A 394,530-nucleotide genomic window follows, 5' to 3' on the forward strand; every position below is an offset into this window, starting at 1 on the left:
TGCAGCGGCTCAATCCCCGTTCCTGGCGAACGCCTTTGCGGTGGACCGCGCCGGTTCTACTCTGCTCGACATTGCTGGCGCCCGGCTGATGGACGCGCGTGGAAACGTCCGGTTATGCGGCCAGGCGATGGTCAGGCAGGCCCATCCGCGCCTGGACGCCAGTGGGTTTCTTGTGCGCCTGTCGGAAGGGCCGCTGCCTCCGACCGTTCGCGTCGAGCAATGGAGCGGCAGCGGCGTTCCCCAATGGCAGGTCGAAAGCACCTTTTTCAGTGGCATTGCCGCCGTGCCTACCGGTGGTGCACTGATATCCCGGCAGCAGGTTGGCGATGACCTGATCGAGTTCCAGCGTCTGGACGCGCGCGGCAACGAACTGTGGCGGAGCCGCGCGGTGCGCGGGGAGCAGCCGCCGTCGTTCTACGAATTCATGGTCGACAAGCACGGTCGCGCTCTGTTCACACTGCCGCGACCGGTATCCGAGCGCCAATGGCAGGTTGAAGTGGGCATGCTCGATGCCGACGGCAGACTTGCCTGGGTGCACCGGCAATCGCGCGGTGGATTTTCGATTCCAACGCTGGCAGACGATGGACAGGGCAATTTCTGGTGGCACCTCGGCGCTCTGCTGACGACGGAGGGAGGTCAGCCTTCAGCGCTCGTACGGATGAGTGCGTGGGGAACGCCACTGTCGCAACGGCTCGAACTGGTCGGCGGACGGGAGATCGAGCGTCCCGTGGCGGGCGCAGAGGACGATCTCTGGTTTCTCGCCGGCAAGCCTGATGTCGATGTGGAGCTGGTTCGCCTGACAGAGGGCGGCGGGCTGGCGCGCTTTCCGACCGGCCGCAGGGTCGCCACCCAACTGATCGCCGACGGCGACGGGGCCTGGCTCATCGCCAACACTGGCGTGCACGAATTCACAATCGATCACTACACGGCTGCTGGCCGACAATGGTCGCGCGTATTGCGCGGACTGCGCGATGCCCGGCTGGACATTCAGCCGGGCGGCGACCTGCGCTTGCTCGCGCTCGAGAATTCCGGGATCTCGCTGCGGCGCATATCGGCGGCGACCGGGCAACTGCTATGGCGCAAGAGCCGGGCGCAGATCGATCGTGAGTGCACCGCGCTGAATGGCGGGCAGGACTGACCCCGGCCGGCGCCCGCCGCAACTTGGGGCAATTGATCGGGGCGGCAGCATGCTTCGGCTGTCACCGCGCGGGAATGCGCTCGAAGTCGCCGATTCGGGAGGGCACGCGAACCCCTCGCGCGCACATGCCCTGTATGATCGCGCGCCTTGGAAGATTGCTGCGTCGAGGTCTGCGTGTTCGAAATCCTGAAGTCCGGCGGCCTGGTGATGATCCCGCTGGTGCTGGCGTCCATCGTCATGGTGGGCATCATCCTGGAGCGCTTCTGGACCCTGCGCCGCAGCGCCGTGATTCCTCCCAAGCTGGGCGCCGAAGTGCGCGCCTGGGCGCGCTCGGCGAAGATCGAGCGCGATCACCTGGAGAAGCTGCGCAGCAACTCGCCGCTGGGCGCGATCCTGGCCGCGGTGGTGGCGCATCGCCAGCGCTCCCGCGAGGTGATTCGCCAGGCGGCCGAGGACACCGGGCGTCAGGTGGTGCATCGGCTCGGCAAATACCTGAACGCGCTCGGCACCATTGCAACCATTTCGCCGCTGCTCGGCCTGCTCGGCACCGTGTCCGGCCTGATCCGCATGTTCCTGGTGATCACCAAGGCCGGCATCGGCGACGCCAACGCGCTGGCCGGCGGCATCGGTGAGGCGCTGGTTGCCACCGCCGCGGGTCTGGTCGTGGCGATCTTCGCCTACCTGTTTCATCGCTATCTGCGCTCGCGGGTGCAGGACCTGGCGGTGGAATTGGAGCGCGAGGCAGCGGCACTGATCGACAGCCTCGAGCACGCGCCTGAGGCGGTTCCCGGCCAGCCGGTGAGGGCCGTGCGGTGAAGTTCAGCACCCCCGAGGGCGACGAGCCCGAGATCACCGTGATCCCGCTGATCGACGTGATCCTGGTGCTGCTGATCTTCTTCATGGCCACCGCGACTTTCGACCAGAACTCGCGGATCAAGGTCCAGCTGCCGGAAGCGTCGACCGAGGCGAAGGAAGACAGTGCAACACCGTTGATCATCCAGATCGATGCCGAAGGCCGTTACTTCGTGAACAACAGCGAAGTGGTCAACTCGCGGATCGAAACCCTCAAGGCTGCGCTGGAGCAACTGGGTGGCGAGCCGGCCGACCAGCCGGTGGTGCTGCGCGCCGATGCGCGCGCGCAACACCAGGCCGTGGTCACGGCGATGGACGCACTGGCGCAAACCGGCTACCGCAACCTTTCGATTGCGACGGTGCGCGGCAGCGAACCGTGAGCGCGGAGCAGGGCACGTCGCAGCTGTACCGGCGGCTGCTGCCCCATGCGCGGCCGCACTGGCCGGTGGCGCTCGCTGCGCTCTGCGGCATGCTGCTGGAGGCGAGCGTCGCTGCTGGCTTCACCGCCCTGATGCAACCCTTGCTGGACGACGCCCTTGGCGCGCGCGACAGCAGCGTGATCCGCTGGCTGCCGCTGGCCATCATCGGCCTGTTCGTCGCGCGGGGCCTGGGCGTCTACATCGGCGATTACGGCATGGCCTGGATCAGCCGGCGGGTGATTGCCGACCTGCGCGCGCAAGTGTTCGGACGTTACCTCGTGCTGCCGTCGCGCTTCTTCGCCGAACGCGCCAGCGGCGATGTCCTCGCGCGCCTGAGCTTCCAGGTCGAGCAGATCGGGCAGGCCTGTACCGAGGGCCTCAAGATTCTGGTGCTCGACAGCCTGATCATCGCCGGCCTGCTCGGCGTGATGACCTTCTACAGTCCGCAACTGACGCTCTCGGTGCTGTTGGCCGGGCCACTGATCGCGGTGGTCGTGCGGCTGGTGTCCAAGCGCTACCGCGCGATCAGCCGGCGCATCCAGACCTCGGTGGCGGACGTCACCCAGATCGGCCAGGACGTGATCCTGGGCGAGCGCGAGATCAAGATCTACGGTGGTCAGCGCGACGAGGCGGAGCGCTTCAGCCGTGTCAACGAGCACAACCGGCGCCAGCACCTGAAGGTCTCGGCGACCAACGCGATGAGCTCGGCGCTGGTGCAGATCCTCGCCGCGAGCAGCCTGGCGCTGGTGGTCTACGTGGCCACGCGCCCCGGCGAACTGGAGCGCCTGACGCCCGGCGCGTTCACCGCTTTCATGACTGCGATGCTGGCGATCCTGCCGTCGCTGAAGCGCCTGACCAGCGCGCAGGCGCTGATCCAGCGCGGGCTGGCGGCGGCCGAGTCGGTATTCGAGATCCTCGACCAGCCCGGCGAAGCAGACGAAGGCACGCTGGCGCCGGAGCGTGTACGTGGCGAGATCAGCCTGCGCAAGGTGAGCGTGCGCTACCCGGGGCGCGAGGACTACGCCCTGCGAGAGGTCTCGCTGGACATCCCGGCAGGCCAGACCGTGGCACTGGTCGGCCGCTCTGGCAGCGGCAAGAGCACCCTGGTGGCCCTGCTGGCGCGCTTCATCGCGGCCGAGTCGGGCGAAGTGTGCATCGATGGCGTGCCCATCGAGCAGTACCGGCTGAGGTCATTGCGTGAGCAACTGGCGCTGGTCAGCCAGCAGATCGTGCTGTTCAACGACAGCATCGGTCGCAACATCGCATACGGCGACCTGCGCCGCTGCGAGCCAGCGGCGGTGGCGGCGGCCGCGCGCGCCGCGCATGCCTGGGAATTCATCGAGGCGCTGCCGGATGGCATCGACACCACCATCGGCGAGCGCGGGGCGAGCCTGTCCGGCGGGCAGCGCCAGCGGCTGGCGATCGCCCGCGCGTTGCTCAAGAACGCACCGATCCTGATCCTGGACGAGGCCACCTCGGCGCTCGACAACGATTCCGAACGCCTGGTGCAGCAGGCGCTGCGCACCGCGATGGCCGGGCGCACCACGATCGTCGTGGCCCATCGCTTGAGCACCATCGAGCACGCGGACCGAATCGTGGTCATGGACCAGGGGCGCATCGTCGAGCAGGGCGCACACGTTCAGTTGCTGGCGCGCGGCGGCCTGTACGCGGCGCTCTACCGTGCGCATGGCAGCGAAGCCGATGCCGATTTCCCCTGAACGCCTGCAGGCGATCTGGTATGGCGGCACGCCCGCGCCGGGGTGGTTGCGCGCGCTGACGCCGGTGTACGCGACGCTGCGCGGGCTGGCCCAGTTGCCCTATCGCCTGCGCCTCAAACGTCCGGCCAGCCTGGATGTGCCGGTGGTGGTGGTCGGCAACCTCACGGTCGGCGGCACCGGCAAGACGCCGCTGGTGATCGCGCTGGTCGAAGCCCTGCGCGCACGCGGCTGGATCGTCGGCGTGGTCAGCCGTGGATATGGGCGCAAGACCCGCGGTGTCCGGCTGGTCGACCACACCAGCACGGCCGCCGAAGTGGGTGACGAACCCTTGCTGATCGCCCTGCGCACCAAGGCCCCGGTGGCGGTCGGCGAGGACCGCGTGGAGGCTGCGCGACGGCTGCAGGGTGTGGTGCCGCTGGATGTGCTGATCGCCGATGACGGCCTGGAGCACCTGTCGCTGCCGCGCTGCTGCGAGATCGTGGTGATCGACGGCCAGCGCGGCTTCGGCAATGGCAGGCTGCTGCCGGCCGGACCGCTGCGTGCGCCGCTGTCGCGACTGGACCGGGTCGACCTGCGGGTGCGCAACGGCGGTGAGCCGCACGCCGGCGAACTGGCGATGCGGCTGCGCATCACGGGCCTGCGGCCGATGGCGGCGGGGCCGGTGGAGCCGGTCAGCCGCTGGGCCGGCCGGCGTGCGCACGTGGTGGCCGGCACGGGGAACCCGGAGCGGGTGTTCGCCAGCGCGCGCGAGATCGGGATCGATGTGATTCCGCACCCGTTGCCGGACCATGTCGACTACGCAGCCAGCGGCGTGCCGGCCTTCGACGACGAACTGCCCTGTCTGACCACCGCCAAGGACGCCGTGAAGCTGCCGCGGCGCCCGGGCTGGTACGTGATGGAGCTGGGATGCGAGATCGACCCGGCCATCGTCGGCCGGGTCGTCGAATGCGTGGAGCGCTCGTCCGGCTGAAGCTTCAGCCTTTGCGCGCCGCCAGCATGTGGAAACCAAGCATGCCCAGGCCCGCGGCAGCAATCACGATGCCGAAGGTGGCCGGATCGTCCTGGCGCAGGTTGAGCAGATCGATCAGGCCGAAGGCGATACCGACCAGAACCAGCACCAGGCCCCATTTCAGCGAGGACACCGCGCGGTTGCGCTCGTCGGCGGCCAGCATCGTGCGCACCAGGTCCTCGGATGCGCCGGATTCGGCAATGCGACGGCGCACTCGGCCATCCATGATGATGTGGATCGCCACCACGATGCAGACAAACAACACGATTGGAATCAGCCACTCCATGGAAATCTCCTCAAGTCGGCCAGGGCGGAACTGCCCGGTTGCGGAGATGGAGACGCTGCCGACGCAGGCGGTTGCATTGCCGGCGAAAATACTTGCGTGCAGGAAATCGCGGCGTACCCTGCAACCGATCGCGCGAGCGATGTATCCATCCCCGCATGCACGATGACCGATCATTGGTGGAAGCAGCGCTTGCACGCCGTCCTGGCGCTTTCGAGCGTCTGGTGCGCGCGCATGAGAAGCTGGTCTGGCACCTGGTTGGCCGCATGGTGCAGCATCCGGAAGACACCCGCGAACTGAGCCAGGAAGTGTTCCTGCGGGTGTACCAGAAGCTGGACCAGTACCGCTACGAGAGTTCGCTGGCGACCTGGATCGGGCGCATCGCCTTCTCTATCGCCAGCCGCCACCTGGAACGCAAGCGACTGCCGCTGGACCGGGGTCTGCGCCGGGATGACGAGGATGCTGAGGACGCGTTCGCACAAATCAGCGACGATTTCGACCTGGCCCAAGCCTGTGCTGACGCCGACCTGATGCGCTGTGTGGCGGCCGAAATGGATGCCTTGCCGCCGCTGCAGCGCACCTTGGTCAGTCTCTATCATCTGGAGGAACTCGGCATCGCCGAGATCAGTGCCATCACCGGGCAACCGGAAGGCACCGTGAAGAACTACCTGTTCCGCGCCCGCAAGCGCCTGCGCGAGCGGCTGGAGCAGGCCATGGGAGTAGCCGCATGAGCAAGCACGAATTCGACGACCGCGAATGGCAGGCCCAGGAGCGCGCACTTGCCGAGGAAAAGGATCGCGCGGTGCCCGGCAGCGATGCCCGGGTGAACCGCTATCGCGCCGCATTCCAAGCCGTGCAGCAGGCTGCGCGCGTGCCGCCGCCGCTGGATTTCGTCGCCGGCGTGCTGCGGCGGGCAGCGCAGTTCGACCGCGAGGATGCCATCGAGCGCTGGGTGCTGCGGGTAGTCGGAGCGCTGGTCGGTATTGGCCTGGCGCTGTACGTTGGCCCGATGGCGCTCGATGCACTTGCGGCTGGCTTGCGTCCGGTGGCTCCGGGCCTTGCATCCGGTGTGCTCAGCAGTCCGTTGCTGTGGTCCGCATTGCTGGCCTTGGGCGTCGCGACTTTTGTGGATCAGGGGTGGAGCCGGCGCTGAGCGACTGCGCGCTCGTTCAATCGCGATCGCTGCCGGGGTCGAAGGGTCGCGGCGCGAATCCAAGCACTGCGCGGGCGGGCGCGATGTCGAACACCTGATCCTGGGCCATGCGGGCGAGTAACGCGGGTGACAGTGCAGCGGCGGCGGGCACACGACCGCTGAGCGCGGCGATCCTCAGCAGTGCGGAAAACGGCACCGGTACGGGGAAGGAAGGGTTGCCGCGAGCGCGCGCAGAGCGGGCCAGCAGCTGCGCCAGCGGGAGAGCTTCGGCGCCGGCCAACTCGAAGTTGAGCCCTCGGGCGGCGGGGTTGTCGACTGCTGCAAATGCCGCGGATGCAAGGTCGGCGACATGCACTGGCTGGCGCAACGCGCGCCCGATCGCACCCACGGGATGCGGATGCACATGCCAGCGCCGCGAGAACTGGCCGATGCGCGCCACCAGATCGTCACTGCCCCCGTAGATCAGCGTCGGTCGCAGCAGGGTCCGGGCCACACCGAGACGGGCGCACTCACGATCCAGGGCCGCCTCAGCGGCGAGCAAGCGCTGCGCCAGCGCCCGCTCATCGGCTGCACTCGACGCGATCTTGGTGGTGGCGCTGGTGGAACCGAAGGCGATGACCTGGCGCAGGCCGGACTCTGGCGCCTGCCGGGTGAGCCACTCGATGAACAGGTCGAGTGGCCCGAGACTGATGACATGGGTGGTGCCGGCCGCCAGCGCAGCGGCCTGCGGAAGCGCGTCCATCCGCCAATGCAGCTTCCCGGCGGGTGCCCTGGCCGTGCGCGAGCTGGCACTGACGCTGGCCCCGGCGGCCGCCAGCCGCGGCAGCAACCGCATGCCGACCGCCGAGGTGGCGCCAAACAGCCGGATCGACAGCGGCAGGGCCGCCACGCTGACGGGTGCCTGCTCGGCAAAGTCAGCCGTGTTGCTCCAGGAAGCGGTCAGCGTCCAACGCCGCCATGCAGCCGGCGCCCGCCGAGGTGATCGCCTGGCGGTAGATCGGATCGGCCACATCGCCGGCGGCAAAAACGCCGGGAATGCTGGTCTGGGTGGCGAAACCGGCGTAGCCGCTCTTGACCTTGAGGTAGCCGTTTTCCATCGCCAGCTGGCCTTCGAAGATGCCGGTGTTCGGCGTGTGGCCGATGGCGATGAACAGCCCCTGCAGCGTGATGTCGCGGGTCATGCCGCCTTCGCGCGGCGCAATGCGTACGCCGGTCACGCCGGAGTCGTCGCCCAGCACCTGGTCGACCACATGGTCCCAGATCACCTCGATGTTGGCCTTCGCAAACAGCTTGTCCTGCAGGATCTTCTCGGCGCGGAACTTGTCGCGGCGGTGCACCACCGTCACCTTGCGCGCGATGTTCGACAGGTACAGCGCTTCCTCGACGGCGGTGTTGCCGCCGCCAATCACGGCGACATCCTGCTGGCGGTAGAAGAAGCCGTCGCAAGTGGCGCAGGCGGACACGCCCCGGCCGCGGAAGGCAGTCTCAGATTCGATCCCGAGATACTTGGCCGAGGCGCCGGTGGCGATGATCAGCGCATCGCAGGTGTAGCTGCCGGAATCGCCGATCAGGCGGAACGGCCGCTGCGACAGCTCCGCAGTGTGAATGTGGTCGAACACGATCTCGGTGTCGAAACGCTCGGCATGCGCCTTCATGCGCTCCATCAGGCCTGGGCCAGTCAGGCCATGCACGTCGCCCGGCCAGTTGTCGACCTCGGTGGTGGTCATCAGCTGACCGCCGGCATCGATGCCGGTCACCAGCACCGGCTTCAGGTTGGCGCGCGCAGCATAGACAGCGGCGGCATAGCCGGCCGGGCCGGAACCCAGGATCAGGACGCGGCAGTGCTTGTTGGTGCTCATCGAGGTGCTCCGGCGCAGGGCGCATGTAGGCAAGACAAGCAAGCTAGGGGCCGGGCAGCGGAAGATCAAGCGTCGAAGTGACGCTGGACCGACTGGCGCTTGCCACTTGGCCGATTCCGGAAAGGTCGGCGTGGTTGCGCCGCGGGACCGGAACGGCGGGTTCAGAAATCCAGTTGCACGCCACCCCAGAGGTTGCCGTCGCTGCCGCCATCGAAATCGAACCAGGTGTAGCTCGCACGCAGCGACCACTGCTGGTTGAAGCGATAGGTGCCGCCAAGTTCGACATATCCGCCGGTCTCGCTGAGGTCGATGCGGCGAGGTCCGGCGATGGTGTCGGCAGTCCCGTCTTCGTCGCGGCGGAACGCGCCGATCGCGCCGAGGACATCGAAGGAATCGGCCAGCGGTACCCGCGCCACCAGCCCAAACTGGTAAAGCGCGCCGTCCAGCTCCAGGCCGCCATCGGCAATCCCGCTGCGCTCGCTGTTGCCAAGGTCGCTCAGGCCCAGTTCCAGCGCCAGGGTGTCGTTGATGCGCCAGCCGGCATAGCCGCCCCAAGGTTGGTCGCTGTCGATGTTGCCGCCCTGGTCGTCCAGGCGCCCGTCCAGGTCGCTGCCGGCGCGCAGGCCGACATAGAAGTCATTGGCCGACCACGCCGGCGCGGCGGCGACGAGGGCGATCACGACAGCCAGGGTGCGAATTGTCATCGAGTGTGCTCCGTTCACGGGGGCCTCGATCCTAACTCGTCACCAGGTTGTGAAGGCCCTGCCGGAAGTCCCGCTGCCTGCCGCGGTTGTCGCCGGTTCAGCCAGGCCTTGTACGCCAGGCACGCACGGCCTCTTCCAGGGCGGGCGAGTCGAGGATGTCGCGCCGGTGGCGCCGCTCATACGCGGCACGGCTACCGGCAAGCTCGCGTGCGAGTTGGTCGATTTGCGTCGGGTCCGCGGCGATTGCAGCGCACTCGGCTGGATCGAGTTCCACCGCGCATTCGTACAGGCCCACGGTGCCGCAGACGACTATCAGCCAACGACGATGATCCTGCGCCAGCAGCAACCAGTTCCATGACGATTCGGCAATCACCTGCATGCTGGTCAGCCTCCCGAGCGCTGGCGGAGCTCGCGCGGCGAGCAGCCGAACCAGCGGCGGCAACTGCGACCGAAGTTGGACGGATCGGCGTAACCGAGGAGTTCGGCAATGCGTTCGATGGACTGGGTGCCGTCCCGGAGCAGGCGCTGCGCCTGCGCTTGCCGGTGCGCGTCGACCAGCGCGCGATAACTGGTGTGCTCCGCCTCCAGGCGCCGATGCAGGGTCCGCGGGGAAAGGTGCAACTGCCGCGCGAGCGCGTGCGCGGTCGGCCAGGGCGCCGGGATGGTGGCCAGCAGGGCCAGGATCCGCGGCTGCAGGGCGCTGGTTGCCCCGGTTTCCGCGAGCGCGCGTTCGAGTGCCTGCGTAGCCAGCGCATGGGCCTGGGCGTCGGCGCCGAGGCATTGCCGGTCGATGTCTTCGTTGGCGAGGCTGACCCCGGCATGCGCGCTACGGCCGAAGTGGATCGAACCACCAAGCACGCGCGCGTAGTGCGCCGCGGCGTTCGCGCAGCCTGCGGGAAAATCGTACCGCAGCGAGTCCGGGCGCCCGCCAGTCAGCAACCGGATGAACTGGTCGATGACCACCAGCAGCGCGTCATCGACGAAGCGTCGCGCATCGCCGGCGTCGACCAGCGGAACGAGCGCCAGTCCGGTGCGCGCGGCGCCACGGCTGAGTTCGATCCGGGTTGCGGAAAAGCGCAGCGCGGCGAAGCGCGCAACGGTGCGCAGCGCTGCATCGAGCGTGCCGCTGGACAGCGCGGCGGCGCCGACGATTCCATGCATGTGTGCCTGGATGCGTGCCCCGAGTTCGAGACCCAGCCAGGGACAGTCGGCGTGGCGCAGCGCGGCGATGATCAGGCGCTGGACCTGGTCGAAGGGCAGGGCATGGTCGGCCGCGATGGTCTCGGCTGCCAGCCCGGCTTCGGCATGCACCGCAGACACCGCGATCCCGCGCTGTTGCAGCAACTGGTTCAGCAGGCGCACGTAGACCGGGTGGACCCCGGGTCCAGGCGCAGGCGGGATGCGTGGGGGCACGGACATGCCACGAGGATAATCCACGCTGGCACGAAATGACCGGAATCTGTCGCGTGCTGCGCTGGCGACGCGGGCCGATGTCCATGAAGATGCGACACATCCTGCGCACCCCGGAGCCTGCATGGCCACGACCGCCGATCCCGCCCTCCCGGCCGCATCCCCGTACCGCGACCGCAAGCGGCACGCTTGGCTGCTGTCGTTGCTGGTGCCCGTGCTGGTTGGTTCCGGGCCGTGGATGTACCTCGCCAGCGGCGAGACGGGCTTCTTGTGGCTGCCGCTGGCGGTGGTCTACCTGCTGTTCCCGCTGCTCGACTGGGTGCTCGGTGAAGACGCGAGCAATCCACCGGAGTCCGCGGTGCCCGCGCTGGAGGCGGATCGCTACTACCGCTACATCACCTGGGCGCTGGTGCCGATGCTGTGGGGCATTTTCATCGGGTCGGCCTGGTTTGCGACGTCGCAGCCCCTGCCGCTGCACGCATGGATCGCGCTGGCGCTGTCGACCGGCGTGGTCGGCGGCTTTTGCATCAATGTCGGCCATGAATTGGGACACAAGCGCGAGGCGCTGGAGCGCTGGCTGGCCAAGCTGGTGCTGGCGCCGACGGGCTACGGGCACTTCTACGTGGAACACAACCGCGGCCACCACCGCGATGTCGCCACGCCGGCCGATCCGGCCTCCGCGCGCCTGGGCGAGTCGCTGTGGCGTTTCGCCCTGCGCGAACTGCCCGGCGCACTGCGCCGCGGCTGGGCGCTTGAGGCCGAGCGGACGCGCGCCCTCGGCAAGCCCTGGTGGAGCCTGTCCAACGACATCGTGCAGACCAGCCTCATCACCGCGGGACTGTGGCTGGCGCTGGTCCTGTGGCTCGGTCCCGCGGTGCTGCCATTCCTGCTGCTGGCCTCGCTGTGGGCCAACTTTCAGCTCACCTGCGCCAACTACATCGAGCACTACGGCATCTGCCGCAAGCGGCTGGCGGACGGCCGCTTCGAGGCCTGCAAGCCGCACCACTCGTGGAACAGCAACCACATCGCGTCCAACTGGGCGCTGTTCCACCTGCAGCGCCACTCCGATCATCACGCCCATGCCACCCGGCGCTACCAGTCGCTGCGCACCTTCGACCACCTGCCGCAGCTGCCAAGCGGTTACTTCGGGATGTTCGTGCTCGCCTACTTCCCCTTGCTTTGGTTCCGTGTGATGGACCGCAGGCTGCTGCAACTGGTCGACGGCGACGTCGAGCGGATCAACTTCGATCCGCGCCGGCGCGAGGAACTGGTGCGGCGGTATGGGCTGGGGGAGGGGTGAGGCGGGGCACGGGGCACGGGGCACGGGAAAGGCTCGCATGCCGGACCCAAAGGGCTGAAGCAGGGCACGGTGGCAAACCTGGCACGAGGTCTTCCCGTGCCCCCCCCGTGCCCCGTGCCCCGTGCCGCGTTCATTCAAACCCGTTCGCGTACAACGCGTCACCGCTTGTGGTGCAGCCCGCCGCATGCGCTGCCTGGTAGCCGCTGAGATCGGCTGCGGTGATGGTCGGCAAGCCGTTGCTGCCGAAGCTGCGGTCCCAGTTGGCGCGCGGGTTGCTCGCCGTGTGTGCGGCCGTGAATGCGCTCAGGTCTGCGCCATCCAGCGTGCCATTGCCATCGAAATCGGCGCGGCAGAAGCTGGCTGGGAGCGAGGTGGCGTTCGTCGGATCGCTGCCGCTGTCGAGCTCGTCCTGGTCGAAGACGCTGTCGGCATCGCGGTCCACGCCCATGCGGAACTGGGTGGTGATCGGCACGGCGATGAACGTCACTGGGACAGCGGCGCTCGCGCCAGTCCGCAGGGCATCGGCAGTGGTGGGCTGGTTTTCGCGGTCGCTTAGCCAAACCGACTGCGTGGCGTAGACGTAGCCACGGGCGGCTGAGGCCTCGTAGCGCCGCGCGATCAGCGCGATCGAGCCGGTGTCGGCCTGGGCCACCAGGTTGGCGAGCAGCGCAACGCCAGTCGGATCGTTGTTGTTGCTGCCATCGAAAGCCACCATGCGCCCGACCGCGGCTGGCGTTCCCGTATCGAATGCGAGCAGGAAGGCTTCGACATCCCGGCGGCGCTGCGGTGCCAGGTTCGCCGGGCCAAAGTTGAACGGCCCGGTCAGGCGTGCCATCAGGGTGTCGAGGCGCGAGTCGCTCATGAAACCGAAGCCGCGCGTGTTGTTCTGACTGGCGAAGGACAGGCCGACCTTCTCCCAAAGTCCGCGGAGCTGGGCGTTTTTCATCGGCTGCGGCGCCACGCCGGGGTTGTCGATTTCCCCGGTCGTGCCGTTCGGCAGCGCATGGCAGGCGGCGCAGGCCAGCCCGCCCGGGAGCGACGGAAAGGTCAGGAACAGGTTCTGGCCGCTCGCGGGATCGCCGTTGCCACCGGTGACCGCCATGGTGGTCATCAGGCTGCCGTCCGGGTTGCGGTTGGGGTTCGGCGGGTATTTCACGCTGGCGATGAAGTTCTCCAGCTTCTGCATCTCCGCAGCCGAAGGTTCCGCGTCGTCTCCCTGCAGCCTGACAAAGGCTGGGGCGAAGGCGGCGACATCCTCCTTGTCGCCGCGCCAGTGCATCGCGCCATTGCCGACGATGCCCTGAAGCGTCTGGGTCACCAGCGGGCCCTTCATCGGGTGCCAGTTGTCGCAGACATTGCCGGGACGGCAGGGCTGGTTGATCGCTTTCAGGCTTCCGCTGGGGTCGCCGAGGTCCCAGGCCAGGCCGTCCAGTCGGGTGTCGACATGGCAGGACGCACAGGATGCCTGGCCCAGGCCACTCGTGGCGTGGGTGTCGTACAGCAGCGGTCGGCCTTCCTTGATCGCGAGCGGTGTCGGGTCGAAAAAGGCCTCGCGATCGAGCTCGCTGCGCGCAGCGGTGTCGAGGGTCGAGAGCGACCCGTCGAACTTGTTCAGCACGTAGAGCCGGCTGCCGTCGGCGTTGAGCGCCAGGCCGGTCGGACCCTGGCCCACCTCGATGCGACCCAGGCGCGCGCCGCTGGCATCGGTCACCACCACGTTGTTGGAACCCATGCCGGCGACGAACCATTCGCCGCTGGTCGGATGCAGCACGACCGCGCGCGGATCGCCGATGGCCTGGTCGCGGACCGACTGCGCAACACTGCGCGCCTGGTAGTCGAGGTGCGGGTTCAGGTCTACCACACTCGCGCTGCCCGGCGCGCCCTGGGCGAAGCTCGCCAGTTCACTGCGGACGAAGATGCTCTGGACATTGGGTTCGAAGCGGATCTCGTTCTTTGCCTCGGTGCCGACGATCGCGACGCGGCCGTCGCTGCCCACGCCCAGGCCCATCACCATGGTCATCAGGCCGGACACGTAGTTCACTGCAAGCGAGTTGGGGTTGACGATGGCGACGTCGTTGTCGGCGATGTTCCAGGTAATGAACTGCGACCAGTCGCGGCCGTTATCGTCGCGCCACACGCCGCCCGCGTCCTTGCGTACGATCTGCGCCACGCGCGGCGCCGCTGGCAACGCCGGATTGATCGCCGGCGAGAACTGGGTACCTGAGTTCGGCGGCGGGTTCTGCCCGGCGTAAGGGCCGTTCGCATTGGTCACTGCCGGGATCGGCACGGCGGTGGTCCCATTGCCGGACTCGAACAGGGCCACGTAGACCCGGCTGCCGTCCGGGCTGACCGCCAACGCGCGTGGTTCCTCGCCGTCCAGGCTCAAGGTGTTGAGTGCGGCAGCCGGGCTTGCCGCATCAAACACCTGCAGCTGGTTGCGCGAGGACAGGGTCACGAAAGCGCGCTGCGGCGAGCCGGCGAACACCACGTCCGCCGGCTCGTCCCCGGTGGCGACGGTGCGCAGCAGCTGGCCGCTGGCGATGTCGACCACCGAAATGGTGTCGGACAAGTGATTGATTACCCAGGCTTCGGTGTTGCCACGGAGCCGCACCGACACCGGGTCGATGCCGACCGGGATCGAACGCTGGTGCTGCGGCAGGCCGGCGACGACGGCGTAGACCTCCAGGCGATGGTCGGCGGTATTGACCGCCACCAGGCGCGTGCCATCCGCGCTCAGCTCCAGCGGATGCGCATGCGGACTCTCCCAGTGGACGAAGGCGTTCTGGGCCTGGGACGGGGCCACGGTGGCGAGGCCCAGGGCGATGCTCAGGAACAAGCGGTTCATGACGGTTTCCCTCAGCGTGGCGACTCGGACGGCGGACGGCGGTGGCCCGGCGGCGGCGGACGGGCGGCATCCAACGCAGCAAGTTGGTCCTGGGTCAGCAGCGCGGCGAGTTCCGCGCGATGGCGCTGGCGCATTTGCGCGTCGGCCTGTTGCCGTTCTGCGCGTTGGCGCAGCAACAACTCGCGCAGCTGGGTGCGCGTGGCGGCATCCAGCGACAGCTGGTTGAGCACGCGCTCCACGGGAGGTGCGAGCTGGTCGGCGGACGGCGGCGCGGGTTGAGCGTGGGCAAGGCTGGCCATCGCGCACAGGAGCAGGGCGAGGGCAGTTGCGGGGGGTTTCACGTGTTTCTCCATTCCACCCGGCTGGGCTGCCGGGGCTGGAGTCATCGTGTGCTGCAACTGTGGAGCGAATTTGCAGGAATCGCGGAACTGCGCGTCAGATTCGGTGCTGCGCGGTCACAGCCACTGCGCGATGCGGAAATGATGCGGCTTGCGGAACAGCACCCGGCGCAACAGGTTGTGCCGCTCGAAGGGCTTCCACGCGCCCTCCGGCTGCGCCAGGCGGTCGGCGATGGCCCACAGCACCAGCGGATTGACGCCCATGCCGAGATGGCTGGCGGCGATTTCGATGTTCTCGCTGTGCGGCGCCTCGGGCGCCAGGCTGACCTTCCACGAGACGATGCCGTCGGCCTTGCTGAAGATCGAGGTATTCGGCATCGGCGGGGTGACGCTCGCCATCTGCCGCAACTCCGGATCGTCGCTGCGCCAACCGCTGACCGCCTCGAACACCTTCCAGGCGTTGGTCGCATGCGCGTGCGGCTGCACCGGCGAGCCCAGCGTGATCACATTGCGCACCGACTCCGGCAGGTGCGCGCCCAGTGCGCGTGCCATCGCGCCGCCAAGCGACCAGCCGATCAGGCTGACCTTGCGCCCATGCTTGCGCTCGATGCGGCGCACCCGCGCGAGCAGCTTGGGCACGGTCTCGCCACGCGGTCCGAAATTCACCCCGAGTTGCCAGGGGTAGGGCGTATAGCCGAGTTCTTCGAGGTAACGCCGCAGCGGCCAGGTGCTGCTGTCGCCTGCAACCAGACCGGGCAGCACCAACACCGGATGGCCATCGCCGCGCGGCGCCCTGGATTTGAGCCAGGGCCAAGCCAGGGCGAATGCGCCCCACTCGAACACCGCGCGCGATTCCAGCGCCAGCAGCAGGCGCGACGGCGGCCGTGGTGCCATCGGTTGCATCCGTGCGGCAATCTCGCTCAAGCCGGCAGCCTCCGTTCCAGTGCGGCAAGCCCGCGTTCGAAGGCGCGTGCCAGCGTTTCAGGACGTTCCACTACATCCTTGGCGCTGATCACGCCGAACTCAAGATGGCCGCCGTAGCTCTGCACCGTGACGTTCAGCGCCAGTCCATGGGTAACGATCGAGATCGGGTAGTAATGCACCACGCGCGCGCCGGCGAGGAACAGTTCGATCGGCGGCCCGGGGACGTTGGAAATCACCAGGTTTGCCAGGTGCGGCAGGCGCTCGGAGATGCGCCCGCGCGACCACAGGCGGCTGAGGCCGCTGGCCCACAGCGGCGCGGCGAGGCCAGGGAAATCGGTGGGAATCAGGTCCTTCAGCGCGCCAACTCGGTGCTTGATGCCGGCGGTGGCGCTGCGGATCGCCTGCAGGCGCATGAGTGGATCGGCAATCTCGGTGGGCAACGGGCACTGCACCATCGACACCTGGTTGTTCGCCTCGCCGTCGCCGGCGCCGCGCAGGGAGATCGGCATGCCAACCACCAGCGGCTCCTCGGGCAGGGCGTCCTGGCGCTTCAAATGCTCACGCAGCGCGTGTGCCACCATCGCCATGACCACATCGTTCAGGCTGACGCCGTGGCCCTTGGCGACCCGTTTGACCCGGGCCAGGTCGATGCTGGCCACGGCGAAGGCGCGCTCGCTGCCGATCTGCACGTTGAACGGCGTCTTCGGCGCCAGTAGCACCGCCTCGCGCAGCTTGCCGATCAGTCCGGTCTCGCCGAGCACATTGCCGGCGAGCTTGAGGGTGGCCGGCACGGCGCGAATCAGGCGCGCGAACTGCGAGACCGTGGCGCGCGCCGCTGTCTGCGCGCGGGCGCGGGTTCCCGGCAGGTGCTCCGAGGCGACGACCTCGATCTCCTTCGCTGCCTTAGGGATGCGCGGTTGCAGGTCGAGCAGGGCCTGGGCGAGGGCAATGCCGCCCTGACCGTCGAGCAGCGCATGGTGAATCTTCGAGTACAGCGCAACCTCGCCGCTGGCGAGGCCTTCGATCACCACCAGTCGCCACAGCGGACGGTCGCGCGGGAGCATGTCCGCATGCAATTCGGCGCATCGGCGCAGCAACTGCGCCATGCTGCCGGGGCGCGGCAACTGCTCGCGCCGGATGTGGTGTTCCAGTTCGATGTGGGTCGCCTCGCCCCACATCGGGTGCGCAAGTTCCAGCGGCGCATCGACCAGGATCCGCTTGAGCGCGCGCGCCTTCGGCAGGCGCTCGGCGATCAGGGTCTGCAGGGCATGGTGGAAGTCGTAGCCGCGCTTCTTCGGCGGCGCCAGCAGCATCAGGCTGCCGACGTGCATCGGCGTGCCCGAGGCCTCCAGGTAAAGGAATCCGGCATCCAGCCCGCTCAACGTCCGTAGTCGCACGCCATTCGCATCCTGCCGTTCGCGTGCGCGGAGGATACTCCCGGGGGCTCGCATCGGCGTTGTGCACTGCGCAAGAGCGGTGTCGGTGTTGGAAATTCGGGGGCGTAAAGCCCCAATCACCGTGAACTGCTGCCAACAACCAGCAACCAACAACCAACAACCGGCTTAGATGGCATACTAGGCGGCTGATTCGCGGCTCTGTCGCATCTCCAACCAGTTCAGTGAGTGCAACGACATGGATTTCCTGATTTCACCGGCATACGCGCAGGCCGCCGGCCAGCAGCCCAGCATGTGGCCCAGCCTGATCATGCTGGTGGTGTTCTTCGCCATCTTCTACTTCCTGCTGATCCGTCCGCAGCAGAAGCGCATGGCGGAACACAAGAAGATGGTCGACGCGCTGTCGCGCGGCGACGAGATCGTCACCCAGGGCGGCTTGCTGGGGCGCGTCGAAGAAGTCGGCGACAGCTTCATAACGCTGGAGATCTCGCAGGGCGTGAAGATCAAGGTGCAGAAGCACGCGCTCGGCGCAGTGCTGCCGAAAGGCACCTACAAGTCCGCCTGATTCGGCGGGGTTCTTTCCAATCCACAGTTTCAGCGGCCTCGTTCGAGGTGATCGATGTTTGATTTTCCCAAATGGAAGCTCGGCCTGGTGGTCGTGCTGGTGTTGCTGGCCGCGGTCTATGCGCTGCCCAACGTGTTCCCCGAGCAGCCGGCGATCCAGATTTCCGCCAACCGCGGCTCCACCATCGACGAGGTCCTGCAAGGGCGCGTCGAAGGCACTCTGAAGGGCAAGGAAATCCCGTACTTCCAGGTCGAACGCACCGAAGAGCGCCTGATGGTGCGCTTCCCGGATGCCGACCATCAGCTCAAGGGCGCGGACGCGCTGCGTGAGGAGTTGAAGGAGAAGTACACGGTGGCGCTGAATCTCGCGTCCACGGTTCCGGGCTGGCTGAGCGCGGTCGGTGCGCGGCCGATGACCCTTGGCCTCGACCTCCAGGGTGGCGTGCACTTCCTGATGGAAGTCGACCAGCAGGCCGCCCGCGCCAAGCTCGAAGACCGCTACGTCAACGATATCTACACGATCCTGCGCGCCGAGAAGATCGCCTACAAGTCGGTGGTGCGTGCACGCGACGGGCTGGCCGTGGAGCTGATGACCGCCGAGGACAAGGCGAAGGCGCTGACCGAACTCGCCGAGCAGTCGCCCGACCTGCTGCTGGAGTCGCCCGAGGGTAGCCCCACCTCGCTGCTGGCGAAGATCCGCCCGGAGAAGGTCGTCGAGGCGCAGAAACACACCATCGACCAGAACATCACCACACTGCGCAACCGCGTCAGCGAACTCGGCGTCGCCGAGCCGGTGATCGCGCAGCAGGGCCAGACCCGCATTGTGGTGCAGCTGCCAGGCGTGCAGGACACGGCGGCGGCGAAGAAGATTCTGGGCGCCACCGCGACGCTTGAGTACCGCGCAGTGAATGACAGCGCAAACGCGGCCGAGGCGGCCACCACCGGCAAGGTTCCGCCAGATTCGCGCCTGTATTACGACAAGGCCGGCAATCCCGTGCTGTTGAAGAAGGACCTGATCGCCACCGGTGACCAACTGGTCGATGCCACCAGCGGGTTCGACCAGCAGAGCGGCACGCCGATGGTCTCGGTGCGCCTGGACTCGGCTGGCGGCCGTCGCATGCTCGACTTCACCAGCGAAAATGTCGGGCGCCCGATGGCGGTCGTGTACATCGAGCGCGTGCCGGAATTCCGCAAGGTCGACGGCAAGGAAGTGCGCAGCTTCAAGGAGACCCAGACGGTCATCAGCGTCGCGTCGATCCGCGGCGTGTTCAGCACCAACTTCCAGACCACCGGTCTCGACAGCCCGAACGAAGCGCGCGACCTGGCGTTGCTGCTGCGCGCCGGCTCGCTGGCGGTGCCGGTGGACATCATCGAGGAGCGCATCATTGGTCCCAGCCTGGGCCAGGACAACATCGAGCGCGGCCTCGAAGCGACGCTGATCGGTTTCCTGCTGATCGTGGTCTTCGTGATCTTCTACTACAAGCTGGTTGGTGTGGTGTCGGTGGTCGGCCTGGTGGTCAACCTGCTGCTGCTGATGGCCATCCTGAGTGCGCTCGGCGCCACGCTGACGATGCCCGGCATCGCCGGTATCGTGCTCACGCTCGGCATGGCGGTCGACGCAAACGTGCTGATCGCCGAGCGTATCCGCGAGGAGATCCGCTCCGGCAATTCGCCGATGACCGCGTTGAAGGCGGGTTACGAAAAGGCCTGGGGCACCATCCTCGATGCCAACCTGACCACGCTGTTCGCGGCGATCGCGATGTTCGCCTTCGGTTCGGGCCCGGTGAAGGGCTTCGCCGTGACCATGTTCACCGGCATCCTGACCTCGATGTTCAGCGCGGTCACGGTGACCCAGTTGATCATGGCGATGGTCTACGGCCGCCAGCGCAAAGTGCAGTCGATCTCGGTCTGAACCGGGATCCGACAAGGAGCAAGTCATGGAATTCTTCAATCCGAATGCCAACATCCAGTTCATGTCCTGGCGCAAGGTCACGGTTGCCATTTCGGCTTTCCTGATCCTGGCGTCGATCGTGCTGCTGGCCACGCGTGGACTGGACCTCGCGCTCGATTTCACCGGGGGCACCTTGGTCGAAGCCGAGTTCGAGCAGCCGGTCGAGATCGAAGCGGTCCGCGCCGCGCTGGACAAGGGCGGCTTCCAGAACTTCACCGTGCAGAGCATCGGCGGCGCGCGCGAGGCTGCGATGCGCCTGCCGCCAATGGAAAAGGGCGAAACGGTGGGCGTGGAACGGCAGCGCGAAGTGGCCGAGGCGGTCGCCAATGCACTCAACGCCGCGGATCTCAAGGCGACGATCAAGCGCAGTGAATTCGTCGGCCCGCAGGTCGGTGAGGAACTCGCCGAGGACGGCATCATCGCGGTGGTCTTCGTGATCCTGACCATCATGCTGTACGTGGCAGTACGCTTCGAATGGCGCTTCGGCCTGGCGGCGATCGCGGGCGAAGCGCATGACGTCATCATTGCGCTGGGTTTCGTCTCGCTGATGGGACTGAGCTTCGATCTGACGGTGCTCGCGGGGCTGCTGACGGTGGCCGGTTACTCGATCAACGACAAGGTGGTCGTATTCGACCGCGTCCGCGAGATCTTCCGCAGCGCACGCAAGCTCGGTCCGGAAGAGACCATCAACAAGGCGGTCAACAACACCTTGTCGCGTACCATCATCACCGGCATCACCACCTTCTTCGCGCTGTTCTCGCTGTACTTCCTGGGCGGCCCGGTGGTCGAAGGCTTTGCCTTGACGGTGATCTTTGGCATCGTGGTCGGCACGCTGTCGTCGATCTTCTTCTGCAACCCGATCCTGCTCTGGCTTGGCGTTTCGAAGAGCGATCTGCAGACGGTGCGCAAGGAAGATCCGGAACTCGCGCTGCGCCCCTGATCCAGGCAAGGCGATAGTTACGCGGAACGGCCGCCTGAAGCGGCCGTTTCCGTTTGCGGACGCAGGAACGCGGCCGCGGATTCGACCATTGTCGCGAGATGAACGTCTACACTCTTTGACCCACGACACTGGCTTAAGGCAGCGCCCTTGCGCAGACTATGGTCATGAAACCGAGCCTCCAACTCCGCGTCGGCCAGCAGCTCACGCTGACCCCGCAGCTCAAGCAGGCGATCCGGTTGCTCACCTTGTCGACCGTGGAACTGCAGGGCGAGCTGGCGCTCGCGGTCGAAAGCAATCCGATGCTGGAATGGGACGATGTCGCCCCATCCGAGGCCAGTCCCGAGCCCATCGAGGCGGGTGCCGATGGCGGCGACCAGGCCGCGGAGGCCGCCGATGGCGTTGCCGCCGAGGCAGGCGAGTCCGAGGACTGGCGCGAGGCCAGTGAATTCGACCTGCCGGACTACGCCGCTGGCCGGCAGGGCGACGACAACGATGAGGATCACGGAGATACCCGCCATGCGGAAGTACCGGATCTCGCCGACCACCTGCTGTGGCAGCTGCACCTGTCGCATCTGAGTCCGCGCGACCTGGCAATCGCGCATGCGATCGTCGAGTCGCTGGACGACGACGGCTACCTGCTGGAACCCGACGAGGCGATCATCGAGGCGGTCGCGCCGGAACATCGCGTGGGTGCCGATGAGGTCGCCGCTGTGCGCCACTTCGTACAGCAGCTGGAGCCGGTGGGTGTCGCCAGTCGCGACCTGCGCGAATGCCTGTCGGTGCAGTTGCACCAGTTCGATGCCGATCCGGCGCAGGCGCTCGCGCTGCGCATCGTGGCAACGCATCTGGAAGTGCTGGCGCGGCACGATCGCGCGCGCCTCGCGCGCGAACTGGGCGTCAGCGAGCCGGAACTGGATGCCGCGAGCGCATTGATCCGCCGCCTGTCGCCGAAGCCAGGCGCGCGTTTCGCGGCGGTCGCCACCGAGCACGTTGTGCCCGATGTGTACGTCTACAAGCGCGGTGCGCTGTGGGAAGTGGGCCTGAATCCCGGGGCCGCGCCGAAGCTGCGCGTCAACGATCACTACGCCAACCTGCTACGCCGATGTGCGCGCGATGAAGGCACCGCGCTGAAGAGCCAGTTGCAGGAGGCGCGCTGGCTGCTGAAGAGCCTGGAGCAGCGCGACCAGACCGTGCTCAAGGTGGCGCGGGTGATCGTCGAGCGCCAGCAGGCTTTCCTCGAGCGCGGCGCCGAAGCGATGAAGCCCCTGGTGCTGCGCGAGGTGGCCGAGGAGATCGGCATGCATGAGTCGACGGTCAGCCGCGTGACTACGCGCAAATACATGCACACGCCGCGCGGTACCCTGGAGTTCAAGTACTTCTTTTCCAGCCATGTCGCCACCCGGGATGGCGGGGAAGCATCCAGCACGGCCATCCAGGCCATGATCAAGAAACTGATCGATGAGGAGTCGCCGCAGAAACCGCTCTCCGACAGTGCCATCTCCGACGTGCTCAAGCGCCGCGGCATCCTGGTGGCGCGACGTACGGTCGCCAAGTATCGTGAAGCCATGCGCATTCCCTCGTCCAACGAACGTGTGCGCTCCGTCTGAACACTTCCGCATTCGCGGAATGGCCAGCGGATCGGGCCCGGCCCTGGCCGGTACCGGATCGCACGCATCCACGGCGTCGCCATCGGCGCCGTTCATCTGCAGAGGAGCTCCTACATGAACCTCACCATTTCCGGCCATCAATTGGAAATCACCGATGCGCTCAAGACCTACGCGCGTAACAAGGTGCAGAAATTGATCGTACCGTTCGAACAGGTGATCGATGCCCACGTCATTCTCGGAACCGAGAAGCTCGCGCAATATGCAGAGGCGACCGTCAACCTGCGCGGCAAGACCCTGTTCGCGAAGGCCGAAGGCCAGGATGCGTACGCCGCCATCGATGGCCTGGTCGACAAGCTCGACCGCCAACTGGTACGGCACAAGGAACGCAACGGCGAACACCGTGGCGCCACTGCCGACAGCTTCGACGCCTGAGGCAGGAACGTCCAGCGCATGCAACTGATCGACATCCTGGCCCGCGACCGCGTCGCTGCCGACGTGCGCGTCAGCAGCAAGAAGCGGCTGCTCGAGTTTCTCGCCAACCTGCTGGCGGTGGACTCGGGCCCGGGCATCGAGCGCGCGATTTTCGAGGCGCTGATCGCCCGCGAGCACCTGGGCTCCACGGGCTTGGGCCAGGGTGTCGCCATTCCCCATGGCCGCGTCGGCGGGGACATCCCGCCAACGGCGGCATTCATCCGCCTGAAGAGCCCGATCGACTTCGACGCGCCCGATGGCGAGCCGGTCGATCTGGTGCTCGCATTGGTGGTGCCGGAACATTTCACCGACCAGCACCTGGCACTGCTCGCCCAGGTGGCCGAGCTCTTCAGCCACCCCGAGGTATGCGCAGAATTGCGCGTGGCGGGAGACGCGCAGCAACTGTTCGAACGCCTGAGAGAACGTACGTTGCAGTTCAGCGAGGTCTGAGCATCAGCATTGCATGGGCCGCGTGTCGCGCCATGGCATGATCGGGCACCCAAGCGGGTCCGTTGACCCCAGACCCTTGCCCCGCCGGTTGCGCTCTGGGCCCGATGACGCTCAGGATGTCGCCGCAGACGTGCCCCCGGGAGATCCCTGAATGACCCGTTCGGTATCTGCCAGCGAACTCTACGCGGAGGTCAGCACGCGCCTGGAACTGTCCTGGGTGTCGGGTGAAGGGGATGCCGAACGTCGCATCGAGATCGCTGAAGGCCGCCAGCGGCGACCGTCGCTGGTGGGCTATCTCAACCTGATCCATCCCAACAAGATCCAGATCCTGGGCGCCGAGGAACTTGCTTTCCTCGACGCCTTGCCCGCCGCGACCCGGCGGACCACGATCCAGCGCATGAACAAGCTGCAACCGGCACTGCTGATCGTCACCCGCGGCCTGGAACCGCCGGCCGATGTGCTCAAGGCAGCGCAGCGCGCCCAGATACCGGTGTGGCGCAGCAGCAAGCGCGGCCATGATGTGCTCACCTACCTGCAGTACCACCTCGCGCGCGCGCTGGCGCCGCAACCTCACTGCACGGGGTGTTCCTCGAGGTCTATTCGATCGGCGTGCTGATCACCGGCGAGGCCGGCGCCGGCAAGAGCGAATTGGCGCTGGAGCTGATCACGCGCGGCCACCGCCTGGTGGCCGACGACGCGCCGGAATTCACCCTGGTCGCGCCCGACGTCATCGACGGCACCTGTCCGGAAGTGCTGCAGGACTGCCTCGAGGTGCGTGGCCTTGGGGTGTTGAATGTGCGCGAGATGTTCGGTGATACGGCGGTCAAGCGGAACAAATACCTGCGCCTGATCGTGCACCTGGCGGCACCGGTCGCGGATGGCCAGCTCGACGGCATGAAGCGGCTTTATGGAGACGTCAGCACGCTGAAGGTGCTGGAGGTCGAGGTGCCGCGACTGGTGATCCCGGTAGCGCCGGGGCGCAATCTGGCGGTCCTGGTCGAGGCAGCAGTGCGCAATCATGTGCTGAAGAGCAAGGGCATCGACGCTGCCCAGACCTTCATTGACCGTCAGGCGCATTCGATGAAGCGGCAACGCACATGGTAGACACCAACCACCCACCCGCGCCGGCCGGCAAGGTCCGCCTGGCCGTCGTCAGCGGACTGTCCGGCTCGGGCAAGAGCGTGGCCCTGCGCACGCTGGAGGACCTCGGATTCTATTGCATCGACAACCTGCCGGCGGGGCTGCTGCCGGCGCTGGCCGAGCAGGCGCTGGGCGATGCCGGCGTGCGTTACCCGCGGCTGGCGGTCGGCATTGATGCGCGCACTGCGAGTGGCGATCCCGACGAGATGCCGCGCGCCTTCTCCCATCTGGCCGCGCTCGGTCTGCCGCCCTTCGTGGTGTTCCTCGATGCGCGCGACGAAGTGCTGCTGAAGCGCTACAGCGAGACGCGGCGGCGCCATCCGCTGGGCGTCGAAGGCATGTCCCTGACCGCCGCGATCGCACGCGAGCGGGAGGTGCTCAAGCGCCTGAAGCAGATCGCCGACGTCGAGATCGACACCAGCGAACTCAACGTCTACCAGTTGCGCCGGCGCATCCTCACCGCGCTCGGCATCAGTGCCGCCGGTGTCTCGCTGCTGTTCGAGTCCTTCGCGTTCAAGCGCGGCGTGCCGAGCGAGGCGGATTTCGTGTTCGATGCGCGCGCGTTGCCGAATCCGCACTGGGAACCGCGCCTGCGACCGTTGTCGGGGCGCGACGGCGCAGTCGCGGACTACTTCGAGGCGCGCCCGGAGGTGGGCGAGTTCGTGGATGACGTCGAGCGTTTCCTCAAGCGCTGGCTTCCGCGTTTCGATCCTTCGGAGCGCAGCTACCTGACCGTGGCGGTCGGCTGCACCGGCGGGCGCCACCGCTCGGTCTACATCGCCGAGCGCCTGCAGGAGCGCTTCCGCGCGTTGGGCGGCGAGGTGCTGTGTTTTCATCGGGAGCTGGCATGAGCGGCGGAAAAGCGGGGCAGGGGGCAGGGGGCAGGGGGCGCGGCTTGGCGGCCTTTCAGGATCACCCAGTGCGAGCAGCACGCAGCCCGCGATGATCGCAACACGCTGCGCAGGGCGCAGCAGTTCCCCCTTCCCCCTTCCCCTTTCCCCCGCTTCTCCATGAGCGTCGGCATCCTCCTGGTCACCCACGAAGGTATCGCGTCCAGCCTGATGGCAGCGGCGCGGCGCGTGATCCGCGTGATGCCGCTGAAGGTGGGGGTGTTCGAAGTGCCCTGGGATGTGCGCGACGGCGAGGTGTGCACGCGCACCCTGCGCCAGGAACTGCGCGACCTCGACGAGGGCAGCGGTGTTCTGGTATTGGCTGATATATACGGCGCCACGCCGTTCAACCTGGCGGCCGAGCACGAGCCTGGGCGCACACTGCTTCGGGTCACCGGGCTCAACCTGCCGATGCTGCTCCGGGTGCTGAACTATCCGGAGAAGAACCTGCAGGAGCTGGCGGAAGTGGCGCGCGACGGCGGGCGAGCGGGGGTGGTGATCGATGGTTGAGCGCGAGATCATGGTCAGCAACCGGCTGGGGCTGCATGCACGTGCAGCGGCCAAGCTGGTCCAGCTCAGTGGGCGCTTTGCGGCGCGGGTCACGCTGCTGTGCCGTGGGCGTGAGGTGAATGCGCAGAGCATCCTCGGCGTGATGATGCTCGCGGCCGGCAAGGGGGTGAACCTGAGCGTGCGCGCCGACGGTGCCGACGAGGAAGCCGCGCTGCTGGCCGTGGTCGACCTGTTCGACCGCAAGTTCGATGAACCGGACTGACGGAGCCGAGCGATGGCGCTGATCCTGAGCGGACAGGCGGCATCCCGGGGCATCGGCATCGGCCGTGCGCGCGTGCTCGAGAGCGGCGGCGTCGAGATTCCCGAGTACACCCTGGATCCGGACCAGGTCGGCGCCGAGATCGATCGCTACCGCACAGCCGTGGCGGCCGCGCGCGGCGAACTCACCTTGGTGGCGGATCGTCTCGGCCCGCAGGTGGCCAGCGAGGTCCGCGAGTTCATCGAGACCCATCTGCTGATGCTGGAAGACGATGCACTGGTGGAATCGCCGGTCGAGTTCATTCGTGCGCGTGCCTGCAATGCCGAGTGGGCGCTGAAGCAGGCGCGCGACCAGTTGTTCGCGGCCTTCGAGCAGATGCAGGACGACTACTTCCGCTCGCGCCGCGACGATGTCGACCAAGTGGTCAAACGGATCGCCGCGGCCTTGGCACAGCGGCCGGCCAGGGCATTGTTCGTCGAGGAGGACGCGCTCGACGACACGGTCATCGTGGCTGACGATCTGGAGCCTGCGGAGTTGCCCGCGCTGGCCGAGCGCGGCCTGGCTGCATTCGTGATCGAGACCGGTGGGCCGCTGTCGCACTCATCGATCCTCGCGCGCTCGCTGGGCGTGCCCTGCGTGATCGGTGTGCGCGGCGCGCGGCAGATGGTGCACGAGGGACAGTTGCTGATCGTCGATGGCGATCGAGGCTTCGCCCTGATCGATCCGGACGGCGAGCGCCTGACGCGCTACCGCGAACGCCAGCACGAGCAGAAGCGCCGCGCGCAGCAGTTGCTGCGGTTGGCGAATGCTGCGGCACGCACCGCCGATGGCGAATCGATCCGCATCTGGGCCAACGCCGAGCAGCTCAAGGATCTCGACCTTGCGATCCGCCACGGTGCCATCGGCATCGGCCTGTTCCGTACCGAGTTCCTGTACCTGCACCGCAGTTCGCCGCCGGATGAGGAGGAGCAGTACCAGGCCTATTCGGATGCGGTGCGGCGCATGGATGGCCATCCGCTGACGCTGCGCACCCTGGATATCGGCGCCGACAAGCAGTTGGCGTTGGGGCAGGATCCGGACGAGCCGAACCCGGCGCTGGGCCTGCGCGGCATCCGCCTGAGCCTCAAGTTCCCCGACCTGTTCCGCACCCAGTTGCGCGCGATCCTGCGCGCCGCCGTGCATGGCCCGGTGAACATGCTGCTGCCGATGCTGGGCGGCCCCGAGGACGCGCTGCGTGCGCGCGAACTGGTGCGCGAGGCCGAGGCCGAGCTGCGCGCCGCCGGGATCGCTTTCCAGGAACAGGTTCCAGTTGGCGGCATGATCGAAGTACCGGCGGCGGCCATCGCCGCCCCGCGGATGGTCGAGATCCTCGACTTCGTGTCGATCGGCACCAACGACCTGATCCAGTACACCCTGGCCATCGACCGTGGCAACCAGGCCGTGGCGCGCTGGTACCAGCCGCTGCACCCGGCCGTGCTGCGCCTGATCAGCGCGGTGATCGACACCGCCGTCGCCATGGGCAAGCCGGTCTCGTTGTGCGGCGAAATGGCCGGCGATACCCGGCACACGGCGCTGCTGCTGGCGCTCGGGCTGTCGGACTTCAGCCTGCACCCGCGCGGCATCCTGGAGCTCAAGGAGTCGCTGTCGAAGCTCCAGCGGAAGCCATTGCTGGGCCTCAAGCGGCGGATCCTGGACGCGGCGACCGCCGCGGACGTGCTCGAGATCCTCAAACAGGCTTGAGCCGCCTGGCGGCGGCATCAGTCGAAGCGCGTGCGGTCCACGCCTAGCCATTCCAGCGCCGTACCCGCGAGCAGTCGCCCACGCGCGGCATCGTCCAGCGCCATGCGCCGGATGTGCGAGCCCGGCTCCTGCTCGCCCAGCGGGAAAGGGTAGTCGGTGCCGAGCATCAGGCGCTCGGCGCCGCAGGTGTCGATCAGGTAGGCGAGGGCGGCGTCGTCGTGCACGCAGGTGTCGAAGTAGAGCCGTGAGAGGTACTCGCGCGGAGGGCGCGGGTTGTCCACCGCCACCAGGTCCGGGCGCATGCGGAAACCGTGCTCGATCCTTCCCAGGGTGTAGGGGAAGGAGCCGCCGCCGTGCGCAAAAGCCACCTTCAGCCCGGGCAGACGCTCGAGCACGCCGCCGAAGATCAGGCTGCACACCGCGCGCGACTGTTCGGCCGGCATGCCAACCAGCCAGGGCAGCCAGTACTTCGGCATCGAGGCCGCGCCCATCATGTCCCAGGGATGCACCAGCAGCGCGCAATCGAGTTCCTCGCAGGCGGCGAAGAAGTCGAACAGCTCGGGCGCGTCCAGGTTCCAGTTGCCCACATGCGAGCCGATCTGGACCCCCTGCAAGCCGAGTTCACGAACGCAGCGAGTGGCCTCGGCGATCGCCAGCCTGGGATCCTGCAACGGCACCGTGCCCAGACCCAGGTAGTGCCGAGGGTGCTCGCGGCAGATCTCCGCCGAGTGCTCGTTGAGCGTGCGGTGCAGCTCCAGCGCCTGTGCGCCGGGCGCCCAGTAGCAGAACATCACCGGCACGGTGGAGATCACCTGCACCTGGACCTCGAACTGCGCGTAATCGTCGATGCGCAACTGCGCGTCCCAGGTGCGCGGCTGGATCTCGCGGAAGAACTGGCCGTCCTTGTAGATCCGGTGGCGGCCCCCGCTGTGGTCGATGCTCGGGAAGCGCAGGTCGCCATGGCGCGTGGCGAGGTCCGGCCAGTCGCGGGGCAATACGTGCGCGTGGGTATCGATCTTGAGGGTCACGAGTGACGGTTCCGGCGGCGGGCGGGCGCTATGATACGCGGCTGCAAAGGCGCGGCCGGCGCCGGATGGAGGTGTTCCGATGGATGTGATGCAACGGATTCAGGCTGTGCTCGACGCGCACCCGATCGTGCTGTTCATGAAGGGGACGCCGCAGTTCCCGATGTGCGGCTTCTCTTCGCGCGCGGCGCAGTGCCTGAAAAACGTCGGCGCCAGCTTCCACGCCGTCAACGTCCTCGAGGACCCGGAGATCCGCGCGAACCTGCCGCAATACGCCAACTGGAAGACCTTCCCGCAGTTGTTCGTGCACGGCGAGTTGATCGGCGGATCGGATATCGTGGCTGACCTGGAGGCCTCAGGCGAGCTCAAGCGAATCGTCGACGAGGCAAAGGTGCAGGAGGGCGCGGCTTGAGCGAGTTGCTGCCGAGCGTGGTGCCGCCCGCGGACGCCTGGTCGGGCGCGGGGCTCGGTGGCCGCCAGATCCTGGTTGTCGGCGCGAATGGTGCGCTCGGTCGCGCCTGCGCGTTGGCGGCCGCCGACCGTGGCGCCAGCGTGGTGCTGCTCGGGCGTCGGGTGGCGGCGCTGGAAAAGCTGTACGACGAGATCGAGGCGCTCGGGGCGCCACAACCGGCGATCTACCCGCTGAATCTGGAAGGCGCCACGCCCGCGGAGTTCGCCGAGCTCGGCGCGCGGATCCTGGATGGCTGCGGGCGGCTTGACGGCGTGATCTGTGCCGCCGGACGCCTGCATGGACTGACGCCGATCGAACAGTTCGAGCCCGAGGAATGGCTGCGCACGCTGCAGGTGGGGGTCAACGCGCCGTTTCTGCTGCTGCAGTCGCTGCTGCCCGCACTGCGCGCGTCCAGCCTGAACCCTGCAGTCATGTTCTTCGTCGACGAAATCGAGCGCTCCCTGCGCGCCTACTGGGGCGCCTATGGCGTTGCCCAGGCCGCATTGCGATCCCTGATCGGCATCAGTGCATGCGAGTGGGAGGGCGACAGCGTGCGCACCCTGGGATTGCTGCCAGCGCCGTTGGCGAGTGCCTTCCGGCGCAAGGCCTTCGTCGGCGAGCCCATCGATGGCTTGGTGGACCCGGCGCGTTACGCCAGCCTGGCGACCTGGATCCTGGCGCATGCGCCAGCGGCCTGGTCCGGGGCGGTGATCGATGCGCGCCAGCTCCCGGCGGGCAGCTGAGCGCAGCCATGGAGATCGTCTCGGCGGCCATCCTGCTGTTCCTGATCATGGACCCGCTGGGCAACATCCCGGTGTTCCTGTCGCTGCTCAAGGGACTGTCGCCGGCGCGCCAGCGCGTGGTTCTGGCGCGCGAGCTGGTGATCGCCCTCGCGGTGCTGCTGGTGTTCCTGTATTCGGGACAGGCGCTGCTGGCGATGCTGCATCTGCGCCAGGAGTCGGTCAGCATCGCCGGCGGCATCGTGCTGTTCCTGATCGGCGTGCGCATGATCTTCCCGACGCACGAGGGGCTGTTCGGCGACATTCCGGAGGGCGAGCCCTTCATTGTGCCAATGGCCATCCCTTGCATCGCCGGGCCATCGACCATGGCAGCCCTGCTGCTGCTGGCCAACGACGGGACCGGACGTCAGTTCGAATGGACCCTGGCGCTGCTGGCGGCCTGGCTTGCGACCGCGGTGATCCTGTTCGCCGCCACCGCGCTGTACAAGGTGCTCGGCGTGCGCACCCTGGCTGCGCTGGAACGCCTGATGGGCATGCTGTTGGTGGCGATCTCGGTGCAGATGTTCCTGGACGGCGTGGCCCGCTACCTGGGGACCGGCGCACCGCCGTGAGCCCGGCCGTCGCGGGCTGAAGTCGCAGTGTCGGGTCCGCCACGTCCGGAGCTTCTGGTCGTACATCACAGCCATGGCTGGCGCACCACGCGCCTGGCCGACGCGGTCGTCGCGGGTGCGCTGGGAACGAACGCGGTGGGGGTCAGGAGCCTGCACGCGGGCAGGGCAACCCTGGAGGATCTGTTGGCGGCGGATGGCTATTTGTTCGGCACGCCGGAGACCTTCGGTTCGATGTGCGGCCTGCTCAAGGATTTCTTCGAGCGCACGTATTACCCCGCGCTTGGGCGCCTCAACGGCCGGCCCTTCGCGCTGTTCGTCTGTGCCGGCAACGACGGAAGCGGGGCAGTGCGGTCGATCCAGCGCATCGCGCGCGGGCACGGCTGGCGCGAGGTGCAGCCGGCACTGGTTGTCCGCAGCGAGGAGGTGGAGTTACGGGTGAATGATTGTGAAGAATTGGGCGCTGCGATGGCGCTGGGACTGGCCTTGGGCGTGTTCTGATCTCTGCCGCGGCTTCCAGGCGCCAGCAGGTCCGCGCATCCGCAACCCGTGCACATCCGTAACAAGCCCGAACGACCGGGCGGTGTCACTGTTGCCCAACTGTCATCCAGCGCTGTTAAACTCACCTTAATTCGCCTGCGGCGACCACGCATTGAAGGGCTGTCGAGTCGTGCGTCGTGTGCAGTCCAATCCCGCAACACGAGGTCAGGCAGTCGTCATGAAGAAAAAGCCGCAGATGAAAGCGTTGGTGCTCGGTCTCATGCTGGGCCTCGTCGCCTCGCAGGGCGCGTTCGCACAGAGCACCTCCTCCGCCGTCAATGGGCGCATTACGGACCCCGAAGGTCGTCCGATCGCCGGCGCTGTGGTCGAGATTCTCCACGTGCCGTCGAACACACGGCGCAGCGTCGTCACCGACGCCCAAGGTCGATACACCTCATCCGGTCTTCGCGTCGGCGGCCCGTACAAGGTGACCGTGACCAAGGATGGCTTCAGTGGTGAAGCGGCGGACGGCGTCACCCTTTCGCTGGGAGAGACCGCCCAGATCAACATGGATCTGGATCCGGCGATGACCACGCTGGAAGCGGTCGAGGTCCTCGCCGCCAGCGGCGAGTCCGTGTTCTCGTCCAACAAGCAAGGCGCAGGCACCAACCTCAGCCGGCGCGAAATCGAGTCCCTGCCGTCGATCAACGGCAACATCCAGGACTACATGCGCCTGGACCCGCGCGTCGCCTATACCGACCGCTCTTCCGGCAGCATCACCGCGGGCGGCATGAATCCGCGCTTCAACAAGATCACCATCGATGGCGTGTCGGCCAGCGACACCTTCGGCCTCGAAGGCAACAACATGCCGACGCAGCGCCAGCCGGTTTCGATCCAGGCCATCGAGGCCATCGACATCAGCCTGTCGAACTACGACGTGACGATTGCCGGCGCCGCAGGTGCCAATGTCAACGTGGTGACCAAGTCCGGCGGCAATGAGTTCCACGGTTCGATTTACGGCAACTACCGCGACGGCGACTGGTTCGGCGAGCATCCCCTGACTGGCGCTGATTTCACCGAGTTCACCAAGGAAGAAACCTACGGCGGCACTTTCAGCGGCCCGCTCATCGAAGACCGGCTGTTCTTCTTCGCCAATTACGAGAAGTACACGCGCGGCAAGCCCAGCCCGGACCTCACCAACACGCCACTATTGCGCACGAACGGTCAGTTCGGTCCCACGCAGCTGGCGGAAGTACAGCGCATCGCGCGTGAAGTCTGGGGTTTCGAGCCTGGCGAGACGACCGGAAACGGCGACACCGAGCTCGAGGAACGCGCGCTCAAGCTGGACTGGAACATCAGCGAGAACCACCGCGCGAACCTGCGTTACAGCCGGTTGGACCAGACCCGCGTGCGTCCGGAAGGCTCCAACGCCAACGCGCTCGCGTTGAGTTCCAACTGGTACGACCACGAGAAGGATGTCGAGAGCATTGTCGGCCAGGTCTTCAGCGACTGGTCCAGTTCCTTCTCCACTGAGTTCAAGGTCTCGTACCGCGACTACTCGGCCAATCGCGTCAATCCCACCACGGCACCGACGATCCAGATCTACTTCGACGACGGCGTTGCCAACAACAATCCGTCGGCCGGCCAGTTCATTCGCCTCGGCACCGAACGCAGCTCGATGGGCAACTCGCTCAGCACCAAGACCTGGGACTACTTCGGCTCGGCGCTGTGGACCCTGGGAGACCACGACCTCAAGTTCGGCTTCCAGTACAGCGACAACGACATCTACAACTACTTCCTGCAGGACTCGTGGGGCAACTACAGCTTCTTCGGAATCGACAATTTCCGAAACGGCATCTATTTCGACTACGACCTGCAGTATCAGACGGCCCCGGGTTCGGTTCCGGCCATCTATACCAGCGAGAATCTGGGTTTGTTCCTGCAGGACACCTGGTACGTCAACTCGAACCTGACGTTGACCTACGGCGTGCGCATGGACCGCCCGGACGCCAACCCGGACCCGACCTTCAATCCCAACTTTGCGGCCCCGCAGACGACCAACTCCGCGGGTCGCTGGACCGGCGGTTTCGGCCTCGACAATTCGAATACCTATAGCGGCGGCTTCGTCCTGCAGCCGCGTGTTGGCTTCAATTACACCTTCGACTCGGAACGTCCGACCCAGCTGCGTGGCGGTCTCGGCCTGTTCCAGGGCGATGCGCCGCAGGTGTGGATCGGCAATGCCTACAACAGCACCGGCCTGAACGCCATCGCCTACTCCAACTATCGGCACTGCAACTACACCGGACCGACCGAAGGTGGCCGCAATGCCACCTGCCTGACCACGCTGTTCAACCCGGACGGGCTCAATCCCACGGTCCCGCCGTCGGCGAGTGCCAACCGCAACGTCAACGTCATCGCGCCGAACTTCGAGTTGCCCTCGGTCTTGAAGGCCAACCTCGCCATCGAACATGAACTGCCGTGGTGGGGCATGGTCGCGTCGGCCGAGGTGCTGCTTTCCGACGTCGAGAACGGCCTGTTCTACAAGACGCTCAATGTCGGCCCGGGCTTCATCGGTCCGGACGGACGCGTGCTGTACTGGAATCCGAGCAACCGGGGCCCGTTCGGCACGGCAGCCACCCCGCGCTTCAACAACAACAGTGCGTTCGGCGACGTCTTCCTCATCGAGAACACCAACAAGGGCAAGAGCCAGCAGCTGACCTTGTCGTTGACCAAGCCCTTCACCATCGAAAGCGACTGGTCGTGGATGGTTGGATACACCTACACCGATGCTGAAGAAGTGGGCGCGCTGACGAGTTCCACCGCCGGCTCCGGTTATGGCTACCAGTACGGCTTCAATGTCAACGATCCGACCGCCTCCACGGCGCGTTACGAGATCAAGGACCGTTTCACTGGCACCTTGAACTGGAAGCACAGCTTCTTCGGCGACTACGAGACGCAGATCGGCCTGGTCTACGAAGGTCGTAGCGGACGTCCGTTCAGCTACATCTTCAGCGGCGACGCGAACGGCGACAACCGCACCTTCAACGATCTGTTCTACGTGCCCAACGGCGATGTGCTGTTCGGCTCGCTCAATTCGTCAGGTGTCTTCACCGCCAATCCGGCGATGGCAGCAGCCTTCCAGAGCTTCCTCGACTCGCATCCGGACTTGGCCCGCTACGCTGGGCAGCATGCGCCGGAAAACGCCTTCAACGCCGGCTGGGTGCATACCTTCGACGTGCGCCTGACGCAGCAGCTGCCGGGCTTCTACGAGGGACATACGTCCGAGTTGTGGATCGACATCCAGAACATCGGCAACCTGATCAACGACGACTGGGGCCACATCCTGGATTACGGCTTCAACGGGAACGAGGCGGTCGCTACGCTCGTCGGCATCTACCAGGGACAGTATGTCTACGGCTACCGCACCGGTACCCAATTCGGTCAGCCGGCGGCACTGGGCGTTCCGACGGACGCCGATGCGCAGACCAACGGCATTTCGCAGTGGTCCGTGCAGGTGGGCTTCAAGTACAGCTTCTAACAGTTGCCTGACTGTCTGAGGCAAACGGCCGGCGCAAGCCGGCCGTTTGTTTTGGTGCGCCCGGCAGGGCGCACCTGCTTTGAGGTGAAAGTCCTCTACTCGCCCGGCAAGGGGAAGAGTTAGCCGAACGGCAAGGGTGTCGTGGGTAACTGCGAATCTGGAGGAAGCTGAAGGCAAAGCGCTGGCCTGACGAACAGGAAGCGGATACGAGGCGGCACAGCGTCGCGGCCATGCGTACTGCCGCTATGCGGACGACTGCAACATCTACGTCCGCAGCGAAGCGGCGGCGGCGCGCGGATTCCTGGAAGAGCGACTGAAGCTCAACGTCAATGCGGCAAAGAGCGCAGTCGATCGACCTTGGAATCGCAAGTTTCTGGGCTACAGGCAACGCGTTTCGCCCGAAGGGTCTCCGGCCCGATCCCGGCTTGCGTGCACCCTGCGGGCGCGGCCCAAACCGAGTAAGCCGGCAGGCATTCGCGGGTTAGCATCGCTCGCATGAACCCCTCCGCGAACATCTACCTCGTCGGCCCGATGGGCGCCGGAAAAAGCACCGTCGGGCGCCGCATTGCCAAGGCGCTGGGGCTGCATTTCGTCGACCTGGACCAGGTCATCGAAAACGATGCCGGCAGCAGCATTCCGCTGATTTTCGAACTGCAGGGCGAGGCCGCGTTCCGTGCGCGGGAGAGCGAGACCCTGCGGCGGGTGTGCGCGGAAGACGGCATCGTGCTCGCCACCGGCGGGGGCAGCGTACTGGCGGAGCAGAACCGCGAGCTGCTGAGGCGGCGGGGATTCGTGGTGTACCTTGAGGCGCCGGTCGAACTGCAACTGGAGCGACTCGCACGCGACTACTCGCGCCCGCTGCTGCGGACACCCGACCGGGCACAGAAATTGCGCGAGCTGGCGGCGCTGCGCAATCCGATCTATCGCGAACTGGCGGACCTGCAGATCACCGCTGACCGCGCCGGCCCGGGTGCTACCGCGCGGCGTGCGCTCGCCGCGCTGCAGCGTCACTGGCAGCGCCTGCCGCAAGAGGCTGACCATGCAAACGCTTGAACTCGAGGTTGCGCTTGGCGAGCGCGCCTATCGTATCCACATCGGCAGCGGCCTTCTGAGCCAGTCGGTGCTGCTGCGCGAGGCGATTGCCGGTCGCCAGGCCCTGCTGCTGAGCAACACCACCATCGCGCCGCTGTATGCGGCCAGGGTGGAGGCTGCACTGGAAGGGTTGCGCTGGCAGCGCCTGTTGCTGCCCGACGGCGAGCAGCACAAGTCGATCGCCTCGGCGCAGCAAATCTGGCAGGCGCTGGCGGATCTCGGCGCGCAGCGCAATGCCACGCTGATCGCGCTCGGCGGCGGCGTGATCGGCGACCTGGGCGGTTTTGCCGCGGCTTGCTGGATGCGCGGCATCGATTTCATTCAGCTGCCGACGACCCTGCTGGCGATGGTCGATTCCTCGGTCGGCGGCAAGACCGGCGTCAACCTGCCGCAGGGGAAGAACCTGGTGGGCGCCTTCTGGCAACCGCGCCGGGTGATCGCCGATATCGCCACGCTGCACACCCTGCCGGCGCGCGAATACCGCGCCGGCCTTGCCGAGGTGGTCAAGTACGGCGCCATCGGCGACGCGGGCTTCTTCGATTGGCTGGAGGTGCACGCAGATGCGCTGAATGCCCGTGACGAAGAGACCGTCGCCCAGGCGGTGCTGCGCTCTTGCGCGCACAAGGCGGGTGTCGTGGTGCGCGACGAGCGCGAGACCGGCGAGCGCGCGCTGCTGAATTTCGGCCACACTTACGGGCACGCGTTGGAAACCATCGGCGAATACCGCCAGTGGCTGCATGGCGAGGCGGTGGCGATCGGGATGCTGCTCGCTGCCCGGCTGAGCGCCTACCTCGGCTTCGCAGACGCAGCCGACAGCGAGCGCCTGCGCGCGCTTCTGGCGCGCCTGGGGCTGCCCACGGCGCGGCCGGCGAACGCATCACCCGAGCACATGGTCGAGCTGATGAAGCTCGACAAGAAGACCCTGAGCGATCGCCTGCGCCTGATCCTGTGGCGCGGCATCGGCAAGGCGGAAATCGTCGACGGGGTGGAGGCGGGGGCGCTCGTCGCATGCCTGGGCCGCGACACGCCATCCGCAACTTGATGGAATACCTGCGAGCCGGTGAGACCTTCGGCTAGACTGGAAGCATGCGAATTTTCATGCAATCGATGCCCGGCTCCCCGGAGCCCCCACGCTATTTCCAGTTGATCCTGCAGCAGGATCTGCTGGGTGGCTGGACCCTGATCCGCGAAACCGGCCAGCAAGGCACGCGAGGTACCTTGCGGCGCGAGCAGTTCCTTGACCTGGAGGCGGCCCAGTCGGCGCTGGTCAAGGCGCGCGACCAGCAGCTCAAGAAGGGCTTCCGGGTGATGTTCAGCCAGGGTGCCGAAGAGCCTGGCAGTGGGCGCACGATCCATGATTAGCGCACTGGCCACGTTGGCGTTGGCGCTCGGATTGGCTGCAGGCAGCGGTCCCGACGAGCGCATCGTCTGCGTGCCCTCGGAAGATGGCAAGGGCTGGGACTGTGGCCGCGGTGCCGACGCGCCGGCGCCGCGCTCCTTGCCCCGCCAGCACACCAGGCCGGCGCCGTCCGCACCACCGCCGTACCTGATGGATCCGTCCCGGATTCCCTCCATATCCGGTCAATCGCAGGGCATGGCAGCCTACACCTCGCCCGCACCGCCCGCGGCGCCTGAGCCTGCTGCGCCACCAGCACCCATGCCGGAACCGGTGGCTGCGTCGAAGCCGGTTCCAGAGCCCACGCCCGTGCCGGAACCGACGCCAGTGCCGGAGCCGGCGCCCGTCCCTGAGGCGGCGTCCGTCGCGACGTCCGGGCCAGTGGCTGCGCCGCTGCCCGCGCCGGCGCCAATGCCAGCACCAGCGCCAACCCCAGCACCAGCTCCAACCCCAGCACCAACCCCAACTCCGGAAGTCGCCAATCAATCGCCACCGGTCGCCTCGGCCGTGGTCCTCGGCGCCACCGACCTGTTGTCACTACCGTCGGGACATTTCACGGTCCAACTCTCCGCGGCTTCCAGCGACCGGGGTTTCGATGCGCTGCGGCGGCGACTCGGTCTGGTCGCCGGCGAGACGTATGTCGTGCGTGTTCGTCGCGACCGCGTCGAATGGTGGCTGCTGCTGTGGCGCGACTTCCCGGATCTTGCCAGCGCGCGTGCGGCCGCGACCGCACTCGGCGGCGGCTACTGGCCGCGCAGGCTCGCGCCGCTGCAGGCCGAGGTCCAGGCGGTTTCCGCGCACTGAGCCGGCGGCCGATCCCGCGTTTCTGAGTCCACCATCTGCTGCGCCTCCACTGGTGCGGCCCACGGAGCCAAGCATGCAAGCCATCGACTGCGGCCGCCACAATCGTTTCCTGCGCGCCCTGCGCCGCCAGCCGGTGGACACCACGCCGGTCTGGGTGATGCGCCAGGCCGGGCGCTACCTGCCGGAGTATCGCGCCACGCGCGAACGCGCCGGCAGTTTCATGAACCTCTGCCGCTCGCCGGAGATGGCCTGCGAAGTGACCCTGCAGCCGATCGATCGCTTCGAACTGGACGCGGCGATCCTGTTCTCGGACATCCTGACGATTCCGGACGCGATGGGCCTGGGGCTCTCCTTTGCCGAGGGCGAGGGCCCGCGCTTCGCCCATCCGCTGCGCACGCTGGACGCCATCGAACGCCTCGGCGTGCCGGACCCGGAGGTCGAGCTGCGCTATGTGCCGGACGCGGTGCGCCTGATCCGCCAGGAGCTGCGCGGCCGCGTGCCGCTGATCGGCTTCGCCGGCAGCCCGTGGACCCTGGCCTGCTACATGGTCGAGGGCGGCCCGACCGAGCGCTTCGCCCACATCAAGCGCCTGATGTGGGACCACCCGGATGCGTTGCACCAGTTGCTCGACGTGCTGACCCGTTCGGTGCGGGTCTACCTGGAGGCGCAGATCCGTGCCGGCGCCCAGGCGGTGATGATCTTCGACTCCTGGGGCGGCGTGCTCGCGCCGGGCGACTATCGCGAATTCTCGCAGTCCAATCTGACGCGCCTGGCGCAGAGCATCGACCGTGGCCCGGACAACGTGCCGGTGATCGTGTTCAGCCGCGGCGCCAACGGGCACCTGGAAGCGCTGAGCCAGATCGGCGCCAACGCGCTCGGGGTCGACTGGACCGTGTCCCTGGGCGAGGCGCGCTCGCGCACCGGCGGCCGCGTCGCGCTGCAGGGCAACCTCGACCCGGCAGCAATGTACGCCTCCCCGGCCAGCCTGCGCCAGCAGGTCGACATGGTCCTGCGCGATTACGGCGGCGGCCCCGGCCACGTGTTCAACCTCGGCCACGGCATCACCCCGGACGTCAATCCGGAGCAGATGCATGTGCTGGTCGACGCGGTGCACGAGTTCGGCAAACGGCGCGATCTTCTGGCCTGACGCTGCAGCGCGCGACACCGGAGCGCCGCAAGCCCGAGGTCACGCATGCCGGTGGCAACACTGCTCGATTGCCGCACAGAGGACCAGCGGATCGACCGGCTTGGCCACATGCGCGGCAAATCCAGCCTCGATCCCGCGTGCGCGGTCGGCTGGCGTGACCCGGCCGGTCACCGCGATCAGCGGCAGCGCGGGGAATTGCGTGCGCAGCAGCTGTGCCAGTTCCACGCCGCTCATCCCGGGCAGGTCCCAGTCGATCAGAGCCGCGTCGAAGGCCTGCGACTGCAGGGCAATCAGCGCCGCGAGCGCATCCGCCTCGCAGCGCGCGTGGGCGCCGGCGCAGTCGAGCACGGCCTGCATGCACTCGCGCGCCGCAGGGTCGTCGTCGACCACCAGCAAGCTCAGGCCGGTGAGCGCCGGTGCGCCGACCGGCTTTGCGGGAAAAGGCGTCGCCGCTGGCAGTTCGGCCGCGGCCAGCTCGAGCACGAAGCAACTCCCGGCGCCCGGCTCGGATTCCACCCACAGCCGGCCACCCATGCGCTCGGCCAGGTTGCGGCTGATCGCCAGCCCAAGGCCGGTGCCGGGCGCCGCGCGCTCGTCGCCGACGCGCTCGAAGGGCTGGAACAGGCGCTCGACCTGAGCCGGCGCCAGGCCCGGCCCGGTGTCCCGCACGCGCAGCTGCACGCGCCCGTCGGCGGCCTCGGCGTTGATCGCAATCCCGCCCTGCACGGTGAACTTGACCGCGTTGCCGACCAGGTTCTCGACGATCTGACGCAGGCGCAGGGCGTCCGCCAGCACGCCCAGTTGCGGATCGATCCCGCAGTGGAAGCTGAGGCCGCGCGCATGCGCCTGGGCCTGGTGATGCGCCATGGATCCTGCGAGCGCCTCGTCCAGCGCCACCGGAGCTGTCGCCAGCGGCTCGGGGCGCGCCTGCATGCGGCTCCAGTCGAGCATGTCGTCGAGCAGTCGCGCGAGCTGCTGGCCAGCGTCCTGCAGCAGTCCCAGGTAGCGCTGCGCAGTGCTGGCCAGCGGCTGATCCTGCAGCAGTCGCGCCATGCCCAGCACGCCATTCAATGGATTGCGGATCTCGTGGCTCAGTTCGGCCATCAGGGCGGTGCGTTCGACCGCCAGGCGTTCGGCCCACTGCGTCTGACGGCGCGACTCCGCGAGTTCCGCGGCAGCGCGCTGCCGTCGCAGGCGCCAGCGCCAGACGGCCCACAGCGAGAGCAGTACCAGCGCCAGGTAGGCGAGCACCGCCGCCGGACCGCGCCACCAAGGCGGCTGCACGCGAAACCGCCACAGCAAGGGATTGGCAGCCGCCTGTCCGTGGCCGTCCCAGGCGCGCACTTCGAGGGTGTAGTCGCCGGCGGGCAGGGTGCCGAAGAAGCGTTCGGGCTGCGCCGACGGGGCACTGAAATCGCGCTCCCATCCATGCACGCGGAAGCTGAAGCGCTGCGCCTGCGGCCGTGCCAGCGAGGCCAGCCGCACGGCCACGCGCAGGTCGCGGTCATCGGCTGCCAGCGTGGCCTGTGCCTGTGGCGCCAGTTCCCGCCAACTCGCGCCGTCGGCCACGCGCAGGTATTCGAAGCGCAGTTCGGCTGCGGGCGGCCGGGGGGAGGTGTGGTCTGGATCGACACGTACCAGGCCGTCCTCGCTGCCCAGCCAGAGCATGCCCTCGGGGTCGACATGCATCGGGCGGTCGCTGAACTCGCGCGTGGGCAGGCCGTCGCGGGTGTCGAAGGCTTCGAGGATGTCGCGCTCCGGGAAATAGCGATACAGCCCCTGCGGACCGCTCAGCCAGAGCGCGCCGCCGCGCCATGCCAACGCGCCCACCGTCTGCATCTCGACGAAATCGCGCGGGGCCCAGTGCTCGTCGCGAAGCAGCCCTGCGCGCCAGCGGTAGCGCACGAGCTGGCCATCCACCATTGCGTACAGCGTGTCCGCCGCAACGATCGCCCAGGCATCGACCCGGGCCCCGCCGACCAGGGTCTGCCAGCCGTCCGCAGAGCGCGCGTACAGTCCGCGGTCGGTGGCCACCCAGGTGCGCGCATCGATCCCTGCGCCGATCTGTTGCACTTCGCTGCCCGCGAGCGCATCTGCGGCGAAGGGCAGGTGCTCCACCCGGCCGCTGGCGGGATCGATGCGGTTGATCCCCGAGCCCATCGCCGCCGCCCAGACCTGCCCCTGGCGGTCGCGGTAGAGCAGGTCGACCAGGCCACCGGTCAGTTGCCCGGCCGTCCACTGCTGCCAGGGCTGCAACTGGCCCGCGTTGTCGATCCGCGCCCGCAGCAAGCCGTCCTGGTGCCCCACCCAGAGCTCGCCGTCGCGGTCGGCGAGCACCGCCCACACACGCGGCTGGTCGCTTCCGGGGAGCGCAATGCGGTCGATCGCACCGGTTGCCGGGGCCAGCCGGTGCAGCCCGGCATTCAGCGTCGCAATCCAGACGCGGCCCTGCGCATCGCGCGCCACGCCGCGCACGCGGCCGTCGCGCAGTCCGCCCTCGCTGCCGGTGCGCGGCTGCCAGGCCCGGAAGCGTTCGGCACTCGCGGGCAAGTGCAGCAGCCCGCCACCCATGCTTCCCAGCCACAGGCCGCCGTCGCGGTCGGCGATTGCCGTCCACAGCGCCTGCTGCGGCACGCCACCGCGGCTGCCCGCGACAAACTCGATGCGCTGCGACTGACCGTCGACGCTCCGCAGCAGTTCACCAAGGCCGCCGATCCAGTCGCCACGCGCGGCCGGCAGCAGCATTCGCGCGCGGCCGGGCAGGGCGAGCAGAGGCAGCGGAGCGCAGCGCGCGGTGCGGGTGGCGTCGACCGTGCACAATCGCCCGTCGCGGGTCGTGAACCACGGAGCATCCTGGCGCCATGCGAGCCCGTAAACCGCGGGCTCCGGCTCACCCGGTGCGGGGGTGACTACGGCCATGGTCGTGGAGCCGGCATCGAAACGCCACAGCTGGCGGTCCAGGGTCATCAGCCAGACCGCGCCATCCGGCGCCCCGAGCACGTCGAACAGATGCGCGCCGTTCTCCCCCGGTGCCTGGTGCTGCGCGAGCACCCGGCCATCGCCGTCGAACTCGATCAACCCGGCGCCATAGCTGCCGGCCCACAGGCGACCGGGAGTCGAGCTCAGCGACCAGAGTTCGAGGGGTTCGGCATGCTGCACCGCAGTCAGGTCGATGCGCTCGAAATCATCCCGGCGCTGGCGCCAGCGCGCCAGGTGGCCGCCCTGTGTCGCAATCCAGACCTGCCCGCGGGCATCCACATGCAGTGCCTCCACCGAGGTGCTGGCCAGGGCATGCTCCTGCTCCAGCCGTGCGGGATAAGCCTGGAAGCCGTGGCCATCATGCCGCACCAGGCCGTTGGCGGTGCCGATCCACAGCCGCGCCTGCGCATCCTGCGCGAGCACCTGCACCTGGCGCGATGGCAGGCCCTGCTCGGTGCCGTAGACCTCGAACACCGGCGGCGCCAGCGCCGCGTCCGCGGCCGGTGCTTGCCAAGGCGCGGCGCAGGCCGCCAACATCCAGCCCAGGCACCCTCGCCACTTCAGGTCCGCGCTCCGCCCCATGCCCGACGCCCCCCTGACCCCGCGCATCCGCCAGTTGCTGGCCGTGCTGGTGATCGCGAGCACGGTCGGCCTGTTGCTGAGTGTGGTCTACGCCACCGACGCCGTGTTGTCGATCATCGAACGCCTGCAGCGGCTCCCGGACTGGCTGGCTGCGCTCACCGCAATGCTGTTGCTGGCGCTGCTGGGCCTCAGCGGCTGGCTGCTGTGGCGATTGCTGCGTCCGCGCCGCGCCGCGCAGCAGCCGCAGCCGAAAGCGCCGGTGGACCGCAGCGGCGTGGAACACCGGCTGTCCTCGGTCGCTTTGCCCGAGGCTGCGGCGCCGCTGCGGGCGGAACTCGCAGAACTCGACCGCCGCGCGGGCCTGGACCAGGTGCAGGTGGCGCTGTTCGGCGATGTCAGCGCCGGCAAGTCCAGCCTGATCCGCGCGCTGGTGCCAGGCGCCCAGGTCGCGGTGGACGTGCGCGCCGGCACCACCCGCAGCGTCAGCCATCACCAGGGCACGCTGCCCGGCGGCGCCACTTTGCAACTGGCCGATGTGCCCGGCACCGCCGAATGGCAGGGCGAGGCGCGCGCGGTGGCCGCGCGCGAGGAGGCGCTGCGCGCGCACGTGGTCGCCTACGTCTGCGATGGCGATCTGACGCGCACCCAGGGCGATGAGATCGGATGGCTGCGCGGCTTCGGCAAGCCGCTCTTGCTGGTGCTGAACAAGGCGGACCGCTATCGCCCGGAGGAGTTGCAGGTGCTCGCCGCACGCCTGCGCGAGCGCACCGGGCTGCAGCCGCTGCCGGTCAGCGCCGGCGGCAGCGAGAGCGTGCTGGTGCGCCTGCCCGATGGCCGCGAGGAGGTGCGCGAGCGACCGCGCCCGCCGCAGTTGCTGCCCTTGCTGGCGGCGCTCGACGAGGTGGCCGAGTACGGGCCGTCCGAGTACGAGGGCGCGCGCGAACGCGCGGTGCTTGGCGCGCTCGACCTCAAGCTCGGTGCCATCGAGGCGGAACAGCGCCAGCGCGAGGCCCAGACGCTGGTCCGCGACTACGCGCGCAAGGCGGCGCTCGGCGCGTTGGCCGCGGTGGCGCCGGGCAGCGACCTGGTGATCCAGGGCGTGCTCGCCACGCGCCTGCTGTCCGAGCTCTGCGGGGTCTACCAGGTGCCGCTGAAGTCGATCGACCTCGACCAGTTCGTGCAGCTTGCCGGCGGCCGGCTGCGCGGCAGTGCGGCGCTGATCCTGGCGATCGCGGGCAATGCGATGAAGGCCTTCCCTGGCCTCGGTACCGTCGGCGGCGGGCTGGTGCACGCGGTGGCTTACGCGATGATCTTCGACAGTCTCGGCCGCGCCGTGGCCGACACTCTCGCGCGCGGCGACGGCTTCGACCGCAAGGCCGCGCTCGCGCGCTTCGATGCTGGCCTCGCCGACCGCTCGCGCCTGATGCAACTCGCTCCAGACATGCTCAAGCTCGTGCTCGCCTCGCGCGGCGAGAAAGGGGGCGAGCCGTGATCGGCCTTGTTCGCTTGTGGACTTCTTGTCGCGCTCTGGTGGGCTGCATTTGGGGACGCAAAGGGACGCAAAGGACGCAAAGGACGCGAAGGAGTGCAGGAGCGGGTTCAGTCATTGACCTGGCGACCGGCGCCCTTGCTGACCTTCGACGCTTTTCTTTGCGTCCTTTGCGTCCCTTTGCGTCCTTTGCGTTCCCATGTTCCTTGCCTCGGCCGAAGCGCGCGGCTGTCGCGACGCTTACACTGGCGGCAGCGATTGCGGCGAGCGCAGGCCACGCGGCGCCGGTCGAGTACCGCTTCGACCCGGTGCATTCGACGCTCTATTTCCATGCCGACCACATGGGCTTTTCCACCTCGGTCGGACGGTTCACGCGCTGGGAGGGCGGGTTCACCTTCGATCCGGACAACCCGACGGCGAACCGCGCCGAGGTGCGGGTCGAGATCGGGTCGCTGGACCTGGGCGATGCCAACTGGAACCGCACCATGCTCGGGCGCAAGTGGTTCGATGCCGAGCGCTATCCGCAGGCGCGCTTCGTCGGCAGCCGTTTCGAGATGACCGGGGAGCGCACGGCCAGGCTGCACGGCGAGCTGACGCTCAAGGACCAGACCCATCCGCTGACGCTGGATGTGCGCATCAACCGCATCGGCACCCATCCGTACACGCTGAAGGCCACCGCGGGCTTCTCAGCCAGCGCAACGATCCCGCGCGCCAGTTTTGGCCTCGACGCCCTGCCGGGCACGCTCGCCGATGCGGTCAAGCTGCGCATCGAGGTCGAAGGCCAGCGCGCCAAGCCAATGCCCCGCAAGCCAGGTAAACGATGAGCAGTGACGCCTCCAGCACGCAGCAGCGCCACCTGGCGCAGGCCGTCGACAGCCTGCGCGCGCTGATCGAGGACCCGAACCTGCCGGGCGAAGTCCGGCGCGCGCTGGAGCCCGAGTTCGCCGAGGTCGAGCGGCTGATCGCCAAACTGGAACAGGGCGAGTTGCACGTCGCGGTGTTCGGCCGCGTCAGCGTCGGCAAGTCGGCGCTGCTGAACGCGCTGGTCGGCGCGTCGACCTTCGTCGTCGGCGTGCTGCACGGCACCACCACCACGCGCGAGAGCGCGCAGTGGCAGCGCATCGGCGATTCCGGCGTGCACCTGATCGACACCCCGGGCATCAACGAGATCGACGGCGCCGAGCGCGAGCGACTGGCGCGGCACGTGGCCAGTCGCGCGGACCTGGTGATCTTCGTGGTCGAGGGCGATCTCACCGCGACCGAAGGCGCGGCGCTGCACGAACTGGCGGAAACCCGCCGCCCGATGCTGCTGGTGCTGAACAAGGCAGACCGTTTCACCCGCGCCGAGCGCGAATCCTTGCTGCAGCGTCTGCGCAGCCACACCCAGGGCCTGCTGCGGCCGGACCAGGTGCTGGCCGCCAGCGCACTGCCGGCCCAGCGGCGGGTGATCCGCATCGACGCGCAGGGCAACGAGAGCGAATCGCTGGAAACGCCGCCCGCGGATGTCGCCGAGGTGCGTTCGCGCATGTACGAGGTGCTCGCCAGCGAGGGCAAGACGCTCGCGGCGCTCAATGCCGGCCTGTTCGCCGGGCGCCTGTCGGACGAGGTCGGGCGGCGCCTGACCGAGGTGCGCGCGGACGTCGCCGACAAGCTGATCCGCAACTACGCGCTGGGCAAGGGCGTCGCGGTGGGCATGAACCCGGTGCCGCTGGCCGATCTGGCCGCGGCGGCAGGCCTGGACATCGCCCTGGTCATGCACCTCGGCCATGTCTACGGACTGCCGTTGACCAAGGCCGAGGCGGGCGAACTGGTGCTCAAGATCGCCGCCCAGATCGCGGTGCTGATGGGCGCGATCTGGGGCGTCAACGTGCTCGCCAGCGCGCTCAAGGGCATCAGCGTGGGCCTGTCGACCGCACTGACCGCCGGCGCGCAGGGCGCGCTGGCCTATTTCTCGACCTACCTCACCGGCCGCGCGGCGCAGGCCTACCTCGCCAACGGCAAGAGCTGGGGCGAGAAGGGCCCCAAGCGGGTGGTCGAGGAAATCCTGGACAGCCTGGATCGCGACTCGATCCTGAAGGACGCGCGCGCCGAGATCCTGGCGCGGCTCAAGGCCTGAGAGGATCACGGCGGCCCTTGCCGCCGGGATCCGTCTGTACGGCTGAATTCAGGAGGCTCCATACCCGCCGGGCGGAGCTTGCCCCGCGGTGGTTCCATGCCCGTAACAGAGCTTGCTCGAGCTTGCTCTGCTGTTGCGCCTCATCTCGAACCAGGGTCGCGATTTAGCGCAGGCGCAGGCAGACTGCGCAGATGAACTTCGAACACATCGTCGCCATCAACGATCCCGCGGATCCCTCCGTGCGCCCGGTCTCGGGTGAGTCGCTGTGGGCCTTGCTGTTGCTCAGCGTGCGTGATCCGCGCTTGCTGCGACCGGACCTCGATCATGTCGAAATCAGCGCGAAGGGCCCGTTGGAATGGGAGCGGCGGATCGACTTCGGTCGTCTGGAAGTGCGCGACCGCGTGCATGCGGACCCTGTCCGCGGGCTGATCGTGCAGCAGATCCTGGCACCCGACGCGCTGGCCGGGGGCAGCCGCAGCATGGCGATGGAGGCGCCCGCCGAGGGCGTGCTGGTGCTGCGATTCAGCTACCACAGTCCGCACATCGATGCCGACCCCGAGGTCACCGACGCGCACCGCGCGGCTTTCCGCTCGGCCTATTTGCAGGCCGATGTCGCGCAGGTGGCGATGCTGCGGGAGTTGATCCAGGCCGCGGACTGAGCCGCCTTGCGCGCCTCAGCGGATGCGCGCGTACTGCACGCCCGGCAGCGAGCGTACGAACTCCGCACCCATCAGCAAAGAGGGCGTGTAGTAGCCCGCATGCGGCCCTGGGTCGGTCGCGAGGTGGCGGGTGATCGCCAGCGCCGCGTCGGCCGTCAGGTCGTAGCCGTTCGGCGTGCTCAGCGTGGCCGCACGCACGTCGCCGCGGGGATTACGCACTTCGCCGTAGACATGTGACTGGGTATCGCCACGGCGCTGCGCCGACGGTCCGCGCACGCTGGATTCCACCCGCCGCTTCATCAACCACTGGACCGGTGCCAGGCCCAGCAGGGGCGTGAACCAGCGCAGGCGCCGCAGGTTGGCGATGGTGCGCGGCGGCAGCGCCATGTAGACCTCGACATTCGGAATCCCGGTGCTGACGAAAGCGGTGTAGACATCGCCCCAGGGAATCGTCACCGCCTGGCGATTGCCGCGCGGGAAGGCGAACTCGCGCTGCTTGTAGCCCAGCGGCACCTTCAGCAACTGCCCGTCCCGGCGCACCCGGCCACCGTTGCCCAAGCCCTCCACGCTGGTCAGCGCGGTGCCGCGGCTGGGACCGCCGCCGGCGTCGAAGGCCAGCACCAGTTCGGTGGCATCGGGCAGTTCGTGCTTGAGCATCGCCGCCAGGCAATCGGTGGGAACCACATCGAAGCCCACGCCCGGCACCAGCGCGACACCCCGCTTGCGCGCCGCACCATCGTTGGCGTGCGCATAGGCGAACACGTCGATCTCGCCGGTGATGTCGAGGTAATGCGTACCGACCTGCAGGCAGGCGGCGATCATCGGCGCTGCAGTGGCCGAGAACGGCCCCGCGCAGTGCAGCACCGCGCGCATGCCCTCGAGACCGCGACGCAACTGCTCGGTGTTGTCGAGATCGAAACTGCGGTGCGGCAGGCCGAACTCCAGCGCCAGCGACTCAGTCCTCGCGGCATCCCGGCCGGCCACCACCGGCTTCAGCCCGGCAGCCACCGCACGCTCGAGCACCAGGCGCCCGGTGTAGCCGTAGGCTCCGTAAACCATCCACGCGTCTGCCACGCTGCTCTCCCGTGCTGCGCTGAGTCGGCGCGGTTATGGTAGCGAAGAATGGGGGGCGTGGCCGCCGGGAGCGCTGACGCTGTGCCTTGGCTGGTTGTGGGATCGGGCTTTGCCCGAGGTCTATGCTCGTCACTTTGCCGCTTGTGGGAGCAGGCTCTGCCCGCGATCCTGTCGCTGTCGCTGTCGCTGCTGCTTTGCTGTTTGTGGGAGCGGGCTCCGCCCGCGAGCTTTTGGCTGTCGCTGTCGCTGTCGCTTCTGCTTTGCTGTTTGTGGGAGCGGGCTCCGCCCGCGATCTTTTTGCTTCTCGCTTTTCGCCTTTGGCTTCTGTCATCGAGATCAAGAGCAAGAGCGTTTCGGCCTTTCGGCCGAGTCACTTCTTTCTGCTTGCCCAGAAAGAAGGTGACCAAGAAAGAGGGCACCCCGCGTCCGCGCCCCGTGTGCGTCGTGCACACGGGGTCCCCTGCGGTGCTCGCCGGATCAAGGCCGCTGCGCAACTCGCACGTCCATGTGCTCGGACATGCTCGCTTTCCCCTTGATCCAGCTCCGCTCCTCGGCGCTCCCGAGGGGCCCCGGGTTTCTTCGACCCGGCTTCCTGCCTGGTTCTTGAGGAAGAGCGGGTCGGCCGGCTTGCGGGTCTTGTGCGGAAGGAAGCCAGAGCCAGCAGCAGCGCCAGAGCCAGCAGCAGCGCCAGAGCCAGCAGCAGCGCCAGAGCCAGCAACTCTGCTTGGCTGCTCACGCTTCGCTCTCGACTCTTCCCAAGCAAATCGATCAAGAAGCTCGCCTCGAAGACCAGGCAGGAGGCCGGGTCGAGGGAAAATGGGGCCCCTCGGGAGCGCCGAGGAGCGGAGCGAAGCGCAGGGGAAAGCGAGCATGTCCGAGCACATGGACGTGCGAGTTGCGCAGCGGCCTGCGCTTCGTGAGCACCGCAGGGGACTTGCCGCGCACGACGCGCGGCAAGCGCGGACGCGGGGTGGCCTTTCTTTTGGTGACTTTTCTTTGGCCACTCAAAGAAAAGTCACTCGGCCGCCAGGCCGAAACGCTTTCGCTTCTGAAGCGACCAGCGACAGCAACAGCAACAGCAACAGCGCCAGCGACCAGCGACCAGCGACCAGCGACCAGCGACAAGAGCAAACCCCGGTCGAACCATCCCAACCCGCTCCCGGGAAAAAACCCTCCGCTCGGAGACCAATTCCATGCGCTCGTGGATCGCCTGCATCCAGTTGAGGATGGCATCCAAGCCGCAAGCAGACGACGGCCACGTGGCGTCGAATGGAATTCACTCGCCACCGGACAAGATTCGTCCTCTCGCAGGTAACCGTGGACCCGGCGACGGACAAAATCGGTCCGCTCGTGCGTGCCGGCGCACTCGTCGTCGGACAGAATCTGCCCGCGCGCGGATCGCCGTTGTCCGCGAGCGCATTCCGGCGATGCATCGCCGCATCGCCGCGATGCGCCACCGCATCACGCCGACTCGTCGGCGCATGCTGGCAACCCGTCGCCGCATGACCGCGACCCGTCACCGCATTGCGCGGATACGCCAGCGAGTCGCGCGCAGCGATACGCCAGCGCGCCGCGCCGAGTGAGCGCCGCATCCTCCCTGAGCACGGGCGCTTGGCCCCAATGCGCCGTCGCCACGCGAGCGTGCGCTGCCGTACATGACGCGCGCCTTTGCGCAAAGCGCCGGCGAGGACGCCAGCGCTCCCGGGTCAGGGGGCGGCCGGCGGCACGGGGCCGAACACCGGTCCGGCCTGCGCCGCCAGATAGGCCATCGCCGCATAGGCCGCGACGTTGTAGTCGAGGTCCTTGGCGTTGAGCTTGTCCAGCGTGTCCGCCGCGGTGTGGTGGTAGTCGAAATACTGCGTGCCATCCTGGTTGAGGCCAATGATGGGCATGCCGAGGTCGCGCATGGCGGAGAGGTCGGCGCCGCCGCCGGCGAGATTGTCGCCGCGCTCGATGCCGAGCGGCGCGAGTACGCGGTGGATCTGGTCGACGACCGGCAGCGCCGACTCGGCGACGCGCGAGGACATGCGCCAGATGCGGCCGCCACCGAAGTCGGATTCCGCGCCGAGCACGTGCTGTGTCACCTGGCTGGCGTGATCGCGGGCGTATTGCTTGCCGCCGAACACGCCCTGTTCCTCGTTGGCGAAGGCGACCACCCGGATGGTGCGTTTCGGTCGCTGGGGCAGGCGGCCGATCAGGGCGCCGGCGCTCATCGTGATCGCCACGCCGGCGCCGTTGTCGATGGCGCCCTGGCCGAGGTCCCAGGAATCGAGGTGGCCGCCGATGACGACGACTTCGTCCGGGAACTCGCTGCCGGGGATCTCGCCGATCACGTTCGCGGAGGTGTACTCGCCCTTGCGGGTGCGGCTGCCGAGCTCCAGCTTGACCGTCACCGGGGCGCCGCTGGCGAGCGCCTGCTCCAGGCCGTCGGCGTCGGCGGTGGCCAGGGCGGCGGCCGGAATGCGCGTGAGCATGTTGTCGTAGCGCATCACGCCGGTGTGCGGGGTGCGCGAGTTCTCGTCGGTGCCGACCGAGCGGATCAGCACCGCGCTGGCGCCGGCGCGTGCGGCGTACACCGCGCCCTGGACGCGCGCGATCACTGCCGGGCCGTAGCCGCTGCCGTCGCGCGCGCGCTGCATGCGGTTGGCGATGTAGGCGATCTTGCCGCGCAGCGAGCCGCGTGGCGCGGCCTCGAGGTCGGCGGCGGTTTCGAAGCGCACCACGTCCCCGCGCAATCCGCCCGGCGGGGTGCCGATGCTGCCGCCGAGCGCGGCGATGGTCAGCGGCGCCGGGGTGGGCGACCGGATGCCGGCGCTCTCGAAGCCGCGCGCCCAGCCCGGGAACTTCACCGGCTGCACATACACCCGCTGGAAGCCAGCTCGCGGAACTTGGCGACCGCCCAGGCGCAGCCCTTGGCATCGTTCTCGCTGCCGGCCATGCGGTGGCCGACCTCACGCGTCAGCGACTCGACCACGGCAAAGGCCGGGCTGCCCTCGAGCGCCTGGTCGCGCAGCGCCGCAGCGGTGGCGAGGTCGGCCTCGCTCAGAGGATTCGCGGCAGCGGCGCCGCAGAGCAGCAGGGACAACAGGGTCAGGCGGATCGACACGTCAGGGGTTCCAGGGTCAGGGGTCGAGGGCGTGGGGGACAACGTCGGCGGTCACCGACCATGATCTACGTGAATGAAGGGAGGAAGATTCTTGTCCGCAAAGGACGCTAAGGACGCAAAGAAAGCAGGAGCATCAGTGGGTTGCTGAGCACTCCCCTGTTCCGGCAGATCCAGTGCCGGACTTTGCTCTCCTTTGCGTCCTTTGCGTCCTTTGCGGACGAAAAAGCTGTTTCGGGACCGGAATGCGCGAAGCCTAGCGGCTCGCACCGGCCACCGCACGGCCGCGCTCAGCGCTGCCACATCTTGTAAAGATCCGGCCTGCGGTCGGCCAGGTTGCGCACGGTGCCGCGCTCGCGGGCTTCCATCAGGACCTCGAGGTCGAGATCGGCGAACACCACCGCTTCGCTGTCGGGCGCGGCCTCGGTGGCGATGCCGTCGCGCGCGAAGGGCAGGTCGCAGGGGGTCAGAATGCAGCTCTGCGCGTACTGGATGTCCATGTTGAGCACCCGCGGCACATGGCCCACGGTGCCCGCGAGCACGGCGTAGATCTGGTTCTCCACGCAGCGCGCGGCGCAGCTGTAGCGCACCCGCAGGTAGCCCTGGCGCTCGTCGGTGCAGAAGGGTACGAACAGCAGCGGCGCGCCGCGCAGCGTCAGATGGCGGATCAGTTCCGGGAACTCGCTGTCGTAGCAGATGGCCACGCCGACCGGTCCGCAATCGGTGTCGACGATGTCGGCGTCGTCACCGCCGCTGACGCCCCAGACGGCGCATTCGCTGGGCGTCGCGTGGATCTTGCTGCGGTAGTCGATGCGTCCGTCGCGGTGGTAGATCCCGGCCAGGTTGCGCACGCTGCCATCGGCGAGCGCGCGCGGGAAGGCGCCGCCGACGATGTTGACCTTGTGCTGCAGGGCCAGTTCGCGCATCAAGCGGTCGATGGCCGACGAGTGCGCGGCCATCGCCTGCATCGCCTCGCTGCCGCCGAGCCGCCGGGGGGCAATCGACAGCAGTTCCAGGGCCATGAACTCGGGGAAGCAGACGAAGTCGCAGGCGTAGTCGCCGGCGACGCCAGCAAAGTAGCGCACGCGCTCGGCGAAGTCGTCGAAGCTGCGGCAGGCCTGCATGCGGTACTGCACCGCCATCGCGCGGACGCGGCGGCGGGGCAGGGCGGAGGTATCGGACATGGCGCGGAACCCGGCGGCGGGGCGCGGATTGTAGCCCCGCCGCCGGGCGGCTCAGTTGGGCAGCACGCGGATCGGCTGGCGCGCGATGACGCGCTCGGATTCGTTCAGCACGTAGCGCAGCTCGTAATCACCGGGTTCGTCCGGCGCGGTCAGTTGCACCTCGCTGACCGATCCGGTGGGCCGGGTGTAGTCGCGGTACTCGCCGTCGCCGCCGCCGGCGGGTGCGAACCCGATCCAATGGCTTGCCGAGAACGGACCTTCTGCGCGCACCGTGATGACCTCGCCGACGCGCGCCTGCGCCGGGCCGGAGATGCTGTACTTGCCGTCGACGATACGGATGCGGTGGGCATGCAGCACCTTCTCCGACTCGTTCACGACGTAGCGAATCTCGTACTCGCCGGGTTGGACCGGGGCGTTCAGTTCCACCTGCGACTCCGGGCCGCTGGGCCGCTGGTAGTCGAGGTAAGTGCCCGCGGGGCTGCCGACCGGGGCGAAGCCGATCCAGTCCCCGCTGCCGGCGGGGCCCTTGGCGGTGACCTTGACCAGGGTGCCGGCCTGCGCCTCGCTGGCGGCCTGGATGGCGCTGGTGGCCGGCGTGATCTGGATCGGGCGCGAGGCCAGGATCTGCTCCGACTCGTTCAGGACATAGCGGATCTCGTACTCGCCGGGTTCGGCGGGGGCGCGCAGTTCGACCACCGAACGGGTGCCGGCGGGGCGCACATAGTCGAGGTAGCTGCCGGCCGGGCTGCCCTTGGGTGCGAAGCCGATCCAGTGGCGAGCCGAGTGCGGACCGGTGGCGGTGACCGCAACCGGGCCGGCGGCGCTGGCCTGCGCGGGCGCCTCCAGGGTGGCTGCGGCCGGGGTGATCGTCACCGGCTGGCGCGCGAGCACGGAGGGATCGCGCCGCGGGCTGATGTAGCGCAGTTCCCAGGCGCCGGCCTGCGGCGGCGTGTCGAGGCTGACCTTGGGTGCATCCGCTTTGGCCCAGGCATAGTCGTACTCGCGCGCGCTGGCGCCCTGCGGCTGCACGATCGCGATGTAGTCGCCCTCGTCGGCCGGGCCGGTCCATTGCACATCGATGCTGGCGACCGCCGCGGCGCTCGCCGGGCCCTGGACGCTGGCCGTGGCCGGTGGCAGCGCGGGCTCGGTGCTGACGCTGGCCAGGGTGCCGAGCGCGGCGCTCAGGCCTGCGGCATCGCGCACGTTGAAATAGCGCCCGCCGGTGTTCTCGGCGAGGCAACGCAGTTGCGCCTGGTGCGCCGGGTTGGGCACGTCGAAGCCGATCACGTGCGCGGTGAAGTCCACCCCGCGCGCCTCCAGTTCCTTGCCGACCTGGCAGGGATCCATCTCGCAGGTTTCCTCGCCGTCCGAGACCAGGATCACGGTGGCCTTCTGCTCGCTGATCTTCAGGGTGTCCGCAGCCTGGATCACCGCGGCCGACAGCGGCGTCATGCCTTTCGGGTTGAGCTTGTTGACCGTCGCCAGGTAGGCCTGCGCATCCAGCGGGCCGTAAGGGATGAGGGACTCGATGTCCTTGCAATCGCCCTTGCTGCGATGGCCGTAGGCAACCAGGCCGAGCGCGTCGCCAGCCTTCCACTGGCCGACCAGGTCAGCGACGGCGGCGCGCGCAATCTCGATCTTGGTCTTGCCCTCGATCTGGCCCCACATCGAGCCGGAGGCATCCAGCACCAGGACCACATTTTCGGCAGAGGCCGTGGTGGCGACGAGCAACAGGCTGGCGAGCAGGGATCGGGTCATCGTCTGGGTTTCTCCGGGTCGAAACGGACAGGGAACGAAGGCCACGAGCGGGACGGGACACGCCGCGCGCATCGGGGTCGTATGCTTGGACCGGTCGGATCATCGGAGCCACACCAGTGTCGCGCAACCTCCTGATCATCCTCGTGATGGGACTGCTGCTGGTCTTCCTGCTGCCGACCCCGCGCAGGCCGCCGGCGCCGGACAGCTTCGAGGCAGTCTGTCATGGCTCCGCTTTGACAACGCCCGAAGCACGCGAGGACGCGATGGTCAAGGGCTACGCGATCCATCCCGTCCACCAGTGCATCGAGCAGGCCTCCTGGGAGGCGGCCGAGGCGCAGCGGATCGCCTGGGAGCAGGCCCAGGCGAAGCGCGTGGAACAGGACCGCGCCGAGGTCGCCGCCAGCGGCGGGAATGCCTTCGTCCAAGCCCGGACAGGCTTTCGCACCCAGGTGCGCGATCCGGCTCCGCCGTCCACCCCGCTGCCGCAGCCGCCGCCGCACTGGTTCGTGCGCAGCGATTACACGAACCCGCAGAACTACACCCTGACGGGCTATGTCTCGCCCGATCCGGCTGATGGCCAGCGCCATCCGGCGATCCTCTGGCTGACCGGCGGCGACACCAATACGCTCGGCGACTTCTGGACCGCCGGGCCGGATGCCAACGACCAGTCCGCGCGTGCCTTCCGCGAGGCCGGCGTGGTGATGGCATTCGTCGCGCTGCGCGGCGGCAACGGGCACCGCAGCCAGCGCGAGTTCTTCCTCGGCGAGGTCGACGATGTGCTCGCCGCGGCGCGCCAACTTGCGCTGATCCGCTACGTGGACCCGAGGCGGATCTACCTTGTCGGCCACAGCACCGGCGGCACGCTGGCCTTGCTCACCGCCGCGATGGGCAGCCATTTCCGCGGGGTGTTCGCTTTCGGCCCGGTAGCCAGCGTGGATGGCTACCCAGCCGATCTCTTCCCGCTGGATTTCTCCACCCTGGATCCGATGGAGTTGAAGTTGCGCTCGCCGATCCACTGGCTGGCCGGGATCGGCCAGCCGACCTGGATCATCGAGGGCATGCAGGCGCCGGGGAACATCGGCGCGTTGGATTCGCTGTGCGCGCAGACGCGCAACCCGATGGTGCATTGCCTGCGGGTGCCGGGTGTCGATCACTTCGGGGTGCTGCGGCCGGCCACGCGCGCCATCGCGGCGCAGATCGCCGCCGGCGGTCAGATTTCCCTGAGCGCAGAGCAACTGCGGCGTTGAGGCGCGGGTCGGCTTGGATCATGATCGGATGAATACCGATGGGAGTGCCGCCGTGCGCATCAGCCTGAGCCAGACGCGATTGCAGGAAGCCGTCAATGCCGGCGTACTCGATGCGGACCGCGCCGGGGCACTGTGGGCTTACCTCACCGCTGACGAAGCAGGGCATGAGGCGCCGCGTTTCAAGATGGCGCACCTGCTGTACTACTTCGGCGGGCTGATCGCGATCGGCGCGGTGTCGATCTTCATCACGGTGGCCTGGGATGCCTTCGGCGCCTGGCCGCTGCTCGTTCTTGGCCTGGGCGTGATCATGCTGTCCTATGCGCTGACCCGGCGCTTCCTCGAGGTCAACCGCCAGCCCATCGCCGCCGGCACCATGGCTGCGCTGCTGATCGCCGCGGTGCCGATGGTGGTGTTCGCCGCCCAGCACGTGCTCGGCTTCTGGGCCGGCGAACAGAGCTATCGCGATTACCACTATTGGATCGACTGGCGCTGGCTGATGATGGAGTTCGCCACGCTGGCGGCCGGTGCGGTGGTGCTCAGCCGCTTCCGCCTGCCGTTCGCGATGCTGCCGATCGCGGTGACCCTGTGGTACATGAGCATGGATTTCGCGGCCTTCCTCGCGCAGGACACCGATGGCTGGTTCAGCGAGGCCGGATGGAAGCTGCGCGCGACGATCTCGATGCTGTTCGGCGCGGTGATGGTGGGCCTCGCGCTGTGGATCGAGTTGCGCCAGCACGCCGTCGCCGCTGCGCGCCTGGATCGCCGCGACTTCGCTTTCTGGCTGTATGTCGTCGGCGTGCTGACCTTCTGGGGCGGGCTGAGCTCGCAGAATTCGGGGTCCGAGTTCGGCAAGCTGATCTACTGCGGCATCAACATCGGGCTGATCCTGGTCGGCGTCATGATTGCCCGGCGGGTGTTCGTGGTCTTCGGCGCCCTGGGGGTCATCGGTTACCTTGGTCACCTGAGCTACGAGGTGTTCGAAGACAGCCTGCTGTTCACCGGCGCGCTGGGTGCACTCGGCATCGGCATCGTGTTCGTCGGCATCTGGTGGAGTCGGCACGAGGCGGCGTTGCATGAGCGCCTGTCGCGCTTCCTGCCTGCGGCTTTGCGCCGCGCGATCGAGGCGCGCGAGGGCTGAAAATGCCGGCAACGATTCTCGTCGTGCAACTCTTCACAATCCATCCGCTAACATCGCGCGCCTGATTCGGCTGACGATCCTTTTCGCGAATGGTCCGCTTCTTCTTCGTGTTCCTCGGCGTGCTCTCGGCGCTGTTCTGGTTCGAGATCTCCAAGTTCGGCGAGACCCACTTCGTGATCCCGTTCACCGACGGGCTGGCGCAGGTCAGCGCCTGGATAATCAAGCTGTTCGACAGCGATGTGCACAGCTACGGCAAGATTATCCAGAGCACCACCAACGGCTTCGCAGTGTCGATCGAGCGCGGCTGCAATGGTATCGAGGCGGTGATCATCCTGATCGCGGCGCTGGCGGCATTCCCGTCGACCTGGAAGCAGAAGTTGGTGGGCTTCTGCATCGGCTTCATCGCCATCCAGGCGCTCAACCTGGTGCGCATCATCAGCCTGTTCTACATGGGCCAGTGGAGCATGGTGTGGTTCGAGTGGTTCCACCTGTATCTGTGGCAGGCGCTGATCATCATCGACGCGCTGGTGGTCTGGCTGCTGTGGTTGCGCTGGATCTCGCGCACCACACCGCGCCGGCCGGCCACCCCGGCCGCGCCCGCGGCCGCCTGACGCCCGCGACCGTCACGTGCGCGCGCAGCGGGTCCTGATCGCCGGCTGCGGCGAGCTGGGCATATCCACCGCGGCCTGCTTGCCGGACGCCACCGTTTTCGGCCTGCGCCGCAACCCGGCCAGCCTGCCGCCGGGCATCCAGCCGGTGGCGGCCGACCTGCTGACGGGCGAGGGCTTCAGCGACCTGCCCGAGGCGATCGACACCGTGCTCTACGCGCCGACCCCGTCGGTGCGCAGCGAGGAAGGCTACCGCGCGATCTACGTCCACGCGCTGGAACGCCTGCTGCACGCATTGCCGCAGCCTGCCGGATCGCTGCGGCTGGTCTACGTGTCCAGCACCGCGGTTTACGGGCAGGATGGCGGCGAATGGGTGGACGAGGGCAGCACCACGGCGCCTGCCGGCTTCAACGGGCGGGTGCTGCTGGAAGGCGAGCGCCTGGCCGCCAGCCTGGTGCGGGACACCAGCGTACTGCGGTTGTCCGGACTTTACGGCCCCGGGCGCCACTGGCTGCTGCGCCGGGTGCGCGCGGGCGAGGCCTTGCTGCCCGGCGAGCACTGGACCAATCGCATTCACCTGGACGATGCGGCCGCGCTGGCAGCCTTGCTGGTGCGTGCCGCGAGCGTTCCGCCACGCGTGATCGGGGTGGACGACACGCCGGCGACCGAGCGCGAGGTGCTGGACTGGATCGCGCAGCGGCTCGGCCTGCCGCCGCTGCCCGAGCAATTTGGCGGCGCCTTGATCGGCGGCAAACGGCTCTGCAATCGATTGGCCCGATCATTGGGCTGGCAGCCCCGCTATCCTTCGTATCGGGACGGCTATACGTCTGTACTTCCAGGAAGCGCGCATCCATGAGTCTGCTGTTCGAGGCCTTCACCCATTTCCGTGACCTGCAGGAGCGCGCCCGTGGCGCCGGGGATCCGGAGCCCACTGCGATGACCCTGGCCACCGCTGACGGCCGCGGCCGGGTGTCTGCACGCACCGTGCTGCTGAAGGAACTGGACGGGCGCGGTTTCGTCTTCTACACCAACTTCGAGAGCAACAAGGGCCGCCAGATCCTGGCGCACCCGCAGTGCGCCCTGCTGTTCCTGTGGAAGACCCTGGACCGCCAGGTGCAGGTCAAGATCGAAGGCGTGGCGGAACCGGTCACGCATTGCGAGGCCGACGCCTACTTCGCCCAGCGCCCGCGGATGTCGCAGATCGGCGCATGGGCCAGCAAACAGTCGCAGACCCTGTCCGGCCGCGACGAACTGATGGCCCGCGTGCGCGAGTTCGAGCAGCGCTTCGAAGGCCAGGACGTGCCGCGCCCGCCGCACTGGTCCGGCTTCCGCGTGGTGCCCGACATGATCGAGTTCTGGTACGGCGCCGAATACCGGCTGCACGACCGCCTGCGCTTTGAGCTGGTCGATGGCGAGTGGAGCAAGCGGGCCCTGTACCCTTGAGGTTTTGGGTGACTGCGGTGGGCGGGTGGCTGGCGGTGGCTGACTGGATCTGAGGCCGGTTGCTGGTTGTTGGTTCTTGGTTGTTGGCAGCAAAGCGCGCACGCGGCGGGCCCGTGCGAGCGGACTCTGTCCGCGATCTTTCTATCGGCTGCCGGCAAGAGATCGCGGCTGAAACCGCTCCCACAGGCTTCCGGCATGCCGGGCTGTTGCCGCCAACAACCAACAACCAACAACCAACAACCGGACTCGAAGCAACGCACCCCATGCCCGACCGCCACCCCCGCCGCATCGTCTGCCTGACCGAGGAGCCCACGGAGGTCCTGTACCGCATCGGTGAGCAGGACCGGATCGTCGGCATCTCGGGCTTCACGGTGCGCCCGCCGCAGGCGCGGCGGGAGAAGCCGAAGGTGTCGGCGTTTACCAGCGCGAAGATCGACCGCATCCTGGCGCTCAAGCCGGACCTGGCCATCGGTTTCTCCGACATCCAGGCGGACATCGCGCGTGAGCTGATCCGCGCCGGGGTGGAGGTGTGGATCAGCAACCACCGTTCGGTAGAGGGCATCCTCGGCTACACCCTGCGGCTGGGGGCGATGGTCGGCGCGGCCGGGCGCGCCGCGGCGCTGGTGGCGGAGATGGAAGCGGCGATTGCGACGGCGCGCGCCGCCGCGGCCCGTATGCCGCGTGCGCCGCGCGTCTATTTCGAGGAATGGGACGAACCGCCGATCAGCGGCATCCAGTGGGTGTGCGAATTGATCCGGATCGCCGGTGGTGAGGACATCTTTCCCGAGCGCGCGGCCTGCTCGCTGGCGCGCGACCGCATCCTGGCCGATCCCGCCGAGGTGGTGCAGCGTGCGCCGGACCTGATCATCGGCTCCTGGTGCGGCAAGAAGTTCCTGCCCGATCGGGTGGCCGCGCGGCCAGGCTGGGCGGCGATTCCGGCGGTCGCGCGCGGCGCCATCGCCGAGATCAAGAGCGCGATCATCCTGCAGCCGGGCCCGGCCGCCATCCTCGACGGCCTGCCGCTGCTGTCCAAGCTCATCGCGCAGGCCGCCTGATCCATGGACCTGTGGCTGCTGCCCACCCGCAAGCAGGTTGCCGCACTGGCGCTGCCGGGCTTCGATGCGCTGTGTGCGCGCGGCGATCCCCTGGGCGCGGCAGAACCGGGACTGGACGCGGCACTCGCCGCCGCTTTCGGCTGGCGCCAACCGGTGCCCTGGGCGGCGCTGCTGGCGGATGCGTCGGCGGACTCGGCGACACCCTGGCTGGCGGCCGACCTGGTGCATGTGCGCGCCGAGGCGCGCGGCGCGCGGGTGATGGCGCTGGCAGTCGACCAGGCCGACGACCCTGACCTGCCCGGATTGTTCGAGGCGCTGCGACCATGGCTGGCCGACGAGGCCATCGAGATGGTGCGGATCGACGGCGGCCGCGCGCTGCTTCGCTGCCCGCTCAGCCATGGCGACCCGGCCACGCTGGCGCCGGATGCCTTGCTCGGCTGCGATTTGCGCGAGGCGCTGCCGGTGGACCTGCGCTGGCAGCGGCGGCTCAACGAAATGCAGATCGTGTTGACGCAGCAGTCCTGCAACGAATCCCGTGGCGCGCGCGGGGTACCGGCCTGGAACACGCTGTGGTTCTGGGGGCAGGGCAGCGCCGACCTCTGTCCGACGCCGCCGCTGGCTGCGGTGGCGTCAGGCGATCCCCAGTTGCGCGCGCTTGCCCGCCGTTTCGGCCTGGCCTTGGTGGCGCCCAACCAGCAGGCGCCCGGCGCGGTGCTGCGCGATCTGCGCGATCCACGTCGTTTGCAGGAGGCGTGGCAGGCCGGCCTGCGTCCGGCCGATGCCGGGTTGCGCTTCGGGGACGGACACGGCTTGCGGCTGCGGCCCTGGCATCGCTGGCGCTTCTGGCGCGGGGCTGCGCGCCCGGACTGAGTTCGCTCGGGTGTGCAACCAAGGGTCTGGCAGTCACGAATCTTCGCGAACGTCTCACGTCCGTGAAGGCAGCCTTCGCTTCCCGATCCCTTCAGGCGATGGACTGCGCACACCTGCGCGCGCGTCGGTTGCCACAGCGAGCCGTTGCCATGACCGACTCCGCCCTGCCGCGCACTGCCGTAGACCGTTTCCTCGCTGGCGTCGAACGCGCCGGCAATGTGCTGCCGCACCCGGCCACGCTGTTCTTCCTGCTGACCTTGTTCGTGATCCTCGTCAGCGCGATCGCGGCGCAGTTCGACCTCAGCGTGATCCACCCCAAGACCGGTGAAGCGGTCACACCGGTCAACCTGCTGAGCGCCGAGGGCCTGCAGCGGATCATGGGCAGCCTGGTGACCAACTTCACCAGTTTTGCGCCGTTGGGCACGGTTCTGGTGGCCCTGATCGGCATCGGCGTCGCCGAGCACAGTGGCCTGATCGGCGCCTGTTTGCGCATCGTCGTGCTGAACGCGCCGCGCGTACTGCTGACGCCCATCGTGGTGTTCGCCGGCGTGATGTCGAACATGGCCAGCGAGATCGGCTATGTGCTGCTGGTGCCGCTGGCGGGCTTGTTGTACCTGTCGGCCGGGCGCCATCCGATCCTCGGCATCGCGGCTGCCTTCGCCGGCGTGTCCGGCGGCTATTCGGCCAACCTTCTGCTCGGGACTATCGATCCGCTGCTGTCCGGCCTGTCGCAGGAGGCCGCGCGGATCGTCGATCCGGCCTACCACGTGAGCCCCGCGGCCAACTTGTTCTTCATGCAGGCGTCGACACCCATCGTGACGCTGCTCGGCTGGTTCGTGACCGAGAAGATCGTCGCGCGGCGGTTTCCGGACGGCAACTACGGCAAGGGCGACGAGAAGATCGAGCCGTTGTCGCCCGCCGAGAAGCGCGGGCTGGCCTATGCCGTCGCGGCCACCCTGGGTCTGACGATCCTGGTGCTGCTGGCGACCGTCCCGGCCAACGGCGCCCTGCGTATTGCCGGCGAGCCCGATCTGCTCAAGGCGCTGGCGCCCTTCCTGCACGGCATCGTCGCGCTGATCTTCATTGCCGGCGCGCTGGTGGGCATCGCTTACGGTGTCGGCGCAGGGACCATCCGCAGCGATGTCGACGTCATCAAGGGCATGAGCAAGAGCATGGAGACGCTCGGCTCCTACCTCGTGCTGGTGTTCTTCGCCGCCCAGTTCGTCGCCCTGTTCAACTGGACCAACCTCGGCCTGATCTTTGCGGTCGAGGGTGCCGAGTTGCTGAAGGCGCTCGGCCTGCCGAAGATCCCGCTGCTGGTCGGCTTCATCCTGCTGACCGCCACGGTCAACCTGGCGATGGGCTCGGCCTCGGCCAAATGGGCGCTGATGGCGCCGGTGTTCGTGCCGATGTTCATGCTGCTTGGCTATTCGCCCGAGGTGACCCAGACCGCCTACCGCGTCGGCGATTCGGTGACCAACATCATCTCGCCGATGATGAGCTACTTCGCGCTGATCATCGCCTTCCTGCAGCGCTACGAGCCCAAGGCCGGCATCGGCACCGTGGTCGCGACCATGATCCCGTACTCGATCGCCTTCCTGATCGGATGGTCGTTGCTGTTCGCGCTCTGGATCCTGATGGGCTGGCCGCTGGGGCCTGGCGCAGGGCTGACGTACACGCCGGGCGGCTGAGGCCTGCCGCTCCCGAGACCGGTGCCGGAAGGCATTGCCTTTTCGGGGCTGCCTTCCTTTACACCGGTGCGCCGCTCCCGCAGGATTCCGGCGGGACCGAGGAGGCCCGCTCCGGTGCTGTTCGAGAACGTCTTGCTGCCGTATTTCCGTCGTGCTTCCCGGCGCGCGATGGATTTCGACGCGGGTCGGGCCCTGGCGCCGGTACCGCCACCCGGCAGCAGTGCTTACCTTTACGTCCACGTGCCGTTCTGCGTCTCGCTGTGCCCGTTCTGTTCCTTTCACCGGGTGGCCTGGCGCGAGAGCAAGGCGGCGCGCTACTTCGCCGCGCTGCGCCGCGAGATCCTCACCTACCGTGACGCGGGCTTCAGTTTCACCGGCGTCTATGTGGGCGGTGGCACGCCCACCGTCGCCCCGGGCGAACTGGCCGACACGCTGGCGCTGGTTCGCGAGTCCTTCCCGATCCGGGAAATCTCGGTCGAGACCAATCCGAGTGACCTGACCGATGCGGTCCTGGACATGCTGGTGCAAGCTGGCGTGAGTCGCTTGTCGGTGGGTGTGCAGAGCTTCGACGACGGCCTGCTGCGGGAGATGGAGCGCTACGACAAGTACGGCAGTGGTGCGCAGATCCAGGCGCATCTGGAAAGTGCGCGCGGCCGTTTCGCCACCCTCAATGTGGACATGATTTTCAACCTGCCGCACCAGACGTCGGAGATCCTTGAGCGCGATATCGACGGGGTGCTTGCATCGGCCGCCAACCAGGTGTCGTTCTACCCACTGATGACCAGCGACAGCGTACGCCGCAAGATGACGGCGAAGATGGGCCGGCTCGATCGGCGTCGCGTCCGCGGCTATTACCGGCGCATCCTCGATCGCCTGCGCGGCGAGTTCAGGCCCTCGTCCGCGTGGTGTTTTTCGCGCGGCGAAGGCCAGGGGATCGACGAGTACATCGCCGACAGTGGCGACTATGTGGGCGTGGGCAGCGGTGCCTTCAGCTACGTCGATGGCGTCATGTACGCGACGACCTTCTCGCTCAACGTCTACCACGAGCTGATATCCGCAGGCCGGTCCGCGATCACGGGTAGCCGCCGGCTGGCGCAACGCGAGCGCTATCGCTACGAAATGCTGCTCAAGCTGTTCGGCCTGCGGATGGATCGCGACTGGATGCGCCAGCGTCTCGGTCCGCGCTTTGAAGCCAGCCTCGCGCCCGAACTCACCGCACTGCGGCTGGCCGGCGCGTTGCGCAAGGACGCGCGCGGCTATGCACTGACCGAGCGCGGCATGTACCTGTGGATATTGCAGATGTCGGCGTTCTTCGAGTCCGTCAATGTGTTCCGTGAGAAGATGCGCGCCCACATCGCCTCCGAACTCGATCCCGACGAGGATGTCGAAGAGATCACCGTCCCCTGGACCGGGTGACGCGCGGGACTGGTGGCGTCGGATGAGCATGGCAGCAGTTGGCCCGCCCGAAAATGCCCCTTGATTCACCCCAAAACAGAAAGGGCCGCCTCGCGGCAGCCCTAAGTGCTTCTTTTATATGGCGTCCCCACGGGGATTCGAACCCCGGTTACTGCCGTGAAAGGGCGGTGTCCTAGGCCTCTAGACGATGGGGACTTTGAATCTTGGTGGAGCCAGTCGGGATCGAACCGACGACCTCTACAATGCCATTGTAGCGCTCTCCCAGCTGAGCTATGGCCCCACGGCTGAGTCCGCCAAGATAAGAAGTTGATGGATGCTTGTCAAGCCTTGCATGCGAACTTTCATCCATTTTTCCGGGAGGCCTCGCAATTGGGCATGATCGGCGCGTCCGGACTGGGAAGCATCGGCGATGAGTGAGCGGTTCCTGCAACTCGATGTGTTTGCCAGCCGGCCGGGGGGCGGCAATCCGCTGGGTGTTGTTCTCGGTGCGCAGCACTGGTCTGACCAGGAGATGCAGGCCTTTGCCACATGGACGGACCTGGTCGAGACCACCTACGTGCTGCCGGCGACCGAGCCAGGGGCGAGCTACCGCTTGCGCATTTTTACCCCGACGCGCGAGATCGCGTTCGCCGGACACCCTACAGTCGGCAGTGCGTGCGCGGCGCTGGCTACCGGCATGGTGGAAGCGCATGACGGCGGACTGGTCCAGCAGTGCGGTGCCGGGCTGTTGCCGATCCGCCTGCGCCGGGAAGCCGGCATCGAACGCCTCTACGTGCAGGCGCCCGCCGCGGGCGTGCTGGTCAAAGGCGAGGCGGCGCGCGCGCCACTGGCGGCCATTCTTGGTAGCCTGGAACTCGGCGCATTGCCCCCGGCGCTGGTCGAAGGCGGGCGCCGCTGGTTGATGGCGGAACTTGAGGATGAGGCTGCCTTGCGCAGCTGGCAGCCGGACCACGCCGCCATCGCCGCGGTCGCCAGGGAAACCGGCAGCTTGGGCCTGTGCGTGTATGCGCGGTCGGCCGACCCGGCGCACCAGCTGGTGGTACGGGCATTTCCTGCTGGCGTCGGCATCGTCGAGGACCCAGCCTCTGGCGCCGCCAACGGCCTGATCGGCGCGTACATCGCGCAAGGCGAGCCGGACGGCCCGCTGGCACGCGGCTATCGCGTCAGCCAGGGGCGCGAAATCGGCCGCGACGCGGTGATCGACATCGAGTTCGAAGGCGCCAAGGTCTGGGTGGGCGGGCAGTCGCACATCGTCATCGATGGCGCTCTGCATTGGCCGGTGGCGCGTAGATGAAGCCGCTGTCCTGATGCTCGGTACCTTCCATCTTTTCCATCTCAAGGCCACCGCCGAGTCCGGCGGGGGCATTGAGACGGATGCGCAGGGCAAGATCGGTGCGCGAATCCGCGTTCTCGAGCGCTTCCTCGTATGAGATCCGCCCCGCGATATATAGCCGATAGAGCGATTCGTCGAAGGTCAGCATGCCCAGTTCGATGCCCTGCTTCATCGCGTCCTTGAGCAGATGGATCTCACCTTTTTCGATCAGGTCGGCGATGTACGGCGTGCGCAGCATCATCTCCATCGCCGGCAGGCGCGTGCCGTCGACACCCTTGACCAGCCGCATCGAGATCACCGCCTGCAGATTCATCGACAGATCGATCAGCAACTGGTGCCGGGCTGCGTCCGGAAAGAAGTTAACGATGCGGTCGAGTGTCTGGTTGGCGTTGTTGGCGTGCAGGGTCGACAGGCACAGGTGGCCGGTTTCGGCGTAGGCAATCGCATGCTTCATCGTCTCGCGGTCGCGGATCTCGCCGATCAGGATCACGTCCGGCGCCTCGCGCATGGCGTTCTTCAGCGCGTTCTCGTAAGACAAGGTATCCAAGCCGATCTCGCGCTGGTCGACAATCGACTTGCGATGGCGGTGCAGGTATTCGATCGGCTCCTCGATGGTCAGGATGTGCCCCGTGCGGACCTGGTTGCGGTAATCGATCATCGAAGCCAGCGTGGTCGACTTGCCGGAGCCGGTGCCGCCGACCACCAGGATCAGGCCGCGCGGCAGCATGATCAGGTCCTTGAGCTTCGCCGGCAGGTTCAGCTGCTCCAGTCCTGGAATCTCCGAGCTGATGTAGCGGACCGCGAAAGCGACATCCCCGCGCTGGCGATACACATTGACGCGGAAGCGGCCGACATCCGGTAATGGCACCGCCAGATTCATCTCCAGCGTGGCTTCGTATTCCTTCTGCTGCTTGTCGCTGAGGATCGAGTAGGCCATCTTGCGCACCTGCTCGCCGTTCAGTGCCAGGTCGCCAATATGGACCGTGTTGCCCTCGATCTTGATCGACGGCGGCGCTCCAGCGCTGAAGAAGCAGTCAGACGCCTTCTGCTTGGCCATCAACCTCAGGTAATCGGTGAGTTCCCACATACGCGCCCCTCAGCCCAGCTTGATTGATAACGCTGGCGCGGATGATCCGGTTTGATCTGGATCCAGTCGCGGCGCGAGACGCAGGCGCAAGCTGGGCGTATCCGGCATGCGCATGCTTGCCACGAACGTTACCATCGCTTCCGCAGTTCCTGCTCAGCTTGATCGAGGTGGTGCCATGGGATTTTCCTTCAGTGCGGAACAGCGCGATCGCCTGTTGGCCTCGTTGGGGCGGAGCGACAGCGGCGCCTGGCACCTGACCGAGGATGTGGAGCTGGCGCTGGATGCCCATGGTCGGGCGGAGCTGACCGCCGATCCCGCCGGCAGATCCGGCAGCTTGCTCGCGCGGACGCGCGAGTTGACGGCGGACTTGCGCCAGGAGCTGTACGCCTTGCCGGAACGTGCCCGGCAGCTCGCCGCACTGGGCGAAATCGACGAGAGCGATGCCGAGGACCTGGTGCGCCTCGCCCACGCTGGCGGCGAGGCATTGGAGCGGCTGGGTGTGCGCGTGGCTCAGTTGATGGTACCGCAGGTCGCCCCTGCGCATGGTCCACATGCGATGGCAGAGCGATTCGTCGGTGCCCTGGGGCAGGCATATCGCAACCGGCTGAACATCAAGCCCACCAGCGACGAGAAAGGCGCCTTTCGCCACTTCCTCGACACCGTGATCGAACTGGTCGGCAAGCGCCATTCGGATATCGACGAGTTGTCGCATCTGCTGACCGAGGCGCGCCTGGCCGAAATCCTGGCCCGGGATCACTGACACGGTTGGCGAACTCCGCTGTTTTATGGTGGATTTCGCCGAGCAGCTTCGATTGATTCCCCGGTTCGCGGCCTCGCAGAGCGCTCGGACCCTGGCGCGGAAGTTGCGAAGTTCCTCCCGAGGCGCCCGATTCCGGGGCGCAGTCTGCGGAGGTATTCGATGAGTGCAGGACGCGGTTCCGCCGGAAATGTGATTGCCGCGCTGGCGAGCTTCTTCATCGCCGGGCTGGGTCAGTTGCTGCAGGGGCGCCTGCTGGCGGCAATCGTGCAGTTTGTCCTGGCCGCGGTGCTCTGGCTGGTGTTCCTGGGCTGGATTGTCCACCTGTGGTCGATCCTGGACGCCGCCCTGTACGAGCCGCCGCGGCGCTACTACTGCTGCTGAACGGTCACCCCGGTCCGGGCCGGAACGCCCGGGCCGCTCCGCCAGTGCCCGCGAGGTAATCGCGGGCCTGGTCGATGGCTTCATGGGTTCCGGCCAGCACCAGGATGTCGCCGCCGTTCAGGACCTGCTTGCCGTCAGGCGTCAGCACGGCATCCTCGCCACGGCGGATCGCCAGCACGGTGGCTGCAGTGACGGCGCGCAGGTTGATCTCGCCAAGGGTGCGCCCGATCCAGCGGTTGCCCGGTGTCAGAACGAACGGAGCCAGGTCGCCCAAGCCAGGCAACAGTTGTTCCATCTGGTCGAGTGCCTGCTCCTGCTCGTGGTCGCTGGCTCCCGGCACGGCGACCGCAGCCACCAGCGCCTCCGCGCCAGCGCGCACATGTCCCTGCAGCTGCGTCGCGCTGCGCCAGAATGCGTAGGCCGCCACCACCAGCAGCAGCGGCAATGCGCCGCGCACGCCCGGCACAAAGGGCTGCAGCAGGGCCAGGCAGGGCAGGGCGACGAGCAGCATCAGGCCGAGTTGCAACGCAACGACGAATGCACGTCGCGGTGCTTGGGCAAAGTCGACCACGCCCTCGGGCACCGGCGGCAGCGCTTCCAGCGCGAGCTTGCGGCCGAGTGCGCGGATCAGCCGGAACAGGCCGAGCGCCATCGGCATCGCCAGCGCGATGAAGCCGAAGGCGACGATCCAGCTGGCGAAATCGGCGACCGCCGGCAGCTTGCCGCGCAGGTACCGCGCGACCTCGTCCGCGCCAGCCCCGGCGGCGATCAGCACCGCGACCAGCAGCGTTGCATCGAGCACGATCAGGCCCAACAACCGCCCGGCGCGGCTGCGTAGCGACCCGCGCTGGCGCGCTGCGGCGAGCTGCTCGATCCAGCTGCCGTAAAGCGCGACGAAAGTCTGCACCGGGCGCGGCAGGCGGCCGTCGATCCATTCGCCGACGCGCGCCGAATGCTTGACCGCAAAGGGCGTCAGCAGCGTGGTTACGCAGGAGACGCCGACGGCAATCGGGAACAGGGTGGAATCGACCGCCCCGAGTCCAACGCCGAGCCCCGCGATGATGAAGGAGAATTCGCCGATCTGGCCCATCGCCAGCCCTGCCTGCGCTGAAGGTTTCACTGCGCTGCCGGTGGCAAAAAAGCCGACGGCAACGCCGAGGAACTTGCCGCCGACCACCAGCGCCGAGAAAAGCGCAATCCAACCGCTCTGTGCGATCAGTTGCGCGGGGTCGATCGATAGCCCGATGGACACGAAGAACACTGCGGTGAAGACGTCGCGGAGCGGCCGCACCTGGGTGGCGATGCGTTTGGCCTCACCGGACTCGGCCACCAGGCAGCCGGCGAGGAAGGCGCCGAGCGCGACCGAGTATTCGAAGCGCTGGGCTGCCAGCGCCGCAGCGAAGCACACGCCCACGGCCGTCACCAGCGTGGTTTCGGGGCGCTTGAGCGAGACCACGAAGCGGATCAGCCGAGGCACCACCAGCAGGCCAACCAGCATCAGCACCGACAGAAAGATCCCGAGCCGGCCGGCAGCCGCGGCCAGGCCGGAAAAGTCCAGGCTGCGGGTGGTCGCCAGCGTGGTCAGCAGCGCGATCAGCAGGATCGCGAAAATGTCCTCGATCACCAGCGTGCCGAAGATCTGCTCGCGGATGCGCGGCCCCACCCGGTGCTCCTCGAAAGTGCGCGCGATGATGGTGGTCGACGAGATCGACAGCATCGCGGCGAGGAAGGCGCATTCGATCGGTGTGAAGCCGGCGAGCCGGCCGGCGAGGTAGCCGAGGAACAGCATCAACCCCATCTCGACCAGCACCACCGCGAATCCGCGGGGCCCGACCTCGGCAAGCTTGCGCAGCGACAGTTCCATGCCGATGTAGAACATCAGCAGGATCACGCCAAGTTCCGACAGGGTGGCGATGATCGCGGTGTCCGCCACCAGCAGTGACGGCGCATGCGGCCCGATCAGTACCCCGGCCAGCAGGTAGCCGAGCACCACCGGCAGGCGCAGGCGCTGGCACAGCACCGTGGTCGCCGCGGCGACGCACAACACCACGGCCAGGCTTTCGAGGAAATGCGAGTCGGCGTGCATGCCTCGATATTAGGCATGCCGGATGGCTCACGTCACCGCCGAGTCCGGCGTGCGGACCCGAGAGCGCTGCATGAAGTGGCGGGCCCGGAGGGACTCGAACCCCCGACCACCTGGTTCGAAGCCAGGTGCTCTATCCAACTGAGCTACGGACCCACATGGAAAATGCTACTTGGCGGTGGCTCAGTCGGATAGCCGCACCAGACTCGGCCATCCTGGCCTCGCCAGGTGCGTCCCGCCTCGGGCTCCTGCCCTCGGCGCTCACCGGGGCGCGGCAAGCCGCGCCCCGGAGTGCCTCGCAACAGCCTCAGCCCGCATTCCCCTTGGCCAGCGCGCTGTGCTTCTTGCCGTAGAGGAAATACACAACCAGGCCGATGACCGCCCAGATCAGGAACATGGCCTCGGTGTTGCCGCTCAGGTTGAAGAACAGGAACACGCAGCCGGCCATCGCCAGCGGGCACACCACCCACACGAACGGGGTGCGGAAGGCGCGGTAGCGGTCGGGCTGGGTGCGCCGCAGGATCAGCACCGCTGCGGCCACCAGGAAGAAGGCGAACAGCGTGCCGCTGTTGGAGATGTCGGCCAGGATGCCGACCGGGAACGCGGCGGCGAAGGCGGACACGGCCACCGCGGTGATCAGGGTGATCACGTGCGGGGTGTGGAACTTCGGGTGAACCTTCGAGAACACCGCCGGCAGCAGGCCATCACGCGACATCACGAAGAAAATGCGGGTCTGGCCGAAGATCATCATCAGGATCACCGAAGGCAGCGCCAGGCCAGCGGCCAGCGCGATCGCGTTGCCGGTGCCGGCGAAGCCGAGCGAGCGCAGGATGTGGGCCAGCGGCTCGCCGGTGCAGACCAGTGCCTCGGAGCCCTTGCAGGCCGCGATCATTTCGGGGCTGCCCGGATGCAGAGCCACGCCATCGGCACCCACCATCGGCTGCGCACCCATCGCGCCCACCGCGCCATAGCCCACCAGCAGGTAGAAGATGGTGCAGACCGCGAGCGATCCGATCAGGCCGATCGGCACGTTGCGCTGCGGGTTCTTGGTCTCCTCCGCCGCGGTGGAAACGGCATCGAAACCCACGTAGGCGAAGAAGATCGAGGCGGCCGCCGCGTACACGCCGAACATGCCGGTCGGCAGGAAGGGTTCGAAGTTCTCGACCTTGGCGGCCGGCACGGCGATGGCGATGAACGCGGTCAGCGCCAGGATCTTGATCGCCACCAGGATGGCGTTGACCACCGCACTCTTGCTGGTGCCGATGACCAGCAGGCCGCTGATGACCCAGACAATGATGAAGGCGAGCAGGTTGAACGAGCCGCCGTCGTAGGGGCCCGCCCGCAGCGCCTCGGGTAATTCCCATCCGACGCTGATGAGCAGGCCGTTCATGTACTTGGACCAACCCACGGCCACGGCACCGGCCGCCACGGCGTACTCGAGGATCAGTGCCCAGCCGACGATCCAGGCGAGCAACTCGCCCATCACGGCGTAGGTGTAGGTGTAGGCGCTGCCCGAGACCGGCACCATCGCGGCGAGCTCGGCATAGGCCAGTGCCGCCAGCGCGCACACCACCGCCGCGATGACGAAGGAGATCATCATGCCGGGGCCGGCCTTCTGCGCGGCCTCGGAGGTCAGCACGAAGATACCGGTGCCGATGATCGCGCCGATGCCGAGCATGGTCAGCTGCAGCGCGCCCAGCTGGCGCTTGAGACTCTTCTTGGCCGCTGTCTCCAGGATCTGGTCGAGCGGTTTGACGCGCCAGAAAATCATCGATGCTTCCCCTCGTTTGAACCGGCGACCCGGCAGCCTGAGCTTACCGCCGCCGGTGGATGGTGGAGGCCCAGCACGAGCCATCACGCGAACCCTGCGAGGGCGCGCGCCTGAGCCGTGGCTGAACCATTGCGGGCGGTAACATACGGCAGCCCCCATGGGGCGGCAAGCACGAAGGAGGCAGGCATTGGAAGAGGGCGGGATCCAGACCATCGTCGAATCCCTGGCGCTGTTCGGCAGCGAATATCCCGAGCAGGCGGAAGAGGCAGCGCGCTTCATCGCATTCGCGCGCAGCGGCGATGACGTCTGCCTGCGCAGCCGTCGCGACGGTCATTTCACCGCGTCCTGCTGGCTGATCTCGGCCGATGGCGAGCGCGTGCTGCTGACGCACCACCGCAAGCTCGGGCGCTGGCTGCAACTCGGCGGACATGCGGACGGCGACCATGACCTCGCGCGCGTGGCCTGGCGCGAGGCGCTGGAGGAGTCCGGGTTGTCCGAGCTGGTCGTTGAGCGGCGCGTCTTCGATATCGACGCGCACCTGATCCCGGCGCGCGGCGATGAACCCGAGCACGTCCATTGGGATGTCCGTTACATCGTGCATTGCCGCGGCAGCGAGGAATTCGCCGTCTCGGAGGAATCGCTGGCACTGGCCTGGGTGGCGGTCTCCGACGTGCTCCGCTCTCCCGATGCCTCGCTGCGACGGATGGCCGAGCGCTGGCAGCAGCGGCGCGGCCTTGTCTTGCCGCAAACCATCGGCAACACGAAGAGCTAAGCTCTACGGCAAAGGAGGACACCGTGAGCCTGGCGTACATCTCCCATCCTGATTGCCTGCGCCACGAAATGGGGCAGGGACATCCTGAGTGTCCGGCGCGGCTGCGTGCCATCGAGGACCGCCTGACCGCCGCTGGCGTATTCGACTGGCTGCGCCACGTCGAGGCGCCCGAGGCGCCGACGATCGCCTTGCAGCGCGCGCACAACGCGCTGTACCTGGCTGAGCTGGATGCCGCATCGCCGGCAACCGGCTACACCCACGTGGACCCCGACACCTACATGAATCCGTACACCCTGCGCGCGGCGCGGCGGGCGGCGGGTGCGTTGCTCCGCGCGGTGGATGGCGTCATCGGCGGCGAGTTCGCGCGCGCCTTTTGCGCGGTGCGGCCCCCCGGCCACCATGCCACACGCGGCGAGGCGATGGGCTTCTGCTTCTACGACAACGCCGCAGTCGGGGTGCTGCATGCGCTGGAAGTGCACGGCCTGGCGCGTGTGGCGCTGGTGGATTTCGACGTGCACCATGGCAACGGCAGCGAGCACATCCTGGCGGGCGATGAGCGCGTGCTGATGGTGTCCACCTTCCAGCACCCGCTGTACCCGGCTTCGGGCGTCGATCCGCTTGGCGAGAACATGGTCAATGTCCCGCTGCCGCCGTATTCCGATGGCGCGGCGCTGCGCGGGGCGGTGACCCGCGAGTGGCTGCCGGCGCTGGAGCGCTTCCGCCCGCAGTTGATCGTGATCTCGGCCGGGTTCGACGCCCACCGCGACGACGACATGTCGCAGCTGCTGTGGACCGAAGCGGATTACGCCTGGGTCACGCAACAACTGGTCGATGTCGCCCAGCGGCATTGCCACGGGCGCATCGTGTCCACCCTGGAGGGCGGCTACGACCTGAACTCGCTGGCGCGCAGCGTGCTGGCGCACGTCAAGGTCCTCGGTGGTTTCGACTGATCCTTTGCTCGGCGCGGGCGATGGTTAGATAGCCGCCATCGCCGTCCCGGTCCGGAGGGAGCAGGGACGGCAGCCATCATCGGAAACCGTATGGACAAGCATTCCCTCACGCCTTTGTTCGACCCGGAGCACATCTGGGTGCTGCACGCCGCAGGCAGTCCGGAATTGGCTCTGGCGCAGGAGCTGCTCGCCGACCGTGTGGCCAGCGGCCAGCTGCGTTTCGACACACTGACACCCGCGCTGCTGGCCGCCGACGCCCCGCCGATACGCGCCGACGTGGTCTGGCTGCTGATGGACATGGTCGGCGTATGCCACGCGATTCCCGCGCTCGCACGCTGGCAGTTGCGCCTGGCACTGCTGAGCGGAGCGGCCGAGGACGCCGTCGCCGTCGAGCACATGCTGACTCTCGCGCGTACCCATGGCGTGCGCGTGCTGGGCCCGGATACCCTCGGCCTGCAACGCCCGGCGCGCGGTCTCAACCTGAGCCTGCTCGGCCCGATGCCGCCGGCCGGCAGCGTGGCTTTCGTGGCGCAGTCCGGTTCGCTTGCGGCTTCCACCGTCGACTGGGCCCTCGATCAGGGCGTGGGCTTTTCCGCGGTGGTGACCATCGGCGACCAGCGCGACATCGACCTTGCCGACGTGCTCGATTTCCTCGCCAGCGATCCGGCTACCGAGAGCATCGTGCTCTACCTCGAAGGCGTGCGCGAGCCGCGCAGCTTCCTGTCGGCACTGCGCGCGGTGGCCACGGTCAAACCCGTGGTGGTGCTCAAGGCCGGGCGCCACCCGGCCACCGCGGCCGCGGCGCAAACGCATTCGCGCGCGCTGGTTGGCGACGACGATGTGTTCGACGCGGCCCTGCGCCGCGCCGGCGCGGTGCGCGTGCGCTTCTTCGTGCAGCTGTTCTCGGCGGTCAAGTGCCTGGCTTCGCGCTACCGGCCCACCGGCAAGCGCCTCGCGGTGATCGCCAACGGCGGCGGTCCTGGCGTTCTTGCAGCCGATTGGGCCCAGGACAGCGGCCTGGCGCTGGCGCAGCTGTCCCCGGCCACCCTGGAGCATCTGCACACGTTGGCCCCGGAGGGCAGTTCGGCCAATCCGCTCGATATCGGTGAGCGGGTATCGGCAGGCACATTCGCCGAGGCCGTGCGCGTGGTCATGGAGGATGCCGGTGTCGACGGCGTGCTCGCGCTGTTCGCACCCAAGGCCGATCGCGACCCGCTGGTCTACGCGCAGGGCCTGGTCGATCTGCGCGAACGCTTTCGCAAGCCACTGATCGCCTGCTGGCTCGGCGACCGCCGCGTGCTGGAGTCGCGCGCGCTGCTGGCGCGTTCGCGGATCCCGACCTTCCGCACGCCGGAGCCGGCGGTGGACGCCTTCGGCAACCTCGCCAGCTTCTACCGCAACCAGCAGCTCAGCTGGCAGACGCCACCGGCGCTGGCCGAGGGCGAACCGCCGGACCTGGACAGTGCGCGTCTGCTGCTGGCGCAGGTCGCGGCATCCGGGCGCGAGATGCTCTCGGAGATGGAGTCGAAGGCATTGCTCGCGGCTTTCCACATCCCGGTGGCACGCACCCTGCTGGCGCGCACGCCGCAGGAGGCCACCCTGATCGCGCAGCAGCTCGGCTTTCCGGTGGTGCTCAAGGTCAGCTCGCCGGATATCGCGCACAAATCCGATGTCGGCGGCGTCATGCTCGACATCCGCGGTGCGCGCCAGTTACAGCTGGCGTGGCAGGAGCTGATCGACGGCGTGCGCGAACGCGCTCCGCAGGCGCGCATCGACGGCATTGCGGTGGAACCGATGGTGGCGCCGCGCCACGGGCGCGAGATCTATATCGGCGTGGTCAGCGACGCGCTGTTCGGCCCGGTGATCCTGTTCGGCGCCGGCGGGCGCACGGTGGAGGTCTATTCGGACCGCGCGATGGAGCTGCCGCCGCTGAACCGTTTCCTCGCGCGGCGGCTGATCGAACGCTCGCGCGCCTCGCGCATGCTCGGTCGCTGGCGCGGGGCAGGCGAGGCCGACATCGACGCGGTCGAGGCGGTCCTGCTGCGCGTGTCGGAACTGGTGTGCGAGTTGCCGGAAGTGGCCGAGATCGACCTGAACCCGCTGATCGTCGACGAGCACGGCATCACGGTGGTGGATGCGCGCATCGTGCTCAAGCGCGGCCACCGCACGCCGGAACTTGAATACGGGCACATGGCGATCATGCCGTACCCGAGCCGGCTGGAAACCGCGCTGGTGCTGCGCGATGGCAGCGCCTGCCTGTTGCGCGCGATCCGTCCCGAGGATGCGCCGACCCTGCAGGAGTTCGTGCGCGGACTGTCCGAGGAAGCGCGCTATTTCCGCTTCGTCGCGAGTGTCAAGGAGCTGTCGCCGCGGCAGTTGGCGCGCTATACCCAGATCGACTACTGGCGCGACATGGCGCTGGTGGCGGAGGTCGATACACCGGCGCCTGCAAGCGCAGCCGACGAGGCAGCGACCACGGCGCGACGATTCGCCGGGGTCGCGCGCTACATGCTCAATGCCGACGGGCGCACTTGCGAGTTCGCAATCGCCATCGGCGACGCCTGGCAAGGCAAGGGGCTGGGCCGCCAGCTGATGCAGTCGCTGATGGATGTCGCCCGCGGCCGCGGCCTGACCCACATGGAAGGCATGGTGCTGGCGCGGAACACCAAGATGCTGGGACTGATGCAGCGCCTGGGCTTCAGCGTACGCCCGGACCCCGAGGATGCATCGATGGTGCTGGTGGGGCGTGAGCTTTAAGTGCGGGGGGAGGTGAAGCGGGGAAGGGTGAAGCGGGGCAAGGTGAAGCGGGGCAAGGTGAAGCGGGGCAAGGTGAAGCGGGGCAAGCATGTCCCCTTGCCCCCTGACCCTCGCCCCGCTTCTCAGCCTCTAGTCAGTCCGTCGCGCGCGTCTGAAGGTCTTCGGCTGGATTCTGCTTGGATCGCAGCAAGCATGTCCTCTTGCCCCGCTTCTCAGCTTCGAATCAGTCCGTCGCGCGCGTCTGAAGGTCTTCGGCTGGATTCTGCGTGGATCGCAGCAAGCATGTCCCCTTGCCCCCTGACCCTCGCCCCGCTTCTCAGCCTCTAGTCAGTCCGTCGCGCGCGTCTGCAGATTCAGGTCGTCGGCCGGATTGCGGCTGGCCAGGCGCACGCGGTTGCGGCCCTCGCGCTTGGCGCGGTACAGCGCGCGATCGCTGGCAGCGATCCACTCGTCCGCGGTGTTGAACAGCTGCGGACCGAGCATCGCAACGCCGATGCTGCCGCTGCAGCGGATCAGACGGGCATCCCAGGGCACCTCGTTGTCGAGCCGATGGCGCAGGCGTTCGGCGACTTCCAGGGCCTGGGCCTCGTCGATCGCCTCGGCCACGACGATGAACTCCTCGCCACCCCAGCGCCCGAGCAGCGCATTCTCGGGCAGGGTGGCGCGCATGCGCTCGGCACAGGCCTTGAGCACCGCGTCGCCGGCCTGGTGGCTGTGGCGGTCGTTGATCTGCTTGAAGTGGTCGAGGTCGATCAGCATCAGGCAGCCGCTGCCGCCGATGCGGCCGCGCTGCCAGGCCAGCTCGATCCGCCGCATCACCGCGTGCCGGTTGGCGACACCGGTCAGCGCATCGGTAGTCGCCATCTGCTCCAGGCGTTCGGTGGTCTGCAGCAGCGCCGAGTGCAATTGCGCCAGCTGGTCGCGGTTGGCGCGCAGCTCGGCGTTGGTCCGGCGCATCGTGTGTACCCGCCAGAAGAGCACACCCAGAACCGCTGACAAGGCGATCAGGCCGCTGATCAGGGCGAGCCCCAGGTAGCGCTGGCGCGTCAGCCGCAGGTCCTTGATCTGGTTCTCGTGGGTCAGCGCCTGGCGTTCAAGTTCGGTGCGTTCCTGTTCCAGGCTGGCCTCGAGCACGGCGATGCGTCGGCCGGCCATGTCCATCGCCAGTTCCTTGTCGAGCTTCTGGTGCGCCTTGCGCGTGACGTAAGCGCTGGCGGCATCGCCCAGGCCCAGTTCGAGGTCGGCCACCACATCCAGCGCCGCGCGCTCGAGGATGCGGTCGCCGATCCTGCGCGCGCCCTCCAGCGTCCCGCGCGCCTGGGCGAGGAGTTCGGCCGATGCCCCGCGCGCGCCGTAGACACGCACGCGGCTGAGGCCCAGCAAGACCTGGTCGCGCACTGCGACGCGGTCGTATTCGGCCCATGCACGGTCCACCCAGCGGCGCGCATCCGCCCATTGGCCGCGCACCAACTGCAGGTCGGCCATGCGGCTGTACGCGTTGACCTTGTTCGGCGCGTTGCCGGACTCCTCGGCCATCTTCACCGCGTCTTCGATGTAGCGCGCTGCCTCGTCGAAGCGCTCCATGTTCATCAGCGAGATGCCGAGTTCCGCGGTCAGGATGATCGCCTCGCGGTGGTTGCGCTGCTGGATCTGGGTCAGCGCCTCGCGCAGGTATTCGGTGCCGCGCTCCTCGTCGTCAAGATTGCGATAGAGCACGCCGAGCAGGCGCAGGCTGCGCGCAATTTCAGGCTGGTTGCGCACCTTGCGCGCCAGCGCCAATGCCTCGTTGTGCACCAGCGCGGCATCGCTGAAGCGACCGGTACGCCCATGCAGCATGCCGATCGAATTCAATTGGTGCGCCAGCCACAGGCTTTCATTGCGCTGGCGTTGCATCTTGGCGCCGGCTTCGAAGGCCGCCAGCGCAAGGTCGAAGTGCCCGCGCTTGCGCTCCAGCACACCCTGGTGGTGCACCGTCAGCATTTGCCAGTCCGGATTGGGCGTGCGCGCCTGCAGCGCCTGCATCTGGTCCAGTGCGGCCGCGGCGTCGTCAAGACGGCTGCGATTCGAGTAGACCACCGCCGCAAGCGTCAGCACGGCAAAGCGCAGGTCGGGCACGGCCAGGTTGATGCTCGTGCGTTCGAGTTCTCCGAGCAGGGCGAAGACGGTCGCTTCGTGCTCGAGCTCGTTTTCCAGTTCGATCAATGCCAGCGTGGCCCAGGCGCGCGCGACCTCGTCGCTGGCCTGGTCGCGCAGGGCAATCGCGCGATCGCGCAGTTCGCTGGCGCCGGCATCGTAGTTCCAGCGCAGCGCATGCACCGCCGGTGGCTGGGATGGAAAGCTCTCCGCTGGAACGGGCGGTTCGGCCCGCGCGCCAAAGGCCAGCAGCATGCAGATCCAGAGCAGCCAGGAGACGACGGGCAGGCGCATTGTTTCAGTATGCGCTCGCGGCTGCTGTCTGAGGTTGGCTGCGTTTCGTCACCGATCTGCACACGGCGAGTGGCCCTGGGATGCTCCTTTCAACCACGGACGTCCGGCTGGAACCGGGACATCAGCAATGTTTCATTTGCCGAGCAGGATCTCGAGCACGAACTTGCTGCCGAAGAAGGCCAGCAGCAGCACCAGCATGCCCGCCAGGGTCCAGTTGACCGCGGTGCGTCCGCGCCAGCCGAAACGCCAGCGCCCGAACACGAGCAAGCCAAAAACCACCCAGGCCAGCAGCGTCAGCACGGTCTTGTGCACCAGGTGCTGCGCCATCCAGTCATCGATGAACAAGGCCCCGCTGAGCACTGTCAGGGTCAGCAGGGCGAAGCCGGCGACGATGTACTGGAACAGGAGATCTTCCATCGCCGACAACGGCGGCAGCGCACGCAGCATCGGTCCCAGTCGCTTGCGCCGCAGGCTGCGCTCCTGCCAGGCCACCGCCAGCGCCTGCAGCGCAGCGATGCTGAGCAGGGCGTAGGCAGACAATGCGATGACGACATGCAGGCGGATCTGCCAGCCGCTGATCGACACCGCGCCCCGCGGCGCCAGCACCCCGGCGATCGCCGAAACCATCGCAATCGGCCAGATCATCGCCAGCAGCAGGCGCGCGCGCGAACCGCCATGTACCGCGGTCATCACCACCGCCATCGCCCACGCCACCAGCGACAGCGCGCGAAAGAAACTGGTGTCGATCGGCGATCCGAGCAGCGTCGGTAGGAACACCAGCGCCGCGTGCGCGCCGAGACCGGCAATCCCGCAGGCCATCACCCAGCGCGGCCCAAGCAGAGCGCGCTCGCCCAGCGCCCCCTGCAGCAGCAGCCAGGTGCCGGCGAGGTAGCCCAGGGTAGTGATCGCGAGCAAGAGGGTGTCGAGCATGCGCGGATGATGGCATGGAGGGCGCCAGATTGACGCGGGCAGGTGCTGGCTGTTGCCGGATCGCGAGTGGTGGCGCAGGTCAATCTTGATTGTGGCGGCCGCTCAGGCGTGCATCAGGTACCAGCGCCAGTCCTGCTCGCCGACCTCGCTCATGAACTGGCTCATCTCGGCGTACTTGATGGCGAGGTAGACGCGGACGAAGTCTGCGCCTAGCGATTCGCGGGCCCAGTCCGAAGCCTCCAGCGCGCGCAATGCGGTCAGCCAGTCGGTGGGCAGCCGCTCGCGATCCTGCGCATAGCCGTTGCCAACGATCGGTTCGCCGGGGTCGATCTGGCCGCGGATACCGCTGTGGATCCCGGCAAGCACCGCGGCGGCGGCGAGGTAGGGATTGGCGTCAGCGCCGCAGATGCGGTGCTCGACATGCCGGCTGGCCGCCGGACCGCCCGGGACGCGCAGCGACACCGTGCGGTTGTTGACGCCCCATGAGAGCGCGGCCGGCGCATAGCTGTTCGCCTGGAAGCGCCGGTAGGAGTTGGCGTGCGGCGCGAACAGCGCGAGCGATTCACGCAGGTGGCGCAGCATGCCGCCGATCGAATGCCGCAGCAGCGGCGTGCCGGCGGGGTCCTCGCTGGCATAGAGGTTGTTGCCCTCGCGGTCGGCCAGGCTGACATGCAGGTGCAGGCCGCTGCCGGCGCGCGCGGCGAACGGCTTGGCCATGAACGTGGCGATGCAGCCGTGGCGCGCGGCGACGCCCTTGACCACGCGCTTGTAGCGCACACCCTCGTCGATCGCCTGCAACGCATCCGCACGATGCTCCAGCGTCAGTTCCAGTTGGCCAGGCGCGTACTCGCTGATTGCGGTGCGCAGCGGCAGGCCTTGCACCTCGCAGGCGCGGTAAAGATCGTCGAAGAAGGGCTGCAGCCGCTCCACTTCGAGCACGCCGTAGACCTGCGGCGTGTCCGGGCGGCTGCCGTCGCTCAGGCGCGCCGGCTGCGGGCGTCCATCGGCGTCGCGCGCGGCGTCGAGCAGGTAGAACTCCAGTTCCACCGCCATCACCGGATGCAGGCCATCTGCAGCCAGCCGGTCGATTACGCGCTGCAGCACGCGGCGCGGATCGGCCACCGCCGACGGCCCGCCCTCCGGATGCAGCGACAACTGCACCTGGCCGGTCGGCTGGTCGCGCCAAGGCTGCAGCGTCAGGCTGCCGGCCAGCGGGAAGGTGGTGCAGTCGGCATCGCCCACATCCCACACCAACCCGGTCTCGGGCACGTCCTCGCCGCGGATGGAGAGGCTGAGGATGCTCGCCGGCAAGGGCCGGCCGTGGCGGTAGGCGGCGAGCAACTCGTCGCGGTGCAGCAGCTTGCCGCGCGGCACGCCGTTGGCATCGATCAGGAAGGCCTCGATGCTGCGCACCTCGGGGTGGCGGGCGAGGAAGGCGTCGGCTTCGGAGATGTCGGCGAAGGGCATGAATCAGGATTCCCGGGCGCCCGGCAGGGCGAGGATGTCGGTCAGCGCGGCGTCCAGCACGGCGAGCAATCGATTCACGTCGTCGCGCGTGGTGGCCGGGCTGCACAGCGTCATGTTGTGGAAGGGCGTGATCAGGATGCCGCGGTTGATCAGGTACAGGTGCAGCGCAGCCTGCAGCGTATCGTGAAAGGCCGCTTCCGCCTGCGCGCCAGTGCGTGGACGCTGCGCGCAGAACTGGAACTCGCAGCGGGCTCCGAGTTCGGTCACTGACCATGCCAGCGCGTGGCGCGCGATCAGTGCGCGGAAGCCTTCAGACAGTTGTGCCGCGAGCGCCCGCATGTGGGCGTAGGCGGCATCGGACATCACCTCGCTCAAGTTCACGCGCAGGCAGTGCATCGCCAGCGCATTGGCCGACAGCGTGGTGCCCATGCCGCTGTGGCCGTGTCCCGGCGCTTCCTCCGCGCTGCGGGCGCGCGCCTGCGGCATTGCGTCGGCCATCGCCTGGGTGCAGCCGTAGACCGCGCAGGGCACGCCGCCGGCGATCGCCTTGCCAAGGGTGATGAAGTCGGGCTGCAGCGACCATTCGCGGGTGCAGCCGCCGGGACCGGTGGAGATCGTGTGGGTTTCGTCGACCACCATCAGCACGCCGCGCGCGCGGGTCAGCTCGCGCAGGCTGGCGAGGAAACCGGGATCCGGCAGCACCATGCCGATGTTGGTCATCGCCGGCTCCAGCAGCACGGCCGCCACATCGCCCGCCGCGAGGGCTTTTTCGACCGCGGCGAGGTCGTTGAACGGCACGGCGCGGGTGCCGCGCGCCAGGTCATGCACCTGGCCGACGAGGCCGGCGCGATGCACGGTGCGCCCGTCGCGCCAGCGCACCAGGGTGTCGTCGACCGTGCCGTGGTAGCAGCCGTCGAAGACCAGCACGACGGGCCGGCCGGTGATCGCGCGCACCCAGCGCAGCACGCTGCGGTTGGCGTCGGTGGCGGTGTTGGTCATCTGCCACAGCGGCAGGCCGAAGCGGGCGGCCAGCAGTTCCGCCGCGACCACCGCATCCTCGCCGGGCAGCATCGTCGTCAGCCCGCGCGCACCCTGTTCGGCGAGCGCACGGGCGATCGGTGGCGGCGAGTGGCCGAACATGCTGCCCGTGTCGCCCAGGCAGAAGTCGATGTACTCATGGCCGTCGACATCGACGAAGCGCGCGCCCTGCGCGTGGTCAACGAACAGCGGGCAGGGCGTCGACCAGTCGGCCATCCAGTGCATCGGCACGCCGCCGACCAGCGCGCCGCGCGCACGCCCGGCCAGCGCCAGCGAGCGCGGGTGGGTGGCGAGGAAGCGCGCACGTTCCTGCGCCATCAGCGTGGTCACGGCGGATTCGGCGATGCCGCTGGGGGTCATGCGGGGGAGTTCCGGTACCGGCAGGCTGCCGATGCTCGCGCGTCCGCACCCGCCGATTCAATCGGCATTGAATCCGCCCACCAGCATCCCCAGATAACGCGCACCTTTGGGATATCGCGAAGCCGCCATGACCACCGAAACCCGTGCCTTCCAGGCTGAAGTCCAGCAGGTCCTGAACCTTGTCATCCACTCGCTGTACTCCAACAAGGAGATCGTGCTGCGCGAGCTGGTGTCGAACGCCTCCGACGCACTCGACAAGCTGCGCTTCGAGGCGCTCAGCCAGTCCGAACTGCTCGCGGGCGATCCGGAGCTGCGCATCGAGATCGAGGCCGACGAGCAGGCGAAGACCCTGACCATCCGCGACAACGGCATCGGCATGAGCCACGACGAGGTGGTCGAGAACATCGGCACCATCGCGCGCTCCGGCACCCGGCGCTTCCTCGAAAGCCTGTCCGGCGATGCGCGCAAGGACGCCCAGCTGATCGGCCAGTTCGGCGTGGGCTTCTACTCGGCCTTCATCGTCGCCGACAAGGTGGAGCTGCGCACCCGCCGCGCCGGGGCGCAGGCCAGCGAGGGCGTGCTGTGGAGCTCCGACGGCAAGGGCGAGTACAGCGTCGAGCCGGCAGAAGTCGCACGCCGCGGCACCGAGATCGTACTGCACCTGAAGGAAGGCGAGGGCGAGTTCGCGTCCAGCTGGCGTTTGCGCTCGCTGATCCACAAGTACTCCGAGCACATCGCGTTCCCGATCCGCATGCTCGGCGAGGCCGAGGAAGAGGGCGCGCAGGCGCCGTGGGAGACGGTCAACCAGGCTGCCGCGCTGTGGACCCGGCCCAAGTCCGAGCTGAAGGACGAGGATTACCAGGGCTTCTTCAAGCACATCGCGCATTCGGATGGCGAGGCGCTGACCTGGACCCACAACAAGGTTGAAGGCACCCAGAGCTACACCAGCCTGCTGTACATCCCGGCCAAGGCGCCCTTCGACCTGTTCGGCGGCAACCGCGACGAACGCCACGGCCTCAAACTCTATGTCAAGCGCGTCTTCATCATGGACGCGGCCGAACACCTGCTGCCGGCCTATCTGCGCTTCGTGCGCGGCGTGGTCGATTCCGACGACTTGCCGCTGAACGTCTCGCGCGAGCTGCTGCAGGACAACAAGCTCACCCAGCAGATCCGCTCGGCGGTGATCAAGCGCACGCTGGATGCGCTGGACAAGCTGGCCGCGGACCAGCCGGAGAAGTTCGCCGATTTCTGGCGCGAGTTCGGCCAGGTGCTGAAGGAAGGCCTGACCGAGGATTACGCCAACCGCGAGCGCATCGCCAAGCTGCTGCGCTTCGCGTCGACCGCCAGCGAGGGCGCGGCGCAGACGGTCTCGCTGCAGGATTACCTCGGCCGCATGCGCCCGAACCAGACCGCGATCTACTACATCAGCGCCGAGAGCCACCTGGCTGCGCGCCATTCGCCGCACCTGGAGGCCTTCCGTGCCAAGGGCGTCGAGGTGCTGCTGGCCTCGGACCGCATCGACGAGTGGGCGCTGTCCTACGTCCACGAGTTCGACGGCAAGCCCTTCGTCTCGGTGGCCAAGGGCGATGTCGACCTGACGAACATCCCGGATGCCGAGGGCGCCGCGCCGCCGCCGACCGCCGAGCTGCCGGCAGGCTTGGCTGAGCGGGTCAAGGCGGTGCTCGGCGACAAGGTCAAGGCCGTGCGCGGCAGCAGCCGCCTGCGCGATTCCGCGGCGGTACTGGTAGTCGACCAGCACGAGCTGTCGCTGCACACCCAGCGCCTGTTGCGGCAGGCCGGGCAGGCCGCCGGCGGTGGCGCGCCGACGCTGGAGCTGAACCCGGCGCATGCGATCACGCTGAAGCTGGCCGCGGAGGCCGATGAAGCGCGCTTCGCCGACTGGGCCAGCCTGGTGTACGAGCAGGCGGTGCTCAGCGAAGGCGGCCAGCTGGAAGATCCGAGCGGCTTCGTGCGCCGCCTGAACGGGCTGCTGTTCAGTGCCTGAGGCAGTCGCCACCGCGGTGCGCGCCGACCAGTGGTTGTGGGCGGCGCGCTTCTTCAAGACCCGCTCGCTGGCCAAGCAGGCCATCGACGGCGGCAAGATCGAGGTCAATGGCTCCCGCTGCAAGCCGGCCAAGGCAGTGCATGTGGGCGACACCCTGAGCATCAGCCGCGGCAGCGAGCGGATCGAAGTCATCGTCGCCGTGCTCTCCGACAAGCGCGGGCCGGCGCCGGTAGCCGCCGCGATGTATGCGGAAACCGCGGCCAGCATCGTGCGTCGCGAGCGCGAACGCGAGGCGCAGCGGCTGTCGCGCATGGCCTACCAGCCGCCGGATGGGCGCCCGAGCAAGCGCGACCGGCGTGACATGGCCGCCTTCGAGCGCCACCATGGCGCGACCGAAGCCGGCGACGACTCCTGATGCCCAAGCTGCTGCTCAACCTGCGCCTCGCCACCGATGACGAAGCGGATGACGTCCGTGCACTGCTCGACGAGCACTCGGTCGACTGGTACGAGACCAAGCCCGGCTTCTGGGGCATTTCGGCCGGCGGCATCTGGTTGCGCGACCTCGAGCGCGCGGCCGAGGTCAAGCGCCTGCTGGATGCCTACCAGGCCGAGCGCGTGGTGCGCGTGCGCGCCGAGCACGAAGCCGCGCGCCGCGACGGCACCGCGCCAACCTTCCTCAGCGACTTGCGCGCCAACCCGGCGCGCATGCTGTTCCAGTTGCTCGCCGCGGCTCTGCTGGTGGCGATCACCATCGCCCTGCCGTTCATGCTGCTGTCGCGCTGAGCGACCAGCGGAAAGGAGAGTGCGGGGCACGAAGGGCTGGCTCGCTGGGAAGGAGCCTGTGATTCAGGACGCAAAGGGCGCAAAGGACGCAAAGGAGATCAACAGCCGTGATCTGCGTGCATGGTCTCGGGCCAATGCTGCCTTCGCGCACTTTGCGTCCATTGCGTTCCGAATCACAGGGTCGTCATTCCCCTCGGGCAGGAAGGTGCAACAATCGAACGGGCTGGAGCATGTTCGGTGAGATCTTTGGGCGCTGATCGCTATCCGCGGATCCTGCTCGGTGTCTACCTGCTGTGGTGGATGCTGCTCGCCATCGCGCCTGCCTTCCGCCAGGACTGGCTGCTGGAGAACCTGCTGGTCTTCGTCGGATTGCCAGCGCTGATCCTGCTGCACAGTCATGTGCGGCTGTCGCATGCCGCTTGCACCGCGCTGTTCGTGTTCTTCGCCCTGCACGCGGTCGGCGCGCACTACACCTACTCGGAAGTGCCTTACGACCGCTGGGCGCAGGCGCTGACCGGGAGCACGCTGAGTGAGGTATTCGGCTGGCAGCGCAACCACTTCGATCGGCTGGTGCATTTTCTCTACGGACTGCTGGTCACGCCGGCGGCAATCGCCTTGCTCGACCGGCGCGCGCCGCAGCAGGGCATCTGGCGCTGGCTGCTGCCCTGGCTGTTCATGCTCTCGCACTCGACGATCTACGAAATGATCGAATTCGCCGCGGCGATGGTCTTCGGCGGCGACCTCAGCCAGGCCTATGTCGGCACCCAGGGCGATGTCTGGGACGCGCAGAAAGACTCCGCGCTGGCGGCCATCGGCGCGGCTGTCGCGGTGGTGTGGTGCCGGGAGTCCGCGTAGCCCGGGGTGCGCGCGCAGCGCGTTCCCCGGGTGCTTGCGACATGTAACTGCTGAGCCGCTGCGCGGCACAACGGGCTACGCAGTATCGATGCCTCAGCCCGAGGCCGGCAGCAGCATCACCGAGGTGGCGCTGATCCGGACTTCCATCGCCGGGCCGCTGACCTTGGAGGGGTCATGGCCGCCGTCTTCGGCCATGTGCTTGGCCTCGGCCTCGCTCATCGGCTTCAGCACCAGGGTGCCGTGGACCACGGCATTGCCGCTGGTGTCTTTCGGGATGAAGAAATCGTCCTTGCCGAACATCACGCGGGCACTCTGTTCGCCGTCCGCAAGGACCATCCAGCAGCCCTTCTTCTGGCACACCTTGGTCACGCGGCCGCTGAACTTCTGCGGCGCGCCGGCGTACTTCTCGGCCGCGGCCAGCGCGGTGCCGATCGGCGTGGCGTCGCCTTCGGGCATCTGCGCGCCATAGACCGGGTGACCGTCGACGACGGCGACGGGCGTGGGCTCATTGTCGGCGGCAAAGGCCGGGGTGAACGCGACCAGGGACAGGGCAATGGCGGTGCAGCGGATCAGTTTCATGGGTCTCTCGCAGCCTTGGTTCAGTGGATGTCGACAGCAGCCAGCGCGGCAAGTTCGTCACGCGTCGAGTAGCGCCCGGCCGCGTCCTGCTGCACATGCGCACAGGCTACCGCCGGATCATGGGTGAAATACAGCCGCACGCCGCGGCGCAGCTTGTCGGCGAGGAAATGCCGCTTCTCGTCGATCAGCAACTCGGGATAGCGGTCATAGCCCATGGTCACCGGCAGGTGCACCCAGGCCTTGCCGGGAATCAGGTCGGCGCAGAACACGATGCCACCGTCGCCACCGATCTCGCTCAGCATCAGTCCCGGCGTGTGGCCGTGCGACTCGTAGAAGCCGACCGCGTCCCCCAGCGACTCGCAGTGCGCCGGCAGCGGCCCCGGATTGCCGATCGAGTTTGCCGGGCCGAGGTCGACCAGTTCCAGGCGTCCGCTCGCTTCGAGCAGTGCATTGAGGTCCGGGATGAACGAGGCGCGGTCGCGCGCATGCGGCGACTGCGCCCGCTCCCAGTGGTCGCGACCGACGACGAAGCGCGCCTTCGGGAACAGCAGTCGCGGCGCCTGGCCCTCCTGCCACGGCGCCAGCAGGCCGCCGGCGTGGTCGAAGTGCAAATGGCTCAGGACCACGACATCGATGTCCGCATCCGACAGGCCCAGCGCAGCGAGCGAGTCGAGCAGCACATGGCGTTCTTCCAGCACACCGAAACGCGCGCGGAGTTTCGGGTCGAAGAAGGCACCGATCCCGGTCTCGAACAGCACCCGCCGCCCGTCATCCAGTTCAATCAGCAGCGCGCGACAGGCCAGCGGCACTCGATGCTCCGCATCCGGCGCCAGCCATTTCTCCCACATCGCGCGCGGCACATTGCCGAACATCGCGCCGCCGTCCAGGCGCTGGGTGTTGCCGTTGATGGACCAGGCTTTCATGGCAGCGACGACCCTGTGATTGATTACGCAATGGACGCAAAGGGCGCAAGGAAGGCAGATGCCGCCGATATCCAAGCGCTTCTTCGCGTTTGGTCTGCTTTGCGTCCAGAAATACAGACCGCCATCTTGCGAGACATGCCGAAGGCATTCGGCACGCCTGTCTACTCCTGATTCGTCCAATCCTCATCGCGGGAGGCCCCAAAGCAACAGCGTTTGGACAAGGTCCAAACCCACGCACAGCAAGCTCGCGGCATCTGTGGGTTCGGACCTTGTCCGAACGCCTCGCATCGCCGGTCCATCGGCGATGAGGATTGGTACGAATCAAGTGTCTACTTGGCTTCGTGGAAGGTGAACGAGGCGCCCCAGGCCCTGACGGCAGCCTTGACGCGCCTTTCCTCGGCCTTCTGGCCGATGAAAATCACGCTGATGCCCTTGAGCATGTTGGGCTTCGGCGGATTGGCGAAGGCCTGCTCGACGATGGTCGCCATCAGCGGCGAGTCGGGCGATGCGAACAGGATCAGCGTGCCCTCGGCGATGCCGCGCCCGACAAAATTCTTGATGAAATCGACGTGAAGCGCGGCCTTTTCTTCGTCCGAGCCGTACTCGACGAAGGTGGCGAAGATGCGCTTGCTCTGGTCGGGCGTGACAATCTTCTCGACCACCGCCGAAACATAGGTCTTCCAGGCGACGGTGTCGGCCGGGTTGGTGGGTGCGTTGATCACCGGGACGGGTGTGGGTTCGTCGCCGGCGGCGTAGGCCGGGGCGAAGGCGATCAGAGACAGGGCAATGGCAGCGCAACGGAGCAGTTTCATGGGTCTGGACAATGTCTGTGATTGGTCAGTGGATGTCGACAGCAGTCAGCGTGTGCGATTCGTTGAATCCCACCGCATCGCGCAGCGACGACCCTGTGATGGAGTACGCGAAGGACGCAAAGAAAGCAAATGCCGCCGATATCCAAGCGCTTCTTCGAGTTTGATCTCCTTTGCGTCCTTCGCGTCCAGAAATACAGCCAGCAATCTTGCGAGAGTCACGGTCAGGCACACCGGAATGCTCAGCGGAAAATCGCCTCCCGGTCCCGGCTCTCGCCGCCGCCGACGGACTTCCAGCGCGGATCCGAGGCGGCTTCAACGGCGCCGGTGGTGCGGTTCCAGACGACGATCTGCATATTGCCCCAGGGGCGCTCGGCCGGGGTCAGCGTGTAGCCGCGGGCCGTGAGGGCGGCCGTGTCGGCCTCGCTCAGGGCGCCCGGTTCGGTGGACACGCTGTCGGGTTGGTACTGGTGGTGGATGCGCGGGGCGGCGACGGCCTCGGCGGCGGACTTGCCATCGAGGATCAGCGACAGGCCCTGGAACACCATGGTGATGATGCGGCTGCCGCCCGGCGAGCCAATCGCCGCGACGCGCTCGTTGCCGAGCAGGATGGTCGGCGACATCGACGACAACGGGCGCTTGCCCGGTTCGATGGCGTTGGCGTCCTCGCCGATCAAACGGAAGGCGTTCGGTACGCCCGGCTTGACCGAGAAATCGTCCATCTCGTTGTTGACCACGAAGCCCGTGCCTGGCACCACGAAGGCCGCGCCGAAGGGCAGGTTGACGCTCTGGGTGACCGCGGCGACATTGCCCTCGGCGTCGATGATCGAGAAATGCGAGGTGTCGTTGCCCTCGGGGCCGGCGCTGATGCCGGGCAGGGCGGCGCTCGGCGTCGCCTTGGCCGTATGGATCGACGCGCGCAGGCCGGCCGCGTAGTACGGGCTCAGCAGCATCTCCAGCGGCATCTGCACGAAGTCCGGATCGCCGAGGTAAATCGCGCGGTCGCGATAGACCCGGCGCATCGCCTCGATCTCCACATGCAGGCGCGCCACGCGGTCGAACTCCGCCAGCGGGTAGCCGGCGAGGATCTGGAACAGCCCGACCAGCGCGATGCCGCCGGAGGACGGCGGCGGCGCGGTCAGGATGGTCTCGCCGCGGTAATCGAAGCGCAGCGGCTCGCGTTCGACCGCCTGGTAGGCGGCAAAGTCCTCATCGCTCCAGATGCCGCCGGCGGCGCGCACGCCTTGTACCAGGGTGCGCGCGGTCTTGCCAGCGTAGAAGCCCGCGTGGCCTTCGGCGGCGAGGCGTTGGAGAACGGCGGCGATGTCGCGGTTGTGCATCCGGGCGCCGGCTTTCGGAGGCTTGCCGCCGGACAGGAACAGGGCTGCGGCGCCGGGTGATTTTGCCAGTTGCTCGGCGCGAAAGCCGATCATCGCCGCATTCTTGTCGCTCCAGGTGTAGCCCTTGCGCGCCAGGCGGATCGCAGGCGCCAGCGATTGCTTCAACGGCAACTTGCCGTAGCGCTCGGCGACCAGCACCAGGCCCGCGGGCAGGCCGGGAATGCCAGCGGCCAGCGGCCCGTTGACGCTGCGCTCGCGCTGCGGGTTGCCGGCCGCGTCCAGGTACATGTCGCGGGTCGCCGCCATCGGTGCCTTTTCGCGCGCGTCGACGAACACCGCCCTGCCGTCGCTGGCGCGGTGCAGCAGGAAGAACCCGCCACCGCCCAGGCCCGAACTCTCTGGCTCGACCACGCTGAGCGCCGCGGATACGGCGACTGCCGCGTCGAAGGCATTGCCGCCCTGCGCGAGGATTTCGAAGCCCGCCGCAGTGGCCTGCTTGTTGGCGCTGGCGATGCCCGCGGCGCGTGGCGATTCGAATCCCTGCTGCGCGTACGCCGGCGCGAACGCGACCAGCAGCCATGCCAGGCCAGTGAGCAGGGCCCGGCGCGCGCCGGTGGCGAGTGTGTTCATGCCGCTTCCTCGGCCTTCAGGCGCTCGCCCTTGGCCAGCAGTTGCTCGGGAGTTTCGATATGCGCCGGGTCGACGAAGATGCACTCGACCGGGCAGACGACGATGCACTGAGGCTCGTCGAAATGCCCCACGCACTCGGTGCAGCGCGCCGGGTCGATTTCATAGATCTGCGGGCCCTGGTAGATCGCCTTGTTGGGGCAGGCCGGCTCGCAGACGTCGCAATTGACGCACTGGTCGGTGATCAGCAGAGCCATCGTGACGGCTTCATCGCTTGCGGGATGCCTCGCCGCAGGCAGCCTGCGGCGAGGTGGTCCGCGCGCTTACTTCGCTTCGTAGAAGGTGAACGAGGCGCCCCAGGCGCCGACGGCGGCCTTGACGCGTTCTTCCTCGGCTTTCTGGCCGATGAAGATCACGTTGATGCTCTTGAGCATGTCCGGCTTCGGCGGATTGGCGAAGGCCTGCTCGACGATCGTCGCCATCAGCGGCGAGTCCGGCGACGCGAACAGGATCAGGGTGCCTTCGGCGATGCCGCGACCGACAAAGTTCTTGATGTTCTCGACGTGGCGGGCGGTCTTCGCCTCGTCCGAGCCGTACTCGACGAAGGTGGCGAAGATGCGCTTGCTCTGGTCGGCCGGGACGATCTTCTTGACCACCGCGGAAACATAGGTCTTCCAGGCGACGGCGTCGGCCGGATTGGTGGGAGCGCTGGCGGCCGGATCGGGCGGCGGCGGCGCCTGTTCGCAAGCGGCAAGACCGATCAGCGCGCAGGCAAGCGCGATCGAGGCAATCAGGCGACGGAACATGGCGAAACTCCTTCGATGGAATAATCCAAGTGCCCGCATGCTACCAGCCCGCTTCGGGCCTTGTGGAAACAGGTGGAAGTGTGCAATCACTTGTGGAACAGCGCGATCAGGCGTCGCTGGACGGCCGGCGGAACGAAGCTGGACACATCCCCGCCGAGGCGCGCCACTTCGCGCACCAGCGAGGACGAGATGAAGCTGTATTGCTCCGCCGGCGTCAGGAACATGGTTTCCGCCTCCGGGATCAGGTGGCGGTTCATGCTGGCGAGCTGGAATTCGTATTCGAAGTCCGACACTGCGCGCAGCCCGCGCAGGATCACGCAGGCGCCGGTTTCGCGGACGAAATGCGCCAGCAGGGTATGGAAGCCGCGGACCTCGACGTTCGGGATCTCCGCGAGCGCCTCGCGCGCCAGTTCGATGCGCTCGTCGAGGCCGAAACTCGGTCCTTTGACCGGGTTGTGGGCTACGCCGACAACCAGGCGCTCGAACAGCGGCGCGGCGCGTACGACCAGGTCCACATGCCCGTTGGTCATCGGGTCGAAGGTGCCGGGATAGACCGCGATGCGCGAGGTGCGCGCCGGCGATTTGGATGCAGTCACGACGCGCTCTCCGCGGAATCAATGCTCGCGAGGCTAGCGGAGCCGGGTGCAGGCTCCAAGAGCAGGTAGCGCACGCGGCCGGCCTGCGCCTCTTTGAGCACGCGCCAGTCGCTGCCGAACGGTGCCTGCACGTCCAGCGGATGCTCCAGGTAGACGCGTGCCCCCGGCGCCAGCCAGGGGCGCAGCAGCGCCAGCAGCGCCTGCCACAGGCCGGCCGCGTATGGCGGGTCGATGAACACCAGGTCGAAGGCCTGTGGTTTGCCAGCGAGCAGTCGCTCTGCGGGCAGCCGGGTGAGCGACACCCGGTCGGCAATCTTCAGGCGTACCAGGCTTGCGGCAATCAGGTCGGCGAGTTCGCGGTCCGGCTCGTTGAGCTGCGCATGCGCGGCCCCGCGCGAGATGGCCTCGATGCCGAGCACGCCCGATCCGGCGCACAGATCGAGCACTTGCGCGCCTTCGATGACCGGCGCCAGCCAGTTGAACAGCGTCTCGCGCACGCGGTCCGGCGTCGGCCGCAGTCCAGGGCGGTCCGGCACCGGCAGCTTCGAGCGCTTCAGCGAGCCGCCGATGACGCGGACTTCGCCCAGCGGGCGCTGCGGGCGGCGATTCTGCTTCGGATTCACGTCAGTCAGGCAACGGTGCAGGGCAGGACCGCTAGAATCGCGGGCTTTCCTGCTCGCCACAATCCGGACACGCATGTTCAAGTGGTTCCGCCGCGACAAGTCGACGCCGCCGCAGCCGGCGACCTCCGGTCAGTTGCCCGAGGCAGTGCCGCCGGCGCCGGAAGTCATTCCATCGGCTTCGGAGGAAGGCGCGATTGCCATGGCGCCCGTCGTGGCAGACGCAATGCCACCGGCTGCTGAAGTCGCGTCTGCCCCGGCGGCTGAGCCCGCGCTGCCGGAGCCACCCGCCGTCGCCGAGCCCGTGGTCCGGGCGGTCGAGGCCCCCGCCGCCGCACCGCCGGAAGAAGTGCCGGCGATGTTCGTCGCCGACGAGCCGCCGCCGTCCGCCAGCGAGCCGCCGAAGCCGCGCAGCCTGCGCGAGCGCCTGGCCGCCACCGCGCGCGCGCTCACCGCGAGCGTCGGCAACCTGTTCAAACGCAATCCCAAGCTCGACGAAGACCTGCTGGAGGAACTGGAGACCGCGCTGATCCAGGCCGACATCGGCGTGACCGCGGCCACGGAACTGGTCGAGCAGTTGCGTGTGCGCATGAAGCGGCGCGAGTTCGCCGATGCCCAGGCGCTGCTCGCTTCGCTGCGCGCCTCGCTGCGGGCGCTGATCGTCGACCACGCGCGTCCGCTGGTGATTCCGCCGGCGCCGCGGCCCTTCGTGATTCTGACGGTTGGCGTCAACGGCGCCGGCAAGACCACCACCATCGGCAAGCTGGCGATGCGCTACAAGCAGGCCGGCCACAGCGTGATGCTGGCCGCCGGCGACACCTTCCGCGCCGCGGCGGTCGAGCAGCTCAAGACCTGGGGCGAGCGCAACCAGGTCGCGGTGGTCGCGCAGGGCAGTGGCGCCGACTCGGCATCGGTGATCTTCGATGCCTTCCAGGCGGCCAAATCGCGCGGCATCGACGTGCTGATCGCCGACACCGCCGGGCGCCTGCACACCCAGGGCCATTTGATGCAGGAACTGGCCAAGGTCAAGCGCGTGCTCGGCAAGATCGACGCCGATGCGCCGCACGAGACCCTGCTGGTGATCGACGGTGGCACCGGCCAGAACGCGTTGAACCAGGCGCGCCAGTTCCACCAGGCCGTCGGCCTCAGCGGCATCGTCGTCACCAAGCTCGACGGTACCGCGAAGGGCGGCATGGTGTTCGCGCTTTGCCGCGAGCTGAAGCTGCCAATCCGCTTCATCGGCGTCGGCGAGAAACGCGAGGACCTGCGCGAATTCAATGCAGACGACTTCGTCGATGCCTTGTTGCCGCGGGAACTCGGCCAGGCCTGATGGCGACGGGGGATTTCGCCGCGCGCCTGCTGGCGTGGTTCGACCAGCACGGCCGGCACGACCTGCCGTGGCAGCATCCGCGCACGCCGTATCGGGTGTGGGTCGCGGAAATCATGCTGCAGCAGACCCAGGTGCAAACAGTCATCCCGTACTACCAGCGCTTCATGGCGCTGTTTCCCGATCTGCCGGCGCTCGCCGCGGCCGCGCTGGACGAGGTACTTGCGGCCTGGTCGGGCCTCGGTTACTACTCCCGTGCGCGCAATCTGCACCGCGCGGCGCAGCAGTGCGTCGACCTGCACGCGGGCGAGTTGCCCGATCGGTACGAGGCGCTGGCGGCTTTGCCGGGTATAGGTCGCTCGACGGCTGGCGCGATCCTGGCCCAGGCGCACGGCCAGCGCCTGCCGATCCTCGACGGGAATGTGCGCCGGGTACTCGCGCGCCACCGCGCGGTGGCCGGCGATCCGGCATCACCCGCGGTTCAGGCCGCGCTCTGGAGGCTGGCGACGGAGGCCTTGCCGCAATCGCGCCTGGCCGACTACACCCAGGCCCAGATGGACCTCGGCGCCACCGTGTGCACTCGCCATCGCACGGCCTGCGAGCGCTGCCCGTTGGCGCAGGACTGCGAAGCGCGGCAGCAGGGCAGGGTGTCCGAGTTCCCGCAGCCCAAGACTCGGCGCGCGCGCCCGCTCAAGGCCACCGTGATGCTGCGCGTGCGCGATGGCGCCGGTCGCCTCCTGCTGCTGCGGCGGCCGCCTGCTGGCGTGTGGCCTGGTCTCTGGTCCTTGCCGGAAGGCACGGATGTCGCCGCCGCGTTGAGTCCCTTGGCGCTGGTGGCGGTCCCCGTCCAGAGCCCGACGACGCGAATCCGCCACGAATTCACCCACTTCTCGCTCGATATCCTGGTGCACGATGTCGCGGTCCACGGTGCCGCGATCGCCGATGACGACTCGCGTTGGTGCCTGCCGGCCGATGCGCTGGCCCTGGGGCTGCCGCAACCGGTGCGCCGGCTGATCGAGAGTGAGTCCGGCCTGCAGTTGCCATTCACCCACTGATGGAGTCGAGCATGTCCCGCATCATCGATTGCGTGCGTCACGGCGCAGGCCAGGAAGGCCTGGACCGCCCGCCATATCCTGGCGATCTCGGCCAGCGCATCTTCGAACAGGTTGGCAAGCGCGCCTGGGGCGACTGGCTGGCGCACCAGACCATGCTGATCAACGAGAACCGCCTCTCGCCGGTCGATCCGAAGGCGCGCAGCTTCCTCAAGGCCGAACTCGAGAAATTCTTCTTCGGCGACGGTTCGGAGCGGCCTGCCGGCTTCGTTGCGCCTGAAGCCTGAGCCAGCGCGAACCGGCTCGGTCAGCCCCCTGCCGGTTTGCCCATGCGCTCGCGCTTCAGCGCCTTGTAGTCCACCGGGCGGATCTCGTCGATGTAGCAGATCTGGTGTTCGAAGGTGACCTTGTCGAAGCGCGCGTGGATGACGCCATTCGATGAGCTGATGCCGATGCCATGCTGGAACTCCAACCCCGGGCATGGCCCGCGCAGGCTCAGCAGGTAGGCTCGGTTGACGCCCATGAACACCACCAACCGGTCCGGCGCCAGCGCATCCCAGTGGTCCAGCCCGGTGTACATCCGGATCTGCTTGACCGGCGCCTGCGCGTACGTCTCATAGGCCGCCAGCCGCGCATCCTGCTTCGCCCGGTACTCGGCCGAACTCGCGCAGGCACCGAGCAGCGCCGCGAGGCAAGTGGTCAGGATCAAATGGCTTGCACGCATATCGGATCTCCGGTCTCGACCTGCCCACATCATCGCGCAGCAGCATGGCCGCAAATGCTGCCTGTCGATGAATGATGTTTCATGTGCGCCGGGGGGGATTGACGAGCGCCAGCGCCGCAGGCTTAATAGCGGGCTCTCGCGCGGCGCGTATCGTGACGCCGGAATGGCGCAGAGAGCCCAGTGGCCGGGTAGCTCAGTTGGTAGAGCAGGGGATTGAAAATCCCCGTGTCGGCGGTTCGATTCCGTCCCCGGCCACCATTTTTCCTCAGCAATTCAACGGCTTCTGATTCCAGTCGTCGCCTCCCTGTGGCGCGCGGCCCTCGGTGTTGTCCGTTGCTTGCGCGTTTCTCGAGTTCGCGATCGACGGATCGTTTCCGTTCGCAGCCATCGCAGTCGCGGTGCCGCGCCGGACGCTTCGTTCGGCCGGACATCCGAGCCACCGACTCAGGCGAGCGACAGCGCTTGCATGGCCTCCACGGCCAGATCGATGAATCCCCGGACTTTCGGCGTGAGGTAGCGCGCGCTGGCGAACACTGCGTGCACGGGCACTGACTGCAGGGACCAGGTGGGCAGTACCTGGCGGAGCTGGGCGGCCTGAACGGCGGGCGCGGCGACAATGGCCGGCAGGAGCGCCACCCCAAGGCCGCTGATGGCCGCGTCCCTGACGGCAAAGACATTGTTGGCCCGCATGCGCGGTTGCAGCGGGATCCGCTGCTGTCTCTCGCCGTGCGAGAGTGACCACGCGGCCTGGTGACTGCCACCGGCAAAAACCAGGGTGTCGTGGCGCGGCAGTTCGACCGGTTCGCCGGGCGTTCCGCGTCGGTCCAGGTAGGCCGGCGCTGCGTAGAGCCCGTAGCGCAGTTCGCCGAGTTTGCGCGCATTGAGCGTCGAGTCTGCCAATGGGCCGACGCGGACTGCGAGGTCGAAGCCCTCGTGCACGATATCGACAAGGCGGCTGGTGAAGTCGGCGTCGACGCGTACCTGCGGGTAGCGCTCGAGGTATGCGCCGATCCAGGCGCTGACAGCGATCATCCCGAATTCCACGCCGCAGGTGAGCTTGAGCACCCCACGCGGTTCACCCTGGGTCTTCTGGACCGCCAGCTGCGCGTCGTCGATGGAAGCGAGGATGCCGATGGCGCGTTCGAAGAACTCGCGCCCGATTTCGGTCAACGAGAGCGAGCGCGTCGTGCGCTCCAGCAGGCGAGCGCCCAGTTCCCGCTCCAACTGGGTGACGACACGGGAGAGGTGAGCCTTCTGCGTCAGCAGGGCATCCGCTGCACGCGTGAAGCTGCCCGTCTGAACAACCTTCACAAAAGCGCGCAGCGCAGCGAGTTCCATTGTTGTCGACATAGGCAACGGAGAGTCGCATTGGAGAGTATTTTTGTGCCGATGTGCAAGTTCCAGACTGTCCTGCGCTTACCGTCCTGGATGACTCTCAAGACGCCGGGAACCCGGATCGGCGCGACTCGCAAGACTGTTCTACTCAAGATTCGGAGGCTTTCATGAGCATTTCCATCATCGGTGCGGGAAACGTCGGCATGGCGCTCGGCGGCGCTTTCACCCGGCGCGGACAACATGTGGTCTTCGGCACGCCGGATCCAGTCAAGCACGCGCCTGCGGTAGCTGCGCTGGGCCCGCTGGCCACGGGGGTGTCCACCGCGGAGGCGATCGCCGCAAGCGATCTGGTGATCCTCGCCGTGCCCCATGCAGCGCTGCCTTCGATCGCGCAAGCGCTGCCTGACTGGCAGGGCAGGATTCTGGTCGATGCCACCAACCCGCTGGCGCCGGGGCTCTCGGGGCTCAGCGTGGGAACGACGACCTCGGGCGCGGAGGAACTGGCGAAACTGGCCCGCGGGGCGCGCGTGGTGAAGGCCTTCAACACCACCGGCGCCGAGAACATGGCGGACTCCGCATACCCTGGCGGCGTGCCGTTCATGCCCGTGTGTGGCGACGACGCCGATGCCCGCCAGCGGGTTGCCGGGCTGGCTGCGCTGATCGGCTTCGACGCGGTCGACCTTGGTCCGCTGGCCGCGGCAAGATACCTCGAGCCCTTCGCGATGACCTGGATCCACCTGGCCATCAAACTGGGGTATGGCCGCAACTTCGCGTTTTCGATGCTGCGTCGCGCGTGAACGGCGCGTCCCATCCCGCAGTTCGCGGCGCGGGACTGCGCGGGGCGACAAGCCTGCTCGCGGCTGAACGGAGGAGTGTCCCATCCGGGCAACCGCGGCGTCCTTTGCTATTGCTTGCTGCACTTTCCTCTCGCTCGCGGGTGGTTCGGTGCGGTCCATTCCGGTTGACTCTGCGCATGCTGCGAATCGATGGACGGGCCTGGCCGGTTGCCTGCTCGCGCTGGCCGCAGCGCTTTCGCCAACTGCTCGGGCTTCGGGCCTGCAGGCCGCATGCGATGCAGCGGAGCCACCCGCCGAGGCCGTCGGCCAGGTGCAGTACCTGAGCGACCGCGGCGAACTGCTCGCCTGGCGGGAATGGACCTCCGGCGACGGGATTTGCATCCAGCTCGACTGGCCGGAGGCAAGGCGGCTTTCGCGCGACGAAGCGGCCTCCCTGATGCAGCGACTGGCAGTTGCGGAAGGGCGCCGCCGGGCGCTGCTCGGGCCTGGCCTGCCGCGGGCGCAGGTTGAACGCGAGAGGCAATCCCCACTGCCTGCGTGGCTGCCCCCGGAACAGGTGCCGGCGCCCGTCGTCCACGGTCCGCTGCCCCTGTGCCCATGGGTCCCCGCCCGCGCGCAGATGCTCCCGTTGGAGCTGCCAACGCCGATCGCAGCCACCGTGCTGAGGGTGCGCCCGCACCGCTGCGCTGCCGGAAGCCTGGCGCTCGCAGGCAGCGGCGTCCTGCTGTCGCCCATGCTGGGCCTGACTGCCGCGCACGTGGTCATGACCCCGGCCGGGAAGGTGTGCAGCCGCTATCGGGTCGTGCCCGGTGGGCGACGCTTCAACGATCCACCAGCTGCGCCCTACGGCCTGAGCTTCGTGACTCGGGCCGAATTGAGCGGTCGCGGAGGATGGGTCAACGACGCGGTGTCGGCACCTCCGAAGTTGGGCGATCTGGACGCGCGTACGCGGCATGACCATGCGTGGCTCCTGCTGGACGACGCAGCGGTGGTGCCCGCCGATGCCGCTTGGCCGCGGCTGCGGTTCGGCGCACCGGCGGCAGCCGTCGGTATGCCGGTGCTCAGTGCAGGCTATTCCTCACGCACGCCTTCCGCGCGCAGCGCGCCGGGGGCAATGGTGAGTCTGTGGGGCCAGTCGGCGTGCGCCTTGCCCGAAGAGTCCTCCCGGCGCTTTGCACTTTGGCTGTCTCCGGGTGGCAGCGGCGGTCCAATCTGGAACTGGTCCGCGGCGCGCCCACTCGAACTGCAGTCGCTGGCGTCTCGGGTCGAAGGGCTGCCCGGCGAGCGCTACGAAGCGGTCGGTCCGGCTTTCGACCTTGTCGACTATCAGCGGCTGCTACAACTGCTTGCGAAGGAACGCGACTGGCGCGAATCGGTCCCGCCCAAGGCCGTGTTCCTGAGCTGGGCGCCCGGTCGGGAAGGCAGGAAGTGGCGGCGTGCGAGTTGCAAGGGTTACCACCAGAACATGTCGCTGATGGGACCTGGCGCTCTTTCCGCCTGCCGCGCAAAGTGCGCCGTGCGGCCGCAATCCTGCAAATAGGTCGATCGCGCGCAGGCGCTGCGCGAACCTCATCGGCTTGCGTCAGGCGTGCGGTCGGGCGACGTTGTCAGGCGTATGCAGCGGGAAGCGCAGCACGAATTCCGACCCCTGGTCCGGCGCCGTATGCAGCTGGATCTGGCCGGCCATGAGTTGGGTCACGAGGTTGTGCACCACGTGCAGCCCCAGGCCGGAACCGCCGCTGCCGCGCCGCGTGGTGAAGAAGGGGTCGAAGGCGCGCGCCGCCACCTCCGCGTCCATGCCGCGGCCGTCGTCGCGGAAACACAGCTCGAGCTGATCGCCGTCGACCTTCGCGCTGATCCGCATGCGGCCCGGACGCTCGGGCGTGAACGCGTGGATGATCGCGTTATTGATCAGGTTGGTCAGGATCTGGAACATCGCGCCGGGATAGGAATCCAGCTCGATGCCCGTCGCACATTCGATCTCGAGCCTGTGCGGAGTGCGCCGGATCGTCGGGTTCAGCGCGTTGCGCACCTCGTCGAGGAACTGGTGCAACTGGAAACGCCGCCGCTGGCCGCTCGACTGGTCTACCGAGACTTGCTTGAAGCTGGTGATCAGGGTGCCGGCGCGCTCCAGGCTGGAAAGTACCAGGCGCGCCGAGGTGTCGATTTCGGACTTCCATTCGCCGAGTTCGTTGCGCGAAAAGCGGCCTTCGCTGAGTTTGCTGGTGCCCTCGCGAGTCACGTCCTGCAGGTGCGAGGCGGCGGTCACCGCGATGCCGATGGGAGTGTTGATTTCGTGCGCGACGCCAGCCACCAGTTGTCCGAGCGAGGCCATTTTCTCGGCGGCAACGAGCTGGCGTTGGGCGCCTTTCAGCTCTGCCAGCGCCTGCTCGGCGCGCTCCTTGGCCTGGCTCAGCTCTTGCGTGCGCATCTCGACCAGCGCCTCCAGCGCGCGTGCGCGCTGGCGCATCCGCAGGGTGCGCAGGCGCACCAGACCACCGATCAGCAGCAGCAGTAGAATCACGCCGACCGCCATCGCCAGCGGGGTCTGCCACCAGGCCGGAATCACCCGGACCGGCAACGACAGCGGCGTCGACCAAGCCGCGGATCGCGTGCGTGAGCGCATCTCCAGTTGGTACGCGCCGGGCCAGAGGTTGTGGAAACTGGCGACTCGCTGGCTGGCGTCGGTCTCGATCCACTCGTCGTCGAGCCCGATCAGGCGGTACGCGTAGCGCGTGGCCACCGGCGATGAGTAATCGAGCGCGGCGAACTCGACGCTGAGTCGGCGCTGCCCCGGCTGCAGCGCAATGCCGGTGGCACCGCCATCGCCGTGGATGCGCTCGCCATCGATATCCAGCCCCGTGATCAGCAGCGGGGCCTGGTACTGCCACGGGCGGTAGCGCTCCGGTTCGACGATCAGCAGGCCGCGGGTACCGCCGAAGTAGAGGCGCCCGTCCGGCGCCATGCTGCCGGAGCCGATCTCCACGCTGCCGATGTCCACGCCATCGGCGACTCCCAGCAGTTCCACCTGATCGCTGCCAGGATCGATGACCGTGCGTGGGCTCCACAGCCGGCCGCTGTGATCGGACAGGACCTGCTGGCCGAGTCCTTGCGGCAGCCCGGGGAGGCGCTTGCCGTAGTCCTCGAAGACTGGCTGACCCTGGATCCAGCCACTCAGACGTGCCAGGCCCCGTGGTCCGGCCAGCCACAGCTGCCCGCGGACATCCACCTCCAGGTCGGTGGCAGCTTGCAGCCGGGCTTCGCCGCCTGGCATCTGTTGCGGGTAACCGGCGCCGGGCGGCCACCAGTAAAGCGCCACCGGCGTGCCGATCCACAGGATGCCGTCGCTGTCCTCGGCCATGCTCCAGACCGGATCGGTGAATTCGCGCCCGGCGCTGAGCCGAGCCCGGCGGACGGCGCCAGTGCGCGGGTCCACGCTCGCCAGCGCGGCCTGCATCCCGACCATGATGCTGCCGTCGCGACGCGGCAACACCTGACGCACCGGCCCGCGCGGGATGCCTTCCAAGGGCTCGGCGAAATCGTCGGTTTCCGGGCGGTAGCGTTGCAGGCCGCCATGCTGGGTACCGACCCAGAGCGTTCCATCGCGATCGCGGATCATCGCGCGGATGGTCCCGTCGCGCAGCGCACCGGGCCGAGTGGCATGCGGGCGGTAACCGCCGGTGATGCCGTGTTCGACGTCGAGCAGGTCGATTCCATTGCCGCCGGTGCCGATCCACACCAGGCGCTCGCTCAACGGCAGTGTGCTGAGGACATTCGCCAGGCTCAGCCCGTTGCTGACCGTGGTGCCGTGGCGCACGGTGACGAAGGCCTCGGCGTTTGCCGGATTGTGGCGTTGCAGCCCGGCACCCCAGGTGCCCACCCAGATCAGGCCCGAGCGATCCTGGAACGGCGCGGTCAGGCGGTCCAGCGCCAGGCTGCCGGGCATCGACGGGTCGCTGCGGATGTGCTGCACCGCGCTACCGTTGGCGGCGTCGAGGATGTCGATGCCTGCGCCGTAGGTGTGCACCCAGATGCGGTCTTCGCTGGGCTGCACGAAGCCGGAAATCCAGGGATGACTGACGCCGTCGTTGCCGGCCGGCAGGCGGCGCAACTGCATGGTTGCCGGATCGACGATCGCGCCGCCGTGCGACTGCGTGCCCACCCAGAGCCGGCCGTCGCGTGCCTCGTGCAGGGCATACACATACTGCCGCGCGAAGCCATCCGCGCGCTCCGGCTCGGACAGCACGTGCTCGAACTCGTTGGCGCCTTTCCGGCGCCGCTGCAGGCCATTGCCGGTGCCGATCCAGAGATCGCCGTGGCGGTCGATCACCAGCACGCGCACGGTGTCGTGCTGCAGCGCGCCAGGTTTGCCGGGCGCGGGCGCGAATGACTCGAATACGCGCCGGCGCGCGTCCCAGCGCGCCAGTCCATGGTTGCCGAAGCCAACCCAGACCTCGCCGTCGCTGCCTTCGACCAGGCACAGCGCCGAGATTCCGGGAATCGCAGTGGGATCGCCCGGGCGCGGCCTGTGGTGGGTGAAACGGTCGCTCCGCGGGTCGTAGATCGACAGCGCGCCGCCCTGGGTGGCCACCCACAGCGTACCGTCCGAATGCGGCATCAAGGCACGCACGTAGTCATCGCTGATCGAGCCGGGATCGGAAGCGTCGCTGCGATAGGCACGCAGGCGGTAACCATCAAAGCTGTACAGCCCTTCCGGCGTGCCGAACCAGAGCAGCCCGCGCGCGTCCTGCGCGGCAATCGTGATGATGCCGTTGCCGATGTGATCGCTGCCGGCGATCGTCTCGAAATACGGCTGCCCGAATTCGCGCGCCGGCGCGCTGCCAGCGACGGCCAGCAACAGGAGCAGCAGCAACGCAGCGGCGCGTAGGCTCTTCACGCCCCGATCATAAGCGGGGAAGCGCCGGGGCGGCAGGGTGGGCCGGCGCCGGCAAATTGCCTCGGGAATCGAGCAGCGCGCCCATGCCGCCTTCCGTATGCTGCGCGGCGCGGAGCCACCGGAGGCCAGGGTATGAGCGAAAGCGAGCGCTACGATCGCAAGACGCGACAGTTGCGCCTGCTGTCCGAAGCGCTCGCCAGCGGCCGGCTGGCGCCGGTCAAGCGCATGCTCGACACCTTGACGCCGGGCGAGATCGCGCGCGTGCTCGAATCCCTGCCGCCAGCCAAGCGCAGCGTGGTCTGGGGCTTGGTCGACCCGGACGACGACGGCGAGGTGCTGGTACACGTCGCTGACGAGGTGCGCGACGGTCTGCTCGCGGAGATGGACAGCGAGGAGCTGCGTTCCGCGCTGACCACGCTGGATGTCGACGACCTCGCCGACCTGGTAGACGACCTGCCGCACCAGCTGACCGAGGAACTGCTGCGCGGCATGGACCGCGAGCACCGCGACCGCCTGGAGCACGTGCTCTCGTACCCGGAAGACAGCGCCGGGCGATTGATGAACACCGATGTGGTCACGGTGCGCGCCGACGTGGCAGTGGACGTGGTGCTGCGCTTCCTGCGCATGCGTGGCGAGCTGCCCGAGCACACCGACCACCTGTTCGTGGTCAACCGCAACGGGCGCTACATCGGCCGGGTGGCGCTGACCGCGTTGCTGACGGCCGATCCGGAGCAAACCATCGCCGAGATCGTCGACGACTCGCTGCCGGCCCTGCGCGCGAGTGCTTCGCTCGACCATGTCGCCGAGGAGTTCGAGAACCACCGCTATGTGTCGGCGCCGGTGATCGATGCCGACAACCGGCTGGTCGGGCGCATCACGGTCGACGACGTGATCGACCTGGTGCGCGACCGCGCCGAACACGATCTGATGTCGATGGCCGGCCTGACCGAGGAAGAGGACATGTTCGCGCCGGTGGCCGCGGCCAGCCGCCGCCGCGCGATCTGGCTCGGCATCAACCTGCTGACGGCTTTCCTGGCCGCCGCCGTGATCGGCAAGTTCGAAGCCACGCTGGAGCAGATCGTTGCGCTTGCGGTGCTGATGCCGGTGGTCGCCAGCATGGGCGGCGTGGCCGGCACCCAGACCCTGACCCTGATCGTGCGTGGTCTGGCGCTCGGCCAGGTCAGCTGGGACAACGCGCGCGATCTGCTCAAGCGCGAGCTGGCCATCGGCGGCCTCAACGGACTGCTGTGGGCGGTGGTGATCGCGCTGGTCGCCTGGGCCTGGTTCGGCGACTGGCGCATCGCGCTGGTGATCGGCGCGGCGATCGTCATCAACCTGCTGGCCGCGGCTCTCTCCGGGGTGCTGATCCCGCTGCTGCTGAAGCGCTTCGCGGTCGACCCGGCACTCGCGGGCGGCGTGGTCCTGACCACCGTCACCGATGTGGTCGGCTTCCTCGCATTCCTGGGGCTGGGAACCTTGTTCCTGCTGTAGGAACTGTCGCTGACCTCCGGCGGTCAGGCCCGCGCGTGCGCGGCGATACGCGCGGGTCCGGCGATCGGAACGAGTTGCACGCCGCGGCCGTCCTCCGGCCGCAGCACGCCTGGCCCTAGGCTGATCGAGGCCAGGTCGCGGCGGAATGATGGGTCTGGCCCGGGCAGGATGCCGAAGCCGCGATTGCGCCCGTCCAGCTTGGCGAGGTAAGCGCCCGCATCGGCGAGCCCGATGGCCAGATGATGGTCGACCTGCGCGGGTGCGTCGCGCCCCGGCCATGGCCAGTTGGCGTATCCGAGCGAGGCGCTGATCGTGAGCGGCTCCAGCAGCGGTACCGGCACCGGCTGGCTGCCGACCGCACGCAGCATGCGTTCGGCCAGTGCGGCAGCGGCATCGTCGCTAAGCCCGCGCGCGACGACCATGAATTCCTCGCCGCCCCAGCGCATCGCGGCATCGCCCTGGCGCAGTGTCTGGCGCAGGCGGCGTGCAACCTCGACCAAGACAGCATCGCCGACATCGTGCCCGTGGCGGTCGTTGATCTGCTTGAAGTGGTCCAGGTCGAACAGGAAGAAACTCAGGCGCCCGGGTGCTCCGGAGCCGCGGCGTTCGGTGTCGCCCGGCATGCGCTCGGCTTCGCCCGAGCCGCGCTCGAGGAACTCGCGCAGGTACCGCCGGTTGCGCAGTCCGGTGAGGGCGTCCGACAGCGCGGAATCGGCCAGTTCGCGATTGACCGCCTCCAGTTGTCGCGCCTGCGCCTCCAGTTGCGCCTTCTGGCGCTCGATCTCGGTCTGGCGAGCCTGCAGCGCGGCGCGGCTCTCAAGCAATGCCTGGAACGCCTGTTCGCGCTGCCTCGCGTTGTGGAAGGCGCGGCCGTGGTGGCGGATGCGCGCCGCCAGTTCGAGCGCGCTCGGCAGCTTGACCACGTAGTCGTTGGCGCCGTTGCGGAAGGCGTCGACCTTGGTCTCCGGTTCCTCCGCCGCCGACAGCATGACCACCGGCACGTCGACCAGGCTGGGGTGGGCGCGATAGCGCTTCAGCAGCGAGATGCCGTCCAGACCGTCCATGACCAGGTCCTGCAGGATCACGGCCGGCTCGAAGGCGAGGGCCTCGATCATCGCCCGCGAAGGATCGGACACTTCGCGCAGTTCCAGGTCTGCCTCGTGCGCGAGCATCTGGCGCAACGCCGCGAGGATCACCGGCTGGTCGTCCACCATCAGGACCCGGATCGAAGCCATTGCCTTCAGCCCTGCAGTGCTCGGTGCCGCAGCGGCAGGGCGCGCGCCAGCGCCGGGCCGATCGCTGCCAGCGGCAGTATCTGCCCCGCCGCGCCGAGTTCCTGCGCCGCGCGCGGCATGCCGAACACAGCCGAGCTGGTTTCATCCTGGGCGATCGTGTGCCAGCCGGCCTGGCGCAGGCGCAGCAGGCCGCGCGCGCCGTCGCTGCCCATGCCGCTCAGCAGCGCAGCGGCGCCGCCGCAGGCGTGCTCGGCGAGGCTGGCGAACAGCATGTCGATGCCGGGTACATGCAGGTCCCCGGGCTGCGCCGTCCGGTAACCCAGTTGTTGCGACGGGAGCAGCACCAGATGTCCGAGATTCGCGCCCACGTACACATGGCCAGGTTGCAGCAATTCGCCGCGCTGGGCCAGGTGCACCGGCAACAACGAGTGCCCGCCCAGCCATTCGCACAGTCCCGCGGAGAACTCTCCGTCGATGTGCTGGACGATCAGTACGGCGGCCGGCAGACCCTGCGGCAGTCCGGCGAGCACGCACGCCAGCGCCTGGGGACCGCCGGTGGAAGCGCCCAGCGCCACCACCGGGCACTCGCCGCGCGGCGCCGGTGTCCGCGACACCGGCGTCGCCGCTGGCGCTGCCCGGACCAGGGCCTGCAACCGCTGGATGCGGTTGAGCAGGCGGCTGGCACCGTTCAGCTCACCGTTCGCCTCCAGGCGCGGCGGAGGCAAATGGCCCAGCGCGCCCGCGCTGAGCGCCTCGAACACGCCGGGTGCCGAATCGTCGCTGGCCAGCACCAGGCAGGCCGAGGACAGCTCGCGTAGGGCGTCGGCCGCCGGACCGACCATGCCGGCATCCAGCAGCAATAGCTCAGGCGGGTCGCGGCGCCGCAGGCGCGCCAGCTCGGCCGGGTCGGCAGCGCACCAGAGCAGCTGCAGGCCACCGCTCGCAAGCGTGCGTCGCAGCGCTTCCCTGACCAGCCGGTCCGGATGCGCGATGGCTACCCTCATGGCGCCTCCCGGGCATCGCCCACCAGTTGGTGGACCAGCTTGAGGAAGCCCTCATCCTGGAAATCCGCCTTGGTCATGTAACTGTCGGCACGCGCTTCGAGGCCGCGGCGGCGGTCTTCGGGGCGGTCGCGGTAAGAAACGATCACCACCGGCAGCGCGCGCAGCCGCGGGTCCTGCTTGATCGAGCGGGTCAGCTCGATGCCGTCCATGCGCGGCATGTCGACGTCGGTGATCAGCAGGTCGAAACTGGCGTCGCGCAGCCGGGTCCAGGCGTCCAGTCCGTCCACTGCCACCTCGACCTCGAAGCCGCGGGAGGCGAGCAGCTGGCGCTCCAGCTCACGGACCGAGATGGAGTCGTCGACCACCAGCGCGCGCTTGCGGCCAGCGTGCACGCTGGCGCCCGCCGCGGTGGCGAGCGAGGCGCGCTCGCGCGTGAGCGCGCTGCGCATCAGGTCGTCCACGTCCAGCAGCACCACCGGGGAACCATCCGGCAGCAGCGCCGCCGCACTGATGTCGGCGACGCGCCCGAGGCGGCTGTCGAGCGGCCGGGTGGCAAGGTCGTACTCGCCAAGCAACTCGTCGACCACAAAACCGGCCAGCCGCCCCTGGTGCTCGACGATGACCACATCGACACGCTCCGGTGTGATCCGTGTGCTGCCCAGGTCGAGCAACTCGGCCAGCGGCACCAGGCCGACATTGCGCCCGGACAGCGGCAGGTATTGCAGACCCTCTGCGGAGACGATCGCATCCCTGGGTGCGCGGGACACGCGATCGATCCGCAGGGATGGAAACGCGTAGATCTCGCCGGCAACGCGCGCCACCAGCGCGCGCGTGACGGTGCGCGAGATCGGCACCAGCAGGTGGAAGGTGGTGCCGTAACCCGGACGCGAGGACAGGCGCACACTGCCGTCCAGCCGCTCGATGCCTTCGCGCACCACATCCAGACCGACGCCGCGGCCCGATACCTCGGTGACTTCGCTGCGCGTGGTGAATCCCGGCGCGAACAGGTGCTCGCGCAAGGCCTGCTCGCCGAGCGCTGCGGCGACGTCCGCACTCATGCGACCCGCGTCGATCAGGCGCTGACGGATCTTTTCGACATCGATGCCGGCGCCATCATCACTGACGTCGATCGCGAGCATCCCGGCGCGGTGGCTGGCCCAGATGCGCAACTGGCCTTCGGCGGGCTTGCCGGCCGCGGCGCGCGCCGCCGCTGCCTCGATCCCGTGGTCGAGCGCGTTGCGCAGCAAGTGGGTAAGCGGCGCGTCCAGCTTCTCCAGGACGTCGCGGTCCACTTCCAGCGCCTCGCCGACGATGGTCAGGCGTGCGCGCTTGCCGAGTTGGCGCGCGAGGTCGCGGACCACGCGCGGGTAGCCGAGTACCAGGTCGCGGAATGGACGCAACCGCGTCAGCGAAGCGGCCTGGTAGATGCGCTCGTTGAGGTCGAAGGCAATCCGGGCGTAGTCGGTGAAGTCCTCGATCCAGGCTTGGGCCTGGTGGCGCGTGTCGGCCAGCTGGCGCCGAACCTCGGCCAGTTCCGCACCGAGCGCGGTGCTCTGCGATGGGGCGCCGAGGCGATGGTGCAGATCGTCCACCAGTCGTCCCAGTTGTGCGATGCCCTGGCGCAGCCTCTGCTGGCGCTCCGAGAACGGCCGCAAGCGGTGCGCGCTGACCACGCCGGACCCGGCGAGCGCGATCAGGCGGCCGACCAGGCTGGCCTTGATCCGCAGGATGGGGTCGCCGTCTTCCACCGCGATGTAGGTGGGCTGGGCGGGCGCGAGCGGCGGCTCGGGCGCTGCCGCGGTCTCGCGCGGGCTGGCCAGCAGTGCGTCCCGACGCGCCAGCAGTTCCGGCGTCGCGCCCGCGTGCGCGAGCTCGCGCAAAAGGTCGACGCCGGCCAGGCCGAACTCGACCAGGGCCTCGCTGGCGCTGCCATGGCGCTGCGCGGCCGCCATGCGGTCTTCCAGCGCGTGCGCCAGCCCGACCGCGGCCTCCAGCCGCACCGCCCGGGCGGCGCCCTTCACCGAGTGCGCGGCGCGCATCACCGGCGCCAGCAGTTCGATGCGTTCCGGCGCTTGTTCGAGTTGCAGCAGCAACTGACTCATGCGCGCGCACTGGTCGTCCATTTCCTGACGGAACAAGGCCAGCAGCGGCTGCGCCTCATCGTCACGACCGGAAGGCGCCTCCTCGACCAGGGCAGATGCCAGGGTGCCGGCCCGGGTGCCTTCGCGCGCAAGGAAAGCTTCGGCAGATTCCAGCGGGGCGTCGGCGAATCCGCCGAGCAGGTCGAGCGCCGCCGATACCTGGGTTGCCTGCAATGCCCGCGCCTGGCCGCTGCGCCCTAGCTGGTGCAACGCACCGCCCAACTGCGACCATGGATCGAGGCCGAGCACGCTGAGCGCACCGACCAGTGCATGACTGCGCTTGCTCCAGCGCGCCAGCGCCTCGCTCGCGCCGTCCGCTTGCATCCCGAGCTGGATGCAGTCGCGCAGCTCGCGCACCAGCATGCGCACTTCGCCTTGCAGCAGCTCGATCAGCGCGCTCATGCGTAGAGCGCCTCGTCCAGGACCTGCAGCAGGGCCGTTTCGTCGAGCAAGGCCATGCGGCCGTGTTCGAACTCGACTACGCCCGAAAGGCAGCGGCCGAGCGGCGCGGGCAGGGTGGCTGGCACCTCCTCGATCGATCGCGACTGGATCCGGCGCAGGCCGATCACCTCATTGCTGCGGAAGGCGATCGGCGCTGCCTGCGGCGGCTGCAGCAACACCAGGCGCGCCCGCTCGCCGGCGACATCCTGGCGGGTGCCGAGCTGCAGCACCTCGATCAGCGCCACGCACAGGTGCAGTTCGCCGCGGACGGCGACCAGGCCTTCGATACGCCCTTCTCCGCGGTGCGCCAGGCGTCGCGGCGCATGCGCCTCGGCCACCTCGCCGACGCGCTCGCAGCGCAGTCCGAGCCATTCGCGACCGAGGCGGAAGGCCAGCACGCTGCGGGTATCGCCGTCGCGGCTGGCTTCCAGCGCCGACGACAGCGGCGGCAGCGGCGAGATCTCGCGCTGCAGCAGTCCGCGTGCGGCCTCACGGAACACCGCACAGTTGCGGCAATGGATCTCGGCCTTCAGGCGCTCGCAGCTGTGGTCGCCGCCGTAGACGCCGATGCCGCGCCAGCAGTGGCCGCCGGCTGCCGTCATGGCGCGGCTCCCGGCGAGCGCACCCGCTGCAGCCGCAAGCGCAGTTGCGCCGCTTCGGCGGCACGTCCGCGGCGTTCAGCCAGCGCAGCGCGGTGCAGCAGCGCGTCCTGGTGTCCGCGATCGAGATAACTGGCGCGCGCAAAGGCATGCTCGGCCGCGTCCAGGTCGCCGCTCGCCATGTCGATCGTACCCAGCAGGAACCAGCCGGGAGCCGACTCGGCATCCTGCGCCAGCAATGCCCGGCATAGCCTGCGTGCCTCGTCCAGTGCGCCGGCATCCGCTGCCTGCTGGGCACGTTCCAGCGAATTGGTTGGGTTCTCGCGCGCGGGCGCGCGCGGCGCAGGCGCGCGCTGCGCTCGCACTGGATGCGCGGCAGGCGCGACCGCGGCAGGTCGCGGCGCCGGGGCGGCGCGGTTTGCGGCGGGCGCCGGGTCGCGAACGCCGCGCGCGCGACCGAAACTGAGTGGACCGAATCCCGCCAGCGGTGCCAGGCGGGGGTCGATGGCGGACAGCACCTCGGCTTGGCCCGCGACCAGCATGCCATCCGGCGCGAGCACCTCGAGCAACCGGGCGAGTGCCTGGCGGCGCGCGCCTTCATCCAGGTAGATCAGCAGGTTGCGGCAGAAGATGGCATCGAACTGCTCCCCGGCTGCGAACACATCCGGTGCCAGCACATTGCCGCAGCGGAAACGCACCGAACGCCGCAGCATGGGCGCAGGACACAGCCATTCGTCCTCCCAGTGGAACCAGTCGAGGTTCGCCGGGCGGCCGCGCAAGGCGCTGCGGCGATACCGGGCCTGGCGCGCCTGCGCTATGGCGCGCGCGGAGACATCCACCCCGATCACTTCGAACTCGCACGCAGCGAATCCGCCCTGCAACAGCGTCGCGGCGATCGACCATGCTTCCTCGCCGCTGGCGCAAGGCAAGCTGAGCACACGCAGCGGGCGTCGTCCTGCGGGCAGTGCACGTGCGTATCGCAGCAGGTCGTCGAACTGCTCCGGCACCCGAAACAGCCAGGTCTCTGGAACCACCATGCAGTCCACGAAGGACTGCCAGGCGGCGGCGCTGCGACTGACGCGGGCAAGGAGTTCGCTGGCGTCGCGTGCCTGCAGGACCACGCATGCTTCGTCGATCGCGTGCAGCAGAGTGGTTTCGCCGATGGACTGCGGATCCAGCCCGAGGGTGCGCTGCAGTCTTTCGATCAGGGCGGTCCGGCTCACGGCGGCGCCTCTTGGCAGAACAGGGCACGCAGCGCCTCGGGCAGCAACTCGCCAGGCTCGACCAGTTGCGGCAGCCCCGGCTGGTCGCGCATGTGCGCTCCCAGCCAGGGTTGGTCGGGCAGGTTCAGGCCCGGTGTCGTGCCGCCAAGTTCCAGCAGTTCGCTGACGTCTTCCGCGATCAGCCCCACCATGCGCTGCGCGGCGCCATCGCCGATCCGGACCACGATGATGCGGGTGCCCAGTTGCGCGCTCGCGTGCCTGCCGGCCACCAGCAGGCACAGGTCCACCACCGGCGTCAGCGTGCCGCGATAGGGCAGCAATCCGACGACGGCGGCGGGCGCGAGCGAGGTCTCGCGCAGCGGCACCCGGGGCAGGACCTCGATCACCTGACGCGCACGGATGGCCAGTTCGGCAGCGCCAGCACGGAAGGCGAGGGCGAGCACGGCCGCGCCCCGCCTCAGCCGCTGCCGAGGTTGAACTTGGCGATTTCCTGCTTGAGCACGCTGACCGCGTCGCGCAGGGTTTCGGTGGCGGCGTTGAATTCACGCAGCGAGACGGAGGTCTGGCGCGCGCCGTCGAGCAGCTGGCCCATGGCCTCGCCAATCTGGCGGGCTCCCTGGGACTGGCTGCGCATGCCGTGGTTGACCGTCTCGAAGCGTTCCGAAAGGGTCTTCACCTGGCTGATGATCTGTCCGAACTGGCCGCCGACGCGGTCGACGGTGCCCACGCCGCTGCGCACCTCCTCGGCGAACCGGTCGATCTCCATGACACCTGCGGACACCGCGGTCTGCATCTGCTTGACCATCTGCTCGATATCCAGCGTGGCCACCGCGGTCTGGTCCGCTAGGCGCCGGATCTCGCGCGCCAGCACCAGGAAGCCGAGGCCCTGTTCCCCGGCCTTCTCGGCCTCGATCGCGGCATTGATCGACAACAGGTTGGTCTGGTCGGCCACCTTGGAGATGGTGGTGACCACGCCGGTGATCTCGGCGGCCTCCTCGCGGATCGCCGCGAGACGCGCCGACATCGCATTGGCCGCCTGGGCCATGCGGTCCATCGTGCTGTCGAGGTTGGAAAGACCGGTCTGACCCTGTTCGGCGAGGTCTGCCGTCTGGCCAGACACCGCGTTCAGGCCTTCCATCGTCGCCAGGAGCTCCTGGCTGGTGGCGGCGATCTGCTTGACTGCGGCGGCAATCTGGTTGGTCGATGCGCCGAAGCCCTGGACCGTCGATTCCTGCTGGCGGCTGGTCGCGGCAAACTCGGTGGCGGTGCTCATCAGCTCAACCGAGGCCTGCTTCACGCGAGTCACCAGCCCCCGCAGGCTCATGGTCATGCCGCCGATCGCCGCGACCAGTCGGCCCGTCTCGTCGCGATCGTCGGTGGCGGGCACTTCGGTCGTGAGATCGCCCTGGGCCACCCGGTCGGCCACCTCGGATACCAGTTGCACGCGTCGGCTCAGGGTGGCGGCAGCGCGCCGCGCAAACCAGGCCATCACCACCACCACCAGCACGATGCCCAGCGCGAGTGCGGCCAGGGTGGAAATCTGCGCCGAGATCAGGCCCTCGGCCTTGGCTTCGTTGGCCAGGTTGCGCTGTTCCGCGAGCTTCCACACCTCGTCGATGGCATAGCGGTGCGCGTCGTAGCGCTGGCGCATCTGCTGCAGGACCCGCCGGGCGCGCTCGCGGTCGTCCGCGCGGATGGCCGGGATGAACTCGTCATCCCGCAGGCGGAAGAACTCCATCGCAGCGCGATAGGAGGTCACCGTCATCAGATCGCCCATGGTGTCCTGCGCGAGCGTGCGCTTCCAGTGCTCCTGGCGATTCTCGTAGTTGATCCGCAGCTCATTGCCGCGCTCGATCAGGCGGTTGATCTCCGCCGCGTCGGTCTCGTCGACCAGTTGCAGCGTCAGGAGATAGGGCTCGATGATGAACTGCGGCGGCGGCAGCACGTCCGCGATCAGCTCGTTGCCGACGATGATCTCCTCGTACAGCGGTCCCTTGACCCGCACCTGGTCCAGGGTGCGCCAGGCGACCAGCGCAAACAGCGCGAACAGGACCAGGAAAACCGCGACGAAATAAGACAGGCGGGACGCCAGTTGCGATTCGCGCTGCAGCATGTCGATTCCCTCGCGACGATCCCTCCGACTATATCCAAGCCCCGGAGTCCCCGGGGCCTCCTGCGGTCACTCAATGTGCCAGCCGCGACGAAAGCAGCAGTGCGCGGACCAGATGCATGGCCTGGGTGCGCTCGCGCGCGTCGAAAGTGAACGCGGGTATCGGCCGACCATGGCGGCGCACGGCCTGGCGCACCGCCGCCATCGAGAAGCCAGCCGCGCGTTCGCTGTGGGTGATGCCGATCACCAGTGCCAGGTGCGGGTCGAGCGCGAGCAATGAGGACAACCAGTGGTCGCACATCTCGCCGATATCGCCCTGGGTGGCATTCAGGACGAGCAGCACGCCGATGGCGCCGTCGAGGACGATCGGGCGCATGAAAGCGTAATGCTCCTGGCCGGGAAGGCCATACAGCATCAACGGCGTGCCGTCGTCGAGCATCACCGACACGAAGTCGAAGGCCACCGTGGTGGTGGTCTTCTCGCCGATGTCGCCGGTGGTCATCGGCATCTCGGTCGAGATCGGCTCGCAATCGGCAATCGCCCGGATCGCGGTGGTCTTGCCGGCCCCGACCGGGCCGGCGAGGACGAGCTTGAGGGTGCCTGGTTCCACGAGCTTGCTCCTTCAGTCGGACAATCCGGATCCTCAGCCTGTGCGACCGAGGCCGAAGTGTGCTGCCAACCGCGCAAGGATTCCGCGCGGACGTCCGGCCGGGGTGGCCTGCGCCGCAGCCGGCGGAATCGCTTGTGCGCTCCGCTGCAGCAGGCCGGAGGCGGCCAGCGCCCACAGGCAAGCGGACACATAGGCCGGCTCCAGGGCGCACTCCTGCGCGACCATGGAGGGCGTCAAGGCGCGCATCTGCAGCGCCTGCACCACGCGCAATGCATTCACCGCCTCCGGTGTGGTGCCAAGGTCCGGCCAGTCCTGAAGGCTGCAGGGCTGTTCCGGAAAGGCCGGCAGCAGGCGGGCGTTATGCAGCGCGCCCTGCAGCAAATAAGCCTCCAGACTGCCGGCGAATTCAAAGCGACTGGCATCCACATCGACCTTGCGCGCAGGGCGAAACTGCCACCCGGCTTCGCACAATCGATCCCGGGTGCCGAACTGGTCGCTGAGGGTGGCCGTCAGCACGCGCCCGGTGGAGCGCAGCAGGAAGGCCGTGCGACCACCCACCCGCGCTTCCACGTCCTGGCTTGCGTGGGCAGGGTCGTCGGCCAGCCGCAGCAGGGCGCAATCGCTTGCCAGCGGCGCCGTGCTGCCTGGCGCCGACGCTTCAGCCGCGGTCACCGGCGGCGACGGGGGCGCGGCCTCGTCCTGCAGCAGGGTCACCATCTGGCGCGCCAGCAGCGCCGCGCTGGTGTCCTCGCGCAGCCAGTGGACACCCCGGTCCTCGCCGTTGCGCACGGCCGACAGCGCCAGCACCGCCACGCCGCGTCGTCGGGCGATCTCGATGACGCGCTGACCGTAGGCGTCATCGCCATGCACCAGGACCAGATCGCAGCGGGTCCCGTCCCATGGACTGGCGACCGCCACGATGCTGTTTGCCGCGAGCGCGCTGGCGGCAATACGCACGCGCTGTTCCTGGTCCGCGGTCAGCGCAGCATGCCTGACAATGGCTCGCATCCGGTTCTCCCTCTCGGGTGCGCTCGCGGCGCCGACCGCGCGGCGGGACCATCTCCCCGCCAGCGCAGCGACCCCGTCGATCGCGACGGTGGTCACGAGAAGTCGAGCTTCTGTTCGAAGGCGCGCAACTCGAGCCGTGCCATTGCGAGGTTGGCGCGGCTGCGGTCGAGCACGATGTAAAGGAACAGTTTCTGGTTGGTCTCGAGCGGACGGATGATGTGGTACTGCTTGGTCAGGCTGATCAGGATGTCCTCGATGGTGTCGTTGAGCGCGAGGGCATTGGCGACCTTGCGCTTCGCGCGAACCACTTCGGTGTTGCCGGCGGCCGCCACTTCAAGGTTGATGCCGCTGCCATCGCCTGCCAGCAGCATGCCGCTGTCGGTGTCCACCAGCGCGGATGCGACGTAGCCGTCGATCGAACGCAGTCCTTCCAACGTAATTTTTGCCATGTTTGCTCCTTCGTCATTGGGGCCAGACGGCCCATCGGGGGTCGCTATCAAGGGGTGGAGACCGGGGCACCGGCTGGTGCCTCGGCGGAATCGAGCACGCCGGCCAGGTCGCTGGCCGCGTCGAGCGCATAACGCAGGGCCAGCGCAACGGTCTCGCCGGAATCGGCGCCGACCGACAGCGCGAAGCGGGCCGAGCGGCAGGGCACGCGCACCGTCACGATCACGCCGTGCTCGGCGGACATGACGTTGTAGAGGCAGCGTCCGCGCTGCGATTCGCGGGCGAAGGTTTCGCACAGCGCAAGCATCGAACTGGTGATGGCGCTGAGCCGGGGCGCGTCGGCGCCTTGGTCCTTGCGCTGGAACGCCCACGGTCGCCCGTCGACCGTGCACAGGCAGGCGAACCTCAAGGCATCGCTCTTGCCGAGCAAGACCTGCAGTTGGCGCTGGCAGCGCGCGCGCTGCGTCGGGTCATCCTGGATGAGAATGTTGCGGGTTTGGCTCACGCGGTCCTCCAGGCACTGGCAACAGCGCACGCCCGGATGGCGCGCAGCTGGTGAGGGCGGAAGCGCACGCTGGCGTCCACGCGATCCTCACGGATGCTGTACGGGCCAGAGTATCGACCTGGATGTGAGAAACCCGTCGCGGATTGTTAAAGCATGGTAACCAAGTTTGGCCGTGCTGCCGCCGGGAGCCGGCGGCAGCGGCGGGCGCGCGGAGCGTCGCTCAGCGCAAGCCGGTCTCGTTGCGCGCGATCACCATGCGCTGGATCTCGCTGGTGCCTTCGTAGATCTCGGTGATCTTGGCATCGCGGAAGTAGCGCTCCAGCGGCATTTCCTTGCTGTAGCCCATGCCGCCGTGGATCTGGATCGCCTGGTGGGTGATGAACATGGCCGCCTCGGAGGCGAACAGCTTGGCCATCGAGGCTTCAGTGGAGAAGCGCGCGCCGGTCTTCAGCGATTCCTGCTTGGCCCAGGCCGCGCGCAGCGTCAGCAGCCAGGCGGCGTCGAGGCGGGTCTTCATGTCGGCGATTTTGGCCTGGATCATCTGGAACGAGCCGATCGACTGGCCGAAGGCCTTGCGGTCGCGCGAGTAGACCAGGCTGGCCTCGTAGGCCGCGCGCGCCAGGCCGACCGCCTGCGAGGCGATGCCGATGCGGCCGGCGTCGAGCACGCCCATCGAGATCTTGAAGCCGTCGCCTTCGCGGCTGATGCGATCCTCGGCGGGAATGCGGTAGTCGGTGAACTCGATCTCGCAGGTGGCGCTGGCGCGGATGCCGAGCTTGGGCTCGGTCTTGCCGCGGTGGAAGCCTTCGCGCTCGGTGTCCACGATGAAGGCGCTGATGCCCTTGGCGCCGCGGGTCGGATCGGTCATCGCGAACAGCAGGATGTACCTGGCCACCGGGCCCGAGGTGATCCAGCTCTTCTTGCCGTTGACCGTGTAGTAGCTGCCGTCCGCCGAGGGCACCGCGCGGATGCGCATGGACGCGGCATCCGAGCCGGACTGCGGCTCGGTCAGCGCGAAGGCGCCGATCGCCTGGCCCGTCGCGATCGGGGTGACGTAGCGATGTTTCTGCGCCTCGCTGCCATATTTAAGCAGGCCATTGCAGTAGAGCGTGTTGTTGACGCTCATGATCGTCGAGTGGGCGCAGTCGGCCGCGGCGATCTCGATCATCGCCAGCGCGTAGGCGATCGAATCCATGCCCGCGCCGCCATATTCCTGCGGAACTTCGATGCCCATCAGGCCGTTCTCGCCGAGGACCTTGATGGTCTCCATCGGGAACTCGCCGCTCTTGTCGAAATCGGCGGCGATCGGCGCGATACGCTCGGCAGCGATGCGCCGGGCGATGTCCTGGATCATCAACTGCTCTTCGGTGAACTGGAAATCCATGGCCTGGATGGCTCCATAGTGGGGAGGAGGGCAAACCGCGATTGTAGCGAGTGTCGCCGGTCGCGACTGGAAAGCGCTCTCTATACTTGAATCCTTGTCTACGCGACGGATGGTGGCGAATGCGTTCAGTGCACAGCTTGTTGACGGTGGCCGGACTGGTGCTGGCCGGCGGATGCACCATGGTGGCAGTGCCGCCGCCAGGGACCGTCGCGCCCGCGGCAAAGGCGAGCGCGCTGCTCGTGGAGGGCGTGCCGCCGACTCCCACCGCGCTGGCGCAGCAGTTGCGCCCGTACCAGAACATGCGTCCAGCGAATTTCCTCGGCTGGCTGCCCGACGACAGCGGGATGCTGGTGTCGCTGCGCTTCGGCAATGTGCCGCAGCTGGCGCGGATCAGCCAGGCTGAAGGCATGCGTACCCAGCTGACCTACTTCGACGAGCCGATCCTGGAGGCCTGGGTCAGCCCGGACCCGGCGATCAATGGCGCCATCTTCAGCAAGGACGAGGGCGGCAACGAGTACTTCCAGCTCTACTTCATCGATCTCAAGAGCGGCCACGCGCGGCTGCTGACCGACGGCAGTTCGCGCAACCAGGACGTGGTGTTCGCCGACGACGGGCGCCGCTTTGCCTACGCCAGCACCCACCGCAATGCACGCGACTTCGACATCTGGATCGGCGATGTCACCAGTACCACCGCGCACCGGCTGGTACTGCAACGCGGAGGCACCTGGCTACCGCTCGATTTCTCGCCGGACGGCAGCAAGCTGCTGCTGCAGGAGTTCATTTCCGCCGGGGACGCGCGCCTGCACCTGCTCCATGTCGAGAGCGGCAAGCTCGAGCGCATCCAGATCGGCAAGAGTGCTTCCTTCGACGGCTACGCGCGCTTCGACCGCGGCGATGGCCACGTCCTGGCGGTCACCAATGCGCTCGGCGAGTACGCGAGCGTGGTGCGAGTGGAACTGGCCACCGGGATCGTCGCACCGCTGTTCCCGCAGCAGCAGTGGGATGTCGAAGCCATCGACCTCAGTGCCGACGAGCGCCATCTCGCGGTACTGCGCAATGTCGATGGGAGCAGCAAGCTCAGCGTGTACGACCGCGAGGACGGCATGCAGGAGATCCGCACGCTCGAGCTGGACCAGGGGGTGATCGCGCGCCTGCTGTTCAACCACGCTGGCACCGAGATTGGCTTCGGCATCAGCGGTCCGCAGGTTCCTGGCGACGTGTTCTCGCGCACCCTGAATTCCGGGCTGATGACCCGCTGGACGCGCGGCGAGACCGGCGGGATCGACCCCGAGTCCTTCGTCATGCCGCAGACCATCCGCTACGGGTCCTTTGACAGCGACAAGGCCATGATGAACCTGCCGCGGCAGATTCCCGCCACGGTCTATACGCCGCCGGGGCAGGGGCCGTTTCCGGTCCTGATCATGATCCACGGCGGCCCCGAAGCGCAGGCGCGGCCACAGTTCAGTGAGCTGATCCAGTTCCTGGTGCGCGAGCGCGGCATCGCGGTGGTGGTGCCAAACGTGCGCGGATCGGCGGGCTACGGCAAGACCTACCTGCAGCTCGACAATGGGCGGCAGCGCGAGGACTCGGTCAAGGACATCGGCGCGCTCATCGATTACCTCGGAACCCAGCCGCAATTCGACCCGCAACGCATCGCCGTCTACGGCGGCAGCTACGGCGGCTACATGGTGCTCGCCTCGCTGGTCCACTTCGGCGACAAGCTGCGCGCGGGCGTCGATATCGTCGGCATCAGCAACTTCGTCACCTTCCTCGACAACACCAATCCCTACCGCGTCGACCAGCGCCGTCCGGAATACGGGGATGAGCGCGACCCGCAGATGCGCGAGTTCCTGCACTCGATCTCGCCGCTGACCCATGCGCACAAGATCGCCAGACCACTGTTCGTGATCCAGGGCGCCAACGATCCGCGCGTGCCGCGCAGCGAGGCCGAGCAGATCCTCAAGGCGGTGCGCGACAACGGACAGCAGGCCTGGTACATGCTGGCCCCGGACGAGGGCCATGGCTTCAAGAAAAAGGGGAACCGGGATCGCATGTCGGAGGCGGTGATCCAGTTCCTCGATCAGCACCTGCTGCCGCCGCAAACGCCGTGACTGCGCCGGACGCACCCGCGTTGATGTCCGCTGCCGAGGCAGCCGAGGCTTTGGCGCAGGGCGGGCTGGATGCAGTGACACTGACCGACGCTTGCCTCAGGCGGATTGCGGCCGACGCCTGCAACGCTTGGCTGCATGTCGACGCCGAGGGTGCCCTGGCCCAGGCGCGCGCCAGCGACGAACGGCGCGCGAAGGGGCGCGCCTACCATCCGCTGGACGGCATCCCGGTCGCGGTCAAGGACAACATCGCGGTGGCCGGAATGCCGCTGACCGCAGGCATGCAGGCCCATCGAGGTCGAGTGGCCGTCGAGGATGCGCACTGCGTGGCCAAGCTGCGGCGCGCTGGCGCGGTGATCCTCGGCAAGACACATCTGTGTGAAGGCGCGCTCGGAGCCGACAGCGACAATCCGCACTACGGTCGCTGCCTCAATCCCCGCGTGCCGGGCGCATCCGCCGGCGGTTCCAGCAGCGGCAGCGCCGCCGCGCTGGCGGCGCACCAATGCCTGCTCGCGCTCGGCAGCGACAGCATGGGTTCGGTACGCATCCCTGCAGCGTATTGCGGCGTGGTCGGCCTGAAACCAAGCGCGGCGCGGGTGTCCACGCGCGGACTGGTGACCGCCTCGCGGCGTCTCGACCACATCGGCCCAATGGCGCGCCGGATGGCCGATCTGTCCGCGGTGTTCCAGCAGATTTCGGGACTGGACCTGCACGACCCGGCCTCGCGCCTGGTGCCGCTGGCGCATGTGGAGCGCGATCCGGCGCAACTGCGTGTAGGCGTGCTCGGAGGCCTCGAAGCGCTAGGCGTCCGGGGCGATGTGATTGCCGGATTCGAGCAGGCGGTCGCGCGGCTCGCCGGATTGCTGCCGCGCCGGCAGGCGGTGTCCTTTGCCGATGCCGATCTCACCCGTTGGCGGCGTGCCGGCTTCCTGCTGATGGAAGCCGAGATGTGCCAGGTTCACGCGCAAGTGCTGGCGCAGCAACCCGACAGCCTGTCGCCGGCGCTGCGCGAATTGCTTGCCTTCCCGGCCACGCGCAGCGCGGTCGATCTGGCGGGAGCGCTGCACCGTCTCGACGAGGCGGTGCTGTACGGTCGCCAGCTTTTCGTCGGTCTGGATGTGCTGCTGATGCCGACCACGCCGCAGTCGGCTTGCGACCTCGGCACTGCGCTGCCGGCGAACCAGGCGGACCTGACCGCGCTGGCCAACTTCGCCGGACTGCCCGCGCTCAGCCTGCCGATGGGAACCGCGCCGGGCGGCCGGCCGCTCGGCCTGCAGCTCATGGGTCCCGTCGGTAGCGACCTGCAGCTGATGGCGCTGGGCGAACGTATCGAAACCTTGCTGGCAGGCTGAGAGCGACCACGAGCGGCGCGCATTCAGGCACACTTGCACCTTCCAACCGATCGCGCGTCCTGGAGGCAAACCATGTCCGGCAAGTTCATTGTCAGCCGCCGCAGCAACGGCGAGTTCCAGTTCAAGCTGTGCGCCAGCAATGGCCAGACCATCCTGGTCAGCGAGGGTTACACCACGCGCGACAGTTGCATGAACGGCATCGCGTCAGTGCGCACCAATGCTGCCGATGCCACGCGCTTCGAAAAGCGCACCGCCAGCGACGGCCGTGGCTATTTCGTGCTCAAGGCGGGCAACCATCAAGTCATCGGCCAGAGCCAGATGTACGCCGGCGACGAGGAATGCGACAACGGCATGGAGTCGGTCGGGCACCATGCACCGGATGCGGTGATCGTCGAGGAGTGACCGGCAGGTTCGGGCGCGTCGCGCTGCCGGGCGCGGATGTCCGTTACCGGCCGGACTGGCTGGCGCCAGATGAGGCTGAGGCGCTGCAGCAGCGGCTGCTGCAGGAAATCCAATGGACGCAGCATCGCGTGCGCATGTTCGGACGCGAGTTGCCGGCGCCGCGATTGTCGGCCTGGATCGGCGACGCGGACGCTGCCTACACCTACTCGCGCGTGCGCTACCAACCTGCGCCCTGGACCCCGGCGCTGGCGCATTGCGTGAGCGCCTGCAGCGCGAGCTCGATGCGCCGTTCAACAGCGTGCTCGCCAACCGCTACCGCGACGGCCGCGACAGCATGGGCTGGCACGCCGACGACGAGCCGGAACTGGGCTCTGAGCCGCTGATCGCCTCGGTCAGCCTGGGCGCGGTGCGGCGCATGCGCTTGCGCGCGCGCGACCGCTCGGCGAGCGCGGTCATCGACCTCGCGCCCGGGAGCCTGCTGCTGATGGGTGGCCAGACCCAGTCGCGGTACCAGCACGCGGTGGACAAGACCCGCGCGCAGACGGGTGAGCGGATCAACCTGACCTTTCGTTGGGTCCATGCCCGGGAGAATGGCGATAGCATGCGTCGCCCCCCGGATGATGGATGAGCCGATGCTGCGTGCCTGCCTTCTGCTGTTCGCTGCGCTGATGCAGGTGGCCTGCTCGGCGTCTACGCCGACGGTGACCCTGCGAGGTCATACCTATCGCGTCGAGATCGCCGATGATGACGCCGAGCGCGCACGCGGCCTGATGTACCGCGACAGCATGGATGCGGATGCCGGCATGCTGTTCCTGTTCGAAAGCCAGCAGCCGCAGGCTTTCTGGATGAAGAACACCCGGATTCCGCTGGACATCCTGTATTTCGACCAGCAGTGGAAGCTCGTCGGCTGGAGCCTGAACACGCCGCCGTGCTCGCTCGGCGACCGCTGCCCGAGCTATCCCAGCCAGGCGCCGGCGCGCTATGTGCTGGAACTGAATGCCGGCACCACCGAGCGCATCGGTGCGCAAGTTGGCGACACGCTCGCGGTGACCGGTGTAGAGGTCGACTGATCAGCCGCGCTGCGCAAGCAGCACGACCAGCGCCAGGATCACGACCACCCAAAGCGCCATGCTGCCGATGGCACTGGTGCGCGCCAGCTTGCCGCCGGGTGCCGTCAACTGCAGCAGACGCTGCAGCGGTGGCCAGCCATGGCTGCGCCAGGCCGAATCGAGGGCAGACATGAGCCTCTTCCACGCACGCTCGCAGCTGTGTGCAGCGCGGACCAGTGCGACCCGATAGACCCAATCCAGGTCCAGGCTGATGGTCAGGGTGCGCAGCATCGCCGGCAGCATGACAAAGAAGGCGAGGCCGGAGAACAGCAGCAACTGGAACTGGCTGACCAGGTGCCCGGACGTGTACGGCTCATAGGCAACCGGGTAGGGCAGCAGGCCGTACAGCAGCCCTGGGAAGCAACCGATCACGATGCAGGCTGCGGCGAACAGGATCATCGCCGCGCGCATGTTCCATGGCGGATCCGGCGGACGCAGTCCCGAATCCTTCTGGAAGAACACGAACCAGGGGAACTTGATGCCGGCGTGCAGGAACACCCCGGCCGAGGCAGCAGTCAGCAGGAACCACACCCACATCAGGTGCTGGTCGGCGGCGGCCTGGCCGATCATCGACTTGCTGATGAATCCCGACGTGAACGGGAAGGCGGAGATCGCCAGCGCACCGACGATGCCGCAGATTGCGGTGACCGGCATCGACTGGTACAGCCCGCCGAGATCGGTGCACTTGCGCTTGCCGGTCTGATACAGCACCGCGCCGGCGCTCATCATCAGCAGCGCCTTGTAGATGATGTGGGCGAAGGCGTGCGCGGCGGCGCCGTTGATCGCCATCTCGGTGCCAATGCCGACACCGCAGACCATGAATCCCACCTGGTTGACGATCGAGTACGCCAGGATGCGGCGCATGTCGTTTTCCAGCAGCGCATAGATGATTCCGTAGAACACCATGTACAGCCCGACCCAGATCAACACCTGCTCCCCGGGGAACAGCAGGATCAGCGCCAGGATGGCTGTCTTCGTGGTGAACGCGGACAGAAACACGGTACCCGCCGGGCTGCCCTCCGGGTAGGCGTCGGCCAGCCAGGCACTGACCGGCGGGGCGGCGGCGTTGATCAGGATGCCTGCAAGTACCACCCAGGCATCGAAGTTATCGAGCGCCAGCGGGCGGATCTCGACCGAGCCGGTGTGGATCATGACGCCTTCGATCCCGATCTTGAGCAGCACGCCGCCGACCAGGTGCATCAGCGCATAGCGCACTCCGGCGCGGCGCGCGGCGTCTGTGCCGCCGCACCACACGACCACGGTGGAGAACAGCGCCATGAACTCCCAGAACAGGAACAGGGTGATCAGGTCTCCCGCGAAGCTGACGCCGATGGCACCGGCGGCATAGGCATAGGCCGCGGCCAACTCGCGCGGACGCGCCTGGTTGAGCCCGTACAGTCCACCCGCGAAGGCCATCACCGTGAACACCGTCGCGAACAGCCGCCGCAGGGCGCTGGACTCGACCAGCTCAACCGGATAACCGAGGAACTGCGCGGTCAGCAGCACACCATCGGGCAACTGCCAGATCGCCCAGAGTGTGAGCAGCGGCGTACCGAGGATGACCAGCGGCCGCAGACCGGCGCGCACGGTCGCGATCATCAGTGCACCGATGATCAGGATGAACGCCGGCGGGAAGGCCACTTCAAACATCGTCGCTGCCTTGCGCCTCGTAGTAGTCGTCGGGGCGTTTCAGCAGCCAGCCGAGCAGTTTTGCGATCAGCACCATTGCCACGCAGGCGACAAAGCCGAACAACGCATGGAAGCCGAACCAGCCATCGATGCCGAAATGCGGGTGCACCTGCAGACCGATCTGGGCCAGCACGCTGATGCCCAGTACCAGCGCAAACACGATCCACAGAATGCGCACGCTGCGCGGCCTGCTGAGCCAGGCGGTGTCGTGGACGCTCATGGCAGTTTCACCAGTGCTTTCTCGAGTTCCACCACCGGCGCATTGAACACGAAGAAGGCCAGCGTCAGCGCGGCCGTGGTCACCAGCGCAGCGACCATGGGCCACGGCGCTTCGCCGTGCTGGTGCTTTGGCACCACTGTCTCGCTGCGGAAGAATGCGCGATGGATGATCGGCAGGAAGTAGGCGGCGTTCAGCGCGGTCGACAAGGTCAGCACCGCCAGCACGAAGTACAGGTCGTTCTGGAATGCGCCGGCGATCATGTACCACTTGGACACGAAGCCCGCCGTGGGCGGCACTCCAGCCATGCTCAGCGCGCCGACCGTAAACGCCGCCATGGTCCACGGCATGCGCCGTCCGATGCCGTCGAATTGCGACACCTGGGTCTTGCCCGCCGCCACGTAGATCGCGCCCGCGGTGAAGAACAGCGTGATCTTGCCGAAAGCATGCGCGACGATGTGCATCGCGGCACCGATCTCGGCAAACGGCGTCAGGACCAGCGCCGCGAGCACGATGTAGGAGAGTTGGCCGATGGTGGAATAAGCGAGCAGGCGTTTGAAGTTGTCCTGGCGCAACGCAACGACCGAGGCAGCAATCACGGTAAATCCCGCCAGATACACCAGCAGGCGTTCGGCCGGGATTCCTGCGAGGTAGTCGGTACCGAAGATGTAGAGAATCACCTTGGTGATGGTGAACACGCCCGCCTTGACCACCGCGACCGCATGCAGCAGTGCCGACACCGGCGTCGGCGCCACCATCGCTGCCGGCAACCAGCGGTGAACCGGCATGACCGCGGCCTTGCCCGTGCCGAGTACGAACAGCGCCAGCAGCAGCGTGGTTTCGACCGGCCCGGCCTTGCCCGCAAGAATCCCGCCGGGGGTGAACTCGACACTGCCGGCGAGACTGTAGGTCCAGACGATTGCCGGCAGCAGCAGGCCGATCGAGGTAGTCAGCAGGATGCCAAGGTAAGTGCGCGCTCCGCGAACGGCATTTTCGTTGCCCGCATGCGCCACCAGCGGGTAGGTCGACAAGGTCAGCACTTCGTAGAACACGAACAGGGTGACCAGGTTGCCTGCCAGCGCCACGCCCATCGCGCCGCACAGCGCGATCGCGAAGCACACATAGAAGCGCGTCTGGTGGGTCTCACGTTTGGCCCGCATATAGCCAATCGCGTAAACCGAAGTGACCACCCACAGGCCGCTGGCGAGCAGCGCAAACAGCACACCGAGCGGTTCGGCGTGCAGGGCCAGCGGAATGCCGGGGATCGGTTCGGCCAGCACCAGGGTTGGCGTTGCGCCGGCCTGCAGATCCATCAGCACCGCGACGGCACACAGGAACAAGCCGATCGCAGTCGCCAAGGTCACGCTTTCGCGCAGATTCGGCCGGCGTCCGGTGAACCAGATGCCGACCGCACCCAAGGCCGGGATCGCGAGCAGGCCGAGCAAGGCGTCCTGCGCGCTCATGGCGTCGCTCCGAGCGAGCGCGCTGCGAGGTCGGCGATGCCGACAGTCAGGCGCGTGTCGATGCCGAACCAGAGGTTGGCGAGCACCAGCAGCCAGGTTGGCAGCAACATGCCGAGCGGCGCTTCAAGATGCCGCTCGCGCGAGTCGGAGGACTGGAAGTAGGCCGCCTCGACCACTCGCCAGACATAGGCAACCGCCATCAGCGAACTGGCGACAATGGCCAGCACCAGCCACCACCAGCCGTGTTCCAGTGCGGCGAGCACCAGGTACCACTTGCTGATGAAGCCTACCGTGAGCGGCACGCCGACCAGGCTCAGGCCACCGGCGACGAAGGCAGCCATGGTCCAGGGCATGCTCCGGCCAAGGCCGCGGAACTGTTCGATCCGGGTGCCGCCGATGCGCCAGGCGACGCAGCCGAGCGCCATGACCAGCGCCCCCTTCCTCAGCGCATGGTTGAACAGGTGCAGCAGCGCGGCGGTCAGGCCGAGGGTGGTCGCCAGCGAGAGGCCGGCGACCGCATAGCCGATCTGCGCGACGCTGGAATAGGCGAGCAGGCGCTTGACGTCCGCCTGCCCGATCGCGACCGCCGACGCCACCAGCATGCCGAGGACCGCCAGCACCGCCAGCACCTTGGCCAGCGGCAACTCGCCAAACGCGAAGTCGACGCCGAAAATGGTCCACAGGAAACGCACCAGCACGTACACCGCTACCTTGGTCGCGGTCGCCGCGAGCAGCGCGGTCACTGCGGAGGGTGCATGGGTATAGGCGTTGGGCAGCCACAGGTGCAGCGGGAACAGCGCCAGTTTCAAGCTGACGCCCACCACGATGAAAGCCACTGCGGTATGCACCGTGCGGGTGGCCTCGACATCGGCCAGGCGCTGCGCGAGGTCGACCATGTTCAGCGTGCCGGTCATCGCGTACAGCAACCCGACGCCGATCAGGTAGAAAGTGGCGCCAACGGTGCCCATGATGAGGTAACGGAAGGCGCTGGTGAGCGCGCGGCGGTCGCGCCCGAGTGCAATCAGGGTGTAGGTGCTGAGCGAGGATATTTCGAGGAATACGAAGACGTTGAACGCATCGCCGGTAGCGGTGATGCCGAGCAGGCCTGCGAGCAGGAGCAGGATTGCGGCGTAGAAGCCGGGCAGGCGCTCGGCCTCAACCTCGCGCTCGGCGCTGCACCGGGAGTAGGGCAGCACCACGGACGCGATCAACGCTACCAGCACCTGGATCAGCGCACTGGCAGCATCCAGCCGGTACTCGATTCCCCACGGCGCTGCCCAGCCGCCGAGCGCGTAGCTCAATGTGCCCTGCGACTGGACTTGCGCCAGCAGTCCGAGGGCCATCGCCAGCAGCAACCAGGCCACCGCCGTGGCGAGCGCCCAAGGCGCAATCCGCCCACGCAACACGCTCGCCAGCGGTGCCGCCAGCAAAGGGATCACGACGATCAGGACCTGCCAGTGGCCGGTCATGCGTCGTCATCCATGCGCTGCAACTCGTCGTCGTCGACGGTACCGTAGGCTTCCTTGATCCGGATGACCAGGGCGAGGCCGAGCGCGGTGGTTGCCACGCCGACCACGATCGCGGTCAGGATCAGTACGTGCGGCAGCGGATTCGAATACAGCGCCACACCTTCGGTCAGGATCGGCACCGCGCCGTCCTTGACGAAACCCATGCTGATGTAAAGGAAGAACACTGCGGTCTGGAAGATGTTCAGGCCGACCAGCTTCTTGACCAGGTTGCCGCGTGCGATCAGCGCGTACAGCCCGATCATCATCAGGGCGATCACGATCCAGTAGTTGTAGAGGCCGAGCGAGTTCATCGCTGGCGCACCCGTTCGGCGAACACGAAGCACAGCAGGACCATGGTCGAAGCCACGGTGGTCGCCACGCCGAGTTCGATCAGGATGATGCCCAGGTGCTGGCCTGCGACCGGGTTGCTGCCAAGCACGTTGTAATCCAGGTAGTTGGCGCCGAGCAGCAGGCTTGCAATCCCGGTGCCGCCGTAGATCAGCGCGCCGATCGCAGTCAGTGCACGCAGCACACCCAGCGGCGCGATGCGACGGGTTTCGTCGAGGCCGAACACCAGCATGTGCACGATCAGCGCCGATGCCAGGATCACGCCGGCCTGGAAACCGCCGCCGGGGCCGAGTTCCCCCATGGAACTGGACGTACAGCGCAAACAGCACGATCACCGGGATCATGAACTTGGCGATCACGCGCAGGATCAGGTTCTCGCGCATCAGTACTTGTCCTTGCGCCGCACCGCGCCGATCAGCAGCCATACGCCGAGGCCGGCGGTGAACACCACGACCACCTCGCCCAGCGTGTCGTAGCCGCGGTAGCTGCTGAGCACGCTGGTGACCACGTTGGGGATGCCGATCTCGCGCCCGGATTCCTCCAGGTAGCGCGGTGCCACATGGCCGTGGACCGGGTTCTCGGCGGAGCCGATCGGCGGCAGGTCGAGCGTGCCGTAGACCAGCGTTGCGCCAGTCAGAAGCACCACCACCAGCGGCAGCCATTGCCGCGGCGCCGGGCGCTCGAAGCGGCCGGTGAAGCTCAGTGCCAGCAGCATCAGGATGGTCGACACCCCGGCGCCAACAGCGGCTTCGGTAAAGGCCACATCGGCGGCGTCCATCACCATGAACATGCCGGCCGACAGCAGGCTGTAGGCGCTGAACACCATCACCACGGCGAGCAGATCGCGGCTGGTCACCACATAGAACGCGGTGACCAGCATGAAGGCGAGTAGCAGGATGTCGATCAGTTCGGCGATGACGGCGGCTCCCCGGGCTGCGCCGGCTCACGCAGCCCGCTGGTCCAGGCCGCGTTGGCCAGCGCATGGCAGGCGGTCGGGCTGGTGAACAGCAGGAACAGGAAGATCAACGCCAGCTTGAGCGTCCCCAAAGTCGGTCCGAACAGGAAGGCCAGGCCGCCGAGAAACAAGCCGGCTGCCAGGGTATCGATCACGCCCGCAGCATGCAGACGCGAATAGAAATGCGGGAAGCGCAGCAAGCCCAGGCCCGCGATCAGCAACAATGCCGATCCAGGCAGCATCAGCGCAGCGGCGCTCCACTCGCTCCAGTTCATGGATGCTCCCGGTCGTCGCGTGCGAATTCGCCGGACTCGCAATAGCGCAGCAGCGCCACGGTGGCGACGAAATTGATCAGCGCGTAGAGCAGGGCGACATCCAGGTAGTCGCTGCGTCCGGCCATCGCGCCGAGCAGCGCGATCAGCAGTACCGTCTTGGTGCCGAAACTGTTGACCGCGAGGATGCGGTCGTACACCGTCGGGCCCAGCAAGGTGCGCGCCAGGGCCATGCCCATCGCGACCAGGATGGCGATACCCGCTGCGGCCAGCATCAGTCCGAGGTTCATGCCGGCCGCTCCTCGACATCCGCCGGGATCATGCCGTCGAGCTGGCCCTCACGCACGCCCTGCGCCGAGGCCGCTGTCAGCGCGTGCACCAGCAGCTCGTCACCTTCTTGCCGCACCGTGACCGTGCCGGGCGTCAGGGTGATCGAGTTCGCCAGCAAGACTTGTCCCAATGCGGATTGCTGTCGCGTACGCACACGCAGGAAGTGCGGCTGGATCGGGTGGCGGCCGGGCGACAGGATAGCCGCGACCACCTGCAGGTTGGAAACTGCTATCTCCCGCAGCAGGCGCACCCAGAAGCGTGCGAGTTGCCAGGAGATATGGATCGGATGGCTTTCGTGATCGATCACATCCATCCGGCGCGCCAGCCACAGCGTGAAGCCGACACTGCACACACCCAGCCCCAACAGCAGGGGCTTGGCGTAGCCAGACAGTACCCACCAAAGGGCGCTGAGCAAGACGGCGAGGCTGATCGTGTGCTTCATCGCTTATGGATCAATGGCTTGTGTGGGCCTTCGAGGAGGTCCGAAGAAAGCGGGCGAGAATAACAGAGCAATCGTGACAGTAAGGTTTGCTGCAGGCGCTGCCGGTTCTCGGCCATCATCGGGGTTTGCCTTCCCATTCCGGAATTCCGATGAAACGAATCGTGCGCCTGTTCTGTCTGCTGCCCGCCCTGGGCCTGCTTGCGTGCCAGCGCGAGGCAGGCGAAGGCAGTTCGGTGCCGATGGCGGACACCGCCGCCCAGGCCAAGGTCTATTCCGACGACGCCTGGCTGCGCGAGCGCCTGCCGGCCGACAGCATTGTCTATGTGCGCATCCCCAGCCCCTGGCGCATGGCGCTGGGCCCTGGCGGCAAGGACAGCGACCGCATGTACCAGAGCCAGGCTTGGGTGAACGCGGCGGCCAAGGTGCGCGCGGCCTTCACTCAGGACAAGCTGATCGGCGACGCGGCGCAGCCGATCGCCGGCCTGCTGTATCGACTCGGCTCGCCGGTGGAACTGGTGGTCACGGCCGACGGGCGCATGGCGTCGCCGGCGGCGCTGGTGTACGCCACTGCGCGCTTCGACTATGCCGACGCCGCGACCCTCGGCAAGGCGATCGCCGCGCAGTTGGGCGACGATGCGCAACTTGCCTTCGACGCAGACGGCTTCGCAAGCGTGCCGACGCCGGGTGCGCCGGTGTTCCTGCATTTCGACGCGGCGAACGGACGCCTGTCCCTGCTCGGCGGCATGTTCGCCAACCTCGACAGTCTGAAGAAAGTCCGCGCCGAGATCGCCGCTGCCAAGGTGGAGCCGCGCGCGGAACTGGCGCTGGAACGGCGGATCGACGCCGCTGGCCACGGCTTCGTGGTCTGGGCGGATGTCGAAGCCTTGCGGCCGGTCCTGGGCGCCGCGGTGACCGATGACGTGGGCAAGTTGTTGCTGGCGCAGACCAAGCGTGTGGCCTTCGGCTGGGGCGCAGTCGACGGTCGCGGCAAGGCCGGCCTGCATGCCGAGATCAGCGGTGCCAGTTGGGCCCAGTGGCTACCGCAATCGCCGCGCAAGCTGGACCTCAAGGGTAGCGGGCGCACGCGCTGGCTGATGCGCCTGGCGATTCCCACCGGCGAGGACCTGGCGCGTATCGGCCAGTCTTTCGCCAAGGACTCGGATGCCGCCAAGGGCTGGGCCGAGGTGGAGGCCAAGTCGCTGGAACTGACCGGTTTCAAGCTGGCCGACTGGCTGGCGCCTTTCGGCCCGGACCTGGCGGTGGTGTCCGACGATGCCGGCGACTACCTGGCGCTGCGCCTGCGCGATGCGGCCGCGTGGCAGCGCATGCAGACCATGCTGGTCGACAAGCTCAAGGCCCAGGTGAAGCCGACTGCGCGAGGCGAAGGCTTGCGCCATATCCGCCTGCCGAGCGCGGTCGAGATGGGCGGTCTGTTTGGCGACACCCACGCTGAAATCCAGGACAACCTGGCGCTCCAGGTCTACGGGCGCCTGGGTACGCACCTCTATTGGATCGAACAGGATGGCTGGCTGCTGCTGTCGGGCGTGCCGCAGCCGCTGATCGACCGCCTGGCGCTCGGCGCCAGCGAGCCGCTGGACGCGCGCCTGCGCGCTGCCGGGGCCGATCCGGAGTCGCTGATGGCGGTCAGCGGTGTCGCCCAGGACGCCAGCCGGCAGGTCTATTACGCCTGGGTCGGCATGCTGGCGAGCATCGCCGAGCTCGGCGGCGCCGACATCGACCTCACGACGCTGCCGACTGCGCGCGAGCTGGCACTGCCGGAGCAGAGTGCGATCAGCGCCTCGCTGGAGCTCAGCGCCGAGCGCCTGAGCCTGGAAATGGGCTACGACCAGCACGCGCTGGAGTGGCTGGCGGGCAATAACGGCCTGGCGGTGGTGGCCGTCGGCGGCGTGCTCGCGGCCATCGCGATCCCCGCCTACCAGGACTTCACGGTCCGCGCCGTCGTGGCGAGCGCGATCGGCGACAGCCGCGAGTTGAGCGATGCGATCGCCGCGCATTACGCCGAGTACGGCGAGCTGCCGGACGAGGGCGAGGCGCTGAATCTCGAGCTGCCGATTGCCAGCGAGACCGGACATGCCGACATCAGCTACGACCACGGCGCGGTGCTGATCCAGTTCCGCGACACCGCGCCGGGCGGCCTCGCCGGCAACTTCCTCTACCGCCTGCCGCTGCAGCAAGCCTCCGGCGCGATGAGCTGGCGCTGCGGCGACTACCTCGAGGACGAAGGCGAAATGCTGGTCGAGTTGGGCGAGGAATTCGCCGCCACCAACGTCGCCAACCGCCACCTGCCGGTCTCCTGCCGCGCGCCCTGATCGTCGCTCTTGCAGACTGCTCAACGCGGAGACGCAGAGGACGCAGAGAAGAGCAGGAGAAGGGCGTTCCTTGGTTGATTTGCTCTTCTCCGTGTCTCTGCGTCTCTGCGTTGAACGTTCCTCGGGCGGCAGTGCTCAGGGCGGTGTATCGCGGAGCGATTCACCGCGGCGGGCTCGCAAGTACCCGGGGAACGCTGCGCGTACCCCGGGCTACTCGCTTTTCTCCGGGCCCTCTGCGTTTCCGCGTTGAACAGGCCCGGCAGAGCGAGCGACTCACCGCGGTGCGTGGGCGCGCATGTAGATGGCGTCTTCGCGTTCCTGTTCGTCCAGCGTGGTCGTCATCTGCGCGATCTCCCCAGCGATCTCCGGCAGGAGCACGCCGTCGAGGGCGCGGGCGCGGCGGGAGCTGGTCTGGTAGTCGTGCTGCAGCCGCTCCAGGTTCGCCCCGGCGGCGGCCAGTAGCACCGCATGGCGCAACAGCTCTGCGTGCGCCTGGGCGCAGGCATCCGCCTCCGGGGTACGCAGCAGCGGCGTCGCCACCGTCGGCGGGCGGACCTCCGCAGTGGCGTCGACGAGCGGCACGCCCATGATCGATCGCCGGGTCAGTCGCAGTTCGAACGAACCCGCTGACGGGTCGGCCAGCGGGTAGGCCGCCAGCCCCTCCAGCCCGTGGCGGCCGAGCGCCGCGCGCAGCGTGTCTTCGGCTGCCTGTGCCAGCCGCACGTGCTCGCGCCACAGCGCCTCGTAGCGCCTGAGTTCGACCAGCATTGCGCCGGCCAGCAAAAGGCATTTCTCGTCGAGGAAGGCATAACCCTCGGCCATCGCGTAGCGCTCGTCTGCGAGTTCCAGCAGCGCGCTGCGGGTGGCGACTCGCTCGCTCATGGCGGGCCCGCGCCGATATGTCCGGCGATTTGCGCGTCCGACAGGCGCGTCAGTTCCTGCGCCGGCAGCGTGGCCAGCAGGCGCCAGCCGATGTGCATGCTCTGCTCCAGCGTGCGCGGCCCCTGCTGGTGCACGAAATCGCGCTCAAAGGCGAGGCCGAAAGCGAGGTAGCGGCGGTCTGCGGCGCCCAGGCCCTCCTCGCCGACCACGCTGGCGAGCACGCGGGTCTGCGTGGCGCGCGCGTAGGCCGCGTAGAGCTGGCTGGCGAGGGCGGGATGATCCGGATGCGTGTAGCTGCCGCCGGTGCCGTCCTTGGCCAGTCGCGAAAGGCTGGGCAGCACCGCCACGGGCGGCGAGACGCCGCGGCGGTCGAGTTCGCGCGAGAGCACGATCTGGCCTTCGGTGATGTAGCCGGTCAGGTCGGGAATCGGGTGGCTGATGTCGTCCGCCGGCATGGTCAGGATGGCCAGCTGGGTCAGGCTGCCAGCACGCCCGCGCAGGCAACCGGCGCGTTCGTACAGACTGGCGAGATCGGAGTACAGGTAGCCCGGGAAACCCTTGCGCGCCGGCACTTCCCCCTTGCTCGACGAGACCTCGCGCAGGGCCTCGCAGTAGTTGGTCATGTCGGTCAGGATCGTCAGCACATGCTTGCCGAGGGTGAATGCGAGGTACTCCGCCGCGGTCAGCGCGAAGCGCGGTGTGAGCAGGCGCTGGGTGCTGGAATCGCTGGCCAGGTTGAGGAACAGCGCGGTGCGTTCGAGCGCGCCGCTGCGCTCCAGCGCGAGGCGGAAGTGCTCCGCGCTGTCGTGCGGCAGGCCGATTCCGCAAAACACGATCGCAAACTCGCCGCCGTCGGCGCCGCGCAGGCGCGCGTGCTCGGCGATTTCGCTGGCCAGGCGGTCGTGCGGCAATCCGCCGCCGGAGAAGATCGGCAGCTTCTGCCCGCGCACCAGGCTGTTCATCACGTCCAGGGTGGAAATGCCGGTTTCGATGAAATCGCGCGGCAGCGCGCGCGCCACCGGATTCATCGGCAGGCCGTCGATCGGGAAGCGCGCGTCTGCTGCGACCGGCGGACCGCCGTCGATGACCTGGCCGACGCCGTTGAAGACCCGCCCGAGGATGCCTGGCCCCAGGGCGAAACTCAGCGGTTCGCCGCGGAAGCGCACGACGGTGCTGTCGAGGTCGAGCCCGCTGGTGTTCTCCAGCACCTCGATGGTCAAGGTGTCGCGGTCGATTGCCGCGATCCGCCCCAGCCGCGCACGCCCGTCGCGGCCGTGCACCTCCACCGCATCGCCGAGCCCGGCATCGAGGGTGCGCCGCAGGAACAGCAGCGGCCCATCCAGTCGTTGGGCGGCGCCTTCAACCAGCAGCAGCGGGCGCATTCGCGGCTCCTGGCAGTCCAGCCATCAGCGAATCGAAGTCCTGCTCCAGGCGGCTCTGCAAGGCTTGGAAACCGTCCAGCTCGGCGTCTCCGATTTCCTCGCCCATGCGCGTCAGCGGGCGCAGGCAGGGCAGGGCGGCGAGGTCCGCCAGCGCCGCGCCCGCGCTCATCGCTGCGTCCGCCCGGTCCATCCACCGCGCGAGCAGGTGCAGCATCGCCGCCTGGCGCGCCGGACTGGCGATGCGGTCGACCGGGGAGAATGCCGACTGGCGCAGGAAAGCGTCGTTCACCAGTTCGGCATTGAGCAGCGTGAGTTGCTGGCGCGGCGGCAGGGCGTCCTTGCCGATGATTCGCGCCATCCGCTCCAGCCGCGCCTGTTCCTCAAGCAAGGCGAGCACGCGGCGGCGCGCCGCCCACCAGCCATCGAAGCCCTGCGCCGCCCACCAGGCGCTGAAGTTCTGCGCATCCTCGGAATAGGATCGCAGTGGGTGCACGGCCGGGTAGAAGCGCGCCTGGGCGCGCTTGAGGTCGAGTTGCCAGAAGGCCTTGACGTAGCGTTTGGTGTGGTTCGTGACCGGTTCGGCGAAATCCCCGGAGGGCGGACTGATCGCGCCAACGAGCGTGACGGAACCGATGTCTCCGGACAACGTCTCGACGAGCGCCGCGCGCTCGTAGAAGTCGGCCAGGCGGCTGGCGAGGTAAGCCGGATAGCCGCCTTCGCCCGGCAGTTCGCCGAAGCGTCCGGACACTTCGCGCAGCGCCTCGGCCCAGCGGCTGGTGGAGTCCGCCATCAGCGCCACGTGCAGGCCCTGGTCGCGGAAGTACTCGGCCACCGTCACCGCACTGTAGATACTGGCCTCGCGCGCGGCCACCGGCATGTTCGAGGTGTTGGCGATGAGCACCGTGCGCTCCATCAGCGCGTGGCCGTTGCGCGGATCGACCAGGGTGGGGAATTCCTCGAGCACGCCGGCGATTTCGTTGCCGCGCTCGCCGCACCCGAGGTAGATGATCACATCGGCGCTGCAGCCGCGGGTGACCGCCTCCAGCAGCACGGTCTTGCCGGTGCCAAAGCCGCCCGGGATCGCCGCCTTGCCCCCGAGCGCCACCGGGAACAGGGAATCGAGAATGCGCTGGCCGGTCACCAGCGGCGCAGTCTGCGGTAGGCGCCGGCGCACCGGCCGTGGCGTGCGCACCGGCCAGGCCTGGCGCATCGCGAAGCCGCGCTCCGCGCCGTCGGCCATGCGCAGGCGGCAGATCTCGGCGCTGTCGGGGCAAGGGCCGGCCGGCGCGATCCAGGCGACCTCGCCGGACAGGTCCGGCGGGACCAGGACGCGCTGCTGCGGCCCACCGGGGCGACGCGCATCGGCGATCCACTGCCCGCCGGCCAGCCGGTCCCCGACTTCGACCCGCGGCAGGAATTCGAAGGATTCACCGATCGCATCGCGCTGGATCCCGGGCCGCACGAAGGCGCTATCCGATCCACCGAGCGGGCGCAGCAGCCCGTCGAACATCCCGCCGAGCAGCGCAGGGCCGAGTTCCACCGCGAGCGGCAAGCCGCTGCCGATCACCTCGATCCCGGGCCGCAACCCGGTGGTGTCTTCGTACACCTGCACCAGGATCTCCGCGCCCTCCAGCCTGACCACCTCGCCGAGCAATGCCTGGGGCCCCACCGCCACCGATTCGCGCAGGGCGAAGGCGCCCTGGCAGCGCGCACGCAGCACGGGCCCGGCGATCCACAGGACCTCGGCACGCGCACTCATGGCAGCGTCTCCCAGGCCTGCTGCAGACGCGATGCCAGCGCCTCGCGGTCGGCGCGCAGTCCCTGGAGGCTGGCATCGACGCAGTTGCCATTGCTGTGGATGCGCAGCCCGGCGCCGAGCCCGGGGCTTTCCGACCACTCGCTGCGGTCGGCCCAGGCGCTGGCGCTGCCGATGTCGCTCGGCGTGAGCCCGTGCGCGTGCTCGATACGCCACTGCGCGCGCGGCAGCAGTTGCGCAGCCTGCTGCATCGCGAAATCCAGCCATTGCCGACGCGTCGTCGCCTGCTGCCAGCGGACCATCAGGGCGGCAGGCAGCGCCGCCAGCGCCGCGTCGAGCATGCGGGCGGCGCGATCCTGGTGCGCCAATCGTTGGCGCGTCTGCAACTGGGCGGCCGCCGCAGCCACTTGGCGCTGGGCCCGTTCGCGCGCATCGGCGAGCGCCGCGCGCACGCGCTCGCGCGCCGCCCGGTGCGTCTGGCGGCGCAGTTCGCCGGCTTGCGCCCTGGCCGCTGCGAGAATCTCTCCGCAGCGCCGTGCGCGGTCTTCCTCGACCAGTTGCAGCAGGGCCGATTCCTGGTCCGGGACGGTCATGAGTCCATCCCGAGCAGTTTGCGCACGCGCTGTGCCAGTTCGGCTGGCGGCGTGGACCCGCGGGCGTCCGGCAGCGCCAGTATCAACGGCGCCAGGGCCCTGCGTTCGACCGGCGTCAGCGCCGGCGCCAGTGCGGGCGCCAGCAGCACCAGATCGGCCTCGCGCCGCGCCTCATCGAGCGCCGTCGCGGCCTGCGCCGGCTCCGTCACGACGCGCGTGTCGACGCCTACCAGTCGCCAGGCGGCGGCGTGCGCCTCGTCGCCGATGTACTGCGCGCGGCTCATCCGCCGATCCGGTTGAGGATCAGGATCGACACGATCAGGCCGTAGATCGCGATGCCCTCGGCGAGGCCGATGAAGATCAGCAGGCGACCGAACAGTTCGGGCTTCTCCGCCAGCGCGCCGACCGCCGCGGTGCCGACCCGCGCCACCGCAATGCCGGCGCCGATGGCCGAGGCCGCGGTCGCCAGCGCGGCCGCCATGAAGGCATAGCTCAATACCGCCGGGTCGATGGCCTGCGGCAACGCCGCCTCCTGCGCCATTGCCGGACGGACCAGCAGCAGCGCCAGGGTGCCGAGGACGGCGAACAGCAACACGCCAGCGAGAGCCAGCCGCAGGCGCGGCGTTGCCAGGACTTCGGGGTGGGTGCGGATCATTCAGGTCTCCTGTGGAATGGCGGGCGGAGGGGGCATGGGGCAGAACACCCGCCCGGCGCCGGTGAGAAAGCGGGTGAAGAACTCGAACAGCACCAGGCGTGTGGTCTGGATCGACACCACCATCCCTTCCAGCAGCAGGATCAGGGCATTGCCGGCCAGCAGCATGGCCAGTGCCAGCAGAGGATGGTAGCTGGCCTTGGTCAGCGCGATCACCGCGCTGGAGAGCCCCGCGTGCGCCAGCGCGAAAGCGCCGACGCGGGCAAACGACAGCGTGTTGACCAGCAACTGCACGCGGCGTTCGAGCAGTTCGCCGATGGCCGCGGCGAGCGCACCCAGCGTGCGTCGATGCGCGAGGCTGGCCAGCATGGTCCAGGCCAGTCCGGCAAGGGTCAGCCACAGCGCATCGCGTGCCACGAGCGCCAACAGCAGGCCGATGTAGACCAGCACGCCGCCGGCGTCGGCGCGCAGCCATTCATCGAAACAGCCACGCCACCAGGCACCCACCGCGTTCAGCCCCAGCCCGAGCAGCAGCAACAGCGCCCCGCCGACCAGCGGAACGCCCAGGATCAGCAGCGGCGCCTGCAGCGGAGCGACCCACAGCGGTTCGACCAGGTGCTCCATCGCGAACACGCTGCCGTAGATCCAGCCGAAGGCCATCGACGCGACGCCGCCATACAGCAGCAAACGACCGAGTGCGTGGCGCCGGCGCAGCCACCAGCCCGCGGCGGCGATGACCGCGCCTTGGCCGATGTCGCCGAACATGTAGCCGAACAACAGCGGCGCCACGATCGCGATCACCGGCGTCGGGTCGGCCTCGTTGCGGCCCGGGACACCGAGTGCAGCGCTGAAGATCTCGAAAGGCCGCGCCCACGCCGGATTGGCCAGCAGCAGCGGTGGCGACAGCTGCGGCGGCGCCGGCGGAAAGCGCAGCAGCGCGCACGCGCCGCTGGCGGCCACTGCGCGCTCGATGTCCCGCCCGCTGGCATCGCTGGTCCACCCGGTCACCAGCGCAAACAGCGGGGTCGTGCGCAGCGCGCGCACATTGCGCGCGATCCAGTCCAGCCGTTCAAGGTCGGCCAGCGCCTGTGGCAGCCGCGCGTCTTCAGCGACCTGCAGCATGTGTCTGCGGTGAGCTTCCTGCGCGCGCATCGAGCGTGGTCAGGTGCTGCGCCGCGGCGAGGTCGAAATCGTCCAGGCGCTGCGGCATCCACGCCGGGGCGGGAATCAGCGAGCCGTGGCCGGCGGCGATCCTGGGACCTGCGGTGGCGATGGTCGCGCGCTCGCCGACCAGCAGGTATACGCGACGGTCGCCATCCAGCGTCAGGCTGCGCGCCAGCCCGAGGCTCTCTGGCGCGAGCGCGGCACTGCCCGGATCGAGCAGCCAGCTGCCGATCAGCGTGCCACCGGCATGGCTTTGCGGCAGGGCCGCCGCTTGCGCCCGCCAGGCGCAGACCGCCTCGCGCCAGCGCAGCAATTCGACGCGTTCGCGCGTGAGCGCCTGCAGGCTGGCGATGTCCGACTCGCACTCGCGGCCCCAGCGCCGCACGGCATCCAGCGCCTGGGCAAGGGTTTCCATCGGCGGCAAGGGGCAGTTCGTGGCCTGCCGCGGCGCCGGCCAGAAACTCGCGCAGCGCGTCAGCCAGGCATGAAACTCGGCCAGTCCGCCGGCCATCGCGGCGAAGTCCTGCGGCGGGCCCGCGCCACCGTGCGCCTCCAGTTCCACCGCGCCGGTCTGACCGAGCGCGTGCAGCAGGCGGCTGGTGTCCGGGCGCGCGCACAGCACTTCGAACCAGCGCGCCGGCTGCGGCCGCATCATGGCCGCGCTCCGGGGAGGGCCGCCCAGCGCAGCAGCTCGCAGCGCACACGTTCGTGCTCCAGCCACAGCAGGGCCACGGCCGTCAGCAGATGCACCGCGCACAGGCGCTTGCGGCCCATCCGGCTCGCCAGCGAATGCTGCAGTTCCTCGCGCAGATGCCAGCCGTTCCCGGCGGCCATTCCGGCGAAGGCCCGACGATGCCCGTCCAGGGCCCGCAGCAGCCAGGCGAATTCGTTGCGATCCTCGCCGGCCAGCGGCGGCATCCGCCGCCGCAGTTCGCCCAGCCAGGCAGGCGCTGGATCGGCGTCGCCGGCGTCCAGCGGGCGCAATTCGACCAGTCCTTCGCACCAGTGCAACGCGCCCTGCCAGCAGGGATCGGCCCAGGCGGCGATCTCACGAACCCGCTCGCGGAAACGCTCACGCAACTCAGCCTCGATGCCGTGAGGGTCTGCGCTGTCGGCCAGGTGCGCTACCCAGCGTCCGGCCGCGCTGGTGCGCAACTGGGCGATCACCGCGCCGGTCTCGCGCGCCTTGCCCAGGCTGCGCCAGTCCTCGGCGCGGATCCCGGACGCCCGGCGCGCATGCAGGCGCGCCAGCGCGTAGTCGCTGTCGCCGCCGATCACGGCGATCCTCCGCTGAGTTCGGCCGCGACGGCCATCGCCGCTTGCTGGACCCGTTCCGGATCGATCACCGCGCTCGCGGCAGGCATCAAGGGCAAGGCCTGCAGCCGCGCAACTTCCTGCTCGGCGTGGCGGGCAATGCGCTCGGACAGCCTTTGCAGGCGGGCGCCTGCGCGCTCGGCGATCCGAAGGGCATCGGCGCGCGCCTGTTCGAGCTCAGCCTGGGCCTGTGCGCGGGCGAGGTCGACGGCAAGGTTCGCGGCGACCTCGGCGGCGAGCACCCGCGCAATCGCCGCGTCCACCTGATGCTCCGAGCTCTGTCCGCTCACGCCCGCGTCTCCCGCGCGGCGATCGCCGCGCACTTGGACTCAGGCTAGATCAGCTGGTCTGCGGCGCGTTGACTGGAATCAACGGCGCGCCGATCAACCTTCGCTGAGGAAGCGCAGCCGCGCGGACTCGACCAGCGGCGCCAGCGCATGCCCCTCGGCCAGGGCAACGAATACGGTGTCGTCACCGGCGATGGTGCCGGCCTGGCCCGGCAGCGGCTGGTGGTCGAGCACATAGGCCACCGCGTTGGCGAAACCCGGGCGGGTGCGCAGGATCACCAGGTTTGGCGGCGCGGCGATCACCGCCAGTGCGCTCGGGCTGCCGTCGCCCGGCGGTGCGTAGCGCCCGCCGCGCTTGGTGATGCCCAGACGCGTCAGGTGCCGCGACAAGGTCGGCTGGCTGACGATCTTGCCGGCGCGCCTGAGCGCCTCCTGGAGTTCGAACTGGTCGGCGATGCGCTCGTTGGTGATCAGTTCGAGCAGGGTCTGGTCGAGATCGGCGGCGGTGCGCGGCATGGGCTTGTGCTCTCGGCGGATTGTGCATAATATGCGACATCAACGCATTTTATGCAATCTCCATTCATGCCCGCACTGCTCGAGACCTATGCTGCCTTCCCCTTCGTGCTCGACCATGGGCGCGGGGATCGCGTGTGGGACGAGGAGGGAAACGAGTATTTCGACTGGTATGGCGGTCATTGTGTCACCTCGACTGGCCATTCGCACCCACGGGTCGTGCGCGCCATCTCGCAGCAGGCCGACAAGCTGCTGTTCTACTCGGCCGCCGCGCGCCTGCGGGTGCGCGACCTGGCCGCCGAAGTCCTGATCGACTACCTGCGTGGTTCGGGCCTGGCGCATGTGTTCTTCTGCAACTCCGGCGCCGAGGCCAACGAGAACGCGCTCAAGCTGGCGATCAAGCAGACCGGCCGCGCGAAACTGCTGAGCTTCGATGGCGGCTGGCACGGTCGCACCACGCTGGCGCTGTCGGTGACCGACGACCCGAAGATCACCGAGCCGTATGCGGCGATCCTGCCGCAGAACGCCCGCCTGCCGTTCGCCGACATGGCGGCGCTCGAATCTTTCGATTTCACCCAGGTTGCGGCGGTGATCGTCGAGCCGATCCAGAGCATGTCCGGCGTCCGCTGCGCGTCGCAGGCCTGGTTCGCGCGGCTGCGCGAGCTGACCGCGGCAGCCTGCACCTGGCTGATCTTCGACGAGATCCAGACCGGCATGAGTCGCATGGGCGTCCCCAGCGCTGCCGAGTTCTACGGCGTGCGGCCGGACGCGATCAGCCTGGCCAAGGGGCTGGCTTCCGGCGTGCCCGTCGGTGCCACCGTGCTCAGCGCCGAGCGCGCAGCGGCGGTCAAGGCGGGTGACCTTGGCAGCACCTTCGGCGGCGGCCCGCTGGCGATGGCCGCGCTGATCGAGACCATCGCGGTGATCCGCGACGAAGACCACGCCGCGCGCGCGCGGGCCGTCGGCGCGCGCCTCAAGCAGTCTTTGCCGGGCAGGGTGGTCGCGGGGGTGCAGGGCGAGGGCCTGTTGCTCGGCGTGCGGACCCACGCGCCTGCCGCGGCACTCAAGCGCCACCTGTTCGAACGTAGACTGCTGGTCGGCGCCTCCGGCGATCCATCGGTGCTGCGCCTGATGCCGAGCCTCGATGTTTCCGATGAAGCAGTCGCAGCGCTCGAATCCGCCATTCACGAATTCCAGGGATAAGCCGATGCGCCACTACACCCACCTGAAGGATCTCGGCCCCAAGGGCCAGGCGCAGCTGGTCAAGCTCGCCGCCGATTTCAAGCGCAACGAACCCGGCGCATTGCTCAAGGGCAAGGTGCTCGGGATGTTGTTCTTCAACCCTTCGCTGCGCACGCGCACCAGCTTCGAGGTGGCGATGCACAAGCTCGGTGGCACTTCGGTGGCGCTGGAAGAGGGCAGCGGCGTGTGGAAGCTGGAGACCGAGGATGGCGCGGTGATGAACGCGGACAAGGCCGAGCATGTGCGCGAGGCCGCGCCGGTGCTGTCGCGCTATGTCGATGTGCTCGGCGTGCGCGCCTTCTCGCGCGGCATGGGCCAGGCGGACGACGACATCGACGGCGTGATCAACGCCTTCCGTCGTCACGCCAAGGTGCCGATGATCAGCCTGGAGTCCGCCCGCGAGCATCCCTGCCAGGGCCTCGCCGACATGCTGACGGTGCAGGAGAGCTTCGGCCAGACTCAGGGTGTCAAGCTGGTGCTGAGCTGGGCGCCGCACGTGCGCCCGCTGCCCAAGGCAGTGCCGAACTCGGTGCTGCTGCACGCCGCCGCGGCCGGCTGCGATGTCACCGTGGTGCATCCGCCCGGTTTCGAGCTCGGCGAAGCCGTACGCAGCGAAGCCCAGCAATACGCCTCTGCCGCCGGCGGCAAGATCCGCTACACCAACGACCAGCGCGCTGCGCTGGAAGGCGCCCATGTGGTTTACGCCAAAGCCTGGGGCCCCGAGCCGCGCGCCAGCGAGGACGGCATCGTCGCCTCGCCGGCCCTGCGCGGCTGGATGCCCACGCTCAAGCATTTCGAGAACGCCGCTTCCGACGCGATCCTGATGCACTGCCTGCCGGTCCGCCGCAACGTCGAAGTCAGCGACGAAGTGCTCGACAGCGAGTACTCGCGCGTCGTCGACGAAGCCGAGAACCGCATGTGGGTGCAGATGGCGGCGCTGGCGTGGTTGTTTGGCAAAGCCTGATCAATGAGGGCACGCAAGAGGGCACGAGGGCACGCAAAAGCCAGGATCTGGCGATTCGATGCTGTTCCGTGCCCTCGTGCCCTCGTGCCCTCGTGCCCTCCCATCAATCGATCAAGACAAGGTAACCCCGCCCATGCCCTTCGCCACCAACCCCTACGACGCCCTCAAGGGTCTCTCCAAGTACCTGCGCCAGTTCCGCGGCAAGACCTTCGTGGTCAAGCTCGGCGGCGAGGTGCTGGACGAGCCGGAAAGCCGCCGCAAGGTGGTCGAGCAGATCGGCGTGCTGTGGACGCTGTCGATCCGCGTGATCGTGGTGCACGGCGGCGGCGCTCGGCTGGACCAGCTGTGCACCCAGCTCAATGTGCCGATCGAGAAGCAGGGCGGGCGCCGGGTGACGACTCCGGAAGTTCTGGATGCCGCCAAGATGGTGTTCAACGGCGTGACCAACACCGATCTGCTGGCCGAGATGAACCGCGTCGGCGTGCCGGGCGTGGGCCTGACCGGCGTCGACGCTGGCATGATCAAGGCGCGCAAGCGTGCGCCGATCTACATGGGCGAGGACGACAGCGGCAAGCCGAAGCTGTTCGACTACGGCCAGGTGGGCGACATCGAGCAGATCGACGCCACCCTGCTGAAGCACCTGCTGGAAGCCGATTATGTGCCGGTGATCGCACCGCTGTCCGGCGCGCCGGATGGCAGCGTCTACAACACCAATGCCGACACCATCGCCTCGCACGTGGCCGCCGTGCTCGGCGCCGAGAAACTGTTCTTCGTGCTCAAGGTCCCGGGCCTGCTGAAGGACGTCAAGAACCCGTCCACCCTGATCACCTTCGCGACGCTGGCCAAGATCGACGAGATGGAGGCGCGCGGCGACCTCGCCGGCGGCATGTTGCCCAAGGCCGCCGCCATCCGCCACGCGTTGAACCAGGGCGTGCACTCGGTGCACCTGGTCTCCGGCGTCACCGCCGATGCGCTGCTGGTGGAGTGCTTCACCAACGAGGGCGCGGGGACCATGATCGTGAAGGATGGGGAGTGATGGGACGGGCGCGGAGGGGCAGAGGGACGGCCGTGGGTCCTTCCTGCCGGCGGCGGCTCAATCCGCGTAGTGCGGTCGCAGGCGCGGGTGCGCGCCCCTGCCCCTGCCCTCCCCGCCTTCTCACCGACCTTCCGGAGCGCGCGCAGTGACGCCCGCCGCGCCCCTCTGGTCCAAAGGCCTCCCGCTCGACGAGGCGATCCATCGCTACACCGTGGGCGAGGATCCGCAACTGGACCGCGCGCTGCTGCCCTTCGATGTGCAGGGCTCGGCGGCGCATGCGCGGATGCTGGGTGAGGTGGGGCTGCTGTCGCCGCAGGATGCGTCGGCACTGGTCGCGGCGCTGGCGCAGCTGAAGCCGGTGGCAGAGCGCGGCGAACTGGCGATTTCGATGGCGCAGGAGGATGGCCACACCGCGCTGGAGCACGCGCTGATCGCGCGCGTCGGCGAGGCCGGCAAGCGTATCCACCTGGGGCGTTCGCGCAATGACCAGGTGCTGCTGGCGCTGCGGCTGATGCTGCGCTCGCGGCTGCTCGGACTGGCCGCGCAGGTGCAGGCGCTGGCGCAGGCGCTGCTGGCCTCGCGCGCGAGCACGAGTCGGTACCCTTGCCGGGCTACACCCATCTGCGCCGTGCCATGCCCTCGTCCTTTGGCCAGTGGGCCGTCGGTTATGTCGAAGGGCTGGTCGAGGAACTGGAGGCTGCGCAAGGACTTTGGCAGCGCCTGGACCGTTGCCCGTTGGGCGCCGCGGCAGGCTTTGGCGTGCCGCTGCCGCTGGACCGCGAGCGGGTGGCCGGACTACTCGGCTTCGGCCGCGTGCAGCGCTCGCCGGTGGACGCGATGAACTCGCGCGGCCGGCATGAGCAGGCGGTGCTCGACTGGTTGATGTCGCTGGCCGGCACACTGGAAAAGCTGTGCTGGGACCTGTCGCTGTATTCGACCGAGGAATACGGTTTCGTGCGCCTGCCGGATGCCTACACCACCGGCTCGTCGATCATGCCGCAGAAGCGCAACCCCGATGTGCTGGAACTGGCGCGCGGGCGCTGCCGCGAGCTGCGCGGCATCGCCGACTGGCACCGCCAGATCGTCACCGGCCTGCCGGGCAGCTACCACCGGGACTTCCAGCTGCACAAGCGCCCGCTGCTGGCGGGCCTCGATGCCGCGGCCGCCACGCTCGACGTGCTCACGCGCCTGGTGCCGGTGCTGCGCATCGACCGCGAACGCTGCGCCGCCGCGCTGACTGACGAGCTGTACGCCGCACACCAGGCCTATGTGCTGGTGGCCGGCGGGATGACCTTCCGCGACGCCTATCGCCAGGTCGGCGAGGCAGTGATGGCCGGCAGCTTCAAGCCCGACCGCGAAGCCCTCAATGCGACTCACACTGGCGGCCTAGGCGCGCTCGGGCTGTGCACGGCTTCTGCGGAACTGCGAAACGTCGATCAATGGATCGCCGCCCGTCGTGCCGACCTGGATGCCGTCGATACGCGGGTGTTTGCGCCATGAGAAATGTCGATGGGGCTATTCAAGAGCGGGTCAGGGGGCAGGGGGCAGGGGGGCTGCTTCACGCGCTGAGCAAGCCGCGTCGTGTCGTCTTGGCTGCTTACGCACGCGAGATACACCAACTCGCCATCAGTGCGGGTCTGGCGACAGTGCGGTTCCCCTGACCCTTGCCCCTCGCCCCGCCTTCGATCCGCGAGCCTTCTCCTTACCTTCTCTCCTGAACAACTGCCATGTCCCAACCCCTCTGCGTCCTCGCTTTCTCCGGCGGCCTCGACACCTCCTTTTGCGTGCTGCACCTGCGCGAGCGCGGTTTCGACGTGGCCACGGTCACGGTCAACACCGGTGGCTTCGATGCCGAGGAGATCGCACGTATCGAGGCGGCTGCGCATCGCCTGGGCGTGGTGCAACACCGCACCATCGACGCGCGCCAGGAGCTGTGGGACGACTACCTGCGCTACCTGCTGTACGGCAACGTGCTGCGCGGCCAGCTATATCCGCTGTCGGTCTCGGCCGAGCGCGTGTGCCAGGCCAAGCGGGTGGCCGAGGTCGCCAATGACCTCGACGCCAGCGCCATCGCGCACGGCTCCACCGGCGCCGGCAACGATCAGGTGCGCTTCGACGTCGCTTTCCGCGCGCTGTGCCCGGACAAGCAGCTGATCACGCCGATCCGCGAACTGGCGCTCTCGCGCGAGGACGAGACCCGCTGGCTGGCCGAGCGCGGCGTGGTGATTCCGCCGAAGACCACGCTGTACTCGGTCAACGAGGGCATGTGGGGCACCTCGGTCGGCGGCAAGGAAACCCACGATTCCTGGCAGCACCTGCCGGAATCGGCCTATCCCGGCGGCGCCATCGCAACGGACCTGCCGCCGCGCACGCTCGTCCTCGGGTTCGAGCGCGGCAATCCGGTGGCGCTCGACGGCGAGGCCATCGGTGCGGTGGCCATCGTCGAGGCGCTCAACCGCATGGGCGACGAATACGGCATCGGCCGCGGCGTCCACCTGGGCGACACCATCCTCGGCATCAAGGGCCGGGTCGGCTTTTCCGCCCCCGCGGCGCACCTGCTGATCCAGGCGCATCGCGAACTGGAAAAGCTGGTGCTCTCCGGCAAGCAGTTGTTCTGGAAGGAATCCCTAGGCAACCTCTACGGCAGCCTGCTGCACGAAGGCCACTACTTCGACCCGGTGGGCCGCGATCTCGAAGCCTTCCTCGCGTCCTCGCAAGCCACCGTCACCGGCGAAGTCCGCATCACCCTCTACCCGCGCGTCGCCCAGGTCGAAGGCGTGCGTTCCCCGCACAGCCTGATGCAGTCGAAGGTCGCCAGCTACGGCGAAGGCGCCAAGGCCTGGACCGGCGAGGAAGCCCGCGGATACTGCAAGCTGTTCGGCGTGGCGCAGCAAGTAGCTTTGGCGGCGCGTTCACCCTGAGCGCGAGGCCCCTTTTCACTTTTCACCTTTCACTTTTCACGGCCCTATCCCCATGCGCCTGACCGTCGACAAAATCGCCAGCGTTACCCGCAACCTCAAGCTCTCGCGCACGCTGACGCTGGGCGACGAGATCCTTTGCGAGGAGGGCTCTGCGGTGGCCGTGCGCGTGCACGGCGAGAAGAGCACCTACAACCAGCTCGAAGATGTGCACGGACGCTGGATGACGCTGCACGATGGCGACCTGGTGGTCGGCGCACTGGGCAAGCGGCATGCGCTGCACGGGTATGAGGGCGTGATGCCGACTTCACTCAAGGTCGGCGACACCATCAACATGCTCAACATCGGCGGAGTGATGGGCAACTGCGTGTCCTACAACCCGGACGTCGGCAAGCCCTTCCAGCTTGAAGTGCTGGGCCAGGTGCTGGCCTTCCCGGAATTCCAATCGCGCGCGGGCATTCCGGCGCACATCCGGCAGAACGCGCTGCAGGGCGTGCCCAGCGCGCCGAAGGTGCCGATCGTGTTCATCCTCGGCACCTGCATGAACGCGGGCAAGACACTCGCCGGCTCGGCAATGGTGCGCGCACTGCACCAGGCCGGCTACAAGGTCGGCGGCGCCAAGCTCACCGGCATCTCGCTGATGCGTGACACCCTGCACCTGTACGACCACGGCGCGGAAGTGATCGCGGACTTCACCGATGCGGGCGTGGTCTGTTCGGGCCCCGAGAGCGCCGCACAGACCGCGCACAAAGTGCTGAGCGAGATCGCCAGCCGCGGCGTCGATGTGATCGTGGCAGAGACCGGCGACGGCATCATGGGTGAATACGGCGTACAGGCCATTCTCGCCGACGAAGCGCTGCGCCAGCAGTGCTGCTGCTTCGTGTTCTGCGCCAACGATCCAGTCGGCGTGGCCGGCGGCATCGAGAATCTGCGCGAGACCTACGGCATCGAGGTCGACATGGTTGCCGGCCCGGCCACCGACAACGCCGTCGGCCAGCGCTTCGTCGAGCGCCTGGGCATCCCCGCGCGCAACGCGCGCGTCGATCCGCGCGCGCTGGGTGACCTGGCGCTGCAACTGGTGCGCAAGCGGTTGGCGGGGTGGGGCGAGGGAAGGTGAAGCGGGGCAGGGGGTGAGGGGACAGGCTGGCGGCGATGATGTGGAATGAGGCGGCGTGAGCTTGTGATTTGCGCACGGGATGAACAGGAGCGAGCAGGTGATTCCGGAGAGCAGGTACAAGTTACCTCGAGGCAGCAACCGGGTCCCGCTGCCCGGCCCCTGCCCCCTGACCCTTTCCCCGCTTCTGCTCCTGCCCTCATGGACGTCCTGATCCTCGGCGCCTCCGGCTATGGCGGTGGCGAACTGCTGCGACTGCTGGCCAATCATCCGATGCTGAAGAGCGTCGCCGGGGTGTCGCGCCAGCATGTCGGCAAGGACATCGGCGCGGTGCATCCGAACCTGCGCGGCGTGGTGCCGGGCAAGTTCATCGAGGCGGCGGACTGGGCGGCGCTGGCGGGCAGCGAATGCCCGGTGGTGTTCGCCGCGATGCCGCACGGCGAGTTCGCGAAGCAGTTGCCGCGGCTGGAACAGGAATGGCACGCGGCCGGACTGTCCGATCGTCTCACGGTGATCGACCTGTCCGGCGATTTTCGCCTGGCCGACGCGCCGGCCTTCAGCCGCTCCTACGGCGGCGAGCACCCCTGCCCGGAGTACCTGGGGAGCTTCGTCTACGGATTGTCCGAGTGGCGCCGCGAGCAGATCATCGGTGCGCGGCGTATCGCCAATCCCGGCTGTTTCGCGACCGCGCTGCAACTTGCGCTGCTGCCACTGGCGGACCTCGGCCCGCACAAGCCGGCCTGGGTGGCGGTCTCGGCCATCACCGGCTCCTCGGGGTCTGGCGCGAGTGCCAGCGAAACCACCCACCACCCGACCCGCGCGCAGGACTTCCGCGCCTACAAGATGCTCGGCCATCAGCACGAGGGCGAGATCCGGCGCACGCTGGCGGAGCAGGGCGGTGGCATCGAATTCGCCTTTGTTCCGCACTCGGCGCCGCTGGTCCGCGGCATTTTCGCCACCTTGACCTTCCAGGCGCCGGGATTGACCCGCAGCGCGCTGCGCGAGTGCTTCGAGCGGCGCTACGCTGCGGATCGCTTTGTGCGCGTCGTCGACGGCACGCCGCGCAATGCGGCCGTCACCGGCAGCAACTTCGCCGACATTTCGGTGGAAGCGCGCGATGGCGCGGCCTGCGTGATGATTGCCATCGACAACCTGGTCAAGGGCATGGCCGGCCAAGCCATCCAGAACCTGAACATCGCGAACGGCTGGGCGGAAGACCTCGGATTGCGCGTGGCTGGCGCTTTTCCGTGATGCAGCCGGGCAGTATTCGACCAAAGTAGGGCTGGCGAAATGCCGCCCAGGCAGGAAATCCCGGCTTTGCCTTGACGATTGTCAAGATTCCGTTTGTTGGCTGCGGCAGAGTGCGCCCCAAGCCAATCACAACGGAGCCCTGCAATGAACAAGACCCTGATCGCCCTCGCCTTTTCCGCCGTTGCCTGCGCTGCCTACGCGCCCAATGCCGAGGCCTACCAGGCCGGCGACTGGGTCGCGCGTATTGGCCTTGGCAACGTCAATCCGAAATCCGACAACGGCACGCTGGCCGGTACGCTGGACCTGGAAGTGGGTTCCGACGTCAAGCCGACGCTGGCGCTGAGCTACTTCCTGACCGATCATGTCGCCGCCCAGGTGCTGGCTGCGTGGCCCTTCGACCACGACTACGACCTGAACGGCGCCAACTCCGGCTCGCTCAAGCACCTGCCGCCGACGGTCACCTTCCAGTACCACTTCAACCCGACCGGCCCGTTCAACGTCTACATCGGCGCCGGCGTGAACTACACCTTCATCTACGACGAGGAAATCGCCATTCCGGGCGCCGACCTGGAACTCGACAACTCCTTCGGCCTGGCGGCTGAACTGGGCGCCGAGTACTTCATCAACGACAACTGGAGCATCGGTGCGCAGTTGTGGTGGGTGGACATCGACAGCGACGCCGAGCTGGACGGCGCCGACATCGGTACCGCGAACGTCGACCCGATCGTCGTCGGTATCGACCTGGCCTACAAGTTCTGAGCATGCTGCACCCGCGGCAGCAGCCGCGGCACTCTCCGAAGGCCGGTGCGCGCGTCGCACCGGCCTTTTTCTTTCATGTGGACGAGCGTCTTCTTGTCCGCAAAGGACGCAAAGGACGCGAAGAAAAGCAATGGCACGGTTTGCGGAAAGGCAAGCAAAGGTCTTGATCTTCTTTGCGTCCTTTGCGTCCTTCGCGGACAGAAGGTCTTTGGTTGTGGCTGCCGCCTGGTGACGCTGCCGCATCCGGCAATTTCCGGGCAGTTGTGCATTGCAGCAGAAGGGCTGTCCGAAAGTCGATCCCGGCGCCGCGGCGAGCGCGTGTATCCTTTCGGGCTGATCTGATTGGAGTAGTACGATGCCCCAGCTGGCTGAACGGATGAGCCGCGCGGTCCCGAGCGCGATCATGGCGGTTGCGGAGAAGGCCAAGCGCCTGAAGGCACAAGGCCGCGACATCATCAGCTTCTCGATCGGCGTACCGAACTTCCTGCCGGGCGAGCACGTCTATGCCGCCGCGCGCGAAGCGCTGACGCACGACACCGGCCAGTACGGCAGCAACCGCGGCCCGGATGCGCTGCTCGATGCCTACCTGCTGCACCTCAAGCGCAATGGCTTCGACGGCTACGAGCGCAAGCATGTGTGCACCGGTGTCGGCGCCAAGCACATCATCTTCAACGTGATGTACGCCATCCTGTCCGAAGGCGACGAGATCATCCTGCCGGCGCCCTACTGGACCAGCCACATCGACATCGCGCGCATCGTTGGCGCCGAGATCAAGATCGCCCACTGCGGTGCGGACCAGGACTACAAGCTGCGCCCGGAACAGTTGCGCGCGCTGATCGGTCCGAAGACCAGACTGCTGGTGTTCAACAACCCGTCGAATCCCACCGGCATGGTCTACACCCAGGACGAGATCCGCGCCCTGGGCGACGTGCTGGTCGAGCATGACATCTGGATCCTGTCGGACGACATCTACAACCAGATGATCTTCGATGGCCTCGGCTGGGCGCATTTGCTGCACACCCACCCGCAGTTGCGCGACCGCATCATCCTGCTCGACTCGCTGTCCAAGACCTATGGCATGCCCGGCTGGCGCGTAGGCTTTGCCGCCGCGCCGGAAGCGATGGCGCAGGCGCTGGTCACGCTGAATTCCAATGCGATCACCAACCTGCCTGAAGTGGTCAACGCCGCCGCGGTGGCCGCGCTGACCGGCCCGCAGGACATCCCGCAGCGCATGTGTGCCGAATTCGCGCTCAAGCGCGACGAAGTCATGGCCACTTTCGCGCGCATCCCGGGTCTGAGCTGCCCGCGTCCGCAGGGGCCTTCTATGCGTTCCCGGACATCTCCTTCGCCTTCGGCAAGCGCCATGGCGAGATGCTGATCGAGAATGATGTCGATTTCTGCAACGCACTGCTGGAGGCGCATGGTGTGGCCTGCGTGCCGGGCAGCGCCTTCGGCGAGCCGAACGGATTGCGCATCTCCTACACCTGCAAGCCGGCCGAACTGACCGAAGGCCTGCGTCGCTTCGAGGCCTTCTGCAAGGCGCTGGCCTGAGTACCGCCGGAGCGCTGCCGATGTCGCGCATGCTGCTGCTGATTGCCGGACTGCTGGTGGGCCTGCACTGGTTCGCCAACCGCGGTCCGGCGCCCGGCGATCCGCGCATCGGAGCTTCCGATGGCGACATCACCATGTTGTCGGCCACCTGGTGCGGCTATTGCGACGCGCTGCGCCGTGACCTGGATGGCATGGGCGTGCGGTACAAGGAACTGGACATCGAGGACGGCGCCGCTGGCGAGGCTGCCTTCGATGCCATCGGCGCACGCGGCGTGCCGGTGCTGCTGGTGGGCCAGCAAGTGATCAACGGTTATGACCCCGAGCGTTCCCGCAACCTGATCGTGGCCGCCGGCCACGCCGTCAATCGCTGAAGATTCACTCCCTACTACGAACCCTGCAGAGGAATTCACCATGAAAGCCCCCGTTCGTGTCGTCGTCACCGGTGCCGCCGGCCAGATCGGCTATGCCTTGCTGTTCCGCATTGCCGCGGGCGACATGCTCGGCAAGGACCAGCCGGTCATCCTGCAGTTGCTCGAAATCACCCCCGCGCTGCCAAACCTGGCCGGCGTGGTGATGGAACTGAACGATTGCGCCTTCCCGCTGCTGCACGGCGTGGTGCAGACCGATGACCCGAACGTCGCCTTCAAGGACGCCGATTACGCGCTGCTGGTCGGCGCGCGTCCGCGCGGTCCGGGCATGGAGCGCAAGGACTTGCTCGAAGCCAATGCCGCGATCTTCTCGGTCCAGGGCAAGGCGATCAACGACCACGCCAGCCGCAGCATCAAGGTGCTGGTGGTCGGCAACCCGGCCAACACCAATGCGCTGATCGCGCAGCAGAACGCCCCGGACATCGATCCCGGCCAGTTCACGGCGATGATGCGCCTGGACCACAACCGCGCGATCAGCCAGCTGGCCGAGAAAACCGGCGCGCTGAACACCGACATCAAGCGCATGATCGTATGGGGCAACCACTCCGCCACCCAGTACCCGGACATCCACCACACCACCGTCCGCGGCCAGAGCGCCACTGCGCAGGTCGACTCGGCGTGGTACCGCGAGACCTTCATCCCGACCGTGCAGCAGCGCGGCGCGGCGATCATCAAGGCGCGCGGCGCGTCCTCCGCGGCGTCGGCGGCGGGCGCGGCGATCGACCACATGCGCTCCTGGGCGCTCGGCACCGACGAGGGCGACTGGGTCACCATGGCGATCCCGTCCGACGGCAGCTACGGCATCGCCCCCGGCGTGATCTACGGCTACCCGGTGACCTGCGCGAACGGCCAGTACAGCATCGTCCAGGGCCTGTCGGTAGACGATTTCTCGCAGGCGCGCATGAGCGCCACCGAGAAGGAGCTGCGCGAAGAGCGCGCGGCCGTGGAGCATCTGTTCCCGAAGAAGCAGTGAAAGGTGAAAAGTAAAAAGTGAAAGGGGGAAGTGAGGGGCGAGCTTTGGCTCTCTTTCACTTTTCACCTTTCACTTTTTGCCCTGCTTGCCTCACAACTCACAGTCATCGCCGAGAGAAGCAGTGAATAGTGAAAAGTAATTGGTGAAGGGATGAAGTGAGGGGTGAGCTTTGGCTCCCTTTCACTTTTCACCTTTCACTTTTTGCCCTGCTTGCCTCACAACTCACAGTCATCGCCGAGAGAAGCAGTGAATAGTGAAAAGTAGTGAAGGGATGAAGTGAGGGGCGAGCTCCGGCTCCCTTTCACTTTTCACCTTTCACTTTTTACCCTGCTTGCCTCACAACTCACAGTCATCGCCGAGAGAAGCAGTGAATAGTGAAAAGTAATTGGTGAAGGGATGAAGTGAGGGGTGAGCTCTGGCTCCCTTTCACTTTTCACCTTTCACTTTTTACCCTGCTTGCCTCACAACTCACAGTCACCGCCATGTCCGAAAGCTACTACATCACCCTCGAACAGAACCTCGATGAGATCGACATCATGCCGGCCGGCAAGGCGCTGGCGAAGATGATGGACCGGATCGACGAGATCACCGACGACATCGGCGTGACCCGGCTGTCGGACTTCATCGGCGGCGAGAGCGAGGATTTGTCCGAGATCGCCGAGCAGGAAGGCTGGGACCTCGGCGGCTTCGGCTCCAGCCATGGCGGGCAGCAGTGGTTCGATGCCGGCGACGGCCTCGACACCGTGCGCGCGCTGGCCGGCTACATCGAGTCCGACCCCGATTCGATCAAGCGCGCCAAGGCACTGCTGGAAGAGTTGAAGGAATTCGAGAAGGTGCTGGAGATCGCACAGCAGCACAACGTGCGCTTCCGCCTCGAAGCGGATTACTGAATGGCGGCAACTGGCGGTTAGCACCTGGCGATTAGGGCGCTTGGGCGCAGCAGTCTCGCTGTTCGTCGATCATCCCCTGCAGCAGAACGCGATTTTGGCGCCCTAATCGCCAGTCGCCAGTCGCCAGTTGCCAGTCCCAAGGAGCCCCCATGTCCCACCATTCTGCCGGCGCCCGCATGCGCGCCGCGATGGCCAGCGAGAAGCCGCTGCAACTGCCCGGTGCGATCAACGCCTATGCCGCCATGCAGGCCGAGCGCGCAGGCTTCAAGGCGCTGTATGTCTCCGGCGCCGGCATCGCCAACGCCAGCTACGGCCTGCCGGATCTCGGCATGACCAGCCTGGACAATGTCTGCGAGGACATCCGCCGCATCAGTGGCGCCACCGAATTGCCGCTGCTGGTGGATGCCGACACCGGCTGGGGCGCGGTGTTCAACATCCAGCGCACGGTCAAGGAATTCATCCGCGCTGGCGCCGCCGCCTGCCACATCGAGGACCAGGTGCAGGCCAAGCGCTGCGGCCACCGGCCGGGCAAGGCGGTGGTGGCGAAGGAAGACTTCGCCGACCGCATCAAGGCCGCCGTCGACGGCCGCATCGATGACCAGTTCATGATCGTCGCGCGCACCGACGCGCTGGCGGTGGAAGGCATCGATTCCGCCATCGAGCGCTCCGTCGCCGCACAGGAAGCCGGGGCCGATGTGATCTTCGCCGAAGCCTGCACCACCATCCCCGAGTACCAGAAGTTCATCTCCGCGCTGAAGATCCCGGTGCTCGCCAACCTCACCGAATTCGGCAAGACCCCGTATTTCACGGTGGATGAATTGGGCGAGATCGGCGTTGCGATGATCATCTACCCGCTGTCGGCCTTTCGTGCGATGGCCAAGGCCGCCGAAGGCATCTACGGTGCGATCCGCAACGAGCGCACCCAGAAGAGCGTCGTCGACCGCATGCAGACCCGCATGGAGCTGTACGAGGTCCTCGGGTATCACGCTTACGAGCAGAAAATCGACTCTTTGTTTGGGAAGGGCAGCTGAGGAAACCGGGTTGTCGGTTGTTGGCAGCCACGGCCGGTGCGCCGCAACCCTGTGGGAGCGGCCGCGGCCGCGATCTTTTCAGGCGGCCGTTTGATGAAGATCGCGGCTGAAGCCGCTCCCACAGAAGCCGCTCCGCCAATATCGTCGCTGTGTGGGCGCGCTGCCAACAACCAACAACCAACAACCAACAACCAACAACCAACAACCAACAACCAACAACCAACAACCAACAACCAACAACCAACAACCAACAACCAACAACCAACAACCAACAACCAACAACCAACAACCAACAACCAACAACCAACAACCGACAACCGACAACCGACAACCGACAACCGACAACCGACAACCGACAACCGACAACCGGCCGTCAACCAGATTCCGCGCCGACACCACACAACAAGGCGCCAGCCACAAGAGGAACCGCCATGTCCGACCCCGCCCAGATCCTGCCCAAGGCCAAGAAGTCCGTCGCGCTGTCGGGGGTTGCCGCCGGCAACACCGCGCTGTGCACCGTGGGCCGCAGCGGCAATGACTTGCAGTACCGCGGCTACGACATCCACGACCTCGCGAAGCACGCCTGCTTCGAGGAAGTGGCGCACCTGCTGGTGCACGGGCACCTGCCCACAGCCGCCGAGCTGAAGGCCTACAAGACCAAGCTCAAGCGCTTGCGCGGGCTGCCGGCGGTGGTGCAGGACGCGCTGGAGATGCTGCCGCCAGCCACCCATCCGATGGACGTGATGCGCACCGGCGCCTCTGTGCTGGGGGCGGTGTTGCCGGAGAAGGAGTCGCATCCGCTGGCCGAAGCGCGCGACATCGCCGACCGCCTGATGGCGAGCTTCGGCTCGATGCTGCTGTACTGGTACCACTTCAGCCATTCCGGCTCGCGCATCGATGTCGAGACCGATGACGACAGCATCGCCGGCCATTTCCTGCACCTGCTGCACGGCCGTCGTCCGGGCGAGCTGCACACCCGGGCGCTGGACCAGTCGCTGATCCTGTACGCCGAGCACGAGTTCAACGCCAGCACCTTCACCGCACGCGTGATTGCCGGCACCGGGTCCGACATGTATTCGGCGGTCACCGGCGCGATCGGCGCGCTGCGCGGCCCGAAGCACGGCGGTGCCAACGAGGTGGCGATGGAAATCATCGCGCGCTACCGCAGTGCCGACGAAGCCGAGGCGGACATCCGTGCGCGCGTCGAGCGCAAGGAGATCATCATCGGCTTCGGCCACCCGGTCTACACCGTGGCCGACCCGCGCAACGTGATCATCAAGGAAATCAGCCGCACGCTGTGCGAGGACGGCGGCAACCGCCGGCTGTTCGCGGTCTCCGAGCGCATCGAATCGCTGATGTCGGAACTGAAGAAGATGTTCCCCAACCTCGATTGGTACAGCGCTTCCAGTTACCACATGATGGGCGTGCCGACCGCGATGTTCACCCCGCTGTTCGTGATTTCGCGCACCTCCGGCTGGTGCGCGCACATCATCGAGCAGCGCCAGGACGGCAAGATCATCCGTCCGAGCGCGCACTACACCGGCCCGGACGAGCGCCCCTGGGATCCGATCGAGCAGCGCGGATGAAAGCGCCGGCGTGCGGGTTGGTGTGCCTGGCGCTGGCCGCCGGCGCACCGGCGCGCCCGGTACTGGACCGCGCCACGCTGGAAATCGGCGTGGGCGCCAGCGAACTCGGCGGCAAGGTCGCGGTCAACGGCAGCGCCGGTGTGCTCGGCACCGATATCGACATCGGCCGCGACCTGGATATCGGCGGCCGCGACCGCGGCAAGCTGTTCGCGGCCACCTGGAGCCCGTGGGAACGCCACGAGTTCGGCGCGCGCGTGCAGCGCTTCGGCCGCAATGGCGAGCGCACGATCAGTCGCGAGATCGTGTTCGACGACGAGGTTTTCGTTGTCAACTCGCGCGTCGAAGGCGCCATCGAGCTGGACCTCTGGTCGCTGGACTACACCGGTTGGGTGATTGCGCAGGAAGGTCGCGCGCTGGGGCTCAGCGTGGGCGCGCTGCAGTACCGCCTGGGGCTGAGCCTGGCGGCGCGCAACCTGCCGGGCGGCGCGCAGCCGGCGCCGGTCGAAGCCGAGGTCAAGGAAGACCTGCCGGTGCTGGTGCTCGGCGCCGAGTACCGCGAAGCGCTGGGAGACGACTGGCGCCTGGTGTTGCGCGGATCGGTGTTTCAGGCCGACATCAACCGCATCGACGGGACCGTCTATACCTTCGATGGCGGCGTCGAATACTCGATGGGACCGCACGCGACCCTGGCGCTGCGCTACTCGGCTACGCGCCTGGATGCGCACACGCGTCGCGAGGACCTGAAGGGCCGGTTGCGACTGGACCTGGAAGGCCTGCAGGGTGCGCTGATCTGGCGCTGGTGAAATGCTGATCATCCCGCTGCACCAGCCGCTGACCCTGGCCCGCTTCCCGTGGATCACGGCCGCGCTGATCCTGCTGAACGTGCTGATTTTCCTGGGGCCGCAGGCGCGCGACCAGCGCGCCTACACCAACGCTGCTGAGCAGTACCAGCGCAGCGGTTTGGTCGAACTGGAGCTGCCCTGGTTGCAGAAGCACCTGCGCTCGCAGGGGCGCGACGACCTCGCGACGATGCTCGGCGCGCTGGGTGAGCCGATGCGCTCGCGCGCCGCGGTCGAGATCCAGGCGCTGGACGCGAGTTTTGCCGAGCGCATCCGCGGAGCGCCCTTCTTCAAGGTCGGCGACGAGCGTCTGGCCCAGTGGCGCGCCGATCGCGCCGTGTTCGAATCGCAACTTGCGCTGGCGTTCACCCCGCGCCACGCGCTGTTGTTCCATGACCCGACACCGTGGCGGCATTTCTCGTCGATGTTCCTGCACGGCGATGCGATGCACCTGATCGGCAACATGGTGTTTCTGGCGCTGCTGGGCCTGATGACCGAGGCCGCGCTCGGGCCTTGGCTGTTCCTCAGCGTGTACCTCGTCGGCGGCTTTGGCGCCGGGGCGGTCAGCGTGCTGCGTCACTTCGGCGAATTCGGCAGCCTGCTGGGGGCATCCGGCGCCATCGCCGCGCTGATGGGCGCCTGCTGCGTGGTCTGGGGCATGCGCAAGGTGCGCGTGTTCTACTGGTTCTTCGTGATCTTCGACTACGTGAGGGTGCCGGCGCTGTTCCTGCTGCCGGTGTGGCTGGGCTGGGAACTGTGGCAGATGTGGTCCAGCCCCGATTCGCGCGTGGCCTTCGATGCGCACGCCGGCGGCATCATCACTGGCGCGCTTGCCACTTTCGCCATCCGCAAACTCGGCTGGGAGCGGCGCGCGGTGATGGACGAGGGTGCCGCAGCCGCTGCAGAGGCCGAGTTGCCAGACCTCTACGGCGCCACCCGCAGTGCGCTCGGCAAGCTGGAGTTCGCTGCCGCTCGCGAACTCAGCGAGCGCCTGGTGCGCCAGCATCCCGGCGAGCGCGAGGCCTGGCGATTGCGCATGCGCGCCTGGCGCGACCGCTCGCAGGAGCCGGCCTTCCATGAGGCCGCGCGGCGCCTGCTGGTGGACAAACTCACGCCCAACGCCAGCCTCGACGAAGACATTGCGCAGTTCAACGAATACCTGACGCTGAGCGCCCAGCGTCCGCGGCTGTCAGCGGACGATCTGGTCCTGATCGGCACCCGTTGGCTGGGCGGCGGGCGTCTGCAGGCCGCCGAACCCATCGTCATGGTGTTGCTCAATGCCCCCGAGCCCACCGAGCCCGCGCGCAAGCTCGCCGTGCGTCTCGCACTTTCCTGGCATGAGGCCGGTGATCAGCCTGCGTTCCAGCGCATCGCCGGAAGGCTTTACCAGCGCTGCCCGGACAGTCCGGAGGCATCCCGGTTGCAGCGGCTGCTGGGCGAGGGGTAGCCACCAGAACATCGCCGCTGAAGCGGCTCCCACAGAAGCGCCGGTTGCCGTGGCTGTTGTGGGAGCGGGCTTTGCCCGCGATCTTTGCTCCTTGCTCTCTGGGGCCAGAGAAATCGCCGCTGAAGCGGCTCCCACAGAAGCGCCGGTTGCCGTGGCTGTTGTGGGAGCGGGCTTTGCCCGCGATCTTTGCTCCTTGCTCTCTGGGGCCAGAGAAATCGCCGCTGAAGCAGCTCCCACAGACGCGCCGGTTGCCGTGGCTGTTGTGGGAGCGGGCTTTGCCCGCGATCTATGCTCCGAGTTGGCCACCAGAACATCGCCGCTGAAGCGGCTCATAAGGGCTTCGGCTTCCGGGTCCAGCCATGGCCACTGCCGCCCCGACGCCCAAGCTAGAATCGGTCGCTCAGTCCTGACGACGCCGGAGTCCGCATGAGCACGCCCGCCCACCAGCAATTGCCCGCGAGCGACAATGTCCGCGAGCAGGGGCCCTTGCGCTTCGTCACCGCCGCCAGCCTGTTCGACGGCCACGACGCCGCGATCAACATCATGCGTCGCCTGATCCAGAGCCAGGGCGCGGAGGTGGTGCACCTGGGCCACAACCGCTCGGTGGAAGACGTGGTGCGTGCGGCGCTGCAGGAGGACGCCGACGGTATCGCGCTGTCGTCCTACCAGGGCGGGCACATGGAGTACTTCCGCTACATGGTCGACATGCTGCGCGAGCGCGGCGCCGGCCATATCCGCGTGTTCGGCGGCGGCGGCGGCACGATCACACCAGAGGAAATCGGCGAGCTGCATGCCTACGGCGTGGAGCGCATCTACCACCCGAACGACGGCATGCAGATGGGCCTGGTCGCGATGATCGAGGACCTGATGCGGCGGGCGTACAAGGGGCGGAAGAGCAGGGGCACGGGGCAGGGGCACGGGGCACGGGAGAAGCGGCTTCGCGCGAGATTGAACTCGGCGGCATGCTCTCGGCCATCGAGAGCGGCGACTACAGCGATGCCGAGCTGGTCGCGCTGCGCAAGCAATGGCAACTGGCCGGCGGGCATGTCCCCGTCATCGGCCTCACCGGCACCGGCGGCGCCGGCAAGTCCAGCGTCACCGACGAGTTGCTGAACCGCTTCCTCGCCAGCTTCCCGGAGATGACCATCGCGGTGATCTCGGTGGATCCCACGCGCCGGCGCACCGGTGGCGCGCTGCTGGGTGACCGCATCCGCATGAACAGCCTGCGCAGCCCGCGCGTGTACATGCGCTCGATGGCCACGCGGCGGCAGAACGTGGCCACCAATGTGGTGCTGAAGGACTGCATCGCCTACCTGCGCAGCCAGGGCTTCGACCTGGTGCTGGTGGAGACCGCCGGCATCGGCCAGAGCGATTCGGAAATCGTCGACCTGGTCGACTTCCCGGTCTACGTGATGACCAGCGATTTCGGCGCGCCGAGCCAGCTGGAAAAGATCGACATGCTCGATTACGCCGAGCTGGTCGTGCTCAACAAGTTCGACAAGCGCGGCGCCGAGGACGCACTGCGCGATGTGCGCAAGCAATGGAAGCGCAACCGCCAGCAGTTCCAGATGAAGGACGAGGACGTCCCGGTCTATCCCACCATCGCCAGCCAGTTCAACGATCCGGGCGTGAGCTGGATGTTCGTCAATCTGTGCCGGTTGTTGAAGGCGAAGACGGGACACGGGGCACGGGGCACGGGGCACGGGGAAGCGAACAGCCGCTGCAACTTCGAGCCTCATATCGACACCTCGCTCAAGGAGCCGCGCGCCACGGTGCTGATTCCGGGGGCGCGGGTGCGCTACCTGGCGGAGATTGCGGAGCAGGGCAGGGGCATCCAGCGCGGAATCGAGGCGCAGGCGGAGGCGGCGGCGCGGGCGGAAAGTTTCTACCGCGTGCTGGGCGACATGGGCGACGCGCTGCGGCCGGAGCCGCTGCACCTGTATCCGCACGACGCGCTGCTCGAATCGGCGCCGCGCAAGGCGGAAATGGAAACCGTGCGCGCTGACCGCAGCAGCTACCTGATCGACAACGACGAGCAGGAGCGCAACGCCAGCGAGCGCGCCATCCGCGTGCTGCGCCAGCGCTACAACGACGCCGTGCGCGCGCTCAGCAGCGAGTCGATCCAGTTGCTGCAGGACTGGCCGGCGCGCCTGAAATCCATCGTCGATCCGGTCACCGAATACAAGGTGCGCGACAACACCATCCGCGTCGACAACTACCGCGAATCGCTGTCGCACCAGCAGATCCCGAAGATCGCCGCGCCCACGTTCAACGACTGGGCCAGCCTGCTGCGTTTCCTGATGAAGGAAAACCTGCCGGGCGCGTACCCGTACACCGGCGGCGTGTTCCCCTACCGCCGCACCGGCGAAGACCCCACGCGCATGTTCGCGGGCGAGGGCACGCCCGAGCGCACCAACCGCCGCTTCCATTACCTCTCCCAGGGCCTGCCCGCCGCCCGCCTGAGCACGGCTTTCGACTCGGTCACGCTCTACGGCGAAGACCCGGCGCCGCGCCCGGACATCTACGGAAAGATCGGCAACTCGGGTGTGTCCATCGCTACCGTGGACGACATGAAGAAGCTCTATTCGGGCTTTGATCTGTGCGCGCCGTCCACCTCGGTGTCGATGACCATCAACGGCCCGGCGCCGATCATCCTGGCGATGTTCATGAACACCGCCATCGACCAGCAGGTGGAGAAATACCTGCGCGAGGACGGCAAGCGCTGGGAAGCCGCGCGCGAGCGAATCGCCGCGCTCTACAAGGACCGCCCGCGCCCGCAGTACGCCGGCATGCTGCCGGAAGGCAACGACGGCCTCGGCCTCGGCTTGCTCGGCGTCAGCGGCGACCAGGTGGTGGACGCCGACACCTACGCGAAGATCAAGGCGCGCACCCTCACCAGCGTCCGCGGCACCGTGCAGGCGGACATTCTGAAAGAGGACCAGGCGCAGAACACCTGCATTTTCAGCACCGTTTTCGCGCTGAAGATGATGGGCGACATCCAGCAGTACTTCGTCGACCAGAAGGTCCGCAATTTCTATTCGGTGTCGATCAGCGGCTACCACATCGCCGAAGCCGGCGCGAACCCGATCTCGCAGCTCGCCTTCACCCTGTCCAACGGCTTCACCATTGTCGAGTACTACCTCGCGCGCGGCATGCACATCGACGATTTCGCGCCGAACCTGAGCTTTTTCTTCAGCAACGGCATTGACCCCGAGTACACCGTCATCGGCCGCGTCGCGCGCCGCATCTGGGCCCGCGCCATGCGCGAACGCTACGGCGCCAGCGCCCGCAGCCAGATGCTCAAGTACCACATCCAGACCTCGGGCCGATCCCTGCACGCCCAGGAAATCCAGTTCAACGACATCCGCACCACCTTGCAGGCCCTGTACGCGCTGTTCGACAACTGCAACAGCCTGCACACCAACGCCTACGACGAAGCCATCACCACGCCCACCGAGGAAAGCGTGCGCCGCGCGGTGGCCATCCAGCTGATCATCAACCGCGAGCTCGGCCTCAACTTCTGCGAAAACCCCTGGCAGGGCAGCTTCGCCGTCGACTACCTGACCGACCTCGTCGAAGAAGCCGTCTACAAGGAATTCGAAGCCATCAGCGAGCGCGGCGGCGTGCTCGGCGCCATGGACACCATGTACCAGCGCGGCAAGATCCAGGAAGAGTCGCTGTACTACGAGCACAAGAAACACGACGGCAGCCTGCCGCTGGTGGGCGTGAACACCTTCCTGCCCAAGGAACACGCCGGAGAAGGGGCGACGACGATTGAGTTGATCCGCTCGACGGAGGCCGAGAAGCAGCAGCAGATCGACAATGTGCGCGGGTATCAGCTGTCGCGAAACAGCGTACGACTGGCCTCAGGCGGGGACGAGCCGCCGTTGAAGCGACTGCAGATCGTTGCGAGGGCCCGGCAGAATCTGTTTGCGGCGTTGATCGAGGCGGTGAAGACGCATAGCTTGGGGCAGATCAGTCATGCGCTTTATGATGTTGGGGGGGAGTATCGGAGGAATATGTGAGCGCACTCGACCAAAAGGATCGCAAAAGACAAATGGATGGCCCTGGGACAAAGAAGATGAAGGTAGATGAATTGCGCATTGACTTGCGCAATCCCAGAGCAGGTGCTCAAGTATTTCAAGACGAAAATGAGGCAATCCGGAATCTCATAGACCACGCTGACGTTCGAGAGTTGGTGACCTCGATCACGGCAGCGGGTTGGATCGAGTACGAGCCGCTCATCGTCGAGCGTTCCACCAGCACAGTGCTGGAAGGAAATCGACGACTTGCGGCATTGCGGCTACTGCGCGATAACACTCTAAGATCGCGGTTCGGATTCGAAATCAGCGAAGCAATTCCGCAGCTGCCGGAAGAGATAAACGTACTACTGGTGAACTCGCGAGAGGATGCGAGGGCGTATATCGCATTCAAACACATCAATGGCCCGGCAAAGTGGGACGCTTTGGCGAAAGCGAAGTATGCACACGAATGGATGCTCCAGGGCTACGATGTGCGCCAAGTCTCGAGATCAATCGGCGATACGCACAACACAGTCTTGAGACTAGTCAACGGATATCGAGTTTTTGTTCAGAGTGTGGCTCAGGGATTTTCAATTGACGACATTACCGCGCGTCGATTCAATTTCTCTCACATCTACACCGCTGTGGCCCGGCCAAGCGTTCGTTCGTATCTAGGTTTGCCAGAGGATCCTTCCGGCTTGCTGATTGAAAATCCGGTTCCAAGTTCTAAGGAGGATGAACTGGAAGACTTTATGGGTTGGTTGTATGGTCAGAGCAGTCGAGGTAAAGAGAACGTTGTCAAGTCTCAAAATCCAGATCTCGGCCTCCTCGCGAGGGTTGTAGGTAATGAGCGAGCGTTACATCACTTGATTTCTACTCGAAATCTCCGGGCGGCGTCCGAAATAATTGTTCCAGAATGGCACCGATTTAGTGATGCACTTAGAACCACCGCTGTAAATGCCGAGACTACCTTGGGGCTGATATCTCATTTCAATCCGACGGAACAGGCCGGATTACAGGACACGGTTCGCGCACTGGCCAATACTGTCAAGATCATACGCGATCAGATGATCGCAAAACTGACCGGCGGGGATGATTTGTGATCGGATCGCCAGGTGCTGATTCAAATAGGGCTGTTTGGGCCGACTGGCTTGAAATCGAAGCGTTGTTCCAAAACACTTGGGTTGGGGAAGCTCTCGTCCGGAGAACCGTGGGTATTGGAAGTGATGAGCAACGACTGAGCGATGATGATGAGCCAGTTGAAGAGGAAATTGCGGACAATGCAACCGCTCAACTCTTGGACCGGATTTCAGACGAGATTGGGTTTCGAAGTAGCGCCCTTCGGGAGAACTATCCGTTTGAGATCACAAGGACTCCATTCTCAATTAGAAGGCGCGCGGCGCGGACTCGTGCTCACAAAATCTACCTGTTCAATTTGCTATTGAGCGCGGTCAAGGAAAACTTGATTTCAAACTCGAGACTTGGGGATGCTCGAGTTCGGCAAGGGCGAGTTCTTTTTCATGTCTGCGCGAGTGCAGCGGTGGCAGCGTTGCTCCATCTTGGAAAAACCTACTGGCTGGGATTCCCACGCCCCGATAGAACTGGTTTCTTGGCGGCGCTTGCGGAGTTGTGCATCAGAATTGGCGTCGGTCAAGCTCACTGCACTGCACCTCGTGGCTTGCCTTCGAAGGCAAAGGATGATCAAGTCGATGTGGTGGGGTGGCGCTCATTTTCCGATGGCCGCGGGGCGGGATTAGCTGTGCTTTGTCAAGCCGCAACGGGAGCTAACTGGACCGAAAAGTCAGTTGCGGGCCACGTCGATGCGTTCACACATTGGTTCCTTAAGAGCCCGTATGCACGCGCGTGGCCGGCAATCGCCGTGCCGATAATGTCGCATCACGAGCTTGAGGAGTCGGATGGCGCGGAGGATTTCGCCGAGGCGCAGTTTAATTTTATGCACAGGTTGAACTCTGACCATGGTGCTGTGCTGGATAGACTGAGAATAGTGGAAGGGACGAGTGAAATCCTAAAGCGTGACCCAATCGAAGCAGCGGAATCGGTCGCTGGCTACGACCGGATCGGTGAGCTTGAAATGTGGCTTGAAGACGCATTGCGTCATCTTGAGGCATCGCACTAATGCGAAGACACCCTTTTCACGCAATCTGTCCGTATTTCGCGATGTTCCCCGAGAGTTTCGCGGCCGACGCCTTGTTGAGCTTTTCGAGGCCTAATGACTATGTTTTGGACCCCTTTGTTGGAAGGGGCACGACGATTTTTCAGGCATCTCTGCTTGGGCGACGGGGTCTTGGGATAGATATAAACCCGGTGGCGGTATGTATATCTGGCGCCAAGGTGAATCCTCCGGAATTAACGACTCTGCTGAGCAGAATTAAGAGTCTGGAACGAAGTTTTGGTGGTTGCGACTCAGGTAGTGTCGAGGCATTGCCGGATTTCTTCAGCCACTGCTTTCATCGTGAAACTCTGATGCAGCTGCTTTATCTGCGCACGAACTTGCTTTGGATGACGGATCCTGCCGACCGGTTCATAATGGCGCTAGTGCTTGGATTGTTGCACGGTGAGAGTTCGCGGTCGGCGAGATATTTCAGCAATCAAATGCCCAGGACAATCTCTACGAAGCCGAATTATTCCATTCGATGGTGGAATGAGCGTGGATTGCTTCCGCCGAAGCGAGACGTTTTTCCGATACTCTTCGAGGATGCAAAGTGGCGGTACAGTTGCGGAACGGCTTCGACGCATAGTTCTGTGAAGCATGGTGATGCGAGGCGAACAAGTGAACTCTTCTCCGGTTTCAAAAACCAGGTGGGTTTGGTTATTACATCTCCGCCATATTTGGATGTGACTGATTATGCCGAGGATCAATGGCTTCGTTTGTGGATGCTGGGAGGCCCGGTTTCGCCGTCCCGAGGAATCTATGGAGATGATCGATATCGCGACATTAACAGGTATTGGAGTTTCCTTGAAGAGGTCTGGTCAGGATGTTTGCCAATGATGAAGGCGGACTCTAGGTTTGTTATTAGAATCGGAGGCAAGTTGAGTGGCGAGGAATTGCGGTGCGGGCTGATCGATTCATTTGAACGCGCAGGCTTCACGGTAATTGACGCAAAGTTGACTTCGACGACAGATGTTGTGCGCCGCGAGACAAGTCGTTTGCGACGCTCGAAAAATCGAAATGTTGAGCACGACTTTGTTATCAGGGTTGCCTGATTAACGCGGAAAGGAGGAGCCGGGGGCATCTGGTGGAAAACTGGGCCACCCAAAAGTGGGGACGCCCGACGAATCCACTCCCGACACCCGCGCTAGCCAGCACATCAGATTAATTGAGGGAAATCTTCCGAAAAGCCATTAGACCGGCCGGCTTGCTTGTGTCGAGCGCAGGCAGTGGCGGATATTCGACCTGTTCCAGCACGTAAAGGATGCCTCCCACCTCCGCAATACGCTCCCACACTCGTCGCGTGGATATCGTTCCGTTGGTACGGTAGCGAATCAAAATCAAACGGCCTTGGGTGTCGATTGACCATGTCAATGGGGTGTTGTATCCGGACCCGGTTCCGCCAGTGGCGAACGAATATCCGCTGGTGCTGCGGCACGCAGGCTCGATCTCGGCGAATGGCCTTTCACAACCGCGGAGGGATCGGAGCTGGAATCCGATCAGGTCCGCCGCGTCGAAGCCGCGGCCCTCGGTGCGCATGATCGGCTGGGAAAGGACCATGATGTCGCCACTGGCGCCTACCTGCACGCTGGTGGACGTTACGGTCTGGCGATTCGCGCTCGCCAGCACGTGTCTCGCCTGGGCGCCGTCGGCATACGTGATCTGGAGGTTGCCCAGGGGGCTGGTTGACCACTGGAACTCGAGCTGGGACCGGTGGGTGATTCCGGTTCCGTCTGCACGGAATAGGTGAGCTTCTGCGCTTTCCACGGTCCCCGACACAATGCAATACGCCGTCATGCAATGGGGTAGTACCCAAGAGTCACCCGGAACGACAGGGATGGCGTGAAGCGGTCGATCGCCGACCTGCACTTGCGTCAAACGACTCAACGGAAAGGGTGCGACGAACTCGGGAGGTATTTCCGGATTGTTCGGGTAACGGTACTCGCCTTCGTAATTGACGCCGACGCTCAAGCTCCCCAGCGGACCACGAACGTACTGGGCGCGCACCGCCGTGGCCACGACTTCCCGTATGACAAGGCAGTTGCAGCTTGGATGCACCGCGCTGATCAGATAGCTGTGAAGAGGCAGACCATCGCGGTGAACGCCGCGAACGAGGCCTGAGGGCAGTGTGGTCCACGTGATGGGCTTGGCCGGCGCATAGATGGCCTCGTTCCACAGGAGCTCGCCATTCCCCGACGCGCCGAGAAAGAGGCGCGGGTAGTTGTTAATGACGCCCAATTCAAAGCTCGTATAGGGATGCAAGGCCACGTCGGTTGGCGGGGATGCCATCGGGAGCTGCGTGGGATCGCTGACGACGCGGGCGAGCGCGATGCACTCGGGCGACTCCGGTTCATTGAGGTAGCAAATGAACTCTCCACCCAAAGACTCCACCAACTGGATCGCCAGCGGCAGTTCGCCTACCGCCTGCAGGGTGGTGGCGGCCCCAGCGGGCAACGGCGCACCGCTGTCCGCCAGCAACGCGACCAGTGCGCCGCGCTTCGTCGCGTCGTCGCAGGAATCGAGTCTCGCGAGGCCGCGTCCGTCGTCTTCGCAGTCGACTTGCGAGTCTCGCGAGACCTTGTGGGCGGTCTGGCGAAACCGGAGTCGACTCTCAGCAGTGGCGCCGGATATGTCGCGAAGGCGAAAAGCGGGGACACCCATGTGGGCTGTCGGAATTGGCTGACGGGCGCGTCCGAAAGCTGCGGATCTGTGCTTGTCCTCGCTCTGTCCGCGTCTTCCGCTTTCTCTGTCGATCCGCGCGTGTCCCGTTTCCTCCGTTTCCTTCTACACGTTTCCTTTTGCAGGCGTGTATCGTCGGATGAGGTGCGGGGAGAATGCGTCATGGTCCGTGTGCTTCCGTTGCTGGGGTTGGGGCTTCTGCTTGTTCCGTGCACCGCGGCTGCCGCGCAGCTACCCGTCGGGTCGGGCGCGAACACGCCATCGGGAGCGCTGCCCGACCTGGTGATCGCCAAGTCGCACACGGGCAACTTCACCCAGGGTTCGGCGGGCAATCTCTACACGGTGGTGGTCAGCAACGCCGGCGCCGGCAACAAGCTGGCCGGCCAGGCGGTTTCGGTCACCGACACGCCACCCACGGGGCTCACCATCACCGCGATGGGCGGGGCCGGCTGGACCTGCACCACCTTGCCGACCTGCACCCGGAACGACCTGCTTGCAGCGGGCACCAGCTACCCGGATCTGACGGTCACCGTCACCGTCGCGAGCAATGCGGTTTCTCCGCGGATCAATTCGATCGCCGTGACGACCGCGCAGCTGGAGAGCAATGCGTCCAACAACAGCGATACCGACTCGACGACGATCGTGCAGCCCGACCTGGTGATCGCCAAGTCGCACACGGGCAACTTCACCCAGGGTTCGACGGGCAATCTCTACACGGTGGTGGTCAGCAACGCCGGCGCCGGCAACAAGCTGGCCGGCCAGGCGGTTTCGGTCACCGACACGCCGCCCACGGGGCTCACCATCACCGCGATGAGCGGCGCCGGCTGGACCTGCACCACCTTGCCGACCTGCACCCGGAACGACCTGCTTGCAGCGGGCGCCAGCTACCCGGATCTGACGGTCACCGTCACGGTCGCGAGCAATGCGGCTTCTCCGCGGATCAACTCGATCGCCGTCACGACCGCACAGCTGGAGAGCAACGCATCCAACAACAGCGATACCGACTCGACGACGATCGTGCAGCCCGACCTGGTGATCGCCAAGTCGCACACGGGCAACTTCACCCAGGGTTCGGCGGGCAATCTCTACACGGTGGTGGTCAGCAACGCCGGCGCCGGCAACAAGCTGGCCGGCCAGGCGGTTTCGGTCACCGACACGCCACCCACGGGGCTCACCATCACCGCGATGGGCGGGGCCGGCTGGACCTGCACCACCTTGCCGACCTGCACCCGGAACGACCTGCTTGCAGCGGGCACCAGCTACCCGGATCTGACGGTCACCGTCACCGTCGCGAGCAATGCGGTTTCTCCGCGGATCAATTCGATCGCCGTGACGACCGCGCAGCTGGAGAGCAATGCGTCCAACAACAGCGATACCGACTCGACGACGATCGTGCAGCCCGACCTGGTGATCGCCAAGTCGCACACGGGCAACTTCACCCAGGGTTCGACGGGCAATCTACACGGTGGTGGTCAGCAACGCCGGCGCCGGCAACAAGCTGGCCGGCCAGGCGGTTTCGGTCACCGACACGCCGCCCACGGGGCTCACCATCACCGCGATGAGCGGGGCCGGCTGGACCTGCACCACCTTGCCGACCTGCACCCGGAACGACCTGCTTGCAGCGGGCGCCAGCTACCCGGATCTGACGGTCGCCGTCACGGTCGCGAGCAATGCGGTTTCTCCGCAGATCAACTCGATCGCCGTCACGACCGCGCAGCTGGAGAGCAATGCGTCCAACAACAGCGATACCGACTCGACGACGATCGTGCAGCCAGACCTGGTGATCTCGAAGGCGCACACCGGGGTGTTTGCGCAAGGCACCAACGGCAACCGGTACGTCGTGACCGTCGCCAACATCGGGGCTGGAACAAAACTGGCGGCCCGTGCCGTCTCCGTGACAGACACGGCACCAGCGGGAATGACTTGCAACACCCTTCCGACCTGCACTCGCAGCGATGAACTGGTCGCGGGAGCAAGTTACCCGCAACTGGATGTTTTCGTTTCAATCGCGGCGAATGCCGGGTCGCCGCTCACCAACTCGGTCGCCGTGACGACCGCCCAGTTTGAGAGCAATTCCGGCAACAACGCCGCGACCGACCCGACAGTCATCGAACGCGTCTTCTTGAGGGATGGCTTCGAGTAGGTGCGCCGGCGCAAACCGGCAAAGCGTAAGGGGTGAGAGTCCCCGACAGGGAGAGGAGTAGCGATCCAATCTGTCCCCGAGTCATGCATGGCGCATCGCGAGATGCGTCGTGAAGCGTTGACAGGGGCGTCCATAGGCCAGCCATTGAGCCGCGAAAGAACCCTAATTCCGGGTGCCGACGCTTTCTATTCGGCGGAAGGCAGCACGCTGCGACGCGCTATTCGCGAGCGTCGTGGCGACCCGGCGAGGTCGCTAGACCCTGGCATGTGGATACGCGCTTTGTACGGGAGCCGGGAGGTCTCCGGTCCGACCGGTGGGCGGTGACGCCTGACGGCCCGTGTCGGGAAGGCGAGGAGCCGAAGCCGACAATGCACGGACCGGAGAAGTCAGACTGCTGCGTAGTAGCGATGAAGTGGGCGAACAAGAACGCGCGAGCGGAGGCGGAGTTCATGGAGCGAAGGCGGCAGGCCGAAGGGAACGCGGGACAGCCACGCACGCGCCGGACGCAGAGCCGGGAAAGCGTGTCACTGCAGCTGCACCGTGTACGCGAACGGGCGAAAGTCCGAGGGCAGGAGCGCTTCACGGCGCTGTTGCACCACCTCACGCCATCGCTGTTGGCGGCCGCTTTTTCCTGGTTGAAGCGGGATGCGGCCGTCGGTGTGGATGGCGTCACGTGGCACGACTACGAGGTTGACCAGGAGCGCCGACTCGCGGATTTGCACGAGCGTGTTCACCGTGGCACCTACCGAGCACGACCTTCGCGCCGCCAGTACATCGAGAAGGCTGATGGACGGCAACGTCCCTTGGGCATCGCGGCACTGGAGGACAAGATCGTGCAGCGGGCGCTGGTGGAAGTGCTGAATGCGATTTACGAGCAGGATTTTCTGGGCTTCTCGTATGGCTTCCGACCAGGGCGTGGACAGCACGATGCGCTGGACGCTCTGGCGGTGGCGATTGGACAGGAAAAAGTAAATTGGATCGTGGACGCCGATTTGGCGAAGTTCTTCGACACCGTGAGTCATGAGTGGTTATTGCGGTTTCTGGAGCATCGTATCGGCGATGAGCGGGTGTTGCGGCTGATCAGGAAGTGGCTGAAAGCGGGAGTCATCGAGGACGGGGTGCACCTGGCCACCGAGGTGGGGACGCCGCAAGGCGCCGTGATCTCACCGCTGTTGGCGAATGTGTATCTGCACTACGTCTTTGACCTCTGGGCCCAGCAATGGCGAAAGCGCCATGCCCGGGGCTCGATGATCGTGGTGCGATATGCCGATGACATCGTGCTGGGATTCCAGCACCAGAGCGACGCTGAAGCATTCCTGGTTGCGATGCGCGCACGACTGGAGCGATTTGCACTGACCCTGCATCCGGAGAAGACCCGGCTGCTGATGTTCGGCCGCTACGCGCAAGTGCAGCGCGACCGGGAGGGACAGGGTAAGGCCGAGACGTTCGACTTCTTGGGGTTCACGCACATCTGCGGACGCGACCGGCGCGGCGAATTTCAACTTCGTCGCCATACTCGGCGTGACCGCATGCGTGCTGCCCTGGTGGCGATCAAGGACGGCCTGCGGAGTCGACTCCACCAACCGATCCCGGTTCAGGGGAAATGGCTGGGGCAGGTGGTTGGCGGTTACATGGCCTACCACGGCGTACCGACCAACTTTCATCGGCTGGACGCGTTCCGGCACTACGCGGTCGACCACTGGCGCAAGGCGCTCAAGCGTCGCAGCCAGCGGGGCTCCACCACGTGGGACCGAATGAGCCAGCTGGCGGAGGCTTACATTCCCCGACCGCGCATCACCCATCCCTGGCCCAGCGTGCGCTTTCGCGTCAAACACCCAAGGTGGGAGCCCGGTGCGTTAATTGCGCCCGCCGGGATCTGTGCGGGGGGTGCCCGGTGACGGGCATTCCTACCGCGATGAGCGCCGGCAAGACCGGCGGAGCGTAAGGGGTGAGAGTCCCCGACAACGACGGACTAGCGGTCAGCCACGACTGGCTGCTGCGCTTCGTAGAACTCCGCATCGGCGATCCGGTAAACGGTGCGCACGGTCACTCGAGTTCGGCAGCCAGCGCCACGGCGCTCATGCGCCCGCGTAACTGCAACAGCATCAGGATCGACAGCAATCGGCTGGCGCGCACGAAGGCATCCTTCCCGGACGATCCGGAATGACATCGGATATCTCGCTGGGAAATGCTGACACAGGATGTCAGGTCAAGGTCGGCAGCATGGTGTCCGCAAAGCGAGGACACGCGCACGCAAAGCGAGGACACGCGCAAAGCGAGGACACGCGCACGCAAAGCGAGGACACGCGCACACACGCAAAAAGCGAGGACACCCGTCGATTCCAGAGCCGACCAACGTAGATGAACGTGCGGGTCGCTGGTGAATCCTTCGTGGTTTCAACGGGTTGGGCTGACCAAAGCCAACGCCCCCAGGCGCCCGCGGCGCCAAGAAGGTTGGCCTGTCGCTCTCAGTTCGAGAGCGAACGAGCCACGCCCAGGCCGCGCAGCCAGCGCTGGCCGATCTCCGCTGCTTTGTGGAGGAGCGCGCTCTCGCTGCCGATCACGCGGCAGAACCCGTGCTCAGGCTTGACCGCGCAGACTCGGTCGATCCACAGACTGGCGTCCATGCCGAGGCGTCCAAAGACGGCCGGTGCCTTTCCCGTTATTCGGCCGCGCTTGTTCGGGTGCCATCGGCGACCGGTCGCGTCGACCAGTTCGATGTACTCGGCGGTCGAAAGCGCCGTCACCGACAGGCCGCGAATGCCGAGCACCGGCGCCAGCTCAGGTCTGTGCGCGAGTTTGCCCGGCGCTGGACCAGCGTCGCCAACTTTCGACGGTGTCTGCGCACGCGGTTCCGACTCGATGGCGCGGATGCGCTTGCAGATGCTGGTGTGGGCGGACCCCTCCAGTTGCGAGGTCATGCCGGCGCGGATGGGATTGAGGTCCACATAGGCCATCGCCGACAGAACGGCGGTCTCGTCGAGCAGCACCTGGGAACGAAAGCGCCCTTCCCAGAAGCGACCCTTGCAGTGGTCCTCGACGTTTGCCCGCCGGGCGATGGGCTCGCTTAGCGACTTCATGAACCACGAGAGGCTGCAGAGGCGCGCGCGCAGCACAGCCAGTCGCGCATCGTTCGCGACGATCTGCGCCTTCGCTGCTTCGTACTGGCCATCCTCCGGCGGATACAGCCCCAGCCAGCGGGCGGCGACGTCGTCCGGGCTCCAGTCCCGCGCGACGTCGGCATGCATCTCGATCACCACATGCAGGTGATTGCTCATCACCGCGTAGGCCCAGATCGAGACGGCATACAGCTCCGCAAGCTGCGCCAGGCGGTCTTCGATCCACTGCCGGCGATGCTCGTGATCGGCGCCGGTCAATGGATCCTGCCCGCAGAGCCAGGCGCGGCGAACGCAGCGCGACACGCAGTGATAGACGCCGTGGGCGTTGGCGGGGACCAGCAGGGTGCGGGCTTGCGTCATGGGGAGTAGCATTGCCCGGACGGCGGGCGCGCGCTGTCGGAAAATTCTGATGAGCGCGTCCGTAATCTGCGGATTTGCGCGTGTCCTCGCTTCCTTCCTCGCTTCCTGTCCTTGCGGATTTGCGCGTGTCCTCGCTTCCGGCGCGCTCGCTTCCGCCCTCGCTTCCCCGGCGCGTGTCCTCGCTTCCCCGGCGTCCTCGCTTCCGGCTTCCGAGCTTCCGTGTGCCGCAACGGCGTATTTTGGCGTCAGGCGTCCTTTGGAGAAATGATGGTGGCTGATAATTTTTCCCGAAAGCAGTATGTGTTGGAGCTTCTGAGCGAGGTTTGGAGCCAGGGCAACTTGGACCGAATTGAGTTCCTGATCGCATCGGAGTACACGATTTTCCATGATCCGGGCGACCCCTGGAATGGAAGGGTGCTCACAGTTCAACAATATGTCGATAGAGTCGCAAAATCCCGTGCGCCTTTCCCAGATCAGAGGTTCACTGTTGTGGACCTGTTGGAGGATGGGGAGAAGGTGGCTGTTACCTGGCACTGGGTTGGTACGCACTTGGCTGAAATTGCCGGATTTGCGCCTTCCGGGAGGAAACTGGCCATGTCGGGTGCCACGGTCTACTCGTTCAACGGTGAACGTATCTGCGGGCATTGGCAGATTTCGGATCGTTTGAGCATATTTCAACAGCTTCATGGCGGGTCCGCGTGACGATGCAGTCCGATCGTCCTCGCGCACTGGTGGTTCTGTTGAGAACGGCTCTTGCCTTTTTGGGCGCGGTCGTTGTCTGGTTCTTGCTGGTTGCCAGTTTCGGCGCTGGTCCAGTTGGTGCGGCACTTGTGGCGCTGGCGGCCTTCGTTGCGTTTACTTTGGCTATCGCGCCGGCCGTTGGTTGTGTCGTGCTCTCTCACTCACATCAGGACGTGGTGTGGTTAACCCCCATCGCCGGGTTCCTGGGTGCATTAGGCGGGGTCGTCGGCTTCCACTATTTGCTCCAGCTTCTCGTAATGGAAGTCCCGTCGGCCGTTCCTGATGTGACCTCGCGAGCACAGGCAGCTGGTTCTGTGGTCGTTTGGTCTGTTCTGTCGGTCTCAATGGTGCTGGTATCGGTTGCATCGCAGGCATCAAAGCGTCTGCGCATTGTCGCAGCGTTCGTTGGCGCAGGCTTGGCGGGTGGGGCGGGAATGTGGGTCCGAGCGCTGGGCGTATGAAAGGCAAAGGACTGACAGTAAAAGGACGGGGGCCACCCGCAGAATTTGTCCCTTGACAGGCATGCGGCCTTGCCATCTCAATGCGACTTGTTCTCGTGGGTCGGGACGGGTGTGGGCGCTCCTGATTGCGTATTGGCCATCGCGGTCTCGATCAGTTGGCGCAGTTCGGCCAACTCGGCGCGCAGTTCGGCGTTCTCGGCTTCGATCTTCGCGTTGAGGCCCTGGATTGCAGCGAGGGCGACGCCGTCTCCGTCTACCGAGTTGATCGAGCGGGTGTCGGGCCCCAGGCCGAACGCGGCTGAGAAATCCTCCGCCATGGCGCCCATGTGGCGGATGCCGTCGGGCTCGCTCTTGTAGCGCCAGGTGGTGATCGGCAGCGCGACCACGCGCGCGAGAATCGCCCCGGGGTCGATGGGTCGGAACTCCGACTTCAGCGTCCGCGAACTGCCGATCGACCAAGCGTTGGCGCCGGCGGTGAGATAGGGGCCGGTGGCGTCGTTGCTGCCGGTGAACCCGGTGACGAACCAGACGCCCCCGGGCGCATAGACGTTGAAGGTATCCCTGCCGTCGGTCCAGCCATTGGCGACGCCGCCTGCCTGCACCGAATCGTCCATCGGATCGAAAGGTGCGGGGCCGGGTCGCTGCGCGCTGGCCCAGGTGAACATGCCCCCGCGCGTGGCGCGTGCAGACACACCTGCCGCGAAGGTGTTCGGGGCACTGGCGAGATTGTCGACACCCCGGGGATGGTGGCGTTGCCTGCGGAAGCCACATTGCCGCGACCGCCGCCCACTGTAGCTGCGTTGGCCTCCGATCGGTTCAGCTCGCCGCCGGCAACGGTGGTCGCTGGCGTGCTCGCGAGGTTGGAGTGTCCGCCACCGATGGTGCTCCCTGAGCCGCTTGCAACATTGGTGTCACCGCCGGCTATCGTACTCGGATACCAGTCGCGGCATTGTTGAGGGCCCCGGCGATCGTACTCGAGGAGCCCTCTGACACGTTGGCGATGCCACCGCCGACGGTCGCGTAGCCTGCAAGGGCCTGATTCTGTTTGCCACCGCCTACCGTGCTCCCGGGCTGCGCGGTGGCGTTGTCCTGGCCGCCGGCGATGGTACTGAATGTGCCAGTCGCATGGTTGTCACGGCCTCCGCCAATGGTGGCGTAGTCCGGCTGCTCTGAAACGGACTCCACGCGGTTGTTCAGACCGCCGCCGACGGTGGCATGGGAGAAGCCGGCCATATTGCCGGCGCCGCCTCCCACCACCGCGTGGGATCCAGAAGCCTGGTTGTCCTGTCCGCCACCAACCACTGCTGCCATCGCGGTTGCGCTGTTGGATGCACCGCCGCTCACGCTGCTGTCAGCGGCGCTCGTTATGTTGTTCCTGCCACCTGCGATGGCGCTCGAGTCGCCGCCGGCATTGTTGAACTGGCCACCGCCGACGCTGCTCGATCCTGCGCTCGCGTTGTTGAAAAAGCCCCCGGCGACGGTGCTCAACGAGTCGCCCGCGGTATTGCTCCAGCCGCCGCCGACGGTGCTCGCATTACCGCTGGAGCTATTCCCGCGGCCACCGCCGACGGTCGCGAACGGCGCCCCGAACAGCGGCTCGGCGTCGTCGCCGGCGCGATTGCCGAAGCCGCCGCCGACCACGCCGTAGTGATCGGTGATCCGGTTCGGGCTGCCGGAACCAAGGTCCGGGTCGCTGTCGGCGAGTACGCCGCCGCCGCCGATGCTGGCGCCGCGTACGCCCGGTGTCAGGCTGTTCGCGCTCGATCCGCCCAGGGTGTTGGAGGTGATCACGACGCCACCATTACCGACATTGGGCTCGATGCGCAGGCTGGGTGTGTTCTGGGTGCGGACGACGAAGGGTTGGGCGTCGGTGGTGCCGATGAAGTTCGTGGCGGGATTGGTACCGGCATTGCCGCTCAGCGCCCAGCCGCTGGCGCCGCCCGCGGGTGCGCAGGCGACGCTGCCGTCCTCGCCGATCTGCTGCACGAAGTTGGCGCCGGCGCAGCTGCCGGTCACGCGCCGCTGCACCTGCGCGCCGTCGATCTCGGCCGCGCCAATCCCGCCCGGCGCAACGCTGAGGTGCCGCTGCTGGTGATCGGGCCGCCGGTCAGGCGGCGCCGGTGGCCACGCTGGTCACCGTGCCGCTCCCGGCGAAATCGCCGCAGCTCACGCTGCCGTCGGCGGCCACCGACTGCACGCCCTGCGATCCGCTGCTACTGCCGTTCACCCGCCGCTGCACCTGGGTGCTGTTGACCTGCGTGGTGCCGACCGCGCCGGGTGCGATGTCCACGCCCTGCACGGTGGCGTCAACCAGGCTGGTGGTGGTGACCGAGTTCGGCAACGCGGCGACCGCGCCGAGTGCATACGGCGTGGCGGTCATTTCCGTGCGCGGCGACAGCGTTTCGTAGCTGCCGGAACCGGCCGGCTTGATGCGCACTTCCAGCCACTGGCGGTCGCCGGCGAACTGTGCCGGCCCGAAGTCGAGCTGGACATTGAACAACCCGTTGACCGCCGCCACGCCCGCACGCGTAACCAGCGGCCCGATCTGGCTGCCGCCGGAGGCGGCGTTGAACAGCCGGAACTCCATGTCGAAGCTGGCGTTGGCGGGATTGCCGCCGGTGCGCAGTTCACCCTGGTAGGTGAATGCCGGCGTGACTTGCGCGGTGAGCGGCAGCGCGGCGGTGAGCGCCAGTCCGAGTACGAGCGCCACCGCAGCGCGGCGGAGCAGGGTGGACGACGATTGCGGGTGCAGGGTCATGGCGAATCCTTCAAGGCTCGTCGGATGGCGTCAGGGGACAGGGCAGGGCGATCCGGGCTACCCATCGGCTACTCGAATCCGTTCGCGAACAGGGGATCTGGCAGGGCGCCCGCGGCCGCGCGATGGAATCCTCCGCGCAGCTCGTAGCTCGCGCTGGCCGCCGGCGGCGCGGCGTCCGGCTGGCCGATGGTTCCCTCGATTGTGTAGCCGGCGCTGCGCGCACGGGCTGCGCCGCCGTCGATGGACTGCCGCGGTATCTGGTAGCTGGCGCTGGAGGACTGGGCAATCGCCTGCGCCTGGCCAAGCATCGCTGTCAGGGCGATCGATGCCGCGACCATCGCCAACGCCATACCGGCGCGGAACAGACTGGCAAGGGTCATGGCAGGGTCCGTGTGTGGTTGACTCCTGCGATCCCTACCGGGCGCGGCGACCTCGATTACAGGCGCTTCGGGAGACCGCACTGGAGCGCGTCGCGTGGCGCCTGAGTCCGACAAGCCGCAGCGCCTCGGGAGTCCGCAGCGCCGAGAGGTCGGTCACGAGCAGTCCCTCCGGCCTTGCGACACCGAAGTCGACCTGACTGCTTACGGCTGGCCGGTAGCGTGACGCCGGAATCGGGTCTCGCGACGCCGGAATCTGGTCTCGCGACAGCGAAATCTGGTCTCGCGACGCCGGAGTTTGGTTTCGCGACGCCGCGTCGGTCGTCTCGCGAACCGACTTGCGAGTCTCGTGAGACCTTGTCGGCGGTCTCGCGAAACCGGATTCGACTTTCAGCAGTGGCGTCGCGATGTGTCGCGAAAGCGGTTTTCCGGGTCGCGAGAACCGGTCGAAGGTCTCGCGAAACTCGAATCCGCTGTCCGCAATCGCACCCGCGCATCTTGCGAAGGTGCCAACAGGCATCGCGAAACTCCGCGCAAACATGGCGCGCAGCGATGGCCGCCAGGTTTGACGAGGAATCGATGATGACTCCCACCGAGCGTGTCTACCTCCTGCTCGGACCGCTGAGCAGCCACCCGTGCAGCCGCAACCGGCAGGCTGTTCGCGCGCGTCGTAAACGCGCAGCCGATCCTGCGCCTGCATGCGCCGGCTCCTAAACTCTGATGAGCGCGTCCAAAATCTGCAGATTTGCGCGTGTCCTCGGATCCCCGCGCTTCGCCGCGTGTCCTCGCTTCCCCGTGTCCTCGCTTCCCCCTACACCTCGACGCGATAGCTCAGCTTGATGAGGAACTGCTGGTCGTCGTCGATGCCGAGCGCATCGTTGAACAGCGTGCCCACGCTGTCGAGGCGCTGGTCGAAATTCAGGCCGCCGCGGCTGTAGACCAGGTAGAGGTCGGACAGTGGCGCCAGCCCGTAGCGGTAGCGGATCTGGAAACCGAGATTGCTCAGGGAAAAATCGCGGTCGAGAGTGTCTGCCGGGCGCGCCACGCGATCGGCGCCGACCAGATAGCTCTCACGCGCGCGGGCACGAAGCGCAATGGTTTCGAGCTTGATCCGCAGTTCGCTGCGCTCGGAAATGATCCAGTTGAGATCGGCATTGAAACTGAGCTGGCGTGCCTCGAAGCTGGCGACACGCTGGCCCCCGCGCCAGAGCAGCCAGTCTGGTGAATGCCGCCATTGCACGAATGGCGACAGCGACAGCGTGTCGCTGAAGAAATAGGTCGGGAAAAAACTCAATGCAACGGCGCTGTGCTGCATGCCGTCGAGCCCTTCGTTCTGGGCGCTCGCGCTGTAGCCGACAGCCCAGTTGCCTTTGCGCGGTCGATAGCGCTCGGCGTAGGCGATGTAGCGCTGTGGCAGGCGCACCACGCCGTTGCCACGCAGGATCAAGTCCTCGTTGGTCGGGCTGAGCCAGGTCACCTCGTGGTAGAAGCTGCTGCCATCGTTGAAGGTCTGGTAGCGGTACCACGCTGCCGCGTCGAACAGTTTCATGCCATCGGTGTTGCGGCGCGTGCTGGTCGCGAAGCGGTTGTCGACCGAGGTGGTACTCGAACCTTCCGCGAACTCGGTGGTACGCACGCCGAACTCGTAGCGCAGGTAGTCAAGATCGTCGCGGTCGAGGTAGCCGAAGTCGTTGAGGTCCAGACCGTCGTCCATGTGCAGGACATAGATCTGCTGGCGATAGCGGTCGGAGAATCGCTGGTCGAAACGCGACTGCGCGCCAAACGCGCTATCGCGCAGACCATCCTGATCGATGTCCGAGCCGACGACCGTGGTCGCCAGCGACAGCGACTCGCCGCGGGTCCAGCGATGATCGATGGCACCGGTGCGCGCGCGGCGATCGAACAACGGTCGGTCCACGTCGGTGAGCATGAAACCGAGATCATGTGCGCCAAGGTCTGCGACCGTGCGCGCGGCCAGAAAGCTGCGGCCGGCTTCATCGGTTTCGTCAGCGGCAAACACGCCGTACTGCCAGCGGTCGACGCTGCCATTCAACTTGACCGCCGCGCCGACATCCCCGGCGCCGCTGCCATCGTCAGCCGGTCCGCCGACGCGCCGCGTATACAGCAGCCGCGAGTTGGAGATGCCGAAGGGCAGATCGAACAGACTCTGGTTTTCGGTGAAGAATGGTCGTCGATCGCTGAAGAAGGTCTCCACTGCGCCGAAATTCACCACCAGCTGATCGCTTTCGACCTGGCCGAAGTCCGGGTTGATCGTTGCCGAGAGCTGCAACGCGTTGTTCGGTTTCCAGAACACATCCAGGCCGGCATCGCTGTCGCTGTGGCCCTGGGCGATATCGCGCAGGCCCACCAGATAAGGCGTGAATGCCAACAGTTTCTGGCTGAAGGCGGCCACTTCGAGCGGGGCGAGCGCCGAGAGAAAGCGCGGCTCGCTCAGGTGCACCGGCGGCCAGGCGACGCGCTCGCCGGTGCTGCCGACCACGCGCGAAATGGCGATGCCGAGTTGACGCTTGCCATCGACCGGCGGTGGCATCGGCGCCAGATGCCACGGCAGCAGGAATTCGGCCGACCAGCCGTCGGCGCGCTCGCTGACCGCGTGCCGCCAGTTGCCGTTCCAGTCGGTCGAATACTGGTTCTCGTTGACCACCGTGCCATCGAGCACGCTGCCGCCCAGTGTCACGGTGAACGCCAGCGCGCTGCGGCCGGCGCCCTCGTAGTCGACACTCACCGAGACCCGGTCAACCGGGCCCGACTGATCACGCGCGCTCTGGTCGCGGGTGCGTGCGATCTCCGGCGGCTGCAGGCAATCGACGGCCACCGCAAGGCCGTGCTCGGTCGCCTTGATCCACGCGCGCGTGGCGTACGGCAGCGGCTGCCGCGTGCGCGGCTCGATCAACAGAAATTCGCTGACTTCGCGCGCATCGGCCCACTCGCCCGAGGCGATCTGACCATCGATGACGGGGACGCTCTGCGCGTTGGCGGTCAGCGCCGTCAGCGACAGATTGAGACCAAGAATCAGGGCAGCGCGCATGGGATCGAATGGCCAGGGACGACCCGTGCAATGCTGGCGTGCTCGTGCGTCAACGCCTGGAACTTGCGGTCGTCGATTGGAACGGTTCGGCATCGGTCACAGGTCATGAGCTTGCAGCCATGGCCGGGGACTTGTGCATCCCGTCCGCGCCGACGGGCGACCCGATGTGCGCCGCGACGTGGCTCCCGGAAGGCGCCGCGCCCTGCCGAAGCCAATGCGGCCATGGCCGACCAACCGGCTAAAGCGTCGCTCCTTTGCGGCGCTGGCGATAGTGACCGGGTGTCTCGCCCATATGGCGTTTGAACATCCGCGAGAAATGGCTGTGGTCGGCGAAACCGAGCTCGTCGGCGATCAGGCCGAGTGGCCGGTCGCTGTCGATCAGCGCGCTGCACGCGGCGCGCATGCGCAGCCCGATGAGGTGATCGGCCAGGGTTTGCCCGTAATGCCGGCGAAACAACTGAGAGAGCGCACGTGTCGAGACGCCGATCGTTTGCGCGAGTGCGCCGATCTGGGAGGGTTGCGTCGGGTTCGCCGCAAGGTGCTCCTGCAGCTTGCGCAGCCTTTCCGGGATCTGCACGGGCGCCTGCTCGCCAGCCCGCAGCAGTTGCACCAGCGCTTCGCTGGCGAGCACTTCGAATGCCAGTGGCGACAGACTGTCGGCTTGCCGCAACTCGGCGCGGAAACGCTCGCTGAGCACGCGCGTGGCGTCGTCGAGCAACGGTGGTACATCGCGTATGACCTGCCAGCGCTGCGGCAACCGCATCAGGAACTCGGCACCGAATTCGAGGTGCACCACGCGTGCACAGCGACCGCGAATGCCGATCGCATGGGGCATCTCGGCGGGTAACAGGCTGATGCTGCCCGTGCGCAGCTCGAAAGTAGCCTCCGCGCGCGTCTCCAGCAACGTTCCATCGAGGACGATGTTGATGCAATGCCCCGGGTGGGTGTGGGCGTGCAGTCGGTCTGCGCCATCAGGCTGATACACCTCCAGCGTCAAGCCGCCTGGGAGGCGCCAGGATTGCTGGGGAATCGCGAAGCGACGCGGGACACGCGGTGTTGGCATGGTCTTGCGAGGGCGGTCGGGGACCGCGGTGCTTTCAAGGATGACAACATGAGCCTGCATTGCAGGGCAGTCGAGTGGCAGAAGCCATGGCTCGGCCGGTGGCGCTCTTGGCGGGCGGCCGTCGCGGCCGCCGCTTCTGCATCGTGCCTGCCACAGCCAGGGCGGCCGCCGGGGACGGCGGCCCTCCAAGAGCCTGATGCGACGCTCCTGGAGGCAAAAGCGAGGACAAGCATCGACCTGAATCGTACCAATCCTCATCGCGGGAGCGCACCAAGAGCAACAGCGTTTGGACAAGGTCCAAACCCACGCACTGCAAGCTCGCGGCATCTGTGGGTTCGGACCTTGTCCGAACGCTTTTCGCATCGCCGGTCCATCGGCGATGAGGATTGGTACGAATCGGGAGCATCGATGTTACAGCCAACGCGCGCCGCGGGAGGTACTCAAGGCAAGGGCAGTCGGGACTGAGACTCGAAGCCGTCCGCGAGCAAGGCGTCTGAGGGCGACACCTCAAGGCGCACCTGGCTCGCGCCGGTATCGATGACGACCTGGTAGTCGAAGCCGGCTGGCGCAGCTGCCAGCGCGAGCCCTGCATCCACCAAGGTGCCATCGTAGTCGACCAGGAGGTAGCTGCCGGCATCGAATCCGCCGGCCGATTCGACGACAAGTTCGCCGTCCAGGCGCAGGTCGCCGGCAACGTCGATGCGGTCGCTGCTACTGCCCAGGTGCAACAGCAACTGGCTGCTGCTTGCCAGTTCCAGGCCCGAGTCGACCTGCAGCGCGGCCGTGCCACCGGCGTCGCCGCGCGGGTCGATCGCGCCGGGCCAGATCAGCGGGGCGCCCGACGCATGCTGGCGGACGACGCCGTCGCCGGACAACTGCGAAGACGCCGACACAGCGGTTGTGATGCCCAGCCGCAGGGTACTGGCGGAATCGATCTCGAAGGCGAACGGCCCGCCGATGATCTCGGCGAAACGGACCTGGCTCGATGTCAGCACGATGCGCGCCCGCGCCGTCGGGCCCGCGCTTCGCCGCGGCCCCGCGAAGGCCGTGGCCTTGACCAGAACGGCGACGTCGGAGAAGTTGTTGAACATGATCGAGTCCTGCTCGATCGCTTCGAAGGTCCACGGCGGCTCGGGAGGCAGGGGGCCGGTCGAATCGACCACAACCTGCCCGTTGAGTTCGAGCGATGCGCCTGACTGCAGGTTGATCGCTCCGTTGGTTCCCATGAAGATCGAACTGCCGTTGGCCACCGTGGCCGCGCCGGCGATGTCGATCGTTGCGTTCACGATGTTGCTGCCGGAAACGTCGAGCATGCTGCTGGTCGGAAAGAAGAAGCGGCCGTTGCCCTCCAGTTGCGTGTTGACCATCGCCAGTTCGAGCGATTCGAACTCTGCCTGGGCCTGTGCATCGACCCGGCTGTTGCTGATCTCGCCGCTGGTGATGACCACGTCCCGATCGAAGCGCAGGTTGCCGCCGGTCACTTCGAGGACGCCGATCTGCTGCAGCGCCGAGGTCGCTGGCACGTTCAGTGTGCCCGACCCGGCCTTGCGCAGGTGCAAGACCGGAGCAAGCAGCGATTCCGGCCTGAATACGTGGGTTTCGGTGCCGCCGAACTCGAGCATCGTGTCGGCGGCAACGGTCCAGTCTCCGGAATGGACGCCGCCACCATTGAAACGGGTCGGATGGTCGATTCGAACCATCGAGCCGGCTTCGCTGTCGAACATCCAGGCGATGTCATTCGCTGCGGCCATGGCGCCAGGAAGCGCATGGAACTGGCTGCCCGCTTCGTTGCGCACCAGCCCTGTCAGCGTCATCGAGAACCCTGGCGCGTATTCGATTTCGCCCCCCGCGAGATTGAGTATCCGGCCAGCGCTGGTGCCGGCCAGTGCGCCCTCGTCGAGTTGCAGCATGCCTTCGACTGCGAGGTCCTGGCGCAGGATCTTGGTGCTGCTGGTGGCGAGCATTCCGGTAGCGCCGTCGAGGATGCGCAGGCGACCAAACCCAGCCGGGCCGACCGCGCCTCGCTGCCAGAGGAACTGGTCGGCGATGCCGATGTCGCGCGTTGCGTTGCCAAGGATCGGCGTGCCGCCGCCGTCGCCGCGCAGGGTCAGGCGATCGATCGTCGTGGTCAGGTCGTTGGCGACACTGATGTTCTCTTCGATCAGGACGTGCCAGACATTGCCGGCACCGGGCATGCCGTTGACGGGCACCTGCGCGCCCGACCAGGTGGCTGGGTTCGACCAGCTCCCGGACTGGACCGCGCTGGCCGAGAGGGTTCCGGCCGGGGTTTCCGCCGCTGCAATCGCGGTGACGAACAATGCACCAAGTCGAGACAGCAAATTCGGCATTGCTACCTCCAGCTGCCAAATCGGGATTGGGCCGGCCGTTGCAGAGAATACGCCGTGCAGGCTGCAGGCGTGAATCTGGAGCGGGCTTCGATGGCGTTGCGACCATGGACGGCGCGCCATTGGGCACGGCGTCGACCTGACTCGACATCGGCGACCGGTCTCGCAAGGCCGGAATCGGGATTCGCGAGGCCGCGTCCATCGTCCAGGCAACCGACTTTCGAATCGCGAGAGACCTGGTGAGAGTTCCGGTTGCCCCTGCCGGCGTGCTTATTCGCGCGTCGAACTGTTGCGGACCGGTGCCTCTTTTTGTCCGCAAAGGACGCAAAGGACGCCAAGAAGGCAAGAGCGTCTTGGGTTGCGCAGAGTCGCCATGCACCCGCATCCGCCTATGGATTTGGCTCTACTTTGCGTCCTTTGCGTCCTTTGCGTCCTTTGCGTCCTTTGCGTCCTTTGCGGAAAATGTCTCGTATTTCAGAACTTTAAATCATGTTCGGTGAGAGTCCCGGTCGCCCCTGGCCGGTGCGCTTGTTCGCGCATCGAACCGTGACTCTCGCAAGCTCGCGGACTGTGTTTTGGGGGGAGGGGGGGGGGGGGGGGGAGAGAAAAAAAAAAGAAGATACAGCGCTGGGGTATCCCGGCGCGTCTTTGCGTCCCTTGTCCTTTGCTTACTCAACCAGGGGTCGTTTCGCACGGCTGAAAATGTTTGAAATTCAACACCTTGGCGCATGTTCGGTGAGAGTTCCGGTTGCCCCTGCCGGCGTGCTTGTCTCTTGCGAGTACAACTTGCGCGTGCTCCTGCCGAAATCGCCGACGACATTCGCCATCGGCGACGCTCTCTGGCATGCGCTGACCCATCCCGTTCGCGATACAGCTGGTCCCGCCTTCGCGTCGACCCGTCACTTTTCCCTCGCAGCGCCAGCGCACGATGCCTACGGTGCCTGCCGCGGGCAATCCGCCCGCGCAAGGAGCATCTGACATGCAGTTTCGAATTGCGGCATTCGCCTTGGGCGTCGCCTTGACGTCGCTGTACGACTGTCCTGTTGCACGGGCGCACGCGGGATCCCGGGAGGCGCGCGCCGGATTTGCCGAACTCGAGCGCAACAAGGCGGTGGCGCGGCGCGTGTATGAGGAAGGACTGAGCCGGGGAGTGTTCGAGGTGCCGTACACGCAGGACTTCGTCGGCCACGGTGGCGACACGACCTTCCGCCATGCCGACGGCATCGCGGAGGCGAAGGGCTGGCGCCTTGCGTTTCCGGACCTTAACGTCAAGGTCGACCTGATCCTGGCGGAAGGGGACCTCGTCTCGGTGCGCTGGACTGCCCGCGGGACCAACACCGGGGCAGGCAACGGCATTCCGGCGACCGGCAAGCCGGTGAAGATCAGTGGCACCACCGTGTTCCGCATGGCGGACGGCGCCATCGCCGAGGAGTGGACGTCGGGGGACTCGCTGGGTCTGCTGAAGCAACTGGGGCTGTTCCCCGCACCGGTGGCCGCGACCGGCGCTGCGCCAGCGCAGTAGCATCCCGGCATGCGCATACCCGGAATCCCCCAGGGCCGATTGGCCGGCTTCGCAGCGGTGATCGGCGCCTGGTCGTTGGCGGGCTTGCTGCTCGCCACCCAGGCATGGTTCGCCGGCGCCGTCCGCGGCGAACCGATCGCGTGGGGCCGCACGCTCGCGATCTGGCTTGCATGGGCCTACGCATGGGCGCTGTTGACGCCGCTGGCACTGGCACTGGCGACGCGCTTTCCGATCGTGCTTCCGCGCCGCTGGCAGGCCGCAGCGGTGCATGCGGTTTCCGGGGGCGCGCTCGCCGCGCTCAACCTGGCGCTGTTCGCAGCCGTCGCGCCGTTGGTGGGCGCGATCAGCGCCGGCCCGACATGGGCGGCGACCTTCTCGCGCCTGCTGGCGACGACCTTCCTGCTGAACCTGCCCGTGTACTGGTTGCTGGTGGGCGCTGCGCACGCGCTGCGCGCGGCGCGCCGGGCCGCGGAACACCAGGTGCGCCAGGCCCGCCTGGAATCGCAGCTTGCGGACGCCCGGCTGGTCGCGTTGCGCGCGCAGCTCGAGCCGCATTTCCTGTTCAACGCGCTGAACACCGTCGCCGTGCTGATGCGCGAGGACGTCGAGGCGGCCGACCGCGTGCTGGTGCAACTGAGCGTCCTGCTGCGGCGCGCGCTGCAGGTCGGGGAGGCGATCGAGATCCCTCTGCGCGAGGAACTGGCGCTCGCCGAGGCCTACCTCGCGGTCGAGCAGGCCCGCTTCGCCGACCGCATGGCTTACCGGGTCGAAGTGGATGGTGCGCTGCTCGATGCGCGCGTGCCCAGCCTGATCCTGCAGCCGCTGGTCGAGAACGCGATCCGTCATGGCCTCGGCGCCCGCGCCGAATCGGGTCGGGTCGAGATCACGGGCGCCGCGCACGACGGAGCCTTGCGCCTTTCGGTGTACGACGACGGGCCGGGCATCACGCCCGCGGCCGTCGATGGCGTCGGCCTGTCCAACACCCGTGCCCGCCTGGATCTGCTCTACGGCGACCGCTGCGTGTTCCGCATCGGCCCCGCGCCCGGCGGAGGTACGCTGGCCGAGATGTCCATTCCGCTGCGCACGGGGACACCTTCATGACCATGCGGGTGCTGATCGTTGACGATGAGCCCGCGGCCAGGCGCGGCATCCGGCAGCGACTTGCCACTGAGAGCGATATCGAGATCGTGGGCGAGTGCAGCGGCGGCGGCGCTGCGATCGAGGCGATCCCGGAACTGCGGCCGGACCTGGTGTTCCTCGATATCCAGATGCCGGAATTGGGCGGCTTCGACGTGATCGAGGCTGTCGGGCTGGCGCGCATGCCGCGCGTGATCTTCGTGACTGCGTACGACGCCCATGCCGTCCGGGCCTTCGACGTCCAGGCGCTGGACTATGTGCTCAAGCCGATCGACGGCGTGCGATTCCGCGCCGCGCTCGAACGCGCGCGACGCGAGATCGGGCGCGGGGACGAGGCCCTTGCCGGACAGATCGCGGACGCGCTCGAAGCACTTGGCCGCGCGGGTCAGCGGCGCTGGGCCCGCCGCCTGGCCGTGCGCTCGCCCGGCCGCATCGTACTCATCGACGTCGACGACGTGGACCGCATCGAGGCCGCCGGCAACTACGCGGAAGTCCACGTGGGTGCGAAGGCCCACCTCCTGCGCGAGACCCTGACCAGTCTCGAGTCCCGCCTCGACCCTGAGCAGTTCACGCGCGTGTCGCGCTCGGCGATCGTGAACATCGGGCGCGTGCGCGAGCTGCAAGCGATGTTCAACGGCGACTTTGTCGTGATCCTGCGCGACGGGACCCAGGTTGGCGGCAGCCGTCGGCATCGCGCCACCCTGGACGCGCTCATCCGCTGATGTCGCTGTCAGATGGCGGCGAAACCGGGCGTGTCGGCGTGCCGGTCAGGATGGCCCGGCACTGCTCAGCCCGGCCGCATTCGCCCGCCTGGAGCAATCCGAATCCACGCCAGCCGGGGTGGCTGGACTCGCTCAGGCGTGCCAGACATTGCCGACACCGGGCATGCCGTTGACGGGCACCTGCGCGCCCGACCAGGTGGCTGGGTTCGACCAGCTCCCGGACTGGACCGCGCTGGCCGAGAGGGTTCCGGCCGGGGTTTCCGCCGCTGCAATCGCGGTGACGAACAGTGCACCAAGTCGAGACAGCAAATTCGGCATTGCTACCTCCAGCTGCCAAATCGGGATTGGGCCGGCCGGCGCAGAGAATACGGTGTGCAGGCTGCAGGCGTGCTGGAGCGGGCTCCGATGGCGTTGCGACGATGGACGGCGCCATTGGGCACGGCGTCGACCTGACTCGACATCGTCCGCTTCGTTCCGGTTCTGGCGCATAGAATCCTGTTTCCATTTGCGGCAGTGGGCCGCCAGGCACCCTGACTTGCTCGATCTCGCACGCCAACTCGATGAAGTGCTTGAGACGCTGGAGGCTGAGGCGGTGCCCGCGGCGCTGATTGGCGGTCTGGCGCTGGCTGCGCATGGCGTGGTGCGGGCGACTCTGGATGTGGATTTCCTGGTCGATGCGCAGGCCGCGTCCCGGCTGCACGATCGACTGCTCGCGCAAGGTCATGAATGCCTGTATCGCAGCGAGGACGCCGGCAACTATGTTCGCGGTCCGGAGCGACTGGACTTGCTGTACGCGCATCGGCCGATCGCTCGCGAGTCTCTGGCCAGAGCGGAAACGCGCAGGCTGCTGGGGCGCGAGGTCAAGGTGATCGGCGTCGAAGGCTTGATCGCCTTCAAGTTGCAGGCATTGTGCAATGATCCGCGGCGATCGCAGGATCTGGGAGACATCCGTGCGCTGCTGCGAGCGCATCGGACATCCGTGGACCCGGCCGTTCTGCGGCGACTCTTCCTGTTGTTCGAGCGGATGGACCTGCACGATGAATTGCTTCGGGAGTGACCCCGCGGATCGCGTGATCCTGGTCAAGGAAGCCGGCTGTCCGGCTCCGCCGCCAGTGTTGGAGGACCCGTTTTCGGCCCTGTTTGCCTTGGTGCGCGTGGTCGTCGAGTTATCGGGAGCGGACGCTCGTGGGCGCGCGCCGACGACCGGCCAGTTCAGGCTTTGAGGCATTCAGGGCGCGGGACTTCCCGGTTATCCGATCGGATGCCTGCGAGGCTGACGCCTGTTCGCCGTCGAGTGGGCCCGCGAAGCGGAGAAAGTCCTCCGGAGCGAGACCGGCGGCGACAACATGACGCGCGACCGATCCTCGATACGTTTCGACTCGTGCGAGTGCAACTTGCGCGGGCAGCCGTTGCCATCGCGCCACCCTGGACGCGCTCATCCGCTGATGTCGCTGTCACAAGGCGGCGAAACCGGGCGTGTCGGCGTTCGCTCCGCGCGCCGTGTGCCCCTCGGATCTGACTGGCGCTCAGGGCTGCACTGGCAGCGTCTCTGCAGACGAGTTGCGGGTGTTGACGGGTGCCGGGTCTCCCCGCCATAGCGTCCAGGCCAGCAATGAGAACCACAGGATCTGGCCCAGGCCGAACAACGCAGCCAGTTCCCGCAGCGGCGGCAGCAGGGTGAGGAGCCCGGCCAACCCGGTCGGCAGGCCGATGATCGCCAACCAGCGCTTGCGCTCCGCGATGAGAAAGGCATAGCTGAGCAGCAGGGTCCAGATGCCACCAACGACCTCAATGCTGCCCCCGAGGGCTTCCTGGACGATGCCGAGTGTGGCGGCCACCGGCAGGGCCAGTTCGGGCGCTCGCATTTGCAGTCGCGCAGTCGCCTCCAGACCAAAGCTGCCCAGCATGCCACTGGCGATCACCAAGCCCGACCAGATCAAGGCGAACGCCGTGGCAATCGCCAGCCAGCGTGGCGCGATGGCTTGCAGGCGTTGATGTGACGCCCAGGCGAGTGCCACGAGGGCGATACCACACAACTGGTAGGTGACAATGAACCAGGCTTGATACCAGCCCTGATGTTGCATCACGAAGGCCAGTTTGTCGGATGGACTCCAGGCGCTGGTATCACCGGGATTGAGCGCGCCGATGAGCACGGCGAATCCGAAGACATAGCAAGCCGCAGCCGTGGCTGCAGCCCATCCGCCAAGCTGTGAAATCGATGTCATTTCGCACTCCCACCCAGGGAGTGCCGATTCAGTCAGTCCGTGGCACGGCGCGGCGCGTGGCTAAAGTCATGCGGGCCCGGCCGCAGGCGGCGGGCTTGCGGCGCACCGCCGCCGCTCGTGAGCGATCTCATGAACCACGAGAAGCTGCAGAGTCGTGAACGCAGCACGGCCAGGCGAACCTCATTCACTGCGCGAGTCAAGGCACGGACAAAGCAGGGGACAGTCAAGTTGACCGAAGGCCCGAGCAACCGCCCGACTGGAACCCAGATCGTGTTGAGTTGCCCTGGGATCATGCTGCCTCCAACGCCCGCGCACGCTGCGTTCAGCCCGTTCGGCTGGTGCGGAATTTCACTCCCGAAGGCTTTCGCAGCTGCTGCCAACGGCTGCTTTGTTTCCTGTTTATTGGCTGCCATTTCAATGCCTTGGACCCGGTTCCCTGGGTCCCGATCAGAATTCGGCAAGCAGCTGATCAGGCAGGCAACCGACCCCGACCGCAATCTGGCGCCACGGCTGCCGGGGCGCTGCCGTTTCCGAAAGCGCCCTTCCCTGGCGAAGGGTCATTCATGTTCAAGAATCACTGGCTCGCAAGCGTCGCTTTGATTGTGACAGGGCTGTTGCATGCCTCGGCGGCGCGGGCCCATACCAACGATTTCGAAACCCTGCTCGGCGACATCGGCGCGAAACAGGCCGAGTCCGCCGCCACCGGTGTAGGACTGGCGCTGTGGAAGGACGGAAGGATCGTCCATGTGGGTGGCGTCGGCGCGCGCGATCGCAGCTTCAGCCATCCGGTGGACGCGGACACGCATTTTCGCATCGGCTCGATCAGCAAGATGTTGGTCGCCATTGCGGTCATGCAGCAGGTCGAGGCTGGCCGGTTGCGGCTGCAGCAACCGGTGTCCGAGTTGGCGCCGGAGTTGCCCATCGACAATCCCTGGGACGCCACCGATCCCGTGCGTCTGGTGCATCTGCTGGAACACAGCGCCGGATTCGACGACATGCACTTCAGCCACTTCCATGCCCGCCCCGAGGACCAGACTTTGAAGGACGTACTGCGCCGATTGCAGCCTGAGCTGCAGGTGCGTTGGCGTCCGGGCAGCCGCTTTGCCTACAACAATCCGGGCTACGGGGTCGCTGCCTATCTGGTGGAGAAATCCAGCGGAATGGACTACCGGGCCTATGTGACGGAGCGGATTCTCCAGCCATTGGGCATGCTGCAGACGGTCTGGCAAGCCGAGCAGGCCGCAGCCACGCTGGCCCAGGGCTACGCCGACGACCGATCGGCAGAGCCTTTCGAAGATCTGGCGATTTACCCGGCAGGAGGATTGATCTCGACACCCGCCGACATGGCGCGCCTGTTGCGCTGGTACGCCAGCGCCGGTCAGGATGGCCCGGCATTGCTCAGTACGGCCGCATTCGCCCGCCTGGAGCAATCCGAATCCACGCCAGCCGGGGTGGCGGGACTCGCTCAGGGCTACGGTTTGGGAAACACCGGACGTGAGCGCAAGGGCATCGCCCTCAACGGCCATGACGGCGGCATCGCCGGCTATCGATCCACACTCAGCTATTCGCGTGAGGATGGCCTGGGCTATGTGATCCTGACCAATGCCTTCGACGGCAGTCTGCTCGCGGAGATCGCGACCCTGCTGCTGGACCGACTTGGCCCGGGTGAAAGGCCAGTGCCGACGTACGCGCCTGCCGAGGCCGGGCTGGAATCACGATCTGGCTGGTACCAGCTGGCAGCCCCACGCAATCAGATTCTCGCGGGCGTGGAGCGATTGTTCAACGCAGCGGAGGTGCGTATCGACGGCGAGCAGATGCACTTCAAGCATCCACTGCTGCCGATCAGCTACGACTATCGCATCGTCAACGGACGCCAACTGCTGGTCGCCGGCACGCGTACTCCGATTGGCGTGTTGACGGACGAGGGCGAGACGCCGGTGATCGCCCATCGGTTGGGCTACTGGCAGAAAGGCAACTGGTTCAACGTGGCGCTTCCGGCATACGCCATTTTCGCCGCCTTCGTACTGCTGGCCAGCAGCCTGCTGTATGCCATCGTGTGGGTGCCGATCTGGCTGTGGCGACGCCGCGATCCTGCCCGCACCAAGCGCTTGCATCTGTGGCCGCTGATGGCCACCGGTGCGCTGCTGACCACCGGCCTGACCGTTGCCCGCATGCCGGCGTCGGCCGTCACTTCTGTCAATGTCCACACACTGGGCATCTGCGTGGGCACGATCGCATTTGCGCTGATCGCCTGCGCAGGGCTGGTCGCTTGCTGGCGTCAGCGGGGCCACCTGCGCGGTCGCTGGCAAGCGCTGGAATATGGCTACGCCGTGCTGCTGTGCCTGGCTGCGACCGGACTGAGTCTATGGCTGTGGCACACCGGCCTGCTTGGATTGCGCACCTGGGCCTGGTAAGGCGCGCAGGGCGAAATAGGCCGGCCAGCGAGCCAGGGGCAAGGGCGGATCGAGCAAGCGTTCGGGAACAGTGATCGGCCGCCCCAGATCGCGGGCCAGCAGCAGCGCTTCCCCGTACTGGGCGGTCGGTGGCAGATCCAGCGCCAGCGCCGCGTCCAGAGCGCGTTCGGCTCTGGGTTTGTCGCCTGCGATCCAGGCCAGGCGCGCTTCCAGCAGATGCGTCCCGCCGCGCTGGCTGCGCGACTTGGCCTCGATCGGCGCGCTGACCAGCGATTGCCCGGTGAGTCGCAGGCCGGTCAGTTCAATCGTCAGCAGCAGATCGGGTTCTTCGGTCTGCGAATCCTGTACGGCCTGCAGCAACTTGGCGCGGGCAGCATCGGCGTCGCCGGCCAACGCCAGCCATTGCGCCTGCATCAGCAGCACCTCACCCGGTATATGGACGTCGCCACCGCCGATGTCGTGATAAAGCGAGATCACGGTTTCCAGCATCCGCAGTGCGCCGTCGTAGTCACGCCGATCGCGGCCAACAGCGACAGCATGATCGAGTTCCATACCTGCAGATCGCGACGGCCTGCGGCCAGGGCGACTGCGTTCGACTCGGCAAAGCGCTGTTCGGCGAGGGTAAAATTGCCGGCGCTGTATGCCAGCCTGGCAGCCACCGACAGCGCACCGGGGTCGGAGCGGGAGATCGTCATGGCATCGAAGATCTTCTGTGCGGCATCCACATCGCCCAGGGATGCACGGTTGCCCAGCGCATCTTCCAGTCGCCGGGTTCCCAGCTGCCCATAATCCATGCGCCGGGCTTCCAGCAGGGCGGTTTCGAGTTCGCCGTCCACCAGCAGCTGCCGCACCAGAACCTGCCGCAACATCCAGCTGCGCGGTCGCAGATCCAGCAATGCGCGCAGCTGGCCGCGGTTGGCGGTCCGATCGTCCTCCACCGTGTTTCGAGCCAGGGCGAGATAGGCGGACAACAGGGCATCACTGATGCCCTTGGCACGCTCCTCGGCCAGACGTAGCCATTCCATCGCGGCAGGCGCCGCGCGCCCTCCGGTATTCAGCAGCGCCAACCAGATCGCCGGATATGGACTTTGCTCGTCGCCATCGTGCGCCGCACGCAGCAGGGCCAGCGCCCGGGAACGGTCGCCCAGCGCATCTGCCGCCAATGCCGAGCGCAAGATGGCAAAGGTCTGCTCGTGGCTGGCGTGCAGATCGGCAGGACGCAGATCAATACCGATGACCGGGTCGTCCAGCAGGCTCGGTGGGTCGGGCACCCTCGGCGCCGGCCACAGAGCGTAGGCGATGACGGTGAACAGGGCGATCGCCAGCAGCGTGGCCACGACCGACAAACGCCGACGAGCCGATGGCGCTGACACCGCCGGAGGTACTGGCGATGGTTCAGGCGCAGGCGCCATGGGTTCCGATGCCGCGAGCGGCTCGACTGCCAGGGGCTGGGGTGCCGCAACGACCTCAACGCGGATCACGCTCGCATCCAGTCGAACGCCTTGCCCGCGCACCGTGGCCACCGCATCGCCGCGCGGCCCGAGCAAGGCCCGCAGCTTGAACAGCACCTGGGTCAGTGACTCATCGGCCACCACCTGACCGCCGGGCCACAATTGCTCGATCAGCCAATCGCGCTTGAGCAGCTCGCCGGGATGCAGGCAGAGCAGATGCAGCAATTCGAACACCAGCCGCGGACAGCTCACCGGGCGGCCGTCGACCTCCAGCAGACGTGCCGACGGCTTCAACTCGACACCATCGAATCGAAAACAGTGTTCCGGCATTGCCGAGCATGCGTCCAGTTGCAGCCGAAGTGTTACTGGATAGGGGAATGCTCAGCCAATGTCACCCCCGGATAGCCGAGCCGTACTCGGTGGCTTTGGTTCCGGCAGCAGGGACAGCCCGAGCGCCGACGGCAGATCGGCAATCCAGGGACGCAGGTCGCGGCGCTCACCGACACGACGGAGGCAGTAGTCCGGATCGCTCCGAGGTTCTCACGGTGGCGCTGCCCGCCAGCGGAGCACCGCGCGGTGCCAGGCTGGGCAGGGCAGGGTGGGTCGGGCACGCGGGCCCTTGCCGAGCCGCACTCGCTTTGATATTTCCTTCACAAATGTCGATACTGCGTGCAGGTGACCATTCGGCCGCCGTTCATTTGCCCGGAGGAGAGATGGTCTTGCGACGCAACAGTCTTTGGTGGTCCATGGCGGGGGTCTTGTTGGCCGGCGGTGCGATGGCGGCCACTATCGGTGATGGCCCCGTAGTCGAGGAACACATGAGTGAGGCAGCGATCGAAGCAGGTCAGGTGCCTTTCGACCAGATCTTCGCCCACGGCCAGTTGTTGTTTTCGGCCAAGTTCAACATGTTCGACGGCCAGAGCCGGCCGGGCACGACCGGTGGTGGTGCTGCACGCGTGCCCGGCAGCGCTCCGCGCTTCGTTCGCACCTCGGCGCCGGATGCGAATTCCTGCGCCGGTTGCCACAACGATCCGGTCAGGGGCGGTGGCGGCGACATCGTCGCAAACGTCTTCGTGCTGGCGCAGACCCTGGACCCGATCACCGAGTCGGTCAGCGGGCAGTTCAGCAATGAGCGCAACACGCTGGGCATGCAGGGGTCGGGCGCCATCGAAATGCTGGCGCGCGAAATGACCGCCGACCTCCAGGCCATTCGTGACGAAGCCGTGACTATCGCCAACGAAACGGGGCGCTCCACGCGCCGTGCGCTGGATACCAAGGGCGTGAACTTCGGTTTCATCACTGCCCATGCTGGCAGCCAGCTCGACCTCAGTGAGGTCGAGGGAATCAACGCTGACCTCATCGTGCGCCCCTTCCACCAGAAGGGCGTGGTGGTCTCGCTGCGCGAGTTCACCAACAACGCGATGAACCACCACCACGGCATGCAGTCCGCCGAGCGCTTCGGCGCCGCGCGCACCGGCAGCGACGATTTCGACCAGGATGGAGTGAGCGACGAATTGAGTGTGGGCGACATCACGGCCACGACGATCTACCAGGCTGCGCTGAATGTGCCGGGCCAGGTGCTGCCGGACGATCCAGCCGCGCTGCGCGCAGTGATCCGGGGCGAGCGTCGTTTCGAGACCGTGGGCTGTGCCGACTGCCACACGCCGTCGCTGAAGCTGGCGTCGGCCGAGTTCTCCGAGCCCAACCCCTACAATCCGGCGGGCAACCTCGCGCCGGGCGCCGGCGTGATCCCTTATGTCTACGACATGACCGAATTCGGCCAGCTCCCGCGACATGAGAAAGCGCCGGACGGCGGCATTTTCGTCCGCGCCTACACTGACCTCAAACGCCACAACCTGTGCGACTCGCAGGTACGACATTTCTGCAACGAACAGGTGGTCCAGGGCGGCATTCCGACCGAAGACTTCCTGACCCGCAGACTGTGGGATGTCGGCAATTCAGCACCCTATGGCCATCGCGGAGACCTGACGACGATCACCGAGGCCATCATGGCGCATGGTGGTGAGGCTCGGGATTCGCGTCTCGCCTTCGAGGCGCTGAGCGCGAGTCAACAGGCCGAGATCATCGAGTTCCTCAAGTCCCTGCAGATCCTGCAGCCGGGCACGCCTTCTCTGGTGGTTGACAAGGCCGGCAGGCCGGTCGACAAGGCGGCAATCCTGGCCAAGATGGCCGTGACGAACCGCTGATCCATGCTCGTGACCGGCGGGCCATCCCGCCGGTCGAACTGTTGCGGGGGCTGTGGAGGCCGCTCCGAATTCGGTCTCCAAGGAGCAGAACGCGGACGCAGATCCGCGCGAGGAGGACGTTGGGCACGCTCGCCGGCGGTGCCCCGGCTGCTGAAATGCGTCCGTTCGCGAAAGCCCTTCGGAGGGTGTTCCGGCAGCGCTGGCCAGGGTGCCGACAACCATCCTTCGCGGGCTCATGGCAGGCACTCCGGCCCTTCGAAGCCGTTGGCGAAGCGTTGATCGGTTTGCCCGTCGATGATCTCGACATCGAGCTGGCCGAAGGGCAGCACGGCGGCGCCCATGACATTGCCGAGGTTCACGCGAAAGCGCTCGGTCGGCTCGGGCAGGCCGTCGCTGGCGATCGGCACGTCGATGATCTTTGCAGCGATGTCGCCGGGCGCCCACTGCAGCATTTGAGCCGCCGGCACCGTGTAGTCGTCCCCTGGCGTGGCCGTGCCCGGGGTGTGGGTGAAATCGACGCTGACATTGGCCACGCCGCCGCTGGGGCGCTCGATGCGGATTTGCGAGGTTTCGCCTTCGAGCGCGTTCTGGCGGCAGCGACTGAAGCTGATCTGCTCGGGACCCGCGACGGTGACTACATGCGGTTGGGTGATCACCACATCCTGGCCGGCGGCGCTGCCGAAGGCGCCTTGCAGCGTTCGATAGCTGATGGTCAGCGTGCGCGTGCCGGTCTGGGTGGGGACCAGCTGGCAGCTGCCGCTGCTGGTGTTGGCGATGGGCGTTGGCGCCAGGGTCAGGCTGCAGGTAACCGCCGGCGAGGTGTTGAGCGACACATCGACCACGCCGTTGGGCTTGAACGGCCCGCTGGTGGCCAGCGCGGTGACCTCCACGGTGAAGGGCAGCCCGGCAGGGTGCGGGTCGGGCAAGTCGGTGGCGCTGAGGCTGAGTGTGTCGAAGCTGAACTCGCTGCTGCGGCCATCGGCATCGGTAGCGATGGCGACGATCACATCATCGTTGGTCAGGCTCACGCCGGGCGGGATCATCAGCGTGACCGCCTTGTCCTGCTGCGCATTGGCGATGGCGTAAACGTCGCTGTCCAGCAGCACTTCGCCCTCGTCACCGAGCGCCTTGTAGAAGTCCACACGCAGCGGGTAGACGCTGTTGGCGGGATCGGAGTCGACCCGGTAAGTCAGCTCGAACTGACCGCCGTTGACGTTGAAGGTACTGATGTTGGTATGGTTTTGTTGCAGATTGGCGTTGGCATCCGGGTCCCCGGCGTCATTGGGTGTGCGCCCGATGGCCACGCCACCTCCCGCCGTTGCGGTGGGGAAATCCAGGCCAATGCCCTGGTTGCCAAGCATGCGGTTGCCGACGAACTCGACAAAGGTGGTGACATTGCCACTCGGCAGAATCACGGCCGAGCCTAGCGCGAGACCGCTGAAGGACTGGCGTCGGGCGCCGGCAAAGGTGTTGCCCTCACCGGGCCCCATCCCGCCAATCAACAATCTTGGCACCCGTGAGCTGTTGCCCAGGATGACGGCGATGTGGTCCTTTTCGACACCGACCTCCGAACCATCCACAGCCAGGCCAAACACATTGCCCTGTATCAACGCGACCTCATTCATCGTGCGGCTGACCGAGATCTCCAGGGCTCCGCCGAAGCCGCCGCTGAAGTTGCCGGCCGCGCGCGCGAAGCGGTTGTCCAGAATGCGGGCGTCCGGCGTGTCGAAGCCGTCGTCGCCAGGATTGACGCTGAAGGGGTCGCGCATCGGCAACGCGGTGATGCCATCAGGTGCCAGGCCGATCAGATTGCCCTGCAGCAGGATCAAGCCGCGCTCGCCGATGATGCTGTTGACGCGCAGACGATTGGTTCCGCCGCCTGGTTGCCCGCTCAGGTCGCGACCACCGCCGGCGATGACGTTACGGTCGGCCGGGTCCGGTCCGCCGACGCGGATGGTCCGGTTGAAGCCGGTCAGGGCGAAGGCATTGCAGGGCAGATTGAACTCCGGAGACTGGCCGAGCGCATCGACGCAGAACCAGTTGCCGCGGTGATCGTGGCGCAGGCCGCCGGTGACGATGGCCGAGGTCGGCAAGGCAATCGCCAGACCGCGCAGACTGAAGGGACTGGCGTTGGCGTTGATGAGGTTGAACAGTGCCACGCCCAGGTTGGCGAAGCCCGCGCTGGTGATTTCGATCTTGAGCTGGGCGTTGTTGGCGCCAGGCGCGGGAATGGTGTTCGGCTGCGCGTCGGGCTGGGTGTAGCCATCGATGGTCAAGCCCTCGCTGATCGACAGCGTGCTGACCACCTCGATGCGGCAGATGCCGGTCACCGCGCTGCAGCCCGGATCGCTGGTGGGGATGTTGAACTCGATCGTGTCGGCGCCAGCCAGACCATTGGCCGCAGTGATCGCGCCGCGCAAGGAGCAATCTCCGGGCGCGGTGGTGCAGGTACTGAGCGAGAGATCGTCGGCGGTGGTGTCCACCACCAGTGTGGCTGCAAGCGCTGGCGACGCGCACAGCAAGGTTCCGATCAGCAACGCGGAGCGCCAGGCGTGCCGGCGCGGCGGCAAGCATCCGGGAACAGCTTCGAGCAATGGCATCGCGGTAGTCCGATGGCGCGCACCCATCGGCGCGTTCGGCCAATGTTGGCTGCCAAGGGCCTGCGCTGTGTACCCCAAGACTGGGGTTCTGAATGCGGCCGGTCTGCCAGATGCGGTTTCCGGGGCTTGGTCTTCAGCGAGCCCGAACGTAGTGCGACTCACCAGTCTGGCCGGCTCGATTGCGGTACCAACCACGCAGGGTCTGGCCATCCTCCGAAAGCGTCATGACCCATTTCCCGTCGCCGGCGTTGCCCCAACCGGGATAGGGTTGGGTGTAGACCAGATCGGTGTCCATCTCACGCCCGCGGATGGTCCCCCTGGCCTCCCAAAGGACCTCGGTGCCGTTGATCACCATCCGGCCCTCGACGTGCACGCGATTGCCATCCTGCTGGATGGAGCAGGTGACCTCGGTGAGTGCCGGATCCAGGGTGCCGACCCTCCAGCGCCCGGAGAAATCTGCGAGCGCATCAGCCTGGGGCCCGGGCCGGGAAGCATCGGACCTCGGCTCGATGGGTGGCGTGCTCTGCGGCCCCGCGGGCGTCGTGCGCCAACCATAGACCAACGCCCGGGTCACCTTGGCGCCATTGCCGAACTCCAGGATCTGGTAAAGGCGGTTCTGCGTCGGGCCCTCGCCTCGGCCTTTCTGTGCTTCCGCGCTAACGCAGTCGTGCCGCGGCCTCGCTGGCGGATTTCGCGCAGCTGCCGGCCGGCGACACCCTTGCATCGAGGGCGGCACGTGTCGCGACAGCAGAAGGATTCCGCTCGACGAAGGCCTGGCGTTTCTCGCGTCGCCGCTTGCTCGCCGGGGAGATGCGCACGGGCTGGGCCGGTGGCCGTCACCCCCGAGGCCGTGCAGAGCGGGTCGACATTGGCCGTCGCCGACGCTCCTACTTGCATCGCGTTCGCAAACAACCGCCCCCGTAACGGCCGACACTCCGCGCCGGCGGGTTCGCGTCATGCACGGCGCCGCAATTGTCGGTTGCCCTGACAATGATCGTGTGGGTGCCGATCGGGGTTGCGCCGATCAGGCTGACGGTGCCATTCGCAGCCACCGAGACATTCCCGGCATAGGTGCCCGGGCTCTGGATGCTCAAGCTCGGTGCGCCGCCGTTGTCGCCGGGTCCGGTCTGCGGCGGCACGCTTTGACTGGCACCGGGCGCCAGCGTCACGGCCGCGTAGCCGAGCGACGGCAATGTGTTGGCGGTCACCGTAACCAGGAAGCCGTCGGTGTCGGTCAGCTCGCCATCGGATACCTGGACGTTGGTGGTGCCGCTGGTGGCGTTGCACGCGATACTTACCACCGCGTTCAGGATCGTGCCGGTGATGGCGAAATGGTCGAGCGTGATGCCGCTGGCGTTGCCGCCGGGTACCTGGCTGACGGTAAGCGCGCTGCCGGGTGATTCGGCATCTACGGCGGTGCCGATGATTTCGGGCAGCGGCCCCTGCGAGCCGGCAGCGCGGCTGATTGGGGTGTTCGGGAGGTAGGTGGGCGGCGTGTTGGCGGCGATCACCACGTTCGGGCTGAACTCGCTGGTCTCTTCCGCGTCGGCGGCGACGATGCGCGAGGCGGTGGCGCTGACCCGGGTGGCGCCAAGCGCTGCGGGGATCGGCAGATCGACGAAGAAGGCAGCATTGCCGTTGGCGTCCGTCGTGACTACCAGTGGCGTGCCGACCTCGCCCAGGTCGCACGGGCCACGGTCTCCGTTCAGGGTCTGCGCGATGGCGCAGAAGCGGATGCGGAATTGGGCGCCGGATTCGAATTGAGCGTCCCGTTGACCAGTACGCTGTCGCCGCTGCGGGTCGCCGAGCCGAGCAGCGGGTGGTTTTGCTGGCCGTTGGGACCGCTGTCGGCATCGAGTGGATCGTTGAAGGGCGCGCCGATGTTGATGGCGCGTGGACAGTCGATCAGGACGTTGTCCGCGAACCGCGACTCGACGGCGGTGCTGGAGACGGTCAGCGCGGTGCTGCTGGTACAGACAACCTGATTGGCGACAACGCGGTGGCGCGAACCGACATCCAGCAGGGCCGCTTCGCCGAGGAAGCGATTGGTGTGTGCATACAAACGCGGCAAACCGCATTCAATGCCGCGTCCGGCGCGAAAGGCGTTGTCGCGGACTTCGAGCGTGGCGGTGGAAGGGCCGAGGCAGAAGATGTGCGTGATCGCCGGGTTCGGGGCGGTGCTGCCGCCCGGCAGGATGCCGAACAGGTTGTTGCGCACGGTGGCGCCGCCGGTGAGTTGCAGGCCGAACTGGGTGGGCAGGAAGACGTTGCGATCGGCTGGCAGCGGCCCGCCGACCAGGGGGGGTGGCACCACTGATCGCGAGCGCCGTGGGGACGGCCGTGCCGGCAACACACCCCCCAGTTGCCGGCGATCGAAATTCGCCGCGTCCACCTGCAGCAGGAACTGGGCGTTGTTGCCGCCCAGGTTCAGCCCGCGGATCGCGCTGCCGCTCGCGCCGGAAGCGATCAGCAGCCGCCCCGCCGACAGGTTCAATGCGATCTGCAACTGGGCGTTGTGGCTGTCGTCGGCGGCAGTATTGACGCTGCTTCCGGGCTGACTGTAGCCATCGATGATGGTCGCCTGGTCGATCGCCGGCAGGACGCTCGCAGGTTGCAGCAGATGCGGCCCGGCGCCGGGAATGTTGAAGCGGATCAGATCGGCCAGTCCACCCGCGTTCGCCGCGCCATTGGCGGCAACAATCGCCTCGCGCAAGGAGCAGTCGGCGTTGCAGCTGCCGTCGTTGGTGTCGGCGGTCTTGGTCACGGTGAACACGTTCGGCCCTACCGCGACGATCGCGCGCGTGGCCGACAGTTCGCTGGTGGCGCGCGTGGCGGATCCATCGAGACGGGTGGCGGTTGCGCTGATGCTGACCAGAGTGCTGGCGTCGATGCCGGGAAAGCTGATCGTGTGGTTGAAGGCCTGGAACACCGAGGCGGGCAGGGGTGATATCGAGCGACTCCGGCGCGAGGAACTCAGCCTCGCCGTGGCCGCTCGGGTCATTCGCACGATTGCCATGGAACACCAGGCGGTAGCTGCCTGCGCTGGAGTTGAAAGTGCCGCTCAGGCTGATCTGGCCGCTGATGGTGTCGCGATTGGCCACCGCGACCACCGGGAAGTTCTGCAAGCCGTTCGGACCGTTGTCGCCGTCGCCGGTGTCGTTCGCGGTGACCCCGTTGTTGCCGAGGTCGATGCCCAGGGCGCCGGCACCGCTGGGGGAGCGGTCCGGTTCCGGGATGAACAACTCATTTTCGAAGAACCGGTTGAAGGCCAGGGTGTTGCCGTCGGCTGGATTCAGGCCGCCGGAAGGCAGGGCGATGCCGTGGCCGAGGTTGAAGGCGATGACGTTGGGTTCGCCGGCACTCCCGATCTGGTTGCCGAAACTGCCGGTCTCGCCGCCGACGATGCGCACGCCGCCCAGGCCATTGCCACGCCCGATGGTGGCGGAGGGATCGCTGCCGATGCGGTTGCCGACGATCAGGTTCTCGTTGCTGTTGTCTGCCAGGTCGATGCCGAAGCCGCCATTGGCGCTGATCGTGTTGTTGCGCAGGGTGTGACCGCTGCCGGCGATCAGCACACCGGCCAGCGAATTGCCGCCGGCATTCCCGTTGGGCAGCAGCCCGATCAGGTTGTTGCTGACATTGGTCGCGCCGCCACTGACGAAAATGCCGTTGCGGTTGCCGCTGATGACGTTCCGGTTCGCCAGGTTGCTGGTGCCGATGCTGTGGGTGCCCGAACCTGCCAGGCGCACACCGTCGCCCTGGTTGCCGGTGGCGGCGCCGTTGGGCTGCACGCCGATCCAGCAGCCGTTGAGGTTCAGGCTGCCGCTCTGCACGTTCACGCCGTGTCCGCCATTGCTTCCGTTCACGCGGAAGCCGTGGATGCTCAGGCCACGCAGGCTGACCGTGCCGCTGGTATTGACGATGATCCCGCTCGTGCCCAGTGGTGCCGAGCCGCCCTGGATGACGATGCGCAGCACCGCATTGCTGGTGCCATTGCTGGCGCTGTTGGCGACCGCGCCCGGCTGGGTGTTGCCCTCGATGTTGAGATTGCCCTGAGTGATCGCGGGCAGGGCGGTGGTCGGCTGGATCGTGTGTGTGCCGCCGCCCGGGATGTTGAAGAAGATCCGGTCGTTGGTGCCGTTGCTGTTGCTCAGGTTGATTGCCTGGCGCAGAGAACAGGCGGCGACGCCATCGCAAGTGCTCACGGTGCCGGCGTCGCCCGCGTTGGTCACGACCAGATCGGCTGCCGCAAGCGGTGCGGCTGCAAGCGTCCACAGGATGAGCGCAACTTGTCGGTTCACGGTCGATTCCTCGCTGCCCTTGGGTGGCGAGAAATCTGCACAGGATTGCGCCGCGACGTTTGCCACCAGCGTGCAAGCGCTTGTCGCGAGGTTGCAAGACATCCGGGCCGGGCTCCGCGGAAGGCGCGGCACTAGTGTGGTGTTCCGTAATTAAGTTGAAGAAATTTCCGATGAATTTTGCGGCGAGGCAAGGCGAGAGGAGGAGTCATAGCAGGGCTATGGCGACGACGAGCAACGCCGCATCGGCGCAAAAGGCGCGGAAATAATTCAAGGTAATTACGGAACACCACACTAGGGAATGGCTTCCACGCCTGTCACTGGATGGGCTGGCCTTCGCGGGAGCCGAAGTAAGATGCATCATCCCTCGACCATTTCCGGGGAGCAGGCATGGATCCTTACACCATCCGAACCGCCGGCATCGGTTGGGGAACCCTGTCCCTGATCAACGCCGGGCTGGCGCAATCCAAGGGCCGTTCCGGACTTGGCTGGTGGCTCGGGTCGCTGTTCCTGGGCCCGGTCGCGACCTTCCTGATCGTGGTGTTGCCGCGATCCGACGGCGCGCGCTGATCGACCCGACTCCCGCCCGGATCAGCGAGGTACGGAACGACATCCCGGCAAGCATGGCCGACGGGGGCTCCCGCACCTGCCATCCGCTTCGCTCAGTCCTGGACCTTCCTGAAAATCGACCCGTCGCCGCTGACGACGTCCACGCGCTCGCAGTTGCGATCGAACCGGGCTGGGTAGTCCGTCGCGATCCGGCCTTCATCGAGCACCACATACTTGCCGGCGACCGACGTGTCCCGGAAGAAGTACTGGGTATGGTGAATCACCAGCAGCCCGGTGCGGCGCAGGTACGAATCAAGTTCAGCGACCTGCCGATCAAAGCGTTCGAACGGGTAGGAGTTTTTCAGGCTGGTCAGTCGCTTGGCTTCGACCAGTCGCGGCGTGCGCTGCAGCACCGCCATGCAGAACACCAGATCGAACGGCCCGTGCGCAGCGATGGCCGTCGGCTCGGACAGGACGAACGCCATGCGCGCGTCCACCGGCTGACGACGACACTGTGCGAGGCTCTCCGGATTGATGTCGGCGCCGACGATATAGGCGTCGGGAAAATACTGGCGCAGGGTGATGACTTCTTCGCCGGACGAACAACCGAAGGACAGAATCCTGAGATCCTGACGAGCCACGCAGAGATCGCGGCACGCGCCAAAGATCTGCGGATAACGGTTCATGCAGGTCAGCGCTGCCGTCTGGTGCAACCGCTCCGGGTGGAACCACCTGAGCAAGGTGGTTGCACGATAGCGACGATTCAAAGCGAACATCCAGAACGGGCGAACCGACCCGCGCGCAGCGTCGAAAACCCGGATTGCGAGTCTGACGACCGGATTACCGGTCTGGCGCTGGGCTCGCAGCGTTGATTTGATCGTGGCAATCAGGGTCATTCGGACGACATGGACTCTGGCTGGCGTGTGACGGAACATACTCGCTCACGCGAGATTCGCACGCATCGTCATCGGCGGTCACAGCGATGGGAAGACTGCGAATCAGGCATGCCGAGGCTCGGCAACCGCGATTGACCACCGTCAACACGGGTACCGGTAGTGCATCGGACCATGCCCGATATTGCGCCAAGCCCGGAATCCCAAATGAATGCACGTGCTGGCATCATGGCTGTTTCGGTGGCTGCCTGGGTCGGAACTGTGGCGGCGCAGGCGCCTGCCTCTTTGCCCGGCATAGAGCCACTGCCGCCGGGCGAGGTGGCTCATACATCTGGCTGGCAAGGGCCGATGACCTACGTGCAGCAGTCGCACGGTACCTGCTGGGCCGCCACCGCGTTGATGCTGGTGCGCGCGTATGGCGGCGAGGCCAGCCTCTTCGACTTGGTTGGCGGGATGGGCGAATGGGTGGTTGCCCGCGACGATGGTGGCGGTGCCTATGGCCTGCCGAATACTGCCAGGCCTATGGACGACTGGTGGAGGTAATGAACGAAGTCACGCCCGGGCGACCGTTCGTGCTGCGACCCACTCCCTACGGACGACTGTTCGAAAGCGTGATTTCGGCAGCCATGGACACCACGCGAATGGGCGATGTGCTGGCGCAGTGGAAGCCAGCCGCGCAAAACGGCTTACCGTTCATTCATGCCAGCGCGCGGCATGCCTGGTTGATGCTGCGCCCCGATACCTCGGCGCCGGTGCCGACCTGGGTGGTGCACGATCCAAAAGGCGGAGCGATCGCTGGGGCGCGAGAATCTGGACGCGGAAACGTGGCTTCGGAAGGCGGGCCTTACTGGGTCGTTGCGCAGGATTGGCTCGAACTGGCCATGCGCACCAAGAATCCCGGTTACGCATACATCGCCCAGGTGGTTGAACCCAAATGGCCGCCCCTTCCAGAGATCCCGCTGCAGAGTCTGGCTGTCCCATTTATTGCCGACGACGGCAGTCGCACGCAGGGGCACTTCTGCTTCAAGGTGCGCGCCGACCAGCAGCAGTGCATGGCCTGGAAGCCTTTCGATGAAAGCACCAGAACCCCCTATGCCTGGAGAAATTGCAGTACCGAAAGGTGCTCAGGCCCGTCGTCGATGCGGATCGCCGCATGGATGGATACCCTCGAGATCACGCTCCCGGTTTGGAACTCGGATTCCTCGGCGCAAGTCGTAGGACTGCGCGCTGCGCTCACCTACGGGGGCGGGGTGCCGGCGCCAGTCGCAAGTCTGCGGGTCCAGAACACCCAGAACATTCCGGCAGGCAGGTCCGAGGACTGGTCGGCCCGACTGAGCAATGTCTGCGCGTTGCGGCAGGCGGATCGCGACGTGGATGCGCTGCTCGACATCGAGTTGTGGCATGGCGGCAAGCGGATTGATCGCCTTCCGGTGCGCGCAATCCTGGCGCCGCGCCCGACGATTGTCCGGATCACGCCGGCGCAGCCACGCGGCGGAGATCGGCTGACCATTGAAGGCAGCGGATTTGGCCCCCTGGATCCGGCAAGCGCAGTGGACCTGGACGGCAGCGTGGTTGGCGTGGAGCGCTGGTCCGAGCGCTCCATCGACGTGACACTGCCAGCCAGCATCCCCGTTTCGGGCACGCTGAAAGTGGCTCCATTGGGCTCCAACTGCGCGGCAAGCATCGCGCTCACGGTCAGTCAACCGCAGTTCGACTGCGCTCGCCTGCAGCAGGAAAACCCGAACCTGTGCATGTTCGAGGGATCCGATGAGTACTGGGCGTGCTGTGGAGTCGAGCCCTGGGTGCCAGGTGCGAAGCAGGATTAGCCCGGACATTCGTCCGGAGGCTGGCGATTGCGGTCCCGATTCCCAAACCAGCACTGGCCGACGGCTGATGCGCTCCTGAGCGTTCCACAATGCCGGGAGTGGGGTCGCCACTTCGGAACGTTGCTTCCGCGACCACGCGCACTCTGTTGCGACGAATGACCGTAGCTTGGGCGGATCAGTTCGTTCGCTGCAATGGCTCCGGACGGTATCGAAGGAGCAAGCGGGCGGCCTCCGCGTACGCGGCCTATCGCAGTTCATCCGCCTCGATCACCTCGATCTCCGCCCCCAGGCGCAGGATCTCGCGGACGCCCTGGGCGCCGGATTCTATCCTCAACTCGGTCGTGATCCACCCCGCCGCGTCCGGCCCCGAAGCGTGCGCCTGTGCGTGCTGCCAGGCGGATGGCTGCTGGTCGCGCAGCAGGCGCATGCCCGCAGTGCTGATGCGCACGCCCGCCGTGCGTGTCAGCAGCGACTGCTCGAAGGCTTCGACACGCTGCGCCCAGTGCCGCGCCAGGTCGAAGTTGGCAAGGCGCCGGGGATCGGGTTCGCCAATGGCCAGCGACCGGATCGATGCGACGTTGTAGGTGCGGGCATCGCCTTGCGCAGCTGCCACGCAGTACCAGTCGCCAGCCTTCATGACCAGCCCCAGGGGCGTGAGTCGGCGCATGACCAAGCCCTTCCAGCTCTCGTACTCGATCTCGATCTCGCGATCGGTCCACACTGCGGCGGCCAGGGCGCGCAGGACATCGGGCGTTGGGCGGCGCCCGTACCAGGGGACCGGGTCGAGGTGGAAACGCGCCGCGATCCGGGCGGCAGTGGATCCCTGCGCGTGGGGCAGGCTGGCCAGGATCTTTTGCCGCACTTCCTCTGGCTGGCGATCGAATCCCAGGGCTTCGGCGGCGCTGGCGATATCCATCAGTCCGAGCAACTCGGACTCCGCACCACTCAGGCCGGTGAGCCGGGTCTGGTATCCGGCGAGCAGGGCAAACCCACCGCGGCGGCCACGCTCTGCGTAAACCGGCACGCCAGCCGCGGAAAGCTGGTCGACATCCCGATAAACCGTGCGCACCGTGACACCGAGCTCGGCCGCCAGCGCGACGGCGCTCATGCGCCCGCGCAACTGCAACAGCATCAGGATCGACAGCAGGCGGCTGGCTCGCACCTGGGCAAGTCTCCAGGGAGTTTTCGGGGGTGCATCGACATCCGGCTGGAAATGCTGACACAGGTTGTCAGGTCATTGCCTGCACGATGTGGTCACGGCATGAGCCGGAACCCGACGAGGCTGGCAACAATGGACGAACAACGCAGGACCATCCTGGTAGCGAGTGCGGTGGCGATCGGCTCGCAGGCCCTCTGGCCGGGCCTGGCGCATGGAGGCGAGGCGGAAGACCTTGCAGTCCCCATGCGCCCGGCAACGCCCAGTCCGGGGGAGCCCGGGCAATTCGACTTCCTGAACGGCGAATGGCGCATCCAGCATCGGCGGCTTCGCGACGGCAGCGCGCAGTGGGATGAGTTCGAGGGCGAAGCCACCTGCTGGAGCATCCTCGGCGGCGTGATCAGCATCGAGGAGCTGCGCATCCCCAGTCGCAACTTCAGCGGCATGGGCTTGCGCGCGCTGGATGTCGAAAAGCGTCAGTGGGCCGACCACTGGGTGAATGCGCGCAGCGGAGTCGTTGGCGGCGGCCTTGCCGGCAGCTTCGAAGATGGAAAGGGCCTGTTCTTCAGCGAGGAACAGGACGGAGACCAGGTGATCCTCGCCGCGAGTCTGTGGGACCAGATCGAGGCCGGGCGCTGCCGCTGGCGCCAGGCAGTTTCACGCGACGGCGGGCAGACCTGGGAACACAACTGGATCATGCACTGGCGCAAGCGGTAGCCGGGTTTCGCCCTGCTTGGCTGCCGGCAACCGACAACCGGCCCGGATCGCCGCATACTCCGGAATTTCCGCCGCACCCGCCAACATGTCCGCCAAACCCAAGACCCGCTACGTCTGTTCCGAATGCGGCGCCGTGTCGCCCAAGTGGGCGGGGCAGTGCGGAGATTGCGGGGCGTGGAACAGCCTGGTCGAGGAGGTCGCGGCGCCGGCGGGGCCGGGCGGTCGGCGCGCGGGCTACGCGGGGACGGCGAGTGCCGGGAGATCGCAGACCTGGCAGTGTTGCCAGCGCGGAGGAGATCCGCCTCGACACCGGCCTCGGTGAGCTGAACCGGGTGCTTGGTGGTGGCCTGGTCGCGGGCTCGGTGGTGCTGGTCGGCGGCGATCCGGGCATCGGCAAGTCGACCCTGCTGCTGCAGGTGCACGCCAGCCTGCACGACAAGGCGAGTGTGCTGTACGTCAGCGGCGAGGAATCGCTCGGCCAGATCGCCCAGCGCGCGCGCCGGCTGCAGGTGCCGGTGGCGGGGCTCAAGTGCCAGGCCGAGACCAATGTCGAGAAGATCCTGGCCACCGCGATCAAGGAAGGCCCCAAGGTCCTGATCATCGATTCGATCCAGACCCTGTGGCTGCCGGAGCTGAGTTCCGCGCCGGGGTCCGTGTCGCAGGTGCGCGAGTGCGCGGCGCGGCTGGTGCGTTATGCCAAGGAGCAGGGCGTCAGCGTGTTCCTGATCGGGCATGTGACCAAGGAGGGCGGGATCGCGGGCCCTCGCGTGCTGGAGCACATGGTCGATGCGGTGCTGTATTTCGAAGGCGAGTCCGGCAGCCGTTTCCGCATCCTGCGCTCGCTGAAGAACCGCTTCGGCGCGGTCAACGAACTTGGCGTGTTCGCGATGACCGACAAGGGACTGCGCGAGGTGCCGAATCCGTCGGCGATTTTCCTCTCCGGCCAGGCCGAGCGCGGCCCCGGCAGCGTCGTCATGGTGACCCGTGAAGGCACTCGGCCGCTGCTGGTGGAGGTGCAGGCGCTGGTCGATCAGAGCCCGCTGGCCAATCCGCGGCGCGTGGCGGTGGGCTACGAGACGAACCGCCTCGCGCTGCTGCTCGCCGTGGCGCACCGCCATGGCGGGGTGGCGATCTACGACCAGGACGTGTTCGTCAACATTGTCGGCGGCATCCGCGTCAGCGAGACCGCGGCCGATCTGCCGGTGCTGCTGGCGGTGCATTCGAGCTTCCGCAACCGCAGCCTGGGCACCCACACGCTGGCCTTCGGCGAGGTCGGCCTGGCCGGCGAAATACGCCCGATCCCGAACGGCGAGGAACGCCTGCGCGAAGCCGCGCACCACGGTTTCAAGCGCGCCATTGTGCCGGCGCAGAACAAGCCGAAGAAGGGCGTGGTGGGCGAGATGGAAGTGATCGGCGCGGCGACTCTGGCCGAGGCGCTGGAGGCGGTTGCGGGCGGGTAGGCTGGAGTGCCGCGCAGCGGTTCTCCGGCGCTCTCTCGCGGCTCGAGCCGGTGAAGCGCTGCGCGCTACAGCGGCTCAAGCCACATCTGGCAAGTTCGCCTGATGGACGCTACTCGTCGACCGGACAGTCTTTGAGCAACTGTTCGTATCGATCCTTGTTCGTGCCCCGTAACCCTTCGCGCGCTTCGGTCTCAGTGCAATCGTAGTCTTCAACCACAATCTCATAGAGTTCGGCTGCGCCATCGGGATTTCCGAGTTTGAGCATGGTCCGCGCGGCGCTGAGTTTGTCCACCATCTCGGAACGCTTCACCGCATCCAGCACTGCCTTCGGGGTACTGACTTTCGGCTTCGGCCAGAACACCACCCCAGCCCCCACAACGACGACCAGCGCCGCAATCGCGCCGTACAGCGCGACCGGCTTGGCCTTTTCCGTCGGAACCGCGGCGGGCGTACCAGTGGCGGGTGTCGCCACGGCTTCGATCGGCTTCGAAACCGCCGTGGCCGCATACGGATTGTGCGGCCCGGTGGGCGCATTGACCGTGGTTGCGCCGGCGGTGTCGCTGGCGGCGAGTTTCTTCAGCTTCTCCTGCAGCGGCGAGGACACCGTGGTGTCGACCCGGCGGGTGGCGGGTTCCGCCGCGGAAGGCGCGCCGGCGCGGTGCTTCTTCAGCGCCGCAACCATTTCGTCGGCGTTCTGGTAACGGTCCTTCGGGTCCTTGGCCAGCAGTTTGTTGACGATCGCCTGGAAGCGCGCGTGCTCGGGCGGCAGCGGCGGCACCGGCTCATAGACGTGGGCGTAGGACACGGCGAAGGTGTCGCGGCCCTCGAACACCTTATGCCCGGTCAGCATCTCGTAGAACATCACGCCCATGGCGTAGAGATCGCTGCGGGCGTCGGTGGGCTTGCCCATGCAGCGCTCGGGGCTCATGTAGTGCGGCGTGCCGACCACCGCGCCCACCTGGGTGAAGCTGGATTCCGCGTCGCCCTCCTTGGCGATGCCGAAGTCCACCAGCACGGCCTTGCCGCTCTCGTGGAACATCACGTTCTCGGGCTTGATGTCGCGATGCAGCACGTTCTTCTTGTGCGCATGCCCGAGCGCGCCGCCGATCTGGATCATCACCTCGACCGCATCTTCCGGGCGCAATCCCTTCTTGATCCGGTCGGTGAGGTCGCCGCCGGAGAGGATCTCCATCGCCAGGTAGTAGTGCTTGTCGACCACACCGCAGGCGAACACCGTGACGATGTTGTCGTGGCTCAGGCCCGCGATGGTGTCGCCTTCGATCTTCAGCGAGGAGAGGAAGGCCTCGTCCGGCGCCGAGCCCGGCGACACGATCTTGATCGCGACCTCGCGCTTGGGCTGCAACTGGCGCGCGAGATACACCCGCGACATGCCGCCGCGACCGATTTCCTTGGTCAGCTCGAAATTCGGAATCTGGATCGGTGCATCCATCGGGTCGACGGCAGCGGCTGGCTAGGACGCCCGATCATAACCGGGTCGGTGGTCGGGGTTCGACTGTCGGTCCTTCGCGATCCCGCCACCCGCTGGCCGGCATGCTCCGGCGATGCACATGAAGACCCGACATCTGGTCGTCATTCTCGGCGACCAACTCGACCCCGACAGCAGCGCCCTCGACGGCTTCGATCCGGCGCAGGACGCGGTGTGGATGGCCGAAGTCGTCGAAGAATCCACCCATGTGTGGTCGCATCAGGCGCGCATCGCCTTGTTCCTGTCGGCCATGCGGCATTTCGCGCAATCACTGCGCGAACGCGGCCTGCGGGTGGTTTATCGCAGGCTGGATGAACACTTCGCGGCGAGTCTCGCCGAGGCGCTGCGGGCCGACCTGGCTGCACTCGATCCGCAGCGCGTGATCATGGCCGAGCCGGGCGACTGGCGCGTGCGCGAGTCGCTGCGGACCGCGGTGGGCGCTGCAGGCCTGCCGCTGGACGAGCGCCCGGACCGCCACTTCCTGGTCTCGACGGACGAATTCGCAGCGTGGGCGCGCGGGCGCCGCGAGTTCCGGCTGGAGCATTTCTATCGCCATTTCCGGCGCAAGCTCGGCGTGCTGATGGATGGCGATGAGCCGGTCGGCGGACGCTGGAATTTTGATGCGAACAATCGCGGCAGCTTCGATGCCCGCGGTCCCGGCTTGCTGCCGCAGCCGCTGCGCTTCGCGCCGGACGAGATCACCCGAGAAGTGGTCGCACTGGTGCGGAAGAGGTTCGCCGACCACCCCGGCGACCTCGCCACCTTCGACTGGCCGCTGACGCCCATGCAGGCGCAGCAAGCGCTCGACGACTTCATCGCGCATCGGTTGGTCGCCTTCGGCCGCTACCAGGACGCGATCTGGACCGGCGAGCCCTGGCTGTACCACTCGCGGCTGTCGGCGGCGATGAACCTGAAGCTGATCGATCCGCGCACGGTGATCGGGGCGGCCGAGGACGCCTGGCGCGCGGGCAGGGCGCCGATCGAGGCGGTCGAAGGTTTCATCCGCCAGGTGCTCGGCTGGCGCGAGTATGTGCGCGGGCTCTACTGGCTACGCATGCCGCAGTACCTGGAGGACAACGCGCTCGGCGCGGACGAGCCCTTGCCCGGCTTCTACTGGACCGGAGATACCGACATGGCCTGCCTGCACGATGCGATCGGGCAGACCCTGAAGTTCGGCTATGCGCACCACATCCAGCGGCTGATGGTGACCGGGCTGTTCGCGCTGCTGCTGGGCGTGCGCCCGCGCGCGCTGCACGAGTGGTACCTGGCGGTCTATGTCGACGCGGTCGAATGGGTGGAACTGCCCAACACCATCGGCATGAGCCAGTATGCCGACGACGGTTTCATGGCGAGCAAGCCGTATTGCGCCAGCGGCAAGTACATCGAGCGCATGAGCAATGCCTGCGCCGGCTGCCGCTACGACCCAGCCAAGGCGACCGGAAAGGACGCCTGTCCCTACACCACGCTGTACTGGGACTTCCTGATGCGACACGAAGCGCGGTTCGCACGGCATCCGCGCACGGCCCTGCAGTGGCGCAACCTGTCGCGGCTGGATCCCGGGCAGCGTCAGACCATCGGGGCGCAGGCCCAGGCACTGCGCGACGCCCTGCGATGAGGCGACCGGTGCCGTTCATCCGGGCGCATTCGTATGCAGCGGCGGGGTCGGTTGCGCCTGCCGCGCGCTGCGCGTAGGTTGCCGCCGCCTGAGCCTTTCGACCACGATGGGGCGATCATGAATCCAGCCAGCATCGAAGCCCTGTTGTCGATCGTGCTCGTGCAATGGGTGCTGATCATCCTGGCTGCGCGCCTCGGCGGGTGGCTGGCGGTGCGCATGGGCCAGCCGCCGGCTGTGGGCGAGATCTGCGCCGGTCTGGCGCTCGGCCCGTCGGTGCTGGGCCTGATCTGGCCCGAAGCCTTCGCATTGCTGTTCCCGAAAGAAGGCGCCGACCTGCTGCGCTTCCTCGGCAAGCTCGGCCTGATCTTGTTCCTGTTTCACGTCGGCCTGAATTTCGACTTCTCGCACCTCAAAGGGCGCTCGCGCAGTGTGCTGGCGGTGGCGGCGGTGGGCATCGCGCTGCCGTTTGCGTTGGGACTCGCCGTTTCGCCCTGGCTGCACGCACAGTTTGCGCCGGACGCCAGCCTGGCGGGACTGGCGTTTTTCGTCGCCATCGCGATGAGTATCTCGGCGCTGCCGATCATGGGCCGCATCCTGATGGAACTGGGGCTCGAGCGCTCGCTGATCGGCATGACTGCGCTGAGTGCCGCCGCGATCGACGACCTGATCGGATGGATCGGCCTGGCGGCGATTGCGGCACTGGTCGGCGCCGGCATGGTCGGATTCAAGCCGCTGCTGCAGATCGCCGGACTGGCGCTGCTGGCGCTGGTGCTGCTCAAGGTGGCCAGGCCTCTGCACGCGCGGGTGCTGCAGCGGCACGCAGCCCTGTCGCCGGGCCATTTGCTGTTCCTCGCGCCGACGCTGTTGCTGAGCTGCCTCGCCACCTATTACCTCGGCGTGTTCGCGATCTTCGGCGCATTCGCGCTGGGCGTGGCCCTGCACGGGCAGGGCAACCTGGAGCAGCGCTGGGACGAGCGCTACGCCGATCCTGTGCGCCTGCTGCTGGTGCCGGTGTTCTTCACCTACACCGGCCTCAATACCCGCATCGGTGAGTTCGACAGCACCCTCGCCTGGGTGGCGTGCGGCGCGGTGATCCTGCTCAGCGTGCTCGGCAAGTTTGGCGGCTGCTACCTTGCCGGGCGCTGGTCCGGCCTGGCGCACCGCGAGGCGGGAGCCGTGGCTTCGCTGATGAACACGCGCGCGCTGATGGGGCTGATCGCGGTGTCGCTGGGCCTGGAGCTCGGGGTTCTGAATGGCCAGCTCTACACCATGTTCGTGCTCATGTGCCTGGTCACCACCGCAATGGCCGCGCCCCTGCTGCGCAGCTTCCTCGGCGGCCAGGCGGTGCATTGGGCCTCGGTGGACGGCGTGCGCGCACTCGCGGCGCGATGACCGGGCCGTCGGCACGCAGCGAAAGCTGGAGCCGATAATAATGGGCAGGGGGTCAGCTGCAATCTTGCGCCGGCAATCTCGCCAGCAACTCCGATGGCGCCATCGGCGAGTTCTCGCCCTCGGTGTTTGCATCCGCCACGCCTTGTTTGGCTGGTCGCTACGCGTCGGCTGGGCCAGCTGCGCCGAAAGGCAGATGCCGCCGCGCTTGCGCGGTGGCAGACTCGGCTCCCCCTGAATCGCGCGAGTCCCGATCATGCTGCGAACCCTGAGCCTGGCTCTGTTGCTGGCGCCGCTGGCCGCCGGCGCCGAGGTGCGTCCTTTCGATGTCGATGACCTGGTGCGGCTGGACCGCGTCTCCGACCCGCAACTCAACGCCGACGGTACCCGCCTGGTCTACGCGCTGCGCCAGACCGACTGGGATGCCAACAAGGGCGTGCAGAGCCTGTGGCAACTGGCCCTCGACCAGAAGAACGCGCAACCGCGACGGCTGACAGCGCCGGGATCCAGCGCGATGCATCCGCGCTTTGCCGGCGACAAGCTGTATTTCCTGTCGACCCGCAGCGGCTCGGCCCAGGTCTGGCTGCTCGACGGCCCGGGCGAAGCGCGGCCGGTCACCGAGCTGCCGCTGGACGTGGGCGGATTCCTGCTGTCGCCGGACGGCAAGCGCATTGCGCTGGCCCTGGAGGTATATCCCGAGTGCGGGGCGGACTTCGCGTGCAGCAAGAAAAAGGCCGCGGACGACGAAGCTGAGAAGACCAGCGGCACCAAACACGACAAGCTCTTCATCCGGCACTGGGACACCTGGCAACGCGGCACCCGCGCGCAGTTGTTCCTGATGGACCTGGACGTCGAGGGCAAGGCCGCCGGGAATGCGCGCTGGCTGACTCGTGGCATCGACGGCGACGCCCCGACCAAGCCCTTCGGCGACATGGGCGAAGTGGCCTTCTCTCCGGATGGCAGCAAGCTGGTTTTCACCGCGCGCATCGCCGGCAAGTCCGAGCCCTGGTCCACCAATACCGATCTGTATGAAGTCTCGACCACGGCGGACGGAGTGCCACGCAACCTGACGCCGACCTATCCCGGCTATGACACCACGCCGGTGTACTCGCCGGACGGCAAGCGCATTTACTGGCGCTCGATGGAACGCGCCGGCTACGAGGCCGACCGCAACCGCATCCTGGAGCTGACCCTCGCCAGCGGCGGCGTGCGCGAAGTGGCGCCAAACTGGGACCGTTCGCCGGACGGGCTGACGCTGTCGGATGACGGCCGCACGCTGTACGTGCCGGTGGACGACCTCGGCGAGCACCCGCTGTATTCGGTGGACGTCAGGACCGGCGCAGCGAAGCGCCTGACCGGCGCCGGCCAGGTCAGTGGATTTGCCCTTGGCGCGAAGGCGATCTACGCCGCCATCGACGACCTCGATTCGCCGGCGGACATCCACCGCGTGCCGCTGGGCGGCGGTGCCTCGACGCAACTGACGCAGGTGAATGCCGCGCGGCTCAAGGATGTGGCCTTCGGCGCCTATGAGCAGTTCAGCTTCAAGGGCTGGAACGACGAGACGGTCTACGGCTGGGTGGTCAAGCCGGTCGGATTCGAGGCCGGCAAGCGGTACCCGGTGGCCTTCCTCGTGCACGGCGGCCCGCAGGGCTCGATGGGCAACAGCTTCCACTACCGTTGGAACCCGCAAACCTATGCCGGCAAGGGTTTCGCCGCAGTGTTCATCGATTTCCATGGCTCCACCGGCTACGGCCAGGCCTTCACCGACGCGATCCGCGGTGACTGGGACGGCAAGCCGCTGGAAGACCTGCAGAAGGGTCTGGCCGCAGCCGCGGCGAAGTACGACTTCCTTGATACCAGCCGCGCCTGCGCGGGCGGCGGCAGCTACGGCGGCTACATGATGAACTGGATCGCCGGCGCCTGGCCGGATGCCTTCCGCTGCCTGGTGACCCACGCCGGCATCCTCGACAACCGCTTCATGAGTTACACCACCGAGGAACTCTGGTTCGACGAATGGGAGTTCGAAGGCACGCACTATGACAAGCCCGAGAACTTCGAGAAGCACAACCCGGTCAACCGGGTGAAGGACTGGAAGGCGCCGATGCTGGTGATCCACGGCATGCTCGATTTCCGCGTGCCCTTCGAACAGGGCATCGCCGCGTTCACCGCCGCCCAGCGCCGCGGCATCGACAGCGAATTCCTGTGGTTCCCGGACGAGAACCACTGGATCCTGAAGCCGCAGAACTCGGTGCAGTGGCACCGCACGGTCGAAGCGTGGATGACCAGGCACACTCAGGCCCGTTGAGCCGGATGCGCATGCCCGCCGGCGTCGGCTTGCGCCTGCTGGCGGGCATCGCGGCCCTGCTGGTGGCCGTCGGCGCTTCGGCGTCGGCGGCGCCACCGCTTGCGCAGCGCTGGCAGCGCTTCATCGATCACGCGCGTTTCGAGGATGTGACCGCCAGCTACGACGTGCTGGTCAGCTTCGACCAGGCGCAGGGCAGCCTTGCGGAACGCTGTGCCGTGGTTGCGATAGAACTGGGCAACTCCCGGCGCACCCATCCCTTCAGTCCGCTGCTGGCGCAATTGGTCGAACGCTGCGCGGCGGACGCGGCTGCACGCGAACGGGCAACAGCCGAGTCGGTCGCGCTGCGCGAGTTCCTGCTGGCGGATGACGCCGGCCGGACTGCGCGCAAGCCGGTGCTGGTGATGACCGAGGCGGATGCCGTTGCACTGGTCGAGCACCTCGGCGGCGAGCCCCTGTACGGCCGCTACGAGGTCATGCGGCCAGCGGGCAGCGTCCAGTTCGTCGCCACCTGGCGGGACCCCGCGCAGCAGCGCGAGCACAAGCTGTACTTTGACATTCTCGAGCTCTGGCATCTGCTCAAAACCGCCCCGGGAGAAGAGCGCTACCCGGCATTCGAGCAGGGCCTGACCCAGCGCTTCCTGCAGGAATCGATGGCCGCCGGCAACAGCGCCGCGGAACTGGCAGCGATCACCACGGCACTCGCGCGACGCGAACTCGCGCCCGCCGAGGCGGCCCAGCGAATCGAGGGACTGGCCCTGTCGGGCCTGACCGCGGCTGCGCTGGAACTGCTGCCGCTGTGTCTGGCGCTGGACGACGACGGTCGCTGTGCCGCGAACGCGCTCGACCTGGTGCGCCCGCTGGCCGAGCGCGGCTTGGGCGACGCGATGCTGGTGATGGCGCTGGCGGCATCGCGCAAGGTGGATGGGGCAGGCACCGCACGCGATGCCCGTCGCTGGCTGGACCGCGCAGCGAAGCGCCTGGGCCGGGTGGAGGCCGATGTGGCCTACGCCGGACTCTGGCTCGGTGCGGGCGACCTGGCGAAGGTCGACCGCGACCTGGCGCGCCGGATCCGCGCTGCGGCGAACGGTGGCAGCACCCAGGCCATGTTGTTGCTGGCAGATCTGCTGCGTCACCGGCGTCTGGCGCCTGTGCGCGGCGAAACCTCAAAGACCTGGTTGCTGCGCGCAGCCGAGCGGGGTTCGCCGGCAGCGCACCGCCGGCTCGGTGTTGCAGCGCTCAAGCGAGGCGACATTGCGCGCGGATGGCCACTGATCGAAGCCGCGGCGGCGGGCGACGATCGTGCCGCGCTGTCGCTGTTCGCGATTGCCATGGAACAGGGGCAGATGGGCCTGGATGCAGACCCGAAGCGCGCGCTCTCCTTGTTCCGGCGCGCCGCCGAACTCGGCAACACCTCCGCGATGCGGCGCCTGGCTCGCGCCTGGCGCGAGCCCTCGCTGGGACTGCAGGCGAACCCTGGTCGCGCCGAAGCCTGGTACCTGAGCGCGGTGATGCTCGGTGATCGCAATGCCGCCAGTGAACTCGCAGAGCTGTACCTGTCCGCCACGCCTGGATTCGAAGGAACCCCCAAGGAAGGCTATGCGCTGCTGCAGGAACTGGTGGCGGACGGCGTTGCCGGCGCACGCGTGCGCCAGGCCAGCGCGCTGCTGCTTGGACAGGGCATCGAGGCGGATGCTGCGCAGGCCATGGCCCTGCTGCGCGGCATGGAAGCGGAGGGGAACAGCGCGGCAGGATTCCGGCTCGGCCAGGTGCTTGAGTTCGGGCAGGGCGGAATGGCGATCGACCTGAGTCAAGCGCGTAGACACTACCGGCGCGCGGCCAAGGCGGGCCACCTCGATGCGATGGACTTCTACGCCCGGGCGCTCTACAGCGGTCGCGGCGGCGAGCGCGATCGCGCCGCGGCCGTGCAATGGTGGGAGCGTGCGGCGCGGCAGCGACACGCGCCGTCGATCGCCAACCTGGCGTGGACGCGTTGCAGCAGCGGCGACGCGGGCCTGCGCGATCCGGTGGCTGGCACCCGGTTGGTCACTGACGCGCTGCAGCGCAGTCGCAGCGCCAATCTGACCGACACCCTGGCCGCTTGCCTCGCGGCTGCTGGCCAATTCGAGCAGGCAGCAGCCACGCAGCGCGAGGCACTGGCACTGGCTGCCAGCGATCCCCAACTCGGACCCGGAGCGCGCGAGGGCTTCGCTGCCCGCCTGATCCTGTACCAGCGCGGCGAAGCCTGGCGCGATCCCGACTGAACCCTCGGGTTGCGCCGGCGGCGCAAGCGGTCAGAGTCCGCCTGCAGACACGCTGCCGGCCGACACACCGCCCATTGCCCCAGCCGCCAGTTCCGTTGCATAGCGCTTCTGCAGGATGCCGACGCGCTCGACGTAGACCTGGGTTTCGGCATAGGGCGGGATGCCGCCATGGCGCAACACGGCGTTCTCTCCAGCGTTGTAGCCCGCAGCTGCGAGCTCGAAATCGCCGTCGAACATGTCGAGCAGCATCCGCAGATGCTTCACGCCCGCGGCAATGTTCTGCTTGGGATCGAAAGCGTTGTCGACGCCGTACATGCCCGCCGTGCCCGGCATCAGCTGCATCAATCCCTGGGCACCCACCGGCGACAGTGCCTCGTGCCGGAATGCGCTTTCAGCGTGGATGATCGCGCGCACCATTGATTCGTCGACATCATTCAAGCGCGCCGCGGTGGCGATCTCTTCCCTGTAGGCGGTGACATTCAGGCCGGTATGCGTCCAGTCGATCTTCGAATCGACCTTGCAGGCCGGGCAGGAATACGTGCCAATGATCCGGGCGGCCACGCCGCGCGGCTTCACGTTGGTGTAGACGGTGACCCCGTTGCGATCGACGTATTTGTAGATGTTCTCGCTCGCCGCCTGGACAGCCTGGGCGGAGAGGAGCAGGGCAAGGGCTGGCAAAAGCAGTCGTGGAGTCATCGCAGGGTCAGGATAATGTCGCCAATGGGGCTTGACAGCTGACCTCAAGTATATGACGCAAGTTCCTGACAGGACACAAGGACAGCCTTCAATTGCAGGCAGACGCAGGATTGTTCACCGAATGCCGATGCGCGGCGTGATTGAATTCGGGTCCAACTCACAGAAGGCAGGAAGCCCCGATGATCATTCGCATGTTGCTGGCATCGGCTTTGTCGCTTGCGTCACTCGCTGCGCACGCCGCGTGCAGCCCACTGCTGGACCGCAGTTTCCGGCCGCTCGCCGACAAGACTCCGGTCAACCTCTGCGCGCAGTTCGAGGGCCAGGTCCTGCTGGTTGTCAACACCGCGAGCAAGTGCGGCTTTACACCGCAGTACGAGGGTCTGGAAGCACTGCACGCCGAATACGCGGACAAGGGCTTCTCGGTGGTCGGCGTCCCCTCGAACGATTTCATGGGTCAGGAGCCAGGGACCGAGCAGCAGATCCGCGAGTTCTGCACCCTCACCTACGGCGTGAAGTTCCCGATGTTCGAGAAAGTCTCGGTCAAGGGTGACGCTGCCGACCCCTTCTACCAGGAGTTGGCGAAGCAAGGCGGAGGAGAGCCCGGCTGGAACTTCCACAAGTACCTGATCGGCAAGGACGGCAATGTCATCAAGGCGTTTGGCAGCCGGGTCAAGCCCGATGCCGCCGAATTGCGCCAGGCCATCGACGAAGCGCTGCGCTGAGAATCTGGAACGACCTCAGGTCAGCAGGCGCGTATCGACCAGATCCCACTCTGCATTGCCGGTGGGATCGCGCATCCACAGGTGCAGGAACCAGCGCTCGTTGCCCTTGGGCCAATGTGTCGGCTGGACTTCGATATCGATGTGGCCGCCCACGCAGTGACCGTGCCCGTGCCACTGTTCGTGTACCGGCGGATTCCACGCCAGGTCCAGACGCAGCAGCCAGTCGTATGCGGGGCGCCGACCGAAGCGCGTCGTCAGATCCACGCTCATGGTCAGCAGGCCTTGTGCGAAATCGATGGCGACACTGGTTTGCAGCACCTGCGGGGTGCGCCGCGCAGTCGATGCGGCGATCTGCAAACGACTGGATCGTTCGGATACGAGCACGGTTGGCATGCCTCCGCTTCGGTGTGCGCGATCAGAGCGCAGATGCGGGCGACGTGCATGGGTGAAACGACCGGCGTATGCGGCTGGCCGCCGAACGGTTGATTACAAATGGCGCGCCTGGCGCTGCGGGGTGGCCCCGCCAGCGCGCGTCCGCGGTGGTGGCACCGGCGCTGTTGCGTCCTCGAACCGCAGTCTGGAACGCCCTCCGGCACCGCGGTAATCCGCGAGCAGGGCCGATTCTGCGTCCACGTCACCGCGCTCGACCAGATACTCGTGCAGCAGGTTGACCAGCCGATCATGCGCCAGTGCATGCGTCTGCCCGGTGCGCGCATACAGCCAGTCGGCAAAGGCCAGGAAACTGGCGAAAGGCGCAGCGTCCAGCAGGCGTGGCAGGCTGCGCCGGAAGCGACCGGAATTCGCGTACAGATCCCAGTAACGTGCGAAGCGTGCCAGTCGCTGCATCGTCGGGAAATCGATCGCGTCGGTTGCCAGGATCTGGTAGGGCGGATCGGGGGCGAAGCGCAGGTCGAATTCGGCCGTGTGCCGCGCGATCGGGGCGCCGCGCAGACGCTTGAGGATGCCGAACTGGATCTCGTGGGGCGCCAGCGCGACCAGGCGGTCGAATCCCGCCGCAAACGTCGCGACATCCTCTCCGGGCAGCCCGGCGATCAGGTCCACGTGCAGGTGCGCGCCGCTGTGTTGGCGCAACCAGCGCAGATTGTCTTCCGCGACGCCGTTCTTCTGTCGCCGCGAGATGCGCTTCTGCACCGCCGGATCGAAAGTCTGGATGCCGATCTCGAACTGCAGCGTACCTGGCGGAAAGCGCGCGATTGCCAGTTTGAGCCGTTCCGGGAGGTGGTCCGGGATCAGCTCGAAGTGGGCGAATGGCGGATCCTCCGGATGCTCTGCGATCTTGCCGAGGAAGAAGTCCAGCACGGCCAGCGAGGCATCCACCTTCAGGTTGAAGGTGCGGTCGACGAACTTGAACTGGCGCGCGCCGCGCTGGTACAGATGCTCCAGGGCATCCAGGAAGGGCTGCAAGGGGAACGGCCACGCGGTCTGGTCCAGCGCCGACAGGCAGAACTCGCACTTGAAGGGGCAGCCGCGCGAGGCCTCGACGTACAGGTGCCGCTGGCGGATGTCTTCGTCGGTGTACTCGCCATAAGGCATGGCCAGCGTATCCAGCGGAGGCTGCACCCCAGCGATCACGCGCGTCGCAGGCGGATCGCCGTCGAGAATCCGCTGCGCGAGCGCCGCAAAACTGATGTCGCCCCACCCGGTGATGACAAAGTCGGCGAGCGCGCAGATCCGCTGCTGGTCGACCTCATGGCTGACCTCGGGCCCGCCGAGCACGATCACGATCCCCGGGGCGAGCAACTTGAGCTGGGCGACCAGCCGCGTGGTCTCCTCCACGTTCCAGATGTAGACGCCCAGTCCGATCACCCTGGGGGAAGCGGCCAGCAGGCGTTCGACGATTTCCTCGGTCTTCTGCCCGATCACGAATTCCGCGATTGCGCTGCGCGTGCGCAAGGGGCCGAGGTTGGCGCGCAGGCAGCGCAGGCCGAGCGAGGCATGCGAATAGCGGGCGTTGAGGGTGGAAAGCAGGATGTCGGGCATCGCGCGATTATCGCCCAGCCAACGTGGCCACCGCAGGGCTGTCCGGCGACACGAAGACACGACCAATGGTGTAGTGAACAGGTCTCAATACGGATGAACAATCGGTTGCATTTCGGTAGAATTCGCCAGGTACTCCGCACCTCCGCGGTTGCAGGCAGGAACGAGTGAGTCGTCGCATTCCCAAAGGCAATGGCATTGGCCTCTGGCTGATCGTCTGGGTTGCCTTCTGGGCATGCGCCAACCCGCTCGCGGCCGCGACAGACCGCACCTCAGCTGCCGATGCGGCCGATTCGGAACTGCCGCGCCACCCGCTGGAAATCCAGGCACTGACCGATCCCGACCAGGTGTTGCGGGTGATTCCGCAGGCGCTGGAGCAGGCGAATCTACAGCGCGACGAGCGCGTGATTGCGTTGCTGCACCTGGCGCATGCCAACGCCTGCCGGATGGTGGCGGACTGGGCATGCCAGCGCAGCGCCGGCGCGCAGGCTCGCCGATTCGCCGAGGAGGCCGAGGATCCGATCCTCGTCATCCGTGGGTTGATCGCCGAGGCGCGCGCAGGGATGTCGTTGCAGGACTACTCGCGCTCCGAGCAACTGCTGGTCGAAGCTGAGCTGTTGCTCAAGAGCAGCCCCTCCGGAGAGCTGGTCGCCGACGTCAAGCTGGCCTATTCGACGCTGAGCAATTCCCTGGGCAAGCACGATCTGGCGCGCAGGTATGCCGAAGAAGGGATCGCTGCACTGGCTCCCGGCAAGGCACTGCCGATGCGCGTGCGCCTGCTGCGCAACCTGGCCCGCGCACTGACATTGACGGAACAACTGGACCAGGCCCGCGACGCGCTGGATGAGGCGCTCAGCATCGTCGAAGTGGTGGTGGATCCCAAACTGCACTCGGAACTGCACCTGGAGGCGGCGCGCCTCGCGCGCACGCGCGGCGATCGCAAGGGGGTGCAGGTGAATACCGCGCGCGCGCTGGAACTCGCCGCCCAATTGAAGAATTCGCAGCTCTCCGGGCTGGCGCACGAGCTGCTCGGTCTGGCGGCCATGGACGCCGGTGACCGCGAAACAGCGGAGCGGGAGATGGCCATTGCCCTTCGGTCCTTTCGTGACCTCGGGCTGGCTCGCGACGAACTGCGAGTGGTGCGCGAGCAGGTTTCGGTCAAGCTCATGTCCGAGCCCAGGGACAGCGAATGGGCGCAGATGCTCAACCGCCTGCTGACGCTCGAGTCAGACGTCTCCAGGAGCGACCGCGCATCGGCCTCGGACGACTTCGACGCGCGCCTGACTTATGCCGAGCAGGCACTGGAAATGATGCGCCTGGAAGGCGAGGCCACGTTGGCACGCGAGCGCGAACGCGCGCTGTCACAGCGCAACCAGTTGACGATCTTCCTGGTGCTGCTGTCGATCGCCGTGGTGCTGGTGATGGCGGTCTACTTCGCCGCCCAGCGGCGCTCCAATGTGCGATTGCAGCAATCACTGGACGCACGCCTGCGCGCTCTGACCCAGACCAGCCATGAGCTGCGCAACCCCATCGGCGGCGTGCTTGGATTGTCGGAGCTGCTGCTGAAGACGCCGATCAACGCCGCTCAGCGCAGTATGGTCGAAGCCATCAGGGCAGCCGGAGCCACCATCGAGAAACTCGCCCAGGACCTGCTGGACCGCGGACGCATTGAGTCGGGTCGGCTGAGCTTGTCGCTGCAGCCAGCTTCGCTGCGACTGCTCGCCGAGAGCCTGTACCAGCTGCACCTGCCGCGAGCCCGCGAAAAGGGGCTCACTCTCCAGCTGGATCTCGGCCCGGACCTGCCTGACCTGGTGCTGGCGGACGCCGAACGCCTGCAGCAGGTGCTTGGCAACCTGCTGGGCAACAGCCTGAAGTTCACCGAGCGCGGTGCGATCAACCTCAGCTTGCGGGTACGCGCACGCTCCAGCGACAACCGCGTGCGCGTCAGCTTCGCGGTACGCGACACCGGCCCCGGCATCGACCCGGACGACATCGAACGCCTGTTCGAGCCCTTCGCCAAGGGCCGCGCGGGACAGCGCCATCGAGCAGGCGCCGGTCTTGGCCTTGCCATCTCGGCCGACCTGGTGCGTCTGATGGGCGGCCAGATCCAGGTCGACAGCGCCCCAGGCAAGGGGGCGCAGTTCCGCTTCGAGCTGACGCTTGAGGCCTGTGCGGCCAACCTCGACACCACTGAACGTCTGGAGCGCGCGCAGGGCACCGGCCTGCACGTGCTGATGGTCGACGACGACGAGGATGTCGCACTGGCGCTGCGCAGCCAGCTTGAAGTACTCGAGTGTGAGGTCGATCAGGCCGCGTCGGCCAAGGAGGCGCGTGCCCGCGTGGCCGCTGCGCACTACGACCTGGTGCTGCTGGATGTGGAGCTCCCGGATGGCAACGGCCCCGACCTGGCGCGTTCCTTGCGCGCCACCGAAGCCAATATGGAGGGCACTCGCGTGGCGATCATTTCCGGTCACCTCGCACCCAAGGTGCTGCCGCCCGGTGTCGACGAGTGGCTCACCAAGCCGGTGCTGCTCGACCGTCTGAACATGCTGCTTGCCACGGCCCGGGTCAGCGCGCTGACCAGTCGCGTCGTCGGGAGCTGATCAGGCGTCTTTCAGCAGGACCAGCACGGCGCCAGTGCCGCCCTCCTGGGGGCGGGCCGAGGTGTAGCCGATCACATCCGCGCGCTGGCGCAGAACCCGGTCGGTCATCGCCTTGATCACGCTGCCCTGGTCGGAACCGCGCGCCTTCCCGTGAACGATGCGCACGCAGCGGCGGCCACCCTTGCGGCACTCGGCGAGGAACTGCGACAGCAGGGCGCGTGCCTCGTGCAGCCGCAGGTGGTGCAGGTCGAGTTCGTCTTCGATCACGAATTGCCCGCGGCGCAGCTGGCGCAGCAACTTGGGCGGGTAGCCGTCCTGCAGGTGCGACAGCGCATCGCCGCTGGCCAGGCCCACCAGCACCTCGTCCTGCGCCAACAACTCCGCCAGCACCTGGCGCTCGTCGGCCAGCGACTGGCGCGGCTCAGGCGCCGGCGCAGGGCGTGTCTGCGCGCGCGGGTCGGACTCGGTCGCGATCACACGCACCGGCCCGATCGCGTCGCGGAACAACTCGCGATCCTCTGCGCTGGGCTGCGGTAAACGTCGTTCAGGCAAGGGAAGCTCGACTGGGCGGTAGTTCCCTCCCCGATGTCGGGAAGGGCCGGGGAGGGGCAGGCAGGAACGCTTGGCCCCGGTCACCACCAGGGAATATCACAATGCGGGTGGCGCAGTCGTCATGACGGTTGCGGGACACGCTTCATCGGGCGTCGGGAGTCTGTGGCGGCATGGCATTGCTATTATCGCCGGCTGGCCTGCGAGAGTTTGTATGCACGTACTGATCAGCAACGATGACGGGGTCGATGCGCCGGGGATCCAGGTGCTTGCCGCGCACATGGCCCAATTGGGCCGAGTCAGCGTGGTGGCGCCCGACCGCGACCGCAGCGGCGCCAGCAACTCGCTGACCTTGGACCAGCCGATCCGGGTGACGGCGCTCGCGAACGGACGCCACCGGGTGGCCGGCACCCCGACCGACTGCGTCCACCTGGCGCTGGCTGGCCTGCTCGACTCGGAGCCGTCAATCGTGGTCTCCGGGATCAACAATTCGGCCAACCTGGGTGACGACGTGCTGTATTCGGGCACGGTGGCGGCCGCGATGGAAGGGCGCTTCCTGGGCCTGCCGGCAATCGCCGTGTCGCTGGTCACGCGCGACCACACGGGCCAGCACTACGAGACCGCCGCCCGCGCCGCGCTGCGGCTGGTTGCGCGGCTGCTGGAAGACCCGCTGCCGGCCGACACCATCCTCAACGTGAATGTCCCCGACCGCCCATGGGACGAGATCCGCGGCTTCGAGGTCACCCGGCTCGGACATCGCCACCGTTCGGAGCCCTGCATTCCGCAGGCCGATCCGCGCGGCCGGCCGATCTGGTGGATCGGACCGGCGGGCCCGGAACAGGACGCGGGTCCCGGCACTGATTTCCACGCCGTGCGTGCAGGCTACATCTCGATCACTCCGATCACCGTCGACCTGACGCGCTACACCGCGCTCGACAAGGTCGCCAGTTGGGTCGCCACGCTGCGATGACCCGCTTCCACGCGCCGCCACCGGTGGTTGCCCAGGGGACCGGGATGACCTCGCAGCGCGCGCGCGACCGCCTGGTCGAGCGGCTGAAGGCCCAGGGCATCGGCGATCCACGCGTGCTCGAAGTCATCGGCCGCGTGCCGCGTCATTTGTTCGTCGATGAGGCGCTGGCCAGTCGCGCCTACGAGGACACCGCATTGCCGATTGGCATGGGCCAGACCATTTCGCAACCCTATGTGGTGGCGCTGATGACCGCCACGCTGCTGCGCGACCGGGTGCCGACGAAGGTGCTCGAGATTGGAACCGGCTCTGGCTACCAGGCGGCGGTGTTGTCGCAACTGGTCGGCGAAGTGCACACCGTCGAACGCATCGACGAGCTTCTGCGTCAGGCGCGCAAGCGCTTTCGCCAGCTTGGCTACAAGAACATCCGCTCGAAGCACGATGATGGCAATATCGGCTGGCGCGAACATGCGCCGTTCGACGCATTGATCGTCACCGCCGCGCGCGATTCGCTGGATCCGGCGCTGCTGGACCAGGTGGCGGTCGGCGGTGTCGCCGTCGCGCCGCTCGGGCCGGCCGGGCAACAGACATTGATACGCATGGTTCGGGGGACGGACGGATGGTCGCGGGAGAATCTGGGTGCGGTGAGCTTCGTTCCGCTGGTTCGGGGCGTGCTTTGAGCGCCTTGCGCCTGTCTCTGCTGGCGGCCGCCGTGGCCCTGGCGGGCTGCACCCGCTCGGTCATGGTGCAACCGGCCGACGAATCAGCCCCGCCGCCGGTGCACCGCCCCACACCCAGCGCGACGGCAGGCGACAGCTATACCGTGCAGCCGGGCGACACGCTGTACAAGATCTCGCTGCAATACGGCGTGGACTACCGCGATCTCGCTGCCTGGAACGGCATCGAGGCGCCATACACCATTTATCCCAAGCAACGCCTGCGAGTCAGCGAGCGCAAGGCCCCGGCGGCATCACCGGCGCGTCCGGCCGCCTCCGCCACGGCAACGGCGGTCGCAGCCGCACCGCCGCCGGCCAACGCCGAGCGCGTAGGCGCCGCAGCGACGCCTGCGGCAACCGCCGGCGCGCCGGCCGCTGCCAGCAGGCCCGCCCCGGGTCCCGGCTACGATCCGAACCTGGGCGTGACCCTGCCGGAAGGCGCGCAGCCGATTTCGGCGGGCCCGTCGACCGCGTCCACTTCAGCTGCGCCGGTGTTCGAACCCGATGCGCCCTTGCCGACGGTCGCCGCTGGTGCGGCAACGACGCAACCCGCGCGCCCCGCGGCGGCAACAACGCCTGCCACGACGACGGCAGCTCCGACTCCGGCACCCGCCAATCCACCGACCGCCCCGGCCACGGTGACTGCTCCCTCCACCGCAGCCCCGGTCACCGGCGCCACGGACATCGCCGGCAGCAAGCCGAGCGCCGCCGGCTGGATCTGGCCGACGCCCGGCAAGGTCGTCGGCACCTATGCCGCCGGTGATCCCACGCGGCAGGGCATCGACATCGCCGGTGAGGCCGGCCAGCCGGTGCGCGCCGCGCGCGATGGCGAGGTGGTCTACAGCGGCGCCGGACTGATCGGCTACGGCGAGCTCATCATCGTCAAGCACTCGCCGGAACTGCTCTCGGCCTACGGCCACAACCGCGTGCGCCTGGTCAAGGAAGGCGACAAGGTCAAGTCCGGTCAGAAGATTGCCGAGATGGGCAAAAACGCCGCCAACCGGGTGCTGCTGCATTTCGAAGTGCGCAAGAACGGCAAACCGGTCGATCCCTTGCCGCTGCTGCCGGCGAGGTGACCTGGGGGATGCGGGCGGCAGCTCGCGCAAGCACTCTTCCCGCACCCCGTGCCGCATGCCCGGTTGCGCGTTCATGAACATCTATACCAGCGACCGCTTCGTGCTGCCCTTGCCCGCCGGGCACCGGTTTCCGATGGCGAAATACCGCCTGCTGCACGAGCGGGTGCAGGCCAGTCTCCCGTCCTTGGGCGCCCGCCTGCTGGAGGCGCCGCGCGCGGATGACACCGCGGTACTGCGCGCGCACACCGCCGACTATATGGCCAAGGTGCGCGACGGGACACTCAGCGCCGCCGAGCAACGGCGCATCGGCTTTCCATGGTCCCCGGAGATGGCCGAACGCACACGGCGGGTGTCCGGCGCGATGATGGCGGCACTGGGCAGCGCCATCGAGGGCTGCGGCGTTGGAGTGAACCTGGCAGGTGGCACGCACCACGCCGCCGCCGGGCACGGCGCGGGCTACTGCATCTTCAACGACAGCGTGGTCGCCGCGCGCCATGTGCAGGCGCTCGGACTGGCGCGCCGCGTGCTGGTGATCGACCTCGATGTGCACCAGGGCGATGGCACCGCCAGCATCTGTCGCGACGACCCGAGCATCTACACCTTCTCGATCCATTGCGCGCGCAACTACCCGGCGGTCAAGCCGCAGGGCGACCTGGACGTGGCGCTACCGGCGGGCACCGGCGATGCCGAATACCTCGCCGTGCTGGAACGCAACCTGGCCTACGTCCAGGCGCAGTCACGACCGGATGCAGTGATTTACCTCGCGGGTGCGGACCCTTTTGCGGGCGATGCGCTGGGCTACCTCGAACTCAGCAAGGAAGGCCTGCGCCAACGCGACCAGATGGTGTTCGACCATTGCCGTCGGCACTCGCTGCCGGTGGCGGTGAGCATGGCCGGCGGCTACGCCCCACAGGTCGGCGACATCGTCGACATTCACTACGCGACGATCGAGGCCGCCGCCGCGCTGGCGCGCGACGACGGCTGGTATCCCCCGCGAAAACCCCAGCAGGTATACGCCTGCACCCTGGTCGACGACTGAGTTACTTTTTCGCGGGCGTCTGCGATGGGGGAACCGATAGCGCGGCTCAGCGATTGGTCAGCTGGATCTCGATGCGCCGGTTGATGGCGTAGGCCGCCGGGGTTTCCGCCGGGTCCAGCGGACGGAACTCGCCGAAGCCGTTCGCCGCCAGCCGGTTGGCCTGGATGCCGGACACCACCAGGTGCTTGACGATGGCGATCGCGCGCGCGGTCGACAGTTCCCAGTTGGACGGGAAGCGCGCGGTGCGGATCGGGCGCTTGTCGGTGTGTCCGTCGATGCGCAGCACCCAGTCGATCTCCGGCGGGATTTCCGCGGTGACTTCCAGCAGCGTCTGCGCCAACTGGTCGAGCTGCGCCTGCGCCGCGGGCGTCAGTTCGTCGGTGCCAGAGGCAAACAGCAGCTCCGAGGGAACCACGAAGCGATCGCCGACGATCTGGATGTCGGCGCGGTTGCCCAGCACCTCGCGCAATCGGCCGAAGAAGTCCGAACGGTAGCGCTGCAACTCGTTGACCCTGTTGGCCAGCGCCAGGTTCAGCTCCTTGCCCAGCTCCTCGATGCGCACATCCTTGGCCTTGCTCTGGGCCTTCGCCAGGTCAAGTGAGGCCGACAGCTCGGCGAGTTGCTGGCGCAAGGCGGCCACCTGGCGGTTCAGCAGTTCCACCTGCGCTGCGGACTTGGCGCTGAGGTCGGTCTGCACCGCGAGCTTTTCCTGGTTTTCCTCCAGCTCCGCCAGGCGCGATGCAACTTCGCTCTCGAGTTGCTTCTTCAGCTCGGCCAGCGCGTTGATGTCGGCGGTCAGGCGTGCGACTTCCGACTCGCTGCCCTCCAGTTGTGCCTGGGTCTGGGTCAGCGTGGCCTGGGTCTGGTCCAGCGACAACCGCAGGGTATCGCGTTCGCCGGCGGTGCTGGCGAGCGAGGCGGACAGCTCGCCCACCCGTGATTCCGCCTTGAGCTTGGCTTCGCGCTCCATCGACAGGCTGCGCGCCAGTTCGGCCAGCTCGGCATTCAGCGCCGCGAGCGCCTTGTCGCGGCCGGACAGCGCGTCGGAAAGCACGAACTGGCCGACCGTGAAGATCAGCAGCACGAACACCAGCACCATCAGCAACGAGCTGAGGGCATCGACGAAGCCCGGCCAGAAGTCGATCGAGCGTCGGCGGCGCGAGGCGAGGGTGCTCATCGCGGCGGCCTCAGGCGGCCGGCCGCTTGTGCTCCATCGCCGCGGCGATGGTGCGCGTCAGCAGGCGGAACTCGGAACGCAGTTCCTCGCTCAGCTGGTGGCCGCCGCCTTGCGCCTGGGCCATCGCCTTGAGCACGCCGCGCAACTCCTGCTGCGACTGCGCCAGCTCGCTCAGCCCGCGAGACTCGCGTCCGAGCAACTCACCGAGCTTGCCCAGTTGCGCATTCAGCTCGACCAGTTGCTCGGCGCTGGCGCGCCGCTCGCGTTCGCTGTCGACGATCGCGCGCTGCATCCGCTCCAGGCCATCGGCGGTCTGCTCCAGCAGCGCCTGCACATAGGCTGGTACCGAGGTGTCGCTCTCGACCGCCATGCCGCTGCTGCCACTCAGCTTGGTCATGCCGGAAAGCCAGTCTTCCAGCTCGGTGTAGAAACGATTGGCGGTGCGCGCGGCCTGCAGGTCGAGGAAGCCCAGCACCAGCGAGCCGGCGAGGCCGAACAGCGAGGTCGAGAAGCTGGTCGCCATGCCGGACAGCGGGGCCTGCAAGCGGGTTTTCAGGGTCTCGAACATCGCCACCGCATCGGCGCCGGCAGTCATGCCGCCGATGATCTCGCCGACGGAGCCGATGGTCTTGAGCAGGCCCCAGAAGGTGCCGAGCAGGCCGAGGAAGATCAGCAGGCCGACCAGATAGCGCGACAGATCGCGCTGTTCCTCCAGCCGCAGGTGCACGCTGTCGAGGATCGAGCGCATCGAGGCGGTGTTCAGCGTCAGCGGCCGGCGCTCGCTGCGCGCCAGCATCTGCGCCATCGGCGCCAGCAACACCGGCGGCGCATGCGCACGCTCGGGGTTCGAGCGGCGGAAGTGGGTGATCCAGTTGACCTCATGCTGCAGCCGCGACACCTGGCGCACATTCGCGAGCACGCCGACCAGGAACACCAGCAGGATCACCCCGTTGAACACCGGGGTCGCGCCGAAGGCGCTCAGCAGCGGCTGGTACAGGGCGGCGCAGGCGAGCGCGACCAGCCCGAGGAAACCCAGCATCCACACCAGCGCACGATTCGGTTGGCTCATCGATAGCTCTCCAGCAGCGGCCGTCTCATCCTGCCGAAGCAGACCTGAACGGTAGACGTGTGAGTGCAGCAGAAGTGGGGCAGGGGGCGGGGGGCAGGGGACCGGCCATGCGGCGGGCTGGGCCTTGCGTCACTTCGCGAATGTGCTCCGGGGTTGGTCGCAGAAGCGGGGCAGGGGGCTAGCGGACAGGGGACCAGCCATGCGGCACGTGGATGCCACGCGGTGGGCTCGGCCTTGCGTCACTTCCCAAATGTGCTCAGGAGTTGGTCCCTTGCCCCTTGACCCTTGCCCCGCCTTTTCGCTTTCACCCTCAGCTCAGGCAAACCACCCATGCAGGTACCAGCACTCCGGTTGGCGCAGGTCCTGGTAGACCCAGGCGCGGGCGCCGGGGCTGGGCTGGAAGCTGTCGCGGGCGTGCGGGTCTGCCCGGGCGCCGCCGGACACGGACGCCGCCAGCGCCTGTCGCGCCGCGCCCGGTGCGCACATGCGGGTGGCGTCGATGACCTCGGCGAGGTAGTAGTCGCGGCGCACATCGTCGTCGTCCCACCAGCCGGACTCGATGCGCTCGGCGCCGGAGATCAGCATCACCGCGGTGACATCGATCGGCAGCGGCTCGGGCAGCAGGAAGGTCGGGCGCGGGGCATCGGGCGACGCGCCTGCGCCGGGTCGGATCTGCGGCGGCCCGTCGGCATTCGGGCGCCAGCGGCTGGCGTATTCCGGACGGTGATCGGCAATCCACTGCGGGCGCAACAGCACAGCCTCGCCCAGGCGCGCGGTCAGCCGCTCGATCAATGGTGCCAGCGCGCCGGACTGGTTTTCGTCGCCGAACAGGTCCTGGGGCTTCGGCGCGAGCGTCGGCAGACACGCCACTTCCAGGTGGATGCCGAGCACCGGGCGCGGGAAGCGCATCCGCTCCAGCCGCGCGCGGGTCAGTCCGTACAGGTGCGCGGCATCGCGGCTGGGTTCGATCAGGCCCACTTGCAACTGGCAGATGTCGCCGATGCCGGGGCGCAGCTCGTCGCTGCGGCATGCCGATTCCAGCGCGAAGCGCAGCAGGAAGTGCTGCACGCCGCCATCGCGCGCGACCAGCACCGCAGCGAGGTCGCCGAGCATGCGCTTGAGCGGGAAGGCCAGCGCCTCGGTGCTGGCGCAGGGGGCCGGCAGCTCCAGCCAGGCGTGGTAGCTGTCGGGCGGGCGGTAGAGTTCCAGCGCCTCAGGCAGTTCGCCGCGCAAACGGCCGAGGTAATCCAGCACCGGCTGGCCGAAGCGACGTGCCACGCCGGCGCGCGGCAGTTTCGCCAGTTCGCCCAGGGTGCGCACGCCGGTGGCGGCCAGCGTGGCCACGGTGCGACTGTCGAGCGCGCTGTCGCCGAGCGCGACCGGTGCCAGCGGGTACAACAGGCCGGAACGCGCTGGATCCCGCCGCGCCACCTCGGCACGCAGCCGCGCGGCGGCCGGCGTGGCGCCGTAGCCCAGCAATCCGAGGAAACCGAGCTGCGCCAGGTCGGCCTCGATCAGCCCGCGCAGGGCATCGTCGCCACCGAACAGGCGCGCGCTGCCGCCGAGTTCCAGCAGCAGGGCGTCCTGGCCCTCCAGGCAGACGCGGCTGGTGTAGCGATAAGCCCAGCCGGCCAGGTGTTCCAGCATCTGGCGCTCGGCCAGGCGGTCGCGGCGATGGATTGCCAGCGGCGCCAGCGCCTGTGCCGCCGCCAGCCGCTGCCCGGCGCGCACCCCGCAGGCTGCCGCTGCGGCATCCGCCAGGTGCACCTCGGCGCGCTGCTCGGGCCCATCGATCACCACCCGCGGTGCAGCCGCCGGCGCCTGCGCCTGTGCGCGATCGATCAGGTCCAGCGCGAGGCGGGGCAGGGCGAGGCAGAGCCAGTTGCGGTCGGGGCTCATGGGGCAGGTGGTGGGTTGTGGTGGGTGCACCATCCGTGCCGCCTCAGCTGTCGGGTATCAACAGTGGGTCAAGGGGCGAGGGGCAGGGGACCCGGCTCGCGACACGATCGACCCGTGCGGCTGACTGGGGCCCATGCCCCCTGACCCTTGCCCCGCTTCTGTGCGTCTGCCGTTGCCGCCCACGACCCACAACCCGCCACATCACGCCCGCACCCGCAGCGGCTGCGCCGACGAGCAACTCAGGCCGCGCGCCTTGAGCAGTTCCAGCGGGGCGCGCGCGAGGGGGCGGGGGATGCGCATGCGCAGCGCCGCGGGCGACACCGCTCGCTCCTGTGCGAGCGGGCGGAACACCAGTGCCAGCGAGCGGCTGCCTTCGGCGGCCAGCGACAGCCGCCGCAGCGCACGCTCGTCGGCCTGCTCGGACCACAGCAGCAGGCTGCCGGGGATGCCGCTGGCCAGGATCTGCTCGGCTGCCCACAGCGCGTCGCGTTCGCTGGCGGGCGCGATCCACAGCACGCGGTCCAGCGCCACGCCGGCCTGCGCCAGCGCCTGCACGCACGGCGGGCAGGGCGGATGCACGTACACCAGCGTCTGGCCCGCCCGGGTGCGCTGCGCCAGCAGCGGCAACAGCAGTTCCATCTCGCCCATGCCCGGCTGCGGCAGCAGCACCTCGCACAGACGCCCTAGCGGCAGGCCGTAGCCCGGCAGTTGTGCATCCAGTCCCTGCCAGCCGGTCGGCTGGGTCGGCAGCGGTTTCTGCGAGCCCTCGCGGGCGCGCCAGATGTCCTGGTGCTGCAGCAGATCGGCGGTGGACACCGCGGCGGCGTCGGTGGTGGAGGGGACGATGGCAGGCAAGGCGCGCAGGGCGGACATGACGGTGGTTCCTGATGGGGCTGCTACAGAATCGCCATCGTCGTCTCAGGCATTGAGACGGCACGCGTCCTGGACCGCGATGCCGTGCCTACACGAGCCCGGTCCGCACCACGCCGACCGCCAGCCCTTCGATGGCGAACGCCTCCTCGGGGTCCACCTCGATCGGCGCGTAGGCCGGGTTCTCGGCGCACAGGCGCACGCGCCCACCCTCGCATTGCAGGCGCTTCACCGTGACCTCCTCGCCCAGCCTTGCCACCACGATCTGTCCCGGTTCGGCACTGGCGCTGCGGTGCACCGCGAGCAAATCGCCGTCGAGGATGCCGGCGCCGGTCATGCTGTCGCCGCGCACCCGCAGCAGGTAATCGGCCCGTGGATGGAACAACCCGGCCTCCACCGCGATCTCGGACTCGATGTTCTCGACCGCCAGGATCGGGCTGCCGGCGGCCACGCGCCCGACCAGTGGCAGGGTCGACCCGCTCCGCACAGCCCTCCCGGACAGCACGCGGATGCCACGCGAGCGCCCTGGGGCGATCTCGATGGCGCCCCGGCGCGCCAGCGCACGCAGATGCTCCTCGGCCGCGTTCGGCGAGCGGAAACCGAAGGCGCTGGCAATCTCCGCGCGGGTCGGCGGCGCACCATTGCGCAGGTTCTGGTCGACGATCCACTCGAGGATCTGACGTTGCCTGGGGGTCAGCGAGTTCTCATCCATGCACTGTATTTTCATACAGCTTCATCGGCCACACAAGGGCCGGCGTTATCCTTGTCGCCGGGTGCGCGATACATCAGGCCGCCCGATTGCGCCTGAGCAACCTGAATCTCACGGGAGGCGGGCCATGGACCTGAGGCTTTGGATGGTTGTCGGATGGATGGCGCTGTGCAATGCCGCATCCGCGCTCGACAGCACGCTCGACGCCAGCTTCGGCAGTGGCGGCCAGCGTGTGCTGAGCTATCAGGTGGCCAGCAACGAGCCCGACCAGGGCCTGGCGATCCTGCACGACAGCCTGGGCCGCCGGATCGTCATCGTGGTCCGCCGCAACCCGTTCCCGCTGGCGCCGGAACGGCCTTCGAACTGATCCTGTTCCGCTACCTCGGCGATGGCAGCGTCGACACCAGCTTCGGCTTCGGCAGCGGCCAGGTGCGCGCGACCACCGACTGGAGCGACTTCCGCGGCGCGTTGATCGACCGTCAGAACCGGATCGTGGTGGTCGGCACCACCCTGGTCGGCTCGCCGCAGACCGCCTCGCTGCAGGTGCTGCGGTTGACCGCCGCAGGCGAACGCGACGGCAGCTTCAATGGCGGCACTGGCAACAATGGCATCGTCGCCTACGGTTTCGGGCCCAGCGCCGCCAACCGGATCATTGCGATCGCACTGATGCCGAATGACGACCTGGTCACCGCGGCGGACCTCGACCAGGGCAATGGCGACATCATCCTGCAGCGGATCAGCGGATCCAGCGGCACGCCCGTGGCCACCTGGGGCGATGGCTTCGGCTTCAAGATCGTCGACCTGCAGCCATCCGCGAATGCGGCGCGCGACACCGTCGTCGGCCTGGCCGTGCTGCCGGACGGACGCCTGCTGGTGCTCGCCCAGTCCTGCACCAGTGCCCTGGGCTGCCTGCCGGCGGCGGCGCAACTGACCGCCACCACGGGTCAGCTAGACACCAGCTTCTGCGCCAGCACGGCCTGCATGAACGCCTCGGTGACGGGCGCCAACCGGGGACGCCGAGTGGTCCGCAACCTGCAGTACGACGGCCAGGCGGTGACCCAGATGGCGGTGACCGTGGGCCTGCGCGACGATGCCGGGCGGATCATCCAGGGCGGCCGCGCAACCTTGGCCTCTGGAATGGCTGCACCCTTGCTGTTCCTGCGCCTCAACCCCAACGGCGAACTCGACACCGGCTTCGGTTCGCCTGCCACGCCGGGTTTCCAGGGGCTCGCCCTCGCCGGAGTGCCGCTGGCAGCCAGTGCCTTGCTGCGCGACGGCAACGGGCGCCTGGTGGTCGGCGGGCAGGGCGATTACGCCGGCCTGCGCCGGATCTTTGTCGCCCGCCTGGGCGACAACGGCCAGCCGGACGTCAGCTTTGGCGCCGGCACGGCACTGGTCGAGTATTTCGCTGCGCCGGCGGCCGACGATCGCGCCCTGCGCGCGCTGGCCCTGGATGGCACGCGCATCCTGGGGCTCGGCGACTTCAACGGCGGCAGCAACCGCGACGCCTTCCTGTTCCGCCTCGGCGGTACCGAGGATGGGCTGTTCGCGAGTGGTTTCGAGAATTGAGCGCATGCAGTGTGCGCTTGTACCCGGCCAGGGCGTTTCCCGTAGCGAGCCTGCAACCAGAGATCGATGAACCTGCAGCCGCCGCCGTTGGCGGTTTTCCAGCGGCCGCGCGGTTCAACCCTTGGGCTTGAGCCACTCGTTCTCGACCACGGCGCAGGTCTCGCCCAGTTCGCGGCTGAGAAAATCCATGTTCGGGCGGTCGAGGATGCCCTCGCGCAGGGGGCCGAACTGGCGGTCGAAACCGCTGGCCGACTTGGCTTTCCGAGCGGCGATCTTCTTTGCCTCTGTTGCCAGTTCCTCGGCGTGCGCTGCGCGCCAGGCGGCGTAATTCGATGCGGTACGGCTCTTGAAACTCTGTCGCGGCAGCGCGCACATGGCCTTGTACGGGCCCGGCACGCGTGCCGGGTTGTCGCCACAGGCCTCGCGCAAGGTCTGGTCGATGCGGATGCAGTCGTCGACAGAGATTTCGATCATCGCCGCGACATCGCGGGCGCGCTGCGCCGCGGCGTCATCCGCAGCAACAGCGCCGGCGGCGGTCGCCAGGCCGAAGGCGAGGGTGACGGCTCGAAAGATGGTGTGCATCGGGCTTCCCGCTGGCGCGAAACGGCGCGGAGTATGCTCGAAGATCCCACCGTCCCGCAGCAGGATCCCGCGCATGCCCGGCGAGCGCCATCTGATCAGTTCCGGTTCCACCTTCGAGGCCGAGATCGGCTACTCGCGCGCCGTAGTGCAGGGCGACTGGATCTTCGTCTCCGGCACCACCGGATTCGACTACACGACGATGTCCATCGCCGACGACATCGTCACCCAGACCGCGCAGTGCCTGCGCAATATCGAGTGGGCGCTGGCCCAGGCCGGCGCCAGCCTGGCCGACGTGGTGCGCGTCACCTACATGCTGCCGGATGCCAGCGAGTTTCCGCAGTGCTGGCCGGTCCTGCGGCAGTATTTCGGCGAGATCCGCCCGGCCGCGACGATGATCGCGGTGGGCCTGGCCGATCCGCGCATGCGCATCGAGATCGAGGTGACTGCCTTGCGCCGGACCTGACGATCCGGTGCCGCACCTCCTCAGTGCCCGGCGGCCACCCGGGCATCCGGCTTGACCGCGAGGATCTGCGCCATGAACTGCGCCTGGATCCGTGCCAGCGCCTCCGGGGTGTGGCCCTCGAAACGCAGCACCAGCACCGGCGTGGTGTTGGATGCGCGCACCAGGCCGAATCCGTCTGCGTACTCGGCGCGCAGGCCGTCGATGGTGATGACCTCCAGGGCACCGTCGAAACGCGCGGATTCGCGCAGTTTCTCGACCACCGCGTGGTGCTCGCCTTCGGCGCAAGGTACGTTCAGTTCCGGTGTGCTGAAGCTGGTCGGCAGCGCATCCAGCACGGCGCTCGGGTCGGCCGAGCGGCTGAGGATCTCCAGCAGGCGCGCGGCGGTGTAGGTCGCGTCGTCGAAGCCATACCAGCGCTCGGCGAAGAAGATGTGCCCGCTCATCTCGCCGGCCAGCGGTGCGCCGGTTTCCTTGAGCCTGGCCTTGATCAGCGAATGGCCGGTCTTGTACATCGACGGTTTGCCGCCGGCCGCGCGGATGGCCTGCGCCAGGCGTTGGCTGCACTTGACGTCGAAGATGATCTCGCCACCCGGCACGCGTGCCAGCACATCCTGCGCAAACAGCATGATCTGGCGATCGGGGAAGATGTTGTGGCCATCCTTGGTGACCACGCCCAGGCGGTCGCCGTCGCCGTCGAAGGCGAGGCCGAGGTCGGCGCCCTGAGCCTTCACGGCGGCAATCAGATCGGCCAGGTTCTCCGGCTTCGACGGATCCGGATGATGGTTCGGGAAGTCGCCGTCGACCTCCGAATACAACTCGCTGACGCTGCAGCCCAGCGCGCGCAGGATGCCGGGCGCCGACGCCCCGGGAATGCCGTTGCCCGAGTCGACCACGATCTTCAGCGGGCGCGCCAGGCGACAGTCGCCGATGATCCTGGCGGTGTACTCGGCGAGCACATCCAGGTGCACGAACCCGCCATCTCCATCCACGTAGTCCTCGGCCTCGATCCGCTGGCGCAGTCGCTGGATGTCCTCGCCATAGATCGCGCGGCCGCCGAGCACCATCTTGAAGCCGTTGTAATCCTTGGGATTATGGCTGCCGGTGACCTGGATGCCGCTGCTGCAGCCGGTGTCGCCGCGGGTGGCGGCGACGTAGTACAGCATCGGCGTGGTCACCGCGCCGAGTTCGATCACATCGATGCCGCTGGCGCGCAATCCGCGCATCAGCGCGGCGCTGAGCGCTGGCCCGGACAAACGGCCGTCGCGCCCTACCGCCACCGCGCGCTCGCCGAGGGTCCTGGCCTCACTGCCGAAAGCGCGGCCCAAATGCTCGGCGAAGGCCTCGTCGAGCGTCTGGCCGACCACACCACGGATGTCGTAGGCCTTGAAGATGGATGCGGCGACCTGCATGAGGGTTCCAAAGGTGGCGTCGGGGCCGCGGATTCTAGCCGGCATCACACGAGGCGCTTGCCAGATGGTCCCGGTTAGACTCGGGAAACCGTTCGAGGAGTGCACCGATGGATACGCTCGCCCGCTGGCACCATGTCGTCGCCACACGCGATCCCGCCGGCCTCGACGCGCTGCTGGCGGACGAGGTGGTGTTCCACTCGCCGGTGGTGCATACGCCTCAACGTGGGCGTCTGCTGACGCGGATGTACCTGACGGCGGCAATGCATGTGCTCGGCAATGCGAGCTTCCGCTATGTGCGCGAAGTCGTCGGCGCCATGGATGCCGTGCTGGAGTTCGAGGCCGAGGTGGACGGCATCACCGTCAACGGCGTCGACATGATCCGCTGGGACGCGCAAGGCCGGATCATCGACTTCAAGGTGATGGTGCGCCCGGCCAAGGCGATGGCGCTGCTGCAGCAGAAGATGGCGGAGTTGCTGGCGAAAGTGGGGAAGGGCGCCAGCGCCTGATCGCTGCGCTGGCGTATTCCCTCGGCCCGGCTCAACCGCCGGTGCAGGACTCGGTGGTCGGCGACGTCAGCGCCTTGACCGGGATCGTGCCGTTGCCATAGATCGAGGTGTAGCTGAAGCTGCCGGTATCGCAACCGGTAAAGCGCACGGTCAGGCGGCCCCAGGCCGGGTTGCTGGTCACCTGGCTGGGGTTGAAGGCCGGCCCGAACTGCGCGCCAGTGCTGATCTGCAGCGGGACTTCGACCTGGTGCGCGCCCCAGGTGAACGGCGCGATACCGATCATCCAGATCTGGCGGCCCTCGAAGAAGTCGTACCAGGACACCACCAGCAGCGGATTCGCGTCGGTGCCGGCGGCATGCGCGATCTCGATCAGGAAGCCCTTGCCGGAGTTGTTGGGGTCATACCAGGTGGCGGTATGCACCGGCAGGATCGGGAATTCATTGGCGGCGACGCGCACTGCACGCTTGAGCAGCGGGATGCGGATCGGCTGGTCGGTGTTGATGAAGACCGGATTGTTGTTGAGCGTGTCTAGCGTGCGAAATCCGAAAACCAGGCGCCCGAAGACGGTAAAGCTCGGATCCAGCGCAGCGGCATTGTTGCCGGTATTGATGTAGAAATCGCTGGTGGCGCTGTTGACGTTCGGCGGATTGCCGGAGAGCGCCATGGCGATGGTTCCCAGGGTGTTCGACAGGCCGTTGTTGCGCTCGGAGCCGATCGCCGGGCGCTGCGGCAATTCGACGCCGTTCTCTTTGTAGCGCCCGCCCTGGACCACGAAATTGCGCGCGGCGCGCTGTAGCAGCGTGGAGTCGTAGCCGCCCGCATCGACATAGGCGAGGAAATTGGCAACCGTGTTCGGCGCTCGCGTGCTGTCGAGTTCCAGCAGCATCGGGCCGCGCTCGGTGTCCAGCAGCACGCGCGGATTCTGTGCCTGGGCCAGGCTGGCCAGCGCCAGCAATCCCAGCACAAGCAGGGAACGGATTGTCATTGTCGGTGGTCCAGCCAGTTCAGGGAGCCGCCGAGGATACCCCGCGGCGCGGCCGCTTCCGCCCGCGCCGGGCACCCGGTTCAGCGCAGTTTTCCGAATTCACCGGATCACCAGATCAGGTCGTCCGGCACCTTGAACTTCGCGTAGTAGTCATCGTCCGTGCTGTTGGCTGGCGTCGTTTGCGGCTCCGGCCGACCGTGATCGAGGGCGATCACGCCGCCGCGCGATGCCACCGCCTCTGCGCTCGCGCGCGGCAACAGGGCATAAGAATCTCCGTCGCGAGCGATCACCAGCGTGCCCTTTGCCAACTGGGCGCGTATTTTTTCATCCACCAGCAGGCTGCGGATCTTGCCGCCGTCGACGAACCGGTAGGGAATCTCGCCGGATGTCTTGATCTTGTGGTGCTCGATCAACTGCCGTACCTGCGCTTCGAGTTCCCTGGCACGAAGCTGTGCGTTGCGTTCGGCGGCGAGCGCGCGATCGCGTTCCGCTTTCTCGGCCGCAAGCTTCTGCGCGTCGATCTTCTCGGCCGGCGGCGTGGCTGGTGCCTTGCCATCCCGCTGGCGCGTCTGGGCACGCACGGTGGCGTCGACTTGTTGTTTCTTCACCAGGCCGGCTTTCAGCAACTGGTCCTGCAGGAGATTGCGCATGGCGACAGGAAGGGCATCGGCAGAATGGTTCGATTGTAGCCTTCGTCCGGCGACGCTCGCAGCGTGCTGGCGAGGCGTTGCCGGAAGGGCGCAGCACCTTGGGTTGTTTCGTAATTGACATAATGCACATTAGACGATGTTGCTGATGCTTGGCCGGCCCAATCCATGTGCCTTGCACAACAATCACCTGTTTGATGCTGCGCGCACATTCACCGTGAGAGGTTTTGGCGATACCCTTCACCAGATTGAAGGTTCAGGGGCCAGGGGGAATGGACCGAGTCCTGCTGATCGAGGCATCGGCGACGCGTCGGCGAGCGTTGTCGACGATGCTCATGCAGAAAGGCTTCGAGGTCGCGGTCATCGCGACCTACGCCGAAGGCTTGTCCCTGCTGTCCAGTGTCGAGCGCGAGAAGTACTCCGCTCTGGTGGTCAGCTGGCCGGAATACTCGGACCACCGCGCGGACGACGTGTTTGCGCTGCTGCGCGCGCGCGACTGGGTCACGTTGCCGGTGTTGGTGATGGCCGATTCCACCGACGCAGGCGCCGTGAATTGGCTCATGAAACGCGCCAGCACCGCGCTGCTCTTGTGGTCGGACTATTCCGACGCCCCCGAAGCGCTGCACAAGCTGATCCATCCGCAGCAGCGTCCGGCAGCCGCCGAGCCGCGGACTGGCGCCGAGCAGTTGCGGGTCCTGTTTGTCGATGACTCACCGACGGTACGCATAGCCTTCAAACGCCTGCTGGCCGCGGAAGGATTCCAGGTCGAAACCGCAGTCAGTGCCGAAGACGGACGCGAAAAGCCCTGGTGCAGGATTTCGACATCGCCATCGTCGATTACTTCATGCCCGGCGACAATGGCGCGATGCTGGTCAAGCAGTTGCGCGACACGCCCAAGACCAGCGGCATCCTGGCCGCGATCATCACCGGCACCTATTCGGACCGCGTGATCACCGAATCCCTCGGCGCGGGCGCGGTCGAGTGCATGTTCAAGTCCGAGGCGCGCGAGCTGTTCCTCGCGCGGATGCGCTCGCTGTCGCGCACCGTTCTCGACCGCAAGGCGATCGACAACGAGCGGCGCCGCCTGCAGGGCATCCTGACCTCGGTCGGCGAAGGTGTTTACGGCGTCGATTCGCTCGGGAAGATCCAGTTCATCAACCCCGCCGCACTCGACATCCTGGGCTATCCGCATGACGAGGCGCTGGTCGGCCAATGCGCTGCCGATCGCTTCCATTACGCTTTCGAGGACCGCACGCGGATTCCCCGCCAGGCCTGCTTCCTGTCGCAGTGCTACCACGACGGCAACCAGGTCACCGGCTGGCAGACCGTGTTCTGGCATGAGTCCGGGCGTTCGGTGCCGGTGGAATGCACGGTTTATCCGCTGGAGATCGACGGCAAGCGCGAGGGTGCAGTGGTCGCATTCCGCGATGTCTCCCAGCGCCGCTTGCTCGAAGAGGAACTGCGCTGGGCCGCCAGCCACGACGCGCTGACCAAGCTGCACAACCGCGCGCACTTCGAGCAGCAGTTGCAGCAGGAAGTCGCGCGCCTGCGCCGTTCAGATCAGTCCAGCCTGTTGCTGTTCGTCGATGTCGACCGCTTCAAGTACATCAATGACACCCTCGGCCACGCCGCCGGCGACCAGTTGCTGGTCGAAGCCAGCCATCGGCTGCGCAGCCGGCTGCGGGTTTCCGACACCCTCTCGCGCATGGGCGGCGACGAGTACGCACTGATCCTGCGCAACTCGCACCACGATCCGGAACAGGTTGCGGACGACTTCCGCAAAGCATTGTCCGGGCAGCTTTTTTCCTATGGCGACAAGCACTACCGCATCACCGCCAGCATCGGCGTGGCGGTGCTCGACCGCCAGGTGCTGTCGCCCTCGGAAGCGATGGCGAACGCCGACATCGCCTGCCACATCGCGAAGAACAAGGGCCGCAACCAGGTCCACGTGTACTCCTACGACACCGACCAGCGCGCATCGATGGACGTGGAGCTGAACTGGTCGGCGCGGCTGGAAGAGGCGATCCGCGACAACCTGTTCGTGCTCTGCTTCCAGCCGATCCTGCCGTTGCCGAGCATCGACCTGGGCGAATTGCCGGTCGCTGACGGCGATCTGTGGATGCGCCACCTGCATCATGGCCGGCCACGCCGGGTGTACTACGAGGTGCTGCTGCGGATGCGCAGCGCCAGCGGCGAGCTGGTTGCCCCCGATGCCTTCCTGCCGACGGCCGAGCGCTACAACATGATGTTGGACATCGACCGCTGGGTGATCCATCACGCGCTCAAGGCCCTGCGCGAAAGCCAGTCGCTGGATCCGGATCACTTGCTGGGGCTGTCGATCAACCTGTCGGCGCAATCTCTGGGCGCCAACGGCATCGGTCGATACGTGATGGACAAGCTGGTCGAGTTCAACGTCGACCCGGCCCTGGTGACCTTCGAGATCACCGAAACCAAGGCAGTCACCAACCTGGACGCGGCGCGCGAGCTGATTGCGCAGCTGCGTGGCCTCGGATGCCGGTTTGCGCTGGACGATTTCGGCTGCGGCTTCTCGTCGTTCACGCACCTCAAGCACCTGGACGTCGATTTCCTCAAGATCGATGGATCCTTCATCCAGGGACTGCTGGAGGATCCGGTGGATCGCGCGGTGATCACCGCGATCAACGCGATTGCCCATTCGGTGGGCAAACGTACGGTTGCCGAGTATGTGGATCGGCCTGATGTGCTGGCCGCCCTGCTCGATTGCGGTGTCGATTTCATCCAGGGCTACTACGTCGGGCGCCCGACCGCCGATCTGCGCGGCAGCTATCAGCGTTCGCGGCAATGGCATGCCCTGCTCCCGGCGACCACCCTGGCTGCCACCGGCTGAGGGCTCCCGCGTGCCAGACTTGGCGCATGAATCCATCCGCGCAACCGACCTTCCTGTGGCACGACTACGAGACCTTCGGCGCCGATACCCGGCATGACCGGCCAGCCGAGTTTGCCTGCTGGCGCACCGATGCCGATTTCGAACCCGTTGCCGCTCCCGAGACCTTCCGCTGCAGGCCCACGCTCGACTACCTGCCAGAACCAGCGGCCTGTGCGGTCACCGGTATCGGCCCGGAAGCAGCCTACGCGCAGGGTCTCGACGAGCCTGAATTTGCCGCGCGCGTGCATGCGCAGATGTCCGAGGCGCAGACCTGCACACTCGGCTACAACAGCATGCGTTTCGACGATGAAATCACGCGCCATCTGTTCTGGCGCAACTTCATCGACCCCTATGAACGCGAGTGGGCGCGCGGCAATTCGCGCTTCGACCTGATCGACCTGATCCGCGCGGCCTATGCCTTGCGCCCCGGCGGGCTGCAATGGCCGATGCGCGAGGACGGCCACCCGAGTTTCAAGCTGACCGACCTGAGCGCCGCGAACGCCCTGCCCCACAGCCATGCACATGCGGCGCTCTCGGATGTCGAAGCGACGCTGTCGCTGGCACGGCTGCTGCGGCAGGCGCAGCCACGCCTGCTGGACCACGCACTCGGATTGCGGCTCAAGGCTCGCGTGCTGGAGATGGCGGACTGGCGCCGGCGTACGCCCTTGATCCACGTATCGCAACGCTTTCCGGCCGAGCGCGGCTGCCTCGCGGTGGTTGTCCCGGTGGCGATGCATCCCAGCCAGGGTGGCAAGATCATTGTCGTGGATGCACACCAGGACCCGACGCCGCTGCTGGAATGGGCACCAGAGAGACTTGCCGAGATGATCTTCGCGCCTGCAGATGCCCCAGGGCGGGTCGCCCTGGGGCTCAAGCTGGTGCATGCCAACCGCGCGCCCTTCCTGGCACCGCTCTCGGCGCTCAAGGGAGTCGATCTTGCCCGCATCCGCCTGGACCGCGCCGTGGTGGATCGCCATTGCGCACGGCTACGGAATGCCGATGGCCTGGACGAGCGACTGCAGCAGGTCTACCGACTGCTCGACCAGCAGCCGCAAACGCACCGCGATGCGGATTCCGCGCTGTACGACGGATTCATCGGGGATGCCGACCGCGTGCTCGCGCGCAGGTTCGCGCAAGCAGACGCCGCAGGGCGGACGCAGATGGCCAGTCAGTTCAATGACCACCGGCTGGCCACGCTCGCTCTGCGCTTCCGCGGCCGCCATCACCTGGCGGAGTTGGACGCGGTCGAGCGGCGCCTGTGGCTGGAACACTGTCGCGCGCAACTGCAGCGACCCGGACGCGCCCTCGCCGACTATCTCGCTGCGGTTGACGCCATCGCAGTCGATCGTGCGGAACTCGGCGACGATCTGCGGCGCTGGGGCGATCGCGTCAGCGCGCACGCGATGGGCGAGTGAGTCTGCAACTGGGGGAACTGATCAAAGAGCGTTTGACGCAAAGGACGCAAAGGGGGAAGAGCAAGGACGCAAAGGAGTGCCAAACGGGGCCCTTCGCTTCCGGCGAGCGCAAGGATTGGGATTGTCGCGCACGCCAGACCTGCGCCCCAGCCCCCAGTCCCCAGCCCCGCCTTTCCCGGATCAAGGCAGGGATGAAGCGCCAGAATGTGAACTCAATCAAACTCTCTTGCTTCAATACGCGGCCGTATGGTACGTTTTCCCTCGCTTGCGCTTGGGAGGGTCGCTGGCACTGCACGGGACGGCTGGGGAGCCGTCCGGTGCGCTCCCTTGAGTGAGATGGGGTGCGGAGCCGGGGCTCTGAGCCGGCCCTCCGCCGAATTCACGTCATTGGGGAGACATCCATGTACCGCGCACTGCTTGGCCTCGTCCTGGGCCTGGTGTTGGCTACACACGCGCACGCCAATCGGGGCGTCGCATTCATCCACGGCACCGGCCACCAGACCAACGCGCTGGACGACTACTGGCAGCGCCCGTTCGTCGACAACGTCCGCGCCGGCCTGGCGAACAGCGCCAACTACGTGGTGATCAACTGCAATTTCGAGAAGTACTGGTGGGACAGCGCTGCCGCTGGCTGCCTCGCCGGCCAGCTCACCACCTTCATCAGCTCGCGCGGCATCACCGAGCTGACCATGATCACGCACTCCAACGGTGGCAACGTCCCGGCGCAAATCTCGTCGCAGACGGCCAAGGCGACCACCGCGCTCGAATCGGAACCTGTGCAGTTTGCCTGGCGCCTCGACGATGCTGCAGCCCTGCAGGCGGTCGCCACGCCGCACCTGGCGTCGAGCAAGGAATACTGGGACCGCCGCAGCGCCGATGAACTGGCCGCCGGCGTCGCTATCCCGACCACCTCTCCGGGTGCCATTGTCCGCCTGAGCCCGGTTGGCGACGCGTCGGCCAAAGCGATCGAAGCCCGCCAGGTGATCCTGCGCAAGGGCGACCAGGCCTTCTCCAATGGCGCCGGTATGCAGGCGCTCGCGGACAGCGAAACGCTGGAAAAGGGTTCGGCCCCCTTCCCCGCCGGCTCCACGGTGTTTCGTATCGATCCCGCGCTAGGTGCGGGCCGTTTCGAATTGCAGGCAGCAACTGCCAGCGGCGATACCGTCGTGCACGTTTTCGAGCCGGACAGCCCGATCCGCCTTGATCTCAAGGCGGATCGCGTCAGCTACCAGGCGGGCAGCGAAATCCGGATCGACGCACAACTGATCGACGGCGAGCTCAAGCGTTCCGTTGACGAGATCACCGGCCTGGTGACTTCGCCGGGAGGCCAGGTCCGCGAAATCGAATTCAGCGTCGACAAGTCCGGTGGCTACCGCGCGATCCTGCCGGCGGATTTCGCCGCGGAATCCGGCATCGGCGGGTTGTTCGAGGTCCAGGCATTCGCACGCGCGAAGGGTGCGCAGGGGCAAGTGCTGCGCGACGCGCGCACAGCCTTCTCCTACACCGTGCCCAGCGCGCGCTTCACCGGATCGGCACGGACCGTCCCGGTGCGCATGCGCGATCCGGTCGTGTACCTGGAGTTCGACGTCGAAGTCGCTGCGGCCAGTCGCTATCAGATTGGCGGTGTGCTCTACGGTACGGACAAGAACGGCAGCAAAATCCCGGTGGCCATGGCCCAACGAGCGGAGCGCCTCGAGCCGGGCGTGCATGGCATGACCTTGCTGTTCGGCCCGGATGTGCTCGATGGCGCCAAGGCCGGTGCGCCTTGGGAAATCCGCGATCTGCAACTGGTCAACCAGGCCGACATGGGCCTGCAGGAGCAGCGGGTACAGGCGTTGGTGCTCGATAGCACCCGCTGATTCCCAGTCCGGGACGCGCCCGCTCGGGCGCGTCTCGGAATCAACCGCGCCTGGGTCACTCGGCCGGCTCTTCCTGGGTCATGCCCGCCATCAGTCGGCGCACATCGGCGCCGATTTCCGGGTCGTCCAGCGCCAGCCGCAAGGTGGCGTGCACGTAGCCGAGCTTGGTGCCGCAGTCGTAGCGCACACCGTCGAAGCGATACGCGTGCACGGGTTGCTCGGCCAGCAACGCGGCGATCCCATCGGTCAACTGGATCTCGCCACCCGCGCCGGGGCGGGTGTTTTCCAGCAGGTCGAAGATCCGGCTGTCGAGCACGTAACGGCCAACCACCGCAAGATTGGACGGCGCCACGTCCGGCCGCGGCTTCTCGATGATGCTCTCGATGCGCATCAGGCCTTCATTGACCGGCTGGCCTGACACGATGCCGTACTTGCCGGTGTCCTTCCACTCGACCGGCTCGACGGCAATGACGCTGCCGCCATGCTCCGCCTGCACCTGCGCCATCTGGGCGAGGGCGCCGGGTCCGTCGCGATTGACAATGAAATCATCGGGCAGGATCACGCCGAAGGGCCCGTCCGCCACGGCCGGGCGCGCGCACAGCACCGCATGCCCCAACCCACGCGCCTCGCTCTGAAGCACGAACACGGGGCGCACCTGGTGCGGCAGGATCTCGCGGACCACTTTCAGCAATTCGGTCTTGTTGCCCGCCTCCAGGCGTTGTTCCAGTTCGAAAGCCAGATCGAAGTGATCGCTGATCGCACGCTTGTGCCGGTTGACCACGAATACCAGCGTGTCGGCACCCGCCGCCACGGCTTCGTCCGCGGCCCACTGGATCAGCGGCCGGTCCATCACCGGCAGCATCTCCTTGGGCACCACTTTCGTCGCCGGCAGGAATCGCGTGCCTAGGCCAGCGACGGGGAAGACAACTGTGCGCAAGCGGGTGGCGGTCATCGGCTGGGCATTCAAGGTGTTGTCCGAGAGGATAGCGCGCGGAATGCGGGTGTTGGTTCCTGGTGTTGGACCAAGCCGGTGTTGGTATTGGTTGTTGGTGTTGGAATAAGCCAAAGGTGCCAGTTCGCAGAACACCGCTTCAACCAACAGCGAAACAGCCTCAGCAGCCGGGTCCGGTTCCTGGTGTTGGAATAGACCAGACGCCGCGCCCCGCAAAACACCGCTTCAACCAACACCAACAACCAACACCAACACCTGCCCTCAGGCCCGCTTCAACGGCACCACATTCTCCGCGTCCGCCTGCATGCGCCCGGAGAACTCGGGGACAAAGCGGCTGAGAATCTCACGCAGTTCGTCGACGGCGTAGCGGCGGACAGCGGCGTCACCCTGATGCAGTGCCTGGCTGAGTTCGTCTAGGTTCACCGCGCGGTGCTGCGCGAGGAAGATCTTCTGGTGACGCGTCTGCTGGTAGCTCTCATGTTCGTGGAACAGTTCCTCGAACAGTTTTTCGCCCTCGCGCAGCCCGGTGTAGACGATCTGGATGTCCTGCCCTGGCAGCTTGCCGGCCAGGCGGATCATCTGTTCGGCGAGGTAGCGGATCTGGATCGGCTCGCCCATGTCGAGCGCAAAGATCTCGCCACCCTGCCCCAACGTGGCCGCCTGCAGGATCAGCTGGCAGGCCTCCGGGATGGTCATGAAGTAGCGACTGATCTCCGGATGGGTCACCGTGACCGGCCCGCCCTGGCGGATCTGCTCGCGGAACAACGGCACCACGCTGCCCGCCGAATCCAGCACGTTGCCGAAGCGCACCGTCAGGAAGCAGGTGCGCGAGCGCTTGGCCAGGTTCTGGCAGAAGATCTCGGCAACGCGCTTGGTGGCGCCCATGACATTCGCCGGGTTCACCGCCTTGTCGCTGGAAATCAGCACGAAGGTCTCGACGCCAGCCTCGTCTGCAGCCAGCGCGATCGCGCGTGTGCCCAGCACATTGTTGCGGAAAGCTTCGCGCAACTGCTGCTGCAACAGCGGCACATGCTTGTAGGCCGCCGCATGGAATACCACCTGCGGCCGCAGGGTCTCCATGACGTGGCGGCAGGTGGCCGGGTCGCAGACGTCGCCGAGCGCGGCATCGAGTTCCAGGTCGGGGAACTCGCGCTTGAGCTGGCGCTCGATCTGGTAGAGGTTGTATTCGGACTGCTCCAGGATGCCGAGCGCGGAAGCACCGAGCCGCGCCACCTGGCGGCACAGCTCAGCGCCAATCGAGCCGCCGCCGCCGGTCACCAGCACGCGCTTGCCACTCAGCGCCTGGCGGATCGCGGTCCAGTCGAGCTGCACCGGCTCGCGGCCGAGCAGGTCCTCGATCGCCACTTCTTTCAGTTCGTTGAACGCCGAGCGCCCGGCCACCACATCCTGCAGCCGCGGCACCGTGCGGAACGGCAGGCCGGTCTCCTCGCACATCTCGACCACGCGGCGCATCTCCGCCGTGGTGGCGCTCGGCATCGCGATCAGCAGCATGTCGGCCGCGACTTCGCGTGCCAGGTCGCGCAGTTCCTCGATCCGCCCAAGCACGGGGATTCCGTGCACCCGCGCGCCGCGCAGCAAGCGGTTGTCGTCGAGGAAGCCGACCGGCAGGTATTGTCCTTCCGCACGCAAATCGCGCACCAGCATCTCGCCAGCGCGTTCCGCGCCGAGCACCAGGACGCGCTTGCGCGACGAGCGCTCGTAGAAATCGAGCCGACTGTCCTTCCAGAAGCGATAGGCCAGCCGCGGAAGCCCCAGCAGCACCGTCATCAGCACCGGATACAGGACCAGCACGCTGCGGGGGACATTGCCCAGGCGGTCATACAGGAACAGCGCGAGGCCAATGCTGAGCGCGCCGAGTACCGAACCGCGCACGATGTTCCACAGATCCGGCAGGCTGGCGAAGCGCCACAATCCTTTGTAGAGCCCGGTCCACCAGAAAATGCTGCCCTGGATGGCCAGGACCAGCAGCACCTCGGTGGGTGTCAGGACACTGAGGGAGGTTTCGACCTCGAAGGAAAGACGAATCGACTTGGCCAGGTACCAGGCGATCAGGATCATCGCCAGGTCATGCCCGACGACCGCACTGCGCGGATGGATAAGCGCGACAAAGGCACGCAGGGCGCGGCTCACTGGCGCACCCGCCGACGCGCGAGCGCGTGGTCCCGGGCCAGACGCCAGAGAAATGCGCCGAGCAAATAGCTTGCGATGACAGCGGTCAGCATGGATTCCGTGCGCAGCGGGCCGATCAACAGGACGACGAGGGCGATGCCAGCACTGCAGGCCAGATAGGTCAGCGTGGTTCGCGCATGCCCCCAACCGGCGCGCGTAAGCCACTGATACAGATGCTCGCGGTGCGCAGTGTACCACCGGCGCCGGGGTCGCCGGAGCATGCGCCAGAGCAGGGTCAGCGCGGTGTCGAGGAACACCGGCAAAGCCAGCAGCAGCGCGCCGGCCGACCACGCTGGCGCATCCCGGACCGGCATGACCGCCAGCGCGATGACGACCAGACCGAGGCTGGCGCTGCCCACATCACCCATGAAAGCGCGTGCCGTGGGAAAGTTGCTGGGCAGGAACCCAAGCACGGCGCCCGCTGCCAACGCCGCAAACCAGGCCGAGGGGGTGTCGCCGGCGATCAGCGCGAGCACCGCAAGCGCAGCGGCGACCACGATCGCCTGGCAGGCCGCCATGCCGTTGATCCCATCGATGAAGTTCCAGAAATTGATCGCCGGCACCGCCAGCAGCGGCAGACAGATCGCCAGCGGCCAGGGAAGTTCCGCCCCCAGCGTCGGCCAGGCAGCGAACAACAGCAGCAGCGCAGCCAGGACATGCGTGGCCAGTCGCGGCAGGACCGGCAGGCCGCGGCGGTCGTCGATCCAGCTGACGGTCGCCACCAGAAACAGCGCGAGCGAGGCACCGATGGCCCAGCGGCCCAGCGGCTCGGACCATCCCAACGCGATTCCCCAGGCGCTCCACCCGGCCAGGATCACGGCGACGAAACCGATCCCGGCGCCGCGCGCGGTAGGCGCCACATGCATGCGCCGCGCGCCTGGTTCGTCGTGCATCCGTGCCGCACGCGCCCAGGCAATGGCGAGCCCGGTCAATAGCGCGCTGGCGAGCGCGGCAACGATGGCGAGCAGTGCTGCACTCACGCGAGCGGCATCCCTTGCGACCCACGCATTTTCGCCGAACCCGTCGCAGGACAGTAATTTGCAGGTGATGATTTGGAGGGCACGAGGGCACGAGGGCACGAGCGCACGAAAGAGCTGGATCGGCGCGAGTCACGGCTTTTGCGTGCCCTCGTGCCCTCGTGCCCTCGTGCCCTCCACTTCGATGCGCGCACAATCGCACCGGAACGGGCGACCGGGACTGCCACCAGCCCACCCACAGCGCCGCGACTCACTCGCCCGGCACTCCATGCACCGGCTTGATGCTGCCCCAGCTCTTGCAACTCGGGCATTGCCAGTGCAAGGCGCGCGGCGAGAACCCACACCGGCTGCAGCGGTAGCCGGGCTTGCGCTCCAGCAGGCGGTGGAGCAGTTCGCGGATCAGCCCGATGGCTTCAGCGCGCTCGCCGGACTCGTCGGGAAAGGACAGCTCTACCACCTTGAGGACACCACGCACCGAGGGACGCTGGTGCAAGCGGTCGGCCAGGAAGCCGACCGCCTCGCTGCGACCTTCGCCGCGCTCGATCATTGCGCTGCGGGCGAGCAAGGCCGCGACGCCCCGGTCGCGCTGCATCATCAGGTCGAGGAAGGCCTGGGCACGCTCTGGCTTGCCGATGGCCTCGTAGCAGGCCAACAGTTCGGCAAGGATCTCGGACAAGAATTCGGGATCGATCTCCGAGGACTTCTCGAAGTGACGGATGGCCTGCTCGAAGGCACCATCGGCCTTGGCCAGGCGCCCGAGCAGCATGTGAGCACGCACACAACGCGCATCGGCCGCCAGGGCCTTCTGCCCCAGGATGCGCGCCTCGGCGGCATTCTTCGCCCGTGCCTGTTCCGCCAGTTCGCAGTAGAACTGCGCAATCAGCGGCTCGGTGGGGTCGCCCGACGCTGCGCGCAGGCGCTCGGCCATTTCAATCGCCCGGTTCCAGTCGCGCTCCTGCTGGTAGATCGAGATCAGGTGGCGCAATGCGGCGGCGGCGTATTGGTCGATCGCCAGCAGGTCGGTGTACAGCGCTTCGGCGCGGTCCAGCAGCCCGGCGCGCATGTAGTCCTCGCCGAGTTCCAGCAGGGCGATGGTGCGCTGCTCGCCGGAGAGCTTAGGGCGGGAATAAAGATCCTGGTGCAGGCGGATCGCGCGGTCGGTCTCGCCGCGGCGGCGGAACAAATTGCCGAGCGCCAACTGAGTCTCGAAGGTATCGCTGTCGAGCTCGGCGATCTTGAGGAAGACCTCGATCGCCTTGTCGGGCTGCTCGTTGAGCAGGTAGTTCAGGCCACTGAAATAGGTCTGCGACAACTGCGAAAAGCGCTGGCCGCTGCTGCGTTCGCTGCCACGCCTGCCGATCAGCCAGCCGGACCAGGCTGCGATGGGCAAGAGCAGCCAGAGGAGGTCCAGGCCCATCGGATCAGGCTCCGCTGCTGCGCGCGCGCTTGAGGTCGCGTTTCAGGCGCAAGACCACCGCGAGGTACAAGCCGAGCGCCCCGGCGATGCTGCCGAAGGCGAAAAATCCGACCAGCGCGACGCCCAGCGGCAGCGTCAGCGCACCGAGCAGTCCGTCGATGGTGACCAGCGAGGAATTGAACGCTGCGAACACGAGGACGATGCCCAGGGCAAGCAGCAGCAGGATGCGGGCAGCCGTCTTCACCGGATCGCCGCCGTCAGGACTTTGCAGCCGGCTTGGCCGTGGCCTTGGCGCTGGCGTTGACCCGCTCGCGCAGCTCCTTGCCCGGTTTGAAGTGGGGAACGTATTTGCCCGAAAGCGAGACCACGTCACCCGTCTTCGGGTTGCGGCCCATGCGCGGCGGACGGAAATGCAGGGAGAAACTGCCGAAGCCACGCACTTCGATGCGTTCGCCACCGGACAGTGCGTCCGCCATCTGGTCGATGACCGATTTGACCGCGAGTTCCACATCCGGCTGGGCGAGATGGGTCTGGCGCGCGGACAACGCGAGGATCAATTCGGACTTGGTCACGAGCATTCCCCCGCGGAGTTCTGGAACGATGACGTCGAGACTAGCGACAAACGAGCCGGGGCGGCAGATGCCGCCCCGGCCCGGATCAACCCTAGATCAGCGGCTCAGCTTTTCCTTCAGCAGCGCGCCCAGCTGGGTCGTGCCGATGGAGGTGCTGTGGTACTCCTCCAGCGCATCGGCCAGTTCGTCTTCTTCCTTGGCGCGGATGGAGAGCTGCAGCGTGCGGCCGCGGCGATCGAGACCGGTGAACTTGGCTTCGATCTTGTCGCCGGCGCGGAAGTACTGGGTGGCGTCGTCGACGCGTTCCTTGGCGATGTCGGAAGCGCGCAGGTAACCCTCCACGCCCTCGCCCAGGTCCACGGTCACGCCGCGCGCGTCGACTTCGCGCACCACGCCGTTGACGATGCTGCCCTTCGGATGCGCGGCCATATAGCTGCCGAACGGATCCTGCTCCAGCTGCTTGATGCCGAGCGAGATGCGCTCGCGCTCCGGATCGACCGCCAGCACCACGGCTTCGATCTCTTCGCCCTTCTTGAAGTTGCGAACCAGATCTTCGCCCGTACCCTGCCAGGAGATGTCGGACAGGTGGACCAGGCCGTCGATGCCGCCATCGAGGCCGACAAAGATGCCGAAGTCGGTGATCGACTTGATCGAACCCGACACGCGGTCGCCCTTCTTGAAGGTACCGGCAAAGGCTTCCCACGGATTGCTGGTGCACTGCTTCATGCCCAGCGAGATGCGGCGACGCTCTTCGTCGATGTCCAGCACCATCACCTCGGTCTCGTCGCCGATGGCAACGATCTTGGCCGGGTTGACGTTCTTGTTGGTCCAGTCCATCTCGGACACGTGCACCAGGCCCTCGACGCCCGGCTCCAGCTCCACGAACGCACCGTACTCGGTCACGTTGGAAACCTTGCCGAACAGGCGGGTGCCCTGCGGGTAACGGCGCGAGATGTTGACCCACGGATCGTCGCCGAGCTGCTTCAGGCCGAGCGAGACGCGGTTGCGCTCGCGGTCGAAGCGCAGCACGCGCACATCGATCTCGTCGCCGACGTTGACCACTTCGGACGGGTGACGCACGCGCTTCCACGCCATGTCGGTGATGTGCAGCAGGCCGTCGATGCCGCCGAGGTCGACGAATGCGCCGTAATCGGTGAGGTTCTTGACCACACCCTTCAGCACCGCGCCTTCCTTCAGCTTCTCCATCAGCTGCTCGCGTTCGACGCTGAACTCGCTCTCGACCACCGCACGGCGGGAGACCACGACGTTGTTGCGCTTGCGATCCAGCTTGATGATCTTGAACTCGAGGTCCTTGCCCTCGAGGTAAACCGGGTCGCGCACCGGGCGCACATCGACCAACGAACCCGGCAGGAACGCGCGGACGTCCTTGATGTCGACGGTGAAACCGCCCTTGACCTTGCCGCTGATGCGGCCGGTGATGGTTTCGTTCTTTTCCAGCGCTTCTTCCAGCTCGTCCCACACCATCGCGCGCTTGGCCTTGTCGCGCGACAGACGCGTTTCGCCGAAACCGTCCTCGAGCGCGTCGAGGGCCACCTTGACCTCGTCGCCAACGCTCACTTCGAGCTCGCCCGCTTCATTGCGGAACTGCTCGATGGGCACCACGCCCTCGGACTTCAGGCCCGCATTGACGATGACGACATCGCTGCGGATTTCAACGACGGTGCCAGTGACGATGGCGCCCGGCTTGAGCTTGCTGATGCGCTCGCTCTGTTCAAACAGTTCGGCAAAACTTTCGGTCATGGTTGATTCCAGAAATAGAAAAAACGCCCGGCGCACGAGGGTGCCGCCGACGCTCGTCCACCCTCTTTCGAGTGTGCGGATTGCTCCGCGCAGGTTATTGATTCCCGGGAGGATTCCGAGTCCTTGTCCCTCTGTTGCGAAACCGGATCAGCGCACCAGCGCGGCTGCCCAGGCAAGCACCGTGGCGACCACAGCGTCGATCGACTGGCTGGTCGAATCGATGGTGCGGGCGTCCGCGGCGGGAACCAGGGGAGCCACCAACCGCGTGCGATCACGCAGGTCGCGCTCTTCGATCTCGCGCAAAAGGGCCGGTAGAATAGCCTCGATTCCCTTTTCGCTCAACTGCTTATGGCGCCGGCGGGCGCGTTCCTCGGCGCTGGCAGTCAGGAAAACCTTCAGCTCGGCCTGCGGAAACACGATCGTGCCCATATCGCGGCCGTCGGCAACCAGGCCCGGCGCCTGCTGGAATTCCCGCTGGCGCTCCAGCAGGGCGGCGCGCACCGCCGGCTGCGCGGCGGCCTTCGACGCCGCCTGCCCCGCCTCTTCGGTGCGGATCGCGTCGGAGATGTCGTCCGCCCCGAACCACGCGTGCGGATCGCCGTCGATTCTGTCCTCGAAGCGGATATCCGCCTCGCGCGCCAGTTTCGCCATCGCTTCGCTGTCGGCCAGGTCCACGCCCAGGCGCAGCGCGGCCACGCCGACGCCACGATAAAGTGCCCCGGAATCGAGGAAGTGCCAGCCCAGGGCGCGTGCCACCGCGCGGCTGATCGTGCCCTTGCCCGAGCCGCTGGGCCCGTCAATGGTGATCACCGGCGCCGTGCGACTCATGCCTGCGCCTCGCCGTCCCGAACCCGGATACCGAGGCCGATCCTGCTGGCCAGGGTGGCAAATCCCGGGAAGCTGGTGTCGACATTGGCGCAATCGTCGATACGGATCGCCTCGCGTGCGCACAGCGACGCCACGGCGAAGCTCATCGCGATACGATGGTCGCCACGGCTGTCGATGCGCCCGCCGCCCAGTTGCTCCCTGCCCTCGATCGCCATGCCGTCCTCGAACTCCTCCACGTCGACGCCGATCGCAGCCAGCCCGCGCGCCATCGCGGCGATCCGGTCGCTCTCCTTGACACGCAACTCATGCGCACCGCGCACCCGGCTGGTGCCTTCGGCGCAAGCCGCGGCGATGGCGAACGCGGGGAACTCGTCGATCATATCGGGCACGCGCGCCAGCGGCACGTCCACCGCGCGTAACGAACTGGGCCGCACGCGCAGATTGCCGACCGGCTCGCCAGCGATGTCGCGGCGGTCGAGGATTTCGATGTCCGCCCCCATGTCCAGCAGGGTGTCGAGCAGGCCGGTCCGACGCGGATTCAGGCCGACGTTCTCGATCACGACCTCGCCGTTGCGCGCGATGGCTCCGGCGACCAGGAAAAAAGCGGCTGACGAAAAATCGCCGGGCACCGCGATTGGCTGGGCCGCCAGTTCCCGTCCCGGGCGCAAGCGCACCGTCAATCCTTCGACCACCACATCCGCCCCGAGCGCGGCGAGCATGCGTTCGGTGTAGTCGCGGGTCGCGGCCGGCTCGGTAACGGCGGTCTCACCGCTGGCATACAGGCCGGCGAGCAATACGCAGGACTTGATCTGCGCGCTGGCGACCGGGCAGGTGTAGTCGATGCCGCGCAAGCCATCGGAAGGCTCGATCAGGAGTGGCGCGGTTCCGGCCTCGGTGCTCGCAATGCGGGCGCCCATTGATCGCAATGGGTCCATCACGCGGCGCATCGGCCGGCGCGACAGTGACTCGTCGCCGACCAGCGTGCTGGCGAAGCGCTGCCCGGCGAGCAGGCCGGCGAGCAGGCGCATCGCGGTGCCGGCGTTGCCGCAGTCGAGCGGGTGCGCCGCGCCGCGCAATCCATGCAGCCCGACGCCCTCGATGAGCAAGTCGGTTTCACCGGTGCGCTCGATTGCGACGCCGAGGTCGCGCAGGATCTGTGCGGTGGCGAGTGTGTCCGCGCCGGGGAGGAAGCCACTGACACGGGTGGTGCCGCGCGCCAGCGCACCAAACATCACCGCGCGATGGGAAATCGACTTGTCCCCCGGCACGGTGATGCGGCCATGCACACGATCAGCCGGCTGCAGGTGGAATTCGCGATTGCCTCCGCTCATGCCAGATCCTCGATCAGGACGTGCCCGAGCGCCTCCAGCAGTTCGTCGTTCTCCTGCGGCAGGCCCACCGTGATGCGCAGGCAGTTCGGCAGGCCATAGCCGCCCATCGGGCGCACGATCACGCCGCGCTTGAGCAGCTCGTCTTCGATCGGCTTGGCCGGCCGCCCGAAATCGACCAGCACGAAGTTGCCCTGAGATGGAAACACGAACAGCCCCAGTTTCTGCAGACCCGCGCGCAGGCGCTCGCGCTGCTCCGCATTGGCGGCGCGCACGCGCTCGACGTGCTCCACATCCGCGATCGCCGCAGCGGCCGCCGCCTGGGCATAGAGATTGACGTTAAAGGTCAGCCGGGTACGTTCGAGGACGGCCGCGAGCGCCGGATTGCTGATCGCATAACCGATGCGCAGGGCCGCCAGACCATGCGCCTTCGAGAAGGTGCGCGTGACCACCACATGCGGATGCAGGCTGGCCAGTTGCAGTGCGTCCGGCACCTGGCGCTCGTCCACGTACTCGCGGTAGGCCTCATCGATCACCACGACGGCCGTGTGCGGCACCTTGACCAGGAAGCGCGCCAGCGTGGTGCGGTCCCACCAGGTGCCGGTCGGGTTGTTGGGATTGGCCAGGTAAACCAGCTTGGTCTTGGGCCCGAGCGCCGCGGTCATCGCGTCCGGATCGGCACCAAAGGGCTGAACACCCTCGCGCGGCAGCGCGGAAACCTGCACCGGCAACGCGCCGCTTCCGATCGCCGCGAGCTTGAACACGGCGAAACCGTACTGCGGGAACACCACTTCATCGCCGGGCGCGACAAAAGTCTCGGCCAGCAGCACCAGCAGTTCATGCGAACCGTTGCCGAGCGTGATCGAGCGTGGGTCCACCCCCCAGCGCTGTGCAATCGCCTGGCGCAGCTTGCGCGCGCCGGCGTCCGGGTAGCGGATGGCGTCTTCGAAGTCGCGCTGCTTCAGCACCTCGCGGACACTGGCGCTCGGCCCCAGCCCGTTCTCGTTGGAACCAAGCTCGAGCATTCGCGGCAGGCCGAGCATCTGGCGAATAGTCTCCGGGTCGTAGCCCGGGTCGTAGGCGGAGAGCCGCTGGACGCCGGGGGCGGCAAGTTGTTCGATCTGCATCATCTACCTCGGATGTTCGCTTTCCTGCAGGTGCGGACGGTGGCTGGATCAGGAGTTCCGCTTGGATCAGGGCAACTCGCTGACGCCCAGATCCCGGCATATCTTTCGCGCCAGGTGGTCGTTGATTTCGTTGTGCCGCGGAATGGCCGATCGAGTCTTCAGCTGCGGATGGTGCCACCAGGAATGACGTGCGCCCTCACGCAGCAACTCGCAACCCAGCCGCGCCAAATGCGCAAGCAGATCGCGACGTTTCATACCGCAATTGCGAGTTCTTCGAATCCCTGGCCCGCTGCAGTGCGCGCATCCATCCGATTCAACTCGATGGCTTCCATCAGGGTGATGCGCAATGTTTCGATGAGGGCATCGCGAGTCGCTTCCTGGCAGTTCACGCCCGGAATTTCCTCAATCCATCCCACCCACCACTGGCCATCCTGCTTGATTGCCGCCGTGTAGCTCGCCTGCATTCTGTCCAACTCCCGCCGGTCCGTTGCCCATTGTACGTCTGCGGACGGTTACACGATCGCCGCGGGGTATGCCCCGAGCACCTTGAGCTGGGCGGCAATCGGGCCCAGGTCTGCCAGCGCGGCTTTCAGCTCGGGGCCGTCGATGTGGCCCTCGACGTCGATGAAGAACACGTAGTTCCACTTGGCGCCCTTGGCGGGGCGCGACTCGATGCGGGTCATGCTGATGCCGTGCTGCGCCAGCGGCGTCAGCAACTGGTACAGCGCGCCCGGTTGGTCCTTGACCGCCAACAGCAGCGAGGTCTTGTCGTGGCCGCTGGGCGGGAACAGTTCGCGCCCCATCACCAGGAAGCGCGTGGTGTTGTCCGGGCGGTCCTCGATGTTCGGCGCCAGCACCTTGAGTCCGTAGACCTGCGCAGCGGCGAGGCCCGCGATGGCGCCGGCATCCTCCGCGTTGCGAGCGCGCCGGGCGGCCTCGGCATTGCTGCTGACGGCGATGCGCTCGGCCTTCGGCAAATGCCGGCGCAGCCAGCTGCGGCATTGCGCCAACGACTGCGCGTGCGAGTACACGCGCTCGATCTGCAAGAGATCAGTCGCGCGCGACAGCAGGTTCTGGTGCACCCTGAGCTCGATCTCGCCGCAGATCTTCAGCGGCGTGGTCAGGAACATGTCGAAGGTGTGGTGGACCGCGCCTTCGGTCGAATTCTCGACCGGCACCACGCAGAAGTCGGCGTTGCCGTTCTCGACCTCGGCGAAAGCCTCTTCGATGCTGGCCATCGGTATCGCGATCACCGAATGCCCGAAGTGCTTCTGCACCGCGGTCTGGCTGAATGTGCCCTCGGGGCCGAGGTAGGCGATCTTCAGCGGGTTCTGCTGGGCGAGGCAGGCCGACATGATCTCGCGGAACACCCGCAGCAGTTCTTCATTCGACAGCGGCCCATGGTTCCGGTCCACCACCGCACGCAACACCTGGGCCTCGCGCTCCGGGCGGTAGTAGTCGATCGCCTGCTTCAACGGCCCCTTGGCGATACCCACCTGGCGCGCATAACCCGCCCGCTCCGCGATCAGGTCCTGGATCTGCTTGTCAACGCTGTCGATGCGCTGGCGCAGCTCGGGCAGCGAGTGTGCGACGGTTGCAGCCTCGGTCTTCTTCTTGGGCATCAGGGTGCTGGAACAGGCGTGGCTGGGGACTGGGGCAAAGGGCGCACGGACGCGAGATCGGGGCGGACTGGCTGACTGCAAATCTGTCAGACCCGAGGACCGGGGTTGTCGCGCACCTCCAGCATGCGCCCCAGCCCCCAGTCCCCAACCCCGCCTTTCCCGGTTCAGAGCACCCTGACCGCAAGAATGCCCTCGATCGCCTCGACCTTGGCCACGACGTCGGACGAGATCGGCTGGTCGAGGTCGAGGATGTTGTAGGCGAGTTCGCCGCGCGAGGAATTGAGCATCTGGGTGATGTTGGCGCCGGCGCCACCGAGCACGTGCGAGAGCTGGCCGATCATGTTCGGCACGTTGCGGTTGGCCACAGTCAGGCGCTGCGCGCCGGCGCGCGGCAGGCGCACGCTGGGGAAATTCACTGCGTTGGTGACATTGCCGTTCTCGAGGTAATCGCGCAGTTGGTCGGCGACCATCACCGCGCAGTTCTCCTCGGCTTCGTTGGTCGAGGCGCCCAGGTGCGGGAAGGAAACCACCTTCGCGTGCGACAGGGTGCGCGCGGTCGGGAAGTCGCTGACGTAATGGCCGAGCTTGCCGCTGTCGAGTGCCGCGATCACCGCTTCCTCGTCAACCACGCCCTCGCGCGCGAAGTTCAGCAGGACCAGGCCGTCCTTGGCGTTCGCCAGCGCGGCGGCGTTGATGGTGCCCTTGGTTGCGGGGTTCAGCGGCACATGCAGCGAGATGAAGTCCGACGCAGCGAGCACTTCGCCAAGGCTGCCGGCCTTGTCGACATCGCTGGACAGCTGCCATGCGCCCTCGACGGTCATGTGCGGGTCGAAGCCGATCACGCGCATGCCGATGCCCTTGGCCGCGTTCGCCACGCGCACGCCGATCGCGCCGAGGCCAACCACGCCGAGCGTGCGGCCGACCACTTCGGAACCGACGAAGCGCTTCTTGCCGTCCTCGACCTTGTGCTCGAGCTGTGGATCGGACGGATCCAGGCTGCGCACGAACTCGGTGGCCTCGCGCAGGTTGCGCACCGCCATCAGCATGCCGGCGAGCACCAGTTCCTTGACCGCATTGGCATTGGCGCCCGGCGCATTGAACACCACGATGCCGCGCTTGCTGAGTTCGGTCACCGGCACGTTGTTGGTGCCGGCGCCCGCGCGCGCCACCGCTTTCAGCTCGGGGTTGACCGGAATCTTGTGCAGGTCCGCCGAGCGCACCAGGATCGCGTCCGGCGCGTCGACGTTGTCGCCGATCTCATAACGGCCTTGCGGCAGGCGCGAGGTGCCGCTGACGGAGATCTTGTTGTACGTACGGATCTTGAACATCGGGATGTCCTGGAAGCAGAAACGGGGGATGGGGCACGGCATACGCGGCACGGGAGAAGCGGAGCGCGCGAGTCCGGTGATGCCTAGGGCGGCATTTGCGTGCCCCCTGCCCCGTGCCTCGTGCCCCGCTTCTGCCTCACCCGTTCTTCCGCTGGAACTCGCGCATGTAGTCGATCAGCGCAGCCACCGCATCCTCGCCGGTGGCGTTGTAGATGCTGGCGCGCATGCCGCCGACCGCGCGGTGGCCCTTCAGGCCGAGCATGCCGGCGGCCTCGGCACCCTTGAGGAAGGGCGCATCGAGCTTCTCGTCGGGCAGCACGAAGGGCACGTTCATCCACGAGCGGTAACGCGGATCCACCTTGTTGGTGTAGAAGCCACCGGAACCGTCGATCGCCGCGTACAGCGCCTCGGCCTTGCGCCGGTTGGTCGCGGCGACGGCGCCGAGGCCACCCTGCTGCTTGACCCAGTCGAACACCAGCGCGGCGATGTACCAGCCGAAGGTCGGCGGGGTGTTCAGCATCGACTGGTTCTCGGCATGCGCCTTGTACGACAGGATCTGTGGCAGCGCGCGCGGCTTGCGCTCGAGCAGGTCGTCGCGGACGATCATCACGGTGATGCCGGAGGGGCCGATATTCTTCTGCGCGCCGGCGTACAGCACGCCGTACTTCGAGACATCCAGCGGGCGCGACAGGATCGTGCTGGAGACATCGGCGATGACCGGAGCGGACTGTGCCGGCAGGTCGTAGAACTCCACGCCGTGGATAGTCTCGTTCGGCGTCACGTGCAGGAAAGCGGCGTTGTCGCTGAGTTTCCAACTGGCCACGTCAGGGACGGTGGTGAAGTTCGAGTCGGCGCTGGTCGCGGCGATCTTCGCGGCGCAGACCGGCTTGGCCTCCTTGGCCGCCTTCTCGCCCCAGGCGCCGGTGACCCCGTAGTCTGCGGCCTGGTCGGGGGCTGCGAAGTTCATCGGCAGCAGCGCGAACTGGGTGGTCGCGCCGCCCTGCAGGAACAGGACCTTGTAGTTCGACGGGATCGCGAGGATCTCGCGCAGACTGGCCTCGGCGCTCTCGGCCAGGGCGATGAAAGCCTTGTCGCGATGGCTGATCTCCATCACCGAGGCGCGGGCATCGCGCCACTCCAGCATCTCCTGCTGGGCTTGTCGCAACACGGGTTCGGGCAGCGCACCGGGACCGGCGCTGAAGTTGTAGGCACGGCTCACGCGAAAGCTCCTCACAAGGGCTTGACGCGCCGCAGCATAGGACACCGCCTACGATCGGCGGAAGGCTTGTGTATTCGAATAAATTGGGGTGCCGGCGAATTGCCCGCGCCGCCCAATCGTGCTCACGCTCAAAACTGCCGCGCCCGGCAGCGTTCGGTGCTCACCCGTCACGATCAGGGATCAGCTGGTTCCACCGAGACGCGCACGCGCAGCTTCTCGCCCGGATCGTAGCCCAGCCGCGAGAAGAACACCTCACCACGGTAACGGTACTCGACGTCGTAGCCGACGATGCGCCGCTCGTCGTAGCCGGACTCGACCACGCGGCAGCGGGTTTCGACGCCACGATAGGTGCGCGAAGGATTGTCATTGGCATCGACCTCGCGGCCGACCGCACCACCAATCACCGCGCCGGCCACCGTGGCGGCGCGTCGGCCATCGCCCTTTCCGACCTGATTGCCCAGCGCGCCACCGATCAGCGCACCGACGATGGTGCCGGTGTTGGTGTTTTCGTAGCGCCCGCCGCGGCGCGACACCTCGGTGTCGTAGCACTCTTCGCGCGGCTCGTTGACGCGCACGCTCTCGTATACCGGGTCTACCCGGAGCACGTCGGCATACACCAGACGCACGTTTTCGTCTTCCGGATACTCTGAGTAACCGCGCGGCTGAGCTGCGACCAGCGCAGGCAGACTCAGGGCGGCCAGGAGCAGCGAAATCGACTTGCGCATCGGACGATCTCCGTGACGGCATCAATGCCGTTCTCATGGGGCAATTACACCAGTGCAGCGCTGAATGCTGTCTGAGACGGCGCCGGGTTTCCAGCCCCCCGTTCAGCTCGCCAGCCGCTGCAGCTCCTGCAGATACGCTCGCGAGTACGCATCGCGCCGCGGATGCTGCCCCGCGTGAACCACTCTCTGGCCCGACACGCCCACCTGGCGCGGCGGATGACGGCTCGGCGCAAAGATCCAGCAGCCCATGATCTCGTCGGGCGACGCGCCCGCGCAGGCTGGATCGCCGTCGTCGAGCACGATCCAGTCGGCGTCGCCGCCGAAACGGAACCCGCCCGGGGCGGCACCGCAGGCCTGCGCGCCGCCGGCAACCGCCTCGCTCCACAGGTTCGCCGCGACATCCGGGCGCTCACCGTCTCCCAGCAGCGTGCGCCGCCCGCTCGCGAGTCGCGCCTGGTATTCCAGCCAGCGCAGTTCTTCGCGCGGATCGAGGCCGATATGGCTGTCGGAGCCGATGCCGTAGCGCCCTCTCCGCCCGCGCAGCCCAGGCAAGTCGAACAGACCGTCGCCGAGATTGGCCTCGGTCGTGGTGCAGATGCCGACCACCGCGCCGGCGCGCGCGATCGCGTCGAGTTCACCCGCGCTGGCGTGCGTTGCGTGCACCAGGCACCAACGCGCGTCGACTTCCGCCAGGTCGAACAGGCGTTCGATCGGACGCCGGCCATGCACCGCCAGGCACTGGTCGACCTCCAGTTGCTGTTCGGCCACATGGATGTGCAGCGGCCGGTCGGCCCAGAACGGATCGGCCAGCAGTTCGCTGAGGGCTTCTGCGGACACGGCGCGCAGCGAGTGGATGGCGGCACCCACGCGCAAGCGGGGGCCATCGGCCTGTCGCGCCAGGCTCTGGCACAGATCCAGGAATTCGTTTGTCGGGTGTGCAAAACGCAGTTGCCGCTCGACCAGCGCTTCATCGCGGAACCCGCCGCGCTGGTACAGCGTCGGCAGCAGCGTCAGGCCGATGCCGACCTCGGCCGCGGCCGCGATCAGCGCCTGCGACATCGCGTCGCTGTCTGGATAGCGGGCGCCACCGGGCTGGTGGTGCACGTAGTGAAACTCGCACACGCGCGTGTAGCCCTGCTCGACCATCTCGGTGTACAGCCAGCGGGCAATCGCGTGCAGCGACTGCGGATCGATGCGCCCGGCGTGGCGGTACATCGCCTCGCGCCAGCTCCAGAAGCTGTCGTCGGAGCGACCGAAGCGTTCGGCGCTACCCGCCATTGCCCGCTGGAAGGCGTGCGAGTGCAGATTCGGCATCCCCGGCAGCACGAAACGGCCAAGGTGTGGGACTCTCCTGCGCGGGCTGTCGGGCGCCACCTCGGTCCAGCGCCCGTCCGCGCCGGCAACCAGGCGGACATTGGCGCGCCAGCCATCCGGCAGCAGCGCGTAGTCGCAGTGACCCTGGAACATGTGCTATCCCGTGGTTCGAATCGGCTGATGCTACGTCGAGTACCGCTTGCCGGCACCGCATCGCCACCCTTGAGCCGGAGATTGCGCCGATGTGGGATTGTCTGTGGATCGCGCCGCGGCTGTGGACCGGCGGCACCGCGCCGGCCTTGATCGAGGACGCCGCACTGGCATGCCAGGGCGGCAGGATCACCTATGCCGGCCCTGCGAACGACCTGCCCGACGCGCCATCGCGACTGGCACGCGAGGTGCGCCGGCACGCGCATGGCCTGCTGACGCCGGGCCTGATCGATTGCCACACGCATCTGGTGTTTGCCGGGAACCGCGCGGACGAATACCGCGAGCGCCTGGCCGGGACCAGTTACGCCCAGATCGCGGCGCGCGGCGGCGGCATCGCCGGCAGCGTGCGCCTGACCCGCGCGGCGAGCAGCGACGAGCTCTACGCCCAGGCCGCTGCCCGCGCGCGGCAATTGATCGCGGACGGCGTCACCACCATCGAGATCAAGAGCGGCTACGGGCTGGACCTGGAATCCGAGCGCAAGATGCTCAAGGTGGCGCGCCGTCTGGGCCGCAGCCTGGGCGTGACCGTACGCACCAGCTATCTCGCCCTGCATACGGTGCCAGCCGACACCAGCGATCGCGCCAGCTACGTGCGCGCGGCCATCGAGGAGTGGTTGCCGCAACTGGCGGCCGAAGGCCTGGTCGATGCGGTCGACGCCTATCATGAGGGCATCGCATTCAACGCCGACGAAGTCGCTGCGCTGTTCCGCGCCGCGGCCGCGCTGAAACTGCCGGTACGCCTGCACGCAGACCAGTTGAGCGACCAGCAGGGCGCCGCGCTCGCCGCCGCGCACGGCGCGCTTTCGGCCGACCATCTGGAATGCACCGACGCCGCGGGCTGCGCCGCACTGGCGCGCGCGGGCACCGTGGCGGTTCTGTTGCCCGCCGCCTACCTGGTGCTCAAGGAAACCCGCAAACCACCGGTGACGCAGCTACGTGAGGCAGGCGCCGCGATGGCAGTCGCCACCGACGTCAATCCCGGCACATCGCCGCTATTGTCGCTGCGCACGGCGATGAGCCTGGCGATCAGCCTGTTCGACCTGCAGGTGGAGGAAGCCCTGCTCGGCACCACGCTGCATGCGGCAAAGGCGCTGGGTCTGCAAGAGACGCACGGCATCCTCGCGCCCGGAAAGCGCGCGGATTTCGTCTGCTGGGAAGCGGAATCGCCGGCCGAGCTGGTCTACTGGCTCGGCGGGGTGCTCGCACGCGAAGTGGTCGCGGGCGGCAACATCATCCACGGCCGCCCCTAACAGCATTGATGCCGGAACGGGGCGACCTGCGACTGGCGTGCGGCGGAATGCCCGCCGCGCGGCTCAGCCCTTCTTGGCGGCCTTGGCCGGCGCCGCGACGACTGCCTTCTTCGCCCGCTGCAGGCGGCTGTTGCCGTAGGAACCCTTGAAGATCTTGCCCTTGCGGCTGCGCTTGTCGCCACGACCCATGTTCTTCTCCATCCTTGCAGTGCTGGCCGGCACCGTGCCGAACCAAACCGCGAAGACTAACAGGTCGCGCCGCGGGCTGCACCTGCCCATGCCAGTGCGTGCGCCGCGAGCGCGCGTCCGCTGAGCCAGGCGCCCTCCAACCGCGAACCACAGCACCAGTCGCCACCCAGGGCGATCCGGCGCGTCGCATCCGCCAGCGCGCCCGCATCCAGGGGCGCCTCGGCGAGGGCGTAGCGCCAGCGATGCGCCCACCAACGCGCCGGTGCGTGCCCGCTCCCGGTGATCCCGGCGAAGGCGGCGAGGATCTCCGGCCCCACAGCATCCGGCGTCGACTCCAGGTGTGCGCGGCTGAACCTTGGGCCGGCATGCACCAGCCAGCGCTCCCCTGATGGCCGCAGCGGCTTGCTGCTGTCGCGCGCGATCCATGAAAGTGGCCCGTGATTGACGAAGGCCGCGTCGAATTCGAGCTCGATGGGGCGATCGAATTCCAGCATCACCGCCCAGCACGGGGCGAAGCGGATCGCCGCGGCATCGCGCGAGACCGCCTCATGCGGCAGCAACTCGACCGCCTGGGTCGCCGGCAGGGTGCACAGCAGGCTGGCGAATGGCCCCTCGCGACCACCGTCGGCGAGTTGCAGCCACCACCCGTGCGCGTCGCGCGTGCAATCGACCACCCGCCGGCTGCACTGGACATCCAGCCCCAGGAGCAAATCGGCCGCCAGTGCCGACATCCCGGGCTGCGCCACCCAGCGGGTCTCGTGGGTTCCCGGTTCCCGGCGGCCGTCGGCATCGATGACGCTCATCCGTGGCTGCCAGCGAGCGACGACGCCGCGCTCGCGCAGGCGATCGACCGCCGCGATGAAGGCGGGATCGCGCGCCGTGAAGTACTGTGCGCCGTGGTCGAAATGCGCGCCGTCGCGTACCCGCGTCGCGGCGCGACCGCCGGGCGCGCGACCCTTGTCGTAGACGCGGACGGCGACTCCGTTGTCCGCCAGCGCGCGGGCGGCGCTGGCGCCAGCGATCCCGGCGCCGAGGACGGCAACCACTTCCACGCCGCCCATCAACCGGCTCCGGACAGCACGGCGATGAGCACCACGTGCACCACCACCACCGCGCCGGAGAGCCGCGCGCGCAGCTTCATGAACCACGCTGGCCATTCCGGCGACGGCCGGCGCATCACGTCGAAGAAGCCGATCACGGCATACACCAGCGCCAGGATCTTCAGCGCGTCGAGCGGCTGGACCAGCAGGCTGCCGCAGGCGATGAGGCTGGGAAACACCGACAGCGCCAGCGGACGCCAGCCGGCCTCACCCAGCGCCGCGCCCCAGCGAACTCCGCCGAGAAAGGACAGGATCACTGCCGAATAGGCGACGAAAGCCTGCAGCGCGAGCGCCCGCAGCGGCGCGTCTTCGACGATCATTGCGCCCAGCGCCGCGGCCGCAAACGGGATCAACCCGGTCCCGCCCAGCCACGCGGCAGCGGGCGGGATCTGTCTCGACATGAACGCACCGGGTGCCGCCAAGCTCTACTCCTTCACCGCGGGCCGACACCGCTTCCGGTCAGCTGCCGCCACCAAACTGCAGGAATTGCGAATCATGGAATACCTGGATGTGCTGGAAAGGTGCAGGACGACCCTGCCCCAGCCCTTTGGGCGTGGATCCGACGCGGAGCGCGATGCCCTGGCGCGCTTCGCCCGGTTTTTCTCCGACTTCTCGCCGGACAAGGTTGACCGGCTGGTCGACCTGACTTATGCGCCGGATGTGTGGTTCAACGATACGTTGAAGACGATTCGCGGCCGCGACGCCCTGCGAGGCTACCTGCGCCACAGCGCCGAAGCCGTGGAGAGCTGCCGCGTCGAGATCCTGGACACCCTCGGCAACGACCGCGGGGACTATTACCTGCGTTGGACGATGGTGATCCGTTTCCGCCGTTTCAAGCGGGGGCAGGACACCCAGACCATCGGCATGAGCCATTTGCGCTTCAACGCCGAAGGCCTGGTGCTGCTGCACCAGGACTACTGGGATTCGACCGCTGGGCTGTTCGAGCACGTGCCGCTGCTCGGCACCGGCATCCGCGCGATCAAGCGGCGGGTCTGATTCACACGCGAGGGGGGCGGCGCCTGGCCGCCGGCTTGCCGCCCTGCCCGACTTCCTCGCGCAGCGACTGCAGCAGCGAGAACTGGAAGGGTCGCATGCCGATCACCAGGCCCACGCCGCGGCGCTTGGCGCCGGGCAGGCTGGCGTCCACCGACGCCAATTCGGTGAATTCGCGCACCATGCGTTCCAGTCGTCGGCGCAGCAGCGCCAGCGAAGCGCTGCCCAGTTCCTTGACCTCCAGGCGCAGCAGCGCATCGCTGCCCTCGAAGCTGCCGCGGAAGAACTCGACCAGCGCGCTGCGCGCCCAGCGCCGCATTACCGGCCCCTGCGCGCGCCATTCGAAATCCCGCGCCACGCATAACCTCACGCGGTTCTCCGGTTGCAGTTCGAGCAGTTTCAGGCGGTCCAGCCGCGCCAACAGGCGCACGATCGCGGTGTCGGCGATGCCGAACTCCTGCTGCACCTCGGCCACGCTCCAGTCATTGCACAACAGGTGGAACAGGATCAGCAGCCGCGGCTCCTCGGCCAGCGCTTCCTCCTGCGCCAGGTTGAGCTCGCTCGCCTGCTCGGACACCCGGCGGCCACTCTTGGCGAGCTCGAAGAAATCGATCTCGAGCACTGCGCAGATGCGCTCCAGGCGTTCCAGTGTGATCCCGCCACGCGAGAACATGCGCTTGACGCTCGGCTCGGACAGATCGAGGGCGCGGGCGAGGTCCGCATAGCGCAGGTTGCGCGCCTTCAACTGTCGCTTGAGCGCCTCGCGCAGGCGCAGGGCTTCGCTCATGGGTGCGCTCCGCGGATCGCCGTCCGCTCCGGTAGGTATCGCCATTCGATACCTTGAACGCACGTATTGCAACATGTGCGGTGCACGCACAGCCTGCGGCCACCCACCCGGAGGCCGCCATGAGCGTCATCGATCCCGTCGCCACCCGCAGCGTCCGTCTCAACGACGTGCACTCGCGCCTCAACGCCACCCAGGTTGCCGAGGTCCTGCGACCGGTGTCGGTCGAGGCGGCGGCCTCGATGATCCGGCGCGCGGCACGCAGCGGCGCGCCGCTGGTGCCGATGGGCGCGCAGCATGCGATGGGCGGACAGCAATACCTCGACGGCGGCCTGGTGATTGACACCGCCGGGCTCGACCGCATCGAGCAGTTCGACGATGTCCGCGGCCTGGTGACCGTCGAAGGGGGCATCCGCTGGCCGGCGCTGCTCGACTGGCTGCAGCGCAGCCCGCGCAACTCCGGCCGCTGGACGGTGCGCCAGAAACAGACTGGCGGCGACAACTTCAGCCTCGGTGGCTCGGTCGCGGCAAACGTGCATGGCCGGATCCTCGGCCACGGTCCGCTGGTGGACGACATCGAATGGCTGGAGATCGTCGATGCCAGCGGCGAGCGCCGCAAACTCAGTCGCAACGAGGATCCGCTGCACTTCGCCCACGTGGTCGGCGGCTATGGCCTGTTCGGCCTGGTCACGCGGGTCTGCCTGCGCCTCACCCGCGAGCAGACGCTCGAGCGCGAGGTGTCGCTCGAACGCGTCGGCACGCTGATGCAGCGCTTCGACGAGGCCATCGCGCGGGGCTGCCGCTATGGCGATTTCCAGTTCGCGGTCGATCCGGACAGCCCGGATTTCCTCGACCTCGGCATCCTGTCCTGCTACCGGCCGGTGGATGCCGAACCCAGCCAGAATCCGCTGGCGCTGGGCAACGACGGCTTCCGTCATTTGCTGCACCTGGCGCACGTGGACAAGACCCGTGCATTCGACGAGTACGCGGCGCACTATCAGCGCAGCCACGGCCAGCGCTATCCGCTGTTGGCGCAGCACAGCGGGATCTACCTCGACGGCTACCACGATGCCATCGACCACGCGCTCTGCCACCACGGCTCGGAGATGATCAGCGAGTTGTACGTTCCGCGCCCGCAGTTCGCGCGTTTCATGGGCCTCGCGGCCGAGACCCTGCGCCGTCACCGCGCGGATCCGATCTACGGCACCGTGCGCCTGATCGAGCCCGACCGCACCACCGCACTGCCCTGGGCGCGCGAAGCCTGGGCCTGCACCGTCTTCAACCTGCACGTGCAGCACCGCGGCAACGGCCCGCTGGAGGCCGCTGCAGCCTTCCGCGGCCTGATCGACTGCGCGCTCGATTGCGGCGGCAGTTACTACCTCACCTACCACCGCTGGGCCCGCCCGGATCAGCTGGAAGCCGCACACCCAGGCATCCGTGCATTCCTGGCGCACAAGCGCGAATTGGATCCGCGCGGCGTGTTCCAGAGCGACTGGTACCGGCATCTGCTGCGCTGTCTCTGAGCCCAACCCCTTCCTGACGGAGTCCTGCCATGATCAAGACCCTGATGCATTTGCTGCCAGCCTGCCTGGTTGCAGCGAACGCCAACGCCCTGGAGGCGACGCAGCTGACCGGTCACTGGGAGGGCTCTGGACGTTATTACGAGGTCCGCTTGCAGCGAGAACTGCCGGCACCCCGGTTTGAACTGACGATCGACGCCGACCTGGTGTTGCGCGGCAAGCTTGGCGACGCCACCATCGTGCCCGCGCGGCCGCGCAAGACCGGCGACCGGGTCGATTACTACCTGGCACTCGATGGCCGCGTCGCGCCGGGAGAGTCGATGCAAGGCAAGGACCATGTCCTGATCCTGATCCATGGGCTCGACGCGGACAGTTTCGAGGCCGATTTCCACCTGAAGGACTCGTTCGGCTTCGACTTCAGCATGCACCCCGGCGAATTGCACGGCAACCGTCACCAGCCCTGAGGCCGCGATCACCTGCCCGGGCGGCGGCGCGGCGGGATAGCATCGCCCGCACAACCGGCAGCGGGGGAGGACGATGGCAGCTGATCGCAACGATGCGGCACCCGAGGACACGCGTCCCTTCGTCGTTCCTTGCGCCGACTTGACGCCCGCAGCCCCCTGGCGCTGGCTGCGCCTGGGCTGGCAGGATTTGCGCGCCGCGCCGGGGCTGTCGCTGGTTTTCGGTGGGGTGATCCTGCTGGTCAGCATCGGCGTCTCGGCGCTGGCCTGGTACCTCGGGCGCTTCGCGCTGCTGGCAACCTTGGTGTCGGGTTTCGTTTTCGTGGCGCCGCTGATCGGCGTCGGGCTCTATTGTGTCAGCCGCGAACTGGCGGCCGGCCGTCGACCCACGCTCGACAAGTCTTTCGTGCTCGCACGGCGTGTGGTCGGCCAGGCCGGCGTGTTCGCGCTGGCGCAGCTGGTGATCCTGCTGCTGTGGTCGCGCGCCGGGATGATGATCAATGTGTTCGTGCCGGTGCAGGCAGACGACTGGCCGGCATTGATCGAATACCTCGCGATCGGCTCGGCCGTGGGCTCGATCTTCGCCTCGTTCACCTTCGCCACTGCAGCATTCTCGCTGCCGATGATCGCCGATCGTGATGTCGACATGGTGACCGCCTGCGTGTCCAGCGTGAACGCGGTGCTGCGCAACAAATGGACCATGCTGCTGTGGGGCGCGCTGATCGCGCTACTGACGGCGATTGGATTCGTCACCGCCTACCTCGGCCTGGTGGTGATCATGCCCTGGCTGGCCTATGCGGCCTGGCACGCCTATCGCGAAACCCTGGACGCCTCGGCCTGGCCGGCGCTGGACTGATCGCCGCCACAGTGACTTTCGCCCCTGTACGGGCGGGATGGCGGGCGTAGCCTCGCGACCCTTGTTCACACTCAGGTCGGACGCCCGCCCATGCTGCCTGCACGCCCGCGCACCTTGCTGTCGCTTGCCCTCACCCTCTCCCTGCCGATGTTCGCGGCCGCCGCGGATGCCGATCGCTGGGAGATCCCGGTGGCGGTCAGGACCCTCGACAATGGCCTGACGGTGGTCGTTTCGAGGACCGCAGCGCGCCGGTCGTCGGCGTCAGCGTGGTCTACAAGGTCGGTATGCGGCTGGAGCCGAAGAACCGTACCGGTTTCGCGCACCTGTTCGAGCACCTGATGTTCGAGGGCACGCCGAACGCGCCGGAAGGCACCTTCGACAAGGTCATCACCGGCGGCGGCGGCCGCAACAACGGCTCCACCCGGCCGGACTACACCAACTACATCGAAGTGGCACCGGCCTCCGCGCTGGAGCCCATCCTGTGGCTGGAGGCGGACCGCATGACTACCCTGGACTTCAACGAGAAGACCCTGAAGAACCAGCAGGACGTGGTCAAGGAAGAGATCCGCGTCAACGTGAAGAACCAGCCCTACGGCGGCTTCATGTGGATCGACATCTCGCAGCACGCCTTCCAGAAGTGGGAGAACAACCACGACGGTTACGGCAGCTTCGTCGACCTGGACAACGCCAGCCTGGACGACGTGCGCGCCTTCCACCGCGACTATTACGGCCCGAACAACGCCGTGATCGCGATGGCCGGCGACATCAGCGCCGAGGAAGGCTTCAAGCTGGCCGAGAAGTACTTCGGCAAGATCGAGCGCCGCGAGACGCCGCCGCCCCCGGATGTGAGCGAGCCGTTGAACACCAAGGAAAAACGCATCACCCAGGCTGACGACCTGGCCCAGGTGCCGGCGGTGGCCGTTGCGTGGAAAATCGCCGAGCGCGGCAGCCCGGACCAGGCGCCGTTCGCGGTGCTCGCCGAAGTGCTCGCCGGCGGCGATGCCTCGCGCATGTACCAGGGTCTGGTGAAGGGCAAGGAAATGGCCCTGAACATCGATTTCCTGTTCGGCCTTACCAGCCCCTTCGAGTTCGACGGCCCGACCCTGTTGACGCTGTTCGCGCTGTACAAGCCGAACGTCACCAGCGAGCAGCTGATCGCGGAGATGGACGCGCAGATCGCGAAGATCGTCGCCGAAGGGGTCTCCGACGAGGAGCTCGCGCGGGTCAAGACCGGAATGCTCGCGGACTGGAACAACGGCAACGAGAGCCTGCTGAGCCGCGCCGACAACCTGGCGATCTTCCAGGCGCTGTGGGGCGACGCGAAGGTCATCAACCAGGTGCCGGGCTGGATCGAAGGCGTGACCTCCGACGACTTGAAACGTGTCGCGAAGAAGTACCTGACCGCCGAGAACCGCACCGTCATCGATCGCAAGCCGAAGGCCATGCTGGCCGACGCTGCCGCCAGCAAGAACGAGGGCTGAGAACCATGAACAAGACTCTGATCGCTGCGCTGATCGCCGCGCTGCTCGCCCCGGTCGCCTATGCCGACACCTTCGCCATGCCCAAGGACCTGCCAGCGTATGCGCCGGACAAGCCGCTGCCGGTACCGGAGATCGCCAAGAAGACGCTGGAAAACGGCCTCACCGTGTGGGTGCTGCCGCGCGATGGCGTGCCGCGCGTCGATTACGTGCTGGCGTTCAAGGGCGCGGGCCTCGCGGCGGATCCGGCGGACATGCCGGGCTTTGCGTCTACCCTTGCGAGCATGCTCAGCGAGGGCACCGAGAAGCGCGATTCCAAGGCGATCGCCGAGACCGCGCAGAGCTATGGCGGCAGCGTGGGCGCCGGCGCCGGCAACGACGGCCTGACCCTGTACGCCAATGCCACTGCCTCGAAGGCCGAGGCGATGATGCAGCTGCTGGCGCAGATCGCGCGCACGCCGAACTTCCCGGAAAAGGAAGTAGCTTTGGCCAAGGCGAATGCGCTGCAGGGTCTCAAGGCCGCCGAGGCGCAGCCCGGATTCCGCGCCTCGCGCGCGATCTCCAAGGCGGTCTATGGCGACCACCCGTATGCACGCACGCAGGCCACCGAGGAAGCGATCAACGCGGTCACCCGCGAGAAGCTGCAGCAGGCCTATGCCGAGCGTATCCGCCCGGACCAGGCGCTGCTGGTGGTGACCGGACGCATCGAGGCCGAGGCCGCGTTCAAACTGGCAGAGTCTGCCCTTGGTGACTGGAAGGCCAGCGGCGACGCGCCCAAGGCCGCGCCAGCTGCGCGTACCGAGGCCGAACCGAGCTTCGTCCACCTGCCGCGCGAAGGCAGTGTGCAGTCCAGCGTGCGCATCGGCCGCCCGGCGATCCCGGCCACCCATGCGGACTACATCCCGCTGCGCCTGACCACCACCATCCTCGGCGGTGGATTCAGCAGCCGCCTGATGCAGAACCTGCGCGAAGACAAGGGCTACACCTATGGCGCGGGCGTGGGCTTCGGCGCCAATGCATCCGGCGGCTCCCTGATCGCCAGTTCCGACGTGCGCAACGAAGTCACCGGAAAGGCCGTCGGCGAGTTCTTCGCTGAGTACAAGCGCATCGGCGAGGAAGCGGTCAGTGCCGAAGAACTCGACATGAACAAGCGCTACGTCGCCGGCGGCTACTTGATCAGCAACCAGTTGCAGGGCGCAGTCGCCGGAACGCTGGCCGGCAACTGGCTTATCGGCTTGCCGCCGGAGTTCCTCGGCGAGTTCGTGCCCAAGGTGCGCGAGGTCAGTGCCGAGCAGGTCCAGGCGATGGGCACCAAGTACTTCAAGCCTGATGCGCAGTCCATCGTTGTCGTTGGCGACGAGGCGGTGGTCGAGCAACTGAAGGGCTACGGCAAGTTCGAGGACGTCCACTGAGTTCGCGCATGCCGCCACCGCCTCAGCGCGGTGGCGGCAGCCGCTGGTCCACGTTGCGCCGCGCGCGCGACATCTGGCGTTCGGCCCAGCGCTTCAGCACCTTCGCCCGGCGGGCTCCAGCCTGCGGGTCGCGCAGCACTTCCTCGACGTTGTTCAACACGCTGTCGACCGGCCCGTGAGCCTGGCTCGACGGGCCGCGGGCGGCTGCCCACAAGTCGATCCATTCATCGCTGCGGCGCCCGAAATCGAGCACGGCGCGAAAGTAGCGCGGCTCCTGGCGCTTGCTCAGCGCCGCATCGAGCAGGGCGGCGGCTAGAGACAGCGGACTGAGCGCCAGGTCGCGCGCCGCTTCGATGAGCAGTTTCAGTTGCAGCACCAGGACGTCGCGCGCCAGCACGCGCTCATGAGAGACCGGCGGTTCGTGCATGGTGGTCGCAAGCAAGGAGGGACGCCGAGCATAGTCGGCGTCCCACGAGCATGGCAGTGACGGAAGGCGCGGGTCAGCCTTCCGGTGTCAGCTTCAGCAGGCGTGCGCCGCCACCATCCTCCAGCAACCAGATCGCTCCATCCGGCCCCTGCTCCACTTCGCGGATGCGCTCGCCCATGGCGTAGCGCGCCGCCTCGCGTGCGCTCGTGCCGTCGATCTCGACGCGCACCAGCGCCTTGGAGCCCATCCCAGCGATCAGCGCATCGCCCGTCCAGTCGGCGAACATCTCGCCGCGGTAGAAAATGAAATCGCCGGGCGCGATCACCGGGGTCCAGCTGATCTCCGGCGCGTTGAATTCCGGACGGGTGTCGTGGTCGGGAATGTCGCGGCCGTCATAGTGGCTGCCGTTGGAGACCACCGGCCAGCCGTAGTTCGATCCGCGCTCGATCAGGTTGAACTCGTCGCCACCGGCAGGACCGTGCTCGATCTCCCACAAGCGCCCCTGTGCATCGAAGGCGATACCCAGCGGATTGCGCAATCCGAGCGCCCAGATCTGCGCGGTCACGCCGCCCTTGTCGCTGAAGGGATTGTCGCCGGGCACGCTGCCGTCATCGTTCAGGCGCACCATCTTGCCCAGATTGCCGCTCATGTCCTGCGCCGGGTCGAAATGCTGGCGATCGCCGGAACTGATGTAGAGGTGGCCATCCGGGCTCAAGGCGATGCGGTGGCCGAAATGACCGCGTCCGCTCATTTTTGGCGACTGGCGCCAGATCACCGCCAAATCGGTGAGCGCGCCGCCGCCGGCATCGTCCAGCGCCAACTTCGCGCGTGCCACTGCAGCACCGATCTTGCCGTCTTCGCCCGCCTCCGCATAGCTCAGGTAAACCCACTTGTTTTCCGCGAATTTCGGGTGCAGGACGACGTCGCCGAAGCCACCCTGGCCGCCATAGGCCACCTTGGGCACGCCACTGATGTCGCCAGTCGCGCCACCGATGGCGTGCAGCTTGAGCCGGCCCTGCTTCTCGGTCACCAGCAAGCGCCCGTCCGGCAGGAAGGCCATCGCCCAGGGCTCGTCGAACGTCGCCACTTCCTCGACCTTGAATGGCGCGGGGGAAGCCGGCGGCGCATCGGCGAAACTGCAGGCGTTGAGCGCCAGGCAGAGCGTGGCGGTGAGCAGCGTGGGACGGAACATGGCGGGCTCCAGATGTTCTTCGCGAAATCACTATTTTGGCACGCACCCGCGCCATGCCGGCGTCAAGGGCGCCTTGCACGGTTAACATGGGCGCAGCGCAACGCGAAGTCGCCCCTTGGGCCGCGCGGCCTGTTTTTCTTGTCGGCATAGGACGCCAAGGACGCAAAGACGAGCAGGGAAAATGCGCGCACCGGCGGGCAAAATCAGGCCAGTCGGCAGATTGCTCTTCTTGGCGTCCTTTGCGTCCTTTGCGGATCCAACGCATTTGGAATCTGGACCATGACGACGCATCTATTCGACGCGATCATCCTCGGCGGCGGCGCCGCCGGGCTGATGTGCGCGCTGACCGCCGGCCGGCGCGGGCGCCGGGCGCTGGTGATCGAGCACGCCAACCGGGTCGGCAAGAAGATCCTGATGTCCGGCGGCGGGCGCTGCAACTTCACCAATGTCGGCACCGCGCCAGGGAACTTCCTGTCGGCCAATCCGCATTTCTGCAAGTCGGCGCTAGCGCGCTACCGGCCGGCGGATTTCATCTCGATGGTCGAGCGCCACGGCATCGGCTTCCACGAGAAGGAACTCGGCCAGCTGTTCTGCAACGACTCGTCGAAGCAGATCGTCGCGATGCTGCTCACCGAATGCGCGCAGGCCGGTGTGCGCATCGAAACCGGCTGTGCGGTGAGCGCGGTCGCCCGGGTCGACGACGCATTCCGGGTCGACTGCACCCTGGGCCCGGTGACCGCGCCGTCGCTGGTGGTGGCCACCGGAGGCCTGTCGATCCCGTCGATGGGCGCCAGCGGCTTCGGCTATGACCTCGCGCGCCAGTTCGGCCACCGCGTGCTGCCGACACGCGCGGGCCTGGTGCCTTTGACGCTGACCGGCTCGCACCTGGAGCATTGGAGTCCGCTCAGTGGCGTGTCGCTGCCGGTGCGCGCCAGCGCCGGGCGCACACGCTTCGAGCACGACATGCTGCTGACGCATCGCGGCCTGAGCGGCCCGGCGATCCTGCAGATCTCCAGCTACTGGCAACCCGGCGATCTATTGCGAATCGATTTGCTGCCGGGCCGGGATCCGCTCGAGTACCTGCTCGCCGCGCAGAAGCAGCGGCCGGCGGCGGGCCTGCCTGGCGCGCTCGCCGAGGCGCTGCCGAAGCGCTTCGCCCAGCGCTTCGCCGAGTTGTATGCGGACGAACGCCCGCTGCGCCAGTTCAACAAGCCGGAACTGACGGCATTGGCGGCGCGCCTGGCCGACTGGCCGGTGGTCCCGAGCGGCACCGAGGGCTATCGCACCGCCGAGGTCACCCTCGGCGGCGTCGACACCGACCAGGTATCGTCGTCCACCATGATGTCGAAGGAGGTGACCGGGCTGCACTTCGTCGGCGAGGTGCTGGATGTCACCGGCCACCTCGGCGGCTACAACTTCCAGTGGGCCTGGGCCTCCGGACACGCTGCCGGCAGCGCCATCTGAGAACTTGCGCCCGCGGCGCCGCTCCCCGAGCATCCGCGACCGCCCGGGACCGAACCACGACCATGCTGCGCCTCACCGAGATCAAGCTGCCGCTCGACCACCCGCCGGAGGCGCTGCGCGCGGCGATCCTCGAGCGCCTGGGCGTGCCGGACGCGCAACTGGCCGGCTTCAAGGTCTACAAGCGCAGCTATGACGCACGCAAGCGCTCGGCGATCCTGTTGATCTACACGGTCGATGTGGAACTCGCGCCAGCGACCGAAACATCGCTGCTCCAACGCGGCGTGCCGCACCTGGTCGCCAGCCCGGACCAGCGCTACCGCTTTGTCGCGCATGCGCCGCCCGGCCTGAGCGAACGCCCGGTGATCATCGGCTTTGGCCCCTGCGGCCTGTTCGCGGCGCTGATCCTGGCGCAGAGCGGATTCCGGCCGATCGTGCTCGAGCGCGGCCGTGCGGTGCGCCAGCGCACCAAGGACACCTGGGGCCTGTGGCGGCAGCAGCGACTGGACCCGGAGTCCAATGTCCAGTTCGGCGAAGGCGGCGCCGGGACATTCTCCGACGGCAAGCTCTACAGCCAGATCAAGGATCCGCAGCATTACGGGCGCAAGGTGCTGGAGGAATTCGTCAAAGCTGGCGCGCCGGACGAAATCCTGTACGTGAGCAAGCCGCATATCGGCACCTTCCGCCTGGTCAGCATGGTCGAGCGCATGCGCGCCGGGATCATCGCGCTCGGCGGCGAGATTCGCTTCGAGGCGCGCGTCGAGGACCTGCTGCTGGACGATTCGCACGCGGTGCGAGGCTTGCGCCTGGCGGATGGCGAAGAACTCGCATGCCGCCACGTCGTGCTGGCCATCGGCCACAGCGCGCGCGACACCTTCCGCATGCTGTACGCGCGCGGTGTGCACATCGATGCCAAGCCTTTCTCGATCGGCTTCCGCATCGAGCATCCGCAATCGCTGGTGGACCAGGCGCGCTTCGGCGCATTCGCCGGGCATCCGCTGCTGGGCGCCGCCGACTACAAGCTGGTGCATCACTGCGGCAACGGGCGCTCGGTCTACAGTTTCTGCATGTGCCCGGGGGGCACTGTGGTGGCGGCCACGTCCGAGGCCGGCCAGGTGGTCACCAACGGCATGAGCCAGTATTCGCGCAACGAGCGCAACGCGAATGCCGGCCTGGTCGTGGGGATCAGCCCGGCCGACTACCCCGGCGATCCGTTGGCCGGCATCGAGTTCCAGCGTCGGCTCGAAAAGCACGCCTTCGAGCTTGGCGGCGGCGGCTATATCGCGCCGGGCCAGCGGGTCGCCGACTTCCTCCAAGGGATCCCCTCGCGCGGCTTCGGCGGGGTGGAGCCGTCCTACAAACCCGGCGTGCTGCCCTGCGATCTCGCGACCGCCCTGCCCGGCTACGCCATCGCGGCGATCCGCGAGGCGATCCCGGCGCTCGACCGCCAGCTGAAGGGCTTCGCGCTCGGCGATGCGGTGCTGACCGGCGTCGAGACCCGCACCTCCTCGCCCATCCGCATCCAGCGCGGCGAGCACTACCAGAGCGTCAACACGCCGGGCCTGTACCCGGCCGGCGAAGGCGCCAGTTACGCCGGCGGCATCTACTCGGCGGCCATCGACGGCATCGAGGTGGCGCAGGCGGTGGCGCTGGCGATGACCCGGTGAACCGGCCGCGCTTCCGCCTGCCGCCGCTGCCCGGATACCTGTCCTGTCGCAAGGTACTGACCGCGCCGTTCGAGGGCTCGTTGATCGACGCGATGTGCGCGCACTATGCCGAGGTGCCGCGCCAAGAACTGGAGCAGCGCTTCGCCCAGCGGCATGTGTTCGGCGAGGACGGCCAGCCGGTGGCTGCCGACCTGCCCTTCCGCGCGCCGTTCGAGGTGCACTACTACCGGCCCTTCGCCGAAGCGCCGATTCCGGTGCGCGAAGCGATCCTGCACGAAGACGAATACCTCATCGCGGTCGACAAACCGCACTTCCTGCCGGTGCATCCGGCGGGCAAATACCTGCGGGAAACCCTGGTCGAGCGCCTGCGCCAGCGGCTCGGTTGCGCCGACCTGTCGCCGTTGCACCGGCTGGACCGCGCCACCGCCGGCGTGGTCTTGTTCGCGCGTCATGCGGCCACCCGCGGCGCTTACCAGAACCGGTTTCGCGACCGCCTGGTCGAGAAGCGCTACGAGGCCTGGGCGCCGCCGCTGCCGGAGCGAGTGTTTCCTCTCGACTACGCTTCACGCCTGGAGCGCCACGCCGACGGCTTCCGCAGCGAGGAAGTCCCGGGCGAGCCGAACGCGCACACCCGCATCGAGGTGATCGAGCGCGGTGAGACGCTGTGGCGCTACGCCTTGTATCCCAGCAGCGGCCAGATGCACCAGCTGCGCGCCCAGATGTCCGCACTCGGCGCGCCGATCGTCAACGACGACTGGTACCCGGTGGCGCAGCCGAGCGGCCCGGATGATTACTCGCGGCCGCTGCAACTGCTGGCTGAAAGTCTGGCCTTCGACGATCCCGTAACGGGGGCGCGGCGCGAATTCCGCAGCGACATCCGGCTGAGTCGCCGTGTGCAGATCGAAACTCAGTACCTTGGGAACCGAGCGTAGCCCGATGTGCGGCGCCAGCCGCTCACCGGGTACTTGCCGCAAGCGCCCGGTAAACGCGCGGGCTACGCGACTCGACCCGCGGCAAGCCGAAGTTCGGGTCCAGTTCGTTCCAGCATTCACCGCGCCGATCGCCAACGAGGGAACGATCACCGCGAGGAGAGTCGCTCAAGGCCGCCAGTTGGCGTGCGCCTCCCAGAAGGCCACGCTGCGCCGGTAGGCTTCGCGGTCCAGCGCCACGCCCGAACCGCCTTCGGCCACACCCAGCGCATTGCGCATCATTGTGATCGGCACCATCGGGATCTCGTCAGGCGCCATCGTGTAGAGGCAACCGACGATGCCCCAGTCGGCATCGATTGGCGTGCCTTCCTTCGCCAACTGCGCGCGGCTGTAGAGAATCGGCAGCAAGTACGCCGCCACCGGCGGCTCCAGGCCCTCGAACCAGCGCACCAGCACCGGCAATTCCTCGCGCGTACGCGCCTCGTAGCCACTGCGCAGCCGGTGGCGGTTCTCGTCCGTGATGGCGATCACCGAACAGCGCGTCGATGTCCAGTTGCGATGCGCATGCAGCACGCAGAACGGCGCATAGCCGGAGATCACGCGTTCCGGCGCGCGCGCGTTGAGCTGGTCGACGAACTCCTCGGCGCTGCAGTCCTGGATGGCCGTGATGCGCCGGTCGCGCGGGAACAATCGGGCGCGGGCGAATTCGGTCATCGCAATCGACATGCAGTGGATTCCTCACTGGAAAGTGCGCGAAAGCTCCGACAGCTCCTGCGGCGTCCGGGCTTCGCCGGAGTGGATGATCGCATCCACCTGCTCCGGCGTGATCGGATCGCGCCAGGGGCTGTCCACATTGTTGCGATAGACCCGCGTACGCAGGGTCAGTGTCGCCTGGTTGAGCTTCTGCCCCGGCCAGTCGATCTGCGGAGCGTCGTTCGACCAGCGCACGCAGCCCAACGCCGGTCAAGCGCGGCCAGACGTGGGCGGCCGACTTGCGATGATCTCGCGATACGCCTGCCGGGGGCGAATGTGTATCGTCATCGCCCCGGAACGAGACAACGCCATGGATAACGGCTGGGACGCCTCTGCGCGCGCATGGATCGAAGTCATCGGCGACGACGGCGACTGGGGCCGGCGGCATGTGCTGGATGCCCCGATGTTGGCGCGCGTGCGCGGCCGCGGCTTCCGCGAAGCGCTCGACATCGGCTGCGGCGAAGGACGCTTCTGCCGCATGCTGGCGGCAGAAGGCATCGCGTGCATCGGCATCGACCCGACCGAGGAACTGATCGCCACCGCCCGATTGCGTGATCCGGACGGCGACTACCGCGTCGAGCCCGCCGAGTCCCTGAGCCTGAAGGATGCCAGCGTGGACCTGGCGGTTGCCTACTTGTCGCTGATCGACATCGGCAGACTCAAGCCAGCCCTGGCCGAAGCGCACCGCGTGCTGCGGCCCGGCGGGAGCTTCCTGATCGCCAACCTGCAGAGCTTCAACACCGCTGCCATTCCGCTTGGCTGGACCCACGAGCCCGACGGCAGCCGCCGCTTCTGCATCGACCACTACCTGTGCGTGCGGCCAGTCGAGACCGCCTGGCGCGGCATCCGCATCGTCAACTGGCACCGGCCGATGCACCACTACATGCAGGGCTTGCTCGATGCAGGATTCGACCTGGTCTACTTCGACGAACCCGCACCCTACGGCGTGGACGACGACAAGGCCGAACGCTACCGCCGCGCGCCGAATTTCCTCGTGATGGAGTGGCGCAAGCGCTGATGGAGCTCAGATGTCGTCGGATGTCGCGCGCATCCGACAGCCGATGCGCATGTCCATCTGGGCGGCCACCAGGCTGGTACGGAACACACCCGGCGCTGAATTGACGGCGGTCAAGATCCTGGCCACTGGCGCGACCAAGCTAGCCCGGATGTTTCATGAAGGCACGCGGATGATCGCGAAGGGCTTTGCGCCGGGATCGAGGCGCGAGGAGGAGGAATGGTTGTTCCATTGCGACGACGAGCAACGAAGAGACCGGCGCAAAGAACGAGCGAGGGCTGCGTGAGCGAGGAAATGGTGCGTCCGGTCCGAGAGCGCGCAAAACACGGCGATTCCCGTGTCACAACATAGAAGTCGATCCATTTCCTCGCGACTTCATGAAACATCCGGGCTAGGAATATCCCCCGGCTTTCGGGAGTCTGATCGTGGTGCAACACGCGATTTTCCTGGCAGCGGCGCTGCTGCTGAACGCACTGTGCGCAGAGCCTGTCACTGCCGTGCCCGCTTCCACCGCGCAGGAATCGGCGGTGGCCGAGGCGGCGCAGCACCTGGCCCGCGGTGACGCCGGATCGGCACTGGCGGTCCTGAAGCCACTACCCGACTCGGTCCCGGTGCTGCTGCTGCGCGGCGCGGCAAAGCAGGAATTGCTGCAATGGGACTCCGCCCTGGCTGACTTCGAGCGCGCGTTGGAGACTGATCCGCGCAGTGCCGATGCCTACACGGCCCGCGGCCATTGGTATGCCATCGATGGCAAGGATGCGAAGGCGGTCGCCGACTTCGACCGTGCCCTCGCCATCGACCCCGGACACCGCGACGCCTTGTTCCGCCGCGCCACTGCCCACTTCCGGCGCAACCGGTTCGCCGCAGCCCGCGCCGATTGCCTGGCCCTGCTGGCGATCGAGCCGGCGCACGCCGACGCCACGGAACTGTTGGCCGACGTCGAGCGCAAACTTGGCATCGCCGGCGCGCGCCCGTCGCCACCGGCGGAACCGCCAGCTGCGCCGACGCGTCCCGCTGTCGTGTCCGCTCCTCCCCCGCCGCCCGCGCCCGCAACGGTGCCAGCGTCGGTCGGCAACACGCCTGCGCAGGCAGCGACATCGGGCGCGAGCGGGCTTCCGCCGATTGCGCTGCCGCCCCTGCCCCGGCCCAGCGCCGTCAATCTGCCGGCGCCGCGCTTCGCCAGCCAGCAGGCCTGCAACATCGAGTACTGGAGCATGGCGGGCGCGCCCTGGGGAGGCGCGAAGGCGTCCAGCTCCCCGCCGACCGCGGCCGACAACGCGTTCACCGACGCCGAGTACCGCGCGCTGGTGAGTCGCGTGCAGGCCGCCATCGCGCAGCTGTACGCGCCGATGACCGCAACGCAGCAAACCCGCTTCGAGGCCTTGTGGGCGCCGTTCCACGACTACCCGAACGCAGCCGACCAGCGCTATTTCGCTGCCTTCCTGCCGCTGATGGACGAGTACCTGCGCCTGCGCGCGGCGATTGCCGCGGTCGATGTCGCCCAGCAGGATGCACTGTTGGCGGCCGGCGTGGCTGCGGCGCTGGGCGATGAGGCTGGCGTACGCGATGCGCTCGATCTCGGTTTCATGCAGGTGCAGCAGGCGCGTGAGCATGAGATGGCGCTGTACGGCGTGCAGCGGCAGATGCGCGACCTCGGCGATGCGCCGAATCCCCTGGCCGAACGTTGCGCCGCGCGGCGCCGCCACCAGCAAGCGCGCGCAGCGCTGCAGCCGGCGAACGGCGTCTACGTGCTCAGCGAGACCTGGCACGCGCTGGCGCCGGCGAGCCGCGATCCGGAGCGGACCGAAGTCACCGTGCGCGGGGATCGCGCAGTCACCGCCAGCTCGGCGCGGATCGAGATGCGTACGCCCCAGGTGGAGTCGGGCGCCGCGCGGGCGCCCGATCCGGTCGCGGTGGAGATCGGCCGTGTCAGCGTGGCGATCGACTGGGACGTGCCACCGATGTTCGCGCTCGACGAGGCCATCAGTGGCGAGATCCGCATCCGCGATGCGGGCAGTCGCGGCGATCTCGACCGCCGGGGCTACATCGTGGTCGCGTACAAGTTGCTGCGCGACGACGCCTGTGTTCCGGCGCTGGTCAATTTCCGCGAAGATCCGTCGACGAATACCGAGCGCTATGGTGCCGTGTGCCAGAACCGCCTCGGCGTCTACGGCGATGGCATCGAGATCCGCCAGCGCAACGGCACCCACGCCGTGCGGAATGCGGCCGCGCTGGCCGCCCCGGAGGGGCCGCTGCGGGCGGCGTCGGTTGCCGGGCGCACGCCTCAGCCCAGCCTGCTGATCGTGGTCGACATCGATTCCACCGCGCGCTTCTTCTACCGCTACCGCCTGCGCGACGCCAGCGATTCGACTGCGCTGGCCAATCCCGAACAACTGGGACAGGCCGGAAGCCAACGCGAGCCGCCCCCCGATCCGCAGGCTGCGATCGCCGAGGCCATCGCCCAACGCCGCGCGCTGGTTGACGCGTTGGGCCAGCTGGAAGCCAGCTGGCAGCGCGAGCTGGACGCGGTCCGTGCCGGCGTCGCCAACCGTCCGGCGACTGCCGCCGAAACCGAGCAGATCGCACAACTGGAACAACGCGTGTTGCAGCAGCAGGCGAACCGCCAGGCCGAACTGGACGCCATCGCGACCCTCCAGACCGGCGTGATCGCGCGCACGCCGAGCGCCTGGGACCGGCGCGAAACCGAGCGCTTCCGCCAGCGCATCATCGACGAATCCGCCCAACTGACGCGCCTGCTGCATGTCGCGGCCGCGCTGCCGCGCCTGGCGCGGATGGCCAGCGACGGCGGCCGCCTGCACGCGGCCACCCTGCAGCAGATGCGCGAGGCCCTCGCGCAGCCCGACCCGATGCCGGCAATGCAGCGCATCGGCGCCAGCGTGCGCGCGCATTTCGAGGGGGAGCAGGCCGTTGCGCTGGCGGAGAAGGAGCGCGCCGACTGGCGTTACACGATCCCGGCGTGGACGCGCACCGGCGCGGACGCTGCGATGTTCCTGGGCGCGATGCTTGGCGGTGGCGGGGCCATGCTGGTTGGCAGTTATGGTGTGGGCACCGGCTATTTCGACGGCGGCGCGCGCCAGGCTGCAGAGAACGGCGTGCGCAGCGCCAGCCAGGTGGTCGATGTGGTGTGGGGCGCCTGGCAAGGCTACTTCGCGCGCGACCCCGCCACCGGCCAGTGGCGCGGCTGGGCCGGCGCGGCAGAAAGCACCGCGACGATGTTCGTGATGAATGTCGTCACCGGACGCGTGGCCGCCCACCTGCACGGCGGCAAGCTGCCGGCGGACGTGCCGATCCCGCAACCGCGGGCAGGCGCCAAGCCGCGACAGGGCCCCGAGTTTGCGGCGTTCAAGACCGGCGAGCAGCGCCTCGCCGATGATCTTGCCGCGCTCGAACGCCAGCACGCGGGCAAGCCGGCGAACGATCCGCAGCGCATCGCGGCGCAGGCCGAGATCGAGCGCCGCCACAAGATCGTGCTGCAGCGCCAGCGCTACGATGCCGCGCGCGCCGAGGCGACTCGCCGGCATGAAGCGACGATCCCGCCCGAGGCGCGCCGCGCCGACGGCAGCGTCGACACCAACCACCCCGGATATCGCAAGGCCCGCGCTGCCTGGGAGCAGGAACTGCAGCAAATCGCAGCACAACACAACGCGGACTACCAGCAGCGCATCGCCGAGCATGCCGACGCACTCGAGGCGGCTGGCGCGCACAACGCCGCGGCCGAACTGCGCGCGCAGATCGCCGGCCAGGCACCGCGCAAGCGTGCCCAGAGCAACGCCGAGCTCGACATGTCGGGCGGCCTGCCGCAATCGATCAAGAGCGATATCGACCTGACCGAATACGCGCCCGGCTCCGCGCGCCGGTTCGCCGATGCGATGCGCAAGCGCGGTCATCACGTCGAGGAATACGCCGACCGCTACGTGATCACGGATACCGATACCACGGTGTGGAAACTGCCGCCCGCGGTGCAGGACATGCCGGGCAGCGGTGCCTGGATGGCCCGCGTGCACCTGGACACTTTCGCCGGTAGCGACAAGTTCCCGACGCCGGGTGGGGTGCACTACACCACCGGCGGCGCCGCCGGCGTGGCTGACCCGAAGGGCGCGGTCATCTCGAACCTCAAGAAAGGCACCGAGGCCGGGCTCGGGCGCACCGACGACGTGGACCTGCACGTGATCAGCAAGAGCACGGTCAAGATCGTCGAGGTGGCCAATGCGAGCACGGATGGCGCGCCACTCAGCGCACCCCTGCTGGCGAAGGCCACCGGCATGCGCAAACATCAATTGCCCGAGCAGGCCGGCGTGGTCACCTTCGGTGCCTCCCCGGCGGCCAAGGCGCGCGAGCAGGCGGCCTTCCTGCAGGAATCGCGCAAGCTGGTCATCCAGGCCTATTTGCGCGCCGCGCAGAAATCGGCACAGTTGAATGCGCGGCGACAGCTGCAACTGGCGCAGGCGCTGGCCGCCGGCGATCGCGCAGCCGCGGCGCGCCTGCGTTACGAACTGCAGATCTCGCGCGGCGCCAACGAGGCAGCCCTCGACAACCTGGGGCAACAGGATCCGCAGCTGATCGCACAGATCCTGCGCGCCGAAGCCGCCGCCAGCAGCGGCGAGCTCGGCCAGTTGGCCGGCGACCCGCCGTCGTCGGCACCTGGCGTGGGCTGGCTGTGGTCGCGCGCCTGGCGTGGCGACGGGCACCAACCGCCGGCGCTGCCAGCGACGCCCCTGCCGCCCATCCCGGCACTGGACGCACTCGGGCGCCGCTGCAGCCAGGCCTCGGCCAAGCTCGCTGAGCAACTCAAGGTGATGCCGCCGCAAGGCGCCGAAGCCAAGCACCTGGCGCGGCTGCAGCAACTGCTCGCGGCTGGCGCCGGCGACCCGGCTGGCGCCATCGCCAGCGTGCGTCGCCACACCGGCTACGAGCTGGCGACGGTGCTGCAGCAATGGGGGCTGTGACGAGCTGTTGCGCGCAACATCACAGGAAGCAACCGGCCGTGAGCCCCGCTGCGGGCTTTCTGCGGCACCGGGCGTCTCCGTTTCGATTGCCCAACCCCGTCGAAAACGCCAGCATGCGCAGCCCGCCCCGGATGCGATGGCGGCAAGGACCGGTGGTGTCAGGCGGCACTTCCTGCTGTGCCGCATGCGTTTTGCCTCCCGGGAGTTCCTGGGCCCTGGATCAACCGGGAGTTTTCAACGAATGCTGGAATCGCCAGGATGATCGACAGGATCGAATTGCTCAAGAAGGGGTTGACCGGGGAACTGCACGAGGAGTCATTCTGGCGACCGATCAGACCGACAAGCGTCCGAGCATCCAGTGCGGCAAAACAACTGCTCTTGCGCAAGTCGATCGAATGGCTTGAACGACGCGGCTGCCGGGTATTCCTCCCGATTGTCCCGGACGCCAACGCCCGCCAGTGGCGCGAGCTTGGGAAGGACCATCCGATCGTCGGCTTCACCATGGTCGGCCGCAAGCGGCTCGACAACGTCGAAGCGTGCGTTCGCGAGGTCGAGCGCAACGGAGTCGCCGGTGCATTCGTCGAATGCGGCGTCTGGCGCGGCGGCGTCGGCATCCTGGCGAAGGCAGTGCTGGCTGAACTGGGTTCGGACCGCAGCGTCTGGCTCTGCGATTCATTCCGGGGTCTGCCGCCGCCCACATTCGAGCAGGACGCGGGATATGACTTCTGCGACATGAACGACTATCTGGGGGTGTCCAGGGACCGCGTTGCCGCGAACTTCGGGCAATTCGGTCTGCTCGACGAACGCGTGCATTTCCTCGAGGGATTTTTCAGCGACACCCTGGCCACCGCGGATATCGGCGAGATCGCGGTACTGCGCCTCGATGGCGACCTCTATGAATCCACCTGGCAGGGCCTGGTGGCGCTGTTCCCGAAGGTGTCCCGTGGCGGTTATGTGATCATCGACGACTATGGCGTGCTGGAACCGTGTCGCCGCGCCGTGCATGATTTCCTTGCGCGCGAGAAACTCAATCCGGAGCTCATCGATATCGATGGGACCGGAGTTTACTGGCGCGTCGGATAGAGCACCCATGACCCCAGGGAAGCGCCGACCCGGCCGCGCGGGCACCCGGGGCACTTCGGCGCGGTTTCACTCCCGTTGCCGCCGCGAACCCGCAGGAATTCGCCCGAGAGCCCGCGTCCTGGAACTGCACGATGCCCGCCCGATCCGATGATGAACTCGGCATGCGCCGGCCCATTGCCCGGCGCGACTTCCTGCAAGGAGTCGCAATGGGTGTCGGCGGACTGCTGGGCGGTCTTGCGCCGCAGCTCCTGGCCGCTGCTGATGCACTTGCCGAACAGGATCGCCGCGGCTACTACCCGCCTACGCGACTCGGACTGCGAGGCAGTCATCCAGGCGCATTCGAGGCCGCCCATGCCCTGCGTGGGCAGGGTTCGCTCGAAGGCACCAGCGTCATTCGTGAGACCGGCGAGCAATACGACCTGATCGTGGTCGGGGCGGGCATCAGCGGCCTGGCTGCGGCGCACTACTACCGCGCATCAGCGCCGGGAGCGCGAGTCCTCATCCTCGAGAATCACGACGACTTCGGCGGCCATGCCAGGCGCAACGAGTTCCATCTCGACGGGCGCACCCACTTGCTGAATGGCGGCTCGCGTCTGATCGAGAGTCCACGACCCTACGGCCGCGTGGCGGCGGGCCTGCTACGCACGCTCGGGATCGACGCCAGGGCGCTCGACGCCGCTTGCAGCGCCCACGGCTTTTATGCCTCGCTGGGACTGCGCGCCGGGGTCCATTTCGATCGTGAGACTTTCGGTGCCGACCGTCTGGTGCTGCGCCAGGGCGACGGTCGCGAACAGACCCGGGATTTTTTGGCACAGGCTCCGTTGTCGGACGCAGTACGCGCAGACATCCTGCGCATCGAGCACGGCCACGAGGACCATCTGCCCGGGCGGGAATCCGCGGCCAAGAAGGACTACCTCTCGCGAATCTCCTACGAACACTACCTGCTGCGCATCGCGAAGGCCGATCCCGGCGTCCTGCCTTACTACCTGCACGCGACCGACAGTCTCTGGGGATGCGGCATCGACGCGGTGCCGGCGCTCGATTGCTGGGGCGTCGGGCTCCCGGGCTTCCAGGGACTGGGGCTGGAGCCCGGCGCCGCGCCACGCATGGGCTTCACGCCAGCCGGCTATGCGGCCACTGGCGGCTCAGACACTTTCCATTTTCCTGATGGCAATGCGTCGATCGCCCGGCTGTTGGTCCGGCGACTGGTACACGCTGCCATACCTGGAACCGATGCGCGCGATGTGGTGACCGCCATGGCCGACTACACCCAGCTCGACCGTGCATCCTCTTCCACCCGCATCCGCCTGAACAGCACGGTGCTGCGCGTGCGGAACCTCGACGGCGCCGGCGCCGAAGTGATCTACGCGCGTGGCGGTGAACTGCATCGCAGCAAGACGAAGCACTGCGTACTGGCATGCTGGAACATGATGATTCCCTATCTGTGCCCGGAACTGCCGCGGGCGCAGCGGAGTGCGCTCCGGCAACTGGTCAAGACCCCTCTGGTCTATGCCAGCGTCGCCCTCAGGGACTGGCGCGCATGGGCACGGCTGCGGGTGCATCACATCGATGCTCCTGGCGGGTACTTCTCGAGTTTCGGTCTCAACGACGTCGTCGACATCGGCAACTACCGCAGCGTCCGTTCCCCGGAGCAGCCCATCCTGATCCGCATGGAGCGCACGCCAGCCAGTTACGGGCTGCCAGAGCGTGAGCAGCACAAGGCAGGGCGCGCCGAGTTGCTGGCGACGCCCTTCGCCAGTTTCGAGCGGGCCATCCGCGAACAACTCGGTCGCACCCTGGGTGCCGGCGGCTTCGATCCCGCGCGTGACATCCGCGGCATCGCAGTCAATCGCTGGCCGCACGGCTATGCACCGGAGTACAACAGCCTGGTGGACGGCGACACGCCACCCGAGCGGATGCCGAATGTCCTGGGGCGTACCCGATTCGGCCAGATCGCCATCGCCAATTCGGATGCCGGGATGGGCGCCTATGCCGACGTCGCCATCGAACAGGCGCATCGCGCGGTACAGGATCTGATCGCCTGAGGACCGACATTCCCGTCGCTGCCGCGCACTCCGGCGCAAGCACCCCGCGTGAGCGCTCAGCCAGGCGAATCCGTTCGCGCACATCGCCTGAGGAGGATTTCCACCCAGCGCGGGATCCCCGGTATCCGCCATCCACGGGGAACGCTGCGCCCGGCGCGTAACCGTGGGCCCTGTGCGCTCGTCAAACCCGCCGGTGAATCGCCCCCGTGCGCCCACCGGTTCCGTCCCGCAGTCATCCATTGAGCCCGAGGAGGCGCGCTTGTCGGCCCGCATGAGTCCACGCCTGGAAATCCTGATCGGCGCTGCGGCAGTGCTGATCTCGCTGGCTTCGCTGGGCCTGACGATCAGCGCGAACCGCACCCAGGAGCGACTGCTGGCCGCAAGCACCTGGCCGTTCCTGGTCTATGGGACCGGCAACCGGATGGAAGACGGGACGTCGGCGATCAGCCTTGCGCTGCACAACGGTGGCGTCGGCCCGGCAAGGCTGGCGTGGCTGCAGGTCCTGTACGACGGCCAACCGCGCTTCGATGCAGCGTCGCTCCTGCACGCCTGCTGCAACCCGGGGATGTTGCCGATCAGCACGGTCACCTCGGCGGGCGGCGGTGTGCTTGGCGCCGATTCCAAGGCTACGTTCCTGGTTTTTCCGGAATCGGGCAACGACCCCGGGGTGTGGTCGGCATTCAATCGCCGCCGGTTCGAGGTCGAGGTTCGGGCCTGCTTCTGTTCGGTACTCAAGGAATGCTGGCTGCTGGAGCCGGCACAACGGGAACCGATGCCAACGGCCAGTTGCCCGTCCCTTGATGACGCGCAGGTGTGGCACGGGTGACCCTGGCGATGGTCAAGACCTGAACTGCCATCCTGTCCGGTCCGCCACGCGGCCGATCGGCGCGTCTCGCGTTGCGACTGAATACGTATGCAACCGATTGTGATGCATCCCCGCTGAGTCATAGGCTGCATCCCGCGACGACCGCCTGAATACGACGGCAACGGGAGGGGACGATCCGGCACAGCCTGTGATCGCCCGATGCCGGCATCCACCCGGCGCGGCCGCGCACGGATGGCAAGCGCCATCCGGTCCGAGACGCTGGATTGGGGAGAATCCGATGGACCTGCGCACCACGGGCGCGGCGCTGCGCGCGCCTGCCCGCAACACCCTGTGCACGCTGCTGCTCGCCGGCCTCGCGCTGGCGGGCGTGTCCCATGCCGACGCGCAGACCCTGCGCCCTGGCTACAACCGCGACGTGATCTACCAGGTTTTCGTCGACCGCTTCTTCGACGGCACCACGAGCAACAACCCGTCGGGCGACCCGCTGTTCGACGCCAGCGGCGCCAACCTGCAGAAGTACATGGGCGGCGACTTCCAGGGGCTCGCCGCGAAAATGAGCTACCTGTCGAACATGGGCGTCAGCGCGATCTGGGTGACCTCGCCGCTGGACAACCGCAATGTGCAGGCGCTGGCCGGCTCGCTGTCGCCCTACCACGGCTACGAGATGCGCGACACGCTCAAGCCGCACGAGCACTTCACGCCCACCGCACGTTCCTGGCAGCCCTTCACCGATTTCGTCACCGCCGCGCACAACGCCGGCATCAAGGTGATCGTCGACTTCGCACCGAACCACTCCAATGTCCGCGGTTCCGGCGAGGACGGCGCGCTGTACGCCAACGGCGTGCTGCAGGCCACCTACACCTCCAATCCGTCGAACTTCTTCTTCACCGGCCCGAATATGGGCGGCTCGCAGTGGGATTCGCCCTACGAGACCCAGTACTACACGATCTACGACCTCGCCGACCTCAACCAGACCCACCCGACGGTCGATTCGCTGCTGAAAGCTGCGGTCGCGAACCTGCAGTCGATGGGCGTCGACGGCTTCCGCATCGACGCCACCAAGCACGTCAACTGGGGCTGGCAATACAGCCTGGCCAACCACATCCAGACCCAGCGCGAGAGCTTCGTGTTCGGCGAATGGGTGGCGGACGACGCCAACAACCCGCTGTACCGGGACCTGCTGAAGTTCAGCAACAAGAGCGGCGTGGCCGAGCTCAACTTCCCGCTGTTCACCACCATCAACAGCGTGTTCGGCCAGGGCGGTTCCTTCGTCAACCTCAACAACGTGGTCGTCCAGCAGCAGGCCGACTTCGCCTACCAGAACGATTTCGTCAACTTCGTCGACAACCACGACCGCAAGCGCTTCCTGACCGTCGACACCAGCGCCGACGACCGCAAGCACCTGCACGCGGCCCTCGCGTACGTACTGACCGCGCGCGGCATTCCGTGCATTTACTATGGGACCGAGCAGTACCTCGAAGGCGGTGACGATCCGGACAACCGCCGGCGCATGCCCGCCTTCAGCGAGACCACCACCGCCTTCAAGCTGATCAAGAGCCTGTCGACCCTGCGCCGCAACAACGAGGCGCTCGGCTACGGTTCGATCACCCAGCGCTGGATCAACGCCAACACCTTCATCTACGAGCGCAAGTTCTACGACTCGGTGGTGGTGGTGGCGATCAACAAGGGCGCCAGCGCGCAGAGCGTCAGCGGCCTCGTGACCTCGCTGCCGACCGGATCGTACGCGAACTACCTCTCCGGCATCATCAGCGGACCGTCGTTGACCGCCACCGGCGCGACCAGCGGCGGCTACAACACCGCGAGTTTCTCGCTGCCCGCGAACAGCATCGCCGTCTGGCAGCGCGACCCGACGGTTTCGACGCCGCAACTCGGCAACGTCACGCCGACCGCGGCGCAACCGGGCGTGCGCGTGGTGATCGCCGGCCAGGGATTCGGCGGCGCGACGGGCTCGGTCAAGTTCGGCAGCACTGCCGCCACCATCGTCAGCTGGAACGACCAGCAGGTCGTCGCCACCGTGCCCGCGGTCACTCAGGGCGTGCACGCGGTCACCGTGACCCGCTCGGGTAGCGTCACGCCCTCGAACAGCTTCAACTTCACCGCCTACCAGGGCAAGCTGATCCCGGTGACCTTCACCGTCAACAACGCCGCGCCGACCAATCCGGGCGACAACATCTACCTGACCGGCAACACCGTCGAACTCGGCAACTGGGCGAGCACCACCGGCGGCGCCGTCGGCGCGATGCTGACCAATGCCAGCACCTACCCGAACTGGTGGCTGACCGTCAGCGTGCCGGCCGGCAAGACCCTGCAATTCAAGGCCATCCGCATCCGCGCCGATGGCAGCGTGACCTGGGAGGCCGGCGCAAACCACAGCTACACGGTGCCTGCCTCCGGCGTCGGCAACGTGAATATCAACTGGCAGTACTGAGCGTCCGGGAGGCGCCGGCGTCTCGCCGGCGCCACCCGAAGGCAGGCAGTCTCTCCCGTCGATGGGGAGAGGTATTCCATTTCTCCAGGGTCCGGCCCGCCGGTGAGAAGTTCACTCGAAGCCGTTGCGGAACACGTCCTCGGTCTGGCCAAAGTAGAGGCTCCAGGCGCCGTTGTTGGTCCCTGGGCCGACGTCGCGGCCGGGCTCACCCACGGCGACGTCCGCTGCGGCGTCAGCGTTGAATCGTCCAGTGGCGACACTGGTGCCGAAGGCGGCATCGGTCTGGTCGCTCTCGAGCTGCAGTGTCGGCGCCGATGGCCATCCGCCCGGCTGGGACAAGTAGATCTTCACCTTGCCGGCAGTCAGCCCGGAGTTGTTGAGCGCCCTCGGCGCACCGACCACCAGTTCATCGCGGCCATCGCCATTGATGTCCTCCAGCGCAGCCACACTCCGTCCAAAGTCCTCGGCGACCTGGATTCCCAGCAAGGTCGCATCGACCACGGTGTCGATCGCACCGCTGCCGCCATGCCAGACCTGCACGGCGCCGGTCCCCGCGGCCACACTCGAATTGAGTGGCGCGCCGGAGATCACGTCGTCGATGCCATCGCCATTGACATCCCCGAGCGCGACCGACGCCCCGCCCGCCGCCCCTGCGCGACCACCGCGCAGGATCGCGTCCGCGGTCGTGTCCAGCGCCCCGGTGCCGCCGAAGAAGACTGCCGCTGCGCCTTCGTCAATGAAGTTGCTGCCCGATTCATAGCCCGGCGCACCGACCACCACATCGGCAATTCCGTCGCCATTGACATCTCTTCCGCCCGCCACTGACGCACCGGCATTGACCGAGAGGTCGGGGATCGCCAGCACGGCGTCGACCGTTGCGTCGAAGGCGCTGCCACCAAAGTAGATGAAGGCGCCGCCCTGGTCCGGCCGTCCACCCGGGTTGTAGCGGGTCACGCCCACCGCCAGGTCATCGACGCCATCGTTGTTGACATCACCGACCCCGCGCACGGACGCGCCCATGTTTGCGCCACCCTGCGGACTCACGATGGTCGCGTCAGCCACCGGATTAAAGGCGCCAGAACCACCAAAATAGACAAAGGCTGCGCCCGAGTTGGTGCCCGCAGTGCCATCGAAGCTGGGAGCGCCGACTACGACATCATCGAATCCATCGTCGTTCAGATCGCCGGCCCCACCCACTCCCGCACCAAAGAAGGCGCTCCCCTGGTTCACCGTCAAGAAGGTGGAATTGGTGTAGCTCGGGCCCAGGTAAACGAAGGCCGCGCCGTTGTCGGTAAGGCCATCGTCCCAGCGGAAGGCGCCGACCACCAGGTCGTCGATGCCGTCGTTGTTGACGTCACCGGCATTCGCCAGGCGGATGCCAAACTCTGCGCCGCTCTGCGCGCTGCTGCGGACGATGTCCGGGGTCCGCTGCAACAGCGGATCGACCGTCACCGGGTAACGCGCGCCCCGGTCGTCGACGCGGATGAGCACCTGCTGGGGCGCCTCGACGTGCATGCTCGCCGGGAGGATGCGGCCATTGGCGTCCCATACCTTCAGGTGCCGGTAGTGAAGCGCATCCTCGCCGCGGCCGAACACAATCGTGTCCGCTGCCAACAGCTGCGCCGGGCGGTCGCTCGTCAGATGGAACTCGAGGGCGCCATCGCCCGGTGGCGGCACCGACAGGTCGAAGCCGTGTTCGAGGCCGTCCGGGCGATTGACGTACCACTCGGTCAGGGCGCGGCTACGACGCTCGACGCGCTCGCCGACCGCGACCAGCACGCCCTCCGCGTTTGGCTGCAACCTTCCCGGCCGCCCGTAATGCATCAGGCTCAATCGCAGCAATGGACGCGCCTCGCGGGTGCGCTCGACCAGTTCGATCCCGTTACCGCCGAACCAGGTGCGGAAACCCTGGGCGCGGTTGGGCGCCTGCAGTCCTTCGGGCTGCTGCGATGCATGGTATTCACGCGCAGCCATGGATGGGATCAGGTGTTCTGGCAAGCTCGCTGCGGCCGCTGGCGCAGAGCCCGGCAGGAAACCGAGGCACCACAGGCAAAGGGCGCCCCGGCGCATCAGGGATAAGGCAGTCATCGTTGATCTCGACGGTGGTGGGAGGCGTCGCCGACCGGCGACTGCCACAGTGTCCGATCACCGCTTCAGGCTGTCGTCCCATAGATGGGAGATGGCGGGTGCTGTGCGCGCGACGTCAGGCGCTGACCGTCGTCCCGATGCCAGCCACCGGCTCCAGCGGCAGATCCAGGCGAACCCGGGTACCGGAGGATGTCGACTCGATGGCGAGTTGCGCTCCGATCTCTCGGGCGCGCGCTCGCATGCTGGCGAGCCCGCGTCCCATGGGCGCGTCTGCGGCGATGCCGGCACCGTCGTCGGCCACCGTCAACTGCACCCCACGATCCGTGCTGCGCGCCGCGATCTGCAGGCGGCGCGGACGCGCGTGCCGGCAGGCATTGCTCACCGCCTCCTGCAGGACGCGCAGCAAATGCAGGCTCACGCGCGTGCCCAGCACGGGGTCGGCCGGGCCGAGGGCAACCTCGAACGTGAGTTCGATGCCAGCGCCCTGCAACTGCTCGCGCAGTCGGCGCTCGAAGCCCATCAGCGCATCCGAGAGCGTTGTCTCCGGCGCATCCAGGGCGTCGACCATCAAGCGCAAATCGGCGAGGCTGGCAGACACCTGCTCCTCGACGCGCCCCAGCGTCGGCTGGCCATGCCGCAACTGCATCTGCAGCCCGAGCAGGTTGCCGCCCACCCCATCGTGCATGTCGCGCACGATACGCTGGCGCTCCTCCAGTGCCGCATGCCGGGCAAGCAGTTGTTTCTCGCGCTCATGGACCACCGCGAGTTCCGCCTCGCGTTGCCCCAGCCGCTGGGCCAGCACTGCGTTCGCATTCGTGACCACCCGCCGAGCGGCGGTGGCTTCGCGCGCGAGGGCTGCGACCATGCCCAGCCCCAGCAGCAGCCCGCTCAGCGGCGCGGCATAGAAGGTCAGCGGAATCTGGGGCATCCACGGCACGTGCAGCTTGAGGGTGGCGTCAGCACTGTCGACCAGCAATGCGGTCAGGCAAACCATCAGCATGCTGCGTTCCAGCCAGTGACGCCCGCCTTCACGACCCACAGCGATCGCCAGCAATGCGGTGCCACCGATGCAGAACACCGCAGTGACCAGCAGGCTCAGCATCGGGAAGCTGCCCAGCCAGCGGCGCGGATCGCCGAGGCCGCTGACCACCACCAGCCATGCCAGCACCATGCCGGCCTGCACCACTGCCCAGGTCCATGGCACCGCGCGGCGCAGGCCACGTGGAGCCAGGGTCTGGTGCGCAATGTAGTAGGCCGCGGCGATGGCCAGCGCGTTGGCGAGCGAGTAGTACGCAAGAATGGTGGCCTCGCGCGACATCGCAAACGGCGGCGAGAACGCCACCGCGTAGCTGCCGAGCGCCCAAACCAGCAGCAACACAATCAGCGCGCGCACCCGTGGGCGGTCTTCCGCCGGCCAGTTGACCGCAAGGCACAGCAGCGCCGTGAACAGCAGGATTCCCACCGCCACCAGCGGCAAGTCCACGTTGAACAGCTTGCCGTAGCCAAAGGCGCGGGCCACGGTTTCCGCTGGCCCGATCTGGAACTCGGGAAACACATGCGCATACCCCTCGCTGGCGACCAGCACGCTGACCTGGTTCTCGCCCACGCGCAGCCCGGCGGCGGGCAGCATGTAGAACACCGGTTCCCATCCGGCGCCCCCACTGAAGCTGTCGAGCGGCACATTCGGCTTGACCACCTCGTCGTTGAGGCGGATCTCCTGGATCGAGCGCCGCGCGCCGAGGTAGAGCGCCAGATCGCCGGAAACCTCGTCGACCGCAAACGGGATCTCGAAACGCACTTTCGACGGCGCGCCCTCGAGCATCGCCTTGTAGTTGGGATCCGGCTCATACGCAGCGCGCAGGCGCGGTGCGTCTGGCGCAATCTGGCCGGCATCGTCCAGGGCGATGTACTCGACGAAGGGCCGCGCTTCCATCGTCGATGGCCGTGCCGCGGTTTCGGCCGTGCCGATCGCCACCCAGAACACCAGTTGCGCCGCGAGCAAGGCCGCCAGTCCCCACAACAGGGCGATTCCGGTCGCCGCCCCGCTCCGCCGCATGGTGCTCACGGGCTACGCAATGTGATCAAGACCTCTTGCACGGCGTTGAACACCGCTTCGGAGCGCGACCCCGCCGCCAGCTTCGGGTAAAGGTTCTTGACGTGGTGCGCCACCGTCCCGCGCGAGATCCCCAAGCGCAGCGCCACCTCACGGTAAGACAGGCCACGCGCCAGAGCCTCCAGGACCTCCTGCTCGCGCGCAGTCAACGCCATCAGTCGGTGCACGCTGCGGGCCGGCGCTGCCGGACCACTGGCGCGGCTCTCGTCGGCGCGCAGGCGGCGGAGCAGGAAGCCAGCCACCGCGGGAGAGATCGGTGAGGCGCCAGCGGCCGCGTCCCGCACGGCATCCAGAAGTACCTCAGTCGATGCCGTCTTCAGCACATAGCCGTCCACACCCGCGGCGATCGCCTCCACCACGCTGGTCTCGTCCCCGAAGACTGTGAAGGCGACGATTGCAGGCGCCGGCACGCGCTCGCGCAACGCCGACACAAGGCTTGTGCCACGACCATCCGGCAGGCCGAGGTCCAGCAGCACCACATCGGCCGGCACCGTCAGGCTGGCGCGCGCCTGGCTGACACTGTTGGCGGTCCAGACCACGCTCACGCCCTCCGCCTGGCGCAGGCCATGGGCGACCGCATCGAGCACGGCCGGCTGGTCCTCGATGATCGCAACACGCAGCGTCATGCCGGCCGTGCGCGGCGATCGGCAGATGCATCGGACATGCTTGCTCGCATCCCGCCCCCGCTTGATGTCAACCCGTCCTTGATACGAGCTCCGGCATCCGCGCGCATATCCCGGATGTGGGATGCCCGAACTGCCGCCACCCGGCCGGTGTGAGCATCGCACGCGCCTGCGGCTGGTCCAACCGCGGCAGGAGCTCGCAAGCCGATTGTGCTGGTTCTCTGGCCCAGGAACTGCCAACAAGAATCCGACCGACGCCGGGTGCTTCTCCAGGGCTCTGGACCGGGGGCCTGTCGATGCTCTGCCGAAGGCCAAGCAGAAACGGGGCTTCGCGGATCTTGCCGTCAACCCTCATGTACCTGCAGCGCGGCCCAGTACCAGGGATGCTCGAGCCCGGCGGATGTTGCCGCCGGCGCCACGCCACCCACCCCACGTACGGTGTCGTCGCTGCCGGCATCTGCCGGATGCAGCATCTGCAGCATGGCGCTGCGCAGCGCATCTGCGGGGTCGCCGGCGTCCGCACGCGCAGCGTAGAAGCGTGCAACCAGGTCGGCCGTCGCCGCATCATGCGTCGGCCACAGGCTGGCAACGACGCTGCGCGCGCCGGCGCCGCGGAAGGCGCGCACGAAGCCGACCACGCCCTCGCCGTCGAAGTTGCCACCCAGCGCGGTCTCACAGCCAGACAGGACCACCAGGTCCGCGCGCAGGTGCAACTGCTCCTGCACCTCCCAGACTTGCAGCCAACCGTTCTCCGCGCCACCAGGCGTGAGCAGCAGCGCCGAATCGAGCGGGTTGGCGGGGTCCGTCAGCGAGTGAACGGCCAGGTGCAACAGGGCAGCCTGGGGGGCCGCAGCCTTCAGTTGCGCCTCGCTGGCATCGGCGCCCACCAGCGCTTGCATGCGCGCATCGCGACGCGCCAACGCCTGGACCTCGCGTCGCGCGCCGGGGAGTGGCGCCAGCAGCGTGGCGCCGGTGCGGGTCCATGCCAGCGTCGGGGCGTTGCCGAGGTCCCCCAGGGCGGCATCCCCGAGAGCCAGCCAGGCGCCGCCCGCGTCCGCGCGCGTCGCCGGGTCGCCCAGGCCATCGCGCAGGCGTACGCTCGCGCGTTGCACCAGGTATTCGCCTTGTCGCGCGTCCCATAGCGCGGCGAAGGGCAATTCGTGCAGCACGTCGTCGGCGACGATCGCGATGCGCGGATATCGATCGATGCGCGCACCGAGCGGCGCGAGCAGTTGCCGGTACAGCGCATCGCCCTGGGCATGAATTGCGGCGAGGTCGCGCATGTCCCGGCGGGCGATCAGGGCGCGCCAGTCGCGCACCGCCTGACGCAACTGCGCGCGATCCAGCGGCAACGGCAAGGCTTCGGTCGGCAGGCCGCTGCGCAACAGGAAGACCACGCTGCGGTGCTCGCCGAGGGCGTACACCAGAAGGGCTTCACCGGCATCGCCCGGGGCGAGTGCCACGCCGGCATCGCCTTGGGCCTGCCCGGCGTGTGCCATCCGTTCGGCGCGCTCGCGCCGCAACTCCTCCACGCGCGCCAGCGCGGCCGCCCGCTCCTTCGCGTCGCCGGCATTGTTGAGGGCCTGCCAGGCGCGTTCATAGGCGAGCGACAGCTGCCGGGCGGCCGGATCGGTGGCGACGCGCGCGCGCAGTTCGCGCCCTTGGCGCCACGCAATCCGGTGGGCACGCTGCAACACTTCCAGGGCCGCCGCCGGGCCACGCGCATCGAGGGTGGCCAGCATGCAGTCGCGATAGACATCGACGAAGCGCGCGCGGAAGCGCATCTGCGCGTAGTCGTCGGCGCCGAGGGAGAAACTGGCGCTGTCGAGCACGTCTGCGGCGGCGCACCAGGCCCGCCGCGCCGCACGCGGACGACCCGCAGCGGCCTCGATGCGCCCGCTGCGATGGAGTGCTTCGGCGTGTTCGACACTGTCCGGAGAGATCTTTCGCCAGCTTGCCAGCGACTCGCCCACCGCCGAGCGCGCCGCCGCATGACGCCCGAGCGCAGACAAGGCGCTCGCGCGCGCCGCTGCGGTGCGCGCCACATCCAGCGCCCGTTGCGCGCGCTTGAAGCCAGCCTCTGCCCGCTGCAGCAGTTCCAGGGCCTTCGCGGGATTTGTCTCTGCCAGCGCCCGGCCATGATGCAGATCAGCCTGCGCACGGCATTCGCAATCCGGCTCGGTGTGCGCCGCGGCCGCGCTGGCACGTGCAAAACCAGCCAGGGCAGCCCCACGATCGCCGCGCTGGAGGTCGAGTTCGGCCTGGTCGATCAGGGTATGGACGCGTCGGGGGCCCAGCGCCGGCGCGTCCGCCAATGCATCGAGCGAGCGAGTCAGCCACTGCGCGGCCGCATCGTAGTCGCCGCGCAGGCGCTCCAGGTTGGCGACGTTCGCAGCGACCGCCGCGTACTCGCTGCCGCGCACCTGCTTCTGCGCACGGTATTCGCTCTCCGCAGCGAGCAGGCTGGCGTAGGCTTCCGCCAGCCGCCCAGACTCCTTCAGCAGCAGTCCGAGGTTGTGCTGCAACTGGGCACGCACACTGCGCTCGGGCGCGCTGTCGCCGAGCAGGCCCAGACCATGGCGGAACCGCGCCTCGGCCTCGCCGGCCCGCCCGGCCTCGGCCAACTGGGTGCCGAGCACATTGGCTGCCGCGGCGCGGTAGTAACCCGCCGATTGCAGACTCTCCAACAGGCCGGCGGCCTCCTCGGCGACCGCCAGCGCCCGCGCATGATCCCCTGCGCTGCTGGCGTAGCCGGCGAGCTTGAGCCCGGCGAGCGCAGCATTCAACGAACCTGGCATCAAGGCCTGCCAGGTGCGGTACAACTCTTCCTGCAGCGCCAGCGCGCGTTCCGGCTGATCCAGCTTGCTGTGCATCTGCGCCGTCGCATCCAGTGCCACCGCCGCCTCCAGGCAATCCGCGCACAGCGCCGCGAACGCGCTGCGGGCGCGCTCCAGCTGCGCCAGGCCCAGCGCGAATTCGCTACGTTGGCCGTGCGCCCAGGCCAGGCGCACCAGTAGTTGCGCGTCCCAGGCGTGCAACCGCCCGCCGGATTCAGCGCGCGGCCAGCGACGCCAGCGATGCCACGATGCGGTCGAGTTCGCGCCGTTCCATCCAGACGCGCACGCGCGCCTCCTCGCCGGCCGCGCCCAACACCGGATCCACCGTCACCCTGTCGAGCATCGCGAGCCGTGCCAGCACCTCGTCGCCCGCACCACGCGCCATCAGCGCCGCTCGCGCGGCGTATATGGCCGTGAACGCCCGCCATTCGGCCAGCGCGGGCGTCTGCGAGACCAGCGCCCATGCTTCCGCCCATGCCTTGCGACCGGACTCCGATTGCGGCAGTTCGCGGGTCGCACGCAGTGCCAGCAACGCGGTGTCGAGGTCCGCGAGTGGGCCGCGGGCCTCCGGCGCGGGCCGCAACTGGAGCTCGACGCTCATTGGCGTCCACGCGATCCAGCGGCGCTTTCCTTCGCGCTCGACCTCCAGCTCGGCCGGTGCGAGCGGCAATACTTGCCACTGGAAGCGCACCACCGCGGCGATGCTGTCGAAGGCGAACTCGCCACCCGGTCCCCGGGCGCGCAGCAGGCGGTCGCCCGCCTGGACGTCCGGCGCTGATGCCGAGGCCATGCGCGTGACGGCCTCCACCACCGGCTGGGCGTTCGCCGCCATGCCGAGCAGCCCCAACCAGGCTGCAAGCAACCAGGCCACCGCCGCGCCCACCTGCCCCGTCGCCATCCTCATGTCGAGTCCCCGCCGCGCGCCGCTTTCTGCCCGCAGTCACAAACGCATCATCGCGCCGACTCGCACGCCAGCGGATCTACCCCAACGCTGTACAGAAAAACCCAGGACCCGGGGCCAACGCGATCCGTATTCCGGCGGTGCACTGTCCCCTGCCATTGGTTGGTTGAAGAAATTTCCGATGCATTTTGGCCCGAGGCTAGGCGAGAGGAGGGTGAAAGCCGACGGCTTGCGCGGCATGCCGCGCGCCGGCTTGAACGCCCGCAACTGGTTGCGGGCGGGAACCGGCATAGCAGGCCGATGGCGACGACGAACAACGACGCATTCGGGGCAAAAGGTGCGGAAAGAATTCATCGAATTGATGGCAATGGACACCAGAAGGACGCAGCCCCTTCCTCTGGCTTTCCCGGCGCGGATCTGAAGGCGCTGCCGGGTTGGCATTGGCTATGATCGCGAGTCGAAAAAGGTCAGCAGCCATCGATTGACCCTTTCAGCCAAGTTGACCGCGGTGATTCCACTGAGCAAGGAGAAGGACATGAAGCATGCATTCTGGCTCGCCGTCATGCTGTGCCTGGGTAGTCAGGCCATGGCTGCCGAGCAGCCATCAGCCGAACAGCCGACCTTTCTCGACCTGGTCGCGGCCCAGAAGGCACTGCGCAAGGAGATTGCGGCCGGCAAGCAGACCTTTTCGCCAGACCAGCGCGAGAGCTTGTACAAGGCGCAGGACACGCTTTTCGCGCTTGCCGACGAGAACCCGACCGATGCCGACCTCAGCGAGGACGAATGGGTCAAGGCATTCAACGCACAGGAACAGATCCACCAGATTCTCACCGAAGCTGCCGCCGACGAGCGCGTGGTGTGCCGGCGTGAGAAACCAACCGGCTCCAATCGCAAGCAGTCAATCTGCCGCACCGTGTCCGAATGGCGTGGCCTGCAGGCCAACCAGGCCGACCTGGTGCGCATGAGTCGCGAGGGCTCGACCGGGCCCCGGGCAAGCACAGGCGCCCAATAAATCGGCGACATTCCGGCGAAAGTCATTCAAGAACTTGGCAGGACAGCACGCAGGTCCCTCAGCCACCCGCCTCGCGCACCGGCAGCCTCACCACCTGAGCGTGCTCGCCGCACAGGGTCAGGGTCAGTTCGATCTCGTCACTGACGGCGAACGCACCCTTGGGCTGAATCAGCATCAGGTGCCGGCCGCCGGGTGCCAATTCGGCCTTGTCGCCCGGGGCAATCTCGATCTGCTCCAGCTTGCGCATGCGCATGACGCCGTTCTCATGGGTCATGTCGTGCATCTCGACGCGCTCGAAGGATGGCGAACTGGCGGCGGTGACGGTGACCGCCTGATCGCCGTCGTTGGCCAGTGTCAGGTAACCGGCCATGACGGTGGCGGTAGGCGGCGCCGCGCGCGCCCAGGCGGCGCTGACCGTCAGATCGCCACAGGCATGGGCCTGGGTGACGGCCAGTCCGAGCAACAACGAAGCAACAAGGGTCTTCATCTTTCCGGTCCTTGAGTCGGGATTCCTGGGGGCAATGCTATGTTGTGGCAACTGAACTCAAGTCCGCAGGGGCCATCACATGCTTGACCGGCATCAACACGGCGACATCCTCGAACTGCGGCTGGCACGCCCGCCGGTGAATGCGCTCAATCCGGACCTTATCGCAGCACTGCGCGCTGCGGTGCTTGCCGCGCCGGGCGAAGGTGCGCGCGCGCTGGTGATTTCCTCGCACCCGGGCCTGTTCAGTGCCGGGCTGGATGTCCCTGCCCTGCTCAAGCTGGACCGCGCCGGCATGATCGAACTCTGGCGCAGCTTCTCCGGCCTGCTCGGCGCGATCGCGTGCTCGCCGATCCCCACGGTCGCCGCCATCACCGGCCACAGCCCGGCGGGTGGCACCGTGATCGCACTGAACTGCGACTACCGCGTCATGGCCGAGGGACCGTTCAAGCTCGGCCTCAACGAGACGCAAGTGGGGCTGGCGCTGCCGCGCACGATCTATGCCTCGCTCGCCCGGTTGCTCGGCCCGCACCGCGCCGAGCGTCACGTGGTTGCGGGCAACATGATCGAATCCGCCGAGGCGCTGCGCATCGGGCTGGTAGACGAACTGGCGGCGCCCGACCAGGTGGTGTTCCGCGCACTCGACTGGTGCCGCTTCCACCTGGGCCTGCCGCAGCGCGCCATGCGCCTCAACCGCGAGACCGCCCGCGCCGACCTGCGCGCGCTCTACCAGGCCGAGGACCCGGCGCTGGTCGAGGAATTCGTCGACGGCTGGTTCCACCCCGAGACCCAGGCGGTCCTGCACGCGCTGGTGGCGAAGCTCAAGGCCAGGGCCTGAGCGGGATCAGTCCGCCAACCGGGCGGCCGCCTGTTCCCAGTTCCGGCCGTCGAAGCGCTCCAGCACACCCAGGTGGGCTGCACCGCCCTCGATACAACGCAGGTTGACGCTCCAGCAATCCGGATGCGAACGCGGCTGGTAGAAGCTCTTGATGCCGCAACTGCGGCAGAAGAGATGAGCCGCGGCGCCGCTGCCGAAACGGTATTCGCCGAGCGCGCCGCTGGGCGTGAGCAATTCGAATGCCGCGTGTGGCACGGTGACGTGCAGGTAAGCGGTCATGCTGCAGATCGAGCAGTTGCACTCCAATACGTCGAGTTTCTCCGGCCCACGGAAGCGGAATCGAACCGCGCCGCAATGACAGCCGCCGTGGTACTCAACATCGCCTTGATTGACGAAATCCGCCATGGCGTCAGAACAGGGTGTAGATGAAGGGCGCGATCACCGATCCCTTGACCGCCACCAGAATGCCGCCGATGGCCACCAACACCAGCACGATCGGCATCAGCCAGTACTTCTTGCGCACCCGCAGGAAGGCCCAGAGTTCACGCAGGATGTCGAGCATGGGCGGGGTTTGCAGCCAGAGATCGCGCAAGTATCGCGCATGGCCCGCCATTCGCCATAGGTCGCGCTCCCCACGTCGCTGGCTTGGGCCATAATCGTGGGCTGTTCCGGTTGCCAGGCCTTCCCGGGCCGGCGCCGGGCGTGAAGTCCCTTCCCCACGGAGCCCGATCATGAGCAACAGCTTCGGCACGCGCGCCACCCTGTCCAGCGGCGGCAAGACCTACCACTACCACCGCCTGCCGGCCCTGGCGCCGAAGTACAACCTGGCGCGCCTGCCCTACTCGCTGAAGATCCTGCTGGAGAACCTGCTGCGCTTCGAGGACGGCGAGAACGTCACGCCGGCGCATATCGAAGCCCTGCTCAACTGGGATCCGAAGACGCCGTCGACGCAGGAAATCCCGTTCATGCCGGCGCGCGTGGTGATGCAGGACTTCACCGGCGTGCCCTGCGTGGTCGACCTGGCCGCGATGCGCGATGCGATGAAGTCGCTCGGCGGCGACCCGAAGAAGATCAATCCGCTGATCCCGGCCGAGATGGTGATCGACCACTCGGTGCAGGTCGACTACTTCGGCAGCGCCAACGCAGTGGACGAGAACGCGCGCATCGAGTTCGAGCGCAACAAGGAGCGCTACGCCTTCCTGCGCTGGGGCCAGACCGCCTTCGACAACTTCAAGGTGGTGCCGCCGCGCACCGGCATCGTGCACCAGGTCAACCTGGAGTACCTGGCGCGCGTGGTGTTCGCGACCGAAGGCGCCGAGGCCTGGGCCTATCCGGACACCGTGGTCGGCACCGACTCGCACACCACCATGATCAACGGCATTGGCGTGCTTGGTTGGGGTGTCGGTGGCATCGAGGCCGAAGCCGCGATGCTCGGCCAGCCCGTCGACCATGCTGATCCCCGAAGTCATCGGCTTCCGCCTGACCGGCAAGCTGCCGGAGGGCGCGACCGCGACCGATCTGGTGCTGACCGTGACCCAGATGCTGCGCAAGCGCGGCGTGGTCGAGAAGTTCGTCGAGTTCTTCGGCGAGGGCCTGAACCAGCTGCCGCTGGCCGATCGCGCCACCATCGCCAACATGGCGCCGGAGTACGGCGCGACCTGCGGCATCTTCCCGATCGACAACGAGGCACTGAACTACCTGCGCCTGTCCGGCCGCAGCGAGGAGCAGATCGCGCTGGTCGAGCAGTACGCCAAGCTCAACGGCATGTTCCGTGAACCGGGCCAGCCGGAAGCCGAATACACCGATGTGCTGCACCTGGATCTGGGCGACGTCAAACCCAGCCTGGCCGGCCCCAAGCGGCCGCAGGACCGCGTGCTGCTGTCCGGTGTCAAGGCCGACTACGAGAAGAACCATGCACCGATGGCCGAAGCGCGGGCGGCCAAGCCGAAGTCCGCCACGCCGGGCACTGCGCACGTCAGCAGCGAAAAGGGCGAGTACGAACTGACCGACGGCGCTGTGGTGATCTGCGCCATCACCTCCTGCACCAACACCTCGAATCCCTCGGTGATGCTGGGTGCCGGCCTGCTGGCGCGCAACGCGGTGGCCAAGGGCCTGAAGACCAAGCCCTGGGTCAAGACCTCGCTGGCGCCGGGATCCCTGGTGGCCACCGATTATTTCCGCAAGGCCGGCGTGCTGGACGACATGGAGGCGCTCGGCTTCCACGTGGTCGGCTACGGCTGCACCACCTGCATCGGCAACTCCGGCCCGCTGCCTCCAGAAGTGTCCAAGGGCATCGGCGACGGCGATTTGATCGTCGCCTCGGTGCTCTCCGGCAACCGCAACTTCGAGGGCCGCGTGCACGCCGAAGTGCGCATGAACTACCTCGCCTCGCCGCCGCTGGTGGTGGCCTATGCGCTGGCCGGCCGCGCCGACATCGACCTGACCAGCGAGCCGCTGGGCACGGGCAGCGACGGCCAACCGGTGTACCTGAAGGACATCTGGCCGTCCAACCACGAGATCGCCGAGACCGTGCGCAAGGCGGTCACGCCGGAAGGCTTCAAGTCCTCCTACGAGGGCGTGTTTGCGGGCGACGCGCGCTGGCAGTCGGTGCAGGCGCCGGTGGGTGAGCTGTACACCTGGGACGACAGCTCCCCCTATGTGCAGAACCCGCCCTACTTCACCGGCATGGGCATGGGCCTGCGCCAGATCAGCGACGTCAAGGCGCGCGCGCGCTGGCGCTGCTCGGCGATTCGATCACCACCGACCACATCTCGCCGGCGGGCGACTTCAAGCCGAGCACCCCGGCCGGCAAGTACCTGACCGAGCGCGGCGTGCAGTACGCGGACTTCAATTCCTACGGTTCGCGCCGCGGCAACCACGAGATCATGATGCGCGGCACTTTCGCCAACATCCGCCTGAAGAACCAGCTGGCGCCGGGCACCGAGGGTGGCTACACCACCCACTTCCCGACCAACGAAGTGACCTCCATCTACGACGCGTCGATGAAGTTCCAGGCCGCCGGGACGCCGCTGATCGTGATCGCCGGCAAGGAATACGGCACCGGCTCCTCGCGCGACTGGGCAGCCAAGGGCACGATGCTGCTGGGCGTCAAGATCGTCATCGCCGAGAGCTTCGAGCGCATCCACCGCTCCAACCTGTGCGGCATGGGCGTGCTGCCGTGCAAGTTCCTCGACGGCCAGAACGCCGCCAGCCTGGGCCTGAGCGGCCGCGAGACCTTCGACTTCGAAGGCATCGGCGACGGCACCGGCAAGCGGCTCAAGGTCACCGCGACCGCCGAGGACGGCAGCGTCAAGCAGTTCGAAGTGCGTGTGTTGCTGGAGACGCCCAAGGAAGTCGAATACTTCCGCCACGGCGGCATCCTGCCGTACGTGCTGCGCCAGCTGGCGGCCTGAGGCCGACGGACGCCTCCTGCCGTCCATGGCGGCGGTCGCGTCCTGCCGGGCCATCCTTGGCCCGGCGTTCAGCCCTCGCGCGGCATGCCGCGCGTCGGCTCCGCCGACCGGGCCTCACCCGCCACGGCGGCATCCTGCCGTACGTGTTGCGCCAGCTGGCGGCCTGACCGGCGCCCTCCACCACCCGGTGCGCCACGCGTACCGGGTGGCGTCCAGCGACGCCGTGCATGCAGTTTCAGCCGTTATGCTCTGGGGCCTCTGCCCTGGAAGCCCATCCCATGAGCGCAGCTGCACAGCCCCTCAACGTGCTCGGCACGCCGCTGAAGCCTTGTAGCACCGAGCCGATGACCGGATGGTTCCGCGATGGCTGCTGTCGCGGCGATCCGGCCGATCGCGGGTTGCACCTGATCTGCGCCGTGATGACCGCCGAATTCCTGCGCTTTTCGAAGGCCGAAGGCAACGACCTCAGCACGCCGCGGCCGGAATACGGTTTTCCCGGGTTGCTGCCGGGGGACCGCTGGTGCCTGTGCGCGACGCGCTGGCGCGATGCCTACGCCGCCGGCATGGCGCCGCAGGTGGTGCTGGAGGCCACCCACCTGAACGCGCTGGGCGTGGTCTCGCTGGATCAGCTGCGCGAGTACGCCGCGGCCTGAGGTCCGGGGCCGGCGCTCAGGGCGCGCCAGCCACTTCGACCATCGCTTCGTTGCGCCGCAGCGGCGGCAACACCCAGGGCGCGTTGTAGCGCGCGGTCCACGGTGCACCCACGGTCTCGATGCCCGCATCGGCCAGCGCCTGCGTGAGTTCGGCCGTGTGCCCGGCGAACTGCGCCTCGGTTCCACGTCCGGAAAATCGCAGGGCCGCGACCCGCCTGCCGGGCACCTGGCGCAGCACCACTCGCGGGTCGAGCGGCTGCGGCAGCGTCTCCAGGGTGTAGCCGGCCGGCATGTAGAACGCGATTCGCCAACGGCCATCGCCCTCGCTTGCCGCGTCCACTGGCGCTGTCATGGCGATCTTTTGCCCAACGTCGGGCGCCATCGCCACCGGCGCGGTCATCGCGATCTTCTCGTCGCCACGGTTGTCGCCGAAGATATAGCCCGCCAGCCGGCGGAAACCGACATTGCCTGCGTCGCCATAAGAGCCACCGTCGACCAGGGTTTCGGCGACCACGGTATCGCCGTAGCGTCGGATCTCGACGCCGGATTCCAGCGTGCGTTCGACTGTGTACGGGACCTGCTCGGTTGCCATCGCCACCTCGGTTTGCAAACTCGCAGCCAGGAAAGCAGCGAGGGATGCCATCAGCCGTCCAGTCATGCTCAGATTCCGGATCCAGGGTGGACAGCATGGAGCATGCCGCGTGTGCGCCATGCATCTGGCTGCGCGTCAGCGGAGGCCGCGCGCCACCCACACCTGCCCCAGGCTGATCGCGCCGTCGTTCGGCGGCAGCAGGCGGGGCAGCAAGGGCTTCAGTCCCTGCGCACGCAACCCCGATACCAGGTTCTCGGCCAGCACCCGGTTCAGCAGGCAACCGCCGCCCAGAGCCACCGTGTCCAGCCCCTGCGCGCGCGCCGCCGTGCCGACCCATTCGGCCAGTGCTGCCGCCAGCGTGCCGTGGAACAAGTTGGCGCCGTCGACCGGGCTGATCCCGGGTTGCGCGAGTGCAGCCAGCAACGGCGTGGGATCGAGTACGCCATTCTCGATGCGCCAGCCGCCCGCGAGCACGCGCGGCGCGTCGACCAGCCCTTCCAGTGCCATCGGCGCCTGTCCCTCATGGCTGGAATGCCAGTGCAGCCCGAGCAGGCCGCAGGCGGCATCGAACCAGCGTCCGGCGCTGGTGGTGAGTGGTGCCAGGCCGCGGTCGAGCACTTGGCGCACTGCCGGCGCCAGGCTTTCCGCGCCGAATCGCGCCGGGATCTGCTCGCCCTGCCCGGCCAAGTGCAGCGCCGCCGCGGCGCACCGCCAGGTCTCGCGCGCGCAGCGGTCGCCGCCCGGCAGCGGCAACGGTCGCAGGTGGCCGATGCGCTCACAACGTGCGCCATCCACGCGCAGCAACTCGCCGCCCCAGGCGCCCCCGTCGTCGCCCATCCCATAGCCATCCAGCGCCACGCCGAGCACGCCGTGGTGCACCGCATGCTCGGCGAGTACCGCCGCGATATGCGCATGGTGGTGCTGCACCCGGGTCAGCGGCAGGCCGCTGGCGCGCGCCAGCTCGCTGCTGGCGAAATCCGGGTGCAGATCGCAGACCACACGTTCCGGGCGCACGGCGAGGATGCGCGACAGCTGCCTCGCGGTTTCCTGCAGGAAGCGGCGGGCCTCGGGATTGTCGAGATCGCCAACATGCTGCGACACGAAGGCCTGGCGTCCACGCGTGATGCAAAGCGTGTTCTTGAGGTAAGCGCCGACGCCCAGCAGCGGCGGCCCGTCGCTGCCCAGGTCGATCGGCTCCGGCACGTAGCCGCGCGCGCGGCGGATGAAGGCCGGCGCGCCGTCGACCAGGTGCATCACCGAGTCGTCGCAGCGCACCAGGATCGGGCGGTCGTGGCCGACGATACGATCGGCGATGCCCGCGAGGCGTTCGCGCGCGGCCTCGTCGGTGTGCACCAGCGGTTCGCCGTGCGGATTGGCGCTGGTCATCACCAGCGCCAGCGGCCAAGGCTGGCGCAACCAGTCGTCGCCCGCCGGCTCGCCGGCCGCCGCATGACACAGCAGCCAGTGGATCGGCGTGTACGGCAGCATCACGCCGACGCTCGGCAGATCCTGGGAGACCGACGGCGCAAGGCCATGGCTGGCCTGCGCGCGCAGCACCACAATCGGGCGTTCGCGCGATTGCAGCAGGCGTGCCGCGGTGTCGTCGACCTGCGCCACCCGGCGCGCCGATGCGAGATTGCTGACCATCACCGCCAGCGGCTTGGCTTCGCGCTGCTTGCGCGCGCGCAGCCGCGCAACGGCCGCCTCGTTGCGCGCATCACAGACCAGGTGGAAGCCGCCGAGTCCCTTGAGCGCGACGATCTCGCCGGCGGCCAGCCAGGCCATGATCTCGCGCGGATCGGCGTCGAGCCGCGGCCCGCACGCGCTGCAAGCGGTGGACTCGGCGTGGAAGCGACGGTTGCCGGGATCACGGTACTCGCGCTCACAATCGGGGCACAGCGGGAATCCTGCCAACGCGGTCTGCGGCCGGTCGTATGGGAGAGAGGCGCAGATCGTGAAGCGCGGTCCGCAGTGGGTGCAGGTGATGAAGGGATAATGAAAGCGCCGGTCGGCGGGATCGAGGAGTTCGCCCAGGCAGTCGGTGCAGACGCCGACATCCGGGCCGATGCTGGTGCTGAGCGCCCCACCCGCCGGACTGTCGACGATCCGGAAGCCGTCCTCCCGGTCCACCGTCTCGATCGCGCCCACCTCGATCGAATCGATGCGCGCCAGCGACGGCGGATCTCCGGTGAGTGCCGCGGCCAGTTCCTCGCTGCGCGGCCCCTGGACCTCGATCAGGACGCCCTGCGCATCGTTGCGCACCCAGCCGACCAGCCCCAGGCGGTGCGCCAGCGCGTGCACGCTGGGCCGCAAGCCGACGCCCTGCACCCGGCCGCGCACGCGGATGCGCAGGCGCGGCACGCTCAGGCCCGCAATGCGCTGCGGGCGGAATCGATCCAGTCCGACCAGGCGTCAAGACCCTCGCCGCTGCGCGCCGACGTCCGGATCACCTCGATGTCGGGCTGCACCCGCCGCGCATTGGCGATCAGCAAGTCGACATCGAAATCGAGATGCGGCAGGAGGTCGCACTTGGACACCAGCATCAGGCGCGAAGCCGCGAAAATGTTGGGGTACTTGAGCGGCTTGTCCTCGCCCTCGGTGACCGATGCCAGCACCACCTTGTGCGCCTCGCCGAGGTCGAAGCCCGCTGGGCACACCAGGTTGCCGACGTTTTCGATGAAGACTACGCCGCCATCGACTGCCGGCAGTCGCTCCAGCGCACGCGCGACCATCGACGCATCCAGGTGGCAGCCCTTGCCGGTGTTGACCTGGATCGCCGGGACTCCGGTGGCGCGGATACGCTCGGCATCGTGACTGGTCTGCTGGTCGCCCTCGATCACGCCGAGCGGCATCCCGCCGCGCGCCCGCATGGCCTGCAGCGTGCGCACCAGCAGGCTGGTCTTGCCCGACCCGGGGCTGGACACCAGGTTCAGTGCGAGCACCTGATGGGCGCTGAAGTGAGCGCGATTGCGCTGCGCCCATGCGGCGTTCTTCGACAACAGGTCCGCCTCGATGCGCACCAAGCGCGATTCGCTGATACCGGGCGCCGACAGTCCGGAGGCGCTTGCCGCGATCAGTCCGCGATCCACCGCCGCTTCCTCGGGGGCCACCAGTTCCAGCGGCTCCGTGGGAGCGCGATGCTTCCAGACCAGCCCGGCATGGATGCTCACCTCGCCCTTGCCGCAACCGCACACGGTGCACATCGCCGGATCTCCCGCAGCCACGCGATGGGCGCCAGCTTAGCGCGACGCCGGCCGGTGGAAATGAGCAGGATCAACCTGCGGTGTCGGCAGAACGTAACTCGACGGCCACGCAGGGATCGAACGCGGCGATGATCCAGCGCACGGCGCGCAGCGGATCGCGCGCCTGGCGCAAGTGCGCCAGCAGCTGCACCGCCGGACCGCCGGGCGCAAATTGGCGATCCGTCGGCGCCTCGACCTGGCAACCCACCCAACGGCCTCCAGCCAGCGTCACGCGGTACTCCAGGGGTCCGCGCGCGGTCTGCACGCTGCCTTGCCCGGTGCCGGCCCATTGCCGGTTGAGATCCGCTGCGGCGGGCGATGGCAGCAAGACTGCGCTGGACTGCAAGCGTGCCGCCAGGATTCCAAGGCCCGCGCGCGTGCCGTTCGCCAGTTCCTCGAAGCTTCGCTGCAACCAGCCGCGCCACAGCGCTCCGGCGCCGGCGAGCGCCTGGTCGATGCCGCCCTGCACACGTTCGCCCGCCCGCAAGGACTGCAGGCCGGACTGCAGCTCCGCCAGATGTTCGCGCGCCTGCTGCAGGGCAGGCAGGTCGGGAGACAGTCGTCCACCGCCGGGGCGGCACCAGTCGCCATCCGGATAACTGGCTCGGGCGATTTGCGCGACCAGCTTGCGCGCCGCCGCCACCGGCGCCGGCTCCATCGGGAGCGCCAGCAGTTGCATCCAGTCGATGCACTCGCGCCAGATGTGCGCGGCCACCGCATCGGCGATTGCCAGCGTGGCGCGCGCAGCGACGTGCGCAGGATCGGGCACGATCCCGGCGGCGTTCTCCACCGCCTCCAGGGCCGCCAGCGCATGCGCGCTGCCGCACAACGGAAACAGCTTCGGCAACAGCCGCAGGCAGTCGTCTGGCGTGCGGCCCTCGAGCCCATTCAGGATTCGCAACGGGCGCTGCAACTGCAGGTCGACGCCGTCCACCCTGCACCCGTCGGCGCGCACGCGCGCGATCAGCACACCGCTGTCGGCTGCCACCATCCCAAGGGCGCCCGCCGTGCTCAAGCGACCTCCATGGCGCTCAGGCGCAACTGCTCGCCGTCGTCGATCCGCAGCGCTGACCCGCCACACTCCGGGCAGGCGTCCTGGCGGCTGGTGATGGCAACGCCATGGCCGCAGTCGAAGCACCAGGCGCGGCCGGGAATGATCTCGATGTCCAGGTGTGCGCCTTCCGCCGGCCCGCCGCGTGCGGCGCAGTCGAAACAGAAAACCAGTGCGGCCGGCTCCACCTGCCCGAGAGCGCCGATCGCCAGTTGCACGCGCAGCACTCGTGTCGCGCCTTCAGCCTGAAGGTGCTCGGTGAGCAGGTCGACCAGCGACAGGCAGAGCGACATCTCGTGCATGGCAGCCCTGGCCTAAGTCTCGGCGCGATCGGGGACCACCGGCGCCATCGGGCGCCATCCTGCAAGGAACGCACGCCGACCCGGGCTGTCCACGCGCGGCACCGCCGGCTTCGCGGCGAGCACCTGCGCCAGCACCCCCCGTGCCTCGTTGCAGGCATGCGCCTGCGAGCCGAAGGCGTGCATCGGCGAATGCAGCGAGTGCGCCCAGTAGGCGCCGATGCCCTCGTCCCCACCGTAGACGAATCGCCGGGAGCCACCCGGCAGCGGAATGCCCCGCGCCTGGCCGAAACGCGTCGGATCCACCGGTGCCTGCTCCAGTGGCAGCAGCATCAGGTTCATGAACCAGGGCGTGACCAGCACGCCGATCAGGTCCGACTCGTCGAAGTGCGTGAACCCGCAGGCTTCCACCGACAATTGCGCGTTGTAGAACGGCAGCTCGCGCATCCGGGTATCCCCGATCTCGCGGAAATGCACCGCAAGCGCGCAGACCCGGAGGTCACTGGCGTGGTTGTTCATCGCGCTTCCTCCATCAAGACCTGCAGGCGGGCGTAGAGCTCGAGCATCTCGCATGCCTCCGCAGGTGTCAGTTTCGCCAGCGCGTGACGTTGCGCCTGCACCGCCAGGTAGTCGCCCACGTTCACGGGCTCATCCAGCAGGTGCAGCAAGACCGGCAATTGCGTGCCGCCGCGCTCGACCACGGCATGCCCCGGACCCAGTGCGACCACCTGCATGGGCACGCTCAGGCACATCAGGCCACCTCCAGCGCCGGCACGGCGGCGACGCCCAGCCGCCGCAGGCGCGCGAGCACGCACTCCAGCGCTGCCTCGCAAGCGCGCTCGCCGATGGGTGTCAGCTCCGTGCCGAGTTCGATCCCGGCAGGTTCGACCGCCACCAGCGAAAGTCCCGCGGGCAAGGCATCCATCAGCGCGGCCGCGGCGAGCAGGTCCGACAGGCCGATCTGGTGCGGCGAGATGCGTTGCTGGAAGAAAGCGGGCACCGCGGCGCCCTGAAACTCGTGGATTTCGCCGGGTGGACCGTCGAGCCGCGCGCAATCGACGATCAGCAGGTGCTCGCAGGCGGCCACGTCGTCGAGCAACACCATCCCCGAGGTGCCGCCGTCGAGCACCTGCACCTGCGCCGGCAGGCGCCAGCGGGCCTGCAGGCGTTGCACGACATGCACGCCGATGCCCTCGTCCTGGAGCAGGATGTTGCCGATGCCGAGCACCAGGATGTCCACCTTCAGAAGGCCTTGACTGAAACGATCGGGCGTCGCTGCGGATCGCTCATGTGGATCGCGCAGGCGATGCACGGATCGAAGCTGTGCACCGTGCGCAGTACCTCCAGCGGCAGCTCCGGATCCGCCACCGGATTGTCCAGCAGCGCTGCTTCGTAAGGCCCCGGGCGATCCTGGTCGTCGCGCGGGCCGGCGTTCCAGGTCGACGGAACCACGGCCTGGTAATTGCGGATCTTGCCGTCCTCGATCACCACCCAGTGCGAGAGCACGCCACGCGGCGCCTCGTGGAAGCCAAATCCACGGATCTCGCCCTTGGGGAACACAGGCCGGTTCCAGGTGTCGAAATCGCGCTTGGCGATGTTCGCCATCAGCAGCTTCCACTGGTTGACCAGGCTGTCGTGCAGCACCGCGCAGCGCACCGCCCGCGCAGCGATGCGACCGATGGTGGAATGCAGCGCGGACAGCGGGATCTGCGCGCCGGCGACCGCACTGGCCTGCGCCAGCAACTTGTCCAGATGGCGCTTGGTCGACGCGTGGCCGGCCGCTGCCATCGCCAGCACATTGGCCAGCGGGCCCACCTGCACGCGTTCGCCGTGGAAGGTCGGCGCCTTGATCCAGGAGTATTTGCCGTCCTCCTGGAAGTCGGTGTAGTTGGGCTCGGTCTGGCCTTCCCAGGGATGCAGCGAAGGCTGGTCGCCCGCGTAGCGATACCAGGAATGCCCGACTTCCTCCTTCACGCCGTCGCGGAAGAAGGCATCCTGGTAGTCATCGATGGCGCGGAACTTCGCGAGGTCGCCGTCCGGGATGTAGCCTCCTGGCAGTTCGAACTGCGTCCCCATCTCGTCGAGCGGCAGGTCCGGTGCCGACAGATAGTGCGTGATGCCCTTGCCATAGCCGGTCCAGTCCGCGTACAGCGCACCCACCGCGGCGACGTCCGCCATCATCGCGTTGTGCACGAAGTCGCCGAGTTCGTCGATCAGCGCCTTGACTGCGTGAAGGCGCTCCAGCGTCAGCGTCGACTGGCTGTCGGGGTTGATCGCATTGGAGACGCCGCCGACCGCGAGATTCTGGATGTGCGGCGTCTTCGCGCCGAGGATGGAGACGATCCGGTTGGCGCTGCGCTGCACTTCCAGCGCCTGCAGATAGTGCGCGGCCGCCATCAGGTTGGCATCCGGCGGCAGTTTCATCGCCGGGTGCCCCCAGTAGCCGGAGGCGTACACCCCGAGTTGGCCGCTGGCGACGAAGGTGCCCAGTCGATCGCGCGCCGCCTGCATCTGTTGCACCGAGTTGCCCTTGTAGTCCGACAGCGACTGCGCCAGCGTTGCCGCGCCGCCTCGGATCGCCCTGCAGCGAGGACACGATGTCCACCCAGTCCAGCGCCGCCAGGTGGTAGAAGTGCACCAGGTGATCGTGGATGCCGTGCGCGCTGATGATCATGTTGCGGATGTACTGCGCGTTCAGCGGCACCGGCAGCTGCAGCGCGTTCTCCACCGCCCGCACCGAGGCCAGCGCGTGCACCGTGGTGCACACGCCGCAGATCCGCTGGGCGTAGACCCAGGCATCGCGCGGATCGCGCCCGCGCAGGATCAGCTCGATGCCGCGCCACATCTGGCCGGAGGACCAGGCCTTGGTCACGCGGCCGCCGTCCACCTCGACATCGACCCGCAGATGACCTTCGATGCGGGTGATGGGATCGATCACGACACGGGTCATGGGAGACTCCTGATCAGGCGTGCGCGGGCTGCCGCACCGGGGCGTGCAGGACTGGGAAGAGCTTGATGACGACCAGGTAACCGAGGATCTCGAAGGCGATCATGCCCAGCGTGACCAGGATCTCCTGCACCGACGGGAAGTACGTATAGCCGGCGACCGCCGGCGTGTAGCCGACCAGATAGGCGTTGAAGCGATAGACGATCGCGAACAGCAGCAGCGCCAGCGCGGCCAGGAAGGTCCAGACCTCATCGCGCCGCGCCGCGGGCGACAGGAATCCCACCGCAGCGAACAGCGCCAGCGCATTCTCGGACCAGAAGCTCGCCGCCAGCGGCGTCAGTTCCAGCGCGTCGCCAAGCGCGTCGCGCCACAGCAGGTCGGCCCAGCGCAGCAGCAGCCAGCCGGCCAGCAGCCAACCGATGACGCTCGACAGCCGTGCCAGCATGTGATGCTCCGACGCCAGGCGGAAGCTCTTGGTGACCACCGTGGCCTCGAACACCACCAGCGCATAGCCCATCGCCAGCACCGAGCTGACGAACAGCAGCGGCAGCCACGGCGTCAGGTACAAGGGCGACAGCTTGTGCCCGACCACCAGCAGGATCGACCCAAGCGAAGACTGGTGCATGAATGGCAGCAGGATGCCGATCGAGATGACCAGCCACATGACGCGGGCGATGCGCTGGCGCCATTTCTCGAGACCGAAGCGCTCCAGCACCATCGGCGAGTTTTCGACGAACAGCAGCAGGGTGTACGCACTGACGCACAGGCCGGTCTCCAGCATCACCGAGCTGAAATTCCAGTGCCACGGCAGCAGCAGGTTGTAGAACTGCCACCAGCGGCCCATGTCGATGATCGCGGCGGAGCCTGCCAGCACGTACCCGAAAAGGCTGCTGACCAAGGCGGGCCGCATCAACGGGTGGTAGCGACCCTGGTTGAACACGTAAATCAGCATGGCCATGGCAAAGCCGCCGCAGCCGAGCGAACTGCCGATGATCAGGTCCCAGGTCACCCACAGGCCCCAGGGATACCCCGCACTCAGGTTGCTGACGTCGCCCAGGCCGTAGATGAAGCGCTTCAGCAGCACGATGCCCGCAATCGAGGCCAGCAACCCGAGCACCAGGCTGAAAGGCGTGAACAGCGAAACCCCACGCAGCCGCTGCGGATGACCGGACATCTCAGTGCTCCTCGTGGTCCTGCGCGTCGATGCCGGGCTTGTTGCGTCGAACGACCCAAGCCAACCCGAACAGCGCCACCGCAGGCGCCAGCAAGTAGTTGTAAAGTTTGTGCTGCAAACCCTCGACGAAGCGCACCGGCGCGTCCGGCCCGAGCGTGGGCAGGCCGAGTTTCTCGAAGGGCACGGCGCTCAGGTAACGCACCTGGGTGCCGCCGACCTCGGTCTGGCCATAGACATGCTTCTGGTAGAGCGCAATCGCCGCCTCGTGCATCGGCCGGTCGCCGCGGATATCGCCGCGCGGGAACTGATGCAGGGTGCCAGGCTCCGCGGCCAGGCGTTGTTCGGCCTCTGCCTGCAGATCGGCCACCGGGCCAAACAGCGAAGCACCCGTCGGACACACGTCGCAGCATGCCGGAATGCCTCCCTGCGCCTGCAAGTGCGCGCACATCTGGCATTTGTTGATCTGCCCGAAAGGTTTGCCCAGATCGAACTGCGGCACGCCGAAAGGACAGCCGTAAGAGCAGTAGCGGCATCCCAGGCAGGCATCGGCGTCGTGGGTCACGATGCCTGTGACCGGATCCTTGATCATCGCGCCGACCGGGCACACCGAGACGCAACTGGCATCCACACAATGCAGGCAGTTGCGCTTGACGAAGGCAAAACCGTCGGTTGCACGATCCTTCACCGAGGCATCGCCGTCGCGATAGACCTTGATGACATTGAGGGTGACGCCATCGAGGTCCTCGGCCAGCGCCCAGGTGTTCGCGGCGTTCCAGTCGGCCAGCGGCGCTGGCGTCGCGCCCGATTCGACTCCGTTGGCGGCGCGGCAGGCCGACACGCAGGCCTGGCAGCCGATGCACAGGGTCGAATCGAACAGCATGCCGAGCGCCCCTTCGGGCATTGCCTTGGGTTCCCGCGAGAGCGCCTGCGCAGGCGTCGATGCCAGGCACGCCGCCGTCGCCGCTCCGGCGCCCGCGCCGGTGAGGAACTGTCGCCGAGAGAGTGTCATGTCACACCTCCCGCCCGGACTTCTTCTCCGCCTTGTCGCGCTCTTCCGCCATGTTTCGGGTGAACATCGCGCCGGCCCCGAGCGCCACGCCGATCACGCCACCCACCAGCGCCGCGGCGCCGGGGCTTGCGCCCTGTCCGCGTGCGCCGTCGACCGACGGATACAGCGATGGCGGCGTCTGCGACACCAAGTCGGCCAGCGCATGGATCGGCTTGCTGAAACCGACACCCTTCTCGGTGCAGCCAAAGCAGGGTGCGCCGATGCCGACCGGCCAGTTGCCCTCCCCCACGTCGCCGAAGCCGATCGCCGGGCAGTTCGCATGCGTCTCGGGCCCCTTGCAGCCGATCTTGTACAAGCAGAAGCCCTGGCGGTGCCCGGCGTCGCCGAATTCGAGCGCGAAGCGCCCGGCGTCGAAATGCGGCCGGCGCTCGCAGTTCTCATGGATCAGGCGGCCGTATGCGAACTTCGGCCGGTTGTGTGCATCCAGCGCCGGCGCTTCGCCGAAGGTCAGGAGGTGCAGCACGGTCGACAGGAAGTTGTAGGGATTGGGCGGACATCCCGGGATGTTGATCACCGTCTTGCCGGGGATCACCTCCTGCGTCCCCACCGCGCCGGTCGGGTTCGGATGCGCCGACTGCACGCCGCCCCAAGCCGCGCAGGAACCGATCGCAATCACTGCCGCAGCGCCCGCCGCCGCCTCGCGCACCAGTTCCACCTGAGTGCGGCCGCCGACCTTGCAGTAGATGCCACCCTCGGCCATCGGCGTGCCGCCTTCGGTGACCAGGATGTACTTGCCGCGGTATTCCTCCATCACCTTGTGCTTGTGATCGAGCGCCTGCTTGCCGGCGCCCACGCACAGAGTGTCGTGGTAGTCCAGCGAGATGACGTCGAGCAGCAGGGACTCCAGCGTCGGGTGGTAGGCGCGCAGCAAGGTCTCTGTGCAGCCGGTGCACTCCTGGCCGTGCAGCCAGATCACAGGGGGACGCATCGGATTCTCGGCCGCGAGCGCCATGCGCACACCCGCCGCCTGGCTCAATCCCATCGTGGCCGCCACGCCCGCACAGAACTTGAGCATCTGCCGTCGCGTCAAGCCGCCGAGCAGGCTGATCGGGAGATCCGCCTGTGGGTCCAGCAGCCCTGCGAACGAATCCTGCCGTTCCACGTCGATGCTCATGGCGCCACTCCCCGACCGAAGCTGCCCCGGGGCATGCGAGCCGGGGACGACCGCAACATTGCGAGACATCGTGGGCGCGCTGCAGGCGGCCGCATTGATCCCAATCAAACCCGCGGACTTTGACGAATGTCATGGCGCACCCCGGCTTTAGGGTGGTCAATGACGCGCATGGCCGGCATTCGCGTCGAGTCGGGAGGTGTACCGTGGCCAGCGCATCCAGGGTGGTGATGCTCGCGGCGGCGATCGCTGCTGTGACTGGCGCCGCGTGGCTGGCGGTCGTCGATCGCGCGCCCGAGGCAGACACCCTGCGCCGGGTCGATGGCCTGCGCTACAACACCGTGTCACCGTCGGAACATGGCGCGCTGGCGCCGTGCGCGGTCTGCCATCGACTCAGCGCCGCGGGCGCCGAGGGCCCGACGCCCTCGCTGCGGAACATCATCGGCAGCGCCAAAGGCGCTTCGCGCTGGTTTGGTTATTCGCCTGCGCTGGCCACGGCCGGCGGGACATGGACCGCGGAGGAGATCGATGATTATCTCGCCGACCCGGTGGCCTTCCTCCCCGGTACCAGCAAGACCCTGTCGCAGGTACGCGACCCCGAAGAGCGCCGGCGCATCGTCGATGCCCTGCGTGAGCTCACCCCATGAAAGAGGCTTGATCACCATGTCCGCGACGACTGGATTCTCGATGAAGCGCGTGCTGACCGCCCTGTTGCTGGGAGCCACTGCACTGCCCGCGCCGCTACTTGCGCATGCTGGCCCCGGCACCCACGACGGGTTCCTGGCGGGGATGCTGCACCCGGTGGCAGGCCTGGACCATGTCCTGGTGATGCTCGGCGTCGGTGTCCTCGGCGTCGCGGTTGGCGGCCGAGCCCGCTGGTCGCTGCCGCTGGTGTTCGTCGCGAGCATGGCCTTGGCAACGCTGGCGGGCATTTCCGGACTGGCCGGTTCGCAGCCAGCCGAGCATCTGATCGCCATCAGTGTGTTGGCCATCGGCGTGCCGCTCGCCCTGGCAACACGTTTGTCGCTGCCGGCCGCAGCGCTGCTGGTCGCCCTGTGCGCCGTGGTACACGGACACGCCCATGGTGTCGAAGCCGCGGCTGGTGTCGCCGTTGGGTCCTATCTCGCCGGCATGCTGATCGCGACTTCGCTCCTGCACGCAAGTGGTGTACTGATCGCCGCGGGCCTGCGCCGGCCGATCCTCGCCGGAGTGCAGCCGATCCGCTTGCTGGGAGTCGCGATGGTGGTCGCCGGCATGGTGCTCACGATCACCTGAGGACTGAGCCCGTCGCCGAAAGTGGCGGCTCAGGCCCAGTCGGGGGGGGGAGTAGAGAAGCAGATACACCGCAAGTCCGGACGTCGAGACATACATCCACAGCGGCCAGGTCCAGCGCGCCAGGGCACGGTGGCTCGCGACCCGTTGCCGCAAGCCGCGCGCCGCCGTCATCGCGATCAGCGGCAAGGACATCGCCGCGAGCGTCACATGGCTGATGAGCAGGGTGTAGTAGACCGGACGGATCCAGCCCTGGCCGCGGAAGCGGAAGATCGGCGCGCCGTAGTGGTAGGCGATGTACGAGACCAGGAACAGGGCCGAGACCGCAAGCGCGGCGAGCATCGTGCGCCGGTGCGCTTCGACCTGCTTCGCCTTGATCTGCCTGCGCGCCAGCAGCAACAGGACCGCACTCAGGCCATTCAGGCTCGCGTTCAGGTGCGGCAGCCAGCTGACGTAGTCCACTTGGGTTCCGCGTTGCGCCAGGATGGCCGCAAGCTCGCAGGACATCGCAGCCGAAGCATTGATGGCAGTCAAGCACCCGGCTGACCGCCGTCAAGGCAGCGGATCCACTCGATGCCTACGCTGGAATCCATGAAGCCCGCTCGACATGCGCTGATCCTCACGGCCGCTGCCGCATTGGCCCTGCTCTGGCTGGGCCGTGCCAACCAGGACAGCGACCTTTGGGAACAGGCACCGGCCGAGGTTCAGGCCGTCCTGTGGCCGGTGCCGCGACCGGTCGCCGGGTTCAACCTGGTGGACCAGCACGGCCAGTCGTTTGCCGCCGAAGACCTGCGCGGACACTGGAGCCTGATGTACTTCGGTTACCTGCAGTGCCCGGATGTCTGTCCCACCACCCTGCAGGCACTGCGCGGTGTCCAGCGCTTGCAAGCCACTCAACCAGATGCGCGCGTCACCCGGCATGTCTTCGTCAGTGTCGATCCCGCCAACGACAGCCCGGAACGGATCGCTGCCTACCTCGGATACTTTGGCGATGCCTTCACCGGCCTCGCCGGCAATCCGGCGGAACTGCAGAAGCTCACCGACTCGCTCGGCGTGATCCACGCCGAGCATGTGGACCAGGCCGGTGTGCGCAGCATCGACCACACCACCGCGATCATCGTGGTGGATCCTGAAGGCAGGGGTGTGGGTGCCCTGACCGCGCCGCACGACCCTGCATCCATGCTGCAGCGGCTGCGCGCACTGCAGGAGTACCTCTCGCGCTGAGCGAGTCAGACCGCCGGCCGGCCGCCCCGGCTGAGCAGCCACAGCACGGCGCTCAGCAGCACCACCGCCCCGCCCTGGTGCAAGGTGCCCAGCCAGACCGGCACGTGCAGCAGCAGCGTCGCGATCCCGAGGCTCACCTGGAGCAGCACGGCGAGCAGCAGCCAGTGGGCGGCACGACGCTGCTGCGCGTCCAGCACCGGGCTGCGTCGCCATACCCACCATATGCCGGCGACGATGCCGAGCGCGCCGAGCGCCAGCACGCGGTGCACGAACTGCACCGTCACCGGGTTCTCGAGGAAGTTCAGCCACCAGGGATCGAAGGTCCACATGCCCGGTGGGACCAGGTGCGTGCCCATCAGCGGGAAAGTGTTGTAGATCAGCCCGGCGCGCATGCCCGCCACGAAGGCACCGAACACGATGGTCACGGCCAACCAGCCCAGCAGGATCTTCGGGGTGCGCCCGAGCGCTTGGGCGGTCGGCGCGACCGGCCACAAGGTGCGCACCGCGAGCCAGAACATCGAGGCATAGATCAGCAGCGCAAGAGACAGATGCGCCGCCAGGCGGTAGTGGCTGACTCGCGGAATGTCGACCAGCCCGCTCTTGACCATGAACCAGCCCATGTAGCCCTGCGCCGCGCCGAGCGCCAGGATGCCGACCAGCGGCCAGCGCAACTGCGGCGGAATCGCCCGGCGTAGCCAGAACCACAGCAGCGGCAGCGCGAACATCAGCCCGAGCACGCGCGCCAGCAACCGGTGGCCGTATTCGTACCAGAAGATCAGTTTGAAGTCGTCCAGGCTCATGCCCCGGTTGACCTTGGTGTACTGCGGGCTCTGCCGGTACTTTTCGAATTCCGCCTGCCAGGCCTCGTCGCCCATCGGTGGCAGCACCCCGGTCACCGGGCGCCAGTCAACGATCGACAGGCCCCGACTCGGTCAGGCGCGTGGCGCCACCGAGCATCACCAGGGCCAGCAGCGTCGCGCAGCACACGATCAACCAGATGCCGATCGCCCGCTCCTGCGCGCGCTCCACGTCAGCATGCCCATCACCATCGTCGCCACGATCCACTCCGGAAACCCCGCCGGATACCAGCATCGCCCCGGCCACGCAAGCTGTCATCCGTGAAGGCCGGCGATCTGGCGCACGGTTGACCTGTGTCAATTACACGCGGGTACCCGCGGGCAGCAAATACGGGCCGATTGTCGGCCGTTGCCGGCATGCACCTACACCCTTGGGGAGGCGACCCGATGAGCGATAACGACGAAAACGAAAAGGTGCCGATGATGCAGCAGTTGCTGGATAACCCGTTCCTGCTGCTGTTCCTCGGCGTGCTGGTTCCCATGGTGATCTATACCCTGTGGGGTGTCATCGACATCCTGACCATTCCAGCGGCGAAGTAAACCGATATCCACTACTGGGGAATATATCCATGAGCGCCATTTTACCGCCGGCCGAACGACTCTGGTGGAAACATCCGCTGGACCGGGTCGAAGGCACCTGGATCGCGATTGCATTCGTCTGGTGCATGATCATGTTCTTCATGATGATCTACTGGCACGCATACGGTAAACAGAATCTTTCGACTGAAACCTACAAGACCACGCCGGAAATGTTTGCGGCGAAAGCCCAGAAAATGGTCGACCACTACACGGTGCGCAACGAAACCGACATGCAAACGCCCGTGGTGGCGCCGCCGGCAGGCAGCGATGTCTACCTGATCGCGCGCCTGTGGAACTTCTGGCCGATCCTGGAACTGGAAAAGGACAAGACCTATCGCCTGCACCTGACCTCGATGGATTACAACCATGGATTTCTCGCTGCAGCCGGCCAACATCAATATCCAGATCGTGCCCGGCTACGAGCATGTGATCACGGTCACGCCCAACCAGAGCGGCACCTTCTCGGTGGTATGCAACGAGTTCTGCGGAATCGGCCATCACATGATGGTCGGGCGCATTTACGTCAAGTAACGGAGACCGGCCATGTCCCAGGCAACAACTTACCGGACCTGCCCGCGTTCCGGGCTGCAGTTCGAATCCCAGGCTGAAAAACTGATGATCGCCAACGCCGTGGCGGCGGTGGTGTTCCTGCTGATCGGCGGCATCCTCGCCGTCGGCGTGGTGCTGACGCGCTGGCCGTCGATCCACTGGCTGGAGGCGGACACCTTCTACAAGGTGCTGACCGCGCACGGCATCGACATGCTGATCTTCTGGATCATCTTCTTCGAAATCGCGGTGCTGTATTTCTGCTCATCGACTTTGCTGCGCTGCCGGCTGGCCACGCCCAAAATAGCCTGGCTGGCGTTTGCGCTGATGGTGATCGGCGCGGTGGTCAACAACATCGCCGTCTACCAGGGCGGTTCCAGCGTGATGATGACCAGCTACGTGCCGATGATGGCGGCGCCGAGTTTCTACCTCGGCCTGATCCTGTTTGCGGTGGGTGCCCTGATCGGGTGTTTCGTGTTCCTCGGCACACTGGTCGTCGCCAAGCGCGAGAGGACCTACCAGGGATCCGTGCCGCTGGTGACCTTCGGCGCGATCACGGCCTGCATCATCGCGGTATTCACCATCGTTTCCGGCGCGATCATCCTGATCCCGACCTTCCTGATGTCGGTCGGTGTCATCGAGCACGTCGACGCGCTGATCTACCGCACGATCTGGTGGGCCTTCGGTCACTCGTCGCAGCAGATCAACGTCGCCGCGCACATCTCGATCTGGTACGCGGTGGCGGCGATTGCCTTCGGCGCGAAGCCGATGAGCGAACGCGTCTCGCGCGGCGCCTTCCTGCTCTACATCCTGTTCCTGCAGCTCGCCAGCGCGCACCATCTGCTTGCCGATCCGGGCGTCAGCACCGAGTGGAAGGTCGTCAACACCAGCTATTTCATGTACTTCGCGGTGCTGGCCTCGATGATCCACGGCCTGACCATTCCCGGTGCGATGGAAGTGGCGCAGCGCGCCAAGGGTTACAACAAGGGCCTGTTCGAATGGCTGCGCAAGGCGCCCTGGGGCAATCCGACCTTCTCCGGCGTGTTCATCTCGATCATCGGCTTCGGCTTCCTCGGCGGCATCTCCGGCGTGATGATGGGCACCGAGCAGCTGAACATGATCATCCACAACACGATCTACGTACCGGGCCATTTCCACGCCACTGTGGTGGTCGGCACCACGCTGTCGTTCATGGCGCTGACGTACTTCCTGATCCCGGTGCTGTTCAAGCGTCAGATGATCAACCCGGGCTGGCCAAGTGGCAGCCGTACCTGTTCGGCCTCTCGATGTACTTCTTCTGCCTGGTCATGATGGGCGCCGGCACGCTCGGCGTGTCCCGCCGTCACTGGGACATGGCCTTCAGCGGCAATGCGCTCGCGTATGAATGGCCGGGCGCGGCCTACCTGATGATGGGGCTGGTGGGCATCGCCGGCATCGCGGCCATCGTCGGTGGCGCGATCTACATCTACATCACGGTCGGTTCGTTGCTGTGGGGCAAGAAGCTGGAGAGCGGTGCATCGAGCAAGGAGACCACGCCGATCCCGCTGCAGATCCCGTCCTCGGTCGCGGTGCAAAGCTACGGCTCGATGGGCTTCGCGGCGCCCGGCACCTTCGTGCTGGCGATGGTGTTCCTGGTCTCCTTCGTCCTCTACTACTTCATCAACTGGAAGTATCTGTCGACGCTGTGGGGGCTGAGCTGATAGTCGCGCCGGGCCCGATGCCGAATCGGGCCCGGCGTCGTGCATCCGGCAAGCTGGCCACGACGCCGCCCGTCCGCGAGGGCGTACCCAAACCGGAGCGGCGACCTCGCGCGCCCTGGATGTCCAGTACCCAGCCGGAACCATGACCATGAGCACCGCCGTCGCCTTCGCCGATCGATCCCTGCCGGCACTCGCCCGCGAGGTGCTCGGCCTGTTCAAGCTGCGCATCGGCGTGCTGATCACGGTGACCGCGATGGTCGGATTCGTGGCCACGCCGGGACATGCAGCGAAAGGTTGGCAGGTGCTGGTACTCGCATTGTCCACCCTGGTTGCCGCCGCCGCGGCAGGCGCCTTCAACCAGTATCACGAGCGCGAGATCGACCGCCTGATGGTGCGCACGCGTGGCCGGGCATTCGCCAACGGCACCTTCTCCGCCAGTCCGGGCTGGTTGCTGCTGATGGCCTCGATGCTGGCCAGCAGCCACCGCGGGCGCCTGGTTGCTGGTCAACCCGCTGGCGGCTGCCTTCGTTTTCCTCGGCGCTTTCTTCTACGGGGTGGTCTACACCGTGTGGCTGAAGCGGCGCAGCTGGAGCAACATCGTCATCGGCGGATTGTCCGGCAGCTTCGCCGTACTCGCGGGCGCGGCGGCGTCCGATCCAGCCCTCGGCCCGCTGCCCTGGTCGCTGGCGCTGGTGCTGTTCCTGTGGACCCCGCCGCATTTCTGGAGCCTGGCGATCGCCTTCCGCGACGACTACGCCGCCGCCGGCATCCCGATGCTGCCCGTCGTCGTCGGCACGCCACGCGCGGCGCGCATCGTGCACTGGAGCACGCTTGCACTGGTGGCGTCTTCGCTGTTGCCATGTGCTTTCGGCGCGGGGTGGATCTACTTGTCGGCGCCGCGGTGGGCGGCGGTCTGTTCCTGTACCGCTCGTATCGGCTGGCGCACATGCCGACGCGGCAGACCGCGATCGCCTGCTTCCTCGCGTCGCTGGTGCAACTTTGCCTGGTGCTCGGCGCGATCTGCCTCGATGTCGCGCTGAGATGAACCCGATGCGCAGCGGCCCGCGGCGTCGAGCTGGCCTTTGGGGGGTGCTGGCGCTGCTCGTTTGGCTTCCCTGCATGGCGCAGGAAGCGGTGACTGTCGAAGCCGCGCAGGCCTTCGGCCTGGACCAGGAACAGGCCATCCGCGCCAGCCAGGCGGCCGTCGGCATGACCCCCGGCAACTACCAGCTTGCGCAACCGCGAGGGCGTGGCCATCCCGCTGTCGCAGTTCCGCGGCAAGCCGCTGCTGGTGAACTTCATCTACACCGGTTGCTTCAAGGTCTGCCCGACCAGTTCGCGCGCCCTCAAGCGCGCGGTCGATGCGATGCGCGACCGCTTCGGCCACGACCAGTTCAACGTGGTCAGCATCGGCTTCAACCAGCCCACCGATTCACCGATGGCCCTGCGCGAGTTCGCCGCGCAGCAGCGCATTGTCGATCCGAACTGGGAGTTTCTCAGCCCGCGCGAGGATGACGTCGCTGCGCTGGCGCGCGATTTCGGCTTCAGTTTCATCGCCACGCCGATCGGCTTCGACCACACCCTGCAGGTCAGCATTCTCGACCCTGCAGGACGGATCTCGACCCAGGTGTACGGCGATGCCTTCGCCGCCGACTCGCTCGGCGAACCGCTCAAACGCCTGCTCGCCGGAACCCTGGTCAGCGAAACTGCGAGCATCGCCGACCTGGTCGACAAGGTGCGCATCCTCTGCTCGGTGTACGACCCGGTCACCGGCAAGTACCGGGTCAACTACGCGATGTATCTGGAGATCGCCGGTGGACTCACCTTCATCCTGGCGATGCTCGCCTTTGCCGCCAGCGAGTTGCGCGCGCGGCGTGCGGCCGCGCGGCCGCGCGCCGGCTGAGCGCGCAACAGATGGCCGAGGTCCAGCCGACCTGGTCCCGCCTGGAACGCCGGCTGGACCGCTGGTTCCCGCCCGGCCGCAATCCCCTGCTTCACCTGGGCAGCCTCGCGTGCCTGATGCTGGCACTCGTCCTGCTCAGCGGGATCTACCTGTTCATCGTCTTCGACACCTCGGCAGCCGGCGCCTACCGCTCCATCGAGTCGCTGGCGCGCGAACAGCCCCTGGCGGGGGGCTGGCTGCGCAGCCTGCATCGCTACGCGGCGGACGCGATGTTCCTGTTCACCATCGCGCACCTCGCACGCGAGTGGGCGCTGGGACGTTACCGCCATTTCCGCCGGGTGACCTGGTGGACCGGCATCCCGCTGCTGCTGTTCCTGTACCTGGGCGGCATCGGCGGCTTCTGGCTCAACTGGGACCAGTTGGGCCAGTACTCGGCGCTCGCCAGCGCAGAGCTGATCGATGCCCTGCCCTTCCTCGGCGCCGGACTCAGCCGCCAGTTCATAGGGGTCGCAGCGGTGAGCGACCGGCTGTTCTCGCTGCTGATCTTCGTGCACATCGGGGTCGCGCTGCTGCTGGTGTTCGGCCTGTGGTTCCATTTGCAGCGACTCGGCTGGCCGGCGGTGCTGCCGCCGCGACGGTTGACCATCGGCTCACTCGCCATGCTGGGTCTGCTCGCGCTGCTGCAGCCCGTGCTCAGCCAGGTGCCTGCCGACCTGGCGCATGCCCCGACGACACTCGCCTTCGACTGGATCCTGCTGCACCTGCACCCGCTCGCCGAGGCCCTGACACCGGGCTGGGTCTGGCTGCTCCTGCTGATTGCCTTCGTGATCCTGGTGTTGCTGCCTTGGCGCGGTGGCAATGCGGCCCCGGTCGCGGCCGTTGTCGACCCCGACCACTGCAACGGCTGCCGCCGCTGCACGGTCGATTGTCCGTTCGGGGCGATCTCGCTGACCCTGCACCCGAACGGGAAAGCCGGCCAGCAACTGGCCGTGGTGGACGCCGAGCGCTGCGCCAGTTGCGGCATCTGCGCCGGTGCCTGCCCCACGTCCACGCCTTTCCGCCGCGACCAACGCCTGACGGCAGGCATCGACATGCCGCAACTGCCGGTGGACGCATTGCGCCAGCGCGTGCGCGCGGCGCTGGACGCCCTGCCGGACATGCACAAGGTGCTGGTGTTCGGATGCGACCAGGGCGCGGACCTCGCCGCCATGCGCAGCTCCGGGGCGGCCGGCATCAGCCTGCTGTGCGCCGGCCAGCTGCCGCCATCGTTCATCGAGTTTGCCTTGCGCGCGGGTGCCAGCGGAGTGGTCGTGGCCCCCTGCGGCGAGGGCGCGTGCGCGTACCGGCTGGGCAATCGCTGGACGGTGGAGCGCCTCGCCGGTGCGCGCGAGCCGCACCTGCGCGCCAGCGTCGCGGCCGACCGATACCGGGTGGTGCATGCCAGCCGCGGCGATGAAGCTCAGTTGACCGCCGTCATCGACGCAGGCATTTCGCGCAGCGAATAGTCGGGCCATGAGCCGCTTGCGCACCTACCTGGGACAGACGCTGTTGTACGCCGCACTCGCGACGGTGGTCGGCGTGTTTTCGCACTGGCCGCCCTACCAGCACCTTGCGCCTGACCAGGCTGTGATCAAGCTCAGCATCGTGCACCACGGCGAGCGCCTGGGCGACTGCGTCGAACAGACGCCGGAGGAACTGGCCAAGCTGCCGCCGAACATGCGCGCACCCACCCGCTGCCCGCGCGAACGCGCGCCGGTGAGCGTCGAGGTGGATATCGATGGCCAGCCCGCGATGCAGCTCACGGGACAGCCGTCCGGGCTGTCGCGCGATGGCGCCGCTGCCCTCTACCGCCGCGTGCAGGTGCCCGCCGGCAGCCACCGCATCGCAGTACGCCTGGACGACAACCCGCGCAAGGAAGGTTTCGACTACGCCGTGGAACAGAACGTCAACCTCAAACCCGCGGAAATCCTGGTCATCGACTTCGATTCCGCCGAGAAACGGATCCTCCTGCAATGAGTCACTTGCGCAGATTCGGCAACAAGACCCGCGTGCAGCCCGCGCTCGGCGTCGCTTCCCCCGGTCAGGTGCTGCCCTTCCCGCGCGTGCAGATGCCGACGACGGCGCACCTGAAGCCAACTACGTTCTCAGCGTGCCGCAGGACGCGCGCCGTGCGCTGGCCCGCGGCTGGCTGTGGCTGGGGTTGCTGGCGCTGATCGGCTCCGGGATCTACTCGGTGCTGCTGGTGGCCTCGCGCACGCCGGGCGTTAACCAACTGCTTCCGGTGGCGGATTTCTTCCGCGTCGCCCTGGTGGTGCACGTCGACCTGTCGGTGCTGGTCTGGTTCGTCGCGTTGGCCGGGCTGTTGTGGACGCAGAGCTGTCGCGCGATCGGCCTGCGCTACGCCCAGGCGGCACTGGCGCTGGCGGGTGCCGGCACCCTGTTGATGCTGATCGCACCCTTCGCCGGCGCTGGCACGCCGATCATGGCCAACTACATCCCGGTGCTCGATGGGCCGGTGTTCCTCGCCGGTCTCGCCGTGTTCGGCGTCGGCGCGACCTTGCTGGTGGCGCACGCACTGATCGCCGCGCCACGCGTGGGCAGCCTGGTCGACGGCGCCGGCGCGCTGCGCTTCGGGCTGAATGCGGCGACCGTTGCTACCGCCGTGGCCCTGCTCGCATTCGCGGCCTCGCTGTGGTTGACACCCGCGCTGGAGGGCAAGGCCTATTACGAAATCCTGTTCTGGGGCGGCGGCCACGCACTGCAGTTCACCTGGACGCTGCTGATGCTGGTGGGCTGGCTGTGGCTCGCCAGCGCGATCGGCGCACGGGTTCCGCTGTCGCCGCGGGTCACCCTGCTGTTGCTCGCGCTGGCGCTGGCCAGCGTCTTCGTCACGCCCTACGCCTACCTCGCACACCCGGTCAGTTCGGTCGAGCACCGCGAGTTGCACACCTGGGCGATGCGCCTGGGCGGCGGCGTCTCGATCGTCCCGATCGCGCTGGCGGTGCTGGTCGGCCTGGTGCGCGGGCGCAGCGCGCTCACCGAGGCGCAGAAACCGCTGCGCGCGGCGCTGGTCTCGTCGATGGCCCTGTTCGCTGCGGGTGGATTGATCGGCGTCTTCATCGCCGGCAGCAACGTCAAGATCCCCGCGCACTACCACGGTTGCATCGTCGGCGTGACGCTGGCGCTGATGGGTCTGGTCTACCTGTTGCTGCCGCAGCTCGGTTACCGCGCGCCGACCAGCCGCATGGCGCGCTGGCAGCCCACGCTGTACGCCATCGGCCAGTTCATGCACATCGTCGGGCTGGTCTGGTCCGGCGGCTATGGCGTGCAGCGCAAGATCGCAGGCGCCGAGCAGGTGCTGCGCAGCACCTCGGAAGTCGCCGGAATGGGCCTGATGGGCCTGGGCGGCCTGATCGCGATCATCGGCGGGCTGCTGTTCGTCGTGGTGGTCTGGCGCGCGCTCAAGCCCGTCCAGGCGCCATGATCCGTCCCCTGCAGGCCGGCCTGCGCTGGCTGTTCATGCATGCCGAGGCGTTGTTCAACCGCGCCTTCGGCGACGCGCACAACCCGCTCTACCACCTCGGCGCGATCGTTTTCTGGCTGTTCTGGATCGTCGCCGGCAGCGGCCTGTACCTGTACGCATTCTTCGACACCAGCGTGGTGGGCGCCTACGCCTCGGTCGAGTCTCTGACCCACGGCCAGTGGTTCGTCGGGGGCGTGCTACGCAGCGTGCACCGCTACGCATCGGACGCGATGGCACTGCTGATGCTGATCCACATGCTGCGCCACTTTGCCTTCGACCGGCTGCGCGGCTTCCGCGCCTTCTCCTGGGTCACCGGGGTGGGTCTGATCTGGCTGGTCTACGTCTCCGGCATCAACGGCTACATGCTGCCGTGGGACCGGCTGGCGCAATATGTGATCGTGACCAGCTTCGAATGGATCGACTGGCTGCCCGGCTTCGGCGGCACCCTGATCCGCAATTTCATCCACCCCGACAGCGTCAACGACCGCCTGTTCTCGCTGTTGTCCTTCATCCACATCGGTGCACCTCTGCTGGTGCTGCTGCTGATGTGGGTGCACGTGCAGCGGGTGCCCAAGGCAGCGACCCACCCGCCGCGCGCGATCGCGATCGGCGTGGTCGCGATGTTGCTGGCGCTGTCCGCACTGCAGCCGGTGGTCAGCCAGGGCGGTGCGGCGGACCTGGGCAGCGAGGTCGGGACGCTGGCGCTCGACTGGTTTTACCTGCCAATCTATCCCCTGCTCGACCGCTGGTCCCCCGGCGGGGTGTGGGCCCTGGTGATCGGCATCACCGGCCTGCTGGCGCTGCTGCCGTGGCTACGGCGTACCCGGCGCGACCGGCAGACCCGCTTCCACCTGGTGCTGCATCCCGGCCCGGAGCAGGTCTCCGCGCGCCCGGGCGAGACCCTGCTGGAAGCCGGGCTGCGTGCGGGACTGGCGCTACCCTACGAATGCCGCAATGGCGGTTGCGGCGTGTGCCTGTGCAAGCTGCTGAACGGGCGTGTCGACCACGGCCCCTTCCAGCCAGGCACCCTGACCCCGGCGATGCGCGAGCGCGGCGAGACCCTGATGTGCTGCGCCACACCACTGGAAGATCTCGAGATCGAGGTCCCGGTCGAATCTCTGGGCGCCGCGGCGCGCAGCGCACCGCGCCAGTGGCCGGCGCGTGTGGAGCGGCTGGAGCGCCTGGGCCCGAATGTCATGCGCGTGTGGCTGTCGCTGCCGGGCGATGAGCGGATCCAGTTCGCCGCCGGTCAGTACCTCAACATCGTGCTGGAGGACGGCCAGCGCCGCGCCTTCTCCTTCGCCAACCCGCCGCAGGACAATGCGCTGATCGAGCTGCATATCCGCCTGATCCCGGGCGGACGCTTCACCACCCATGTGTTTTCGGAAATGCGCGTCGGCGATGCGCTCGCCATCGAGGGACCGCTGGGCGGGTTCACGCTGCACGCCGGCGACAAGCCGATCCTGCTGGTCGCCGGCGCCACCGGGTTCGCACCGATCAAGAGCATCCTCGAAGACGCCTTCGCGCGCGGCATCCAGCGTCCGATGCAACTGTACTGGGGCGTCAGTCACCCGCAGGACCTGTACCTGCTCGAGAGCATCGAGCGCTGGCAGCGCGAGCACCCGAACTTCCGCTTCACCACGGTGCTGTCGGAACCCGCGAATGCCCCGGACTGGGCCGGTCGCACCGGAATGGTCCACCAGGCAATGCTCCAGGACCATCCGGACCTCGGCGGCTTCGAGGTCTACCTGTGCGGGTCGGTGAAGATGGTCGACAGCGCCCTGCCCGACTTTCTGGCACACGGCCTGGGGCCGAATGCCTGCTTCACGGACGCCTTCCATCCGGCCGCCACGGTCCACCCGACCGGGGGATGAGCCTCATCCGCAAGCGATGTCACTCAGGGCCGCCACCACAGGCCCAGGGTCATCGCCACGGCTGCAATGTGCGCGGCAGCGATGGTCTGCCGGATGGCGGTCGCAAGCAACTGCGGGCGGCTCGCGTCGCGCAGCAGCGCGCGCGCTGCACTGATGGCCGGCACCAGCGCGAGCAAACCCAGCGCGGCGCCGCGCGGAAGCAGGCCCAGCGCCACCGGAACGAGGATTGCCGCCGCCGCCAGCGCCAGGATCAGCACATAACCCCAGCACGCCTGCTCGGGCTCCAGACGCGCCACCCAGTGCAACTTGCCCGCGGCGATATCGGCCTCGCGATCAGGAAACTGGTTGATGTACAGGATGTTGGTGGTCAGCAGCGCGTATGCGATTCCTGCCAGCATCGGCGTTTGCGAGAACTGCCCCCGCTGCACGAAATCCGCACCGACGACCACCAGCCAGAAGGCCAAGGCAACGCATGCTTCGCCGAATCCGCGACTGTTCAATTGCAACGGTGGCGATGAATAGGCCCAGCCCACCAGCAACCCGGCCAGTCCGATGCCGAGCAGTCCGCCTCCAGACCGCAGGACCAGCAGACATCCGCCGATAGTCGTCACCGCGAAGAGCGCCATTGCGTAGCGGCGGGTCTGCGTGGGGGTGAACACGCCGTTCTGGATGAAACGCGATCCTCCAGTGTACGGGAATAGCCTCCCGATGTTCATCGCGTCCGTGCCGTTCAGGTGGTCGCAGTAGTCATTGTGGACGTTGACCGCTGCGTGCGCGCACAACGCGAGGAGCATCGTCGCGGCCGCGGCGATGCCATCGACCGCGCCTCCGCCAGCGACGGCAGCCGCGATTCCGAGCAGACAACCGGCCAGTGTGATCGTCAGGAAGGCCGGACGCGTGGCCAGCAGGTAGCGTCCTATCGGGTGGCTGACCGTCGCGACCGTCGGTTCGCCCTCTTGCAGAAGTTCCGGGGCGGCAGGTTGCTCAGCCATGTTGGCTCCCGATGCGCTTCTGCACGGGCCGGGTCAGGTCTGCATCGCGGGTGAGACTGACGCATCCCCCGCACGATGAGGCAGCGTGGTCAGTCCGTGCATTCCCGCCCCCGCCGTTCTTGACTATCCTCAACACGGATCCGTCACGCAACGAGCAGAGTCTGAACCTGTGCTCGACCGTCCGGACGAAGGCCCTGTGCCACGCGGCAACCGTACGCCGGCCTGCAATGCTGACTCACTCAAACCTGGAATCGGCGATGAGTACTTCCTCCCCTGCATCGCGACGCTGGCACTGGCTCCTGGCTGGAACACTGGCCCTGGCGCTGGCTGTACCGTTCGCGCCGGTGCTCGCGCAGGACGAGCAGGAGGAGCCCGAAGAAGAGATCGAACTTGCGGAAGAAGACGTCGCCTGCCTGGAATGTCACGACGATCCCAAGCTCTCGGCCAAGCTCGAGAGTGGCGAGACGATCTCCCTGCACATCTCGACCGAGGCGTTCCTGAGTTCGATGCACAACGAGAATAGTTGTGCCGACTGTCATTACGAAATCGACATCGAGACCCACGGCAAGGGAGAGATTGCGATCGCCAGCAAGCGCGATCTCGGCGTTGCCATGGCCGACATCTGCCAGGACTGCCACAAGAAGAAATACCGCGAGTACGATGACAGCGTGCACGCCATGCTGATCGAGCAGGGAAGCGAGAAGGCGCCGATGTGCGCCGATTGCCATAATCCGCACACCGTGCGTTCGTGGAAGCTTGCGGAACCGGCAGCGGCAATGCCCTGCGGCAAGTGCCATAAGGATGTATTCGAGGCTGCCGCCAATGACGTGCATGGCATGGCAGCCGGAAACCAGCAGAATCCGGCGCCGGTGTGTTCGGGATGCCATCAGGCGCACGGCGTTAAAGCGGCATCGCTGGGCACCGCGCTGCGGGACACCTGCCTCGAGTGCCATGACGACGCGGCTGCCAGGCACAAGGTCTGGCTGCCCAACGCCGAGCGCCATTTCGAGTCCATTTCCTGCCCCGCATGCCATGCCCCGACGGCTGAGCGCCGCGTGAACCTGCGCCTGTTCCAGGGGGCCGGCGCAGATCAGCAGCAGATGCTGGAGGAGTCCGGCGTGCCGCAATTCGTGAAGCTGGCCAAGGAGATCGACAAGAAGGATCTCGGCCTGGACGGCAGCGAGCTGCGCGCACTGCTGAAACAGGTCGCGGGAGACGGTGCCAACGGCAAGGTGGTACTGCGCGGACGTCTGGAAGTCAGTTCCGCGGTGCAGGCGCACCAGTTGGCGGACAAATCCAAGGCGCTCGCTGACTGCACGATGTGCCATCAGGCTGGGGCGCAACCCTTCACCAGCGTCAACCTGACGATTGCCGGGCCAGACGGGCGTCCTCTGCGCCACGACGTGCAAACCGAGGTGCTGAACTCGCTGCAATCGCTGGACTCGGTGCAGGGCTTCTATGTCCTTGGAAGCACCAGGATCAAGTTGCTCGATTACCTGCTGGTGCTGGTGGTACTCGGCCTGGGTGGCGGGCTGGCCGCCCATGCCAGTGCACGTTTCGTATTCCGCCGCATTCGCGAAAAGCAGGCTCGGAAGGCACTTGCAGGCTCTGCGGATGCCGCCAGCCAGTCATCAACTGGCGACAGTGGAAAGGCGTGACGCCTGACCGGAAATCCAGGAGAGCATCATGGCAAAGCTGTACATTCACCCCCTGCCGATCCGGATATGGCACTGGCTGAACGCACTGGGGATCATCCTCCTGATATTGACTGGCCTGCAGATCCGGTATGCCGGACTGTTCGACCTGATGTCATTCAGGAACGCTGTGCGGCTGCACAACTGGACTGGGTTTTTCGTGGCAGCAAATTTCCTGCTGTGGTTCTTTTATTATGCCTTTTCCGACCGCATCAAGGTTTATCTGCCAGAGTTGAATCCGAGGAAGTACTTCCCGGCAATGTTCCGGCAAGTCTATTACTACGCCTATGGCATCCTTCGCGGGGAACCCAATCCCTACCGCGTGACCGTTTATGGCAAGTTCAATCCGATGCAGGCAATGACCTACCAGGTCGTCATGCTGGTGCTCCTGCCGCTGCAGTTTTTCACTGGCCTGCTGCTGTGGGATGTCACCGGGTTCAGCAACCAGATCGACATGCTGGGCGGAATCCGCATCGTCTCCACCGTGCACATGCTGCTGTCGATCGCCTTCGTGGCCTTCCTCCTTCCACACCTCTACCTGGTCACGCTCGGGCATACGTTTGGCGCCCACACCAAGGGCATGATCACCGGCTATGAGGATGTCGATGACGAACCTGCAAACGCGCCAGCGGCAGCGACCGCCCCGGCGTCAAGCGAGCACTGAAACAGGAGCCGCCATGAACGGCGGCACGCACAACGCATATGCTTGCCCTGTGAGAGTTCCGGTCGCCCCTCGCGGTGCGCTTGTTCGCGCATCGAACCGTGACACTCGCAAGATCGCGGACTGTGTTTTTGGACGCAAAGGACGCAAAGGAAATCAAACGCGATACAGCGCTGGGGTATCCCCGGCACTTGCTGTCTTTGCGTCCTTTGCGTCCTTTGCGTACTCAATCACAGGGTCGTCGTTTCGCACGGGCTGAAAATGTATGAAATTCAACACCTTGGCGTATGTTCGGTGAGAGTTCCGGTCGCCCTTGGCGGTGCGCTTGTTCGCGCATCGAACTGGAGGGCACGAGGGCACGCAAGAGCCGGTTCGGTGCGAAGGAGCGCCTTTGCGTGCCCTCGTGCCCTCCGATCTTGTCATCGCTAAATCAATGCCTTGCCTCTTCGTCCAGTCTCGGGTCCTTTCCCTGAAGCAGTTTCGCCAGCCCCACCACCGGCATCAAGGCCATGTAGCCCAGCGCAAACAGTGGCGACAACAGGAACAGGACAACCTGTTTGAGGCGCAACATGAGCGTCGACATGGTAAGCAGATCTCCCCATTGACAGGATTCGCCAGCTCAGTGGCAATCTACCCTGATGGCGCCTGCACGGGTTGACAGCAGTCAAGATTCCCGAAGCCCGGGCACGTTAGTGTTCACGCAGGTCATTGCCAGCTGGCATGGCAAGATCGACGCGCCGTCACCCCGCGCGGCGTGGGAAACCCGGCGTTGGCTGCACATCCATCCCAGTTGGCCTTCCAGGCAAGGAGCAATCCATGAAGTTGACCAAGACTCTGGCTATCACGAGCTCTCTCCTCTTCGCTTTCGCCGCAATGAGTCCCGCCGAGGCTGCCGTCGACGCCAAGGCTGCCGAGGCCCTGATGAAGAGCAATCGTTGCGGCAGCTGCCACCATGCCACCAAGGACAAGTCCGGCCCGTCGCTGAAGAAGATCGCGGCAGACCTCAAAGGCAAGGCCGACGCGGAAGAGCAGATCATCACCATGATCACCACCGGCCCCATGGTCGAGATCGATGGCGAGAAGGAAGAGCACAAGAAGATCAAGACCACCGATCAGGCTCAGCTGAAGAACCTCGCTCAGTGGCTGCTGGCGCACTGACCGGCTGACCCGATCCGAGTACTTCAAACGGAGCAGGCCACTCAGCCTGCTCCGTTTTTTTTGCCCCGCGTGCGCCGTCCATGGGTTGGGTCGGCCCTGGCGACGGACGGCCGCCCTTGCTTCTTCGATGTTCCCCGTGCCCGGCAGATGCAGACGACATCGACCTGCCTTCGCTTGCTGGTTCAGGCACAGGTACCGATTTTCACGGCGAATTGACCTTGATCAATACTCGGATCGGCGACTAGGTTCAGCGTTGCTGAACATAAGACCAGGGCGCAGGACCTCGACCAGATGGACACCAGCACGCTCATGGACATGACGATGGACCTTGGACCGGCCGCAACCTCGGTCCCGCCATTCGCAGCGTGCAACGAGTTTGCTGGGGCAACCAGGTACAAGCCGGCTTGATCCGTCTTTGGCCGGATCGACGTCAACACTCAAATGTTGAATTGAAGAGTTACAAGGAGGGGACCATGCGGACGTTCGGAAAGGCAACCCCAGGTGCGCTGTTCACGGGGTTGGCCCTGTTGCTCGGCTCCTGGATTTCCGGGACAGCGATTGCCGCCGAGGCTGGAAATGGCCCGGATGATCCCGGCTTCAAGAAGTGCGTCCGCTGTCATGACGAGACTTCCGAACACCCGGTGCTCTCGATCCTCCTTACCAAGCACGGCATGGTGGCCGACAGCCGCACGCCGATGGCCGACGATGCCTGCGTGACCTGCCATGGCCCCAGCGTCGCCCATATCAAGGATGACGAGGTGCTGCCGGACATCACCTTCGAGGAGAAGGACGCCGAGATCAGCAATGGCCAGTGCCAGTCCTGCCACAACGGCAAGCAGTTGATGCATTGGCAAGGTAGCCGGCATGAGGCCGAGAACCTGCGCTGCATCGACTGCCATTCCGTGCATGTGGCGCAGGATCCGGTGCTGGACAAGACCATGCAACCGGACGTTTGCCTGACCTGCCACCAGGATCAGCGCGCCGCCATGACCAAGCCCTTCCGCCACCCGATCCGCGAAGGCGAGATGAGCTGCACGGGTTGCCACAATCCACACGGTTCAATGAGCCAGGGCAATCTGGCGCGCAATACGGTCAATGAAACCTGCAACAACTGCCACGCCGACAAGCGCGGCCCGATGTTGTGGGAACACCAGCCGGTCACCGAGGACTGCACGATCTGCCACTCGCCGCATGGCTCCGTCCACGCCGGCATGCTCAAGCAGCGCGGGCCCTGGCTGTGCCAGACCTGCCACCTTGCCAACCAGCACCCGAGCACGGCCTACAGTGGAACCGGCCTGCCCGGCGCCACGCGGCCCTCGGGCGCGCAGCAGATGCTGCACAAGAACTGCATGAACTGCCACGGTGAAGTGCACGGTTCCAACCATCCGTCCGGCCCGCGCTTCACGCGCTGACCTCAACGCCGATCGCATGCGAGATATGCCATGAACATCCAGCACAAATTGCTGAGCAAGGCCATTCGCGAAGTACTCAGCCGCGGCACGCTCTGGGCGGCGATTCTGGCCGCTGCCCTTGCCAGCGGGAGCCTTTGCGCTCAGGACGCCGACGAGGCGGATGACGAAGCCGATGACACGGACCTGATGCTTGAAGAGCAGACCGTCGTCAAGAACTATGTCGAGGTCGGCCTCGGCAACGTCTCCGATTCCTCCTATCGCTTCGGTCGTTACACGGGGATGGAGGATGAGGGCCTGTTCCCGGTCGTCAACGTCGACATCTTCCGGCGCGGCCCTTGGGACGGCGACGACGCCGGCTACTGGCGCCTGACCGGTCGCAACCTCGGCCTCGACTCGCGGGACCTCGCCTTCGAAGCGGGCCGCCAGGGCGCCTGGAACTTCCACGTCGGATTCGACCAGATCCCGCATTACCAGTTGCAAGATACTCAGACGATCTTCCAAGGCGCGGGCAGCACCAACCTGAGCCTGCCGACCGGCTGGGTGGCGGGGCAGACCACGGCCACGATGACCCAACTCGTGCCCAATTTGCGCACCTTCGCCATCGAGCACAAGCGCGAACGGTTCGATATCGGTGGCGATGTCGTGCTGCCATCGGGCTGGAGCTTCGAGGTCAACTACAACCTCGAACAGAAAGAAGGCAACAAGACCATCGCGCTGACCATCGGCAGTTCCGGCGGCAACCCGCGCGCGATCATCGCGCCGGAGCCGGTGGACTATGAAACGCGCACGGTAGATGCGGCGTTGAGCTTTGCCGACACGACCAAGCAGCTCACGCTCGGTTACTACGGCTCGTTCTTCGACAACGGCAACAACTCGCTGATCTGGCAGAACCCTACTCCAGCATCAACGGCTGGACGCCGACCGCGCAGGTGGGCTACCCGAACGGCCTGGGGCAGATGCACCTGGAGCCGGACAACGACTTCCACCAGTTGAACCTGAGCGGCGGCTGGAGCTTCTCCAAGACCACCCGGCTCAGCGGCGAGGTTTCCATCGGCCGCGGCACGCAGGACCAGGCGTTCCTGCCGTACACGATCAATCCCTTGCTGGCAGCCACGATCACCCAACCGTTGCCGGTGGATTCGCTCGACGGCGAAGTCGACACCACCCACATCGCACTGCGGTTCACGACGCGGCCCTTCGACTCGCTGACCCTGGGCGCCAGCTACAAGTTCGACGAGCGCGACAACAAGACGCACCATCACGAGTTCGTCTACATCGGCGGCGATTCGTTGGCGCAGAACGTGGCCGCCACCAGTGGGCAACGGCGCTACAACGAACCCAAGAGTTACCAGGATGAGTACTTCAAGCTGGACAGCAACTGGAATGCCACCGACTGGCTGCGCGTGACCGGCGAGGCGCGCTGGCGTCAGACCGAGCGCCCGCACCAGGGGCGCGAGGAGATAGACGAGGACCTCTACACGTTGAATTTTGCGATCGACACTGGCGGCTTCATCAACGGCGGCCTGCGCATGAGCAGTTCCGATCGCGATGGCGGCAGCGAGTACCTGGGCTACGAGACCCTGATCGGCGGCTACGCTCCGGGTTACTACAACACGCTGCAGCCGTTCGTCGATGGCTTCCCGTTCGAGAACCACCCGGACCTGCGCAAGTTCAACCAGGCCGACCGCGAGCGCAAGGATGGCGAGTTGTACGCGAGCTTCATGCCGGTCGAGGAAGTGTCGCTCAGCGCCAGCGTCAGCTATGCCGAGGACGATTACGACAACTCCCTGAAAGGCCTGACTTTCTCCCGCGTCAGTGCCTACAACGTGGACGTTGCCTGGTCGCCGAGTTCAGCGGTTTCCGCGTATGCCTTCGCATCTGAAGAACGCTACAAGAACGACCAGAACGGCTCGTCCTTCGGCGGCGCCACCCGCGGCGTGCAGATCTACGACCCGGCGCGGGCGTGGAACGTCAAGAGCCGCGACTCCGTATTCACCTACGGCTTTGGATTCAACGCGAAGTTCATGGAAGACAAGCTGACCGTCGGCGTCGACTGGGTGGATTCGGATGCCGAATCCGATGTACTCACCACCGTGGGTTCTGGCTTGACTGCACGTGCGCTACCCACCTCGGAAAGCGACCTGACCTCGGCAAGTCTGTACGGCGATTACGCTTGGCGCCGCAACATCGTCTTTCGTCTGCGCTTCGCCTACGAACAGTTCGAATCCACTGACTGGGCGGTCGACAACGCCCCGCCCGACCAGTTGGCCAATGTCATCACGATGGGCGGCAGCAGCCCCGACTACGATGTGTGGGTGACCACCTTCAGTGTCGGATACCGCTTCTGAGTCGAACCGGGAACCCGCCACAAGGCGGGTTCCCTGCTTCCGGGGTTTCGAGATCGATGGTTGCCAGCCCTAGTGTGGTGTTCCGTAATTACCTTGAATTATTTCCGCGCCTTTTGCGCCGATGCGGCGTTGCTCGTCGTCGCCATAGCCCTGCTATGACTCGTCCTCTCGCCTTGCCTCGCCGCAAAATTCATCGGAAATTTCTTCAACTTAATTACGGAACACCAAACTAGTGTTGCCCGCAAAGCCTGCCCCCTCATCGGGGCGCCCAGGATCGGTGATCCGGTGTGCGTCAGCGCCCCGCTTCCTCCAACAACACGGCGACGGTCTCTTCGAACAGCGCGTCAGCCCGGGTCCGATCGGCGGCAATCGCCACGAGCCCTAGTTTGCCGAATTCCGCGAGCGCCCCGATCAGGTTGAACACCACGCCGGTCTGGGTGTTCTGGTCGAAATGCAACTGGCGCTCGACGAGGATATCGATCAGGTCCTCGGGCACCAGTCGCTTGAGGCGCTCGTCCACCAGATTGTCGGTTGCGCAGTAGCAACGGGCCTGGCCCAACGGGGTCAGGAACTCGCCGGTGATAGAATCCACGTACCCGGCGGTCAGAAACTGGAGCATCTGGTAGGGCAAGGTGGTGCCGCCTTTCCGCAGATTGATCTCGATCGCATGGTGGCGCCAGCCGCCTTCCTCCTGTACCGAGACGAAGTCGATCGAAAAGCGCCCGATGACCCCCTCTGCAGCAAGGACGGCGCCCACTTTCCGGCCGGTCTCCGCGAGCGCTTGCCGATAAGCGGCGTCCGCGGGAAAGCGGCTTCCAAGGAATATCTGCCCGGTAGGTCCGCCGAGTATCTGGTCGTGGGTGGAAATGACTTCCAGCACGCCCAGCGCGTTCACCCGCATCTGGACCGAAGGCGAGCATTTTGCCTTGCCGTCGATCCAGGCCTCGACGACCCCGCCCTTCTCGGCGAACTTGCGTGCGTAGGTCGTGAAGTCCATTCCGCTGGCCTCGAACCGGAGTCTTTGCGGAAGCTCGGCGCGCATCCAGGAGACGAGATCGCCTTCCTCCGGCGCATCACCGAAATCGATCACCGCATTGCCTTCTCCGGAGAAGCCCTCATCGAGCTTCAGTACCGCGCGCCGCAGTCCTGGCTGGCGTTGCCGCAAGTCCACCAGTGCCTGGGCCGCGGCATCGAGATCCGGCAAGCCCTCGGCACCATCCGCAGACAGCACGCCCGCCCGACGGAAAGCGGTCCGGCTCCCGCTCTTGCTGCCCCAGTAAGCCAGTTCCGGATCGCAGGCATACAGTGGGACATCGAGCACCAGCGCAAGCTCGCGTTCCAGCGCGGTGGCATTGAAGACCGAGAGGTGCGCGAGTGCCGGATCCCCGATGGCAGCGCGCAGCCGGGCCAGCAGGCGCGGCCGCTCCAGGATTTTCTGGGTCAGGCTGCGCGGCGAGGCATCGTCCGCCGACAGCAGCGTGAGCCGCCTGCGCGCGTGCGTCCCCGGAATTCCCGACAACAGGTTCAGGTAGTAGTCGATGACGCTGGGTGCGATCGGCGTCGAAGTGACGAAAACCACCCGGGTGCGCGGCATGCGCAGGAGCATGAGCATGCTCAGCTGGCGCTCTTCATAGTGACGCGCACCTTCGACCCGGGCCAGGACTTCCGGGTCAAGACTCAGCCCCGGCACGACAACCACGGTGCGCGGCGCCAGACGGTCGTGCGCCACCCGCTCGAACATCGGGCGCAGGCGCGATTGCAGCAAAGCGAATCGGGCATCAGCTTCCATGCTGATCGCGTATACCGGAGATCTCGGGCCGCACCCTGATCCGGATCAAACTGCGGCATCATCGAGGCCCCAGGATCGGCAGCAGCATCGATGTTCCGCTTTCACCCGGGCAGCAACCTCCACTGGCTGGTGCTGTGCGATCACGCGTCGAATCGCGTACCGGCAGAATTGTCGGATCTGGGACTATCGCCGCACGAACTCGGCCGGCACACCGCCTGGGATATCGGGGCAGGCGATGTCGCGCGGCGCATCGCGCGTGGACTTGGGGCGCCGCTCATCGAACAGGGCGTTTCCCGGCTGGTGATCGACGCCAACCGCGGCTGGGGCGACGACACCTTGATCCCGCGAATCAGCGACGGCACCCGCATCCCCGGGAACCAGGACGTCGACGAAACCGAGAAGCGCCGGCGTTGGGAGCTCTGGCATCGCCCCTACCATCGCCGCATCGAGCGCCATCTGAATCAGATGCACGGCGTTGGCCTGGTTCCTTTCGTCGTGTCGATTCACAGCTTCACACCCCAACTCGGCGGCGGCGAACCTCGGCCCTGGCCCATCGGAATACTGTGGCGCCACGATCCAACCCTGGCCCACGCGCTGATCAGGCACCTGGGCCGCGATGGAGAGTTGATCGGAGACAACCGGCCCTACGATGGACACGTGGCGATGGGCTACACCGTCGAATTCCACGCCATCGGCCGGGCGCTGCCCTACACGATGGTGGAATTGCGTCAGGACCAGCTGGCCACACCCTCGGCGCGCAGGCGCTGGGCCTGCAAGGTCGGCTCTGCGCTCGAGGCAGTCGTCGGGCATTTCCGCCGCATTCGCTGAGCCGATGGTCGGCGACCCACGCCGACGGCAAGCGGCGTGCGAGGTTCGCGCGCGTCCCGGCTCGCAGCGCGGCTTGCGCGATTCAATCGCGGTCTATCCCGCCGAGGGCTGATCCGCGCGGGCGCTCGAACTCATCGAGAGCCCGCCGCGCCGCCTCGCGGCCGATCGCGATCATCTCGCGCGCACGCCAGAACTCGTAGAAGTAGCAGGCGTCGTGCGGGATGCGAATCAGCACGTCCGGTGGGTCCAATGCCAGTTGCATCTGGCTCATGCGCGCGTGGATCGTATCCAGCGCGCGAGACATCAAGTCGAGCAGACCGGGCTGCGTGGGAGTGTCCGACTTGCCTTCCATCAGGCGCTCGAACCAGGCGTGGACCCGCGCACTGAGCTTGTCCGGCGCCGCGTCCTGCACGTCCGTCATCGGCTCGGGCGCACGCAAGTGCAGTGTCGACTGCGCATTGGCATCCACCGCGATCACCAGGTCGGCCGCGAACAGCCGCGTCGCTGCGATCGGCACCGGCGCCAGCAGGCCGCCATCGACCAGGTCGCGCCCATCGAGGCGGTGCGGCGTGAACATCATCGGGATCGCGATCGAGGCGCGGATCGCATCGAACAGACGTCCACGCGCCAGCCAGACCTCGCGCTGGTTGGTCAAGTCGGTGGCGACTGCCACGAAGGGCAAAGGCAGGTCCTCGATGCGGTGATCGCCCACCAGGTCCTGCATCGCGGCGATCACGCGCTCGCCCTTGATCAGCCCCGGATGGCCGAAAGCGAAATCGAGCAGGCGCAGGACGTCACCGCGATCCAGCGCGCAGGCCCAGTCGCGGTACTCGCTCAATCGCCCCGCGGCATGGATGCCGCCAACCAGCGCGCCCATCGATGAGCCAGCGATCGCCGACAGCCGGTAACCGCGCGCGGCCAGTTCTTCGATCACGCCAATATGCGCAAGCCCACGTGCGCCGCCCGCGCCGAGTACCAGGGCCACGCTGCGGGCCGCTATCCGTCGCTCATCGTCGTTGCCCACAGAGCGCCTCCTGCCACGCGTGCAGTGCTTCCGATCCGCGCATGCAAAAAGGCCCGCGTGGTTGTCCACGCGGGCCTTCGCCAAAGCTGGCTCCCGGAGCAGGGATCGAACCTGCGACCCAGTGATTAACAGTCACTTGCTCTACCGCTGAGCTATCCGGGAACGGTAGAAGCGGAATAATGCCGACGTCCTGCCGCGTCCGTCAATAGCCCCGCCGAAGCTTTTTTCAAGCAGCCGGCTTGAGGCGGTAACACGGCTTGTACGGGTCGCTGCCCGGCAGTTTCATGCGGTGCTGTTCGACAAAGGCTCTCAGCAGTCCATCCATCGCATCCATGATCGCCGGCTCGCCGGTCAATTCGTAGGGCCCGTGCGCCTCGATGGCGCGGATGCCCTCCTCCTTGACGTTGCCCGCGACGATGCCGCTGAACGCGCGGCGCAAATCAGCCGCCAGTTCGTGAACCGGACGACCGCGGTGCAATTGCAGTTGCGCCATCGCCTCGTGGGTTGGCATGAAGCGGAACTGGAAGGCCTCGGGGATTTTCAGTGTCCAGTTGTAGAAGAAGGCGTCCTTGGTCTCGACCCGATGGTCGGTGACCTGCGCCATGCCCTGCTTGACGTGGCGCGCGACCTCCACCGGATCGCCGACAATGATGCGGTAACGCTCAGAGGCCGCATCGCCCAGCGTGAGCTTGAGGAAGGCATCGATCTGCTCGAAGTAGGCGGCGCTGTCCTTGGGGCCAGTGAACACCACCGGGAAGGGCACCCGCGCGTTGTCCGGGTGCAGCAGGATGCCGAGCAGGTAAAGGATCTCTTCTGCGGTGCCGACGCCACCCGGGAACACGATGATCGCGTGACCAACGCGCACGAAGGATTCGAGTCGCTTTTCGATGTCCGGCATGATCACCAGTTGATTGACGATGGCATTGGGCGGCTCCGCCGCAATGATCCCGGGCTCGGTGATGCCGATGTAGCGGGTGTTGCTGATGCGCTGCTTCGCGTGCGCAATGGTGGCGCCCTTCATCGGCCCCTTCATCGCGCCCGGGCCGCAACCGGTGCAGATATCCATTCCGCGCAGGCCGAGTTCATAGCCCACCTTCTTGGTGTACTCGTACTCCTTGCGGCCGATCGAGTGACCGCCCCAGCAGACGACCATGTTCGGTGCCTGCTGCGCGCGCAGGATGCCGGCGTTGCGCAGGATGTCGAACACCGCGTTGGTGATGCCCTCGGGCTCGTGGAAGTTCGCGCGCGTCTTGATTTCGTTCTCGACATACAGGATGTCGCGCAGCACCGCGAACAACAGCTGGCGGATGCCGCGAATGATCTCGCCGTCGACGAAGGCCTGCGCCGGCGCATTGATCAGGTCCAGTTTGACGCCGCGGTCCTGCTGGACCACGCGCACATCGAAATCCGGATGCCGCGCCAGCACCGCGCGCGCGTCGTCGCTCTCGCTGCCGGTGGTCAGCACCGCCAGCGTGCAGCGGCGGAACAGGTCATACAGGGTGCCGGTGGTGGCGGCGGTCAGGCGCCGCACCTCGGCTTTGGACAACACATCCATGCCCGCTTCGGGATTGATGCGGGCGCTGACAGGTCGGTGATTCATGAAACGTCCTTGCTGGAGCGCGGCCCGGTGGCAGCGCTTCCCTGGTCTTGATCGGGAGTCGGATCGAGCCGCCGCCCGGACGGGCGACGCGTGTGCGATCGCGCTCGCGCGATCGGACCCAATAGTTTACGCAGCTTCGGTCAATTGCGCGATACCGATGCCACCGCGGACGAGCTTGGCGTCGAATCCGCGCTCGGTCAGCAGGAACACCGCCGAGGCGCTACGCCGGCCAGTATCGCAATACACCCAGTATTCGCGGGCCGGGTCGAGGGTCTTAGCGAGCGTGCGCAAGCGCGCCAGCGGCACATTCATCGCCCCCGGCCAATGACCGCGCTCGAACTCGCTGGGCAGTCGGACATCCACCAGGCGCACATTGGCATTGATTTCGGACAGCTGGACCTCGCGCAGCAGCGGCGCCTTGAGCAGGCGCGCGAACGCAGCACTGGACAGGCGCATCAAGGAACAGCGAGTCAACGCCCGTACCGTGGCATTGCGCGGCTCGCCGGAGACCAGCGCCTCCTCACCGAAGGCGCGCCCAACGCCGAGCTGCGCCAGTTCTTCTTCCGAGTTGCCATTCGGGTCTTCCAGCACCACCTGGGCGCGCCCTTCGGTCACCACGTAGTAATAATCGCCGGGCTCGCCCTGCTTGAGGATGATCTGACCCGCCTCGAAGGTCACCGGTTCCATGCTGGCGAAGATCTGCGCGATGTTTCCCGGCGGAATGCGCAGGAAGGCCTTGCTCTGCAACAGGGCGGTCATCCAGTCCTGCGCGTTGTCCCCATCGCCGGCTGCGGCCAGCTCGCGCGCCTCAACGCCACCGGTCTGCGACCAGGTCAGCATCACGTCGAGCAGTTCGCGATCGACAAAGAGCACCTGAGCAGGCTTCAGGCAAAGCGCCGTCTGCGCCCGCCGCTGGCCTGGGGCCAGCGCATAACGCGCTTCGGGATCGCCCGCGCGCAATCGGCCAGCGCCTCGCTCGTCCTGCAACTCGATCTCGCCATCGATCAGGAAGGCCTGGGTGCGCGCCAATTCGCCGCGGCTGAAGATCACCTGGCCTGGCTGATAGTTCACCAGACTGCTCTGCTTCGCCAGCTGCGAGCGATCCGACGGAACCAGCGACTGCAGCGGCACGAAGCGCCCGAACAGGCTGATGTTGACCATGGATGGCGGTGGCCTCCAGTGCGAGGGCCGGGATTCTAGTCCTTTCGAATACGGGTGACGAGTCGATCCGGCGGGCAATGAAACCCTTGTTCGCGTGTGTTTCAGGGCGCCCCAAATCGGGTAGGAGGCGGGGTCACCCACGGCGAAACACCTCACCGACCTTGGCTTTGAGCCGTTCGATGCTGGTCGGCGCGATGCGCAGCTTCGGCGCCTTGTGCGCCGTCAGGCTGTAGCCCGGAAACTTGCGATTCCAAGGTCGATCGACGGCGCTCTTTGCCGCATTGACGTTGAGCCTAAGTCGCTCTTCCAGGAACTGCGTATTGCTCGCCAGCACCCGCGCGCCGGCCGCTTCGCCGCGGACGTGGATGTTGCAGTCGTCCGCATAACGGCAGAACGCATGGCCGCGACGCCGTGCCGCCTCATATCCGTTTCCTGTTCGTCAGGCCAGCGCTTTGCCTTCAGCTTCCTTCAGGTTCGCAGTTTCCCACGACACCCTTGCCGTTCGGCCAACTCTTCCCCCTGCCGGGCGAGTAGAGGACTTTCACCTCAAAGCAGGTGCGCCCTGCCGGGCGCCCCAAAGAAAAACCCCGGCGGAAGACCGCCGGGGTGTGGGAGTGCAGCATCTCTTGTAACGCGGATCCAGTGACGCTCGGGCCAATGTCCTCGCACTGGCCCGGCGATTCCGTGATCTCGTTCAGTGAACCTTTTCTTCCTGGAACTGCTCGTTCTCGGTGGAGCCCTTGAGCGCCGTGATCGAGGACTGCGCGCCGGCGATGACCTGGGTGACCTGGTCGAAGTAGCCGGTGCCGACCTCGCGCTGGTGCTTGGTCGCGGTGTAGCCCAGCGGCTCGGCCGCGAACTCGGCCTGCTGCAGTTCCACGTAGGCGGACATCTGGCGCGCCTTGTAGCCCTTGGCCAGCTGGAACATCGAGAAGTTCAGCGCATGGAAGCCGGCCAGCGTGATGAACTGGAACTTGTAGCCCATCGCGCCCAGCTCGCGCTGGAACTTGGCGATGGTGGCGTCGTCCAGGTACTTCTTCCAGTTGAAGCTCGGCGAACAGTTGTAGGCGAGCAGCTTGCCCGGGTACTTCTTGTGGATCGCCTCGGCGAACTGCTTGGCGAACTCGAGATCCGGCTTGCCGGTCTCGCACCAGATCAGGTCGGCGTACGGCGCGTAGGCCAGGCCGCGGCTGATCGCCTGGTCCGGGCCCATGTTGGTGACGTAGAAGCCTTCGACGGTGCGCTCGCCGGTGCAGAAGGGCTTGTCGTTGTCGTCGACGTCGGACGTCAGCAGATCGGCGCCGAGCGCGTCGGTGCGCGCGACGATGATGCTCGGCACGCCGGCGCAGTCGGCCGCGAGACGCGCCGCGACCAGCTTCTGCACCGCTTCCTGGGTCGGCACCAGCACCTTGCCGCCCATGTGACCGCACTTCTTCGCGCTGGCCAGCTGGTCTTCCCAGTGCACACCCGCGGCGCCGGCCTCGATCATGTGCTTCATCAGCTCGAAGGCGTTCAGCACGCCGCCGAAGCCGGCCTCGGCATCGGCCACGATCGGCTGCATCCAGTCGATGTTCTCGCCGCCTTCGGCGTGATGCAGCTCATCGGCGCGCTTGAGCGCGTTGTTGATGCGGCGCACCACGTTCGGCACCGAATCCACCGGGTACAGCGACTGGTCCGGATACATCGCGCCAGCGGTGTTGGCATCGGCCGCGACCTGCCAGCCGGAGAGGTAGATCGCCTTGAGGCCGGCCTTGACCTGCTGGATCGCCATGTTGCCGGTCAGCGCGCCGAGCGCGTTGACGTAATCCTCGGTGTGCAGATACCGCCACAGCTTCTCGGATCCGAGTTTCGCGAGCGTGTGCTCGACGGGAACGGTACCGCGCAGGCGCACGACATCAGCGGCGCTGTAGGCGCGCTTGACGCCCTTCCACCGCGGGTTGTCGCGCCAGTCTTGCTCCAGTTGCTCTTGGGTCAGAAATGCCATGGTTCAGCCTCGCTCACGTTGCAATAGCAGCCCGTAGGCCGGAAGGGTCAGGAATCGCTCGAATCGCTCGGCCAGGGCGAGCTGCTTGAGGATTTCCGCAGCAGCATCGAGGTCGGCGGCGCTCAACGGGTGATTGCCGGTTTTCAGCTTAAGCAGTTCCTCACCGAGCCACTGCTCGACCTTGGCCGCATCGATGATTCGACCATCGTCCAAGGCGGCGCCGGTGCGCACCCACTGCCACAGCTGGGCGCGCGAGATCTCGGCGGTGGCGGCGTCTTCCATCAGGTTGTGGATCGGCACGCAGCCGTTGCCGGAGAACCACGAGCCGATGTACTGCAAGCCAATGTTCATGTTCAGGCGCACGCCGGCCTCGCTGATCGTCCCTTCCTGCGGGTTGATCAAATCGGCCTGAGTGACCACCACGCCGTCGCGCAGCTTGGTCAGCTGATTCGGGCCCGGCATGTGCTTGTCGAAGATTTCCATCGCGACCGGCACCAGGCCCGGATGCGCCACCCAAGTACCATCGTGGCCGTCGCTGGCCTCGCGTTCCTTGTCCGCCCGCACCTTGGCGAGCGCCGCGTCGTTGGCGGCCGGGTCGTGCTTGATCGGAATCTGCGCCGCCATCCCGCCCATCGCGTACGCGCCATGACGGTGGCAGGTCTTGATCAGCAGTTGCGAGTAGGCGCGCAGGAAGCCCTTGGCCATGGTGACCTGGGCGCGCTCGGGCAGCACCCGGCCGGGGTCAGTCTGGAAGGTGCGGATGTAGCTGAAAATGTAGTCCCAGCGGCCGCAGTTGAGGCCGACGATGTGCTCGCGCAGCTCGTACAGGATCTCGTCCATCTCGAAGGCGCCGAGCAGGGTCTCGATCAGCACCGTGACCTTGACCGAGCCGCGCGGCAGCTGCAGGCGCGTCTCGCAATGGTCGATCACCAGGTTCCACAGGCGCGCTTCGAGATGGCTCTCGAGCTTGGGCAGGTAGAAGTACGGGCCGGATCCGCGTTCGAGCAGTTCGCGTCCGTTGTGGAACAGGAACAGCACGAAGTCGAACAGCGAGCCGGAAATGGGCTCGCCGTCCAGCGTCACGTGGGCCTCGTCGAGGTGCCAGCCGCGCGGGCGCACGATCAGCGTGGCGATCTGCGGATTCAGCCGGTATGCCTTGCCTTCCGGCGTGGTGAAATCGACCTGGCGCCGAATCGCATCGTAGAGGTTGCCCTGCCCGCCGATCTGGTTGGCCCAGCTCGGGGCGTTGGAATCCTCGAAGTCCGCCATGAAGGTCTTCGCGCCGGAGTTCAGCGCGTTGATGATCATCTTGCGCTCGACCGGCCCGGTGATCTCGACCCGGCGGTCCCACAAATCGGCCGGGATCGGCGCCACCTTCCAGTCGCCGGCGCGGATGGCCGCGGTCTCGGGCAGGAAATCGGGCAGTTCGCCGGCATTGATGCGCGCCTGGCGCGCTTCGCGCGCGGCCAGCAGGCGCTTGCGCTCGGGACCGAAGCGCAGGCAAACGTCTTCCAGCAGCGCGAGGGCCTCGGGCGTCAGGATGCGCGCGGCATCGGCGGCGGGAGGGGCGTCGATGCGCAGGCGCGCACGGGTAGCGTCGGTCATGGTCAGCACTCATCAGGCCAGGCGCCGCGCTCCCCCTCCCAAGGTGTGCGCGGCAGATGAACCCGAGCCTAACGAGAGAAACAAGAGTGCGCAAACCGGACGAAAGTCGGGGTGGGCCGGCAGCCGCTTGCACGCCCTCGCAAATCCCAGCATCATGATGCTTCCTATGTCACATCGTGATGTCTGATGCGCACGACACTGACCTTGGACGATGACGTCCTCGCGCTGCTGAAACGCGCCGAGCGGGAGCGCGGATTGAGCTTCAAGCAAGTCGTGAATGACGCACTGCGGCGTGGACTTGCGGTTGCGCCCGTGGCGATGGTGGCCGAGCCGCTGCCGAGCTACCGCCTCGGCACCCGCGCCGGGATTGATTTGAGCAAATCGCTGGCACTCGCGGGGGAACTGGAGGACGAGGCACTGAAGGCCAGGCAGACGCTGGGCCGATGAAGGTCCTGGATGCCAATGTGCTGATCGCCGCCGCCGCCAGCGATCACCCGCATCACGCTGTGGCTGCGAGCTGGCTGGCGCGCGCGCGGCGCGAACACGAGTTGTTGGCGCTGTGCCCGGTGGTCGCCCTCGCATTCCTGCGCATTACGACGAATCCGAAGATCAACGAGAGCCCGTTGACCGCCGCACAGGCACTCGCGTGGCTGCAGGCCTTGCTGCGCTCACCATCGGCACGCTGGATGCACCCGGCCGACGAGCACCTGCTGAACCTGGAACGGCTGCTCGTCGGGCCGGTGGTCGGCAACCTGGTGATGGACGCACACCTCGCCGCGCTGGCGCTAGAGAACGGCGCGTCGGTGGTGACCTTCGACCGCGATTTCCTGCGCTTCCAGGGCCTGCGCGTGGAACTGCTCACGCACGAGGCGAACTGACCGGCAGATCCTTCCTCAGCGGCGGAATCCCGGCGGCATGCCGCCGCCCATGCCACCCATCCCACCCATGCCGCCCTTCAATGCGCGCAGCATGCCCTTGATGCCGCCACCGGAGAGCTTCTTCATCATCTTCTCCATCATCATGTGCTGCTTGAGCAGCTTGTTGATGTCGGAGGGATGGGTTCCGGAACCGCGCGCCACGCGCGCCTTGCGCGAACCGTTGAGCAGATCCGGATAGCGCCGTTCCTTGGGGGTCATCGAATTGATGATCGCCACCATCTTGCGCAGTTCCTTGTCGCCCATCGCACCCATCGCGTTGACGTCGCCCACTTTCGGCATGCCGGGCAGTTTGTCCATCAGCGATGCCATGCCGCCCATGTTCTGCATCTGCAGCAACTGCTCGCGCATGTCGTTCAGATCGAACTTCTTGCCGCTGACCACCTTCGCGGCCAGCTTTTCCATCTTGTCCTGGTCGGCCTTGCGGGTGACGTCCTCGATCAGCGACAGCACATCGCCCATGCCGAGGATGCGGCTGGCCACGCGATCGGGATAGAAAGGCTCCAGTGCGTCGAGCTTCTCGCCGGCGCCGAGGAACTTGATCGGGCGCCCGGTCAGGTAGCGCACCGACAGCGCCGCACCGCCGCGGGCGTCACCGTCGGTCTTGGTCAGGATCACGCCGGTCAGCGGCAGCGCCTCGGCGAAGGCCTTGGCGGTGTTCGCCGCGTCCTGGCCGGTCATGCTGTCGACCACGAACAGGGTCTCGATCGGATTCAGCGCCTTATGCAGCTCGGCGACCTCGGCCATCATCGCCTGGTCGATGGCCAGGCGGCCGGCGGTGTCGACGATCAGCACGTCGATCAACTGGCGCCGCGCGGCCTCGATCGCTGCACGCGCGATGTCCAGCGGCTTCTGCTCCGGCGTGCTCGGGAAGAACTCGGCACCCACCTGCCCCGCGACCGTCTTCAGCTGCTCGATCGCCGCCGGGCGGTAGACGTCGCAGCTCACCACCATGACCCGCTTCTTGCGCCGCTCCTGCAGCAGTTTTGCCAGCTTGCCGCTGGTGGTGGTCTTGCCCGATCCCTGCAGGCCGGCCATCAGCACCACCGCCGGCGCCGGGCAGTTCAGGCTCAGCTCCTCGTTGCGCGCGCCCATGACCGCCACGAGTTCATCGTGAACGATCTTCACCAGGGTCTGGCCTGGGGTCAGGCTCTGCAGCACTTCCTGCCCGATCGCGCGGCCCTTGACTCGCTCAATCAGCGCCTGCACCACCGGCAGCGCCACATCCGCCTCCAGCAGCGCAATGCGCACCTCGCGCAGCGCCTCGCGAATGTTCTCCTCGGACAACCGGCCGCGCCCGCGCAGGCGGTTGACGGTCTCGGTCAGGCGTTTTTGCAGGTTCTCGAACATGGCGGCATCTGGCAGCTGGACAACAGGGGGCGGACTCTACGGGCTTCGGGGCGAGCCATAAAGGCGTCGCAGGTTGTGCTCGCCTCCCCGCGATGCCCGCTCAGACCTCGACCCGCAGCGCCGCTGCGGCCCGCCGCGCCTTCTCGCGCGCCGCGAACAAGGTCTCGCCGCGCGCGAGGGTCACGCCGAGGCGGCGGCGGCCGTGGATCTCGGGCTTGCCGAACAGGCGGATCTCGGTGTCGGGCTCGCCCAGGGCCTGCTCGACACCATGGAAGCGCGGCCCCTTGCCCTCGCCTTCGGCCAGCACCGCGACCGAGGCCGACGGGCCGCGCTGACGGATCACCGGGATCGGCAGGCCGAGGACGGCGCGCACATGCAGCGCGAACTCGGAAAGATCCTGCGATACCAGCGTCACCAGGCCCGTGTCGTGCGGGCGCGGCGAGACCTCGCTGAACAGGACTTGCTCGCCGCGCACGAACAGTTCGACACCGAACAGGCCCCAGCCGCCGAGATTGTCGGTGATCGCCCGCGCGATCTCGTGCGCACGCTTGAGCGCCGTCGGCGACATCGGCTGCGGCTGCCAGGACTCGCGGTAGTCGCCGTCTTCCTGGTAATGGCCGATCGGCTCGCAGAAACTGGTGCCGCCGCGATGACGCACGGTCAGCAGGGTGATCTCGAAATCGAAGGGCACGAAGCCTTCGACAATTACTCGCCCGGCGCCGGCGCGCCCGCCGCTCTGCGCATAGTCCCAGGCGGGGCCGACGTCGGCCGCCTCGCGCACGGTGCTCTGCCCCTTGCCGCTGGAACTCATCAGCGGCTTGACCACGCACGGCAGACCTACCGCGGCGATGGCTGCCTCGTACTCCTCGCGGGTGTCGCAGAAGCGGTACGGCGAGGTCGGCAGACCGAGTTCCTCGGCGGCGAGACGGCGGATGCCCTCGCGGTCCATGGTCAGCCGCGCCGCGCACGCGGTCGGAATGACGCGCAGCCCTTCCGCCTCGAGCGCCTGCAGCGTCGGCGTGTGGATCGCCTCGATTTCCGGCACTACCAAGGTCGGCTGCTCCTTGGCGATCAGCGCACGCAGGGCGTTCGGATCCAGCATCGGCAGCACATGCGAACGGTGCGCCACCTGCATCGCGGGCGCATCGGCGTAGCGGTCAGCGGCGATCACCTCGATGCCAAGCCGCTGGGCCTCGATGGCCACCTCCTTACCGAGCTCGCCGGAACCCAGCAGCAACAGTCGGATGGCGTGTTCTGAATACGGCGTGCCGATCACGGGAGCGCTCCGGAAGAAGATCGCCGGATTCTATCGCCTGGGGGGCAATCAGGGCCCTGCGGCGGGCAGAAGTACCAAAGCGGTACGCAACATCGGTCCGGGAGCTGGCCGGCTTTGGCACAATATGGGTCCCGTCCCACCCCGGTGTCCGATGCGCCCGTCCTGGTTGTTGTTGTTGATCGCCCTGTGGGCGTCCGTGTCCAACCCGGCTCTCGCGGCGAATGCGCTGGCCCAGACCTGGCGCGCGGTGCTGTTCGACGGACGCAAGGTCGGCTGGTCGCTGACCGAGCGTGAGACCCTTGCAGACGGTTCCGTGCGCAGCGCGGAGGTCATGGACCTCCAGATCCAACGCGAAGGCGTCAGCATCGCGATGCGTTCGCTGGAGGAAACGATCGAGAGCATCAACGGCGAGCCGCTGTCCTTCCGCGCCGAAATCCGCACCGCCGGCCAGGAACTGCGCTACAACGGCAAGCCGGTAAAGGGTCGCACATTCCAAGTGAAAATCGAGGGCGCCGGCGACACCCGCACGCAGACGCTCGAACTGCCCGCGCACGCGCTGTTCTTCGAAGGCCAGCGCCAGGCGCTGCTGGCCGGCGTGCGCGGCGAGAAGTCGCTGATCGCGATCGACGCATTTGTCCCCAGCCAGCTGGCGGTGGTGCCGATCGAGACCAGCTTCAAGCGCCGCCGGCGCGTCGAACTGATGCGCGACGAGGCTGAATTGATCGAGGTCGAGCAGTTGGTGCGCTACCCAGACGGCCCGATGGAGGTGTCCGCTTTCGTCGACGACAATTTCGACGCACGCCGCATCCGCATGGACCTGGCCGGCATGCAGGTGGAATTGCTGTCCTGCGACGAGGCCTGCGCACACGCACCAAACCAGCCGATCGATTTCCTCGACCGGCTGGTGATCGATTCACCGCGCGCCTTGACCCGGCAAGAACTGGCGGGTCCGCTGCGCCTGTCGATCCAGATCAAGGGCACCGACATCGCACCCGCCAGAACCGGGCACCAGCGAGTGGCTGGCGGTAACGCCGGGCGCTACGAGCTGACCATCGATCCCGGCAAGCCCGACGAGGATGGCGAAGTTCTGGAACTGTATCGCGAGCCCTCCGCGTGGGTTCAGTCGGACAGCGTGCTGCTGCAGGACCTTGCACGGCGAGCCACCGATGGTGCCGGCGATGACCTCGAACGCATGCGCAAGGCTGAGGCCTTCGTGCGCGAGTACATCTTCGGCAAGACCTTGTCGGTTGGCTACGCCTCGGCGCTGGAAGTGGCGACCACGCGACAGGGCGATTGCACCGAACATGCGCTGTTGCTGGCCGCCATCGCGCGTGCTTCGGGCATTCCTGCGCGCGTAGCCACCGGGCTGGCCTATGTACCGGGCTTCGGCGACCGCAGCCATGTGTTCGTGCCGCATGCCTGGACCGAGGCTCACATCGATGGCCGCTGGCAAGGGTTCGACGCAGCGCTGAACGGCTTTGATTCCGGACATATTGCGCTGGCAGTAGGCGACGGAGACCCGGTGCGCTACTTCGCCGGCGTGGCGCTGCTCGGGCGGCTGCAGATCATCGGCGTTGGCGAGGCCGAATGATGCGCGTCTGGTGGCTATGGCTGGCATCGATCTGCCTGCCCGTCCTTGCGGCCACGCCGCCGGCGCCGCGCCCGATATCGCGCCCCGGCATCGCCGGCATCGTCACCGATCCGGCGCTTGGCGAACTGAGCGGTCTGGCGCCCTCGCGGCGCAAGGCGGAGCGCTACTGGGCAATCAACGATGGCGGCAATGGCAATCATCTCCTGCTGATCGACACCCGCGGCCGGGTGCAGCGCAAGCTGACCCTGGCCGGGGTGAAGAACATCGATTGGGAGGACCTTGCGAGCTTCCGCTGGAAGGGCGAATCCTGGCTGCTGATTGCCGACACCGGCGACAATTCCGGACTGCGCAAGTACGTGTCGCTGTGGTTGCTGCGCGAACCGGACCCGGAAGGCAGCGAGACCACGGCTAGCCCCTCGCGCGAAATACGCTTGCGCTACCCCGATGAGCCGCATGATGTCGAGTCGATGACCGTGGATGGCGCAAACGGCACGGTGTATCTGCTCAGCAAGCGCACGGTACCGCCGACGCTCTACTCGCTGCCGCTCGACGCTGCCGAACATGCCGGCGTGAGGACGGCGACGCTGGTGGCGAAGCTCGACGGGATCCCGCAGCCCACCGAGCGCGAGATTGCGCGCGATGGATCGCTCAGCCGCTTCCGCTCGCAGGCCACCGCCCTGGAGCTGGATTGCAGCGGTCAGGGGCTGCTGGTGCTGACCTACGACGCGGTCTACCGCTTCCGCCGGGACGCTGGCCAGGACTGGAGCGTTGCGCTGCCAGGTCAAGAGCCGGCGCGCTCATCGATCACCTTGCTGCCCCAGGCAGAGGCGATGGCGCTCGACGACCAGTGCCACGAGCTGCTGATCGGCAGCGAGAAAGCACCGGTGCCGCTGCTGCGCTTCCGCTATCGCCCGCTGCCGCAGCCGGCGGTTGGCGACGGCGACTGATGCAACCGATGCGCCGCCCAGACGCCGCCCGGACCCGAGCCTGGCCGCCACTCCTGCTGCAGCGGCTGCGCACTGGCCAGTGGCGCCTGCCGCACACGCGCACCCGAGGCTGCGGTTGGCCTCGCCTGCGGCGCATGCTGGCCGAGTTGTCGCCGGATCTGCAGCATGCCGTGCGCGCGTCGGCGGAGGGGGCGATTTGCACCATTCCCTGCGATCCCTCCCAGCCTTGGCGCGGGGCAGCCACCAGCCGTGGACTGCCGCTGCAGGGCCAAGCGCCGCTGCTCGCCCGCGTTGCACGCGACCGCTTCGGGCGCAACCACTGGCTGCAGCCGGTCGCCGCCAGCGCGCTTACCCGGCTGGCCTGCGCCGCGCGCACCGCGGGCGTCAACCTGGAAGTCGTATCAAGCTTCCGCAGCGAGCGCGACCAGTCACGCATCGTGGCGCGCAAGCTGGCGCAGGGACAGGACATCGCGCAGATCCTCGCGGTCAACGCCCCGCCCGGTTACAGCGAACACCACACTGGCTGCGCGGTGGACTTTGCGGTCCCCGGAGCACCGCTGCTGACCGAAGCCTTCGAAGACACCGCCGCCTTCACTTGGCTCTCGTCAAATGCCGCGCGATTCGGATATCGCATGTCCTATCCACGCGCCAATCCCCAGGGCTTTGTGTACGAGCCTTGGCATTGGTGCTTCAGCCCGATCCCGTGACAAGTCCGACTGCGGCTTGAGTAAGCATCGCCCGGCAAACCCGGGGCTTTATACGTGTGGGCCGCCAAAGCGGCCCCTGATTGGCGTCGAACCTCAGTGTCTCAGTCCCTGGGATACGTATCTGGGCGGCGAGATCAACGGCGCCAAGGCCGGCCGCGGATCGCCGAACAAGCAGGCCTTCCTGATCGCCGTGCAGACCGACAAGACGATGGAGCAGGTGCAGTACGCGGTCGCCGAACCCGTCCCCACTTTCGACAAGGACACGGGCCGAATGGGCTGAACGGCGCTCGCTACCTAGCCGAAGCGACTTGGCGCTTCAACCGGCGCTTCGACCTGAAGGAACTTGTTCCACGGCTGGCCACGGCAATGGTGGTAAGCGGACCGCACTCGGAGCAGACGCTTCGCAAGGCGAGCAACTATGCGCACTGAGGTTCGACGCTATAACTAGTGCGGTATCCCGTAATTACCTTGAATTATTTCCGCGCCTTTTGCGCCGATGCGGCGTTGCTCGTCGTCGCCATAGCCCTGCCATGACCTCCGGTTCCGGCCCGCAACCAGTTGCGGGCGTTCAAGCCGGCGCGCGGCATGCCGCGCAAGCCGCCGGCTTTCACCCTCCTCTCGCCTTGCCTCGCCGCAAAATTCATCGGAAATTTCTTCAACTTAATTACGGAACACCACACTAGGTGAATGCATAGTTAGGCGTCAACACGACGAGTACAAAGCACGCTCCCCCTCATGGGATCAGTGTATTGAATTCTATTGTCCTCAAACAGCCGTTCCAACTCTTGATATCCATGCGCAAGCGCAAATGCGCCTTCATCATTTGTAACAGGAAGGACCCAATAGATGTGCACATGATGCTCCCGCGGGCGAACAATTTCCAGTTTATCCCCGAATTGCCATAAGCGACAAATGAGAACTGAACATAACGTTGACCCGGGAACCCAGGAACTGCCAATATTCAATACATGGCCTTCGCCCAAAGTGGCACCAGTCAAATGGTACCACGCAAGCATACTCAGCAATTTGACGTTCTCAGCATTATTCTCATTCGCGCAAATCAAGAATTCACATCTCTTATCTTCGGGAACACCCTTTCCTCCAATACCCGACGTAACGTACACCCATGACGCATTTACCCTGTTTGGGGCGATCTCGACTACCTGGAACTCCGGGAGTACGCTAGTTACTTGACTCTCGCTCCATGAATCGTTCCGAAGCCGAGCCCCAGAGAAGTAGCGACACAGGTGTTTGTGCAGTGCACTTTGATAGTTCGAAGTTTTCATCTTGACGCCTAACGCCGCAATAGGCCGTTGCGGCACGATTGAGGTAGTTCTGAGAGTAAACCGAGTGATAGACGTCCAATGCAAGTTCGTCATTCTTCGGTGTCCGATCTTGTTCGGCGTGAGTCAGCGCAGGTGAAGGTGTCAGCGTTGACACTCATCACCCTAAAGTCGGGGCCGGATTCGCTCCCTGGCGCGTCGGGTGGTTCGCCCAAGAATCAAAATGTCCTGGGAAGTTCAATTATCTTTATCCCATGAAAATTCAGGGAATATGTGAAGCCAGCGCGCATATCTAGTTCCAAAGCAAATGAACTGATCAAGAAATTCGTGGTGTGGGTGGTTCTATCTGCGCCACCAAAGACGGTGTAATTGCTTATTTCTACCTCGAAGCTGTGCTTCCCAGGAAGGAACTCCAGCACCTTCCCGTCATGAAGAAAATTGACTGGACTTCCATCAATCCGCGTGTATCTCAAGTTCGGCCTTTCTTGAACATAGAGAAGTACCACTTGCGCGGGATCCAGCTTCTCGCCCTAGTACATTTTTGTGGTACCACACGAGGACAGAAAAGTGACAAGCACCAGAGCTTTGAATGAACAGTGTTGCACATCGGCCTCAATTTATCGGGTAGGAGGCGGGATTACTCCCGCCGTCCTCCCACACCACCGTACATGCGGGTCCGCATACGGCGGTTCATGGTTGACACCGGAGCCGGCGCGTTGTGGCGCGCAGCGACACCAGACCCTGACGATCAAACCAGCCGGTGGGCAGCGCGGCGTTCATGTGCTTGGACCCGCTATGCCACCACGGGCCTCGGCTGTTGTACGCCGATCGGTACGCATCTGCCTCCCTCACTCCCGAATGCATCAGTTCCCGCGCGCGCGTCGGCGCCTGCTTCCACTGCCGCCATTGCACACACCGCAGTTTGCGCCGAATCCAGCCATCCAAGTCCTGCAAGTCCCGCGTGGTCTCGCTCAGCTTGAAGTACGCCGCCCACCCGCGCAACTTGGGATTCAGCACTGCCAGCGTGCGCTCCAGCGAGCACCCCCGACCCCGCTTCACGACCTCCCGGACGGTGTCCTTCAGTCGCTCCACGCTCGCCGGCGCGATGCACAGCTTCGGCTGCCGCTGCGCCGTCACACTGTAACCCAGGAACTTCCGCTCCCACGGACCCGCCACCGCGCTCTTCGCCACATTCACCTTCAGGCGAAGCCGCTCCTCCAGAAACCGGGTAACGCTCGCCAGCACGCGCTGCCCTGCCACCTCGGTGCGGACATAGATGTTGCAATCGTCCGCGTAGCGACAGAACGCATGCCCCCTGCGTTCCAACTCCCGGTCCAGATCCGTCAGCAGGATGTTCGAAAGCAGCGGACTCAGCGGCCCGCCCTGCGGCGTGCCCTCCGTCCGGGGTGAGACCACCCCATCCGCCATCATCCCCGCCTCCAGGTAGCGACGAATCAACCGCAGGACCCGCTTGTCCGTCACCTTCCGCGCGACGCGCTCCATCAGCAGATCGTGGTTCACCCGGTCAAAGAACTTCTCCAGGTCCAGATCCACCACCACCCGACGTCCCTCGTCCACATACCGCTTGGCCGCGAGCACCGCCTGGTGCGCGTTCCGCTCCGGACGAAACCCGTAGCTCGACGCAGAGAACGTCGCCTCGAACACCGGCGACAGCACTTGATGCAACGCTTGCTGGATCAACCGATCCGTCAGCGTCGGGATGCCGAGTGTCCGTACGCCACCTTGCGGTTTGGCGATGTCCACTCGACGCACGGCCGCCGGGATGTAGCGCCCGGTCAGCAGCTTGGCCTTGATCGTCGGCCAGTGTTGCTGCAGGTGAGCCTTGAAGTCCGACACCTCGACCCGATCGACGCCGCCAGACCCCTTGTTCTTCATCACCCGCTTGTACGCTCGCCAAAGGTTGCCGTGTTCGCACACGGCCTCCATCAGCCCTTCCAACTCCGCTTTCGCCACCCCGTCAGTCGCCGATAACACCTCGACACGCGATACCCCCTCCCTCCGGATTCCGTCCAGCGCTTGGTCGTTCACGCTCCGCCTCACCAGCGGACTTCTGTCGTTCCGATGCCATCGAGTTGCCAACCGTCTACTCGCGTTCTTCCATGTTCGGCCCTTCAGCCCATCCCGGCACCTACTACGGCCTCAGCTGACTTCCCCACCGGCCTCCCGCGACCTCTCGATAGCGGTAGCTCTCACGAGCACCGGTGTGGATCTCCCCGGGTATTGCGCGCCCACATTCCCGCTTATGCCTGTCGGATCTACGCCACGGCGTTCCGTGCAAGTACTGGGCTTCAGCGAAACGTGCCGCCTTACCCCGCCGTGTCGCCTCATATCCGCTTCCTGTTCGTCAGGCCAGCAATTTGCCTCCGGCTTCCTCCAGATTCGCAGTCACCCACGACACCCTTGCCATTGGCTAACTCTTCCCCTTGCCGGGTGAGTAGAGAACTTGCACCTCCAAGTTGACGCACCCTGCCGGGCGCACACGTCCAACGCCGCAATAAGCCGTTGCGGCACAAAAATGTCCGGTTTGCGCCAAGAGCCAGTTCCGCAATCGGCTTGATATAGTCAGGCCTCGCATTTTTCGGGCGATCATTCTGCACAGTGGCAAACTGCTTCTATGTTGTGCCCGTCCGGGCCAATAACGAAGGCAGCATAGTAGTTCTGGTGATAGTTTGGGCGCAATCCGGGTTGACCATTGTCTCTTCCACCTGCATCCAAAGCCGCGTGATAGAATGCATCGACCTCTTCCCGAGTTCCCGCTTGAAACGCGATGTGCAAGTGCGCGGGTTTTTCCTGAGTATGGAAGAGTACCAAGGAAACAGTTCCTTGAGGATGACAGAACTCAACACCGTAGGTTGGCACGCCTTCAGCCACGATCACGACGCCGAGCGGTTCAAGGGCTTTCCTGAAGAAGTCCCTGCTTCTCTCGAAATCGCTACAACCAAACTTGACGTGATCGAACATCACGATCTCCATGGCTCAGTGAACGAAAATCTTCTCTGAGACTCTATTGAGGTTTCGGCCTGCGGCCCTAAGAGGCCTAACGCCGTGTCAAGCCGCGCCGGCCGCACAGCTTGGTTGAACGAAGGGCCTGTTCCGCAATCGGCTTGAATGCATAGTTAGGCTGCTCAACGGTGGCGGCTTGTGGTGTGTTGTGGGCACTGTTGGCATGCCGGCGGTCTTGATAAAACAGACTGTTAGCTTACTTTTTGCTGAGGATCGGTTGCCAGTTCCCGCCACTGACAGCCGGTCCGAACCACGCTATGCTGTGGGGGACGGCGTGAGGGACAGCGGAGGGCATCATGGGGAAGGTGGTGGAGAAGCTGACGGACCTGCAAGTGCGGAGGTTGGCGAAGCCTGGAAGGTACGGGGACGGCGGCTTGCTGGTTCTGAACATCGGCCCGAGCGGCACGAAAAGTTGGCTGCTCCGCTACCGTAACCGAGCGACAGGCAAGATTACCGAAGTCGGGCTTGGCAGCATCGGCGACGTGAGCTTGAAGCGAGCGAGGGAGCGAGCGGCCGAGGCGCGCGCCATGCTTGCTGAGGGGCGCGATCCCCTCAGAGAGAAGCGACGGACGAAGGCCGCTGCAGCACTGGAGGCAGCATCGACTGCGAGCTTCGGCGCCTGCGTGCAACGATACGCGGACTCGCTCGGTTCCGCTTGGCGGAGCCCTCGGCATCGCAAGCAATGGGTAGGCTCCCTCACGAAGTACGCGAAGCCTCTGATGTCACTGCCTGTGGCTCTCGTGGATGTTGCGGCCGTGCTGAATGTGGTTGAACCGTTATGGCTTTCGAGTCATGTAACGGCAACCAAAATTAGGCAGAGAATATCAGCGACACTCGATTATGCGACGGCTCGCGGTTATCGCACTGGCGAAAACCCCGCCCGATGGAGGGGACACCTAGATAAGCTATTGCCGAAAACCGCAAAGCTCCACAAGGTTAAGCATCTAGCCGCGTTGCATTATAGCAAACTGCCGGCCCTAATTCAGAAAATTCGCGAGACAGATTCAACGGTTGCGCGATTGCTTGAATTCGTGATCCTCACAGCATGCCGAGTTTCGGAGGCCTCTAACGCCTCATGGCTGGAAATTGATTATGTGTCTTCCGTCTGGACAATTCCGGGTGCGCGGATCAAGGCAGGCAAGGAACACCGTGTTCCATTGTCTACCGATGCCCTTGCCGTTCTCGACAAGATTCCCGGCACCGGCGGCTTGATCTTCTGGCGCTCAGGGCCTACCGGGCCTCGGCCTCTCTACACCTCCGCTCCGCTCAATCTCTTGAATGGCCCCCTCGCCTGTCCGGGCGTCACGGTGCATGGGTTCCGCAGCGCATTCAGGTGTTGGGGCGCAGAGCAGACTGAGTTCCCCCGAGAACTCGCTGAAATGTCCTTGGCGCATGCTGTGAAGGGAGCCGTTGAAGCCGCGTATCAGCGAAGCGACTTGTTGGAACGTAGGCGCGAGTTAATGCAGGCATGGGGGGACTTTCTTCGGAGCGGCCAATGAAAATTCAGAAGCAATGGGAGTTGGTTCACGCGCTCCGCGCGAAACTCGTGTCTGACAATGACAAGCCTGTCTTGGAGAGCTTGGAACATTTATGGCAACACTTGCAGAAGAAGCAAGGCGACGTAATAGACAGGGAAGATAAAGTTGCTGACTCGCCGCTATCTGGGCTCTTCCATTACATAGACAGTGGCTTCTACCCTCCACCTGAGTTGATGCTCTCTCTGCTCGAATGCTGGGACGAATACTTGACGGGGCGCGGGAGCGTCAGCCTAGAAGAGGCATTTTTCGGGAGGCCGATTCAAAAGGCGGGAAACTACGCAAAGCGAAAGAGTCAGCGAATCCGAAACGCCTATGCACGTTTTGAGGTAGAGCGGGAACGAAAGAAGGGCCGCAATCTGACTCAAGCCGCTGAGGCAGTCTCATTGATCCCCGGCATGCCTGATGCCGACACCATCGCCCGAACCCTTCGAGGGTTCCGCAAAAGCGGAAAATAATCAGGCTTTTTGTTCCTCGCCATCGCTCGATTCCGGCCGGAGACTGGCACCACCGGCAGGAAGTGGGCGACAACATGTTCATACGTGGCAAGGAATTGGACAAGCGCGGCCCGTACCGACGCGAGCGGCGGCGGCAAGTCGAAAGGCTTGGACTCTATCCGCCCAGAATCTCGCTTCCGGGCGGCTACCACGTATGGGTGCGTTCCGAAGTCGAAGCATGGGAACGCGCCACAATTGCCGGAGCAAGTAAGGACGAGCTAAAGGCGCTCGTCTGTGATCTTGTGGCCGAACGAAGCTCTGCAAAGTTGCAGGCCGCCGAGTCCGCGACATGAACGCAAAGGACGTGAAGCGCCGAGAGCGAATGAAGGGGCGGAAGTCCGAAGGTAGTTTCCTGCGCCTCGCCCATTCGATGCTGCGTGATCCGGCCTGGCGACAGCTTTCGCGCAACGCGAAGGCTGCGTTCATTGATATCGCCGCTCTCTACAATGGCTCAAACAACGGAAATATTGCCGTCCCTCGCAAAGAATTGCGTGGCATGGGATGGGGAGCGAACGGGGTTTGTTTCGCTGGCGCAGTCGCGGAACTTGTGAAGACTGGGTTTGTTATCGTGACGCGTCCGGGTTCTGTCGGCTCCGGCATGACGCGTTTCGCGATCACTTCGGAGCCGATGGACGCGAGCCCCTACCACAGTTTTCCGGCTGAGCGGAAAGCGTCGCTCGCGTGGCGAACAGAAAAAAGTGCCTGCACTACGGCAGTGCAAGAGCCTGCACTAAGGCAGTGCAATGCGCGGCGAAAAATTGATCGCCCTTGCACTGATTTCGTGCCGAGTGAGGGTAAATCGCCGATGCCGCCAGGGGGGGGGGGGAGGGGGGGTGGTGGGGGGGGGGGGGGGGCGCGGCGGGGCGGCCGCGGGGCCGCGCCGGGGGCCCGGCGGGGGGGCCGGGGGGGGGGGGGGGGGGGGGGGGGGGGGGGGGGGCCGGGGGGGCGGCGGCGCGAGACGCGTTCGACCAGCCCCCGCGGCCGGTGGGCCTGGCGCGGCCACGCGCCAGCCCCCCGCCCCCCCCCCCCCGCGCCCCCCCCCCCCCCGCCGGGGCCCCCGGAACGGCCTCGCGCCCGGGAGCACTACCTCAGTGCACGTTTATAAAGATACCAAGCGAAGCGCGGCGGCTGGTGCTGTTGCCGGTGCTGTTGCTGGTGATTCTGCTGGTGATGCTTCGGAGGGCTTCAAGGATGTCTAACGTTTCGCCCTTGACGTTCGTTAGGTTGTCGGGCGCCTCGGTTGTTTCGAGTGCGGACGTGATCCACGTGACTGCGCTGGCCCCCGATGCTCTGGACTCGTCGGTTTCGTTTGTCGAGGCGCACCGATTTGAAGTGCTGCGCGAGCTTGCAGTCGAGCGCGGAGCGTTCGCCGAAGCGCCGGCTGCCCTGCCCGTTCTGCTGCTCGTGGAACGTCTCCAACTTGCATTGCTGCACCTTCGAGCAGCGCAGCAGGATGAACCGGGGTCGAAGGCGTTGCAGCGATCGGTGACGGACGCGCAACGTGCCCTCCGGGGTGCCCTGGAAGCGCTCGCTGCGGCTGCACGGGATGCCAGCATCGACGCGCGATATCTACCGGCGGATGGACTGGCAGCGCGGGGATGGCTGCTGTCGGCACTCGCGTTGCGCAGGTGCGCTCGGGTGGCCGCGTGACCGCTCGCCTGCTCCACATGCGCCGCTCCGGCAATCACGTCCTGCTCGCGCTCGTCGACGCGGATGGGGTGCTTCGGATGGTGCGCGCTGCCGCACAGGACAGTGGGCCACTGCGGGAGCTTGGCGACGTAGATCGAGCACGAGTGAACGGCGCGCTGGCCTGCATCGCGATGGAACACGGCGCGCTGATCGGGCGAGCAGCTGTGCAAGTTTGCACTCCCGACTGTGGCAGCGATGACTAGTGCTGCGCGCTGGCTCAGATGCGCCCCGGAGGATGTCCGCGGGCAGAAATGCTCGAACGGCTGAATTGAATTAAGGCAAACTGCGAATCAACTGGAATAGGAGCGAACAAATGAACGTGCGATCTAACCCGGCCGCTGTTGAACTTGTAAATTCGATTAGCGCCTTTCTTGAAATATCATTAAGCGATGCCCAAAAGGCATTGCTCATGGACAATGATTCCGATGGCGGTGGAACTGAATTGATCTTCCACACAAGTCGACATGGTGGATTCATTCAAGTCGTTGCCGCTGACAAGTCCGGAGCGCGCGCGGTGCTAACGCGAGTCCCTCTAATGAGGATGGCGACGCGGGAAGAGTTGCACTGAGTGTGGACACATTTAGCGCACTTCGCGTTGACGCGAGCCGCGCCAATGGACATATTCAAGCGTGCGCGCTAGTACACGACAGGGCCACCAGCGGCCCCGCCGGATGGCGCGATGAAAGGCGGACAGACCGCAATATAGCCCCGCTTGTGGGGCAGCAAATTCCCCTCTCAATTGTGGAAAATCTCGCCATGTGCAAAAACAACCTTGACTTCATGGTCCGCGGCATGCGCAATGCTGTCGCCGCCGATCCCGACTCAATCCGAGAGCGCCTGATAGCGACGGCTGACCGCGCAACCGCAATAGCTGCCGCCGCCGAGCGCGAAGGGCGTTCCCTCACCGCAGATGAGCGCGCCAGCGTCGACGAACTGCACAATGAATTCTTGGGGCTTCAGGCTGAACTGGACGCGATAGATCGAGTTCAGGGAATGCAACGCGCTCTTGCCGAGCCGATGCCGCGCGGAGCGCTGCCGCCGGATGTCGTCGCCGCGGCAAATGCGGACTCAGCCTCCGGCCGCGCAACAGTGTCTGGTGATCGTAGCCGCGGCATGGTGCTCCCCGCAAACTGTGCTCGGGCTTCCTCCATCCTTCTGCCTCGCTCAGCCGATGCGTTCGGCCAGAACGTAGAAGCATTTTTCCAATCGGTGGCCCGCGGTGTCGCCGATCCTCGAATGCTCAACCTCACGGGAACGGAATCGAGCGGTGCCGATGGCGGTTTCGCGGTCCCCAATTTCTGGTTTGCGGGCATCTTGGACCAAGCCATGCAAGCCGCTGAATTTGCGCCGCGGTGTTTGTTATTCCCGACGAGCACAAATGGAATCACCATTCCGATGCCCGATACACAAAATCGGTCAACGGATATTGCCGGGCTTTCCGCCAATTGGGCCGGTGAAAACCAACAGCAAACCGCGCAACGCATGAAATGGCGGAATGTGGATGTTCGCTTGCACAAAATTTTCTTGCTCGCGGAAGCAAGCGGAGAATTGGCAGCAGACGGACTCAATTTCGCGGCACAACTGGAAACCAAAATGGCCGAAGCTGCCGCGTATGCCCTGGATGCCGCAATCTTGCGCGGGACAGGCGCCGGTCAGCCGTTGGGAATCTTGAATGATCCATCAGCAATCGCGGTAAATCCCGAAAGCGGCCAGACTGCCGGCACGGTGCTCTACCAGAATCTGATAAATATGTTCGGTCGCATTTCTCCTGCGTCGCAGAAACGGGCCACGTGGTTTATCTCTCCAAGCGTTCTCGGCCAGTTGCTGCAAATGTCCTGGCCGGGCTCAACGATTCCCATTTTGCTAGGGAATGGCAATGCGTCCAATGCTGCCGTGGGTGAATTCGTGGGCACCATCTTGGGCCGTCCGGTGGTGACTACCGAGGTTTGCAACCCGATTGGCGATGCTGGAGATATCGTCATTGCCGATCTTTCGCAATTCGCGCTCGCAATGCGCACAACCGCCCGAATTGAAGTGGATCGGTCACACGGCTTTGACCGGGACGCGATTGCTTGGCGATTGATCTGGCGCGTATCGGGTTGCGGAATGTGGAATTCGGCGATCACGCCTTATGCCGGTGGGCCGACGCTTGGATGGTGCGCCTACTTGAATGCGCGCACCTGATGCGAATACGAATGCGGCCGGCACCTGAAAAACGCCGGCCGCATCAATGCCCGGAGGGGTGGGGTTCCAAAGGTTCCACCAAATGCCGCGACACGGCGCGCCACCTTCGTTTGCAGAAATCCGTCGAAAAACTTTCGATGCCCAAGATTGAGTCCACTTTCAACCGCCCACACGGTGCCACTAGCACCCACTGAGTAGGCGCCGAGCGCTTCGCAATGTTCAGGGACCGGTCCGCACAGTCAGTCGGAACGTCCCGCCGGTGAAAGTCCGGCCGGCAAGGCGGGGGTGCCGACAAACTCCGCCAGCGCGAGCGGTGCGACGTTCATTCGGCCGTGATCGCGCAACAATCTGAGGGGCGGAGTAATGCAAACAGCGAAACCAACCCGCCGAAAATACCCCCCGATCAAAATGGGCGAGCAGATAACGCCCGCCGAGTTTCTTTTAATGCGTCAAGCAATTCAACATGCAATACAATATTGGGGCGGTGCATATTTCGTCATGTTTGAAAATGGATCGGCCATTTTGATGCGTAAAGCACCGAAAGATACTCAAAACCTTGTCGCCCATTATCGAAAAAAAGTTTTCGCCGGCTCAGAGTAAGTATCCCCCGGCAGAGCCGGGGGCTTTAACGATTGCGGACCCCTCAAAGGGGTCTTTTCGCAATCGAGAATCAAAGGCTGGCCAGTCCACATCCATCGCCCTGACCAATTTCCCGTGTGCCTCGCCGCCACATTAACGTCTGCGCCTGAACTGAGCCGACCGCCGATGGAAGCAACTTCTGTAAACGTCAAACTGCTACTGCCACCCCGGCAGAGCCGGGGGAACTCCCTTGTTGCTTAGGGAAGATATTTATTTCGCGATGCGCGAACGCGGATTCCCGCTGACTTGCCACTGCGAAACCGAAACAGCCAGCACGTCCGACAATTTTCGCGACTCGGCTTCCGCCCCTTCGCCGCCCTGATCAGCTTGCCCTGCTGCTGCCTAGGCTCGCCGTGCAAACTGTGCAAACTTGCACTTTCGGACGTCTATACCGCTAGACGTCTAGATGCCCGATTGCCTCACGCCCTGCCAAGATCCGCCACTTCCTGCCGCTTGCCCTGCCGCTCGCCTCGCGCGACACTCTGCGCGCGTGCTCTCGTGTACCTGAGCGAGCACGCCGACAACGAGGCTCAACCCAACCCGGCGGGGCTGACGATGAATGCAATGCTGCGCTGTATCGCTGTTCTCGGACTCGGCTACTCGGCTTCCGCGCTCGCCGACTGCGCACCAACAGAATGCGCCAACGTCGTGCTTCTAGAACTCGCGGTGCTCGAAAACGGCGATGTTGCTGTCGTGGTCACTGGCAACTCTGGCGTCGTTACTGCATGCGACGCGAGCGGCAACCCGAACCGCGTAACGGCATACCTTCGTCCGACTCACGTTGGATACGCGAGGATCTACGCAGGGTTGCTAACAGCCTACTACGTTCAAGATCCCGTCCGTTATCAATTCCAAAACACTCCCGGTCAGCCATGCACGATCCGAACTTTCATCCTTGATTGAGGGGGCGTTATGTTCGCTTTGTGCCGGCTCGCGATCCTTTCTGCAATTCTGCTGATTGGTGCTAATCCGTTGAATTCATGCGCACAAGAAGCGCGCTCGAATGCGATAACGCCGCAAACAGAAAGTCAGTCCGATAATGGAAAAGGTGCGGACGTAGTGGAAATGAAGCACAGAAAGGTTCGGGGAACGCTTCCTGTTCCGATCTTGATCAAGATCACAACTCAAGACTTAATCGAGCCGATGGTTTTTCGGAGCGGTTTCGAGTAGTGCTGAAGCCTCTATAATTCAAGCTCAACCCTCGTGGTTCGTTCGTCGATACCTGCCATTCGCTCCGCTCTCGCCTGCCGTGCTTCGATTACGGATTGGTGGAAGTTGGACAGGGCGCGCAATGAGGCGACGGTGTAGGCGTGAAGCTCCTTGAGAGCATCGGCGACTTTTTGGGCTGGCACGATGCAATGCTAGCTTCACTTCAACACCTAGTGCTGTCTCAGCATCGGCGGCGCATTTCTCGATTCTTTCGAGTTTTGCGGCATAAAGCGGCCCGTCCCGAGCTTCAATAGTCAGCGCGTCATTAGCGGAATCTTGGCACTTCTTGTATCGATATGACGCAAGTTTAGGATATGCGCGAACTGGCCCCTGCGAATTGTATTGAGCAAGTAGCTTCTGTTCTAATTGCCGCTCCAATTCGCTCAACGCCTCCGCGGCGGCAAGTTCCTTAGCAATACGCTCCTTTTCCGCTGCGGCCGCAGCGGCTTGCTCGGCTTCCTGCTTCTTTCTCTCCGCTTCTTCCCGCGCAATAATCGCGACGCCAGTGCTTTCATCTAGCGTCAAGGGCTCCAAGCCTTCCTTTCGTCCCGCCTTGCATCCGTCGTTATCCGGCTGGAAGTTGCAGAACTCAGCAACAGGAACAGGTGGTGGATATTCCGCCCATGCGAGGCCACCGTTCCGACGCATGCGAGGCCAGTGTTCCGGGCCATGGGAGGCCAGTGAAGGCGGTCGCCCGAAGGTGGTTGGTTGAGTCTAGTCGGACGGGTCGTTTCTGTCCTTGGCGTCTGTTGGCTTTGAGCCCTTCTTGCGCATTGATTCGCCGCTGAGCTCAACCAGCTCTGCGTTGTGTACCAGGCGGTCGAGGATGGCGTCGGCCAGGGTGGGATCCTTGAACTGACCGTGCCAGAGCTTGAGCGGCAGCTGGCTGGTCAGCAGCACGCTTCCGCGCTGGTGGCGATCTTCCAGCAGTTCCAGCAGCAGCGGCTGGTGCTCCGCGCACATCGGCACCAGGCCGAAGTCGTCGAGGATCAGCAGGTCGATGCGGCTCAGGGTCTTCAGCCAGTGGCTGGTCCGCCCTTGCGCCTGTAGTGCACTGAGCTCGTCGCCGAGGCGTGGCAGGCGCAGGTAGCGCACCGAGTGCTTGGCGTCGATGGCGGCCTTGGCGAGCGCGCAGCCGAGGTAGCTCTTGCCGACGCCAGTCGGGCCGATCAGCAGCACGTGCTGGTGTTGCCTGAGCCAGTTGAGGCTGAGCAGATGGAGCCAGCGGCTCTTGCCCAGACCGCGCGGCGTGCGCAGGTCGACGTCGGCCGGGTGTGCCCGCTGGCTGAGGCGCGCAAGCTTCAGCCGCCGCGTCTGGGCTACGCTGTCGCGGTGCAGGCATTCGGCTTCGAGCAGGGTGGCGAGGGTGTCGATGAACTCGTCGCCCGGGGACATCCGCGCCAGGGTGTCGGCCACGCCGCGCAGGCCCAGGCGCGCCAGTTGCTGGTGCACAGGTTCATGCAGCATGGCGCACCTCCGGATGGCTGGCACTGTAATAGTCGCTGCCGCGGACGTGCTCATGGGTCTGCGGCGGGAGCGGCAGCGGCAACTGGTTGCGCGCACTGAGCAACAGCCGGCGCACATGCTCGTAGCCGATGGTGTCGAGGGCACAGGCGCGTGCGCACGCGTCCTCGAGTGCGCTCGCGCCGTGGTCGCGCACCAGGCCGAGCACGCCCTGGGCACTGCGGATCGCTTGTTCCGGATGCCGGCGCTTGGCGAACAGCGTCTCGATGAACGCGAGCGTCCGACTGCCGACAGCCGCCGCCCGCTGCAGGATCTTCGGGTCGGCATAGGCGCGGTGATGCGCCGGCATGTGCGCCGGATCGGTGATGAAGCGTTGGCTCGGCGGTGCGCGGCGATGCAGTGCAATCCGCTGATCGCGGATCAGCACTTCGACATGCGCCTGGGTCAGGCGGACTTCGACGATCTGTCCGGCGTGTACATGAGGGACGCTGTAGTACTGCCGGTGGACGTCGACGTGATAGTCGCGCGCCACCTTGCGCACCAGGTAGCTGGCCATCTCGAAGCGGTTCGCTGGCAATGGCGACAGATGCACGCGCTCCTCGGCCAACTGGCTGTCGCGCGAGCCCACGCGCTTCTGGAACGGCGTCGCATTCAATGCCGCGAGCTTCTCCTTCAGCCAGTCGTTGAGGGCATCGAGCGAGGCGAACACGCGGTCGCGCGCGCAGGCGAGGATCTGCATCTCGACCACCTTCACGGCGCCCTCGACCGGCGACTTGTCCCTGGGCTTGCGTACTCGGGCCGGGATCACGACGACATCGTAGTGGCGCGCAAAGTCGCGATAGGCCGCGGTCAGCTTCGGCTCGAAGCGATCCGCTCGGGCAATCAGCGCACGCGGATTGTCGGGCACCGCAATCCGGGGCACGCCACCGAAGGCGACGAAGGCCCGGTGATGGCCGTCGAGCCAGCTCTCGGCCGTCTCGTTGGCATAGGCGTGCGCGAAGATCGCGTTCGACCAGCCGAGCGCGGCGGTGAAGATGTGCGCCGATGCGACCTTGTCGCCGATGCGGTAGTCCAACGTCAGACCGGCGAAGTCGAAATAGGCCTTCTCGCCCGGCACATGGTCGTGGCGATAAGCCAGATCACGGTCAGCCAGGAACGCGCCCAGCTCATCGCAGAACACGCTGTAGCCGATGCCGTCCGGATGTTGCTCGCGATACTCGGACCACAACAGCCGCCGGGTCACCCCTTTGCGCGCCAACTCCGGCACCATCGCCGCATAGTTGGGCCGCGCGCAGGGCTTCGCTGTCCCCTGGTGCGGATGACTCCGATATAACCGCCGCTCCAGTTCCTCGTCGCTCAACCCGGCGTCCAGCGGCCAACTAAGCCCCGACGCCGCAAAGTGCTTGAGCAGGCGCTCCACCGTACTGCGCGCCACCCCCTGCGAGCGCGCCAGCACCCGCCGGCTCAGCCCTTCCTCATAGTGCAACCGCAGCAGTTCTCGAATCTGTCGCATGAGCAACCTCGCTTGAGACATGGGAATACCCCGCAGGCAAAGCCCGCGAGGATGACCCCCCTCAAGCGACCGCCGCACTGGCCTCCCATGACCCGGAACGCTGGCCTCGCATGCCCCGGAACCGTGGCCTCGCATCGTCCGGAATCCTGGCCTCGCATGCGCCGGAATGGTGGCCTCTCATGAACCGGAATATCCAGGTGGATCTCCTACCCAAGCCTTAAATCCTGCCTTGCACTTATGCCTCGGGTTTTCTTGGTATCCAAACCCCTGCACAATCCACACTTCACCAACTCTTCCCCGTGCCTCCGCACAGAACTTGTAGCCGCATAAATCCCGCCAAGCGAATCCTCGTTTCATGCAAGCCGCTTCTGGCTGGCTTATTGAAAGTGGCTCGGCTTCACCTAGAAATAGCTGGCTGCGAAGGTGGCGAGAAATGTCGAGGAAAGAAGGCGGCGCGCCAAATCCGAAATTTCCAGCGGGCCGACAAAATGCTTCCGAACTAACCGCAAGGAACAGGAAAAGGATAACTGTCCGCACGACTCCCCCCCTTTGGATTTTTAAGGCCAGCATACTTACTCGGCAGCACCGCACCGCGCCCCCCCTCCCAAAACCGCCTACAACCCACCACCGCATCCCGTGGGGGTCAGCGTGGGGAACAGAATCCTTGGGCCGACACTTTCTCTAGCATATTCAATAGCTTAGGTTGCTAGTTGCGCAGCTAGTTAGATTGCATCTCAGTAGACAACCAATCTTTTATCTTCCGTCAAGCCACAAGGCCAGTAGCCAATAGCGTACAACCTTATCACCCGACACCAAAAACCGCATTTCTCAGCAATTATCTCCCGCGCCGCCATTCTTGCCGCGTATTGTGCTCCTGATTGAGCTGCGATGTTGTAGTCATGTGGGGTCTCCACCAGGCGAGTAGCATACGTTTCGAGTCTACGCATAGACCTAAGTGCCGTCTTTACCACCCGCAACTCCGCATCCCTCCTCTCAGTTCCCTTGCCGTTGAGATCGACCAACACACGTAGGTTCTCCCCATGTACCGGATCTTCTTGGTCTCGGGATGTAGGCAGCCAATTCCACGCCAGATCGCCCGCCATAGACTCCAGCGAGACCGCGTCCTCGCCAGATTGGAATTCGCCGACCCGCGAAAACCAGTTGCTGGCAGTAACCAAGTTTTCGAGTTCGTCGATAGTCACAATGCAATCTAACGCCGTGTTAAGCCGCGCCGGCAGCGCGGCCAGATGGTGCGACGAGCCTGTTCCGGCGTCGGCTTGAACACATAGTTAGAATTCATCCTCATTCAGAGCGAAATTGAACTTGCCGTAAAGCCCCCACCTTAAGCTCTCTACCTCAAGCTCTCTACCTCAAGCTCTCTACCTCAAGCTCTCTACCCCAAGCTCTCTACTTCAAGCTCTCTACCTCAAGCTCTCTACCGCAAGCTCTCTACCTCAAGCTCCCTACCTCAGGCTCTACACCTCAGGCTCTACACCTCAGGTCCTCCACCTCAGCTTTCCCAGCGAATCGCCCCAAGACGAGCTAGCTCACAATCTTGCGCATGAATTCTAACGCCGTGTTAAGCCGCGCCGGCAGCGCGGCCAGATGGTGCGAAGAGCCTGTTCCGGCGTCGGCTTGAACACATAGTTAGAATTCATCCTCATTCAGGGCGAAATTGAACTTACCGTAAAGCCCCCACCTTAAGCTCTCTACCTCAAGCTCTCTACCTCAAGCTCTCTACCTCAAGCTCTCTACCTCAAGCTCTCTACCTCAAGCTCTCTACCTCAAGCTCTCTACCTCTCTACCTCAAGCTCTCTACTTCAAGCTCTCTACCTCAAGCTCTCTACGTCAAACTCTCTACCTCAAGCTCTCCACCTCAAGCTCTCCAGCTCTAGTTTTCCACCCCAGGTCTTTCACACCTGGAGACTTCTCAGCAAACCGCCCCAAGACGAACTAGCTCACAATCTGGCGCATGAATTCTAACGCCGCAATAAGCCGCGCCGGCCGCTGTGTCCGGTCTGTGCCAAGAGCCTGTTCCGGCGTCGGCTTGATTGCATAGTTAGCTTTTCATCCTTAAGCCCCAACCGAGCATGCGCCGTTGAACCGACCGCCCGCAAGCGCGCGGCGGCGGCAGCCACCGACTGCGACCTGCGAGAGAGCCGCCGCGCCAGGCGCGGCAACCTTGCCTCACGCTTCCCGCAATGCCAACCACCAACCGAAGCGACAACGGTACCCGCCCGCCTACCGCAAGCAATGCGGCCAGTAGGCGACAAGCCTTGTACAAAGCTGCCCACCGGGCTTGCTCTGTGCGACAGCCGCACGAAGGCCGCGCGGCGGAGTGCTCTACCACCCACAGAACCACAATCGCGCGCAATGCGGCAATCTGGCCTTCTGGTGAGTTCAATGCACTCTTTCACGACTCGAAGATTCCTTGCGCGAAGGGGCAATATGAAAGCTAACGCCGCAATAACCCGCGCCGGCAGTATTGCCCGATTTGAGCGAAGAGCCTGTTCCGGCGTCGGGTTGATTGCATAGTTAGGTTTCAGTCCGATCGAGGATTTAAAGGATCACATCCAACATTTTCACCGCCTTTCCGTTTCATTGCGTCGCGGACAGCCACCACCACACGCTCATCAGAAATATCTACTAATTTAAGACGCTCAATCAATATGTCTGTAGATCCGCACACTCGAGACTCAAATGCCAAAAGCGCCAGGGCTAGTGCGGAGAATTGAGCGTCTTGTGGATAGAACGACGTAGCAAGATATTTAGCGCTCAATGCGCGATCCAAAGGTCTCCGGGGAAATCCAACCTCAATAGCCCAAGCAAGTTGAACCGCGTGAGCATCATGTGGACATTGACTGGGCATTTCCATGAATCTATTTGTAACGTTTCCGGTTCCATCAAATGCCCCAACCAGCGCTTCCACAAACCCATCTGAGCTTCTGTCGCACTGAAAATGCCCATCCTCATGCATCATCACCTCCGCATGCTCAGGCGCAGCTGAAATCCAACTCAGTCCAAAGTATCCCGCAAGCGCTAGGCCGATTCCGACCAACCAAATTCTGGTCAATTTACGGGACATCATTTCTCTCAATCTTGTTGGAAGCTCAGGTACGGAAACCTAACGCCGTGTTAAGCCGCGCCGGCCGCGCAGCCAGGTAGAACGAAGAGCCTGTACCGGCGTCGGCTTGAACACATAGTTAGCTTTCTTCCTCATAATTTCAACGAGATTCCTTCCTCTTTGCCATGAACTGCATGAGGTCTCGAACAGCCGCGTCTGCCGCCATATCAGAGTTGAGATCCTCTGCGCGTATCCGACGAACTTCAACACCTTCATAGGTTAGCGGGACAAGCCGCTTATCAGCTTCTACAGGTGTTTCCCGGTGATACGTATCGCCGTCAACCTCCACCACAAACGTCAATCCCTTGTAAATAATCAGGAAATCCGGCTCCAGTCTGTTATACGACTTCCCCACTCGCACAAAAACTGGCAATGGCGATACCGCGAGTTTGGCACGAACCAGCGCATCAAAAAGGACAATTTCTGCCTTGGAGCGGAAAAGGAGACCACGGTGCTCCTTCGAAGCTATGTTGTCACTTCTTACCCTGCCCTGAGTAAGTATCCCCCGGCAGAGCCGGGCTTTAACGATTGCGGACCCCTCAAAGGGGTCTTTTCGCAATCGAGAATCAAAGGCTGGCCAGTCCACATCCATCGCCCTGACCAATTTCCCGTGTGCCTCGCCGCCACATTAACGTCTGCGCCTGAACTGAGCCGACCGCCGATGGAAGCAACTTCTGTAAACGTCAAACTGCTACTGCCACCCCGGCAGAGCCGGGGGAACTCCCTTGTTGCTTAGTAACACCTTCCCCCTTGATGAATTTCAGGGCCTCTCCGCGCCAATCCTCCGTGACATCTCTCACCTGTGGTGACAGCACAACCCTATTCAAAGCATCTTCTGCAAGTGATCCGAAAAAGTGTCTTGCGACCTCCAAAATTGATTCTTCCGCTGATTCTCTCTCTGCATCAGAAAGCGCGTAATACAGTTGAATTGGTATGCCCAGATTGAGCCGCCAGTAATTTACTCCGAAATCATGGTCCCACAGCAGAAGTTCAGCCTCTCCTTCAACAACAGCGGCAATAGCTCGCGAATCACCTTTGATCTGCAGTGCCGCCACAACGGAAGATAAAAGTGCCTCGACATTGAATGGCTTGGGGCGAGCGGCCACTTACGTCACTCCGAGAAGAAAGCTAACGCCGCAATAAGCCGTTGCGGCACGATATTGTCCGGTTTGAGCCAAGAGCTTGTTCCGCAATCGGCTTGATTGCATAGTTAGGCGTCGCTCTTACGACTCCACTTACTCTTTCGGGTTATTTCGCGATTCCCTCCATACGCTCAAACCCACGCCCAGCGCCAACATCAAAAGAGGGCTCAAGTACATGCCAATCAGCTCACCTTCAACCCTCCCCATTTCGAAAGAGTCGAGTGTGTTGAGTACACCCGTACCCACAACTTGGCCCCGGACGTAAAAACCAGCGGACACAGCGAGCAGAGACGTTCCTACGAGCCCGACCAAACGCCGCCTAGCAATTACTCTTCCCGCGACGCGGTTGATCAACGCGCCCCCCCAGTAGAGGGCGGAGTAAACCAATGCGTAGAAAAGTAGCAACGCCCAGAAAATCCCTCCACGAGCGGATTCCTTAGGTATGTCTAAGATCTTTTGCTTTTCCTTCCCAGCCTCCGCAGCAAGCGTGGTCGGATTAAAGGCCATGTTTTTAATGGCCCTCATTTCCAGGAATTCCCTTGCGTCTTGCGTCCTATCAAAGCTCGATAATCCCAATATTGTAACGGAGTAGATTGACCGGCCTTTTCTTAGCACAAACAAATTTCCAACTCCAATTCCCTCGGAGTTCACAACCTGACGGAGGCTGCAATCATCCATCCATTCATCTGGACAGATCATCTCCTTTAAAGTCACGCCGAGTTTCAAAAGCTCCGCTGCAGCTTTTGTTTCCCACTCGGAAAAGGCGAGTGGCGGGGATTCAGAAGGTGAAACCAGAATCAGCAACGACCGTACGAATGCCCTTTCACCTTCGAACTTATGAAAAAGGCTATACCGATTGTTCGCAGCCACAAAGTCTTGGGTAGTAGACTCACCTTTGGCAATTATTTCTGTCCTAGCAGCCTCATCGAGCACCTCCATCGGCACCCATTTCAAATAGTCGTCAATTCCATGTAACTGCAGGGCCGATGCCTCTTTCAACCGAAGCTCCGTAGCTAGGACGGCGCCCGAAGCGAGCGAGAGAAACGCAAGCAAGAAGTACCACAGTCTCATTTTTTCACCTCGGTCCCATTGTGCCCGAGCCTCCAACTTCCTTGACCATTATGCTGTTGATCTTCTCGCCTCATGCTACTTGCGCAAGTGACCACCGAACCAGGTTCCCCGCTTCGAGGATGCCACGCAAGAAGCCTTTCCCGATCTATTCGATGGATCAAGCGTTTAACAAAGATGGCGCCCCAACAACGACTACCGCCCTTCTTCAGAAACAGCCACGAAAGAACCCGCTCAATTGATACGACACTGGTGCTATTGCCCTTCTTCTCCAACCCACGCGAGCAAGATTAAACGCTCAATGCTTTGGCTCTTCACACCACTCCACTCACGCTCTCCCCCGACCCGCCACTGCTTCTGACGTCCAACGCCGCATTAAGCCGTTGCGGCACGATAGACTGGTTTGAGCGAAGAGCCTGTTCCGCAATCGGCTTGAATGCATAGTTAGGTGTCCACACCTTACACAAAATACGCGCTCAACGCCTGAATCAACACTCACAGAATTTCTCCTGGCCCGAAGGAGCCTAAGACAAATACCACAATAGCAAGTTGACCAACTCCCACGATTATTTCCCCAAATGCAGCCATCCTCTCAGGCTCGTTCAGCAGAAGGAGCCGACGCACCGCCAACGGAATGACGACGATCTGCGACAAAGCAGACACACAAAACACCACCAGTGCCAAATAGAAGATAGCAAGCTGAAGGAAGTTCAACGATCCAACCGCAATTCCTCCCTCTCCAAATCCAAACATCAGGGACACGAGAAGAGCGCACCCCGAGATTAGAGGCAGCGCAACCAGGTGCAGCTTCGGGAACTTCAACCACTCGGGGTTCATGTATGGACACCTAACGCCGTGTTAAGCCGCGCCGGCCGCGCAGCCAGGTTGAACGAAGAGCCTGTTCCGGCGTCGGCTTGAACACATAGTTAGAATTCACCCGTCTACAGAGCGAAAATATACCTACCGTAAAATCCACACCTCAAGTTTCCACCTCAAGTTTCCACCTCAAGTTTCCACCTCAAGTTTCCACCTCAAGTTTCCACCTCAAGTTTCCACCTCAAGTTTCCACCTCAAGTTTCCACCTCAAGTTTCCACCTCAAGTTTCCACCTCAAGTTTCCACCTCAAGTTTCCTCCTCAAGTTTCCTCCTCAGGTTTCCTCCTCAAGTTTCTACCTCAAGTTTCTACCTCAAGTCCTCCACCCCAGTGTTTTCAACCACAGACACTCTACCTCAGACTCCATCCTCAAACCTTCCCCTCCCCGCTCCATACCTCAGTGCATCCCGCCTAGGCAACAACTCAGAACCAATTCCCGCCCAGCTTTCTGGCGTTTGGCGAGCTCGGCCACGGCCAAACGAGTGAATTCTAACGCCGCGTTAAGCCGCCGCGGCACGCAGTGCCACGGTCTGTGCGAAGCGCCTGTTCCGCGGTCGGCTTGAACGCATAGTTAGATTTTTCCATCACTAAATAGGCCAAAGAACACACCAATTCCCAATAGGCAGGACACGGCACCCATGAATGAAGCGTACTCAAGTGCTCGCGGGACCACCAATTGAGCAAATTTCAAGTGAATCCTCCACGGCACCATAACCAGAACGAGAGTTGTCACGATCAATAGCCATCCAAAGGCAAGAAATACAGATTCAAATCTCAATCCAGGTGCAGACGCCAGAAATGCGAGTCCAACAAGAAGGCGACAACCCATCTCAATAAAGTGAACGCGCGCGTTTTGCGCAAATCCCAGCAGAAATTTGCGAAACTTCTGTGGACGAACGAACGCTACAACCCCAAGGGTGATCAAGAACGTTCCAAACACAGCTACTACGAGCATGGAAATCTCGACCATCATTTCTCCTAGAAGGGTCGCAACCTCTCCCCTGCCAAAAAAATCTAACGCCGCAATAAGCCGCGCCGGCGGCATTGTCCGATTTGTGCGAAGAGCCTGTTCCGGCGTCGGCTTGATTGCATAGTTAGAAATCACCCAGCTACGAAGCAGAAATAAACCTACCGTAAAATCTCCACCTCAAGTTCTCCACCTCAAGTTCTCCACCTCAAGTTCTCCACCTCAAGTTCTCCACCTCAAGTTCTCCACCTCAAGTTCTCCACCTCAAGTTCTCCACCTCAAGCTCTCCACCTCAAGTTCTCCACATGAAGCTCTCCACCTCAAGCTCTCCACCTCAAGTTCTCCACCTCAAGCTCTCCACCTCAAGCTCTCCACCTCAAGTTCTCCACCTCAAGCTCTCCACCTCAAGTTCTCCACCTCAAGTTCTCCACCTCAAGTTCTCCACCTCAAGTTCTCCACATGAAGCTCTCCACCTCAAGCTCTCCACCTCAAGTTCTCCACCTCAAGCTCTCCACCTCAAGTTCTCCACATGAAGCTCTCCACCTCAAGCTCTCCACCTCAAGTTCTCCACCTCAAGCTCTCCACCTCAATTTCCCCCCCCCAAGTCATCAACTCAAGCCTTCATTTCCATCCCCAGCTTCCAACCTACGCCATGAACTACAAAAACAAAAGACTCGTCCCCAGCCTTCCCACACTTGACGAGCTTGACCACGGCAATACGAGTGATTTCTAACGCCGCAATAAGCCGTTGCGGCAAATTAATGTCCGGTTTGAGCCAAGAGCCTGTTCCGCAATCGGCTTGATTGCATAGTTAGGCCTCTGGTTATTGGGCCCTTTTGCACTCATCCCACGCTCCCACTGCCTTTAAATCCACAATTGTCACGCCACTTTTCGACGCATCAAAATCTTGGTACACGCACAGAGTATCTCCAATTAATTCAACACGAAAGATTGGAATTGGTGTTGGAGGATCCGTAGTTCGCGAAAGACCACCCCAAGAGAAGCCGAAATTGTGCTCAAACACCTCCCCAGCCTTTGTACGCACGTTCGCTTGTCCGACTTCTTCAGAGACCCCAACTCCGGACCTTGGAGATTCTTTCACTCTCACAGTAACATTTGAACCGAGCCCGAACTGCCCTTCAGGGACCGTTCCTCTAACAAGCACAAAATGCTGAGCGTCCCAATGGATCCATGCCTCATCAGGCGCGGAGGGATCGGAAGCCGCGACCATACCAAGAACTACCATCATTCCGTTCATTTCGTTCTCACTCACCCAGCGGGCTATCCCAGAGGCCTAACGCCGTGTTAAGCCGCGCCGGCCGCGCAGCCAGGTTGAACGAAGAGCCTGTTCCGGCGTCGGCTTGAACACATAGTTAGCTTTTCATCCGTAATCAAAAGCCCACACCTGCTGCCACGAGCATGCGCCGAAGGTGCGACCGCCCGCAAGCGCGCGGCGGCGGACCCCAACCCACAGAGAGCCGCCGCGCACAACGCGGCAATCTGGCCTCAAGTCTCTTGGAACCCAGGCTACGTTCCAGCGCGCCAGCGAGACCCGCCCGCGAACTGCGCGGCGGCGTCCCCCACCTACACTGTAGCCGCCGCGCACAATGCGGCAACCTGGCCTCAAGTCTCTTGGAACCCAGTCTGCGTTCCAGAGCGTCAGCGCTACCCGCCCGCTCACCGCGCGGCGGCGTCCACCACCACCCGCATAGCCGCCGCGCGCAACGCGGCAATCTTGCTCCAGTGTGAATTCAGTGCCCTCTTTCACCACCACAAAATTCCTTGCGATGAAGGAACCAAATGAAAGCTAACGCCGCAATAAGCCGTTGCGGCACGAAATGTTCGGTTTGAGCCAAGAGCCTGTTCCGCAATCGGCTTGATTGCATAGTTGGATTTCAGGTTTCTTGCCATACAGCCCGAGCACCCGACCGCGATAAGACACATGCTGTTGATCTTCCTCCCGCGAGCTCTGACGCGCAAGGCCTTGGCAAGACCGCCCACCTCATGAGCGCGCCGCGGCCGTTGATCCAGGGCCCCTTCCCAGTTCCTTCGCTTCATCCGACGCCTCATCACCACGAAGCCAGTCTCCACGACAAAGGGACTACTGCGCTCTTCTTCCCTCAGGACCACACCCGCTTTCCTGTCTCCACGACATGGGTGCTAGAGCGGAATTCAGACACAGTTGCTACTGCGTTCTTCCTCAGATCGGCCCAGACCAAACCGCTCGAGCTCTGACGCTTCTGCGCCTACACACTCAAGCTGCTCTCCCACATCCCGCCACTGCTTCTGAAATCCAACGCCGCAATAAGCCGTTGCGGCACGACAGTGTCCGGTTTAAGCCAAGAGCCTGTTCCGCAATCGGCTTGATTGCATAGTTGGATTTCAGGTTTCTTGCCATACACCCCGAGCACCCGACCGCGAAAAGACTCATGCTGTTGATGTTCCTCCCGCCAGCTCTGCCGTGCAAGGCCTCGGCAAGACCGTCACCGCGTGACTGTGCCGCAAGCCGATGATCCAGGGCCCCTTCCCAGTTCCTTCGCTTCTTCCGACGCCTCATCACCACGAAGCCAGTCTCCACGACAAAGGGACTACTGCGCTCTTCTCCCGTCAGGACCACTCCGGCTCTTCGGTTTCCACGACATGGTTGCTAGAGCGGAAGTCAGACACAGTTGCTACTGCGTTCTTCCTCAGATCAGCCCAGACCAGACCGCTCAAGCTCTGACGCTTCTGCGCCTACACACTCAAGCCGCTCTCCCACATCCCGCCACTGCTTCTGAAATCCAACGCCGCATTAAGCCGTTGCGGCACCAAATTGCTCGGTCGAAGCCAAGAGCCTGTTCCGCAATCGGCTTGAATGCATAGTTGGACGTAAGGTTTCTTGCTTCACCGCCCGAGCCCCCACCTGGGAAAAACGACATGCAATTGATCCTCCTTCCTTCAGTCCTCTCCAGCACGGCTTTTACGCCACTTGAAGACCAGGAACACAGGCTCTTCTATCCAAGGCCACTATACCAATGATTTTCTTGCCCTTTAGACAAAGAATCTCATTATCCGACCCCCGGCGCTCAAGCCCTCTTTCACGACAGAGGTGCTACTGAGCTCTTCCATTCCTTAAGCCCAGAACACCTTTCCCGTTTCAGCGACACGGGACCTAAAGCGCTTCTTTCAGCCCAAGATCACACCCAAACAGCCCTCACCTTCGCCGCAACTGCGCTCTGAACCTCAGGATGCTCTCCAACGAACCGCCACTGCTTCTTACGTCCAACGCCGCATTAAGCCGTTGCGGCACGACATTTCCATTTGAGCGAAGAGCCTGTTCCGCAATCGGCTTGAATGCATAGTTAGAACCCAGTGCGAGGGGACTTTCCACCATATACTGACCACCGCCATTTCTCACCCGCCACGCATAGTTAAGGGCGTTTCAGGACGTTCCGATGCAGGATAAAACGCCCACGTTTTACTACCCCCGCCGTCGAAAATACCTAGATACGTTTGTTCCGAGTCACATTGACCTTCAGAGATCTCTCCGGTTTGAGTGTTTACCACTGCGCTTCTTACATAACTTTCAACCATAACATTTCCATCTCCACACGCAAAGAGATTTGCAGCGTTATACCCGCCGGTGTTTGGAGAAATTATGAAGCTAGTTTCTGTATGGTTCGCAATATCCACAAGCAGGATAAGGTTGTATTCAGCCAAAGATGGGTGTGCAGGTTCTAACTCGATTGTCAGTTTACACCCAGTACGAGGGACTTCGAACGTCGCCCGAGAGTTGTCTGAGCTGCAGCCAGCCCCGGTAATGCCTATCATCAAGATTGCGAGCAGTCTGGACATGGGTTCTAACGCCGCAATAAGCCGTTGCGGCACGAAATTGTCCGGTTTGAGCCAAGAGCCTGTTCCGCAATCGGCTTGATTGCATAGTTGGATTTCAGGTTTCTTGCCATACAGCCCGAGCACCCGACCGTGAGAAGACTCATGCTCTTGATCTTCCTCCCCTGAGATCTGCAGTGCAAGGCCTCGGCACGACCTTCACCGCCTGACCGGCCCGCAAGCCATTGTTCAAGCGCCCTTTCCAAGTTTCCACGCTTGTTCCGGCGCCTCATCACAAAGAATCCAGTCTCAAGAACAAGGGACTACTGCGCTCTTCTCCCACAGGACCACACCGGCTCTTCTGTTTCCACGACATGGGTGCTAGAGCGGAATTCAGACGCAGTTGCTAGTGCGCTCTTCCTCAGATCAGCCCAGACCAAACCACTCAAGCTCTGGCGCTTCTGCGTCTCCACACTCAAGCCGCTCTCCCACGACCCGCCACTGCTTCTGACGTCCAACGCCGCGTTAAGCCGCCGCGGCACGAAGTGCCACGGTCAATGCGAAGAGCCTGTTCCGCGGTCGGCTTGAACGCATAGTTAGCCATAACCTGACGTATTCCCAAGTTCGCTTGAAAGCCACCTGACACACTCATGGCAAATAGTTGACCTCTTTCCTTCGAACATGCCACCAACTTCCGTTTGGTCTTTTCCACAGAACGAACAGATACATTTCCACCATTCGGAATTTGGATCAACCCCGTACTCATTTTCTAAGTATTCAGCAACTTGTTCGTCTGACGCAGGATGCTCTATCCACAGATTTTTTATTCCTTCATATCCCCTCTCGGCCTTCGCCATGAGCATTTCTATATTCTCTCCAGAAATGACTCCTAGAACTTCCCACGATTCACCACAGAAAAGGAGGAGATAATCATCTGGCACCACGTAGTTCTTCGAGATTGCGAGCCGAGGCACTTTCCCGAGCCATTCACCAGCCACATTCAGTTTGATCCGATTCGTAAAGTTGACGGAGTTGTCTACAACCGCATACCTGAGCACGCGACTAGAATCAAGAACAGGCGGTGGAAGGTTCACTCTCGCTCCCAAGTGATGGCTAACGCCGCGTTAAGCCGCCGCGGTACCGAGCGCCACGGTCTGTGCGAAGAGCCTGTTCCGCGGTCGGCTTGAACGCATAGTTAGATTTTTCCATCACTAAATAGGCCAAAGAACACACCAACTCCCAATAGGCAGGACACGGCACCCATGAATGAAGCGTACTCAAGTGCTCGCGGGACCACCAATTGAGCAAATTTCAAGTGAATCCTCCACGGCACCATAACCAGAACGAGAGTTGTCACGATCAATAGCCATCCAAAGGCAAGAAATACAGATTCAAATCTCAATCCAGGTGCAGACGCCAGAAATGCGAGTCCAACAAGAAGGCGACAACCCATCTCAATAAAGTGAACGCGCGCGTTCTGCGCAAATCCCAATAGAAATTTGCGAAACTTCTGTGGACGAACGAACGCTACAACTCCAAGGGTGATCAAGAACGTTCCAAACACAGCTACTACGAGCATGGAAATCTCGACCATCATTTCTCCTAGAAGGGTCGCAACCTCTTCCCTGCCAAAAAAATCTAACGCCGTGTTAAGCCGCGCCGGCCGCGCAGCCAGGTTGAACGAACAGCCTGTTCCGGCGTCGGCTTGAACACATAGTTGGACGTCAGGTTCCTTGCCACTGTGCCCGAGCCTCCGATTGCCAGGAGCATCATGCCGTTGATCTTCCCCGCCTCAGGCCAATTGTGCAAGTGACAACCGTTCCACGTACCGCACTTCGAGGATGACAGGAAACAAGCCTTACCCGATTGATTTCACAGCGATGGATCATGGGCATGGCAAAGTTATGCCCCAACAGCAACTTCCGCCCCTTCTCCAGAAACACCTGCAACAAAATCCGCTCCATTCATACGACACTGGTGCTATTGCGCTTCTCCAACCTGAGCCAACAATAGCCAACGCTCAATGCTTTGGCTCTTCACACCACCCCACTCACGCTCTCCCCCGACCCGCCGCTGCTTCTGACGTCCAACGCCGCAATAAGCCGTTGCGGCACGAAATTGTCCGGTTTGAGCCAAGAGCCTGTTCCGCAATCGGCTTGATTGCATAGTTAGAACTCATTCCCCGCGATATCTCAACCCAGTTTTCCATAATGCGCGTGCCATATTTTCACTGCATCAATTTACCTCCTCCTACTATTGACTTGATCCTGGAGGATCCAAGACTAGCTGCATTTCATAGGATTCAAGCGCCACCGCGTGTCCATGCCACCTATCTTCCCTGGGATCAGGCCAAGACTTACTGACCCAAGGTTGACCATATTCATCTATATCCTCAACCTCGAATACCTGACCAATCATAGAGGCTACTTCAAGACGCTCTTCATCCGGAAGCGCATCAAACCACTCTCCCGAAAGCGAAAGAATCCGTACTCGAGATCCAAGCTCTACTTGCATCCCATCACAGTCAACAGGCATGCGAATGTTCCGGTTCACCTGATTAGTGTCGAACCTCAGTAGCCTCATCTTGACGTCCGGACAATCAAGCACTTACGAGCAGCTGACTTCCGTGGCTTGATTCGCGCAAGTTGTTGTTCTTTGGGCATTTTGATTGGTTCCGGCGCACGGCACACTGAGGTTCGACGCTAATCAGGTCCCCGCTTGAGCCTTCTTGCGCAATTGGAATTTGCTCCAGGTCCACCGCTTTGAAATTGGCACGCAGCAATATTCAACCTGTTGATTCAATAACGATAATCTGCGCGTTTAGCGAGCACAGCTACTACAACGCCTTTCAATTCCCAGCAACAGCACCGGAAAAATCCGCTCCATTCATACGACATTGCTGCTATTGCGGCTTGTCCTCACCTGATTAGCGTCGAACCTCAGTGTGCCGTGCGCCGGAACCAATCAAAATGCCAAAAGAACAACAACTTGCGCGAATCAAGCCACGGAAGTCAGCTGCTCGTAAGTGCTTGATTGTCCGGACGTCAAGATGAGGCTACTGAGGTTCGACACTAGTCAGGCCGGTTCATGAGTTCTAACGCCGCAATAAGCCGTTGCGGCACGTAAATAGCCGGCTTAAGCCAAGAGCCTGTTCCGCAATCGGCTTGATTGCATAGTTGGATTTCAGGTTTCTTGCCATACAGTCCGAGCACCCGACCGCGATATGACTCATGCTGTTGATGTTCCTCCCGCGAGCTCTGACGCGCAAGGCCTTGGCAAGACCGCCATCTCACGAGCGCGCCGCGGCCGTTGATCCAGTGCCCCTTCCCAGTTTCTTCGCTTCTTCCGACGCCTCATCACCACGAAGCCAGTCTCCACGACAAAGGGAGTACTGCGCTCTTCTTCCTCAGGACCACACCGGCTTTCCTGTTTCCGCGACATGGTTGCTAGAGCGGAATTCAGACACAGTTGCTACTGCGTTCTACCTCAGATCAGCCCAGAGCAAACCGCTCAAGCGTTGACGCTTCTGCGCCTCCACACTCAAGCCGCTCTCCCACAACCCGCCACTGCTTCTGAAATCCAACGCCGCATTAAGCCGTTGCGGCACGATAGTTTGATTTGGGCGAAGAGCCTGTTCCGCAATCGGCTTGAATGCATAGTTAGACCTTAATTCAGTTGCCCAAAGCTCTAAAGCCACCAGGATACTAAAGAGAGATACAGATCCAATCCATTCTCCTCACTTGCGATCTAGTTGGATCTTTCGTCAAAGACAACCAACTCGATGTTTGCCTCGGCAGCATGCCCTTCAATCTCACGAACTACGAGGGCGGAAAGGGAATCTCTTCGGGTCTGGGCTCGCCCAGAACACCTGTTCGCCTTCGGCCATTTGGCTCATTTCATCCTTCAAGTCGATAGGCCCACCAACCACGTTCTTTTTCTCAAGAATCTCTGACTCTGCCTTGATTCTATTTGTTCCGGGAAGAATTGAAAACTGCCAAAGTCCCGTGTCGTTGTCCTTCCAACTGTACAACTCAACGCCCTTGAACGATGAATTCACTGACCTCGGGACAGCCTGCGCCACTCCATTTGAACTTCCAAAGTGCAGAAACAGAACAAAAAGGATTGCGATAAGTTTAGTCATAAGGTCTAACGCCGCAATAACCCGCGCCGGCTGTAAGGCACGGTTTGAGCGAAGAGCCTGTTCCGGCGTCGGCTTGATTGCATAGTTAGGCCTTTCCTAGCTCATGGCGGACCCAAAGCATTGTCTCTCCATCAACATTGTAACCTTCACACCTCAAGATCTGATTAAGTGTCACTAGGAACGCGTCCGGACCATACCGTCGCTTTAGCTCTTTCAGCGACTCAATGGAGGGCTCCCCGGACTCTAATTCAATCTCGAGTTGGGTATCCGCGCAAATTTCTTCCCACCGTTCGAGTGAATTCTCCAGGAATTGGCGCGTTTCCAATTTCCCATCCAGCAAAATTTCAAAGGTTGTGCCATTCCTAACGAGTTCCCCGAGTAGCGTGCGAAGTGCTGCTTTCGATTCATCATGATCGAGCATGTACAACTGAGAAACGTTAATCGGTTCACGGGTTTCAAGAGCCTCCCGGATCTTTCGCACAGAATACCCTGACGCTGCGCGCGAGCGAGCGGACGGCCGACGTCAACTCTGTAAGCGTCCGACAGCGCCCATTGGTGCTCTGCCGGCGAGGATCTGTTACCCCGATCTCGGTGCCCAGCTCATCGGCAGCAGCGCATCGATCTCCCGGTTGAGCGTCGTCGGCAGGCGCTCCAGGACATCAGTCAGATAGGCCAGTGGGTCGTGGCCATGCGCCTTTGCGGTCTCGATCAGGCTGGTGGCTATCGCACACGCCTCGCCGCCGCGTTCGCTTCCTGCGAACAGCCAGTTCTTGCGCCCAACCGCGATTTCTCTGAGCGCGCGCTCGGCGGCGTTGTTGTCGATGGCGATCGCCCCGTCGTCGAGATAACGCGTCAGCGCAACCCAGTGCTTGAGCGTGTAGCCGATGGCCAATGCCGTCTGCGATTTCGGCAATAGCTCACGCAAGCTGTCCTCGCACCAGGACCGGAACGCGTCGAGGATCGGTCGTGCGTCGCGTTGTCGCCGTTTGCCGCGCTCCGGAGGACTTTCTCCCGCCTCGCTCGCGGCCCGCTCGATGGCGAACAACTCGCCGATGCGCTCGACCGCCTCGTGCGCCAGCACGCGCTGGCCGCTCTTGTCGGCCAATGCGGCGATCTCAAAGAACTTGCGCCGGGCGTGAGCCCAACATCCCACCTCCGGATCCGGGTCGCTGGCGGTACAGCTCGTCGTAGTTGCTCGCCGCGTCCGCCTGCAGCCAACCACCCTTCCACGAGCGCATGAAGTCGCGCACATGCTGGCCGGCCTTGTCGGCCGTGAAGTCGTACACCACGATGGCCGGATCGCGGCCCACATAGGCCCAGGCCCGTGCGCTGATCGTGCGGCCCACCGACTGTAGCGGCAGCACGGTCTCGTCGACGTGGATCACCGACTGCTGCATCAGCGCCGCCTGCAGGCGCAGCACCAGGGGCTTGAGCCACCCCGACAACGCGATCACCCAGTCCGACAGGGTGCTGCGCGGGATCGCCACGCCGCCCCGTTGATAGATCTCCTCGATGCGGAACAGTGGCAGGTGATCGGCGTACTTGGACACCAGGAGGTGCGCGCCGAGGCTCGCGTCCAGGTGCGAGCCGTCGATCAGTTGCGCCGGCAGCCTGGCGCAGCGCACGCCCGCTTCCGGCTGCCGCGGATCGGCGTACTTGGGGCGCACGATCAGCTTCTTGAAGAAGGCCGCCGGCTTGAAGCACAGCTTGACCGTCACTTCCTCGCCGATCTTCTTGAGCGGCGTGCCGTCAGAGGCCACCTTCTCGGACGCGGGCAGATCGACTTCGACCCGCTCTTCCGGCAAGCCCTTGGGCAGCACCAGACGCTGGCGTTCCACGACAGTCTTCTTCGGCGCCACCGGTTGCTCGGACTGGATCTCCTGCTCGATCAGCTCGATGTCGGCATTACCAAACATCGTCAGCTGATCGGCGTTCTCCGAGGACGCCCCGAAACGCTGCCGCTTGAGCGCGGCGAGTTGCTGTTCGAGGGCGGCGAGGCGCGCTTCGGCGCTCTCGGCGCGAGCCAGCGCCGCCTCGTAATCGGCGCGTGGGACGACGTCGGTGCTTGCCAGGACCATTCCGGCAGGCTACCCAGCGAGCACCGGAAAGCAATGCAAGTAACTGATATGCCGTCAAAAAGACAGATCGATCAAGCCACCCGCATCGCGGTTACCGGGCGTAGCCTGCGCACCGACAGATCGATCCCTTCCAGCACCAGCCGCAGGTCGCTCTCCGACAGCGCCCCGCCGTCACCGACGAGAATTGTCCACGCTCCAGACGCTTGCACATCAGCCACCAGCCATGGCGGTCGTACCAGAGGATCTTGACCTTGTCGCGCCGCGGTTGAAAAACACGTGCACTCGACAACGCCCGCTGCGGTCCCAGGCTCGCCTGCACCCGCAGCGCCAGGCCGTCGATCCCGAGGCGAAAATCCACGGCATCGGCACATACCCAGACCGGAAGGCCGCCAACCATCAGCGCCGACGCTCGAAGCGCAGTGGCTCGCCAACCAGCTCACGCAGCAACCGCCGACGCCAGGCCATGAAGGTTGCATACGACCAACCCTGCGCCCGGCAATACACCCGAGCGCTCAGGCGACTGCGCGAAGCGGCGCAGATGCGCATGAACCAGACCAACGAACCGAGGGAACGGGCCACGGCAGGACCCCGATGCCGATGAAGCCGTCAGCCTCGCAGCCATCCGAGATGGACGGAAGAATGGGCGCGGTCGGACGGATACCAACTCTGAGAATCCCGTGATTCGCAGTTGAACAAGACCGTGTGTCACCGTTCTCTCGACGAAAGGCCTAACGCCGCATTAAGCCGTTGCGGCACGATAATGGTTGGTCTGAGCCAAGAGCCTGTTCCGCAATCGGCTTGAATGCATAGTTAGACATCACGCCGTATATCTTTAGAACGCACCACTATTGCGACGCTCTCATACCGTACAGGACATTAAGATCAAGCAGGCGATGCCCAACAACAGCTCGCGCAGTCAAATCAAGAACAACCACCATAAAAACGTTGCGATCTTGCGTATCAAACAGCACGTGTTGAAACGTTAACGAAGAGTCTTCCCAAACATACGTCACGTTACCTTGGCAATAGTAAGAACCGAAGTCCGCTGGAGGGATGCTCTCGAAGTACGAAATGAACTCGAACGGCGGCTCCGTGTCCGCCGACACCTGCCGCATTGGTGCCGAGAACGTAGCTTTGAATTCCTGTTCCGATAGAGTTGCCATGATGTCTAACGCCGTGTTAAGCCGCGCCGGCCGCACAGCCAGATTGAGCGAAGAGCCTGTTCCGGCGTCGGCTTGAACACATAGTTGGACGTCAGGTTCCTTGCCATTATGCCCGAGCCTCCAATTTCCTTGAGCTGCACGCTGTTGATCTTCCCCGCCTCATGCTACTTGCGCAAGTGACCACCGAACCAGTTTCCCCGTTTCGAGGACGCCACGTAAGATGCCTTTCCCGTTCTATTTCGTACCTATGGATCAAGCGCATAACAAGGATGGCGCCCCAACAACGACTACCGACCTTCTCCAGAAACAGCCACGAAAGAACCCGCTCAATTGACAAGACACTGGTGCTATTGCGCTTCTTCTTCAACCCAAGCGAGCAAAATTTAACGCTCAGTGCTTTGGCTCTTCACACCACTCCACCTCATGCTCTCCCCCGACCCGCCACTGCTTCTGACGTCCAACGCCGCAATAAGCCGTTGCGGCACATTAATGTCCGGTTTGAGCCAAGAGCCTGTTCCGCAATCGGCTTGATTGCATAGTTGGATTTCAGGTTTCTTGCCTTACAGCCCGAGCACCCGACCGCGAGAAGACTCATGCTCTTGATGTTCCTCCCCTGAGATCTGCAGTGCAAGGCCTCGGCACGACCTTCACCGCTTGACCGGCCCGCAAGCCATTGTTCAAGCGCCCTTTCCAAGTTTCCACGCTTGTTCCGGCGCCTCATCACAAAGAATCCAGTCTCAAAGACAAGGGACTACTGCGCTCTTCTCCCACAGGACCACACCGGCTCTTCCGTTTCCAGGACATGGGTGCTAGAGCAGAATTCAGACGCAGTTGCTAGTGCGCTCAGATCAGCCCAGACCAAACCACTCAAGCTCTGGCGCTTCTGCGTCTCCACACTCAAGCCGCTCTCCCACGACCCGCCACTGCTTCTGAAATCCAACGCCGCATTAAGCCGTTGCGGCACGATAGTTTGATTTGAGCGAAGAGCCTGTTCCGCAATCGGCTTGAATGCATAGTTAGAACTCAGCCCGGCAAGTTATATGAGACTTTTGTTCCGTCAATTTTCACCACTCCGCGCGCGAAGTGCCTCAAAAAGCCCACTAAGTTGCTTCTCGGAAAGCTCCTTTTTAAAGAGCGCATGCAGCGTACTTAAAACTGTTTTCTCAGTTCTCGGTTTCGATGCCTTTCTCTTCACCAAATCAGCGATGGCAGCCTCCACTTGTGCATCTGGAGCAGAAGGCAGCGCTGGCTTAAAGTACGGCAGTTCAGCTATGCACTCCGACCTTGCGACCGAAATTTTCCGCGATTTCAAGTGTGATATAAGCGGGTCAAATCCAGAATCCTTTGAGACTATGTGAAAGTAAGCAGACTTGTCCTCCGATGCAAGCATTCCAAGATAGAAAGCAATGTGGAAATCCAGCGCGTTCTTTCCCGCAGAATCCAAGGGTATGTATTCGGCGTTCACCCCAAGAGGCTGGAGCGCCGCGGCCAGCGAAACGGGCACTCTCAATTGGTTTGGACCAAGGAAAACCTTTACCTTAAACGGCCCCTCTTTCAAGAGTGCCACATCGCTTGGTTGGACATTTTCAAAATCAACAAGCACGACGTTCAGGCGCATCGATGTTCCTCATACGGGCCGCTGAGTTCTAACGCCGCAATAAGCCGTTGCGGCACGAGAATGTCCGGTTTATGCCAATAGCCTGTTCCGCAATCGGCTTGATTGCATAGTTAGAGGTCACCGCTTCGGGGCCGCCTTCTTGTATGCGAGCGTACGTATGTTCCGTCTTTTCTGTAATATCCGCGCACTCGAACAGGGCCACAGGAACTGGTTACACAGGACCTTGCATAGCCAGAGCCAGGTATTGCCGCCTCAGAGTTTCGATAGGATTGGGTGAACGCGTATGCGCCGGTAATGTCCCTATTGCATCGCGCATGAGGTCGGATATAAGTTCCGTCCTTCTTAGCATAGCCATCGACCCACGTACAGCCATTGGCTATTTCGCCGGAATAGCCCGCTGGGTAGGCACAACGAAAGCTTTCCGCAATCATTCTCCCGCCAAGTGTTTCATGCTCTGGCTCAAGAATGCAGTTCACCCTCTCAAAACCGGATTCTACCCGACTGGCATTTCCGTAATCTTGATGATAACTCCCGGGGCTAGCACAAGAAGCCAGCGCAAATAGTGCAACAAGTACCCAGAACGTTCGCATAGTGACCTCTAACGCCGCATTAAGCCGTTGCGGCACCAAATTGTTCGGTCGAAGCCAAGAGCCTGTTCCGCAATCGGCTTGAATGCATAGTTGGACGTAAGGTTTCTTGCTTCACCGCCCGAGCCCCCACCCGCGATAAACGACATGCAGTTGATCCTCCTTCCTTCAGTCCTCTCCAGCACGGCTTTTACGCCACTTGAAGATCAGGAACACAGGCTCTTCTATCCAAGGCCACTATACCAATGATTTTCTTACCCTTTAGACAGAGAATCTCATTACCCGATCCCCGGCGCTCAAGCGCTCTTTCACGACAGAGGTGCTACTGCGCTCTTCCATTCCTTAAGCCCAGAACACCTTTCCCGTTTCAGCGACACGGGACCTAAAGCGCTTCTTTCAGCCCAAGATCCCACCCAAACAGCCCTCACCTTCGCCGCGACTGCGCTCTGAACCTCAGGATGCTCTCCAACGACCCGCCACTGCTTCTTACGTCCAACGCCGTGTTAAGCCGCGCCGGCCGCGCAGCCAGGTTGAACGAAGAGCCTGTTCCGGCGTCGGCTTGAACACATAGTTGGACGTCAGGTTCCTTGCCATTGTGCCCGAGCCTCCAATTTCCAGGAGCATCATCCCGTTGATCTTCCCCGCCTCAGGCCAATTGTGCAAGTAACAACCCTTCCACGTACCGCACTTCGAGGATGACAGGAAACAAGCCTTACCCGATTGATTTCACAGCGATGGATCATGGGTATGGCCAAGTTCGCGCCCCAACAGCAACTACCGCCCCTTCTCCAGAAACACCTGCAACAAAATCCGCTCAATTCATACGACACTGGTGCTATTGCGCTTCTCCAACCTGAGCCAACAATAGCCAACGCTCAATGCTTTGGCTCTTCACACCACTCCACTCACGCTCTCCCCCGACCCGCCGCTGCTTCTGACGTCCAACGCCGTGTTAAGCCGCGCCGGCCGCGCAGCCAGGTCGAACGAAGAGCCTGTTCCGGCGTCGGCTTGAACACATAGTTGGACGTCAGGTTCCTTGCCATTGTTCCCGAGCCTCCAATTACCATGAGCATCATGCCGTTGATCTACCCGCCACAGGCCAATTGTGCAAGTGACAACCGTTCCACGTACCGCACTTCGAGGATGACAAGAATCAAGCCTTACCCGATTGATTTCACAGCGATGGATCATGGGTATGGCCAAGTTCGCGCCCGAACAGCCACTACCGCACCTTCTCCAGAAACACCTGCAACAAAATCCGCTCAATTCATACGACACTGGTGCTATTGCGCTTCTGCTCCAACTTGGCCCGGCATGAACCGACGCTCAATTGCTTTGGCTCTTCACACCTCTCCACTCACGCTCTACTGCGACCCGCCACTGCTTCTGACGTCCAACGCCGTGTTAAGCCGCGCCGGCCGCGCAGCCAGGTTGAACGAAGAGCCTGTTCCGGCGTCGGCTTGAACACATAGTTAGAATTCGCCTGTCTACAGAGCGGAAACAAACCAACCGTAAAACCACCACCTCAATTTCCCACCTCAATTTCCCACCTCAAGTTCCCACCTCAAGTTCCCACCTCAAGTTCCCACCTCAATTTCCCACCTCAATTTCCCACCTCAATTTCCCACCTCAATTTCCCACCTCAATTTCCCACCTCAATTTCCCACCTCAATTTCCCACCTCAATTTCCCACCTCAATTTCCCACCTCATGCTTCCACCTCGATTCTCCAGCAAGATTTCCAAGATTTCCAGCTCAAGATTTCCACCTCAGGAACGCATCAAACGCTTCCCCCCTAGCCTCAACCTCAGATTCCCACACTCAAAACTCCCTCTCCACCCAATCAATTCCTCAACACATCCCTATCAAGCATCAACTCCGAACAAATTCCCACCCAGCATTCTAGCGTTTGACGAGCTCGGTCACGGCTACGCGAGCGAATTCTAACGCCGTGTTAAGCCGCGCCGGCCGCACAGCCAGGTTGAACGAAGAGCCTGTTCCGGCGTCGGCTTGAACACATAGTTGGACGTCAGGTTCCTTGCCATTGTGCCCGAGGCGCATCATTCCGTTGATCTTCCCCGCCTCAGGCCAATTGTGCAAGTGACAACCGTTCCACGTACCGCACTTCGAGGATGACAAGAATCAAGCCTTACCCGATTGATTTCACAGCGATGGATCATGGGTATGGCCAAGTTACGCCCCAACAGCAACTACCGCCCCTTCTCCAGAAACACCTGCAACAAAATCCGCTCAATTCATACGACACTGGTGCTATTGCGCTTCTCCAACCTGAGCCAACGCCACGCCTACCCGGTTTTCTCCCCACCCCACCACCCCCCCCTCTCCCACGCCCCGCCGCTGCCTGCGTCCAACGCCCGGTTTCGTCGCGCCGGCCGCGCAGCCAGGTTGAACGAAGAGCCTGTTCCGGCGTCGGCTTGAACACATAGTTAGAATTCGCCTGTCTACAGAGCGGAAACAAACCAACCGTAAAACCACCACCTCAATTTCCCA

The 394,530-nt window shown here is 66.2% G+C and carries 335 protein-coding genes, 5 tRNA genes and 20 pseudogenes (1 of these 360 cut by a window edge); 170 read left to right on the forward strand and 190 right to left on the reverse strand.

The genetic code is table 11. The features are described from left to right. The 5 genes from IPK27_18190 to IPK27_18210 form a co-directional block, all read left to right on the forward strand. Positions 1-1,138, forward strand: the 3' portion of a protein-coding gene (locus IPK27_18190) for a hypothetical protein (GenBank protein ID MBK8069476.1). 38 nt of this gene lie to the left of the window's left edge; the window shows 1,138 of its 1,176 coding nt (coding positions 39-1,176); its start codon lies off the left edge, out of view; the stop codon is at positions 1,136-1,138. Between the two features lie 174 nt (positions 1,139-1,312). Continuing rightward, complete coding sequence (locus IPK27_18195; protein MBK8069477.1) at positions 1,313-1,954, forward strand: MotA/TolQ/ExbB proton channel family protein; 642 nt, start codon at positions 1,313-1,315, stop codon at positions 1,952-1,954. Then, entirely contained in the window at positions 1,951-2,370 is a 420-nt protein-coding gene (locus IPK27_18200) for a biopolymer transporter ExbD (protein ID MBK8069478.1), read from the forward strand. The genes IPK27_18195 and IPK27_18200 overlap by 4 nt, the downstream gene beginning before the upstream one ends. After that, complete coding sequence (gene msbA / locus IPK27_18205; GenBank protein ID MBK8069479.1) at positions 2,367-4,127, forward strand: lipid A export permease/ATP-binding protein MsbA; 1,761 nt, start codon at positions 2,367-2,369, stop codon at positions 4,125-4,127. The genes IPK27_18200 and msbA overlap by 4 nt, the downstream gene beginning before the upstream one ends. Then, entirely contained in the window at positions 4,111-5,097 is a 987-nt protein-coding gene (locus tag IPK27_18210) for a tetraacyldisaccharide 4'-kinase (GenBank protein MBK8069480.1), read from the forward strand. The genes msbA and IPK27_18210 overlap by 17 nt, the downstream gene beginning before the upstream one ends. Before the next feature lie 4 nt (positions 5,098-5,101). On the opposite strand, the gene IPK27_18215 is transcribed toward IPK27_18210, so the two are convergent. After that, positions 5,102-5,617, reverse strand: a complete 516-nt coding sequence (locus tag IPK27_18215) for a hypothetical protein (protein ID MBK8069481.1) — start codon at positions 5,615-5,617, stop codon at positions 5,102-5,104. Here IPK27_18215 and IPK27_18220 point away from each other — a divergent pair. Further along, complete coding sequence (locus IPK27_18220; GenBank protein ID MBK8069482.1) at positions 5,578-6,150, forward strand: sigma-70 family RNA polymerase sigma factor; 573 nt, start codon at positions 5,578-5,580, stop codon at positions 6,148-6,150. The genes IPK27_18215 and IPK27_18220 overlap by 40 nt on opposite strands. Continuing rightward, the gene (locus tag IPK27_18225) at positions 6,147-6,572 is read left to right on the forward strand and encodes a hypothetical protein (protein MBK8069483.1); all 426 of its coding nucleotides are present in this window, start codon (positions 6,147-6,149) and stop codon (positions 6,570-6,572) included. The genes IPK27_18220 and IPK27_18225 overlap by 4 nt, the downstream gene beginning before the upstream one ends. 16 nt (positions 6,573-6,588) lie before the next feature. On the opposite strand, the gene IPK27_18230 is transcribed toward IPK27_18225, so the two are convergent. From IPK27_18230 to IPK27_18250, 5 genes are all read right to left on the reverse strand, one after another. Further along, on the reverse strand, positions 6,589-7,461 hold the full coding sequence (locus IPK27_18230; GenBank protein MBK8069484.1) for a nucleoside-diphosphate sugar epimerase: 873 nt from the start codon (positions 7,459-7,461) through the stop codon (positions 6,589-6,591). 25 nt (positions 7,462-7,486) lie between these two features. Further along, positions 7,487-8,431: a thioredoxin-disulfide reductase gene (trxB, locus tag IPK27_18235; protein ID MBK8069485.1), complete on the reverse strand. Its 945-nt coding sequence runs from the start codon at positions 8,429-8,431 to the stop codon at positions 7,487-7,489. Positions 8,432-8,592: 161 nt separating this feature from the next. Continuing rightward, complete coding sequence (locus tag IPK27_18240; protein ID MBK8069486.1) at positions 8,593-9,135, reverse strand: porin family protein; 543 nt, start codon at positions 9,133-9,135, stop codon at positions 8,593-8,595. A gap of 97 nt (positions 9,136-9,232) precedes the next feature. After that, positions 9,233-9,514 (reverse strand): hypothetical protein, encoded by a 282-nt coding sequence (locus tag IPK27_18245; protein ID MBK8069487.1) that lies wholly within the window; start codon positions 9,512-9,514, stop codon positions 9,233-9,235. Positions 9,515-9,519: 5 nt separating this feature from the next. Continuing rightward, complete coding sequence (locus IPK27_18250) at positions 9,520-10,554, reverse strand: AraC family transcriptional regulator ligand-binding domain-containing protein (protein MBK8069488.1); 1,035 nt, start codon at positions 10,552-10,554, stop codon at positions 9,520-9,522. Positions 10,555-10,669: 115 nt separating this feature from the next. Here IPK27_18250 and IPK27_18255 point away from each other — a divergent pair, with 115 nt between their 5' ends. Then, on the forward strand, positions 10,670-11,845 hold the full coding sequence (locus tag IPK27_18255) for an alkane 1-monooxygenase (protein MBK8069489.1): 1,176 nt from the start codon (positions 10,670-10,672) through the stop codon (positions 11,843-11,845). Between the two features lie 130 nt (positions 11,846-11,975). Here the strand turns inward: IPK27_18255 and IPK27_18260 are convergent, their stop codons facing one another. From IPK27_18260 to IPK27_18275, 4 genes are all read right to left on the reverse strand, one after another. Continuing rightward, positions 11,976-14,690 carry a beta-propeller fold lactonase family protein gene (locus tag IPK27_18260; GenBank protein MBK8069490.1) on the reverse strand — a complete coding sequence of 905 codons (2,715 nt, stop codon included), beginning with the start codon at positions 14,688-14,690 and terminating at the stop codon, positions 11,976-11,978. A gap of 11 nt (positions 14,691-14,701) precedes the next feature. Beyond that, positions 14,702-15,031, reverse strand: a complete 330-nt coding sequence (locus IPK27_18265; GenBank protein MBK8069491.1) for a hypothetical protein — start codon at positions 15,029-15,031, stop codon at positions 14,702-14,704. Positions 15,032-15,145: 114 nt separating this feature from the next. Continuing rightward, positions 15,146-15,931: an alpha/beta fold hydrolase gene (locus IPK27_18270; protein MBK8069492.1), complete on the reverse strand. Its 786-nt coding sequence runs from the start codon at positions 15,929-15,931 to the stop codon at positions 15,146-15,148. 17 nt (positions 15,932-15,948) lie between these two features. Next, on the reverse strand, positions 15,949-17,349 hold the full coding sequence (locus IPK27_18275) for a wax ester/triacylglycerol synthase family O-acyltransferase (protein ID MBK8069493.1): 1,401 nt from the start codon (positions 17,347-17,349) through the stop codon (positions 15,949-15,951). A 235-nt stretch (positions 17,350-17,584) separates the two neighbouring features. Here IPK27_18275 and yajC point away from each other — a divergent pair, with 235 nt between their 5' ends. From yajC to ptsP, 11 genes and pseudogenes are all read left to right on the forward strand, one after another. Then, positions 17,585-17,911, forward strand: a complete 327-nt coding sequence (gene yajC, locus IPK27_18280; GenBank protein ID MBK8069494.1) for a preprotein translocase subunit YajC — start codon at positions 17,585-17,587, stop codon at positions 17,909-17,911. Positions 17,912-17,965: 54 nt separating this feature from the next. Next, complete coding sequence (gene secD, locus IPK27_18285; GenBank protein MBK8069495.1) at positions 17,966-19,822, forward strand: protein translocase subunit SecD; 1,857 nt, start codon at positions 17,966-17,968, stop codon at positions 19,820-19,822. A 25-nt stretch (positions 19,823-19,847) separates the two neighbouring features. Next, positions 19,848-20,801, forward strand: coding sequence for a protein translocase subunit SecF (secF, locus tag IPK27_18290; protein MBK8069496.1), 954 nt, complete (start codon positions 19,848-19,850; stop codon positions 20,799-20,801). Positions 20,802-20,965: 164 nt separating this feature from the next. Next, positions 20,966-22,408 (forward strand): RNA polymerase factor sigma-54, encoded by a 1,443-nt coding sequence (locus tag IPK27_18295; protein MBK8069497.1) that lies wholly within the window; start codon positions 20,966-20,968, stop codon positions 22,406-22,408. Between the two features lie 114 nt (positions 22,409-22,522). Further along, complete coding sequence (gene raiA, locus IPK27_18300; protein MBK8069498.1) at positions 22,523-22,840, forward strand: ribosome-associated translation inhibitor RaiA; 318 nt, start codon at positions 22,523-22,525, stop codon at positions 22,838-22,840. A gap of 18 nt (positions 22,841-22,858) precedes the next feature. Further along, entirely contained in the window at positions 22,859-23,329 is a 471-nt protein-coding gene (locus tag IPK27_18305) for a PTS sugar transporter subunit IIA (GenBank protein MBK8069499.1), read from the forward strand. 151 nt (positions 23,330-23,480) lie between these two features. Then, a pseudogene (hprK, locus tag IPK27_18310) lies at positions 23,481-24,433 on the forward strand (HPr(Ser) kinase/phosphatase). Next, complete coding sequence (gene rapZ / locus IPK27_18315) at positions 24,427-25,320, forward strand: RNase adapter RapZ (protein ID MBK8069500.1); 894 nt, start codon at positions 24,427-24,429, stop codon at positions 25,318-25,320. The pseudogene hprK and the gene rapZ overlap by 7 nt, the downstream one beginning before the upstream one ends. Before the next feature lie 159 nt (positions 25,321-25,479). After that, the gene (locus IPK27_18320) at positions 25,480-25,869 is read left to right on the forward strand and encodes a PTS fructose IIA subunit family protein (protein ID MBK8069501.1); all 390 of its coding nucleotides are present in this window, start codon (positions 25,480-25,482) and stop codon (positions 25,867-25,869) included. Further along, positions 25,862-26,131 carry an HPr family phosphocarrier protein gene (locus tag IPK27_18325; GenBank protein ID MBK8069502.1) on the forward strand — a complete coding sequence of 90 codons (270 nt, stop codon included), beginning with the start codon at positions 25,862-25,864 and terminating at the stop codon, positions 26,129-26,131. The genes IPK27_18320 and IPK27_18325 overlap by 8 nt, the downstream gene beginning before the upstream one ends. A 12-nt stretch (positions 26,132-26,143) precedes the next feature. Further along, entirely contained in the window at positions 26,144-27,868 is a 1,725-nt protein-coding gene (ptsP, locus tag IPK27_18330; protein ID MBK8069503.1) for a phosphoenolpyruvate--protein phosphotransferase, read from the forward strand. 17 nt (positions 27,869-27,885) lie between these two features. On the opposite strand, the gene IPK27_18335 is transcribed toward ptsP, so the two are convergent. After that, positions 27,886-28,896 (reverse strand): amidohydrolase, encoded by a 1,011-nt coding sequence (locus tag IPK27_18335; protein ID MBK8069504.1) that lies wholly within the window; start codon positions 28,894-28,896, stop codon positions 27,886-27,888. Between the two features lie 79 nt (positions 28,897-28,975). Here IPK27_18335 and grxD point away from each other — a divergent pair, with 79 nt between their 5' ends. The 10 genes from grxD (at position 28,976) to IPK27_18385 (ending at position 39,149) form a co-directional block, all read left to right on the forward strand. After that, complete coding sequence (grxD, locus tag IPK27_18340) at positions 28,976-29,305, forward strand: Grx4 family monothiol glutaredoxin (GenBank protein ID MBK8069505.1); 330 nt, start codon at positions 28,976-28,978, stop codon at positions 29,303-29,305. After that, entirely contained in the window at positions 29,302-30,087 is a 786-nt protein-coding gene (locus IPK27_18345) for an SDR family NAD(P)-dependent oxidoreductase (protein ID MBK8069506.1), read from the forward strand. Before grxD ends, IPK27_18345 begins: the two co-directional genes overlap by 4 nt. A gap of 8 nt (positions 30,088-30,095) precedes the next feature. Further along, positions 30,096-30,695 carry a YhgN family NAAT transporter gene (locus IPK27_18350; GenBank protein MBK8069507.1) on the forward strand — a complete coding sequence of 200 codons (600 nt, stop codon included), beginning with the start codon at positions 30,096-30,098 and terminating at the stop codon, positions 30,693-30,695. 27 nt (positions 30,696-30,722) lie between these two features. Continuing rightward, positions 30,723-31,193 (forward strand): flavodoxin family protein, encoded by a 471-nt coding sequence (locus tag IPK27_18355; GenBank protein ID MBK8069508.1) that lies wholly within the window; start codon positions 30,723-30,725, stop codon positions 31,191-31,193. Between the two features lie 235 nt (positions 31,194-31,428). Next, positions 31,429-34,710 carry a TonB-dependent receptor gene (locus tag IPK27_18360; protein ID MBK8069509.1) on the forward strand — a complete coding sequence of 1,094 codons (3,282 nt, stop codon included), beginning with the start codon at positions 31,429-31,431 and terminating at the stop codon, positions 34,708-34,710. A 495-nt stretch (positions 34,711-35,205) separates the two neighbouring features. Continuing rightward, a complete protein-coding gene (locus tag IPK27_18365) occupies positions 35,206-35,763 on the forward strand; it encodes a shikimate kinase (protein MBK8069510.1) in 558 nt (185 codons plus the stop codon). Then, positions 35,750-36,844, forward strand: coding sequence for a 3-dehydroquinate synthase (gene aroB / locus IPK27_18370; protein ID MBK8069511.1), 1,095 nt, complete (start codon positions 35,750-35,752; stop codon positions 36,842-36,844). Before IPK27_18365 ends, aroB begins: the two co-directional genes overlap by 14 nt. Before the next feature lie 44 nt (positions 36,845-36,888). Continuing rightward, a complete protein-coding gene (locus IPK27_18375; protein MBK8069512.1) occupies positions 36,889-37,164 on the forward strand; it encodes a WGR domain-containing protein in 276 nt (91 codons plus the stop codon). A 541-nt stretch (positions 37,165-37,705) separates the two neighbouring features. Beyond that, positions 37,706-38,002, forward strand: a complete 297-nt coding sequence (locus IPK27_18380) for an SPOR domain-containing protein (GenBank protein MBK8069513.1) — start codon at positions 37,706-37,708, stop codon at positions 38,000-38,002. A gap of 73 nt (positions 38,003-38,075) precedes the next feature. Continuing rightward, positions 38,076-39,149, forward strand: coding sequence for a uroporphyrinogen decarboxylase (locus IPK27_18385; protein ID MBK8069514.1), 1,074 nt, complete (start codon positions 38,076-38,078; stop codon positions 39,147-39,149). Between the two features lie 39 nt (positions 39,150-39,188). Here the strand turns inward: IPK27_18385 and IPK27_18390 are convergent, their stop codons facing one another. Beyond that, the gene (locus IPK27_18390) at positions 39,189-42,665 is read right to left on the reverse strand and encodes a response regulator (protein MBK8069515.1); all 3,477 of its coding nucleotides are present in this window, start codon (positions 42,663-42,665) and stop codon (positions 39,189-39,191) included. A gap of 58 nt (positions 42,666-42,723) precedes the next feature. Here IPK27_18390 and IPK27_18395 point away from each other — a divergent pair, with 58 nt between their 5' ends. From IPK27_18395 to IPK27_18410, 4 genes are all read left to right on the forward strand, one after another. Then, a complete protein-coding gene (locus tag IPK27_18395; GenBank protein ID MBK8069516.1) occupies positions 42,724-44,202 on the forward strand; it encodes a 50S ribosome-binding GTPase in 1,479 nt (492 codons plus the stop codon). Between the two features lie 203 nt (positions 44,203-44,405). Next, positions 44,406-45,023, forward strand: a complete 618-nt coding sequence (locus tag IPK27_18400; protein MBK8069517.1) for a YceI family protein — start codon at positions 44,406-44,408, stop codon at positions 45,021-45,023. After that, entirely contained in the window at positions 45,020-46,315 is a 1,296-nt protein-coding gene (locus IPK27_18405) for a GTP-binding protein (GenBank protein ID MBK8069518.1), read from the forward strand. Before IPK27_18400 ends, IPK27_18405 begins: the two co-directional genes overlap by 4 nt. 191 nt (positions 46,316-46,506) lie before the next feature. Further along, entirely contained in the window at positions 46,507-46,974 is a 468-nt protein-coding gene (locus IPK27_18410) for a DUF1857 family protein (protein ID MBK8069519.1), read from the forward strand. Between the two features lie 15 nt (positions 46,975-46,989). Here IPK27_18410 and IPK27_18415 read toward each other — a convergent pair whose 3' ends face one another. Continuing rightward, the gene (locus tag IPK27_18415) at positions 46,990-48,033 is read right to left on the reverse strand and encodes a saccharopine dehydrogenase NADP-binding domain-containing protein (protein MBK8069520.1); all 1,044 of its coding nucleotides are present in this window, start codon (positions 48,031-48,033) and stop codon (positions 46,990-46,992) included. A 1,442-nt stretch (positions 48,034-49,475) separates the two neighbouring features. On the opposite strand from IPK27_18415, the gene IPK27_18420 reads away from it, so the two are divergent. Further along, complete coding sequence (locus tag IPK27_18420; GenBank protein ID MBK8069521.1) at positions 49,476-49,631, forward strand: hypothetical protein; 156 nt, start codon at positions 49,476-49,478, stop codon at positions 49,629-49,631. A 123-nt stretch (positions 49,632-49,754) separates the two neighbouring features. Here the strand turns inward: IPK27_18420 and IPK27_18425 are convergent. The 3 genes and pseudogenes from IPK27_18425 to IPK27_18435 form a co-directional block, all read right to left on the reverse strand. Continuing rightward, positions 49,755-51,148 (reverse strand): annotated as a pseudogene (locus tag IPK27_18425) (M28 family peptidase). Positions 51,149-51,441: 293 nt separating this feature from the next. After that, positions 51,442-52,335 carry a carbon-nitrogen hydrolase family protein gene (locus IPK27_18430; GenBank protein ID MBK8069522.1) on the reverse strand — a complete coding sequence of 298 codons (894 nt, stop codon included), beginning with the start codon at positions 52,333-52,335 and terminating at the stop codon, positions 51,442-51,444. 51 nt (positions 52,336-52,386) lie between these two features. Next, positions 52,387-54,093: a VWA domain-containing protein gene (locus IPK27_18435; GenBank protein ID MBK8069523.1), complete on the reverse strand. Its 1,707-nt coding sequence runs from the start codon at positions 54,091-54,093 to the stop codon at positions 52,387-52,389. A 263-nt stretch (positions 54,094-54,356) separates the two neighbouring features. On the opposite strand from IPK27_18435, the gene IPK27_18440 reads away from it, so the two are divergent. The 9 genes from IPK27_18440 to IPK27_18480 all read left to right on the forward strand — a co-directional run bounded on the left by IPK27_18440 (position 54,357) and on the right by IPK27_18480 (position 63,561). After that, positions 54,357-55,340, forward strand: coding sequence for an alpha/beta fold hydrolase (locus IPK27_18440; GenBank protein MBK8069524.1), 984 nt, complete (start codon positions 54,357-54,359; stop codon positions 55,338-55,340). Between the two features lie 58 nt (positions 55,341-55,398). Continuing rightward, positions 55,399-56,478, forward strand: coding sequence for a DUF2157 domain-containing protein (locus IPK27_18445; GenBank protein ID MBK8069525.1), 1,080 nt, complete (start codon positions 55,399-55,401; stop codon positions 56,476-56,478). An 89-nt stretch (positions 56,479-56,567) separates the two neighbouring features. Continuing rightward, positions 56,568-57,089 (forward strand): exosortase H, encoded by a 522-nt coding sequence (gene xrtH / locus IPK27_18450; GenBank protein ID MBK8069526.1) that lies wholly within the window; start codon positions 56,568-56,570, stop codon positions 57,087-57,089. A 16-nt stretch (positions 57,090-57,105) separates the two neighbouring features. After that, positions 57,106-57,942, forward strand: coding sequence for a sugar nucleotide-binding protein (locus tag IPK27_18455; protein ID MBK8069527.1), 837 nt, complete (start codon positions 57,106-57,108; stop codon positions 57,940-57,942). Further along, positions 57,939-58,529 (forward strand): pyridoxamine 5'-phosphate oxidase, encoded by a 591-nt coding sequence (pdxH, locus tag IPK27_18460; GenBank protein MBK8069528.1) that lies wholly within the window; start codon positions 57,939-57,941, stop codon positions 58,527-58,529. Before IPK27_18455 ends, pdxH begins: the two co-directional genes overlap by 4 nt. Before the next feature lie 263 nt (positions 58,530-58,792). Beyond that, complete coding sequence (locus IPK27_18465; GenBank protein ID MBK8069529.1) at positions 58,793-59,584, forward strand: ABC transporter substrate-binding protein; 792 nt, start codon at positions 58,793-58,795, stop codon at positions 59,582-59,584. A gap of 3 nt (positions 59,585-59,587) precedes the next feature. After that, positions 59,588-60,454 (forward strand): hypothetical protein, encoded by an 867-nt coding sequence (locus tag IPK27_18470; protein ID MBK8069530.1) that lies wholly within the window; start codon positions 59,588-59,590, stop codon positions 60,452-60,454. Positions 60,455-60,603: 149 nt separating this feature from the next. After that, complete coding sequence (locus IPK27_18475) at positions 60,604-62,145, forward strand: AbgT family transporter (GenBank protein MBK8069531.1); 1,542 nt, start codon at positions 60,604-60,606, stop codon at positions 62,143-62,145. Between the two features lie 114 nt (positions 62,146-62,259). After that, the gene (locus tag IPK27_18480) at positions 62,260-63,561 is read left to right on the forward strand and encodes a coproporphyrinogen III oxidase family protein (GenBank protein MBK8069532.1); all 1,302 of its coding nucleotides are present in this window, start codon (positions 62,260-62,262) and stop codon (positions 63,559-63,561) included. A gap of 119 nt (positions 63,562-63,680) precedes the next feature. On the opposite strand, the gene IPK27_18485 is transcribed toward IPK27_18480, so the two are convergent. Together IPK27_18485 and IPK27_18490 are read right to left on the reverse strand one after the other, a co-directional pair. Next, a tRNA-Glu gene (locus tag IPK27_18485) sits at positions 63,681-63,756 on the reverse strand. A 9-nt stretch (positions 63,757-63,765) separates the two neighbouring features. Then, positions 63,766-63,841: transfer RNA gene (locus tag IPK27_18490), tRNA-Ala, on the reverse strand. A gap of 129 nt (positions 63,842-63,970) precedes the next feature. Here IPK27_18490 and IPK27_18495 point away from each other — a divergent pair. Beyond that, positions 63,971-64,855, forward strand: a complete 885-nt coding sequence (locus IPK27_18495; GenBank protein ID MBK8069533.1) for a PhzF family phenazine biosynthesis protein — start codon at positions 63,971-63,973, stop codon at positions 64,853-64,855. Here the strand turns inward: IPK27_18495 and IPK27_18500 are convergent. Next, the gene (locus IPK27_18500) at positions 64,815-65,981 is read right to left on the reverse strand and encodes a PilT/PilU family type 4a pilus ATPase (protein MBK8069534.1); all 1,167 of its coding nucleotides are present in this window, start codon (positions 65,979-65,981) and stop codon (positions 64,815-64,817) included. The genes IPK27_18495 and IPK27_18500 overlap by 41 nt on opposite strands. Positions 65,982-66,156: 175 nt before the next feature. Here IPK27_18500 and IPK27_18505 point away from each other — a divergent pair, with 175 nt between their 5' ends. Next, positions 66,157-66,741 carry a hypothetical protein gene (locus IPK27_18505; GenBank protein ID MBK8069535.1) on the forward strand — a complete coding sequence of 195 codons (585 nt, stop codon included), beginning with the start codon at positions 66,157-66,159 and terminating at the stop codon, positions 66,739-66,741. Positions 66,742-66,900: 159 nt separating this feature from the next. Continuing rightward, positions 66,901-67,122: a hypothetical protein gene (locus IPK27_18510; GenBank protein MBK8069536.1), complete on the forward strand. Its 222-nt coding sequence runs from the start codon at positions 66,901-66,903 to the stop codon at positions 67,120-67,122. A gap of 4 nt (positions 67,123-67,126) precedes the next feature. Here the strand turns inward: IPK27_18510 and IPK27_18515 are convergent, their stop codons facing one another. The 3 genes from IPK27_18515 to IPK27_18525 form a co-directional block, all read right to left on the reverse strand. Next, entirely contained in the window at positions 67,127-69,208 is a 2,082-nt protein-coding gene (locus tag IPK27_18515; GenBank protein ID MBK8069537.1) for a cation:proton antiporter, read from the reverse strand. Positions 69,209-69,284: 76 nt separating this feature from the next. Next, positions 69,285-69,361, reverse strand: a tRNA-Arg gene (locus IPK27_18520). Positions 69,362-69,512: 151 nt separating this feature from the next. Beyond that, the gene (locus IPK27_18525; protein ID MBK8069538.1) at positions 69,513-70,976 is read right to left on the reverse strand and encodes an amino acid permease; all 1,464 of its coding nucleotides are present in this window, start codon (positions 70,974-70,976) and stop codon (positions 69,513-69,515) included. 157 nt (positions 70,977-71,133) lie between these two features. On the opposite strand from IPK27_18525, the gene IPK27_18530 reads away from it, so the two are divergent. The 3 genes from IPK27_18530 (at position 71,134) to IPK27_18540 (ending at position 75,455) form a co-directional block, all read left to right on the forward strand. After that, positions 71,134-71,748 (forward strand): NUDIX hydrolase, encoded by a 615-nt coding sequence (locus IPK27_18530; GenBank protein ID MBK8069539.1) that lies wholly within the window; start codon positions 71,134-71,136, stop codon positions 71,746-71,748. 23 nt (positions 71,749-71,771) lie between these two features. Next, positions 71,772-72,698: a histone deacetylase family protein gene (locus tag IPK27_18535; GenBank protein MBK8069540.1), complete on the forward strand. Its 927-nt coding sequence runs from the start codon at positions 71,772-71,774 to the stop codon at positions 72,696-72,698. A 90-nt stretch (positions 72,699-72,788) separates the two neighbouring features. After that, positions 72,789-75,455, forward strand: a complete 2,667-nt coding sequence (locus IPK27_18540; protein ID MBK8069541.1) for a bifunctional acetate--CoA ligase family protein/GNAT family N-acetyltransferase — start codon at positions 72,789-72,791, stop codon at positions 75,453-75,455. 327 nt (positions 75,456-75,782) lie between these two features. Here IPK27_18540 and IPK27_18545 read toward each other — a convergent pair whose 3' ends face one another. The 4 genes from IPK27_18545 to IPK27_18560 form a co-directional block, all read right to left on the reverse strand. Further along, entirely contained in the window at positions 75,783-77,882 is a 2,100-nt protein-coding gene (locus IPK27_18545; GenBank protein ID MBK8069542.1) for a diguanylate cyclase, read from the reverse strand. Positions 77,883-78,014: 132 nt separating this feature from the next. Next, entirely contained in the window at positions 78,015-78,812 is a 798-nt protein-coding gene (gene ccsA / locus IPK27_18550) for a cytochrome c biogenesis protein CcsA (GenBank protein MBK8069543.1), read from the reverse strand. Between the two features lie 102 nt (positions 78,813-78,914). Further along, complete coding sequence (locus tag IPK27_18555) at positions 78,915-80,279, reverse strand: glutamine synthetase (GenBank protein MBK8069544.1); 1,365 nt, start codon at positions 80,277-80,279, stop codon at positions 78,915-78,917. 3 nt (positions 80,280-80,282) lie between these two features. Next, the gene (locus IPK27_18560; GenBank protein MBK8069545.1) at positions 80,283-81,677 is read right to left on the reverse strand and encodes an aspartate aminotransferase family protein; all 1,395 of its coding nucleotides are present in this window, start codon (positions 81,675-81,677) and stop codon (positions 80,283-80,285) included. Between the two features lie 127 nt (positions 81,678-81,804). On the opposite strand from IPK27_18560, the gene htpG reads away from it, so the two are divergent. The 4 genes from htpG (at position 81,805) to IPK27_18580 (ending at position 85,320) form a co-directional block, all read left to right on the forward strand. Then, entirely contained in the window at positions 81,805-83,682 is a 1,878-nt protein-coding gene (htpG, locus tag IPK27_18565; GenBank protein ID MBK8069546.1) for a molecular chaperone HtpG, read from the forward strand. 16 nt (positions 83,683-83,698) lie between these two features. Continuing rightward, the gene (locus IPK27_18570; GenBank protein ID MBK8069547.1) at positions 83,699-84,097 is read left to right on the forward strand and encodes an RNA-binding protein; all 399 of its coding nucleotides are present in this window, start codon (positions 83,699-83,701) and stop codon (positions 84,095-84,097) included. Continuing rightward, positions 84,097-84,465 (forward strand): hypothetical protein, encoded by a 369-nt coding sequence (locus IPK27_18575; protein MBK8069548.1) that lies wholly within the window; start codon positions 84,097-84,099, stop codon positions 84,463-84,465. The genes IPK27_18570 and IPK27_18575 overlap by 1 nt, the downstream gene beginning before the upstream one ends. Before the next feature lie 120 nt (positions 84,466-84,585). Further along, positions 84,586-85,320 carry a DUF2238 domain-containing protein gene (locus IPK27_18580; GenBank protein MBK8069549.1) on the forward strand — a complete coding sequence of 245 codons (735 nt, stop codon included), beginning with the start codon at positions 84,586-84,588 and terminating at the stop codon, positions 85,318-85,320. Positions 85,321-85,413: 93 nt separating this feature from the next. Here the strand turns inward: IPK27_18580 and IPK27_18585 are convergent, their stop codons facing one another. The 8 genes from IPK27_18585 to rsmD form a co-directional block, all read right to left on the reverse strand. After that, positions 85,414-85,899: a DUF4920 domain-containing protein gene (locus IPK27_18585; protein ID MBK8069550.1), complete on the reverse strand. Its 486-nt coding sequence runs from the start codon at positions 85,897-85,899 to the stop codon at positions 85,414-85,416. 20 nt (positions 85,900-85,919) lie between these two features. After that, a complete protein-coding gene (locus tag IPK27_18590; protein MBK8069551.1) occupies positions 85,920-86,822 on the reverse strand; it encodes an MBL fold metallo-hydrolase in 903 nt (300 codons plus the stop codon). Positions 86,823-87,151: 329 nt separating this feature from the next. Next, positions 87,152-87,634: a hypothetical protein gene (locus tag IPK27_18595; GenBank protein ID MBK8069552.1), complete on the reverse strand. Its 483-nt coding sequence runs from the start codon at positions 87,632-87,634 to the stop codon at positions 87,152-87,154. 239 nt (positions 87,635-87,873) lie between these two features. Further along, on the reverse strand, positions 87,874-89,601 hold the full coding sequence (gene ggt, locus IPK27_18600; protein MBK8069553.1) for a gamma-glutamyltransferase: 1,728 nt from the start codon (positions 89,599-89,601) through the stop codon (positions 87,874-87,876). After that, a complete protein-coding gene (locus tag IPK27_18605) occupies positions 89,598-89,855 on the reverse strand; it encodes a YfhL family 4Fe-4S dicluster ferredoxin (protein MBK8069554.1) in 258 nt (85 codons plus the stop codon). Before IPK27_18605 ends, ggt begins: the two co-directional genes overlap by 4 nt. A gap of 66 nt (positions 89,856-89,921) precedes the next feature. Further along, positions 89,922-90,404 carry a hypothetical protein gene (locus IPK27_18610; GenBank protein MBK8069555.1) on the reverse strand — a complete coding sequence of 161 codons (483 nt, stop codon included), beginning with the start codon at positions 90,402-90,404 and terminating at the stop codon, positions 89,922-89,924. Between the two features lie 86 nt (positions 90,405-90,490). Beyond that, entirely contained in the window at positions 90,491-90,934 is a 444-nt protein-coding gene (coaD, locus tag IPK27_18615; GenBank protein MBK8069556.1) for a pantetheine-phosphate adenylyltransferase, read from the reverse strand. Between the two features lie 62 nt (positions 90,935-90,996). Continuing rightward, the gene (rsmD, locus tag IPK27_18620; GenBank protein ID MBK8069557.1) at positions 90,997-91,698 is read right to left on the reverse strand and encodes a 16S rRNA (guanine(966)-N(2))-methyltransferase RsmD; all 702 of its coding nucleotides are present in this window, start codon (positions 91,696-91,698) and stop codon (positions 90,997-90,999) included. On the opposite strand from rsmD, the gene ftsY reads away from it, so the two are divergent. Genes ftsY through IPK27_18635 form a run of 3 tightly spaced genes read left to right on the forward strand, consistent with a single transcriptional unit; the run spans position 91,697 to position 94,286 of the window. Further along, entirely contained in the window at positions 91,697-92,950 is a 1,254-nt protein-coding gene (gene ftsY, locus IPK27_18625; protein MBK8069558.1) for a signal recognition particle-docking protein FtsY, read from the forward strand. The two genes, rsmD and ftsY, sit on opposite strands and share 2 nt — an antisense overlap. Further along, on the forward strand, positions 92,950-94,002 hold the full coding sequence (mutY, locus tag IPK27_18630; protein MBK8069559.1) for an A/G-specific adenine glycosylase: 1,053 nt from the start codon (positions 92,950-92,952) through the stop codon (positions 94,000-94,002). The genes ftsY and mutY overlap by 1 nt, the downstream gene beginning before the upstream one ends. 11 nt (positions 94,003-94,013) lie before the next feature. Continuing rightward, entirely contained in the window at positions 94,014-94,286 is a 273-nt protein-coding gene (locus tag IPK27_18635) for an oxidative damage protection protein (protein ID MBK8069560.1), read from the forward strand. A 20-nt stretch (positions 94,287-94,306) separates the two neighbouring features. Here IPK27_18635 and IPK27_18640 read toward each other — a convergent pair whose 3' ends face one another. Further along, a complete protein-coding gene (locus IPK27_18640) occupies positions 94,307-94,723 on the reverse strand; it encodes a hypothetical protein (protein ID MBK8069561.1) in 417 nt (138 codons plus the stop codon). Positions 94,724-94,905: 182 nt separating this feature from the next. On the opposite strand from IPK27_18640, the gene IPK27_18645 reads away from it, so the two are divergent. Beyond that, positions 94,906-94,981, forward strand: a tRNA-Phe gene (locus tag IPK27_18645). 186 nt (positions 94,982-95,167) lie between these two features. Here the strand turns inward: IPK27_18645 and IPK27_18650 are convergent. Beyond that, on the reverse strand, positions 95,168-96,061 hold the full coding sequence (locus IPK27_18650) for a LysR family transcriptional regulator (GenBank protein ID MBK8069562.1): 894 nt from the start codon (positions 96,059-96,061) through the stop codon (positions 95,168-95,170). 164 nt (positions 96,062-96,225) lie between these two features. On the opposite strand from IPK27_18650, the gene IPK27_18655 reads away from it, so the two are divergent. Together IPK27_18655 and IPK27_18660 are read left to right on the forward strand one after the other, a co-directional pair. Beyond that, positions 96,226-96,855 carry an NADPH-dependent F420 reductase gene (locus tag IPK27_18655; GenBank protein MBK8069563.1) on the forward strand — a complete coding sequence of 210 codons (630 nt, stop codon included), beginning with the start codon at positions 96,226-96,228 and terminating at the stop codon, positions 96,853-96,855. A 310-nt stretch (positions 96,856-97,165) separates the two neighbouring features. Beyond that, the gene (locus IPK27_18660; GenBank protein MBK8069564.1) at positions 97,166-98,395 is read left to right on the forward strand and encodes a trypsin-like peptidase domain-containing protein; all 1,230 of its coding nucleotides are present in this window, start codon (positions 97,166-97,168) and stop codon (positions 98,393-98,395) included. Positions 98,396-98,437: 42 nt separating this feature from the next. Here the strand turns inward: IPK27_18660 and IPK27_18665 are convergent, their stop codons facing one another. Next, positions 98,438-101,752 carry a hypothetical protein gene (locus tag IPK27_18665; GenBank protein ID MBK8069565.1) on the reverse strand — a complete coding sequence of 1,105 codons (3,315 nt, stop codon included), beginning with the start codon at positions 101,750-101,752 and terminating at the stop codon, positions 98,438-98,440. 132 nt (positions 101,753-101,884) lie between these two features. Here IPK27_18665 and mgtE point away from each other — a divergent pair, with 132 nt between their 5' ends. Next, entirely contained in the window at positions 101,885-103,243 is a 1,359-nt protein-coding gene (gene mgtE / locus IPK27_18670; protein ID MBK8069566.1) for a magnesium transporter, read from the forward strand. Between the two features lie 23 nt (positions 103,244-103,266). Here mgtE and IPK27_18675 read toward each other — a convergent pair whose 3' ends face one another. From IPK27_18675 to IPK27_18730, 12 genes are all read right to left on the reverse strand, one after another. After that, positions 103,267-104,478: a diguanylate cyclase gene (locus IPK27_18675; protein MBK8069567.1), complete on the reverse strand. Its 1,212-nt coding sequence runs from the start codon at positions 104,476-104,478 to the stop codon at positions 103,267-103,269. 5 nt (positions 104,479-104,483) lie between these two features. Continuing rightward, positions 104,484-105,482, reverse strand: a complete 999-nt coding sequence (locus tag IPK27_18680; protein MBK8069568.1) for a chemotaxis response regulator protein-glutamate methylesterase — start codon at positions 105,480-105,482, stop codon at positions 104,484-104,486. Further along, a complete protein-coding gene (locus IPK27_18685; protein MBK8069569.1) occupies positions 105,479-108,025 on the reverse strand; it encodes a response regulator in 2,547 nt (848 codons plus the stop codon). The genes IPK27_18680 and IPK27_18685 overlap by 4 nt, the downstream gene beginning before the upstream one ends. Beyond that, positions 108,022-108,666 (reverse strand): chemotaxis protein CheW, encoded by a 645-nt coding sequence (locus tag IPK27_18690; protein ID MBK8069570.1) that lies wholly within the window; start codon positions 108,664-108,666, stop codon positions 108,022-108,024. The genes IPK27_18685 and IPK27_18690 overlap by 4 nt, the downstream gene beginning before the upstream one ends. Continuing rightward, positions 108,663-109,886: a methyltransferase domain-containing protein gene (locus IPK27_18695; protein MBK8069571.1), complete on the reverse strand. Its 1,224-nt coding sequence runs from the start codon at positions 109,884-109,886 to the stop codon at positions 108,663-108,665. Before IPK27_18695 ends, IPK27_18690 begins: the two co-directional genes overlap by 4 nt. Then, entirely contained in the window at positions 109,883-110,329 is a 447-nt protein-coding gene (locus IPK27_18700) for a chemotaxis protein CheW (protein ID MBK8069572.1), read from the reverse strand. The genes IPK27_18695 and IPK27_18700 overlap by 4 nt, the downstream gene beginning before the upstream one ends. 14 nt (positions 110,330-110,343) lie before the next feature. Then, positions 110,344-111,999 (reverse strand): methyl-accepting chemotaxis protein, encoded by a 1,656-nt coding sequence (locus tag IPK27_18705; GenBank protein MBK8069573.1) that lies wholly within the window; start codon positions 111,997-111,999, stop codon positions 110,344-110,346. 70 nt (positions 112,000-112,069) lie between these two features. Continuing rightward, entirely contained in the window at positions 112,070-112,606 is a 537-nt protein-coding gene (locus IPK27_18710; GenBank protein MBK8069574.1) for a hypothetical protein, read from the reverse strand. A gap of 33 nt (positions 112,607-112,639) precedes the next feature. Continuing rightward, on the reverse strand, positions 112,640-113,614 hold the full coding sequence (locus tag IPK27_18715; GenBank protein MBK8069575.1) for a hypothetical protein: 975 nt from the start codon (positions 113,612-113,614) through the stop codon (positions 112,640-112,642). Between the two features lie 92 nt (positions 113,615-113,706). Then, positions 113,707-114,063, reverse strand: a complete 357-nt coding sequence (locus IPK27_18720) for a roadblock/LC7 domain-containing protein (protein ID MBK8069576.1) — start codon at positions 114,061-114,063, stop codon at positions 113,707-113,709. 47 nt (positions 114,064-114,110) lie between these two features. Continuing rightward, positions 114,111-114,566, reverse strand: coding sequence for a hypothetical protein (locus IPK27_18725; protein ID MBK8069577.1), 456 nt, complete (start codon positions 114,564-114,566; stop codon positions 114,111-114,113). A 220-nt stretch (positions 114,567-114,786) separates the two neighbouring features. Beyond that, complete coding sequence (locus tag IPK27_18730) at positions 114,787-115,950, reverse strand: acyl-CoA dehydrogenase family protein (protein MBK8069578.1); 1,164 nt, start codon at positions 115,948-115,950, stop codon at positions 114,787-114,789. A 119-nt stretch (positions 115,951-116,069) separates the two neighbouring features. Here IPK27_18730 and IPK27_18735 point away from each other — a divergent pair, with 119 nt between their 5' ends. The 5 genes and pseudogenes from IPK27_18735 (at position 116,070) to IPK27_18755 (ending at position 120,882) form a co-directional block, all read left to right on the forward strand. Further along, on the forward strand, positions 116,070-118,061 hold the full coding sequence (locus IPK27_18735) for a S9 family peptidase (protein ID MBK8069579.1): 1,992 nt from the start codon (positions 116,070-116,072) through the stop codon (positions 118,059-118,061). Between the two features lie 23 nt (positions 118,062-118,084). Beyond that, positions 118,085-119,410, forward strand: a complete 1,326-nt coding sequence (locus IPK27_18740; protein ID MBK8069580.1) for an amidase — start codon at positions 118,085-118,087, stop codon at positions 119,408-119,410. A gap of 72 nt (positions 119,411-119,482) precedes the next feature. Next, entirely contained in the window at positions 119,483-119,812 is a 330-nt protein-coding gene (locus IPK27_18745; GenBank protein ID MBK8069581.1) for a YegP family protein, read from the forward strand. After that, positions 119,749-120,440, forward strand: a pseudogene (locus IPK27_18750) (alpha-ketoglutarate-dependent dioxygenase AlkB). Before IPK27_18745 ends, IPK27_18750 begins: the two are co-directional and overlap by 64 nt. 4 nt (positions 120,441-120,444) lie before the next feature. Continuing rightward, positions 120,445-120,882, forward strand: coding sequence for a DUF192 domain-containing protein (locus IPK27_18755; protein ID MBK8069582.1), 438 nt, complete (start codon positions 120,445-120,447; stop codon positions 120,880-120,882). On the opposite strand, the gene IPK27_18760 is transcribed toward IPK27_18755, so the two are convergent. From IPK27_18760 to IPK27_18805, 10 genes and pseudogenes are all read right to left on the reverse strand, one after another. Continuing rightward, the gene (locus IPK27_18760) at positions 120,883-122,571 is read right to left on the reverse strand and encodes a Na(+)/H(+) antiporter subunit D (protein MBK8069583.1); all 1,689 of its coding nucleotides are present in this window, start codon (positions 122,569-122,571) and stop codon (positions 120,883-120,885) included. It lies immediately after the preceding gene. After that, positions 122,564-122,830, reverse strand: a complete 267-nt coding sequence (locus IPK27_18765; protein ID MBK8069584.1) for a hypothetical protein — start codon at positions 122,828-122,830, stop codon at positions 122,564-122,566. The genes IPK27_18760 and IPK27_18765 overlap by 8 nt, the downstream gene beginning before the upstream one ends. Further along, the gene (locus IPK27_18770; GenBank protein ID MBK8069585.1) at positions 122,827-124,290 is read right to left on the reverse strand and encodes a monovalent cation/H+ antiporter subunit D family protein; all 1,464 of its coding nucleotides are present in this window, start codon (positions 124,288-124,290) and stop codon (positions 122,827-122,829) included. The genes IPK27_18765 and IPK27_18770 overlap by 4 nt, the downstream gene beginning before the upstream one ends. Then, on the reverse strand, positions 124,287-125,759 hold the full coding sequence (locus tag IPK27_18775) for a monovalent cation/H+ antiporter subunit D family protein (protein ID MBK8069586.1): 1,473 nt from the start codon (positions 125,757-125,759) through the stop codon (positions 124,287-124,289). The genes IPK27_18770 and IPK27_18775 overlap by 4 nt, the downstream gene beginning before the upstream one ends. Beyond that, positions 125,756-126,109 carry a cation:proton antiporter subunit C gene (locus tag IPK27_18780; protein MBK8069587.1) on the reverse strand — a complete coding sequence of 118 codons (354 nt, stop codon included), beginning with the start codon at positions 126,107-126,109 and terminating at the stop codon, positions 125,756-125,758. Before IPK27_18780 ends, IPK27_18775 begins: the two co-directional genes overlap by 4 nt. Then, positions 126,106-126,529: pseudogene (locus IPK27_18785) on the reverse strand (Na(+)/H(+) antiporter subunit B). The gene IPK27_18780 and the pseudogene IPK27_18785 overlap by 4 nt, the downstream one beginning before the upstream one ends. Then, a complete protein-coding gene (locus IPK27_18790) occupies positions 126,529-127,026 on the reverse strand; it encodes a DUF4040 domain-containing protein (GenBank protein ID MBK8069588.1) in 498 nt (165 codons plus the stop codon). The pseudogene IPK27_18785 and the gene IPK27_18790 overlap by 1 nt, the downstream one beginning before the upstream one ends. Before the next feature lie 23 nt (positions 127,027-127,049). Next, complete coding sequence (locus IPK27_18795; GenBank protein MBK8069589.1) at positions 127,050-127,376, reverse strand: monovalent cation/H(+) antiporter subunit G; 327 nt, start codon at positions 127,374-127,376, stop codon at positions 127,050-127,052. Further along, the gene (locus tag IPK27_18800; GenBank protein MBK8069590.1) at positions 127,373-127,648 is read right to left on the reverse strand and encodes a hypothetical protein; all 276 of its coding nucleotides are present in this window, start codon (positions 127,646-127,648) and stop codon (positions 127,373-127,375) included. Before IPK27_18800 ends, IPK27_18795 begins: the two co-directional genes overlap by 4 nt. A gap of 11 nt (positions 127,649-127,659) precedes the next feature. Then, a complete protein-coding gene (locus IPK27_18805) occupies positions 127,660-128,145 on the reverse strand; it encodes a Na+/H+ antiporter subunit E (GenBank protein ID MBK8069591.1) in 486 nt (161 codons plus the stop codon). A 149-nt stretch (positions 128,146-128,294) separates the two neighbouring features. Here IPK27_18805 and IPK27_18810 point away from each other — a divergent pair, with 149 nt between their 5' ends. Next, positions 128,295-130,475 carry a pilin gene (locus IPK27_18810; protein MBK8069592.1) on the forward strand — a complete coding sequence of 727 codons (2,181 nt, stop codon included), beginning with the start codon at positions 128,295-128,297 and terminating at the stop codon, positions 130,473-130,475. A gap of 273 nt (positions 130,476-130,748) precedes the next feature. Here the strand turns inward: IPK27_18810 and IPK27_18815 are convergent, their stop codons facing one another. The 11 genes from IPK27_18815 to IPK27_18865 are packed head-to-tail and all read right to left on the reverse strand — an operon-like array spanning position 130,749 to position 139,021. Next, positions 130,749-131,357: a V-type ATP synthase subunit D gene (locus tag IPK27_18815; protein ID MBK8069593.1), complete on the reverse strand. Its 609-nt coding sequence runs from the start codon at positions 131,355-131,357 to the stop codon at positions 130,749-130,751. After that, on the reverse strand, positions 131,354-132,739 hold the full coding sequence (locus IPK27_18820) for a V-type ATP synthase subunit B (GenBank protein ID MBK8069594.1): 1,386 nt from the start codon (positions 132,737-132,739) through the stop codon (positions 131,354-131,356). The genes IPK27_18815 and IPK27_18820 overlap by 4 nt, the downstream gene beginning before the upstream one ends. Beyond that, positions 132,717-134,498 (reverse strand): V-type ATP synthase subunit A, encoded by a 1,782-nt coding sequence (locus tag IPK27_18825; GenBank protein ID MBK8069595.1) that lies wholly within the window; start codon positions 134,496-134,498, stop codon positions 132,717-132,719. The genes IPK27_18820 and IPK27_18825 overlap by 23 nt, the downstream gene beginning before the upstream one ends. Next, on the reverse strand, positions 134,495-135,088 hold the full coding sequence (locus IPK27_18830; GenBank protein MBK8069596.1) for a hypothetical protein: 594 nt from the start codon (positions 135,086-135,088) through the stop codon (positions 134,495-134,497). Before IPK27_18830 ends, IPK27_18825 begins: the two co-directional genes overlap by 4 nt. Then, a complete protein-coding gene (locus IPK27_18835) occupies positions 135,085-135,372 on the reverse strand; it encodes a hypothetical protein (protein ID MBK8069597.1) in 288 nt (95 codons plus the stop codon). The genes IPK27_18830 and IPK27_18835 overlap by 4 nt, the downstream gene beginning before the upstream one ends. Then, complete coding sequence (locus IPK27_18840) at positions 135,369-135,743, reverse strand: H+transporting two-sector ATPase C subunit (protein ID MBK8069598.1); 375 nt, start codon at positions 135,741-135,743, stop codon at positions 135,369-135,371. Before IPK27_18840 ends, IPK27_18835 begins: the two co-directional genes overlap by 4 nt. Continuing rightward, the gene (locus tag IPK27_18845) at positions 135,744-136,862 is read right to left on the reverse strand and encodes a hypothetical protein (protein ID MBK8069599.1); all 1,119 of its coding nucleotides are present in this window, start codon (positions 136,860-136,862) and stop codon (positions 135,744-135,746) included. Then, positions 136,846-137,559, reverse strand: a complete 714-nt coding sequence (locus IPK27_18850; GenBank protein MBK8069600.1) for a hypothetical protein — start codon at positions 137,557-137,559, stop codon at positions 136,846-136,848. Before IPK27_18850 ends, IPK27_18845 begins: the two co-directional genes overlap by 17 nt. Continuing rightward, positions 137,556-138,182: a hypothetical protein gene (locus IPK27_18855; protein MBK8069601.1), complete on the reverse strand. Its 627-nt coding sequence runs from the start codon at positions 138,180-138,182 to the stop codon at positions 137,556-137,558. The genes IPK27_18850 and IPK27_18855 overlap by 4 nt, the downstream gene beginning before the upstream one ends. Further along, positions 138,179-138,541 carry a hypothetical protein gene (locus tag IPK27_18860; protein ID MBK8069602.1) on the reverse strand — a complete coding sequence of 121 codons (363 nt, stop codon included), beginning with the start codon at positions 138,539-138,541 and terminating at the stop codon, positions 138,179-138,181. The genes IPK27_18855 and IPK27_18860 overlap by 4 nt, the downstream gene beginning before the upstream one ends. Positions 138,542-138,601: 60 nt before the next feature. Next, positions 138,602-139,021: an arginine repressor gene (locus IPK27_18865; protein ID MBK8069603.1), complete on the reverse strand. Its 420-nt coding sequence runs from the start codon at positions 139,019-139,021 to the stop codon at positions 138,602-138,604. Positions 139,022-139,087: 66 nt separating this feature from the next. On the opposite strand from IPK27_18865, the gene IPK27_18870 reads away from it, so the two are divergent. The 21 genes and pseudogenes from IPK27_18870 (at position 139,088) to IPK27_18970 (ending at position 164,294) form a co-directional block, all read left to right on the forward strand. Beyond that, complete coding sequence (locus IPK27_18870) at positions 139,088-140,221, forward strand: aspartate aminotransferase family protein (protein ID MBK8069604.1); 1,134 nt, start codon at positions 139,088-139,090, stop codon at positions 140,219-140,221. A gap of 4 nt (positions 140,222-140,225) precedes the next feature. Next, a complete protein-coding gene (locus tag IPK27_18875; protein MBK8069605.1) occupies positions 140,226-141,224 on the forward strand; it encodes an N-acetylornithine carbamoyltransferase in 999 nt (332 codons plus the stop codon). 133 nt (positions 141,225-141,357) lie between these two features. Then, positions 141,358-142,260 (forward strand): acetylglutamate kinase, encoded by a 903-nt coding sequence (argB, locus tag IPK27_18880; protein MBK8069606.1) that lies wholly within the window; start codon positions 141,358-141,360, stop codon positions 142,258-142,260. Positions 142,261-142,405: 145 nt separating this feature from the next. Next, positions 142,406-143,760: pseudogene (gene argH, locus IPK27_18885) on the forward strand (argininosuccinate lyase). Positions 143,761-143,987: 227 nt separating this feature from the next. Next, entirely contained in the window at positions 143,988-145,181 is a 1,194-nt protein-coding gene (gene argG, locus IPK27_18890) for an argininosuccinate synthase (protein MBK8069607.1), read from the forward strand. A gap of 52 nt (positions 145,182-145,233) precedes the next feature. Next, a complete protein-coding gene (locus IPK27_18895) occupies positions 145,234-146,295 on the forward strand; it encodes a hypothetical protein (protein ID MBK8069608.1) in 1,062 nt (353 codons plus the stop codon). Positions 146,296-146,493: 198 nt separating this feature from the next. Continuing rightward, positions 146,494-147,543, forward strand: a complete 1,050-nt coding sequence (gene argC / locus IPK27_18900) for an N-acetyl-gamma-glutamyl-phosphate reductase (GenBank protein MBK8069609.1) — start codon at positions 146,494-146,496, stop codon at positions 147,541-147,543. A 144-nt stretch (positions 147,544-147,687) separates the two neighbouring features. Further along, entirely contained in the window at positions 147,688-148,302 is a 615-nt protein-coding gene (locus IPK27_18905; GenBank protein ID MBK8069610.1) for an OmpW family protein, read from the forward strand. 93 nt (positions 148,303-148,395) lie between these two features. Further along, on the forward strand, positions 148,396-148,644 hold the full coding sequence (locus IPK27_18910; GenBank protein ID MBK8069611.1) for a hypothetical protein: 249 nt from the start codon (positions 148,396-148,398) through the stop codon (positions 148,642-148,644). A 13-nt stretch (positions 148,645-148,657) separates the two neighbouring features. Further along, positions 148,658-149,853: pseudogene (locus tag IPK27_18915) on the forward strand (pyridoxal phosphate-dependent aminotransferase). Positions 149,854-149,873: 20 nt separating this feature from the next. Then, positions 149,874-150,224, forward strand: coding sequence for a glutaredoxin family protein (locus IPK27_18920; GenBank protein MBK8069612.1), 351 nt, complete (start codon positions 149,874-149,876; stop codon positions 150,222-150,224). A gap of 40 nt (positions 150,225-150,264) precedes the next feature. Further along, positions 150,265-151,254, forward strand: a complete 990-nt coding sequence (locus IPK27_18925) for a malate dehydrogenase (protein MBK8069613.1) — start codon at positions 150,265-150,267, stop codon at positions 151,252-151,254. 482 nt (positions 151,255-151,736) lie between these two features. Then, positions 151,737-152,144 carry a hypothetical protein gene (locus IPK27_18930; GenBank protein ID MBK8069614.1) on the forward strand — a complete coding sequence of 136 codons (408 nt, stop codon included), beginning with the start codon at positions 151,737-151,739 and terminating at the stop codon, positions 152,142-152,144. Positions 152,145-152,293: 149 nt separating this feature from the next. After that, positions 152,294-153,175, forward strand: a complete 882-nt coding sequence (prpB, locus tag IPK27_18935) for a methylisocitrate lyase (GenBank protein ID MBK8069615.1) — start codon at positions 152,294-152,296, stop codon at positions 153,173-153,175. 431 nt (positions 153,176-153,606) lie between these two features. Next, positions 153,607-154,761, forward strand: coding sequence for a 2-methylcitrate synthase (prpC, locus tag IPK27_18940; protein ID MBK8069616.1), 1,155 nt, complete (start codon positions 153,607-153,609; stop codon positions 154,759-154,761). Next, positions 154,758-155,564, forward strand: coding sequence for a hypothetical protein (locus IPK27_18945; protein ID MBK8069617.1), 807 nt, complete (start codon positions 154,758-154,760; stop codon positions 155,562-155,564). The genes prpC and IPK27_18945 overlap by 4 nt, the downstream gene beginning before the upstream one ends. A gap of 1 nt (position 155,565) precedes the next feature. Next, on the forward strand, positions 155,566-157,047 hold the full coding sequence (locus IPK27_18950; protein MBK8069618.1) for a rhomboid family intramembrane serine protease: 1,482 nt from the start codon (positions 155,566-155,568) through the stop codon (positions 157,045-157,047). A 426-nt stretch (positions 157,048-157,473) separates the two neighbouring features. Beyond that, a pseudogene (locus tag IPK27_18955) lies at positions 157,474-161,072 on the forward strand (methylmalonyl-CoA mutase family protein). Beyond that, positions 161,069-162,172: a ParB N-terminal domain-containing protein gene (locus IPK27_18960; GenBank protein MBK8069619.1), complete on the forward strand. Its 1,104-nt coding sequence runs from the start codon at positions 161,069-161,071 to the stop codon at positions 162,170-162,172. The pseudogene IPK27_18955 and the gene IPK27_18960 overlap by 4 nt, the downstream one beginning before the upstream one ends. Continuing rightward, positions 162,169-163,206 (forward strand): hypothetical protein, encoded by a 1,038-nt coding sequence (locus IPK27_18965; GenBank protein MBK8069620.1) that lies wholly within the window; start codon positions 162,169-162,171, stop codon positions 163,204-163,206. The genes IPK27_18960 and IPK27_18965 overlap by 4 nt, the downstream gene beginning before the upstream one ends. 41 nt (positions 163,207-163,247) lie before the next feature. After that, positions 163,248-164,294, forward strand: a complete 1,047-nt coding sequence (locus IPK27_18970; GenBank protein MBK8069621.1) for a DNA methylase — start codon at positions 163,248-163,250, stop codon at positions 164,292-164,294. Between the two features lie 109 nt (positions 164,295-164,403). Here IPK27_18970 and IPK27_18975 read toward each other — a convergent pair whose 3' ends face one another. The 6 genes from IPK27_18975 to IPK27_19000 form a co-directional block, all read right to left on the reverse strand. Next, positions 164,404-165,900 (reverse strand): hypothetical protein, encoded by a 1,497-nt coding sequence (locus IPK27_18975; protein ID MBK8069622.1) that lies wholly within the window; start codon positions 165,898-165,900, stop codon positions 164,404-164,406. A 353-nt stretch (positions 165,901-166,253) separates the two neighbouring features. Next, positions 166,254-166,424, reverse strand: a complete 171-nt coding sequence (locus IPK27_18980; GenBank protein ID MBK8069623.1) for a hypothetical protein — start codon at positions 166,422-166,424, stop codon at positions 166,254-166,256. Positions 166,425-166,427: 3 nt separating this feature from the next. Next, the gene (locus IPK27_18985; GenBank protein MBK8069624.1) at positions 166,428-166,607 is read right to left on the reverse strand and encodes a hypothetical protein; all 180 of its coding nucleotides are present in this window, start codon (positions 166,605-166,607) and stop codon (positions 166,428-166,430) included. Between the two features lie 195 nt (positions 166,608-166,802). After that, complete coding sequence (locus tag IPK27_18990; protein ID MBK8069625.1) at positions 166,803-166,982, reverse strand: hypothetical protein; 180 nt, start codon at positions 166,980-166,982, stop codon at positions 166,803-166,805. A 21-nt stretch (positions 166,983-167,003) separates the two neighbouring features. Further along, the gene (locus tag IPK27_18995) at positions 167,004-167,174 is read right to left on the reverse strand and encodes a hypothetical protein (protein MBK8069626.1); all 171 of its coding nucleotides are present in this window, start codon (positions 167,172-167,174) and stop codon (positions 167,004-167,006) included. A gap of 3 nt (positions 167,175-167,177) precedes the next feature. Next, positions 167,178-167,357 carry a hypothetical protein gene (locus IPK27_19000; protein MBK8069627.1) on the reverse strand — a complete coding sequence of 60 codons (180 nt, stop codon included), beginning with the start codon at positions 167,355-167,357 and terminating at the stop codon, positions 167,178-167,180. A gap of 26 nt (positions 167,358-167,383) precedes the next feature. On the opposite strand from IPK27_19000, the gene IPK27_19005 reads away from it, so the two are divergent. Then, positions 167,384-168,061, forward strand: a complete 678-nt coding sequence (locus tag IPK27_19005; protein ID MBK8069628.1) for a hypothetical protein — start codon at positions 167,384-167,386, stop codon at positions 168,059-168,061. A 368-nt stretch (positions 168,062-168,429) separates the two neighbouring features. Further along, positions 168,430-169,959 carry a group II intron reverse transcriptase/maturase gene (ltrA, locus tag IPK27_19010; protein ID MBK8069629.1) on the forward strand — a complete coding sequence of 510 codons (1,530 nt, stop codon included), beginning with the start codon at positions 168,430-168,432 and terminating at the stop codon, positions 169,957-169,959. A gap of 116 nt (positions 169,960-170,075) precedes the next feature. On the opposite strand, the pseudogene IPK27_19015 reads toward ltrA (IPK27_19010), so the two are convergent. Next, a pseudogene (locus IPK27_19015) lies at positions 170,076-170,197 on the reverse strand (HTH domain-containing protein). A gap of 332 nt (positions 170,198-170,529) precedes the next feature. Next, positions 170,530-171,540: a transposase gene (locus IPK27_19020; GenBank protein ID MBK8069630.1), complete on the reverse strand. Its 1,011-nt coding sequence runs from the start codon at positions 171,538-171,540 to the stop codon at positions 170,530-170,532. Positions 171,541-171,807: 267 nt separating this feature from the next. Here IPK27_19020 and IPK27_19025 point away from each other — a divergent pair, with 267 nt between their 5' ends. Both IPK27_19025 and IPK27_19030 read left to right on the forward strand, forming a co-directional pair. Next, the gene (locus IPK27_19025) at positions 171,808-172,242 is read left to right on the forward strand and encodes an ester cyclase (GenBank protein ID MBK8069631.1); all 435 of its coding nucleotides are present in this window, start codon (positions 171,808-171,810) and stop codon (positions 172,240-172,242) included. A 2-nt stretch (positions 172,243-172,244) separates the two neighbouring features. After that, the gene (locus IPK27_19030) at positions 172,245-172,742 is read left to right on the forward strand and encodes a hypothetical protein (GenBank protein ID MBK8069632.1); all 498 of its coding nucleotides are present in this window, start codon (positions 172,245-172,247) and stop codon (positions 172,740-172,742) included. A 77-nt stretch (positions 172,743-172,819) separates the two neighbouring features. Here the strand turns inward: IPK27_19030 and IPK27_19035 are convergent, their stop codons facing one another. The 7 genes from IPK27_19035 to IPK27_19065 all read right to left on the reverse strand — a co-directional run bounded on the left by IPK27_19035 (position 172,820) and on the right by IPK27_19065 (position 182,337). Continuing rightward, positions 172,820-173,407, reverse strand: a complete 588-nt coding sequence (locus IPK27_19035) for a tail fiber domain-containing protein (protein MBK8069633.1) — start codon at positions 173,405-173,407, stop codon at positions 172,820-172,822. A gap of 256 nt (positions 173,408-173,663) precedes the next feature. Beyond that, the gene (locus IPK27_19040) at positions 173,664-174,728 is read right to left on the reverse strand and encodes a hypothetical protein (protein ID MBK8069634.1); all 1,065 of its coding nucleotides are present in this window, start codon (positions 174,726-174,728) and stop codon (positions 173,664-173,666) included. A 121-nt stretch (positions 174,729-174,849) separates the two neighbouring features. After that, positions 174,850-175,500 (reverse strand): hypothetical protein, encoded by a 651-nt coding sequence (locus tag IPK27_19045; GenBank protein MBK8069635.1) that lies wholly within the window; start codon positions 175,498-175,500, stop codon positions 174,850-174,852. A 68-nt stretch (positions 175,501-175,568) separates the two neighbouring features. Then, on the reverse strand, positions 175,569-175,880 hold the full coding sequence (locus tag IPK27_19050) for a hypothetical protein (GenBank protein ID MBK8069636.1): 312 nt from the start codon (positions 175,878-175,880) through the stop codon (positions 175,569-175,571). Positions 175,881-176,688: 808 nt separating this feature from the next. Next, positions 176,689-178,926 carry a hypothetical protein gene (locus IPK27_19055; protein MBK8069637.1) on the reverse strand — a complete coding sequence of 746 codons (2,238 nt, stop codon included), beginning with the start codon at positions 178,924-178,926 and terminating at the stop codon, positions 176,689-176,691. Between the two features lie 238 nt (positions 178,927-179,164). After that, positions 179,165-179,923, reverse strand: a complete 759-nt coding sequence (locus IPK27_19060) for a helix-turn-helix transcriptional regulator (protein MBK8069638.1) — start codon at positions 179,921-179,923, stop codon at positions 179,165-179,167. A gap of 506 nt (positions 179,924-180,429) precedes the next feature. After that, the gene (locus IPK27_19065) at positions 180,430-182,337 is read right to left on the reverse strand and encodes a hypothetical protein (GenBank protein ID MBK8069639.1); all 1,908 of its coding nucleotides are present in this window, start codon (positions 182,335-182,337) and stop codon (positions 180,430-180,432) included. A 976-nt stretch (positions 182,338-183,313) separates the two neighbouring features. On the opposite strand from IPK27_19065, the gene IPK27_19070 reads away from it, so the two are divergent. The 3 genes from IPK27_19070 to IPK27_19080 are packed head-to-tail and all read left to right on the forward strand — an operon-like array spanning position 183,314 to position 185,715. Then, on the forward strand, positions 183,314-183,856 hold the full coding sequence (locus IPK27_19070) for an ester cyclase (GenBank protein MBK8069640.1): 543 nt from the start codon (positions 183,314-183,316) through the stop codon (positions 183,854-183,856). A gap of 9 nt (positions 183,857-183,865) precedes the next feature. Next, positions 183,866-184,957 (forward strand): histidine kinase, encoded by a 1,092-nt coding sequence (locus IPK27_19075; GenBank protein ID MBK8069641.1) that lies wholly within the window; start codon positions 183,866-183,868, stop codon positions 184,955-184,957. Beyond that, positions 184,954-185,715 (forward strand): response regulator transcription factor, encoded by a 762-nt coding sequence (locus IPK27_19080; GenBank protein ID MBK8069642.1) that lies wholly within the window; start codon positions 184,954-184,956, stop codon positions 185,713-185,715. The genes IPK27_19075 and IPK27_19080 overlap by 4 nt, the downstream gene beginning before the upstream one ends. A 132-nt stretch (positions 185,716-185,847) precedes the next feature. Here IPK27_19080 and IPK27_19085 read toward each other — a convergent pair whose 3' ends face one another. After that, positions 185,848-186,033: a hypothetical protein gene (locus IPK27_19085; protein MBK8069643.1), complete on the reverse strand. Its 186-nt coding sequence runs from the start codon at positions 186,031-186,033 to the stop codon at positions 185,848-185,850. A gap of 274 nt (positions 186,034-186,307) precedes the next feature. On the opposite strand from IPK27_19085, the gene IPK27_19090 reads away from it, so the two are divergent. After that, a complete protein-coding gene (locus tag IPK27_19090; GenBank protein ID MBK8069644.1) occupies positions 186,308-186,772 on the forward strand; it encodes a hypothetical protein in 465 nt (154 codons plus the stop codon). A 469-nt stretch (positions 186,773-187,241) separates the two neighbouring features. Here the strand turns inward: IPK27_19090 and IPK27_19095 are convergent, their stop codons facing one another. Continuing rightward, on the reverse strand, positions 187,242-187,868 hold the full coding sequence (locus tag IPK27_19095; GenBank protein ID MBK8069645.1) for a hypothetical protein: 627 nt from the start codon (positions 187,866-187,868) through the stop codon (positions 187,242-187,244). A gap of 674 nt (positions 187,869-188,542) precedes the next feature. Between IPK27_19095 and IPK27_19100 the strand changes: the two genes are divergently transcribed. After that, on the forward strand, positions 188,543-190,354 hold the full coding sequence (locus IPK27_19100) for a beta-lactamase family protein (GenBank protein ID MBK8069646.1): 1,812 nt from the start codon (positions 188,543-188,545) through the stop codon (positions 190,352-190,354). Here the strand turns inward: IPK27_19100 and IPK27_19105 are convergent. Both IPK27_19105 and IPK27_19110 read right to left on the reverse strand, forming a co-directional pair. Next, positions 190,304-190,843, reverse strand: a complete 540-nt coding sequence (locus IPK27_19105) for a hypothetical protein (GenBank protein ID MBK8069647.1) — start codon at positions 190,841-190,843, stop codon at positions 190,304-190,306. The two genes, IPK27_19100 and IPK27_19105, sit on opposite strands and share 51 nt — an antisense overlap. Beyond that, entirely contained in the window at positions 190,828-192,099 is a 1,272-nt protein-coding gene (locus IPK27_19110) for a winged helix-turn-helix domain-containing protein (GenBank protein MBK8069648.1), read from the reverse strand. The genes IPK27_19105 and IPK27_19110 overlap by 16 nt, the downstream gene beginning before the upstream one ends. Before the next feature lie 251 nt (positions 192,100-192,350). On the opposite strand from IPK27_19110, the gene IPK27_19115 reads away from it, so the two are divergent. Beyond that, the gene (locus IPK27_19115; protein MBK8069649.1) at positions 192,351-194,012 is read left to right on the forward strand and encodes a hypothetical protein; all 1,662 of its coding nucleotides are present in this window, start codon (positions 192,351-192,353) and stop codon (positions 194,010-194,012) included. Between the two features lie 233 nt (positions 194,013-194,245). On the opposite strand, the gene IPK27_19120 is transcribed toward IPK27_19115, so the two are convergent. The 5 genes and pseudogenes from IPK27_19120 to IPK27_19140 all read right to left on the reverse strand — a co-directional run bounded on the left by IPK27_19120 (position 194,246) and on the right by IPK27_19140 (position 201,015). Next, positions 194,246-196,549 (reverse strand): hypothetical protein, encoded by a 2,304-nt coding sequence (locus IPK27_19120; GenBank protein ID MBK8069650.1) that lies wholly within the window; start codon positions 196,547-196,549, stop codon positions 194,246-194,248. Positions 196,550-196,745: 196 nt separating this feature from the next. Next, the gene (locus IPK27_19125; protein MBK8069651.1) at positions 196,746-197,186 is read right to left on the reverse strand and encodes a hypothetical protein; all 441 of its coding nucleotides are present in this window, start codon (positions 197,184-197,186) and stop codon (positions 196,746-196,748) included. Positions 197,187-197,499: 313 nt separating this feature from the next. Then, on the reverse strand, positions 197,500-198,126 hold the full coding sequence (locus tag IPK27_19130) for a hypothetical protein (GenBank protein ID MBK8069652.1): 627 nt from the start codon (positions 198,124-198,126) through the stop codon (positions 197,500-197,502). 191 nt (positions 198,127-198,317) lie between these two features. Next, entirely contained in the window at positions 198,318-199,613 is a 1,296-nt protein-coding gene (locus tag IPK27_19135; protein MBK8069653.1) for a CSLREA domain-containing protein, read from the reverse strand. A 184-nt stretch (positions 199,614-199,797) separates the two neighbouring features. Beyond that, positions 199,798-201,015 (reverse strand): annotated as a pseudogene (locus IPK27_19140) (right-handed parallel beta-helix repeat-containing protein). Between the two features lie 285 nt (positions 201,016-201,300). Between IPK27_19140 and IPK27_19145 the strand changes: the two are divergent. After that, positions 201,301-201,480 carry a hypothetical protein gene (locus tag IPK27_19145; GenBank protein ID MBK8069654.1) on the forward strand — a complete coding sequence of 60 codons (180 nt, stop codon included), beginning with the start codon at positions 201,301-201,303 and terminating at the stop codon, positions 201,478-201,480. A 92-nt stretch (positions 201,481-201,572) separates the two neighbouring features. On the opposite strand, the gene IPK27_19150 is transcribed toward IPK27_19145, so the two are convergent. Continuing rightward, the gene (locus IPK27_19150) at positions 201,573-202,355 is read right to left on the reverse strand and encodes a methyltransferase domain-containing protein (protein ID MBK8069655.1); all 783 of its coding nucleotides are present in this window, start codon (positions 202,353-202,355) and stop codon (positions 201,573-201,575) included. A gap of 204 nt (positions 202,356-202,559) precedes the next feature. On the opposite strand from IPK27_19150, the gene IPK27_19155 reads away from it, so the two are divergent. Together IPK27_19155 and IPK27_19160 are read left to right on the forward strand one after the other, a co-directional pair. Then, positions 202,560-202,895, forward strand: coding sequence for a hypothetical protein (locus tag IPK27_19155; protein MBK8069656.1), 336 nt, complete (start codon positions 202,560-202,562; stop codon positions 202,893-202,895). Continuing rightward, entirely contained in the window at positions 202,895-204,178 is a 1,284-nt protein-coding gene (locus IPK27_19160; GenBank protein MBK8069657.1) for an IPT/TIG domain-containing protein, read from the forward strand. Before IPK27_19155 ends, IPK27_19160 begins: the two co-directional genes overlap by 1 nt. Positions 204,179-204,422: 244 nt before the next feature. Here IPK27_19160 and IPK27_19165 read toward each other — a convergent pair whose 3' ends face one another. Then, positions 204,423-205,340 carry a WYL domain-containing protein gene (locus IPK27_19165; GenBank protein MBK8069658.1) on the reverse strand — a complete coding sequence of 306 codons (918 nt, stop codon included), beginning with the start codon at positions 205,338-205,340 and terminating at the stop codon, positions 204,423-204,425. A gap of 129 nt (positions 205,341-205,469) precedes the next feature. Between IPK27_19165 and IPK27_19170 the strand changes: the two genes are divergently transcribed. Together IPK27_19170 and radA are read left to right on the forward strand one after the other, a co-directional pair. Next, positions 205,470-206,051 carry a hypothetical protein gene (locus IPK27_19170; protein ID MBK8069659.1) on the forward strand — a complete coding sequence of 194 codons (582 nt, stop codon included), beginning with the start codon at positions 205,470-205,472 and terminating at the stop codon, positions 206,049-206,051. A gap of 85 nt (positions 206,052-206,136) precedes the next feature. Then, positions 206,137-207,511 (forward strand): annotated as a pseudogene (radA, locus tag IPK27_19175) (DNA repair protein RadA). Positions 207,512-207,620: 109 nt separating this feature from the next. Here radA and IPK27_19180 read toward each other — a convergent pair. Then, positions 207,621-208,961, reverse strand: coding sequence for a protein kinase (locus IPK27_19180; GenBank protein MBK8069660.1), 1,341 nt, complete (start codon positions 208,959-208,961; stop codon positions 207,621-207,623). Positions 208,962-209,079: 118 nt separating this feature from the next. Between IPK27_19180 and IPK27_19185 the strand changes: the two genes are divergently transcribed. The 4 genes from IPK27_19185 to IPK27_19200 all read left to right on the forward strand — a co-directional run bounded on the left by IPK27_19185 (position 209,080) and on the right by IPK27_19200 (position 216,567). Then, complete coding sequence (locus IPK27_19185; protein MBK8069661.1) at positions 209,080-210,612, forward strand: cryptochrome/photolyase family protein; 1,533 nt, start codon at positions 209,080-209,082, stop codon at positions 210,610-210,612. 117 nt (positions 210,613-210,729) lie between these two features. Then, complete coding sequence (locus tag IPK27_19190) at positions 210,730-212,004, forward strand: cation:proton antiporter (GenBank protein MBK8069662.1); 1,275 nt, start codon at positions 210,730-210,732, stop codon at positions 212,002-212,004. 253 nt (positions 212,005-212,257) lie between these two features. After that, positions 212,258-214,306, forward strand: a complete 2,049-nt coding sequence (locus tag IPK27_19195; protein MBK8069663.1) for a S9 family peptidase — start codon at positions 212,258-212,260, stop codon at positions 214,304-214,306. An 11-nt stretch (positions 214,307-214,317) separates the two neighbouring features. Further along, a complete protein-coding gene (locus IPK27_19200; protein MBK8069664.1) occupies positions 214,318-216,567 on the forward strand; it encodes a sel1 repeat family protein in 2,250 nt (749 codons plus the stop codon). A 30-nt stretch (positions 216,568-216,597) separates the two neighbouring features. Here IPK27_19200 and IPK27_19205 read toward each other — a convergent pair whose 3' ends face one another. Next, the gene (locus IPK27_19205) at positions 216,598-217,263 is read right to left on the reverse strand and encodes a lytic transglycosylase domain-containing protein (GenBank protein ID MBK8069665.1); all 666 of its coding nucleotides are present in this window, start codon (positions 217,261-217,263) and stop codon (positions 216,598-216,600) included. Between the two features lie 179 nt (positions 217,264-217,442). On the opposite strand from IPK27_19205, the gene IPK27_19210 reads away from it, so the two are divergent. Then, on the forward strand, positions 217,443-217,985 hold the full coding sequence (locus IPK27_19210) for a glutathione peroxidase (protein MBK8069666.1): 543 nt from the start codon (positions 217,443-217,445) through the stop codon (positions 217,983-217,985). 15 nt (positions 217,986-218,000) lie between these two features. Here IPK27_19210 and IPK27_19215 read toward each other — a convergent pair whose 3' ends face one another. After that, the gene (locus IPK27_19215) at positions 218,001-218,369 is read right to left on the reverse strand and encodes a hypothetical protein (GenBank protein MBK8069667.1); all 369 of its coding nucleotides are present in this window, start codon (positions 218,367-218,369) and stop codon (positions 218,001-218,003) included. A 102-nt stretch (positions 218,370-218,471) separates the two neighbouring features. Beyond that, on the reverse strand, positions 218,472-219,986 hold the full coding sequence (locus tag IPK27_19220; GenBank protein MBK8069668.1) for a DUF4080 domain-containing protein: 1,515 nt from the start codon (positions 219,984-219,986) through the stop codon (positions 218,472-218,474). Between the two features lie 164 nt (positions 219,987-220,150). Between IPK27_19220 and IPK27_19225 the strand changes: the two genes are divergently transcribed. Then, entirely contained in the window at positions 220,151-222,586 is a 2,436-nt protein-coding gene (locus IPK27_19225) for a response regulator (GenBank protein ID MBK8069669.1), read from the forward strand. Here the strand turns inward: IPK27_19225 and IPK27_19230 are convergent, their stop codons facing one another. After that, complete coding sequence (locus IPK27_19230) at positions 222,587-223,138, reverse strand: Smr/MutS family protein (GenBank protein MBK8069670.1); 552 nt, start codon at positions 223,136-223,138, stop codon at positions 222,587-222,589. Between the two features lie 211 nt (positions 223,139-223,349). Between IPK27_19230 and surE the strand changes: the two genes are divergently transcribed. From surE to IPK27_19250, 4 genes are all read left to right on the forward strand, one after another. Further along, the gene (gene surE, locus IPK27_19235) at positions 223,350-224,105 is read left to right on the forward strand and encodes a 5'/3'-nucleotidase SurE (protein MBK8069671.1); all 756 of its coding nucleotides are present in this window, start codon (positions 223,350-223,352) and stop codon (positions 224,103-224,105) included. Further along, complete coding sequence (locus IPK27_19240) at positions 224,102-224,782, forward strand: protein-L-isoaspartate(D-aspartate) O-methyltransferase (GenBank protein ID MBK8069672.1); 681 nt, start codon at positions 224,102-224,104, stop codon at positions 224,780-224,782. Before surE ends, IPK27_19240 begins: the two co-directional genes overlap by 4 nt. Positions 224,783-224,844: 62 nt before the next feature. Next, entirely contained in the window at positions 224,845-225,894 is a 1,050-nt protein-coding gene (locus IPK27_19245; GenBank protein MBK8069673.1) for a peptidoglycan DD-metalloendopeptidase family protein, read from the forward strand. Positions 225,895-225,967: 73 nt separating this feature from the next. Further along, the gene (locus IPK27_19250) at positions 225,968-226,933 is read left to right on the forward strand and encodes a histone deacetylase (GenBank protein MBK8069674.1); all 966 of its coding nucleotides are present in this window, start codon (positions 225,968-225,970) and stop codon (positions 226,931-226,933) included. Between the two features lie 46 nt (positions 226,934-226,979). On the opposite strand, the gene IPK27_19255 is transcribed toward IPK27_19250, so the two are convergent. The 5 genes from IPK27_19255 to lexA all read right to left on the reverse strand — a co-directional run bounded on the left by IPK27_19255 (position 226,980) and on the right by lexA (position 232,660). Beyond that, positions 226,980-228,110, reverse strand: coding sequence for a peptidoglycan -binding protein (locus tag IPK27_19255; GenBank protein MBK8069675.1), 1,131 nt, complete (start codon positions 228,108-228,110; stop codon positions 226,980-226,982). A gap of 10 nt (positions 228,111-228,120) precedes the next feature. Then, positions 228,121-229,179 (reverse strand): flagellar motor protein MotA, encoded by a 1,059-nt coding sequence (locus IPK27_19260; protein MBK8069676.1) that lies wholly within the window; start codon positions 229,177-229,179, stop codon positions 228,121-228,123. A gap of 315 nt (positions 229,180-229,494) precedes the next feature. After that, a complete protein-coding gene (locus tag IPK27_19265; GenBank protein MBK8069677.1) occupies positions 229,495-231,078 on the reverse strand; it encodes a DNA polymerase Y family protein in 1,584 nt (527 codons plus the stop codon). A gap of 201 nt (positions 231,079-231,279) precedes the next feature. Beyond that, the gene (gene imuA, locus IPK27_19270) at positions 231,280-231,951 is read right to left on the reverse strand and encodes a translesion DNA synthesis-associated protein ImuA (protein MBK8069678.1); all 672 of its coding nucleotides are present in this window, start codon (positions 231,949-231,951) and stop codon (positions 231,280-231,282) included. A gap of 88 nt (positions 231,952-232,039) precedes the next feature. Next, the gene (gene lexA / locus IPK27_19275; GenBank protein MBK8069679.1) at positions 232,040-232,660 is read right to left on the reverse strand and encodes a transcriptional repressor LexA; all 621 of its coding nucleotides are present in this window, start codon (positions 232,658-232,660) and stop codon (positions 232,040-232,042) included. A gap of 124 nt (positions 232,661-232,784) precedes the next feature. Here lexA and IPK27_19280 point away from each other — a divergent pair, with 124 nt between their 5' ends. Together IPK27_19280 and IPK27_19285 are read left to right on the forward strand one after the other, a co-directional pair. Then, positions 232,785-233,024, forward strand: coding sequence for a hypothetical protein (locus IPK27_19280; protein MBK8069680.1), 240 nt, complete (start codon positions 232,785-232,787; stop codon positions 233,022-233,024). Positions 233,025-233,086: 62 nt separating this feature from the next. Next, a complete protein-coding gene (locus IPK27_19285) occupies positions 233,087-234,226 on the forward strand; it encodes a hypothetical protein (GenBank protein ID MBK8069681.1) in 1,140 nt (379 codons plus the stop codon). Between the two features lie 114 nt (positions 234,227-234,340). On the opposite strand, the gene IPK27_19290 is transcribed toward IPK27_19285, so the two are convergent. Beyond that, positions 234,341-234,808 (reverse strand): hypothetical protein, encoded by a 468-nt coding sequence (locus tag IPK27_19290; GenBank protein MBK8069682.1) that lies wholly within the window; start codon positions 234,806-234,808, stop codon positions 234,341-234,343. A 73-nt stretch (positions 234,809-234,881) separates the two neighbouring features. Here IPK27_19290 and IPK27_19295 point away from each other — a divergent pair, with 73 nt between their 5' ends. Next, positions 234,882-235,271, forward strand: coding sequence for a RidA family protein (locus IPK27_19295; protein ID MBK8069683.1), 390 nt, complete (start codon positions 234,882-234,884; stop codon positions 235,269-235,271). 20 nt (positions 235,272-235,291) lie between these two features. Here IPK27_19295 and IPK27_19300 read toward each other — a convergent pair whose 3' ends face one another. Continuing rightward, a complete protein-coding gene (locus IPK27_19300) occupies positions 235,292-236,680 on the reverse strand; it encodes a phosphomannomutase/phosphoglucomutase (GenBank protein MBK8069684.1) in 1,389 nt (462 codons plus the stop codon). A gap of 107 nt (positions 236,681-236,787) precedes the next feature. On the opposite strand from IPK27_19300, the gene IPK27_19305 reads away from it, so the two are divergent. Beyond that, on the forward strand, positions 236,788-237,186 hold the full coding sequence (locus IPK27_19305; GenBank protein ID MBK8069685.1) for a nuclear transport factor 2 family protein: 399 nt from the start codon (positions 236,788-236,790) through the stop codon (positions 237,184-237,186). Between the two features lie 31 nt (positions 237,187-237,217). Here IPK27_19305 and IPK27_19310 read toward each other — a convergent pair whose 3' ends face one another. Both IPK27_19310 and IPK27_19315 read right to left on the reverse strand, forming a co-directional pair. Beyond that, complete coding sequence (locus IPK27_19310; protein MBK8069686.1) at positions 237,218-238,171, reverse strand: peptidylprolyl isomerase; 954 nt, start codon at positions 238,169-238,171, stop codon at positions 237,218-237,220. A 107-nt stretch (positions 238,172-238,278) separates the two neighbouring features. Next, positions 238,279-238,821, reverse strand: a complete 543-nt coding sequence (locus IPK27_19315; GenBank protein MBK8069687.1) for a DUF2058 domain-containing protein — start codon at positions 238,819-238,821, stop codon at positions 238,279-238,281. 805 nt (positions 238,822-239,626) lie between these two features. Here IPK27_19315 and IPK27_19320 point away from each other — a divergent pair. From IPK27_19320 to IPK27_19330, 3 genes are all read left to right on the forward strand, one after another. Then, the gene (locus tag IPK27_19320) at positions 239,627-241,684 is read left to right on the forward strand and encodes an EAL domain-containing protein (GenBank protein MBK8069688.1); all 2,058 of its coding nucleotides are present in this window, start codon (positions 239,627-239,629) and stop codon (positions 241,682-241,684) included. Between the two features lie 26 nt (positions 241,685-241,710). Next, positions 241,711-243,138, forward strand: coding sequence for an exodeoxyribonuclease I (gene sbcB / locus IPK27_19325; GenBank protein MBK8069689.1), 1,428 nt, complete (start codon positions 241,711-241,713; stop codon positions 243,136-243,138). A gap of 401 nt (positions 243,139-243,539) precedes the next feature. Continuing rightward, positions 243,540-244,997 (forward strand): DUF4785 family protein, encoded by a 1,458-nt coding sequence (locus tag IPK27_19330; protein MBK8069690.1) that lies wholly within the window; start codon positions 243,540-243,542, stop codon positions 244,995-244,997. Positions 244,998-245,052: 55 nt separating this feature from the next. Here the strand turns inward: IPK27_19330 and galU are convergent, their stop codons facing one another. The 17 genes from galU to IPK27_19415 all read right to left on the reverse strand — a co-directional run bounded on the left by galU (position 245,053) and on the right by IPK27_19415 (position 262,510). Continuing rightward, positions 245,053-245,949: a UTP--glucose-1-phosphate uridylyltransferase GalU gene (galU, locus tag IPK27_19335; protein MBK8069691.1), complete on the reverse strand. Its 897-nt coding sequence runs from the start codon at positions 245,947-245,949 to the stop codon at positions 245,053-245,055. Positions 245,950-246,210: 261 nt separating this feature from the next. Then, positions 246,211-248,028, reverse strand: a complete 1,818-nt coding sequence (locus tag IPK27_19340; protein MBK8069692.1) for a polysaccharide biosynthesis protein — start codon at positions 248,026-248,028, stop codon at positions 246,211-246,213. A 68-nt stretch (positions 248,029-248,096) separates the two neighbouring features. Then, positions 248,097-249,119, reverse strand: a complete 1,023-nt coding sequence (locus tag IPK27_19345) for a hypothetical protein (protein ID MBK8069693.1) — start codon at positions 249,117-249,119, stop codon at positions 248,097-248,099. Positions 249,120-249,366: 247 nt separating this feature from the next. After that, entirely contained in the window at positions 249,367-250,533 is a 1,167-nt protein-coding gene (gene lapB / locus IPK27_19350) for a lipopolysaccharide assembly protein LapB (protein ID MBK8069694.1), read from the reverse strand. A 4-nt stretch (positions 250,534-250,537) separates the two neighbouring features. Further along, positions 250,538-250,777, reverse strand: coding sequence for a LapA family protein (locus IPK27_19355; GenBank protein MBK8069695.1), 240 nt, complete (start codon positions 250,775-250,777; stop codon positions 250,538-250,540). 13 nt (positions 250,778-250,790) lie between these two features. Beyond that, a complete protein-coding gene (locus IPK27_19360; GenBank protein ID MBK8069696.1) occupies positions 250,791-251,105 on the reverse strand; it encodes an integration host factor subunit beta in 315 nt (104 codons plus the stop codon). Between the two features lie 96 nt (positions 251,106-251,201). Beyond that, complete coding sequence (rpsA, locus tag IPK27_19365; protein ID MBK8069697.1) at positions 251,202-252,866, reverse strand: 30S ribosomal protein S1; 1,665 nt, start codon at positions 252,864-252,866, stop codon at positions 251,202-251,204. Between the two features lie 147 nt (positions 252,867-253,013). Next, positions 253,014-253,694, reverse strand: a complete 681-nt coding sequence (locus IPK27_19370; GenBank protein MBK8069698.1) for a (d)CMP kinase — start codon at positions 253,692-253,694, stop codon at positions 253,014-253,016. Then, entirely contained in the window at positions 253,691-255,025 is a 1,335-nt protein-coding gene (gene aroA, locus IPK27_19375; protein MBK8069699.1) for a 3-phosphoshikimate 1-carboxyvinyltransferase, read from the reverse strand. Before aroA ends, IPK27_19370 begins: the two co-directional genes overlap by 4 nt. Further along, positions 255,022-256,149, reverse strand: coding sequence for a histidinol-phosphate transaminase (locus tag IPK27_19380; protein MBK8069700.1), 1,128 nt, complete (start codon positions 256,147-256,149; stop codon positions 255,022-255,024). Before IPK27_19380 ends, aroA begins: the two co-directional genes overlap by 4 nt. Before the next feature lie 66 nt (positions 256,150-256,215). After that, positions 256,216-256,404 carry a type II toxin-antitoxin system HicA family toxin gene (locus tag IPK27_19385; protein MBK8069701.1) on the reverse strand — a complete coding sequence of 63 codons (189 nt, stop codon included), beginning with the start codon at positions 256,402-256,404 and terminating at the stop codon, positions 256,216-256,218. Then, entirely contained in the window at positions 256,401-256,613 is a 213-nt protein-coding gene (locus IPK27_19390; GenBank protein MBK8069702.1) for a type II toxin-antitoxin system HicB family antitoxin, read from the reverse strand. The genes IPK27_19385 and IPK27_19390 overlap by 4 nt, the downstream gene beginning before the upstream one ends. 48 nt (positions 256,614-256,661) lie before the next feature. Further along, positions 256,662-257,771 (reverse strand): prephenate dehydratase, encoded by a 1,110-nt coding sequence (pheA, locus tag IPK27_19395; protein ID MBK8069703.1) that lies wholly within the window; start codon positions 257,769-257,771, stop codon positions 256,662-256,664. A gap of 164 nt (positions 257,772-257,935) precedes the next feature. Then, positions 257,936-259,099, reverse strand: a complete 1,164-nt coding sequence (locus IPK27_19400) for a phosphoglycerate dehydrogenase (protein ID MBK8069704.1) — start codon at positions 259,097-259,099, stop codon at positions 257,936-257,938. A 136-nt stretch (positions 259,100-259,235) separates the two neighbouring features. Continuing rightward, the gene (serC, locus tag IPK27_19405) at positions 259,236-260,318 is read right to left on the reverse strand and encodes a 3-phosphoserine/phosphohydroxythreonine transaminase (GenBank protein MBK8069705.1); all 1,083 of its coding nucleotides are present in this window, start codon (positions 260,316-260,318) and stop codon (positions 259,236-259,238) included. Positions 260,319-260,491: 173 nt separating this feature from the next. Then, entirely contained in the window at positions 260,492-261,043 is a 552-nt protein-coding gene (locus IPK27_19410; GenBank protein ID MBK8069706.1) for a glycine zipper 2TM domain-containing protein, read from the reverse strand. A gap of 102 nt (positions 261,044-261,145) precedes the next feature. Next, entirely contained in the window at positions 261,146-262,510 is a 1,365-nt protein-coding gene (locus IPK27_19415) for a formimidoylglutamate deiminase (GenBank protein MBK8069707.1), read from the reverse strand. 89 nt (positions 262,511-262,599) lie between these two features. On the opposite strand from IPK27_19415, the gene hutI reads away from it, so the two are divergent. Next, the gene (gene hutI / locus IPK27_19420; GenBank protein MBK8069708.1) at positions 262,600-263,817 is read left to right on the forward strand and encodes an imidazolonepropionase; all 1,218 of its coding nucleotides are present in this window, start codon (positions 262,600-262,602) and stop codon (positions 263,815-263,817) included. A 63-nt stretch (positions 263,818-263,880) separates the two neighbouring features. On the opposite strand, the gene IPK27_19425 is transcribed toward hutI, so the two are convergent. From IPK27_19425 to IPK27_19435, 3 genes are read right to left on the reverse strand one after another with little or no spacing between them, the layout of a single operon-like run. Continuing rightward, positions 263,881-264,006 (reverse strand): 30S ribosomal protein THX, encoded by a 126-nt coding sequence (locus tag IPK27_19425; GenBank protein MBK8069709.1) that lies wholly within the window; start codon positions 264,004-264,006, stop codon positions 263,881-263,883. 56 nt (positions 264,007-264,062) lie between these two features. Then, positions 264,063-265,067, reverse strand: coding sequence for an FAD-dependent oxidoreductase (locus IPK27_19430; protein ID MBK8069710.1), 1,005 nt, complete (start codon positions 265,065-265,067; stop codon positions 264,063-264,065). Further along, positions 265,067-265,507, reverse strand: a complete 441-nt coding sequence (locus IPK27_19435; GenBank protein ID MBK8069711.1) for a DUF3429 domain-containing protein — start codon at positions 265,505-265,507, stop codon at positions 265,067-265,069. The genes IPK27_19430 and IPK27_19435 overlap by 1 nt, the downstream gene beginning before the upstream one ends. Here IPK27_19435 and IPK27_19440 point away from each other — a divergent pair. After that, positions 265,506-266,102, forward strand: a complete 597-nt coding sequence (locus IPK27_19440; GenBank protein MBK8069712.1) for a nuclear transport factor 2 family protein — start codon at positions 265,506-265,508, stop codon at positions 266,100-266,102. The genes IPK27_19435 and IPK27_19440 overlap by 2 nt on opposite strands. A 1-nt stretch (position 266,103) precedes the next feature. On the opposite strand, the gene IPK27_19445 is transcribed toward IPK27_19440, so the two are convergent. Further along, complete coding sequence (locus IPK27_19445) at positions 266,104-266,886, reverse strand: helix-turn-helix transcriptional regulator (protein MBK8069713.1); 783 nt, start codon at positions 266,884-266,886, stop codon at positions 266,104-266,106. Positions 266,887-267,005: 119 nt separating this feature from the next. Between IPK27_19445 and IPK27_19450 the strand changes: the two genes are divergently transcribed. From IPK27_19450 to IPK27_19470, 5 genes and pseudogenes are all read left to right on the forward strand, one after another. Then, positions 267,006-268,406 (forward strand): FAD-binding oxidoreductase, encoded by a 1,401-nt coding sequence (locus IPK27_19450; protein ID MBK8069714.1) that lies wholly within the window; start codon positions 267,006-267,008, stop codon positions 268,404-268,406. Positions 268,407-268,435: 29 nt separating this feature from the next. After that, on the forward strand, positions 268,436-268,867 hold the full coding sequence (locus IPK27_19455; protein ID MBK8069715.1) for a hypothetical protein: 432 nt from the start codon (positions 268,436-268,438) through the stop codon (positions 268,865-268,867). A gap of 73 nt (positions 268,868-268,940) precedes the next feature. After that, positions 268,941-269,720: a DUF2189 domain-containing protein gene (locus tag IPK27_19460; GenBank protein ID MBK8069716.1), complete on the forward strand. Its 780-nt coding sequence runs from the start codon at positions 268,941-268,943 to the stop codon at positions 269,718-269,720. A gap of 90 nt (positions 269,721-269,810) precedes the next feature. After that, positions 269,811-271,201, forward strand: a pseudogene (locus IPK27_19465) (insulinase family protein). A gap of 5 nt (positions 271,202-271,206) precedes the next feature. Further along, positions 271,207-272,610 (forward strand): insulinase family protein, encoded by a 1,404-nt coding sequence (locus IPK27_19470; GenBank protein MBK8069717.1) that lies wholly within the window; start codon positions 271,207-271,209, stop codon positions 272,608-272,610. 22 nt (positions 272,611-272,632) lie between these two features. Here the strand turns inward: IPK27_19470 and IPK27_19475 are convergent, their stop codons facing one another. Next, on the reverse strand, positions 272,633-273,037 hold the full coding sequence (locus IPK27_19475; protein ID MBK8069718.1) for a hypothetical protein: 405 nt from the start codon (positions 273,035-273,037) through the stop codon (positions 272,633-272,635). Between the two features lie 73 nt (positions 273,038-273,110). Beyond that, positions 273,111-274,229, reverse strand: coding sequence for a PQQ-dependent sugar dehydrogenase (locus tag IPK27_19480; protein MBK8069719.1), 1,119 nt, complete (start codon positions 274,227-274,229; stop codon positions 273,111-273,113). A gap of 279 nt (positions 274,230-274,508) precedes the next feature. On the opposite strand from IPK27_19480, the gene IPK27_19485 reads away from it, so the two are divergent. Beyond that, positions 274,509-275,693: an NAD(P)/FAD-dependent oxidoreductase gene (locus IPK27_19485; protein ID MBK8069720.1), complete on the forward strand. Its 1,185-nt coding sequence runs from the start codon at positions 274,509-274,511 to the stop codon at positions 275,691-275,693. An 826-nt stretch (positions 275,694-276,519) separates the two neighbouring features. Continuing rightward, entirely contained in the window at positions 276,520-278,289 is a 1,770-nt protein-coding gene (locus IPK27_19490; GenBank protein ID MBK8069721.1) for a hypothetical protein, read from the forward strand. Between the two features lie 165 nt (positions 278,290-278,454). Here IPK27_19490 and IPK27_19495 read toward each other — a convergent pair whose 3' ends face one another. Both IPK27_19495 and IPK27_19500 read right to left on the reverse strand, forming a co-directional pair. Continuing rightward, positions 278,455-279,012 (reverse strand): DUF3228 family protein, encoded by a 558-nt coding sequence (locus IPK27_19495; protein ID MBK8069722.1) that lies wholly within the window; start codon positions 279,010-279,012, stop codon positions 278,455-278,457. Between the two features lie 12 nt (positions 279,013-279,024). Beyond that, the gene (locus IPK27_19500) at positions 279,025-279,234 is read right to left on the reverse strand and encodes a hypothetical protein (GenBank protein ID MBK8069723.1); all 210 of its coding nucleotides are present in this window, start codon (positions 279,232-279,234) and stop codon (positions 279,025-279,027) included. A 115-nt stretch (positions 279,235-279,349) separates the two neighbouring features. Here IPK27_19500 and IPK27_19505 point away from each other — a divergent pair, with 115 nt between their 5' ends. From IPK27_19505 to IPK27_19535, 7 genes are all read left to right on the forward strand, one after another. After that, positions 279,350-280,057, forward strand: a complete 708-nt coding sequence (locus IPK27_19505; protein MBK8069724.1) for a class I SAM-dependent methyltransferase — start codon at positions 279,350-279,352, stop codon at positions 280,055-280,057. Positions 280,058-280,067: 10 nt separating this feature from the next. Beyond that, on the forward strand, positions 280,068-280,340 hold the full coding sequence (locus IPK27_19510) for a hypothetical protein (protein ID MBK8069725.1): 273 nt from the start codon (positions 280,068-280,070) through the stop codon (positions 280,338-280,340). Between the two features lie 139 nt (positions 280,341-280,479). Continuing rightward, positions 280,480-285,021: a hypothetical protein gene (locus IPK27_19515; protein MBK8069726.1), complete on the forward strand. Its 4,542-nt coding sequence runs from the start codon at positions 280,480-280,482 to the stop codon at positions 285,019-285,021. Between the two features lie 258 nt (positions 285,022-285,279). Then, positions 285,280-286,104, forward strand: coding sequence for a class I SAM-dependent methyltransferase (locus IPK27_19520; GenBank protein MBK8069727.1), 825 nt, complete (start codon positions 285,280-285,282; stop codon positions 286,102-286,104). A gap of 131 nt (positions 286,105-286,235) precedes the next feature. Next, the gene (locus IPK27_19525; GenBank protein ID MBK8069728.1) at positions 286,236-288,149 is read left to right on the forward strand and encodes an NAD(P)-binding protein; all 1,914 of its coding nucleotides are present in this window, start codon (positions 286,236-286,238) and stop codon (positions 288,147-288,149) included. 163 nt (positions 288,150-288,312) lie between these two features. Continuing rightward, positions 288,313-288,975, forward strand: a complete 663-nt coding sequence (locus IPK27_19530; protein MBK8069729.1) for a hypothetical protein — start codon at positions 288,313-288,315, stop codon at positions 288,973-288,975. 277 nt (positions 288,976-289,252) lie between these two features. Further along, the gene (locus IPK27_19535; GenBank protein MBK8069730.1) at positions 289,253-291,424 is read left to right on the forward strand and encodes an IPT/TIG domain-containing protein; all 2,172 of its coding nucleotides are present in this window, start codon (positions 289,253-289,255) and stop codon (positions 291,422-291,424) included. 111 nt (positions 291,425-291,535) lie between these two features. Here the strand turns inward: IPK27_19535 and IPK27_19540 are convergent, their stop codons facing one another. From IPK27_19540 to IPK27_19560, 5 genes are all read right to left on the reverse strand, one after another. Next, entirely contained in the window at positions 291,536-293,398 is a 1,863-nt protein-coding gene (locus tag IPK27_19540; GenBank protein ID MBK8069731.1) for an FG-GAP repeat protein, read from the reverse strand. A 229-nt stretch (positions 293,399-293,627) separates the two neighbouring features. Next, entirely contained in the window at positions 293,628-295,577 is a 1,950-nt protein-coding gene (locus IPK27_19545) for a hypothetical protein (protein ID MBK8069732.1), read from the reverse strand. Continuing rightward, on the reverse strand, positions 295,574-296,251 hold the full coding sequence (locus IPK27_19550) for a response regulator transcription factor (protein MBK8069733.1): 678 nt from the start codon (positions 296,249-296,251) through the stop codon (positions 295,574-295,576). The genes IPK27_19545 and IPK27_19550 overlap by 4 nt, the downstream gene beginning before the upstream one ends. Before the next feature lie 341 nt (positions 296,252-296,592). Further along, positions 296,593-299,286, reverse strand: a complete 2,694-nt coding sequence (locus tag IPK27_19555) for a CHAT domain-containing protein (protein MBK8069734.1) — start codon at positions 299,284-299,286, stop codon at positions 296,593-296,595. Between the two features lie 13 nt (positions 299,287-299,299). Beyond that, positions 299,300-299,989 carry a hypothetical protein gene (locus IPK27_19560; protein MBK8069735.1) on the reverse strand — a complete coding sequence of 230 codons (690 nt, stop codon included), beginning with the start codon at positions 299,987-299,989 and terminating at the stop codon, positions 299,300-299,302. 532 nt (positions 299,990-300,521) lie between these two features. Between IPK27_19560 and IPK27_19565 the strand changes: the two genes are divergently transcribed. Next, positions 300,522-300,998: a hypothetical protein gene (locus IPK27_19565; protein MBK8069736.1), complete on the forward strand. Its 477-nt coding sequence runs from the start codon at positions 300,522-300,524 to the stop codon at positions 300,996-300,998. 58 nt (positions 300,999-301,056) lie between these two features. On the opposite strand, the gene IPK27_19570 is transcribed toward IPK27_19565, so the two are convergent. Next, a complete protein-coding gene (locus IPK27_19570; protein MBK8069737.1) occupies positions 301,057-301,485 on the reverse strand; it encodes a copper chaperone PCu(A)C in 429 nt (142 codons plus the stop codon). Positions 301,486-301,564: 79 nt separating this feature from the next. Between IPK27_19570 and IPK27_19575 the strand changes: the two genes are divergently transcribed. Further along, a complete protein-coding gene (locus IPK27_19575) occupies positions 301,565-302,320 on the forward strand; it encodes an enoyl-CoA hydratase/isomerase family protein (GenBank protein ID MBK8069738.1) in 756 nt (251 codons plus the stop codon). Between the two features lie 6 nt (positions 302,321-302,326). Here the strand turns inward: IPK27_19575 and IPK27_19580 are convergent, their stop codons facing one another. Beyond that, entirely contained in the window at positions 302,327-302,725 is a 399-nt protein-coding gene (locus IPK27_19580) for a GFA family protein (GenBank protein MBK8069739.1), read from the reverse strand. A 4-nt stretch (positions 302,726-302,729) separates the two neighbouring features. Then, entirely contained in the window at positions 302,730-302,882 is a 153-nt protein-coding gene (locus IPK27_19585) for a hypothetical protein (protein MBK8069740.1), read from the reverse strand. 169 nt (positions 302,883-303,051) lie between these two features. Between IPK27_19585 and acnA the strand changes: the two are divergent. Beyond that, positions 303,052-305,733: pseudogene (gene acnA / locus IPK27_19590) on the forward strand (aconitate hydratase AcnA). Between the two features lie 278 nt (positions 305,734-306,011). Beyond that, positions 306,012-306,386: a DUF2237 domain-containing protein gene (locus tag IPK27_19595; protein MBK8069741.1), complete on the forward strand. Its 375-nt coding sequence runs from the start codon at positions 306,012-306,014 to the stop codon at positions 306,384-306,386. 16 nt (positions 306,387-306,402) lie between these two features. Here IPK27_19595 and IPK27_19600 read toward each other — a convergent pair whose 3' ends face one another. From IPK27_19600 to IPK27_19655, 12 genes and pseudogenes are all read right to left on the reverse strand, one after another. Then, positions 306,403-306,978: a heme-binding protein gene (locus IPK27_19600; protein ID MBK8069742.1), complete on the reverse strand. Its 576-nt coding sequence runs from the start codon at positions 306,976-306,978 to the stop codon at positions 306,403-306,405. Positions 306,979-307,113: 135 nt separating this feature from the next. After that, positions 307,114-309,318 (reverse strand): carbamoyltransferase HypF, encoded by a 2,205-nt coding sequence (gene hypF / locus IPK27_19605; GenBank protein MBK8069743.1) that lies wholly within the window; start codon positions 309,316-309,318, stop codon positions 307,114-307,116. Positions 309,319-309,341: 23 nt separating this feature from the next. Further along, entirely contained in the window at positions 309,342-310,181 is an 840-nt protein-coding gene (gene hypB, locus IPK27_19610; protein MBK8069744.1) for a hydrogenase nickel incorporation protein HypB, read from the reverse strand. A gap of 70 nt (positions 310,182-310,251) precedes the next feature. Continuing rightward, positions 310,252-311,211 (reverse strand): hypothetical protein, encoded by a 960-nt coding sequence (locus IPK27_19615; protein ID MBK8069745.1) that lies wholly within the window; start codon positions 311,209-311,211, stop codon positions 310,252-310,254. 20 nt (positions 311,212-311,231) lie between these two features. Beyond that, complete coding sequence (hypA, locus tag IPK27_19620; GenBank protein ID MBK8069746.1) at positions 311,232-311,573, reverse strand: hydrogenase maturation nickel metallochaperone HypA; 342 nt, start codon at positions 311,571-311,573, stop codon at positions 311,232-311,234. A gap of 12 nt (positions 311,574-311,585) precedes the next feature. Beyond that, on the reverse strand, positions 311,586-312,089 hold the full coding sequence (gene hybE / locus IPK27_19625; GenBank protein ID MBK8069747.1) for a [NiFe]-hydrogenase assembly chaperone HybE: 504 nt from the start codon (positions 312,087-312,089) through the stop codon (positions 311,586-311,588). Next, positions 312,086-312,322, reverse strand: coding sequence for a HypC/HybG/HupF family hydrogenase formation chaperone (locus IPK27_19630; GenBank protein MBK8069748.1), 237 nt, complete (start codon positions 312,320-312,322; stop codon positions 312,086-312,088). The genes hybE and IPK27_19630 overlap by 4 nt, the downstream gene beginning before the upstream one ends. Next, the gene (locus tag IPK27_19635) at positions 312,322-312,810 is read right to left on the reverse strand and encodes a HyaD/HybD family hydrogenase maturation endopeptidase (GenBank protein ID MBK8069749.1); all 489 of its coding nucleotides are present in this window, start codon (positions 312,808-312,810) and stop codon (positions 312,322-312,324) included. Before IPK27_19635 ends, IPK27_19630 begins: the two co-directional genes overlap by 1 nt. Positions 312,811-312,812: 2 nt before the next feature. Continuing rightward, a pseudogene (locus tag IPK27_19640) lies at positions 312,813-314,520 on the reverse strand (nickel-dependent hydrogenase large subunit). A gap of 13 nt (positions 314,521-314,533) precedes the next feature. After that, the gene (gene hybB / locus IPK27_19645) at positions 314,534-315,691 is read right to left on the reverse strand and encodes a Ni/Fe-hydrogenase cytochrome b subunit (protein MBK8069750.1); all 1,158 of its coding nucleotides are present in this window, start codon (positions 315,689-315,691) and stop codon (positions 314,534-314,536) included. Position 315,692: 1 nt separating this feature from the next. Then, positions 315,693-316,700, reverse strand: coding sequence for a hydrogenase 2 operon protein HybA (hybA, locus tag IPK27_19650; protein ID MBK8069751.1), 1,008 nt, complete (start codon positions 316,698-316,700; stop codon positions 315,693-315,695). A 1-nt stretch (position 316,701) separates the two neighbouring features. Continuing rightward, a complete protein-coding gene (locus tag IPK27_19655) occupies positions 316,702-317,874 on the reverse strand; it encodes a hydrogenase small subunit (GenBank protein MBK8069752.1) in 1,173 nt (390 codons plus the stop codon). Positions 317,875-318,192: 318 nt separating this feature from the next. Here IPK27_19655 and IPK27_19660 point away from each other — a divergent pair, with 318 nt between their 5' ends. After that, positions 318,193-319,146 carry a HupE/UreJ family protein gene (locus tag IPK27_19660; protein ID MBK8069753.1) on the forward strand — a complete coding sequence of 318 codons (954 nt, stop codon included), beginning with the start codon at positions 318,193-318,195 and terminating at the stop codon, positions 319,144-319,146. A gap of 51 nt (positions 319,147-319,197) precedes the next feature. Here IPK27_19660 and IPK27_19665 read toward each other — a convergent pair. Then, positions 319,198-319,650: pseudogene (locus IPK27_19665) on the reverse strand (DUF420 domain-containing protein). Between the two features lie 66 nt (positions 319,651-319,716). Here IPK27_19665 and IPK27_19670 point away from each other — a divergent pair. After that, positions 319,717-320,367 (forward strand): SCO family protein, encoded by a 651-nt coding sequence (locus tag IPK27_19670; protein ID MBK8069754.1) that lies wholly within the window; start codon positions 319,717-319,719, stop codon positions 320,365-320,367. A gap of 5 nt (positions 320,368-320,372) precedes the next feature. Here IPK27_19670 and IPK27_19675 read toward each other — a convergent pair. After that, positions 320,373-321,459: pseudogene (locus IPK27_19675) on the reverse strand (COX15/CtaA family protein). A gap of 152 nt (positions 321,460-321,611) precedes the next feature. On the opposite strand from IPK27_19675, the gene IPK27_19680 reads away from it, so the two are divergent. The 8 genes and pseudogenes from IPK27_19680 (at position 321,612) to IPK27_19715 (ending at position 331,349) form a co-directional block, all read left to right on the forward strand. Then, entirely contained in the window at positions 321,612-321,764 is a 153-nt protein-coding gene (locus IPK27_19680) for a hypothetical protein (GenBank protein MBK8069755.1), read from the forward strand. Positions 321,765-321,793: 29 nt separating this feature from the next. Continuing rightward, positions 321,794-322,334 (forward strand): annotated as a pseudogene (locus IPK27_19685) (cytochrome C oxidase subunit II). 12 nt (positions 322,335-322,346) lie between these two features. Continuing rightward, positions 322,347-324,049: pseudogene (locus IPK27_19690) on the forward strand (cbb3-type cytochrome c oxidase subunit I). 148 nt (positions 324,050-324,197) lie between these two features. After that, positions 324,198-325,094, forward strand: a pseudogene (gene cyoE, locus IPK27_19695) (protoheme IX farnesyltransferase). 186 nt (positions 325,095-325,280) lie between these two features. After that, entirely contained in the window at positions 325,281-325,952 is a 672-nt protein-coding gene (locus IPK27_19700) for an SCO family protein (GenBank protein MBK8069756.1), read from the forward strand. An 11-nt stretch (positions 325,953-325,963) separates the two neighbouring features. Beyond that, positions 325,964-327,457, forward strand: coding sequence for a hydrogenase iron-sulfur subunit (locus IPK27_19705; GenBank protein MBK8069757.1), 1,494 nt, complete (start codon positions 325,964-325,966; stop codon positions 327,455-327,457). Positions 327,458-327,780: 323 nt separating this feature from the next. Then, positions 327,781-329,436: a cbb3-type cytochrome c oxidase subunit I gene (locus IPK27_19710; protein ID MBK8069758.1), complete on the forward strand. Its 1,656-nt coding sequence runs from the start codon at positions 327,781-327,783 to the stop codon at positions 329,434-329,436. Then, positions 329,433-331,349, forward strand: coding sequence for a cytochrome b N-terminal domain-containing protein (locus tag IPK27_19715; GenBank protein ID MBK8069759.1), 1,917 nt, complete (start codon positions 329,433-329,435; stop codon positions 331,347-331,349). Before IPK27_19710 ends, IPK27_19715 begins: the two co-directional genes overlap by 4 nt. A gap of 23 nt (positions 331,350-331,372) precedes the next feature. Here IPK27_19715 and IPK27_19720 read toward each other — a convergent pair whose 3' ends face one another. Then, entirely contained in the window at positions 331,373-332,341 is a 969-nt protein-coding gene (locus IPK27_19720) for a prenyltransferase (protein ID MBK8069760.1), read from the reverse strand. A 257-nt stretch (positions 332,342-332,598) separates the two neighbouring features. Between IPK27_19720 and IPK27_19725 the strand changes: the two genes are divergently transcribed. Then, positions 332,599-333,999 (forward strand): hypothetical protein, encoded by a 1,401-nt coding sequence (locus IPK27_19725; GenBank protein ID MBK8069761.1) that lies wholly within the window; start codon positions 332,599-332,601, stop codon positions 333,997-333,999. A gap of 28 nt (positions 334,000-334,027) precedes the next feature. After that, the gene (locus tag IPK27_19730; GenBank protein ID MBK8069762.1) at positions 334,028-334,699 is read left to right on the forward strand and encodes a cytochrome b/b6 domain-containing protein; all 672 of its coding nucleotides are present in this window, start codon (positions 334,028-334,030) and stop codon (positions 334,697-334,699) included. A 427-nt stretch (positions 334,700-335,126) separates the two neighbouring features. Here the strand turns inward: IPK27_19730 and IPK27_19735 are convergent, their stop codons facing one another. After that, positions 335,127-335,279: a hypothetical protein gene (locus IPK27_19735; GenBank protein ID MBK8069763.1), complete on the reverse strand. Its 153-nt coding sequence runs from the start codon at positions 335,277-335,279 to the stop codon at positions 335,127-335,129. A gap of 233 nt (positions 335,280-335,512) precedes the next feature. Here IPK27_19735 and IPK27_19740 point away from each other — a divergent pair, with 233 nt between their 5' ends. The 4 genes from IPK27_19740 (at position 335,513) to IPK27_19755 (ending at position 339,614) form a co-directional block, all read left to right on the forward strand. Next, a complete protein-coding gene (locus IPK27_19740; protein ID MBK8069764.1) occupies positions 335,513-335,854 on the forward strand; it encodes a cytochrome C in 342 nt (113 codons plus the stop codon). Between the two features lie 473 nt (positions 335,855-336,327). Continuing rightward, on the forward strand, positions 336,328-337,266 hold the full coding sequence (locus IPK27_19745; GenBank protein ID MBK8069765.1) for a DmsE family decaheme c-type cytochrome: 939 nt from the start codon (positions 336,328-336,330) through the stop codon (positions 337,264-337,266). 30 nt (positions 337,267-337,296) lie between these two features. Further along, a complete protein-coding gene (locus tag IPK27_19750) occupies positions 337,297-338,259 on the forward strand; it encodes an MtrB/PioB family outer membrane beta-barrel protein (GenBank protein MBK8069766.1) in 963 nt (320 codons plus the stop codon). Further along, a complete protein-coding gene (locus IPK27_19755; GenBank protein ID MBK8069767.1) occupies positions 338,196-339,614 on the forward strand; it encodes an MtrB/PioB family decaheme-associated outer membrane protein in 1,419 nt (472 codons plus the stop codon). The genes IPK27_19750 and IPK27_19755 overlap by 64 nt, the downstream gene beginning before the upstream one ends. A 292-nt stretch (positions 339,615-339,906) precedes the next feature. Here the strand turns inward: IPK27_19755 and IPK27_19760 are convergent, their stop codons facing one another. After that, a complete protein-coding gene (locus IPK27_19760; GenBank protein MBK8069768.1) occupies positions 339,907-341,403 on the reverse strand; it encodes a carboxylate-amine ligase in 1,497 nt (498 codons plus the stop codon). Between the two features lie 90 nt (positions 341,404-341,493). Here IPK27_19760 and IPK27_19765 point away from each other — a divergent pair, with 90 nt between their 5' ends. After that, a complete protein-coding gene (locus IPK27_19765) occupies positions 341,494-342,231 on the forward strand; it encodes an N-formylglutamate amidohydrolase (GenBank protein MBK8069769.1) in 738 nt (245 codons plus the stop codon). Between the two features lie 82 nt (positions 342,232-342,313). Here the strand turns inward: IPK27_19765 and IPK27_19770 are convergent, their stop codons facing one another. From IPK27_19770 to aceB, 7 genes are all read right to left on the reverse strand, one after another. Continuing rightward, positions 342,314-343,231: a patatin-like phospholipase family protein gene (locus IPK27_19770; GenBank protein ID MBK8069770.1), complete on the reverse strand. Its 918-nt coding sequence runs from the start codon at positions 343,229-343,231 to the stop codon at positions 342,314-342,316. A gap of 111 nt (positions 343,232-343,342) precedes the next feature. Continuing rightward, a tRNA-Asn gene (locus IPK27_19775) sits at positions 343,343-343,417 on the reverse strand. A 64-nt stretch (positions 343,418-343,481) separates the two neighbouring features. Continuing rightward, on the reverse strand, positions 343,482-344,855 hold the full coding sequence (locus IPK27_19780) for an LOG family protein (GenBank protein MBK8069771.1): 1,374 nt from the start codon (positions 344,853-344,855) through the stop codon (positions 343,482-343,484). A 126-nt stretch (positions 344,856-344,981) separates the two neighbouring features. After that, positions 344,982-346,016, reverse strand: coding sequence for a cyclic nucleotide-binding domain-containing protein (locus IPK27_19785; GenBank protein MBK8069772.1), 1,035 nt, complete (start codon positions 346,014-346,016; stop codon positions 344,982-344,984). A 133-nt stretch (positions 346,017-346,149) separates the two neighbouring features. Next, positions 346,150-346,350: a hypothetical protein gene (locus tag IPK27_19790; protein ID MBK8069773.1), complete on the reverse strand. Its 201-nt coding sequence runs from the start codon at positions 346,348-346,350 to the stop codon at positions 346,150-346,152. 360 nt (positions 346,351-346,710) lie between these two features. Continuing rightward, positions 346,711-348,000, reverse strand: coding sequence for an isocitrate lyase (aceA, locus tag IPK27_19795; protein ID MBK8069774.1), 1,290 nt, complete (start codon positions 347,998-348,000; stop codon positions 346,711-346,713). Positions 348,001-348,003: 3 nt separating this feature from the next. After that, positions 348,004-349,605, reverse strand: a complete 1,602-nt coding sequence (aceB, locus tag IPK27_19800) for a malate synthase A (protein MBK8069775.1) — start codon at positions 349,603-349,605, stop codon at positions 348,004-348,006. A gap of 186 nt (positions 349,606-349,791) precedes the next feature. On the opposite strand from aceB, the gene IPK27_19805 reads away from it, so the two are divergent. Together IPK27_19805 and IPK27_19810 are read left to right on the forward strand one after the other, a co-directional pair. Then, a complete protein-coding gene (locus IPK27_19805; GenBank protein ID MBK8069776.1) occupies positions 349,792-350,052 on the forward strand; it encodes an antitoxin in 261 nt (86 codons plus the stop codon). Further along, on the forward strand, positions 350,049-350,483 hold the full coding sequence (locus IPK27_19810; protein MBK8069777.1) for a PIN domain-containing protein: 435 nt from the start codon (positions 350,049-350,051) through the stop codon (positions 350,481-350,483). Before IPK27_19805 ends, IPK27_19810 begins: the two co-directional genes overlap by 4 nt. Before the next feature lie 15 nt (positions 350,484-350,498). Here the strand turns inward: IPK27_19810 and ffh are convergent, their stop codons facing one another. Together ffh and purT are read right to left on the reverse strand one after the other, a co-directional pair. Then, positions 350,499-351,890, reverse strand: coding sequence for a signal recognition particle protein (gene ffh / locus IPK27_19815; GenBank protein ID MBK8069778.1), 1,392 nt, complete (start codon positions 351,888-351,890; stop codon positions 350,499-350,501). A gap of 100 nt (positions 351,891-351,990) precedes the next feature. Further along, positions 351,991-353,166 (reverse strand): formate-dependent phosphoribosylglycinamide formyltransferase, encoded by a 1,176-nt coding sequence (purT, locus tag IPK27_19820; GenBank protein ID MBK8069779.1) that lies wholly within the window; start codon positions 353,164-353,166, stop codon positions 351,991-351,993. A gap of 151 nt (positions 353,167-353,317) precedes the next feature. On the opposite strand from purT, the gene IPK27_19825 reads away from it, so the two are divergent. The 4 genes from IPK27_19825 to IPK27_19840 are packed head-to-tail and all read left to right on the forward strand — an operon-like array spanning position 353,318 to position 356,691. Beyond that, on the forward strand, positions 353,318-354,757 hold the full coding sequence (locus tag IPK27_19825) for a transglutaminase domain-containing protein (GenBank protein MBK8069780.1): 1,440 nt from the start codon (positions 353,318-353,320) through the stop codon (positions 354,755-354,757). Then, complete coding sequence (locus IPK27_19830) at positions 354,757-355,704, forward strand: hypothetical protein (GenBank protein ID MBK8069781.1); 948 nt, start codon at positions 354,757-354,759, stop codon at positions 355,702-355,704. Before IPK27_19825 ends, IPK27_19830 begins: the two co-directional genes overlap by 1 nt. Further along, on the forward strand, positions 355,704-356,411 hold the full coding sequence (locus IPK27_19835) for a D-alanyl-D-alanine carboxypeptidase family protein (GenBank protein ID MBK8069782.1): 708 nt from the start codon (positions 355,704-355,706) through the stop codon (positions 356,409-356,411). Before IPK27_19830 ends, IPK27_19835 begins: the two co-directional genes overlap by 1 nt. A 16-nt stretch (positions 356,412-356,427) precedes the next feature. Further along, on the forward strand, positions 356,428-356,691 hold the full coding sequence (locus tag IPK27_19840; GenBank protein ID MBK8069783.1) for a hypothetical protein: 264 nt from the start codon (positions 356,428-356,430) through the stop codon (positions 356,689-356,691). 415 nt (positions 356,692-357,106) lie between these two features. Here IPK27_19840 and IPK27_19845 read toward each other — a convergent pair whose 3' ends face one another. From IPK27_19845 to IPK27_19855, 3 genes are all read right to left on the reverse strand, one after another. Continuing rightward, complete coding sequence (locus IPK27_19845; GenBank protein ID MBK8069784.1) at positions 357,107-357,697, reverse strand: suppressor of fused domain protein; 591 nt, start codon at positions 357,695-357,697, stop codon at positions 357,107-357,109. 687 nt (positions 357,698-358,384) lie between these two features. Then, positions 358,385-359,641: a group II intron reverse transcriptase/maturase gene (ltrA, locus tag IPK27_19850; GenBank protein ID MBK8069785.1), complete on the reverse strand. Its 1,257-nt coding sequence runs from the start codon at positions 359,639-359,641 to the stop codon at positions 358,385-358,387. 660 nt (positions 359,642-360,301) lie between these two features. Beyond that, positions 360,302-360,676, reverse strand: coding sequence for a VOC family protein (locus IPK27_19855; protein MBK8069786.1), 375 nt, complete (start codon positions 360,674-360,676; stop codon positions 360,302-360,304). A gap of 338 nt (positions 360,677-361,014) precedes the next feature. On the opposite strand from IPK27_19855, the gene IPK27_19860 reads away from it, so the two are divergent. The 8 genes from IPK27_19860 (at position 361,015) to IPK27_19895 (ending at position 368,165) form a co-directional block, all read left to right on the forward strand. Further along, positions 361,015-362,217: an integrase arm-type DNA-binding domain-containing protein gene (locus IPK27_19860; GenBank protein MBK8069787.1), complete on the forward strand. Its 1,203-nt coding sequence runs from the start codon at positions 361,015-361,017 to the stop codon at positions 362,215-362,217. Further along, positions 362,214-362,711 (forward strand): hypothetical protein, encoded by a 498-nt coding sequence (locus tag IPK27_19865; GenBank protein ID MBK8069788.1) that lies wholly within the window; start codon positions 362,214-362,216, stop codon positions 362,709-362,711. Before IPK27_19860 ends, IPK27_19865 begins: the two co-directional genes overlap by 4 nt. A 62-nt stretch (positions 362,712-362,773) precedes the next feature. Beyond that, positions 362,774-363,043 (forward strand): hypothetical protein, encoded by a 270-nt coding sequence (locus IPK27_19870; GenBank protein ID MBK8069789.1) that lies wholly within the window; start codon positions 362,774-362,776, stop codon positions 363,041-363,043. A gap of 850 nt (positions 363,044-363,893) precedes the next feature. Then, positions 363,894-364,400 carry a hypothetical protein gene (locus IPK27_19875; GenBank protein ID MBK8069790.1) on the forward strand — a complete coding sequence of 169 codons (507 nt, stop codon included), beginning with the start codon at positions 363,894-363,896 and terminating at the stop codon, positions 364,398-364,400. A gap of 352 nt (positions 364,401-364,752) precedes the next feature. Then, positions 364,753-365,007 carry a hypothetical protein gene (locus IPK27_19880; protein MBK8069791.1) on the forward strand — a complete coding sequence of 85 codons (255 nt, stop codon included), beginning with the start codon at positions 364,753-364,755 and terminating at the stop codon, positions 365,005-365,007. 188 nt (positions 365,008-365,195) lie between these two features. Beyond that, complete coding sequence (locus tag IPK27_19885) at positions 365,196-366,623, forward strand: phage major capsid protein (protein ID MBK8069792.1); 1,428 nt, start codon at positions 365,196-365,198, stop codon at positions 366,621-366,623. A 363-nt stretch (positions 366,624-366,986) separates the two neighbouring features. After that, positions 366,987-367,223, forward strand: coding sequence for a hypothetical protein (locus tag IPK27_19890; protein ID MBK8069793.1), 237 nt, complete (start codon positions 366,987-366,989; stop codon positions 367,221-367,223). 537 nt (positions 367,224-367,760) lie between these two features. Then, a complete protein-coding gene (locus tag IPK27_19895) occupies positions 367,761-368,165 on the forward strand; it encodes a hypothetical protein (GenBank protein MBK8069794.1) in 405 nt (134 codons plus the stop codon). Positions 368,166-368,456: 291 nt separating this feature from the next. Here the strand turns inward: IPK27_19895 and IPK27_19900 are convergent, their stop codons facing one another. The 18 genes and pseudogenes from IPK27_19900 to IPK27_19985 all read right to left on the reverse strand — a co-directional run bounded on the left by IPK27_19900 (position 368,457) and on the right by IPK27_19985 (position 391,433). Next, positions 368,457-369,119: a hypothetical protein gene (locus IPK27_19900; protein ID MBK8069795.1), complete on the reverse strand. Its 663-nt coding sequence runs from the start codon at positions 369,117-369,119 to the stop codon at positions 368,457-368,459. Between the two features lie 66 nt (positions 369,120-369,185). Beyond that, positions 369,186-369,938: an ATP-binding protein gene (locus IPK27_19905; GenBank protein ID MBK8069796.1), complete on the reverse strand. Its 753-nt coding sequence runs from the start codon at positions 369,936-369,938 to the stop codon at positions 369,186-369,188. Next, positions 369,928-371,448, reverse strand: a complete 1,521-nt coding sequence (locus IPK27_19910; protein ID MBK8069797.1) for an IS21 family transposase — start codon at positions 371,446-371,448, stop codon at positions 369,928-369,930. Before IPK27_19910 ends, IPK27_19905 begins: the two co-directional genes overlap by 11 nt. Before the next feature lie 734 nt (positions 371,449-372,182). After that, the gene (locus tag IPK27_19915; protein MBK8069798.1) at positions 372,183-372,650 is read right to left on the reverse strand and encodes a hypothetical protein; all 468 of its coding nucleotides are present in this window, start codon (positions 372,648-372,650) and stop codon (positions 372,183-372,185) included. 1,340 nt (positions 372,651-373,990) lie between these two features. Continuing rightward, positions 373,991-374,533 carry a hypothetical protein gene (locus IPK27_19920; protein MBK8069799.1) on the reverse strand — a complete coding sequence of 181 codons (543 nt, stop codon included), beginning with the start codon at positions 374,531-374,533 and terminating at the stop codon, positions 373,991-373,993. 139 nt (positions 374,534-374,672) lie between these two features. Next, positions 374,673-375,065, reverse strand: a pseudogene (locus IPK27_19925) (hypothetical protein). Between the two features lie 190 nt (positions 375,066-375,255). After that, a complete protein-coding gene (locus IPK27_19930) occupies positions 375,256-375,678 on the reverse strand; it encodes a hypothetical protein (GenBank protein MBK8069800.1) in 423 nt (140 codons plus the stop codon). Between the two features lie 129 nt (positions 375,679-375,807). After that, a complete protein-coding gene (locus IPK27_19935; protein ID MBK8069801.1) occupies positions 375,808-376,785 on the reverse strand; it encodes a hypothetical protein in 978 nt (325 codons plus the stop codon). Positions 376,786-377,277: 492 nt separating this feature from the next. Further along, a complete protein-coding gene (locus tag IPK27_19940; protein ID MBK8069802.1) occupies positions 377,278-377,619 on the reverse strand; it encodes a hypothetical protein in 342 nt (113 codons plus the stop codon). 608 nt (positions 377,620-378,227) lie between these two features. Continuing rightward, positions 378,228-378,761, reverse strand: a complete 534-nt coding sequence (locus IPK27_19945; GenBank protein ID MBK8069803.1) for a hypothetical protein — start codon at positions 378,759-378,761, stop codon at positions 378,228-378,230. A 3,255-nt stretch (positions 378,762-382,016) separates the two neighbouring features. Then, the gene (locus IPK27_19950) at positions 382,017-382,580 is read right to left on the reverse strand and encodes a hypothetical protein (protein ID MBK8069804.1); all 564 of its coding nucleotides are present in this window, start codon (positions 382,578-382,580) and stop codon (positions 382,017-382,019) included. 449 nt (positions 382,581-383,029) lie between these two features. Continuing rightward, entirely contained in the window at positions 383,030-383,527 is a 498-nt protein-coding gene (locus tag IPK27_19955) for a ClpX C4-type zinc finger protein (GenBank protein ID MBK8069805.1), read from the reverse strand. 101 nt (positions 383,528-383,628) lie between these two features. Then, on the reverse strand, positions 383,629-384,027 hold the full coding sequence (locus IPK27_19960) for a hypothetical protein (protein ID MBK8069806.1): 399 nt from the start codon (positions 384,025-384,027) through the stop codon (positions 383,629-383,631). Positions 384,028-384,686: 659 nt separating this feature from the next. Next, on the reverse strand, positions 384,687-384,968 hold the full coding sequence (locus tag IPK27_19965; GenBank protein MBK8069807.1) for a hypothetical protein: 282 nt from the start codon (positions 384,966-384,968) through the stop codon (positions 384,687-384,689). A 2,183-nt stretch (positions 384,969-387,151) separates the two neighbouring features. Beyond that, the gene (locus tag IPK27_19970) at positions 387,152-387,727 is read right to left on the reverse strand and encodes an IS66 family transposase (GenBank protein MBK8069808.1); all 576 of its coding nucleotides are present in this window, start codon (positions 387,725-387,727) and stop codon (positions 387,152-387,154) included. Beyond that, the gene (locus tag IPK27_19975; protein ID MBK8069809.1) at positions 387,690-388,652 is read right to left on the reverse strand and encodes a transposase; all 963 of its coding nucleotides are present in this window, start codon (positions 388,650-388,652) and stop codon (positions 387,690-387,692) included. The genes IPK27_19970 and IPK27_19975 overlap by 38 nt, the downstream gene beginning before the upstream one ends. 91 nt (positions 388,653-388,743) lie before the next feature. Beyond that, entirely contained in the window at positions 388,744-389,010 is a 267-nt protein-coding gene (gene tnpB / locus IPK27_19980) for an IS66 family insertion sequence element accessory protein TnpB (protein MBK8069810.1), read from the reverse strand. A 1,828-nt stretch (positions 389,011-390,838) separates the two neighbouring features. Then, positions 390,839-391,433: pseudogene (locus tag IPK27_19985) on the reverse strand (hypothetical protein). Positions 391,434-394,530: the final 3,097 nt, after the last annotated feature.

The sequence above is a fragment of the Rhodanobacteraceae bacterium genome (assembly GCA_016713135.1).
Lineage (GTDB): Bacteria > Pseudomonadota > Gammaproteobacteria > Xanthomonadales > SZUA-5 > JADKFD01.

Coding starts and splice junctions, on each gene's coding strand:
- IPK27_18305 (MBK8069499.1), top strand. CDS start 22,859: ATGCAACTGATCGACATCCTGGCCCGCGACCGCGTCGCTGCCGACGTG.
- IPK27_19430 (MBK8069710.1), bottom strand. CDS start 265,067: ATGGGCGGCGTGGAAGTGGTTGCCGTCCTCGGCGCCGGGATCGCTGGC.
- IPK27_19520 (MBK8069727.1), top strand. CDS start 285,280: ATGATCGACAGGATCGAATTGCTCAAGAAGGGGTTGACCGGGGAACTG.
- IPK27_18515 (MBK8069537.1), bottom strand. CDS start 69,208: ATGCACGCCGACTCGCATTTCCTCGAAAGCCTGGCCGTGGTGTTGTGC.
- mutY (MBK8069559.1), top strand. CDS start 92,950: ATGGCGACGGGGGATTTCGCCGCGCGCCTGCTGGCGTGGTTCGACCAG.
- IPK27_18320 (MBK8069501.1), top strand. CDS start 25,480: ATGAGCGTCGGCATCCTCCTGGTCACCCACGAAGGTATCGCGTCCAGC.
- IPK27_19055 (MBK8069637.1), bottom strand. CDS start 178,926: ATGCGCGCTGCCCTGATTCTTGGTCTCAATCTGTCGCTGACGGCGCTG.
- IPK27_18775 (MBK8069586.1), bottom strand. CDS start 125,759: ATGACCGGCCACTGGCAGGTCCTGATCGTCGTGATCCCTTTGCTGGCG.
- ccsA (MBK8069543.1), bottom strand. CDS start 78,812: ATGCTCGACACCCTCTTGCTCGCGATCACTACCCTGGGCTACCTCGCC.
- IPK27_19080 (MBK8069642.1), top strand. CDS start 184,954: ATGACCATGCGGGTGCTGATCGTTGACGATGAGCCCGCGGCCAGGCGC.
- IPK27_19730 (MBK8069762.1), top strand. CDS start 334,028: ATGGCAAAGCTGTACATTCACCCCCTGCCGATCCGGATATGGCACTGG.
- secD (MBK8069495.1), top strand. CDS start 17,966: ATGTTTGATTTTCCCAAATGGAAGCTCGGCCTGGTGGTCGTGCTGGTG.
- IPK27_18850 (MBK8069600.1), bottom strand. CDS start 137,559: ATGATGCGGCCGCAGCCGGCGCGCTGGTTCGAAGTGCTGTGCGCGCGC.
- IPK27_18830 (MBK8069596.1), bottom strand. CDS start 135,088: ATGACCGTCCCGGACCAGGAATCGGCCCTGCTGCAACTGGTCGAGGAA.
- IPK27_18465 (MBK8069529.1), top strand. CDS start 58,793: ATGCCCGACCGCCACCCCCGCCGCATCGTCTGCCTGACCGAGGAGCCC.
- IPK27_19200 (MBK8069664.1), top strand. CDS start 214,318: ATGCCCGCCGGCGTCGGCTTGCGCCTGCTGGCGGGCATCGCGGCCCTG.
- IPK27_18705 (MBK8069573.1), bottom strand. CDS start 111,999: ATGCTGCAGCGCGAATCGCAACTGGCGTCCCGCCTGTCTTATTTCGTC.
- IPK27_19260 (MBK8069676.1), bottom strand. CDS start 229,179: ATGAGCCAACCGAATCGTGCGCTGGTGTGGATGCTGGGTTTCCTCGGG.
- IPK27_18590 (MBK8069551.1), bottom strand. CDS start 86,822: ATGAAAGCCTGGTCCATCAACGGCAACACCCAGCGCCTGGACGGCGGC.
- IPK27_18975 (MBK8069622.1), bottom strand. CDS start 165,900: ATGGGTGTCCCCGCTTTTCGCCTTCGCGACATATCCGGCGCCACTGCT.
- IPK27_18800 (MBK8069590.1), bottom strand. CDS start 127,648: ATGCTGGCCGCAGCGGGTATCGCCATCCTGGTCGCGATGGGCATGGCC.
- IPK27_18240 (MBK8069486.1), bottom strand. CDS start 9,135: ATGACAATTCGCACCCTGGCTGTCGTGATCGCCCTCGTCGCCGCCGCG.
- IPK27_19450 (MBK8069714.1), top strand. CDS start 267,006: ATGAGCGTCATCGATCCCGTCGCCACCCGCAGCGTCCGTCTCAACGAC.
- IPK27_19070 (MBK8069640.1), top strand. CDS start 183,314: ATGCAGTTTCGAATTGCGGCATTCGCCTTGGGCGTCGCCTTGACGTCG.
- IPK27_19655 (MBK8069752.1), bottom strand. CDS start 317,874: ATGAGCATCGACGTGGAACGGCAGGATTCGTTCGCAGGGCTGCTGGAC.
- IPK27_19845 (MBK8069784.1), bottom strand. CDS start 357,697: ATGAAAACTTCGAACTATCAAAGTGCACTGCACAAACACCTGTGTCGC.
- IPK27_18655 (MBK8069563.1), top strand. CDS start 96,226: ATGAGCATTTCCATCATCGGTGCGGGAAACGTCGGCATGGCGCTCGGC.
- IPK27_18250 (MBK8069488.1), bottom strand. CDS start 10,554: ATGTCCGTGCCCCCACGCATCCCGCCTGCGCCTGGACCCGGGGTCCAC.
- pheA (MBK8069703.1), bottom strand. CDS start 257,771: ATGCCCAAGAAGAAGACCGAGGCTGCAACCGTCGCACACTCGCTGCCC.
- IPK27_18595 (MBK8069552.1), bottom strand. CDS start 87,634: ATGAAACTGCTCCGTTGCGCTGCCATTGCCCTGTCTCTGATCGCCTTC.
- lexA (MBK8069679.1), bottom strand. CDS start 232,660: ATGGATGAGAACTCGCTGACCCCCAGGCAACGTCAGATCCTCGAGTGG.
- IPK27_19030 (MBK8069632.1), top strand. CDS start 172,245: ATGCAGTCCGATCGTCCTCGCGCACTGGTGGTTCTGTTGAGAACGGCT.
- IPK27_19905 (MBK8069796.1), bottom strand. CDS start 369,938: ATGCTGCATGAACCTGTGCACCAGCAACTGGCGCGCCTGGGCCTGCGC.
- coaD (MBK8069556.1), bottom strand. CDS start 90,934: ATGACCAACGGGCATGTGGACCTGGTCGTACGCGCCGCGCCGCTGTTC.
- IPK27_18945 (MBK8069617.1), top strand. CDS start 154,758: ATGAAAGCGCCGGCGTGCGGGTTGGTGTGCCTGGCGCTGGCCGCCGGC.
- IPK27_19075 (MBK8069641.1), top strand. CDS start 183,866: ATGCGCATACCCGGAATCCCCCAGGGCCGATTGGCCGGCTTCGCAGCG.
- hybE (MBK8069747.1), bottom strand. CDS start 312,089: ATGAACAACCACGCCAGTGACCTCCGGGTCTGCGCGCTTGCGGTGCAT.
- IPK27_19065 (MBK8069639.1), bottom strand. CDS start 182,337: ATGCCGAATTTGCTGTCTCGACTTGGTGCATTGTTCGTCACCGCGATT.
- IPK27_18685 (MBK8069569.1), bottom strand. CDS start 108,025: ATGAGCGCGCTGATCGAGCTGCTGCAAGGCGAAGTGCGCATGCTGGTG.
- prpB (MBK8069615.1), top strand. CDS start 152,294: ATGTCCCACCATTCTGCCGGCGCCCGCATGCGCGCCGCGATGGCCAGC.
- IPK27_18495 (MBK8069533.1), top strand. CDS start 63,971: ATGAGTGAGCGGTTCCTGCAACTCGATGTGTTTGCCAGCCGGCCGGGG.
- IPK27_18730 (MBK8069578.1), bottom strand. CDS start 115,950: ATGGATTTCCAGTTCACCGAAGAGCAGTTGATGATCCAGGACATCGCC.
- IPK27_19425 (MBK8069709.1), bottom strand. CDS start 264,006: ATGGGTCGTGGCGACAAGCGCAGCCGCAAGGGCAAGATCTTCAAGGGT.
- sbcB (MBK8069689.1), top strand. CDS start 241,711: ATGAATCCATCCGCGCAACCGACCTTCCTGTGGCACGACTACGAGACC.
- mgtE (MBK8069566.1), top strand. CDS start 101,885: ATGAGCGAAAGCGAGCGCTACGATCGCAAGACGCGACAGTTGCGCCTG.
- IPK27_18350 (MBK8069507.1), top strand. CDS start 30,096: ATGGAGATCGTCTCGGCGGCCATCCTGCTGTTCCTGATCATGGACCCG.
- IPK27_19885 (MBK8069792.1), top strand. CDS start 365,196: ATGTGCAAAAACAACCTTGACTTCATGGTCCGCGGCATGCGCAATGCT.
- argB (MBK8069606.1), top strand. CDS start 141,358: ATGCCCTTCGCCACCAACCCCTACGACGCCCTCAAGGGTCTCTCCAAG.
- IPK27_19190 (MBK8069662.1), top strand. CDS start 210,730: ATGAATCCAGCCAGCATCGAAGCCCTGTTGTCGATCGTGCTCGTGCAA.
- IPK27_19765 (MBK8069769.1), top strand. CDS start 341,494: ATGTTCCGCTTTCACCCGGGCAGCAACCTCCACTGGCTGGTGCTGTGC.
- IPK27_18925 (MBK8069613.1), top strand. CDS start 150,265: ATGAAAGCCCCCGTTCGTGTCGTCGTCACCGGTGCCGCCGGCCAGATC.
- IPK27_19250 (MBK8069674.1), top strand. CDS start 225,968: ATGAACATCTATACCAGCGACCGCTTCGTGCTGCCCTTGCCCGCCGGG.
- IPK27_19965 (MBK8069807.1), bottom strand. CDS start 384,968: ATGCCTGTTGACTGTGATGGGATGCAAGTAGAGCTTGGATCTCGAGTA.
- IPK27_18325 (MBK8069502.1), top strand. CDS start 25,862: ATGGTTGAGCGCGAGATCATGGTCAGCAACCGGCTGGGGCTGCATGCA.
- IPK27_19680 (MBK8069755.1), top strand. CDS start 321,612: ATGAGCGATAACGACGAAAACGAAAAGGTGCCGATGATGCAGCAGTTG.
- IPK27_18845 (MBK8069599.1), bottom strand. CDS start 136,862: ATGCTGCAGGTCGCTGAAGACGCGCGGCTGCCACAGGCGCTGGCCGAC.
- IPK27_18840 (MBK8069598.1), bottom strand. CDS start 135,743: ATGATCCGCACCCACCCCGAAGTCCTGGCAACGCCGCGCCTGCGGCTG.
- IPK27_19745 (MBK8069765.1), top strand. CDS start 336,328: ATGCGGACGTTCGGAAAGGCAACCCCAGGTGCGCTGTTCACGGGGTTG.
- IPK27_18580 (MBK8069549.1), top strand. CDS start 84,586: ATGGTCTCGGGCCAATGCTGCCTTCGCGCACTTTGCGTCCATTGCGTT.
- IPK27_18585 (MBK8069550.1), bottom strand. CDS start 85,899: ATGAAACTGATCCGCTGCACCGCCATTGCCCTGTCCCTGGTCGCGTTC.
- IPK27_18500 (MBK8069534.1), bottom strand. CDS start 65,981: ATGTGGGAACTCACCGATTACCTGAGGTTGATGGCCAAGCAGAAGGCG.
- IPK27_18525 (MBK8069538.1), bottom strand. CDS start 70,976: ATGATTTTCTGGCGCGTCAAACCGCTCGACCAGATCCTGGAGACAGCG.
- IPK27_18930 (MBK8069614.1), top strand. CDS start 151,737: ATGTCCGAAAGCTACTACATCACCCTCGAACAGAACCTCGATGAGATC.
- IPK27_19150 (MBK8069655.1), bottom strand. CDS start 202,355: ATGACCCTGATTGCCACGATCAAATCAACGCTGCGAGCCCAGCGCCAG.
- IPK27_18635 (MBK8069560.1), top strand. CDS start 94,014: ATGTCCCGCATCATCGATTGCGTGCGTCACGGCGCAGGCCAGGAAGGC.
- IPK27_19390 (MBK8069702.1), bottom strand. CDS start 256,613: ATGCAGGCGAGCTACACGGCGGCAATCAAGCAGGATGGCCAGTGGTGG.
- IPK27_18790 (MBK8069588.1), bottom strand. CDS start 127,026: ATGCTGGTCACCGCGTTCTATGTGGTGACCAGCCGCGATCTGCTCGCC.
- IPK27_18375 (MBK8069512.1), top strand. CDS start 36,889: ATGCGAATTTTCATGCAATCGATGCCCGGCTCCCCGGAGCCCCCACGC.
- yajC (MBK8069494.1), top strand. CDS start 17,585: ATGGATTTCCTGATTTCACCGGCATACGCGCAGGCCGCCGGCCAGCAG.
- IPK27_19565 (MBK8069736.1), top strand. CDS start 300,522: ATGAAGCATGCATTCTGGCTCGCCGTCATGCTGTGCCTGGGTAGTCAG.
- IPK27_19475 (MBK8069718.1), bottom strand. CDS start 273,037: ATGCACGAACCGCCGGTCTCTCATGAGCGCGTGCTGGCGCGCGACGTC.
- galU (MBK8069691.1), bottom strand. CDS start 245,949: ATGACCGCCACCCGCTTGCGCACAGTTGTCTTCCCCGTCGCTGGCCTA.
- trxB (MBK8069485.1), bottom strand. CDS start 8,431: ATGAGCACCAACAAGCACTGCCGCGTCCTGATCCTGGGTTCCGGCCCG.
- IPK27_19045 (MBK8069635.1), bottom strand. CDS start 175,500: ATGACCCTGCACCCGCAATCGTCGTCCACCCTGCTCCGCCGCGCTGCG.
- ggt (MBK8069553.1), bottom strand. CDS start 89,601: ATGAACACACTCGCCACCGGCGCGCGCCGGGCCCTGCTCACTGGCCTG.
- IPK27_18510 (MBK8069536.1), top strand. CDS start 66,901: ATGAGTGCAGGACGCGGTTCCGCCGGAAATGTGATTGCCGCGCTGGCG.
- IPK27_19860 (MBK8069787.1), top strand. CDS start 361,015: ATGGGGAAGGTGGTGGAGAAGCTGACGGACCTGCAAGTGCGGAGGTTG.
- imuA (MBK8069678.1), bottom strand. CDS start 231,951: ATGTCCGCCCTGCGCGCCTTGCCTGCCATCGTCCCCTCCACCACCGAC.
- IPK27_19780 (MBK8069771.1), bottom strand. CDS start 344,855: ATGAATCACCGACCTGTCAGCGCCCGCATCAATCCCGAAGCGGGCATG.
- IPK27_19810 (MBK8069777.1), top strand. CDS start 350,049: ATGAAGGTCCTGGATGCCAATGTGCTGATCGCCGCCGCCGCCAGCGAT.
- IPK27_18815 (MBK8069593.1), bottom strand. CDS start 131,357: ATGAGCGAGCGAGTCGCCACCCGCAGCGCGCTGCTGGAACTCGCAGAC.
- IPK27_19490 (MBK8069721.1), top strand. CDS start 276,520: ATGCCGCCACGTCGTGCTGGCCATCGGCCACAGCGCGCGCGACACCTT.
- argC (MBK8069609.1), top strand. CDS start 146,494: ATGGACGTCCTGATCCTCGGCGCCTCCGGCTATGGCGGTGGCGAACTG.
- IPK27_19705 (MBK8069757.1), top strand. CDS start 325,964: ATGGCCGAGGTCCAGCCGACCTGGTCCCGCCTGGAACGCCGGCTGGAC.
- IPK27_19560 (MBK8069735.1), bottom strand. CDS start 299,989: ATGAGGATGGCGACGGGGCAGGTGGGCGCGGCGGTGGCCTGGTTGCTT.
- IPK27_19580 (MBK8069739.1), bottom strand. CDS start 302,725: ATGGCGGATTTCGTCAATCAAGGCGATGTTGAGTACCACGGCGGCTGT.
- IPK27_18675 (MBK8069567.1), bottom strand. CDS start 104,478: ATGGCTTCGATCCGGGTCCTGATGGTGGACGACCAGCCGGTGATCCTC.
- IPK27_19470 (MBK8069717.1), top strand. CDS start 271,207: ATGAACAAGACTCTGATCGCTGCGCTGATCGCCGCGCTGCTCGCCCCG.
- IPK27_18420 (MBK8069521.1), top strand. CDS start 49,476: ATGCATCGCCGCATCGCCGCGATGCGCCACCGCATCACGCCGACTCGT.
- IPK27_19210 (MBK8069666.1), top strand. CDS start 217,443: ATGATCATTCGCATGTTGCTGGCATCGGCTTTGTCGCTTGCGTCACTC.
- IPK27_19570 (MBK8069737.1), bottom strand. CDS start 301,485: ATGAAGACCCTTGTTGCTTCGTTGTTGCTCGGACTGGCCGTCACCCAG.
- IPK27_18640 (MBK8069561.1), bottom strand. CDS start 94,723: ATGCGTGCAAGCCATTTGATCCTGACCACTTGCCTCGCGGCGCTGCTC.
- IPK27_19710 (MBK8069758.1), top strand. CDS start 327,781: ATGGCGCCGCTGCCCTCTACCGCCGCGTGCAGGTGCCCGCCGGCAGCC.
- IPK27_19445 (MBK8069713.1), bottom strand. CDS start 266,886: ATGAGCGAAGCCCTGCGCCTGCGCGAGGCGCTCAAGCGACAGTTGAAG.
- IPK27_19085 (MBK8069643.1), bottom strand. CDS start 186,033: ATGCCGAATTTGCTGTCTCGACTTGGTGCACTGTTCGTCACCGCGATT.
- IPK27_18605 (MBK8069554.1), bottom strand. CDS start 89,855: ATGGCTCTGCTGATCACCGACCAGTGCGTCAATTGCGACGTCTGCGAG.
- IPK27_19585 (MBK8069740.1), bottom strand. CDS start 302,882: ATGCTCGACATCCTGCGTGAACTCTGGGCCTTCCTGCGGGTGCGCAAG.
- IPK27_19220 (MBK8069668.1), bottom strand. CDS start 219,986: ATGCCCGACATCCTGCTTTCCACCCTCAACGCCCGCTATTCGCATGCC.
- IPK27_18430 (MBK8069522.1), bottom strand. CDS start 52,335: ATGTCCGATACCTCCGCCCTGCCCCGCCGCCGCGTCCGCGCGATGGCG.
- IPK27_19025 (MBK8069631.1), top strand. CDS start 171,808: ATGGTGGCTGATAATTTTTCCCGAAAGCAGTATGTGTTGGAGCTTCTG.
- IPK27_18560 (MBK8069545.1), bottom strand. CDS start 81,677: ATGACCCCCAGCGGCATCGCCGAATCCGCCGTGACCACGCTGATGGCG.
- IPK27_18270 (MBK8069492.1), bottom strand. CDS start 15,931: ATGCAACCGATGGCACCACGGCCGCCGTCGCGCCTGCTGCTGGCGCTG.
- htpG (MBK8069546.1), top strand. CDS start 81,805: ATGACCACCGAAACCCGTGCCTTCCAGGCTGAAGTCCAGCAGGTCCTG.
- IPK27_18825 (MBK8069595.1), bottom strand. CDS start 134,498: ATGAGTGCGCGTGCCGAGGTCCTGTGGATCGCCGGGCCCGTGCTGCGT.
- IPK27_18360 (MBK8069509.1), top strand. CDS start 31,429: ATGAAAGCGTTGGTGCTCGGTCTCATGCTGGGCCTCGTCGCCTCGCAG.
- IPK27_19035 (MBK8069633.1), bottom strand. CDS start 173,407: ATGTTCACCTGGGCCAGCGCGCAGCGACCCGGCCCCGCACCTTTCGAT.
- IPK27_18690 (MBK8069570.1), bottom strand. CDS start 108,666: ATGACGGCAGCCGGCGGCCACTGCTGGCGCGGCATCGGCGTCTACGGC.
- aroB (MBK8069511.1), top strand. CDS start 35,750: ATGCAAACGCTTGAACTCGAGGTTGCGCTTGGCGAGCGCGCCTATCGT.
- IPK27_18810 (MBK8069592.1), top strand. CDS start 128,295: ATGAAACGAATCGTGCGCCTGTTCTGTCTGCTGCCCGCCCTGGGCCTG.
- aceA (MBK8069774.1), bottom strand. CDS start 348,000: ATGGCATTTCTGACCCAAGAGCAACTGGAGCAAGACTGGCGCGACAAC.
- IPK27_18440 (MBK8069524.1), top strand. CDS start 54,357: ATGGTCAAGGGCTACGCGATCCATCCCGTCCACCAGTGCATCGAGCAG.
- IPK27_18245 (MBK8069487.1), bottom strand. CDS start 9,514: ATGCAGGTGATTGCCGAATCGTCATGGAACTGGTTGCTGCTGGCGCAG.
- IPK27_19415 (MBK8069707.1), bottom strand. CDS start 262,510: ATGTTCCAGGGTCACTGCGACTACGCGCTGCTGCCGGATGGCTGGCGC.
- IPK27_19315 (MBK8069687.1), bottom strand. CDS start 238,821: ATGCGCAATCTCCTGCAGGACCAGTTGCTGAAAGCCGGCCTGGTGAAG.
- IPK27_18390 (MBK8069515.1), bottom strand. CDS start 42,665: ATGTTGGCGGCCTGCGCCGCGCCTTGGCAAGCACCGGCCGCGGACGCG.
- IPK27_19380 (MBK8069700.1), bottom strand. CDS start 256,149: ATGCAGATCGAACAACTTGCCGCCCCCGGCGTCCAGCGGCTCTCCGCC.
- IPK27_19135 (MBK8069653.1), bottom strand. CDS start 199,613: ATGACCCGAGCGGCCACGGCGAGGCTGAGTTCCTCGCGCCGGAGTCGC.
- hypA (MBK8069746.1), bottom strand. CDS start 311,573: ATGCACGAGATGTCGCTCTGCCTGTCGCTGGTCGACCTGCTCACCGAG.
- hutI (MBK8069708.1), top strand. CDS start 262,600: ATGTGGGATTGTCTGTGGATCGCGCCGCGGCTGTGGACCGGCGGCACC.
- IPK27_19505 (MBK8069724.1), top strand. CDS start 279,350: ATGGATAACGGCTGGGACGCCTCTGCGCGCGCATGGATCGAAGTCATC.
- IPK27_19540 (MBK8069731.1), bottom strand. CDS start 293,398: ATGGCTGCGCGTGAATACCATGCATCGCAGCAGCCCGAAGGACTGCAG.
- IPK27_19240 (MBK8069672.1), top strand. CDS start 224,102: ATGACCCGCTTCCACGCGCCGCCACCGGTGGTTGCCCAGGGGACCGGG.
- IPK27_19245 (MBK8069673.1), top strand. CDS start 224,845: ATGGTGCAACCGGCCGACGAATCAGCCCCGCCGCCGGTGCACCGCCCC.
- secF (MBK8069496.1), top strand. CDS start 19,848: ATGGAATTCTTCAATCCGAATGCCAACATCCAGTTCATGTCCTGGCGC.
- IPK27_19880 (MBK8069791.1), top strand. CDS start 364,753: ATGAACGTGCGATCTAACCCGGCCGCTGTTGAACTTGTAAATTCGATT.
- IPK27_18920 (MBK8069612.1), top strand. CDS start 149,874: ATGTCGCGCATGCTGCTGCTGATTGCCGGACTGCTGGTGGGCCTGCAC.
- ftsY (MBK8069558.1), top strand. CDS start 91,697: ATGTTCAAGTGGTTCCGCCGCGACAAGTCGACGCCGCCGCAGCCGGCG.
- surE (MBK8069671.1), top strand. CDS start 223,350: ATGCACGTACTGATCAGCAACGATGACGGGGTCGATGCGCCGGGGATC.
- IPK27_18740 (MBK8069580.1), top strand. CDS start 118,085: ATGTCCGCTGCCGAGGCAGCCGAGGCTTTGGCGCAGGGCGGGCTGGAT.
- IPK27_18610 (MBK8069555.1), bottom strand. CDS start 90,404: ATGTTCCGTCGCCTGATTGCCTCGATCGCGCTTGCCTGCGCGCTGATC.
- IPK27_19920 (MBK8069799.1), bottom strand. CDS start 374,533: ATGTCCCGTAAATTGACCAGAATTTGGTTGGTCGGAATCGGCCTAGCG.
- IPK27_19255 (MBK8069675.1), bottom strand. CDS start 228,110: ATGAGCACCCTCGCCTCGCGCCGCCGACGCTCGATCGACTTCTGGCCG.
- IPK27_19670 (MBK8069754.1), top strand. CDS start 319,717: ATGCCTACGCTGGAATCCATGAAGCCCGCTCGACATGCGCTGATCCTC.
- IPK27_19535 (MBK8069730.1), top strand. CDS start 289,253: ATGGACCTGCGCACCACGGGCGCGGCGCTGCGCGCGCCTGCCCGCAAC.
- IPK27_19435 (MBK8069711.1), bottom strand. CDS start 265,507: ATGTCGAGACAGATCCCGCCCGCTGCCGCGTGGCTGGGCGGGACCGGG.
- IPK27_19455 (MBK8069715.1), top strand. CDS start 268,436: ATGATCAAGACCCTGATGCATTTGCTGCCAGCCTGCCTGGTTGCAGCG.
- IPK27_18575 (MBK8069548.1), top strand. CDS start 84,097: ATGCCCAAGCTGCTGCTCAACCTGCGCCTCGCCACCGATGACGAAGCG.
- IPK27_18875 (MBK8069605.1), top strand. CDS start 140,226: ATGCGCCACTACACCCACCTGAAGGATCTCGGCCCCAAGGGCCAGGCG.
- IPK27_19615 (MBK8069745.1), bottom strand. CDS start 311,211: ATGGTGGCAGCCGACAGCGGTGTGCTGATCGCGCGCGTGCGCGCCGAC.
- IPK27_19835 (MBK8069782.1), top strand. CDS start 355,704: ATGCAACCGATGCGCCGCCCAGACGCCGCCCGGACCCGAGCCTGGCCG.
- IPK27_18555 (MBK8069544.1), bottom strand. CDS start 80,279: ATGCCCTTCGCCGACATCTCCGAAGCCGACGCCTTCCTCGCCCGCCAC.
- lapB (MBK8069694.1), bottom strand. CDS start 250,533: ATGGGCCTGGACCTCCTCTGGCTGCTCTTGCCCATCGCAGCCTGGTCC.
- ltrA (MBK8069785.1), bottom strand. CDS start 359,641: ATGGAGGCCGTGTGCGAACACGGCAACCTTTGGCGAGCGTACAAGCGG.
- IPK27_18255 (MBK8069489.1), top strand. CDS start 10,670: ATGGCCACGACCGCCGATCCCGCCCTCCCGGCCGCATCCCCGTACCGC.
- IPK27_18475 (MBK8069531.1), top strand. CDS start 60,604: ATGACCGACTCCGCCCTGCCGCGCACTGCCGTAGACCGTTTCCTCGCT.
- IPK27_18770 (MBK8069585.1), bottom strand. CDS start 124,290: ATGAGCGCGCAGGACGCCTTGCTCGGCCTGCTCGCGATCCCGGCCTTG.
- IPK27_19720 (MBK8069760.1), bottom strand. CDS start 332,341: ATGGCTGAGCAACCTGCCGCCCCGGAACTTCTGCAAGAGGGCGAACCG.
- IPK27_19265 (MBK8069677.1), bottom strand. CDS start 231,078: ATGAGCCCCGACCGCAACTGGCTCTGCCTCGCCCTGCCCCGCCTCGCG.
- IPK27_19280 (MBK8069680.1), top strand. CDS start 232,785: ATGGACCTGAGGCTTTGGATGGTTGTCGGATGGATGGCGCTGTGCAAT.
- IPK27_19715 (MBK8069759.1), top strand. CDS start 329,433: ATGATCCGTCCCCTGCAGGCCGGCCTGCGCTGGCTGTTCATGCATGCC.
- IPK27_19735 (MBK8069763.1), bottom strand. CDS start 335,279: ATGTCGACGCTCATGTTGCGCCTCAAACAGGTTGTCCTGTTCCTGTTG.
- IPK27_19330 (MBK8069690.1), top strand. CDS start 243,540: ATGTACCGCGCACTGCTTGGCCTCGTCCTGGGCCTGGTGTTGGCTACA.
- IPK27_19750 (MBK8069766.1), top strand. CDS start 337,297: ATGAACATCCAGCACAAATTGCTGAGCAAGGCCATTCGCGAAGTACTC.
- IPK27_18405 (MBK8069518.1), top strand. CDS start 45,020: ATGAGCAGTGACGCCTCCAGCACGCAGCAGCGCCACCTGGCGCAGGCC.
- IPK27_18780 (MBK8069587.1), bottom strand. CDS start 126,109: ATGAACTCGCTCGGCCTCTACAACTACTGGATCGTGATCGCCCTGATG.
- IPK27_18470 (MBK8069530.1), top strand. CDS start 59,588: ATGGACCTGTGGCTGCTGCCCACCCGCAAGCAGGTTGCCGCACTGGCG.
- IPK27_18210 (MBK8069480.1), top strand. CDS start 4,111: ATGCCGATTTCCCCTGAACGCCTGCAGGCGATCTGGTATGGCGGCACG.
- ptsP (MBK8069503.1), top strand. CDS start 26,144: ATGGCGCTGATCCTGAGCGGACAGGCGGCATCCCGGGGCATCGGCATC.
- IPK27_18435 (MBK8069523.1), bottom strand. CDS start 54,093: ATGACCCGATCCCTGCTCGCCAGCCTGTTGCTCGTCGCCACCACGGCC.
- IPK27_19170 (MBK8069659.1), top strand. CDS start 205,470: ATGGACGAACAACGCAGGACCATCCTGGTAGCGAGTGCGGTGGCGATC.
- IPK27_19205 (MBK8069665.1), bottom strand. CDS start 217,263: ATGACTCCACGACTGCTTTTGCCAGCCCTTGCCCTGCTCCTCTCCGCC.
- IPK27_19825 (MBK8069780.1), top strand. CDS start 353,318: ATGCGCCCGTCCTGGTTGTTGTTGTTGATCGCCCTGTGGGCGTCCGTG.
- IPK27_18755 (MBK8069582.1), top strand. CDS start 120,445: ATGCTGCGTGCCTGCCTTCTGCTGTTCGCTGCGCTGATGCAGGTGGCC.
- IPK27_18760 (MBK8069583.1), bottom strand. CDS start 122,571: ATGTTTGAAGTGGCCTTCCCGCCGGCGTTCATCCTGATCATCGGTGCA.
- IPK27_19400 (MBK8069704.1), bottom strand. CDS start 259,099: ATGTTCAAGATCCGTACGTACAACAAGATCTCCGTCAGCGGCACCTCG.
- aceB (MBK8069775.1), bottom strand. CDS start 349,605: ATGACCGACGCTACCCGTGCGCGCCTGCGCATCGACGCCCCTCCCGCC.
- IPK27_19290 (MBK8069682.1), bottom strand. CDS start 234,808: ATGCACACCATCTTTCGAGCCGTCACCCTCGCCTTCGGCCTGGCGACC.
- IPK27_18680 (MBK8069568.1), bottom strand. CDS start 105,482: ATGAGGGTAGCCATCGCGCATCCGGACCGGCTGGTCAGGGAAGCGCTG.
- IPK27_19105 (MBK8069647.1), bottom strand. CDS start 190,843: ATGCTGGAAACCGTGATCTCGCTTTATCACGACATCGGCGGTGGCGAC.
- IPK27_18295 (MBK8069497.1), top strand. CDS start 20,966: ATGAAACCGAGCCTCCAACTCCGCGTCGGCCAGCAGCTCACGCTGACC.
- IPK27_19370 (MBK8069698.1), bottom strand. CDS start 253,694: ATGAGTCGCACGGCGCCGGTGATCACCATTGACGGGCCCAGCGGCTCG.
- IPK27_18870 (MBK8069604.1), top strand. CDS start 139,088: ATGCCCGCACTGCTCGAGACCTATGCTGCCTTCCCCTTCGTGCTCGAC.
- IPK27_18365 (MBK8069510.1), top strand. CDS start 35,206: ATGAACCCCTCCGCGAACATCTACCTCGTCGGCCCGATGGGCGCCGGA.
- IPK27_18820 (MBK8069594.1), bottom strand. CDS start 132,739: ATGCGCCCGCTGCTGCTGGTTGAAGGCGCCGCCCAACGACTGGATGGG.
- IPK27_19145 (MBK8069654.1), top strand. CDS start 201,301: ATGGATCCTTACACCATCCGAACCGCCGGCATCGGTTGGGGAACCCTG.
- IPK27_19865 (MBK8069788.1), top strand. CDS start 362,214: ATGAAAATTCAGAAGCAATGGGAGTTGGTTCACGCGCTCCGCGCGAAA.
- IPK27_18415 (MBK8069520.1), bottom strand. CDS start 48,033: ATGGTTTACGGAGCCTACGGCTACACCGGGCGCCTGGTGCTCGAGCGT.
- IPK27_18385 (MBK8069514.1), top strand. CDS start 38,076: ATGCAAGCCATCGACTGCGGCCGCCACAATCGTTTCCTGCGCGCCCTG.
- rpsA (MBK8069697.1), bottom strand. CDS start 252,866: ATGACCGAAAGTTTTGCCGAACTGTTTGAACAGAGCGAGCGCATCAGC.
- argG (MBK8069607.1), top strand. CDS start 143,988: ATGTCCCAACCCCTCTGCGTCCTCGCTTTCTCCGGCGGCCTCGACACC.
- IPK27_18765 (MBK8069584.1), bottom strand. CDS start 122,830: ATGAGCGTCCACGACACCGCCTGGCTCAGCAGGCCGCGCAGCGTGCGC.
- IPK27_19485 (MBK8069720.1), top strand. CDS start 274,509: ATGACGACGCATCTATTCGACGCGATCATCCTCGGCGGCGGCGCCGCC.
- IPK27_19595 (MBK8069741.1), top strand. CDS start 306,012: ATGAGCGCAGCTGCACAGCCCCTCAACGTGCTCGGCACGCCGCTGAAG.
- xrtH (MBK8069526.1), top strand. CDS start 56,568: ATGGTCCGCTTCTTCTTCGTGTTCCTCGGCGTGCTCTCGGCGCTGTTC.
- grxD (MBK8069505.1), top strand. CDS start 28,976: ATGGATGTGATGCAACGGATTCAGGCTGTGCTCGACGCGCACCCGATC.
- IPK27_19805 (MBK8069776.1), top strand. CDS start 349,792: ATGCGCACGACACTGACCTTGGACGATGACGTCCTCGCGCTGCTGAAA.
- IPK27_19785 (MBK8069772.1), bottom strand. CDS start 346,016: ATGGTCAACATCAGCCTGTTCGGGCGCTTCGTGCCGCTGCAGTCGCTG.
- IPK27_18795 (MBK8069589.1), bottom strand. CDS start 127,376: ATGAACTGGAGCGAGTGGAGCGCCGCTGCGCTGATGCTGCCTGGATCG.
- IPK27_18895 (MBK8069608.1), top strand. CDS start 145,234: ATGCGCCTGACCGTCGACAAAATCGCCAGCGTTACCCGCAACCTCAAG.
- IPK27_19760 (MBK8069768.1), bottom strand. CDS start 341,403: ATGGAAGCTGATGCCCGATTCGCTTTGCTGCAATCGCGCCTGCGCCCG.
- IPK27_19630 (MBK8069748.1), bottom strand. CDS start 312,322: ATGTGCCTGAGCGTGCCCATGCAGGTGGTCGCACTGGGTCCGGGGCAT.
- aroA (MBK8069699.1), bottom strand. CDS start 255,025: ATGAGCGGAGGCAATCGCGAATTCCACCTGCAGCCGGCTGATCGTGTG.
- IPK27_19340 (MBK8069692.1), bottom strand. CDS start 248,028: ATGATCCTGATCGCCTGGTACCTGGCCAAGTCGATTCGTCTTTCCTTC.
- IPK27_19295 (MBK8069683.1), top strand. CDS start 234,882: ATGCCCGGCGAGCGCCATCTGATCAGTTCCGGTTCCACCTTCGAGGCC.
- IPK27_18720 (MBK8069576.1), bottom strand. CDS start 114,063: ATGGCAAAAATTACGTTGGAAGGACTGCGTTCGATCGACGGCTACGTC.
- IPK27_19410 (MBK8069706.1), bottom strand. CDS start 261,043: ATGCGCAAGTCGATTTCGCTGCTCCTGGCCGCCCTGAGTCTGCCTGCG.
- IPK27_18505 (MBK8069535.1), top strand. CDS start 66,157: ATGGGATTTTCCTTCAGTGCGGAACAGCGCGATCGCCTGTTGGCCTCG.
- pdxH (MBK8069528.1), top strand. CDS start 57,939: ATGAGTCTGCTGTTCGAGGCCTTCACCCATTTCCGTGACCTGCAGGAG.
- IPK27_19305 (MBK8069685.1), top strand. CDS start 236,788: ATGGATACGCTCGCCCGCTGGCACCATGTCGTCGCCACACGCGATCCC.
- IPK27_18970 (MBK8069621.1), top strand. CDS start 163,248: ATGTTCCCCGAGAGTTTCGCGGCCGACGCCTTGTTGAGCTTTTCGAGG.
- raiA (MBK8069498.1), top strand. CDS start 22,523: ATGAACCTCACCATTTCCGGCCATCAATTGGAAATCACCGATGCGCTC.
- IPK27_19160 (MBK8069657.1), top strand. CDS start 202,895: ATGAACGAAGTCACGCCCGGGCGACCGTTCGTGCTGCGACCCACTCCC.
- IPK27_18745 (MBK8069581.1), top strand. CDS start 119,483: ATGTCCGGCAAGTTCATTGTCAGCCGCCGCAGCAACGGCGAGTTCCAG.
- hypB (MBK8069744.1), bottom strand. CDS start 310,181: ATGTGCACCGTGTGCGGTTGCGGCAAGGGCGAGGTGAGCATCCATGCC.
- IPK27_19510 (MBK8069725.1), top strand. CDS start 280,068: ATGTCGTCGGATGTCGCGCGCATCCGACAGCCGATGCGCATGTCCATC.
- IPK27_19020 (MBK8069630.1), bottom strand. CDS start 171,540: ATGACGCAAGCCCGCACCCTGCTGGTCCCCGCCAACGCCCACGGCGTC.
- IPK27_18260 (MBK8069490.1), bottom strand. CDS start 14,690: ATGAACCGCTTGTTCCTGAGCATCGCCCTGGGCCTCGCCACCGTGGCC.
- IPK27_19975 (MBK8069809.1), bottom strand. CDS start 388,652: ATGGTCCTGGCAAGCACCGACGTCGTCCCACGCGCCGATTACGAGGCG.
- prpC (MBK8069616.1), top strand. CDS start 153,607: ATGTCCGACCCCGCCCAGATCCTGCCCAAGGCCAAGAAGTCCGTCGCG.
- IPK27_18410 (MBK8069519.1), top strand. CDS start 46,507: ATGAACTTCGAACACATCGTCGCCATCAACGATCCCGCGGATCCCTCC.
- IPK27_18220 (MBK8069482.1), top strand. CDS start 5,578: ATGCACGATGACCGATCATTGGTGGAAGCAGCGCTTGCACGCCGTCCT.
- IPK27_18650 (MBK8069562.1), bottom strand. CDS start 96,061: ATGGAACTCGCTGCGCTGCGCGCTTTTGTGAAGGTTGTTCAGACGGGC.
- IPK27_19310 (MBK8069686.1), bottom strand. CDS start 238,171: ATGACAATCCGTTCCCTGCTTGTGCTGGGATTGCTGGCGCTGGCCAGC.
- rapZ (MBK8069500.1), top strand. CDS start 24,427: ATGGTAGACACCAACCACCCACCCGCGCCGGCCGGCAAGGTCCGCCTG.
- IPK27_19935 (MBK8069801.1), bottom strand. CDS start 376,785: ATGAGACTGTGGTACTTCTTGCTTGCGTTTCTCTCGCTCGCTTCGGGC.
- IPK27_18865 (MBK8069603.1), bottom strand. CDS start 139,021: ATGCCGCGCACCGCCGCCGATCTCGACCAGACCCTGCTCGAACTGATC.
- IPK27_19830 (MBK8069781.1), top strand. CDS start 354,757: ATGCGCGTCTGGTGGCTATGGCTGGCATCGATCTGCCTGCCCGTCCTT.
- ltrA (MBK8069629.1), top strand. CDS start 168,430: ATGCACGGACCGGAGAAGTCAGACTGCTGCGTAGTAGCGATGAAGTGG.
- IPK27_19725 (MBK8069761.1), top strand. CDS start 332,599: ATGAGTACTTCCTCCCCTGCATCGCGACGCTGGCACTGGCTCCTGGCT.
- IPK27_18950 (MBK8069618.1), top strand. CDS start 155,566: ATGCTGATCATCCCGCTGCACCAGCCGCTGACCCTGGCCCGCTTCCCG.
- IPK27_19890 (MBK8069793.1), top strand. CDS start 366,987: ATGCAAACAGCGAAACCAACCCGCCGAAAATACCCCCCGATCAAAATG.
- IPK27_19155 (MBK8069656.1), top strand. CDS start 202,560: ATGAATGCACGTGCTGGCATCATGGCTGTTTCGGTGGCTGCCTGGGTC.
- hybA (MBK8069751.1), bottom strand. CDS start 316,700: ATGACACTCTCTCGGCGACAGTTCCTCACCGGCGCGGGCGCCGGAGCG.
- IPK27_19940 (MBK8069802.1), bottom strand. CDS start 377,619: ATGAACCCCGAGTGGTTGAAGTTCCCGAAGCTGCACCTGGTTGCGCTG.
- IPK27_18225 (MBK8069483.1), top strand. CDS start 6,147: ATGAGCAAGCACGAATTCGACGACCGCGAATGGCAGGCCCAGGAGCGC.
- IPK27_19480 (MBK8069719.1), bottom strand. CDS start 274,229: ATGTTCCGTCCCACGCTGCTCACCGCCACGCTCTGCCTGGCGCTCAAC.
- IPK27_19050 (MBK8069636.1), bottom strand. CDS start 175,880: ATGACCCTTGCCAGTCTGTTCCGCGCCGGTATGGCGTTGGCGATGGTC.
- IPK27_18735 (MBK8069579.1), top strand. CDS start 116,070: ATGCGTTCAGTGCACAGCTTGTTGACGGTGGCCGGACTGGTGCTGGCC.
- IPK27_19575 (MBK8069738.1), top strand. CDS start 301,565: ATGCTTGACCGGCATCAACACGGCGACATCCTCGAACTGCGGCTGGCA.
- IPK27_18805 (MBK8069591.1), bottom strand. CDS start 128,145: ATGAAGCACACGATCAGCCTCGCCGTCTTGCTCAGCGCCCTTTGGTGG.
- IPK27_19855 (MBK8069786.1), bottom strand. CDS start 360,676: ATGTTCGATCACGTCAAGTTTGGTTGTAGCGATTTCGAGAGAAGCAGG.
- IPK27_18540 (MBK8069541.1), top strand. CDS start 72,789: ATGGACAAGCATTCCCTCACGCCTTTGTTCGACCCGGAGCACATCTGG.
- IPK27_19660 (MBK8069753.1), top strand. CDS start 318,193: ATGGCCTGCGCTACAACACCGTGTCACCGTCGGAACATGGCGCGCTGG.
- IPK27_19460 (MBK8069716.1), top strand. CDS start 268,941: ATGGCAGCTGATCGCAACGATGCGGCACCCGAGGACACGCGTCCCTTC.
- IPK27_19740 (MBK8069764.1), top strand. CDS start 335,513: ATGAAGTTGACCAAGACTCTGGCTATCACGAGCTCTCTCCTCTTCGCT.
- IPK27_19440 (MBK8069712.1), top strand. CDS start 265,506: ATGAACGCACCGGGTGCCGCCAAGCTCTACTCCTTCACCGCGGGCCGA.
- IPK27_18530 (MBK8069539.1), top strand. CDS start 71,134: ATGGGGCGGCAAGCACGAAGGAGGCAGGCATTGGAAGAGGGCGGGATC.
- IPK27_19525 (MBK8069728.1), top strand. CDS start 286,236: ATGCCCGCCCGATCCGATGATGAACTCGGCATGCGCCGGCCCATTGCC.
- IPK27_19910 (MBK8069797.1), bottom strand. CDS start 371,448: ATGCGACAGATTCGAGAACTGCTGCGGTTGCACTATGAGGAAGGGCTG.
- IPK27_18545 (MBK8069542.1), bottom strand. CDS start 77,882: ATGCGCCTGCCCGTCGTCTCCTGGCTGCTCTGGATCTGCATGCTGCTG.
- ffh (MBK8069778.1), bottom strand. CDS start 351,890: ATGTTCGAGAACCTGCAAAAACGCCTGACCGAGACCGTCAACCGCCTG.
- IPK27_18905 (MBK8069610.1), top strand. CDS start 147,688: ATGAACAAGACCCTGATCGCCCTCGCCTTTTCCGCCGTTGCCTGCGCT.
- IPK27_19195 (MBK8069663.1), top strand. CDS start 212,258: ATGCTGCGAACCCTGAGCCTGGCTCTGTTGCTGGCGCCGCTGGCCGCC.
- IPK27_19550 (MBK8069733.1), bottom strand. CDS start 296,251: ATGACGCTGCGTGTTGCGATCATCGAGGACCAGCCGGCCGTGCTCGAT.
- IPK27_19300 (MBK8069684.1), bottom strand. CDS start 236,680: ATGCAGGTCGCCGCATCCATCTTCAAGGCCTACGACATCCGTGGTGTG.
- IPK27_19185 (MBK8069661.1), top strand. CDS start 209,080: ATGAAGACCCGACATCTGGTCGTCATTCTCGGCGACCAACTCGACCCC.
- IPK27_18835 (MBK8069597.1), bottom strand. CDS start 135,372: ATGAGCCGCGCGCAGTACATCGGCGACGAGGCGCACGCCGCCGCCTGG.
- IPK27_19960 (MBK8069806.1), bottom strand. CDS start 384,027: ATGGTCGAGATTTCCATGCTCGTAGTAGCTGTGTTTGGAACGTTCTTG.
- IPK27_19600 (MBK8069742.1), bottom strand. CDS start 306,978: ATGGCAACCGAGCAGGTCCCGTACACAGTCGAACGCACGCTGGAATCC.
- IPK27_19385 (MBK8069701.1), bottom strand. CDS start 256,404: ATGAAACGTCGCGATCTGCTTGCGCATTTGGCGCGGCTGGGTTGCGAG.
- hybB (MBK8069750.1), bottom strand. CDS start 315,691: ATGTCCGGTCATCCGCAGCGGCTGCGTGGGGTTTCGCTGTTCACGCCT.
- IPK27_19495 (MBK8069722.1), bottom strand. CDS start 279,012: ATGTCGATTGCGATGACCGAATTCGCCCGCGCCCGATTGTTCCCGCGC.
- IPK27_19180 (MBK8069660.1), bottom strand. CDS start 208,961: ATGGATGCACCGATCCAGATTCCGAATTTCGAGCTGACCAAGGAAATC.
- rsmD (MBK8069557.1), bottom strand. CDS start 91,698: ATGCGTGTCCGGATTGTGGCGAGCAGGAAAGCCCGCGATTCTAGCGGT.
- IPK27_19900 (MBK8069795.1), bottom strand. CDS start 369,119: ATGCGTCGGAACGGTGGCCTCGCATGGGCGGAATATCCACCACCTGTT.
- IPK27_18715 (MBK8069575.1), bottom strand. CDS start 113,614: ATGCGAGCCATTGTCAGGCATGCTGCGCTGACCGCGGACCAGGAACAG.